The organism is Mesorhizobium sp. C372A (assembly GCF_030323245.1).
GTDB lineage: Bacteria > Pseudomonadota > Alphaproteobacteria > Rhizobiales > Rhizobiaceae > Mesorhizobium.
Genome location: NZ_CP100475.1, coordinates 915,111 through 1,368,350 on the forward strand (window position 1 = coordinate 915,111; position 453,240 = coordinate 1,368,350).

At 63.6% G+C, this 453,240-nt stretch carries 418 protein-coding genes, 2 tRNA genes, 6 pseudogenes and 1 riboswitch (1 of these 427 cut by a window edge); of the genes and pseudogenes, 193 read left to right on the top strand and 233 right to left on the bottom strand.

Annotation, left to right across the window (positions count from 1 at the left end; all coding sequences use genetic code 11):
• On the top strand, nucleotides 1–9 hold the end of the coding sequence (locus tag NLY42_RS04270; protein WP_023755661.1) for a TetR/AcrR family transcriptional regulator. The gene continues 546 nt to the left of window position 1, outside the view; 9 of the gene's 555 nt are visible here — the last part of the coding sequence; the start codon falls outside the window, past its left edge; the stop codon is at nucleotides 7–9.
• Between the two features lie 4 nt (nucleotides 10–13).
• Here the strand turns inward: NLY42_RS04270 and NLY42_RS04275 are convergent, their stop codons facing one another.
• The 4 genes from NLY42_RS04275 to NLY42_RS04290 all read right to left on the bottom strand — a co-directional run bounded on the left by NLY42_RS04275 (nucleotide 14) and on the right by NLY42_RS04290 (nucleotide 4,703).
• Entirely contained in the window at nucleotides 14–736 is a 723-nt protein-coding gene (locus NLY42_RS04275; protein ID WP_023755660.1) for an MBL fold metallo-hydrolase, read from the bottom strand.
• 88 nt (nucleotides 737–824) lie between these two features.
• Entirely contained in the window at nucleotides 825–1,670 is an 846-nt protein-coding gene (locus NLY42_RS04280) for an aldo/keto reductase (protein ID WP_023685133.1), read from the bottom strand.
• Between the two features lie 92 nt (nucleotides 1,671–1,762).
• Nucleotides 1,763–2,146 carry a CopM family metallochaperone gene (gene copM / locus NLY42_RS04285; RefSeq protein WP_023685134.1) on the bottom strand — a complete coding sequence of 128 codons (384 nt, stop codon included), beginning with the start codon at nucleotides 2,144–2,146 and terminating at the stop codon, nucleotides 1,763–1,765.
• Nucleotides 2,147–2,189: 43 nt separating this feature from the next.
• The gene (locus NLY42_RS04290; protein ID WP_023755659.1) at nucleotides 2,190–4,703 is read right to left on the bottom strand and encodes a heavy metal translocating P-type ATPase; all 2,514 of its coding nucleotides are present in this window, start codon (nucleotides 4,701–4,703) and stop codon (nucleotides 2,190–2,192) included.
• Nucleotides 4,704–4,879: 176 nt separating this feature from the next.
• Between NLY42_RS04290 and NLY42_RS04295 the strand changes: the two genes are divergently transcribed.
• From NLY42_RS04295 to NLY42_RS04320, 6 genes are all read left to right on the top strand, one after another.
• The gene (locus NLY42_RS04295) at nucleotides 4,880–5,722 is read left to right on the top strand and encodes a glycosyltransferase family 25 protein (RefSeq protein ID WP_023690024.1); all 843 of its coding nucleotides are present in this window, start codon (nucleotides 4,880–4,882) and stop codon (nucleotides 5,720–5,722) included.
• A 33-nt stretch (nucleotides 5,723–5,755) separates the two neighbouring features.
• Complete coding sequence (locus tag NLY42_RS04300; RefSeq protein WP_023715570.1) at nucleotides 5,756–8,551, top strand: [protein-PII] uridylyltransferase; 2,796 nt, start codon at nucleotides 5,756–5,758, stop codon at nucleotides 8,549–8,551.
• Nucleotides 8,552–8,627: 76 nt separating this feature from the next.
• Entirely contained in the window at nucleotides 8,628–10,235 is a 1,608-nt protein-coding gene (murJ, locus tag NLY42_RS04305; protein WP_023712866.1) for a murein biosynthesis integral membrane protein MurJ, read from the top strand.
• Nucleotides 10,236–10,407: 172 nt separating this feature from the next.
• Nucleotides 10,408–11,475, top strand: coding sequence for a tryptophan--tRNA ligase (trpS, locus tag NLY42_RS04310; protein ID WP_023755658.1), 1,068 nt, complete (start codon nucleotides 10,408–10,410; stop codon nucleotides 11,473–11,475).
• 100 nt (nucleotides 11,476–11,575) lie between these two features.
• Nucleotides 11,576–12,067, top strand: a complete 492-nt coding sequence (locus tag NLY42_RS04315) for a universal stress protein (RefSeq protein ID WP_023755657.1) — start codon at nucleotides 11,576–11,578, stop codon at nucleotides 12,065–12,067.
• Between the two features lie 201 nt (nucleotides 12,068–12,268).
• A complete protein-coding gene (locus NLY42_RS04320; RefSeq protein ID WP_023685140.1) occupies nucleotides 12,269–12,838 on the top strand; it encodes a NifU family protein in 570 nt (189 codons plus the stop codon).
• A 182-nt stretch (nucleotides 12,839–13,020) separates the two neighbouring features.
• Here the strand turns inward: NLY42_RS04320 and NLY42_RS04325 are convergent, their stop codons facing one another.
• Nucleotides 13,021–13,638: a L,D-transpeptidase gene (locus NLY42_RS04325; protein WP_023692663.1), complete on the bottom strand. Its 618-nt coding sequence runs from the start codon at nucleotides 13,636–13,638 to the stop codon at nucleotides 13,021–13,023.
• Nucleotides 13,639–13,876: 238 nt separating this feature from the next.
• On the opposite strand from NLY42_RS04325, the gene cueR reads away from it, so the two are divergent.
• On the top strand, nucleotides 13,877–14,293 hold the full coding sequence (gene cueR / locus NLY42_RS04330) for a Cu(I)-responsive transcriptional regulator (RefSeq protein ID WP_023672853.1): 417 nt from the start codon (nucleotides 13,877–13,879) through the stop codon (nucleotides 14,291–14,293).
• A gap of 381 nt (nucleotides 14,294–14,674) precedes the next feature.
• Here cueR and NLY42_RS04335 read toward each other — a convergent pair whose 3' ends face one another.
• Nucleotides 14,675–14,995, bottom strand: a complete 321-nt coding sequence (locus tag NLY42_RS04335) for a hypothetical protein (protein WP_023807719.1) — start codon at nucleotides 14,993–14,995, stop codon at nucleotides 14,675–14,677.
• A gap of 163 nt (nucleotides 14,996–15,158) precedes the next feature.
• Between NLY42_RS04335 and NLY42_RS04340 the strand changes: the two genes are divergently transcribed.
• Complete coding sequence (locus NLY42_RS04340) at nucleotides 15,159–15,329, top strand: hypothetical protein (RefSeq protein WP_023685143.1); 171 nt, start codon at nucleotides 15,159–15,161, stop codon at nucleotides 15,327–15,329.
• 563 nt (nucleotides 15,330–15,892) lie between these two features.
• Nucleotides 15,893–16,393 (top strand): MmcB family DNA repair protein, encoded by a 501-nt coding sequence (locus NLY42_RS04345; RefSeq protein WP_023692665.1) that lies wholly within the window; start codon nucleotides 15,893–15,895, stop codon nucleotides 16,391–16,393.
• A gap of 53 nt (nucleotides 16,394–16,446) precedes the next feature.
• On the opposite strand, the gene nhaA is transcribed toward NLY42_RS04345, so the two are convergent.
• The 6 genes from nhaA to NLY42_RS04375 all read right to left on the bottom strand — a co-directional run bounded on the left by nhaA (nucleotide 16,447) and on the right by NLY42_RS04375 (nucleotide 24,768).
• Complete coding sequence (gene nhaA, locus NLY42_RS04350; RefSeq protein WP_031244911.1) at nucleotides 16,447–17,634, bottom strand: Na+/H+ antiporter NhaA; 1,188 nt, start codon at nucleotides 17,632–17,634, stop codon at nucleotides 16,447–16,449.
• Between the two features lie 328 nt (nucleotides 17,635–17,962).
• Nucleotides 17,963–19,153 carry an integrase core domain-containing protein gene (locus NLY42_RS04355; RefSeq protein ID WP_023826017.1) on the bottom strand — a complete coding sequence of 397 codons (1,191 nt, stop codon included), beginning with the start codon at nucleotides 19,151–19,153 and terminating at the stop codon, nucleotides 17,963–17,965.
• A 175-nt stretch (nucleotides 19,154–19,328) separates the two neighbouring features.
• Nucleotides 19,329–19,892 carry an ActR/PrrA/RegA family redox response regulator transcription factor gene (locus tag NLY42_RS04360; protein ID WP_023672848.1) on the bottom strand — a complete coding sequence of 188 codons (564 nt, stop codon included), beginning with the start codon at nucleotides 19,890–19,892 and terminating at the stop codon, nucleotides 19,329–19,331.
• Nucleotides 19,893–19,979: 87 nt separating this feature from the next.
• Nucleotides 19,980–21,305, bottom strand: coding sequence for an ActS/PrrB/RegB family redox-sensitive histidine kinase (locus NLY42_RS04365; RefSeq protein WP_023738116.1), 1,326 nt, complete (start codon nucleotides 21,303–21,305; stop codon nucleotides 19,980–19,982).
• Between the two features lie 32 nt (nucleotides 21,306–21,337).
• Nucleotides 21,338–23,800, bottom strand: a complete 2,463-nt coding sequence (gene hrpB / locus NLY42_RS04370; RefSeq protein ID WP_286487869.1) for an ATP-dependent helicase HrpB — start codon at nucleotides 23,798–23,800, stop codon at nucleotides 21,338–21,340.
• A 77-nt stretch (nucleotides 23,801–23,877) separates the two neighbouring features.
• Entirely contained in the window at nucleotides 23,878–24,768 is an 891-nt protein-coding gene (locus NLY42_RS04375; RefSeq protein ID WP_023694178.1) for a DMT family transporter, read from the bottom strand.
• 26 nt (nucleotides 24,769–24,794) lie between these two features.
• Between NLY42_RS04375 and NLY42_RS04380 the strand changes: the two genes are divergently transcribed.
• The 15 genes from NLY42_RS04380 to NLY42_RS04450 all read left to right on the top strand — a co-directional run bounded on the left by NLY42_RS04380 (nucleotide 24,795) and on the right by NLY42_RS04450 (nucleotide 39,320).
• Nucleotides 24,795–25,493: a PIG-L deacetylase family protein gene (locus NLY42_RS04380; protein WP_023715560.1), complete on the top strand. Its 699-nt coding sequence runs from the start codon at nucleotides 24,795–24,797 to the stop codon at nucleotides 25,491–25,493.
• A gap of 255 nt (nucleotides 25,494–25,748) precedes the next feature.
• Nucleotides 25,749–27,080, top strand: coding sequence for an ABC transporter substrate-binding protein (locus NLY42_RS04385; protein ID WP_023755609.1), 1,332 nt, complete (start codon nucleotides 25,749–25,751; stop codon nucleotides 27,078–27,080).
• A 229-nt stretch (nucleotides 27,081–27,309) separates the two neighbouring features.
• Complete coding sequence (locus NLY42_RS04390) at nucleotides 27,310–28,257, top strand: carbohydrate ABC transporter permease (RefSeq protein WP_032896276.1); 948 nt, start codon at nucleotides 27,310–27,312, stop codon at nucleotides 28,255–28,257.
• Nucleotides 28,254–29,204, top strand: coding sequence for a carbohydrate ABC transporter permease (locus NLY42_RS04395; RefSeq protein WP_023755607.1), 951 nt, complete (start codon nucleotides 28,254–28,256; stop codon nucleotides 29,202–29,204). The genes NLY42_RS04390 and NLY42_RS04395 overlap by 4 nt, the downstream gene beginning before the upstream one ends.
• A gap of 214 nt (nucleotides 29,205–29,418) precedes the next feature.
• Nucleotides 29,419–29,622: a hypothetical protein gene (locus NLY42_RS04400; RefSeq protein WP_023668776.1), complete on the top strand. Its 204-nt coding sequence runs from the start codon at nucleotides 29,419–29,421 to the stop codon at nucleotides 29,620–29,622.
• 2 nt (nucleotides 29,623–29,624) lie between these two features.
• Nucleotides 29,625–30,737 carry an ABC transporter ATP-binding protein gene (locus NLY42_RS04405; protein ID WP_023668777.1) on the top strand — a complete coding sequence of 371 codons (1,113 nt, stop codon included), beginning with the start codon at nucleotides 29,625–29,627 and terminating at the stop codon, nucleotides 30,735–30,737.
• Complete coding sequence (locus tag NLY42_RS04410) at nucleotides 30,730–31,743, top strand: ABC transporter ATP-binding protein (protein ID WP_023668778.1); 1,014 nt, start codon at nucleotides 30,730–30,732, stop codon at nucleotides 31,741–31,743. Before NLY42_RS04405 ends, NLY42_RS04410 begins: the two co-directional genes overlap by 8 nt.
• Before the next feature lie 64 nt (nucleotides 31,744–31,807).
• Nucleotides 31,808–33,448 carry a dihydroxyacetone kinase subunit DhaK gene (locus NLY42_RS04415; RefSeq protein WP_023668779.1) on the top strand — a complete coding sequence of 547 codons (1,641 nt, stop codon included), beginning with the start codon at nucleotides 31,808–31,810 and terminating at the stop codon, nucleotides 33,446–33,448.
• Nucleotides 33,449–33,518: 70 nt separating this feature from the next.
• Complete coding sequence (dhaL, locus tag NLY42_RS04420) at nucleotides 33,519–34,121, top strand: dihydroxyacetone kinase subunit DhaL (RefSeq protein WP_023755606.1); 603 nt, start codon at nucleotides 33,519–33,521, stop codon at nucleotides 34,119–34,121.
• Nucleotides 34,118–34,507, top strand: a complete 390-nt coding sequence (gene dhaM, locus NLY42_RS04425; protein ID WP_023668781.1) for a dihydroxyacetone kinase phosphoryl donor subunit DhaM — start codon at nucleotides 34,118–34,120, stop codon at nucleotides 34,505–34,507. Before dhaL ends, dhaM begins: the two co-directional genes overlap by 4 nt.
• Before the next feature lie 21 nt (nucleotides 34,508–34,528).
• Complete coding sequence (locus NLY42_RS04430) at nucleotides 34,529–34,831, top strand: HPr family phosphocarrier protein (RefSeq protein WP_023729629.1); 303 nt, start codon at nucleotides 34,529–34,531, stop codon at nucleotides 34,829–34,831.
• The gene (gene ptsP / locus NLY42_RS04435; RefSeq protein ID WP_023702322.1) at nucleotides 34,815–36,401 is read left to right on the top strand and encodes a phosphoenolpyruvate--protein phosphotransferase; all 1,587 of its coding nucleotides are present in this window, start codon (nucleotides 34,815–34,817) and stop codon (nucleotides 36,399–36,401) included. Before NLY42_RS04430 ends, ptsP begins: the two co-directional genes overlap by 17 nt.
• A 10-nt stretch (nucleotides 36,402–36,411) precedes the next feature.
• Complete coding sequence (locus tag NLY42_RS04440) at nucleotides 36,412–36,837, top strand: hypothetical protein (protein WP_023668784.1); 426 nt, start codon at nucleotides 36,412–36,414, stop codon at nucleotides 36,835–36,837.
• 22 nt (nucleotides 36,838–36,859) lie between these two features.
• Nucleotides 36,860–37,846 carry a dihydroxyacetone kinase subunit DhaK gene (gene dhaK, locus NLY42_RS04445; RefSeq protein ID WP_023694188.1) on the top strand — a complete coding sequence of 329 codons (987 nt, stop codon included), beginning with the start codon at nucleotides 36,860–36,862 and terminating at the stop codon, nucleotides 37,844–37,846.
• A 448-nt stretch (nucleotides 37,847–38,294) separates the two neighbouring features.
• Nucleotides 38,295–39,320, top strand: a complete 1,026-nt coding sequence (locus tag NLY42_RS04450) for a nucleotidyltransferase family protein (RefSeq protein WP_023755605.1) — start codon at nucleotides 38,295–38,297, stop codon at nucleotides 39,318–39,320.
• An 8-nt stretch (nucleotides 39,321–39,328) separates the two neighbouring features.
• Here NLY42_RS04450 and NLY42_RS04455 read toward each other — a convergent pair whose 3' ends face one another.
• The 4 genes from NLY42_RS04455 to NLY42_RS04470 form a co-directional block, all read right to left on the bottom strand.
• Nucleotides 39,329–40,324, bottom strand: a complete 996-nt coding sequence (locus NLY42_RS04455; protein WP_023694189.1) for a phosphoenolpyruvate carboxykinase (ATP) — start codon at nucleotides 40,322–40,324, stop codon at nucleotides 39,329–39,331.
• Nucleotides 40,321–40,755 (bottom strand): lasso peptide biosynthesis B2 protein, encoded by a 435-nt coding sequence (locus NLY42_RS04460; protein ID WP_023755604.1) that lies wholly within the window; start codon nucleotides 40,753–40,755, stop codon nucleotides 40,321–40,323. The genes NLY42_RS04455 and NLY42_RS04460 overlap by 4 nt, the downstream gene beginning before the upstream one ends.
• The gene (locus tag NLY42_RS04465) at nucleotides 40,755–41,042 is read right to left on the bottom strand and encodes a PqqD family protein (protein WP_023684213.1); all 288 of its coding nucleotides are present in this window, start codon (nucleotides 41,040–41,042) and stop codon (nucleotides 40,755–40,757) included. Before NLY42_RS04465 ends, NLY42_RS04460 begins: the two co-directional genes overlap by 1 nt.
• A gap of 545 nt (nucleotides 41,043–41,587) precedes the next feature.
• Nucleotides 41,588–42,385 carry a DUF2259 domain-containing protein gene (locus NLY42_RS04470; RefSeq protein ID WP_023689998.1) on the bottom strand — a complete coding sequence of 266 codons (798 nt, stop codon included), beginning with the start codon at nucleotides 42,383–42,385 and terminating at the stop codon, nucleotides 41,588–41,590.
• Between the two features lie 218 nt (nucleotides 42,386–42,603).
• Between NLY42_RS04470 and NLY42_RS04475 the strand changes: the two genes are divergently transcribed.
• On the top strand, nucleotides 42,604–44,511 hold the full coding sequence (locus NLY42_RS04475) for a propionyl-CoA synthetase (protein ID WP_023755603.1): 1,908 nt from the start codon (nucleotides 42,604–42,606) through the stop codon (nucleotides 44,509–44,511).
• Between the two features lie 71 nt (nucleotides 44,512–44,582).
• Nucleotides 44,583–45,284 carry a metallophosphoesterase family protein gene (locus tag NLY42_RS04480; RefSeq protein WP_245260639.1) on the top strand — a complete coding sequence of 234 codons (702 nt, stop codon included), beginning with the start codon at nucleotides 44,583–44,585 and terminating at the stop codon, nucleotides 45,282–45,284.
• Between the two features lie 89 nt (nucleotides 45,285–45,373).
• Here the strand turns inward: NLY42_RS04480 and NLY42_RS04485 are convergent, their stop codons facing one another.
• The 6 genes from NLY42_RS04485 to NLY42_RS04510 all read right to left on the bottom strand — a co-directional run bounded on the left by NLY42_RS04485 (nucleotide 45,374) and on the right by NLY42_RS04510 (nucleotide 53,002).
• A complete protein-coding gene (locus NLY42_RS04485; RefSeq protein WP_023668794.1) occupies nucleotides 45,374–47,752 on the bottom strand; it encodes a polysaccharide biosynthesis tyrosine autokinase in 2,379 nt (792 codons plus the stop codon).
• A gap of 183 nt (nucleotides 47,753–47,935) precedes the next feature.
• Nucleotides 47,936–48,832, bottom strand: a complete 897-nt coding sequence (gene galU, locus NLY42_RS04490) for a UTP--glucose-1-phosphate uridylyltransferase GalU (RefSeq protein ID WP_023668795.1) — start codon at nucleotides 48,830–48,832, stop codon at nucleotides 47,936–47,938.
• Nucleotides 48,833–48,907: 75 nt separating this feature from the next.
• Nucleotides 48,908–49,858 carry a glycosyltransferase family 2 protein gene (locus NLY42_RS04495; protein ID WP_023755602.1) on the bottom strand — a complete coding sequence of 317 codons (951 nt, stop codon included), beginning with the start codon at nucleotides 49,856–49,858 and terminating at the stop codon, nucleotides 48,908–48,910.
• Nucleotides 49,848–50,792 (bottom strand): glycosyltransferase family 2 protein, encoded by a 945-nt coding sequence (locus NLY42_RS04500; protein ID WP_196814109.1) that lies wholly within the window; start codon nucleotides 50,790–50,792, stop codon nucleotides 49,848–49,850. Before NLY42_RS04500 ends, NLY42_RS04495 begins: the two co-directional genes overlap by 11 nt.
• On the bottom strand, nucleotides 50,792–51,787 hold the full coding sequence (locus NLY42_RS04505; protein WP_023694195.1) for a glycosyltransferase family 2 protein: 996 nt from the start codon (nucleotides 51,785–51,787) through the stop codon (nucleotides 50,792–50,794). Before NLY42_RS04505 ends, NLY42_RS04500 begins: the two co-directional genes overlap by 1 nt.
• Nucleotides 51,788–51,829: 42 nt before the next feature.
• Nucleotides 51,830–53,002: a glycosyltransferase gene (locus NLY42_RS04510; protein ID WP_023694196.1), complete on the bottom strand. Its 1,173-nt coding sequence runs from the start codon at nucleotides 53,000–53,002 to the stop codon at nucleotides 51,830–51,832.
• Nucleotides 53,003–53,296: 294 nt separating this feature from the next.
• Here NLY42_RS04510 and NLY42_RS04515 point away from each other — a divergent pair.
• Nucleotides 53,297–54,298: pseudogene (locus tag NLY42_RS04515) on the top strand (polysaccharide pyruvyl transferase family protein); the annotation flags it as partial.
• Between the two features lie 273 nt (nucleotides 54,299–54,571).
• Here the strand turns inward: NLY42_RS04515 and NLY42_RS04520 are convergent.
• The 9 genes from NLY42_RS04520 to NLY42_RS04560 all read right to left on the bottom strand — a co-directional run bounded on the left by NLY42_RS04520 (nucleotide 54,572) and on the right by NLY42_RS04560 (nucleotide 65,219).
• Entirely contained in the window at nucleotides 54,572–56,035 is a 1,464-nt protein-coding gene (locus NLY42_RS04520; protein WP_023684224.1) for a lipopolysaccharide biosynthesis protein, read from the bottom strand.
• The gene (locus NLY42_RS04525) at nucleotides 56,032–57,114 is read right to left on the bottom strand and encodes a glycosyltransferase (RefSeq protein WP_245263586.1); all 1,083 of its coding nucleotides are present in this window, start codon (nucleotides 57,112–57,114) and stop codon (nucleotides 56,032–56,034) included. The genes NLY42_RS04520 and NLY42_RS04525 overlap by 4 nt, the downstream gene beginning before the upstream one ends.
• Nucleotides 57,115–57,422: 308 nt before the next feature.
• Nucleotides 57,423–58,664 carry a glycosyltransferase gene (locus tag NLY42_RS04530; RefSeq protein ID WP_023755601.1) on the bottom strand — a complete coding sequence of 414 codons (1,242 nt, stop codon included), beginning with the start codon at nucleotides 58,662–58,664 and terminating at the stop codon, nucleotides 57,423–57,425.
• Between the two features lie 223 nt (nucleotides 58,665–58,887).
• The gene (locus NLY42_RS04535) at nucleotides 58,888–59,967 is read right to left on the bottom strand and encodes a glycosyltransferase (RefSeq protein WP_023696968.1); all 1,080 of its coding nucleotides are present in this window, start codon (nucleotides 59,965–59,967) and stop codon (nucleotides 58,888–58,890) included.
• Between the two features lie 31 nt (nucleotides 59,968–59,998).
• On the bottom strand, nucleotides 59,999–61,330 hold the full coding sequence (locus tag NLY42_RS04540; protein WP_023755600.1) for a UDP-glucose dehydrogenase family protein: 1,332 nt from the start codon (nucleotides 61,328–61,330) through the stop codon (nucleotides 59,999–60,001).
• A gap of 54 nt (nucleotides 61,331–61,384) precedes the next feature.
• On the bottom strand, nucleotides 61,385–62,284 hold the full coding sequence (gene exoK, locus NLY42_RS04545; protein ID WP_023668806.1) for an endo-1,3-1,4-beta-glycanase ExoK: 900 nt from the start codon (nucleotides 62,282–62,284) through the stop codon (nucleotides 61,385–61,387).
• Between the two features lie 121 nt (nucleotides 62,285–62,405).
• Nucleotides 62,406–62,714, bottom strand: a complete 309-nt coding sequence (locus NLY42_RS04550; RefSeq protein ID WP_488494595.1) for a hypothetical protein — start codon at nucleotides 62,712–62,714, stop codon at nucleotides 62,406–62,408.
• Between the two features lie 214 nt (nucleotides 62,715–62,928).
• Complete coding sequence (locus NLY42_RS04555; protein WP_023742531.1) at nucleotides 62,929–63,951, bottom strand: glycosyltransferase family 2 protein; 1,023 nt, start codon at nucleotides 63,949–63,951, stop codon at nucleotides 62,929–62,931.
• Between the two features lie 143 nt (nucleotides 63,952–64,094).
• A complete protein-coding gene (locus NLY42_RS04560) occupies nucleotides 64,095–65,219 on the bottom strand; it encodes a nucleotidyltransferase family protein (RefSeq protein WP_023711260.1) in 1,125 nt (374 codons plus the stop codon).
• 485 nt (nucleotides 65,220–65,704) lie between these two features.
• On the opposite strand from NLY42_RS04560, the gene NLY42_RS04565 reads away from it, so the two are divergent.
• The 6 genes from NLY42_RS04565 (at nucleotide 65,705) to NLY42_RS04590 (ending at nucleotide 71,417) form a co-directional block, all read left to right on the top strand.
• Nucleotides 65,705–65,857: a lasso RiPP family leader peptide-containing protein gene (locus NLY42_RS04565; protein WP_023684233.1), complete on the top strand. Its 153-nt coding sequence runs from the start codon at nucleotides 65,705–65,707 to the stop codon at nucleotides 65,855–65,857.
• A gap of 161 nt (nucleotides 65,858–66,018) precedes the next feature.
• Nucleotides 66,019–66,288 (top strand): PqqD family protein, encoded by a 270-nt coding sequence (locus NLY42_RS04570; protein WP_245261370.1) that lies wholly within the window; start codon nucleotides 66,019–66,021, stop codon nucleotides 66,286–66,288.
• A 25-nt stretch (nucleotides 66,289–66,313) separates the two neighbouring features.
• Nucleotides 66,314–66,688, top strand: a complete 375-nt coding sequence (locus tag NLY42_RS04575) for a lasso peptide biosynthesis B2 protein (protein WP_245263585.1) — start codon at nucleotides 66,314–66,316, stop codon at nucleotides 66,686–66,688.
• A 3-nt stretch (nucleotides 66,689–66,691) separates the two neighbouring features.
• Nucleotides 66,692–68,608 carry a lasso peptide isopeptide bond-forming cyclase gene (locus tag NLY42_RS04580; protein ID WP_023711263.1) on the top strand — a complete coding sequence of 639 codons (1,917 nt, stop codon included), beginning with the start codon at nucleotides 66,692–66,694 and terminating at the stop codon, nucleotides 68,606–68,608.
• Complete coding sequence (locus NLY42_RS04585) at nucleotides 68,608–69,576, top strand: phosphoenolpyruvate carboxykinase (ATP) (RefSeq protein ID WP_023715553.1); 969 nt, start codon at nucleotides 68,608–68,610, stop codon at nucleotides 69,574–69,576. Before NLY42_RS04580 ends, NLY42_RS04585 begins: the two co-directional genes overlap by 1 nt.
• A gap of 5 nt (nucleotides 69,577–69,581) precedes the next feature.
• Nucleotides 69,582–71,417: an ABC transporter ATP-binding protein gene (locus NLY42_RS04590; protein WP_023755599.1), complete on the top strand. Its 1,836-nt coding sequence runs from the start codon at nucleotides 69,582–69,584 to the stop codon at nucleotides 71,415–71,417.
• Between the two features lie 47 nt (nucleotides 71,418–71,464).
• Here NLY42_RS04590 and NLY42_RS04595 read toward each other — a convergent pair whose 3' ends face one another.
• Nucleotides 71,465–71,737, bottom strand: coding sequence for an exopolysaccharide production repressor protein (locus tag NLY42_RS04595; RefSeq protein WP_023711266.1), 273 nt, complete (start codon nucleotides 71,735–71,737; stop codon nucleotides 71,465–71,467).
• A 607-nt stretch (nucleotides 71,738–72,344) separates the two neighbouring features.
• On the opposite strand from NLY42_RS04595, the gene NLY42_RS04600 reads away from it, so the two are divergent.
• The 3 genes from NLY42_RS04600 to NLY42_RS04610 all read left to right on the top strand — a co-directional run bounded on the left by NLY42_RS04600 (nucleotide 72,345) and on the right by NLY42_RS04610 (nucleotide 75,730).
• Entirely contained in the window at nucleotides 72,345–73,022 is a 678-nt protein-coding gene (locus NLY42_RS04600) for a sugar transferase (RefSeq protein ID WP_023668816.1), read from the top strand.
• A 216-nt stretch (nucleotides 73,023–73,238) separates the two neighbouring features.
• Nucleotides 73,239–74,462 carry a polysaccharide biosynthesis/export family protein gene (locus NLY42_RS04605; RefSeq protein ID WP_032896262.1) on the top strand — a complete coding sequence of 408 codons (1,224 nt, stop codon included), beginning with the start codon at nucleotides 73,239–73,241 and terminating at the stop codon, nucleotides 74,460–74,462.
• Nucleotides 74,463–74,638: 176 nt separating this feature from the next.
• A complete protein-coding gene (locus NLY42_RS04610; protein WP_023755598.1) occupies nucleotides 74,639–75,730 on the top strand; it encodes an acyltransferase family protein in 1,092 nt (363 codons plus the stop codon).
• 10 nt (nucleotides 75,731–75,740) lie between these two features.
• Here NLY42_RS04610 and NLY42_RS04615 read toward each other — a convergent pair whose 3' ends face one another.
• The 5 genes from NLY42_RS04615 to NLY42_RS04635 form a co-directional block, all read right to left on the bottom strand.
• A complete protein-coding gene (locus NLY42_RS04615; RefSeq protein WP_023689977.1) occupies nucleotides 75,741–77,024 on the bottom strand; it encodes an O-antigen ligase family protein in 1,284 nt (427 codons plus the stop codon).
• Nucleotides 77,025–77,299: 275 nt separating this feature from the next.
• Nucleotides 77,300–78,127: an SDR family NAD(P)-dependent oxidoreductase gene (locus NLY42_RS04620; RefSeq protein WP_023684241.1), complete on the bottom strand. Its 828-nt coding sequence runs from the start codon at nucleotides 78,125–78,127 to the stop codon at nucleotides 77,300–77,302.
• Nucleotides 78,128–78,228: 101 nt separating this feature from the next.
• Nucleotides 78,229–78,714, bottom strand: coding sequence for an acetone carboxylase subunit gamma (locus NLY42_RS04625; RefSeq protein ID WP_023668821.1), 486 nt, complete (start codon nucleotides 78,712–78,714; stop codon nucleotides 78,229–78,231).
• Nucleotides 78,711–80,915 carry a hydantoinase B/oxoprolinase family protein gene (locus NLY42_RS04630; protein ID WP_023755597.1) on the bottom strand — a complete coding sequence of 735 codons (2,205 nt, stop codon included), beginning with the start codon at nucleotides 80,913–80,915 and terminating at the stop codon, nucleotides 78,711–78,713. Before NLY42_RS04630 ends, NLY42_RS04625 begins: the two co-directional genes overlap by 4 nt.
• 12 nt (nucleotides 80,916–80,927) lie before the next feature.
• A complete protein-coding gene (locus NLY42_RS04635) occupies nucleotides 80,928–83,015 on the bottom strand; it encodes a hydantoinase/oxoprolinase family protein (RefSeq protein WP_050591147.1) in 2,088 nt (695 codons plus the stop codon).
• Nucleotides 83,016–83,197: 182 nt separating this feature from the next.
• On the opposite strand from NLY42_RS04635, the gene NLY42_RS04640 reads away from it, so the two are divergent.
• Nucleotides 83,198–83,977, top strand: a complete 780-nt coding sequence (locus tag NLY42_RS04640; protein ID WP_023755595.1) for a helix-turn-helix transcriptional regulator — start codon at nucleotides 83,198–83,200, stop codon at nucleotides 83,975–83,977.
• A gap of 9 nt (nucleotides 83,978–83,986) precedes the next feature.
• Here the strand turns inward: NLY42_RS04640 and NLY42_RS04645 are convergent, their stop codons facing one another.
• The 8 genes from NLY42_RS04645 to NLY42_RS04680 form a co-directional block, all read right to left on the bottom strand.
• Nucleotides 83,987–84,568 (bottom strand): DUF1349 domain-containing protein, encoded by a 582-nt coding sequence (locus NLY42_RS04645; protein ID WP_023755594.1) that lies wholly within the window; start codon nucleotides 84,566–84,568, stop codon nucleotides 83,987–83,989.
• 14 nt (nucleotides 84,569–84,582) lie between these two features.
• Nucleotides 84,583–86,022 (bottom strand): aldehyde dehydrogenase family protein, encoded by a 1,440-nt coding sequence (locus NLY42_RS04650; RefSeq protein ID WP_023684246.1) that lies wholly within the window; start codon nucleotides 86,020–86,022, stop codon nucleotides 84,583–84,585.
• 165 nt (nucleotides 86,023–86,187) lie between these two features.
• Nucleotides 86,188–86,673 (bottom strand): hypothetical protein, encoded by a 486-nt coding sequence (locus NLY42_RS04655; protein ID WP_023694218.1) that lies wholly within the window; start codon nucleotides 86,671–86,673, stop codon nucleotides 86,188–86,190.
• A gap of 100 nt (nucleotides 86,674–86,773) precedes the next feature.
• Nucleotides 86,774–87,655, bottom strand: coding sequence for an ABC transporter permease (locus NLY42_RS04660; protein ID WP_023707792.1), 882 nt, complete (start codon nucleotides 87,653–87,655; stop codon nucleotides 86,774–86,776).
• Nucleotides 87,652–88,611, bottom strand: coding sequence for an ABC transporter permease (locus tag NLY42_RS04665; RefSeq protein ID WP_031196280.1), 960 nt, complete (start codon nucleotides 88,609–88,611; stop codon nucleotides 87,652–87,654). Before NLY42_RS04665 ends, NLY42_RS04660 begins: the two co-directional genes overlap by 4 nt.
• A 37-nt stretch (nucleotides 88,612–88,648) precedes the next feature.
• Nucleotides 88,649–90,292: an ABC transporter substrate-binding protein gene (locus NLY42_RS04670; RefSeq protein WP_023738076.1), complete on the bottom strand. Its 1,644-nt coding sequence runs from the start codon at nucleotides 90,290–90,292 to the stop codon at nucleotides 88,649–88,651.
• A 35-nt stretch (nucleotides 90,293–90,327) separates the two neighbouring features.
• Nucleotides 90,328–91,104 (bottom strand): DUF427 domain-containing protein, encoded by a 777-nt coding sequence (locus tag NLY42_RS04675; protein ID WP_023738075.1) that lies wholly within the window; start codon nucleotides 91,102–91,104, stop codon nucleotides 90,328–90,330.
• A 15-nt stretch (nucleotides 91,105–91,119) separates the two neighbouring features.
• Complete coding sequence (locus tag NLY42_RS04680; RefSeq protein ID WP_023738074.1) at nucleotides 91,120–92,478, bottom strand: LLM class flavin-dependent oxidoreductase; 1,359 nt, start codon at nucleotides 92,476–92,478, stop codon at nucleotides 91,120–91,122.
• Nucleotides 92,479–92,669: 191 nt separating this feature from the next.
• On the opposite strand from NLY42_RS04680, the gene NLY42_RS04685 reads away from it, so the two are divergent.
• From NLY42_RS04685 to NLY42_RS04710, 6 genes are all read left to right on the top strand, one after another.
• Entirely contained in the window at nucleotides 92,670–94,472 is a 1,803-nt protein-coding gene (locus NLY42_RS04685) for a dipeptide ABC transporter ATP-binding protein (RefSeq protein WP_023755593.1), read from the top strand.
• 298 nt (nucleotides 94,473–94,770) lie between these two features.
• The gene (locus NLY42_RS04690; RefSeq protein WP_023755592.1) at nucleotides 94,771–96,006 is read left to right on the top strand and encodes an ROK family transcriptional regulator; all 1,236 of its coding nucleotides are present in this window, start codon (nucleotides 94,771–94,773) and stop codon (nucleotides 96,004–96,006) included.
• A gap of 14 nt (nucleotides 96,007–96,020) precedes the next feature.
• Nucleotides 96,021–97,100 carry a Gfo/Idh/MocA family protein gene (locus tag NLY42_RS04695; protein WP_023755591.1) on the top strand — a complete coding sequence of 360 codons (1,080 nt, stop codon included), beginning with the start codon at nucleotides 96,021–96,023 and terminating at the stop codon, nucleotides 97,098–97,100.
• Complete coding sequence (locus NLY42_RS04700) at nucleotides 97,100–97,936, top strand: sugar phosphate isomerase/epimerase family protein (protein ID WP_023755590.1); 837 nt, start codon at nucleotides 97,100–97,102, stop codon at nucleotides 97,934–97,936. Before NLY42_RS04695 ends, NLY42_RS04700 begins: the two co-directional genes overlap by 1 nt.
• Nucleotides 97,933–98,736 carry an alpha/beta fold hydrolase gene (locus NLY42_RS04705; RefSeq protein ID WP_023755589.1) on the top strand — a complete coding sequence of 268 codons (804 nt, stop codon included), beginning with the start codon at nucleotides 97,933–97,935 and terminating at the stop codon, nucleotides 98,734–98,736. Before NLY42_RS04700 ends, NLY42_RS04705 begins: the two co-directional genes overlap by 4 nt.
• On the top strand, nucleotides 98,733–99,626 hold the full coding sequence (locus tag NLY42_RS04710) for an ROK family protein (protein WP_023755588.1): 894 nt from the start codon (nucleotides 98,733–98,735) through the stop codon (nucleotides 99,624–99,626). The genes NLY42_RS04705 and NLY42_RS04710 overlap by 4 nt, the downstream gene beginning before the upstream one ends.
• A 26-nt stretch (nucleotides 99,627–99,652) precedes the next feature.
• On the opposite strand, the gene NLY42_RS04715 is transcribed toward NLY42_RS04710, so the two are convergent.
• The 6 genes from NLY42_RS04715 to NLY42_RS04740 all read right to left on the bottom strand — a co-directional run bounded on the left by NLY42_RS04715 (nucleotide 99,653) and on the right by NLY42_RS04740 (nucleotide 106,452).
• Nucleotides 99,653–100,651: an ABC transporter ATP-binding protein gene (locus NLY42_RS04715; RefSeq protein ID WP_023755587.1), complete on the bottom strand. Its 999-nt coding sequence runs from the start codon at nucleotides 100,649–100,651 to the stop codon at nucleotides 99,653–99,655.
• Between the two features lie 30 nt (nucleotides 100,652–100,681).
• Nucleotides 100,682–101,743, bottom strand: coding sequence for a Gfo/Idh/MocA family protein (locus NLY42_RS04720; RefSeq protein WP_023755586.1), 1,062 nt, complete (start codon nucleotides 101,741–101,743; stop codon nucleotides 100,682–100,684).
• Nucleotides 101,744–101,993: 250 nt separating this feature from the next.
• Nucleotides 101,994–102,833, bottom strand: a complete 840-nt coding sequence (locus NLY42_RS04725) for a carbohydrate ABC transporter permease (protein WP_023755585.1) — start codon at nucleotides 102,831–102,833, stop codon at nucleotides 101,994–101,996.
• 226 nt (nucleotides 102,834–103,059) lie between these two features.
• On the bottom strand, nucleotides 103,060–103,989 hold the full coding sequence (locus NLY42_RS04730) for a carbohydrate ABC transporter permease (protein WP_023696936.1): 930 nt from the start codon (nucleotides 103,987–103,989) through the stop codon (nucleotides 103,060–103,062).
• A 245-nt stretch (nucleotides 103,990–104,234) separates the two neighbouring features.
• Nucleotides 104,235–105,494, bottom strand: a complete 1,260-nt coding sequence (locus tag NLY42_RS04735) for an ABC transporter substrate-binding protein (protein WP_023668844.1) — start codon at nucleotides 105,492–105,494, stop codon at nucleotides 104,235–104,237.
• Between the two features lies 1 nt (nucleotide 105,495).
• Nucleotides 105,496–106,452 (bottom strand): N-acetylmuramic acid 6-phosphate etherase, encoded by a 957-nt coding sequence (locus NLY42_RS04740; protein WP_023696935.1) that lies wholly within the window; start codon nucleotides 106,450–106,452, stop codon nucleotides 105,496–105,498.
• 199 nt (nucleotides 106,453–106,651) lie between these two features.
• On the opposite strand from NLY42_RS04740, the gene NLY42_RS04745 reads away from it, so the two are divergent.
• The 6 genes and pseudogenes from NLY42_RS04745 to NLY42_RS04770 all read left to right on the top strand — a co-directional run bounded on the left by NLY42_RS04745 (nucleotide 106,652) and on the right by NLY42_RS04770 (nucleotide 113,755).
• Nucleotides 106,652–107,530 carry a glucosamine kinase nucleotide-binding domain-containing protein gene (locus NLY42_RS04745; RefSeq protein WP_023668846.1) on the top strand — a complete coding sequence of 293 codons (879 nt, stop codon included), beginning with the start codon at nucleotides 106,652–106,654 and terminating at the stop codon, nucleotides 107,528–107,530.
• Complete coding sequence (locus tag NLY42_RS04750) at nucleotides 107,527–108,309, top strand: GntR family transcriptional regulator (protein ID WP_023732576.1); 783 nt, start codon at nucleotides 107,527–107,529, stop codon at nucleotides 108,307–108,309. The genes NLY42_RS04745 and NLY42_RS04750 overlap by 4 nt, the downstream gene beginning before the upstream one ends.
• Complete coding sequence (locus tag NLY42_RS04755; RefSeq protein WP_023694234.1) at nucleotides 108,306–109,337, top strand: SIS domain-containing protein; 1,032 nt, start codon at nucleotides 108,306–108,308, stop codon at nucleotides 109,335–109,337. The genes NLY42_RS04750 and NLY42_RS04755 overlap by 4 nt, the downstream gene beginning before the upstream one ends.
• Nucleotides 109,334–110,509: an N-acetylglucosamine-6-phosphate deacetylase gene (gene nagA / locus NLY42_RS04760; RefSeq protein WP_023732577.1), complete on the top strand. Its 1,176-nt coding sequence runs from the start codon at nucleotides 109,334–109,336 to the stop codon at nucleotides 110,507–110,509. Before NLY42_RS04755 ends, nagA begins: the two co-directional genes overlap by 4 nt.
• A 9-nt stretch (nucleotides 110,510–110,518) precedes the next feature.
• Nucleotides 110,519–111,642 (top strand): annotated as a pseudogene (locus NLY42_RS04765) (NAD(P)/FAD-dependent oxidoreductase).
• A gap of 58 nt (nucleotides 111,643–111,700) precedes the next feature.
• Entirely contained in the window at nucleotides 111,701–113,755 is a 2,055-nt protein-coding gene (locus NLY42_RS04770) for an ABC transporter ATP-binding protein/permease (RefSeq protein WP_023707789.1), read from the top strand.
• Between the two features lie 72 nt (nucleotides 113,756–113,827).
• Here NLY42_RS04770 and NLY42_RS04775 read toward each other — a convergent pair whose 3' ends face one another.
• The 5 genes from NLY42_RS04775 to NLY42_RS04795 form a co-directional block, all read right to left on the bottom strand.
• Nucleotides 113,828–115,339, bottom strand: coding sequence for a malonate--CoA ligase (locus tag NLY42_RS04775; protein ID WP_031244859.1), 1,512 nt, complete (start codon nucleotides 115,337–115,339; stop codon nucleotides 113,828–113,830).
• Between the two features lie 230 nt (nucleotides 115,340–115,569).
• The gene (locus tag NLY42_RS04780; RefSeq protein WP_023694237.1) at nucleotides 115,570–116,307 is read right to left on the bottom strand and encodes a GntR family transcriptional regulator; all 738 of its coding nucleotides are present in this window, start codon (nucleotides 116,305–116,307) and stop codon (nucleotides 115,570–115,572) included.
• Nucleotides 116,308–116,801: 494 nt separating this feature from the next.
• The gene (rpe, locus tag NLY42_RS04785; protein ID WP_023689949.1) at nucleotides 116,802–117,479 is read right to left on the bottom strand and encodes a ribulose-phosphate 3-epimerase; all 678 of its coding nucleotides are present in this window, start codon (nucleotides 117,477–117,479) and stop codon (nucleotides 116,802–116,804) included.
• A gap of 303 nt (nucleotides 117,480–117,782) precedes the next feature.
• Nucleotides 117,783–121,640, bottom strand: a complete 3,858-nt coding sequence (locus tag NLY42_RS04790; protein ID WP_023755584.1) for a DUF7929 domain-containing protein — start codon at nucleotides 121,638–121,640, stop codon at nucleotides 117,783–117,785.
• A 10-nt stretch (nucleotides 121,641–121,650) separates the two neighbouring features.
• Nucleotides 121,651–123,924: a hypothetical protein gene (locus NLY42_RS04795; protein WP_031244856.1), complete on the bottom strand. Its 2,274-nt coding sequence runs from the start codon at nucleotides 123,922–123,924 to the stop codon at nucleotides 121,651–121,653.
• Between the two features lie 202 nt (nucleotides 123,925–124,126).
• On the opposite strand from NLY42_RS04795, the gene NLY42_RS04800 reads away from it, so the two are divergent.
• Nucleotides 124,127–125,719 carry an ABC transporter substrate-binding protein gene (locus NLY42_RS04800; RefSeq protein ID WP_023755582.1) on the top strand — a complete coding sequence of 531 codons (1,593 nt, stop codon included), beginning with the start codon at nucleotides 124,127–124,129 and terminating at the stop codon, nucleotides 125,717–125,719.
• 6 nt (nucleotides 125,720–125,725) lie between these two features.
• Nucleotides 125,726–126,589, top strand: a complete 864-nt coding sequence (locus NLY42_RS04805; protein WP_023689945.1) for a hypothetical protein — start codon at nucleotides 125,726–125,728, stop codon at nucleotides 126,587–126,589.
• Nucleotides 126,590–126,595: 6 nt separating this feature from the next.
• On the opposite strand, the gene NLY42_RS04810 is transcribed toward NLY42_RS04805, so the two are convergent.
• The 7 genes from NLY42_RS04810 to bcoG form a co-directional block, all read right to left on the bottom strand.
• Entirely contained in the window at nucleotides 126,596–127,537 is a 942-nt protein-coding gene (locus NLY42_RS04810; protein ID WP_023755581.1) for an alpha/beta hydrolase, read from the bottom strand.
• A 123-nt stretch (nucleotides 127,538–127,660) separates the two neighbouring features.
• Complete coding sequence (locus tag NLY42_RS04815) at nucleotides 127,661–128,443, bottom strand: carnitinyl-CoA dehydratase (RefSeq protein WP_023668858.1); 783 nt, start codon at nucleotides 128,441–128,443, stop codon at nucleotides 127,661–127,663.
• Nucleotides 128,436–130,514: an acetate--CoA ligase family protein gene (locus NLY42_RS04820; protein WP_023689943.1), complete on the bottom strand. Its 2,079-nt coding sequence runs from the start codon at nucleotides 130,512–130,514 to the stop codon at nucleotides 128,436–128,438. Before NLY42_RS04820 ends, NLY42_RS04815 begins: the two co-directional genes overlap by 8 nt.
• Before the next feature lie 18 nt (nucleotides 130,515–130,532).
• Nucleotides 130,533–131,696, bottom strand: coding sequence for an acyl-CoA dehydrogenase family protein (locus tag NLY42_RS04825; RefSeq protein ID WP_023689942.1), 1,164 nt, complete (start codon nucleotides 131,694–131,696; stop codon nucleotides 130,533–130,535).
• Nucleotides 131,697–131,700: 4 nt separating this feature from the next.
• Nucleotides 131,701–132,795 (bottom strand): 3-hydroxyacyl-CoA dehydrogenase NAD-binding domain-containing protein, encoded by a 1,095-nt coding sequence (locus NLY42_RS04830; protein ID WP_023755580.1) that lies wholly within the window; start codon nucleotides 132,793–132,795, stop codon nucleotides 131,701–131,703.
• Nucleotides 132,796–132,797: 2 nt separating this feature from the next.
• The gene (locus tag NLY42_RS04835; RefSeq protein WP_023702512.1) at nucleotides 132,798–133,421 is read right to left on the bottom strand and encodes an HD domain-containing protein; all 624 of its coding nucleotides are present in this window, start codon (nucleotides 133,419–133,421) and stop codon (nucleotides 132,798–132,800) included.
• A gap of 14 nt (nucleotides 133,422–133,435) precedes the next feature.
• On the bottom strand, nucleotides 133,436–134,359 hold the full coding sequence (bcoG, locus tag NLY42_RS04840; protein ID WP_023668863.1) for a 3-dehydrocarnitine:acetyl-CoA trimethylamine transferase BcoG: 924 nt from the start codon (nucleotides 134,357–134,359) through the stop codon (nucleotides 133,436–133,438).
• 78 nt (nucleotides 134,360–134,437) lie between these two features.
• Here bcoG and NLY42_RS04845 point away from each other — a divergent pair, with 78 nt between their 5' ends.
• Nucleotides 134,438–135,418 (top strand): GlxA family transcriptional regulator, encoded by a 981-nt coding sequence (locus tag NLY42_RS04845; protein ID WP_023755579.1) that lies wholly within the window; start codon nucleotides 134,438–134,440, stop codon nucleotides 135,416–135,418.
• Between the two features lie 61 nt (nucleotides 135,419–135,479).
• Here NLY42_RS04845 and NLY42_RS04850 read toward each other — a convergent pair whose 3' ends face one another.
• Together NLY42_RS04850 and xylA are read right to left on the bottom strand one after the other, a co-directional pair.
• Complete coding sequence (locus NLY42_RS04850; RefSeq protein ID WP_023684278.1) at nucleotides 135,480–135,683, bottom strand: hypothetical protein; 204 nt, start codon at nucleotides 135,681–135,683, stop codon at nucleotides 135,480–135,482.
• Between the two features lie 205 nt (nucleotides 135,684–135,888).
• Complete coding sequence (gene xylA / locus NLY42_RS04855; protein ID WP_023684279.1) at nucleotides 135,889–137,214, bottom strand: xylose isomerase; 1,326 nt, start codon at nucleotides 137,212–137,214, stop codon at nucleotides 135,889–135,891.
• Between the two features lie 113 nt (nucleotides 137,215–137,327).
• Here xylA and NLY42_RS04860 point away from each other — a divergent pair, with 113 nt between their 5' ends.
• Nucleotides 137,328–137,690 carry a nuclear transport factor 2 family protein gene (locus NLY42_RS04860; RefSeq protein ID WP_023745168.1) on the top strand — a complete coding sequence of 121 codons (363 nt, stop codon included), beginning with the start codon at nucleotides 137,328–137,330 and terminating at the stop codon, nucleotides 137,688–137,690.
• A gap of 191 nt (nucleotides 137,691–137,881) precedes the next feature.
• Here NLY42_RS04860 and xylB read toward each other — a convergent pair whose 3' ends face one another.
• The 3 genes from xylB to NLY42_RS04875 all read right to left on the bottom strand — a co-directional run bounded on the left by xylB (nucleotide 137,882) and on the right by NLY42_RS04875 (nucleotide 141,391).
• Nucleotides 137,882–139,336 (bottom strand): xylulokinase, encoded by a 1,455-nt coding sequence (xylB, locus tag NLY42_RS04865; RefSeq protein ID WP_023745167.1) that lies wholly within the window; start codon nucleotides 139,334–139,336, stop codon nucleotides 137,882–137,884.
• A gap of 81 nt (nucleotides 139,337–139,417) precedes the next feature.
• Nucleotides 139,418–140,743, bottom strand: coding sequence for a tetratricopeptide repeat protein (locus NLY42_RS04870; protein ID WP_023755578.1), 1,326 nt, complete (start codon nucleotides 140,741–140,743; stop codon nucleotides 139,418–139,420).
• Nucleotides 140,744–140,767: 24 nt separating this feature from the next.
• Nucleotides 140,768–141,391: a LysE family translocator gene (locus NLY42_RS04875; protein WP_023745165.1), complete on the bottom strand. Its 624-nt coding sequence runs from the start codon at nucleotides 141,389–141,391 to the stop codon at nucleotides 140,768–140,770.
• Nucleotides 141,392–141,618: 227 nt separating this feature from the next.
• Between NLY42_RS04875 and NLY42_RS04880 the strand changes: the two genes are divergently transcribed.
• The 6 genes and pseudogenes from NLY42_RS04880 to NLY42_RS04905 all read left to right on the top strand — a co-directional run bounded on the left by NLY42_RS04880 (nucleotide 141,619) and on the right by NLY42_RS04905 (nucleotide 146,141).
• On the top strand, nucleotides 141,619–142,386 hold the full coding sequence (locus NLY42_RS04880) for a L,D-transpeptidase (protein WP_023668871.1): 768 nt from the start codon (nucleotides 141,619–141,621) through the stop codon (nucleotides 142,384–142,386).
• A gap of 99 nt (nucleotides 142,387–142,485) precedes the next feature.
• The gene (locus NLY42_RS04885) at nucleotides 142,486–143,652 is read left to right on the top strand and encodes a diphosphate--fructose-6-phosphate 1-phosphotransferase (protein WP_023756519.1); all 1,167 of its coding nucleotides are present in this window, start codon (nucleotides 142,486–142,488) and stop codon (nucleotides 143,650–143,652) included.
• Nucleotides 143,652–144,416 (top strand): MBL fold metallo-hydrolase, encoded by a 765-nt coding sequence (locus NLY42_RS04890; protein WP_050588119.1) that lies wholly within the window; start codon nucleotides 143,652–143,654, stop codon nucleotides 144,414–144,416. Before NLY42_RS04885 ends, NLY42_RS04890 begins: the two co-directional genes overlap by 1 nt.
• A 15-nt stretch (nucleotides 144,417–144,431) precedes the next feature.
• A pseudogene (locus NLY42_RS04895) lies at nucleotides 144,432–144,662 on the top strand (PDZ domain-containing protein); the annotation flags it as partial.
• A gap of 130 nt (nucleotides 144,663–144,792) precedes the next feature.
• Nucleotides 144,793–145,404: a sulfite oxidase-like oxidoreductase gene (locus tag NLY42_RS04900; RefSeq protein ID WP_023684287.1), complete on the top strand. Its 612-nt coding sequence runs from the start codon at nucleotides 144,793–144,795 to the stop codon at nucleotides 145,402–145,404.
• Nucleotides 145,401–146,141 carry an FAD-binding oxidoreductase gene (locus NLY42_RS04905; protein WP_023755576.1) on the top strand — a complete coding sequence of 247 codons (741 nt, stop codon included), beginning with the start codon at nucleotides 145,401–145,403 and terminating at the stop codon, nucleotides 146,139–146,141. Before NLY42_RS04900 ends, NLY42_RS04905 begins: the two co-directional genes overlap by 4 nt.
• 45 nt (nucleotides 146,142–146,186) lie before the next feature.
• Here NLY42_RS04905 and NLY42_RS04910 read toward each other — a convergent pair whose 3' ends face one another.
• From NLY42_RS04910 to NLY42_RS04945, 8 genes are all read right to left on the bottom strand, one after another.
• Nucleotides 146,187–147,653, bottom strand: coding sequence for a nucleotidyltransferase family protein (locus tag NLY42_RS04910; RefSeq protein ID WP_023755575.1), 1,467 nt, complete (start codon nucleotides 147,651–147,653; stop codon nucleotides 146,187–146,189).
• Entirely contained in the window at nucleotides 147,653–148,345 is a 693-nt protein-coding gene (locus tag NLY42_RS04915; protein ID WP_245260725.1) for a glycosyltransferase family 2 protein, read from the bottom strand. Before NLY42_RS04915 ends, NLY42_RS04910 begins: the two co-directional genes overlap by 1 nt.
• Nucleotides 148,330–149,082: a glycosyltransferase family 2 protein gene (locus tag NLY42_RS04920; RefSeq protein WP_023755574.1), complete on the bottom strand. Its 753-nt coding sequence runs from the start codon at nucleotides 149,080–149,082 to the stop codon at nucleotides 148,330–148,332. The genes NLY42_RS04915 and NLY42_RS04920 overlap by 16 nt, the downstream gene beginning before the upstream one ends.
• A 33-nt stretch (nucleotides 149,083–149,115) precedes the next feature.
• Complete coding sequence (locus tag NLY42_RS04925) at nucleotides 149,116–149,859, bottom strand: glycosyltransferase family 2 protein (RefSeq protein ID WP_023755573.1); 744 nt, start codon at nucleotides 149,857–149,859, stop codon at nucleotides 149,116–149,118.
• The gene (locus NLY42_RS04930) at nucleotides 149,856–150,905 is read right to left on the bottom strand and encodes a hypothetical protein (protein WP_023755572.1); all 1,050 of its coding nucleotides are present in this window, start codon (nucleotides 150,903–150,905) and stop codon (nucleotides 149,856–149,858) included. The genes NLY42_RS04925 and NLY42_RS04930 overlap by 4 nt, the downstream gene beginning before the upstream one ends.
• A 152-nt stretch (nucleotides 150,906–151,057) precedes the next feature.
• A complete protein-coding gene (locus tag NLY42_RS04935; RefSeq protein WP_023696905.1) occupies nucleotides 151,058–151,480 on the bottom strand; it encodes a PqqD family protein in 423 nt (140 codons plus the stop codon).
• Nucleotides 151,481–151,641: 161 nt separating this feature from the next.
• Nucleotides 151,642–152,742: an FAD-binding oxidoreductase gene (locus NLY42_RS04940; RefSeq protein WP_023755571.1), complete on the bottom strand. Its 1,101-nt coding sequence runs from the start codon at nucleotides 152,740–152,742 to the stop codon at nucleotides 151,642–151,644.
• Nucleotides 152,743–152,779: 37 nt separating this feature from the next.
• Nucleotides 152,780–154,027 carry an aromatic ring-hydroxylating oxygenase subunit alpha gene (locus NLY42_RS04945; protein WP_023755570.1) on the bottom strand — a complete coding sequence of 416 codons (1,248 nt, stop codon included), beginning with the start codon at nucleotides 154,025–154,027 and terminating at the stop codon, nucleotides 152,780–152,782.
• Nucleotides 154,028–154,144: 117 nt separating this feature from the next.
• Nucleotides 154,145–154,346, bottom strand: a riboswitch (cobalamin riboswitch).
• A 499-nt stretch (nucleotides 154,347–154,845) separates the two neighbouring features.
• Here NLY42_RS04945 and NLY42_RS04950 point away from each other — a divergent pair.
• The 3 genes from NLY42_RS04950 to NLY42_RS04960 all read left to right on the top strand — a co-directional run bounded on the left by NLY42_RS04950 (nucleotide 154,846) and on the right by NLY42_RS04960 (nucleotide 155,626).
• Nucleotides 154,846–155,052, top strand: a complete 207-nt coding sequence (locus tag NLY42_RS04950) for a DUF680 domain-containing protein (RefSeq protein ID WP_023755569.1) — start codon at nucleotides 154,846–154,848, stop codon at nucleotides 155,050–155,052.
• Nucleotides 155,053–155,117: 65 nt separating this feature from the next.
• Complete coding sequence (locus tag NLY42_RS04955; RefSeq protein ID WP_023668886.1) at nucleotides 155,118–155,321, top strand: DUF680 domain-containing protein; 204 nt, start codon at nucleotides 155,118–155,120, stop codon at nucleotides 155,319–155,321.
• Nucleotides 155,322–155,392: 71 nt separating this feature from the next.
• Complete coding sequence (locus tag NLY42_RS04960) at nucleotides 155,393–155,626, top strand: DUF680 domain-containing protein (RefSeq protein ID WP_023715518.1); 234 nt, start codon at nucleotides 155,393–155,395, stop codon at nucleotides 155,624–155,626.
• A 73-nt stretch (nucleotides 155,627–155,699) separates the two neighbouring features.
• On the opposite strand, the gene NLY42_RS04965 is transcribed toward NLY42_RS04960, so the two are convergent.
• The 5 genes from NLY42_RS04965 to NLY42_RS04985 all read right to left on the bottom strand — a co-directional run bounded on the left by NLY42_RS04965 (nucleotide 155,700) and on the right by NLY42_RS04985 (nucleotide 162,308).
• Nucleotides 155,700–156,812 (bottom strand): ABC transporter ATP-binding protein, encoded by a 1,113-nt coding sequence (locus NLY42_RS04965; RefSeq protein ID WP_023668888.1) that lies wholly within the window; start codon nucleotides 156,810–156,812, stop codon nucleotides 155,700–155,702.
• A 66-nt stretch (nucleotides 156,813–156,878) separates the two neighbouring features.
• Nucleotides 156,879–158,543: a beta-galactosidase BglA gene (gene bglA / locus NLY42_RS04970; RefSeq protein WP_031244853.1), complete on the bottom strand. Its 1,665-nt coding sequence runs from the start codon at nucleotides 158,541–158,543 to the stop codon at nucleotides 156,879–156,881.
• A gap of 5 nt (nucleotides 158,544–158,548) precedes the next feature.
• Nucleotides 158,549–159,703 carry a carbohydrate ABC transporter permease gene (locus NLY42_RS04975; protein ID WP_023668890.1) on the bottom strand — a complete coding sequence of 385 codons (1,155 nt, stop codon included), beginning with the start codon at nucleotides 159,701–159,703 and terminating at the stop codon, nucleotides 158,549–158,551.
• Between the two features lies 1 nt (nucleotide 159,704).
• Nucleotides 159,705–160,718, bottom strand: coding sequence for a carbohydrate ABC transporter permease (locus NLY42_RS04980; RefSeq protein ID WP_023668891.1), 1,014 nt, complete (start codon nucleotides 160,716–160,718; stop codon nucleotides 159,705–159,707).
• A 234-nt stretch (nucleotides 160,719–160,952) separates the two neighbouring features.
• Nucleotides 160,953–162,308: an ABC transporter substrate-binding protein gene (locus tag NLY42_RS04985; protein ID WP_023755567.1), complete on the bottom strand. Its 1,356-nt coding sequence runs from the start codon at nucleotides 162,306–162,308 to the stop codon at nucleotides 160,953–160,955.
• A gap of 364 nt (nucleotides 162,309–162,672) precedes the next feature.
• Here NLY42_RS04985 and NLY42_RS04990 point away from each other — a divergent pair, with 364 nt between their 5' ends.
• Nucleotides 162,673–163,695, top strand: coding sequence for a substrate-binding domain-containing protein (locus NLY42_RS04990; RefSeq protein WP_023755566.1), 1,023 nt, complete (start codon nucleotides 162,673–162,675; stop codon nucleotides 163,693–163,695).
• Between the two features lie 166 nt (nucleotides 163,696–163,861).
• Nucleotides 163,862–165,208 carry an NAD(P)/FAD-dependent oxidoreductase gene (locus NLY42_RS04995; protein ID WP_023755565.1) on the top strand — a complete coding sequence of 449 codons (1,347 nt, stop codon included), beginning with the start codon at nucleotides 163,862–163,864 and terminating at the stop codon, nucleotides 165,206–165,208.
• Nucleotides 165,209–165,233: 25 nt separating this feature from the next.
• Here the strand turns inward: NLY42_RS04995 and NLY42_RS05000 are convergent, their stop codons facing one another.
• Genes NLY42_RS05000 through NLY42_RS05010 form a run of 3 tightly spaced genes read right to left on the bottom strand, consistent with a single transcriptional unit; the run spans nucleotide 165,234 to nucleotide 167,885 of the window.
• Entirely contained in the window at nucleotides 165,234–166,646 is a 1,413-nt protein-coding gene (locus NLY42_RS05000) for a S8 family serine peptidase (protein WP_023711314.1), read from the bottom strand.
• Nucleotides 166,636–167,304: a hypothetical protein gene (locus tag NLY42_RS05005; RefSeq protein WP_023755564.1), complete on the bottom strand. Its 669-nt coding sequence runs from the start codon at nucleotides 167,302–167,304 to the stop codon at nucleotides 166,636–166,638. The genes NLY42_RS05000 and NLY42_RS05005 overlap by 11 nt, the downstream gene beginning before the upstream one ends.
• Nucleotides 167,305–167,318: 14 nt before the next feature.
• Nucleotides 167,319–167,885, bottom strand: coding sequence for a sigma-70 family RNA polymerase sigma factor (locus NLY42_RS05010; RefSeq protein ID WP_023683483.1), 567 nt, complete (start codon nucleotides 167,883–167,885; stop codon nucleotides 167,319–167,321).
• A 235-nt stretch (nucleotides 167,886–168,120) separates the two neighbouring features.
• On the opposite strand from NLY42_RS05010, the gene NLY42_RS05015 reads away from it, so the two are divergent.
• The gene (locus NLY42_RS05015) at nucleotides 168,121–169,311 is read left to right on the top strand and encodes an integrase core domain-containing protein (protein WP_286489087.1); all 1,191 of its coding nucleotides are present in this window, start codon (nucleotides 168,121–168,123) and stop codon (nucleotides 169,309–169,311) included.
• A gap of 194 nt (nucleotides 169,312–169,505) precedes the next feature.
• On the opposite strand, the gene NLY42_RS05020 is transcribed toward NLY42_RS05015, so the two are convergent.
• The 6 genes from NLY42_RS05020 to NLY42_RS05045 all read right to left on the bottom strand — a co-directional run bounded on the left by NLY42_RS05020 (nucleotide 169,506) and on the right by NLY42_RS05045 (nucleotide 177,601).
• The gene (locus NLY42_RS05020; protein WP_023755806.1) at nucleotides 169,506–170,345 is read right to left on the bottom strand and encodes an alkaline phosphatase family protein; all 840 of its coding nucleotides are present in this window, start codon (nucleotides 170,343–170,345) and stop codon (nucleotides 169,506–169,508) included.
• A gap of 64 nt (nucleotides 170,346–170,409) precedes the next feature.
• Entirely contained in the window at nucleotides 170,410–172,065 is a 1,656-nt protein-coding gene (locus NLY42_RS05025; protein WP_023694741.1) for an ABC transporter ATP-binding protein, read from the bottom strand.
• The gene (locus NLY42_RS05030; protein ID WP_023671389.1) at nucleotides 172,065–172,889 is read right to left on the bottom strand and encodes an ABC transporter permease; all 825 of its coding nucleotides are present in this window, start codon (nucleotides 172,887–172,889) and stop codon (nucleotides 172,065–172,067) included. The genes NLY42_RS05025 and NLY42_RS05030 overlap by 1 nt, the downstream gene beginning before the upstream one ends.
• Nucleotides 172,890–172,898: 9 nt before the next feature.
• Nucleotides 172,899–173,858, bottom strand: coding sequence for an ABC transporter permease (locus tag NLY42_RS05035; protein WP_023671388.1), 960 nt, complete (start codon nucleotides 173,856–173,858; stop codon nucleotides 172,899–172,901).
• 16 nt (nucleotides 173,859–173,874) lie between these two features.
• Entirely contained in the window at nucleotides 173,875–175,461 is a 1,587-nt protein-coding gene (locus tag NLY42_RS05040; protein WP_023755805.1) for an ABC transporter substrate-binding protein, read from the bottom strand.
• Nucleotides 175,462–175,615: 154 nt separating this feature from the next.
• Nucleotides 175,616–177,601: a CocE/NonD family hydrolase gene (locus NLY42_RS05045; RefSeq protein ID WP_023755804.1), complete on the bottom strand. Its 1,986-nt coding sequence runs from the start codon at nucleotides 177,599–177,601 to the stop codon at nucleotides 175,616–175,618.
• 182 nt (nucleotides 177,602–177,783) lie between these two features.
• Between NLY42_RS05045 and NLY42_RS05050 the strand changes: the two genes are divergently transcribed.
• Together NLY42_RS05050 and NLY42_RS05055 are read left to right on the top strand one after the other, a co-directional pair.
• Nucleotides 177,784–178,038, top strand: coding sequence for a BrnT family toxin (locus NLY42_RS05050; RefSeq protein WP_023755803.1), 255 nt, complete (start codon nucleotides 177,784–177,786; stop codon nucleotides 178,036–178,038).
• Nucleotides 178,025–178,336 carry a BrnA antitoxin family protein gene (locus tag NLY42_RS05055; protein ID WP_023755802.1) on the top strand — a complete coding sequence of 104 codons (312 nt, stop codon included), beginning with the start codon at nucleotides 178,025–178,027 and terminating at the stop codon, nucleotides 178,334–178,336. The genes NLY42_RS05050 and NLY42_RS05055 overlap by 14 nt, the downstream gene beginning before the upstream one ends.
• Before the next feature lie 10 nt (nucleotides 178,337–178,346).
• Here NLY42_RS05055 and NLY42_RS05060 read toward each other — a convergent pair whose 3' ends face one another.
• From NLY42_RS05060 to puuE, 4 genes are read right to left on the bottom strand one after another with little or no spacing between them, the layout of a single operon-like run.
• Nucleotides 178,347–178,940, bottom strand: a complete 594-nt coding sequence (locus NLY42_RS05060; protein WP_023671383.1) for a nucleoside deaminase — start codon at nucleotides 178,938–178,940, stop codon at nucleotides 178,347–178,349.
• 3 nt (nucleotides 178,941–178,943) lie between these two features.
• Nucleotides 178,944–179,444: an ureidoglycolate lyase gene (locus NLY42_RS05065; protein WP_023755801.1), complete on the bottom strand. Its 501-nt coding sequence runs from the start codon at nucleotides 179,442–179,444 to the stop codon at nucleotides 178,944–178,946.
• Nucleotides 179,441–180,298 (bottom strand): bifunctional allantoicase/(S)-ureidoglycine aminohydrolase, encoded by an 858-nt coding sequence (locus NLY42_RS05070; protein ID WP_460221660.1) that lies wholly within the window; start codon nucleotides 180,296–180,298, stop codon nucleotides 179,441–179,443. The genes NLY42_RS05065 and NLY42_RS05070 overlap by 4 nt, the downstream gene beginning before the upstream one ends.
• Nucleotides 180,299–180,330: 32 nt before the next feature.
• The gene (gene puuE / locus NLY42_RS05075) at nucleotides 180,331–181,749 is read right to left on the bottom strand and encodes an allantoinase PuuE (protein ID WP_023755799.1); all 1,419 of its coding nucleotides are present in this window, start codon (nucleotides 181,747–181,749) and stop codon (nucleotides 180,331–180,333) included.
• A gap of 184 nt (nucleotides 181,750–181,933) precedes the next feature.
• Here puuE and uraH point away from each other — a divergent pair, with 184 nt between their 5' ends.
• From uraH to xdhC, 4 genes are all read left to right on the top strand, one after another.
• Nucleotides 181,934–182,308, top strand: a complete 375-nt coding sequence (gene uraH / locus NLY42_RS05080; protein ID WP_023694734.1) for a hydroxyisourate hydrolase — start codon at nucleotides 181,934–181,936, stop codon at nucleotides 182,306–182,308.
• Nucleotides 182,309–182,311: 3 nt separating this feature from the next.
• Nucleotides 182,312–183,793 (top strand): xanthine dehydrogenase small subunit, encoded by a 1,482-nt coding sequence (gene xdhA, locus NLY42_RS05085; RefSeq protein WP_023755798.1) that lies wholly within the window; start codon nucleotides 182,312–182,314, stop codon nucleotides 183,791–183,793.
• Nucleotides 183,793–186,159: a xanthine dehydrogenase molybdopterin binding subunit gene (gene xdhB / locus NLY42_RS05090; RefSeq protein ID WP_023755797.1), complete on the top strand. Its 2,367-nt coding sequence runs from the start codon at nucleotides 183,793–183,795 to the stop codon at nucleotides 186,157–186,159. Before xdhA ends, xdhB begins: the two co-directional genes overlap by 1 nt.
• A 74-nt stretch (nucleotides 186,160–186,233) precedes the next feature.
• Complete coding sequence (gene xdhC, locus NLY42_RS05095; protein WP_286489088.1) at nucleotides 186,234–187,259, top strand: xanthine dehydrogenase accessory protein XdhC; 1,026 nt, start codon at nucleotides 186,234–186,236, stop codon at nucleotides 187,257–187,259.
• 12 nt (nucleotides 187,260–187,271) lie between these two features.
• Here the strand turns inward: xdhC and NLY42_RS05100 are convergent, their stop codons facing one another.
• From NLY42_RS05100 to NLY42_RS05110, 3 genes are all read right to left on the bottom strand, one after another.
• A complete protein-coding gene (locus NLY42_RS05100) occupies nucleotides 187,272–188,522 on the bottom strand; it encodes an LLM class flavin-dependent oxidoreductase (protein WP_023742582.1) in 1,251 nt (416 codons plus the stop codon).
• Complete coding sequence (locus NLY42_RS05105) at nucleotides 188,519–189,460, bottom strand: LLM class flavin-dependent oxidoreductase (protein WP_023755795.1); 942 nt, start codon at nucleotides 189,458–189,460, stop codon at nucleotides 188,519–188,521. The genes NLY42_RS05100 and NLY42_RS05105 overlap by 4 nt, the downstream gene beginning before the upstream one ends.
• Before the next feature lie 107 nt (nucleotides 189,461–189,567).
• A complete protein-coding gene (locus NLY42_RS05110) occupies nucleotides 189,568–190,488 on the bottom strand; it encodes a LysR family transcriptional regulator (RefSeq protein WP_023671373.1) in 921 nt (306 codons plus the stop codon).
• A 137-nt stretch (nucleotides 190,489–190,625) separates the two neighbouring features.
• Here NLY42_RS05110 and NLY42_RS05115 point away from each other — a divergent pair, with 137 nt between their 5' ends.
• The 4 genes from NLY42_RS05115 (at nucleotide 190,626) to NLY42_RS05130 (ending at nucleotide 195,436) form a co-directional block, all read left to right on the top strand.
• A complete protein-coding gene (locus tag NLY42_RS05115; protein ID WP_023755794.1) occupies nucleotides 190,626–191,843 on the top strand; it encodes a urate hydroxylase PuuD in 1,218 nt (405 codons plus the stop codon).
• 2 nt (nucleotides 191,844–191,845) lie between these two features.
• Nucleotides 191,846–193,162, top strand: coding sequence for a guanine deaminase (guaD, locus tag NLY42_RS05120; RefSeq protein WP_023755793.1), 1,317 nt, complete (start codon nucleotides 191,846–191,848; stop codon nucleotides 193,160–193,162).
• Nucleotides 193,163–193,473: 311 nt separating this feature from the next.
• Complete coding sequence (locus NLY42_RS05125; RefSeq protein WP_023683501.1) at nucleotides 193,474–193,980, top strand: heme-degrading domain-containing protein; 507 nt, start codon at nucleotides 193,474–193,476, stop codon at nucleotides 193,978–193,980.
• Nucleotides 193,981–194,155: 175 nt separating this feature from the next.
• Nucleotides 194,156–195,436: a glycerate kinase type-2 family protein gene (locus NLY42_RS05130; protein ID WP_023714575.1), complete on the top strand. Its 1,281-nt coding sequence runs from the start codon at nucleotides 194,156–194,158 to the stop codon at nucleotides 195,434–195,436.
• Between the two features lie 74 nt (nucleotides 195,437–195,510).
• Here the strand turns inward: NLY42_RS05130 and NLY42_RS05135 are convergent, their stop codons facing one another.
• The 4 genes from NLY42_RS05135 to NLY42_RS05150 form a co-directional block, all read right to left on the bottom strand.
• On the bottom strand, nucleotides 195,511–197,181 hold the full coding sequence (locus NLY42_RS05135) for a UdgX family uracil-DNA binding protein (RefSeq protein ID WP_286497560.1): 1,671 nt from the start codon (nucleotides 197,179–197,181) through the stop codon (nucleotides 195,511–195,513).
• Between the two features lie 2 nt (nucleotides 197,182–197,183).
• Nucleotides 197,184–198,419 (bottom strand): putative DNA modification/repair radical SAM protein, encoded by a 1,236-nt coding sequence (locus NLY42_RS05140; protein ID WP_023694722.1) that lies wholly within the window; start codon nucleotides 198,417–198,419, stop codon nucleotides 197,184–197,186.
• A gap of 119 nt (nucleotides 198,420–198,538) precedes the next feature.
• Entirely contained in the window at nucleotides 198,539–199,924 is a 1,386-nt protein-coding gene (locus NLY42_RS05145) for a glutamine synthetase family protein (RefSeq protein WP_023695949.1), read from the bottom strand.
• 35 nt (nucleotides 199,925–199,959) lie between these two features.
• Nucleotides 199,960–201,342 (bottom strand): aspartate aminotransferase family protein, encoded by a 1,383-nt coding sequence (locus NLY42_RS05150; protein WP_023755791.1) that lies wholly within the window; start codon nucleotides 201,340–201,342, stop codon nucleotides 199,960–199,962.
• Nucleotides 201,343–201,497: 155 nt separating this feature from the next.
• Here NLY42_RS05150 and NLY42_RS05155 point away from each other — a divergent pair, with 155 nt between their 5' ends.
• Complete coding sequence (locus NLY42_RS05155; RefSeq protein ID WP_023714569.1) at nucleotides 201,498–201,950, top strand: hypothetical protein; 453 nt, start codon at nucleotides 201,498–201,500, stop codon at nucleotides 201,948–201,950.
• A 1-nt stretch (nucleotide 201,951) separates the two neighbouring features.
• Here NLY42_RS05155 and NLY42_RS05160 read toward each other — a convergent pair whose 3' ends face one another.
• Nucleotides 201,952–202,926: a WD40 repeat domain-containing protein gene (locus tag NLY42_RS05160; RefSeq protein WP_023755790.1), complete on the bottom strand. Its 975-nt coding sequence runs from the start codon at nucleotides 202,924–202,926 to the stop codon at nucleotides 201,952–201,954.
• A gap of 249 nt (nucleotides 202,927–203,175) precedes the next feature.
• Nucleotides 203,176–204,231 (bottom strand): CobW family GTP-binding protein, encoded by a 1,056-nt coding sequence (locus tag NLY42_RS05165; protein WP_023755789.1) that lies wholly within the window; start codon nucleotides 204,229–204,231, stop codon nucleotides 203,176–203,178.
• 416 nt (nucleotides 204,232–204,647) lie between these two features.
• On the opposite strand from NLY42_RS05165, the gene NLY42_RS05170 reads away from it, so the two are divergent.
• A complete protein-coding gene (locus tag NLY42_RS05170; protein WP_023694717.1) occupies nucleotides 204,648–205,118 on the top strand; it encodes a MarR family winged helix-turn-helix transcriptional regulator in 471 nt (156 codons plus the stop codon).
• 26 nt (nucleotides 205,119–205,144) lie between these two features.
• Here NLY42_RS05170 and NLY42_RS05175 read toward each other — a convergent pair whose 3' ends face one another.
• Entirely contained in the window at nucleotides 205,145–206,008 is an 864-nt protein-coding gene (locus NLY42_RS05175) for an AraC family transcriptional regulator (protein ID WP_023755788.1), read from the bottom strand.
• Between the two features lie 46 nt (nucleotides 206,009–206,054).
• Between NLY42_RS05175 and NLY42_RS05180 the strand changes: the two genes are divergently transcribed.
• Entirely contained in the window at nucleotides 206,055–206,462 is a 408-nt protein-coding gene (locus tag NLY42_RS05180; protein WP_023683511.1) for a DUF2000 family protein, read from the top strand.
• Here NLY42_RS05180 and NLY42_RS05185 read toward each other — a convergent pair.
• Nucleotides 206,459–207,247 carry an alpha/beta fold hydrolase gene (locus NLY42_RS05185; protein ID WP_023755787.1) on the bottom strand — a complete coding sequence of 263 codons (789 nt, stop codon included), beginning with the start codon at nucleotides 207,245–207,247 and terminating at the stop codon, nucleotides 206,459–206,461. The two genes, NLY42_RS05180 and NLY42_RS05185, sit on opposite strands and share 4 nt — an antisense overlap.
• Nucleotides 207,248–207,375: 128 nt before the next feature.
• Here NLY42_RS05185 and NLY42_RS05190 point away from each other — a divergent pair, with 128 nt between their 5' ends.
• The 5 genes from NLY42_RS05190 (at nucleotide 207,376) to NLY42_RS05210 (ending at nucleotide 211,947) form a co-directional block, all read left to right on the top strand.
• Complete coding sequence (locus NLY42_RS05190) at nucleotides 207,376–208,317, top strand: LysR family transcriptional regulator (RefSeq protein WP_023755786.1); 942 nt, start codon at nucleotides 207,376–207,378, stop codon at nucleotides 208,315–208,317.
• 182 nt (nucleotides 208,318–208,499) lie between these two features.
• A complete protein-coding gene (locus NLY42_RS05195) occupies nucleotides 208,500–209,384 on the top strand; it encodes a DMT family transporter (RefSeq protein ID WP_032896357.1) in 885 nt (294 codons plus the stop codon).
• 67 nt (nucleotides 209,385–209,451) lie between these two features.
• Nucleotides 209,452–210,474, top strand: coding sequence for a LacI family DNA-binding transcriptional regulator (locus NLY42_RS05200; RefSeq protein ID WP_023671355.1), 1,023 nt, complete (start codon nucleotides 209,452–209,454; stop codon nucleotides 210,472–210,474).
• Nucleotides 210,471–211,454, top strand: a complete 984-nt coding sequence (locus NLY42_RS05205) for a 2-hydroxyacid dehydrogenase (protein WP_023755784.1) — start codon at nucleotides 210,471–210,473, stop codon at nucleotides 211,452–211,454. Before NLY42_RS05200 ends, NLY42_RS05205 begins: the two co-directional genes overlap by 4 nt.
• An 82-nt stretch (nucleotides 211,455–211,536) precedes the next feature.
• Nucleotides 211,537–211,947: a hypothetical protein gene (locus NLY42_RS05210; RefSeq protein WP_023671353.1), complete on the top strand. Its 411-nt coding sequence runs from the start codon at nucleotides 211,537–211,539 to the stop codon at nucleotides 211,945–211,947.
• Between the two features lie 10 nt (nucleotides 211,948–211,957).
• Here NLY42_RS05210 and NLY42_RS05215 read toward each other — a convergent pair whose 3' ends face one another.
• The gene (locus tag NLY42_RS05215) at nucleotides 211,958–212,731 is read right to left on the bottom strand and encodes a gamma-glutamyl-gamma-aminobutyrate hydrolase family protein (protein ID WP_023671352.1); all 774 of its coding nucleotides are present in this window, start codon (nucleotides 212,729–212,731) and stop codon (nucleotides 211,958–211,960) included.
• Nucleotides 212,732–213,023: 292 nt separating this feature from the next.
• Here NLY42_RS05215 and NLY42_RS05220 point away from each other — a divergent pair, with 292 nt between their 5' ends.
• Entirely contained in the window at nucleotides 213,024–214,133 is a 1,110-nt protein-coding gene (locus NLY42_RS05220) for a TRAP transporter substrate-binding protein (RefSeq protein WP_023689237.1), read from the top strand.
• Between the two features lie 251 nt (nucleotides 214,134–214,384).
• Here NLY42_RS05220 and NLY42_RS05225 read toward each other — a convergent pair whose 3' ends face one another.
• The 4 genes from NLY42_RS05225 to NLY42_RS05240 all read right to left on the bottom strand — a co-directional run bounded on the left by NLY42_RS05225 (nucleotide 214,385) and on the right by NLY42_RS05240 (nucleotide 218,930).
• On the bottom strand, nucleotides 214,385–215,413 hold the full coding sequence (locus NLY42_RS05225) for a zinc-dependent alcohol dehydrogenase family protein (RefSeq protein ID WP_023689236.1): 1,029 nt from the start codon (nucleotides 215,411–215,413) through the stop codon (nucleotides 214,385–214,387).
• Nucleotides 215,414–215,446: 33 nt separating this feature from the next.
• Nucleotides 215,447–217,225 carry a TRAP transporter large permease gene (locus NLY42_RS05230; protein ID WP_023750422.1) on the bottom strand — a complete coding sequence of 593 codons (1,779 nt, stop codon included), beginning with the start codon at nucleotides 217,223–217,225 and terminating at the stop codon, nucleotides 215,447–215,449.
• Nucleotides 217,222–217,827, bottom strand: coding sequence for a TRAP transporter small permease subunit (locus NLY42_RS05235; protein ID WP_023683517.1), 606 nt, complete (start codon nucleotides 217,825–217,827; stop codon nucleotides 217,222–217,224). Before NLY42_RS05235 ends, NLY42_RS05230 begins: the two co-directional genes overlap by 4 nt.
• A gap of 197 nt (nucleotides 217,828–218,024) precedes the next feature.
• Nucleotides 218,025–218,930 (bottom strand): branched-chain amino acid ABC transporter permease, encoded by a 906-nt coding sequence (locus NLY42_RS05240; protein ID WP_023746552.1) that lies wholly within the window; start codon nucleotides 218,928–218,930, stop codon nucleotides 218,025–218,027.
• 148 nt (nucleotides 218,931–219,078) lie between these two features.
• On the opposite strand from NLY42_RS05240, the gene NLY42_RS05245 reads away from it, so the two are divergent.
• From NLY42_RS05245 to NLY42_RS05290, 10 genes are all read left to right on the top strand, one after another.
• Nucleotides 219,079–219,687 (top strand): CGNR zinc finger domain-containing protein, encoded by a 609-nt coding sequence (locus NLY42_RS05245; RefSeq protein WP_023755783.1) that lies wholly within the window; start codon nucleotides 219,079–219,081, stop codon nucleotides 219,685–219,687.
• Nucleotides 219,680–220,210 carry a hypothetical protein gene (locus NLY42_RS05250; RefSeq protein ID WP_023694704.1) on the top strand — a complete coding sequence of 177 codons (531 nt, stop codon included), beginning with the start codon at nucleotides 219,680–219,682 and terminating at the stop codon, nucleotides 220,208–220,210. The genes NLY42_RS05245 and NLY42_RS05250 overlap by 8 nt, the downstream gene beginning before the upstream one ends.
• A 222-nt stretch (nucleotides 220,211–220,432) precedes the next feature.
• On the top strand, nucleotides 220,433–223,903 hold the full coding sequence (locus tag NLY42_RS05255; RefSeq protein ID WP_023755782.1) for an indolepyruvate ferredoxin oxidoreductase family protein: 3,471 nt from the start codon (nucleotides 220,433–220,435) through the stop codon (nucleotides 223,901–223,903).
• A 91-nt stretch (nucleotides 223,904–223,994) separates the two neighbouring features.
• Nucleotides 223,995–226,310: a putative bifunctional diguanylate cyclase/phosphodiesterase gene (locus tag NLY42_RS05260; RefSeq protein ID WP_023739659.1), complete on the top strand. Its 2,316-nt coding sequence runs from the start codon at nucleotides 223,995–223,997 to the stop codon at nucleotides 226,308–226,310.
• 167 nt (nucleotides 226,311–226,477) lie between these two features.
• Nucleotides 226,478–227,248, top strand: a complete 771-nt coding sequence (locus tag NLY42_RS05265) for an N-acyl amino acid synthase FeeM domain-containing protein (protein ID WP_023683521.1) — start codon at nucleotides 226,478–226,480, stop codon at nucleotides 227,246–227,248.
• 99 nt (nucleotides 227,249–227,347) lie between these two features.
• Entirely contained in the window at nucleotides 227,348–227,497 is a 150-nt protein-coding gene (locus tag NLY42_RS05270) for a DUF3096 domain-containing protein (protein ID WP_023671341.1), read from the top strand.
• 165 nt (nucleotides 227,498–227,662) lie between these two features.
• Complete coding sequence (locus NLY42_RS05275; protein WP_023671340.1) at nucleotides 227,663–227,887, top strand: aa3-type cytochrome c oxidase subunit IV; 225 nt, start codon at nucleotides 227,663–227,665, stop codon at nucleotides 227,885–227,887.
• Between the two features lie 101 nt (nucleotides 227,888–227,988).
• On the top strand, nucleotides 227,989–229,266 hold the full coding sequence (locus NLY42_RS05280) for a Re/Si-specific NAD(P)(+) transhydrogenase subunit alpha (protein ID WP_023739660.1): 1,278 nt from the start codon (nucleotides 227,989–227,991) through the stop codon (nucleotides 229,264–229,266).
• A complete protein-coding gene (locus NLY42_RS05285) occupies nucleotides 229,266–229,691 on the top strand; it encodes a proton-translocating transhydrogenase family protein (RefSeq protein ID WP_032885960.1) in 426 nt (141 codons plus the stop codon). Before NLY42_RS05280 ends, NLY42_RS05285 begins: the two co-directional genes overlap by 1 nt.
• A 6-nt stretch (nucleotides 229,692–229,697) precedes the next feature.
• A complete protein-coding gene (locus tag NLY42_RS05290) occupies nucleotides 229,698–231,095 on the top strand; it encodes an NAD(P)(+) transhydrogenase (Re/Si-specific) subunit beta (RefSeq protein WP_023671337.1) in 1,398 nt (465 codons plus the stop codon).
• 93 nt (nucleotides 231,096–231,188) lie between these two features.
• On the opposite strand, the gene NLY42_RS05295 is transcribed toward NLY42_RS05290, so the two are convergent.
• Complete coding sequence (locus tag NLY42_RS05295) at nucleotides 231,189–232,106, bottom strand: membrane protein (RefSeq protein WP_023689227.1); 918 nt, start codon at nucleotides 232,104–232,106, stop codon at nucleotides 231,189–231,191.
• A 331-nt stretch (nucleotides 232,107–232,437) separates the two neighbouring features.
• On the opposite strand from NLY42_RS05295, the gene NLY42_RS05300 reads away from it, so the two are divergent.
• Nucleotides 232,438–233,883, top strand: coding sequence for a hypothetical protein (locus NLY42_RS05300; protein WP_031244820.1), 1,446 nt, complete (start codon nucleotides 232,438–232,440; stop codon nucleotides 233,881–233,883).
• 37 nt (nucleotides 233,884–233,920) lie between these two features.
• Here the strand turns inward: NLY42_RS05300 and gyrB are convergent, their stop codons facing one another.
• The 3 genes from gyrB to NLY42_RS05315 all read right to left on the bottom strand — a co-directional run bounded on the left by gyrB (nucleotide 233,921) and on the right by NLY42_RS05315 (nucleotide 239,814).
• Nucleotides 233,921–236,392, bottom strand: coding sequence for a DNA topoisomerase (ATP-hydrolyzing) subunit B (gene gyrB, locus NLY42_RS05305; RefSeq protein ID WP_023732636.1), 2,472 nt, complete (start codon nucleotides 236,390–236,392; stop codon nucleotides 233,921–233,923).
• A gap of 145 nt (nucleotides 236,393–236,537) precedes the next feature.
• Nucleotides 236,538–239,168 carry a caspase family protein gene (locus NLY42_RS05310; protein WP_023683525.1) on the bottom strand — a complete coding sequence of 877 codons (2,631 nt, stop codon included), beginning with the start codon at nucleotides 239,166–239,168 and terminating at the stop codon, nucleotides 236,538–236,540.
• Between the two features lie 76 nt (nucleotides 239,169–239,244).
• Nucleotides 239,245–239,814: an NADPH-dependent FMN reductase gene (locus NLY42_RS05315; protein ID WP_023683526.1), complete on the bottom strand. Its 570-nt coding sequence runs from the start codon at nucleotides 239,812–239,814 to the stop codon at nucleotides 239,245–239,247.
• A 216-nt stretch (nucleotides 239,815–240,030) separates the two neighbouring features.
• Here NLY42_RS05315 and NLY42_RS05320 point away from each other — a divergent pair, with 216 nt between their 5' ends.
• Complete coding sequence (locus NLY42_RS05320; RefSeq protein ID WP_023729734.1) at nucleotides 240,031–241,401, top strand: cytochrome P450; 1,371 nt, start codon at nucleotides 240,031–240,033, stop codon at nucleotides 241,399–241,401.
• A 15-nt stretch (nucleotides 241,402–241,416) separates the two neighbouring features.
• Here NLY42_RS05320 and NLY42_RS05325 read toward each other — a convergent pair whose 3' ends face one another.
• The 8 genes from NLY42_RS05325 to NLY42_RS05360 form a co-directional block, all read right to left on the bottom strand.
• Nucleotides 241,417–242,397, bottom strand: a complete 981-nt coding sequence (locus NLY42_RS05325; protein WP_023693143.1) for a complex I NDUFA9 subunit family protein — start codon at nucleotides 242,395–242,397, stop codon at nucleotides 241,417–241,419.
• Between the two features lie 103 nt (nucleotides 242,398–242,500).
• Nucleotides 242,501–242,953 carry a DoxX family protein gene (locus tag NLY42_RS05330; RefSeq protein ID WP_023755780.1) on the bottom strand — a complete coding sequence of 151 codons (453 nt, stop codon included), beginning with the start codon at nucleotides 242,951–242,953 and terminating at the stop codon, nucleotides 242,501–242,503.
• 326 nt (nucleotides 242,954–243,279) lie between these two features.
• The gene (locus NLY42_RS05335) at nucleotides 243,280–244,281 is read right to left on the bottom strand and encodes an Ldh family oxidoreductase (protein WP_023745829.1); all 1,002 of its coding nucleotides are present in this window, start codon (nucleotides 244,279–244,281) and stop codon (nucleotides 243,280–243,282) included.
• A gap of 112 nt (nucleotides 244,282–244,393) precedes the next feature.
• Nucleotides 244,394–245,203 carry an ABC transporter permease gene (locus NLY42_RS05340; protein WP_023729737.1) on the bottom strand — a complete coding sequence of 270 codons (810 nt, stop codon included), beginning with the start codon at nucleotides 245,201–245,203 and terminating at the stop codon, nucleotides 244,394–244,396.
• Nucleotides 245,203–245,916 carry an ABC transporter permease gene (locus tag NLY42_RS05345; RefSeq protein WP_196813869.1) on the bottom strand — a complete coding sequence of 238 codons (714 nt, stop codon included), beginning with the start codon at nucleotides 245,914–245,916 and terminating at the stop codon, nucleotides 245,203–245,205. The genes NLY42_RS05340 and NLY42_RS05345 overlap by 1 nt, the downstream gene beginning before the upstream one ends.
• A gap of 139 nt (nucleotides 245,917–246,055) precedes the next feature.
• Nucleotides 246,056–246,856 (bottom strand): transporter substrate-binding domain-containing protein, encoded by an 801-nt coding sequence (locus NLY42_RS05350; RefSeq protein ID WP_023671323.1) that lies wholly within the window; start codon nucleotides 246,854–246,856, stop codon nucleotides 246,056–246,058.
• A 54-nt stretch (nucleotides 246,857–246,910) separates the two neighbouring features.
• Nucleotides 246,911–247,726, bottom strand: coding sequence for an ABC transporter ATP-binding protein (locus NLY42_RS05355; protein ID WP_023671322.1), 816 nt, complete (start codon nucleotides 247,724–247,726; stop codon nucleotides 246,911–246,913).
• A 144-nt stretch (nucleotides 247,727–247,870) separates the two neighbouring features.
• On the bottom strand, nucleotides 247,871–248,026 hold the full coding sequence (locus NLY42_RS05360) for a hypothetical protein (RefSeq protein ID WP_196813600.1): 156 nt from the start codon (nucleotides 248,024–248,026) through the stop codon (nucleotides 247,871–247,873).
• Here NLY42_RS05360 and NLY42_RS05365 point away from each other — a divergent pair.
• The 4 genes from NLY42_RS05365 (at nucleotide 247,953) to NLY42_RS05380 (ending at nucleotide 251,935) form a co-directional block, all read left to right on the top strand.
• Nucleotides 247,953–248,825, top strand: coding sequence for a dimethylarginine dimethylaminohydrolase family protein (locus NLY42_RS05365; RefSeq protein WP_023755779.1), 873 nt, complete (start codon nucleotides 247,953–247,955; stop codon nucleotides 248,823–248,825). The genes NLY42_RS05360 and NLY42_RS05365 overlap by 74 nt on opposite strands.
• Nucleotides 248,795–249,463, top strand: coding sequence for a TetR family transcriptional regulator C-terminal domain-containing protein (locus tag NLY42_RS05370; protein ID WP_023755778.1), 669 nt, complete (start codon nucleotides 248,795–248,797; stop codon nucleotides 249,461–249,463). Before NLY42_RS05365 ends, NLY42_RS05370 begins: the two co-directional genes overlap by 31 nt.
• Nucleotides 249,460–251,040: a 5-guanidino-2-oxopentanoate decarboxylase gene (locus NLY42_RS05375; RefSeq protein WP_023756499.1), complete on the top strand. Its 1,581-nt coding sequence runs from the start codon at nucleotides 249,460–249,462 to the stop codon at nucleotides 251,038–251,040. The genes NLY42_RS05370 and NLY42_RS05375 overlap by 4 nt, the downstream gene beginning before the upstream one ends.
• Before the next feature lie 187 nt (nucleotides 251,041–251,227).
• Nucleotides 251,228–251,935 (top strand): SDR family NAD(P)-dependent oxidoreductase, encoded by a 708-nt coding sequence (locus NLY42_RS05380; RefSeq protein WP_023755777.1) that lies wholly within the window; start codon nucleotides 251,228–251,230, stop codon nucleotides 251,933–251,935.
• A gap of 137 nt (nucleotides 251,936–252,072) precedes the next feature.
• On the opposite strand, the gene NLY42_RS05385 is transcribed toward NLY42_RS05380, so the two are convergent.
• The 4 genes from NLY42_RS05385 to aroA all read right to left on the bottom strand — a co-directional run bounded on the left by NLY42_RS05385 (nucleotide 252,073) and on the right by aroA (nucleotide 257,288).
• A complete protein-coding gene (locus NLY42_RS05385) occupies nucleotides 252,073–252,894 on the bottom strand; it encodes an MOSC domain-containing protein (RefSeq protein ID WP_023755776.1) in 822 nt (273 codons plus the stop codon).
• 248 nt (nucleotides 252,895–253,142) lie between these two features.
• Nucleotides 253,143–254,840 (bottom strand): 30S ribosomal protein S1, encoded by a 1,698-nt coding sequence (rpsA, locus tag NLY42_RS05390; RefSeq protein WP_023671316.1) that lies wholly within the window; start codon nucleotides 254,838–254,840, stop codon nucleotides 253,143–253,145.
• 204 nt (nucleotides 254,841–255,044) lie between these two features.
• Nucleotides 255,045–255,689, bottom strand: coding sequence for a (d)CMP kinase (gene cmk, locus NLY42_RS05395; protein WP_023755775.1), 645 nt, complete (start codon nucleotides 255,687–255,689; stop codon nucleotides 255,045–255,047).
• A 240-nt stretch (nucleotides 255,690–255,929) separates the two neighbouring features.
• Nucleotides 255,930–257,288: a 3-phosphoshikimate 1-carboxyvinyltransferase gene (aroA, locus tag NLY42_RS05400; protein WP_023671314.1), complete on the bottom strand. Its 1,359-nt coding sequence runs from the start codon at nucleotides 257,286–257,288 to the stop codon at nucleotides 255,930–255,932.
• 206 nt (nucleotides 257,289–257,494) lie between these two features.
• Between aroA and NLY42_RS05405 the strand changes: the two genes are divergently transcribed.
• The 3 genes from NLY42_RS05405 (at nucleotide 257,495) to NLY42_RS05415 (ending at nucleotide 258,619) form a co-directional block, all read left to right on the top strand.
• Nucleotides 257,495–257,887 (top strand): TIGR02300 family protein, encoded by a 393-nt coding sequence (locus tag NLY42_RS05405; protein WP_023671313.1) that lies wholly within the window; start codon nucleotides 257,495–257,497, stop codon nucleotides 257,885–257,887.
• A 173-nt stretch (nucleotides 257,888–258,060) separates the two neighbouring features.
• Nucleotides 258,061–258,136 (top strand) — tRNA-Ala (locus tag NLY42_RS05410).
• Between the two features lie 147 nt (nucleotides 258,137–258,283).
• On the top strand, nucleotides 258,284–258,619 hold the full coding sequence (locus NLY42_RS05415; RefSeq protein WP_245259937.1) for a hypothetical protein: 336 nt from the start codon (nucleotides 258,284–258,286) through the stop codon (nucleotides 258,617–258,619).
• Between the two features lie 49 nt (nucleotides 258,620–258,668).
• Here NLY42_RS05415 and NLY42_RS05420 read toward each other — a convergent pair whose 3' ends face one another.
• Genes NLY42_RS05420 through msuE form a run of 5 tightly spaced genes read right to left on the bottom strand, consistent with a single transcriptional unit; the run spans nucleotide 258,669 to nucleotide 263,359 of the window.
• Entirely contained in the window at nucleotides 258,669–259,433 is a 765-nt protein-coding gene (locus NLY42_RS05420) for an ABC transporter ATP-binding protein (protein ID WP_023671311.1), read from the bottom strand.
• 24 nt (nucleotides 259,434–259,457) lie between these two features.
• Entirely contained in the window at nucleotides 259,458–260,456 is a 999-nt protein-coding gene (locus NLY42_RS05425) for an ABC transporter substrate-binding protein (protein ID WP_023671310.1), read from the bottom strand.
• A gap of 40 nt (nucleotides 260,457–260,496) precedes the next feature.
• Nucleotides 260,497–261,345, bottom strand: coding sequence for an ABC transporter permease (locus NLY42_RS05430; protein WP_023683543.1), 849 nt, complete (start codon nucleotides 261,343–261,345; stop codon nucleotides 260,497–260,499).
• Between the two features lie 24 nt (nucleotides 261,346–261,369).
• Nucleotides 261,370–262,746 carry an LLM class flavin-dependent oxidoreductase gene (locus tag NLY42_RS05435; RefSeq protein ID WP_023689214.1) on the bottom strand — a complete coding sequence of 459 codons (1,377 nt, stop codon included), beginning with the start codon at nucleotides 262,744–262,746 and terminating at the stop codon, nucleotides 261,370–261,372.
• Between the two features lie 55 nt (nucleotides 262,747–262,801).
• Entirely contained in the window at nucleotides 262,802–263,359 is a 558-nt protein-coding gene (gene msuE, locus NLY42_RS05440) for an FMN reductase (RefSeq protein ID WP_023689213.1), read from the bottom strand.
• A 60-nt stretch (nucleotides 263,360–263,419) separates the two neighbouring features.
• On the opposite strand from msuE, the gene NLY42_RS05445 reads away from it, so the two are divergent.
• Both NLY42_RS05445 and NLY42_RS05450 read left to right on the top strand, forming a co-directional pair.
• Nucleotides 263,420–263,617, top strand: a complete 198-nt coding sequence (locus tag NLY42_RS05445) for a hypothetical protein (RefSeq protein WP_155921640.1) — start codon at nucleotides 263,420–263,422, stop codon at nucleotides 263,615–263,617.
• An 82-nt stretch (nucleotides 263,618–263,699) separates the two neighbouring features.
• Nucleotides 263,700–264,719 carry an LLM class flavin-dependent oxidoreductase gene (locus NLY42_RS05450; protein WP_023689211.1) on the top strand — a complete coding sequence of 340 codons (1,020 nt, stop codon included), beginning with the start codon at nucleotides 263,700–263,702 and terminating at the stop codon, nucleotides 264,717–264,719.
• A gap of 81 nt (nucleotides 264,720–264,800) precedes the next feature.
• Here NLY42_RS05450 and NLY42_RS05455 read toward each other — a convergent pair whose 3' ends face one another.
• The 5 genes from NLY42_RS05455 to NLY42_RS05475 form a co-directional block, all read right to left on the bottom strand.
• Nucleotides 264,801–265,646, bottom strand: a complete 846-nt coding sequence (locus NLY42_RS05455; RefSeq protein WP_023742297.1) for a fumarylacetoacetate hydrolase family protein — start codon at nucleotides 265,644–265,646, stop codon at nucleotides 264,801–264,803.
• 146 nt (nucleotides 265,647–265,792) lie between these two features.
• Nucleotides 265,793–266,524, bottom strand: a complete 732-nt coding sequence (locus NLY42_RS05460; RefSeq protein ID WP_023755439.1) for an SDR family oxidoreductase — start codon at nucleotides 266,522–266,524, stop codon at nucleotides 265,793–265,795.
• A gap of 292 nt (nucleotides 266,525–266,816) precedes the next feature.
• On the bottom strand, nucleotides 266,817–269,189 hold the full coding sequence (locus tag NLY42_RS05465; protein ID WP_023755440.1) for an aldehyde dehydrogenase family protein: 2,373 nt from the start codon (nucleotides 269,187–269,189) through the stop codon (nucleotides 266,817–266,819).
• Between the two features lie 224 nt (nucleotides 269,190–269,413).
• Nucleotides 269,414–270,463, bottom strand: coding sequence for a deoxyribose-phosphate aldolase (gene deoC / locus NLY42_RS05470; protein WP_023703681.1), 1,050 nt, complete (start codon nucleotides 270,461–270,463; stop codon nucleotides 269,414–269,416).
• A gap of 206 nt (nucleotides 270,464–270,669) precedes the next feature.
• Nucleotides 270,670–271,497 carry a ferredoxin--NADP reductase gene (locus NLY42_RS05475; RefSeq protein WP_023671300.1) on the bottom strand — a complete coding sequence of 276 codons (828 nt, stop codon included), beginning with the start codon at nucleotides 271,495–271,497 and terminating at the stop codon, nucleotides 270,670–270,672.
• A 219-nt stretch (nucleotides 271,498–271,716) separates the two neighbouring features.
• Here NLY42_RS05475 and NLY42_RS05480 point away from each other — a divergent pair, with 219 nt between their 5' ends.
• Together NLY42_RS05480 and NLY42_RS05485 are read left to right on the top strand one after the other, a co-directional pair.
• Nucleotides 271,717–273,801, top strand: a complete 2,085-nt coding sequence (locus NLY42_RS05480; protein WP_023755441.1) for a hydantoinase/oxoprolinase family protein — start codon at nucleotides 271,717–271,719, stop codon at nucleotides 273,799–273,801.
• A 1-nt stretch (nucleotide 273,802) separates the two neighbouring features.
• On the top strand, nucleotides 273,803–275,485 hold the full coding sequence (locus tag NLY42_RS05485) for a hydantoinase B/oxoprolinase family protein (RefSeq protein WP_023755442.1): 1,683 nt from the start codon (nucleotides 273,803–273,805) through the stop codon (nucleotides 275,483–275,485).
• A 22-nt stretch (nucleotides 275,486–275,507) separates the two neighbouring features.
• Here the strand turns inward: NLY42_RS05485 and NLY42_RS05490 are convergent, their stop codons facing one another.
• Entirely contained in the window at nucleotides 275,508–276,398 is an 891-nt protein-coding gene (locus NLY42_RS05490; protein ID WP_023755443.1) for an SGNH/GDSL hydrolase family protein, read from the bottom strand.
• A gap of 255 nt (nucleotides 276,399–276,653) precedes the next feature.
• Between NLY42_RS05490 and NLY42_RS05495 the strand changes: the two genes are divergently transcribed.
• Both NLY42_RS05495 and NLY42_RS05500 read left to right on the top strand, forming a co-directional pair.
• Nucleotides 276,654–277,424 carry an ABC transporter substrate-binding protein gene (locus NLY42_RS05495; protein ID WP_023755444.1) on the top strand — a complete coding sequence of 257 codons (771 nt, stop codon included), beginning with the start codon at nucleotides 276,654–276,656 and terminating at the stop codon, nucleotides 277,422–277,424.
• 70 nt (nucleotides 277,425–277,494) lie between these two features.
• On the top strand, nucleotides 277,495–278,610 hold the full coding sequence (locus tag NLY42_RS05500) for an aminomethyl transferase family protein (RefSeq protein ID WP_023755445.1): 1,116 nt from the start codon (nucleotides 277,495–277,497) through the stop codon (nucleotides 278,608–278,610).
• Here the strand turns inward: NLY42_RS05500 and NLY42_RS05505 are convergent.
• Genes NLY42_RS05505 through NLY42_RS05530 form a run of 6 tightly spaced genes read right to left on the bottom strand, consistent with a single transcriptional unit; the run spans nucleotide 278,607 to nucleotide 285,902 of the window.
• Nucleotides 278,607–279,068 carry a MarR family winged helix-turn-helix transcriptional regulator gene (locus NLY42_RS05505; protein WP_023755446.1) on the bottom strand — a complete coding sequence of 154 codons (462 nt, stop codon included), beginning with the start codon at nucleotides 279,066–279,068 and terminating at the stop codon, nucleotides 278,607–278,609. The two genes, NLY42_RS05500 and NLY42_RS05505, sit on opposite strands and share 4 nt — an antisense overlap.
• Nucleotides 279,065–279,649 (bottom strand): amino acid synthesis family protein, encoded by a 585-nt coding sequence (locus NLY42_RS05510; RefSeq protein ID WP_023755447.1) that lies wholly within the window; start codon nucleotides 279,647–279,649, stop codon nucleotides 279,065–279,067. Before NLY42_RS05510 ends, NLY42_RS05505 begins: the two co-directional genes overlap by 4 nt.
• Nucleotides 279,642–280,526, bottom strand: coding sequence for a UPF0280 family protein (locus NLY42_RS05515; protein WP_023693117.1), 885 nt, complete (start codon nucleotides 280,524–280,526; stop codon nucleotides 279,642–279,644). Before NLY42_RS05515 ends, NLY42_RS05510 begins: the two co-directional genes overlap by 8 nt.
• The gene (locus NLY42_RS05520; protein ID WP_023693116.1) at nucleotides 280,526–282,067 is read right to left on the bottom strand and encodes a hypothetical protein; all 1,542 of its coding nucleotides are present in this window, start codon (nucleotides 282,065–282,067) and stop codon (nucleotides 280,526–280,528) included. Before NLY42_RS05520 ends, NLY42_RS05515 begins: the two co-directional genes overlap by 1 nt.
• The gene (locus tag NLY42_RS05525; RefSeq protein ID WP_031244818.1) at nucleotides 282,064–285,027 is read right to left on the bottom strand and encodes a molybdopterin-dependent oxidoreductase; all 2,964 of its coding nucleotides are present in this window, start codon (nucleotides 285,025–285,027) and stop codon (nucleotides 282,064–282,066) included. Before NLY42_RS05525 ends, NLY42_RS05520 begins: the two co-directional genes overlap by 4 nt.
• 11 nt (nucleotides 285,028–285,038) lie before the next feature.
• A complete protein-coding gene (locus tag NLY42_RS05530; protein ID WP_023732660.1) occupies nucleotides 285,039–285,902 on the bottom strand; it encodes an FAD binding domain-containing protein in 864 nt (287 codons plus the stop codon).
• A gap of 385 nt (nucleotides 285,903–286,287) precedes the next feature.
• Here NLY42_RS05530 and pncA point away from each other — a divergent pair, with 385 nt between their 5' ends.
• Together pncA and NLY42_RS05540 are read left to right on the top strand one after the other, a co-directional pair.
• Complete coding sequence (pncA, locus tag NLY42_RS05535; protein ID WP_023732661.1) at nucleotides 286,288–286,902, top strand: bifunctional nicotinamidase/pyrazinamidase; 615 nt, start codon at nucleotides 286,288–286,290, stop codon at nucleotides 286,900–286,902.
• Nucleotides 286,903–286,987: 85 nt separating this feature from the next.
• Nucleotides 286,988–288,355, top strand: a complete 1,368-nt coding sequence (locus NLY42_RS05540; protein WP_023732662.1) for a sodium:proton antiporter — start codon at nucleotides 286,988–286,990, stop codon at nucleotides 288,353–288,355.
• Here NLY42_RS05540 and NLY42_RS05545 read toward each other — a convergent pair whose 3' ends face one another.
• The 8 genes from NLY42_RS05545 to gcvA all read right to left on the bottom strand — a co-directional run bounded on the left by NLY42_RS05545 (nucleotide 288,356) and on the right by gcvA (nucleotide 297,375).
• A complete protein-coding gene (locus NLY42_RS05545; protein WP_023755449.1) occupies nucleotides 288,356–289,123 on the bottom strand; it encodes an ABC transporter ATP-binding protein in 768 nt (255 codons plus the stop codon).
• Nucleotides 289,120–289,845 (bottom strand): ABC transporter ATP-binding protein, encoded by a 726-nt coding sequence (locus NLY42_RS05550; RefSeq protein WP_023732664.1) that lies wholly within the window; start codon nucleotides 289,843–289,845, stop codon nucleotides 289,120–289,122. The genes NLY42_RS05545 and NLY42_RS05550 overlap by 4 nt, the downstream gene beginning before the upstream one ends.
• Entirely contained in the window at nucleotides 289,842–290,804 is a 963-nt protein-coding gene (locus tag NLY42_RS05555) for a branched-chain amino acid ABC transporter permease (protein ID WP_023689192.1), read from the bottom strand. The genes NLY42_RS05550 and NLY42_RS05555 overlap by 4 nt, the downstream gene beginning before the upstream one ends.
• Entirely contained in the window at nucleotides 290,801–291,682 is an 882-nt protein-coding gene (locus NLY42_RS05560; protein ID WP_023671284.1) for a branched-chain amino acid ABC transporter permease, read from the bottom strand. Before NLY42_RS05560 ends, NLY42_RS05555 begins: the two co-directional genes overlap by 4 nt.
• Before the next feature lie 159 nt (nucleotides 291,683–291,841).
• Nucleotides 291,842–293,146 (bottom strand): ABC transporter substrate-binding protein, encoded by a 1,305-nt coding sequence (locus NLY42_RS05565; protein ID WP_023689191.1) that lies wholly within the window; start codon nucleotides 293,144–293,146, stop codon nucleotides 291,842–291,844.
• A gap of 152 nt (nucleotides 293,147–293,298) precedes the next feature.
• Nucleotides 293,299–294,741: a hypothetical protein gene (locus NLY42_RS05570; RefSeq protein WP_023755450.1), complete on the bottom strand. Its 1,443-nt coding sequence runs from the start codon at nucleotides 294,739–294,741 to the stop codon at nucleotides 293,299–293,301.
• 191 nt (nucleotides 294,742–294,932) lie between these two features.
• Nucleotides 294,933–296,237, bottom strand: coding sequence for a nicotinate phosphoribosyltransferase (pncB, locus tag NLY42_RS05575; protein ID WP_023755451.1), 1,305 nt, complete (start codon nucleotides 296,235–296,237; stop codon nucleotides 294,933–294,935).
• A gap of 169 nt (nucleotides 296,238–296,406) precedes the next feature.
• Nucleotides 296,407–297,375 carry a transcriptional regulator GcvA gene (gene gcvA, locus NLY42_RS05580; RefSeq protein ID WP_023755452.1) on the bottom strand — a complete coding sequence of 323 codons (969 nt, stop codon included), beginning with the start codon at nucleotides 297,373–297,375 and terminating at the stop codon, nucleotides 296,407–296,409.
• A gap of 207 nt (nucleotides 297,376–297,582) precedes the next feature.
• On the opposite strand from gcvA, the gene speB reads away from it, so the two are divergent.
• The 8 genes from speB to NLY42_RS05620 all read left to right on the top strand — a co-directional run bounded on the left by speB (nucleotide 297,583) and on the right by NLY42_RS05620 (nucleotide 304,752).
• Nucleotides 297,583–298,644 carry an agmatinase gene (gene speB / locus NLY42_RS05585; protein ID WP_023755453.1) on the top strand — a complete coding sequence of 354 codons (1,062 nt, stop codon included), beginning with the start codon at nucleotides 297,583–297,585 and terminating at the stop codon, nucleotides 298,642–298,644.
• Between the two features lie 83 nt (nucleotides 298,645–298,727).
• Nucleotides 298,728–299,522 (top strand): transporter substrate-binding domain-containing protein, encoded by a 795-nt coding sequence (locus tag NLY42_RS05590; protein WP_023745851.1) that lies wholly within the window; start codon nucleotides 298,728–298,730, stop codon nucleotides 299,520–299,522.
• Nucleotides 299,523–299,528: 6 nt separating this feature from the next.
• On the top strand, nucleotides 299,529–300,185 hold the full coding sequence (locus NLY42_RS05595) for an amino acid ABC transporter permease (protein ID WP_023671277.1): 657 nt from the start codon (nucleotides 299,529–299,531) through the stop codon (nucleotides 300,183–300,185).
• Complete coding sequence (locus NLY42_RS05600; RefSeq protein WP_023671276.1) at nucleotides 300,182–300,829, top strand: amino acid ABC transporter permease; 648 nt, start codon at nucleotides 300,182–300,184, stop codon at nucleotides 300,827–300,829. Before NLY42_RS05595 ends, NLY42_RS05600 begins: the two co-directional genes overlap by 4 nt.
• A gap of 68 nt (nucleotides 300,830–300,897) precedes the next feature.
• Entirely contained in the window at nucleotides 300,898–301,986 is a 1,089-nt protein-coding gene (locus tag NLY42_RS05605; RefSeq protein ID WP_023671275.1) for an ABC transporter substrate-binding protein, read from the top strand.
• 77 nt (nucleotides 301,987–302,063) lie between these two features.
• Nucleotides 302,064–303,101, top strand: a complete 1,038-nt coding sequence (locus NLY42_RS05610; protein ID WP_023671274.1) for an ABC transporter ATP-binding protein — start codon at nucleotides 302,064–302,066, stop codon at nucleotides 303,099–303,101.
• Nucleotides 303,098–303,952 carry an ABC transporter permease gene (locus NLY42_RS05615; protein WP_023671273.1) on the top strand — a complete coding sequence of 285 codons (855 nt, stop codon included), beginning with the start codon at nucleotides 303,098–303,100 and terminating at the stop codon, nucleotides 303,950–303,952. Before NLY42_RS05610 ends, NLY42_RS05615 begins: the two co-directional genes overlap by 4 nt.
• A complete protein-coding gene (locus tag NLY42_RS05620; protein WP_023671272.1) occupies nucleotides 303,949–304,752 on the top strand; it encodes an ABC transporter permease in 804 nt (267 codons plus the stop codon). Before NLY42_RS05615 ends, NLY42_RS05620 begins: the two co-directional genes overlap by 4 nt.
• Before the next feature lie 52 nt (nucleotides 304,753–304,804).
• On the opposite strand, the gene NLY42_RS05625 is transcribed toward NLY42_RS05620, so the two are convergent.
• The 6 genes from NLY42_RS05625 to NLY42_RS05650 all read right to left on the bottom strand — a co-directional run bounded on the left by NLY42_RS05625 (nucleotide 304,805) and on the right by NLY42_RS05650 (nucleotide 311,261).
• Nucleotides 304,805–306,208, bottom strand: coding sequence for an MATE family efflux transporter (locus tag NLY42_RS05625; protein ID WP_023683574.1), 1,404 nt, complete (start codon nucleotides 306,206–306,208; stop codon nucleotides 304,805–304,807).
• 245 nt (nucleotides 306,209–306,453) lie between these two features.
• Complete coding sequence (locus NLY42_RS05630; RefSeq protein ID WP_023736909.1) at nucleotides 306,454–307,215, bottom strand: SDR family NAD(P)-dependent oxidoreductase; 762 nt, start codon at nucleotides 307,213–307,215, stop codon at nucleotides 306,454–306,456.
• Between the two features lie 28 nt (nucleotides 307,216–307,243).
• Nucleotides 307,244–308,056, bottom strand: coding sequence for an ABC transporter permease (locus tag NLY42_RS05635; protein ID WP_023755454.1), 813 nt, complete (start codon nucleotides 308,054–308,056; stop codon nucleotides 307,244–307,246).
• On the bottom strand, nucleotides 308,056–308,919 hold the full coding sequence (locus NLY42_RS05640; RefSeq protein WP_023689180.1) for an ABC transporter permease: 864 nt from the start codon (nucleotides 308,917–308,919) through the stop codon (nucleotides 308,056–308,058). The genes NLY42_RS05635 and NLY42_RS05640 overlap by 1 nt, the downstream gene beginning before the upstream one ends.
• Nucleotides 308,920–308,980: 61 nt before the next feature.
• Complete coding sequence (locus NLY42_RS05645; RefSeq protein WP_023755455.1) at nucleotides 308,981–310,144, bottom strand: ABC transporter substrate-binding protein; 1,164 nt, start codon at nucleotides 310,142–310,144, stop codon at nucleotides 308,981–308,983.
• Nucleotides 310,125–311,261 carry an ABC transporter ATP-binding protein gene (locus tag NLY42_RS05650; RefSeq protein WP_023755456.1) on the bottom strand — a complete coding sequence of 379 codons (1,137 nt, stop codon included), beginning with the start codon at nucleotides 311,259–311,261 and terminating at the stop codon, nucleotides 310,125–310,127. The genes NLY42_RS05645 and NLY42_RS05650 overlap by 20 nt, the downstream gene beginning before the upstream one ends.
• A 113-nt stretch (nucleotides 311,262–311,374) precedes the next feature.
• Between NLY42_RS05650 and NLY42_RS05655 the strand changes: the two genes are divergently transcribed.
• From NLY42_RS05655 to NLY42_RS05685, 7 genes are all read left to right on the top strand, one after another.
• Nucleotides 311,375–312,184: a helix-turn-helix transcriptional regulator gene (locus tag NLY42_RS05655; protein WP_023755457.1), complete on the top strand. Its 810-nt coding sequence runs from the start codon at nucleotides 311,375–311,377 to the stop codon at nucleotides 312,182–312,184.
• 94 nt (nucleotides 312,185–312,278) lie between these two features.
• Complete coding sequence (locus NLY42_RS05660; protein ID WP_023671262.1) at nucleotides 312,279–313,196, top strand: AraC family transcriptional regulator; 918 nt, start codon at nucleotides 312,279–312,281, stop codon at nucleotides 313,194–313,196.
• Nucleotides 313,197–313,425: 229 nt separating this feature from the next.
• Nucleotides 313,426–314,697, top strand: coding sequence for an ABC transporter substrate-binding protein (locus NLY42_RS05665; RefSeq protein ID WP_023693095.1), 1,272 nt, complete (start codon nucleotides 313,426–313,428; stop codon nucleotides 314,695–314,697).
• Between the two features lie 97 nt (nucleotides 314,698–314,794).
• Nucleotides 314,795–315,661, top strand: coding sequence for a carbohydrate ABC transporter permease (locus NLY42_RS05670; protein WP_023683583.1), 867 nt, complete (start codon nucleotides 314,795–314,797; stop codon nucleotides 315,659–315,661).
• 11 nt (nucleotides 315,662–315,672) lie between these two features.
• Nucleotides 315,673–316,485 (top strand): carbohydrate ABC transporter permease, encoded by an 813-nt coding sequence (locus NLY42_RS05675; RefSeq protein ID WP_023755458.1) that lies wholly within the window; start codon nucleotides 315,673–315,675, stop codon nucleotides 316,483–316,485.
• Nucleotides 316,486–316,500: 15 nt separating this feature from the next.
• On the top strand, nucleotides 316,501–317,547 hold the full coding sequence (locus tag NLY42_RS05680) for an NAD(P)-dependent alcohol dehydrogenase (RefSeq protein ID WP_023736916.1): 1,047 nt from the start codon (nucleotides 316,501–316,503) through the stop codon (nucleotides 317,545–317,547).
• A 2-nt stretch (nucleotides 317,548–317,549) separates the two neighbouring features.
• Complete coding sequence (locus NLY42_RS05685) at nucleotides 317,550–318,644, top strand: ABC transporter ATP-binding protein (RefSeq protein WP_023755459.1); 1,095 nt, start codon at nucleotides 317,550–317,552, stop codon at nucleotides 318,642–318,644.
• 53 nt (nucleotides 318,645–318,697) lie between these two features.
• On the opposite strand, the gene NLY42_RS05690 is transcribed toward NLY42_RS05685, so the two are convergent.
• From NLY42_RS05690 to NLY42_RS05735, 10 genes are all read right to left on the bottom strand, one after another.
• Nucleotides 318,698–320,284 (bottom strand): FGGY-family carbohydrate kinase, encoded by a 1,587-nt coding sequence (locus NLY42_RS05690; RefSeq protein ID WP_023755460.1) that lies wholly within the window; start codon nucleotides 320,282–320,284, stop codon nucleotides 318,698–318,700.
• A 134-nt stretch (nucleotides 320,285–320,418) separates the two neighbouring features.
• Entirely contained in the window at nucleotides 320,419–321,078 is a 660-nt protein-coding gene (locus tag NLY42_RS05695; RefSeq protein ID WP_023729776.1) for an HAD family hydrolase, read from the bottom strand.
• Between the two features lie 11 nt (nucleotides 321,079–321,089).
• Nucleotides 321,090–322,568 (bottom strand): mannitol dehydrogenase family protein, encoded by a 1,479-nt coding sequence (locus NLY42_RS05700; RefSeq protein WP_023755461.1) that lies wholly within the window; start codon nucleotides 322,566–322,568, stop codon nucleotides 321,090–321,092.
• 46 nt (nucleotides 322,569–322,614) lie between these two features.
• On the bottom strand, nucleotides 322,615–323,385 hold the full coding sequence (locus NLY42_RS05705; RefSeq protein WP_023755462.1) for an L-iditol 2-dehydrogenase: 771 nt from the start codon (nucleotides 323,383–323,385) through the stop codon (nucleotides 322,615–322,617).
• On the bottom strand, nucleotides 323,382–324,386 hold the full coding sequence (locus NLY42_RS05710; protein WP_023689168.1) for an ABC transporter ATP-binding protein: 1,005 nt from the start codon (nucleotides 324,384–324,386) through the stop codon (nucleotides 323,382–323,384). Before NLY42_RS05710 ends, NLY42_RS05705 begins: the two co-directional genes overlap by 4 nt.
• 50 nt (nucleotides 324,387–324,436) lie before the next feature.
• The gene (locus NLY42_RS05715) at nucleotides 324,437–325,261 is read right to left on the bottom strand and encodes a carbohydrate ABC transporter permease (RefSeq protein WP_023671250.1); all 825 of its coding nucleotides are present in this window, start codon (nucleotides 325,259–325,261) and stop codon (nucleotides 324,437–324,439) included.
• A gap of 11 nt (nucleotides 325,262–325,272) precedes the next feature.
• Nucleotides 325,273–326,145 carry a carbohydrate ABC transporter permease gene (locus tag NLY42_RS05720; protein WP_023671249.1) on the bottom strand — a complete coding sequence of 291 codons (873 nt, stop codon included), beginning with the start codon at nucleotides 326,143–326,145 and terminating at the stop codon, nucleotides 325,273–325,275.
• A 119-nt stretch (nucleotides 326,146–326,264) separates the two neighbouring features.
• Entirely contained in the window at nucleotides 326,265–327,575 is a 1,311-nt protein-coding gene (locus tag NLY42_RS05725) for an ABC transporter substrate-binding protein (RefSeq protein ID WP_023755463.1), read from the bottom strand.
• 244 nt (nucleotides 327,576–327,819) lie between these two features.
• Nucleotides 327,820–328,101 (bottom strand): hypothetical protein, encoded by a 282-nt coding sequence (locus NLY42_RS05730; protein ID WP_023683593.1) that lies wholly within the window; start codon nucleotides 328,099–328,101, stop codon nucleotides 327,820–327,822.
• 172 nt (nucleotides 328,102–328,273) lie between these two features.
• Complete coding sequence (locus NLY42_RS05735) at nucleotides 328,274–329,182, bottom strand: LysR substrate-binding domain-containing protein (protein ID WP_023671245.1); 909 nt, start codon at nucleotides 329,180–329,182, stop codon at nucleotides 328,274–328,276.
• A gap of 110 nt (nucleotides 329,183–329,292) precedes the next feature.
• Between NLY42_RS05735 and NLY42_RS05740 the strand changes: the two genes are divergently transcribed.
• On the top strand, nucleotides 329,293–329,478 hold the full coding sequence (locus NLY42_RS05740; RefSeq protein WP_023671244.1) for a hypothetical protein: 186 nt from the start codon (nucleotides 329,293–329,295) through the stop codon (nucleotides 329,476–329,478).
• A 35-nt stretch (nucleotides 329,479–329,513) separates the two neighbouring features.
• Here NLY42_RS05740 and NLY42_RS05745 read toward each other — a convergent pair whose 3' ends face one another.
• Nucleotides 329,514–330,473: a sugar-binding transcriptional regulator gene (locus NLY42_RS05745; RefSeq protein ID WP_023671243.1), complete on the bottom strand. Its 960-nt coding sequence runs from the start codon at nucleotides 330,471–330,473 to the stop codon at nucleotides 329,514–329,516.
• Between the two features lie 219 nt (nucleotides 330,474–330,692).
• Between NLY42_RS05745 and NLY42_RS05750 the strand changes: the two genes are divergently transcribed.
• The gene (locus NLY42_RS05750; protein WP_023671242.1) at nucleotides 330,693–331,325 is read left to right on the top strand and encodes an HAD family hydrolase; all 633 of its coding nucleotides are present in this window, start codon (nucleotides 330,693–330,695) and stop codon (nucleotides 331,323–331,325) included.
• A gap of 81 nt (nucleotides 331,326–331,406) precedes the next feature.
• Here NLY42_RS05750 and NLY42_RS05755 read toward each other — a convergent pair whose 3' ends face one another.
• From NLY42_RS05755 to ureC, 8 genes are all read right to left on the bottom strand, one after another.
• On the bottom strand, nucleotides 331,407–332,174 hold the full coding sequence (locus tag NLY42_RS05755) for a class II aldolase and adducin N-terminal domain-containing protein (RefSeq protein WP_023671241.1): 768 nt from the start codon (nucleotides 332,172–332,174) through the stop codon (nucleotides 331,407–331,409).
• 109 nt (nucleotides 332,175–332,283) lie between these two features.
• On the bottom strand, nucleotides 332,284–332,916 hold the full coding sequence (gene ureG, locus NLY42_RS05760; protein WP_023671240.1) for an urease accessory protein UreG: 633 nt from the start codon (nucleotides 332,914–332,916) through the stop codon (nucleotides 332,284–332,286).
• Nucleotides 332,917–332,929: 13 nt separating this feature from the next.
• The gene (locus tag NLY42_RS05765) at nucleotides 332,930–333,370 is read right to left on the bottom strand and encodes a DUF3995 domain-containing protein (RefSeq protein WP_023671239.1); all 441 of its coding nucleotides are present in this window, start codon (nucleotides 333,368–333,370) and stop codon (nucleotides 332,930–332,932) included.
• Entirely contained in the window at nucleotides 333,367–334,038 is a 672-nt protein-coding gene (locus NLY42_RS05770; protein ID WP_023695871.1) for an urease accessory protein UreF, read from the bottom strand. The genes NLY42_RS05765 and NLY42_RS05770 overlap by 4 nt, the downstream gene beginning before the upstream one ends.
• The gene (locus NLY42_RS05775; protein ID WP_023755464.1) at nucleotides 334,031–334,633 is read right to left on the bottom strand and encodes an urease accessory protein UreE; all 603 of its coding nucleotides are present in this window, start codon (nucleotides 334,631–334,633) and stop codon (nucleotides 334,031–334,033) included. Before NLY42_RS05775 ends, NLY42_RS05770 begins: the two co-directional genes overlap by 8 nt.
• Complete coding sequence (locus NLY42_RS05780) at nucleotides 334,630–335,235, bottom strand: glutathione S-transferase family protein (RefSeq protein ID WP_023755465.1); 606 nt, start codon at nucleotides 335,233–335,235, stop codon at nucleotides 334,630–334,632. The genes NLY42_RS05775 and NLY42_RS05780 overlap by 4 nt, the downstream gene beginning before the upstream one ends.
• 43 nt (nucleotides 335,236–335,278) lie before the next feature.
• On the bottom strand, nucleotides 335,279–335,872 hold the full coding sequence (locus NLY42_RS05785; protein WP_023695869.1) for a hypothetical protein: 594 nt from the start codon (nucleotides 335,870–335,872) through the stop codon (nucleotides 335,279–335,281).
• A gap of 92 nt (nucleotides 335,873–335,964) precedes the next feature.
• Nucleotides 335,965–337,677: an urease subunit alpha gene (gene ureC / locus NLY42_RS05790; RefSeq protein WP_031244814.1), complete on the bottom strand. Its 1,713-nt coding sequence runs from the start codon at nucleotides 337,675–337,677 to the stop codon at nucleotides 335,965–335,967.
• Between the two features lie 179 nt (nucleotides 337,678–337,856).
• Between ureC and NLY42_RS05795 the strand changes: the two genes are divergently transcribed.
• Together NLY42_RS05795 and NLY42_RS05800 are read left to right on the top strand one after the other, a co-directional pair.
• Nucleotides 337,857–338,219 (top strand): hypothetical protein, encoded by a 363-nt coding sequence (locus NLY42_RS05795; RefSeq protein WP_023700466.1) that lies wholly within the window; start codon nucleotides 337,857–337,859, stop codon nucleotides 338,217–338,219.
• A 129-nt stretch (nucleotides 338,220–338,348) separates the two neighbouring features.
• On the top strand, nucleotides 338,349–338,852 hold the full coding sequence (locus tag NLY42_RS05800; protein ID WP_023700467.1) for a hypothetical protein: 504 nt from the start codon (nucleotides 338,349–338,351) through the stop codon (nucleotides 338,850–338,852).
• 26 nt (nucleotides 338,853–338,878) lie between these two features.
• On the opposite strand, the gene NLY42_RS05805 is transcribed toward NLY42_RS05800, so the two are convergent.
• Genes NLY42_RS05805 through NLY42_RS05825 form a run of 5 tightly spaced genes read right to left on the bottom strand, consistent with a single transcriptional unit; the run spans nucleotide 338,879 to nucleotide 341,236 of the window.
• Complete coding sequence (locus tag NLY42_RS05805) at nucleotides 338,879–339,184, bottom strand: urease subunit beta (protein WP_023700468.1); 306 nt, start codon at nucleotides 339,182–339,184, stop codon at nucleotides 338,879–338,881.
• An 8-nt stretch (nucleotides 339,185–339,192) separates the two neighbouring features.
• Entirely contained in the window at nucleotides 339,193–339,786 is a 594-nt protein-coding gene (locus NLY42_RS05810; protein ID WP_023671230.1) for a HupE/UreJ family protein, read from the bottom strand.
• 29 nt (nucleotides 339,787–339,815) lie between these two features.
• Nucleotides 339,816–340,070: a DUF1272 domain-containing protein gene (locus NLY42_RS05815; protein ID WP_023671229.1), complete on the bottom strand. Its 255-nt coding sequence runs from the start codon at nucleotides 340,068–340,070 to the stop codon at nucleotides 339,816–339,818.
• An 11-nt stretch (nucleotides 340,071–340,081) separates the two neighbouring features.
• Nucleotides 340,082–340,384 carry an urease subunit gamma gene (locus NLY42_RS05820; RefSeq protein WP_023671228.1) on the bottom strand — a complete coding sequence of 101 codons (303 nt, stop codon included), beginning with the start codon at nucleotides 340,382–340,384 and terminating at the stop codon, nucleotides 340,082–340,084.
• 30 nt (nucleotides 340,385–340,414) lie between these two features.
• Entirely contained in the window at nucleotides 340,415–341,236 is an 822-nt protein-coding gene (locus NLY42_RS05825; RefSeq protein ID WP_084568503.1) for an urease accessory protein UreD, read from the bottom strand.
• Nucleotides 341,237–341,471: 235 nt separating this feature from the next.
• Here NLY42_RS05825 and NLY42_RS05830 point away from each other — a divergent pair, with 235 nt between their 5' ends.
• The 3 genes from NLY42_RS05830 (at nucleotide 341,472) to NLY42_RS05840 (ending at nucleotide 343,797) form a co-directional block, all read left to right on the top strand.
• Complete coding sequence (locus NLY42_RS05830) at nucleotides 341,472–341,726, top strand: acyl carrier protein (protein WP_023671226.1); 255 nt, start codon at nucleotides 341,472–341,474, stop codon at nucleotides 341,724–341,726.
• Nucleotides 341,727–341,731: 5 nt separating this feature from the next.
• Nucleotides 341,732–342,940 (top strand): beta-ketoacyl-[acyl-carrier-protein] synthase family protein, encoded by a 1,209-nt coding sequence (locus NLY42_RS05835; RefSeq protein WP_023683604.1) that lies wholly within the window; start codon nucleotides 341,732–341,734, stop codon nucleotides 342,938–342,940.
• 152 nt (nucleotides 342,941–343,092) lie between these two features.
• Nucleotides 343,093–343,797, top strand: a complete 705-nt coding sequence (locus tag NLY42_RS05840) for a glutathione S-transferase family protein (protein ID WP_023671224.1) — start codon at nucleotides 343,093–343,095, stop codon at nucleotides 343,795–343,797.
• A gap of 25 nt (nucleotides 343,798–343,822) precedes the next feature.
• Here the strand turns inward: NLY42_RS05840 and NLY42_RS05845 are convergent, their stop codons facing one another.
• From NLY42_RS05845 to NLY42_RS05860, 4 genes and pseudogenes are all read right to left on the bottom strand, one after another.
• Complete coding sequence (locus tag NLY42_RS05845) at nucleotides 343,823–344,194, bottom strand: hypothetical protein (RefSeq protein WP_023683605.1); 372 nt, start codon at nucleotides 344,192–344,194, stop codon at nucleotides 343,823–343,825.
• A gap of 85 nt (nucleotides 344,195–344,279) precedes the next feature.
• Nucleotides 344,280–344,900 (bottom strand): nucleoside triphosphate hydrolase, encoded by a 621-nt coding sequence (locus tag NLY42_RS05850; protein ID WP_023671222.1) that lies wholly within the window; start codon nucleotides 344,898–344,900, stop codon nucleotides 344,280–344,282.
• A 269-nt stretch (nucleotides 344,901–345,169) separates the two neighbouring features.
• Nucleotides 345,170–346,261 carry a hypothetical protein gene (locus NLY42_RS05855; RefSeq protein ID WP_023755467.1) on the bottom strand — a complete coding sequence of 364 codons (1,092 nt, stop codon included), beginning with the start codon at nucleotides 346,259–346,261 and terminating at the stop codon, nucleotides 345,170–345,172.
• Nucleotides 346,262–346,497: 236 nt separating this feature from the next.
• Nucleotides 346,498–348,308 (bottom strand): annotated as a pseudogene (locus NLY42_RS05860) (methyl-accepting chemotaxis protein).
• Nucleotides 348,309–348,557: 249 nt separating this feature from the next.
• Here NLY42_RS05860 and NLY42_RS05865 point away from each other — a divergent pair.
• The 13 genes from NLY42_RS05865 to NLY42_RS05925 all read left to right on the top strand — a co-directional run bounded on the left by NLY42_RS05865 (nucleotide 348,558) and on the right by NLY42_RS05925 (nucleotide 361,109).
• The gene (locus tag NLY42_RS05865; RefSeq protein WP_023689149.1) at nucleotides 348,558–349,526 is read left to right on the top strand and encodes a D-alanyl-D-alanine carboxypeptidase family protein; all 969 of its coding nucleotides are present in this window, start codon (nucleotides 348,558–348,560) and stop codon (nucleotides 349,524–349,526) included.
• A gap of 429 nt (nucleotides 349,527–349,955) precedes the next feature.
• A complete protein-coding gene (locus NLY42_RS05870; protein WP_023703727.1) occupies nucleotides 349,956–350,858 on the top strand; it encodes a DUF1003 domain-containing protein in 903 nt (300 codons plus the stop codon).
• Nucleotides 350,859–351,020: 162 nt separating this feature from the next.
• Nucleotides 351,021–351,097: transfer RNA gene (locus NLY42_RS05875), tRNA-Arg, on the top strand.
• A gap of 297 nt (nucleotides 351,098–351,394) precedes the next feature.
• Nucleotides 351,395–351,628, top strand: coding sequence for an acylphosphatase (locus tag NLY42_RS05880; RefSeq protein ID WP_023822906.1), 234 nt, complete (start codon nucleotides 351,395–351,397; stop codon nucleotides 351,626–351,628).
• Nucleotides 351,629–351,785: 157 nt separating this feature from the next.
• On the top strand, nucleotides 351,786–352,439 hold the full coding sequence (locus NLY42_RS05885; protein ID WP_023714514.1) for a Rieske 2Fe-2S domain-containing protein: 654 nt from the start codon (nucleotides 351,786–351,788) through the stop codon (nucleotides 352,437–352,439).
• Complete coding sequence (locus NLY42_RS05890) at nucleotides 352,436–353,281, top strand: aromatic ring-hydroxylating oxygenase subunit alpha (RefSeq protein WP_023755468.1); 846 nt, start codon at nucleotides 352,436–352,438, stop codon at nucleotides 353,279–353,281. The genes NLY42_RS05885 and NLY42_RS05890 overlap by 4 nt, the downstream gene beginning before the upstream one ends.
• Nucleotides 353,278–353,937, top strand: a complete 660-nt coding sequence (locus NLY42_RS05895) for a glutathione S-transferase family protein (RefSeq protein WP_023699368.1) — start codon at nucleotides 353,278–353,280, stop codon at nucleotides 353,935–353,937. Before NLY42_RS05890 ends, NLY42_RS05895 begins: the two co-directional genes overlap by 4 nt.
• Before the next feature lies 1 nt (nucleotide 353,938).
• Entirely contained in the window at nucleotides 353,939–355,318 is a 1,380-nt protein-coding gene (locus NLY42_RS05900; protein ID WP_023689144.1) for an amidohydrolase, read from the top strand.
• Between the two features lie 26 nt (nucleotides 355,319–355,344).
• On the top strand, nucleotides 355,345–356,442 hold the full coding sequence (locus NLY42_RS05905) for a BMP family ABC transporter substrate-binding protein (protein WP_196813867.1): 1,098 nt from the start codon (nucleotides 355,345–355,347) through the stop codon (nucleotides 356,440–356,442).
• Nucleotides 356,443–356,445: 3 nt separating this feature from the next.
• The gene (locus tag NLY42_RS05910; RefSeq protein ID WP_023699370.1) at nucleotides 356,446–357,969 is read left to right on the top strand and encodes an ABC transporter ATP-binding protein; all 1,524 of its coding nucleotides are present in this window, start codon (nucleotides 356,446–356,448) and stop codon (nucleotides 357,967–357,969) included.
• Nucleotides 357,966–359,066 carry an ABC transporter permease gene (locus tag NLY42_RS05915; protein ID WP_023734808.1) on the top strand — a complete coding sequence of 367 codons (1,101 nt, stop codon included), beginning with the start codon at nucleotides 357,966–357,968 and terminating at the stop codon, nucleotides 359,064–359,066. The genes NLY42_RS05910 and NLY42_RS05915 overlap by 4 nt, the downstream gene beginning before the upstream one ends.
• Complete coding sequence (locus NLY42_RS05920; protein ID WP_023700481.1) at nucleotides 359,063–359,974, top strand: ABC transporter permease; 912 nt, start codon at nucleotides 359,063–359,065, stop codon at nucleotides 359,972–359,974. The genes NLY42_RS05915 and NLY42_RS05920 overlap by 4 nt, the downstream gene beginning before the upstream one ends.
• A 547-nt stretch (nucleotides 359,975–360,521) precedes the next feature.
• The gene (locus tag NLY42_RS05925) at nucleotides 360,522–361,109 is read left to right on the top strand and encodes a hypothetical protein (RefSeq protein WP_023748289.1); all 588 of its coding nucleotides are present in this window, start codon (nucleotides 360,522–360,524) and stop codon (nucleotides 361,107–361,109) included.
• A gap of 355 nt (nucleotides 361,110–361,464) precedes the next feature.
• Here the strand turns inward: NLY42_RS05925 and NLY42_RS05930 are convergent, their stop codons facing one another.
• Complete coding sequence (locus tag NLY42_RS05930) at nucleotides 361,465–361,647, bottom strand: hypothetical protein (RefSeq protein ID WP_198022217.1); 183 nt, start codon at nucleotides 361,645–361,647, stop codon at nucleotides 361,465–361,467.
• Nucleotides 361,648–361,865: 218 nt separating this feature from the next.
• Nucleotides 361,866–362,969: a LacI family DNA-binding transcriptional regulator gene (locus NLY42_RS05935; RefSeq protein ID WP_023832680.1), complete on the bottom strand. Its 1,104-nt coding sequence runs from the start codon at nucleotides 362,967–362,969 to the stop codon at nucleotides 361,866–361,868.
• 580 nt (nucleotides 362,970–363,549) lie between these two features.
• Between NLY42_RS05935 and NLY42_RS05940 the strand changes: the two genes are divergently transcribed.
• The 3 genes from NLY42_RS05940 (at nucleotide 363,550) to NLY42_RS05950 (ending at nucleotide 367,204) form a co-directional block, all read left to right on the top strand.
• On the top strand, nucleotides 363,550–364,512 hold the full coding sequence (locus tag NLY42_RS05940; protein WP_023672352.1) for a sugar-binding protein: 963 nt from the start codon (nucleotides 363,550–363,552) through the stop codon (nucleotides 364,510–364,512).
• 122 nt (nucleotides 364,513–364,634) lie between these two features.
• Nucleotides 364,635–366,173: a sugar ABC transporter ATP-binding protein gene (locus NLY42_RS05945; RefSeq protein ID WP_023672351.1), complete on the top strand. Its 1,539-nt coding sequence runs from the start codon at nucleotides 364,635–364,637 to the stop codon at nucleotides 366,171–366,173.
• 44 nt (nucleotides 366,174–366,217) lie between these two features.
• On the top strand, nucleotides 366,218–367,204 hold the full coding sequence (locus NLY42_RS05950; RefSeq protein ID WP_023672350.1) for an ABC transporter permease: 987 nt from the start codon (nucleotides 366,218–366,220) through the stop codon (nucleotides 367,202–367,204).
• A gap of 2 nt (nucleotides 367,205–367,206) precedes the next feature.
• Here NLY42_RS05950 and phnN read toward each other — a convergent pair whose 3' ends face one another.
• The 9 genes from phnN to NLY42_RS05995 all read right to left on the bottom strand — a co-directional run bounded on the left by phnN (nucleotide 367,207) and on the right by NLY42_RS05995 (nucleotide 377,026).
• A complete protein-coding gene (phnN, locus tag NLY42_RS05955; RefSeq protein ID WP_023744939.1) occupies nucleotides 367,207–367,836 on the bottom strand; it encodes a phosphonate metabolism protein/1,5-bisphosphokinase (PRPP-forming) PhnN in 630 nt (209 codons plus the stop codon).
• Nucleotides 367,833–368,987, bottom strand: a complete 1,155-nt coding sequence (locus NLY42_RS05960) for an alpha-D-ribose 1-methylphosphonate 5-triphosphate diphosphatase (RefSeq protein ID WP_023694645.1) — start codon at nucleotides 368,985–368,987, stop codon at nucleotides 367,833–367,835. The genes phnN and NLY42_RS05960 overlap by 4 nt, the downstream gene beginning before the upstream one ends.
• A gap of 34 nt (nucleotides 368,988–369,021) precedes the next feature.
• Nucleotides 369,022–369,729, bottom strand: a complete 708-nt coding sequence (locus NLY42_RS05965; RefSeq protein ID WP_023703742.1) for a DUF1045 domain-containing protein — start codon at nucleotides 369,727–369,729, stop codon at nucleotides 369,022–369,024.
• 154 nt (nucleotides 369,730–369,883) lie between these two features.
• Nucleotides 369,884–370,696 (bottom strand): 5-deoxy-glucuronate isomerase, encoded by an 813-nt coding sequence (gene iolB / locus NLY42_RS05970; protein WP_023672346.1) that lies wholly within the window; start codon nucleotides 370,694–370,696, stop codon nucleotides 369,884–369,886.
• 192 nt (nucleotides 370,697–370,888) lie between these two features.
• The gene (locus NLY42_RS05975) at nucleotides 370,889–371,137 is read right to left on the bottom strand and encodes a hypothetical protein (protein WP_023672345.1); all 249 of its coding nucleotides are present in this window, start codon (nucleotides 371,135–371,137) and stop codon (nucleotides 370,889–370,891) included.
• 9 nt (nucleotides 371,138–371,146) lie between these two features.
• On the bottom strand, nucleotides 371,147–372,064 hold the full coding sequence (iolE, locus tag NLY42_RS05980) for a myo-inosose-2 dehydratase (RefSeq protein WP_023695973.1): 918 nt from the start codon (nucleotides 372,062–372,064) through the stop codon (nucleotides 371,147–371,149).
• Between the two features lie 145 nt (nucleotides 372,065–372,209).
• Nucleotides 372,210–374,060 (bottom strand): 3D-(3,5/4)-trihydroxycyclohexane-1,2-dione acylhydrolase (decyclizing), encoded by a 1,851-nt coding sequence (gene iolD, locus NLY42_RS05985; protein ID WP_286455401.1) that lies wholly within the window; start codon nucleotides 374,058–374,060, stop codon nucleotides 372,210–372,212.
• A 33-nt stretch (nucleotides 374,061–374,093) separates the two neighbouring features.
• Nucleotides 374,094–376,028: a bifunctional 5-dehydro-2-deoxygluconokinase/5-dehydro-2-deoxyphosphogluconate aldolase gene (locus NLY42_RS05990; protein ID WP_023755470.1), complete on the bottom strand. Its 1,935-nt coding sequence runs from the start codon at nucleotides 376,026–376,028 to the stop codon at nucleotides 374,094–374,096.
• A gap of 152 nt (nucleotides 376,029–376,180) precedes the next feature.
• Entirely contained in the window at nucleotides 376,181–377,026 is an 846-nt protein-coding gene (locus NLY42_RS05995) for a MurR/RpiR family transcriptional regulator (protein WP_023672343.1), read from the bottom strand.
• A 213-nt stretch (nucleotides 377,027–377,239) separates the two neighbouring features.
• Between NLY42_RS05995 and NLY42_RS06000 the strand changes: the two genes are divergently transcribed.
• Entirely contained in the window at nucleotides 377,240–378,349 is a 1,110-nt protein-coding gene (locus NLY42_RS06000) for a Gfo/Idh/MocA family protein (RefSeq protein ID WP_023687403.1), read from the top strand.
• A gap of 11 nt (nucleotides 378,350–378,360) precedes the next feature.
• Here the strand turns inward: NLY42_RS06000 and NLY42_RS06005 are convergent, their stop codons facing one another.
• Nucleotides 378,361–379,059 (bottom strand): helix-turn-helix transcriptional regulator, encoded by a 699-nt coding sequence (locus tag NLY42_RS06005; RefSeq protein WP_023687404.1) that lies wholly within the window; start codon nucleotides 379,057–379,059, stop codon nucleotides 378,361–378,363.
• Between the two features lie 126 nt (nucleotides 379,060–379,185).
• On the opposite strand from NLY42_RS06005, the gene NLY42_RS06010 reads away from it, so the two are divergent.
• The gene (locus NLY42_RS06010; protein ID WP_023672340.1) at nucleotides 379,186–379,821 is read left to right on the top strand and encodes a LysE family translocator; all 636 of its coding nucleotides are present in this window, start codon (nucleotides 379,186–379,188) and stop codon (nucleotides 379,819–379,821) included.
• Between the two features lie 115 nt (nucleotides 379,822–379,936).
• Here NLY42_RS06010 and NLY42_RS06015 read toward each other — a convergent pair whose 3' ends face one another.
• The 11 genes and pseudogenes from NLY42_RS06015 to NLY42_RS06065 all read right to left on the bottom strand — a co-directional run bounded on the left by NLY42_RS06015 (nucleotide 379,937) and on the right by NLY42_RS06065 (nucleotide 389,476).
• Complete coding sequence (locus tag NLY42_RS06015) at nucleotides 379,937–380,452, bottom strand: SRPBCC domain-containing protein (protein ID WP_023755471.1); 516 nt, start codon at nucleotides 380,450–380,452, stop codon at nucleotides 379,937–379,939.
• Nucleotides 380,430–380,789, bottom strand: coding sequence for an ArsR/SmtB family transcription factor (locus NLY42_RS06020; RefSeq protein ID WP_023687408.1), 360 nt, complete (start codon nucleotides 380,787–380,789; stop codon nucleotides 380,430–380,432). Before NLY42_RS06020 ends, NLY42_RS06015 begins: the two co-directional genes overlap by 23 nt.
• A 75-nt stretch (nucleotides 380,790–380,864) precedes the next feature.
• Entirely contained in the window at nucleotides 380,865–381,956 is a 1,092-nt protein-coding gene (locus NLY42_RS06025; protein WP_023687409.1) for a 3-deoxy-7-phosphoheptulonate synthase, read from the bottom strand.
• Nucleotides 381,957–382,429: 473 nt separating this feature from the next.
• Nucleotides 382,430–382,850, bottom strand: a pseudogene (locus NLY42_RS06030) (type II toxin-antitoxin system VapC family toxin).
• Nucleotides 382,847–383,110: a type II toxin-antitoxin system Phd/YefM family antitoxin gene (locus NLY42_RS06035; protein ID WP_023755472.1), complete on the bottom strand. Its 264-nt coding sequence runs from the start codon at nucleotides 383,108–383,110 to the stop codon at nucleotides 382,847–382,849. The pseudogene NLY42_RS06030 and the gene NLY42_RS06035 overlap by 4 nt, the downstream one beginning before the upstream one ends.
• A 63-nt stretch (nucleotides 383,111–383,173) precedes the next feature.
• Nucleotides 383,174–383,968 (bottom strand): SDR family oxidoreductase, encoded by a 795-nt coding sequence (locus tag NLY42_RS06040; RefSeq protein WP_023755473.1) that lies wholly within the window; start codon nucleotides 383,966–383,968, stop codon nucleotides 383,174–383,176.
• A gap of 30 nt (nucleotides 383,969–383,998) precedes the next feature.
• Nucleotides 383,999–384,994, bottom strand: coding sequence for an inositol 2-dehydrogenase (gene iolG / locus NLY42_RS06045; protein ID WP_023727844.1), 996 nt, complete (start codon nucleotides 384,992–384,994; stop codon nucleotides 383,999–384,001).
• A gap of 113 nt (nucleotides 384,995–385,107) precedes the next feature.
• Nucleotides 385,108–385,890: an ATP-binding cassette domain-containing protein gene (locus NLY42_RS06050; protein ID WP_027049093.1), complete on the bottom strand. Its 783-nt coding sequence runs from the start codon at nucleotides 385,888–385,890 to the stop codon at nucleotides 385,108–385,110.
• A gap of 2 nt (nucleotides 385,891–385,892) precedes the next feature.
• Nucleotides 385,893–386,969, bottom strand: coding sequence for an ABC transporter permease (locus NLY42_RS06055; protein ID WP_023755474.1), 1,077 nt, complete (start codon nucleotides 386,967–386,969; stop codon nucleotides 385,893–385,895).
• A 161-nt stretch (nucleotides 386,970–387,130) separates the two neighbouring features.
• The gene (locus NLY42_RS06060; RefSeq protein WP_023755475.1) at nucleotides 387,131–388,072 is read right to left on the bottom strand and encodes a sugar ABC transporter substrate-binding protein; all 942 of its coding nucleotides are present in this window, start codon (nucleotides 388,070–388,072) and stop codon (nucleotides 387,131–387,133) included.
• Between the two features lie 372 nt (nucleotides 388,073–388,444).
• Entirely contained in the window at nucleotides 388,445–389,476 is a 1,032-nt protein-coding gene (locus tag NLY42_RS06065; protein ID WP_023755476.1) for a LacI family DNA-binding transcriptional regulator, read from the bottom strand.
• 174 nt (nucleotides 389,477–389,650) lie between these two features.
• On the opposite strand from NLY42_RS06065, the gene NLY42_RS06070 reads away from it, so the two are divergent.
• From NLY42_RS06070 to NLY42_RS06080, 3 genes are all read left to right on the top strand, one after another.
• Complete coding sequence (locus NLY42_RS06070) at nucleotides 389,651–390,754, top strand: fatty acid desaturase family protein (RefSeq protein WP_031209636.1); 1,104 nt, start codon at nucleotides 389,651–389,653, stop codon at nucleotides 390,752–390,754.
• An 85-nt stretch (nucleotides 390,755–390,839) separates the two neighbouring features.
• Nucleotides 390,840–391,154 carry a MocE family 2Fe-2S type ferredoxin gene (locus tag NLY42_RS06075; RefSeq protein ID WP_023672328.1) on the top strand — a complete coding sequence of 105 codons (315 nt, stop codon included), beginning with the start codon at nucleotides 390,840–390,842 and terminating at the stop codon, nucleotides 391,152–391,154.
• A 4-nt stretch (nucleotides 391,155–391,158) separates the two neighbouring features.
• On the top strand, nucleotides 391,159–392,388 hold the full coding sequence (locus NLY42_RS06080) for an NAD(P)/FAD-dependent oxidoreductase (RefSeq protein WP_031244812.1): 1,230 nt from the start codon (nucleotides 391,159–391,161) through the stop codon (nucleotides 392,386–392,388).
• 121 nt (nucleotides 392,389–392,509) lie between these two features.
• On the opposite strand, the gene NLY42_RS06085 is transcribed toward NLY42_RS06080, so the two are convergent.
• From NLY42_RS06085 to hslV, 5 genes are all read right to left on the bottom strand, one after another.
• The gene (locus tag NLY42_RS06085; RefSeq protein ID WP_023755479.1) at nucleotides 392,510–393,466 is read right to left on the bottom strand and encodes a DUF1402 family protein; all 957 of its coding nucleotides are present in this window, start codon (nucleotides 393,464–393,466) and stop codon (nucleotides 392,510–392,512) included.
• A 274-nt stretch (nucleotides 393,467–393,740) separates the two neighbouring features.
• Nucleotides 393,741–395,054 (bottom strand): ATP-dependent protease ATPase subunit HslU, encoded by a 1,314-nt coding sequence (gene hslU / locus NLY42_RS06090; protein WP_023672325.1) that lies wholly within the window; start codon nucleotides 395,052–395,054, stop codon nucleotides 393,741–393,743.
• A 1-nt stretch (nucleotide 395,055) separates the two neighbouring features.
• A complete protein-coding gene (locus tag NLY42_RS06095; RefSeq protein WP_023728854.1) occupies nucleotides 395,056–395,658 on the bottom strand; it encodes a DUF2585 domain-containing protein in 603 nt (200 codons plus the stop codon).
• 4 nt (nucleotides 395,659–395,662) lie between these two features.
• Nucleotides 395,663–396,190 (bottom strand): GNAT family N-acetyltransferase, encoded by a 528-nt coding sequence (locus NLY42_RS06100; protein ID WP_023755480.1) that lies wholly within the window; start codon nucleotides 396,188–396,190, stop codon nucleotides 395,663–395,665.
• Complete coding sequence (hslV, locus tag NLY42_RS06105; protein WP_023672322.1) at nucleotides 396,180–396,731, bottom strand: ATP-dependent protease subunit HslV; 552 nt, start codon at nucleotides 396,729–396,731, stop codon at nucleotides 396,180–396,182. The genes NLY42_RS06100 and hslV overlap by 11 nt, the downstream gene beginning before the upstream one ends.
• 236 nt (nucleotides 396,732–396,967) lie before the next feature.
• Here hslV and hisB point away from each other — a divergent pair, with 236 nt between their 5' ends.
• From hisB to coaA, 9 genes are all read left to right on the top strand, one after another.
• Complete coding sequence (gene hisB, locus NLY42_RS06110; protein ID WP_023672321.1) at nucleotides 396,968–397,567, top strand: imidazoleglycerol-phosphate dehydratase HisB; 600 nt, start codon at nucleotides 396,968–396,970, stop codon at nucleotides 397,565–397,567.
• A 4-nt stretch (nucleotides 397,568–397,571) separates the two neighbouring features.
• The gene (locus NLY42_RS06115; RefSeq protein ID WP_023695989.1) at nucleotides 397,572–398,048 is read left to right on the top strand and encodes a DUF2628 domain-containing protein; all 477 of its coding nucleotides are present in this window, start codon (nucleotides 397,572–397,574) and stop codon (nucleotides 398,046–398,048) included.
• A gap of 1 nt (nucleotide 398,049) precedes the next feature.
• Entirely contained in the window at nucleotides 398,050–398,700 is a 651-nt protein-coding gene (gene hisH, locus NLY42_RS06120) for an imidazole glycerol phosphate synthase subunit HisH (RefSeq protein ID WP_023695990.1), read from the top strand.
• Between the two features lies 1 nt (nucleotide 398,701).
• Nucleotides 398,702–398,992 carry a DUF1330 domain-containing protein gene (locus NLY42_RS06125; RefSeq protein WP_023672318.1) on the top strand — a complete coding sequence of 97 codons (291 nt, stop codon included), beginning with the start codon at nucleotides 398,702–398,704 and terminating at the stop codon, nucleotides 398,990–398,992.
• A gap of 3 nt (nucleotides 398,993–398,995) precedes the next feature.
• Nucleotides 398,996–399,742, top strand: coding sequence for a 1-(5-phosphoribosyl)-5-[(5-phosphoribosylamino)methylideneamino]imidazole-4-carboxamide isomerase (hisA, locus tag NLY42_RS06130; RefSeq protein ID WP_023672317.1), 747 nt, complete (start codon nucleotides 398,996–398,998; stop codon nucleotides 399,740–399,742).
• Nucleotides 399,739–400,575 (top strand): arginase family protein, encoded by an 837-nt coding sequence (locus tag NLY42_RS06135; RefSeq protein ID WP_023755481.1) that lies wholly within the window; start codon nucleotides 399,739–399,741, stop codon nucleotides 400,573–400,575. Before hisA ends, NLY42_RS06135 begins: the two co-directional genes overlap by 4 nt.
• On the top strand, nucleotides 400,572–401,378 hold the full coding sequence (gene hisF, locus NLY42_RS06140; protein WP_023687423.1) for an imidazole glycerol phosphate synthase subunit HisF: 807 nt from the start codon (nucleotides 400,572–400,574) through the stop codon (nucleotides 401,376–401,378). The genes NLY42_RS06135 and hisF overlap by 4 nt, the downstream gene beginning before the upstream one ends.
• 8 nt (nucleotides 401,379–401,386) lie before the next feature.
• Complete coding sequence (locus NLY42_RS06145) at nucleotides 401,387–401,710, top strand: phosphoribosyl-ATP diphosphatase (protein ID WP_023681408.1); 324 nt, start codon at nucleotides 401,387–401,389, stop codon at nucleotides 401,708–401,710.
• Between the two features lie 132 nt (nucleotides 401,711–401,842).
• Nucleotides 401,843–402,802, top strand: a complete 960-nt coding sequence (coaA, locus tag NLY42_RS06150; protein WP_023755482.1) for a type I pantothenate kinase — start codon at nucleotides 401,843–401,845, stop codon at nucleotides 402,800–402,802.
• Here the strand turns inward: coaA and NLY42_RS06155 are convergent.
• The 5 genes from NLY42_RS06155 to NLY42_RS06175 form a co-directional block, all read right to left on the bottom strand.
• Entirely contained in the window at nucleotides 402,789–403,928 is a 1,140-nt protein-coding gene (locus NLY42_RS06155) for a phosphatase PAP2 family protein (RefSeq protein ID WP_023756496.1), read from the bottom strand. The two genes, coaA and NLY42_RS06155, sit on opposite strands and share 14 nt — an antisense overlap.
• Nucleotides 403,929–403,986: 58 nt before the next feature.
• Complete coding sequence (locus NLY42_RS06160) at nucleotides 403,987–405,075, bottom strand: phosphatase PAP2 family protein (protein ID WP_081730953.1); 1,089 nt, start codon at nucleotides 405,073–405,075, stop codon at nucleotides 403,987–403,989.
• Between the two features lie 79 nt (nucleotides 405,076–405,154).
• Complete coding sequence (locus NLY42_RS06165; protein ID WP_023755485.1) at nucleotides 405,155–405,793, bottom strand: alpha-ketoglutarate-dependent dioxygenase AlkB; 639 nt, start codon at nucleotides 405,791–405,793, stop codon at nucleotides 405,155–405,157.
• A gap of 153 nt (nucleotides 405,794–405,946) precedes the next feature.
• On the bottom strand, nucleotides 405,947–406,381 hold the full coding sequence (gene arfB, locus NLY42_RS06170) for an alternative ribosome rescue aminoacyl-tRNA hydrolase ArfB (protein ID WP_023672309.1): 435 nt from the start codon (nucleotides 406,379–406,381) through the stop codon (nucleotides 405,947–405,949).
• Between the two features lie 86 nt (nucleotides 406,382–406,467).
• A complete protein-coding gene (locus tag NLY42_RS06175; protein ID WP_023672308.1) occupies nucleotides 406,468–408,078 on the bottom strand; it encodes a phosphoenolpyruvate carboxykinase in 1,611 nt (536 codons plus the stop codon).
• Nucleotides 408,079–408,424: 346 nt separating this feature from the next.
• Here NLY42_RS06175 and NLY42_RS06180 point away from each other — a divergent pair, with 346 nt between their 5' ends.
• The 13 genes from NLY42_RS06180 to NLY42_RS06240 all read left to right on the top strand — a co-directional run bounded on the left by NLY42_RS06180 (nucleotide 408,425) and on the right by NLY42_RS06240 (nucleotide 426,557).
• A complete protein-coding gene (locus NLY42_RS06180; protein WP_010912942.1) occupies nucleotides 408,425–409,126 on the top strand; it encodes a response regulator transcription factor in 702 nt (233 codons plus the stop codon).
• An 84-nt stretch (nucleotides 409,127–409,210) separates the two neighbouring features.
• Complete coding sequence (locus tag NLY42_RS06185) at nucleotides 409,211–410,992, top strand: sensor histidine kinase (RefSeq protein ID WP_023672307.1); 1,782 nt, start codon at nucleotides 409,211–409,213, stop codon at nucleotides 410,990–410,992.
• A gap of 12 nt (nucleotides 410,993–411,004) precedes the next feature.
• A complete protein-coding gene (locus NLY42_RS06190; protein WP_023672306.1) occupies nucleotides 411,005–411,466 on the top strand; it encodes an HPr kinase/phosphorylase in 462 nt (153 codons plus the stop codon).
• A 164-nt stretch (nucleotides 411,467–411,630) separates the two neighbouring features.
• Entirely contained in the window at nucleotides 411,631–412,032 is a 402-nt protein-coding gene (locus tag NLY42_RS06195) for a PTS sugar transporter subunit IIA (RefSeq protein WP_023672304.1), read from the top strand.
• Nucleotides 412,029–412,319: an HPr family phosphocarrier protein gene (locus NLY42_RS06200; protein ID WP_023672303.1), complete on the top strand. Its 291-nt coding sequence runs from the start codon at nucleotides 412,029–412,031 to the stop codon at nucleotides 412,317–412,319. The genes NLY42_RS06195 and NLY42_RS06200 overlap by 4 nt, the downstream gene beginning before the upstream one ends.
• Nucleotides 412,320–412,526: 207 nt before the next feature.
• Nucleotides 412,527–413,927 (top strand): adenosylhomocysteinase, encoded by a 1,401-nt coding sequence (gene ahcY, locus NLY42_RS06205; protein WP_023681401.1) that lies wholly within the window; start codon nucleotides 412,527–412,529, stop codon nucleotides 413,925–413,927.
• A gap of 308 nt (nucleotides 413,928–414,235) precedes the next feature.
• A complete protein-coding gene (locus NLY42_RS06210; RefSeq protein ID WP_023672300.1) occupies nucleotides 414,236–416,800 on the top strand; it encodes a sensor histidine kinase in 2,565 nt (854 codons plus the stop codon).
• An 8-nt stretch (nucleotides 416,801–416,808) separates the two neighbouring features.
• Nucleotides 416,809–418,320, top strand: coding sequence for a tRNA (adenosine(37)-N6)-threonylcarbamoyltransferase complex ATPase subunit type 1 TsaE (tsaE, locus tag NLY42_RS06215; protein WP_023672299.1), 1,512 nt, complete (start codon nucleotides 416,809–416,811; stop codon nucleotides 418,318–418,320).
• Nucleotides 418,321–418,334: 14 nt separating this feature from the next.
• On the top strand, nucleotides 418,335–419,039 hold the full coding sequence (locus NLY42_RS06220; protein ID WP_031197320.1) for a nucleotidyltransferase family protein: 705 nt from the start codon (nucleotides 418,335–418,337) through the stop codon (nucleotides 419,037–419,039).
• On the top strand, nucleotides 419,036–422,173 hold the full coding sequence (gene addB / locus NLY42_RS06225; RefSeq protein ID WP_286489094.1) for a double-strand break repair protein AddB: 3,138 nt from the start codon (nucleotides 419,036–419,038) through the stop codon (nucleotides 422,171–422,173). Before NLY42_RS06220 ends, addB begins: the two co-directional genes overlap by 4 nt.
• Nucleotides 422,170–425,688, top strand: coding sequence for a double-strand break repair helicase AddA (gene addA / locus NLY42_RS06230; RefSeq protein ID WP_023744913.1), 3,519 nt, complete (start codon nucleotides 422,170–422,172; stop codon nucleotides 425,686–425,688). The genes addB and addA overlap by 4 nt, the downstream gene beginning before the upstream one ends.
• A 73-nt stretch (nucleotides 425,689–425,761) precedes the next feature.
• The gene (gene trxA / locus NLY42_RS06235) at nucleotides 425,762–426,085 is read left to right on the top strand and encodes a thioredoxin (protein ID WP_023672297.1); all 324 of its coding nucleotides are present in this window, start codon (nucleotides 425,762–425,764) and stop codon (nucleotides 426,083–426,085) included.
• A 190-nt stretch (nucleotides 426,086–426,275) separates the two neighbouring features.
• Nucleotides 426,276–426,557: a cupin domain-containing protein gene (locus tag NLY42_RS06240; protein ID WP_023672296.1), complete on the top strand. Its 282-nt coding sequence runs from the start codon at nucleotides 426,276–426,278 to the stop codon at nucleotides 426,555–426,557.
• Between the two features lie 438 nt (nucleotides 426,558–426,995).
• Here NLY42_RS06240 and NLY42_RS06245 read toward each other — a convergent pair whose 3' ends face one another.
• The 6 genes from NLY42_RS06245 to NLY42_RS06270 form a co-directional block, all read right to left on the bottom strand.
• A complete protein-coding gene (locus NLY42_RS06245; protein WP_023755488.1) occupies nucleotides 426,996–427,415 on the bottom strand; it encodes a VOC family protein in 420 nt (139 codons plus the stop codon).
• 27 nt (nucleotides 427,416–427,442) lie between these two features.
• Nucleotides 427,443–428,768 carry a bifunctional folylpolyglutamate synthase/dihydrofolate synthase gene (locus NLY42_RS06250; RefSeq protein ID WP_023755489.1) on the bottom strand — a complete coding sequence of 442 codons (1,326 nt, stop codon included), beginning with the start codon at nucleotides 428,766–428,768 and terminating at the stop codon, nucleotides 427,443–427,445.
• Between the two features lie 62 nt (nucleotides 428,769–428,830).
• Complete coding sequence (gene accD, locus NLY42_RS06255) at nucleotides 428,831–429,757, bottom strand: acetyl-CoA carboxylase, carboxyltransferase subunit beta (protein WP_023672292.1); 927 nt, start codon at nucleotides 429,755–429,757, stop codon at nucleotides 428,831–428,833.
• Nucleotides 429,758–429,858: 101 nt separating this feature from the next.
• Nucleotides 429,859–430,698, bottom strand: coding sequence for a tryptophan synthase subunit alpha (gene trpA / locus NLY42_RS06260; protein WP_023755490.1), 840 nt, complete (start codon nucleotides 430,696–430,698; stop codon nucleotides 429,859–429,861).
• A 2-nt stretch (nucleotides 430,699–430,700) separates the two neighbouring features.
• The gene (gene trpB, locus NLY42_RS06265) at nucleotides 430,701–431,951 is read right to left on the bottom strand and encodes a tryptophan synthase subunit beta (RefSeq protein ID WP_023687439.1); all 1,251 of its coding nucleotides are present in this window, start codon (nucleotides 431,949–431,951) and stop codon (nucleotides 430,701–430,703) included.
• A gap of 90 nt (nucleotides 431,952–432,041) precedes the next feature.
• A complete protein-coding gene (locus NLY42_RS06270; RefSeq protein WP_286461238.1) occupies nucleotides 432,042–432,701 on the bottom strand; it encodes a phosphoribosylanthranilate isomerase in 660 nt (219 codons plus the stop codon).
• A 109-nt stretch (nucleotides 432,702–432,810) separates the two neighbouring features.
• Here NLY42_RS06270 and NLY42_RS06275 point away from each other — a divergent pair, with 109 nt between their 5' ends.
• The gene (locus NLY42_RS06275; protein ID WP_023672288.1) at nucleotides 432,811–433,029 is read left to right on the top strand and encodes a hypothetical protein; all 219 of its coding nucleotides are present in this window, start codon (nucleotides 432,811–432,813) and stop codon (nucleotides 433,027–433,029) included.
• A gap of 18 nt (nucleotides 433,030–433,047) precedes the next feature.
• Here the strand turns inward: NLY42_RS06275 and NLY42_RS06280 are convergent, their stop codons facing one another.
• From NLY42_RS06280 to NLY42_RS06295, 4 genes are all read right to left on the bottom strand, one after another.
• On the bottom strand, nucleotides 433,048–433,806 hold the full coding sequence (locus NLY42_RS06280) for a M48 family metallopeptidase (protein ID WP_023681391.1): 759 nt from the start codon (nucleotides 433,804–433,806) through the stop codon (nucleotides 433,048–433,050).
• Nucleotides 433,807–434,004: 198 nt separating this feature from the next.
• The gene (locus tag NLY42_RS06285; RefSeq protein WP_023672286.1) at nucleotides 434,005–434,490 is read right to left on the bottom strand and encodes a DUF2852 domain-containing protein; all 486 of its coding nucleotides are present in this window, start codon (nucleotides 434,488–434,490) and stop codon (nucleotides 434,005–434,007) included.
• A gap of 117 nt (nucleotides 434,491–434,607) precedes the next feature.
• The gene (locus tag NLY42_RS06290) at nucleotides 434,608–435,750 is read right to left on the bottom strand and encodes a benzoate/H(+) symporter BenE family transporter (protein WP_023672285.1); all 1,143 of its coding nucleotides are present in this window, start codon (nucleotides 435,748–435,750) and stop codon (nucleotides 434,608–434,610) included.
• A gap of 6 nt (nucleotides 435,751–435,756) precedes the next feature.
• Nucleotides 435,757–436,527 (bottom strand): alpha/beta hydrolase, encoded by a 771-nt coding sequence (locus NLY42_RS06295; protein WP_023744912.1) that lies wholly within the window; start codon nucleotides 436,525–436,527, stop codon nucleotides 435,757–435,759.
• Between the two features lie 247 nt (nucleotides 436,528–436,774).
• Here NLY42_RS06295 and infC point away from each other — a divergent pair, with 247 nt between their 5' ends.
• The 8 genes from infC (at nucleotide 436,775) to NLY42_RS06335 (ending at nucleotide 443,930) form a co-directional block, all read left to right on the top strand.
• Nucleotides 436,775–437,311 carry a translation initiation factor IF-3 gene (gene infC / locus NLY42_RS06300; protein ID WP_023744911.1) on the top strand — a complete coding sequence of 179 codons (537 nt, stop codon included), beginning with the start codon at nucleotides 436,775–436,777 and terminating at the stop codon, nucleotides 437,309–437,311.
• 132 nt (nucleotides 437,312–437,443) lie between these two features.
• Entirely contained in the window at nucleotides 437,444–438,082 is a 639-nt protein-coding gene (locus NLY42_RS06305; RefSeq protein ID WP_023755491.1) for a methyltransferase family protein, read from the top strand.
• Nucleotides 438,083–438,430: 348 nt separating this feature from the next.
• Nucleotides 438,431–438,634 (top strand): 50S ribosomal protein L35, encoded by a 204-nt coding sequence (rpmI, locus tag NLY42_RS06310; protein WP_006201248.1) that lies wholly within the window; start codon nucleotides 438,431–438,433, stop codon nucleotides 438,632–438,634.
• A 39-nt stretch (nucleotides 438,635–438,673) separates the two neighbouring features.
• Nucleotides 438,674–439,075 carry a 50S ribosomal protein L20 gene (gene rplT, locus NLY42_RS06315; protein WP_023672281.1) on the top strand — a complete coding sequence of 134 codons (402 nt, stop codon included), beginning with the start codon at nucleotides 438,674–438,676 and terminating at the stop codon, nucleotides 439,073–439,075.
• Nucleotides 439,076–439,260: 185 nt separating this feature from the next.
• Nucleotides 439,261–440,313 (top strand): phenylalanine--tRNA ligase subunit alpha, encoded by a 1,053-nt coding sequence (gene pheS / locus NLY42_RS06320; RefSeq protein WP_032891898.1) that lies wholly within the window; start codon nucleotides 439,261–439,263, stop codon nucleotides 440,311–440,313.
• The gene (locus NLY42_RS06325) at nucleotides 440,310–440,756 is read left to right on the top strand and encodes a GFA family protein (RefSeq protein WP_023696009.1); all 447 of its coding nucleotides are present in this window, start codon (nucleotides 440,310–440,312) and stop codon (nucleotides 440,754–440,756) included. The genes pheS and NLY42_RS06325 overlap by 4 nt, the downstream gene beginning before the upstream one ends.
• A gap of 2 nt (nucleotides 440,757–440,758) precedes the next feature.
• Nucleotides 440,759–443,167 (top strand): phenylalanine--tRNA ligase subunit beta, encoded by a 2,409-nt coding sequence (gene pheT, locus NLY42_RS06330; protein ID WP_023756494.1) that lies wholly within the window; start codon nucleotides 440,759–440,761, stop codon nucleotides 443,165–443,167.
• 160 nt (nucleotides 443,168–443,327) lie between these two features.
• Nucleotides 443,328–443,930, top strand: a complete 603-nt coding sequence (locus NLY42_RS06335; protein WP_023744908.1) for a nucleotidyltransferase family protein — start codon at nucleotides 443,328–443,330, stop codon at nucleotides 443,928–443,930.
• Nucleotides 443,931–444,078: 148 nt separating this feature from the next.
• Here NLY42_RS06335 and NLY42_RS06340 read toward each other — a convergent pair whose 3' ends face one another.
• Nucleotides 444,079–445,074 carry an aldo/keto reductase gene (locus tag NLY42_RS06340; RefSeq protein WP_023755493.1) on the bottom strand — a complete coding sequence of 332 codons (996 nt, stop codon included), beginning with the start codon at nucleotides 445,072–445,074 and terminating at the stop codon, nucleotides 444,079–444,081.
• Nucleotides 445,075–445,170: 96 nt separating this feature from the next.
• Here NLY42_RS06340 and NLY42_RS06345 point away from each other — a divergent pair, with 96 nt between their 5' ends.
• The 4 genes from NLY42_RS06345 (at nucleotide 445,171) to NLY42_RS06360 (ending at nucleotide 448,500) form a co-directional block, all read left to right on the top strand.
• The gene (locus tag NLY42_RS06345; RefSeq protein WP_023681383.1) at nucleotides 445,171–446,061 is read left to right on the top strand and encodes a LysR family transcriptional regulator; all 891 of its coding nucleotides are present in this window, start codon (nucleotides 445,171–445,173) and stop codon (nucleotides 446,059–446,061) included.
• 150 nt (nucleotides 446,062–446,211) lie between these two features.
• Nucleotides 446,212–446,790 (top strand): cytochrome b, encoded by a 579-nt coding sequence (locus NLY42_RS06350; protein ID WP_023681382.1) that lies wholly within the window; start codon nucleotides 446,212–446,214, stop codon nucleotides 446,788–446,790.
• A 69-nt stretch (nucleotides 446,791–446,859) separates the two neighbouring features.
• Nucleotides 446,860–447,435: a YceI family protein gene (locus tag NLY42_RS06355; RefSeq protein ID WP_023681381.1), complete on the top strand. Its 576-nt coding sequence runs from the start codon at nucleotides 446,860–446,862 to the stop codon at nucleotides 447,433–447,435.
• A 78-nt stretch (nucleotides 447,436–447,513) separates the two neighbouring features.
• Complete coding sequence (locus tag NLY42_RS06360; RefSeq protein WP_023755494.1) at nucleotides 447,514–448,500, top strand: Gfo/Idh/MocA family protein; 987 nt, start codon at nucleotides 447,514–447,516, stop codon at nucleotides 448,498–448,500.
• Between the two features lie 85 nt (nucleotides 448,501–448,585).
• Here NLY42_RS06360 and NLY42_RS06365 read toward each other — a convergent pair whose 3' ends face one another.
• Entirely contained in the window at nucleotides 448,586–449,434 is an 849-nt protein-coding gene (locus NLY42_RS06365) for an alpha/beta hydrolase (protein ID WP_245261692.1), read from the bottom strand.
• Nucleotides 449,435–449,487: 53 nt separating this feature from the next.
• Nucleotides 449,488–449,853 carry a VOC family protein gene (locus tag NLY42_RS06370; RefSeq protein WP_023672270.1) on the bottom strand — a complete coding sequence of 122 codons (366 nt, stop codon included), beginning with the start codon at nucleotides 449,851–449,853 and terminating at the stop codon, nucleotides 449,488–449,490.
• A gap of 147 nt (nucleotides 449,854–450,000) precedes the next feature.
• Here NLY42_RS06370 and NLY42_RS06375 point away from each other — a divergent pair, with 147 nt between their 5' ends.
• Together NLY42_RS06375 and NLY42_RS06380 are read left to right on the top strand one after the other, a co-directional pair.
• Complete coding sequence (locus NLY42_RS06375) at nucleotides 450,001–450,309, top strand: hypothetical protein (RefSeq protein ID WP_023681378.1); 309 nt, start codon at nucleotides 450,001–450,003, stop codon at nucleotides 450,307–450,309.
• 32 nt (nucleotides 450,310–450,341) lie between these two features.
• The gene (locus tag NLY42_RS06380; protein ID WP_023755495.1) at nucleotides 450,342–451,232 is read left to right on the top strand and encodes a sigma-70 family RNA polymerase sigma factor; all 891 of its coding nucleotides are present in this window, start codon (nucleotides 450,342–450,344) and stop codon (nucleotides 451,230–451,232) included.
• Between the two features lie 30 nt (nucleotides 451,233–451,262).
• Here the strand turns inward: NLY42_RS06380 and NLY42_RS06385 are convergent, their stop codons facing one another.
• Nucleotides 451,263–451,991, bottom strand: coding sequence for a GntR family transcriptional regulator (locus tag NLY42_RS06385; protein WP_023714481.1), 729 nt, complete (start codon nucleotides 451,989–451,991; stop codon nucleotides 451,263–451,265).
• A gap of 173 nt (nucleotides 451,992–452,164) precedes the next feature.
• On the opposite strand from NLY42_RS06385, the gene NLY42_RS06390 reads away from it, so the two are divergent.
• On the top strand, nucleotides 452,165–452,707 hold the full coding sequence (locus NLY42_RS06390; protein WP_023755496.1) for an autotransporter: 543 nt from the start codon (nucleotides 452,165–452,167) through the stop codon (nucleotides 452,705–452,707).
• Nucleotides 452,708–452,807: 100 nt separating this feature from the next.
• Here NLY42_RS06390 and NLY42_RS06395 read toward each other — a convergent pair.
• Nucleotides 452,808–452,951 (bottom strand): annotated as a pseudogene (locus NLY42_RS06395) (LysR family transcriptional regulator); the annotation flags it as partial.
• Nucleotides 452,952–453,240: the final 289 nt, after the last annotated feature.

Below are 453,240 nucleotides of genomic sequence, written 5' to 3' on the forward strand. Positions count from 1 at the left end.
CTCGGCTAGAGTGCTACAAGGGCTCGAAGCGGAAAGCCGTCTCGGTTCGAAAAACCCGGCCGACGCCGGGCGAATCAAGATGCGCGCCGGCGACGTAGCAGTCGTTGTTGGCCGCAAGCGCCAGCATTTGCAACCGGCTTGCCCTCGCCTGCTGCTGGTCTGCGTCGAATTCCCACGTGATCTCGGGTCGAGCGAATTGAAGCGACGGCACATGTACGATGTCGCCCCAGATCAACAGTGTTTCGCCTGCGCTCACAACGCGAAAGCAAGTGTGGCCGGCTTCATGGCCAGCGGAGCCGATCGTATCGATGTCAGCGCTGACGCGCTGTCCAGCATCGAGAGGCTGGGCGCGATCGTGGAAGCATTCCAGCCTCGCCACGTCGCGAAACATGCCGAGCTCAGCGCGCGGGACAAGCAGGCGAGAGAGCTGCGGGAAGCCGTCGCCACCATCGGCAAGGATGAGCCCGTGTATATGGTCGAGATGGGTGTGGGTGAAAGCAACAGTCCGAATCCGGTCGGTGGCGATCTTCGCCTCGCGCAGCGCCTCGGGCAGGTGCCCCATTGTCGGGTGCCAGGCGTTCGAAGCCCCTGTGTCGATCAGCGTGATGTCGTCGCCGTCATCGATGGCGAAGGCGTTGACCGACAGCCTGAGCGCACCGTCGACGAGCGGTACATGCGAGGGCAGGTTGTCACCGAATGTCCGGTCTCCGGGCTGGCGCAGCCGCCTGATTGGCATGTCGACGTAACCGTCGCGCAGCGACGTGACCGTTATGGCTCCGACTCTATACGCCGTATGATGATACCCGGTCGAAACCCGTTCCAATCTAGATCATCTCCAGCCCGCGCTTGCGCGTCGGCGGTGGAAAGGCGCGGTCGAGTTCGGCGAGGTCTTCGGCCGTCAGCTCGATGTCGAGCGCGGCAACATTCTGGCGGACATGCTCCTGGCTGCTCGCCTTCGGGATGGCGATGACACCGGGCTGCGCCATCACCCAGGCAAGCGCGATCTGTGCTGCCGTGGCGTTGTGGCGGGCGGCGATGGTTTCCAGCCTGGAATTGCGCGCCAGCGCGCCCTGCTCGACCGGCGAATAGGCCATCAGCGGGATGCCGCGCTGCCGGCTCCACGGTGCGAGATCGAATTCGGGGCCGCGCCGCGACAGATTGTAGAGCACCTGGTTGGTCTGGACATGATTGCCAGACGACAGGCCGGTCAGCTCCTCCATTTCGTCGGTGTCGAAATTGCTGACACCCCAGTGGCGTATCTTGCCGGCCTCCTTCAGCGCCTCGAAAGCCTCGACGGTTTCAGATAGAGGCACACTGCCCGGCCAGTGCAGGAGATAGAGATCGATGCGGTCGGTGCGCAGGCGCTTCAAGCTGTTTTCGCAGGCCCGCGCCACGCCGGCGCGCGAGGCATTGGACGGCAATACCTTGGAGACAAGAAAGAGTTCGTCGCGGCGCCCGGCAATGGCTTCCGCTACCACCTCCTCGGCGCCGCCGCTGGCATACATTTCAGCGGTGTCGATCAACGTGATGCCGAGGTCCAGCCCGAGCTTCAGGGCATTGACCTCGCCGGCGCGGCGGCGGGAATCCTCGCCCATCTTCCATGTGCCCTGTCCCAGCACCTGGACGGCCTCGCCCGAAGGCAGTGTGGTGGCTCTTATCGTCGATGGCATGTGGGCTCCTGGCGCCGTGTAATCGATGCGAATGGCATCACAAGCACGGAGAGAAATCCAGAATGAATCTCTCCGGCATGGCCGTTGCTGCCTTACTTCGCCGGATGGGCGGCGAGCCAGGCCTGCATCTTGGCGATCTCGGCTTCCTGCGCGGCGATGACATCTTCGGCCAGCTTGCGGATTTCGGGATCCTTGCCATTGGCGAGTTCCACCTTGGCCATGTCGATCGCGCCCCGATGATGCGGGATCATGCCGCGCACGAAATCGACATCGGCATTGCCGGAATATTCGATCATCATGTCGGTGTGCATCTTGTCCATCGCCGCCTTGTAGCCGTCGGTCGAAGGACCTTGCGCGCCCATCGCGCCCATGTCGTGTTTCATCTCTTCGGATTGCGCCGGGACGCTTTCGAGGAAAACGGCAAGCAGCATTCCCGCCGCCATCATCAAAAGCACGATCTTCTTAGCCAAGGTCATCCATGATCTCCTGTTGATTGATATTCGTATCTGGGGGCTTTGCTCAGAGTTTCAACGTCCGCAGCCGCAATGCGTTGGCGATGACCGAAACCGAAGACAGGCTCATGGCCGCCGCCGCCAGCATCGGCGACAAAAGCGTGCCGGTGAGCGGATAGAGCACGCCGGCGGCAACCGGCACGCCAAGCACATTGTAGAGGAAGGCGAAAAACAGATTCTGGCGGATGTTGCGGATCGTCCCCTGGGCGAGCGTTCGGGCCCTGACGATGCCGTTGAGATCGCCCTTGACCAGCGTAATGCCGGCGCTCTCGACAGCGACATCGGCGCCGGTGCCCATGGCGATGCCGACATCGGCGCTGGCCAGGGCCGGCGCATCGTTGACGCCGTCGCCGGCCATGGCTACGCCGGCACCTTTCGCACGCAACTCCTCGACAAGGGCTGCCTTTTGTTCCGGCAGCAGGCCGGCGCGCACCTCGTCAATGCCAAGGCTTTTGGCGATGGCGCGCGCCGTGCATTCATTGTCGCCGGTCGCTATGATGATCCGCAAGCCTCTGTCGTGCAGCGCCCTGATCGCCTCGGCTGTCGTTGCCTTGACCGGATCGGCGACCGCGACAATGCCGGCCAGTTTTTTGTCCACCGCAACGAACATCGCCGTCTTGCCTTCTGCCTGCAGCGCCTCGGCCCTGGCCGACAGGGAAGCGGTGTCGATGCCGACATCGGCCATCATGGCGGCGTTGCCGAGCGAAACCTTCCTGCCAGACACCGTGCCGGATACGCCCTTGCCGGTGACGGCGTCGAAGCCGCCGGCCTCAACGAGCGTCAGGCCGCGTTCGCCGGCGCCGCCGACAATGGCCTCGGCCAGCGGATGCTCCGAGCCTTTTTCCAGGCCGGCGGCGAGCGCCAGCAATACATTCTCAGACAGGCCTTCGGCAGCGACGACATCGGTCAAGCGAGGCTTGCCTTCGGTCAAGGTGCCGGTCTTGTCGACGATCAACGTGTCGACCGAAGCGAAGCGCTCAAGCGCGGCCGCGTCCTTGATCAGCACGCCCGCGTGCGCCCCGCGCCCGGTGGCGGTCATGATCGACATCGGCGTCGCCAGGCCGAGCGCGCAGGGGCAGGCGATGATCAGCACCGAGACCGCCGAGACGATGGCAAAGATCAAGCTGGGTTCGGGACCGAGGATCGCCCAGGCGGCAAAGGCCGCGAGCGCGACCAGCACGACGGCCGGCACGAAGTAGAAGGAGACGCGATCGGCCAGACCTTGAATCGGCGCGCGCGAACGCTGCGCCTTTGCGACCAGCTCGACGATGCGCGAAAGCGTCGTTTCGGAGCCGACCTTTTCGGCGCGCATGATCAGCGAACCGTTCTTGTTGAGCGTGCCGCCGGTCAAGGCATCGCCTTTCGTTTTTTCGACCGGCAGCGGCTCGCCCGAGATCATCGATTCGTCGATGGAGGAACGGCCTTCCGTTACGATGCCGTCGACCGGCACGGCGTCGCCTGGACGGAGGCGCAGGTGGTCGCCGGTCTTGACCGCATCGAGCGGCACGTCGGTGTCGGAGCCGTCCTCCCCGATCAGCCGTGCCGTCTTCGGCGCCAGGTCGAGCAGCGCACGGATGGCCGAGCCGGTCTTTTCGCGCGCCCGCAATTCGAGCACCTGACCGAGGAATACCAGCGCGACGATGACGGAAGCTGCCTCGAAATAGACCGGGACGGTGCCGCCATGGCCACGGAACTGATGCGGAAAGATGTTGGGAAACAGCGTGGCGACGACACTGTAGAGGTAGGCCGCACCCACACCGAGCGAGATCAGCGTCCACATGTTGGGGCTGCGGTTGACCAGCGACTCCCAGCCGCGGTGGAAGAAGGGGAAGGCCGCCCACAGCACCACTGGGCTCGCCAGCGCCAGTTCCAGCCACACCATCGTCCGCCCGTCGACAAACGCCTGGAACGTCAGGCCGAGCATCGGCGCCATGGCAACGATCAGCAGCGGCACGGACAGCACCGCGCTGACCCAGAACCGTCTGGTGAAGTCTACCAGTTCGGGGTTCGGGCCCTCATCGCCAGTGGGAACGCCCATCGGCTCAAGCGCCATGCCGCAGATCGGGCAGGAGCCGGGCTTGTCTCTTATCACTTCGGGGTGCATCGGGCAGGTGTATTGCGTGCCTTTCGGCACCGGCGACGCCGCCGGCCTGTCGCCGAGATATTTTTGTGGCTCGGCCTCGAACTTCGCCTGGCAGCCGGCCGAGCAGAAATAGAAACCCTGGCCTTCGTGGCGGAAAAAATGCCTGGCGGTAGCGCGGTCGACACTCATGCCACAGACGGGGTCGGTGGCGGTCAGGTATTTTTCGGGCCCGGCGACGAATTTCGTACGGCAACCCTCGCTGCAGAAGTGAAAGAGACGGCCGCCATGCTCGGCCGTCGGCTTGCCCGCGGCCGGATCGACGCTCATGCCGCAGACCGGATCGCGCACCACTGCTTCGGCGGCCGGCTCAGCAGCCTTTGCCGTACAGCAGTTGCCATCGGCCGCGTGCGCGTGGTGGTGATGCTCGGAATGCGCCATCGAAAAGTGCCTTATATCTGTCTGGGTGAGGAGGTAGTGCTTCCAGTAACTGGAAGGTCAAGGGGCGATTTCCACTTTTCGATCGTGGCCGTCATCGCGCACATCGAGGGAAAATCGCTTACGCAACTTTGTTCCCATGCTATGGACGCGCGTCCCACTGCATCGATCCCACCCAAATGAAATGCCTGATTATCAATCTCGATCGGTCCCGCGATCGCCTCGCCCATGTAACGGCGGAGTTCGCGCGCATCGGCATCGCCTTCGAGCGGGTCGCCGCCATCGATGCGCGAGATCGGCCGGATCTGGCCGAAATGCCGCAGGGCAAGAAGCATTTGCGCCTGGCCGACGCCGAGATTGCCTGCCTGCTCAGCCACCAACAGTGTTGGTCGACGATCGCTGCAGGTGAGGATGCTTACGCGGCGATTTTCGAGGACGATGTCGTTTTCCCGGACAAAGCCGGCGCTTTGCTTGCCGATGCGGGCTGGATTCCCGCCGATGCGGACATCGTCAAGTTGGAAACGTTCTTCAACCGGACCGTAATTTCACGCAAGCAAGTTGCCTGCGGCCACGGTTTTTCTGCGAGCAGACTGCACGGGCTCCATATCGGTACGGCGGGATACATCCTGTCCAGACAGGCCGCGCGGGACCTTCTTGCGGCAACGAATGAGATCAGCATTCCCGTCGATCACCTCATCTTCAATCCGCGTTTTGCTACCTCGTCCGACAAGGTCATTTACCAACTCGTCCCAGCATTGTGCCTGCAGGCACAATTCCTCGGCGACAGTCCGGTGAGATTGCCAAGCCTGCTCAAGCAGGAGCGAACAGAGGAATGGGTGGCAAGCGGGATAGGTAAACGGCGCCCCAGGCCAATCACCGCCAAGGTAAGGATCGAGACCAGGCGGTTGACGCGGCAGATCGCCGATCTCTTCCGGCTCCGGCGCGAGATGATCATCCCTTTCTGGTATCGCGGCCGACGCGTCCGTCCGCCCCATACACAGCGCCGTGAAAACGCGCTATAGACGCCGCGCAAAGGCGAGGCCCACCGGCAATCCATGGCAAAAATCTCCCTCAAGCTCGACGCGCTGATCGACAGCGAGGCTTTGCGCCGCGACATGACGGCGCTGATCTCGGCGGCCAGCGGCATCGAGCCCGGCGCGCGCGTCGGTGCGCTCCGGCTGCTGAAGGATCGGCTGACCGAGGGCCGCAAGGTTGCCGAGCGCATGCTGATGGACGATGGCAGCGGCACGGCCTGCGCCGCCCGGCTGTCGCATCTGATGGACGAGATCATCCGCGCCCTCTACGAGTTCGCCGCGACCCACGTCTACCGGGTGAAAAGCCCCTCGACCGCAGAGCGCATGGCGGTCGTCGCCGTCGGCGGCTATGGCCGCGGCACGCTGGCGCCGGGCTCCGACATCGACCTGTTGTTCCTGCTGCCCTACAAGCAGACGCCGTGGGGCGAACAGATCGTCGAATATATGCTCTATATGCTGTGGGACCTCGGGTTGAAGGTTGGCCACGCCACCCGCAACATCGACGAGTGTCTCAGGCTGTCGCGCAGCGATATCACCATCCGCACCACGATCCTGGAAGCGCGGTTCCTGTGGGGCGAACAGAAGCTCTTCGACGAATTGCTCGCTCGCTTCGACCATGAAGTGGTGCGCACCACCGGACCGGAATATGTGCAGGCCAAGCTCGCCGAACGCGACGATCGCCATGCCAAGGCCGGCGAAAGCCGCTATCTGGTCGAGCCCAACGTCAAGGACGGCAAGGGCGGCCTGCGCGATTTGCAGACGCTGTTCTGGATCGCCAAATACTTCTATCGCGTGCGCACCGGCGAGGAATTGGTCGAGAAAGGTGTCTTCACCGAGGCCGAGTACCGCGAATTCCAGAAGGCCGAAGACTTCCTGTGGGCGGTGCGCTGCCACATGCATTTCCTCACCGGCAAGCCAGAGGAACGGCTGCATTTCGATATCCAGCGCGAGATCGCCGAACGGCTGGGCTACACCACCCATCCCGGTCTGTCGGCGGTCGAGCGCTTCATGAAGCATTACTTCCTCGTCGCCAAGGATGTCGGCGACCTCACCCGCATCTTCTGCGCCGCGCTCGAGGAAGAGCAGGCCAAGCATGTGCCCGGCTTCAACCGCATCTTCCTCACCTTCCAGCGCCGCAAGCGCAAGCTGGCAGGCACGTCGGACTTCATTGTCGACAATCACCGCATCAACGTCGCCGACGACAGCGTGTTCGAGCGCGACCCGGTCAATCTGCTCAGGCTGTTCTGGTTCGCCGACAAGCACGGGCTGGAGTTCCATCCCGATGCGCTGAAGCTGCTCACCCGCTCGCTCGGTCTGGTCAACAAGTCGCTGCGGCGCGACGAGGAGGCCAACCGGCTGTTCCTCGACATCCTGACCTCGGACCGCAATGCCGAGCTTAATTTGCGGCGCATGAACGAGGCCGGCCTGCTCGGCAGGCTGATCCCCGATTTCGGCAGAATAGTCGCCATGATGCAGTTCTCGATGTACCACCACTATACGGTGGACGAGCACCTGATCCGCTGCATCGGCGTCTTGGCCGAGATCGAGCGCGGCGACGGCGAAAAGGTGCATCCGCTCTCGCACACGCTGATGCCGGGGCTAGAGAAGAGCCGCGAGGCGCTCTATGTCGCGGTGCTGCTGCACGACATCGCCAAGGGCCGGCCGGAGGATCACTCAGAGGCCGGCGCCCGGATCGCGCGCCGCATCTGCCCGCATATGGGGCTGTCGGCGGCCGACACCGAGACAGTCGCCTGGCTGGTCGAGAACCATCTGGTGATGTCGATGACGGCGCAGACGCGCGACCTCAACGACCGCAAGACGATCGAGGATTTCGCCTCGATCGTGCAATCGGTTGAGCGGCTAAAAATGCTGTTGATCCTGACCGTCTGCGACATCAGGGGTGTCGGGCCGGGCGTGTGGAACGGCTGGAAGGGCCAGCTCCTGCGCACGCTCTACTACGAGACCGAACTGCTTTTGACCGGCGGCTTCTCGGAAGTGTCGCGCGCCAAGCGGACGGCGGCGGCGCGCGAGCGGCTGGCCGAGGCGCTGGCCGATTGGCCGGACAAGGCCCGCAAGCGCTATGTCGGCCTGCATTACGAGAACTATCTGCTGACGGTCGACCTCCCCGATCAGCTGCGCCATGCCGAATTCATTCGCGAAGCCGACGCGGCAGGCAAGAAGCTCGCCACCGTGGTCAGGACCCACCAATTCGAGGCGGTGACCGAGATCACCGTGTTGGCGCAGGATCATCCGCGCCTGCTTTCGGTCATTGCCGGCGCCTGCGCGGGAGCCGGCGGCAACATCGTCGACGCGCAGATCTTCACCACGTCCGACGGCCGCGCGCTGGACATCATCCTGATCTCACGGGAATTCGACCGCGATGAGGATGAGCGCCGTCGCGCCGAGCGCGTCGGCCGGCTGATCGAGGACGTGCTGTCGGGCAAGAGCTGGCTGCCGGAGATGATCGAGAAGCGCACCCGGCCGCGGCGCGGCGCCAAGGTGTTCAAGATTCCGCCGCGCGCCGAAATCCGCAACACGCTGTCGAACCGGTTTTCGGTGATCGAGGTCGAGGGACTGGACCGGCCTGGGCTGTTGTCGGAAATCACCAGTGCGTTGTCCGATCTCTCGCTCGACATCGCCTCGGCTCACATCACCACCTTCGGCGAGAAGGTGATCGACACTTTCTATGTCACCGACCTTACGGGGCAGAAGATCGACAACCCGGCACGCACCGCCACCATCCACGCCAGGCTGATCGCGGCGCTTGAAGGCGTTGTCCCAGAGCGCGGCGGCAAGGCCAAGGCGGCGGCCGAGTGACCATCACTTTGTCCCAATCACCCCCTTTGTCCCAATCATCCCCTTTGTCCCAACCATCCAGGCAATCTCCCCGCGCATGAGCCTCGTCAAGAAATTCGCCACGGTTGCGTCCGGCACGCTGATGAGCCGCGCCCTTGGCTTTGGCCGCGAGATGCTGATGGCTGCCGCACTCGGCACCGGGCCGGTGGCGGACGCCTTCAACGCCGCCTTCCAGTTTCCAAACACGTTTCGCCGGCTGTTTGCCGAAGGCGCTTTCAACGCCGCCTTCGTGCCGCTGTTTGCCAAGGAGATCGAGACCCACGGCACCGACGGCGCCAAGCGCTTTTCGGAGGAAGTGTTCGGCGTCCTGTTCACCGCACTTCTGGCGCTGACCATCGTCATGGAATTGGCGATGCCGCTGATCGTGCGCTATCTCGTGGCGCCGGGCTTTGCCGACACGCCGGGCAAATTCGAGACGACCGTCCTGCTGGCGACGATCATGTTCCCGTATCTCATCTGCATGTCGCTCGCAGCGATGATGGCCGGCATGCTAAATTCGCTGCGCCGCTATTTCGCGGCTGCCGTGGCGCCGGCTTTCCTCAACATCATCCTGATCAGCGTGCTCGGCTACGCCTGGTACCACGGCATGGATGCCCGTGAGGTCGGTTTCAGCCTGTCCTGGGGCGTGCTGGCGGCGGGGCTGGTGCAGCTTGCCATCGTCTGGGTGGCGGTGCGCAATGCCGGCATCGCCATCGGCTTTCGCCGGCCGAAGATGACGCCCAACGTCAAGCGCCTGCTGATCCTGGCGCTGCCGGCGGCGATCACCGGCGGCATCACCCAGATCAACCAGCTGATCGGCACGGCGATCGCGTCGGCGCAGGACAGCGCCGTGTCCTCGCTTGCTTACGCCGACCGCATCTACCAGCTGCCGCTCGGCGTCGTCGGCGTTGCCGTCGCCATCGTGCTGTTGCCGGAGCTGTCGCGGGCGCTGAAATCGGGCAATCTGGTCGAGGCGGCCAATCTGCAGAACCGCTCGGTCGAGTTCACGCTGTTCATGACCTTGCCGGCGGCGGCGGCCCTTTGGGTAATGGCGGAGCCGATCGTGCGGCTGGTCTATGAGCGCGGCGCCTTCGCCGCCAACGGCTCGACGCCGACCGTGGCCGCGATCCTGGCGATTTTCGGCCTCGGCCTGCCGGCCTTCGTGCTGATCAAGGCCTTCACTCCCGGCTATTTCGCCCGCGAGGATACGCGCACGCCGATGATGTTCGCCGCCATTTCGGTCGGCGTGAACGTGATCACGGCACTGACGCTGTTCCCGAGCATGGGCGCGCCCGGCATTGCGGTGGCCTCGGCCGTGGCCGGCTGGGTCAACGCTGTGATGCTGCTCGCCGTGCTGATCCGACGCGGCCATTGGGGCCGCGACGTGCCATTGCTGAAGCGCATTCCGCGCCTGGTGCTGTCGGCTGCGGTGATGGCGGTGGCGCTCTATTTCGCCGAGCACTGGCTGGCCGTCAGGCTCGGCCCCGGCTCGCCACTGGTGATCAAGGCCGTGACGCTTCTCTCATTGGTAGCCGGCGGGGCGCTGCTCTACTTCGTCACGGCTTTCGCCACCGGCGGCGCCGATTTCGGAATGATCCGGCGCAATGTGAAACGCGGCTCGGGCAAGGCAGCGGCGCCAGCGCCAAAGGCCGATCTGGACGAATAGTCCGGGCGAGCTAACAGCAACATCGGTCTTGATCCTCTCCGCCCCTTCGTCCATAAGCGCGCCGTCGCCAGACTTTCGCCGCGCGTGGTTTCCAGCCGCGTGATTGGCTCCGAAAAGTCTGCAACTTTTCGGAATCACGCTTATACGGCCCTCCACAAGCCATGAGGAACCCATGACCGCCTTCAAACAGCTCGTCTTTTCCGGGGTACAGCCGACCGGCAATCTGCATCTCGGCAACTATCTCGGCGCCATCAAGAAATTCGTCGCCCTGCAGGACACGTCAGACTGCATCTATTGCGTCGTCGACCTGCATTCGCTGACGGCACAACTCGTCCATGACGACCTCGCCGACCAGACCCGCTCGATTACCGCGGCCTTCCTTGCCTCCGGCATCGACCCGAAGAAGCACATCGTCTTCAACCAGTCGCGGGTGATGCAGCATGCCGAGCTTGCCTGGATCTTCAATTGCGTGGCGCGCATCGGCTGGATGAACAAGATGACGCAGTTCAAGGACAAGGCCGGCAAGGACCGCGAGAACGCCTCGCTGGGCCTGCTTGCCTATCCCTCGCTGATGGCGGCCGACATCCTGCTCTACCGCGCCACCCATGTGCCGGTGGGCGAGGACCAAAAGCAGCATCTGGAGCTGACCCGCGACATCGCGCAAAAGTTCAATAATGATTTTTCGAGCCGCATCGCCAGTCTTGGCGTCGGCGTCGAGATGCAGGTCGGCGAAGAGACGGTAAACGGGTTCTTCCCGATAACCGAACCGGTGATCGGCGGGCCGGCGGCGCGCATCATGAGCCTGCGCGACGGTTCGAAGAAAATGTCGAAGTCGGACCCGTCCGACCTGTCGCGCATCAATTTGACCGACGATGCCGACACCATCTCGAAGAAGATCCGCAAGGCCAAGACCGACCCGGAAGCGTTGCCAAGCGAAGTCGACGGACTGGAAAGCCGCCCGGAAGCGGAAAACCTGGTCGGCATCTATGCCGGGCTGGCCGAGATGTCGAAGGCGGACGTGCTGAAGGAATTCGGCGGCCAGCAGTTTTCCGTGTTCAAGCCGGCGCTCGCCGACCTTGCCGTGGAAAAACTGGCGCCGATCGCCGGCGAGATGCGCCGTATCGAGGGAGACCGCGCCTATGTCGACGCGGTGCTGAGAGACGGCGGCGAACGCGCCGGCGCGCTGGCTGGGACCACCATGAAGACGGTACGCGACATTATCGGCCTGTTGCAGGGCTGATCCTACCGTCAGTGCACCGCACCATTCTGGCCCAAGGCCGGCGGCTTGCCGCCGGTCTGTCGCGGTGGCAGATTGCGGCCGAAACACCGAGTAGATAGACATGGTCTCCAAACGCCTCAGTCGCGAAGCCGGCCATCGCAGGAAATTCCTGACGATCATCGACGACACGCCCGAGTGCGAGCGCGCCGTCGCCTACGCCTCCAAGCGGGCGCAGAGCACCAACGGCACGCTGGTGCTGCTCTACATCATCACACCGGACGACTTTCAGCACTGGCTGGGCGTCGAGAAGATCATGCGCGAGGAAGCCAACGCCACGGCGCGCGCGGCACTCGACGGCTACGCCAACAAGGTGCGCCAGAAGCTCGGCATCGAGCCCGAGATGGTGGTGCGCGAAGGCAAGCCGACCGAAGAGATCCACAAGCTGATCGAGGAAGACCAGGACATCGCCATCCTGGTGCTGGCGGCAGGTGCCGGCAAGGAAGGACCCGGGCCGCTGGTCGGGGCTGTTGCCGGCAAGGGCGCCGCCTTCCCTATTCCCGTCACAGTGGTGCCGCAGAACCTTTCCGACGAGGAGATTGACAGCCTCGCGTAGAGAGTGATGCGGGAAAGTGTGAAGCGGTTCGGATAACATCACGATCCTGGATTTATAGCCCGCGCGGGATTCCTTCCCAGCCAGCAAAAACATTCCGCCAGCCAGCCATTTTGAGCGATGCGTTTCGCTTGAATGTACAGCCGATTGAGCCTATTTAGAACTATTCCAAACTAGCTGCCCGACTGGGGCACGGAGACGGCCATGTTCATCCAGACCGAATCGACGCCGAACCCGGCAACGCTGAAGTTCCTGCCCGGCAAGGAAGTGCTTGTCGAAGGCACCGCCGATTTCCGCGACGCCGACAGTGCAGCCAGCGCCTCGCCGCTGGCCGGCCGCCTGTTCGAGATCCCCGGCGTGACCGGCGTCTTCTTCGGCTATGACTTCATCACCGTGACCAAGGACGGCCCGGACTGGCAGCACCTGAAGCCGGCCATCCTCGGCGCCATCATGGAGCATTTCATGTCGGGCGCGCCCGTCATGGTCAACGCCGGCCCCGCCGCCGAGACCAGCCAGACCGGCGAATTCTACGACAAGGCCGATGAGCAACTGGTCATCACCATCAAGGAATTGCTCGACACCAGGGTGCGCCCGGCGGTTGCCCAGGATGGCGGCGACATCACCTTCCGCGGCTTCGAGAACGGCACCGTGTTCCTGCACATGAAGGGCGCCTGCGCCGGCTGCCCGTCCTCGACGGCGACGCTGAAGCACGGCATCCAGAACCTGCTCCGCCACTTCGTGCCGGAAGTACAGCAGGTCGAGCAGGTCTCCTAAGACCCCTTCACGCATTCGAGCGAGCAACAAAAAACCGGGCCAGATTGCCCGGTTTTCTGTTTTGGACGTCCGTTGTTGCCTAGACGGTCCGCGTACGAAGGGTAACGCCTATCTTGACCATGATCTTCCCGAAAACCGGTTCCACTTTTCGCTTTCGTGGACCTCGGTTCCGGATCAAGGTCCTACATCACGATGACCTTGGCGCCGACCGACGTGCGGTCGTAGAGGTCGATGATGTCCTGGTTCATCAGCCGGATGCAGCCTGACGACATCGCCTTGCCGATCGAATTCCATTCCGGACTGCCGTGCAGGCGGTAGCCCATGTCGCCGCCCTTGTTGAACAGATACATGGCGCGCGCGCCGAGCGGGTTCTTCAAGCCCGGCTCCATGCCGCTCGCGAACTTCGCGAGCTCCGGCTGGCGCTGGATCATCTGCCGCGGCGGCGTCCAGGTCGGCCATTCGCGCTTCAGCGCGATATGGGCGGTGCCGTGCCATTCAAAGCCTTCGCGGCCGACGCCGATGCCGTAGCGGATCGCCCGGCCGTCGCCTTCGACGAAGTAGAGAAACTTGTTCTGGGTATCGACGACGATGGTGCCCGGCTTTTCCGAGGTGTCGTAGTTCACCTCTTGCCGGTGGTACTTCAGCGGCACCCTCTCGATCGGGATGCGCGGCAGTTGGTAGCCTGCATCGTTCACCGAACCGTAGTTGTTGGTGAACAGTTGCGAGCCGATCGTGCTGCAACCCGAGATCGCGGCCGACAACGCAAGTGCGGCGACGATTGCAAATGACTTCATGCGCATGAAATGGTCCGATGCCCCGCCAAGATGTCGCGACACGTTACGGCCGCTTTTCCTGAAATCATTCATGCTGGCATTTGCTTTGCTTGCCAAGCGCGCGATGCCTATATGCAGGAGCTTACGTGCCGGTAAGCCGGCAACTATGGCATTTCGGCAACAGGACTCACGGGATTGTGAAGGAAAAACAATGGTCGGTCCTGTCGGATAGCCTAGAATCAGGGAACCACATCCAGGAATCACAATGAATGTAGGCGATGCCGCGGCGCGGTCCGGCCTGCCGGCCAAGACCATCCGCTACTATGAAGAGATCGGCCTGATCGCCCCGGCGCGCGCCGGCAATGGCTATCGCGATTATTCCAGCGACGACATCCATCGGCTGGCCTTCCTGCGCCGCGCTCGCAACCTCGGCTTTTCAATCGACGATTGCCGGCAGCTGATGGCGCTCTACCGGGACCGCAGCCGCGCCAGCCACGATGTGCGCGAGATTGCCGCCGCCCATGTGAGCGCCATCGAGGAAAAGGTGCGCGAGCTGCAGTCGATGCGCACGACCTTGCAGACGCTGATCCAGGCCTGCCATGGTGACGACCGGCCGGATTGCCCGATTTTGGATGACATTGCGGGGGCTGCGCAGGCCGCAGACAGGCGGGCCACGGTTTGAAGCACGGGCGCCGGGATAGACTGGGCGCCGGACGCGCAAGAAAAACCTCCAAAGGTCTATATCTCATTTGGCTAAAATTACGGAACGTCCAATGGACAAGAACGGAACCAAAGCGGTTACATCAGACCTTTGCGCTCACGACGTAAGACTTTAGTCCGGCCGATTTATAGCTAAGAACGGAAGTCGATCGGCACGACATAGGGCCGCTGCGGATCAATACCAGACTGCACCCAGACTAATATGGTGCGATCGCGGAAGACGCTCGGACCAAGCCGTCACCCAGGTTTGTCAACCGAATAATCGTCTGATGAGGCGCGCGGATGCTGGGGTCAAAATCCGAAAGCGACCGCCACCTTCAGACCGAACGAGTAAGAAGCAGACCTAGCTTGAGGTAGGTTCAAACTCTTCTCTGACTTCCTTCCAGAGCAAAAACTTGAATGGCCACGCTCTGAGATAGGGGATCAGCTTCTCTCGCGGCAGAGCCGCAAAAAGAAGGGTGGTCAGAACTGAAAACATACAGGACAGAAACGCCACAAAAGCTATCGGCATCATCAATACCGCAGTGAAGCCACCGACAATATGCGGCCAAGTACCCTTCTCAGCTACGATTCCCGCGCTAGCAAGAAGGCCAATCCCCAGCAAGATTAGGCCTATCGTGCCCAACGATACGAGCAGCGCGGTGAGTGCGGTTCTACGCTTCATATGCTTTGCCTCCCGGTAGCTTATCTCAAGCATAGCGGGGATCAATCCGCAGGGCGCGTTGTAAAGTATATAGTCGCCCTGCGAAAGGCGATTGTATGGTTGACAAACCCTTGCTCACGACCTTGGCCCTGCTAGTCTCGCGCTTGGGTTTGGGGGTCAAGACATGAATGCCGTTGAGTTTATCGACAAGGTTCTAACGCCGCTCGGTGGCGGGCTTGGGGTCCTGCTGGCATGCCGGTTTTCACCGCAACTTCGTGCGCAGGTCAGGCCTGGTCTGGAATTAGTGATGGCAGTTATTGTCGTGCTGATCCTGGGAGCCATCAAATGGCTCTAGGAGCTACCCAGCCGTAGGGAAGTTACCAATTTCGGAACCAAATTCCGCCTAACGCTTACGAGTCGTCGTTTCGTATACGGCTTGGTCATTTACAAGGTTTCGTATGCATCCGCCCTGATAGCCGCCAGTCGGAACGCGCTATACTGGTGCGGCGTGGCGTGCAACGGCTGTTGCGGGACATGGGCCCTCTGCATAACTGGCCCACGCTTGCCGCGGCGATAACAGGCCCTGACTGCCTCGATTTTTGATGATATGGCGGGCTTAGGCCGGGCGAAGACAAGGCCGCTTCGGGCAGTGACATAAGCGGCCGGACCTCGCTCATCCGAGACTTCAGGACCTTTTCGGCCATCCCGCTTCTCACAAACGCGGAGATGACACCGATCAGAGATTCGATCCAACGCAGTATTGTCCGCAGTACTTCCCATAGCGCCTGGCCCATGACGTGACATGCCTCTCGGATCATCAACCGTAGCAGGATTATATTCCTATCTGGCCGAATTTGTCAATCGGAGTTTGCCCAACATGGGTTCAAACCGTGAACAAAATCTGGCATGGTGGGTGCCATGCCGATCATTTCGCCGATTCCCCTCAATCCCCTCATCGACGGCCGCCAGTCGGAACGCGCCATGCTGGTGCGGCGCGGCGTGCAGAGGCTGTTGATGCAAATGGGCATGCATGTGCTGCCCGAACTGTCGCTGGCCACCGGGCGGCGCGCCGACCTTGTGGCGCTGACCCGGCAGGGCGATATCTGGATCATCGAGGTCAAATCCTCGATCGAGGATTTCCGCGTCGACCGCAAATGGCCTGACTACCGGCTGCACTCCGACCGCTTCTTCTTCGCCACCCATCCGGGCGTGCCATCGGAGATCTTCCCCGAGGAATGCGGCTTCATCCTCTCCGACGGCTACGGCGCCGAGATTCTGCGCGATGCGCCCGAGCACCGGATGGCGGCGGCAACGCGCAAGGCGCTGATGCTGCGCATCGCACGGGCGGGTGCGGCGCGGCTGCTGGCGGCGGAACTGGCGGGTGTGGCGGTGCCGGCGCTGGCGGGGGAGAGCGAGTAGACGAAGCTCAAGTTCCTCGCCCCGCTTTGCGGGGGCGAGGAACCCAAGAACACCTACTCCACCACCTCCTCCACCCCTGCCGCCGGCGCCATCAGGAGCACGGCGGCACCCAGCAGCGCTGCAACGAAGGACCCCGCCAGGATGCCGACCTTGACGGCGTCCTGCAGCCACATGTCGTTGGCGAAGGCGAGCAGGCCGATGAACAGGCTCATGGTGAAGCCGATGCCGCAGAGCAGCGAAATGCCGATCATGTGCAGCCAGCCGGCATTGACCGGCAGGTCGGCGAAGCCGAGCCGGATCGCCAGCGCCGAGGAGCCGAAGACGCCGGCCAGCTTGCCCAGCACCAGGCCGGCGGCAACGCCGAGCGTCAGCGGCTCGACCAGGGCAGAGGCGCTGAGGCCGGCCAGCGACACGCCGGCATTGGCAAAGCCGAAAATCGGGATGACGAAGAACGGCACGATCTTGTGCAGGCCGTGCTCCAACCGGTGCAGCGGCGAATGGTCGAGATCGTGCCCGCTGCCGGGAGAAGTTTTCAGCGGAATGGTGAGCGCCACCGCCACGCCGGCCAGCGTCGCATGCACACCCGATTTCAGCACGAGCACCCACAGCACGGCGCCGAGCACGAGGTAGGGCGTCAGCCTCGTCACCCGCATGCGGTTGAGCACGATGAGCACCGCGATGACGGCGAAGGCCGCACCGAGATAGGCCAGCGACAGGCCGCTTGTGTAGAAGATGGCGATGATGATGACGGCGCCGAGATCGTCGATGATGGCGAGCGCGGTGAGAAAGATCTTGAGCGACGCCGGCACGCGGTTGCCGAGCAGCGACAGTACGCCGAGCGCAAAGGCGATGTCGGTGGCGGTCGGGATCGCCCAGCCGGAGAGCGCGGCGGCGTTGTTGCGGTTGATGGCGACATAGACGAGTGCGGGAACCAGCATGCCGCCGGCGGCAGCGACGCCCGGCAGCACGCGGCGCGGCCAGGTCGAGAGCTGACCGTCGAGCATCTCGCGCTTGATCTCGAGGCCGACCAGCAGGAAGAACACCGCCATCAGCCCATCATTGATCCAGTGCGACACGCTGAGCGGGCCGAGATAGGCGTGGAGAGCGGCGAAATAGGTTTCGGCCAATGGTGAATTGGCGACGATCAGCGCAAGGGCTGCCGCAACCATCAGGATGATGCCGCCCGCCGCCTCGCCGTCGAGGAATTCGCGAAGGATGGATTTCGGCTGCTTGTCGCGCATGTGTGCTCCGTTGCCGGGTTTTCCGGCGGCGTTATTGCCGATGATGGGCAAAGGTCGATGGCACGGCAAGCGCAACTGTTTCCAGCGTTGGCGCCGCCCCTCATTGTCCTGCCGGACGCTCGTCATTCGAAAAGCCAAGCAGTTGGCTTTTCGTCCGCTTCGCGGACCATTCCTCAACTCCCCACATAGCGACGGGGAGAAAGAGGCAGCTTCAGCCTCGCCGTCGTCTCCTGCAACGCCGGCGATTGGCGAAACCGGCGATGAGAGCTGTCCAGCCGATAGATGGGTAACACTTTGAACCGGATACATAGGTGACACTTCTCTCCCCCTATGCGTCCGCCGCAGCGCCAAGCGGATTGGTTGGCGCGGCGCTGCGGCGGACAAGCTTCATGTGCCGTGTGTCGATGATGCCGAGCGGGTGGGCATGGAATGAGAGTGTCCATTGTCCGTCTTCGGTCTCCAACGCAGCGACCGGTTCGCCCGCCAGCGCTTGCGAGACATATATGAAGCCGCCATTCCATCGGATCTCGCCATTGTGGCGCACGCGGCGGACCGAGGCCTCGGCCGGATAGACGGGCTCGGGTGGTGTCCTGGGCATGGCGCGCTGTGAGGACCGGTAGTGCTGGGCGGGCGTATCCATGCCCAGCGCCTCATGGGGACGTTCCTCATTGTAGCTGTGGCGGAAGGTCTCGAAGGCCTGGCCCTGTGCCGTTCGGTCGGCTTCCGGTGCCTCGGCCATCGGCAGCATGGTCAGGTGAAAGCGCTCGTGACGTCCGTTCTGCTGTGGCCTGCCGGGTGCGATCCGCTCCAGGGTGATGCCGAGCTTGATGAAGCGCACGACAAGCGGCGTCAGCCCGGTGACGCCGGCCGATGCGAAGGGCGGGCCATTGTCGCTTCTGAAGCGATCCGGCAGGCCATGCTCTTCAAACAGCCGTTCGAACACCGGCCAGGCTTCGCTATCGGCCGTCGACCCCGTCGCTTCGAGCGCCAGAAGATAGCGGCTCGACGCATCCATCACCGTCAAGGGTTCGCAACGCCAGCCGTCGCGGGTCCGGAACCAGCCCTTGTGATCGCCAGTCCACACCGCGTTCGGTTCTTGCGGCTGTGGCCAGGGTCCATTGCCGCAGGCCCGCAGGCGGGGTCGCTTGCGGGCGCGGACAAGCCCATGCCGCGCAAGGATCGCGCCGACCGTCGAGGCTGAAGGCCACATGAACTCGGGAGCCGTGCGCCTGAGCCGTGCCACGATCTTCTTTGGACCCCAGAGCGGATGCAGCTCCTTGGCCGCCACAATCCGCTCAACCAGATCCTGAGCTGTCGCACGGCCATGATTGAGCGGGGCTCGCGGCAGGTCGTGCAAACCCTCAGGCCCAAACGTCCGATAGCGTCCTAGCCATTTGTAGCCGTTCTTGCGTGAGATCCCGTAGGCCGCACAAAGCGCAACCATCGTCTCATCCCCAGAAAGACACTCCACAACAAACCGTAGCCGCTCGTCCATGATGCCAGTCTCTCGCCAAACCATCGCCGGTCCTCCGGCGGACAAGAAAACTGTCACCCATGCTATCGGTCCATTCTGTTACCTATCTATCCGGTTCGGACAGAGCGCCCCTCTCCCCGTCTCTATACGGGGAGAGGATGCCGGCAGGCAGGTGAGGGGCAGCGCTGAGGTTCGGCAATTGGCGGCCGGCGCCGGAACCTCAGCGTGGTGCGCGCTTGGCGAGTATGCGCTGCAGCGTGCGGCGATGCATGTTGAGCCGGCGCGCGGTTTCCGACACGTTGCGGTCGCACATTTCGTAGACGCGCTGGATGTGTTCCCAGCGCACGCGGTCGGCCGACATCGGATTTTCCGGGGGGGCGGCGCGCTCGCCGGCGGTGCGGGTGAGCGCTGCAAACACGTCGTCGGCGTCAGCCGGCTTCGACAGATAGTCGATGGCGCCGAGCTTCACCGCGGTCACCGCGGTGGCGATGTTGCCGTAGCCGGTGAGGATGACGGTGCGGGCATCGTCGCGCTTCTCGCGGATGGCGGCGACGACGTCGAGGCCGTTGCCGTCGCCAAGCCGCATGTCGACCACCGCATAGGCCGGCGGGTGGGCGCGCGCCTTGGCCACCGCCTCCTCGACGCTCTCGGCCGTCTCGACCACGAAACCCCTGGTTTCCATGGCGCGGGCCAGCCGCGTCAGGAACGGCTTGTCGTCGTCAACGATGAGCAGCGAGGTGTCCTCGCCTTCAACCATTGCGCCAATTGCTTCTTCGCCAGTCATTATCTTAAAAAATCCTGCTGCCTTTAATTTTACGCAGATATAGTTCCTGAACGCCATTGTCCAATTTTGCCGCCTCCGCCAAGGCTTTTACGCGGTGTCGAACATCGAGATCCCCACCGATTCCGGGTTGAGGAAGACGGTGCGGGGCCACGATATCTGCACGATGGCGCCTTCGCCCAGTCCGCTCGAATTGCGGAAATCGAGCGTGGCGCCGGAGCGTTCGAGCAAGGTCTTGGCTATGAACAGCCCGAGACCCAGGCCACCGCCGGCCTCGTTGCCCTGGCGCGTCGACATATAGGGCTCGCCGATGCGGTCGATGATTTCGGGCGGAAAGCCCGGCCCGTCATCGATGATCGAGAAGGTGACGTCGAGTTCGTCCCAGCTCCATCGCACCGTCACACTGTTGCGGGCGAAGTCGACGGCGTTCTCGACCAGATTGCCGAGGCCGTAGATGACGCCGGGGTTGCGTCGTCCCACCGGTTCGGGGCCGACGCGCTCGCCCGGCCGAAGCTTGATCGAGATGCCGAAATCGCGGTGCGGCGCCGTCACCTCCTCGACCAGCGAGGTCAGCGGCAGACGCGACAGATGCGCCTCACCCTCGGAGGACAGGCTGGTCAGCCGCTTAAGGATCTCGCGGCAGCGCTCGCTCTGCGACCGCAACAGCTTCACATCCTCACCATATTTCGGATCGTTACCCAGCGCCTTCTCCATTTCCTTGGAGACAAGGGCGATGGTGGCGAGCGGCGTGCCGAGTTCGTGCGCGGCGGCGGCGGCGAGGCCATCGAGCGCCGACAGATGCTGCTCGCGCTGCAACACCAGTTCGGTGGCGGCAAGCGCATTGGCGAGCAGGCGGGCTTCCTCGGCGACGCGGAAGGCATAGATGGCGGTGAAGGCGATCGAGGAAAACACCGCCATCCATATGCCGGCGACATAGATGAACGGCATGGGCAGCGGCGCGCCCTCATACCATGGCAGCGGCTGGTGGAAGAAGACCAGCAACGTGGCCGCCGCCATGACCAGCGCGCCGAGCACCGCAGTCAGCCGCAGCGGCAGCGACGCCGCCGAGATGACGACGGGCACGGTCATCAGCACCGAGAACGGGTTGGTGAGGCCGCCAGTCAAATAGAGCAGGCCGGCAAGCTGCAGGCTGTCGAAGGTCAGGATGAAAAAGGCTGAGAACGGGGTCAGCCGGTGCGCTGCCGGATAGCGGAAGGTCAGCACCAGGTTGAGCCAGGCCGAGCAGGCGACCAGCGCGAAGCAGAGGCTGACCGGCAGCGGGAATTTGAGCCCATAGGCGACGACCAGCACCGCCAGGCTCTGGCCCACGATGGCCAGCCAGCGCAGCCGGATCAGCGTGTTGAGGCGCAGCCGCTGGCTTTGCTGGAAGTCTGGCGCGTGCACGATGTTGATCATGGCCAAGGATTATAGCCGGGAAAGGACGAGCGCTAGGTCCCTCGCGGTTTGGCGCGGGCGGTGGCTGCAGCGAGCAGCGGATTTTCGGGCCAGACATGGCGGGGATAGCGGCCGCGCATGTCGGTGCGCACATCGGCCCAGGAGCCGCGCCAGAAGCCGGGCAGGTCGCGCGTCGTCTGGATCAGCCGGTGCGCCGGCGACAACAGCTCGAGCGTCAGCGGCACGGTGCCGTTGGCGATTGCCGGATGGCGGTCAAGGCCGAACAGTTCCTGCACGCGGATCGCCAGCACCGGCCATTCGCCGTCATAGCGGATCGGCACATGGCTGCCGGACGGCGCGTCGAAATGGGTCGGCGCCAGTGTGCCGATCTTGCGCTGCAAATCATGCGGCACCAGCGCCATCAGGCCCGACGACAGCGTGCCGGGGTCGATGGCGGCGAAGGACGCCTTGCCCGACAGGAACGGCAGCAGCCAGTCGTCGAGGCGTTCGAGCAGGGCGGCTTCCGAAACATCGGGCCAGGGCGCGCCGAGGCCGCGATGCAGCCAGCCTAGGCGCTGGCGCAGCGTCTCGCCGTCCTTGCCCCATTCCAGCAGCGACAGGCCGTGCTCGCGCAAGGCATCCAGGATGGCGCGGTCGGCGTCTGTTCCAGTTGGTGCGGGCAGCATGCGCTCCGACAAAGTGATGGCGCCGAGCCTGGCGGTCTCGCGCACGCGCACCGCGCGCCGCTCGCGGTCGAAGCTTGTCTCGCGGCGCGTCTCGATCCTGTCGGAGAGTGCGGCGCGGATGTCGGCCTCGTCAACGGCTGCCGCCGCCGTGATGCGGGCATTTTGCGCCTTACCATGCAGATCGGCGACGACCAGCCAGGTCTCACCGGCCAGCGGATCGGCGGCGTCGAGCATGGCGCCGGAGCCGTTGGCGAGCACGAAACGCCCGCGCTCGCCCCGCGCTCTGGCGACACGGTCCGGCCAGGCGTGGATGAGGAGAAGACCGGCAGAAGCGGCTTCGCTGCTCTTGGAGCCGCCCGCCTGCTTCCCCAATCGCCCGGCAAGCTGCCTTGCCGCAACGGCGCGCGGCGACTTTTCGGTGCGGAAGCGCATCAGGCGCCATTCGAGGTCGGCGCCGTCGCCGCCGAGACCACGCTCGGTGAGCAGGACGGCTAGCATCGCAGCTTCGAGCGCGTGGCCGCCGCCAGCGGCTTCAGCGACCATGTGTGCGAGGCGCACGGGCAGCGCCAGCTTGCGCATCGCGCCGCCCGCCTCCGTCAGCCGGCCGGCCGCGTCGATGGCGTGCAGCGCCAGGAGCAGGGCCTGCGCCTCGTTGAGCGCGGGAATGGGCGGCGGATCGAGGAAGGACAGGCTTGCGGGATCGGCGACGCCGAAGGCGGCGCAATCGAGCAGCAGGGCGGACAGGTCGGCTTCGAGAATCTCGGGTGGGGTGAAGGCGGGAAGGGCCGCCGTCTGCTCGGCCCGCCAGAGGCGGATGGCGACGCCTGGCTGTGTACGCCCGGCGCGGCCGGCGCGCTGATCGGCGGACGCCCTGGAAACGCGCACCGTCTCCAGCCGGGTCAGACCGCTTGCCGGCTCGTAGCGCGGCAGCCTCGACAGGCCGGAATCGATGACGACGCGCACGCCGTCGATGGTGATCGAGGTCTCGGCGATCGACGTCGCCAGCACCACCTTGCGGCGGCCCGGCAGCGCCGGTTTGATGGCGGCATCCTGCGCCCTGTTGTCGAGCTGGCCGTAGAGCGGCACGATGTCGGTGTCGGCGCCGAGCCGGCCCTGCAGCCGCTCGGCGGTGCGCTCGATCTCGCGCTGTCCCGGCAGGAAGGCGAGCACGCTGCCGCTCTCGCCGGCAAGAGCGGAGCGGATCGCCTTGGCCATGGCGTCTTCGATGGGAACGCCGGCTGGCCGCTCGTCGTATCTGACATCTACTGGGAACGCACGGCCTTGGCTTTCGATCACCGGGGCGCCGGACAGGAGTTTCGCGACGCGCGCGCCATCGAGCGTTGCCGACATCACCAGCAGCCGCAAATCCGGCCGCAGCGCGCCCTGCACGTCGAGCGCCAGCGCCAGGCCGAAATCGCCGTCGAGCGAGCGCTCGTGGAATTCGTCGAAAATCACCGCCGAGACGCCGGGCAGCTCGGGATCGTCTAGGATCATGCGCGCCAGGACGCCTTCGGTGACGACCAGGATTTTTGTCCGGGCCGATGTGCGGTTTTCCATGCGCATGGCATAGCCGACAGTGGCGCCGGGCTCTTCATCAAGCAATTGGGCCATGCGGCGGGCGGCGGCGCGGGCGGCGAGCCGGCGCGGTTCGAGCAGGACGATCTTGCCGGCGACCAGCCAGGGCGCATCGAGCAGCGCCAGCGGCACCAGCGTCGTCTTGCCGGCGCCGGGCGGCGCCACCAGGACGGCGCTGTTCTGCCTAGTCAGCGCTTCGCCAAGCGCCGGCAGCACGGCGGTAACAGGAAGCTCCGGCAGGGTTCTTTTGCTCATCGTCTCAACGGTATGCAGCCAGGTGACCGCATATCAGCCGCGGATGCCGCCGCGCAACCTCGCGCGTTGCGGCCAGTTCAAAGCCTCGTGCGCGCAAACGGGTTCCAGCGCACCGTGCCCAGCCGCACCTCCTCGCGCACCATGGTGAGCAGGCCGGACGCGCCAACGACGGCCAAGCCGACCAGCGATATCCAGTCCGGATACTCCTGGAAGAACAACGCACCGAGGATCACCGCCCAGACGATCTGCGAATAATGCGTCGGCGCGATGCGGTTGGCCGGTGCGTATTTGGCGGCCAGCAACTGCAGCAATTGGCCGCCGGCGGTAAAGGCGCCGCCCAGCACCAGCCACAGCAGCTGCATGGCGTTGGGGAGGGTGAACGATGTGGCGATGGTGCCGGCCCCGTTGAACAGCAGCCCGTAACCGATGAGCACGCCGAGCATGGTGGTGCGCTTTTCCTGCTGGGCGAGCGACCGCATCAGGATGACGCTGGCCGCGGCAAGGAAGGCCACCGTGAAGGCGGCAAGGTGTCCGAGATGCAACTCGCGAAAACCTGGCCGCACCACCAGCATGACACCTGCAAAGCCGGCAACCACCGCCAGCCAGCGCCATGGACCGACCTTTTCTTTCAGGATGACGGTCGAGAGAATGGTAACGCAAAGCGGCGCCAGGAAGATCAGTGCATAGGTCTCGGCCAGCGGAATGGTGGTGAAGGCGTAGACGCTGAGCACGCCCGAGGCGATGCCGGCCCAGGCGCGGGCCTGCACCGCCCATGGCCGCCCGGTGCGCCAGAAGTCGCGCCAGCGCTCATCGACTGGGCGGCTGAAAAACAGGAAGCAGCCGGCAAACAGCGTGATGAAGAAGCCGATCTCGAAGACGGTGAACTGTCCGCCAAGGCTCTTGATAACGGCATCGCTGCACGAATAGCTTGCATAGGCGATGAGGGCGAGCAGGATTCCGTTCGTCACGTTTTTCCATTTCCGGGGAGAGTGCAGTGAAGGTATTGGCGCTCGGCGCGCATCCCGACGACATCGAGATATTCATGTTCGGTACGCTGGCTGCCTATGCCACGCAAGGCGCAGAACTGACTTTTGCCGTGGCCACGGATGGCGCCAGGGGCGGCATGGGCGACCCGAGCGTTTTGGCTCGTGTCCGCCGCGACGAGGCGGCGGCCGCTGCGGCGCTGCTCGGCGCAACCCTTCGCTTTCTCGACTTTCCCGACGGCGAACTGGTGGCTGATGCGGCACTGATCGCTTCGCTGAAAGCGCTGATACGCGAGACCGCGGCGGATCTGGTTATCACGCATGCCCCCAACGACTATCACGCCGACCATCGTGCTTTGTCGGACGGCGTGCGCATCGCGGCCTCGTTCGGCGTCCCCGTGCTGCATGCCGACACGATGGGCGGCACCGGCTTTGCGCCGACGCATTACGTCGACATTTCCGCCTACGGCGATATCAAGACGCAGGCGATCCGAGCGCACCAATCGCAGTGGCCGGAGCAATATGTCGACAGAGCGCGCGTTCAGAATGAGTTTCGCGCCGGGCAATGCAACAGCGTTCCCGGCTCCCTGGCCGAGGCCTTCCGATTCGAGCCGACATTTCCCTTCGCCGACATCCGCGCGCTGCTGCCGCCCGCGCCCCCTGTCCGGCCGGTGACGCCGCAGACGAAAATTATAGGCGACCCCGGCTAAGCAACTTCCGGGCGAGCCGTCCGGCAAATCATTTCCCAACGATTTCAATCGCCGTTTGGCCATGTTGCGGCGCAGCGACGAATTCGCTTGCCTTGTTTAGTAAAAATTGCATTATTAAACAAATTACTAAACATCTGCGGCGCACCGCGCCGCCCTGGCGACGCATAGCGCGCCGTGTTTAGCCCCTCGGAGGAGCGAGGGTTGAGGGGTTCTTGAAACGGCCATCCGGGCGCGTTTCGCAAATGGGAGGAAGGCATGAAATCGAGCTTGAAACTGGCGTTGGGGCTGGCTTCGGCGATTACCGCGTCGACAGCCGTCTCGAACGCCGCGCACGCTGAAGACCTGACGCTTTGCTGGGCCGCCTGGGATCCGGCAAACGCGCTGGTCGAACTGTCCAAGGATTTTACCAAGGAAACCGGCATCGGCATGAAATTCGAATTCGTGCCGTGGACCAACTATGCCGACCGCTTCCTCAACGAGCTCAACTCGCACGGCAAACTGTGCGACCTGATCATCGGCGACAGCCAGTGGATCGGCGGCTCGGCCGAGAACGGCCACTACGTCAAGCTGAACGACTTCTTCGACAAGGAGAAGATCAGCATGGACGACTTCGTGCCGGCAACAGTCGTCGGCTATTCCGAATGGCCGAAGAACACGCCGAACTACTGGGCGCTGCCGGCCATGGGCGACGTCGTCGGCTGGACCTACCGTAAGGATTGGTTCTCCAAGCCGGAGCTGCAGAAGGAATTCAAGGAAAAATATGGCTGGGATCTCGGCCCGCCGACCACCTTCGACCAACTGAAGCAGGTCGCCGAGTTCTTCCAGAAGCGCGAGATCGACGGCAAGACCGTCTATGGCGCTTCGATCTACACCGAGCGTGGCTCGGAAGGCATCACCATGGGCGCCATGGACGTGCTCTACAGCTACGGCTTCCAGTATGAAAACCCCAAGAAGCCCTACGAGATGGAAGGCTTCGTCAATTCGCCAGACGCGGTCAAAGGCCTGGAGTTCTACAAGTCGCTCTACGATTGCTGCACGCCTCCGGGTGCCTCGAACAGCTATATGGGCGAAGGCGTCGACGCCTTCAAATCCGGTCAGGTGGCCATGCACATGAACTTCGCCTTCACCTGGCCCGGCCTGCAGAAGGACGAGAATGTCGGCGGTGACAAGATCGGCTACTTCGTCAATCCGAAGGGTCCCGGCAGCGCCCAGTTTGCGCAGCTTGGCGGCCAGGGCATTTCGGTCGTGTCCTATTCAGACAAGCAGGAATCGGCGCTGAAATACATCAAGTGGTTCGCCAACAAGGATGTGCAGGCCAAATGGTGGTCGCTCGGCGGCTATTCCTGCCTGAACGCGGTGGTCAAGGACCCGGCCTTCCCGTCCAGCCAGCCCTATGCACAGACCTTCCTCGACTCGATGGCGATCGTGAAGGACTTCTGGGCCGAGCCGAGCTACGCACCGCTGCTGCAGGCGTCGCAGAAGCGCTTCCACGACTATGTCGTTGCCGGCCAGGGTTCGGCCAAGGACGCGCTTGACGGCCTGGTCAAGGACTGGACGCAAGTGTTCCAGGACGACGGCAAGATGTAACCGGACCAACGGCTCCTCCCGAGCCTGACCCCAGAGGCGGATGATTTTCAGGCCGAATCGATCAGAAATCATCCGCCTCAGGGCTAAAAAGAGAGAGAGCATGATGTCGTCCGAAAACCGCTTCACACTTTTCGGCATCATGCTCTTGGTCCCGTGCTGCCCTTGGCACGGGACGCAGTTCAGATAAATTCCAGTGTCGAGACTTGACGTGACCGAAGCAGGACTCACCATGCTCAATCGGACTGCGGACAACGTTGCCCGGGCGACCCCGGAGCCGTTGGCCCGCAAGGTCCGGGGCATCAGCGACAAGGACCTCGCCTGGCTGTTCATCTCGCCGACGATCCTGTTGCTCTTGGCCATCAACATCTTCCCGCTGTTCTGGGCGATCTACCTGTCCTTCACCAACTTCCGGGCGAACCGCCCGAACGAGGTGGTGAAGAACCTCGGCTTCGCCAACTACCAGCGCATCCTCGGCGACCAGGACATCTGGATCGCCATGCAGACGACGGCGCATTTCGTGTTCTGGACGATCCTGCTGCAGACGCTGATCGGTTTCACGCTGGCATGGCTGATCGACAGGAAGTTTCGCGGCCACGCCTTCTGGACGACCATCATCCTGGTGCCGATGATGCTGTCGCCGGCGGTGGTCGGCAATTTCTGGCGTTTCCTCTACGAGCCGCAGATCGGCCTGTTCGCCTACGCCATCTCGTTCGTCACCCGGATACCACCGACCGACATCCAGATGCTGTCCAACGTGTCGCTGGCGCCGTGGTCGATCATCATCGTCGACACCTGGATGTGGACGCCCTATGTCATGCTGATCTGTCTCGCCGGCCTGCGCTCCATCCCCGAATACATCTATGAAGCCGCCGAGGTCGACCGCGCGTCCAACTGGCGGCAGTTCTGGTCGATCACGCTGCCCATGGCGCTGCCCTTCATCATGCTGGCGGTGCTGTTTCGCGGCATCGAGAACTTCAAGATGTTCGACATGGTCAACCTGCTGACCGGTGGCGGGCCGGGCTCGACCACCGAGGTCGCCTCGATCACGCTGAAGCGGCAGGCCTTCGAGAGCTGGCGCACCGGATATTCCTCGGCCTTCGCCATCATCCTGTTCGTCGCGGTGTTTGGGCTGGCCAACATCTACGTCAAGGCGCTGAACAAGGTGAAGCAGAGATGAGCCTGACCACCGCCCACTCCGTCGTCGCCCCCTCGGCCAATTCGAAGCGGATCGCCGGCACGATCATCGTGCTCTACGCGCTGATCTCGATCGTGCCGTTGCTGTGGATCTTCGCCACCAGCTTCAAGACGCCGCCGGATTCGATCGCCTATCCGCCCAAGATTCTGTTCCAGCCGAGCATCGAGGGCTATTGCAACCTGTTCACGACGCGCACCAGGCAAACGCCCGACTACATCAACTCGCTCGGACCCGCGACCGGTTTCTGCGACGAGACCTCGCGCAAGCGCAACATGGTGATTGCCGGCCCGTCCAACTTCCTGCCGCGCTTCGTCAACTCACTGATCATCGCCTTCGGTTCCACCTTCTGCGCCGTATTCCTCGGCACGCTCTCGGCCTACGGTTTCTCGCGCTTCAAGGTGCCGCTGGCCGATGACCTTCTGTTCTTCGTCCTGTCGACGCGCTTCATGCCACCGATCGCGGTCGCCATTCCCATCTACCTGATGTACCGCGAGCTCGGCCTGTCCGACACCGCGCTCGGCATGATCCTGCTCTACACCGCGGTCAACGTGTCGCTCGCGGTGTGGCTGCTGAAAGGCTTCATCGACGAGATCCCGCGCGAGTATGAAGAAGCGGCGATGATCGACGGCTATACCAGGCTGCAGGCCTTCTGGCGCACCGTGCTGCCGCAAGCGACCACCGGCATCGCCGCGACCGCCATCTTCTGCCTGATCTTTGCCTGGAACGAATATGCATTCGCGGCCCTGCTGACCTCCGGCACGGCGCAGACCGCACCGCCCTTCATCCCGACCATTATCGGTGAAGGCGGCCAGGACTGGCCGGCGGTGGCGGCGGGCACGACGATCTTCCTGGTGCCGATCCTGGTCTTCACCATCCTGCTACGCAAGCAGTTGCTGCGCGGCATCACTTTCGGCGCGGTTCGCAAATGAGTGGTGTGCCAGGTCGACCCCCACTCCGTCGAGCTTCGCTCGACACCTCCCCCCCGATCGACGGGGGAGAGGAAGGGCGCGAACTTCATTCAACCAGACTCCCTTCCTCTCCCTCCGGAGGGGGGAGAGGTGGCGCTGCGAAGCAGCGACGGAGTGGGGGAACCACCTGGCAACCGTCTCGCCCCGTTGCCGGGCAGAAGGAAGGAAGCTGCGCATGACGCGCCCAGCCATCTCCAAAAAGTCATCCTGGCCTCGCTGGGCCCGGCGCGGCCTGATGGAAAACATCGCCACGACGCTGATCGCCATTGGATTCCTGATGCTGTTCCAGCCCTTCGCGCTGGCGCTCTACACCTACTCCTTCATCACCATGCTCGCCGGCACGGTGATGTTCATCATCGTCTCGAAGTTCCCGGAATAATCATGGCCGAAATCCGCGTCCAACATTTGAGAAAGGCCTTCGGCGATTTCGTCGCGGTGCAGGATTCCAGCTTCGTCGTCGAAGATGGTGAGTTCTTCGTCATGCTTGGTCCCTCGGGCTGCGGCAAGACGACGACGCTGCGCATGGTCGCCGGCCTCGAATTGCCGACCGGCGGCCAGATCCTGCTCGGCGGCGAGGACGTCACCATGCGCCGGGCGCGCGAACGCGACATCGCCTTCGTCTTCCAGCTGTTCGCGCTCTATCCGCATATGAACGTGCGCAAGAACATCGGCTTCCCGCTTCTCGCGCAAGGCATGCCCTCGGCCGAGATTCGAAGCCGTGTCGAGGAAACGGCGAAGCTGCTGCGCATCGACCATCTGCTCAACAAATCGGTCTCGGGCCTTGCCGGCGGTGACCGCCAGCGCGTGGCGCTCGGTCGCGCCATCGTGCGACGGCCAAAATGCTTCCTGATGGACGAGCCGCTCGGCACGCTCGACACCGAATTCCGCGATCTGATGGTGCATGAGCTGCGCGAGCTGCACAACCGCATCCACGCCACCACCGTCTATGTCACGCACGACCAGATGGAAGCGATGTCGATGGCCGACAAGATCGCCGTGATGAACCATGGCGTTATCGAACAGTTCGGCAGCCCGCGCGAAATCTACGACCGCCCGGCAACCATGTTCGTCGCCGACTTCATCGGCTCGCCGCCGATGAATTTCCTGGGCTTCGGTGGCGGGCTGGCGAAGGGGGCGAAGGAAATCGTCGTCCAGGGCGCCAAGGTGGCGGTGCCGGAAGTGCGCGAGGAAATTGCGCCCGCCGACATGGCGCTCGGCATCCGTCCCGAGCACATCCGTTTCGACGATGCGTCGAAACTGCGCGGCACCATCTACGGCACCGAATATCTCGGCACGACGCAGATCGTGGCGGTGGAGACGGCGGACGGCATCATCAAGGCGCGGGTGCCGGCCGAAATCCGGCTCGCTGGCGGCGATCATGTCGGGCTGACGTTGAACAGCGCGCGGCTGTCGCTGTTCGACAAGGGCTCGGGTCGGGCGGTGCGCACCGCGATCCACGATACCGCCTCTCAAGGGAGAGCGCAGCATGGCTGACGTGCACATCAAGGGCGTGACCAAAAGCTTCGGCGACCATGTCGCCGTCGATGGCCTCGACCTTAACATCGCCGATGGCGAATTCGTCGTGCTGCTCGGCCCGACCGGCGCCGGCAAGACGACGACGCTGAGATTGATCGCCGGACTGGAGCGGCCGGATGGCGGCACGATCCATATTGGCGGCCACGATGCGACGACGCTGTCGCCGGCCGAGCGCGACACCGCTTTCGTCTTCCAGCAATATTCGCTCTACCCGCATCTGTCAGTCTACGACAACCTCGCCTTCCCGCTGCGCTCGCCGGCGCGGAAAGTACCGGAGGACCAGATTCGCCGCCGCGTCGAAGAGGTGGCAAAGATGGTGCGCATCCACCACAAGCTCGCCAACCGCTCGACCAAGCTGTCGGGCGGCGAGATGCAGCGCGTCGCCATCGGCCGAGCGTTGGTGCGCAAACCGTCGATCTATCTGATGGACGAACCGCTGTCGTCGCTGGATGCCAAATTGCGCGCCGATCTCAGGCTCGAACTCAAGCGCATCCAAGCCGAGCTCGGCGCCACCATGCTCTATGTCACGCACGACCAGATCGAGGCGATGACCATGGCGGACCGCATCGGCATCCTCAACAATGGCGTGCTGGTGCAGATCGGCACGCCGCGCACCATCTATTCCGAGCCGGCAAACCTTCATGTCGCCGCACGGCTCGGCCAGCCGGCGATCAATCTGCTGCCAGCGGGACTGCTGCCTGATGGTGGGGCGCCGACCGGAACCAAGACCATCGGCGCGCGCACCGAGCATCTGTCGATCGAGAAGACCGCAAACGGCCATGCCGACGGCGTCGTCGACTGGGTCGAACATCTCGGGGACCAGAACCATCTGCATGTTACGGTCGGCCCGAAGAAACTGGTGACGCTCACCGACCCCGATACGGATCTGGCCGAGGGCGACAAAGTGGTGATCCGCTACCGCTCGCCACTTTATTTCGGCGCCGACGGACAAAGACTGATGTGAGGTTTTCGGTGTCTCGCCAAGGGCACGGCACCGGCTTCTGATTGACGAATACAGGACGAATTCGATGAAGCACTTTTTCAACCGCAGGGAAACGATCGTCACCGAGGCGCTGGACGGGCTGTTGCGGACTATCGGTTCCGGCGATCTCGCGCGCCTCGACGGTTACCCCGAGATCAAGGTCGTGCTGCGCGCCGACTGGGACAAGGCGAAAGTTGCCGTCGTCTCCGGTGGCGGCGCCGGACACGAACCGTCTCATGCCGGCTTTGTCGGCAAGGGCATGCTGACGGCGGCGGTTTCGGGCGAGATCTTTGCCTCGCCCAGCGTCGAGGCGGTGCTGGCGGCCATCCGCGCGGTGACCGGCCCCGCCGGCTGCCTGCTGATCGTCAAGAACTACACCGGCGACCGGCTCAATTTCGGCCTGGCGGCCGAGAAGGCGCGCGCCGAGGGGTTTCGCGTCGAGATGGCGATCGTTGCCGACGACATCGCCCTGCCGGGTATCAACCAGCCGCGCGGCGTCGCCGGCACCTTGTTCGTGCACAAGATCGCCGGCCATTTGGCGGAGACCGGTCAGGACTTGGCAGCCGTTGCTACAGCCGCTCGCGCGGCGGCGAAGGACATCGTCTCGCTCGGCATGTCGCTGTCGTCCTGCTCGATCCCCGGCCAGCCACATGAAGAGCGGTTCGGCGAAAATGACGGCGAACTCGGCCTCGGCATCCATGGCGAGCCGGGCGTCGAGCGCATCGCGGTGCAAAGCGCCGACAAGCTGGTGGCGATCATGGCGGAGCGGCTGGCCGCGCGGCTCGACCCGAACGCCAGCCACGCGTTGCTCATCAACAATCTCGGCTCGGTGCCGCCGCTTGAGATGTCGCTGGTCGCCAATGCCGTGCTGGCCTCGCCGCTGGCCAAGACCGTGAAGCTTGCGATCGGCCCCGGACCGCTGATGACGGCGCTCAACATGAACGGTTTTTCGCTGTCGCTGATCAAGCTCGATGCGGCGCGCGAGGCAGCCTTGCTGGCGCCTGTCGGCCCACATGCCTGGATGCCGGCCAAAACCGTCGTCGCGCCGGCTATCGTGCCTATGGCGAAAGCGGCTGGAAACAGCGCAGCCCAAAGGGCCAGCCAGGATTCCGGCACCAGGCGTTTGATCATCACGGTCTGCGAACGGCTGATCGCGCTCGAAGAGACACTGAACGGGCTCGACGCCAAGGCGGGCGATGGCGATACCGGTTCGACGGTTGCGACCGGCGCGCGCAGCGTGCTGGAACGGCTCGATGCGCTGCCGCTGGCCGACCCTGCCGCCACGCTTGCGGCTATAGGCGATAGTCTGGGCGTCGCAATGGGCGGCTCCTCAGGCGTCTTGCTGTCGATCTTCTTCACGGCGGCGGCTCAGGCTTCGAACGGCGGAGCAACCCTGTCCAAGGCGCTGCTTGCCGGGCTTGACCGGATGACCTTCTATGGCGGCGCCAGGGTCGGCGACCGCACCATGGTCGATGCCTTGGAGCCGGGGCTGAAGGCGCTCGATGCCAAGGGGCTGGATGCCGCGGCTACAGCGGCACGGCACGGCGCCGAGGCGACCGCGGCCATGGAGAAGGCGAAGGCCGGGCGCTCCGCCTATGTCGGCACCAAATTGCAGGGCGTAGTCGACCCTGGCGCCCATGCCGTGGCCGAAGTGTTCGCGGCCGCCGCGCTGCATGCAACGGCCTGACGGCATGCTTAGATTGTCGAATGAAAACTCTTGCGATACTGCCGGCAGGATCGAAACCGGGAATCTGGACATGGCAGCGTTCGACCTTGCCAGGCTGATCACCGCCGCCGCGGACACGATCGCCGCTCACTCGGAAGAGTTGACCGCGCTCGACCAGGCGATCGGCGACGGTGACCATGGGCTGAACATGAAGCGCGGGTTTGAGGCCTTGCGTGCCGATGCCGAGGCGTTTTCGGCCAAGCCGCTGCCCGAGGCGCTGAAGGCGATCGGCACCAAGCTGGTGATGACGGTTGGCGGTGCATCCGGGCCGCTCTTCGGTACATTGTTCCTGGCGCTGGGCAAGGAGATTTCGGGAGAGCCGGATCGTGCCAATCTGGCGGCTGCTTTCGGCAAGGCAATCGAAGCTGTGGCCGCCAGAGGCAAATCCCAGGTCGGTCAAAAGACCATGCTCGATGTGCTGCAACCTGTGCAGGACGCGTTGGTCGAAGGAAAGACGGCCATGGAAATTGCAGATATCGCCGACATGGCTGCCGAGGCGACCGTGCCGATGAAGGCAACACGCGGTCGCGCCTCATTCCTCGGCGACCGCTCAATCGGTCATATGGATGCCGGCGGACGCTCTGTGGCGCTGCTGGTGCGGACCGTCGCCGAAACCGTCGAGGGCGAAGCATGAGCAATGTCGGCATCGTCATCGTCTCGCATTCCCCGCTGGTTGCCGAAGGCACGGCCGACATGGTGCGGCAGATGGTGGGCGACGAAGTGCCGCTTGCATGGTGCGGCGGAAACGGCCATGGCGGGCTCGGCACCAGCGTCGAAGCGATCATAGGCGCCATCGACAAGGCGTGGTCGGAGGCGGGCGTCGCCATACTGGTCGATCTCGGCGGCGCCGAGACCAATTCGGAAATGGCGGTGGAAATGATCGGCGAGCCGCGGGCGCAGAAGATCATCGTCTGCAACGCGCCGATCGTCGAAGGCGCGGTGATGGCGGCGACCGAGTCCTCCGGCGGCGCCTCGCTGAAGGAAGTGGTGGCGACGGCGCATGAATTGTCGCCGTCGTGAGTGAACGGGAATTTTGACCTGATGTCCGCCTTTGCCGAAGCGACCGTCCTGATCACCCACGAGGTGGGTCTGCATGCGCGCCCTTCGGTGAAGTTCACCAAGCTTGCCAAGAGCTTTGCGGCCGAGGTGGAGATTGCGCTTTCTGCCAACGGCCCATGGTTCGACGCCAAGAGCATCGTCAAGGTGATGGCGGCCAGGGCGCCGAAAGGCACCATGCTGCACATCCGGGCCACAGGCGACGGCGCCGATGATGCCGTGAGAGCGCTGGTCGAGCTGGTGCGGCGCGATTTCGACGAAGGCGCGGGCCATGCCCGAACCGCTTAGGCTGCAAGGCATTTCGGCCTCCGCCGGCTACGCCGAGGGGCCGCTGTTCAATCTCGACAACGGCACCGCGCACTACTCACGGAAGGCGACAGCCGGCGAGGAAAAGGCTGCATTGGAAGCAGCTATCGCCAGTTCGGCTGACCGGCTCGCGACCCTGATTGAAACCGCCGATGAGGAGGCCGCCGGCATTCTCGAATTCCAGCTCGCCATGCTTGAGGACGATGCCCTGACCGGCCCGGCTTTTGCCGCGATCGCGTCCGGCATGCCGGCTGACATGGCCTGGCGACAGGCGCTGGACGCCGAGATCTCCGGCTACGAAACGTCAGACCAGGACTATTTCCGGGCTCGCGCCGCCGATATCAGCGATATCCGCGACCGCGTGCTGCGCGCCCTTACCGAGGAGCAGGAGAGCGCTCCACCAGCGGGCGCCATTCTCTATGGCGAGGACATCGCGCCGACGCGCTTTCTCGAGACCGACTGGAGCACCGGCGGCGGCATCGCGCTGAGGGCCGGCAGCGCCGCCAGCCACGTCGCCATGCTGGCGCGCTCGCGCGGCGTGCCGATGGTGGTGGGGCTTGGCGCTTCGCCGGCTAATCCCGTCGGTCTGGCTCTGCTCGATGCGGAGCATGGCGGTATCGTGCTTTCGCCGACCACGACCGAGATCGAAGCGTTCCACCGGTCCTCGTCCTCGTTTGTGGCACATCGAGACAAGGCCGGAGTCTATCTCGCGAAACCGGCGGTAACCCGGGCCGGGACGACAGTGCGCGTGCAGGTCAACATCGCCGATCCGTCCGAGGTCGACGGCATCGACATTTCGACCTGCGACGGGGTCGGGCTGATGCGCACCGAATTCCTGTTCGGCAAGGCGCCGCCGGACGAGGAGACGCAATACCAGGCCTATCGCAAGGTGCTGGAATGGGCAGGCGACAAGCCGGTGACCATCCGTACCGTCGACGCCGGCGGCGACAAGCCGGTGCCGGGCTTCACCGTCGAGGAGAGCAACCCGTTCCTCGGGCTGCGTGGCATCAGGCTGTCGCTGGCAAGGCCGGAGGTGTTTCGCGTACAGATCCGGGCGCTGCTGCGCGCGGCGGTGCACGGCAATCTGAAGGTGATGTTTCCGATGATCGCCGTCGCGGAGGAATACCAACGCGCCGCCGCTCTGTTCGTGGAGGAGCAGGCCGGGCTTGCCGCGCGCGGCATCGCGCAAAAAATGCCGCCGCTCGGCATCATGGTCGAGGTGCCTTCGGTGGCGATCGCGCCGGAGGCGTTCGCCGATGTCGCCTTCTTCTCGATCGGTTCGAACGATCTGACCCAATATGTAATGGCGGCTGCCCGCGATAACGCAGCCGTGGCGCATCTTAATTCTGTCCGCCATCCCGCCGTGTTGCGGCTGATCGGCTCGGTTGCCGCTTTTGGCCTGCGCGCGAAAATCCCAGTCAGCCTGTGCGGCGATGCCGGCGGCGATCCGGCATCGATCCCGGCACTGCTCGAGGCCGGCCTGCGGGATCTCTCGGTGGCTCCCGCCCAACTCGCCATGGCCAAGGCGGCCATCTCGGATGCATCGGTCTAGGATGACTGAGATGGCCGACAAGACACCAGAAGCCGGCTCCGAAGAGGCGATCCGCGCCTACAAGACGATCCTGTCGCAGGTCATCGACCAGCGACCGTCGGGTATGCGACAACGCCTTGCCGACGCGCTTGGCAAGCACCGCAGCTTCGTCACCCAGATTTCCAGCGCGGCCTATTCGACCCCGATCCCGTCAAAACATCTGCCGGCTATTTTTTCGGTCTGCCATTTCAGTCCGGCCGAGCGCGATCAGTTTCTGGCTGCCTATCATCTGGCGCATCCCGGCAAGATGTCGGTTGCGGCAGGCATGCGCAAGACCCGGCATGTCTCGCTGATCGTGCCCGATTTCGGCGACGACAAGCAGAATGCAGCGCTCGACAAGGCGATCAACGAATTCATCCAGAAGATCACCAGCATCACCGGCAGGAGTGGTGGCTGATCGTGTTGTGTCGGGAGGACACATGAAGAAGTTTATGAATTCCGTCGACACGGTGCTGACCGAAAGCCTCAACGGCTTCGTTGCAGCTCATGCCGACATCCTGGTGCTGGGCGAGGAGCACAAATTCATTCGCCGCAAGGTGATGAAGCCGGGGAAGGTGGCGCTGATCTCGGGCGGCGGTTCCGGCCACGAGCCGTTGCATGCCGGCTTTGTCGGTCACGGCATGCTGGACGCCGCCTGCCCCGGCCAGGTCTTCACCTCGCCAACGCCGGACCAGATACTGGCGGCGGCCGCCGCCGTCGATACCGGCGCCGGCTGCCTGTTCATCGTCAAGAACTATGAAGGCGACGTGATGAATTTCGACATGGCCGGCGAAATGGCCGACGGCGTCCTGCAGGTGGTGATCAATGATGACGTCGCCGTCGAGAATTCGTCCTTTACGACCGGCCGGCGCGGCGTCGCCGGCACGCTGGTGGTGGAGAAGATCGTCGGCGCCGCCGCCGAGCAAGGCATGGCGCTGGCGGATCTCAAGGCGCTCGGCGGTCGCATCAACAGCGCGACGCGTTCGATGGGCGTGGCGCTGACCAGTTGCACGGTGCCGGCGGCCGGCAGGCCGACCTTCGAGATTGGTGATGGCGAGATGGAATTCGGCGTCGGCATTCATGGCGAGCCCGGCCGGCGTCGCGACACGTTGAAAAGCGCCGATGCGATCGCCGAAGAGATTTGCGCCGCGATCCTGGGCGATCTCGGCGACAGGGCGAAAGGCCCGGCACTGTTGTTCATCAACGGCTTTGGCGGCACGCCGCTGATGGAGCTCTATCTGATGTACAACAGCGCCCGAAACATCTTCGAAAAACAGGGCGTGACGGTGACCCGCTCGCTGGTCGGGTCCTACGTGACATCGCTCGACATGGCCGGCTGCTCGATCACGCTGACCATGCTGGATGACGAGGTAACGTCAATGTGGGACGCGCCGGTGCACACAGCCGCGCTGCGCTGGGGACTGTAACGGAGGGGCCTTGCCCATATCCCGAACAGGCGGCTTATGAACTTGCCTTAGCCTGCGGGACCGGACGGACCGTTACCCGCAGTCACGCCGACAGATTGCCCGCCTGCAGCGCGGCTTGCCTTGCGGCCGACCGCTCCGGCTTCATCCAAACCGAAGCCGTAGAAGTCTTATCGCGGTATCGGCAGCGACGGCCCGGCCACCACGCTGGACAACTTTCCTGCCTTGCGCAGCACGGGCGCTTCATACTTTTTCTTGGCCATTCCAAACACCCTTTTCAGTCAAGTGCAAAAGAATGGACCGAAACCGTGGAAAGTCAATTCATGAGCTGGTTCTGCCACCACACGCTGGCTTCATGCATGCTTTTCTGCAACATACGCTCCTCTGAGTTGGTTGTTTGACGCAATTCCGGACGGGAATTGCTGATGTGGGCGAACGCAATCCGGGTTTGATGCTGCCATCTCTTGCGCCTGCCGATGAAAAACTGCTGCTGACCTTCGCCGACCCGGAGGCGACGGTTGCCATTGGCCGTGACGTTGCTGCCGAAAGCTTGCTGGCACTGCTCGCCAATGCCGAGTTCCACGGCGTGCTGCCGATCATGCTGCGCAAGCTCAGCGAGATCGGCGACGCCCAACTGCCTGCGGACGCAGCCTTGCGGCAAAAGCTGTCGGAACTGCGTGATCGCTCGACGCTGGCGACCGGCCAATCGATGCTGCTGCAATATCATGGCGACCGCATCATGAAGGCATTGGCGGCGAAAAATCTTCCGGCCCGCATCGTCAAGGGTCCGGTCTTCGCACGCAAACTTTACCGCCACGCCGCTGACCGGCCGTTCACCGACATCGACATTCTGGTCGAGCCGGCCAGCATCATTGAAGCCAACACGGTGATTGCCGGATGCGGCTTCGAGCTCTGGAGCGGCGAGGCGCAGTCGCAGGATCTGCAGGAGTTCAAGTGGCTGGAGAAGGAGAATACCAGCCTGCTGATCGAACTGCACGGCAACCTGGTGCATGATTCCGGCATGCGGCGGCGGCTGTCGCTGGGCTTTCGCGAATTGCAGATCATCGACGGCAGCGAGGCCGACACGCCGGCCGCGCTGCTGACCATCGCCATTGTCCACGCCGCCGGCGGGCACAAGTTCCACCGGCTGCAGCTTTGCGTCGATGTGCTGCAGGGCGTGCGCGCGCTGCGGTCGCCCGCGGATGAAGACCGGCTTTTCGAGGCGGCGCGCATCAGCGGCATCGAGCTCGAACTGGCGACGGTTCTCAATGTGACGGGGCGGCTGTTTGATGCACCGCGCGCGATCGAACTGGCCGACCGCATCAAGCCCGACCTCTCGATAGTTTTGGCCAAATGGCTGATCACCGGCGATACGCTGCTCGGCGTCAATTCCAGGGACAAGATGCATTCGCGCCTGCGCCGCGACGCCTTCCGCTGGATCCAGCGCCTCGCCAGGCCAAAGCCGCATTCTGCCTGAAGTGTGCTTTAGTCCCGCGCCGCCAGCGCCGAGCGGATCAGCGGGGCCGCCTCGGCCGGGTTCGCGCCGACTTCCAGGGTAAATGTCGGGACGGCTTTGACCAGCGTTGCGATGGTTGCCATGCGGCGCTTCTGCGCCGGCAAAAGGCCGGTCATGCCGGTCCTGACATTGTCGGTGGCAAGCGCCACCATGGCGTCTGTCCTGGTCATGGGCACGAGCCGGGTTTGCGCGTCCGCCGAGCGGGCGAGATGAAACAGTGCCGCAACCGGTCTGCCGACAGTTTCCTCGATGCGGATGATCTCGGCGAGACGTTCCAGCGAGACGGCCTGCTCGCCATTGGCGTCCCATTTGTCGCCAAGGCAAGGCGCCACGAAGGGCAGCATTGCCGCGGTGTGGCGGTGGACCTTCACCTTGCGCGGCAAGCCCCAGGCCGTGATGCCGCCACCGGCCAAAACCTTGAGGATCATGGCGTCATCCGAGCACAGGCCGAAACCTTGCGACGCCAGCGCCAGCGACGTCGTTGACTTGCCGGTGCCGCTCGGCGCATGGATCAGCACGAGCGCCTCGCGGCCGGGCAATGTCAGGCCGGCGGTGTGCAGCATGTGCTGGTCGCCGGCATCAAGTGCTGCATCCAGCACCATCATCAGCACCGTCCATTTGACCTTGGCATCGGGATGGACTCGTATCTCGGCCCAGCCTCCATCGGCATTGATCGAGACGGTCTGCAGGCCGGGAAAGACCAGATGAACGGTGCCGCCACCGTCGATCAGCCGGCAATGGCCGTCCTCCGGCACCTCGCCGTCGAAAGCGAGTTTTCCGGCAGGCGATTCCGGTAACTCCCGCGTCTCGACGATGTCGACGCGGAAATCGGGCTCGACCGGCCCGCTCACGCGCAACGTGCCGAGCAAGAGGTCGAAGCTCGGCCAGAGATCGGCCCGCGAGGCCGATATGCTGATGACCTGGCCCTGGAGATCATAGCAGAAGGTGGTCGCCGGACCGGTCAAGCAGCGTGCGCCTTTCCGGCATCGGCGTGATGGCGATAGATCTGCACCATGCCGGGGAGGCTGTCCGAGACCACCGGGCGGCCATCGAGACAGACCCAGCAATGGGCAGACATACGCGGCGCCTGCATCGACTTCGGATCGACGCCGAAGCGCAGATCCGGATCGAAGCCGGCAAAGCGCAGGAAGCGGTGGGCGAGCAGGCCCTCGCGCAGGCATCTGCGGTCGCGCATCAGCCAGGGGTGCCGGACGGTCCGGTTGACGGCAGCGACGATGTAGGCTGACGACAGGCCGCGATAAGGGGTGGGTGCGCTGAGCGGCGCCCATTTCAGCACCGATTCGAAGCTGCGGGGGCCGATCAGGGTCGGCATCAGCCGCGCGCTTGCCCATAAATGGACACGAAACAAAGCGCGCAGGAGAACGCCGTCCACCATCAGGGAGCCGGGTCGGCGAGAATGCCTTCGCTCACCAGTTCGGCGGCCAGCGCCGCCATGTCCTGGTCGAGCGTGCCCTTGTCGACCTCGAACTCGTCAGACAACAGGACGACGATCTGGTCAAGGCTGCGGGCGCCGTCCACCTTGTCGAGAAAGGCTTCGGTGGTGCCGTTGCAGGTGTAAAGCTGGCCGCTGCGCGCCAAGAGCACGACGGCGCCATCGCCGACATGCTGGACCGAGGCGTCGTCCGCCAGCCGCAGAACCATTTCAGAACCGATTTGGGCCATGGAGCCCCTCCACCATTTTCCTGGAGAGCAGATAGCGCGGCGATGCGGGTCTGTCCATTGCGCGGACGAGAGGGAGAACAAGCCGGCCTGACCGTTCTGTGGCAATCCGGCAACGCCACCATCCTCACGACACAGGCAACCGAAGCCTAATGGAGACATCCAATTTCAGATTGTGGTAACTTCCACATCATTCAGAGCCTGAGAACGGGGAAGCACCCCAGAAATAGTCGGTGATTGCGGCTGGGAATCACCGCCGCAAACGGTCAAGCCAGCTATCTCGCAGGGTCAAGGTCTTGCTTTTCTTACCTAAAGTAAGCTATGGAGTCGCGGGGTTTTGGGAGAGCATTGGGTATGCGTTACAACTGGGAGCGGGCGCCGACCGCGTTCGAACGTCATCGAAAAGCGTTGGCAGCCGCCATATTGATTGCGGGTGGCGTCGGGCTGATGCTGGCGGCCTTGCCGCTTTAAGACTGATATCCGACACGAACGCCCTGCTTTCTCCGGGCGCATGAGCTTTTTCTGCCTGCCACAAGACGGGCCGCGGCTTAGCGTGCATGGCCGGTTACGGCGATGAAGCGGCGGTCGCGTCCTTCGAAGCCCTGGCTGAAGCGCTGCACCAGCACCGCCACTACCGCCGGCCTGCCGGGCGGGGTGTATTCGTAGGATTCCGACAGGCTGTAGGAAGTCGGGCAGTTGCGCGAGCCCGGCACGGCCTTGTCCTCGTGCAGCACCTTGAACGGCTTGCCGTCCTGCCCCTGCAGCGACAGGCGGAAGCCGCGCGCCTTGCCCGTCTTGGCGCCTTGAAGTTTCTTTTCGCCCTGAAGTGTCTTGTCGCTCGGAAGAGCCTGGTCGCTTGGCTTGGCGTCATCGAAGCTTGCCGAGCAGTCCGTCTTGCTGTCGGCCAAAATCTCATCGAGCTGGATGGTCGAAATCTGTGTTTCGCCATAGAACGGCGACAGCCATTTCTGCGCGGCTTGCTCGAGGCGGGAAATGTCGTTGTACTCGACCGTGTCGTCCGGGAAGGTGAACCTGTCGGAGGCCGTGCGCGTGCCGCGCTCGGCGATGCCGTATTTGGCCAGGATTGGCGCGGCCTGCTTTGCGGCCTGCGCCCGTGCCTGCTCCACCGTCGTGGTCGCCTCTTCCGATTCATCGAGGACAAGGATCGGCTTGCCGCCGACGAACTCGTCTGTGCTTGTGTCGATGATGTCGATCTGCGACCAGCCGGAAACGGCAGCGTCGAGCTCGCCATATTGCTCGAAGGCGAAATATTTGCCGTCGGGGGAAAAGCCGATGATGCGCCGCGCGGCGGCATCGCCAGCCTGGGCGGCGGAAACGATCGTCAACAGCAGCGCTGCTCCAACGGCAGATCCAACCCCGTATCGTACCGTCATTGCGCGCCCTGCCCCGATTTCAAACCCGGCCATGGTGCCTGCAATTTATGGCCAAGGCGAGATCGGCCAAGCCCCAAATTTCGGGAAAGACATGGCATTTGGGGAAAGACGTGGCCGGGAAAACCCGCATAGGCTATTGCAAGATAGAGAGTTTTCCCGAGGAGGGATGAATGGCGTCACGCTACCACGAGGTCTATGACGGCTGGAAACGCGACCCGGAACAATTCTGGGCCGCTGCCGCCGAGGCGATCGACTGGTATTCGCCGTGGACCAGCGTCTTCGATGCCAAGGCGGGCGTTTACGGGCGCTGGTTCAACGGCGCCAGCTGCAACACCTGCTTCAACGCTCTCGATCGCCATGTCGCAAGCGGCCGCGCCGACCAGATCGCACTTATCTACGACAGCGCGATCACCGGCACGGTCAAGAAATTCACCTATGCCGAATTGAAGCGCGAAGTGGTAGCGCTGACTTCGGTGCTCAAGAACCGCGGCATTCACAAAGGCGACCGCGTCATCATCTACATGCCGATGGTGGCCGAAGCGGCGGTCGCGATGCTTGCCTGTGCCCGCATCGGCGCGGTGCATTCGGTGGTGTTCGGCGGCTTTGCCTCGCACGAGCTCGCCACCCGCATCGACGACGCCAAGCCGAAGCTGGTCATCTCCGCGTCCTGCGGCCTGGAGCCTGGACGTGTCGTGGCCTACAAGCCGCTGCTCGACAAGGCGATCGAAATGTCCCGCCACAAGCCGGACGCCTGCCTGATCCTGCAGCGCGACCAGCTGCGCTGCGATCTGAGGGAGCATTACGATATCGATTTTGCCGACGCCGTTGCCCGCGAGCGCGCCGCGGGCGCCAACGTCGATTGCGTTCCGGTGCTCGCCACCGACCCGCTCTACATCATCTACACCTCCGGCACGACCGGCCAGCCTAAGGGCATCGTGCGCGACAATGGCGGCCACATGGTCGCGCTCAAATGGACGATGGAAAACGAGTTCGGCGTCAGACCGGGCGAAGTATTCTGGGCGGCCTCCGATGTCGGCTGGGTGGTCGGCCATTCCTACATCGTTTACGGACCGCTGCTGCATGGTGCGACAAGCGTGCTGTTCGAGGGCAAGCCGATCGGCACACCCGACGCCGGCACCTATTGGCGGGTGATCGCAGAACACGGCGTGGTCGCGCTGTTCACCGCGCCGACGGCCTTCCGCGCCATCAAGGGGCAGGACCCCAAGGGCGAATTCGTGCCGAAATACGATCTGTCGAAATTCCGCACTCTGTTCCTGGCCGGCGAACGCGCAGACCCGGAAACCATCAAATGGGCGGAGCAGAAACTCAACGTGCCGGTGGTCGATCATTGGTGGCAGACCGAGACCGGCTCGCCGATGACCATCAACCCGGCGGGCCTCGGCCTGCTGCCGGTGAAATACGGCTCGCCCGGCGTGCCGATGCCGGGCTACGACATTCGCGTGCTCGACGATGCCGGCCATGAAGTGCCGCGCGGCACGCTTGGCAATGTGGTGGTGAAACTGCCGCTGCCGGCCGGCTGCCTGCCGACGCTGTGGAATGCCGACGAGCGTTTCCGGCGAGCCTATCTCGAGGAATTTCCCGGCTTCTACAAGACGGCCGATGCCGGCATGATCGACGAGGACGGCTACCTCTATGTCATGGCGCGCACAGACGACATCATCAATGTCGCCGGACACCGGCTGTCGACCGGGGCCATGGAGGAGGTGCTTTCAGCGCATCCCGATGTCGCCGAATGCGCCGTCATCGGCATCGCCGATCAGATGAAGGGCCAGATACCGCTCGGCTTCGTCGTGCTTAACGCCGGCGTCGCCCGCGATATCGATGCCATTGAAGCCGAGGTCGTGGGGCTGGTGCGCGAACGGATCGGCCCGGTCGCCGCCTTCAAGACCGTGGTGACGATCAAGCGCCTGCCCAAGACGCGCTCCGGCAAGATCCTGCGCGGCACCATCCAGAAGATCGCCGACAAGGAAGAATGGACGATGCCGGCGACCATCGACGATCCCGCCATTCTTGACGAGATCACCGCGGCGCTCAAAGGCCGCGGCATCGGGGTCTGACGGCCCCAGTGGCGTTGTTTCAGCGGTCCAGACCTCCCCGGCCGGCGCCGCGCGAGCGCCTGGAAATGGATATGGACGACACCGTCGTCTACGCGATCGGCGACGTGCATGGCTGCTACAAGGAATTGCTGTCGCTGGAGCAGAAGATCCAGCTCGACGCGCTGCAATTTCGCGGCCGCAAGATTATCGTCATGCTCGGCGACTATATCGATCGCGGGCCGCAATCGGCGCGCGTGCTCGACCATGTCTTGGCGCTACCGCCAACAGGGTTCCTGCGCGTCTGCCTGGCGGGAAACCACGAAGTGGCGATGCTGAACTATCTCGACGGATATCTGTCGCGGGACCGCTGGCTGGCGGTCGGCGGCCGCGAGACGCTGTTTTCCTATGGGGTCGATCCGGCGCGGCTTGCCAGCCTCTATGCCTCGAGCGACGAGGTCGACCGGCGCGTGAAGGAAGTCATTCCGGCCAGCCATATCGACTTTCTGCGCAGCCTGCCGGTGCTGCTCTGTTCGGATAAATTCGTTTTCGTCCATGCCGGCATCAGGCCGGGTATCGACCTGGTCGCACAGGATGAGCAGGACCTGCTCAACATCCGCGACGAGTTCTTCAACGCCGCCCATCTGCTCGACCGCTTTGTGGTGCATGGGCACACGCCGGTCGATATCCCCAAGCTTGACGGGCGAAGGCTCGGCATCGACACCGGCGCCTTTCAAAGCGGCCGGCTGACAGCGCTCAGGATCGCGGGTAAATTCGGCAAGCTGATCTTTTCCTGACCTGCCGTGCTTCTTCGTTTGAGCGTGATCCTTTCCGAAAACCGGATCCGCTTTTCCGGATCACGCTCCTTTTCAGGATCGCGCTCCGTTCAGGCGGCGGTCTTGGCCCGCACGTCCGATTTCTCCAGATAGTAGGTCGAATAGCGGTCGAAGAACTTTTCCGAGCCGCCGAGCGAGCCGTATTTCGGCAGCTTCTTCAGATCGACCTTGTTGAGCACGGCGCCGACGACCTTGCTTGCGACGTAGGGTTCCTGCTCCAGCAGCGAGCGCACCATGGCGCGCGGCGTGCGGCCCCATTCGGCAACCAGCACGAAGCCGTCGACCAGCGGCGCAAACGCCTTGGCGTCGACCACGGGGCCGAGCGGCGGCAGGTCGACGATGATGTACTCGAACGTCTCCTTGGCGTTGTCGATGAAGCGCCGCATGCCGGCCGATGACAGCAGCTCGCTCGTATGCGAGAACTGGCCACGCAGCACGGCCGGGATGATCGCCAGCTTGGTCTGGCGGTCGACCTTGCCGACCGACTGCCAGGTCTGGCCGTTGACCACGGCTTCCATCAATCCCTGCTCGGCCTCCATGCCGAGGTTGCGGCTGAGGCCAGGATTGCGCAGATCTGCATCGATCAAAAGCGTCTTCGAGCCGTTGGCGGCCAGCAATCCGGCGAGATTGGCGGCGACCGTAGACTTGCCCTCGCCGGGCAGGACCGAGACCACGCCTATGACCCGGCTGCCTTGCCCTTCCATGACGACGTCGAAGGCGATCTTGGCGTTGCGCAGCGTTTCGGAGAACATCGATGCCGGCGCATCGACGCTGACCCGCATGCGCGCCCGTTTCTCGGCCGCCGACAATGTGTTGGCGCCTTTGGCATCCGCCGCACCGCCGTCGGCGTCCTTGCCGAGCCTGCCGCCGATCATCGGCAAATAGCCGAGGAATTTGAGGCCGACGCGATCGCGAATGTCCTCGCCGGTCCTGAAGAAGCGCTCGTTGAACTCATTCAGGCCACCGAAGCCGGCGCCAAGCAGCACGCCAAGCACCAGCGACAGCGCCAGCACCCTGGAGGTGCGCGGGCTTGAGGCGGAAAGCGGCGTTGAGGCATCCGAGATGATGCGGACCTTGCCGACCGGGAAGGATTGCTGCTGCGAGGCCTCCTCGTAGCGGCTAAGGAAGGTCTGGTAGAGCGTGGTCAGCGCCTGCGCCTGCTGGTCGAGTTCGCGCAGTTTGACCTGGCTCTGGTTGTCGATGGAGCTCTTGCCGGCCGCGTCGGCGATCTTCTGCCTCAGTGAGGTCTCGCGTGAAAGCGCGACTTCATATTCATTGCGATAGCTTTCGGTCAGTTGCTTCAACTCGCCGAAAATCTGGGTCGACAGATCGGCCTTTTCCTTGGCCAGCGCCACCGCCTGCGGATGGTCGGCGCCGAAATTGGCCGTCACATCCTGCAGCCGCTTGGCCACTGTGAGATAGCGGGTCTTGAGCGTTGCAATGACCGAGCTTGCCGGCTGATCGCTTGAGATGGCGGAATCGTTGAAGGCATTGTCCGAGCCGCTTTCGACGATGGTCTTGTATTGCTGGTAGCGGGCGCTGGCGCGCGCCGTATCGGCCTGCGCGACGATCAGTTGCGCGGTGAGATCGGCAATCTGTTTGTCGCTGATCAGCTGGCCGTCGCTGTTGGCGGCCAGACCATGCTCGGCCCTGAATTTCTCGACCGCCATAGCGGCCGCCTGTGAGTTCTGACGAAGCTCGGTCAGCCGGCCCTGCAGCCAGACCGCAGCGCGTTCGGTGGCGTCGAAACTGGCGTTGAGCTGGTCGGCGAGATAGGCGTCGGCATAGGCCTTGGTGATGGCGGTGGCGAGCGCCGGATTGGTCGACTGGTAACCGATGGCGAGCACATAGGAGCGGCCGTTGCGCTGCGCCAGCACCTCGCTCTGCAGCTTCAGCACGGCATAGTCGTGGCGCGCCGTCTGCATCATGGCCTGGCGTGTCGCCTCATCGACGTTTTCCATGCCGGGAATCTGCTCGGCGGAACTTGAGCGGAAATAGCCGATCACGCCGCGCACGAAGCCGATGCCCTTGACCAGCGCCGATTGCGGCGGGTTCATGAACTCTGCGTTCTGGTCGAGTTTCAGCTTGTCGACCACCACCGAGGCCAGCCGCGCCGAGGTGATGATTTCGATCTGGCTGAGCAGGGCGGCGTCGGTCTGCATGGTGACGGATGCAGCCGAGATGTCGTCGATGACCTTGTTCAGGCCTTCGTCGATCAGCACGCTGGCGACCGACATGTATTGCTTGGGCGTGGTCTGCAGATAGAGCAACCCCAGGAACAGGCCAATGATGGCGCAGACTGCCACCACCTTGACCTGACGCGCCGCCATGCCAAGCAGGCGCTCGACGTCGATGAAGTCTTCACCCTTTTCCTGATCGGGGTTGGGCAACGGCATCCTCTTGTCGAGAGGAAAGCTGGCATAATTCATCTTCGATCCAATTCTAGGTTACAGGCGCCGGAGCGAGACGGGGCACCTCGCCCGGAGCTGCGGAGATCGGGGGCAAGATATGCAACGCAAGCTTCATGCCATCTGGCGCCGGGCCTGAGCGGCCTGGCGTGCAGGCACGAGCCGCGCCATCGTCCAAACGCATATGCCCTCGAAAGATGGGCATTATGCGGCCACTTCCTGACGCTCATGCGACCGCACGAACGCCTGCAGCATTTCCAGCACAGGTCCCTTCATGTCGTCGCGCGCCAGCGCGAAGGCGATGGTCGCCTCTATGAAGCCTTCCTTGGAGCCGCAGTCGAACATGCGGCCATTGAAAGGCTGGGCAAAGAAAGACTGGCTTTTCGCCAGCCGCACCATGGCATCGGTAAGCTGGATTTCGTTGCCGGCGCCGCGCTGCTGGTTGCCCAGCAGCGAGAAGATCTCGGGCTGCAGGATGTAGCGGCCGTTGATGTAATAGTTCGACGGCGCATTGGCCGGCGCCGGCTTTTCGACCATGGCCGTGACCTCGAAGCCGCTGCCTGTCTCGGCGCCGCGCCCGACGATGCCGTATTTGCTGGTCTCGCTGGGATCACAGCGCTCGACGGCGATCACATTGCCGCCGGTCTGCTGATAGAGATCGACTGTTTCAGCCAGGCAACCTCGGCGACCGAACGACACCATATCGGGGAGCAGCAGGGCGAAGGGCTCGTCGCCGATGACTTCGCGTGCGCACCACACCGCATGGCCGAGACCATGTGGCGACTGCTGGCGGATGAAGCTGGTGGCGCCGGCCACGGGCAGCATGCTTTCGAGCGCCTCCAGCTGGGTCTTCTTGCCGGTTTGTTCGAGCGTTCCAATCAGTTCGGGGTGCAGGTCGAAGTAGTCCTCGATGACAGCCTTGTTGCGGCCGGTGACGAACACGATGTGCTCGATGCCGGCTTCGAAGGCCTCGTCCACCGCATATTGGACGACCGGCCGGTCGACCACGGGCAGCATCTCCTTCGGAATCGACTTGGTTGCCGGCAGGAACCGTGTTCCAAGCCCCGCCACAGGGATGACTGCCTTCCTGATTTTCTTCATCGCAAATTCCTTCTGAGCAGATCGATTTCAGCCTGTTGCAGGCCACGAACAAACGTCTTCATGTACTCGCCCTCCTTACCTCTCCGCGCCGACGGCAAACTGCGCCGCCACCCTTTTGAGGCGGACGGCGATCGGCATCGACATGTGCCTGACAGCCGCCGGATCACTTAGCGCGGTGCGTATCGCTTTCAACGGCGAACGCGCCTTGATGTGCTGGACCAGCGACAGGAACGATGCCGCCTTGCGCAGGCTGCGGGCGCGTTTGGCGAAGGCGGCCGCAGCAGCAGCGTCCATGGAATTGGTCTCGGCGAAGACCGCGTCGGCCTTGCGCATCGCCTCGATATGGTGAAGCTCGAGCACGCGCGAGATCGAGCCCGTGCGGATGTGGTAGATATAGCCGGTCGTCGGCTCGACGACGCATTTTCCGCTCTTGGCCAGCGCGTTGGCGAGCAGGATGTAATCCTCGCCTATGCTCAGACTTTCATCATAGCGAAGCCCGTTTTCGATCAGGAAACGGCGCTGGAAGATCGGCTTGAGATAGCCAAGGTTGAACGTGGATTCGAAAACGATGTTGCCAGCGATGTAGTCGGCGAGCGTGATTTCACGCAGGCCCTCCAGATATTTGGCGGGAAACATCGTCGCTTCGGCAATGCCGTCCTCGCGCACCACCTGGAGGTTGTCGACGGCGATTACAGCGCCCGCACTTTCGGCTCGCGCGATCATGGCGGCGAGCCGCCCGGGCAGGACGGCATCGTCGGAATCGAGCACCGCGACCCAGCGGCCTGTGGCGAGGTCGAGGCCGGCATTCCTGGCGCCGCCAGGGCCACGATTTGCCGGCAGCGCAACCACTTTGACGACATCTTTTGGATAGGCTCTTGCGACGTCGAGCGTGTTGTCGCGCGACTGGTCATCGGCGACGATGATTTCGACGCTGACATCGCGCTGGGCCATGGCGCTTGCGATCGCCCGGTCGAGCGTGGCCGCGGCATTGTAGGCTGCGATGACAAAGGAGACGTCAGGCTGCACGCTTGCCTCCTTGCTGCGGGGAAGACAGTCCGTATTGGCGAATTTCGCTGATACCGACGAGGCCGCTGACGACGCCGACATGCATGATGCCGCGCAGCACGCTGCGGTTGCGGCGGACCGGGCTAATCGCGGTCAACGCCGCCATGCCGAAGCAATAGACGGCCTTGGCCGAGGCAAGGCCGACAGCCTTCGCACGCTCTATCACGCCTGCGTCATGGCCGATGAGGTGGCCGTGCGTCTGGCCGAAGCGGAAGCGGCGGCGGCGCAGCCAGTCGAAAGCGGCTCGCGAACGCGGCACGACTTCCTCGACCCACGCCTCCGGCGCAAAGGCGATGCGACCGCCTGCCTTGACCATGCGGTCGAAGAATTCGGTGTCCTCGCCGCCGCTCTGGCCGCGCGCCAGGCTGAAACGACGGTCGCGCAAGCTGTCGGCGCTCATCCTCAAAAGGACGTTGCAGGTGTAGCCGGTGCGGATTTCGCCCTGCACCCAGACCGGCAAGGTCGAATGGAAATCGCCCTTGCGCATCCAGTCCGGCGCATCCGAGCGGTAGAGCGCCCGCACCGGACCGAGCACGGCCTCGGCGCCGCTTGTCTCCGCGATAGCAATCAGTTCGGCCAGCCATTGCCGGGAAGCGGTTTCATCGTCGTCGATGAAGGCGACAAAATCGGCCGTGCTGGCATCAAGACAGGCGTTGCGGGCAACCGAGATGTTGCGCGCCGGGGCGTGCCGGTAGCGGGCCACGAGCTTCAATTCGCTCGCCAGCGCGGTCACCAGCGGCTCGGCGGTCGGCTCGTCGTCATTGTCGGCGACGATGACGCCGATGCCGAAACCGGCAGGCATATCCATGGCAGCGAGCGACCGCAGCGTGTCGGCCAGTTCCGGCCGCCGGAACGTGCAGACGCAGATGTCGATTCGGCGGCTGTCGGCGACCATCATGCCACCCCGCGCTGCGATCGCGAGCCGAGCAGTTGCAGCCAAAACCCGAGCGACCAGCCGAAATGCATGACCATCGCCGAAATGCCCGCCAGCACATTGTTGGGATTGCGCTGGCTGATGGCGGTCACAGCGCCGTAGCCCAGACAGACCGAAGCCCAGACCAGCAGCGGCACCGCCGCCAGCCAGTGGATAAAGGAAAATACCGCGAGAAGGACGACCGGCGCCACCAGCAGCGGGATCATCTGCCGAACTTTCGGGATCATGCGGTGCTTGAGCACATTCTTGGCGCGGCCGCGGCCATAGCCGAGATATTGGAAATACAGGCCCTTCAGCGACGAACGCGGATAGTAGACCATCTGCGTCTTGCCGCTCATCCAGATGCGGTAGCCTGCCCGGCGCAGGCGGTAGTCGAGTTCGGCATCCTCATTGTGGCTGAAGGTCTCGTCATAGCCGCCGACCGCGGTGAAGGCCGAGATCCGGATCAGCGCGTGATGGCCATGGTCCACCCATTCGCCGGCGGAAAGGTGCCGGTGCTTGGAGCCGCCGGTGCCGAGCTTGGAATTCTGCGCCGCCGCGACCGCTTTCTGCACCGCGCCGCTGCCGCTGGTCAGCATCGAGACGACGACCGAATCGGCTGAAGTGGCGAGCGCCTCCTCGACCAGCCGGTCGCAATAATCGGCGGGATAGCCGCCATGGGCATCGATGCGGATCAGGTATTCGGCGCCGTCACCGAGGCTGGCGACGGCGAGATTGATCGCCGCGCTCTGGATACGTTTTGGGTTGTTCAGGAGGACGACCTGAGGGTCCTTGGCCGCAACCGCTTCGGCAATGGCCAAAGTACCATCGGTGCTGCCGCCATCGGCAACGACGATGCGGGCGCCGAGCCTTAGCGCTGCCGGCCTGAGCTGCTCGAGCAACGCGCCGATATGGGCTGCCTCATTCAGGCACGGAATGACGATCAGGCTTGGCGGCAGCGCTTCGGTTTGCGTCATCGGCGCCTTTCCATGAACTGCACTTTTGTCATTGGTCATCCTTCAGGCCAGTGCCTCGGTGGCGAACGAACCAGGGGCAACCGCAAGGCCGCGCAGCCTGTCGACAAAGGCGCGGCAGTCGCTGCGGTCGTAACTCCAGGTTCGTGGGTTGCGGGCCAGCACACGCGCCTTGGCCTTGCCGAAGTGCTCCTGGTCCATGCGGCCGAGCGCGGTTTCCAGGATTTCGGGCGTGGCATCGGAAAGCAGGACGCCAACGTCCTGCTGGTTGAGAAAGCGCCCGGTCTCGGTATTGCCCATCGAGATCGGTACGGCGCCGAAGCGGCAGCCCTCATAGAGGCGGTTGGGCAGCAGCCATTCCGAATTCTGCCCTTCCTCGAAGAAATCGATCGCCCAGGAAAAATGCACTTCGCCGTAGATCGCGGCCATGTCTTCCGGGTTGCGGTAGGGGCCACGAAAGGAGAGATAGGGTTCGGCCTCGACAAAAGCGTGGAAATCCGGGAATTCCGAGAGTGCCGGACGGCCCCGGAGGACGACCTCGAAGCGCCCGCCCTGACGGCGCGTGAAGTCGGCCAGCAGCTCCAGCGAGCGGCGGCAGCGCAGCGCGCCGAACCAGCCGATGCGCCACGGGGGTGCTGCAGGGTTTTCGGCCGTTGACCTGTCATCCAAGGCGATCGGCGCGGTTTCGAAGTATTTGTTTTCGACCAGTTCCACCGGTGCGGCGACCTGCCCGAACGGCTTGAAATAATTGGCGATGAAGGCCGGTGAGCTCGTCACCAGAAGCTTCACGTCGCGGGCGAGATAACGCTCCGCTGTGCGCAGCGCTTTGCCCAGCATGTCATTGCGCAGCACCAGGCGATGAATGTCGAGGCATTCGTAGACGATCGGCACGCCGCCGCGAAAGGCGGCCTTGGCGCGCCTGGCCAGCGCCAGCATTTCCAGATTGCGCGCGATGATGAGGTCGGGCTTCGGCATCGCCGCAAGCTTCGAGCCTATCGACAGCGCCGCCTTGGCGACCGCCGCCAGACGCTGGCCGAATCGGCCGTCACGCGTCGCGCCGAGGTCGACCGGCTGCAGCCCCTCGACGTCGGGAACAGCATTTGTGGTCCGACGGAAGCCGGCCAACGTGACCCGCGCGCCGCCTGCCTTGAGCATTATGATCCGCCGGCGCACCGCCGGGTCGGAAACATCGTGCACAAGGTACAAGACATGCAGCATGAAAACTCGACCGCTGTTGGCCCACCCACGGGAATGCTAACCCAGCTTTTGCTGCATCGCAACATTTTTGGTGCGCCGTAGCATAAGTGCACGTTTTTTGTTGCACTGCAAAATTGATGCGTTACCCTCCGTCGGGCTTGAGCGCCGCTCTGACTGGTCACCCAGCCCGATGCAGCGATGAATTGTGACGCGAGCCGCATCGGGATCGTCCTGGCGTGGGTATTTTCGGTCACCATGCCCGTCCTAGGCACCGCAGGCCCCGCCGCGGAATCTGCTGACGAAATGAGGTATCCCATGAAGATCGTCGTTGAAAACACAGTCTGCCTGAATACCGGGGATGCGGCGATTCTGCTGGCGATCCGCCACATTCTCAGGACGATCGTGCAAGGCGACGTGCGGTTTGCCGTCTTCGACAGCCAGCCCGAGGTTGCGGAACGACTCTATCCGAAGACGGATTATCCCGACCTCGAATTTCATAAGCTGCTGTCGGAATCCCTGTTCCGATACAAGAATGGCAGCGGGCTGAGGGACCGGTTCAAGCCGATCTACAATCGGCTCGTTCTCCAGGCCCTGCGCTGGTTTGGCAGCAGCGCGCTAGGCAATTTTTTCAGCCATCGCGACCGGCGCGGTCTCGATATCTACGCCGACGCGGACATGGTGGTCACCACAGGGGGAACCTATCTCGTCGAGAACTACAATCTCGAACGACGCCTCAATCAGTTCAGGCTCGATGCCGTATTTGGCAAAGATCCGGTCTTCTTCACGCAATCCCTCGGTCCGTTCGACAAAAGTTACAACCGCCAGGAGCTCGGCCCGATCTTTGACCGCAGTCCGCTCATCCTGTTGCGCGACGAACGGTCGCGGACCCATATCCGGGACTTGGTGAAGGATCTCGGAAAGTGCCACGTGGTGGCCGATGCCGTATTCGCCTTGGCCGATACCGACAGGATCGGCAAGCGTCTCGCTTCCAGCCAGCCGCCGGCGTCGACGGGCCGCGTCGCTATTTCGGTCCGCCACTGGAACTACGTCAGCGACGGTGAGGGCGGCATGCGCCGCTATCTGGATTCGATCCGCGAGATCGCCACAATTCTTGTCAGGGACCTTGGCAAGGAGGTGACCTTCGTCTCCACGTGTCAGGGCGTGCCGGAATATGCCCATGACGATTCCAAGACCGCACAGGCCATCGTTGCCGAGCTCGATCCTGAGATCGCCAGCCACGTGACAGTGGACGCTTCGTTCCACACGCCGGACCAGTTGATGGGGCTGGTGAAGGGCTTCGACTTCGTCGTCGCGACGCGCATGCATATGATGATCATGTCGCTTTGCGTCGGCACGCCGGTGCTGCCGATCGCCTACGAGTTCAAAACCAAGGAAGTGGCCAAGCGAATCGGTGTCGACGATGTGCTGCTCGACATCGACACCGTGACGCCCGAAGAGGCGCGCGAAAAGCTCGGCCGGTTTGCGGGAAATCTCGACCGATATCGCAAGACAAGCCTTCAGGCCGTGCTCGAAGAACATGCTTCGGCAATGTCGGCCACAAACCTGCTGGCGCCGCTGATCGCCGGCCGCTCAGCGGATATTGCGCGCGGCGTTGGACAGGGTGGTGAACAAGGCGCGTCGCGACTGCGGGACGGCAAGCATGAAAACGAGACCGATGCCGTAGTTGAGGGCAAGCGCCAAAAAGACCGCGAGCAGGTCTGACTGGCCCGTTAGAGACGCCGGCAACCACAGGTACAGGAACCAGGCAAGCAGGGACGAGGCGATGAAAAGCCCCTGCATGAGCAGGAAGTCGGCGGCGGTCACCGGACCGACGCGATGGACCAGTAGCGCCAGCACGGGAACGCGCAGCACGTAACCGCTGATGGCATAGGCCGCGGCAACGCCGACGGCGCCCCAGTGCAGGCCGACGACGAAGGCAGCGACGGTCGTCAGCGACGAATAGATGCCCCAATGGAACATGGTCTTCGTCTTGCCCTGACAGATGAATATCCATCCCGTCGTGCTTGAAACGGACTGGACCAGGCTGGCGATGCCCAGCCAGGCAAAGATCGGTGCGACCGGTGCCCAGCCCGCGCCGAAGAGAAGTCCGACGATCTGATTAGAGGTCAGCGTCAGCGCCGCGATGCCCGGCATGGTAACGGCCGCCAGCATCCAGTTGGTGCGCACATAGATATCGCGAAAGCGGGCCTTGTCATCGTGAATGCGGCTGAGCAGCGGCACCATGACCCGTGTCAGCGGCTGGTTGATGTTCTGCAGCGGGAACAACAGGAGCTTGTAGGCGCGGTCGTAATAGCCGAGTTCGATCGCACCGGAATATTTTCCGATGAGAATGTTGTCGAGATTGCGCGAGAAGAAGTTGGCGAGGTTGAAGCCGGTCAGGTTGGCGCCGAACGACAATATATCGGCATCGACCTTCAGGTCCGGCCGCAAAGGCGTCCAACGCGCCACCAGCCAGGCGGCAGCCAGGGCGATAGCTGCCGAAACCGCCGGGCCGATGACCAGCGACCAGTAGCCCAACCCCGCATAGGCCGCGATCGCGGCGGCCAGCAGTCCGGCGGCGGCGCTTATCACATCGTTCAGTGCGAGCTGGCCGAACTGCAGGTGCCGGTTCATCAACGCCAGCGGCACTGCGGCGAGACTGCCGAGAAGCAGCGGCAGGGCAGAGCCAAGGGTGATGCCGGACATACGTTGATCGCCATAGAACGCGGCGATGGCAGGCGCCAGGCCGGCCACTACCACGGCACTACCCAGCCCGACGAGCGCGCTGATCCAGAACACCTGGTTGAGCTGCTGGTTGCTGATGTCCTTGCGCTGAACCACAGCCTGCTGCAGGCCCAGATTCTGAAGCAGCCCGACGAAGGCGACGATCGGCCCGACGGAAGCCACCAGACCGAAATCCTCGGGGACGAGCAGACGGGCCAGCACGATGACGGAGAGAAACTGGATCGCCATCTTGAAGCCCTGGGCGCCGATGGTTACCAGCCCGCCGCGCAGGGCGACACGACCGAACTGGGGGGGCGGATTGGCGTTCATGCAAGCGACCTCGTTTCGCCAAGCCGCATGGCGATTTCCACGAAATGTTGGTTCAGCAGATCGGAGTTGAACTCGGCCTCGATCTTCTTGCGCGCCGCGAGAGCGATCTCTTCACACGGCTTCGGATTCTCGGCGATCCAGGCAAGCTTTCCGGTCAGCGCCGCAACGTCCCGCTCAGCCACGAGAAAACCCGTCTTGTGATCGTCGATCAGTTCAGGGATCCCGGAATGATATGTGCTGACCACCGTCAGGCCGGCGGCCATCGCTTCCATCAGCGAAACCGGAATGCCTTCCAGATCGCCATCGCGGGCGCCGACGCTGGGCAGCAGGAATACATGCGCATCGCGCAGACGCTGTTTGACTTCGCTGTGCGGCCGGGGCCCAAGAAAATTCACCCTGTCGGCAATGCCGAGCTCTGCGGCGATCCCCTTCAGCTGCTCGAGAAGTTCTCCGCCGCCGATCACCGAGTAGATCCAGTCTCGCCGCGGCAGGCCAGCAAGCGCGCGAAGCGCATATTCGATGCCCTTCTTTTCAGTCAGGCGGCAGACCGAGATGAAAGAGAGCGTAGCCTGCTCCCATGAACGCCACCGATAGTCGATGTCACTCGGCCGCACCCCCATATGGTGAACCACAACCTGCTCCGGCGATGCACCGACCTCAATCAAGGCATCGCGGAAAAACGCATTCACCGGCAGTTGAAGAACGCCCTTTTCGAACACAATCTTGTAGCGCGCGAGCGTATTGTCATGCAGCGGTTCGCCGACATCACGGCCGTGAAATATCGTCACCAGGGGAGCGGAAATCCTCCCGCGCTTGATGGCGCGGGCCACGCGCATGCCGTTGTTGCCGAAATGGGCAACGATGACGTCGGCGCCCTGCAGTTTTCGGGCATGAGCAATGTCGATGGCGGTCGAGAGCTTGTCCCAGAACCTGCCGGACCACTTCCTGAGCAGCGGGCGATAGCGACCCAGGCCACCCCACCAGCATATGACCTTTCCTGGCAGCGCCTGCCAGCGCGGATCATCGATGTTGCTGTCCCTGCCGAAGGACGTCTCGTTGCAGACGACGCCGACTTCCATGCCGCGCTCAAGGCATCCGGCTATCTGGTCGAGAACAAAGGTTTCGGACAATGAGGGGAACTTGTCGACTACGAAGCAAATCTTCATCGGCAGGATGCGCTCGTGCGGAGAGCCGGTGTGCCCTTGACAAAAGCCGGGCCGAAAACAGGGTGCCGGAGGCACAAGACATGCAGCATGGAACTCTACCGCTGTTGGCCCACCCGCAGGGACGTTAGTATAGGTCTTGCTGCACTGCAACATTTTTGGTGCACTGTAGCAAGATTTCCCTCGGCTTGGCGTGTCTGCCGATCAAACGCAGAGCAGCAGTGTCAGCCGGCAGATGAAGGATCCGCCAGGCCCTCGGAAACCCCGACATGACCGGCAGGTTCATGCGCAGGGCTCGATGTGGCCAGTTGGGTAACGATCTGCGCAAAACGTTCATTCAGAACATCTGCGTTGAAGTCGTCCTCGACTTTGCGGCGTGCGGCAAGCGCGATACGCTCGCATTCGGTCGGGTGCTCCCCGGCCCAGGCAAGCTTGCCGGCAAGCGCTGAAATATCTCGCTCGGGCGTAAGCAACCCCGTCTTCCCATCCTTGATGAGCTCCGGGATTCCCGAATGATACGTGCTGACCGCAATCAATCCGGCGGCCATGGCCTCCATGAGCGCGACCGGAATGCCTTCCATATCCCCGTCGCTGGCAGTGATACTTGGCAGCAAAAAGAGATGCGCCATGCGAAGCCGTCTTTTCACCTCTGCGTGAGGGAGGCTGCCGAGGAATGTTACGCGACCAGCCAAGCCCAGCTCTACGGCCAGCCTCTCCAGATTCATCCGCAGAGGACCGTCGCCAACAATGTCGTAACGCCAGTCTAGCTGCGGCTGGGAGGCCTTGAGGGAGGCCAGGGCTCGCAAGGCGAACTCGACGCCTTTCTTTTCGACCAGGCGGCAAACCGTCGTCACGACCAGTTGGGTGCCTTCCCACGATTCCCAGCGATAGCCGATTTCGCGGGTGTCAATTCCCATATGGTGGACCGTCGTGCTCGCCTGGGACAGGCCGGCTTCCAGCAGCATCGTGCGGAAGTAATCGTTGACGGGCAGGTTCAGGGTCCCATGCTTGGTCAGCCCGGCATATTGTGTCGCGAGCACTGCCTGCCGCGCCGGGATCGCCACGTCCGCGCCGTGAAAGATGGTTATGATCGGTGGTTTGAGCACCTTCCATTTCTTCAGTGCGGCTGCTCTCTCGCCGTTCTGTCCGAAGTGGGCGACAATCACGTCGCAGCGGTTCAGGCGGCGTGCAAAGGCGATGTCGAGAACGGTCGAGGCCTTGTATCGCAGACGCGGCGGCAGACGCTGTACAAATTTGCTGATTACAGCGGCCCATCGCCACCAATGTCGGGTTCTGGCGAGCAGCGTCGCCATCGGCTCGCTTTGCCGGTCAATTCGGTGGTCACCTTGCATCTTTTCGCAGACCACTTCGACCTGAAAGCCCCGCGCCAGCAGCCCAGCCATCTGGTCCACGACGAAGGTTTCCGAAAGCAGAGGGAATTCGCCGACGACAAAGCCCACGCGCATGACCCGCCCATAAGGTTGGGGCTTGCTCGGACCAAGCGGTCCATATCGCACAAGCCCTAATGTAGACAGGCAGAATACACGTTGATTGCTGCAGTGCCACAAGATATTGCACTGCAGCAATTAAAAGTGATCCGGACGGGCGCACGACGCCTGGACCTGGCTAACGGGAACTTTGCGCGACCACGGTCGTGCAGCGTCTCAGCTGAACTGCAACACGACGCGTTTAGGCTGCGCGCTCCAAACCGACACGTCTTGCGCGGTCGAGAACGCCCATGAACGTTGCGAACTGGCTGTCGGGGTTCATTTGCCGCCGCTCCGAAAACTGACGTGCTGTCGCTGACAGCCGCTTGTACTCGGCCTCGTCGCTCCACAGCCGCCTGACCGTTGCGACCCAGTCGGCGAGCGGGGCGTCGTAGTCCAGTACCACGCCGCCGGCGCCGATCGCTTCCGGCAGACCGCCGCGCCGCGAGCCGACCACGGGAATGCCACTACAATGCGCTTCCGAGGCCACCCGGCCCCAGGCTTCTTCCCATTTGCTGGGCGCAAGCAGGATTTTCGTGCGGCCGTAGACCGTCTTCATGTCGCTGGTGCGGCTTTCCAGCTTGACGTTCTGGAGGGGAGAGATTGTTGCTTCGATCCGGGCTCGATGATCGTCGTCGAGCTTCCAGCTTTCGACGAACAGGAACGGGATCTCGGGACAGGCGGCGGCAATGCGCACCGCAAGATCGAAGCCTTTTTCCTCATATGGATTGATGAGCGTGACAAATTCACCGGTCGTCGGTGTGCAGTAGAACGCGGGATTGATGGTCGGCGGAATAACCGTCGAATCGATATCGAATTTTGCCTTATAGGCGCGCGCGGTGAACTCGGAGTTGGCGATATAGACCGCCGAATGGAGCTCACGCAGATCGCCGGCCAATTCGTCGAATTCGACATTCCTCAGATAGACGGTCAGCGGCACGCCAAGCCTCTGCAACTCTCTGCCGATCGGCACCGAATTGTGGCACTGCACGACCGCGACATCCGGCCTCAACTTTTTGACGGCGAAGTCGGCCGCTTCCCAGGGGAACCACGCCCGTACAACCGGATAGCCCGGGAAATTGTCGATGACCGCGCGCTGACGAAGGAGCTTCATCTTGGCGCGCGCCCTGAAGCCGAACATGCCGTCGCCGAACAGGGCTGCCAGAACGGATGCCTCGTGACCGTTTTCGCGCAATTGCTCGACCAGGTGGTGGGTGCTCGACTGGACGCCCCCGCTGAATTGCGGCGTGTAGCCGGTGCCGCCTGCAAACAGAACTTTCATGAACCTGGCTCCGCGTTGTGCCGCCCTGCCTTCACGCCGCCATCCTGCCGATCGAGAAATACTCGATGCCGTGACGGGCGATGACCTTGGGATCATAGAGGTTGCGGCCATCGAAGATGACCGGCGTGGTCAGGGCATCCTTCACCGCGTCGAAGGACGGGGCGCGGAAACTCTTCCACTCGGTGGCGATCAGCAACGCGTCGGCGCCGCGCAACGCCGCCTCCTTGGTGCCGCACAACAAAAGGTCGTCGCGCAGGCCGTAGATGGCCTGGCATTCCTGCATCGCCTCGGGGTCGTAGGCCTGCACATTGGCGCCGGCCTGCCACAGCGCCTCCATCAGGACGCGCGCCGGCGCCTCGCGCATGTCGTCGGTGTTGGGCTTGAAGGCGAGGCCCCAGAGCGCGAAGGTCTTGCCCTTGAGACTGCCCTTGAAATAACGGTGCACCTTGTCGAACAGCACCGACTTCTGGGCATTGTTGCGCTCCTCCACGGCGCGCAGCAGCTTGGCGTCGAACTTGACGCCTTCGGCTGTCTTGATCAGCGCGCGGACATCCTTGGGAAAGCACGAACCGCCATAGCCGAGGCCGGGATAGATGAAGTGATAGCCGATGCGCGGATCCGAGCCGATGCCCTTGCGCACCTCCTCGATGTCGGCGCCGAGTTGCTCGGCCAGATTGGCCATCTCGTTCATGAAGGAGATCTTGGTCGCCAGCATGCAGTTGGCGGCGTATTTCGTGAATTCGGCGCTGCGCACGTCCATCACGATCATCTTCTCGTGGTTGCGGTTGAACGGCGCGTAGAGCTCGCGCATCACCGCCTCGGTGTCCTCGCTGTTGGTGCCGACGATAATGCGGTCGGGCTTCATGCAGTCGGCGACGGCGGAACCTTCCTTGAGGAACTCAGGATTGGAAGCGACGTCGAAAGCCAGGTCCTGGCGCCCGCGCGCCTTCAGCGTCTCGGCGATTTTGGCCTTCACCTTTTCGCAGGTGCCGACCGGCACGGTCGACTTGCCGACGACGATCTTGGGACTGTCCATCTCGCGGCCGATGGTCTCGGCCACCGCCAGCACATATTTGAGGTCGGCCGAACCGTCCTCGCCGGGTGGCGTGCCGACCGCAATCATCTGGATCTCGCCATGCTTGACGCCGGCGGCGGCATCGGTGGTGAACTTGATCCGGCCGGCTGCGTGGTTCTCCTTGACCAGGGCCTCCAGTCCCGGTTCGAAAATCGGCACCAGGCCCTGGTTGAGCCGCTCGACCTTCTTTTCATCGACATCGACGCACACCACCTGGTGCCCGACCTCAGCCAGCACCGCAGCCTGCACGAGACCGACATAGCCAATTCCAAAGACCGTCAAATTCATTCGGGTTAATTCCTGTTCACGCCCTTTGGCCTTATATGGCCGGGCCGGTTCAGATTACTTTATGCTGCTTACACTGCATGCCAGCGATTCCGGAAACTGGCACGGCTGGCCGAGCGCGGTGAAGGCCACGCGCTGCACCTGCATCGTCACCTGGCGGCCGGGGTCCGAAAAGGCGCCCATCCAGTTTTTCAGCGTGTCGCTGCCCCAGAGGCTGAAGAATATCTTCTGCGAGTGGGTCGGCAATTGCTCGGGATTGGTCACTTCCTGGACCAGCTTGCCGTTGACGTACCAGCGCAGCCGGTCCTTTTCCCAGATAAAGGCATAGTCGTTGAAGCCCTTGTCGGCGCCGCCTTCGACCTCGGCCAGCTTCTCGTTCTTGGGCTTGCCGGCGATGTAGCTGTTGACCTGCACCTTGGATGTATCCTTGGTCAGCACCTCGAAGTCGATCTCATACCAGGGCTGTTTGTCGGCAGGGCCGATATAGGTGAAGAAAGCGGCGTTGAGACCGGATCCGGTGTCGGTCTTCATCCGTGCTTCATAGGTCCCATATCCGAAGCGCTGCTTGGTCTGGATCTCGGCGCAGGCGAACTCGCGGTCCTTCAGTTTGCGCTTTTCGAAGCCGAGCGTCAGCATGTTGTCGGAAAATTTTACCAGGCTTTTCGACCAGGTGCAGTTCTGGTGATTGCCGTTCGACCAACCGTCGGAGACATACCAGCGCGAACGATCGAAACTCTTGAAATCGTCGACGAAGGACGGTGCGCTTTGCATCTCCGGGGAGGCGTCCTGGGCGCGGGAGGGGTGGGCGGCGCCGAGCAGAGCTGCGGCTGCCGCCAACAGAAGCGCACCAACGGATAGAAGACGCGTTGGGTTTACAAGACGCATTGGCCGATTTGGCCGCGTTGAAATCATGGCATCGATTGCCGCCATGGGCGTCGTCTTCGGATCTGCGTTCATATCAATTCACCTTTGTGCTGTTCCGCCCCAACCCAAAGTCACCGATTGGCCCACATTGCTAACGGGCCGATCCCGATCCTCCGTCCCCGAACTTTCTCTTCTGTGTCTCGTGTGACCGTGTTCAGCCGAAGCGACCTGCGGGTTTGACATATTCCCCGTGCGAATCAGAACTCTGGCCATCCTCGCCGACGATCGCGTCGAGTGAATGACGCAGTTCCTTCATCCGGCTCGTCTGGCGCACCAGCTCGGCGATGCGCTGTTCGCAGTTCAGGATGGACTTCGTCAGCTCGCCGACTTCCGACAGCTTGCTTGCCGACGCCGAGCCGTTCTCCATCGACTCGACCAGGAAGGCCGCGTTGGTGGACTTCGACCGGTAGCGGGCCTCCAACCCGGTCTTCTCGGCCGCAATCTCGGCCGTGATCTGATCCAACAGCTTTGCCAGACGGTCGAAACGCGCCAGATCGGTCTGCTTGTCGCGCGCTGGGTCCCTGGACCTGAAGCCGAAAATTGAAGCCATCCGGTTGGCCTTCCAAAATTGCTGCACCGCAACATACAGTGCCATCGTCGGGGCGTGTAGGCAACCTCCGAGTTTCAGAAAGGCAATTTTTTCAGCCTTGCGGCCGCCGTCCCGGACTTGGCGGAGCCTACTTTTGCGCCGCCGTGCTGGTAGCGGCCATGAGGAAGCGCAAGGGCGGCACCGGCTGCTGCCGCGGGGGCAGACCGGCGTGGCGAAACAACGCATCGAGCTTGTCGGCGGCCACGCCGACAACGATGGGAATGAAGTTCGACTGGCTGGCCAGCGCGTAGGCGGCGGCAGACGCCATGCCGCGCTCGGCCTTCACATCGAGAAAATTGCGCAGCCGGTATTTGTCACGCACATGCCGCTCGTGCTTGCGCAGCAGGGCCTTGGAGCCTTCCGGCAGGCTGTCGATCTTGAGCAGTGCCAGATCCGCATCGGCGAGGCGCTTCAGATCCTGTGTCTTGTGGCGCCCGCTCAGCGAATCGGCGCGCACGATCGCGCCATAGCCGCAGGAACGGATGACCTTGAAGCGTGCGCCAAGGGCAAAGGCGCGGGCGTACAGTTCATAATCTTCGCCGAGACGCAGGTTCTCGTCGTAACGCAGCCCATGCCTGTCGAGGAAAGCTCTTGATATCACCGGCTTGAGAAAGCCGAGTTCGCCGCGCTGGACACGCCGTCTGGAGATGTTGCCCTCGATGAACCGCTCGAAGTCGAGGAATTCCGGGTCCGCCGAAAAGGACGGGGCGACGATCTTAGAGACGTCGGTCGCCGTATCGTCACGGATCAGCATGATGTTGTCGGCGGCGAAATCCCAGTCGGTGCTGGCAAACAGCTGGCGAAACCGTCCCTGAAGGAAGAAATCGTCGGCGTCGAGAATGCTGATGAAAGGCGATTTCGACCCGGCAATGGCGGCATTGCGAGCGAAGGACGGGCCGCGATTGACGTCGAGCCGGATGACCGAAAGCCGACCGCTGCCATCGTCGGCAGCGCTGGCCACTTTTGCGGTGTCGTCGGTGGAGGCGTCGTCGACGACAACGACTTCCGCCACCTCCGGCTCGCGCAGCGCCGAGGCGATGGCTGCGGGAATGGTCCGGGCCGCGTTGCGCGCCGCGATGATCACGCAGACCCGGGATTCTGTCATGGACATAGGGTGGCCTTTCGATTGCATAAAGTGTCGCATTGGTCCCTCGCCCTCCCGGCGCGCGGCGCCGGACCCAGATCCATCCCCCGATCCATCCCCAGCGGATCGGGACGGAACGTTATCTGCCTGCTGCATGACGACCCTCATCGTCACCGGCTTTCCCGCTCGAAAATCCGCCGGCTGAGGTCGGCTGACGCGGCCCAGCCGGCCTCGGTCAGGTAGCGGACAGGTTCGCGGCCGCACAATTCCCACAAAACGGTGCGCCGTTGCGGCCATCTGAGCGACGACAGCCACGGCGCGATGACCATGTGGAACAGGTCTTCATTGCCGATGCGTGACAGGATCCTGGTGGCCCGATCCGACAGCAGCGTGCCGGCGCCACCAAGCAGCACATCGGCGGCGCGCAGGCCCAGCAGCAGGGTGTCAGCCAGCCCCTGCTCGGCCGCGTAGTCGAGCACAGTCTGCTGCTCGGCCTCGCTCAGCCGACCGGCAGCGGCCCGGATATCGCAGACATAGCCCGCGCATGGCTCGCGGTTGAACAGCGCCTTTGCGACACTGATGCAGGACAGAAGCAAAGTGTCGGAGGCCGAGATGAACGGCACGCTGGAGCCGGCGATCGCAAGCGCGCGCTTGCGGCGCAGGAACCCTTCCGTATCGCGCGGGCTGGGCGATCCCGGCTGCTGGAGCCGGTAATGGAGATCGACGGTGGACAATTTCCGACCTTGGCTGCGAACCATGTGCTGCTCGCCCAGAAAGCGCACCCACCAGACGGAGCGGGACTTGCCGGCGACCTCGTAGCCGATCGAGCGCAGCGCATCGCGAGCTCTAAAGAAGCCGGCCGGCGACACCAATATGTCGACATCTCCGGACGGCTTCATGAAATGGTCGCCATAGAGCAGTTGCTGCTGGAGGGGGCCCTTCAGGAAGACGAAATCGATGCCGCTGCCGCGCAGCGCCTTGTCGATGGCCATCGAATCCATGATGCCGGACGAGTTCATCGCAATCGTGCGCCGGCGATAAGTGTCGAGCCACTCGAGCAATCCCGGCGGCGTCTCGCCCGCCGGTGGGCGCGACAGCGCCTTCAGCATGAAGGTGGCGACCTTGTTCAGCCTGGCGATATCGCAAACATCGGCAACGGAGATGGCCGGTGCAGGCGCGGCGCTGGGGCTCGCCCTGGAGGCGAAGAACAGCCGCAGGCAAGCCTGCACATAGGCCACTTCGTCGGCGCAGCCAGCGGCGCGCAACCTTTCGAAGGTCCCTTCCTGCAATGCCATATGCTGCAGCATCTCCGCAAAAAATTCGCCAGGCGCGTTATATTGCAACTGCGAAGCAAAGCATCGCCAAATTCATGCGCCGCGTCCAGTTTTTCCTTTGGCGCCAATTTTCCTGCAACCTGAACGTTTCGCAACACAGTCCTACAACGAGATGCAAGGCGCCGCCTGATCGGGGCTTGTGGCGGGTACGTCAGCAACAATTTTGTGGGAATGCGCCAGCGCCCAAGTGAGGAGCATTCGAAGGAAAATTTAACGTAATTAAATCAGATACTTAGTTGATGGCCTCGGACACTCTGCTGAATTCTCCTGGGATGTGAAAATGCAAAGCGCTTTGATCACCATTGAAGGGAGTCGCAACCGAGAATTGATTAACGGCTGGTAAATCAGGCTTGACTCATAAATGCTGCCATGCAGCTATTGCGGTGCAGCAATAGCTCGCTGCCGGCAATCGACAGGCCGCTTCCAGTCCACAAGTGGAGAGTAAATTGGAACAGAATGTTGAAAAGCATGAGTACGAAACCCCTAGCCTGACGGTCCACGGCTCGATCGAGACCATCACGCAAGGCGGTAGCGGTACTACGGCACTCGACGCCTCGTTTCCGGCACATACGCCGGTCGGCGAACTCACCTTCTCCTGAGTATTCTCTCGTTGGGGTGACAAAGTCCGGACTCTGCAAACAGAGCGCACTAAGGAGAGTCGGGGGTCAAACCCCGGCTCTCGCGTCTTTGTCCGGAATTGCCGAAGCGTTGGTTGTGAGCGAGGTTTAGGATGGACTGGAACCCCACGGACCATGATCGGATGAGCGCGAGCAAGGATGCCGTGGCCTGCGAATTCGGCAACGGCCTAGCGCTGCTCGATATGAGGTCCAACATCTATTACAGCCTGAACGGCGTCGGCGCCTATATCTGGGAGCTGATCCAGGAGCCGCGGCCGATTTCCGAAATCCGCAGCGCCGTGCTGGATCGCTACAATGTCGATCCGGAACGCTGCAAGGCCGATGTCGATGGATTGTTGAAGGGCTTGGCGGACGCCGGGCTTGCGAGGCTCCATGATGAGGAACTTGTCTAGAGCTTTCTCACTGAGCGGGCCGGAGATGCTCTTTCTCGCCCACTGCCTTGCGGTGGTCGTGTCGGTGCGGCTGGGGCTGACGCTGCTTTCCTACAACAAAGTGCGCCGCATGGTGACCCGGCTCGACGCGCGCGAACCAGCCGACATCGGCGATCTCAGGCGTGTCGCCTGGGGCGTGGCTGCGGCTGCCCGCCTGGTGCCTGGCGCAAGCTGTCTGACCCAAGCGCTTTCCGGCCAATATTTGCTTGCCCGCCAGGGCAACGCCTCAAAAATCCGCATCGGCATCGAGCGCGATACCGGCACCGAGTTGAAGGCGCATGCCTGGCTGGTCAGCGGCGACCATATCGTGCTCGGCGGCTCGCTTGGCAGGTTTAACCATCTCGTCGACCACGGCCAGTGAGCGATGAGCGGCGTCGCCGGAATTCTGCTGAGGCAGGAAGGCAGGCAGGCCGCCGCGGCCGACATCCAGCGCATGCTTGCCCGCATGCAGCATCGCGCGCCTGACGGCAGTTCGTGGTGGATCGACGAGGGCGTCGTTCTTGGCCACGCCTGGCTCAACACCACCGATGAAGCCGGCCCCGGCCCGCTGACCATGGCCGGCGGCAAGCTCGCAATCACCGCGGATTGCCGGCTGGACAACCGCGACGAACTCTTGGCCAGGCTCGGCATCCGGGACAATTCGGTTGCCGACGCCGTGCTTGTGATGAGCGCCTATCTGCGCTGGGGCGAAGCCTGCCCCGAGCATCTGCAAGGCGACTTCGCCTTTGCCATCTGGGATGGCGAGCGCCGGCAGCTGTTTTGCGTGCGCGACCATTTCGGCGTCAAACCGTTCTACTATCATTCGAGCGACCGGCGCTTCGTCTTTGCCTCGGAGATCGGGCCGATCCTCGATGCCGGCGGCGTCGACATGCGCATCAGCGAACACCAGATTTCGGGATTCCTGGCCGGGCTGCCCGACGATCCGCAGTCGACAGCCTATGCCGATATCTTCCGCCTGCCGGCGCGCCACAGTCTGACAGTGACCGGCAACCAGGTGGTGCTGCGCCGCTACTGGCAGATCGAACCCTCGCCAAGGCCGATGCGATCGGACACGGCCGAGGAATTCCGGCATCTGTTCTCGCAATCGGTCCGCAACCGCATGCGCGGCACGCCTGCGGTCGGTGCTATGCTGAGCGGAGGCCTCGATTCCTCCTCGATCGCCTGCGTGGCGGGCCTGCAGAATGCCGCCCAGCAAAGATCGAGGCTGCCGACCTTCTCGCTGGTGTTCGAAAAGGGCTCGCCGATGGATGAGCGTCCGTTCATCGAGGCGGTGCTGGGCCAGCAGAAGGTCGACGGCACTTTGATTTCGGTCGGCAATTATGCCCCCTTCGCCGAATTCGACCGCATCCTGGAGGAGCAGGAAGAAACGTTTCTTGCGCCCGGCCTGTCGCTGACCCGCGACATCTACAGGACCGCCGGCGGCAAGGGCATGAAGGTGCTGCTGGACGGCCATGGCGGCGACGAGGTGGTTTCGCAGGGCCACGGCCATCTGCACGAACTCGCCTATGCCGGCAAATGGATGGAGCTGTGGCGCGAGCTGCGCAGCGCCTCCAACACCTATGGCGATGGCATGCTCGGCCTCTACTACCAGTTCCTTACCCTTTACGGGCCGGCCTGGCGCATCGCGAGAATCAAGCGGTTCGCGAACCGCGTGCTTGGCAAATTGCGGCGCCATCCCACTGGGCGGCCGGCGACGAGCTGGCGCGCCCTGATCAATCCGGACCTGGCGATGCGTACCGACCTCGTCGAACGGTTCCGCAGGGCCGGCTATATGCCGCCCGCGGTCAGCGCCAGCGAGACCTTGACCCATCGCTGGCTGCTGTCGAACGGCATGGTGCCGCACGCCTTCGAGGTTCTCGACAAGGCCGCCGCCAATTTCGGCGTCGAGCCGCGCTACCCCTTCTGGGACAAGCCGCTGGTCGAGTTCTGCCTGGCACTGCCCGGCGCGGAAAAGCTGAACCAGGGCTTTGGCCGCTCGGTGTTGCGCCGTGCCATGGAAGGAATTTTGCCCCCGGCGGTGCAGTGGCGGCGCGACAAGATCGATTTCACCTCCAATTTGGTCAAAGGCATGCTGGGCAATCACCGCGATCTCCTGGACAAGGTGCTGGTGAAAGATGCGGCGCGGATTGCCCCTTACGTCAACCTGCCTGAGGTGACCGCCGCCTATGGCCGTATTTCCAGCCAACCCGAGGCCGCGACCTTGCCCGATGTCCAGTATGTATGGCGTTCGATTTCGCTATCGTTGTGGCTGCGGCAGGTGCAACAGCGCGGGAGCCACTGATGATGCCGGCCAACATGCCTCTTGCCGCTGATGACCGCCATGCAATTGCTGCTCGCGCACAGCACTTCTACAAAGCCTATGGGCTGACGATCGCTTCGCAGGTCGAACTGCCTGAGCTAGAGCCGAGCGAACCAGCTTGCGTCGATGTGCTGATCACGGTCGGCCCGATCGACCTGCCAAAACCCTCGCCCGAGACCGGAACTGCTTTCCGTTTCGAGCCGCGGCAGCAATATTTGGCATGGCAGACGGTCGGCGCCTTCCTGATCACCGATGCCTGCCGCATCGAGGTGGAGCCGGCGCCCGATGTCGACGATGCGCTGCTGGCGTTTCCGCTGCTCGGTCCGGTCATGGCACTGCTCCTGCACCAGCGCGGCCTGCTCATCCTGCACGCCAGCGCCATTGCGGTCGGCGGCAAGAGCGCTGTCTTCATGGGCGACAAGGGCGCCGGCAAATCGACGACGGCGAGCGCGATGATCCGTGCCGGGCATCGATTGCTGACCGACGATGTCGTGGCGCTCGATCTCACGGACCGGCCGATGATCGTTCCGGGTTTTCCGCAGTTGAAGCTCGCCGCCGATGCCGCCGCCGCGTTTCCCATCCGCCAGGCAGAGATACGCCCGCAGGTGCATGCGGCGATCGACAAGATGCAGCACCGCCTGCACGCCGGATTTGCGGCAGACGCGGTGCCGGCGACCCGGATCTATATCCTCGAGCGCAGCGACAAGGCAGCGATCACGCCGCTGCCAGGCATCGGCGCCCTGCCGGCAATCATCAAATTTTCCTATGTGACGCGTTTCGGCCGTCCAGCCCTGGTCGGCGATTTTGCCACGACACATCTTCGCCAATGCGCCGCCCTGGCCAGCCAGATCGGCGTCTGCCGCCTCGAAGTGCCCACCGGGCTCGACCGTATCGGCGAAGCCGTCGCCCTGATCGAAAACGATCTGGCGGCCGACAAAGGGCCGCGGTGACTGACATGTCCGCATCGCAGATCCTGCGCTTTTCGTTTTACCGCGATGTCGCCGGCTTCGGCGCCGCCATGGCCCGGATCGGCGGGCGCAGGACCTTCACGGCATTGCTGTTCCTGATCCTGGGAAGCCTGACCGAAGGCATCTCGATCCTGCTTCTGGTGCCGCTGCTGCATCTGGTCGGGCGACCCGAGCAGAATTTCGCGGTCAGGTTGCCTGACCGCGACTGGGTGCGCTGGCTGGCTCCGGACGGAACGCTGCAATTGACCACGGTGCTTTGCCTGCTGGTCGGGCTTGTCGCGCTGCAGGCAGCGTTCAACCGCTATAAATCCGTCTACATGGCGCGGCTGCTGCTCGACTTCATCAATCGCCTGCGCATGAACCTGTTCGAGAGCATCGGCAAGGCGCGGTGGGGGATATTCGCGCGCATGCGCAGCTCCGATCTCGACCATGCGCTGACCGGCGATATCGACCGCGTGCAGTCGGCGGCGTTCTCGCTGCTGATGCTGGTGCAGATCGCCGTGCTTCTGGCGGGTTATCTCGTTGTCTCGCTGTTCATTTCGACAGTAATGACGGCGTTTGCCATTGTCGTCGGCATCGTCACCTTCCTGGCACTGCAGCCGTTTCGGGCACGAGCCAGCGCCTTCGGCCGGGTTTTGACCAGCAATCGCCAGGAGCAGTACCGAACGGTCTCGGAGTTCCTCGGCGGCATCAAGGTCGCCAAGAGCCTGAATGTCGAGGCGACCTATTACGCGCAGCTTCGCGCGACGCTGGAGAAGATGAAGGCCGACAACATCAACTATGTGCGCAACAGCACCATCGGCACCGCTCTGTTCCAGGTCGCCAGCGTCATTGGTCTGAGCCTGTTCATCTATGTCGCTTTGGTCCGCTTCAACCTCTCGCTGGCCGAGATCGTTGTCCTGCTTCTGGTGTTCATGCGCATCGCGCCGCGTTTCATGGACATGCAGATGCAGGCGCAGCAGGTGCTGATCAACCTGCCGGCCTATGCCTCGATGCGCGACATGCAGGCGCGTTTCGATGCCGAACGCGAGCCGGCAAACCTCGAATCGGATGCCAAGCTGTCGCTCGATGTCGGGCTCAACATCCACAACGTCTCCTTTGCCTATGAGGCCGGCGGCAAGCCGGTGGTGAGCGATGTGACGTTTGGCCTTCCCGCCGGCAAGGTAACGGCGCTGATCGGTCCGTCAGGCTCGGGCAAGAGCACGCTTGCCGACATGCTGCTTGGCCTGCTCGAACCGAGCGAGGGCAAAATCCTGGCCGATGGCGTCGAGATCGGCGCGGCCAACCGCCGGCGCTGGCGCGACCAGGTGGCGTATGTGCCGCAAGACGTGTTCCTGCTGCACGATACGATCGCCGCCAATCTGCGCCTTGCCGCGCCGCAAGCCAGTGACGCGGAGCTGTGGACTGCACTGCGCGCTGCGCATGGCGCCGACTTCGTCGAGCGGCTGGAGTTGCGGCTCGACACGGTGGTCGGCGACCGCGGCGTCCGGCTCTCGGGCGGCGAACGCCAGCGCATCGCGCTGGCGCGCGCGCTGCTGCGCAAACCTTCGCTGCTCATTCTCGACGAGGCGACCAGCGCGCTCGACTGGCAGAACCAATCCCTGATCGCCAAGTCGATCGACGGCTTGCGCGGATCGATGACGATCCTGACCATTGCGCACAGGCCATCGATGATCGCCTTCGCCGACTGGGTGGTTGCAGTCGAAAACGGACGAATCGTCGAAGTCGGGCAATATCAGAGGTTGAAAGCGAAGGCCGGCAGCCGCCTGTCGAAAATGCTTTCAGGCGAGCAATCGGAACCCGAGCCGGCCGAAGCAGGCTGAGTCCGGCAGCAAGATGATCCGAGGCCGACCTTGCGGCTTCAGACTGCTCAATGCACGCTGCGCCTCGCCGAGAGCTTCTCGCCTTCAACCGCCTTGTCGGCGCCGAGGCTTCTTTCGGCGTCGCGAGCCCTGTCGGCCGATGTCGGCGCGCTCCTGGCGATCATAACATACACCAACAGGAAATAACCGACTTGGATGAGGACAGCGCAGCCGATGACGCGAAGCACCGTTGTGGTGACCGTCGCGCCGTCGACATAGGACCACGCGACCACGATCGCGAGGGCGAAAACCATTCCAATGACGAATTTTGGTAATGACATGTTCGGCGGCCCGTCAACCGGCCCGAGCATGCAAAAGCGATGACTTACCCACCCGAGTATCTCCCCATTCGCCATGCGAGCTTATTTAGCTGCTCTTTTTCGGCCGGTTGCTTCCGGCCTTCCCAACCCATCCAGACTCTATCAGGAATAATTTGCGACTCTATTAAGGCGCGAAACTGACGGCAAGGGCAACCTGCAATAATTTTCGGCTTGGCGGCGGCTTGGACTCCGCCATGCTGCGATGCACACGCAGGGGTGGTGACCTAACTCGTCATGCGCTTTATACTACAGTAGAATCTACAATGTTGATTAGTATTTTACTTGATTAATTTAGCAAAGCCAGTGATTCGAAAATCAGTTAGAGCCGTTCCCTCTGCGGCAAAGGACGATTTGCCCAAAACCCGCCGAAAAAAGGCATTACATTTCCTAGGGTTGCTAATTATTCGTCACAAACCCGCCATAAAGGGCAAAATTTGGGCAAGGAGCGTTTATTATTTAGTCAATTCCTGACGTGACTATTTCAGCCATATGGGAAATTGTGTGTTGCGCTGCAGCATTTTTTTGGTATCGTGGCATAAACCATCCGTTCAACGTATGGAGCTTTTGCATGAGGGACGTTGCCAAGTCGGCCAATGCGGCATTTTCGCATGTCGGCGTAGATTTTCCGCCACCCATCGGCGGGCTGCTGAAGCGCAGTTTCGATATTTTCGGTTCACTTGTCGGCCTGGTGGCGCTTAGCCCGCTGTTCCTGATGGTGGCCCTTCTGGTCAAGCTTTCCGACGGCGGCTCGATCTTCTACGGCCACAAGCGCATCGGACGCGGTGGGCGGATTTTCCCCTGCCTCAAGTTCCGCACCATGGTCGAAGACGGCGAACGTGTGCTGGCCGCCTATCTCGCGGCCAATCCGGAAGCCAACGCCGAATGGATCGCGACCCGCAAGCTGAAGAACGATCCGCGCGTCACCCGCGTCGGCGCCGTTCTGCGCAAGCTCAGCCTCGACGAGCTGCCGCAGATCATCAACATCCTGCAGGGCGATATGAGCCTTGTCGGGCCTCGCCCGGTGGTGCGTGACGAGCTTGAGATCTACGGCAGCGCCGCGGTCTATTATTTGAAGTCGCGGCCGGGCCTGACCGGGCTCTGGCAGGTCAGCGGACGCAACGATGTCTCCTATGACAGCCGCGTCGCGTTCGACCGTCACTATGTCGAGAACTGGTCGCTGTTCGAAGACGTTCGCATCATCCTCAAGACCGTGCCTGCGGTGTGGATGTCGCGCGGTTCCTACTGACCGACCGCAACTGGTCAGCAATCGGGCCGGTACGGCCCGAAGCCAATCCGGTCCAAAGCTATTCGGCGATGGGCCGGTCTCGCATTGCAGCCATAATTCTGCCAGGTTCCGAAGGAGGCACTCGGCAGCAGGTCTATCGGGCGGATGGGGCCAAAACGGATCGGAAACGTTCAGTTGAAAACAGACATATCAGCGTATTTTCGCCTTGCCGGCCCGATGCGGCCGGCACGGCTCGTCGCCACGTGCCTCGCTCTGTCGCTCGCGGTTCCGGCCATGGCCGACGAGTACCGGCTCGGCTCGCAAGACAAGCTCAACATCCGCGTCGCCGAGTGGCAGACGGTGGAAGGCACGTTCCGTGACTGGTCGGCGGTAAACGGCGAATATTCGGTCGGTCCAGCCGGCAATTTGTCGGTGCCGTTCGTCGGCGAACTGCCGGCCGCCGGCAAGACCACGTCGGAGGTTGCGGCCGCGATCAGCGTCGCCCTGCAGCGCAAGCTTGCCTTGTCGGACAAGCCGGAAGCCTCGGTGGAAATGGTGCAGTTCCGGCCGTTCTACATCTCGGGCGAGATCCAGACGCCTGGCCAGTTTCCCTATGTGCCGGAGCTGACCGTGCTCAAGGCGATCAGCATCGCCGGCGGCATCCGGCGCAACGCCGATTTCGGCACCCAGCTCGGCAAGGACCTGATCACCGCCAAGGGCAATTTCGACATTTATGACGACCAGCGCGTGCGGTTGATCGTCAAGCGTGCCCGCATCGATGCCGATCTCGCCGGCAAGGAGAGTTTCGAGGCGCCTAAGGAAGTCGAGGGCGACCCGCGCCTGGCGACAATCGTCTCCGACGAAATGCAGATCCTGATCTCCGACCAGAAAGCGTTGAAGCTGAAGCTGCAGGCGCTTGACGATCTGAAAGGGGTCCTGCAGTCCGAAATCGAGGCGCTGCAGAAAAAGATCGTCAACCAGCAAAAACAGGTCGACCTGGCGCAGCAGCAGGCGGACAGTATCGGTCCGCTGGCGCAAAAGGGCCTGGTCGCCAACGCACGCCTGCTTTCCTCGCAACAGTCGGTCACCGATCTGCAGGGCAAGATCCTGGACTATGAGACGGCGATCCTCACCGCCAAGCAGTCGGTCAGCAAGGCGACGCAGGATGCCATCGATGCCCAGAACACGTTGAACTCGAGACTTGCCGCCGACCGGCAGCAGGTCGAAGCAGACCTCAACGAAGCCGCACTCAGGGTCAACATGCAACAGGGCTTGATGGCCCAGGCATCGGACCCGGCCACGACCGCCGCCATCACAAACAACAATGAAGAGCCGGCGCTCATCTATTCGCTGGTGCGCGTGACCGACGGCAAGACCAGCGAGATCGACGCCAAGGAAGATACGCCGGTGCTGCCGGGCGACGTTATCAAGGTGAAGCTGGCGCCGACGGCCAGCCAGTAACCTGTTTGTTTGGAGCAATTCCGGACGGAAACCGTTTCCCACTTTTCCCGGAATTGCTCTAGCGCTCGGGCTCGCTCGGCGAGGCCCGCGCGATGGAGGCGGGAGGAACAAGTTCGGCTCGTTCGCGCCAGGGTGCGGGCGGGAACTTCCGTTTTCCGACCGCTTGAAGGCATTCCATGCAGCCCGCCGCACCGCGCCACGTCTACCTCAATCTCGATGCCATCCGCGGCGTCGCGGCGATCAGCGTCATGCTCTACCACTTCTCGCCGTTCCTGGCCGCCGGCAAGGTGCTGCCGTCGAGCTATCTGGCGGTCGACCTGTTCTTCCTGCTCAGCGGCTTCGTCATCGCGCATGCCTATGACCGCAAGATCGAAAACGGCATGGGCTTCGGCACGTTCCTGGCGATCCGCCTGATACGCCTCTACCCGCTCTACCTCGCCGGCACGCTGCTCGGTTTCTTCTATCTCGTCGTCAAGAACCGGCTGATTCCGGCGGAATACATGCCGATCTCCGAGATCGGCACCATGCTGACGACCGGCATGTTCTTCATCCCGCTGGTCAGCGATGCCTATCACACGATCTTTCCGCTCAACCCCGCGTCGTGGTCGCTGTTCTTCGAGCTGATCGTCAACATAGCCTATGTCGCCGTCTTCTTCCTGCTGACGAAACGCGTGCTGAGCACGCTCATCGCCGTCAGCCTGGTGTTGCTGGTGGTCGTCTCTATCATTGCCGGCACGCTCGACTTCGGCATGACCGGCTCGACCATCATCAGCGGCCTGCCGCGCGTCTGTTTCTCGTTCTTCCTGGGCGTGCTGCTTTGCCGGTCCATGACACGCTATCAAAGCGGGCTCGGCTTCCTGCGGCGCGGCTGGTGGGTCGAGGGTGCGATCGCGCTGACGCTCATCGTCTTTGCCATCGCGCCGGCCGGCGGCGCGCGCGTCGCCTACGATCTCGCCTGCGTCGTCTTTGTTTTCCCGGCGCTGGTGGTGGTCGGCACTATTGCGCCGACGGCGCCGCGCCTGTCAGGCCTCTATGGCTGGCTGGGGCGGATTTCCTACCCGATCTACATCATCCACACGCCGCTGCTGATGATCATCGCCGGGGCGGGCAAGGCCGCAGCGATCGACCCGTTCGCGCATCATCCCTGGTTCGGCATCGTCATGGCGGTTTCGGTCATCGTCATCGCCGACATCGCCACGCGCGTCTATGACGAGCCATTGCGCCGCTTCCTGCAGCGGCTGATGCTGCGCAAGCGCGCCGTCGCGTGAGATAAGCAAGTCAGACGCGCGCCGGCATGCGGCCGTTGGCGGTGTTCTCGTCCGGCACCGGAACATAGGCCCGCCTTGCCCTGGCGAGCGGCACCGGGCGCAGCTTGAACAGGCCGTAATAGACGATGAACGAGGCCATGAAATAGGGGCCGAGGATCTCGACCTCGAAGAAGGAGCGGATCAGCATCATGCCGACCGCGCCGGCGAGCACCACTGAATCGGCGCTCCAGTCACCGAACACCACCTTCGAAACATGGCCCCAGAAGGAGCGCAGGATGATCAGCGCCAGCATCGTCACGCCGATGAAGCCGAGCTCGACCAGCGTCTCGATATAGGTGTTGTGGAAATGGAAGCCGGTGCGGGTGGAGATGTAGAACTCGGCCCAGAGCCGTTCCGGATCGGCAAAACCCTGGATCCAGTAGGCGGCATAGCCATAACCGAGCACCGGACGCTGCTGCGCGGCGGCCCAGCCCTGTTCCCAGAGATAGGTGCGGCCGGTCAGCGTCGAATCCTTGCCGAAGATGCCGAGCACGACATCGAGCAGGCCAAGGTTCAGCGCAGCCATCACACCGCCGACCAGCGCGGTAGCGCCGACGACGAACAGCACGCGGCGGTAGCGGCGTGACAGAACCTTGCTCATCGCAAGCAAGGCAACGACACCGATCACCGCCGGAAGCGAAGCGACCGACGTCGCCGAGTGGGCGATCGCCAGCATATAGACCGACAGCAGGATGATCGGCGCGGTCCAGACGAAGCTCATCCAGTTGCGCCGGTAGAAGGCCAGAAAAGCGAAGCAGAAGAAGATGCCGAGCGAGGCGAAGAAGCCGATCTGGTTCTTGGAGCCGAAGGCGCCGACGAAATTGGTGGTGCCGTCGATAGTGTCGAGCGCATAGGCGCCAACCTTCAGCGAATACAGCAGCACGATGAAGATGCCGATCAGCGAGCCCAGCACCAGCGTGCGCGTGCTGATGGTGCGCGCCGCGATGTAGGCGCACAGCATGTGGGAGAAATATTGCAGCCCCGCCCGCGCGCTGGTGCCGGCCGCTTGCGACCAGAACAGCGACAGGCAGACATAGGCCGCAAACAGCAGCGGCAGCCAGGCGCTGGAGAGATCGCGGGCGAAACGCCGGTAATCGACGAACAGCAGCGGCAGCCATACCAGATAGTAGGCGAGGATCAGGATCTGGCCGAAATTGGTGGAGTAGGCGAAGGCAAAGACCGACACCGCAACGGCGAAGGCGGCATAGGCCTTGTTGTTGTCCGGATCGATCAGAATGGATTTCGGGATCTTCATATCCGTACCGGATTTCTCATGCTGCCGCCTTTCGGCTGGGCTGAAGCGCCCATGGTCGGCTTTTCTGCGTCATGCGCGATCGCCGGAACCTGCCCTTGCCGGACCCCGATCAGCGGGCATCCATTGTGCAGTGCACAATATAACCTCTATCGCCTGTCACTCAATGGTAAATTTGCCGCGAGGGGTAAAGTTGCCGCAGGCAGGGCCAAAACGACCATGCAACCGACAAATGGCGTTAATGCGGCTCGCTCGTTCGAAAATTCAAACTGTGGCCGCTACCACAGCGCTCCGCCGGTGATCTGGATGTTTTCCATGGTGATGCCCTTGGCCAGATCCGAGCACAGGAACACGGCTAGAGCCGCGATTTCCTGCGGCTGCAGCATGCGCTGCTGGGGATTGCCCTTGGCGATCTCGGCCATCGCTTCCTCGGCGGTTCTGCCCTTGCCCTCACGCTCGACGACCTGCGCCACGTTGCGGCGCATCAGTTCGGTCTCGACCCAGGTCGGGCTGATCATGACGCAAGTGACACCGTGCGCGGCGCCTTCCAGCGCTACACAGCGGGTAAGGCCGAGCAGCCCGGCCTTCGAGGCGCAGTAGGCCGGGTTGTCCTTCCAGCCGACGGAAGCCGCCGTCGAGCCGATGTTGACGATACGGCCCCAGCCGCGCTCGATCATGCCGGGCAGCACAGCTCGGGTGACGCGGAACGCTCCGCTGAGATTGGTGTCGACGATCTTGTCCCACAGCGCGTCGGAATGGCCGCAGACCGGCTGTTCGGCGGTGGTGCCCGCGGCATTGACCAGTATGTCGGCCGGGCCGATGGCGGCCTGCGCGTCGGCTGCAAACCGGTTGGTCACCTCGCTGTCGCGGACATCGAGATGGGCGGCACAAACCCTGGTGCCGTGTGCCGACAGGGCCAACCGCACGCGCTCGAGTTCATCGGCGCCGGGATAGTAGGCGGCGTCGGATCTGTCGGCGCCGGCGGGCGCGATGTAGGAGCCGACGGCGACATTGGCGCCGGCTTGCGCCAGGGCCGTAGCAATGGCGAAACCCATGCCGGAAAACCCGCCGGTGACGATGGCGCTGCGGCCGGAAAGGTCTGTCATGGTGGGCAGTCTCCGATGCGACGTACGATGCGTTTATTCATAGTCCGTCGCCGGCTAGGAGCGCTACCTTGCCGGCAACGCGGCCGTAACATCGAGTTTCGCTAAAGCGGTTTGCCCAGCCACTCGCGGTAGAAGCCTTCGAGATCTGGCTCGAAATCATGGACGATCGGGTAGCCCGGCGCCGCCGCTTCCACCTCGTGCATGGTGCCGCATTGTGGACAGATGAATTCGCGAATTTCCATCCATTGCGGATCGGGGATATCGCTGTTGGGATAGATCTCGCGCAGCGCTTCCTCGGTGTTTCGCACGTTGATCGCAGCCTTGAGCTTCCAGTTCTTGCGGTAGTCGCCGAAGGAGTGGCCGCATTCGCAGCGGGTGATCCGTTCATCGCCGCTTTGGCAGATGAAGAGGTGATCCGAGACCGGCAGCAGGATCGGGTCCTTCCATGCGACACGGTCCTGATAGACGGCGAGCATCTTGAAGAAGCGGTCGTCGTCCTTGTAGGCGCTCATGATGCGCTTTGTCTGCGGCCAGGGCAGCTTGCCGGCTGAGAGATCGCCGAGGACTTCCTTGCTGTATGAGGTCATGCCTTTGCTCCCGGCATGAAGATCGATCTGGCGTCGACGGTCCAGAAATCACTGAAATCCCTGGTGAAGCGCGACGATAGCTTGATCGCGCTGGCATACATTTTCTTCACCTCGGGCGCGAAGTCGGCCTTCTCGACACGGCCGCGTTCGGCAGCGATCCAGTCCGAAACCGGGATCGCCTTGGCCAGACGCTCTCTGCGCATGGCGGCACGACGTTCGACGGTGGCGTCGATATCGGCAACCGGATAACCCTCGGCGTCGTCCTTCAGCACGATGCCGAAAATCTGGATCGCCGCCTGGCGGGTGAGAAAACCGTTCTCGACATCCCAGGCGGTCTTGACCGGATCGCGCTCCAGCACGTCGCCGTAGCCGCCGCCACCATTGTAGGAATGGCTGAAGATGTCCCCCGACTTGTGCGGCGAGGTGATGTAGGGGCCTTCGACCACGGCATGGTCGCCGCCGATGTTCTTCTCGTAGTCGGAGACATGCGGATCGATACCTGGGGCATGCGCGAGCGGTTCGCCTTTTGCCGCCAGCTCGTGGATGTTGGAGTTGCGCACCGCGCGATGCTTCTGGCAGGTCGGCGCGGGATAACCGCCGCACATGCCGCCATTGTCGAATACCCGCGAGGAGTGTTCCGAAGTGTGCAGTCGCAGGTGCGAGGTCTTGTTGATCAGCCAGGTCGAGACGAAGGAACAGCCGCCGCGATATTTGCCGGCGCCGCCCGAATTGGGCATGATCGAGCGGCCGATATATACCATCGGCATCGACTGTTCCCAGACCTCGATGTTGCCCATGTCGGATTCCGGATTCCAGCCGACATAGGCGGTGTCGAGGCCATCGGCGATGGCGAGCGCGCCGGAGCCGGCGGCGGCGCATTCGAAATGCGCCATGCCGAACGGCGTGCCGTACTGGCTTTCGCCGCCCATCTCGATCATCGGGCTGTTGACCTGGCCGACGAAGGCTTCCTCGACGAAGCCGCGCGCGACGAAGCCGCGCGACAAAAGGCGCTGGAACACGCCATAGGCCGGCAGCAGCAGCGCCCAGGATGTGGCGGTCGCCACCATCTCATTGTCGGGGTTGGTCCAGGTGCCGTGCGGCAGCTTCAGCTCGGTCGCCATCCAGGCGCCGTCATTGACCAGGCCCTCGAAATTCATGTGCTGGGTCAAGGTGACGAACATGCCGCCATCCATGCCGGCCGGCGTGCAGTTCATCGAATGGTAGCCCCAGGGCTGCGTGCCCTCGAAGTCCATGGTGATCTTGCCGTCGGTGGTGATCTCCATCTCGATCGGGATGTTGTAGAGCCAGTCGGGATCGCCAAGCAGCTGGAAGCCGGGCTTGCCCGCCGTGACATGGCCATAGAAGGTGTGGCCACGATAAATGCCGGGCACGGTGAGCTGGCGGGTGCGGGCGAGCTGGGCGCGACGGCCCTCCTCGATGAACTCCTTCGACACCTTCATCCAGTAGTCGAGGCCGATCTCGGAGATCAGCTGCTTGACGCTTTCGCGCATGTCGATGCAGGAGGCGACTTTGGCCTTCTCGTCGAGCACCCAGTAGATCGGCATGCGTAGATTGCGCTCGCAGCGGATGACGTAGTCGCGGCGGATCTCGTCATTCTCGCCGATCTTCTCGGCGCAGACGAACAGGCCTTCGGTGAAGCGCTCCTGCGCCAGGCAGACGTCGCCGCCGGGCGTGATGCCGCCGGCTTCGAGCTCGTGGCAGACCGCACCGGCCCAGCCGACCAGCGTGCCTTCATGGAAGATCGGCACCACGTCCATGACGTCGGGCACCTGCACGGTGCCGATGAAGGCATCGTTGTTGGCAAAGATGTCGCCTTCGCGGATCTTCGGGTTTTCCTCGTAATTGTTCTTGATCATCCATTTGATGAAGCGGCTCATCGTGTGGACGTGAACCATGATGCCGTTGGACAGCGCGATCGCATCGCCCTCGGGCGTATAGATCGCCACCACCATTTCGCCGACTTCGCGCACGCCGGGCGAGGCCGAGATGCGGCGGGCCATTTCGCGGGCCGAGACGCAATAGGCGCGCAGCTTGGTGTGCAGCGTCTCGAATTTCAGCGGGTCCTGGTTGCGTAGCGTGAGCTCGGTGATGCCGTCATAGCAGCCGGTCTCTTCCATCAGCCGTTCTGAATCGAGCAGCCGTTCGCGAAGGCGCAGGGCCGAGGCAGGTCTGTCCAACATGGCGGTGCCCTTTCAAGAATGGGTGTAATGCAGCAGCGTCCACTCATCGACGTGGACACGGTCCTGCGGATGAACAACGAGCGTGGTGGCGGGATGTTCGATGATGGCCGGACCGATCACCTCATGGCCGGGCTGCAGTAGGTCCATCTCGTAGAGATTGGCCTTGTGCCAGCGTCCCCCGATATAGGCCTCGCGCACGCCCTTGTGCGCTGCTGCCGGGGCCGACTTGCCGAGCGGGCGCTTCAAGAGCACCGGCTTGACCTTGTCGGCAGTGGCGATCAATCCGAGCTCGGTGATGGTGAAGCCGGCTTCGCCATAGCGCGAAACGCGATGGTTGACCTTGGCGTAGACCGCCTCGAACTCGTCGATGACCCTACGCATGTCGTCAGCCGAATTGACCTCGGCAAGCGGTGCCATGACCTCGACATCCTCGAGCTGGCCGGTGTAGCGCATCATCAGGAACGGCACGGTCTTGATCTTGTCTCTGATATGGCCGTCGCTGATCATCTCGTCGACCGCCGCCTTGGTGAGATCATTCCAGACGTCGGTGACCTTCTTGCCGAAAGCGAGCAGCTCGTCATCGCTTGCGCGGGCGCCGATGTCGTGCTGCGTCGAGACCGAATGCCGACGCATGAAATCGGCGGTGGTGCAGCCGAAGGCCGAGAAGGCGGCGGCAAACTGGAAGGTGATGATGTCCTTGAAGCCGATGCCCCTGGAGCAGCCGGCCAGATGCAGCGGACCCGAGCCGCCATAGGACAGCAGCGTGAATTCCGAGGGATGGATGCCCTGGCCGGAGATGACCCGGCGCAGCGCGTTGTTGGCATCGGCTTCCAGCATGTCGATCACGCCTTCGGCAGCCTCCTCGACACCGACGCCAAGGATGCTGGAGCATTTTTCCTCAAACGCTTTGCGCGCCTTCTCGACCTGCAAGACGACCTTGCCGCCGAGGAAATAATACGGGTTGAGGCGGCCTAGTATGGCGTCGCAATCGGCGATGGTGGGTTCAGTGCCGCCCTTGGCGAAGCAGATGGGGCCGGGGTCGGAACCGGCGCTTTCCGGCCCGAGCGAGACTTTCTTGGTCAGCGGGTCGACCTTGAGGATCATGCCGGCGCCGGCGCCGATCGTGTCGAGATGCAGGGTCGGCACGTTGAGCTTGAAACGGTCCATCAGCGGCTCGTTCTCGATCCGCGTCTGGCCGCGCGAGATGACGCCCATGTCGAAGGAGGTGCCGCCCATGTCCGAGCAGATCAGGGAGTCGTTGCCGATGAGCTTGCCGACATAGGCCGCGCCGAGAATACCGCCGATCGGGCCGGAAATCATGGTTTCGTGCAGGCGCGGATGGTTGATTGAGGTCAGGCCGCCAAAGGACAGCAGCGTCTGCACGCCGTATTTGAAGCCGTATTTTTTCGAAACGTCCTCGATACCCCTAAGCTGCTTGCGGCCGCGCGACGTCGCGTAGGCTTCGATCAGCACCGAGTTCAGCCGCGACTGTTCGCGGATGACCGGGCGGACCTCGTGGCTGGTGTAGATGAGGATGTCGGCGCCGGCTTTCAGCACCTCCTCGCGGCATATCTCGGCGATGCGCTTTTCGTGCACCGGATTGACGTGCGAGAAGATGGTCATGATGCAGATCGCCTCGACCTTGTCGGCAATCAGCTTCCTGGCCGCAATCGCGACTTCATGCTCGTAGAGCGGCAGCACGATGTCGCCGAACTGGTCGATGCGCTCGGTGACGCCATGGGTGCGACGGCGCGGCACCAGCGGATCGGGATGATGGTGGGTCACCGCATGCAGCCGGTCGGCATAGGAATAGTCGGCCCAGGCCTGCAGGCCGCGACCCATCAGGATCATGTCTTCCAGACCCTTGGTGGTGATCAGGCCAAGCCGGCGCCCGGTGCGCGACAACAGTGTGTTGAGCATGCCGGTGCCGGAATAGAGCACGACGTTGACGCCGGAGAACAGCTGCTCCAGCGAGATGCCCCAGGCGTCGGCCGCGTCTTCGGCCGATGCGAGGAAGCCTTCGGCCTCGTTCTTCGGCGTGGTTGCCGACTTGCCGATCTTGAAGTGGCCGTCCTGGTCGACAAGGATCGTGTCGGTCATGGTGCCGCCGGCGTCGATGCCGATGACGATTGGATTGCCGACGATGGGGCTGGTGAGGTTGGGTTGGGTCACGGTCGCCTCAGGATTGCTGTAGGATGGCTCAAGCTAGATTCCTTGGGCGGCCTTGCGCCATATGCCAAAAGACACAATGTCCGCCGGACCGGGATCGCCGAGAAAAGGGCATGCGCATGGGCAATATCTGGGGGCCGCTCGCCAGGGCGATTGCCGCCACCGGTACGGACAGGCATGTCGACTGCCTGATTGACCTGATCGGCGCCGACATCGAGCACGATCTCGTCACCGTGACCCGATATTCGGCGACGCAGACGCCGGAATTCATCAAGCACCGGCGCTTCTCCGACGAGATGGTCCGGCGCTATCTCGACAATTACTACGTCTTCGACCCGTTCTATGCCTCGTGGCGGCGTGAACGCCGGCTGGGCATCCTGCCGCTGAAGCGGCTTGCCGACGACGAGGCCAAGCGCGGCCAGTACATAGCGGGCTTCCTGGCGCAGTCGGAAATCTGCGACGAGGTCGGCATCATGCTGGCCGATGGCGGCGACTGGTGCCTCGGCATCTTCCTCGACCGCTCGACCTCCACCTTCAAGGAGAGCGAGATTGCCCTGCTGGACGAGCGGCTGCCGGTGTTCGAGGCGCTGCATGCACTCGACATTGAGGCGCGGGGGACGGAATTCTCCCGCACATCGGCGCCGACCGGCCCCGGCGCCTCGCCCCGGCAGGAGCCGACCATCCCGGCGAGCCTGTGGCCGGAGCTGTCGCTGCGCGAGCGGGAATTGGTGCAGTTGATCCTGGCGGGACATCCGACCGCCAACATCGCGGAACGGCTCGGCATCGCCGTCGGCACGGTGAAGAACCACCGCCGCCGCATCTACGAGAAGCTCGACATAACCACCGAACGGGAGCTGTTTTTGCAGTTCTTCCAGCAGCGCGCGGACGGCTAGGTATCGCCCTCAGTCGTGCAACTGCCTGGAAATCGGCGGGCCGACCGTAAAGCCCGAAAAGGTGACTTCGAAACCCTCGCGCTGCGGCGAGCAGCACATCATGCCGACATCGACGGATTTCGAGACCGGGAAATAGGCCAGCCGCACCGGCTTCCAGTGACTATCGGTGGAGTCCAGATACTGGACGCGGATCGCCTCGGCGTGGCGGGTCAGGCGGATGCGGACGCCGTCGGGGCCGGCCGCGATGGCTACAAGGGACCAATCGGAGGTGTCGTTGGTGACGACGACAGAGAAATACGCCAGCCCGTCGGTGTATTCGATGCCGGCCTTGATCCAGTGCGTTTCGCTCAGCCGCAGCATCAGCCCGGCCTGGTCGTAGAGCACCTTGTAGTCGCCCTTGACGGTGACTTCGGCGCTGAAGTCACCCTCGACCGGCCGATACAGGAAATGGCCATTGTCACGCCAGAAACCGTAAAAGGTTTCGCGCCAGAAGTCGGTTTCCTTGCCGGTGCGCACATGCACCGTGTCGTCGCCGACAACATGATGCGGCGGCGGGTTGAGCCAGGTCAGGTCCTCTTTCGCCGCCGTCATCGGTTCCCCCGCGATCAGCCGGCAAATGTATAGGCCGTCTTTACCGTGGTGTAGAACTCCGCGGCATAGCGGCCCTGCTCGCGCGGGCCGTAGCTCGAGCCCTTGCGACCACCGAACGGGACGTGGAAATCGACGCCCGCCGTCGGCAGATTGACCATCACCATGCCGGCTTCGGAGTTGCGCCGGAAATGCGTGGCATGCTTGAGGCTCGAGGTGCAGATGCCGGACGTCAGGCCGAAGGGGGTGTCATTGGCAACCGCCAGCGCCTCGTCATAATCCTTGACACGGATGACATTGGCGACCGGCCCGAAGATTTCTTCGCGCGAAATGCGCATGGCGTTGGTGCTCTCGGTGAACAGTGCCGGCCTGAGGTAGAAGCCGGGCGTTTCGCGATCGAGCCGCTCGCCGCCGAAAGCGAGGTTGGCGCCTTCCTTGCTGCCGATGGCGATGTAATCCTCGTCCTGCTTGAGCTGGCTCGCATCGACGACCGGTCCTATCTGGGTCTTGGTGTCGAGCGCATCGCCGATGACGAGCTTTTCCAGGCGCTCCTTGAGCGCGGCGACGAAGCGGTCGTGAATGCCCTCGGTCACCACCAGGCGAGAAGAGGCCGTGCAACGCTGGCCGGTCGAGAAATAGGCGCCGTTGATGGCGCATTCGACCGCCGTGGCGAGGTCGGCGTCATCAAGCACGACCATCGGGTTCTTGCCGCCCATTTCGAGCTGGAACTTGCGCATATGCTCGACGCTTGCGGCGGCGACGCGTTTGCCGGTGCCGACCGAGCCGGTGAAGGTGATGGCGTTGAGGTCGGGGCTGTCAAGCATGGCCTGGCCGACCACCGAGCCCTTGCCCATGACCAAATTGAGCACGCCTTTCGGCAGGCCGGCGCGGTGCAGGATGTCGACGATGGTCCAGGCGCTCTCCGGCACCAATTCGGCCGGCTTGAAGACGATGGTGTTGCCGTGGGCCAACGCCGGCGCGATCTTCCAGGTGGGGATGGCGATCGGGAAATTCCACGGGGTGATGATGCCTACCACGCCGACGGCTTCGCGGGTGATCTCGACGCCGACGCCCGGGCGCACGCTGGGCACCAATTCACCCGACAGGCGCAGCGTCTCGCCGGCGAAGAAGTCGAAGATCTGGGCGGCGCGGATGGTCTCGCCAATGCCCTCGGCCAGCGTCTTGCCCTCTTCGCGCGACAGCGCGCGGCCGATCTCGTCCTTGCGCGCCATGATCTCGTCCGACGCCTTTTTCAGCACGGCGTGGCGCACCAGCGGCGCCGAACGCGACCAGGCCGGGAAGGCGGCTTTGGCCGCCGCGATGGCCTGCTTTGCCTGCTCGGCGCCGGCCGAGGCATATTCGCCAACGACATCGCCCGTGTTCGAGGGATTGATGTTGCGCGAGCCGGCCTCGCCCACCCACTCGCCATCGATCAGATTTTTACGAAACAGGCTCATGTCGCGGTTTCCTTGTATTGGTTCGCTAGGGGTGCCGTATGCCTGAATCATTTATCAGACAAATGACGACACTGTGAGGGCTGAAATCTAGCTGCGGACTGGATAGCCGATGGCGCGCGGCTATGAAAGCCGCGACCTCAAGATGGACAATATGAAGCGGCCCTGTCAGGTCGGAAAAGTCCAGAACAGGCAAGCCAGCGTCGCCGCGGCGAAGATGACGAAGAACAAGCTCCTGAGCAGGATGTTGCGGCGCAGCTCGTTCATGGTGAAATGGCTGCCAACGATGGCCGCGGCGAACAGGAAACGCCAGTTCAGGAGCGCCCACAGTACGCTGCTCTGGCCGAAAGCCCAGCGGGCGACGAGACAGCCGACAATTGTGGCGAACAGGGCAATCACCGCCCAGAACAGCGCATCCGCAGCATGGGTCAAGACGATGCCGGCGGCGCGGATCGGCAGGATCATCATCAGCATGGCGCCGAAAAAATAGACGGCGGCGAGTGGCAGGAACGACCCGGCATCGGCGATGCCGTCCAGCCGCCTCACCCCGATCGCGCCATAGGGATAGCCGTGCCTGGCGACCGCCAGGCTGAGCGCCATGAGCAATGCGGTGAGCACCGCGACCAATGCGAATGTAATGAGGGCCTTGCTCATGCCGTTCCTTGCTTTGAGGCCCTGTCAGAGCCGAATCACGAGGAACGATTTTAGCGCACGGTCCGCGATTGCGCGTCAGCTTTGCTGAGCGTTCCGCTCTTCACCGGTCGCTGTTTTCGAAGGCCCCCATGCCTTGCGCGATCAGATTGGTTGCCATGACAAGCGAAACGATGGCTGCGGAGTTGAAGATCACCACCCACCATTTGCCGCCGGTCAGGAAGCCGTAGCCGTCGGCGACCGCCAGTCCCCAATCGGCTGAGGGAGGCTGGATGCCGAGGCCGAGGAAGCTCAGCGTGGCGATCGAAAAGAAGGCGTAGCCAAGCCTTGTGACCAGCTCGATGAGGATGGTTTCCCTGACATTAGGCAGGATCTCGAGGAACATGATGGAAAGAGCGCTCTCGCCGCCGAGACGAGCGGCGCTGACATAGTCGCGTTCGCGCTGCTCGCGCACGGCGGCACGCACCGTCCGTGCCACCAGCGGGGCATAGGCGATGCCGATCACAAGGATGACGGTGAGGTTCGATGGCCCAAGCGCGACCAGCGCCATGGTGACGAGGACGATGAAGGGAAAGGCCATCAGCGTGTCGAGCAGCCTGGCGCCGATGGCGTCGATCAGCCCGTCGAAATAGCCGAGCACGAGGCCAAGCACGCTGCCGGCGGCAACGCCGAGCAGTGTTGCTGCCGGCGCGACCAGCAGGATGTCACGCGAGCCGACGACGATGCGCGACAGCACGTCGCGGCCAAGTTGGTCGGTGCCGAACCAGTGCGCGGCATCAGGCGGCGCCAGCATGACGAGGAAATCCTCGGCATAGGGATCGTAGGGCACAAACAGGCTGCCTAACACGGCGCAGCCGACCCAGAACAGCAGGATCAGCGATCCAACGATCACCGAGGGCGGCAGCTGCGAAACAGTCTCGCGGATGCGACTTGCTGCCCGCCAGCCCAGCGTACGGCGCTCCGGCAATTCCATCAGTTCCATCATGGCGAAACACGGCGGCGCTGCCGCGGATCGAGCAAGGCATTCACGAGATCGCCTGCCGCGGCCGACAGCACGAAGATGGTCGCCATGACCAGCACGCCGGCTTCGAGCATCGGGAAGTCACGCGACTTGGCGGCGTTGAGCACCAGATTGCCGAGACCCTGTATGCCGAACAGCGCTTCGATCACCACCAGCCCGCCAAGCATGTAACCGGTCTGCGTCGCCAGCACGGCGATGGTCGGCGTCAGCGCATTACGCAGCACGTGCCGGATGAGGATTTCGCGACGCTCAAGGCCTTTCAGGACGGCGGTGCGCGTATAGTCGGCGGCCAGCGCCTCGATCACACCGGCCCGCGTCATGCGGGCGATGTAGCCGGCAAGGTTCAGCACCAGCGGCAGCGCCGGCAGGATCAGATAATAGCCACTGACCCACAGCCCGGCGCCATCGGGAGCAGCGCCGGTGATCGGGAACCAGTTCAGCCACAGGCCGAAGACGATGAGCAACAGCAGGCCGGAGACGAAGTCCGGGACGATGCCGAAGGACACGCCGGCGAGTACGATCAGGCGGTCGACAAAGCGGCCCTGGTTGAGACCGGCGACGATGCCGGCGCCGATGCCCAGCGGCAACAGAAAGACGAGGATAATTCCGGCAAGGGCCGCCGAGCGCTTGAGGCTTTCCAGAACGAAGGGCGCCACCGGCAAACGCAACGACAGGGAGGTGCCGAAGTCGCCTGACAGCACGCTGCTGAACCAGTGCCAGTATTGAACGAGCACCGGCTGGTCGGCGCCGAGCTGCCTGTTCAGCGCCGCGACGGCCTCGGCATCGGCGAACGGCCCGAGCATGAGGCGGGCGACATCGCCGGGCAGAACCTGCCCGGCGAAGAACACCAGCATGCTGACCAGCCACAGCGTGAGCAGAAGCGAGGCTGCCCGCACCGACACAGTGCGGCCGGTCAGCATCGGATTCCGGTGCCCGGAGTGGCTGGACGTCTCGCAATCATGCCTGGGCGAACGTCACGCGATCGAGCAGCAGATGCGAGATTGCCGTGAAGCGGACGCCCTCGACCTTCGACGAGACGATGCGGCTGTATTGCGAGAAGTAGCTGATGATCAGCGGCGTCTCGTCCAGCAGCAAGGTCTGGATCTTGCCCGCGGCAAGGCGTTGCGCCTGAAGGTCGCGGGCCTTGCCGTATTCGAGCAGCAGCCCGTCATAGGCCGGGTTGTTGAAATGCGCGGCGTTCCAGGCGCCCGAACTCTTCAGCGTCGCGTTGAGGAAGATGTCGGGCGTGCCGCGATGGCCAAAATCGGTAATGCCGAGATTGGAATCGAGCCATGGCGACGAGCCGAACTTCGCCGAGCCATAATAGGCGTCCTGCGGCAGCACGTTGAGCTTGATGTCGATGCCGGCCTTCTTGGCAAAATTCTGGATCAGCACGGCATAATCGGGAATGTCATAGGCGCGCTCGGTGGTCAGCGTCACCGGGAAGCCGTTCGGCACGCCGGCCTCGCCAAGCAGGCGCTTGGCCTCGGCGATGTCCTGCTTGCGCTGCGGTACCGACGGATCGGCCGAGGGGAAGATCGGCGCGAACGGGGTGTCGTTGCCGACGATGGCGCGGCCCTTGAGCAAGCCCTTGACCACCGCCTCGCGGTCGATGGTGAGCGCCAAGGCGCGGCGGATGCGCTTGTCGGTGAACGGCGCCTGGTCGGTCCGCAGATGCACCTCGTCATGCGAACTTGCCTGCACGCTGAGCAGCTTGAAGTTGGGATTGCCCTCGATCGCCAGTTCGAGCCGGGTCGTGCTCGGGATGACGTCGAGCTGGCCGGCCTGCAGCGCCAGCACCTGCGCCTGCTCGTCGTCGAAGAACTTGATCTCGACGCGGTCGGGCAGCGCCTTGTCGCCCCAATAGTCTGGGTTGCGCACGAAGCTGGCGCCCTGCTTGGGGCGGAAGGATTCGAGCTTGAACGGGCCGGTGCCGTTGAAATTCTTCTCGAAATCGCCGGCATAGTCGGCCGGCAGGATGACGGCATTGTAGACGTCGGACGAGACATAGAAGGGGAAGTTGCTGTTGGGCCCGTCGAGATCAAAGGCGACTGTCTGGTCGTCGACGACCTTGGCGCCGCCCTTGGACAGGATGCCCTTATAGGCAGACAAAGCGGACGAACCGCTGGCCGGATCGACCAGCCGCTCGAAGCTCGCCACCACATCCTTGGCGGTGACGGTGCGGCCGTCGTGGAATTTCACGCCCGGCCGCAATTTGAAGGTCCAGCGGCTGGCGGTCTCGTCGGCCTCCCACGACAGAGCGAGCTTGGGCTGCAGACCGTCCTTGGGATCGTCGAGGATGAGATATTCGCCGACCTGGCTGATGACGCCGATGCTGGCCGGATCGGTGATGGAGACGGGATCGATCGCCTTGGTCGGCTGTCCGAGCCCAACGCGGACCGTGCCGCCGGCGCCGGCAGCGCGCGCAGTGCCGAAACCAGCAAGTCCCTGCGAGGCGGCAAAGCCGGTGAGGCCGATCAAGGCTGCGTATTTCAGCAGATCGCGGCGCTTGAGGAAGCCGGCCTGGTGCTCATCGACGGCGACGTTCCAGATGTCGCCGGACAGATTGCGAAGCGTATCGATGTCGTTGCGTTTGGTCATTTTGAAACCCCTGTCTGAAATGACTGTTGAATGGCTTAAGCGACTGGTTCGCCGTCGAGATGGATGCGGTCGACGGCTTGCGGGTAAAAGGCGATGAGGCCCCTGATCTTGGGCATTTCGGCAATGGGATCGCGGTAGCTCCAGGCGACATCGGGGCTTACCGAGCCGTCGGCGCGCCGGCCCGACCAGTAGGAGGCGATGCCCTTGTAGGGACAGCGCGTCGTGCTGTCCGAGGCGACCAGCCGGTCGAGCCTGACATCGTCCGGGTGCAGGTAGAAACGCGTCGGTAGATGCGTTTCGAACAGCAGCACCGGGCGATGGCTGTCGGCGATCAGTTCGCCGTCGAACCAGATTTGGACGTGACTTGAACTCTGCAGCACATCGATGCGTGCGTATGGATCGCGGGCGTGGACGAAGACCTCTTCTTCCTCCTCGAACCATTGGTCGACCGCCTTCCAGGTGAAGGCGATACGCCCGGCCAGCGGCGACAGATTTTCATCCGGCGGCGCGACAAGCGACCAGGCCGCGTTGGGCGAAGCTTTTTCTCCCGTCTCCAGGTTCCAATAGGTGGTTTCGCCACCGACGGGATGGCGCTGGCTATGCTCGGACGGCTTTAAGAGCGAGCGGTCCACCGAGGAGGCCGGGAAGAAATAGATCGGCAGAAAATGGTTGGAGCGCAGCACCAGGACGTTGCGGCTGTCGGCGATGGTGCGGCCGGCGAATTTGACCCGAATGCGCTTGGGGCTGTGCAGAACATTGATGAGCTGCGGAGCCGTGGCTTCGCGGGGCTGAAGTTTTGGCGCTGCGGTCATATCAATTGCCCCAAGTCAGGATACGGCGCGCACATTGTCGCGCTGTTCGGCGAAGCGGTTGGCCGGCCGAGCCAGGCCGAAACGGTCCCGCAGCGTCCCCGGCGCATATTCGGTGGGGAATACGCCGCGGCGCTGCAGTTCCGGCACGACCTGCTCGGCAAAATTCACCCAATCCTCCGGGAGCAGCGGGAACATCAGGTTGAAGCCGTCGGCGGCACCTGCCTCGAACCAGTCCTGCAGCTGATCGGCGATCTGGTTCGGTGTGCCGACGACGGTCGGCACCGAACCGCTGTTGGCGAGCTTGCGAGCGATCTCGCGCAGAGTGAGGTTCTGCTTCGACCATTCCTTGACGCGATTGAGCGAGGTGCGGCCGCCATTGAAGGTGCTCTCGTCCGGCAGCGGCGGCAGCGGGCCGTCCGGCGGATATACGGAGAGATCGACGCCGCTCCAGCTCGAGAGAAGGTCGATGCCGACCCTATCGGGAAGCAAGCTCTGCAGATACTCCTGCCGCTCGCGTCCCTCCGCTTCGGAAGCTGCGACGATCGGCAGGATGCCCGGCAGGATCTTGAAGCTCTCGGGCTTGCGACCGTAACGGGCGAGGCGCTCGTTGATGTCCTGCCTATAGTTGATGCCGTCTTCCTTGGTGCTGTAGATGGCAAAGTGCGCATCGGCATGCGCGGTAGCGAAATTCTTGCCGTCTTCGGACGAGCCGGCCTGGACGATCAGCGGATGGCCCTGCGGCGGGCGCGAGACATTGAGCGGTCCGCGCACCTTGAAGTGCGGGCCCTTGTGGTTGATCGCATGGACCTTGTCGGGATCGGCGAAATAGCCCGATGCCTTGTCGATAAGCAGGGCTTCGTCTTCCCAGCTGTCCCACAGTGCCTTGACGATATCGAGGAATTCGGTGGCGCGCTCATAGCGAAAGGCGTGCTCGATATTGCCGTCGCGGCCGAAATTGCGGGCCTCCTCGTCCATGGCCGACGTCACCACATTCCAAGACGCCCTGCCCTTGCTGATATGGTCGAGCGTGGCAAACATGCGGGCGACATTGTAGGGCTCGCTGTAGGAGCTCGAGGCGGTGGTGATGAGGCCGATATGCCTGGTCACGCCGGCAAGCGCCGACAACAGCGTCAGCGGTTCCAGGCGGGCATTGGCGTAATGGGCTACGCCGCTCTGTACGGAATCCCAGATCGCGACATGGTCGGCGACGAAGATCGTATCGATCCTGGCGCGCTCGGCAGACTGGACGAGATCGCGGTAGAAGTCGAAGTCGAGCACTTCGCGGCCCGGCGCGCGCGGATGGCGCCACGACATGCGATGATCGCCCTGCGGATTGAAGAAAAACGCGCTGAGGATCATGTGGTCGCGTGCCATGCCGGTCTCCTTGCAGAACTGCTTCAGGCGACCGTCGCGATGCCTCGACCGGCTGCGACAATCTCTCCTGAGCGGTGAAAGGTAGATTGCGCTCCAGCTTAATTCGAGTAATTTTATCGAGATTGTGCATTGTGAAAGCGGAAGCGATTGCCCTCGATGGCGGCGCTGGGAGAAAGTGGTTTCAAGGCCCCATGTCGTCATCGGTTCTGAAGGTCGAACAGCTCACCGTCGCCTATGATGGGCGCCGGACATCGCATCCGGCCGTCAACGGTGTGTCGCTCACTATCGGCGAAGGCGAAGCACTCGGCCTTGTCGGCGAGTCCGGATCGGGGAAGAGTTCGGTGGCGCTCGCAATATTGCGCTATCTGCCGCGCAACGCCCGGGTCGCTGCGTCGACGCTTGAGTTCCAGGGCCACGAGATCCGTGATCTCTCGCCCGAGCAGCTTCGCCGGCTGAGGGGAGACCGCATCGCAGCCGTCTACCAGCATCCGGGCGCGGCACTCAATCCGGCGATGACGATTGGCCGGCAGATCACCGAGACGATCATGCGGCATCGCCCGGTTCGCTCGGACGAGGCCCGCGGTCGCGCCGCCGAACTGCTCGGTCGCGTCAGGGTGAGCAATCCGGAGCGGGTGCTCGATCTTTACCCGCATGAACTATCCGGCGGCATGCAGCAGCGCGCCAACATCGCCATCGCAATCGCGCTCGACCCGTCGCTGCTGGTGCTGGACGAGCCGACGACGGCGCTCGACGCCAGCGTCCAGTCCGAGATCATCGCCATCCTGCAGGATTTGCGGCGCGACCACAAAACCAGCGTCTTGCTGATCAGCCACGACATCAACATGGTCCGCCGCGCCTGCGACCGGGTGGCCGTTATGCAGTCGGGAACGGTGGTCGAGAGCGGCGTCGCGAACGATGTCTTCGAGAACCCTGTTCACGCCTACACAAAGGCGCTGATCGCCTCGATCCCGGCGCTCAACTTCACCAAGCGCGACGGCAGGCTTGCGGAGACGCACGCGGCCGAACCGTCGATGCCTGTCCACAGTGATCAGCCGGAAGCCCCGCGCCCGATTGCCGTCGCCTGCAAAGGCATCAGCCATGCCTTCGGCGCACAGCCTGTGTTGCACGACATCGATTTGCAGATAGGCCAGGGCGAGACATTCGGGCTGATCGGCGAATCCGGGTCCGGCAAGTCGACACTGGCAAGGATCGTCACCGGCCTTCAGGTGCCGAACGCCGGATCGGTCGAACTGTTCGGCCGCCCGGTCGCGGCGCGCGTCGAGAAGAGAAGTGCAGGCGAACGGCGCGACGTGCAGATGGTTTTCCAGTCACCCGATCGCACGCTCAATCCGCGCCAGCGGATAGGCAGGATTCTCGGCCGTCCGCTGCGGCGGCTGGCTGGCCTGCGCCGCAGCGAGGTGAAGCAGCGCGTCGGCGATCTGCTGGCCTCGGTCCGTCTAGCCGCCGCGACCGTCGACCAGAAGCCGCGCTCGCTGTCCGGCGGCCAACGCCAACGGGCGGCCATTGCGCGCGCCTTCGCCGGCGTGCCGAAGCTCGTGGTGCTGGACGAGCCGACCTCGGCGCTCGACGTTTCCGTGCAGGCGACGGTACTCAATTTGCTCAACGATCTGCAGCGCGACAAGGACACGACCTATCTGTTCATCAGCCACGACCTCAGGGTGGTGCGCTACATGGCCGACAGGATTGGCGTGCTCTATCGCGGCCGGCTGGTCGAGACCGGTTCGTCAGAGCAGATTTTTCGCGGGCCCAACCACCCCTATACGAAGCTGCTTCTGGCCGCAGCCTCGGATGAGACGGCGCCGAAGGTTCCGGCTCAGCTCGACCTCGCCGCGCAGGATGCCGAGACCTCCGGATGCGCCTTCGCCAGCCGCTGTCCCGTGGCCCTGCCCGACTGCCGAAAGGCGCAACCGCCCATCAGGCAGGCCGGCGACGGTCATCTGATCGCCTGCTGGAGAGACGGCGACGATCTCTGATCGCAAAGCGGGCCAGGCTGACCGACAAGCCTGCATTCGAAGAGATGTCCCCATATTGTGAAGGATTTCGGTGCCGTCCGCGCGCTGGACAATGTCTCGCTCGACATCATGAGAGCGAGGCTTTTGGCCTGGTGGGTGACAATGGCGCTAGAACCGGCATCGCATCCTCCCATGTCAATTTGTAAGTTTTTGATACAAATTATCGTTTGAAACTTGGGTCAACAGATTCAGAACGCCGAACATTTTGTTACAGTGCGCCCCGTTTGATCCTTTCAAATCGCATAAAAAATCTATTAGTATGGCAATCAAACAAATCGCGGAGAACGACGTGCTGGTGTCGACCGATCTTCGGCCGAACGAAACGCGGGCACTTGCGGCGCTGTTTCGTGCCGGCGCGTTGAGCCGAGCGGCGCTCGCACGCGATCTCGGCCTGACCCGGTCGACCACCGGCGCCCTGGTGCTGGGGCTGACGGAAGCCGGTCTGGCGCGCGAGCGGTCGGATGGAGCGGATGACGAGCAGGATAGCGAGGGTCGGGTCGGCCGTCCCGGTATCCTGGTCGAGATCGACGGCAATGGCGGCTTCTTCCTTGGCGCTTATATCGGCGTCAACTGGATCGCAGCCGTGGCTGTCGACCTTGCCGTCGCGCGGCGTGCGAGCGCCTCTAGGGCATTTGCCGGCCCGGGCAGCACGCCTGAAGCCGCGGTCGACATCATCGGGGAACTCGTCGCCGAGATCCGCTCACAATTGCCTGCGGGCACGCGCCCCTACGGGCTCAATGTCGCCGTGCCCGGCTTCCCCGCCGCCGACGGGATTTCATACCATGCCACCATCCTTGGCTGGCACGGGGTCAATCTGGCGGAACTTTTGCGCACTGCCTTTGGCGCGGACTTTCCAATCCTCTTGGAAAACGATGCCAATGCCGTGGCGGTGGCCGAGACATACCGGTCGCGGCCAGGAAAGGACGACGAGGATGCTCTGGTCATCCTGATCGAGAACGGCGTTGGCGGCGGCATCATCAATGCCGGCAGGCTGCATCGCGGCCGGCTCGGCGGCGCCGGCGAAATCGGTCATCTTCGCATTGGCGACGAAGGTTTTGTCTTCGACGCGAAGCGCCCGGGGCGGCTGGAATCCTATGTCGGCAAGGATGCGTTGCTGGCTCGCTATTTGCACATAAGCGGACTGCGCGCCGGCCTGCATGAGTTTGTGGCGGCATTGGCCGACGGCGATCCGCCAGCCGTTGCCACGGCGCGCGACTGGGCGCTCTGGTTCGGTCGCGCGCTGGCGACACTTGCCTGCACCCTGCAGCCGGAGCGCATCATCCTCTCCGGCTCGGTCAATGCGGTCTATCCCTTTGTCGCCAAACAGGTGGAAGCTTTCCTCTCGGACTTCCTGGCTGAAGGTTATCCGGTTCCCACAGTCGAACTGTCGCGCGTCGGCGCCGACGGTCCGGCATTGGGCGCTGCCTGTCTGCTGCATCAGGCAGCTTTGTCGGGCGATCCGCAATTTCAACTTCGCGGCCTCGCCGCGCGCTAATCAGGAGAGCTTCCATGCCTCGCAAAGACGAAAAGCGGCTGCGTGTCGGCGTGCTCGGCTGCGGTCCGATTGCCCAGGCGGCGCATTTCGAATCCTGCACCAAGGCACGCAATGCCGATCTCTATGCTATCTGCGATGTCGCCGACGATCTGCGCAACAGGATGGCCGCGACCTACGCGCCTGAAAAATCCTATGCCGACTACGGCCTGATGCTGGCCGATCCCGATCTCGATGCCGTCATCATCGCGACATCGGACATTTTTCACGTCAAGGCCGCGGAACTGGCGCTCGATGCGGGCAAGCATGTGCTTTGCGAAAAGCCGCTGGGCGTTTCGGTCGAGGAGGTCGAAGGCTTGCGGGCCACGCTCGACAAGAGCGGCAAGGTGCTTCAGGTCGGCCATATGAAGCGCTTCGATCCCGGCATCCAGGCGGCCAAGGCTTTCGTCGACGACGAAATGGGCGAGCGGCTGGCGTTCAAGGGCTGGTACTGCGACAGCACCCACCGCTACCCGATGACCGATGCGGTGCAACCGCTGATCATCACCAGCGCCAAGGCGCGCAAGCCTGCCGTCAATCCCAAGGCGGATCTGCGCCAATACTACATGCTGGCGCATGGCAGCCATCTCCTCGATACGGCGCGCCATCTGCACAGGCCGATCGAGGCGGTCGAGGCCCGGCTGACCGAGCGCTATGGCGCCTATTGCTGGTTCATCACCACCATCTTCGCCGACGGCACGATCGGCCATCTCGACCTGACGGTCGCCGTGCGCATGGACTGGCACGAAGGGTTCCAGATCTATGGCCAGAACGGCAGCGTTCTCGCGAAGACGTATAACCCCTGGTACTACAAGAGCAGCGAGGTCGACCTTTTCCGCGAGGCCGATGGCAGTTGGCACCGGACGCTTGGCGCGGATGGCCACTTCTATCGCCGGCAGCTCGAAGGCTTTGCCGATGTCGTACTGAATGGCGCGCCGATGATCGGCGCCGGCATCGAGGACGGCATCGCCTCGGTCAGGGGCATGGCGGCCATCGCCCGCTCGGCCGCTGCCGGCGGCCGCGCCGTCCGTCTGGCCGATGTCGACGGGGTGGTGTGATGCAGCTTGGGATTTTCGCCAAGACCTTCGCCACCACCGGCGCCTTGCCGGTGCTGCGCGCGGTCGCGGACGGCGGCTACACGGCGGCGCAGTTCAACATGGCGTGCCTTGGACTGCCTTCGATGCCGGACAGCATTGAGCTCGGCGCGGCCCGGTCCGTCGCTGAGGCGAGCGGCGAGGCCGGCGTTTCGATCGCGGCGGTTTCGGGAACCTACAACATGATCCACCCGGATCGCACGGTTCGCATCCAGGGACTCGCCCGGCTTGAGGTACTGGCCGCGTCATGCGCCGATATGGGCACCCGTCTGATTACGCTGTGCACCGGCACAAGGTATGCGCAGGATCCGTGGCGCTGGCATCCCGACAATGCAAGCGAGGCGGCATGGAGCGATCTGCGGACGGAGATGGAAGCGGCGATCGCGATTGCCGAGCGCTTCGACATCGAGCTTGGCATCGAACCGGAACTGGCCAATGTCGTCTCCAACGCCCGGGCCGCACGCCGCCTGCTGGACGAAATGAACAGCACGCGGCTGCGCATCGTGCTCGACCCGGCCAATCTGTTCGAAGTGGCCGACAGCGCGGAGCGTCATCGCCTCATCGACGAAGCCATCGATCTGCTGGCCGCCGAGATCGGCATGGCCCATGCCAAGGACCGCCATGCCGATGGCAGTTTTGCCGCAGCCGGAAAGGGCGTGGTCGACTTCCCGCATTTCATCGGCCGCCTGAAGGCTGCCGGGTTCGACGGCCCCTTGATCACACATGGCCTGACAGAGGCCGAGGCGCCAGGTGTCGGCGCCTTTCTGCGCACCGTACTGGAAGAGAGCGAGCGCGCGTGAAAGAGACCTTCAGCCGCGATGGCGTCGATCTTGCCTACCGGGACGTCGGCGCCGGGCTTCCCGTCATCTTTCAGCATGGGCTGGGCGGCGATGAGGCGCAGGTCGCCGACGTGTTTCCCGATCTGCCGGTGACGCGGCGCGTGACGCTAGAATGCCGGGGCCAGGGCGGATCCTGCTACGGGCCGGTCGAGCGGCTTTCGGTTGCGACGTTTGCCGAAGACGTCGAAGCGCTGGCCGACGCTCTCAGCATCGGCTCGGCCGTCGTCGGCGGCATCTCGATGGGGGCCGCACTGGCACTGCGCCTGGCGGTGCATAAGCCGGCCCGCGTGCGCGCGCTGGTGCTCGCGCGGCCCGCCTGGGTAGCCCAGGCGGCTCCGGAAAATATGAAGCCCTATGCCGTCGTCGGCGATCTCTTGATGCGGCATTCGCCCCAAGACGCCAGGCGTCTGTTCGATGACAGCGCTGTTGCCGGCGAACTGGCCAGGCTGGCGCCGGACAATCTCGCCAGCCTGCAAGGCTTCTTCAATCGCCCGGATTCGGTTCGCTTCGGCAGGCTGCTTGTGGCGATCGCGGGCGATGGCCCTGGCGTGAGCGATGCCGACATCCGCGCCATTGCAGTTCCGACCCTGGTCATCGGCCATGACCATGACCTCGTCCATCGACTGGACGACGCACAGACGCTGGCCGGGCTCATCCCGTCGGCCCGGCTTTGCACCATCGCAGCCAAATCGCAGGATCGCGCCGCCTACCGGCGGGAATTCCGCGCCTGTCTTTCGGAATTCCTGGAAGCGCTGGCATGACGCATCAAACGATGGACGACACGATCGCCGTGGTCGAGATCGGCGGCACGTCGGTCAAGGTTGGCTTTGCCGACCACGGCATCCCGGTGGATTTTGCCCGCACCTACCCGACCGCGCAACTGCGCAAGGGCGCGCCGGTGGCGGGGTTGGCCGATGCGGTCACCGCAGCCTGCCGCGATGCCGGGCTCAAACCTGCACGGGTCGTTGCGACGGTGCCTGGGTTCATCGACCGCGACTTCGACACGGTGCTGCACACGGCCAACATTCCCGAGCTGAACGGCATCCGGCTGGGTACGGAACTGGCATCGCGGCTCCGCGTTCCCGTGCGGCTCGAACGCGACGTCGTGCTGCAATTGCTGGGCGAAAGCGTTGCCGGCGCGGTGAAGCGGCAAAAGGAGGTGCTGGCGGTCTATCTCGGCACCGGCATTGGTGCAGCCTATCTCGGCAAGGACGGCATTTTCAGGGGCGGCGGCTGGGCGCTCGAGATCGGCCACATGCCGATCTACCGACCCGACGAAAGCGGGCCGCCAAACCGGGTCGAGACCTATGCCTCGGGAGCAACGCTCGTCGAACTCGCGACGGACTACGATATCCCGGTGGCCGATCTGTTTTCGGCGACCGGGCAGCCGCCATCGCTGCGCGAATGGCTCGACGAAATCGTCTGGCAGCAGGCGGTGGCCGTCGCAACGGCAGCCGCCCTGTTTTCCCCGCAGAAGATCCTGATCGGCGGCGGTATCGTCGACATGAAATCCTATCCCCGCCAGACGCTCAAGCAGCGCATCGCGGAGAGCCTGCCGCATTCGCTTGTTGTAGAGCCTCTGGACATACGCTGGGCGGCCCTGGGCTGGCAGGCGGCGATCCATGGCGCGGTGCTGCTCGGCGCGGTGTGATCGCCGTGGTTGCTGTCGGCGGAGGATTACTTGATCGTCTTCCCGTCCGCCCCAAACCGGTATGTCTTGCCCGGCTCCGGCGTCGCATAAAGCGTCGTGCCCGGCTCGGCGTCGTAGACACCGAAAATGCGCACGGTGATCAGTCCGGCCTTCTCGCAGTCGAGATAGAGGTTGGTGTCGGCGCCGAGATGCTCGGCGTGCACCACCGTTCCCTTCCAGGCGCCGGACTTTGGGTCGACGGTCAGATGCTCCGGCCGCACGCCGATCGTCTTGGCCGTCTCGCCCAATCTGGCGCCGTCGATGAAATTCATCTTCGGCGAACCGATGAAGCCGGCGACAAACTCGTTTGCCGGCGAATTGTAAAGCTCCATCGGGCCGCCGATCTGCTCGATCTTTCCCGCATTGAGCACAACGATCTTGTCGGCCAGCGTCATCGCCTCGACCTGGTCGTGGGTGACGTAGATCATCGTCGCCTTCAGCCGCCGGTGCAGCTGCGCGATCTCGAGCCGCGTGTTGACGCGAAGCGCTGCATCGAGGTTCGACAAGGGCTCGTCGAAGAGAAACAGTTTTGGCTCACGCACCACGGCGCGGCCGATGGCGACGCGCTGGCGCTGGCCGCCCGACAGTTCCGCCGGCCGCCGCTCGAGATATGCTTCCAGCGACAGCATCGACGAGGCGACGCCGATGCGGCGTTCGATCTCCGGGGCGGGCGTGCCGGCCTGCTTGAGGCCGAGGCCCATATTGTTCTTCACCGTCAGATGCGGGTAGAGCGCGTACGTCTGGAACACCATGGCGATGCCGCGTTTTGCCGGGGGCGTGGCCGAGACATCGGCGCCGTCGATCACCACCCTGCCGGAGGTCGAATCCTCCAGCCCGGCGATGACCCTAAGCAAGGTTGACTTGCCGCAGCCAGATGGGCCGACGAAGACGACGAATTCGCCGTCGGTCACTTCGAGGTTGATGCCTTTCAGCACCTCGACCGGCCCGAAGGCCTTCTTCACATTCTCGATTACCAGCGAGCCCACGGCTTCGTCCTTGTTCTAGAGTTTGCCCTACTAGAGCTTAACTGGGGCGCCGCTGCGCACGCTCTCATCGGCGGCAAGGCAGACGGCGAGCGATTTCACCGCGTCGTCCATGTGGCGGGTCAGGTCAATGTCTTCCCGAATCGCCTTCAGCACGAAGGCCTGTTCGAGATCGCAGAGGTCCTGGTGGCCGGGTTCGCCGTCCATCGACAGCATCTCGTCCGGCCTGGCGAACTTGCCGTCCGCGCCGGTCGCCGCACTGTGCAGGCGGATGGTCGAGGTCTTGGTGTGGGTGTCGATGTCGTCCGACTTCACACCTTCCTTCATGACGATCGACACGCAGCCATTGGGCGAAATCACGTCCTTCACGAAGAACGCTGTCTCCGAGATCATCGGGCCCCAAGCCGCCTCGTACCAGCCGACCGAGCCGTCGTCGAACAGCACCTGGAGATGGCCGTAATTGTACATTGTCGGCGCGATTTCCTCGGTCAGCCGCAGCCCCATGCCGCGCACCTCGACCGGCCTGGCGTCGGTGATCTGCAGCATCACGTCGAGATAGTGCACGCCGCAATCGACGATCGGCGACGTCGTCTGCATCAACTGCTTGTGCGTCTGCCAGGTCGGGCCTGACGATTGCTGGTTGAGGTTCATGCGAAACACGTAAGGGCCGCCGAGCTTGCGCGCCTCGGCGATCAGCCTGACCCAGGACGGGTGGTGGCGCAGGATGTAGCCGATCACCAATTTTCGGCCGTTGGCCTTGGCCGCGGCGACGACGCGCTTGGCGTCCGCCACCGTCGTTGCGAGCGGCTTCTCGACGAAGACGTGGCAGCCGGCCTCGAATGCCTTCACCGCATAGTCGGCATGGCTGTCGGAATAGGTGGCGATGCAGGCGACATCCGGCTTTTCATCGCGCAAAGCGTCGTCGAAGGAGCGCCTGATGCCATAGCCCGACAGCCCGTCCGGTAACGGCACGTCGGAGCGGTTGATCAGGGCCGCGATCTCGAAGCCCGGATTAGTGTGGTAGGCCAGCGCATGGCTACGCCCCATATTACCGAGGCCTGCGACGACGACGCGAAGGGGCGATTTAGAGGTCACCTAACTACTCCAGATGTTCCAGTTGTTCCTTCTGAGAGGGTGTCACCCCACCCGGCGCTTCGCGCCGACCTCCCCATCGAGGGGAGGTAGGACGTTGGCGCGAACACCCTCACTGCCAAAGAAGCTTCTCCGAAAGTCGCTCTTTGGCGGTCGTGAATGAAGCCACGACCTTTTACCTCCCCTTGATGGGGAGGTCGGCGCGCAGCGCCGGGTGGGGTGAAGGCTCCAGCAGAGATTTGTAGGGCTCCGCTCACTTGACGGCTCCGGATGTGATGCCGCGGATCAGCTGCCGCGAGAAGATGACGTAGAGGGTCAGCACAGGCATGATCGCCAGCGAGAGTGCCGCCAGGATGGCGTTCCAGTTGGTGACGAACTGGCCGAGGAAAAGCTGCGCGCCGAGCGTCACCGTCTTGGTCTCTTCCGACGGCGCCAGGATCAGTGGGAACCACAGATCGTTCCAGATCGGGATCATGGTGAAGACGGCGACCGTCGCCATCGAGGGCCGCACCAGCGGCAGCACCAGCCGGAAGAAGATGGTGTATTCCGACAGGCCGTCGATCCGGCCGGCATTCTTCAGATCGACTGACACCTGCTTCATGAATTCCGACAGGATGAAGACGGCCAGCGGCAGCCCCTGCGCGGTGTAGACCAGGATCAGCGCCGTCAGCGTGTTGACCAGACCGCTCGCCACCATCAATTGCAGGATGGCGACGGTGCCCAACCGGATCGGGATCATGATGCCGAGCGCGAGGTAAAGCCCCATCAGCGTGTTGCCGCGAAAGCGGTATTCCGACAGCGCGAACGCCGCCATCGCGCCGAACAGAAGCACGAAGAACAGCGAGGCGACGGTGACGACGAGGCTGTTCTGAAAATAGTGGATGAAGTCGCCCTGCCCGATCAAGGTGGTATAGCCGATCAGGTCGAAGGTTTTTGGCGTCGGCGGCGTCAGCGGCTCGCTGAAGATGCCGGCGCGTGACTTGAACGAATTCATGATGACCAGGATCACCGGAAACAGCGCGATCGCCGTATAGGTCAGAAGGATCGCGTGGGCGCCGATGGTGCGGGGCAGCGAACGGGTGGCGGTGCTCATTGGAAGGTCTCCTGACGAGCGATGACTGTTGAGGTCGGCACCAAGGCACCCCCCTCTGTCCTGCCGGACATCTCCCCCGCAAGGGGGGAGATCAGATGCCGCGACTGCTTTCGCCAATCGCCAACGTTGCAAGACGAGCGGCAAGGCCAGAGCTGCCAATCTCCCCCCTTGCGGGGGAGATGGCCGGCAGGCCAGAGGGGGGTGTTCAAGCTCGACATCTCGCCCCTCAGAACTGGTAGCGACGCAGGCGCGTCTGGACGAGGAAGAGGTAGACGCAGACGCCGCCGAGGATGATCAGGAACATCATCGTGGCGATCGCCGCGCCCATATTGGGATCGCCGGTCTGCAGCTGAAAGCCGAAGAAGGCGCGGTAGAGGAAAGTGCCCAGAATATCGGTCGAATAGTTCGGGCCGGCGAGCGCCCCTTGCGCGGTGTAGATCAGGTCGAAGGCGTTGAAATTGCCGACGAAGGTCAGGATCGAGATGATGCCGATCGAGGGCAGGATCAGCGGCAGCTTGATCTTCCAGAACTGCGACATGCCGGTGATGCCGTCACATTCGGCCGCCTCGATCACCTCTTCGGGGATCGACAAAAGGGCTGCATAGATCAGCATCATCGGGATGCCGACGAACTGCCACACCGAGATCAGGCTGAGCGCGGTCAGGGCATATTGTTCTTTGCCGAGCCACGGCGTGAACAGGCTTTTCAGGCCGACCAGATCCATCAGATGCGGCGCCACGCCCCACAACGGCGACAGGATCAGTTTCCAGGCGAAACCGACGATGACGAAGGAGAGGATGGTCGGCACGAAGATCGCGGTGCGGTAGAAGGCGGCGAATCTCAGCCTCGGGCTGGACAGCAATGCCGCCAGCATGACACCGATCGGGTTCTGCACCACCATGTGGATGATGAAGAACCATGTGTTGTTCCTCAGCGCGTTCCAGAAGCCGACCGACCAGTTGGGGTCGCCGAACAACGTACGGAAATTAGTGAAACCGACGAACACCTGATGCTGATCGACATTGCGGAACAGCGACAGCTGCAGCGTGCCGGCCAGCGGCAGGATCATGATCGCCGTATAGACCAGCAGCGCCGGCGCCAGGAAGACGCCGATATGCCAGCGGAACGGTCGTTTCGGTCGTGTTTGTGCGGCCATGAGTGCGGTCCCCGCCGATCAGGTTTAGCAATGCCTTCGACGGCAGCGCTGCCCCTCACCCTTACCCTCTCCCCGTGAAGGACGGGGAGAGGGGGCGCCTGCGTTTCGGCTGATCCTTCTCCCCGTCACTATACGGGGAGAAGGTGCCGGCAGGCGGATGAGGGGCGGCGCCGTCGTTCGCAGTCGATGATGCTGTCGAAAAACGCAGGGCCGTCCACTTGGGGCCCTGTCTGTTGTCTGAGCTCTTATTTGCCCGGCTTGTACCAGCTGTCGAGGCCGTCCTGCAGCTTCTTGGCGGCAGCTTCCGGCGTGTCGGTGCCATTGATCACGTTGGCCGATTCAACCCAGGTTTCGTTCTCGAGGTTCGGCGTGCCGCGCGACAGGATCTGGTAGGTCGAGCGGATCGTCGACTTGCACTTGTCGCGCCAGGAGACGAATTCCTGCGCCAGCGGGTCTTCCATCTTCACCGGGGTGGAATTTAGGCTGAAGAAGCCCGGCAGTGCGTTGGCGTAGATGGTGGCGAAGTCCGGCGAGGCGACCCAGGACAGGAAGGTCTTGGCCGCGTCGGCATTCTTCGACGCCGCATTCAGGCCCATGCCGATATCGGTATGGTCGGAGATGTAGCAGGTGTCGCCGGCCTTCTCGACCGGCGGCGGGAAGGCGCCCATCTTGAACTGCGCCTGGGTGTTGAACAGGCCGATCTCCCACGATCCCGCCGGGTAGATGGCGGCGCGGCCAAGCGTGAACAGGTTCTGGCTGTCCGGATAGGTCTGGGCCTCGAAGCCGTCGCCGAGATAAGGCTTCCACTTGGCCAGTTCCTCATAGGGAGCGACCCAGTCCTTGTCGGTCAGCTTCTGGTCGCCCTTGATCAGCGCTGCGCGGCCCTCTTCGCCCTTCCAGTAGTTCGGACCGATGTTCTGATAGCCCATGGTCGCGGCTTCCCAGAGATCCTTGGTGCCCATGGCCATCGGGATGTAGGTGCCGTCGGCCTTGATCTTGTCGAGCGCGGCGAAGAACTCGTCACGCGTCGTCGGCACCTTGAGGCCGAGCTTGTCGAAGGCGTCCTTGTTGTAGATGAAGCCGTGAATGACCGAGGCCATCGGCACGCAGAAGCTCGCCTTGCCGTCGTCGGTCTGCCAGGCGGCCTTGGCAACGGGCGAAAAGTTTTCCATGCCGGGCAGCGCCGACAGGTCGGCAAGGTTGCCCTTCTTGAACAGTTCGAGCGACTTGTCGAACGGGCGGCAGGTGATCAGGTCGCCAGCCGAGCCGGCGGCGAGCTTGGCGCCGAGTGCGGCGTCATACTCGGTCGGCGCCGACGGTGCGAACACCACTTTGATGCCCGGGTTCTTGGCCTCAAAAGCCGGGATCAGCTTGTCCTTCCAGATGGCAAGGTCGTCGCCGCGCCAGCTTTCGATATTGAGCGTTACGTCATCGGCGTGAGCCAACCCGGCGGTGCCGAGAATGCTGGTGCCGAGAAGCAGTGCCGTCAGTAATTTCGTTGTCATGCTAGTCTCCCTGTTGACCTTTTTCAGGTTCGGTTTTGAGAACAGGGGCCTTCGCGCCCTTGTTCCCCTCGATCGCGGAAAGGGCTGGCCGCAGCTTCTGGCCGGTCCCTTCCAGTATCTTCTCGGCCGCAACGGCGTTGGCAGCGCCGGCGGCGAGCAGAATGGCTGTTTTGACGACGCCGCCGCTCGCTTCGAGCAGCCGCACGGCGTCTTGCCGGTCGCGGCCGCTGATAGCGGCGACGATGCGAGCCGCGCGGTCGCGCAGCTTGATGTTGTCGGCGGTGAGATTGACCATGTAGCCGTCATGGACATGGCCGAGATGAATGGCGGTAAGCGTCGACAGCATGTTGAGCGCGATCTTCTGGGCAGTGCCGGCGCCCATGCGCGTCGAGCCGGCAATCACCTCCGGTGGCGTCTCGAGCAGGATGGCGACGTCGGCCAGCCTGAGCAGGGGCGTGTCCTTGTTGTTGGCAATGGCGATGGTTGCCGCGCCCCGGCTGCGCGCATCCTTCAGCGCCTGCACCGCATAGGGCGTCGAGCCGCTGGCCGAAATCGCGATCAGGCAGTCGCCCTTGCCGATGCCGGCGCCGGCAATTGCCGTCGAGGCTTCGTCGGTGTCGTCTTCCGGTCCGCCGGCCAGGGTCTTGAAAGCGTCGTCGCCACCGGCGATGAGGATGGCGATGCGTTCGCGCTTGATGCCGAAGGTGCCGGGCAACTCCAGCGCGTCGGCCAGCGCCATCAGGCCGGAGCTGCCGGCCGCAGCATAGGCGAGCTTGCCGCCGCCGTTCAGCCGCCCGGCGATGATTTCGGCTGCGGCGGCGATGGCGGGAATGGCGTCGCGCACAGCCTTGGCGGCCTCGATCTGCGCATTGACCAAAGAAGAAAGGATGGCGTCCGGGGCCTGGATGTCCAGTCCCTCGGCATTGCTGTGAAGCGCTTCGGTGCGCGGTTCGGCCATCCCTGTCCCTCCGATGGAAGAACAATACCAAAAAAATACCACTTGTCCACACGCATTAACGAAATTGCGAACTGGAAAGCGTTGAGCCAGCAAAATTCCCGGGTTTTTCAACCTGATACGCCTTAATCTTTTTGAAACGGAAATTAATCCCTTGGCTATTGGTATTTTATTGGTATTATCCGCCCGGAGGAGACATCGCGTGAAATTCGTGCTCGGTATCGACGGCGGCGGCACCAGCTGCAGGGCAGCCCTTGCGACAGGCGATGGCGTTGTCATTGGCCGTGCCAAAAGCGGCGCCGCCAACATCCGCACCGATCTCACCGGCGCTCGCACCCACATCGTCGAGGCTGCTCGTCAGGCCTTCATCGCCGCCGGGCAAGATCCGGACCTGATCCCGCAGACACCAGCCATTCTCGGCCTTGCCGGCGCCAATGTCGGCACCTACCGCCAGCAGCTTGAAGCAATCCTGCCGTTCAGCATCAGCCGCGTCGAGACGGACGCCGAGATCGCGCTCGAAGGGGCAGTCGGCTCTGGTGACGGCGCCATGGCCATCCTCGGCACCGGCACCGCCTATATGGCGCGCAAGGGCGGCACGTCGCGCGCCATCGGCGGCTGGGGCTTTCAGGTCGGTGATCAAGGCAGCGGCGCCCGGATCGGCCGCGACCTGCTGGAGCAGACGCTGCTCGCCCATGACGGCGTCCGGCCGCGCTCAGCCCTGACCGACAGCATGATGGCCATTTTCCGCAACAATCCCGAAGACGTGGTCGAGTTCACCACCAATGCCAAGCCCGGCGATTTCGGCGGCTTCGCGCCCAAGGTTTTCGAGCATGCCGAGAAGGGCGACAGCGTCGCCAACTGGATCGTGGACAAGTCGGTTGCCGATGTCGAGGCGTCGCTCCACGCGCTCGACCTCTCTGATGACGCCCCGCTCTGCCTGCTCGGCGGGCTGGCGCCGCTCTATGGGCCGCGCCTTTCCCAGCGCTACCAGGCGCTGCTGAAAGCGCCGCTCGACGATGCCCTGGGCGGCGCCGTGCAGATGGCGGCCCGCATCTTCGTCAAAGCGGAGGCGACGCGATGAGCGATGCCGCCGACCAGATCTTCGCCACGCTGAGGCAGTCGTCGCAGAGCGGCGCCCCGCTCTACCTGCAGCTCAGGAAAAGCATCGAGGACGCCGTCAATCGCGGCCTGATCGGGCCGGGCGATGCGCTGCCTTCCGAGCGCGACATCGCCACCAAGGCCGACATTTCGCGCGTCACCGTCCGCAAGGCGGTGCAGGACCTAGTCAAGGGCGGCATCCTCGTGCAGCGCCACGGCTCCGGCACCTTCGTCGCGCCGCGCATGGAGCGCGTCGAGCAGTCGCTGTCCAGGCTCACTTCATTCACCGAAGACATGGCAAGGCGCGGCATGGCGGTGCGTTCAGCCTGGCTCGATCGCGGCCTCTACGCGCCCTCGCCCGACGAGATGATGGTGCTCGGCCTGTCGTCGAACGAGCTGGTGGCGCGCGTGGCGCGCCTGCGCATCGCAAACGACACGCCGCTGGCCATCGAGCGCGCCTCGTTGTCGGCCAGCGTGCTGCCGGATCCGGCCGGGATAGGCTCGTCACTCTATGCGGCGCTGCAACTGACCGGCAACCGGCCGGTGCGGGCGGTGCAGCGCATTTCCGCCGCCAATCTCGGCGACGCCGATGCGCGTCTGCTCGAAGTGCCATCCGGCATTGCCGGCCTGCACATCGAACGCATTTCCTATCTCGCGAGCGGCAAGGTGATCGAGTTCACCCGCTCCATCTACCGCGGCGACGCCTATGATTTCGTCGCCGAACTGCGCCTGACAGGGCCGAGCGAAGAGGGCCGACCATGATCCCCAAGACCACCCATATGCGGCGCGAGATCGACGAAATTCCGCAAGCCGTCGCGCGTCTGCTCGATGGCTCGGCGGCGGTGCTGACCGAGGCCGGACGCGGCATTCGCGAGCGCGATCCGAGCTTCGTCGTTACCGTCGCGCGCGGTTCGTCCGACCATGCCGCCACCTTCATGAAATATGCCGTCGAACTGACCGCCGGCCTGGCCGTGGCATCGGTCGGTCCGTCGATCGCCTCGATCTACGGCGCCAAGCTCAAGCTCGCCGGTTCCGCTTGCCTCGCCATCTCGCAATCCGGCAAGAGCCCTGACATCGTCACCATGGCCGAGACGGCACGGGCCGGCGGTGCGCTCACCGTCGCCATCACCAACACCGCCGATTCGCCGCTGGCGCGGGCTTCGGATTTTGCCATCGACATTCTGGCCGGCCCCGAGCGCAGCGTCGCGGCGACCAAGACATTCGTCAATTCGGCGGTCGCCGGCCTGGCGCTGATGGCGCATTGCACCGGCGACGACAGACTGCTGGCCGCCCTTGCCCGCCTGCCCGAGCATTTCAGCAAGGCGATCGCCTGCGACTGGATGGCGCTGGCCGGCGCATTGGAGACGCCGCAATCGCTGTTCATCCTCGGCCGTGGCCCGTCGGCAGCGATGGCCGACGAGGCGGCGCTGAAATTCAAGGAGACCTGCGGCATGCATGCCGAGGCCTACAGTGCAGCCGAAGTCATGCACGGCCCGCTGGCGCTGGTCGGGCCAGGCTTCCCGGTGCTGGCGCTCGCCGCCCGCGATGCCTCCGAGCCGTCCGTGGCAGAGGCTGCCGACAACCTTGCCGGCAAGGGTGCAGCAGTTTTTGTAACCTCGGACAAAGCCAAGAGCGCGGCGCGGCTGCCGCATGTCGCCACCGGTCATCCCTTGACCGACCCGCTGACCCTGATCGTCTCCTTCTACGGCTTCGTCGAAGCCTTCGCCCGCCATCGCGGCCTCGATCCGGACGTACCGCGCAATCTGCGCAAGGTGACGGAAACCGTATGAGCGACCGTTTTGCCCTGACTGGCGCCCGAATTTTCGATGGCGACGACTGGCATGATAACGCCGCCCTTGTCGTGCACGGCGATGTGGTCGAAGGCATTCATCCCGTCGGCGCCATTCCGTCGGGCGTTGCCCGCATCGACGCCGGGGGCGGCATGCTGGTGCCGGGTTTTGTCGACCTGCAGGTCAATGGCGGCGGCGGCGTCATGCTCAACGACCATCCCGATGTCGCCTCGCTGGCAACAATCTGCCGGGCGCATGCGCCGTTCGGCACGACCGCACTGCTGCCGACGCTAATCACAGATACGCCTGACATCACCGGCGCGGCCATTGCCGCCGGCACCGAGGCGGCACGGCAAAAACTGCCGGGGTTTCTCGGCCTGCATCTCGAGGGACCGCATCTCTCGGTCGCCCGCAAGGGGGCGCATGACCCGGCTCTGATCCGGCCGATGACGGATGCGGATGAAGCGGCGCTGGTCGCGGCACGCAAAAACCTGCCGGTGCTGCTGACGACGATCGCGCCCGAATCCGTCGAGCCCGCCCGTGTTGCGGCTTTGGCCAAGGCCGGCATCGTCGTCAGCCTCGGCCATTCCGATACCGGCTATGCCACGGCCAGAGCCTTTGCCGACGCGGGCGCCAGCGTGGTCACACATCTGTTCAACGCCATGAGCCAGATCGGCAACCGTGAGCCGGGGCTGGCGGGTGCGGCCATCGACATAGGCAGTCTGTCGGCCGGGATCATTGCCGACGGCATCCATGTCGATCCCGCCACCATGGCAATCGCGCTGCGCGCCAAGCAGGGGCCGGGCAGGATCGTGCTGGTCACCGACGCCATGGCGACGATCGGCACCGACATGACGTCGTTCACCCTTAACGGCCGCATCATCTATCGCAAGGATGGCAGTCTGCGGCTGGCCGACGGCACGCTGGCCGGCGCCGATCTCGATATGATCTCGGCCGTCCGCTACATGCACAGGATCGTCGGGCTGGACCTGTCGGAAGCGTTGCGCATGGCCTCGCTCTATCCGGCGCAGGCGGTCGGCCAGGCCCACCGGCTCGGCCGCTTCGCCAATGGCACGGCTGCCGATATCGTCGCTCTGTCGGACGCCCTCGACGTCAACGGCGTCTGGATCGGCGGCGACAAGGTTTTTGCAGGCGCGGACAGTCCGCGCTAAAGTCCACCCATGCATGATGTCGACTGCGTTGTCGCCGGAGCCGGTGTTGTCGGCCTCGCCATTGCCCGCGCGCTGGCGCTGTCGGGCCGCGAGGTGCTGGTGGTCGAGAAGGCCGCAGCCATCGGCACGGGCACCAGTTCGCGCAATTCGGAAGTCATCCATGCCGGGCTTCATTATACGCCGGGCAGCCTCAAGGCCCGTCTCTGCGTCAACGGCCGCGAGCGTCTCTATGCCTATTGCCGCGAGCACGACGTCGCCCATCATCGCACCGGCAAACTGATCGTTGCCGTCGAACCCGACCAGTTGGACAAACTGCAGGCGATCCAGATCAACGCGGCGCAATGCGGAGTCGGTGACCTCAAGCTTTTGACGCGCGCAGAGGCCGAAAGCCTGGAACCGGCGCTGAGCTGCGCCGGCGCGCTGCTGTCGCCGTCGACCGGCATCGTCGACAACCAGGCGCTGATGCTGTCATTGCGTGGTGACGCGGAAGCGGCCGGCGCATCTTTCGCCTTGCTCACCGGTGTCTCAGGCGCGAGCATCGAAGCCGATGGCATCCGGATTAATACACGCGACGCCGATGGCGAGGGTTTCACCTTGAAGACCGGCGCCTTCATCAACGCCGCCGGCCTCGACGCGCAGGCGCTCGCCGGCCGCATCGAAGGCCTCCCGCAAGACCGTGTTCCGCCGCTGTGGCTGGCGCGCGGCAATTATTTCGCGCTTTCCGGCCGCTCGCCCTTTTCGCGGCTGATCTATCCGGTGCCGGTCCATGGCGGCCTCGGCGTGCACCTGACCTCGACATGTCGGGGAGCGCGCGCTTTGGCCCGGATGTCGAATGGATCGATCGCGTCGACGATACCGTCGATCCCGCACGAGGCGCTGCCTTCTACGACGAAATCAGGCGCTACTGGTCCGGCCTGGCGGACGGCGCCCTGCAACCGGCCTATGCCGGCGTCAGGCCGAAACTGTCCGGTCCGGGCCAGCCGGCCGCCGACTTCGTCATCCAGGGACCGGCTGACCACGGGGGCGGTCAGATCGTCAATCTGTTCGGCATCGAGAGCCCTGGCCTTACCGCCAGCCTCGCCATCGCAGAACATGTCGTTGGGCTTTTATATCCCAATGACGGGCGTTCCTGAAACGTCGGGCAGGCGCATACCATGAAACCTTTTGATATGGAGGTCGTTGTCGGGGCATATGTCCGAGGCGAAACCCAAATCGAAACCGGCCGACGGTGTCGGAGCGCGCGATGCCGCGAAGTCGCGTCGGGAAAAGCCGTCACGGCAAACGCGCGGAGATGGACCGCGCGAGGACACGCCGCGCGAGAAAAAAGCATCGGCCGCCGAAGCCACGTCCGAGCCCGTTGGCGAGGCTGCGCCGCCGCCGGATGCCGTCGAACCCGATCCCAAGCTGACGCCTGAGCAGGCCGAGCAGGCGCGCAAGAAATATCTGCTGCGGCGTTTCTGGATCAGCGGGCGCGGCTATTGGGGGAGGCATGGCGACAAGCTCGCCTGGCCTTTGACGATCGGAGTGCTGCTGCTGATCTGCATCAACATCGGTTTCCAGTATGGCATCAATGTCTGGAACCGCTCGATGTTCGATGCCCTCGAGCAGCGCAACGCCCGCACAGTCTATCTCCTCAGCGCCGTATTCGTGCCGCTGGTGATCTGCAGCGGCAGCCTTGTCGTCGCGCAGGTCTACCTGCGCATGACGATCCAGCGCCGCTGGCGTTCCTGGCTGACCACCGGGGTCGTCGCGCGCTGGCTGGCAAACGGCCGCTACTACCAGCTGAACCTCGTGGGCGGCGACCACCAGAACCCCGAGGCCCGCATGACCGAGGATCTGCGCATCGCCACCGAGTCGCCGGTCGATTTCACCGCCGGCGTCCTCAACGCGTTCCTGTCGGCCTCGACCTTTATCGTCGTGCTGTGGACCATCGGCGGCGCGCTCACCCTGCCGATCGGCGGCGAGAGCATCACCATTCCCGGCTTTCTGGTCATCACCGCGATCATCTATGCCGCCATCACCTCGACCTCGATGGTGGTCATCGGCCGCGATTTCGTCCAGCTCTCCGAGCGGAAGAACCAGGCGGAGGCCGAACTGCGTTACACGCTGACGCGCGTGCGCGAAAACGGCGAGAGCATCGCCTTGCTGGGAGGCGAGGACGAGGAGCGCAGCGGCATCGACAGAAATTTCGGCCACGTGCTGAGGCAATGGGCTCTGCTGACCGGACAGCACATGCGCACGGCGGCGGTGTCGCAGGGATCGAGCCTGTTTGCGCCGGTCGTGCCGATCCTTTTGTGCGCGCCAAAATTCCTCGAAGGCTCGATGACGCTTGGCGAGGTGATGCAGGCGGCGTCTGCCTTTGGCATCGTGCAAGGCGCGTTCGGCTGGCTGGTCGACAACTATCCGCGCCTTGCCGACTGGAACGCCTCCGCGCGGCGCATTGCCTCGCTGATGATGTCGCTAGACGGGCTCGAGCGCGCCGAGCAGAGCGATGCGCTCGGACGCATCAACCGAGGCGAAGCCGAAGACGGCGCCATCCTCAGCCTCGACAATCTTTCCGTGACACTCGACGACGGCACCTCCGTGGTCAAGGAAACCGAGGTCGTGATCGAGCCGGGCGAGCGGGTGCTGGTTTCAGGCGAATCCGGTTCAGGCAAGTCGACGCTGGTGCGGGCCGTCGCGGGCCTGTGGCCATGGGGCGGCGGCAGCGTCAATTTCCACACCGACAGGCGCCTGTTCATGCTGCCGCAACGCCCCTACATCCCTTCCGGAACGCTTCGCCGCGCGGTCGCCTATCCCGCGGCGGCGGACAAGTGGACCATCAAGCAAATCAAGGCTGCCCTCGACAAGGTGGGGCTTGGCTATCTCACCGGCAGGATCAAGGAAGAGGCGCCATGGGACCAGACGCTGTCGGGCGGCGAAAAGCAACGCCTCGCCTTCGCGCGCCTGCTGCTGCATCGCCCCGATATCGTGGTGCTGGATGAAGCGACTTCGGCGCTCGACGAGAAGAGCCAGGACACGATGATGTTGACGGTGATCCGCGAACTGCCTGACGTCACCATCATCAGCGTGGCGCATCGTGCGGAGCTCGAAGCCTTCCACAGCCGCAAGATCACCCTGGAGCGGCGCGAGGGCGGCGCCAAGCTCGTCAGCGACGTCGACCTCATCCCGCGCAAGCGCAAACGCAGCCTGCTGAACCGCGCTTTGTGGGGTTCCAGCACTCGGGTGAAAAAGCCGCGCAGGTAAAAGGCGCCACTGCCGAACCGCGAACAGATGTCCAGGCGAAGCGCTTGGGCAAAGACATTAGCTGGCTATGGATTAGCCGTAGAGACCCTTGTAGGTCTCGCGCAGCAGGTTCTTCTGCACCTTGCCCATCGTGTTGCGCGGCAGCTCATCGACGAAGATCACCTGCTTCGGGTGCTTGTATTTGGCCAGCTGGCCGGCAATGGCGCCAACGATCTCGGCCCCGGTGATCTGCGATGCCGGCGCCCGCACCACGACAGCGGTGACGCCTTCGCCGAAATCGGGATGGGCAATTCCGATGACGGCACTTTCCAAGACGCCGGCAACGGCGTCGATCTCGCTCTCGATCTCCTTGGGATAGATGTTGTAGCCGCCGGAGATAATGAGATCCTTGCCGCGGCCGACGATGTGGACGTAGCCGTCCGCGTCGATGATGCCGAGGTCGCCGGTGATGAAGAAGCCGTCCTTGCGAAACTCCGCCTTGGTTTTTTCCGGCGTGCGCCAATAGCCGGAAAAGACATTCGGACCTTTGACCTCGATCATGCCGACTTCACCCTGGCCAAGCGCATCGCCGCTGTCAGGGTCGGCGATGCGCAGCGAAACGCCGGGCAGCGGGAAGCCGACCGTGCCGGCCCGACGCTCGCCCTCATAGGGGTTCGACGTGTTCATGTTGGTCTCGGTCATGCCGTAGCGCTCGAGAATGGCGTGGCCGGTGCGCTCGCGCCAGGCGTTGTGCGTTTCGGCGAGCAGCGGCGCCGAGCCGGAAACGAACAGGCGGATGTTCTTCGCCGCCTGGGCATCCAGCCCGTCCTGCTGCAGGAGCCTGGTATAGAAGGTCGGCACCCCCATCAGCACTGTCGCGCGGGGCAAGAGCGAGACGATGCGGCCGGCGTCGAATTTCTGCTCGAACAGCATCGAGGCGCCGGCCATCAGGGTGACGTTGGTGGCGACGAACAGGCCGTGCGTGTGGAAGATCGGCAGGGCATGGATCAGCACGTCATCCCCGGTGAAACGCCATTGCTCGACCAGCACGCGCGCATTGGAGGCCAGGTTTTCGTGGCTGAGCATGGCGCCCTTGGAGCGTCCGGTGGTGCCCGATGTGTAAAGGATTGCGGCCAGATCGTTCGGCCCGCGCGCCACGGCGTCGAAATCCGTGGGCTGTTGTGCCGCCAGTTCGGTCAGCGAGCCCTCACCATTGCTGCCAAGCGTGAAGGTGGCAGCACCCGACGCGTGCGCCAACGGCGCGATAGCGCCGGCGCGGGCCGGGTCGCAGACGACCAGCCGCGGCTCGGCATCACCGAAGAAATAGCCGAGTTCGGCCAGCGTGTAGGCGGTGTTGAGCGGCAGGAAGACCGCGCCGGCGCGCAGGCAGGCGAGGTAAAGGAAAATGCATTCAGGGCTTTTTTCGACCTGCACGGCAACGCGGTCGCCCGGCTCGACGCCGAAATGCCTCAGCGCATGTGCCAGCTGTGCCGATTGCGCCAGCATGTCGCCATAGGCGATCGCGCGTCCGTCATCGGTCGCCATCAGGATGCGCTCGGAGGCTGAAATCCGGCTGCGGAACGCGTCGAACAGGTGATTGGTCATGCGCATTCCCTAGAGATGATGCCGAAAAGTGTGAAGCGGTTTTCGGAGGACATCATGCTCTATCCCTTTGATTTAGAGCCGGATGGCCTTGGAACAAAGGAAACGATTTCGCCTCCGTCCGGCAAAAACGTGAAATCGGGTTTGCCGCCGATCAGATGAAGGCAAGCGGACTTGGATAACGGGCGATTTTGGATAGCGGGCGGATTTTGGATAGCGGACCGGAAGCGCTTCTATCTGCGGCTGCGCAGCGCCTTGGTGGCGCTCACGCGTGGATCGCCGCTGTCGTTGAAGCGCTCCATGCACATGGCTGCCGTCAGACGGTAGTGGTTGAGGAGGGCTTCAACGGCGCCGTCGGCATCGCCATCCACCGTGCGCTCCGCAATCAGCCGATGTTCACTGATTTCGTCGCGCTCGCTGCCGTCCTGGGAGATCAGCCGGTAACGGGAGGCCTGATCCGAAAGCTGGTCGCAAAAGCCGGTCAGCCAATGCGAGCGGCAGCCTGCGATCAGTGCCCGATGGAAGGCGCGGTGCAGCTTTTCCCATTCCGGATTGTTCGAGGACGGATCCTCCGGCAAGCGGCGCGGGGCACGCGCCAGGCGATGCAAGGCCAGCACGAGCTGCTCTTCCCATTCGCCGGTGCGGTTGGCAATGGATTCACGCAGCGCCCGCTCTTCCAGCCAGCAGCGGGTGCGCGTCAATTCCTCGAGTTCCGGGGCACTGACCGGCATGATGAAGAAACCGCGCTGGTCGTGGCGGCCGAGCAGGCCTTCCGAAGCAAGTCGGTTGAGGGCCTCGCGAACCGGTGAGGCGCCGGCGCCGTAACGGGAAACCACCCATTCGACACGAAGCTTGCTTTCACTTTCAAACACGCCGCGCAGGAGATCGTCGCGAAGCTGTTGATAGACCGTACTAGCGAGTGTGCTCTTGGGTCCCGCGCCTTCGCTCACATCGGCAGATCCGTAGGTCAATATGACTCCTGTAGCTCTCCCATGCTCCGCTAGCCCGTTCGCGAAGCAAACGATTTCCCCTGTAAATTTACTGTAACTCCTAAGGCATCCGCCCCTCAAGCGAAAGATCACGATATTCGACTTAAAGAGGAAGGTTGACCGCATCTTATCCGCCGGAAGTAACTAAAATCGTGAAAAACTTGTTCTTCTGAAGAAAGTTTGTCTGCCAGCATGGCAGGTGCCCTCGAGAAACAGCTTCGAGATCCCGAATACGGATAATTTTTTCTTAACGCGCGTCATGCCGCCGGATTGACCTCTCCCCGCATGCAGATCCCTTCGGCAGTTATCCACTAGATTTATGGGCCAAAACTAGTGCCGGATGCCGCGATCCTGTCGCTTGCCGCGATGCCCTTGCGGCTGCCACCCGTTGACGGCTTTTTGGGAGATCGAAGGATCAGGCAGGGAGATCAGGCCGAGGAGAACCGACCAGCCGGGAACTTGCCCTGGAACTGATGTCAGCCGGCAGCCCGGTCGGCCGCGGTTCGGATGGCTTCTATATTGGCCCGGTAGGCTTCGACGCTGCCGCCCTTGAAGATGGCGGCGCCCGCCACCAGCACATCGGCACCGGCTGATGTGACCAGGTGGGCGGTTTCCGGCGACACGCCGCCGTCGATCTCGATGCGAATCGGCCGGTTGCCGATCAGCGCTTTCACCCGCTTGACCTTGTCGACCATGGCCGGGATGAAGGCCTGGCCGCCAAAGCCCGGATTGACGGTCATGATCAGGATCAGGTCAAGCCGGTCGAGCACATATTCGATCGCACTTTCCGGCGTCGCCGGATTGAGCGATACGCCAGCCTTCTTGCCGAGATCCTTGATGGTCTGAAGCGAGCGGTCGAGATGCGGTCCGGCCTCGGCATGCACGGTCATGCCGTCGCAGCCGGCATCGGCAAAGGCGGCCAGATAAGGATCGGCCGGCGCAATCATCAAATGGCAGTCGAAAAAGGCCTTGGTGCGGTTGCGGATGGCCTTGATCACCGGCGGGCCGAAGGTGATGTTGGGCACGAAATGCCCGTCCATCACGTCGAGATGAATCCAGTCGGCGCCGGCCGCCGCCACCGCCTCGACCTCGTCGCCGAGCTTCGAGAAATCCGACGCCAGCACCGATGGCGCGATCAGGGTCTTCCTGCTCATGATGCGGCCCCTTTGGGCGCCCTGTTTGCGGGCGCGGCCTTGACGACTGCTAGAGCAATTCCAGGAAAAGTGGGAACGGCTTTCCGTCCGGAATTGCGTGAAAACAAAGAGATAGAGCGGTTCGGCGTTTCCACGAAACGATGAACTGCTCTAGACCATGATCCCGAAAAGGGAAAGTCGGTATTTGCTGCGCCCGGCAGCGGGTTCGGCGAATACCTGGCCGCCCGATCGCCGCAGCGCGCCCAAGGAAAACCCCGCCGGATCGCTCCGACGGGGCTCTGAATTTTGACTCGTATCCAGATCCTATGGCTTGAAGTTGGCCGCCGGATCCCTTTGCGGCTGTACCTGCGTCTGCGGCGTGCGCTTCGGTATGAACTGCTGAAGGACACCTGGATTGAGCAACAGGGTCGGATCGAGCGACGGCTGCTGCCGGATGGCTCTGCAGTTCGGGAACCGACCAACGGTGCCTTCGGGGCAGCGCCGCCTGATGATCGGCACGCACTGGCCGCCGACCATCTGCGAGCCCGGGGCGCAGTCTCCCACCTGCGGCCTCGGCTTGCGGCATGCGCCGTCGATCACCTGGGTGCCGCGCGGGCAAACACACTCGCCGCGCTTGTTGTGCACCTGGCCGCGTATGTCGCACTGTTCCAGCACAGGCTTCTTCTGCCGGCAGGCATTGCCTTGCACCTCGGTACCCCGCGGGCAGACACAATTGCCGTTGGCGTCGTGGACCTGGCCGCGGATCGAGCACTGCTCGGGCTTCGGCCGGATCGGCCGGCAGACCTTGCCCCTGACTTCTGTGCCGTCCGGGCAGACGCAATCGCCATTGGCGTTTTGGATCTGACCACGGATCGAGCATTGTTCAGGCTTTGGCCGGATCGGCCGGCAGGCTCCATTGCGCACCTCTGTCCCACGCGGGCAGACACAATCGCCATCGGCGTCATGAACCTGGCCGCGTATGCCGCACTGCTCGGGCTTCTGCTTGTCGCGCACGCAGGCATTTGCCTGTCGGTCGAGATGCGTACCTTCCGGGCAGTAGCAGCCATTGCCGTCCGACGTCGGGACCGAACCGGGGATGGTGCAGCCAGGCTTGTCGGTCTTGACGCAAGCGCCGTTCTCAAGCTCGGTTCCGCGCGGGCAGACACAGCGTCCATCCTCGGTGCGGATCTGGCCCTTGAGCAGCACGCAGGGCCTCGGATCCTTCGGCTGGATGATGACGCCGCCGTCGGGCGAGCACTGGCCGTTGCGGAACGTCGTGCCTTCCGGACACACGCACCGGCCGGCATCGTTCATGACGAAGCCTGGCGAGCATTCCTTCTTCACCTCGCGCTTGATGGTGAACGGATGGCAGGCATAGGCCTTGCCGCGATCGCCCTGGACGTTGGTCAGGTCGCCGGGCAGTACGTCGCCGCCGCCTTGCACCCTGGTGTCGGGAGACAAGACGCCGACGCAGTTCTGGCCGCTGACGTTGCCCCGCAGATTGACCAAGGGAGCGTCGGGAAGGACCACGGTGACCTTGTGCACATGGCTTTCCCCGGCGCCGAGCGTCAGGTTGGCAATGCAGGTCAACGGCAAGGTCGTCGGTTCGGGCGAGCAGCCAAAGGGCGGTTCGATCGAGGTGATCGCGACGCCTTGCAGCCGCCCCAGGCCGTCCACCCCGATCGCATCGCCGATGCGGACCGGACCGGAGAAGGCGGTCTGGCCATCATTGGTGATGGTGATCTCGAACGAGCAGGGTTGCCCCGGCTGGCACTCGGCATCGCCGGTCTTCTTGACGCTAATGGTGGACGTGCCGCCGCCCTTGGCGCAGGCCTGGCCGATCGGGTAGACGACGTCGTCTCCAGGGGCCGGGCCGTATGAGCCGCGTGCGCAGTTCTCGAACGCGCCATTGGCCAAGACCGTCACGTCGAAGTGCCTGGAGGTTCCGGGCGTCATCGCGGCGCCGGGTATCTGGCATGACAGCGCATTGGCCGGAACCGCTCCGCAGGCCCATTCCGCACCGTCGGGTGTGACGGTCTGGATCTGGACCGGCGCGCCACCCGATATCAGCGTGGCAGCATCGTTGACCCGCACCGGACCGGTGGGGGCAGAGGTGCCAAGGCTGATGACGGTGATGCGGCAGGAAACCACCGCCGCACCGGCGAGCGAGCCATTGCAGACCTTGGTGATGCGTAGGGTCGGCTTGCCGCCATTGGGATGACGGAAGCGTTCCTTGGCGCAGGCCTTGTTGTTGGTGAGGTCGACCTCACCGGGGACGGGCTTCAGCGCCGCGCAGTTCTCGACCGAATCCGACTGGTAGCCGGCCGGCATGACCGCCTTGACGACGATCGGCGTCGAGGCGCCCGGCATCAGCACGATGCCTGCATTGTCGCAGCGGAACTGGCCGGGACCGTTCGGTCCGCATGTCCAGGGCGGAGACGGGCCGAAGGTCGAAGAGGCCGGCGCGCCGCCCGGGTAATTGTCGATAACCGTCAGCGGCCCATTATAGGGGACGCTGCCATTGTTGATGATGTCGATCACGAAGTAGCAGATGCCGTCGGGCGTGCAGACCGGGATGCGGGCACGCTTCTTCAGGATCAGGTCGACCTTCTTGTCGACCGGGGGCCGGCAATCGCGGTCGCGGTCGCCACGCCGGCAGATCGGGATCGAGGCACAGCCGCGATCGTTCTGCTGGCTGCCGAACAGCGGCTTGCCGCTGGCACCGTAGTTATAGGTGGCGCAGTTGCGCAGCGCGCTGCCTTGCCAACCACCCGCCGGCTTGAAGCCGAGCTTGAGGTTGATGGAGGCCCCCGGATTGAGCGTGGTCACCGGATAGGTGCACGTCATCGGGGTCACGCCGGGCATGCATACCCAGGGCGGATTGGGCCCTGAATCCAGAGTCGAGCCGGCCGGCAGCGTCACCTCGTCGAGCACGATCTTGCCGTGATACGGCCCGTCGCCGACATTGGTGACCTTGATGGTGAAGTCGCAGCCGCCGCCCATCGTGCAACGCGTCACGTCGGCGCGTTTCTCGACCTTGAGGTCCGGTTCCTTGTCCTTGGGCGGACATCTCAAGTCACGCGGGATGACGATGTCGATGGTCTGCGTGCAGCATAGTCCCCAGCCCTCCTTCGGGCCGGCATAGGTCTCGATGCCGGTGACGATGAGGTGGATGACGTCGCCGGGCGACGCACCGACGATCTTCCAGTTCAGCACACCGCCGCCCGCCGGCACCAATTGCGTGTCGGGGATGATGGTGATGCCTGGGGTCGTCGTCGACACCTGCACCCACTTGCCGCCCATCTCCGGGCCGACAGGCATGTGGTAGATGAAGGCGCCGCCGCCTTGCACGCAATCGACCGTGCCGCGCTCCACCTTGAAGCATTCCCGGTCGGGAGGCGGAGGCCGCTTGTCACAGTTGGTGAGGTCGATCTTGATCGAGGTCTTCACCCCGGTCTTGAAGTCGCCATCGTCGGGCTTGCCCGGATCCTGCGACGGGATGATGACCCCCGCGCCGACGCCCGGCGTCACCTTGATCACACCCTGATTGTCGACGATGGTCGGCGAAGGAAACGCCGCATGGTCGATCTTGGCGGTGATCTTGAAATTGATGACGCGTTGATTGCCAGCCCCAGCGCCGTCGAGATCGGTGGCGGAAATCCGGAAATCGGAAACCGTCGCCGTATCGTTCGGATTAGCCGAGGTGCTGATTGTCGCACCCGGCAGCGGTCCGCCGGACGCACCCGTGCCGTCGCCGGACACGTTGACGTTGACGATCGCAAGACCGTGCGGAAGCTGATCCTTGAAGTCGAGTTGGAGTTTCTTCAGCCTGGCCGAAAAGCTTGGGTCGGCAAAGCCTTGCGGGTCGCCGCGCAGGCCAAAGCTCAGAGAGTAGACGACGTAGTCGCAGCTCCTCTGTGTGCCTGTTTTGGTGAAGAACGGCACGATCCGTTCCGGCCTCGGATTGACGATTTTTGAATTGTCGAGGTCGAGCCGCAGTTCCGGAGTGATCGGGACTGCATCTTCGGCGTGGCTTGCCACAGGGGTGAACATGGCGACCGCGATACCGGCCGCCATCAGCCAGCGCGCGCCGCGCCTGGCATATGACAGGGGTTTCATGATGGTCTCCATGACGTTGGATTGACTGCTCTTCGCGGTCGGGGAAAGTGCGAGATTTTTCATCTTCCCCTCCTCAACGTTCGCAGCTGACGGCTGGGGTTCTGAGCGGCAAAGTCATCTTGCAGCAAGGGTAGTAGCCACCCTTGTCCTTGTCGGACTGCCTGTAGAAGCAAAGTCCAACATCGACTCTGTCGCCCGGAGAATGGCCGGTGATGTCGACCGTGTAAGGCTTGCCGGGAGCATGCGACTGGGGTGATGTCACCCCGACGCCTGGTGTCCTGGACTTTGTCTCACTGGAAGGCTGGACCTTGATCGAATCGCCGCCAAAGCCGGCATGGTCATGGAGATAGAGGTCGGCCTGGAGGCCGCGAGGCGTGCAGTAGAACTGAACATCCTCGACATCGATGCACGGAGGCAGATCGCCGGGCGGTGGGAAGTCCGGCGGATAAAACGGCGGCAGATAACCGCCGGGGATCTCTTCATAATAGCCGGCACGGCCTTCGCAGGGGTGCCAGACCTCGACGTCGCCGACATGGCCTTCCACTTCTGGGTCTTCGAAATAGCCGTCGAAGTCGACGAACCACGAGCCGAAAGGCGGCACGTTGGCCGGCTTGACCAACGGCGTCGGCGTGATCTGCACGCCGTGTACGGCAAGCGGCCCGCCGGCGGCGAGCTGGTCGGCAAGTGTCGGGTTGTCGCGCAGCTTGTCGCCGGTGTTGACCAGCGTGTCGGTGCACACGCCGGTGTCGAGATTGCCGTCGGCGTCATAGCCATATTGCAGGTCGAGCCCACCGGCCGACTGCCGGTTGCCTTGCGGGAAGCCGACCGCATATTCCTGCGGCTCTTCCACCCAGACCGATTCCGTTGCCGGATCGTCCGGGTTTTCGCGCCAGTAGCGGATGACCTCGCCCTTGCCGGAATCGGCGAACTGGCTATAATCGTAGCGATTCTCGACCGGGCCGCGCTGCGCCAGATACATGAAACCCTGGTTGTCGAAGGCGATGTCGGTGACGGCGTAGTCCTTGTCGGCCTTGACCGTCAGCTCCCAGCGCGGATCACCGGCAAAGCTGCCATCGCGGGCAATGCCAACCGACCAGATCTCGGCCTTTTCGCCGACCGAATAATAGAGCCGGCCGCCATGATAGGCGACGGACCAGACGCGGCGTTCGTCCTGCGTGTAGCCCCATGTGTCGGGGTCTTCCGAGTCGAAGGCAGCACCCTGTATGTCCATCACCGCACCGTCATCGGCGACGGGAGCCAGCCCATGCGCCGGCCGCCCGGCAACGCCGTGATCGAATGTGTCGATCAGCGTGCCGTTGGCATCGAGGCGGTGGATGAGGCCGGTGTCGAGATCGCTGGCGAAGAACTCGCGGTGATTGCTGTCGAAGCTGATGTCGCCGATGCCGGAACCGCTGTTGGTGTCAATGTCGGCGAATTTGGAGACCGCGCCGGTGATGCCGTCGATCTTCCAGATCGTGCCCGGACCGCCACCGCTTTCGGTGCCGAACTGGCCGTCCATGAAGACGGCGCCTGCGGTTCCGCGGCGCTGTCGCTCGGGCCGACCGTCGGCATCTTCGTCCGGGGTGACGATACGGATGCCGTGCAGGGAGGTAGCGCCGGCATAGAGGTTGGGGACGCCCGAGGGAACGCCGTCGCGCACACCGTCATCATAGGTGATGGCGAACACCTGGCCGATCTGTTCGGCCGTCACCTCGAAGGGCGGCGGTGTGTAGACGAGCTGGCCGGAAGCCGGTCCGCCGAGCGCCGAAACGTCGAAGACGCGCAAGGTGGCGCGCGTCGTGTCGATGAAGGTTTCGTCGACCGGGTCGACGCCGGGCGGCAGCCCCCCCCTTTCGGAATCGGCAGAGTCGAAATTGGGAATGACGGTGCCGGAAAATCCGGTGACCGCCATCGAGCCGGGATAGATGATCTGGGTTTCCTGCGCTTGGGCGGCTGTGTCCAACCAGAGCGTGGCGCTCAGCGCCAGGGCAAGCAAACCGCCGGCCAGATGGAGCGAACGGCGCAAACCGCCGCTTGGAGACGACATGGACGCGCCGCGATCGCAGGACATAAAACTCCCCCCGAAGTTTTCGGGAGGAACATCCGGTCCGGCCGCGCGAAACAGGGCAAGGCGCGGCGTTCCGGCACGTTCGTCCCTGATCGAATTGTCTGCTTTCCTCATCTTCACGATACGCCTGCTCCTGCGCAGGGTCAACGGAATCAGCCGAAAGCCCAGCGCATCGACTCCATCCCGAAGGCGGTGGTCGCGCTGAGCTTGCGTTGGTCCCGGAGACCGTGGAGCCTCTGGGGTCCTGGTCATGGGGGCATCCTTTCCGGCCCGCACCATGCGGCGCCTGGTCGTCAGTCGCAGGCTGAAGAGGAAAGGTTCATGCAAAACGGCGGCCGGGTCTGTCCGCCATTTCACAGAGGCGCGGCCAATTCCTTGTGTCAACTCAAGGTGGAAAACAGTCTTGGCGCGCGAAAGACCGGCCGGCTTACTTACCGTCAGTGCCGGCTTCTGCTAGCGTCTTCCCAACCCTGGGGGGATCATGACACGCAGGCACTTCGTTCTCTTGCTGGCGGCGCTTTTTCCATGTGCGTTGCCGGTCCATCAATCCGTAGCCAAGACCTTGGTCTACTGCACCGAGGTTAGCCCCGATACGTTCGATCCCGCACTCGCCTCCGGATCCCGCGACGCCTCGGCCACCGCTCTCTACAACCGCATGGTCGAGTTCGAGCCCGGCACCACCAAGGTGCGCCCCGGCCTTGCCGAAAGCTGGGAGATTTCCGACGATGGCCTCACCTACACATTCCACCTGCGGCAGGGCGTGAAATTCCACATCGTCGAGGGCTTTACGCCTAGTCGCGACTTCAATGCCGATGACGTGCTGTTCACCTTCGACCGGCAGGCCAACGCGCAGAACCCGTTCAACAATTACGCCAAACGCCAGTACATTTACTTCGACGGCATCGGCATGCCGGATCTTGTCGCCGGTTGGCGCAAGCTTGACGACCATACTGTGGTGATGACGCTGAAGGCGCCGCATTCGCCGATGCTTGCCGACCTGGCGATGGATTTCGCTTCGGTCGTTTCCAAGGAATATGCCGACAAGCTCGTCGCAGAGAAGCGGCTTCTCGACTTGGCGCTGAAGCCGGTCGGGACGGGTCCGTTCCAGCTTGTCGACTACCAGCAGGATGCAGTCATCCGCTACAAGGCCAATCCGGACTACTGGCGCGGCAAGCCGAAGATCGACGATCTCGTCTTCGCCATTGCCACCGATGCCAGCATTCGCATGGAAAAGCTGCGCGCCGGCGAATGCGATCTCATGCCCTATCCAAATCCGGCCGACCTGGAGGCGATCAAGGCGACGCCCGGAATCAAGGTCATGCGGCAGGAGGGCCTCAATACGGGATACCTCGCCTTCAACACCTTGCAGAAGCCCTTCGACGATCCAAGGGTGAGGAAGGCGATCGCCATTGCCATCGACACGCAGGCGCTGGTCGACGTCGTGTTCCGCGGCACCGGTGAAGTCGCACGCAATCCGCTGCCGCCGACCTCCTGGGCCTATGACAAGACGAGCCCCAATCATGTCTTCGACCCCGCTGCCGCCAGGCAGGGGCTCGCCGATGCCGGCGTAAAAGACCTGCACATGAAGATCTGGGCGATGCCGGTGCAGCGTCCCTACAACCCGAATGCGCAGCGTATGGCCGAAATGATCCAGTCCGACCTGGCAAAGATTGGTGTCAACGTGGAAGTCGTGACGTATGAGTGGACAGAATACCTTGCGCGCTCGAAGTCACGCGACCGCGACGGCGCCATGCTGTTCGGCTTCACCGGCGACAATGGCGACCCCGACAACTTCCTGTCGGTGCCGCTTGGCTGTGCCGGCGTCGGCACCACCAATCGTGCCAACTGGTGTTTTCCGGCCTTCGACGATCTGCTCAAGCAGGCAGCCGGGATCGTCGATCCCGCTGCCCGCGCAAAACTCTATTCGCAGGCGCAAACGATCTTCAGGGAGCAGATGCCGTGGGTCGCTATCGCCCACTCCGTGGTCTCGATGCCGATGCGCGAACAGGTGACGGGCTATGTTATGGACCCCTTTGATCACCATGATTTCTCGGGCGTCGATATCAAGGAATAGCGTTCGGTGTCTGCCGCCGATCTCGATGTCTATGTAGAGAGCCTGCGCAATTTCCGACTGGTGCGGAGCTATAGCATCGCGCAGTTGCTGCCTTACCTGGAACAGGCTGGATTGAAAGTGCGCCTGCTCGACCGGCCAGCCGGCCGAGATCGGGCGCCGGTGGCCTTTCTGCATGTCGACCTGACAGTCGTGCCGCCAACGTACCGCGGGCTCGGCCACCTCTACGACCGCACCATCAATGGCCGCGCGCTGTCCATCCACCGGCACCTTTATTCGACACTGAAGCTGGAGGCAGGCGACAGCCACGAGGGGCCGGTTGTCGTCAAGACGGTCCTCAACTCCAGGGGCCGACCAGAGCAGCGCTGGTGGCAGCATCGCAACGGCCTGACCAGGAGCGCGCATGCCATCCGCAAGCTCTTCGAACCCGGCTACAAGGACCGCCTGTGCCCGCCCTATAAGGTCTACCAGACGATCGGCGAGGTTCCGCGGGATGTATGGCGCAACAATCGCCTGATGGTGGAAAAGTTCGCTTTCGATACGCTCGACCTGCCCATCGTCAAGCACCGCTACATGTTCCTGCTCGGTGCCGAGGTCAACATGCGGCAGGTCTACGACGATGTGTTGTGCGCCGGCTCAAAAATCCTGAGCAATGAGGTGGGCGGCGCCGTCCCGCCGGAGGTGCTGGCGGTGCGGCAAAGGCTCAATCTGGATTTCGGCGCCATCGACTATTTCATCGTCGACGGCAAAGGTATTGTCGTCGATGCCAACAAGACCGTCGGCTCAAATCCGGAATGGCTGAAGAAAAACCGCTTTCGCCGGGAGTTCAACGATCGCATGGCCGAGGCGCTGATCGCCTTTGTCCGCGGTTGAGCCGGATCACCAGATCCAGTCGCCCTTGCCCAGCACGGAAACCGCCTCGACAATGCGGCTGAAGGAGGCGCGGGCCCGGCCGACCGTGTGCCTGGCCCGGAGATAGCCATGCACCAGCCCCGGCTCCTCGGACCAGCTGGCGTGTCCGCCTGCGGTAAGGATGCGGTCGCGGTAGGCCTCGCCGTCGGACGACAGCGGGTCGCATTGCGCGGTGATCAGCACGGTTGGCGGCAGTTTGGTGAAATCGGTGTCGGCGAGCGGCGACAAGGTGATGTCACCAGTACCGTCAGCGCCGCCGGTGCGGATGTGCTTGTAGAATTCGAGATCGCGCATGGTCAACATCGGTGCTTCGGCGTGCGTGACATACGAGCCCTTCGAACGGTCGCCGCCGAGGCCCGGATAGATCAGCACCTGGCCGATCGGCTTTTTGGCATGGCCACGCCTTGCGTGAGCAACAGCCGCGCAGAGATTGCCGCCGGCGCTGTCGCCGCACAGCAGAATAGGGCGGTCGTAGGTTTTGGCTGCCCATTCGAAGGCACGTAAAGCATCGTCGAAAGCGGCCGGGTGCAAATGCTCCGGCGCCAGCCGGTAATCGATGGAACCCACCTCGTAACCGGTGCGGGCGCAGAGCTCGGCGCAGACATCGTCATGGCTGTCTAGGCCGCCGAGGATGAAACCCCCGCCATGGATGTAGAGCACCATCGCCGCCGTGTTCGGGGTAGCGCTGCGATAGATGCGGATCGGGATGTCGTGTGATCGGTTGGCAATGAAAGTCGTTTCCGCCGTCACACCATTGGAATAGCCGGCAAAGAACTCGCGGCACATCCGGTCATAAATCGCACGCTGCTGGGCGATGGTGTAGTCGATCGTATCGGGCGGGTAATAGGAATTGGTCCGCTCGATGAAGGCCCAGGTCTCGGCATCGATGAGGGTTTTGTAGTCGGTCATGCAGCTCCTTTACCTCCCCCTTGATGGGGGAGGTCGCCGCGAAGCGGCGGGTGGGGGTGGTGGCGCATCACCCCACCCCGGACCTTCGGTCCGACCCTCCCCATCGAGGGGAGGGTAAAGAGGCTACTTCCCCTTCCACACCGGGTCGCGCTTTTCTGCGAACGCACGAAACCCTTCCATATTGTCCTCCGAGCCATACAGCGCATCGACCGTCGCCAATTGCCGGCGCGTCACGCGGTTCATCGCGTCCTGGAAGGTCAGCGCCTCCGCCACCCGCGCCGTCTCCTTGATCGCGGCGAACACCAGCGGCGGGCCGCTGGCGAGCAGCCTTGCGATCTCCCAGACGCGCTCCTCGAGCTTGTCCTTGGGCAGCACTTCGTTGACCAGCCCCCAGCGATGCGCTTCCGCCACATCCATCCAGCGGCCGGTGAGCAGAAGGTCCATGGCGACATGATAGGGAATGCGCTTGGGCAGCTTGATCGTCGCGGCATCAGCCAGCGTGCCGGCGCGGATTTCGGGCAGGGCGAAGGAGGAATGGTCGGAGGCGAAAATGAGGTCGCAGGACAGCGCTAGCTCGAAGCCGCCGCCCACCGCCATGCCGTTGACGCAGGCAATGATCGGCTTGTTCATGTCGCGCAGCTCCTGCAGGCCGGCAAAACCGCCGACGCCATAGTCGCCGTCGACCGCGTCGCCACCGGCGGCTGCCTTCAAATCCCAGCCGGCGCAGAAGAACTTGTCGCCGGCGGTCTTGACGATGGCGACGCGCAATCCGGGATCGTCGCGGAACGCCTTGAAGGTCTCGCCCATCAGCCGCGAGGTCTTGAGGTCGATGGCGTTGGCCTTGGGCCGGTCGAGCGTGACCTCGATGATGGTGCCCTCGCGGCGGGTGGAAATGACGTCAGACATTCTTCTTCTCTCCCAGCACCAGCAGCGCGTCGGCGATCCAGGCGCCCTTGCCCTCGGCGCAGACGATCAGCGGGTTGATGTCGAGTTCCTCGATCTCTCCGGCATTCGTCTGCACGAAGCCGGCAATGCCCGCGATGGCGTCGATGGCAGCCCCGACATCGGCCTTGGGCCGGCCACGATAGCCGTCCAGCAGCGGAAACAGTTTAAGGCCACGCAGGGCCGCCTCGATGTCGTCGCGCGTCGCCGGCAGCATCAGCGTGACGCTGTCGCGCAACAGCTCGACCAGCACGCCTCCGGTGCCCAGCGTCATGACGGCGCCGAACATCGGGTCGCGGGTGAAGCCGACGATCAACTCGGCAACGCCGTCGCGCACCATGCGCTCGACATAGAGGCCGGTGCCGAGCGGCAGCAGATCATGCGCCGCCGTGCTCACGGATTCGGCGTCCTTGAGGTTCAGCCTGACCGCGCCGACTTCCGATTTGTGGGTAACTCCGAGCGCCTTCAGCGCCACCGGGAAGCCGAGCGCCATGGATGAGATGACGGCCTCGACAGCGTTAGCGGCACGTTCTGCCTTCGGCACCGGCAAGCCGGCCTTGATCAGCCGCGCCTTGGCTTCGGCCTCGTCAGGGGTGACATGGTCACCGCCGGCAGCACCTGCAGCCGACGTGTCGATCGGCTGCGCCTGCGGCTCGGCCCAGGCCCAGCCGATGAAGGCCGCCGCACCTGCGGCATCCATGGCCTCGGAAATACCGAACAACGGCACCATGCCGCGCGCCATCAGCTCGGCGGTGTATTCCTCCGGCAGGTTCTCCGGCAGCGACGATACGATCGCGCCATGCGCCTTGTTGGTCTTCAGCGCCGATTCGAAGGCGCGCAGCGTCGCCCACCAGTCGGTGACCGAGCAGCGGTCGGGGCGTGGAAAGTCGAGCACCAGCATGTTGAGGTCGAAACCGCCCGACACCATGGCGGTGAAGGTGGCGGTCATCGCCGGTTCGTTGTTCCAGATGAAGGTGTGATAGTCCAACGGGTTGGCGACCGCGACCAGCGGCCCGAGCGTCGATTTGACATGGGCGCGGTGCTTCCTGGTGAGCTCCGGGAAATTGACCCAGCGGCCTTCGGCGCTGTCGGCCATGACAGAGGCTTCGCCGCCCGAGCAACTCATCGATGACAGTCTATAGCCGGGCAGTGGTCCTGTGACGTGCAGAAGCTTCAGCGCCTCGATAAAGGCGGGGATGGAATCGACGCGCGCAATGCCGAGCCGCCGCAGGAAAGCGCCCGAAGCGGCATCCGAACCGGCGAGCGAAGCTGTGTGCGAGACGGTCGCCTGCCTGGCCTGTTCGGACCGGCCGACCTTCATGGCGATGATCGGCTTCTTCAGTTCGCGCGCCCGCGCCGCCAGCTTCTCGAAGCCGGCTACGGAATCGAAGGCTTCGATGTGCAGGCCGAGCGAGGTGACGCGCTCATCCTCGATCAGGCCGAGCGCCATTTCGGAGAGGCCGGTCTGCGCCTGGTTGCCGGCGGTCATCAGGAAGGCGATCGGCAGGCCGCGCTTCTGCATCGTCATGTTGATGGCGATGTTGGAGGACTGGGTGATGATGGCGACGCCCTTGGCGCCTTCGGGCAGCCTGATGCCGCCATGCTGGTCGGGCCATAGCAGCGCGCCATCGGCATAGTTGATCAGGCCGTAGCAGTTCGGCCCGATGATCGGCATCTGGCCGGCCGCGGCCACCAGTTCGGCCTGCAGCCGCTCGCCGTCATCGTCATAGGCCTCGGTCTCAAGAAAGCCCGCGGCAAAACAGACGGCGCCGCCGGCGCCGCGCTCAGCCAGCGCCTTGATTACCTCGATGGTGAGATGCCGGTTGACGCCGACAAAGGCAGCGTCCGGCGCGTCGGGAAGGTCGGCGACCGAGCGATAGGCCTTGCGGCCGGCGACCTCGTCCTTGTTCGGATGCACCGGCCAGATTTCGCCGGCAAAGCCCATCTTGATCGATTGGGCGACGACGGCAGCGGCCTGGGCCCCGCCGAACACCGCGATGGATTTTGGGCGCAAGAGGCGTTCAAGCTTATGCATATTCCCCGTCTCTTCTTTTTAAGCCCCGAACGGGCGCAGCAGCGCCCGCGAAATGATGTGGCGCTGGATTTCCGACGTCCCTTCCCAGATGCGCTCGACACGGGCGTCGCGCCAGATGCGCTCCAGCGGCAGGTCGTCCATCAGCCCCATGCCGCCATGGATCTGGATTGCTTCGTCGGCAACGAAGGCGAGCATTTCGGTAGCCTTCAGCTTCGCCATGGCCATGTCCTGATCGGTGACGGTGCCCTGATCGTACTTCCAGCCGGCTTCGAACACCATCAGGTCCGCCGCCTTCAATTCCGTCGCCATGTCGGCGAGCTTGAACGACACGCCCTGGAACTTGCCGATCTGCTGGCCGAACTGCTGGCGTTGCGCCGAGTATTCGATGGCGTGGCCGAGTGCCCGCTCGGCGCGGCCGAGACAGGTGGCGCCGACCTGCAGGCGCGTGGCGCCGAGCCAGGAATTGGCGACGTCGAAGCCCTTGTGGACCTCACCCAGCACCTGGCTTGCCGGCAGGCGGCAATCGTCGAATTCGAGGATGGCGTTGGTGTAGCCGCGATGCGAGACGTTGCGGTAGCCGTCGCGCACGGTGAACCCCCTGGTGCCCTTGTCGACGAAGAAGGCGGTGATCTTCTTGCGCTTGCCGCGCGGCGTTTCTTCCTCGCCCGAAGCCATGAAACTAATTGCGAAATCGGCCAGATCGGCGTGGGAGATGAAATGCTTGGTGCCGTTGAGCACCCAGTCGTCGCCGTCCTGCACGGCTGACGCCTTCATGCCGCGCAAATCGGAGCCGGCGCCGGGCTCGGTCATCGCCAGGCAGTCCCACTTCTCGCCACGAATACACGGGAACAGGTATTTTTCGCGCTGCTCCGGCGTGCCGGCGAGCAGGATGTTGGAGGGGCGCGCGACGCAGGTCCAGTGCAGCGCATAGTTGGCGCGGCCGAGTTCCTTCTCGTAGAGCAGCCAGGTCACCGTATCGAGGCCGGCGCCACCGACATCGGCCGGCATGTTGGCGGCATAGAGCCCGGCTTCGATCGCCTTGACCTTGATCTCTTCGATCAACTCGCGGCGCAGCACGCCGGTGCGCTCGACCTCACGTTCATGCGGGTAAAGCTCGTTCTCGACGAAAGCGCGCGTGGTCTCGACGATGAGCTTCTGTTCCTCCGAAAGACCGAAATCCATGGCCTCAGCCTTTCTTCTTTTTCTTCGGCTTTTCCGCCTTCTTCACCGGCTTGGATGCCTTGGACTTCTCGGCGGCCCTGGATGCGGCCGGCTTCTTCGCCGCCAGCTTGGCCAACTGCCTGGTATAGTCCTTTTGCAAGGCGCCGGCGCCCCAGCCCTTGCCTTTGTTCTGTTTAGACAGAGCATCCATGATCGCGACCAGATTGTCGTCGCGGATCCTTTCCAGCTCACGGATCGACAGGCCATGCGCCTGGTCGTCCGACTGGGTGGCGATCAGATCGACCAGCTCGTCGTTGAACTCCGGCACGTCCATCAGCTTGGTCCACGGCCATTTCAGGCACGGCCCGAACTGCGCCATAAAGTGGCGCATGCCGGCCTCGCCGCCGGCGACGCGGTAGACCTGGAACATGCCCATCTGCGCCCAGCGCAGGCCGAAGCCATAGCGCATGATGTCGTCGAGTTCCTCGACCGTGCAGATACCGTCCTTGATCAGCCACAGCGCCTCGCGCCAGGCCGCTTCGAGCAGGCGGTCGCCGACAAAGGCCTCTATCTCCTTGCGGATCACCACCGGCTTCATGCCGATCGAGGCATAGATTTCCTTGGCAACCTCGATCGCTTCGGGGAACGTCTGCTCGCCGCCGACGATCTCGACCAGCGGCAGCAGGTAGACCGGGTTGAAGGGATGTCCGACAACCAGACGCTCCGGATGCTTCTTCATCGCCACCTGCATGTCGGTCGGCTTGATGCCCGAGGTGGACGAGCCGACAATGGCGTTGGCCGGCGCGTAGAGATCGATCTCGGCCAGTACGCGGTGTTTGAGGTCGAGCCGCTCCGGCACGCTCTCCTGGATGAAATCGGCATCGGCCACCGCCTCGGCGATGGTCTTGGCAAAGGTCAGTCTGCCTTCCTTGGGCAGGCCGCCGGGAACCATCTGCCTGTAGGCGCGGCGCGCGCCCTTCATCACTTCCGAGACCTTGCGCGACGCTTCCAGGTCCGGATCGAAGATCGACACATCGATGCCGTTGAGCAGCAACCGCGCCACCCAACCGGCGCCGATGACACCGCCGCCAATGGCGGCTGCCTTGTTGATGATGCTCATGGTCAGGCTCCGGTTTTTGTCTTGGCGGTTTGAGGGTCGATGAGAGGCACGCGCTCGCCAACGCGGATCACGGAGGGGTCGTAGGCCTTGCGGGCGAAGACTTCGAGCACGAAGGGCCGGAAGAATTCGATCGGCAGCGTGTCGTAGTCCGGGTCGAAGCTCGACTGGTCCCAGCGTTCGCAAAACTGGTCGCAATCGTCGAAATAGGCATGGCCGGCGAAGCGGTCGCGAGCATGGCGGTTGCCGCCGAGATGATGCGCGTAATAGAGCCGCTGGAAGTCGCCATGCTTTTCCACCACCCAGGTGCATTGCTCGCGCACGAAAGGTTTCAGGATCGAGGCGGCGTATTCGTCGTGATTGTACGGTGCGTAGATGTCGCCGATGTCGTGCAGCAGCGCGCAGGCGATCCAGTCGGTGTCGGCGCCGTCGCGCCAGGCCCGCGTCGCCGCTTGCAGCGAATGGCCGAGCCTGGTGATCTTGTAGCCCGACAGGCCTTCGTCGAGTTGCACCAGTGCGTCGAGCAGCCGCTCGCCGGTCCTGGCGGCATAGTCGATCTCATGGGCGGTCAGGAACTCATAGTCTTGCCTGTCGCCATCCTTCATCGCAGTGAATTTGACGGTAGCCATGATCCGCTCCCGTCTTAAGCAGCCGCTGCGATCGGCGCCCGCTTGGTGAGGTTGAGCTTCCTGCGCACTTCCTCCGGCCCCAAAATCCTGGCGCCGAGATTGGTAACGATGCTGGCCGCGCGCTCGACGAGCTGCGCATTGGTGGCCAGCACGCCCTTGTCGAGCCAGAGATTGTCTTCGAGACCGACGCGGACATTGCCGCCGGCGAGCACTGCAGCGGCTGCATAGGCCATCTGGTTGCGGCCGATGGCGAAGGCCGACCAGTTCCAGGTCGACGGCACGTTGTTAACCATGGCCATGAAGGTGTTGAGGTCGTCCGGCGCCCCCCACGGCACACCCATGCAGAGCTGCACCAGCGCGTCGGGATTCAAGACCTTTTCTTCGACCAGCTGCTTGGCGAACCAGAGGTGGCCGGTATCGAAGGCTTCGATCTCCGGCTTGACGCCGAGCGCCGTCATCATGCCGCCCATTGCGCGCAGCATGCCGGGCGTGTTGGTCATGACATAATCGGCCTCGGCGAAGTTCATGGTGCCGCAATCCAGCGTGCAGATTTCCGGCAGGCACTGGCGCACATGTTCCATGCGGTTGGTGGCGCCGCCCATGTCGGTGCCTTTTTCATTGAGCGGCAGCGGCGCTTCCGGTGAGCCGAACACCATGTCGCCGCCCATCCCGGCGGTCAGGTTCAGGATCACATCGACTTCTGCCGCGCGGATGCGGTCCGTCACTTCGCGGTAGAGATGGACATCGCGGCGCGGCTTGCCGGTCTCGGGGTCGCGGACATGGCAGTGGACGATGGCGGCACCGGCCTTGGCCGCATCGATCGCCGAATCGGCGATCTGCTTGGGCGAGCGTGGCACATGCGGGGAGCGGTCCTGCGAGCCGCCGGACCCGGTCACGGCACAGGTAATGAAAACCTCACGGTTCATCGCGAGCGGCATGGACATCTCCTCCCCATAGAAACAGACCCTAACAATGACCGACTTGCCGGAAACTGTTTTGCAATTTACGAAGCTCTCGTGATCAAAAGCGAAAAACCGACCATCTTTCGCGCTGAGCGATCGCCGCTCAAGGTGACGCTGCTGGTGTTTTCAGGCTCGTCCATCATGTGCGTGGCGTCGACCGTCGACCCGCTGCGCGCCGCCAACCGCATCTCAGGCGAGACGCTGTTCGATTTCAAACTGGTCTCGGTCACCGGCGAGGCGCCGGTCACCACATGCGGCCTGCCGGTGGCGGTCAGGGGCCGCTTCGATGCGGCCGAGCCGACCGACGTGCTTGTCGTCGTCGCCGGCTTCGGCACCCAGAATTACGCGACATCGGCTCTGCTTTCCGGATTACGGCGAGCGGCCCGCGCGGCTCGCGCCTGCGGCGGCGTCGAGGCCGGCACATGGCTGGTGGCGCGCGCCGGCCTCCTCGAAGGCCGCAGCGCCACCACCCATTGGGAAGACATGGAGGATTTTTCCTCCGCCTTTCCCGGCGTCGACGTGCGTCCGGACCGCTACGTCATCGACGGACCGGTGTTCACCTCGGGCGGGGCGTCGCCGACCTTCGACCTGATGCTGCATCTGATCCGCACCCGGCTCGGCATGGCCGTCGCGCTCGATGTCGCCAGCGTCTTCATCTACGACCAGGCGCGCGCCGCGACCGACGCGCAGCCGCTGGTCTCGCTCGGCCGGCTCGACGGCTACGACCCGCGTCTGGCGCAGGCTATCCGGCTGATGGAATCGCATGTCGACCAGCCGCTGACCATCGACGCGGTGGCAAAACGCGCCGGGGTGACGGCGCGGACATTGGAGAGCATTTTTCGCAAGTCGATCGGCGAGACGCCGGGCGCATATTATCTCAGGCTTCGGCTGGGCGCGGCGCGGCGGCTGGTGGTCGACACGCGGATCGCCATGGCGGATATTGCCGGGCGGACGGGGTTCTCGTCCGCCGCGGCATTTTCCAGAGCGTTTTCAAGAGCGTTCGGCCAAGCCCCGGTCAGGCTGCGCCGAGGTTGATGCATGTCGCCCAAAAGTGTGTCGCGGTTTTGGGATTACGACATGCACAGACAAAGGGAGATCAGGCTGCGTTCTGTCGATCGCTGCCGGCGTCCATCTGCGAGCGCATCTGCCTCGCCAGACGGACTTCAAATCGGCTGCTGACAGCACGATCCCATTCGTTTTTCACGCTGTCGGTCGGCCGCGGCAGCGCCATCAGCCGGTCGATGATCGATCCGGTCTCGCCGGATGAGAGCAGGGCGTTGATTTCGCGTTCATGCTGCATATCGGTTCGCCTCCTTCCTTTTCACCCGCCACAACCGCATCCTTATACGAGATACGTGACGGCAGTTTGAAGGCAAGAGCGAGGTCATTGAGGGGCGCCAAAGGGCAAACCCTTGTCGTCGGATAGGGTCTTGCGCAAACCCCATTCCGGGGCGGCCGGAATGTTATCCAGCCACCCTTGAGCACAACGAATCGGCTTTCCGCCCTCAGACGTAGCGGTTGACGATGTTTTCCAGCAACTCCTGGCGGCCGGAGCGTGGCTGCGGCTCGATCTTCTTCTTCACCACGCGCTCGGCGATGTCTTCCAGCGAGCGCTTGCCCGACAGCATCGCCTTGCCCTCGGCCGTGTTCCAACCGGCATAGCGCTCGGCCAGCGGACCCGACAGCGCCTTGTCCTCGACCATCTTGGCGGCTGCCTTGAGACCTCGTGCGCAGGAATCCATGCCGCCGATATGGCCGATCAGCAGGTCCTGCGGGTCGAGCGACTGGCGGCGCAGCTTGGCGTCGAAATTGGTGCCGCCGGTCTTGAAGCCGCCGGCCTGCAACACCTGGTAATAGGCCAGCGCCATCTCCGGCACATTGTTGGGGAACTGGTCGGTGTCCCAGCCCGACTGGTAGTCGTTGCGGTTCATGTCGATCGAGCCGAAGACGCCGAGCGCATTGGCCAGCGCCAGCTCGTGCTCGAAGGAATGGCCGGCAAGAATCGCGTGGCCCTGCTCGATGTTCAGCTTCACTTCCTTCTCCAGCCCGAAGCGCTTGAGGAAACCGTAGACCGTGGCAACGTCGTAGTCGTACTGATGCTTGGTCGGCTCCTGCGGCTTCGGCTCGATCAGGATCGTGCCTTTGAAGCCGATCTTGTGCTTGTAGTCGACGACGAGACTGAGGAAGCGCCCGGCCTGCTCCTGCTCGCGAGCAAGATCAGTGTTGAGCAGCGTTTCATAGCCCTCGCGCCCGCCCCACAGTACATAATTCTCGCCCTTCAGCCGCTTCGTGACGTCGATGCAGCTTTTCACCGTCGCCGCCGCATAGGCGAAGACATCCGGATCGGGATTGGTGGCGGCGCCCGACATGAAGCGGCGGTTGGAGAACAGGTTGGCCGTGCCCCAGAGCAGTTTGACGCCGGTCTTCTTCATCTTGGCGGCAAAATAGTCGGCGATCTCGTCGAGCCGCGCGGCACTTTCGGAGAAATCCTTGCCTTCCGGCCGCACGTCGGCGTCGTGGAAGCAGAAATAGGGCGCGCCGAGCAGCGAGAACATCTCGAAGGCGACGTCGGCTTTCAGCTTGGCCAGTTCCATCGTGTCGACGCCGCCAGCCTTGGGAAACCAGGGCCGGTCGAAGGTCTGGCCGCCAAAGGGATCGCCGCCCGGCCAGGCGAAAGAATGCCAGTAGGCGACGGCGAAGCGCAGATGGTCTTCCAGCCGTTTGCCGGCCACCACCTCGTCGGGATTGTAGAAGCGGTAGGCCAGCGGATTGGTGGAATCCGGCCCCTCATACTTGATCGCTTTGATGTCGCCGAAAAATCCGCTGCTCATGATTTCTGTCCTCTCTCGAATAGTTCACCCTGATTACCTCAGGCGTAATTGGTTTCGCTCTCGCTTGGGGTGAAAAGCCTCGTGTCAAAGCCACTCAACGAAGGAGACAGACCATGACCGACCTCAATACGATCGCCCAGAACTACATCACCGCCTGGAACGAGGCCGATGCGGATCGCCGTGCCGAACTGCTCAAGGCCACCTTCACCGAAGACGTCAGCTACCGCGATCCGCTCATGCAGGGCGACGGCCACGCCGGCGTTGCTGGGCTGATCGACGGCGTACAGCAGCGCTTCGCCGGCTTCCGGTTCTCGCTGAAGGGTACGCCGGACGGGTTTGGCGACCGCATCCGCTTCTCGTGGAATCTTGGGCCGGAAGGCGTGCCGTCGGTTATCGAAGGCACCGATATCGGTGTTGTCGAAAATGGGCGCCTGAAGAGCGTCACCGGGTTTCTGGACAAGGTGCCGGCGCAGTGATCGATTAAGGGTGGCGCGAGACACCCCCCTCTGCCCTGCCGGGCATCTCCCCCGCAAGGGGGGAGATTGGCTGGCATCCACGCCTTCGCTAATCACCCACCTTACAAGACTGGCATACCCGCCGACGCTGCCGATCTCCCCCCTTGCGGGGGAGATGCCCGGCAGGGCAGAGGGGGGTGCCTCGCGCCGACTCACGCGGTCATGCCTTTGATCGCCGGGTATAGCGCCCGGTAGCGCTGGTACGCATCGGCATACGCCCCGCCAAGCGCAGCATCCGGCTCGATCGTCGCATCCGTCCTCGGCGCCGTGCACACCGCCAGCGGATCAGCCCCTGTCGCCGCGATCAGACCAAGCCTCGCCGCGCCAAAGGCAGCACCGAAATCGCCGTCGGCCGGAATGTCCACGGGCACCTGCAGCGCCGTAGCGATCGCCTTCAGCCAGTAGCGCGAGCGCGAGCCGCCGCCGATTGCCGTCACCCGCGTCAAATCCGTGCCGGCGGTCTTCAAGGCTTCGAGACTGTCGCGGAATGCGAAGGCGACGCCTTCAAGCACGGCCTGCGTCAGCACCGCGCGGCTCGACTCATGCGCCAGTCCGGTGAAGGACCCACGAATGGCGGAATCATTGTGCGGCGTGCGCTCGCCCGAGAGATAGGGCAGGAACGACACCCCGCTCGGCGCTTTCAGCACATCGCCAAGTTCGGCGGTCAATTCACCGGCCTTCTTGCCTGAAATCTCCGACAGCCAGTTCAGCGAATCGGTCGCAGACAGGATGACCCCCATCTGGTGCCAGGTGTTGGGCAGGGCATGGCAGAAGGTGTGCACCGCGCTTGCCGGATTGGGCAGGTAGGAAGCGTTGGCAGCAAACAGCACGCCAGATGTGCCCAGCGACACAAAAGCGTGGCCGGCGCCGACCGTGCCCATGCCGCAGGCCGAAGCAGCATTGTCGCCGGCGCCGCCGGCAACCGGGGTGCCCGATGCTATGCCCCAGCTGGCGGCCAGTTCGGCGCGCAAGGCTCCGGCCTTCTCCGTGCCTTCGACCAGCGACGGCATCTGCCTTTCGTCGAGCGATGTCGCCGCAAGCAACTCGGGGGACCAGCGCCGTTTGCCGACATCGAGCCAGGAGGTGCCGGCCGAGTCGGACATTTCTGAGATATGCTCGCCGGTCAGCCACAGCCGCAGGAAATCCTTCGGCAAAAGCACCTTCGCCACTTTGGCGAAGACGGAGGGCTCATTGTTCTTCACCCAGGCGAGTTTCGGCGCCGTGAAGCCGGGGAAGACGATATTCCCGGTGAGTTGGCGAAAGCGCGGGTCGGCATCCAGCGCGGCGGCCTCAGCGTGGCTGCGCGTATCGTTCCACAGGATGCAGGGGCGCAGCACCTGGTCGCCGGCATCGAGCAAGGTGGCGCCATGCATATGGCCGGAAAGGCCGATGCCCTTGACCGCGGCAAGCTCTTTCGGGTGCGACGTTTTCAGCTCGGCGATGGCCGTCTCGCAGGCGCGGATCCAGTCGGCGGGGTTTTGTTCGGACCAGCCGGGATGCGGCCGCGATACGTCAAGCGAAGCATGGCCGGAGCCGATGATCTTCTGCCCGGCATCGATCAACAGCGCCTTGACGCCCGACGTGCCGAGATCGAGGCCGAGATACATGCATTCCTCCCATTGCCATTAATTTTTTCGGGTCTCGAAAAAATCTGGCTTGCCAGTTTTTAAAACAAGATCCGCCGCGGGTCAATTCTCTGACAAATTGGCGGCGCGTTGCGAAAACAGCGCCGACAGCGGACTGTCCGGCCGGACCAGTGCGCGCTCGGCCGTCAACGCCCAGGCAAGCGCCGTGTCGCCGGCGCGCAACGCCGCCTCGATCAGCGTGAGATCAATCACATCGCGCTGGGCGTGGCTGCCGCCAAAGCGATGGGCAATGGCGCGGACCGGTCGGATCAGGCGCACCGCTTCGCTGTAATTGCCCTCGCCGAATGCCTTGATGCCTTCCGTCAGTGGCTGGCCGACATCCCGGGTAAAGGCGGCGTTGTCGTCGCTGCCGCGCATCGCCTCGTGCTGGGCTTCGAGCAAGATCTTGACCGGCGCTTCGAGACCGGCGCCGACGAATGCCATCATCGCATGCGCATCGTTGAAGGCGTAGTTGCCGGCTCCAGCCTTCGGCGCCCAGTTGGCAGCGAGCGCTGCCCAGCGGTCGCCGACATCGACACCGCCGAGATAAAGCCGCCACAGGATCGCAGAGGCGTCGACCATGTTCAGCGCCAGCGTCGAACGCTCGCCATAGATCGGCCCGTCATAGAGCTTGAGCACCTCGTCGGTCTCGCCGAGATCGTAGTGGAACAGCGCCAGATGCCACCAATTATGCACCTGCAGGAAGCTTTCCTTCGTCCACGCCCCGGGGTTGGCGCGCATCCAGGCGATGCCGTCCCGTTGCCGGCTCTGCATCTCCATGACATGGGCGACCGCATGCTGCGCCCAGCCGTCTCGCGGCTCGATCTCGATCGCCTGTCGGCCGAAACTTTCGGCTCTGATATAGTCGCCCATCTCCTCGAGACCGAAGGCCTGCATACCGAGAATGGCGTGGTAACCTGGCATGCCGCTCTGCCAGGACGGCAGCGCGCGGCTGATACGGTCGCGCAGCATGCGGGCATTGCCGGTGAAGAAGTCGATCTGGTGGCCGACCTGCAACGCCACCGCGTCGAGCGGGTTGTCGATGGCGATATCTTCGAGCAGGCGCGCGGCGTCATGCCAGCGTCCCTCGGCAAGGTGGCCAAGGGCCGCCACATGCGCCTGTTCGCGCGGCGTCGCGGCAAGCGGCAGTGCCGCAGCATGGCATGCCTGGGTGACCGCCATTGCCTCGCGTTCGGTGGCGAGGCCGAACAGATACCCCTTGAAGACATGCGCCATGACGAAACCGGGATCCGCCGATATGGCGCGGTCAACGGAGCCGACCGGGTCGCCGACGAAGCATTGCAATTCATGAACGGCCTGGCTGTAGGGTGAAAACCCGGCCTCGGTCGCGCCCGAAAACATTAGGCCGAATGGATCTCTTACTGCCATATCGGCCCTGATGCTCCGCAGTTCCTAATTGCCCGAGCGCATCGCCACCGTGGCGATCCCGGCGCCGACCAGCAGCGTGCCGCCGGTGCGGTTGAAGATGCGGATCGCCTTGGGGTTGCGTACGACGTTGCGGGCGCGCGCCGCAACCAGCGCGTAGCCGAAGGCATTGGCGAAGGCGAGCGCCAGGAAGGTCGCTTCGAAGATCAGCATCTGTGTCCAGAAATCGGCTTCCCGGTTGAGGAACTGCGGCAGGAAGGCGACGAAGAAGGTGATGCTCTTCGGGTTGAGTGCGGTGACCAGCCAGGCGTGCGCCATCATCTTGGCGGCCGAGACGGCATCTGTGCGTGGTTCGGCTTTGAGCGCGCCGCCGGCGCGAAACAGTTTTACCCCGAGATAGATCAGATAGCAGGCGCCGATCAGCTTCAGAATGGTGAACACGGTCGCCGACGCGGCCAGCAGCGCGCCGATGCCCAGCATCGACAGGGTCATGGCGGTGAAGTCGCCCAGCGCCACGCCGACGGCCATCGGCAAGGCGGTGCGCCAGCCCTGGCCCAGCGCATAGGACACGACCAGAAGAATGGTCGGGCCGGGAATGATGAGCAGAACGGTGGAGGCGGCGGCGAAGGCGGCCCAGTTTTCGAACGACATCTTTGTCTCCTTGAGCGCAAAGAAAAGGATAAATCCTCGTGTGCGGAGGAATGTAAAGAGCCCTCTCCCAAAAATGCACGGCGGACCATTTCGCCAGATCGCTGCGGCTATTGGCGGCAGGCTTAAGACCGGTCGTTGGGCCTTCACCCTTTTTCAACCATGTTTGGCGAAACTGCCTGCCATCCGGCCGGACCGTGTTTCCCGCCGACAGCGTAGGGTTTGGGTGCATGCGTGAGTTGCCGCAGAATGTGACGCCGCCAGCAAATGGCGACGCAAACGAGACCGAACATCTCTATTCCCGCCGCTTCGTCCTGTCAGGGGCCGGCGCCATGACGCTGCTCGGCATGGCCGGCTGCAGCACTTCGACGCTCGAGCTGCCGCAATTCCAGCTGGATGACACGGTCACCGGCTCGGTGCGGCCGATCCGTCCGGCGATCAGCGTCGACAAGAACGTCACCGGCCCTGATGTCATGTACGCCTCGCTCAACGATGGCGGCTTCGAAGTGCCGGCGGTGCCCTATCAGAAGGTCAAGCCGGAGTTCCGCCGCCAGATCGTCGTCAACGAGACCGGCGAGGCGCCCGGCACCATTGTCGTGCATCTGCAGGAGCGAAAGCTCTATCTGGTGCAGGAGGGCGGCGACGCCATCCGCTACGGCGTCGGCATCGGCAAGGACGGCTTCCGCTGGTCCGGCCGCGCCAACATCCAGTACGGCAAGGAATGGCCGACCTGGACGCCGCCGCCGGAGATGATCCAGCGCAAGCCGGAACTGGTGAAATGGCAAAACGGCCAGCCCGGTGGCCTCACCAACCCGCTCGGCGCACGCGCCCTCTACATCTACCAGGACGGCAAGGACACCGGCTACCGCATACACGGTTCGCCGGAATGGGCGAGCATTGGCCAGGCGATGTCGTCGGGCTGCGTGCGCCTGATCAACCAGGATATCATCGACCTCTACAGCCGCGTTTCCAAGAAGAACCCGGTCGTGGTCGTCTGATCCTGTGCGGCGGTTTGGCGCCGCTGGAAACTCCCGTTGCGCGATGCGGCAAGCTAGGCCAAGGTGCCTTGAAAACCACAGCGCCGGGAGAGATCGAGCATGGCTGGAACGTTTGTCATCGCACAGGGCGGCGGCCCGACCGCCGTCATCAACCAGACGGTTGTCGGGGCCACGCTGGAAGTCCGCAAGCGCCATCCCGGCGCCAAGGTGCTGGGCTCGCTCCACGGCGTGCGCGGCATTCGTGACGGCAACTATGTCGACCTCTCCGCCATCCCAGAGGACCGGCTGCGGCTGATCGCCGGCACGCCGAGTGCCGCGCTCGGCTCGACACGCGACAAGCCCGACGCTGCCTATTGCGAAGTCATCCTCAACGGGTTGAAGAAGGCCGGCGCCGACGCTTTCATCTACATCGGTGGCAACGACACGTCGGGCACGCAGCAGATTCTGACCGACGCCGCCGGCGGCAGCATTGCTTTCGTCCATGCGCCAAAAACCATCGACAACGACCTCGAGGAAAACGACCACACGCCGGGCTTCATCTCGGCGGCCGAATTCGTCGCCGGCGCCTTCCTGTCCGTCGATCTCGATTTCCGCGCATTGCCCGGCATCTATGTCGGCATCGTAATGGGTCGGCATGCCGGCTTCCTCACCGCGGCGGCTGCAGCCTGGCAGCTCGATCCCGACAGCGGCCCGCATCTGGTCTACGTGCCGGAACGGCCGTTCTCCGCCGCCGGTTTCATCGACGACGTGCGCGCCACGCTCGACCGCCACAAGCGTTGCATCGTCGCCGTCTCCGAAGGAGTCAGCACCGCCGACGGCAAGGCGCTGGTCGAAAGCCTGGTGCCGCCGGACAAGCTCGAGCGCGACGCGCATGGCAACGTCAAACTGTCGGGCAGCGACCTGCCGTCAGCTCTGGAACGTGCGCTCGCCGAAGGCCTGCCGGGCAAGCGCGCCCGCGTCGATGCGCTTGGCTACATGCCGCGCGGCTATGTCGGCGCGATCAGCGCCGTCGACGCGCGGGAGGCTTTCGACGCCGGCGCCTTCGCGGTTGCCGTTGCCGGCGAAGGCGGTGGCTCGGTGGCGCTGCAATATGACGGCACGAAAACCGTGCTGAAGAAGGTGCCGCTGAAGAACGTCGCCGGCAAGACGCGCCATATGCCCGACGATTTCATGAAGCCCGATGTCAACCAGCTGTCGGAAGCGGGCATGGCTTACCTGAAGCGGCTGGTGCCGGAAAAATACAAGGTGGGAAAGCCCTTCGTCTGATGGGCGGCCGTTTTGGCGGCACCCGTTTTGGTGGCGAGCGCGTTGTCGGCGACTGGTTCGGCAAGACGATCATCGACGACCGCACGACGATGCTGACCGAGCCGTTCGTGCATGATTTCGTGCGCGCCAACATCTGGCATTTCAGGGGACGCGACGCCGACCTGCTGGTCGACACCGGCATGGGCATCTGCCCGCTGGCGCCTGAAATCGACACGCCCGAGGGCAAGCCGCTCATCGTTGTCGCCACCCACATCCATCTCGACCATGTCGGCTCGCTGCACGAGTTTCCGCTGCGCGCCGGGCCGCGGCACAGTGCCGAGCATTTCGAGACCATGAACGATCAGGTGACCTACGCCTACATGTTCAACAATCTCGACGGCGCCGTTTCGAAATTGCCGGCGCCGGGCTGGACGGCGGCCGACTACAAGATCCCGCCGGCGCCGCTGACGCGCACGCTGGACGAGGGCGACATCGTCGACCTCGGCGACCGGCAGTTCCGCGTCCTGCATCTGCCCGGACATTCGCCGGATTCGATCGCTTTGTTCGAAGAGACGGACGGGTTGTTCTTTGCCGGCGACGCCATCTACGATTCCATGCTGATCGACGACTTGCCGGATTCCTGCCGGCCTGATTATCGCCGTACCATGCAGCGGCTCCTCGATCTGCCTGTCCGTCTCGGCCATGGCGGCCATGGGCCGAGCTTCGACGGCAACCGGATGCGCGAGATCGCCACAACCTATCTCAGGCGCACCGAAGGCCGCTGACGACATTGTGATCGGAACCAGCGTGGCGCCGTGGTCGAGCGCGTCAATCCGGACAAGGCAGCCGCCAATGCGGGCCTGCAGCCGGGCGACGTCATCGTCGCCGTCGACCAGTCGCCGGTGCGGAATGCGCGGCAAGCCAACCAGGCGATCGCCGAGGCCGGCAGATCGGGCCGGAAGTCGGTGCTGCTTTTGATCGATCGCGGCGACGCGCAAATCTTCGTCGCCGTATCCTTCGCCGCCGGTTGAGACATCATGGCAGGCTCGCCGGACCACCGACAGGCCTGCCGCACGGCCGCCGAAATTCCTGTTGCCCGCCGCGACATCTTCGAGAACATTACGGCAGGCCGGCAATGGCCTGCTAAAAACGGACAGTCAAATGGTCACTCGCGGTTTTTCCTCCGGTCGAAAGCCTCCGACGGAGACCGATGCGCGCATTCCGCCCGGTCAGTATCTCGAACAGGGCTTTCCGGTGCTGTCGGCGGGGCCGACGCCGCGCGTGCGCACCGAGGACTGGTCGTTCACGCTCAAGCACGGGCCACGCCCGATCAAGAAGTGGAACTGGGCCGAGTTCAACGCGCTGCCCTTGACCAAGATGACGCGCGACATCCATTGCGTTACCGCCTGGACCAAGTTCGATACCGCCTGGCAAGGCGTGCTGGTCGACGACATCCTTGCCGATGCCGGTATCGAAGCGCCGACCGGCTTCCTGCTGGCGCATGGCTATGACGGCTACACCACCAACGTGCCGGCCAAGGATCTCACCGCGGGGAAGGCGATGGTGGCGCTCCTTTATGAAGGCAAGCCGATCACTGCCGACCATGGCGGCCCGGCGCGGCTCCTGGTGCCGCATCTCTATTTCTGGAAATCGGCCAAATGGCTGAACGGGCTGCAGTTCACCGAGCGCGACGAGCCGGGCTTCTGGGAATTGCGCGGCTATCACATCTATGGCGACCCGTGGCGCGAGCAGCGCTATAGCGGCGATCCATGAGCGAAGCGCCGCAATCTCCCTGGCAGACGGCGAAAATCACCCGGATCGAAAAGCGGACGCCACGCGTCACCAGTTTCTTCTTCGCGCTATCACGGCCATTCGCCTATCGCGCCGGACAGCATGTCGATGTCAGGCTGACTGCGCCTGACGGCTACCAAGCGCGCCGCTCCTATTCCATCGCCTCGGCGCCGGAGAGCGGCGCCACGATCGAGCTGGCGATCGAGAAGCTCGACGACGGTGAAGTCTCGCCCTTCTTCCACGACATCGCCGCGGTCGGTGACGAGATCGAACTGCGCGGGCCGCTCGGCGGCCATTTCGTCTGGTCCGATGGGGATGGCGGGCCGCTGCTTCTGGTCGGCGGCGGCTCCGGCGTCGTGCCGCTGATGGCGATGGTGCGTCACCGGACCTTGCGCAAATCGGCGGTGCCGGTGGCGCTGATGTTTTCGGTGCGGGTCTGGGACGAGGTGATCTTCCGCGACGAGCTGATCGGTCTCGGTGACCGCCGCGACGGGTTCGAGCTGGTGCTTACGCTGACGCGCGAGGCGGCACGGCGCCCGTCCGACTATTCGAGGCGCATCGACACGGCAATGGTCATGCAGGCGCTCACGCGGCTGCCGCGGCCGCCGGCGCTCGCCTTCGTCTGCGGGTCGAACGCCTTCGTCTCGGCGGCTGCCCAGGCGCTGATCGACGCCGGCATATCAGCGGAAATCATCCGCACCGAGCGCTATGGCGTCTGAGAGGGCCACAGTGGTTCACCGTTTCATGGAAACAGCCACCCGCTCTCAGGCGGGTGAAAACCTTGCCGACAGCAATTGGAACGGCAGCGCGCCATAGGCGGCGACTTCGGCCTCATTGTCCCAGTTGCGGAACTGGCGCGATGGCCGTGCCTCGATCACCAGAGGCCGGCCGGTGTCGTCCACCGTTACCTTGCCGCGAAAGCGCAGCACACGTCCGCCGCCGGCGCGGCTGATCACCATGGAACGCAGGCGGGCGACATGGCCGCCGCCGGCATTGATTTCCATCTCGATGCGGCGCCGGATTGGTGGAACGACGATCCTGACGGTGACGTCCAGCACCATCGCTCCAGTCCTGTCCGGACGCGGCAGGGGCTGGGAAAGTGCAAACGGCGCCGACGTCGCTCTTGCCTTGCGCAATGTCGGCCTGCCGCGCCAGACGGCGGGCGTCGGCTGCTGCAGGCGGCCCTTTTTGCGTTTGAGGCGCAACTGCTTGGCAAAGCCGCGCGACAGCCAAACGAGGCCGCCGAAATCGGTGCGCGGCTTTGCCTGCAGCACCGAGGACCAGCGCGACAGGCCGGCGCGGTCGGCCAACTCAATCGTCTTTGCAAGTTCGGCCTCCGGCACCGCAATGCCGATCTCCAGGCAGAGATAGGAGAGCGCCACCGCCGCGGCGACGGCGAGGCCCCGCTTGGCGATGATGTCGGCGAACACGCCCCAGTTGACTGCGCCACTCTCGATGGTGACCGCACAGTCGACCAGCCAGTCGCTGTGGGTGTGGGCATCGAGGCCGCCATGTGCGATGGCAAGCGCCATGCGGTCGGCCGGAGAGGGCACAAGCACGCGGACGCCATTGAAGTCGGCTGACAGCGCCCGCCGCCAGACCGCCAGATCGTCTTCGGTGCTCTGCTGCGACCCGTCATAAGCGAGCTGGTGCAGGTCGATGTCGCCGAAACTGCCCTTGAAGAAATTCATCGAACGCAAGGACGCCAGCCTGGTGCGCAGATATTGCGGACTGACGCCGGTGGCGATCTGCCAGTCGCGTTCGCTAAGCACATCGAAGGCGGCAATCATGGCCTGCGAGCGCACCAGTATGTCGATGTCATGCGCCACCCGGCCGCGCTGCGCCGACGCTTTGACGGCGATGCGGCTGGCGCCTTTGATAAGCATCACCGCGCAGCCGGCGTCGATCATGGCCTGTAGCGCCGGCTCGGCCTCGCGCGCAGCCAGTCGCGATTTGGTCCACAGCATCTTTTGCAGGCCGACAAGACGTGGATAGGCCGGATGCCCAGCGAGCTTGCGGCCGAACCTGTCGGAGATCGCGGCCAGCAGCCGATGCTCGCGGAAAGCAGCATGGTCGATATCGTTCTCGTCGAGCCAGCGCGCCGCATAGGCCCCGGCCGCCTCTTCATCGGGGAGCAATGCGGCCTTCAGCAACTGGTCGAGGCCGCCAGTGGGCCATGACCAACCATAGTCCGGAAACCGACGGCCGATACGGCGCATGGCATTGGCCATCAGTCGGCGCTCGCCTTTTTCGCTGCTCGCCTTTGCATGGCCAGCCTTACGACTTCGACATAACCGCGGTCGCGCACGGGGTCGCGTCCATAGGACATGCTGTCGGGCCGGATGCGGCGCAAGGTCAGGACATCGTCGAGCATGGCAAGCGCAAAGCCCGCCTCGCGGGCACGGGCGATCCAGTCGACCATGTCGCCGCGACCGCCTTGCGGGTCGATGATCGGACCGACGGCCTCGGCTACCTCCCGGCGGATCATCATCGTCGTGCGCGACCAGCCCGCCACCGCCACGTCCTGTTGCACATCGGGCTTGTCATCGCGAAACGTCCGCCAGTGGGCAAAGACTCCTGCCGTCGCGGGAAACCGCTCGAAATGCTCCAGCTGCCTTTCGATCTTGGTCGGCAGCCACAGATCGTCCGCATCGAGCGTGGCGACGAAGGGCGTCGCCAGCGCGGCGATGCCCCTGGTGGTGGCGCTGCCTGGTCCGGCATTGTCCTGGCGCAACACCTGCACCGGCATGCCCAGCGCATTGACCACCGCGACCGTATCGTCGGTCGAGCCGTCATCGACGACGATTATGGCGTCGGGCTGGACCGTCTGGGCCGCGACCGATCGCAGCGTCTCGGCGATGGTGGCGGTCGCGTTGAAGGCCGGAATGACGACGCCGTAGCTGGCCATCACAGGAAACGCCAATTCGCAAGTTCCTTGAAATCGAAGATGCCGTCGACAGGGTGCAAGGAGCGGTCGGCCTCGCGCCGTTTCATCGACTTGTAGACGGCGCGCATGAATTCGCGAAAAGGAACATCGGCCTGCCTGGTCATGTTGCCGGGATGGCGCCGGTAATAGAGCGCAACAGTGTCGGGCATCGTGAATTTCGGCCCGCTTTCGAAAGTGCGCAGCAGATAGTCGGTGTCCTCGGCCTGGTGGAAATCCTCGTCGAAGCTGCCGATGCGTTCGACCAACCGCCGGACGAAGATAGCGGGCGACAGGTGAATGCCGCGAACCGTCACCGAGTGGCTGTCGGCTGTCGGCTCCAGCGTATCGTCATCTATGTCGTCGACCAGCGTCATGCGCGAATAGGTGAGCTCGAGGGTGGGGTCTGCGTCGAAACAGGTCAGATCGGCCTTGAAGCGGCCCGGCGGGGAAATGTCGTCGGAATCGAGAAACGATACCAGCCCGGTCTGCGGCAGCAATTGCCGCAAGCCCGCGTTGCGTGCCCGCGTCACCCCGGCATTCTGCTGCTGGAAAAGGCGAATGCACGGCGCCTCCGCGATCAGCGAGCGCACGACCGCCACCGAACTGTCGGTCGAACCGTCATCGATAACGATGATGTCGAGATCGGCGGCATCGCGCTGCCTCAGCAGCGAGCGCAGCGCCGAGCCGACATGGCGTTCGCGGTTGTAGACCGGCATGATCACGCTCAGCTTCACGCACGCATTCCAGACTGTGATCTATTCATTCTTTCACCACTCTGCCGGGCGCTTGATCTCGAAAAGCCCCTCGACCGGGCGCCGCGACGGATCGGCCTTGCGCCGCCGCAAGGATTTCTGAATTACACGTAGGTATTCGCGCACCGCCACATCCCTTTGCTTGGTCAAATTGCCGGGGTGGCGCCGGTAGTATACCGCGACGGTGTCGGGAAAAATGTGCTTTGGGCTGGTTTCGAAAATGCGCAGCAGATAGTCGGCGTCTTCGCCCTGCCGGAACTCCTCGTCGAAAGCACCTGTACGGTCGATGAGTGCCCTGCGGAATATCCCGGCGCTAAGGCTGACGCCGCGCACGGTGGGACCTGCGCCGCCCGGTGCCGGCTGAAGGGCTTCGTCGTCCATGAGATCGACGCGCGTCATCAGCGAGTAGGTCAGCTCGAGCGCAGGGTCGGCCGCGAACAGGGGTAGGCCAGCCTTGAATCGTCCAGCCGGCGAGACGTCGTCCGAATCCAGGAACGACACCAGTTCGGTTTGCGGCAGCAACTGCCTCAGCCCTGTGTTGCGCGCGTTGGCCACGCCCTGGTTTGCCTGCTGGAACAGGCGGATGCACGACGCTTCCCGCATGATGGCGCGGACTGCTTCAACGGAGCTGTCCGTCGAGCCATCGTCGACAACGATGATATCGAGATCGGCATCGTCGCGTTGCCTGAGCAGGGACCGCAACGTCGAAACGACATAGATCTCCCGATTGCAGACCGGCACGATGACGCTCAACTTCATGCGGAGCCCCGAAGGACGAAATCCGCAATCGTGCCGGCGATCTCGCGCGGCTCGGTCCCCAGCGACAGCCGGTAGCATGGCAGATCGCGGGTAAGCTCGCTGAAAAAGCGAAAGCCCGCTTCCCGCTCGCCCGGCATCTGCACGATTCCTGACGGCGCCAGGGCGATCATGGCATCCTTGCGCGATATGGGCATGACCGAGCTTCTCGCACCTCCCCTGATATGGGGCACTATCAAAGCAATAATGTCCAGACTTGGAGGAGTTGGTCGAGGCGCGATCTCGTTGATGTGAAAGGCATGCTTGCCTTGCCAGTTCAGCGGTTGGTACGACTTTAGCCGCTCCTCCAGCTTCAGCCGCTTGAAGCCCTCCGGATCCTGCTTGAGCGTGGCAAACAGCGGATAGGCCGTCACCCCCCCGGTCCGGTCGATCAGCACATAGTCGTCGCCGACGCTATCGAGCCCATTGAGCAGGCCGGCGACGACTGTTCCCGATTTTCCGGCTCCCCCGGAGCCCGCCAGCAACACGCCCTTGCCATCGATGCCCAGCGTGCCGGCATGGGTAAGCCGCATGCCGCGCGCCGCATATTCCCAATGCAGGAAGGCGCGCAGCGGCGCCGCCTGTTCCCATGGCGGAAAGGCCTCGGCCGCCATCATCAGCTGCGCCCCGACATGGCGTTGCGGATCATGGAACTGCCAGAAATCGAGGTCATGATAGTAGCTGCCGCGCAATCCGGCCTCTTCCAGCCGGTTGGCAAAGGCATGATGGTTGTAATCGCCTCGGCCCCAGGTGGCCGGGGCGAGGACGCCATCGATGCCCGGGTGGGCGACGAAAATGCGGCAGCCGTCAGATGCAGACGGATTTTCCGGGGCCGGTATGAAGGCATGGCTCATGGCTTCCGCCAGCGTGCCATGGTCGAGGTGGACACTCAGGTCCAGTCCCAGCAACCGCACGCTGGCGGCAACGGGATAGAAGGCGGCGGCGCTTTCCGCGGCCGCCAGCACATGGCGGGCATAATCCGGCAGGGTTTGCAGCGTGATCAAAGGCATGTGTTGGTTGTTCAGCGTCCAGAATTGCGCCGGGTCGCCTGATGCATGTCGCTCGGGGTGGCCCCGGTTTTGAGACGACGACATGCATAAAATCAAAGATCTAAACCGCGTCGCCTGAGTCCGTTCAAACGCGACGCGCTTTAGGGAAACAATTATGCCTGTTTCACCGCCGGCCAGCCGAGAGGTTCCTCGACCTCATGGATCGGGTCGACAATGATGAGATCGGCAAGGTCGTCATGGACATCGACCTTGAGCGGCTCATTGCTGGCAGCAAGCGCAGACGACAGCTCGCCCGAAAGCGGTTGTGCCGGTGTTTCGGCTGGCGCAAGCAACCCGAAATCGAGCAGTCGGGCAACGAAGCTTTCGAGGTCGGCCAGGCTTATTTTTGCGGCGCCCGCGGCAGCTCCGACCAGCGCTTCAGTGGCGACGCCGGACGACAAAGCCTGCCAGACCCGGCTGCCGGAATCGGAAAAGCCGAAATACTTGCCGTTCGAAAGATCGAGAACGACGGCTTCGCCATCGAATGATTCGAAAACGATGTCCTTGCTTGCGACCGCGTAGACCCGCTGTTGCATCGCTCTGTCCCCCGTCCCATGCGCCCTGAAGGGATGCGCCGGCTTCACGGTCTGCCCAGCCCTTCCTAAGTGCGTCTAAATCACTCGGCCTATGCTTGGCAAGACAAAGACCCGCGAACACAACGCCTGCGTCGGCGACCGTTGCGGCGAAGTCGACCGGCTCAAGCCTCGATTTCGAGCGCCGACAACGGTTTCGAGCAGCAGGCAAGGATGAAACCGTCATCGATCTCGTGGTCGAGGATGCCGCCATTGTGGCTCATCTCGACTTCGCCGGAGACCTTCTTCACCTTGCAGGTGCCGCACAGGCCGAACTCGCAGGCGGCGGGAATCCGCACGCCCGAGCTGCGCGCGGTCTGCAGCACGGTCTGGCCGGCGACGCAGCCGGCATCGACCTCCGAAAGCGAGAAGCGGATCGGCGTCACGGCTTCGACAGGTGCAGCGATGCCGTCCTCGACCGGGGAGGCAAACGGCGCCGGAATTTCCTCCATCACAGGCGCGGCAAAGCTCTCCTGATGGTATTTCGTCATGTCGAAGCCGGCGGCATCCAGCATGCCGCGCACGGCGCGCATGAACGGATCGGGGCCGCAGCAGAAGATTTCGCGCTCGCGGAAATCCGGAGCCAGCAAGGGCAGCCGGATCGCGTCGATGCGCCCCATATGACCGTACCAGCCCTCGCGGCTGGAACGTTCCTCGATCATGAAGCCGAGCGACAGGCCGGGCATATGGCCGCCGAGCAGTTCGAGTTCCTTGCGGAAGATGATCTCTTCGGCACGCCGCGCGCAGTTGACGAAACCGACATCGGTCCATGGCGCGCAGTCGTTCAGCCAGCGCAGCATCGACATCATCGGCGTCACGCCGGAGCCGGCGGAAATGAACAGGTATTTGGCCGCCGGGTGGCTGTGCAACGAGAAGTCGCCGGCCGGTCCGTAGGCCTTGACATGCGAACCGGGCACCAGATGGTCGAACATCCAGCGCGTGCCGATGCTGCCGGCCTGCGCCTTGACCGTCACCGCGATCGAAAACGGCCGCGATGGCGACGACGACAGCGTATAGGTGCGCATCAGCGGCCCGTCCGGTGTCGGCAGTTCCAGCGTCAGGAACTGGCCCGGCTTGTAGCGGAACCAGGTCTGGTTGTCGGAGCGGAAGGTGAAGGTCTTGACGTCAGGCGCCTCGTCGCTGACGCCGATCACTTCCAGCACCTGCAGCCTATCGTTCCAGGGCGCCATCTGGTCGAGATGGCGATAGAGCCCAAGATCCGTCATCGCATTCATCCTCCGGTCCTTCTTCGCCTGCTCCAGCTCACGCGACGCTGCGCAGCGCCGGCCTGCCACCTTCGGCAAGGCGCGGGCCGATGAAGGCCGCGTACCATTCGACGAACTGGATCACGCCGCCCTCGTGCAGCTCCGAATAGGGGCCGGGCTCATAGGCCGGAGACAGGATGCCGAAGGCGTTTTCCTCGACGATGCGGCGGTCCTGGTCGTTGGTCTCGGTCCAGACATGGGTGAGCTCCTCAAGGTTGTAGTCGACCCCCTCGACCGCATCCTTGTGCACCAGCCACTTGGTCGTCACCGCGGTTTCGGTGGCGCTGATCGGCAGCACCCGGAAGGTGACCGCATGGTCGATCAGTATGTGGTTCCAAGTCGTCGGATAGTGGTAGTGCATCAAGGTGCCGATGCGGTCGGCAGCAACAGTGTCGGACAGGTTCTTCGTCACCGCGCGCTTTCCCGACATCGTGTAGCTGACGGCATCGCGCAGCAGCGGCGCGCGGGTGGCGCGGTATTGCCCGGCCGGATCGATGCGGAACTTGCTCGGCAGGCCCGCCGCCTCGCATTTCGCCCAGTGCGCCAGCATCTCCGGATCGCTGTCGGCGCCCTGCACGCCGGTCACCGTCGGCGCTTCGGGGAATGTCTTGCACAGCTCTGGATGATTGCCGGCGCAGTGATAGCATTCGCGGTTGTTTTCCCAGACCAGCTTCCAGTTGCCCTTCTCGATGATGGTGCTCTCGAAGGCGACCTTGGCTTCATTCAGCCGGTGCGGCTTGAGGTAGGGCTCTATCATGGCGCGCATCGGCGCAAAGTCGGCAGGTTCTTTCGCCAGGCAGATGAAGATGTAGCCGCCGACGGTCTCGCAGGCGACGGGCTTCAGGCCGAACTGGCTCTTGTCGAAACCGTCGGCCATCTGGCGGGCAAACAGCAGCCGGCCGTCAAGCTCGTAGGTCCACTGGTGATAGGGGCAGACAAGCTTTGCCGCCATGCCCTTCTCAGTGTTGCAGACACGGCTGCCGCGATGGCGGCAGGAATTGTGAAAGGCGTTGATGTTGCCCTTCTGGTCGCGGACCAGCACCACCGGATAATCGCCGATCTGCACGGTGATATAGCTGCCGGGCTTCGGCAGTTCGCAATCATGGCCGATGAACAGCCAGTCGCGATACCAGATAAGCTCCATGTCGAGCTTGAAATAGTCCGGGTCGGTGTAGAAGGGCTGTTCCAGCGAAAAGCCTTGCTTGCGGCCGTTCAGGAGCCTCAGCATGTCGTTGCGCGTATCCATAGTTCTGTCCTCGTGGTTTAAGGACTGAACTTGGTGGTGATGGAGGAAGGATCGGACGCAGGCCGGCGCGGCGCCGGACATGCACTATCCACCTCTTGACCGCCCACCGCGATCAGTCGAGTCTATGCATCTCGGGCTGGTTTCCGGGCTCTGGAGTTGTCCTTGCGGACCATCGCGACACCTTCCCAGGCTCTTGCCCAGTGGTCTCCCGTTGCGACTTCAACTCCACCACCGTTGCGGGGGCAGCGCCGGATTCTGACCGGCTTCCCAATTCTCCGCTGCGTCGTCACGAAGCGGCACCTGAGATGCGATCATCTAATCACGGCAGCGATCGCGACGTCGGCATGAAAGCGACATCATATCCATGCGGCGCGACACGCGCGGCATACGCCCCGCCGACCACCGAAGGGCTGAGATCCTGTCTTGCGGCGCTATCATCGCCGTTTCGAATCGCTGCGGATCCAGTTCCGATCTGGGGCAAAAAGGGCTCAACGGTATCGAAAAGTTACTATTAGCAATCTCTAATCGAACCGAACGGTTCGTTTCTGTTGACAATGCGTGCAGGACGGTGTGAACGACGGCCCGGAAACCCACACCGGAGCGAACCACTCGGTTCGACATAAGCAACTGAAAACAATGCGATAAATGACCATAGAGGAACTTCCTGGCACAATTTCAAGGTGCAGGACCGTGGTCCACACGGAACAACTTCGTGATTGGAAACCAGCCTATGGCTTTCCCACATCGGGGCTGTCCGAACGACGCGAATTCCTCCCAAGACACGCCGCTAGACGGACAGACAAACTGGAGTACTAAAAATGAAAAAGATCATCCTCACTGCCGCAGCCGTTTTGGCGATCACCAGCAGCGCCTTCGCCGGTAGCGACAATTACGGTTCCAATGGTGCGAACCAGCCAGCCGTCTCGGTCGACAGCTCGTATACGGCTTCCATTCAGAAGCCGGCGCACGCTGACAAGCAGCCTGTCGTTCAGGGCGCCGACCGCGACCTCTACGGCAATCGCTGATCCCGACCAAAGAAGGGCGGCTAACCCGTCGCTCTCGGGATCCCAAAAAATTCAGGAGTATTGAAATGAAAAAGATCATCCTTGCTGCCGCCGCCGTTTTGGCCATCTCCGGCAGCGCTTTCGCCGGCAGCGACAACTACGGTTCGAACGGCGCCAACCAGCCTGCGATTACGTCGACCGATAGTGGCCATACGGCTTCGGTTGAGAAGTCGGCTCCAGCCGAGCAGGCGCCTGCCCACGGTGCCGACCGTAACCTTTTCGGCCGCTAAAAGCCGGTTTCCAGCACGTGGCGGGCTTATCCGCTGCAGCTGGCGGCATCAGAAAAATTCAGGAGACTAAAATGAAGAAGATCGTTCTTGCCACCGCAGCCGTTCTGGCTGTTTCGAGCGCTGCCTTTGCCGGCAGCGACAATTATGGCTCCAATGGCGCCAACCAGCCGGCCGCTGCCGTCGACACCACCCGCACTTCGTCGACCGGCACCAACTCGGCGGTCTACAAGCTGCTGAACTCGTCGAACGACCAACAGAAGTTCGTTCCTCAGAGCAGCGACAGGGATCGGTTCGGCAACAACTAACAGCCGAAGCTTAAAAAAAGAGCGGCGGGCCTGGCCCGCCGCTCTTTTTTCATGCCTGTACGACGCAGCTATCTCAAGCCGCCTTCACTTCCACCGGCTTGAGCGAGAAGGAGTGCCCATCGGCGTCGAAGATGTGCAGGTCCCCGGCATCCGCGGTCAGTCGCAGCTTTGCCCCGCGCTTGACCTCGACATTGCCGGGCAGCTTGGTCACCAACGGCAGGTCAGCGCGGCCGATATCGACATAGACAAGCTGCACCTCGCCGAGTTGCTCGACATAGTCTACCACGCCCTCGAAAAGATATTCCGCGCCGGTGGCGGCCGACAGATCCTCCGGCCGCACGCCGAAGCTGACTGCCGCACCCTTGGCTGACGCCGGCGTTGCGATCGGCACCGTTGCCTTGCGGCCGCCGACATGGCTGACGATTGTCGGGTTGCCCGTCCTGTCGATCGTCGCCGGCAGGATGTTCATGGCCGGCGAGCCGATGAACTGGGCAACGAACAGATTGCCGGGCTTCTTGTAGAGGTCCATCGGCGTGCCGACCTGCTCGATATGGCCATCCTTCAGCACGACGATGCGGTCGGCGAGCGTCATCGCTTCGACCTGATCGTGGGTGACGTAGATCATGGTCGTGGCAGGCATCGATTCCTTGAGCTTGGCGATCTCGATGCGGGTCGCGACGCGTAGCGCCGCGTCGAGATTCGACAGCGGCTCGTCGAACAGGAACACTTTCGGATTGCGCACGATGGCGCGACCGATGGCGACACGCTGGCGCTGGCCGCCCGACATCGCCTTGGGCAGGCGGTCGAGATATTTGGTCAGCTGCAGGATTTCGGCGGCCTGCCGCACCCGCTTGTCGATCTCGGCCTTGCTTTCCTTGCCGATCTTCATCGAGAAGGCCATGTTGTCGTAGACGGTCATGTGCGGATAGAGCGCATAGGACTGGAACACCATGGCAATGCCGCGCTTGGAAGGCGGCACGTCGTTCACCACCTCGCCGGCGATCTTCAGCTCGCCGGAGGTGATCTCCTCAAGCCCGGCGATGGACCGCAGCAAGGTCGACTTGCCGCAACCCGACGGGCCGACGAAGACGATGAACTCGCCCGACTTTATGTCGAGGTCGATGCCGTGGAGAATGTGCAGATTGCCGTATGATTTCTTCACCTGTCTCAGCGTGACATCGGCCATAATTTCCTCCCAGTGATTTCCCTAGAGAACCTGGATTTCCTCAAAAAATCCAGTTTCGTCAAAAACTCAGTCGATGCGCCCGAACCAGGCGCCGTAGCCGCCGAGGCGGATGGAACCTGTGCCGGATTGTCCCGAAAAACCGTGCCCGGCCAATGGCAGCAGCGCCTGACCACCGAGATCGACCTCGGCCGGCTTGCTGGCCAGATTGAAGACGCAGACGATCTGCTCATTGCCCTCACGGCGGGTGAAGGCGACGGTGTCGCCCTCGCTTTCGATGAACTCGATGTCGCCTTTGGCCAGGGCCGGATGCTGGCGGCGGAAACCGAGAAAGCGCCGGTAGTGCTCGAGCAGCGAGGCCGCGTCGCCCTGCTGAACATTGACCGCTTGCGACAAGTGCTTGCCCGGCACCGGCAGCCAGGGCTTGGCCGTCGAAAAGCCGCCATTGCTGGCGGTTGCATCCCACACCATCGGCGTGCGGCAGCCGTCGCGGCCCTTGAATTCGGGCCAGAACCGAATGCCGTAGGGGTCCTGCAGATCCTCGAACTGCAACTCGGCTTCGCCCAGCCCAAGCTCCTCTCCCTGATAGAGGCAGACCGAACCGCGCAGCGACATCAGCAGCGCCGAGATAACCTTCAGATAGGCGGCCGGGTCGGCCTCGTCGGCGGCCCAGCGCGAGGCCGGACGCATCACGTCGTGGTTGGAAAAGGCCCAGCACGACCAGCCGTCGCTGGCGACCTTGCCGAAGGCTTCCAGCACCTGGCGCACCTTGGCGGCGCTGATCTTTTCCGGCGCCAGGAAATCGAAGGAATAGCACATGTGGACGCGTTTGCCGCCGGCGGTGTAGGCGGCGACCACTTCCAGCCCACGCTGCGAATCGCCGACTTCGCCGACCGCGGCGGCCGCCGGATATTCGTCGAGCAGCGCCCGGAACCGTTCGAGGAAGGCAAGGTTTTCCGGCCGGCTCTTGTCGTAGATATGGTCCTGGTAGTTGTAGGGATTGACCGCAGGTGCTGTTTGGTCGTTGCGCTCTTCGGGCGGCAGCGGCGGATTGTTCTCCAGCCCCTGGCTGTGGAAGTAGAAATTGATGGTGTCGAGGCGGAAGCCGTCGACGCCGCGCTCCAGCCAGAAGCGGGTGACGTCGAGCAGCGCGTCCTGGACTTCCAGATTGTGGAAGTTGAGGTCCGGCTGCTCGGACAGGAAATTATGCAGATAATATTGCTGGCGGCTGGTGTCCCACTGCCAGGCCGAGCCGCCGAAGATCGACAGCCAGTTGTTGGGCGGCGTGCCGTCCGGCCTGGCGTCGGCCCAGACATACCAGTTGGCCTTGGGATTGCTACGGCTGGCGCGGCTCTCCTTGAACCATGGATGGTTGTCGGCGGTGTGCGACAGCACCTCGTCGATCATCACCTTGAGGCCGAGGTGATGGGCTTCCGCAACCAGCGCGTCGAAATCGGCGAGCGTCCCGAACATCGGGTCGACGTCGCAATAGTCCGAGACGTCGTAGCCGAAATCCTTCATCGGCGACTTGAAGAAGGGCGAAATCCAGATGGCGTCGACGCCGAGCGAGGCGATGTAGGGCAGCCTGCGGATGATGCCCTTGAGGTCGCCGATGCCGTCGCCATTGGAGTCCTGATAGGAGCGCGGATAGATCTGGTAGATCACCGCGCCCCGCCACCAGTCGCGATCGACGGCGAGATCGGGCTTCGAGGTCGCCTTCAAAGCGGCTTGCATAAGTCTCAACCTCCTTTGACCGAGCCGGCCAGCAGCCCGCGGACGAAATAGCGCTGCAGCGAGAAGAACACGATCAGCGGCACGATAATGGTGACGAAGGCCGATGTCGTCAGGATTTCCCAGTCGCCGCCGCGCGAGCCGAGCAGCGCGTTGAGCTTCGCGGTCAGCACGATCTGGTCCCCTTCGGTACCGAGGAAAACCATTGCCACCAACAAATCGTTCCACACCCACAGGAACTGGAAGATTGCAAAGGACGCCAGCACCGGGAAGGACAGCGGCAGCACGATCTTGACGAAGATTTCGAAATCGCTGGCGCCGTCTATGCGCGCCGATTCCATGATCTCGCGCGGCAGGCCGGCAATATAGCTGCGCAGGAGATAGATGGCGAAGGGCAGGCCGAAGCCGGTATGCGCCAGCCAGATGCCAAGATAGGTTTTCGACGGCACACCGAAGAATATGCCGACGCCGTTGTAGATTTTCAAAAGCGGGATCAAGGACATCTGCAACGGCACCACCAGCAGGCCGATGATGGTGGCGATCAGCAAGGCGCGGCCGGGAAAACGCATCCACGCCAATGCATAGGCGGCGAAGGCGGCGATCAGGATCGGGATGACCGTCGCCGGGATGGTAACGGTCAGCGAGTTTATGAACGAGCGGCCGATGCCCTCCGAAAACAGCACGGTCTTGTAATTGTCGGTGGTGAATTTCGGTGGCGCCGACGAGGCGTAATAGACGCGCTGGCCACGGTCGCCTTCGAAAGCCTTGGGCGAACTCATGACGAACGTGCCGTCGGCATTGAGCTGCAAGGTCACGCCGTCGCCGAGATCGGCAGTGGTGCCGGCCGGATATTGCGTCGGTGCCGCCGACTTGACGCCGAAGGCGCTGATGTTGCGCGCAGCACCGTCGCCGAAGATATTGCCGGCAAGCACGAACTTGCCGTCCTTCTCGACCTGCGCCGAGGCCGGCGGCAGGCGGCCGGCTTCAGTCTGGCTGGAGCTGGAGAACGAGTTCCACCAGCCCGAGGCGATGATCTGGTCCTTGTCGCGCAGCGACGAGACCAGGATGCCGAGCGTCGGCACGGTCCAGACGGCGACGAAGACAAGCACGGCGATGTGGACGCCGAAGCGGCTGGCAAAGGACTTTCCGGTCGCGACGGCCATCTCAATGTCCTCCCGTCTCTTTGTTCGCCTGGCGGATGTTCCAGACCATGATCGGGATGACCGCGATCATGATGATGATGGCGATGGTGGCGCCGCGGCCGAAATCGCCGCCGCCGCGGAACATCCAGTCGAACATCAGATTGGCCAGCACCTGGCTGTTCCATTGGCCGTTGGTCATGGTCAGCACGATGTCGAACACTTTCAGCACCAGGATGGTGATCGTCGTCCAGACCACGGCGATGGTGCCCCAGATCTGCGGCACCATGATCTTCCAGAAGATCTGGAACGGATTGGCGCCGTCGATGACCGCGGCTTCAAGCGTCTCTTCGGGGATGCCGCGCAACGCCGAAGACAGGATGACCATGGCAAAGCCGGTCTGGATCCAGATCAGGATGATCATCAGGAAGAAATTGTTCCAGAACGGCAGCGATATCCAGACCTGCGGCTGGCCGCCGAAATACTGGATGATGGCGTTGAGCAGGCCGATCTGCGTCTGGCCCTCGCCGCGATATTCGTAGATGAATTTCCAGATCACGCTGGCGCCGACGAAGGAGATCGCCAGCGGCAGGAAGATCAGGCTCTTGGCGATTGTGCCCCACCAGATCTTGTCCGTGAGCACGGCGATTATCAGCCCTAGAAAGGTGCAGGCGGCGGGCACCACCGCCAGCCAGATGATGTTATTCAGGATCGAGTTGCGGAACTCGCGGTCGCCGAACGCCCATTCATAGTTGGCGAAGCCGACAAAATGCTGGCCGCCGCGGTCGAGGAAGGACAGCCAGAGCGTCGCCACCACCGGATAGATCAGGTAGACGGTGAGGATGATCATCGCCGGGCCGACGAACAGCCACGGACGGACCAGTCCTTGCCGGCGCAGATTGTCGATGGCCGCAGCCCCGGCCACGCCGCGCGACGGGAATATCAGGTCGACCAGCTTGTTGGCGCCCCAGAAATAGGCGACGCAGCCGCCGACGCCGATGATGATGACAAAAATGGCCGATAAGATCTGAGCAGCCATGGGTCCCTCTTCCCTGCGCATGATCGGCCGGGCCTTGAACAGCCCTGGCGATGTGGCTCTGCGCCGATTTAAGTTATTCTGAAACGAACGAACGCAAATCGGTCCGGCGTAAGGCGCCGGTCGGATCCGGGCCATAGCGGCCCGGACCCAGTCTGTGGAGGAAGTCCTGATTTGCCGCCAAAGCGGCTGATTACTTGGCAGTGGTTACTTGCCAGCTGACTGCTTGCCAGCTGACTACTTGATAGCGTCCCAGCTCTTCTGGATGTCGGTGGCGACATCCTGCGCCGACTTGCCGCCGACCAGATCGATCATGCCGGTCCAGAAGGCGCCGGCGCCGATCTTGCCCGGCATCAGGTCCGAACCGTCGAAGCGGAAGGTCGAGGCATTGGCGAGGATATCGCCCTGCTTCTTCAGCGCGTCGCTGGCATAGGCATCCTTGTTGACCGACTTGAGCGGCGTGACGAAGCCGCCCTGGGCCATCCAGATTTCATGTGCCAGCGGCATTTTCAGGAATTCGATGAACGCGCGTGCACCCTTCGAATCCTTGGTGATCATGGCCAGCGTGCCGGCGCCGAGCACAGGCGTGCCCAGCTGGGGCTTGGATGCATAGGGCGGGAAGTAGAAGAAGTCGGCGTCCTGTCCAACCTTTGTGCCTTCCGGGAAGAAGGTCGGGATGAACGATGCCTGATGGTGCAGGTAGCATTTCGGCGGCACCGAGAAGAGGCCCTTCGGGCTGTCGCGGAAGTCGGTCGCGGCAACCGCCTTGGCCCCACCGTCGACCATCTTGTCGTCGGTCGCGATCTTGCCGAAAATGTCGATGGCGTTGACCACCGCCGGATCGTTGAACGGGATCTCGTTCTTTACCCACTTGTCATACACGTCGGGCGCCTGGGTGCGCAGCATGATGTCTTCGACCCAGTCGGTCGCCGGCCAGCCGGTAGCGCCGCCTGAGCCGAGGCCGATGCACCACGGCGTGCCGCCGTCGGCGATGATCTTCTTCTCGAGGTCGGCGAGCTCTTCCTGGGTCTTGGGAACCTTGTAGCCGGCTTCCTCGAAATTGTCGGGCGAATACCAGACCAGCGATTTCACGTCGGCCTTGTAAGGGAAGGCGAAGAAGCCCGGCTTGCCGTCCTTGTCCTTGAAGGTGCCGAGATCGACCCATGACTGGCCGGCGCCGTAATTGTCCTTGATCCATTTGGCGGTGTCGTCGCCCAGCGGCGTCAAAAGGCCCTTGGACGCCAGATCCTGGATCAGGCCCGGCTGCGGCAGTACGGCGATATTGGGCGGGCTGCCGGCCTGGGTATCGATGACGATCTGCTGTTCGTAATTTTCCGACGAGGAGTATTTGATCTCGGCGCCGGTGGCTTCCTGAAAATATTCGAGAACAGTGCGGATGAGGCCTTCGTCCTCGCCGCGCCAGGGCCCGAAGATGGTCAGCGTCTCGCCCTTGAGATCGACCTTCTTCAGCTCTTCGTAATTGGCCCAGTTGAAGCGCTTGTCTTCCCCGGGCTTGAACTTCAGTTCGGCTTGCGCCGGCAGGGACAAGGCGAGCGTGGCAAACGCTGCGCCAAGCAGAAGCATCTTCTTCATCGGTATTCCTCCCAGTGTGGACACATACACCCGGACGGAACCTCCATTCCGCCCGCCGACGCTGCAGGACTGTGACTCGTTCAGAAAGGAACCGCAACCTTTCGAAGAGTCTTCCAAAGCGCTTTGGCCGTTTTGATCTCGCCATTGAATCGGCTGGAAGTCAAGAGGGCGGTGGGCTAATCGATTTAATTTCGGGCCGCAAGACTTGGTGAAGTGCACTGCAGCACAGTTTTACGGCGGTGCAGCAGCGTATTAAGCTTCAAACTGGCCGGACCAGTGCGTATGGTCGACCAGCTCGGCCGCGCCCATTGTGGCGCCGCGTGGCTTAAAAATTAAAAGCGCTTTGAGGCTTGGAGGCCTCCCAGTGAACCTGAAGCAGCTCTCTCATATGCTGGCCCTGTCGCAGACAACGGTAAGCCGTGCGCTCAACGGCTATCCGGAGGTCAACGAGGAAACCCGCCGGCGCGTGGTGGATGCCGCCAAGCGCCACGGCTACCGGCCCAACCCGAGCGCGCGCCGGCTGGCGACCGGCAAGACCGGCATGATCGGCTATGTCCTGCCGACGGGCGCCTCCGTCGACATCGACCCGCATTTCGTCGAATTCCTCTCCGGCCTCGGCGACTATGCCCGCTCGCACGAGCTCGACCTGGTGCTGTCGCCGGCCGATGCCGACGACCAGGAAACCACCTATCGCCGCATCGTCGCCAACCGCCAGGTCGACGCCGTCTACATCTCCTCGCCGCGCCCGGCCGACCGGCGGGTGGCGCTGGTCAACACGCTCGGCATTCCCTTCATCGTCCATGGCCGCAGCGAAGGCTTCGATTTCGACTACCCCTTCACCGACATCGACAATGAGGGCGGCTTCCACGACGCCGCCCGGCTGCTGGTTCAGCTCGGCCACCGCCGGCTGGCGCTGATCAATGGCGACGACCGCGAGACCTTCGCCATCCACCGCGAGCGCGGCATGCGCAGGGCGCTGGCCGCGAGCGGCCTGACGCTCGGCGAGCGCCATGTCTGTTCACTCAACATGACCGAGGAGAACGGCTACCGCGCCGCCAGGCGCCTGCTCGAACAGAGCGAGCGGCCGACGGCGATCGCCTGCTCCAGCCTGATCATGTCGCTCGGCGTCGTGCGCGCGGTGCGCGACCTTGGCCTGACCATTCCCGGCGACCTGTCGTTGATTGCCCATGACGACGTCTTTCCATGGCTGAAGCCGGAGAATTTTTCCGTGCCGCTGTCGACGACGCGCTCGTCGATCCGCCTCGCCGGCGCCCGCATCGCCGAACGCCTGGCAGCGCGCATTTCCGGCTTGGAAGAAGGGGCGCGGGGCGAGGTCTGGCCTGTCGACCTGGTGGTGAGAGGCTCGGTCGCCGGCGCGCCGGTTTAGGGATTAATCCAATTGCTCCGCTGGGCAAGTTCACCCATGTGGATGTTGCCCGCAGATAGATTGACTTCGTTGGGACAACGGTCTGCCTGGACCTGTCCTTGATTTGGCTTCGAGTGGGTGGCAACCAGTAAGCCAGAGCCATCAACCAGTCCTCAGGGTGCGCCACTTGCCCATATTCCCGTTCTCCGAAACGGATCCAATCCGGCATCCTGGCCCACCGCCGAAAACGTCGGAGGTGGTCATTGTCGGTGGCGGCATCATCGGTGTGACGACGGCGCTTTTCCTGGCACAGCGGAACATCCCGGTGACGCTGCTGGAAAAAGGACGCATTGCGGCCGAACAGTCGTCCCGAAACTGGGGCTGGATTCGAAAGCAGGGACGCGACGCCGACGAGCTGCCCATCGTCATCGAGGCTATTCGCCTGTGGCGGCAACTGGCTGAGGAATGCGGCGAGGACATCGGCCTGACCCAGACAGGTGTGACCTACCTCGCGAACACCGACAAGGACATGGCCGGCTTCGAAGCGTTCATGAAGATCGCTGCGACGCATGCGCTCGACACCCGTCTCCTGGATGCAGACGAAACCGCGGCACTCATCAAAGGCATGTCGCGCAAATTCAAGGGCGCGATGACGACGCCCTCCGACATGCGCGCGGAGCCTTGGCTGGCAGTGCCGGCACTTGCCCGGCTCGCCGCGCGAAAAGGCGTCAAAATCGTCGAGAATTGTGCCGCGCGAACCCTCGAAATCTCAGGCGGCAAGATCAAGGGCGTGTGGACCGAGGCGGGGTATGTCGAGGCCTCCAGCGTGCTGGTCGCGGGCGGCGCCTGGTCATCTCTGTTCTTGCGCAGACACGGCATCTCCATCCCCCAGCTCAGCGTCAGGGTAACCGCAGCCGCAACGGACCCCTTGGCTGAGATCTATGCCGGTGCGGCGGCCGACGAACACATCGCGTTCCGGCGCCGGCAGGATGGCGGCTACACGCTCGCCGCGGGCGGCAGCCATTTGCTTTATTTGGGGCCCGACGCATTCCGGCACGCCACCAAATACCTTCCCGCCCTCAGGGACAATCCGTTCGGGACGCGCTACTTTCCGTTCGCGCCGTCAGGCTACCCTGATGCGTGGTCGACGCCGCGCGATTGGGCACCGGATTCCGTCAGTCCTTTCGAAAAAATGCGGGTGCTGAACCCGCCCCCTGAACGAGCCGGTCTACGTTCGATAGAACGCAATTTCGGACGTCTTTTTCCACAGCTCGAGACGGTTCGCCTGAAGGCAGGCTGGGGCGGCATGATCGACGCCATGCCCGACGTCGTCCCCATCGTGGATCATGTGGCGGCCGTCGGTGGTCTTTTCGTCGCGACGGGAATGAGCGGTCACGGCTTCGGCATCGGGCCTGGGATAGGCCGCGTCGTTTCCGACATGATCCAGGGAAACCAGACCGGGCACGACCTCAGCCGCTTCCGGCTGTCGCGCTTCTATGATGGCAGCCCTGTCCGGCTGGGTCCGGCGCTCTGAATTGGTGGCGCGAAATTCGCCCGGTTTACTTGTTCGCCGCCGCCTTCGTATCCAGCAGCCCATAACCGAAATCATTGTCCCGTCCCTTCGGACCGAGATCCCTGGCGGTGGCGGCCAGCGCCTTTTCGATATCGTCGGCCGAGCGCTCGGGTGAGGCGTGGATCAGGTTGGCGATTGCGCCGGACACGATCGCGGCGGCAAATGAGGTGCCGGTGACGACGTCAGAGCCGGCGCCGCTCGGCGCCACCATCTCGACGCCGGGCGCCGAGATGAAGACATAAGCGCCGCGATTGGCCTGCTGCATCAGCCCGTCCTTGGCGTCGGTGGCGGTGACCGCGATCACGCCGTCATAGGCGGCGGGGTAGCCATAGGGCGCTTTCGGCCCGTTGTTGCCGGCAGCAGCGACCAGGATGATGCCGAGCCCGCGCGCATTGCGGCAGGCGGTGGCGAGCAGATCGTTCTTGGGGCCGACGAAACTCATATTGATGATGCTGACATTCTGGTCCGCCGCCCAGTCGAGCGCCGACAAGATGACATCCATGGTCGACCTGCCGTCCTCGAAGGCGCGGGCGTGATAGATCCTGGCGCCGGGCGCCATGCCTTCGAGCGCGCCGACGCCGGCGATCAGCCCGTCGACCGAGGTACCGTGGTCACGCTTTTCGACCGGCACGTTGGGCATGGCGTCGAACTGATCAGCAATGACGCCGGAAAGCGCCGGATTGGTGTCGTCTATGCCGGTGTCGATGACGGCGATGCGCACGTTTTCGCCACTGGCTTGCTTGTTGTCGAGCTGAATGCGCTCGAAGGCATAGTTGACGATGCCGGCCGCCTGCTGCAGCGAATAGATATGGTTTGGCTCGCGCCGCAGGGTGCGGCCATCGGCGGCCAGCTGCGCCAGCACGGCGCCGACCGGGCGGCCGTCGGGAATGCCGAAGCGCACCAGCGTGGTGCCGAGCAGCCGCGACTGGCGCTGCGAGCGCACTTCAAGGCCGAAGGAGGCGGCGATCTGCTGGACGGCGCCGGCATCGCCGTCGACGGTCACCAGCACCTCGTCGGGCACGAACTCGCCGGCGATGGCACGGCGCGGCGCGGTCGCGACAAGATCGGTCGGCGAAACGATCGCCCCGCCGGCGGGTGGCCCGGCCTGCGTGTCGGCAGGCGGCGCTGACGGCCGCGGCGTCGGCACGGGCGCTACGGGAGCCGGTGGGTTGGGAAACAGGTCGACGATCAGGGCCGGAAGGGTAACTGCGCCTGGTTCGCCGCCGACGTTGGCCTCATTGCCGTCTTTCGGGCAGTCGGCAGCCGCCGCTCCGGCCGCGTCGGTGCAGTCGGCCCGGCCGGCATTGGGATCATTGGTCTGCGCCGACGCCGGCACGGCGACGATTGTCGTCGCCGCCACCAGGATCGCCGCAAATCGAATGACCGCCCTAGCTGCCATCAACCGGTTTCCTTCCCTCGATCACAGTCTCCGCGAACGGCTGGGCGGCAATAAGGCCGACGAGCCTGGTGTAGTCTGCTCCGGTCTTGACCGGGATGGCAATGCGGAAGACGCCCGAGGCGGCCGGCCCGCCGGCGATCTTCAGCGCGTTCTGGTCGAGGAAGACAGCGATGTCGGACATCTTCGCATCCGGCTTGAACTTGACCAGCGCGAACGGCAGTTTCGCCAGATCATCCTCGGCGCCGGCAACCTCGAAATCATGGCTCTTGCCGCCGGTCTGCACGTAGGACTGCACCACGACCAACGCCAGCAGCACCGCCGCTGCCGCCCAGGCGACACCGACCGGCACCGCCATGAAACGGCCGAGTGCCTGCGCCAGCCAGGAACGGCCCGCGGGAGCGCGGACCGGTCCGGCTTCGGCGTCGAGCGCCCTGGCAAAGCGGCTGAGCGCATCGGCCGGTGGCCGGATCGCCTCGTTGGCGGCGGTGGCGCCGGAGAATTCCGCCTCAGCCTCGCCAAGCGCCGCCGTCGCCGCCGGATCGGACGCCAGCCATTCCTCGACGGCTTCGAGGTCCGAGCCTTCCAGCGAGCCGTTCAGGTAGAACGGCAGCAGCGTTTCCATTTCGTCACGGCGCGACATTTTTTCAGCGGCGCTCATGTCTTCAGGATTGCTCATGGCCACCCCCTGTCGTAACCGGCGGCCTTGAGGGCTTCGCCGAGTTTCTTGCGGGCGTAGAACATTCGGGTCTTGACGGTGGCGACCGGGATGCCGAGCACCTCGCCAATCTCCGTCACCGACTGTCCATGGTAATAGGCAAGGTCGATCACCGAGCGGTGTTCCTCCGGCAAGGCATCGACGAAGCGCCGCAAAGCGGCGCCCTTGTCTTCCTTCATGGTGGCGACTTCCGGCGTGTCGGCGCCGTCGGGAACCTGCGCCGCATCGTCGTCATCGATCCAGTCTTCTTTTTTCTTGCGAAGCATCGACAGCGCCTTGAACCGGGCGATGCCGAGCAGCCATGTCGAGACTTCCGAGCGCCCTTCGAAACCGGGCGCCTGGCGCCACAGCTCGAGAAAGACCTCGTTTGCGATATCGTCGGCCATCATTTCCGATCCCGTCTGGCGCACCACGAAGCGGTAGACCCGCGCGTGGTGACGCATGAACAGCAGCCGAACAGCGGCACGGTCGCCCTTCGCGACCCGGTCGACAAGCGCGCGATCAGTCTCGGTCGCTGCCGTCATGGCCGGTCGAGCCGCCTGGCTCCTGTCTGCTCTGTCGCCGATAGGTTCAAAAAGGTTCATCCTTCCGCCAAGGAATTTTGGCGAAGCTAACCGAAGAAGGTGAGTGTTGCCAGAGTGTCTCCCTTCTCCCCGTCACTATACGGGGAGAAGGTGGCGGTGTCCGAACCGGATAGATAGGTAACAGAATGGACCGATAGCATGGGTGACAGTTTTCTTGTCCGCCGGAGGACCGGCGATGGTTTGGCGAGAGACTGGCATCATGGACGAGCGGCTACGGTTTGTTGTGGAGTGTCTTTCTGGGGATGAGACGATGGTTGCGCTTTGTGCGGCCTACGGGATCTCACGCAAGAACGGCTACAAATGGCTAGGACGCTATCGGACGTTTGGGCCTGAGGGTTTGCACGACCTGCCGCGAGCCCCGCTCAATCATGGCCGTGCGACAGCTCAGGATCTGGTTGAGCGGATTGTGGCGGCCAAGGAGCTGCATCCGCTCTGGGGTCCAAAGAAGATCGTGGCACGGCTCAGGCGCACGGCTCCCGAGTTCATGTGGCCTTCAGCCTCGACGGTCGGCGCGATCCTTGCGCGGCATGGGCTTGTCCGCGCCCGCAAGCGACCCCGCCTGCGGGCCTGCGGCAATGGACCCTGGCCACAGCCGCAAGAACCGAACGCGGTGTGGACTGGCGATCACAAGGGCTGGTTCCGGACCCGCGACGGCTGGCGTTGCGAACCCTTGACGGTGATGGATGCGTCGAGCCGCTATCTTCTGGCGCTCGAAGCGACGGGGTCGACGGCCGATAGCGAAGCCTGGCCGGTGTTCGAACGGCTGTTTGAAGAGCATGGCCTGCCGGATCGCTTCAGAAGCGACAATGGCCCGCCCTTCGCATCGGCCGGCGTCACCGGGCTGACGCCGCTTGTCGTGCGCTTCATCAAGCTCGGCATCACCCTGGAGCGGATCGCACCCGGCAGGCCACAGCAGAACGGACGTCACGAGCGCTTTCACCTGACCATGCTGCCGATGGCCGAGGCACCGGAAGCCGACCGAACGGCACAGGGCCAGGCCTTCGAGACCTTCCGCCACAGCTACAATGAGGAACGTCCCCATGAGGCGCTGGGCATGGATACGCCCGCCCAGCACTACCGGTCCTCACAGCGCGCCATGCCCAGGACACCACCCGAGCCCGTCTATCCGGCCGAGGCCTCGGTCCGCCGCGTGCGCCACAATGGCGAGATCCGATGGAATGGCGGCTTCATATATGTCTCGCAAGCGCTGGCGGGCGAACCGGTCGCTGCGTTGGAGACCGAAGACAGACAATGGACACTCTCATTCCATGCCCACCCGCTCGGCATCATCGACACACGGCACATGAAGCTTGTCCGCCGCAGCGCCGCGCCAACCAATCCGCTTGGCGCTGCGGCGGACGCATAGGGGGAGAGAAGTGTCACCTATGTATCCGGTTCAAAGTGTTACCCATCTATCGGCTGGACAGCGGCAGCCGGATGAGGGGCGGCACCGGCGTTGGGGTATTTATGTTTGATGTTGCGCTGCCCCTCACCCTTACCCTCTCCCCGTATAGTGACGGGGAGAGGGGGTAGCGAACGGCGGCTCAGCGACGACCTCCGTCACCCCAAAAACGGCTTAGCCTTCATGGTCTCCGGCACCGGCACACCCAGCCGCTTCAGCACCGTCGGCGCCAGTTGCAGCTGATCAAGCAGCGTGTCCGGATCCGGCCCTTTGCCGGCTCCGAAATAATACAGCGCGAAATCCTGCATTTCATCGTCGCGGCCGCCATGATGGCCGCGGTCTGTCTGGCCGTGGTCGGCGGTTACGATCACCTCGTAACCGGCTTGCCGCCAGCCCGGCAGGAAGGCTGCCAGCATGCCGTCCATCGCATAGCAGGCATGGTCCATTTCGTGGCAGTCATGGCCGAAGCGATGGCCCATCGAATCGAGCGTGCAGGTGTGCAGGATCCCGTAGTCGATATCATGGCGCCGGGTCAGCATGGTCAGCGTCGCAAACAAATCGACATCGCTCGGCGTCATCTGGTTGCGGGCATTATAGCCGGTCATGGTGTGGAAGCGGCCATGCGCGATCGGTCCGTTGGGCTCGTCATACTCCATGTCCTCGACCAGATCGAACGGATAGGAACGAAAGAATTCCGACCAGTAGGAATGCGTCACCGCGCCGGTCTTGCCGCCGGCCTTGCTGACCTCGGAGAAAATATCCGGCTTGTTGACGAGAAAACGGTTCTCGTTGGATAGGATGCCGTGCTCCTGCGGCGAAACGCCGGTGTGGATCGAGGCATAGCAGCAGGCCGAGGTCGACGGCAGCACCGAGCGCATCTTCCACACCTGCGCCTCGCCCGATTGCACCCAGCCTTCGAGATTGCCCATCAGCCGGCGCCAGTTCCGGTAGGGCACGCCATCGAAAATGATGAGCAGCAGTTTGGTCTTGAGCGCCATGGGCGGCTCCGGAAAGCTTTTGCCGTTGAAGGAAGTTTTCGCGACAAAGGCCGCGAATTCCCTACTAATTCCCCGCGCTCGCCATGCGCCGTCCCTTGATCGCCTTTTCCAGCCAGCCGATCTCCATCTCGGGAACGGACGACAGCAGCAGGTCGGTATAGGCGTCGAAGGGCGGCGTCAGCACCTTGCTCTTGGCGCCGTAGCGCACCACCTCGCCGCGGTACATCACCGCGATCGAATCGGCGATCGACTTCACCGTCGCCAGATCGTGGGTGATGAAGAGGTAGGCGACCTTCTCGTGCTGCTGCAGGTTGAGCAGCAGCTTGAGAATGCCGTTGGCCACCAGCGGGTCGAGCGCCGATGTCACCTCGTCGCAGATGATCAGCTTGGGCTTGGCAGCGAGCGAGCGGGCGATACAGACGCGCTGTTTCTGGCCGCCGGAGAGTTCGGCCGGATAACGATCGAGAAAGCCCTTGCCCATCTCGATCTCGTCGAGCAGTTCGGCGACGCGCTTGTCGCGCTCGCGACCGCGTATGCCGAAGTAGAATTCCAGCGGCCGGCCGATGATGGTGCCGACGGTCTGGCGCGGGTTCATCGCCACGTCGGCCATCTGGTAGATCATCTGCAATTGCCGCAGATCCTCCTTCGGCCGGTCGGCAAGCCTGTTGGCGAGCGGCCTGCCGTCGAAGGTGACGGTGCCTTCTTCCGGCGGCAACAGCCCGGTGATGGCGCGCGCCAGCGTCGACTTGCCGGAGCCGGATTCACCGACGACAGCCAGCGTCTGTCCCGGAAAGATGTCGACCGAGACGTTCTTCAGCACCTTGACGTGGCTGCCGCCGTAAGCGGCGGTGACGTTCTTGACCGACAGGAACGGCGCGGCGCCGGGCTTCTGCTCGGCATGCTCGATCTCATGCACCGAGACCAGCGCATTGGTGTATTCCTGGCGCGGCTCCTTGATGATCTGGCGAGTGCCGCCCCATTCGACCAGCCTGCCATGGCGCAGCACCATGATCTCGTCCGAGACCTGGGCGACGACGGCAAGATCGTGGGTAATGTAGAGCGCCGCGACATGGGTGTCGCGGATGGCGTCCTTGATCGCCGCCAGCACGTCGATCTGCGTCGTCACGTCGAGCGCCGTGGTCGGCTCGTCGAAGACGATCAGGTCGGGTTCCGAACACAGCGCCATAGCCGTCATCACCCGCTGCAACTGACCGCCGGAGACCTGGTGCGGGAACCGTTCGCCGATGATTTCGGGGTTTGGCAGGCTGAGCTTCTTGAACAACGCCACGGCACGTTTCTCGGCCTCGGCGCGTGTCGCCGTGCCGTGCAGCAGCGTTGCTTCCACCACCTGGTCCATCAGCTTGTGCGCCGGATTGAAGGCCGCGGCCGCCGACTGCGCGACATAGCAGACCTCGCGGCCGCGCAATTTGCGGAAACCTTCCTTGCCGCCCTTGAGGATATCGCGGCCGTTGAGCAGCACCTCTCCGCCGGTGATGCGCACGCCGCCACGGCCATAGCCCATCGACGACAGGCCGATGGTCGACTTGCCGGCGCCGGACTCGCCGATCAGGCCGAGCACCTTGCCCTTTTCCAGCGTCAGCGAGACATCGTGGACCAAAACGATGTTCTTCGGCGCCTCGCCGGGCGGAAACACTGTCGCTTCGATGCGCAGATTGCGGATATCGAGCAGCAGGCCGGGCTTTGCTTTTGTGTCAGCCATCACCCGCGTCCTCCCTTCAGGCTTGTCGTGCGGTTGAGCACCCAGTCGGCGACCAGATTGACCGAAATCGCCAGTGCTGCGATCGCCGCGGCGGGAATGAGTGCCGCCCCGATACCGAAGACGATGCCGTCCTTGTTCTCCTTGACCATGCCGCCCCAGTCGGCATCCGGCGGTTGCACGCCAAGCCCGAGAAAGGAGAGCGTCGACAAGAACAGCACCGCGTAGATGAAGCGCAGGCCAAGTTCCGAGACCAGCGGCGAAAGCGCGTTGGGCAGGATCTCGCGGAAGATGATCCAGCCGCTGCCTTCGCCCCGCAGCTTGGCGGCCTCGACATAGTCCATGACGTTGATGTCGACGGCCACCGCGCGCGACAGCCGGTAGACGCGGGTCGAGTCGAGGACGCCCATCACCAGGATCAGCGTCACCAGATTGGTCGGCAGCACCGAAAGCACGACGAGCGCCATGATCAGGGTCGGGATCGACATCAGCAGATCGACAAGGCGCGACAGAAGCGTGTCGAACCAGCCGCCGAACACCGCCGCCGAAAAGCCGAGGATGGCGCCGAGCGAGAATGACAGCGCGGTGGCCAGCACCGCGATGAACAGCGTGATGCGAGCGCCGTAGATCATGCGCGACAGAAGATCGCGACCGAGATTGTCGGTGCCCAGCAAATGTGCCGCCGTCATCGGTTCCCAGACATCGCCGACGATTTCGGCATTGCCGTACGGTGCGATCAACGGTGCGAAAACTGCCGCCAACACGAACATAGCCGTCAGCACGATGCCGATCAGCGCGGGGATGGGGATGCGTTTGATGTCGAGCATGCCCGCCGCCTATTTCGGATGTCTGAGGCGCGGATTGGCGACGATCGCCCCGATGTCCGCAATGATGTTCAGGCTGATATAAACGGCGGCGAAGACCAGGCCGACCGCCTGCACCACCGGCACGTCGCGCTTGGTGACGTGGTCGACCAGATATTGTCCCATGCCGGGATAGACGAAGATCACCTCGACCACGACGACGCCGACGATGAGGTAGGCGAGGTTGAGCATGACGACGTTGATGATCGGCGCTATGGCATTGGGGAAAGCATGCTTGCGGATGACGTTGAAGGCCGACAGGCCTTTCAGTTCTGCCGTCTCGACATAGGCCGACTGCATGACGTTGAGGATGGCCGCGCGGGTCATACGCATCATATGCGCTAGCACAACCAGCGTCAGCGCGGTGGCTGGCAACGCGATCGCCTGCATGCGCTCACCGAACGGCATGCCGTCATAGACCGTGGAAATGGCCGGGAACCATTGATACTTCACGGCAAAGAAATAGACGAGCACATAGCCGATGAAGAATTCCGGGAAAGATGTCGAGGCGAGCGCCAGGCCGGAGATCAGCTTGTCGACCCAGCCATTGCGGTAACGCACGGCGATCAGGCCGAGGATGATGGCCAGCGGCACGGCCACGATCGCAGCCCAGAAGGCGAGGAACAGCGTGTTCCACAGCCGCCCCTTGATCGACGTGGCAATATCCTGGCCGCTCGACATCGCCGTGCCAAGATCGCCGGTGAGCACACCGCCTAGCCAATGGAAATACCTGATGTAAGCCGGCTGATTCAGGCCGAGCTGCTCGCGCAGATTGGCGAGCGATTCCGGCGTCGCCGACTGTCCGAGAATGGCTTGCGCGACGTCGCCGGGCAGGATCTGGGTGCCGGCGAAGATCAGGACCGAAACGGCCAGCAAGAGGACGATGCCCAGCGCAACGCGCTGGGCCACAAGTTTCACGACGGGTGAGGACATATCCGCAAAGCCGGGCTCAGGCTTCGAGCCAGCACTTCGCCAGCGCGTAGCCGTTCATCAGCTCCTGATGCGGATCGTCTACCCAGCCGCCGACCTTGGCGCCTGTCGCATCGATGAACTGATTGAACATCGGCAGGATCAGGCCGCCCTCGTCGCGCACCAGCACGGCCATGTCGTGGTACATCTGCTTGCGCTTGGTCTCGTCGAGTTCGGCGCGTGCGGCCAGCACCAGCTTGTCGAAGTCCGGACGCTTGAAACGGGTGTCGTTCCAGTCGGCGGTCGACAGATAGGCGGTCGAGTACATCTGGTCCTGGGTCGAGCGGCCGCCCCAATAGGAGGCGCAGAAGGGCTGCTTGTTCCAGACCTCGTTCCAGTAGCCGTCGCCGGGCTCGCGCTTGAGCTCGATCTTGATGCCGGCCTTGGCCGCGCTCTGCTGGAAGAGCTGCGAGGCGTCGACCGCGCCCGGGAAGGCGACGTCGGAGGTGCGCAGCAGCACGGTGCCGTCATGGCCCGACTTCTTGTAGTGGAACTTGGCCTTGTCGGGATCATATTTGCGCTGCTCGATCTCGGAAAACAGCGGATAGGACGAATTGATCGGGAAGTCGTTGCCGAGCGAGCCGTAGCCGCGCAGCACCTTGTTCAGCATCTCTTCGCGGTCGATCGCGAGCTTCAGCGCCATGCGCAGGTCGCTGTTGTCGAAGGGCGCGGTGTTGCAATGCATGATGAAGACGTAGTGGCCGGGGCCGGCATGGTTGCGGATGGTGACGCCCGGTACGCGCTTGATGAGGTCGACGATCTTCGGCTCGACGCGGTTGATCATGTTAACCTGGCCGCCCTGCAGGGCCGCCGTGCGCGCGGTCGCGTCGTTGATGACGATGATCTCGATCTGGTCGGCATGGCCCATCTTGTCGGCCTGCCAGTAATTGGCGAAGCGCTCGCCGCCATGGCGCACGCCGGGCTCGTTGGTAGTGACCTTGTAGGGTCCTGCCGAGATGCCGGCATCCGCCTTGTCCTTGCCGCCGTTGGGCTGGACGATGAGGTGGTAGTCGCTGAGGAGATAGGGAAGGTCGGCGTTGGCCTCCTTCAGCGTCAGGACGACTTCCTTGCCACTGGCTTTGATGCTGTCGATGCCCTTCATGTAGCCCAGCGCGCCGGACTTCGACTTTTCATCAGAATGGCGCTCGAGCGTTGCCGCCACATCCTCAGCGGTCACCGTCTTGCCGTTGTGGAATTCGACGCCGTCGCGGATTTTCAGCGTCCACACCTTGGCGTCGTCCGACGAGCCGATCTCTTCGGCGATGCGGTTCTCGAGCTTGCCTTCCGGAGACAGCTCGACGATCAGTTCGCCCCACATCTTGCCAAAAGCGAACGGCACTTGCGTCATGAACAAAGCCGGGTCCAGGCTGTTCGTGGATTCGCCGCCGACGAGGCCGGCCTTCAGCGTGCCGCCCTTGACCGGGCCTTCCGCGCGAGCCGCACTGGAAAGCAGCATATTGGCGAAGGGCGCTGTGGCGCCGAGTGCTGCGGCGCGGCCGAGGAAATCACGACGGCTCAGCTTGCCGGACGCAACGCGCCGGCTCAGATATTCGAGTTCGTTGGACATTTGAGTTCCTCACTCTGTTGGTTCGACCTTATGGTCGTTTTTTGCTTGTTGTTACCAAAGGGATATTGACCGGAAGGCAAAGCGGTAAGCAAGACGGAATGCGACATGCCGTGGCGTAAATCGTGCGTCGCAACTGGACCAGTCGCGTGGACGCTCAGAGCAGGTCGCGCGGGATCGTCTCTTCGAAATCGCGTTCGAAAACCAGCGTTTCGCCCTCATAGGCTTCGATTCTGGCGCTGACGATGAAGTTTTGCGCATCGCAGCGCATTTCAGCCGACGTCTCGGTGCGCACCGACCATCCGTTTCGCGACAAGGTCTGCGTCCAGTGCGTGCGGCCCGAGGCAGACAGCGGCTCGTCGGGGTGGATCGTCCAGCTCTCGCGGGCAATGCTGCCATTGGCCAGTCCATGCGCGAGATCGCGCACTTCTCCGAAATCATCCGTGATCGACAGCGTGACGATGCCGGTCTTCTCATCCCGATCGACGTGACGCTCGGAATTCGCTGCACGAACTGTCGCGGTTGCCCAGGGTGTTGCGCCTTCGGGAGACTGGAACGAGGTCTCGTCGGCTTTTGCGAGCGGGCGCAGCGGCAGCCTCAGCGTCGCCGCTGAAAGGTCTAGCCGCACCGGCTCCGGCGACGGCCAGATCATCGGCCAGTAAGCGTTGGAAACAGCGATGCGCAGGCGGTGTCCGGCCGGCACGCGGTAGGCGCACTGGTCGAGAATAACGCGCGCCGAAACCGTTTCGCCCGGCACCAGCGCTTGCGGCTGTTCGTGCGAAGCACGATGCGTCAGGTTGAGCACGCCGTAGGAGATAAGTTCCGAGGCGCCGTCGGGGTGCACGTCGCACAGCCGCACCGCGATGTTCGCCTGCGGGCGATCGGACGACACCCGGATGAGAAGCTCCGGCGCGCCGACGATGTCGAGTGCCTCGGCAAGCACAGGCTGATCGAAGCAGACGGACAGCGCATCGTCCGGGCGCTGGTCGCCGGGCAGTTCCGGGCCAAAGGTGAAGGGAAAATATTCGCCGCCGGCGAGCCCGCAGCTTTGCGGGGTCGCCACGATCGCCGGCCTGACTCCGTCAGCAATGAGTTCGATCGCCCCGACCTTGATGTTGGGAGACGGCCATTCCTGTTCGGCCACCCAACGGCCCGGCCGCTCCGGGTGCCAGCGCGCCGGCCGCACACTGTCCATGACATAGGCGCGGTAGTCCGGGTCGGCCTCGACGCCGGTGTCGACGCCCTTCAACCAGTTGTCCCACCAGCGCAACGCCTCCTGCAGGAAGCCGATGGCGGGTTTGGGTTCGGCATAATGCGGGTATTTGTGGATCCATGGCCCGACAATGCCCTTCACCGGCGCCTGGATGTTGGTGACCAGATGCGAGATCGTGTTGCGATAACCGTCATGCCAGCCGCCGATCGACAGCACGGCGGCTTTGACGGCGGAGAAATCCTCGCAGATCGAACCGCGTTTCCAGTAGGCGTCACGATGCTGGTGGCTGAGCCAGAGCGGCAGCAGAAAAGACTGGTTCTCCAGCCGCGTCAGCCAGAGGTCGCGCCATCTGTTGTCGCCGGCGATCAGCGGATCCGGCGGACGCGATGAGTAGGAGAGCATGGTCGAGGCCCAGCCGAAATTCTCGGTCAAAAGGCAGCCGCCCTTGTAGTGGATGTCGTCGGCGTAGCGGTCGACGGTCGAGCACAGGCTGATCACCGCTTTCAGCGCCGGCGGCTGCTTGGCCGCCACCTGCAGGCAGTTGAAGCCGCCCCAGGAAATGCCCATCATGCCGACGCTGCCATTGCACCAGGGCTGGCTGGCCGCCCAGGCGATCACATCACAGGCGTCCTGCAATTCCTGTTCGGAATATTCGTCGTCCATCAGCCCTTCGGAATCGCCATTGCCGCGCATGTCGACGCGGATCGAGGCGTAGCCGTGGCCGGCGAAATAGGGATGCGTCAGCTGATCGCGAAAGATGGTGCCGTCGCGCTTGCGGTAGGGCAGGTGCTCGAGGATCGCCGGCACCGGATCGCTGCTGGCGTCCTCCGGCATCCAAACCCGCGCCGACAGCCGGCAACCATCCGGCATGACGATGCCCATATCGGGGAATTCGACGACCTTGCGGGGAAATTCGGTGATGGTTTTCATGCGATGCTCCAGGATGTCAGTGACGCATGAAGCGGGCATGTCATGAAGTCAAACGGGCGACGGCCGGTGTCGCCGCGACGACGCCACGATATGTAGCCCGATTGTTTTGCCCTGATGTTGCAGGATTATAATTAATGTATTACATTTATTAACTGAACCCAACGTGATGAGGATGGTTTCGCCTGAAAATCGTTTGGGACGAGCCAAAGCGCGTGACGAACCTGGACAGCCGGGGTCTCGATTTTGCCGAACTCGATATTGAGTTTTTTGCGACTTCAACCGTCTTTCCAGCCAAGGCCGACCGGTTCAAGGCGATTGGCGAATTCGGAGAGATCATCCTGGCCGTGATTTTCAAGCCGCTTGGTTCGGAGGCGATTTCGGTGATCTCGATGCGCCGTGCCAGCCGAAAGGAAAGGTCAGTATATGAACAATCATAAATCGCGTGTTCGACCGCTTACCGATGCGGAGGAAGTGGAAATTCAAAGACAAATTGTTGATGATCCCGACGATGCGGAGACGACAGACGAACAGTTGGCGCAAGCCAGGCCTTTCGCGGAAGTGTTTCCAGAACTTTTCGAGAGCATAAGGCGTGCTCGTGGCCGGCCAGCCGTGGAGAAGCCTAAGCAAGTCGTGTCCATCCGTCTGGATCAGGATGTCATCAGTAAATTCAAGGCGACCGGCAAGGGCTGGCAGGCCAGGATCAACGAGGTGCTGAAAAACGCGAAGGTAGGCTAGGCAATCCGCGTCAGTTCAGCGGAATGTCGTTTTCGGACTTGCGCGCCTGATAAGCGCCGGACAGTTCGTCGTAGCGGGTGGAAATATTGCCGATCCTTGCCTCAAGCCGGCCGCGCTCGGCCTCGGGCAGCGCCCGCACCAGCCTGCGAATGGAAAAACTCTTCCAATAAGCGTTCTCGGCATTGTAGCCGCCGGGATCAAGAGTGAAGACCTCTTTCAGGATTTTCAGATCGTGCGGGATCGCAAAGCTGTCGCGTGAATCCTCGTGGCTGAAGAGGTAGTAGAAATTGTCGAAGCCGGTCCAGGTGATCGCCGACAGGCAGAGCGAGCAGGGCTCATGCGTGGCGATGAAGATGGCGTCCTTGGTGTCGACGCGCTCGGCTTTCGGCATTTCATAGAAACGCTTCAGGCAGTGCACCTCGCCATGCCAGAGCGGATTTTCCATCTCGTTGTTGGTTTCGGCCAGCACCAGCGAGCGGTCGCCCTTCCGCAGGATGGCGGCGCCGAACAGCTTGTTCCCATGGGCCACGCCCTCTGCCGTTTTCGGCACGATGTCGTGCTCGATGACATCGAGCAGGCGGTCGATCAGCGATATGTCGGTCATTTCTCAGGTCTCGTTGGGGAGATGGATTTCGTAGGGGTGCGAGAAATGGAACTCTTGGAGGTTGGAGCCGTCACCGCCGCGGTCGACGATGACGAAATCCTGCGCTTCACCGAGTGGTGTCAGCACGCCGTGCCAGAGATTGCGCGGATAGTTGACGCCTTGCCCCGGTGCGGTGATGAAGGCATGCGGCTCGCGCGGACCGTCCTTGCCGTCATGGCAGACGACGACCAGGAAAGGCCGCGGTGACAGCGGGATGAACGCCTGGCTGCCTAAGGGATGGCGCTCGACCATGGTCAGCTTCAGCGGCAGGTCGTAAGGCGTGCCGCGCGCCATCGAGATCAGCACGCGGGCATTCGGTCCCGCGGCTTCAGCGGTGGCGAGATTGTGGTAGCGCTCGGTCTTGCCGCCATTGATCGGGTAGTGATTGCCGCCGCCCATGTCGATGACATCGCCGAAGCCGGCAAAGCTTTCGCGGGTCAGCGGCCGCGCTGTGATGCGGGTCACCGCGCGCGACCGCCAATGCCCGCCCCGCCGAGCTTGGCGTGCCGGTTGACGTCCTTGTAAAGGAGATAGCGGAATTTGCCTGGGCCGCCCGCGTAGCAGGCCTGCGGGCAGAAGGCGCGCAGCCACATGAAGTCGCCGGCCTCGACCTCGACCCAGTCCTGGTTGAGGCGGTAGACCGCCTTGCCTTCCAAGACATAGAGCCCGTGCTCCATGACATGCGTCTCGGCAAACGGGATGACGGCGCCAGGCTCGAGCGTAACGATGGTGACATGCATGTCGTGGCGCATGTCGGCTGGATCGACGAAACGGGTCGTCGCCCAGCGACCCTCGGTGCCGGGCATCGGCGTCGGCGCCATTTGCTGGTCACTGCTGAACAGGACTTCCGGCGCGTCGATGCCGTCGACGGCCTCATAGGCCTTCCTGATCCAGTGGAAGCGTACGGCGTCGCGACCTTCGTTGCGCACCGTCCAGCCGCTGTCCGGCGGCAGGAAGGCAAAACCGCCGGCTTGCAGCACGTGCTTCTTGCCGGCCAGCGAAACGGTCAACTCGCCCTCAACCACGAACAGCACGCCCTCGGCGCCGGCGTCCGGCTCGGGCCGGTCGCTGCCGCCGCCGGGCAGGACCTCGATGATGTACTGCGAAAATGTCTCGGCGAAACCCGACAGCGGCCTGGCGATGATCCAGGCCCTGGTCTCGTCCCAGAACGGCAGGGGGCTGGTGACGATGTCCTGCATCACTCCCTTCGGTATGACGGCATAGGCCTCGGTGAAGACGGCGCGGCCGGTCAAAAGCTCATTTTGGCCGGGATGGCCCCCATGCGGTGCATAATAGGTTTTCTGGTCAGTCTTGATCATATCCATTGGGTCCTGACCCCTCAGTCATTTCATTAGAGCGGGAGCATGTCTTTCAGGCGGAGCAGCGCGATGCGCTCGACCTGTTTGCAGGCGGTATCGAGTTCTACGCCACGGCTGTTGCCGATGCGCGCCTCGAACTCGGCGAGGATCTCCTCCTTGGTCTTGCCCCGCACCGCGATGATGAAGGGAAAGCCGAAGGTGGTGACGTAGGCGGCGTTGAGCTTGGAAAACAGCTCGCGCTCCTTGTCGGTCAGCGCGTCGAGGCCGGCGGAGGCCTGCTCGCGTGTGGATTCCGCAGTGAGGCGTCTCGCTTCGGCCAGTTTGCCAGCGAGATCGGGATGGGCGTTGAGGACGCCGATCCGCTCGGTTTCGCTGGCGGCGCGGAAGACGCGGCAGAGCGCATTGTGCAGGCCGCCGGCGCTGTCATGCGCCGGCCCAAGCTCCAGCTCATAGGCACGTTCGGCGATCCAGGGCGAATGTTCGAACACGCCGCCGAAAGTGTCGACGAAGGTCTCGAACGCCATCTTCGACGGCTTGAGCGCCGCCGGCTGGTAAGGGTGGTTCTCCTGCCAGTGCCTGGCGATATCGATGCGCCGTGCCAGCCAGACCTTGTCGTGCGATCTGACATAGTCGACGAAGCGCTTCAGCGCCGCCACCCGCCCGGGACGTCCGACGAGGCGGCAATGCAGGCCGATATTCATCATCCGCGGCCGGCCCGCTTTGCCCTCGGCATAGAGCGTGTCGAAACTGTCCTTCAAATAGGCGAAGAACTGGTCGCCGGAATTGAATCCCTGCGGCGTGGCGAAACGCATGTCGTTGGCATCGAGCGTGTAGGGGATGACGAGTTGCGCGCCGCCGCTGTGCTCGAACCAGTAGGGCAGTTCGTCGTCATAAGTGTCCGACACATAGTCGAAGCCGCCCTCTTCGGCCACCAACCGCACCGTATTGACCGAGGTGCGGCCGGTGTACCAGCCGGTCGGCCGTTGGCCCGTCACCTCGTAGTGCAGCTTGATCGCCGCTTCGAGGTCGCGGCGCTCGTCCTCGGCGCTGTGGTCGCGGTAGTCGATCCATTTCAGCCCGTGCGAGGCCATTTCCCAGCCGGCCTCCTGCATCGCCGCAACCTGGTCGGGCGACCGGGCTAATGCTGAGGCGACCCCGTAGCAGGTCACCGGCACTTGCGCCTCGCTGAACAGGCGCAGCAGCCGCCAGAAGCCTGCCCGCGCGCCATATTCGTAGATCGATTCCATGTTCCAGTGGCGCTGGCCGACCCAGGGCGCGGCGCCGACGATTTCCGACAGGAAGGCTTCCGAGGCCTTGTCGCCGTGCAGCACGCAGTTCTCGCCGCCTTCCTCGTAGTTGACGACGAATTGGACGGCCACATGCGCACCGCCCGGCCATTTCGGATCCGGCGGATTGGCTCCGTAGCCGCGCATGTCTCTAGAGTAACGCATTGCCCCTCCCCGCCGGACGCTGCCGGAAGTTGTGATCAGGATAGTCGAAAGGGTTGCTCGCGCATTCCCCCGAAATTTTTGAAAGTGTTTTTGTGCCACTCCGCTCGACCGGGCCTTATGCATCGCCTTTAATTGGCGCACAATTCACTGCTTTGTTCGGCTGTATCGGAAATGGGAGGCGCCAGTGGCAGAAACGTCGAAAGCCGATGGCGGACGTCTGACGACGCATGTGCTCGACACTGCGACCGGCAAGCCGGCGGCGGGCCTGTCGATCGCGCTTTATCATCTTGAGAGCGACGCGCGGATACATTTGAAGACCGTCGTCACAAATGCCGACGGCCGCTGCGATGCGCCGCTGCTGGCAGGAGCGGAATTCCGCCTTGGCGAATACGAACTGGTGTTCGCCGCCGGTGACTATCTACGCGGCCAGGGCACCAAACTGCCGGAACCGGCCTTCCTCGACAGTGTGCCGATCCGCTTCGGCATGGCGGAATCCGTCCATTATCACGTGCCGTTGCTTATCTCTCCTTATGGCTACTCGACCTACAGGGGGAGCTGACGCATGGCCAAGATCACCATACGCAACGAGATCCGCTTCATCCTCAATGGCAGGGATGTCGCGCTGTCGTCGGTGGCGCCCGACGCGACCTTGCTCGACTGGTTGCGGCTCGACCGCTCGCTGCGCGGCACCAAGGAAGGCTGCGCCGAGGGCGATTGCGGCGCCTGCACGGTGCTGGTCGGAAAATTGTCCGCCGGCAAGCTGGTTTATGAAAGCGTCAATGCCTGCATCCGCTTCCTGGGATCGCTCGACGGCACCCATGTCGTCACCGTCGAGCATCTGCGCGGCGCGCCTGGCCAATTGCATCCGGTGCAGCAGGCGATGGTCGATTTCCACGGTTCGCAATGCGGCTTCTGCACGCCGGGCTTCGTCATGTCGCTCTACGGCCTGTGGATGAAGTCGCCGGACCCGTCGAATGCCGCGATCGAAAAGGCCTTGCAAGGCAATCTTTGCCGCTGCACCGGCTACGAGGCAATCATGCGCGCCGCGCGTGCCATCTCCAGCTACGGCAAGGCGGCGAAGGATCCGCTGGCGGCCGAGCGCAAGGCGATCACCGCCAGGCTCGAGGCTATGCATGACGGTGCCCGCGTCGAAATCGGCGCCGGCAAGCAGCGGCTGGTTGTGCCGGCTGACGTCGACGATTTCGCCGCTGTACTGGACAAGGAACCCGGCGCCACTGTTGTCGCCGGCTCGACCGACGTCGGCCTGTGGGTCACCAAGCACATGCGCGACATCTCACCGGTAGTCTTCATCGGCAATCTCGAGGGGCTGTGCGCGATCTCCGAAGAAAATGATGTCATCACCATCGGCGCCGGCGTCACCTACACCGACGCCTTCGCGACACTGGCCAAGCGCATCCCCGCGCTCGGGCCATTGTTCGACCGCATCGGCGGCGAACAGGTACGAAACATGGGCACCATCGGCGGCAACATCGCCAATGGCTCGCCGATCGGCGACACGCCGCCGCCCCTGATCGCGCTGGGTGCGCAACTGACGCTGCGCCGCGGCAAGAAGCGGCGCACCATCGCGCTCGAGGATTTCTTCATCGCCTATGGCAAGCAGGACCGGCAGCCAGGCGAATTCGTCGAGGCCGTGCACGTTCCCGTGCCGGCCAAGGGCACGAAGTTTGCCGTCTACAAGATCACCAAGCGCCGCGACGAGGACATCACCGCAGCCCTTGGCGCCTTTTTCCTCGACTTGGCCAAGGACGGAACCGTGGCCGATATATGCATCGCCTATGGCGGCATGGCGGCCACCCCGAAGCGGGCTTTCGGTGTCGAAAAAGCGCTGCTCGGCAAGCCGTGGACGGAGACAACGGTGGAAGCGGCCATGGCTGAATATGCCGGCGATTTCACCCCGCTGACCGATATGCGGGCATCGGCCGAATACCGGGCGCTGGCGGCCAGGAACCTGCTGCTGCGCTTTTTTGCCGAAACCAGCGGCAGCAAGGCGCCGTTCCAGGTGTCACGCAACGAGGCGGCCTGATGAACAAGCACGCCTCTCCAGATCTCAAGGCGCAGAAGATTTCCGGTGGCGTCGCCGCCGACCAGCGCCACGATTCCGCGCACAAGCATGTCAGCGGCAGCGCGGTCTATATCGACGATATGCCGGAACCGGCGGGCATGCTGCATGGCTGCCTCGGCCTGTCCACGGCGACGCATGCGACGATCAGCAAAATGGATCTGTCGGCGGTGCGCGCGGCGCCGGGCGTCGTCGATGTGCTGACGGCCAAGGACGTTCCGGGCGAAAATGACATTTCGCCGACCGGTCGACACGACGAGCCGGTGCTGGCCGACGACAAGGTGCAGTTTTATGGTCAGCCGATCTTCTGCGTTATTGCCAAGACGCGCGAACAGGCGCGCCGCGCCACCCGGCTGGCCAAGGTCGAATACAGTCCATTGCCTTTCGTCACCGACATTGGCGATCTCGACCCCCGCAAGGACAAGCTGGTCACGCCGCCGCTCACGCTGAAGCGTGGCGATGCCGCTGCCGCGATCAAGGCGGCGCCGCGCCGGCTGAAGGGCAAGATGCGCATCGGCGGCCAAGAGCATTTCTATCTCGAAGGCCATATCGCAGTGGCCATTCCTGGCGAGGACCAGGACGTCACCATCTATTCCTCGACCCAGCATCCGAGCGAAGTCCAGCATATGGTCAGCCATGCGCTGGGCGTGCCGAGCAACGCCATCACAGTGGAAATCCGCCGCATGGGTGGCGGCTTCGGCGGGAAGGAGACGCAAGGCAACCAGTTTGCGGCATTGGCTGCGATCGCCGCCAAGAAACAACATCGCGCGGTCAAGATCCGGCCCGACCGTGACGACGACATGATTGCCACCGGCAAGCGCCATGACTTCCTCGTCGACTACGAAGTAGGTTTCGACGACGCCGGCAACATTCTTGGCGTCGACTTCATGTTCGCGGCGCGTTGCGGCTTTTCATCGGACCTGTCCGGCCCGGTCACCGACCGCGCGCTGTTCCATTGCGACAACACCTATTTCTGGCCGGCGGTGCATGCGCAATCGGCGCCGCTTTACACCAACACCGTGTCGAACACGGCGTTTCGCGGCTTCGGCGGCCCGCAGGGCATGGTCGGCGCCGAACGGGTCATCGACGAGGTTGCCTTTGCCGTCGGCAAGGACCCGCTCGAAATCCGCAAGCAGAATTTTTATGGCACCAGTGGTGATAAAGACGGGGGCCGCAACGTCACCCCTTATCACCAGACGGTCGAGGACAACATCATCCACCGCATCGTCGCCGAGCTGGAGGCGAGCGCCGACTATGCGGGGCGCCGCCGCATCATCCAGGCCTTCAACGCCAACAGCCGCTTCATCAAGCGCGGCCTGGCGCTGACGCCGGTCAAATTCGGCATCTCTTTCACGGCCACCCACTACAACCAGGCCGGCGCGCTGGTGCATGTCTACACCGATGGTTCGGTGCATCTGAATCACGGCGGCACCGAGATGGGGCAAGGCCTCTACGTCAAGGTGGCGCAGGTGGTGGCAGAAGAGTTCCAGATCGACCTCGACCAGGTCAAGATCACCGCGACGACCACCGGCAAGGTGCCCAACACTTCGGCCACCGCGGCGTCGTCCGGCACCGACCTCAACGGCATGGCGGCGCAGAACGGCGCCCGCCAGATCAAGGAACGGCTGACCGACTTCGCCGCCGAAAAATACCAGGTGCCGCGCGAGCAGGTGCTTTTCCTGCCCAACCGGGTGCGCATCGGCAACCAGGAGATCGCCTTCACCGACCTCGTCAAGCAGGCCTATATGGCCCGCATCCAACTGTCGGCGGCGGGTTTTTACAAGACGCCGAAAATCCACTGGAACCGTGACAAGGGCGAGGGCCGTCCGTTCTATTATTTCGCCTATGGCGCCTCGTGCTCGGAAGTCTCGGTCGACACGCTGACCGGCGAATATGTCGTCGAGCGCACCGACATATTGCATGAAACCGGCCGCTCGCTGAACCGCGCCATCGATCTCGGCCAGATCGAGGGCGGCTTCATCCAGGGCATGGGCTGGCTGACGACGGAGGAGCTGTGGTGGGACGACAAGGGCCGGCTGCGCACGCATGCGCCGTCGACCTATAAGATCCCGCTCGCGTCCGACCGGCCGAAGATATTCAACGTCACGCTGGCCGACTGGCCGGAGGCCAACGAGCCGACGGTGCACCGTTCCAAGGCGGTCGGCGAACCGCCCTTCCCGCTCGGCATGTCTGTGCTGCATGCGCTGTCGGACGCGGTGGCAAGTGTGGCCGATCATAAGGTCTGTCCGCGTCTCGACGCTCCTGCAACACCAGAACGGGTGCTGATGGCGATCGAACGGCTGAAGGGTGAAGCCAAGAATAGCGCCTGACTCTGACCTGGATTCTGGCAAAACGTGCAATTCAGACTGAAAAACCCTATATTTCCCGTACGGGAATGCGAAATATGAAGTCGAAAGTGCAAAGCCTCAGAGCTTTTCTCGCCAGCGCCGGCCGGCTTGCTCTGGTCGAAGTGGCCGACACCAAAGGCTCGACCCCGCGCGAGAAGGGCGCCTTCATGCTCGTCTCGCAGGCGGCGACTTTTGGCACGATCGGCGGCGGTCAGCTCGAGTACATCGCGATCGACAAGGCGAGGCAGATGGTGGGGTCTTCACCCTCCCCCTTGGGGGGAGGGTCGGCCGGCGAAGCCGGCCGGGGTGGGGGTGCGGACGATCGTGCCAAGCCACCCCCACCCCGTTTCGCTGACGCCGCCACACGGCGTCCGCTCACCGACCCTCCCCACAAGGGGGAGGGTAAAGAAGCCCGCATTGGCTTCGACGAAGTCTGCGCCACGCTGGACGTGCCGCTAGGCCCCGAGATCGGCCAGTGCTGCGGCGGGCGCGTCGAAGTCTTGATCCGTATCGTCGATGCCGCGCTTACAGCCGAGCTGATCGCGGCCGCAGAAGCCGAGGAAGCCCACCTGCCGCATGTCTATATCTTCGGCGGCGGCCATGTCGGCCAGGCGCTGGCCGCGACGGTTGCACTTCTTCCCGTGCATGGCGTCGTCATTGAGACGCGGGTCGAAGCGCTGGAAGGTATGCCGGAGACGGTCGAGAGGCGGCTGACGCCGATGCCCGAGGCCGAGGTTCGAAACGCTCCCGCCGGCACCGCCTTCGCCGTCCTCACCCACGACCATGCGCTGGATTTCCTCATCGTCGCCGAGGCGCTGAAGCGCGACGACGCGGCCTATGTCGGCATGATCGGCTCGAAAACCAAGAGAGCGACGTTCACGAACTGGTTCCTGAAATCGGCGGATGGCACGGAGGCTGAGTTGGCCCGCCTCGTCTCCCCGATCGGCGGCGACGCCGTCAGGGACAAGCGCCCGCCGGTGATCGCGGCGCTCGCTGCAGCCGAGATCGTGACGGCACTGGTCGTTCACAACACCGCGCCGAATGCCGACCATGAAGTCCAGCACAAGATGATGGCCGGCTAAGCTTCGGCGCGGCTAAGCAGGCCGCTTCAGGCCAAGATGATCTCGCAAGGTGCTGCCTTCGTATTCCCGACGGATCAGTCCGCGCCGCTGCAGTTCCGGCACCACCAGCGTGGCAAAGGCATCGAGCTCGCCGGGGAAGTATGACGGCATGACGTTGAAGCCGTCCGCGCCGCCGCCCTCGAACCGCGCCTGCAATTCGTCAGCGATCTGCGCCGGCGTGCCGACGATACGCCAATGGCCACGTGCGCCGGCGAAATGGCGCGCAAGCTGGCGGATCGACAGGCCGTCGCGGCGCGATTGTTCGATGACCAGCGCCTGGCGGCTTTTCATGCCCTCGGTCTCCGGCAGCTCGGGCATCGGTCCGTCGATCGGATAGCTCCCGAGATCGGAGATGCTGAGATAGCTGGACAGCAGCGCCACGCCGACATCGTCAGGGATCAGCGCCTGCAATTCCTCCTGTTTCTCCCGCGCTTCGGCCTCGGTTTCCGCCACCACCGGGGAGACGCCGGGCATGATCTTGATGTCGTCGGGTTCCCGCCCATAGGCTGCCATACGGCCCTTGAGGTCGTCGTAAAAGGCCTTGGCTTCCTCGAGGGTCTGCGCCGCCGTGAACACCACGTCGGCCGTGCGTGCGGCAAGGTCGCGGCCGACATCCGAGGCGCCGGCCTGCACCATCACCGGCGCGCCCTGCGGCGAGCGCGGCAGGTCGAGCGGGTCGCGCACCGAAAAGCTCTGGCCGTTGTGACAGTGAAAGCCACTGCCTTGCCAAAGTCCCGATACCACCTCGGCGAATTCGCGCGCCCGCTCGTAGCGGTCGGCATGGGGTTTCAGGCCCGTCGCGCCGAAATTGGCGGCTTCGATGGGGCTGGCCGACGTCACCAGGTTCCAGCCAGCCCGGCCACCACTCAGATGATCGAGCGACAGAAAGGTGCGCGCCAGCCCATAGGGCTCGTTGTAGCTGGTCGAGGCCGTCGAAACGAGGCCGATGCGGCTGGTCTGGACGGCGAGCGCGGACAGCAGGCTGATCGGCTCGAAGCCGATCGAGCGTGAGGTCTGGCTGGCGATGCCGACATTGGCTTCGCGCAGGCCGGCGGCGTCCTCGCAGAACACCATGTCGAACTTCGCCGCTTCCGCCGTGCGCGCCAGCCGGATGTAATGATCGATGTCGATGCCTGCCGTGACATGCGCCTTGGGGTGACGCCAGGCGGCGATGTGGTGGCCCGTCGCCCACAGGAAGGCGCCAAGCTTCATCTGGCGGGTCATTGCGCTCCTCCGGCAAGTCTGAGATGCGAGCGCAAGGTGGTGCCGGGATAATCCGGGCGGACGAGGCTGCGGCGCTGCAATTCCGGCAGCACGCGGCCGATGAAACCGTCAATCGCGGCAGGCGGTATTGCGATGTTGAACCCGTCGCAGCTTTGCGAGCTGAACAATGTTTCGAGCGCGTTAGCAGCGACATCTGCGCCAACGTTCAGCAGCAGCTTGACCGCACCCGGATCGCGTCCGCAGGCCACAACGCGGCGCTTGAGATCGTCATGGCGCGCCTTGGCGTCCTCTGTGGGTCTGTCCAGCAGGACGACATCGGCGGTGCGGGCGGCGATATCCAGGTCGGCCTCGGACAGGCCGGACAGCACCAGCACCGGCGTATCCTGCGGCGAGCGCGCGACGTTCAGCGGCCCGCGCACGGAGAAAAATTCGCCTTTGTGGTCGAGCAGGTGCATTTTTTCGGGATCGTGGAAGCGGCCGCCGGCCTTGTCGAACAGCAGCGCGCCGGCATCCCAGCCCTGCCACAGGCGCTGAACGATGCCGATGTATTCCTGCGTGCGGCGGCGGAACACATCGTCGGAAAATCCATCCGGCCGGCTGAAATTGGCGGCTTCCCGTGGCGCCTGCGCCATGGTCGCGTGCCAGCCGGCGCGGCCATGGCTGATGATGTCGAGCGAAGCAAAACGGCGCGCCAGATTGTACGGCTGGTGAGCCACCGTCGAGGCTGCAGCGACAAGGCCGATCCGACTTGTCACCGTCGCCAGCGCCGCCAGCAAGGTCGTCGCTTCGAAAGAACTCGACCCGGCGCTGTTCGGCGCGGAATCATCGAGGACAATCATGTCCAGCCCCGCCGCTTCCGCTTGCTTGGCAAAGCCGGCCAGGTCGCTGAACCCGAGCGGCTGCCCGGAAGTAATGTTGAGCGAAACGGCAAGATGCATTGTGGCTTGCTGGTCAGTCGGCATGGGACCATCGATCATAGGGCGGCGTATGCGAACCTAAGGTCACCTGCTTGTAAGACAACCCTGGCGACTGGGCCAACAGCCCCTCACTTGCCGGCCAGCAAATCCTTGATCAGCCGCTGGCAACGCTCGGCCATGAAGTCGAGCAACAGCCGCACCTTCGGGTCCTGCAGCTTCTTGTGCGGATAGACGGCGGCGAACTGCACCGGCGTTGGCGGCGTGCTGGCCAGGATGACCTGCAGCCGCCGGTCGCGGATGAAGGGTTCGACCTCGAAGCGCGGCTTGTTGATGATGCCGCGGCCCGACAGCGCCCAGCCGGTCAGCACATCGCCATCGTCGGTGTCGTAGGGGCCGTGCACCTCGAATTTCTGCGGGCCGGACGGCGTCTGCAGCGTCCAGACATATTCGCGCGCCCCGGAATAGCGCAGCATCAGGCAGTCGTGCTTCTTGCCGATCAGCTCCTGTGGCTCCACCGGCTCGCCGCGCGCTTCGAGATATTTCGGTGCCGCCACCAGCACGCGTTCACATTCCATGATGCCGCGCATCCGCAGGCTGGAATCCTCAATGATGCCGAGCTTGAAGGCGACGTCGATGCCTTCCTTCATGATGTCGATATTGTGGTCGGAGAGCCTCAGCCGCACCTCGATATCGGGGTATTTGTCGTGGAAATCCGGAATGCCCGACGCAACCAGCCGCCGTCCAAGGCCGAGCGGGGCGGTCACCTTGATGGTGCCGCGCGGCTGGCCGGAAAGAGCCGAGACCGCGGCTTCCGCCTCGGTGATCGCCTCCAGCACCTGCTTGGCGCCGGAGTAGAACACCGTGCCATGCTCCGTCGGCATCAATTGCCGTGTGGTGCGGTTGAACAGCCGCACGCCGAGGTGTTTTTCCAGCTCCTTGATGCGGTTGGAGGCGACCGCCGGCGAAATGCGCATGTCGCGGCCCGCCGCCGACAGATTGCCAAGCTCGACGACGCGGACGAAGACGGCGATGTTGTCGAGATAGGCCATGCGGGTCGTGGCTTTCATGCAGTTGCGTGGGATCAGCTTAGTATTTTCCATTTTTTTTTGAAAGTCATCGTACACCTCGCCTCTTTTCGTTTGCGCCCGACACCGTAAAGTCAGCCGATCGGCAGGGACGGTTTCACATGATGGATTTCGCAATTTTCTGGGACTGGCTGAGTTTCGCCGTGCGCTGGCTGCACGTCGTCACCGGCATCGCCTGGATCGGCTCGTCCTTCTACTTCGTCGCGCTCGATCTTGGGCTGCGCCAACGCCCCGGCATGCCCGTCGGCGCCTTCGGCGAGGAGTGGCAGGTGCATGGCGGCGGCTTCTATCACATCCAGAAATATCTGGTGGCGCCGGCCGAAATGCCCGAACATCTGACCTGGTTCAAATGGGAATCCTACGCCACCTGGCTGTCCGGCTTCGCCATGCTGTGCGTGGTTTATTATGCCGGCGCCGACCTGTTCCTGATCGATCCCAACGTGCTGCCGATGTCGGTGCCGGTCGGCATCCTGCTGTCTATGGCCACGATCGGCGTTGGCTGGGTGGTCTACGATCTGCTCTGCCGCTCGCCGCTCGGCAAAAGCGATACCGGCCTGATGCTGGTGCTCTATGGCGTGCTGGTGTTCATCGCCTGGGGGCTGACGCATCTGTTTACCGGCCGCGCCGCCTTCCTGCATCTCGGCGCCATCACCGCCACGATCATGTCGGCCAATGTCTTCATGGTGATCATTCCAAACCAGAAGATCGTCGTCGCCGACCTCATCGCCGGCCGCAAGCCCGACCCGAAATACGGCAAGATCGCCAAGCAGCGCTCGTTGCACAACAACTACCTGACCCTGCCCGTGCTGTTCCTGATGCTGTCGAACCACTATCCGCTGGCGTTCGCAACGGAGTTCAACTGGGTCATCGCCTCGCTGGTGTTCATCATCGGCGTCTTGATCCGGCACTATTTCAACACCGTGCACAAGCGCGCCGGAAACCCGCACTGGACCTGGATGGCGGCCGCCGTGCTGTTCATGATCATCATCTGGCTGTCGACAGCGCCGAAAGTGCTGACCGGCGAACCGAAGGCTTCCGCCGCGGCCGAGGTCTACATTGCGTCTTCGCATTTCCCGGCGGTGCGCGACACCGTGCTTGGCCGCTGCTCGATGTGCCATACGGCCGAGCCGGTCTATGAGGGCATCTACCACGCGCCGAAGGGCGTGATGCTCGACACGGACGCCGGCATTGCCGAGCATGCGCGCGAAATTTACCTGCAGGCCGGGCGCAGCCACGCCATGCCGCCAGCCAACGTCACCCAGATCAGCGACAAGGAGCGGGCGCTGCTGGTCGCCTGGTTCGAAGGCGCAGGGAAATAAGCATGACCTCCACACTTCTGCGCGGCCGCACGCTGAGCTTCTTGCGCTGGCCCGAAGCAATCGACGACCATGCCGCCTGGCGCTACAAGGAGGATGGCGGCCTGCTGATCCGCGACGGCAAGATCGTCGCCGTCGGCAGCTACACAGAGGTCGAAAAGCAGGCCGGCGAGGGTGCGAAAAAGATCGACCATCGGCCGCATCTGCTGCTGCCGGGCTTCATCGACGCGCATGTGCATTTCCCGCAGATGCAGGTCATCGCCTCCTATGGCGCCGAACTGCTGGATTGGCTGAACACCTACACCTTTCCGGAAGAGACCAAGTTCGCCAATGCCCAGCACGGCCGCCGCATCGCACGGCTGTTCCTGGACGAAATGGTACGCCATGGCACCACGACGGTCGCCGCCTATTGTTCGGTGCACAAGGCCTCCGCCGAAGCGTTCTTTGCCGAGTCGCACGATCGCAACATGCTCAACATTGCCGGCAAGGTGATGATGGACCGCAATGCGCCGGCTGGCGTGCTCGACACGCCGCAATCCGGCTATGACGACACCAAGGCGCTGATTGCGGAATGGCACGGCAAGGGGCGCCAGCTTTATGCGATCACGCCGCGCTTCGCCATCACTTCGTCGCCCGAACAGCTGGAGATGTCCGGCGCGCTCTGCCGCGAACACCCCGATCTGCACATGCAGACGCATCTGTCGGAAAACCACGCCGAGATCGCCTTCACGCAACAGCTCTATCCGCAGGCGCGCGACTATACGGATGTCTATGAGCAGTACGGGTTGCTGGGCAAAAAGGGCCTGTTCGGTCACTGCATCCATCTCAGCGAACGCGAGGCGGATGCGCTGTCGGATAGCGGTTCGGTGGCTGTGTTCTGTCCGACCTCGAACCTGTTCCTCGGCTCCGGCCTGTTCGACTACCAGCGCTTCCGCCGTCGCGAGAAGCCGCTCAGGATCGCCGCCGCCACCGACGTCGGCGGCGGCACCAACTACTCCATGCTGCGCACCATGGACGAAGGCTACAAGGTGATCGCGCTGAATGGCGAGAAGCTGAACCCGTTCCAGTCCTTCTGGCAATTAACGCGCGGCAATGCCGAAGCGCTGTCGGTGGTGGAGAAGGTCGGCACGCTGGATCAAGGCACCGACGCCGACATCACCGTGCTCGACGCCCGCGCCACGCCGGCGATGCGGCTGAGGATGGAGACTGTGGAGACGCTGGCGGAGGAGCTGTTCCTGCTGCAGACATTGGGCGACGACCGCGCGGTGCGCGAGGTCTATGTTGCGGGGCGGCCGGCCAAGATCGATATGATCGTGGGGTAGGACCCATCATCCGCGCGGGACAAGATGATGATTCCGCCTGGTTGCCAAGTGGTTCCCCCACTCCGTCGCCGCTTCGCGGCGCCAACTCTCCCCCTCCGGAGGGAGAGGAAGGGAGCCTTTGCTTCGGAGGACGGGCGCCGGTTCGGACAGCTTGGCGCCCTTCCTCTACCCCGTCGATCGGGGGAGAGGTGTCGAGAGAAGCTCGACGGAGTGGGGGGCGACCCTGGCGGGGCAAGACCACCACCGCGACGAGACCTTGACCGGGCGGAGCTTGTCGTACACACGATTTGTGACTGACTTCGGAGAACAAAATGGCCGCTGCCGACGACATCGCTCTGATCCAGAAACAGGAAGAGACACTGGTCTTCCCGGCCTTCGACGAGGCCGTCGCGTTCAAGATCGGCGCGGCGATCCGAGAGCGGGCGCTGGCCGAAAAGCTGCCCATCATTGTCGATATCAGGCTGTGGGATCGGCCGCTGTTCTATGCCGCGCTGCCGGGTTCGAACGCCTCCAACCCCGATTGGGCTCGACGCAAGATCAATGTGGTCAAGCGCTACCTCAGGAGCACCTATCGCCTGGTGCTGGAACAGCAGCGACCGGACCGCACCTTCAAGGTCGGCGAGGGGCTGGATATTGCTGATTACGTACTGGCCGGCGGCGGGTTTCCGGTGACTGTAAAGGGGGCTGGCGTGATCGGCGTCATCGCCGTCTCCGGCCTGCCGGAACGCCAGGACCACGGCGTCGTCGTCGATGCACTGTGCGATCATCTCGGCGTTGATCGGACACAATTGGCGCTGCCGCCGGAAGATAAATCGTGACGCTAGCGCTGCCCCTCATCCGCCTGCCGGCACCTTCTCCCCGTATAGTGACGGGGAGAAGAGAAGCACCCCAACGCCGGCGAACCCCTCTCCCCGTCTCTATACGGGGAGAGGGTAAGGGTGAGGGGCGGCGCCGGCTTTTCGGAAGCTCGCAAACCGCGGATGGCGGCCAATTATGACCGTGCTCGACCCAAAATCCTTTCTCATCTCGATCTTCAATGCCGCTGTTGCCGCTGCCGATCCGGAACGAACGATCAGGGATCACCTTCCGGCCAAGCCGAAGGGCCGCACCATCGTCATCGGCGCCGGCAAGGGCTCGGCGCAGATGGCGGCCGCGTTCGAGAAGGTGTGGGATGGCCCAATCGAAGGGCTGGTCGTCACCCGCTACGGCTATGGCGCCAGATGCGAGCGCATCGAAATCATCGAGGCGGCACATCCGGTACCGGACGCTGCCGGTCTTGAGGCGTCGCGGCGCCTGCTCGAAAAGGTGCAAGGGCTGACTGCGGACGACCTGGTAGTAGCGCTGATATCGGGCGGAGGATCGGCGCTGCTGCCGTCGCCTGCCGCCGGCCTGACGCTCGCCGACGAAATCGCCGTCAACGAGGCGCTGCTCGCCTCCGGCGCGCCGATCGCGGCCATGAACACCATCCGCAAGCATGTCTCAACCATCAAGGGCGGCCGGCTGGCAGCTGCCGCCTGGCCGGCCAAACTGGTATCACTGGTTGTCTCTGACATTCCCGGCGACAACCCGGCCCTGGTGGCCTCCGGCCCGACCGTGCCCGACTCCGGCAACCGCGCCGATGCGCTGGCCTCGATAGCGGCCTATGGCATGAAGCTGCCCGACGCCGTCATGGCGCACATCAACTCGCCAGAGGCCGATGCGTCAGATCCGGATGACCAGCGCTTTTCACGCAATGAAGTGCACCTGATCGCCTCGGCTGGCGTATCGCTGGAAGCGGCAGCCGCTGAGGCAAAACGGCAAAGCATCGAAGCCGTCATCCTCTCCGATTCCATCGAGGGCGAGGCGCGCGAGGTCGGTGGCGTGCATGCAGCCATTGCGCGCGAAGTGGCGAGGCGCAACCGGCCGTTCCAAAAGCCGGTGCTGATCCTGTCCGGCGGCGAGACGACCGTGACTTTGCGGGCCCCTGTTGACGGAAAAAGGGGCAAGGGCGGCCGCAACTCCGAATTCCTGCTCGCCTTTGCCATCGGCATCAGCGGCGCGGAAGGTATTCATGCACTGGCCGCCGATACCGACGGCATCGATGGCTCGGAAGACAATGCCGGCGCCTTTGCCGATGGCTCAACTGTCTCGCGCATGCGTGCCGCCGGCATCGACACCAAGGCGATGCTGGCCGGCAACAATGCCTGGACGGCGTTCAACGCGATCGGCGATCTGTTCGTGCCGGGGCCGACGGGTACGAATGTGAATGATCTGAGGGCAATCCTAATCAGTTAATTCGGCCGTGGCGGCCGAAGTTTCCAACGTTGGATTCACGACCGTAGGTGATTGGCTGAAGCCACTCAGCTTCGTCATCCGTGGGCGAAGCAGGAGCGAAGCTCCGTCGCGAAGCCCCGGGTCCATTCCGTGATGTTAGCCGTCGAGCGCAGCGGAGCAGAATTCTGCACCGTAGCAGCGTCCAAACGTCGCGGCATGAATCCTCGGGTCTGCGCTGCGTCGCTTCCCTCCTTGCTCCGCCCGTGGATGACGATGTCGCTGAGGCTTTCGCTCATCTCACGACCCATAAGCCGCTTCACCTCTCTCATATCGCTGAGAAACCGCTCGCGCTCTGCCTCCTTGTCCGCCGGCTCATGAATACGCAGGATGAAGGAAGGATGGATGGTGATGAACACGCGCAAACCGTCCTCGCGCTCGATCACCTGGCCGCGCATTTTCGTCACAGCAATGGCCTTGCCCAGCAGCGACAACGCCGCCGTTGCCCCAAGCGCCACGGCGAGGTCCGGCTTGAGCAGCTCAAGCTCCCGGCCGATCCACCAGCGGCAGGCCTGGACTTCGCCGGTATTTGGCTTCGAGTGGATGCGGCGCTTGCCGCGCGGCTCGAACTTGAAGTGCTTGACGGCGTTGGTGACGTAGACTTTTTGCCGGTCGACGCCTGCGTCATCGAGAATTGCATCGAACACTTTGCCCGCTGGCCCGATAAAAGGTTTGCCGGCGAGATCTTCCTGATCGCCAGGTTGTTCGCCGGCGAAGACCACTTTGGCGTCATCCGGCCCCTCGCCGAACACGGTCTGTGTCGCGTCGCGCCAGAGCGGGCAGCGACGACAACCCTTTGCAGCCTCGCGCAAATCGGAAATCGTCTTGGCATCGTCTTCATCCGGCGCCTCGGCCGGCTCGGGCTTCGGCCAATGTCTTGCCTGCAGCTTGGCGTGGTGCGGCGCCGGCGTTGTCGGCAGTCTGGCAATCATATCCCTGGCGGCCTCGTCCGCTCCTGCGATCAGATCTGGAATGAGCGAGGCCTCGGGAAGGTTCCGCCAATATTTCTTCGGCATCTCCTTCTGCATCGCCTTCACCTTGAGCCGCGCCGGGTTGAAGATGTTTTCGAAATAGGTCAGCCACAACGCCTCGGTGTCGTCCTGATCGGGTGCATCGCCCTTGGCCGCACCCGGCCCGATCGCCAGCCTTTCGCCGTTCCAGTCGGCGGAGGCATAGGGCGTCAGGATGGTCCAGCGCATGCCGGTGAACCGCCGGACGAAGAAATCCGCGTTGCGCTCGACAATGAAATGCTCCGGCTCGAACCAGGCGACGTAGCGCTCGTTCTCGCCGTCGCCGATCTTCCGGAAGCGTACGAAGGCATGCATCTTATGGCTGTCGCGCCGCACCGCCTTTTCCATGGCTTCGAGCCGCCTGGTGTCGGGATCGGATGCGATCGCCAGCAGTTTCGGCTCGGTGCGCAGGCGCCAAAGCATCCAGTAGAGAAAGGCAAACCGGCCGGGGTCGGAGTGGCAGAAGGCGGTTTCGGCATGGGCGATGAACTCGCGCGGGACGGTAAGCTGCGCGCCCTCTGGCACCGCCGGCAAGGCATCTTGAGGATCATTGGCGTCGGACCCGACACCCCAACTAATATCCTCAGGCCGGACCTCATTCAGCGCCAGACGCCGTGCCGCATCGCGCCAACCGGCGAAATCGGTCTGGCTCGCTAGCCGGACAGTGTATCGGGCAAGGTCGAGCTGAGCCGGCTGCATGGTCAAAACAGCGACAGTTGTTCGCAGGACTTTACGATCGTGTCGCGCAGGCCTGTCTTGTCGGTGAGTCCGCCCGGCGACCAGCCTTCGGCGATGATGAAGGGCCTCAGCTTGGCGATCGAATGGCAGATCCGTCCGACATCTTCCAGCCGCATGCGTCGGTGGCGGCGGGTTTCAAGGATCTTCGCCACCACCTTGGTGCCCAGACCCGGAACCCGCAGCAGCGCTTCGCGGTCGGCGCGGTTGATGTCGACGGGAAACCTCGCCCGATTGCGCAAAGCCCAGGCGAGCTTGGGGTCAATGGCGAGATCGAGCATGCCGTCGCTGCTGCCGGCGAGGATTTCCGGCTGCGAAAAGCCGTAGAAACGCATCAGCCAGTCGGCCTGATAGAGCCGGTGCTCGCGCATCAGCGGCGGTTTTTGCAGCGGCAGCGACGATGACGAATCCGGGATCGGGCTGAAGGCGGAATAATAGACGCGCCGCAGGTGATAGCTGCCATAGAGCCGCGCGCTGGTGTGCAAAATGCCGTCGTCGGATGTTTTGTCGGCGCCGACAATCATCTGCGTCGACTGACCTCCGGGCGCAAAGCGTTCGCGCTTCTTGGTCCTCAGCGTCGGCTCGGCTTTTTCCTCCATCTTCCGGCGCAGGTTCGCCATGGAAAGCCGGATCGTTTCCGGCTTCTTCTCCGGCGCCAGTTTCTTGACGCCCTCATCGGTCGGCAGTTCGACGTTGATAGACAGCCGATCGGCGTAGAGCCCGGCCTGCTCGACCAGTTCGGCCGAGCTTTCCGGAATGGTCTTCAGATGAATATAGCCGGAGAATTTTTCGTCCAGCCGCAGCCGCCGCGCCACTTCCACCATTTCGGCCATGGTCTCGTCCGGGGAGCGGATGACTCCTGAGGACAGGAAGAGGCCCTCGATGTAGTTGCGCCGGTAGAAATCCATGGTCAGCTTCACCACCTCGTCGATGCTAAAGCGGGCGCGGCGCACATTCGATGACGAGCGGTTGATGCAGTAGCTGCAATCGTAAATGCAGAAATTGGTGAGCAGGATTTTCAGGAGCGAAATGCAGCGGCCATCCGGCGCATAGGAATGGCAGATGCCCATGCCTTCTGTGGAGCCGATACCGCCGGATTGGAGCGAATCCTTCTTCGCCGAGCCGGACGAGGCGCAGGAAGCATCGTATTTGGCGGCGTCAGACAGGATTGCCAGCTTTTCACGGACGGTGGGTGCGCTCATCCGTTCATGATATGTTCTTGAAGGCTGCAGCGCCACGTCATTTGATGCAGGCGGCGAAAAAGTAATCGCCGCCTGATCGTCGGGCTAGCAGGACGACTGCCCGAGTTCCAGGCGGTCTCTCAGACCTCGTGGAGGTAGAGGTGGTAATCCAGCTCGCTGACGGTGCGGGCGACGCGCAGATACTCCGACTGCTTGATCGCCACGAAGGTGCGATGCAGATCCTCGCCAAGCGCCTCTTTCAGGAAGCTCGATGCCCGCGCCGCCTCGATCGCAGCGCGCCAGTCGACCGGCATGGTCGTGCGCGTGATGGCGGCTTCATAGCCATTCCCAGTGGTTTCGGGGCCGGGGTCGAGGCCTTCATCCAGACCCTTGATGATGCCGGCCAGCACCGTTGCCGCGATCAGGTAGGGATTGGCGTCGACACCCGACGGCCGGTGCTCGATGCGCCGGTTCTTGGCGTCGCCCGCCGGGATGCGCAGCGCCACCGAACGGTTGTTGACGCCCCAGGTCGGCGCCACCGGCGCATAGGATTGCGAGACGAAGCGCCGCCAGGAATTGGCGTGCGGCGCAAACACCAGCATCGATTCGGCCATGGTCTGGATCAGCCCGCCGAGCCCCTGCAGCAGCGGCAGCGACCAGCTTTCGCCGCCAGCCTCGGCAAAAACGTTGCGGCCGTTCTTGTCCTGCAACGAAACATGGAAATGCATGCCGGAGCCGGCGTATTTTTCGATCGGCTTGGCCATGAAGCAGGCGGTGACACCATGGCGGCGCGCCTGCGCCCGCACCAGCCGCTTCAACATGACGAGGTCGTCGGCCGCCCGCATGACATCCTTGCGATAGTTCAGCGTCAGCTCGTACTGGCCGGGCGCGTATTCGGAAATCACCGTTTCGGCCGGAATGCCTTGCGCCTTAGCCGCGGCATAGATGTCGGAAAACAGCGGCTCCATGCCGTGCAGATGGTCGACGGAATAGACTTCCGTCTTGGCCGAGCGGCGGCCGTCGAGCACGGCGTCCGCCGGCTTTACCTTGCCGTCGGCGTCACGCTCATTGGCAAGCAGGAAAAATTCGAGTTCGAAGGCGCCGGCGGGATAGAGGCCCTTGGCCGCCAAGATGTCGACCTGCCTGGCCAGCGCCAGCCGTGGGTCCGACGACATAGGCTGTCCCTCGAGATGGTACATCGCCATCAGCAACTGGCCGCGCGGCGGGTTCGTGCCGTAAAGCGGCACCAGCGTGCCGGGGATCGGCCATGCCCTGAGATCGCCGTCTCCAGTCGTCCAGATCAGCCCGGTTTCGTGCACATCCTCGCCGGTGATGTCGAGGCCGAGGATCGAGATCGGCATGTGGCGGCCGCCCTCGAAGATGCTTTTCAGCTCATGCCGGCGCACGATCTTGCCGCGGCCGACCCCGTTGGCGTCGGTCAAGACGATATCGAAGGCTTCGATTTCGGGATGGGCGTCGAGAAAGGCTTGCGCCTCGGCGGGCGTCGAGCCCGAAGGTGAAGTCATGATTAGTGTACTCGAGTTTGGCTTGGCAGCTTGTCTCATGCCGTCAGCCTTGCCGCAACCGTGGCGAAGGCGGTGATCAGCCGGTTGACCTGGGCGCCGGTGGTGGCCGGTGAGATCAGCATCATGTTGTGAAAGGGCGCGATCAGCACGCCCTGGTTGACCAGCGCGACATGGATAGCCGCCTCAAGCTCCGGCGCATGGGCAGTCTCGGCTTCGGCGCCGTTCCTGAGCGGGCCAGGGGCGCAGATGAACTCGACGCGGGCGCCGACGCGGGCGACATGCCAGGGCAGATTGTAGCGATCGATGACGCCGGTCAGCCCGGCATCGAGCCGCAGGGCGAGGCGATCCATCCGGGCATAATTCTCCTGCGTCATCACCTCTTCGAGCGTTGCGCGCATGGCTGCGAACTGCAGCGGGTTCGCCGACAGCGTCGTGCCCATGCCGGAATAGCCCGGCTCCTTGGTTCGATTGTAGTCGGCATAGCGCGAGGCGACCTCGTCGCTCATGCCCCACACGCTTGCCGGCACGCCGCCGGCGATCGGCTTGCCCAGCACGAACAGGTCGGGCTGTAGTCCGAATTTCCTGGTGTAGCCGCCGGGTCCAGTCGAAATCGTGTGCGTCTCGTCTATCAGAAGCAGCGTTCCGGCCGCGCGCGTCAGTTTGCGCAAGGCGTCGTGAAAACCCGGATCGGGCAGCACCATGCAGGAATTGGTCAGCACCGGCTCAGCAATGACGCAGGCGACATCCTTGTCCTTGAGCGCTGCTTGCAGCGCGGCGACATCGTTGAATTCAATGACCTTCGCCGTCTTGGTCAGGTCGCGAAACTCACCCGCCAGCCCCGGCCGATTCACGGGCTTGCCGTCGACCATCCGGACCATCGTCTCGTCGACCGAGCCGTGATAGCAGCCGTTGAAGACCAGTATCTTTTCGCGGCCGGTGACGGCGCGGGCGACGCGCAGCGCGAAGCGGTTGGCGTCGGTGGCGGTGGTGGCGATCTGCCAGAACGGCAGACCGAAGCGCTGTGTGAGCAGCGGCCCGATGGCCAGCGCATCTTCCGAAGGCAGCATATAGGTCAGGCCGCGCCCGGCCTGGCGGCGGATGGCGCGCGCCACCGGCGGCGGCGAATGGCCGAACATCGAGCCGGTGTCACCGAGGCAGAAATCGTCCAGCCTGTTGCCGTCGATATCCGTGATGGCGGCGCCCTTGGCGCTGTCGACCAGGATCGGGAATGGCGTCGGCCAGTCGTTCATCCAGTGTATCGGCACGCCGCCGAAGAAGCCTGGCAGGCCGTTCCCGACCTTGGCCTGCGATTTCGGCCGCGCCTTGCGGAAGGTGTTCGCCTCGCTTGTCCGCAATGCAGCGATGCGGTCACGGCTGATACCGCCGATGGACGCCTTTGAACTGTTCGTGCTGTGCATGAAATCCCTCTCGGCCGGCACACTACCCAATTGGCGACGGCAACCGCAATTGGCCGTGTTGGTGCGCTGCATTGGGTCAGCAGCAAGTTCGGCAGACTTGACCTACCGGCGCAGTCGGGCGCCAATGCGATCGGGTTTGTGGTTTGGGGAGAAAAATGCGGACGATCATCTGCGCTATTGCGCTACTCTTGTCGGCCGCTGCGGCTTCCGCATCGGGCGGCGTCTGGTGTTCCGTCGATGACAAAGCGGTGCAATTCGAGGTCGGCGCCGGGGTCACCAGAGGTATGGGCGGCCCGACCTTCAATTTTCGCGGCGATCTCGAGATACTTGGCCGGCCGGAAGGCGACAGTCTGCGCAAGACCGTCTTCGAGGATTCCGACCTCACCCAGTACTGGCTGGACGACAAGGAGTTGCGGCTGAACATCTACCACGAGCATCAGCTCGGAGATAAATTCAACTCTGTCGAACTGACGATCCTGACCAAGACCAGTGACGAGGGCGTCTATGGCGGCCGGTACACGCTTGCCGTCTACGACAACGCCGCCGACACGGAACAGGACGGCAAGCCGAAAGAATTGACCGGCAAGGTGTCGTGCGGAGCCGAATAGGTCACGCCGAGATATCGATGACGCCGCAGTCGCCGGCGGCACTGCCGAAGGCGACCCGGCGCTCTTCCTTGTCCCACATCATCGCGGTGATGGCGCCCATGCCTGGGCGGCGCAACAGCACCTCTTTGGCATCGGTAAAGCGCACCGCCATGACCATGCCGTCATCATAGCCGACGGCGACGACATCCTGGCTCGGATGGCAGGCAACCGATGTCACCATGGCGTTGCCGCGCGTGCCGAGCTCCAGCGGCGCCTTGCCCATCGGGCCGTCCTTGCCCGAAAACGGCCAGACGATCGCCGCCGGCGCGCCGGAACTCGCCAGCCACTTGCCCTTCACGCTCCACGACAGGCTTTTGACCTTGCCGGGATAGCCGGTCATGCGCATGTGCTTGCCGTCGGCGAGCTTCCAGCCATGCAGCGCGTTTTCCTGCATGGTGGTGACGAGGAAGGCGCCATCCGGCGAGAAGGTCACGCCGGTATGGGCGCCGGCCCATTCCAGCTCCACCGGTCTGCCCTCGGCGGCCGGGAAATGCAGCGTCGCGCCATTGTAGCGGGCGACGCCGAAGCGCATGCCCTTGGGGGAGAAGGCCAGCCCCTCGACCGAACGTGGATGGGCAAACTCTTTGGTCTTGCCGTCGGCAAAGCGCACGAACGCAGTCTTGCCCGTGGCATAGGCGATAGCGCCTTGCGGCCCGGCGGCAACGCTGGTGATCCACTTCTTGCCGACGCTGGCGAGTTCGCTGACATTGCCGCCGGCGGCAACGGCAAAAATCTTGCCGTCCTCGCCGCCGGTGATCAGGCGGTCGTTGGCGGCGTCATGGAACGTGGAGAGCAGGCCGTCATTGGCCTGAATTGTCTTGTGGCCGTTGTCGAGCCTATGAACTTTCCCATCGGCGAGCGCAAAATGCGGCACGTTGTCGAGGAAGACGGCGGCAAGGCAGTGAACTTCCAGGTCGAGGGGAGCAACTGTGGGCATCAGGACCATTCCAATGAAGCTGTCACCACTCCCGGGAAGCCACTGAGGCGGCCAGGCCTGGCGCCGACCTTCTCCCCTTGTGGGAGAAGGTGGATCGGCGCGCAGCGCCGAGACGGATGAGGGGTGTTGAACGGATCGCCGTCGGTGCCGAGCTGGAGCACCCCTCATCCGACCTCGCTTCGCGAGGCCACCTTCTCCCACAAGGGGAGAAGGAAGAGCGGGCAGCGCTAGCGCCATAGAGTCCGGAAATCAAGCCGCCTGGCAGGCGTCAAAGCTCTTCTTCAGCCGTTCGGCGTCAAGCTCGCGGCCGATGAACACCAGCCGGCTCTCATGCTTTTCGCCGTCTTTCCAGGCGCGCTGGTGGTCGCCTTCGATGATCATGTGCACGCCCTGGATGACATAGCGCTCGTCGTCGCCCTTGAGCGCGATGATGCCTTTCAGCCGCAGGATGTTGGGACCTTCCATCTGAGTGATCTTCTCGATCCACGGGAAGAATTTCTTCGGGTCCATCTCGCCGCCGCGCAGCGACACCGACTGCACGGTCACGTCATGGATGTCGGAGGGATGCGCGTGATCGTGATGATGATGGTCGTGATCATGGTCGTGGTGATCGTGCCTGTCATGGTCATGATGGTCGTGATCATGATCGTGCGCCTCGAGGAAATGCGGGTCGTTTTCCAATGCGCGCGACAGGTCGAAGGCGCCGCGGTCGAGCACTTCGGACAGCGCCACGCCGGCGCGCGTGGTGCGGTGGATCCTGGCCGCCGGGTTGATGGCGCGGATGGTGGCCTCGACCTTGGCCAGTTCTTCGGGCGTCACCAGGTCGGTCTTGTTGAGCACGACGACATCGGCGAAGGCGATCTGGTCCTCGGCTTCCTTGGAATCCTTCAACCTGAGCGGCAGGTGCTTGGCGTCGACCAGGGCCACGACAGCGTCGAGCTTGGTCTTGGAGCGCACGTCGTCGTCCATGAAGAAGGTCTGCGCCACCGGCACAGGATCGGCGAGGCCGGTGGTCTCGACGACGATGGCGTCGAAACGGCCGGGACGGCGCATCAGGCCTTCGACGACGCGGATCAGGTCGCCGCGCACCGTGCAGCAGACGCAGCCATTGTTCATTTCGTAGATCTCCTCATCGGATTCCACGATCAAATCGTTATCGATGCCGATCTCGCCGAATTCATTGACGATGACGGCGTAACGCTTGCCATGGTTTTCCGACAGGATGCGGTTGAGCAGCGTCGTCTTGCCGGCGCCGAGATAGCCGGTGAGAACGGTCACGGGGATTTGCGTCTGTGCTTCGCTCATATCTTGCCTCGAAATGGCTGGGCCACGGAATTGCGGGCCGCAAGAAGGGATTGTTGGCATATAGGATGTGTGCCGGCCTTTTGCACGAGGCAAACCGCTTGGGTGTTTGACCCAGGTTGACGAAGCGGGTGGGTAGACCGAGAGGCCGAGTGCGAGGGATGCCGACCATCAACGTGTCGCCGGGAACGCCTCTTCGTTGACCTGTGCTGAGCCGCGCCGCGTCAAACCGTTGCAATCGCCTTGGCGGAAACTCGTTTGTCATCTAACTGAAATAAACATCTGGCATCACCATTTCGAGCACCACAAATGCTTGCCGGCAAAGCTGTTTCGAAAGCCGGAATCTTTTTGATCGTCGATTGCCAACCGGCCGGCTGCGTCTATGCTGCACGCACCGGTACGGCCGAAGAGGGATCACCATGGCCAAGGCGGACAAGACTGCAACGATGAGCCGGCTGCATTCGGCGGCAAGGCTGGCAAGGACCGCGCTGGCGGCGCGGCTTCTGGCGCACGGCTTCTATGCCGGCCAGGACCAGATCATGCTGACGCTCGACCGCGAGGACGGCCAGACGCCCGGCAATCTCGCCGGCCGCCTGGGCGTGCGCCCGCCGACCATCACCAAGACCATAAACCGGCTGCAGGCCCAGGGCTTTTTGGAAAAGCGCGCCTCTTCCGCAGATGCACGCCAGGCGCATATCTTTCTCACCGACACCGGCCGCGAGATCATCCACGCCATCGAGAAGTCGGTGAAGAAGACCGAAAAGCAGGCCTTGAAGGGCCTCGACAAGAAAGAACAGAAGACGCTGTTCAAGCTGCTCGCCCGCATCGAGGCCAATTTGTCGAACGAGGAGCTGGTGCTCGTCGACGACGACGCCGACATCGACGACTGACCGGCACGGCGGCCGCGTGTCTTGAGCTAGGCCGTCACCGAAGGGCCGCGCACCAGGGTCGACCAGCGGCCGGGCGTCAGGCCGAATGCTTTCTTGAAATGCCTGTTGAAATGGCTCTGGTCGCTGAAGCCGGCGCCAACGGCAATCTCGGCCAGCGGCTCGCCCACCTCGATCATCCGTCTTGCCTTTTGCAGCCGGCGCATCAGCAGGAACCGATGCGGGCTGGTGGAATAGGTCGCGCGAAAATGGCGTGACAGCGCATAGCGGTCGAGCCCGGTGACGGCTTCCAGCTCATCGGAACGAACGGACCGCTCCGCATTCTCCTCGAGATAGCCGCGCGCCAGCGCTGCCGCACGTGAGGCCGACCTCCCCATCGGCTTTGCTTTCTGTCCCGCATGACGCCCCAGATGCTGCGCCAGCTCCGCAACGAAATCGGCGACGAACAGCTCGTCCAGTTCCTCATCGAGCGGCGACAGGGCCGAAAGCAGCGTGCCACGCAAGGCAGGATCGCTGACCACAGCATCCCTGACGAAAGGCAGCGGCGCGCCGTCGAGGCAGTCGAGCAGCAGTGACGGCTCCAGATAGAGGATCCGGTAGCGCAGACCATCCTCGGTCCCGGCGCCGCCATCGTGCACTTCGTCGGGATGCAGCACGATAACCTGGCCGGGCAGGCTGTGGTTGACAGTGCCCCTGTAGTGGAAGCGCTGCACACCGGAAAGCGTCACGCCGACGGCAAGCGTATCATGACGGTGCAGGTCGAAGGCGTTGCCATGGAAATGCGCCTCGATGCGCTCGATGCCAGCGGTAACAGGCGCCGAGACGATCCGGTCTTCATCCGCGCACGAACGTTCAAGACCCTGCGTCGCCTCACCGTCTAGATCGTGCGTCATCACCTATCCCTGCCCTTCATGGGCGTGCTCCGGAGTCCTCATTTTGGTGTTCGATACGAAATTTGCAATCGTGCTGCGGGACGATCTCGCCGTCTGGCAAAAGCTCAACGTCGCCGCCTTCCTGACCAGCGGCATCGTCGCGCAATTCCCCGCCATTATCGGCGAACCCTACCGCGACCGCGCCGGCAACCTTTACAATCCTCTGTCGATCCAGCCGGTCATCGTGCTTTCGGCCGATGGGCCGACGCTCAACTCCATCCACCGGAAGGCGCTGGAGCGGGGCGTGACGGGGTCAGCCTATGTCGAGGAGATGTTTGCCACCGGCTTCGATGCGGCCAACCGCGCGGTCTTCGCCGAGTTCGGGCCTGAGGACGCCAAGATCGTCGGCATCGCGCTGCGTGCCGACAAGAAACTCGTCGACAAGATCACCAAGGGCGCCCGCATGCACGCCTAATTCAGCAGGAAGCGTGTAACGGCGCTCATGAATTCAGTCGGCCGCTCGACGTTCAGCATATGGACGCCCGGAAGCAGTGTAAGCGTGGCGCCGGGGATGCTGGCTGCGATCGCCTCGCTGTGGCTTGCCAGCGTTACCTTGTCGTCTTCTCCACCGATCACCAGGGTGGGGGCGGTAATGAGGGAGACAGTCCGGCGCAGATCGCAATCGCGTACGGCGGCGAAGCATCCCGCGAGACCTTGGGGCGGCGTCGCCAGGACCATCGCGCGGAACGCGTCGACGGTTTCGTTTGGGCCGGCAAGCATCGAGGCGGGAAACCAGTTGTGCATGAACATGTCCGCGGCGGCCGACATGTTGCTCGCAGCAAGGACAGTCCTGATCTGCTCATCAAAGTAAGAAGCCGGCCCGAGATGTGGCGAGGTGTTGGAAAGGCTGAGACGCTCGATGCGGTCCGGGGCATGGATACCCAGCCACTGCCCTACGAAGCCGCCCAGCGACAGCCCGCAGAAATGCACGCGGGCGATCTGAAGCGCATCCAGCAGCTCAAGGACGTCGCGGCCCAGCCGATCGAGCGAATAGGCTCCGGCCGGAGCATCGGAACTGCCGTGGCCGCGCAGATCATAGCGCAGCACCCGGAAAGATCCGGCAAGTTCCGCTAGCTGCCGGTCCCACATATGCAGGTTCGTCGCAATGGAATTCGAGAGCACAAGCACAGGGCCGGCCCCCGCCAGCTGATAGGCGATCCGGCAGCCGTCGCCCGTCGTAAAATAAAGCGTGTCAGTCATCTGGTCCTCATCTCACCCTGGCGAAAGGAGTTCGATGCTCCCGCCGCCCTCTGAATGAGCCACCCTAGGCCTCGTAATTATCCAGGAAAATTACTATGATTGGACGATCTCAGTAGGTTTTTACGATAATGAATGGTCTGAAACTCCACGACTTACGGTGCTTTGACGCCGTGGCAAGCGAGGGCAGCTTCCAGGCGGCCGCCCTTGCCTTGAACCGATCGCATCCATCCGTCTTCGCCGCTGTCGCACGCCTCGAGCAGTTGCTCGGGCTCACACTTCTCGACCGCAGCGGATATCGGGTGGGGCTGACGGAGGCGGGCCGCGAGTTTCACGCGCGAGCGCAGCTGACATTGCGCGAGCTCGACCATCTGCGAACCTATGCGGGCCAGTTGGCGAGCGGCGAGGAGACGGTCCTGCGTGTCGTCATGGGTGATCTCTGCCCGCGACCGCAAATCCTGCGTATGCTCAGCGGCTTCTTTGCCGAACGCACCGGGACACGCCTGCACCTGGAGTACGAGGCGGTCGGCGGTCCGCTCGAACGGTTGATGGAAGGCTCGGCTGACCTCATCTTCCATCGCGCGGATCCTTCCGATCCGCATCTCGAGCGGATCGATCTCTGCGCGGTGCCCCTCGTGCCGGTGGTGGCGCCTGGGTTCCTTCCGTTCGCGCCTGGCCGCGAGATTGCGCCGGAGCAGATGCGGCCCTTCACCCAGTGCGTGATCCGCGACACGGCGCGGCGGCCATCGCCGGAGAGCTATTTCCTCATCGACGGTGCGCATCAGTGCTCGGCGCCGGATCATCTGATGAAGAAGGAACTGATCCTTCACGGACTGGCCTGGGGCCATCTGCCGGCATGGCTGATCGAGGACGAACTGCGGGATAGGAGGCTGATCTCGATCGCTGGTGCACATCTGCCCGGCCGGACGGAGATCTTGGCGGCGGTGCGCCGGCGCGACCGACCGCATGGACCCGTCGCCGAGGCGTTGTGGCTTCATCTCCAGGCGCAAGTGGCATCCGACGGCAAAGCACCGGGATGTCAGAACGTCGCAGCGGAACGCAAAGCGCCTTAGCTGGCATCGGATCGGCCTGCGCTGAACCTGTCTCAGACGCCTGTTGTGCCAGTCGCTTTTGGCTTGCCGGGCGCTGGAGATTGCCGCAAAGGTTAAGCGTTGATCCTCCCTGCCCGGCCTGACATTTGAACGTTCCCGCAAAAGCAGACGAAAGCGCAACGCCGCCCGCGGCGATGCTGTTCATGCTTTCCACCTATGTCTTTTTCACCTTTCTCGACACATCGAGCAAATATCTGGTCCTGGCCGGCGTCTCGGCGCTGATCGTCGCCTGGGCCCGCTTCACCGTCCATGTCCTGCTTGTCGGCGTCTTCCTGCGCGGCTGGCGCGAGCCGTCGCGCTTCCGCGCCAACAATTTGCCGGCCCACATCCTGCGCGGCGGTCTGCTGTTCGGCTCGACGATGTGCAACGTCATGGCGCTCAAAACGCTTCAACTGGCCGAGACCACCTCGATCTACTTCTTCGGGCCGATGGTGATCACCGCCCTTGCCGGGCCGCTGCTTGGTGAATGGGCCGGCTGGCGGCGCTGGCTGGCAATCCTGTCGGGCTTTGTCGGCGTGCTCGTCATTACAAGGCCGGGCATCGGCGTGTTCGGCATCGGCCATCTTTTCGCGCTCGGCTCGATGCTGTCGAACAGTTTTTACGTCATCATGACGCGGCGGATGTCAGCCAGCGAAACCTCGGAAAGCCTGATCCTGTTTTCGGCGCTGGCGCCGGCCGTGCTGCTTCTGCCGATGCTGCCGTTCTCGCATGGGCTGCCGCAGGATAGCTGGCACTGGTTCATCCTGGTGATGCTGGGCGTGTTCGGCGCCGGCGGCCACTGGCTGCTGGTGCAGGCCTACCGCCTGGCGACCACCACGGCGCTGGCGCCGTACCCCTATTCGCAGATGGTCTGGATGATCCTGTCCGGCTGGATCATCTTCCACCAGTTCCCCGACCGCTGGACGCTGGTGGGTGCTGCCATCATCGTCACCAGCGGCCTTTACATCATCCATCGCGAGCACCGTTTGCGGCTGCGCAATCGCACGACCGTCGATGCCGAGGCGGAGGCGCTGGCGAAAAAACTTTGATTTGCTCCGAATCCGATGGCATAACGCCGCATTTAAAAAATTTTAAAAAAACTCGGGGAGCGAAGGGCTGGCACAAAAGATCAAGCTTTCGACGATCGCGGATGCGCTTGGCGTGTCCACGGCCACGGTCTCCCTCGCCTTGCGCGACAGCCCGCTGGTCGCCGGCGCCACGCGTGACCGCATCAAGGAACATGCGCGGGCCATCGGGTATATCTACAACCGCCGCGCCGCCTCACTGCGCACCTCGCGCTCGGGCATTGTCGGTGTCGTCGTGCACGACATCATGAACCCGTTCTTCGCCGAGATCCTGCGCTCGATCGAAAGCGAACTCGATCGCAGCCGGCAGACCTTCATCCTGTCCAACCATTATGACCAGTTGGAAAAGCAACGCACCTTCATCGATACGCTGCTGCAGCTTGGCGCCGACGGCGTCATCATGTCGCCGGCCATCGGCACGCCGGCTTCCGACATCGTCATGGCCGAGGAAAACGGCCTGCCGGCGGTGCTGATCGCACGCAGCGTGGAAGGCGCCGACGTGCCGGTGTTTCGTGGTGACGATGCCTATGGCACGGCACTTGCCACCAATCATCTGATCTCGCTCGGGCACAAGCGCATCGCCATGATCGGCGGCACCGACCAGACCTCGACAGGGCGCGACCGCTACCAGGGCTATCTCAACGCCATGGAGGCCGCCGGGCTTGAGGTCAGGCCGTCCTGGCGCATCGCCGGGCCGCGCACCAAGCAGGGCGGATTCGAGGCGGCTGGACAGTTTTTGGCGCTTAAAGACAAGCCAACCGCCGCTTGCTGCTGGAATGATCTGGTCGCCATCGGCCTGATGAACGGCATTGCCCGCGCCGGCCTGGTGCCGGGCGCCGACATCTCGGTGACCGGCTATGACGATCTCGAGGAGGCGGCAATCGCGACACCGGCGCTCACCACAGTCTGGAATGGCCAGCGAGAGGTCGGCCGCCGTGCCGCCAGCGCGCTGCTCGACAAGCTGAACGGACAGGCGGTACGGCCGTCACAGGAACTGATCAAGCCGGAACTGCATGTGCGCCAGTCGACCGGCAAGCCGGTGGAGCGTGCATGACCAAGACTGATGCGTTGCAGACCGTCGCCGTTCTGGTGCCAGGACATTTCAACGACCATGCGGTCGAGCGCATCGACCGCACCTTCAAGCGGGTCAAGATAGAGCGCGCCGATCCCGCCCTGGTCACCGACGAGATGCGCCATGACGTGCGCGCCATTGCGTCCTTCGCCGGCGTCAATGCGGCATTGATGGATGCATTGCCCAACCTCGAACTCATCGCCTCCTTCGGCGTCGGCTATGATTCGGTCGATGCCGGCCATGCGGCCAAGAAAAACATCATGGTCACCAACACCCCTGATGTTTTGACCGAGGAGGTCGCCGACACCACGATCGGCCTTTTGCTCAACACCGTGCGTGAACTTTACAACGCCGAGAAATGGCTGCGCGACGGCAGTTGGGTGAAGAAGGGCAACTATCCCCTGAGCCGGCTGACCTTGCGCGGTCGGCATGTCGGCATTTTCGGCATGGGCCGCATCGGCCTTGCCATTGCGCGCCGGCTGGAAGCGTTCGGGCTGCCGGTGGCCTACCACAACAGGCGCAAGGTGGAAGGTCTGGCTTATGAATACCACCCGACGCTGAAGGCCCTTGCCGAAGCGGTCGATACGCTGATTTCCGTAGTGCCGGGCGGCGCTTCCACGGAGAAGGCGGTCAATGCCGAAATCCTGGCGGCGCTTGGCGCCAACGGCGTTTTCGTCAACATCGGCCGTGGCAGCACGGTCGACGAGGCAGACCTCGCCGCAGCGCTTGCCAACGGCACCATCGCCGCGGCCGGGCTCGATGTTTTCGCCGATGAACCGAATGTGCCCAAGGCTTTGCTGGAGGCGCCAAACACCTCGCTTTTGCCCCATGTCGGCTCGGCCTCGCACCATACGCGCCGCGCCATGGCGGATCTGTGCGTCGACAATCTGGTATCCTGGTTCAGCGAGCGCCGGCCACTGACCCCGGTGCCTGAGACGGCGCAAGTCAAGCCACGAAGCTGAGCGGCTCTCTGCCACACTCGTTAACGTCGGCTTAACGCTTTGGAATCATTCTGCATCTGCGCCGGGGGGCGCGGAGTGCAAGATGACGAAACTTCCGGCATCGATTGCGGCAGCGGCACTTTTCGCCGGCTTTCAGCTGTTTCACGGCGGCAGCAGTGAAAGTTCGGCCAATGAAGCAAGGCCGGCAACCACCTTCAGGCTGGTCGCCAATGGCGACGAAGGCGACTGCGCGGTTAGCCGCGGCGCCGCGATTGACGATGGCCTGTCGCTGTTGACCGTGGCGCCGAATTGCCGCGGGCTGCTGCCCGGCATCGAGCGGGCAAAATTCTGGCGAGAGGGCGAGGACGGCACGATCGCGTTCAGCGCCGACGGCACCGACCCGATCGTCACCTTCTCGGTTGCGGATGGCGACGGCTACGAATCCTACGCTCCGGCCACGCCGCTGCTGTCGCTGGCGACAACCGGCGAACGGGATCAATCCGCCGGCAATTGATCGCCGGGATTTATTCCGCCGCCGCCCGTGCACCGGCCTTCGCCGCCGCATGCAGCCGCACCGCATCGCCGAAGGCGCGGAAGATCTTGGCCGAGTTGTTGTCCGACTTGACCCAGTATTCGGGGTGCCATTGCACGCCGACGGCGAAGGCGCGGGCGTCCTTCACCGAAACTGCCTCCACCGTGCCGTCGCCGGCAACCGCCTCGACCTGCAGCTTCGAGCCGAGCCGGTCGATGCCTTGGCGGTGCAGCGAGTTGACCTTGATGTCGCCGGCGCCAAACACGCCGGCCAGGCAGCTGCCCGGCTTGATCGAAATGGTCTGGTGAATGGCGAAGCGTTCGTCCTGGTTGTCGCTCACCGGCGCGCGATGGTCGAGCGAGCCTTCGCGCTCCTGGATCTCGGTGCCAAGCGTGCCGCCCAGCGCAACGTTCAACTCCTGGATGCCGCGGCAGATGGCAAGCAGCGGCACGCCGCGCTCGATCGCCTTGCGGATTAGCGGCAGCGTGGTGGAATCGCGCGCCGGGTCGTAGGGGCCGTTGGCTTCGCTGGCGTCGCCGCCATAGAGCGATGGATGCACGTTGGACTTCGAGCCAGTGACCATGACACCGTCGACCGAAGACAACAGCTCGTCGAAGTCGAGCCGGTCACCGAATGACGGCACCAAAAGCGGGAACACGCCGGCGCCGGAAAGTGCTGCCTCGATATATTGCTGCGGGACGGCATGCCAGGTGTAGTTGTCGAACTGACGGACGTCGGTTGATATGGCGACGAGCGGCTGGTGCATTTTGGGTCCGGATTCCATTTGGCGCGAAGCGAATAGCTATTTGCCTGCAAAATAGGCGATCCGAAGGCGCTTTTCCATGGCAAGTTTCGCCATCTCGCATGGCCACGCGGCGAACGTTAGACTATAGTTGCAGGCTGGCCGGCCGGCCCGCGAATTTGTCGCCAGCGCCGCCGTCAAATCCCGCCACCATGCTGGACTCGACCTTTTGCCCGTGTATTGTTTCGGGCAAATCGATACCGGACGTGAGGAGATGTCCCTGATATCGGTTGTTGGTCCAATAGGGAGGAACTGCATGGATCGTCGTTCATTCATCCGCAAGGCCGGGGTCACCGGCGTGGGCGCAGTGGCGGCTGCCGCTACGCTAGCCGCACCGGCAATCGCCCAGTCCAATCCGAAAGTGACGTGGCGGTTGGCGTCATCCTTTCCCAAGTCACTCGATACGATCTATGGCGGCGCCGAAGTCTTCTCCAAGATGCTGTCTGAGGCGACGGACGGCAATTTCCAGGTCCAGGTCTTCGCCTCCGGCGAACTCGTGCCCGGCCTGCAGGCCGCCGACGCCACCACTGCCGGCACTGTCGAGGCCTGCCACACGGTGTCATACTATTATTGGGGCAAGGACCCGACATGGGCACTCGGTGCGGCGGTGCCGTTCTCGCTCAACGCGCGCGGCATGAACGCCTGGCACTATCATGGCGGCGGCATCGACCTGTTCAACGAGTTTCTTGCCACGCAGGGTCTTTTCGGCCTGCCCGGCGGCAACACCGGCGTGCAGATGGGCGGCTGGTTCCGCAAGGAGATCAACACCGTCGCCGACCTGTCCGGCCTCAAGATGCGCATCGGCGGCTTTGCCGGCAAAGTGGTGCAGAAGCTCGGCGTCGTGCCGCAGCAGATCGCCGGTGGCGACATCTATCCGGCGCTGGAAAAAGGCACGATCGACGCCGCCGAATGGGTCGGCCCCTATGACGACGAGAAGCTCGGCTTCTACAAGGTCGCGCCCTACTACTATTATCCCGGCTGGTGGGAAGGCGGCCCGACCGTCCATCTCTTGTTCAACAAGGCCAAGTACGAGGAGCTGTCGCCCGCCTACAAGTCGCTTGTGCACACCGCCGCGCAGGCTGCGGACGCCAACATGCTGCAGAAATACGATTTTCTCAATCCTGCGGCGGTGAAGCGGCTGGTGGCCGGCGGCGCGAAATTGCGCCCGTTCAGCCAGGACATCATGGCCGCCTGTTTCGAGAAGGCCAATGAGGTCTACACCGAAATGGAAGCCACCAACGCACCGTTCAAGAAGATCTGGGACTCGATCAAGGGCTTCCGCAAGGAGCACTATCTGTGGGCGCAGGTGGCCGAGTACAATTACGACACCTTCATGATGGTCCAGCAGCGCAACGGCAAACTGTAGGCTGGGATCTGTCCCTTCTCCCCGTCACTATACTGGGAGAAGGTCCCGGCAGGTGGATGAGGGGCGGCGCAAACTTCGGCGATTGATCGCCTTGGGCTTGGTAGCCGCCCCGAAATTATAGCTTATCTTTCCAAGCGTTGACGCTGCACCTCACCTGCCTGCCGGCATCCTCTCCCCGTATAGTGACGGGGAGAGGGGCGCGGTCATCGCCGTTTCGCCAATCGCCAACACCGCAGGATTGAGGCTGCCCTTCATTCCCTGCCCGGCACCACCAACACCTTGACCTCGCCCGGCGCTGCCGGATTGGCGATCACCGAGGCGGCTTCCTCCAGGCCGACCTGCCTTGAGATGAGCTTGTCGATCTCGATTGCGCCGGACGCGACAAGGTCCGCCGCCCGCCTGTGGGTGAAGGGATTGATGAACGAGCCGAGAACCTTCAGCTCGCGAAACAGGATGTCGAACGGTTCGAAGGGCACTTTCACGCCTTGCGGCATCACGCCGACGATCACCACCGAGCCGCCGGACTTCGCCAGCCGCATCGATTGTTCGACGGTATCGGGGACACCGGCGCATTCGAGCACCACGTCGGCCCCGCCGGGCACAAGGCCGGCTGGGCCGGCGATCGCCTCGATCGGGTCGACCGCGCTTGGGTCGACCGTCGTCGTTGCACCGAGCTCTTCGGCGAGCGCACGGCGGGAGGCCTGCCGCGTCGACAGGATGATGGTCGCCGCTCCTGCGAGCCTCGCCAATTGCACGGTAAGCAGGCCGATGACGCCGCCACCAAGCACCACCACGGCAGCGCCGGGTCTGATTCCGGCGAGGTCGACAGCGTGCAGGCAGCAGGCCAGCGGCTCGCAGAAGGCGCCATGCGTTGGCTTGAGGTTCGCAGGCAGAAGAAAGGCCTGGCTCTGCGGCATCACGACGTAGTCGGCGAAGCCGCCGTCGCGATGGATGCCGATGGCCCTGAGATTGCTGCACAAATTGACCCGGCCAGCCCGACAATGACTGCAGCGTCCGCAGAAGATGTTGGGATCGCCGGTAACACGGTCACCGATGGCGATGCCGGAAACCGCATCACCGACAGCCTCGACGATGCCGCAGAATTCGTGACCAAGCGTCACCGGTGGGCTCGAAGGGAATTCGCCGTGGAGGAGGTGACGGTCGGTGCCGCAAACGCCGCAGGCTTCGACGCGCACCAGAACGTCCTGCGGTCCCGCAACAGGCTTGTCGACCTCCCGTAGCGCAATGCTGCCCACGGCTTCCAGGCGCACGGCTCTCATAACATCCTCACTCAGGTTCTCAGTGTTCACACATCAGTTGAAGTTCGGCGGCTGCGACAGGTCGGTCGCCGGCGCCGCCGGCTTGGCGGGCGGCGTCTCGCCGAAATTCGGCGGCTGCGAGAGATCGTTCAACGGTGGCGCCGCGGGTGATGGGCCACCGTTGGCTGGTGGTGGTGTGCCGAGAGGCGCAAGGCCTGGCATATCAGGCAAGTTGATCTCGATCGTTCCCGGATCGACGGCCGCACCCTTGTAGCGCATGACCATTTGCGGGAAGGCGATGGTCAGCCCGATCATGATCACCTGGATGCAGACGAAGGGCACGGCGCCCCAATAGATCTGGCCGGTGGTCACCGGCGCGATCTGCTTGCCGGTGAGGCGATCGAGATAGGGCACGCGCGCGGCGACAGAGCGCAGGTAGAACAGCGCAAAGCCGAAAGGCGGGTGCATGAAGGAGGTCTGCATGTTGACGCCGAGCAGCACGCCGAACCAGATCAGGTCGATGCCGAGCTTATCGGCTGCCGGCGCCAAAAGCGGCACGATGATGAAGGCGAGCTCGAAGAAATCGAGGAAGAAGGCGAGCACGAAGACCAGGATGTTGACGCCGATCAGGAACCCGACTTCGCCGCCCGGCAGCGACGTCAACAAATGCTCGACCCAGACGTGGCCGTTGACGCCGTAGAAGGTCAGCGAGAACACCCGCGCGCCGATCAGGATGAACAGCACGAAGGAGGAAAGCCTGGTGGTCGACGCGAGCGCCTGTTTGATGACATCCAGCGACAACCGCCCCTTCATTGCCGCCATCGCCAGGGCGCCAACCGCGCCCATGGCGCCGCCCTCCGTCGGGGTGGCGATGCCGAGGAAGATGGTGCCCAGCACCAGGAAGATCAGCGCCAGAGGCGGGATCAAAACGATGATCACCTGCTGCGCCAACCTGGACATCATGTTGATGTTCAGGCCCTTGTCGGCGATCGCCACGATATAGATCAGGATCACCCCGATGCTGGCGCCAAGGATATCGGCATTGTCGCCATGCGCCGGCGCAAGGTAGCGATAGGCCGCATATGAAGCCGCGACTGCCACCAGCAGTGCCGCGAGCAGCGACAGCACGCCGTGGCCAAGCGTGCGGGCCGCCAGCGGCAACGCCGGCATCGAGTTCGGCCGGACGATCGACATGGTCAGGATGTAGAGCGTGTAAAGGCCGGTCAGCACCAGGCCGGGGATCAGCGCGCCGGCATACATGTCGCCGACCGAACGGCCGAGCTGGTCGGCCAGAACGATCAGCACCAGCGACGGCGGGATGATCTGGGCGAGTGTGCCGGATGCCGCGATGACGCCCGACGCCAGTCGTCGGTCATAGCCGTAGCGCAGCATGATCGGCAGCGAGATCAGGCCCATGGCGATGACCGAAGCCGCGACCACGCCCGTGGTAGCGGCAAGCAGCGCGCCGACGAAAATCACCGCATAGGCAAGGCCGCCGCGAACCGGGCCGAACAGCTGGCCGATCGTGTCGAGCAGGTCCTCGGCCATGCCCGATCGTTCCAGCACGATGCCCATGAAGGTGAAGAACGGGATTGCCAAGAGCGTGTCGTTCGACATCACCCGGCTGCCGTAGAAATTGTCGGGCAGCGCATGCAGCAGCGGCCACGCCAGGTTGATCGAGCCGCCCGAATAGGGCGACAGCACGACACCGATGAAGAAGAACATCAGGCCGTTTGCGGCGAGTGAAAAAGCGACGGGATAGCCGATCAGCAGGAAGATGATCAGCGAAGCGAACATGATCGGCGCCATGTTCTGGGCGATGAACTCGATCATGGGCGCGCCTCCTGGGCGAGCGCCTTGGCCTCTTCAGCAAGGGCTTTAGCCTCGAGCTCGGCCTGTTCGTGCACCGAGATGAACGGATTGGGATCGTCCATGTCGCCGCGCATGATGGCTATCTTCTTGATGATCTCGGAGATGCCTTGCAGCGCCAGCAGGAAGAAGCCGACGAGCAGGATCGCCTTGGCCGGCCAGATGATCAGGCCGCCGGAATTGTTCGACATTTCGCCGCTGCGGAACGACAGCGACACGTAGGGGACAAAATAGATCACCATCAGCGTCACGAACGGCATCAGGAAGAAGACATGGCCGAGCAGGTCGATCCAGTGCTGCACGCGGCGCGACCACATGCCGTAGACGATGTCGATGCGGATATGGTCATTCTGCTTCAGCGTATAGGCGGCGGCCAGCATGAAGGCGGCGCCGAACAGGTACCACTGCAGTTCCAGCCAGGCATTCGACGAGACGTCGAAGACCTTGCGGATGATGGCATTGGCGGCGCTGACCAGGATTGCCAGCAGGATCAGCCACGATATCCACCTGCCGATGAACTCGTTCATACGGTCAATCGTTCTCGATAGAGCGAGCAGCCCTGCCATGCATTTCCTCCCTCAGGTCGAAGGCGCGCCGGCTCCCCTATTTTCCGTCGCGCCGCTGTGGCCCAACGGTATGCCGTGCGTGGTTCGGCGGGTCAACATGGCATGGCGCGATCAACGCCGTCGTGACGGGAGGCAGGGGATAAAGTGCCGACCGGCTGCTGCGTCATGCAACCAAAGTCTGACAGCGGATGCGGCGATCAGGCGATCTTCTGCTGGTCGCGGCCAGGACCGATCAGCACAAGTGCCGCGACCAGGAACAGATACATCCAGCCATCGCGCCATTCGACCGGGAAATAGCCGGCCCATAGCGACTCCGCCATGCCGAAGGCGGCCGCACCGAGCGCGGCCCGAGGCGGAGAGAGATAGCCGCCCACCGCCGTCACGAACAGGATTTTCAGCCCGTAGACAAGGCCGGAGCCGAAGCTGACATTGCCGTAGTAAAGGGCGGCCATGATTCCGGCCAGCGCGGCGCAGAAACCGCCGAACAGCACCGCATGCCGGAACACTGCACGCACGTCCACGCCGCACATGGCAGCCGCTTTGGGATCGTCGGAGACGGCGCGCCAGCGGCGGCCGAAGCCCGAGCGGGCAAACGCCCATGCAGCGAGCATGATTGCCGCCAGAACCACCGCGCAATCGATGAGCTGGATCAGCGTCAGCGTCGCCTGGAAGCCGGCATCCTGAGCAAAAACGATGGGCTGCGCCAGCATCGGCGGCAGCCACCAATCATGCGTGTCGGCGGCGATACGGCTTGCTTCCGACAGCACCAGCAGGATGCCGAGCGTCGTCACCACAATGGCATTGGGCGTGCGGTCGGCCAGCGGTTCGAAGACGCTGCGCGACAGCACGTGGCCGATCAGCGCGGCATAAAAGAAAGCCGTGACGACGCCGAGCACCACTGCCGCCAGCAAGGTCAGCCACAATACCTGATAGCCGAAGGCCACGGTCAGGATCATCGTCTGGCCGCAAAAGGCGAACAGCGCGCCATAGGCGAGATTGGTCCGGTGCAGGATGCCGTTGGTCAGCACGTAGCCGAAGGCAAGCAGCGCATAGAGCGCGCCGGAATGCAGCCCGTTCAGCACCTGCTGGAAGAAATAGAGCATGGACAGCTTTCAGGGCATGTCGCCCAAAAGTGCAAAGCGGTTTTGGGGCAACGACTTGCCTCAACAAAATCCTGCGCCGGAGCCCGCGCCAAGGTTTGCATCGTAAAATCTAACTTGTCAAACGCGATTTATCGGTTAGATTTCTGATATGACAGTATCTTGGACCCCACATCGCTTCACCGGCGGCATTCTTGCGCTCGATACGGCCAACACCGTGGTGTTGCGCAACGATCCGGAAAAGACTTTCGACCGTTTTGCCGATCCGGCCGAGATCGCGCGCTTCGCCAACGCCGCAACCGGCTTTCGCGGTGCCGAGCTTGGCGGCAGACCGCTGGAGGCGACCTCGCCGGACAGCATCGCGCCGGTGGTGCTGGCGATCCGCGAGACGACCGACCGCCTGTTTCGCGGCGCGGTGTCGAAAGGTGCGCTTGCCGCCGGCGACCTCGCCGCTTTTCTCAAGGCCTGCGCCAACGGCCTCGATCGGAGCCCTGCCGAAATCGGCGCACCGGGTAGACCGTTCGGCGATCCATCGACGCCGATCGCGTTCGAGGCGGCGCTGGCGGTTTCGGCCTTGTCGCTGCTGCGCGACGACACGGTCGCCAGGCTCAGGATCTGTCCCAATTGCAGCTGGCTGTTTCTCGACAGGAGCCGCAATTCCAGCCGCCTTTGGTGCGATATGGCTGTGTGCGGCAACCGCCAGAAAGCAAGCCGTCACTATCGCCGCCGCACGGCGGCACATGAGGTCAACAATGCTTAGGGTTGTTTTTCGTTCAATCCTTGTCGGTGCTGCGCTCATTGCAGCCGTTGCGCTTGGCGCCTGCCGCGACACCGGCGGCGACGGCAAGCTGTTCGAGGTTTCCGGCAAGGTCGTCGTCTTCAACTACCGTCTCGCCCGGGCGACCTATGTCGTGACGCTGCGGCCCCTGCAGCCGATGGGCGAAGGCCAGGTGGCGGTCGCCAGTTTCCAGAATCCGGCCGGCGGCCCTCCCCTGGTAGTCGAGCAGAAGGTCTGGCCGAAGCTCGACAAGGTCAGCCTGGAGAGCCCGGCGCTCACCTGCATCGTCAAGGACAAACCCTATGCGATCTCCATCAGCATCAGGGGTCCTGACGGCACGTTCCTGCAGAAGATCGACACGACGCTGATGTCGAGCGAGGACCAGTCGATCCTTCCCGACCGGCCGCTGGTGGTCGACCAGCTCTATACGGCCAATCCCGATCTTGCCGGCCATCCCGACGGCAAGCTGCCGGGTGAGCCGAAGCCGGATTGCTCGAAAGGCTGACGCGTCTTTGCCGGGCGCGACTGCGTGGAAATTTTCGGTCGCCGGACAACCGCCGCGGACCGATTTCGTGCCGGATACGCGACGGCAGCGGATCGTTCGTTGCGCTTTGCCTGGCACTTTCGATTTCGTTTGACCTGCCTTGCAAGCGGAGAAAGACTGCGCCATCTCACTCCTACGTTGGCTGCGCGCCCCCCGGTGCTGCCTCCGCCGAGGAAATGCCTGATGACGCTGCACGACGTCGCGCTCGACGACAAGTTCGATCTCGGTAAGGAGCGCATCTTCCTGTCCGGCGCACAGGCGGTCATCCGCATGCTTTTGATGCAGCGCGAGCGCGACCGCCGGGCCGGCCTCAACACGGCCGGCTTCGTGTCCGGTTATCGCGGCTCGCCGCTCGGCGGCCTCGATATGCAGCTGTGGCGGGCGAAAAAGCAGCTGGCGCAGGCCGACATCGTTTTCCAGCCCGGCCTCAACGAGGAGCTTGCCGCCACCGCCTGCTGGGGCTCTCAGCAGACGGAATTGCTGGGCGAAGGCAAGCATGACGGGGTATTTTCGGTCTGGTACGGCAAGGGTCCGGGCGTCGACCGCTCCGGCGACGTTTTCCGCCACGCCAACCTCGCGGGATCGTCGAAGTATGGCGGCGTGCTTGCGCTGATGGGCGACGACCATATGGCCGAATCATCGACCAATGCGCACGCCACCGAATTCCTGTTCGTCGACACCATGGTGCCGATCCTCAACCCGGCCGGCGTTCAGGAGATCATCGACTACGGCCTCTACGGCTTTGCCATGTCGCGCTTCGCCGGCACCTGGGCGGCTATCAAATGCGTCAAGGACAACATCGAATCCACGGCCTCCGTCGATGCCGCGCTCGAGCGCCTGAACATCGTCGTGCCGGAGTTCGATATGCCGCCCGGCGGCCTCAACATCCGCGATGAGATCGACATGCTCGGCCAGGAGGAGCGGCTGCATGAATACAAGCGCGCCGCTGCATCCGCCTTCATCCATGCCAACGGCCTGAACCGCATCGTCTATTCGGGCGGCCGCGCGCCGAAGCTCGGTATCATCACGCTCGGCAAGAGCTATCTCGATGTCCGCCAGGCGCTGGAAGACATCGGCATCGAGGAGGCCGCCGCCGGCCGCATCGGCATCCGCCTGTTCAAGGTCGGTTGCCCATGGCCGCTCGACCTGCAGCATATCGCCGAATTCGCCCGCGGCCTCGACACCATCGTCGTCGTCGAGGAGAAGCGCTCGCTGATCGAGGTGCAGCTGCGCGAAAACCTCTACGGCACCGCCACCCAGCCGATGATCGTCGGCAAGAAGGACGAGCGCGGCGACTGGCTGTTCCCGGCCAAGGGCGCGCTCGACCCCAACGAGATCGCCATTGCGCTGGGCGAGCGCATCCTGCGCACAATCGGCCCTTCGGAAGAGATCACTGCCAAGGTGGCAAAGCTGCGCCAGTTCCAGGCGATGCTTGCCGACACCAGCGATATCGGTTCGCGCACGCCGTTCTTCTGCTCCGGCTGCCCGCACAATTCCTCGACCAAGGTGCCGGACGGCTCGATCGCCGCCGCCGGTATCGGCTGCCATTTCATGGCGCTGTGGATGGACCGCAACACGGTCGGCTTCACCGCCATGGGCGGCGAGGGCGCACAATGGGTCGGCCAGGCGCCATTCTCCAAGCGCGGCCACATTTTCCAGAATCTCGGCGACGGGACCTACAATCACTCCGGCACGCTGGCGATCCGCTTCGCGCTGTCGACCGATGCCAACATCACCTACAAGATCCTCTACAACGACGCCGTCGCCATGACCGGCGGCCAGCCGCATGAGGGCGGCCTGACTGTCGACATGATCGCCAGGCAGGTGCGCGCCGAAGGCGTCGAGCGCATCGCCATCGTCACCGACGAGCCGGACAAATATGCAGGAAAGGCCGAATTCCCCTTCGGCGCCACCATCCACCACCGCGACGACCTCGACCTCGTTCAGCGCGAGCTGCGCGACGTCAAGGGCGTCTCGGTGCTGCTCTACGACCAGACCTGCGCCGCCGAAAAGCGCCGCCGCCGCAAGCGTGGCACCTTCCCGGATCCCGACAAGCGGGTCTTCATCAACGAACTGGTCTGCGAGGGCTGCGGCGATTGCGGCGTGCAATCGAACTGCGTCTCGATCCAGCCGGTCGAGACCGAGTTCGGCCGCAAGCGCAGAATAGACCAGTCGAGCTGCAACAAGGATTTCTCCTGCGTCAACGGCTTCTGCCCGTCCTTCGTCACCGTGCACGGCGCCAAGATCAGGAAGGCCGAAGGCATTGCCGGCCGCTCCGACCCGCTTGACGGCGTGCCGGTGCCAGCCGAATTCCCGCTCGGTAGCGAGGGTTGGGCGGCGATCATCGACGGCGTCGGCGGCACCGGCGTCGTCACCATAGGTGCTGTGCTCGGTATGGCCGCCCATCTCGAGGACAAGGGCTGCGGCATGATCGACATGGCCGGCCTCGCCCAGAAGGGCGGTTCGGTGTTCACCCATGTCCGCATCGCCCGCACGCCGGACGACATCCACGCGATCCGCGTTTCGGCCGGCAAGGCCGACCTGGTACTCGGCTGCGACCTTGTCGTGTCCGGCGCCAAGAAGGTGCTTGGCGCGGTGCGCGAAGGCCATACCATTTTCCTTGCCAACACTGCCGAGATCATGCCTGGCGAATTCGCCCGCTCGGCCGATTTCTCGCTGCCCATCGAGCGCCTGAAGAAGGCGATCCGCGCTGCCGCTGGCGACGACAAGACGCATTTCTTCGACGCCACGCGCACCGCCACCCAATTGTTCGGCAATTCGCTCGGCGCCAACATGTTCATGCTCGGCTTCGCTTTCCAGCATGGCGGGCTGCCGCTGTCCGCGCAAGCCGTTGAAAGAGCAATCGAATTGAATGGCGAGGCGGTGGCGATGAACATCGCCGCCTTCCGCTGGGGCCGGCGCGCCGCGCATCAGCCGGAGTTTGTGCGCGGCCTCATCGCGCAACCGAGCAAGGCCACTGAGATCGCCGAGACGCTGGACGATATCATCGCCCGCCGCGTCGCTTTCCTCTCTGCCTATCAGAATGCCGCCTATTGCAGGCGCTATGTCGAGCGGCTGGCGGTCCTGCGTGCCGCCGAGGCAAAGGCCGTGCCCGGCTCGACCGCGGTGACCGAGGCAGCCGCCAAAAATCTGTTCAAGCTGATGGCGATCAAGGACGAATATGAGGTGGCGCGGCTCTACACCGACGGCTCCTTCGCTATGGAGCTGTCAAAACAGTTCCATAGCTACGAAAAGCTCGAATTTCATCTGGCGCCGCCGATCATGGGCAGGCGCGGCAATGACGGCAAGCCGAGGAAATCGAGCTTCGGCCCGTGGATGATGAAGGGTTTTCGCCTGCTGGCGGCGCTGAAAGGCCTGCGCGGCACGGCCTTCGACGTGTTCGGCTACAGCGCTGAGCGGCGCATCGAGCGGCAGCTTCTGGCCCGCTATGAGGCCGATCTGGAGCTTGTCGCCAAGGCACTTGCGCCAGGCAGGATCGAGGCCGCCATCGCCCTTGCCTCGGTGCCGGCGCTCATTCGCGGCTACGGCCATGTGAGGCAGGCCAGCGCCGAAAAGGCGGCGGATGAACGAAATCGCCTTCTTGAACGATTCAAGTTGCCGGTGCAGCCAAGCGCATTACAAGCCGCTGAGTAGCCAAAAGGGCCGGAAAAACAGGCCCTTCAGCGCGAGCTAAAGGTTTTTTAATGGGACTATGCCAAGGCTGTGGTTCAGTTGGGCGCCAGTAATGGGCAGAACAAAGACCGATAACATCCCTGTGGATGTTTATATCCAGTTTGTGCGCTCGTTGTTCGACAACGCGCATATGCTGGTCATTGGCGCGCTTTGCCACGCAACCGCCAGCCTTATGGTCTATTGGCGCAACGGCCAGCCTGTCTTCCTGGTTCTTGCCGGAGCACTGCTTGGCATCGGCGTTTGGCGGTATTTCAGCTTGCGGCGGTTCCATCGCCTGGGTGGTTCCATCCACGATGCCTTGGATGCGACACGATGGGAGCGCGAATATATCCTGAACGGCAGCATCCAGGGGCTGATGCTGGGCCTGTTCTGCTTCATTTCGATCTATGTCTACTCGGATGCATATGCCGAGATCGCAGCGCTCGCCATAACGCTTGGCTCTCTGGTCACGGTCGTAGGCCGAAACTACGGCTCGCCCCGCATGGTCACGATCTTCGCGGTAACCTTCGTCGGGCCGATCGCAGCAGCCCTTATCCTCAGGTTTGACATCCCCAGTGTCGTGCTTGGGCTGCTCATCATCCCGTTCATGTTCATCATCAAGGGCAGTGCCGACCATGTGCGCAACGTGCTGTTCTCGGCCGTGGTCGGGCATAAGCAGGCGAGGCAAATCGCGCAGCGCTTCAACCGCGCACTCAACACCATGTCGCATGGCCTGGTCATGCTCGGACCCGACGGCAAGGTCGTGGTCGGCAATGCCGAAGCAGCGCATCTGATGTCGCTGCGCTCGCCCGACCAGCTGCTCGGGCGGTCGATCCATTCGCTGCTCCTGCGCGGCGTTGCGGGCGGCATGCTGGCGCCGAAAGACTGCCGCTATGTCGAAGCGCAGCTGACGCGCGCGTTGCGCGAAGGCCGTGACCGCAAGGTGCTGGTCTCCTTCTCCAATGGCCAGCACTACGAGTTCTCGGCCCGCGAGGGCAATCAGGACCTCGGCGTCATCACCTTCGAGGACGTCACCGCCCGCGTCGAGTCCGAAGAAAAGATCCGCTTCATGGCGCGCTATGACAGCCTCACCGGCCTGCCGAACCGCGCCTATTTCCATGAGCTCGTCGGCGAGGCCATGGCGTCGGGCAGCCGCGACCGGCTGTGCGCCCTGGCGGTGCTCGATCTCGACGATTTCAAGAGCGTCAACGACACACTTGGCCATCCGGTCGGCGATGGGCTGATCTATGCCGTTGCCGAGCGACTGGCGGCCGTCGCCGGGCAAGGCGTCAATGTCAGCCGCTTCGGCGGCGACGAGTTCATGATCTTCTTCGACCGCGTCGAGGATGAAAGCCATCTGACCGGCCTGCTCGACCAGATCTTTGCCGATCTGCAGGGCGAAGTCGATGTCGCTGGTCACAGCCTGCGCATCCAGGCAAGCGCGGGCACCGTGCTGTCCAGGGTCGAGGACACCGATGTCGACGCCATGATCGTCAAGGCGGATCTGGCGCTCTACAAGGCCAAGGAACTCGGCAAGAACAACTGGCGACTGTTCGAGGCGGCGATGGATGCGGCGTTCCGCAACCGCCAGATGATGAAGGCCGACCTGCGCACGGCGGTCGAAGGCAAGGCGCTGCGGGTGGTCTATCAGCCTATCGTGGCGATGAACACCATGCGCATCGCCAGCTGCGAGGCGCTGTGCCGCTGGGATCATCCCGACCTCGGGCCGGTTTCGCCCAGCGTCTTCATTCCGCTGGCCGAAGAAATGGGCATCATTTCCGAGATCAGCACCTTCGTGCTCGCGGCTGCCTGCGCCGAATGCGCCAAATGGCCCGCACAGACCAGCGTCTCGGTCAACCTTTCGGCCAAGGATTTCCGCAGCCGCGACGTCGTCCAGAAGGTTCGCGACGCGCTTGCCACTTCGGGGCTCGCCGCCGGCCGCCTCGAGATCGAAGTCACCGAAACCGCGCTGCTCGACGACAAATCGCTGACGCGCCAGTATATCGAGGAACTGAAGCAGCTTGGCGTGCGCATCGCGCTCGACGATTTCGGCACCGGCTATTCAAGCCTGAGCTACCTCCACAAGCTGCCGCTCGACAAGATCAAGATCGACCGTTCGTTCCTGATGGACGTGACCCAGAACAAGCGTTCGCTCGACTTGTTGAAGGGCATCGTGGACCTGACCCGCGTGCTCGGGCTGACCGTCACCATCGAAGGTGTGGAAACGTTCGAACAGCTGAAGATCCTGGTGCATTCGGTGAAACCCGACCTCGTCCAGGGCTTCCTCTTCGGCGCAGCTCTCAGCGCGTCCGGCATCGAAACGATGTCCAGTGTGACCTGGCCCTTCGCCGCGGAATTGCGGCCCGTCGCCAAACTCGCGACCACATGAAGCCCAACCTTTAAATCGCGCTTGGAAGCCGTCAAAAAAGCTGTGAATTGCCAAAACGTTAACCTATTGTTAACGTTAATATTCGGTAAACACAGACGATTAGAGTTTCATCTTCTTGTTCATTCGGTCGTCCGGTATGGTTTAGTTGCGACGGCACGAGGGTAACAATGGAAACTCAGCTAGCAGGTATGCCTCTGGTGGCTTCTAGGGCCACCGCTCAGTCTCCTTCGGTGTTTTCTCGTCATATCATGGACGTCCTGGAGCACGTCGAGTATCGCCTTTGCGACGGTGCCGAGGATTTGGAAGCCATCTATCGACTTCGCTACAAATCCTACCTTCATGCTGGCATGGTGAAGCCCGATGCCTCGCGTATGGTAAAGGACGACTTCGACGATCTGCGCAATTCCTACCGATTTGGCGTGTTCTTCGATGGTGTTCTGGTCAGCACCATCAGAATCCACTACGCCTGCGCGAAATACCCTGTTTCCCCCAGCACGGCCGTGTTCGGCGACACGCTGGCGCGGCGGCTGGCAGTTGGCGAGACGTTCGTCGATCCAAGCCGTTTCGCTGCCGATATCGAGTGGTCGACCAGCCTGCGCGTGCTGCCCTACGTGACGCTCAGGCTTGCGGTCGTAGCTTGCAGCCACTTCAAACCGACATATTGCCTGACGGCGGTCAAGGAAGAGCATGCCGGCTTCTATCATCGCATCTTCCGTTCCGAGCAGGCGGTGCCCCCCCGCATCTATCCCGGTCTCACCGTTCCCGTGCATCTGTTCCAGTCGAAGTGCTCCGAAAACATGCAGGCGACGCTGGATCGCTTCCCGTTCTTCAACTCCACGGCGTTCGAGCAGCGCATGCTCTTCCAACGCCCCAAGAGCGGCGAACTCGCACCGCTAACCATCCTGCCCACCGCCAAGTTTTTCCGCGAAGCCGCCTGACACCACTGAAGCCTGCGCAATTTGGCACGCGAGCTCTGGAGCTTTCCCGCCGCTTCCGCGTTCTGGATGACGCCGACGCGGCCATAGAAAGGAACCGACATGCATATTCCCGAGCTCGCGCTTACCCCGCTGATCTCGCTGATTGCCGGCGTGCTGATCCTGGTGATGCCGCGGCTGCTCAACTACATCGTCGCGCTCTATCTGATCGTCATTGGGCTGCTCGGGCTGTTTCCGCATCTGGCCGGTTGAAGCGCAAACCCTTAACGTTCGACGCCAGGCCGGCGACAAGAGCCCATACCGCCGGCTTTCAACATTCTTTGAGGCTGTTGTCGCTGGTCGTGCGGCAATAGCGCCATTGCTCTTGGCCTGGCTTTTCGCTATGTGCCTCAAAGATGTCTTCGAAGGGGTATTCCTATGGCTGATCACACGCCGACCGGTCCTGTCGAACTGGGCGCGAAGATGGACTATGCCGAACATGACCGCACCTATCATGGCTTTCTGGCGCTGGCCAAATACGGCTCGCTGTTCTGCGGCGCCCTGCTCCTGGCCATGGCTTTCGGCTTCTTCGCAGGCGGCTTCTTCTCCGCGACCATCCTGTTCGTGCTGATCCTCGCCCTCGGCGCCTTCATTCTCCGATAGTCTCTTCAGACCCTTGCCAAGGGCGTAGCCGGACATCCGGCCGCACTCTTTCGCAAAGCCGCACTCTTGCGCAAACAGGTTCCAGCCGAAAGGATCATGCGGTGGGACAGACGGTTTTCATCCCTCGCGAGCTCGATGCCAGCGAGCCTCGTGTCGCGGCCTCGCCCGATACCGTGAAGCGGCTGGCGGCGCTGGGCTTCGACGTCACCGTCGAGACGGGCGCCGGCACCAGGTCGCGCATTCCCGATGAGGAGTTCGCCAAGGCGGGCGCCGCGATCGGCAAGGCTTCGGATGCGAGCCGGGCGGATGTGGTGCTGAAGGTGCGCCGGCCGACCAACGCCGAGCTGAAGGGCTACAAATCGGGTGCGGCGGTCATCGCCATCATGGATCCCTACGGCAATGATGCCGCGGTCGCGGCGCTTGCCGAGGCTGGGGTCACCGCCTTCTCGATGGAATTCATGCCGCGCATCACCCGCGCCCAGTCGATGGACGTGCTGTCGTCGCAGGCCAATCTCGCCGGCTACCAGGCCGTGATCGACGGCGCATCGGAGTATGACCGCGCGTTGCCGATGATGATGACGGCGGCCGGCACCGTGCCGGCAGCGAAGATCTTCATTATGGGCGTCGGCGTTGCCGGCCTGCAGGCGATCGCCACGGCGCGCCGTCTCGGCGCCGTCGTCACCGCCACCGACGTTCGTCCCGCCGCCAAGGAACAGGTGGCGTCGCTCGGCGCAAAGTTCCTCGCCGTCGAGGACGAGGAGTTCAAGGCGGCCGAGACCGCCGGCGGCTACGCCAAGGAAATGTCGAAGGAGTACCAGGCCAAGCAGGCAGCGCTCACCGCTGAGCACATCGCCAAGCAGGACATCGTCATCACCACGGCGCTGATCCCCGGCCGTCCGGCGCCGAAGCTGGTGTCGGCGGCGATGGTCGCCTCGATGAAGCCGGGCTCGGTGATCGTCGACCTCGCCGTCGAGCGCGGCGGCAATGTCGAAGGCGCAGTTGCAGGCCAGGTGGTGACCACGGCCAATGGCGTGAAAATCGTCGGCCACCTCAACGTGCCCGGCCGCGTCGCCGCATCGGCCTCGCTGCTCTACGCCAGGAACCTGTTCGCCTTCCTCGAGACGCTGGTCGACAAGACCAGCAAGACGCTCGCCATCAACCGCGAAGACGATCTGGTCAAGGCGACGATGCTGACCGACGCTGGCCGCGTGGTGCATCCGGCCTTCGCCAAGGCGGCGGAACAGCCCCATGTCGAACCGGCGGCCATTCCGGCGGAGACCATGGTGGCTGATGCCACGCCGAAGAAGGCTGCACCGAAAAAGGCGTCCGACAAAGCCACTGCCGGCAAGTCCGCCGCCAAGCCGAAGGGGATCGCGTGATGGATCAGACCTTGCAGAAAGCCCTCGATCAGCTCGACCAGGCAAGTGCCGCCGTCCGGCTGGCTGTGCAGAACCTGGCCAACGCGCCCGGTGGCGCCGATGCGGCGGGCGATGCCGCGCACGCACTGTCCGGCGGCGCCATCGATCCCTTCGTCTTCCGCTTCGCCATCTTCGTACTTGCGATATTCGTCGGATACTACGTCGTCTGGTCGGTGACGCCGGCGCTGCACACGCCGCTGATGGCGGTCACCAACGCCATCTCCTCGGTCATCGTCGTCGGCGCGCTGCTGGCCGTCGGCATCTCGGCCTCCGGCATTGCCACCGGCTTCGGCTTCGTCGCGCTGATGCTGGTCTCGGTCAACATCTTTGGCGGCTTCCTGGTCACCCAGCGCATGCTGGCCATGTACAAGAAGAAGGACCGGTAGAGCGCCATGAACGCCAACTTCGCGTCCTTCCTCTACCTGGTCTCTGGCGTCCTGTTCATCATGGCGCTTCGCGGCCTATCTCATCCGACCACCAGCCGCCAAGGCAATCTCTACGGCATGATCGGCATGGGCATTGCCATCGCCACCACGCTGGCGCTGGCGACTCCGTCCGCCGGGCGCTTCGGCCTGATCGTGCTTGGTCTAGCCATCGGCGGCGGCGTCGGCGCCGTTACAGCGCGCCGCATCGCCATGACGTCGATGCCGCAGCTGGTCGCCGCCTTCCACTCGCTGGTCGGCCTTGCCGCCGTCATGGTCGCGGCAGCCGCCATCTACGCGCCGGAAAGTTTCGGCATCGGCACGAATGGCGACATCCACGCCCAGGCGCTGATCGAGATGAGCCTTGGCGTTGCCATCGGCGCCATCACTTTCACCGGCTCCGTCATCGCCTTCCTCAAGCTCGATGGCCGCATGTCGGGCAAGCCGATCATGATCGGCGGCCGTCACATCATCAACGCGGTCCTCGGCATCGCGCTGATCGTGCTGATCGTGCTTCTGGTCACCACCGAGGCCAAGCTGGTGTTCTGGCTGATCGTCGCGGCGTCGCTGGCGCTCGGCGTCCTCTTGATCATCCCGATCGGCGGCGCCGACATGCCGGTCGTCGTCTCGATGCTGAATTCCTATTCCGGCTGGGCGGCGGCCGCACTCGGCTTCACGCTTGGCAATCTGGCGCTGATCATCACCGGCGCTCTGGTCGGCTCGTCCGGCGCCATCCTGTCCTACATCATGTGCAAGGGCATGAACCGGTCGTTCATCTCGGTCATCCTCGGCGGCTTCGGCGGCGAGACCGCGGCGGTTGCCGATGACGGCATCGAACGCACGGTCAAGCAGGGCTCGGCCGACGACGCTGCCTATCTGATGATGAACGCACAGAAGGTCATCATCGTGCCGGGCTACGGCATGGCGGTCGCCCAGGCCCAGCACGCGCTGCGCGAAATGGCCGACAAGCTCAAGGCCAATGGCGTGGATGTCAAATACGCCATCCACCCCGTGGCCGGCCGCATGCCCGGCCACATGAACGTGCTGCTCGCCGAAGCCAATGTTCCCTATGACGAAGTGTTCGAACTGGAAGACATCAACTCCGAGTTCGCGCAGGCCGATGTCGCCTATGTCATCGGCGCCAATGACGTCACCAATCCGTCCGCGCGCGACGACAAGTCGTCGCCGATCTACGGTATGCCGATCCTCGACGTCGACAAGGCCCGCACCTGCCTGTTCGTCAAGCGCTCGCTCGGCTCGGGCTATGCCGGCATCGACAACACGCTGTTCTACAAGGACGGCACCATGATGCTGCTCGGCGACGCCAAGAAGATGACCGAGGAAATCGTCAAGGCCATGGATCACTGATCCCGCCGCAACTTTCCACTGGAAGGTTGTCGGTCCATCATCGGAAACAAAAAAAGCCCGGTTCGGACCGGGCTTTTTATGTTGAAGACCGGTTCAGCGGCTGGTCAGGAAAACCGCTTCCTCGTCGTCGCGCTGCCTGCCGCCCAGTGCTGCCGCAGCGCTGGCGATGAAGGCGCCGATAACCAGCGACAGGGCGCCAAGCAGGGCGAAAGTGGCGCTGCCTTTCCGGGCGGCGTCGGCGGCCTGCTTGGCCTTGACCTTGGCGTCCTCGACCCTGGCCACCAGGGCGTCGACACGCGCCTTGGCGTCAGCCTCGGAAAGCCCGGTGCGGGCGGCGACCAGCTGCGACAGATAGGTCTTGTCGTCAGCCGAAATTTCGCCTGCCGCCGCACTGGCGATGAGGATGCGCGAAGCCTGCCCGGCCGCAGCCGCATCGCTGTCCGGATTGGCCGCCGCGAGCCTGGCGGCATCAGCCGGACGGAACAGCGTATCCACAAGATAGGACGTTGCATTGTCGGCCGGTGCGCTGCCGGCATTGGCGGACGCGCCGGCCGAAGCACCCATGGCGGCGCCTGAGGCAACGGTAGAAGCCGCCTGCACGCCTGAACCAAGCACTGCCGACAGCGCCGACCCGAGAATGCCGACGACCAGCAATGTCGCCAGCGCCCAGGCGAGGAGGCCGTGCGCGGTGTCACGGAAATAGACCTCGTCGGTGTGGATGCCGACCCATTTGGTGCGCAGGCGTCCGGCAAGATAGCCACCGACCCCGGAGGACAGCCATTGCACGATGATGAGCCAGATCGCGCCGGACACCGCGAAGGTGGTCAGCGAGGCACTGGCGCCGGACCATGGCGAGACCATGGTCAGCCCCAGTCCTGAGCCGAGCAGCATGAGGATGAAGGTCAGCGTCGAGGCCGCGAAGGCGCCGGCGATGATCGGCCCCCAGCTGACGGCCGTGGCGGAGGATTCTGTTGAAGCAGATACGTCGACAGCCGATACGGTGGACTGCATCGACGCCTCCTACCGTACGAACAGCATGATGAGAATGATGATCGGGATCGGAATACCGAGCAACCAGAGCAAAATACCGCGTCCCATAAAGAGCCTCCCTGCGAGAAATTGATCGATGTCGTCACAATGTTCCTGAGCGATTTCCGTTCCGAGGAGCAATGAAATGATTTGCTTAGCGGGAACGGAACTATTTTCCGCGCGGCCCGAGGCACGACTGCGAAACTGTGGATTGGTTCACGGAGGTCCACATGGGCTGCCGTGTATTGTTGGCTCGGTGAGCCGGGGGTAGCATGAGCGATCCCGCCGTCGGATGTCGTCAACGGAGACGCTGATGCCCAAGACTGTCGCATCGCTGGCTTACAAAAAGGCGCAGCCCAGCCAGGCGGTGGTGATCGTGCATGGCATGGGCGAGCAGCGGCCGATGGGTACGCTGAGGGGATTCGTCCAGGCGGTCTGGAGCAGCGATCCCACCCGTGCTCCACCCTACGCCCAGATTCCCGATCCGGCCGTTTCCGGCGCCACGATCAACCAGAGCTGGATCACGCCCGACAGCCGGACCAAGTCACACGAGCTGCGCCGCATCACCACGCCCTACGACGTCGATGGCCGCCGTACCGATTTCTACGAGCTTTATTGGGCCGACATCACGCAAGGCACGACGCGCGGCCGGCTGGCCGCCTGGGTGACGAACCTGTTGTGGCGCAAGCCCGCCGACATTCCGCTCGACGCCCGCAAGCTTTACGTCGCCACACTTCTGATCGTTATCGTCATTCTGGGCGCAGCACTCGTGCTGGCAACATCGGTCTGGCAACAGGCCGTTACCTTGACGACCGGCCTGATGATCACCACCCTCGCTTCTTTTGTCATCTGGGCGGTGGATCAGTTCGCCCTGCCCTATTTCGGTGACGTCGCCGCTTATGTGCGCGCCGAGGCGGCGACGATCGAGAAGCGTGCGCTGATCCGCGACAGAGGCCTGACGTTGCTCAAGACGCTGATGAAGGACGATGCTTACGACCGCATCGTGCTAGTCTCGCACAGCCTTGGGTCGATCATCGCCTATGATTTGCTGCAGATCCTGTGGGCCGAGTTCCGGCCGCGAAGGCTGGAAGCGGTCCGCGACAAGGCCAAACTGGCGGCGGTCGAGGCCGTCGACAAGGCAACGCTCGGCTCTGATGGGTCAGCGTGGCCAAAGAACCTTGAAGACCTCGCCGGATTCCGGCGCGGTCAATGGGCGCTCTACCAGCAGCTTCGGACCAAGGACGCCGACCACCCGCTGCCCTGGAAGATCAGCGATTTCGTCACGCTTGGCAGTCCGCTCTCCCACAGCGAATTCCTGGTGACCTACAATCTCGCCGAATTCAGGCGTGGCCTTGCCGAGCGCCTGTTCTCGGCTTGCCCGCCGATTGCCGATGACGGGCGCCCCGGCGGCACCGTGCTTTACCGGGAAGGACACAGCCAAGGCAAGGCGCAGCGCGCGGTGCATCATGGCGCGGTGTTTGCGGCAACGCGCTGGACGAACGTCTACGACCGCGGCAATGGCTGGGCGACAGGCGATCCGATTTCCGGTCCGATGACGGAAAACTTCGGCCCCGGTGTGGAGAACATCCAGGTCGAGCTTCGCAGCTCACTTGGCCGTATCTTCACCCACACGCTTTATTGGTCATCGACGGCAAACGGCGTCGAAATCGCCCTGCCGTCGGGCTCCGCGCCACGCTCGCATCTGCAAGTGCTGCGCGACGCGGTGGACCTCGGGCGGAAGCTGGAGCCAAAGGCCTGACCCCGGAGTGAGGCTCCGGCGGCAAGGCCCCCAGCCATCAAATGTCCAGATTGGCCACCGACAGCGCGTTGTCCTGGATGAATTCGCGCCGCGGCTCGACCTCGTCGCCCATCAGCCGCGAGAACAAGCTGTCAGCATCGGTGGCGTCATTCACCTTGACCTGCAGCAGCGAGCGCACATTCGGGTCGAGCGTGGTTTCCCAGAGCTGTTCGGCATTCATCTCGCCGAGGCCCTTGTAGCGCTGCATGGTCAGGCCCTTGCGACCGGTCGCAAACACCGCGTTGAGCAGCGCCAGCGGCCCCGAAATGACTTCGGAGACATCCTTGCGGCGCAGCACCGGCGGCTCGCCATAGACTTCCATGAGGCGCGGGGCATAGCGGTCGAGCTGGCGTGCGTCGGCCGAATTTATCAGCCCGGCATCGAGCTGCGCGAATTCCTTGACGCTGCGCACCGTGCGTTCGAACACGTAGCCGCCGACGCCCTCATTGGAGGTCGACAGCCGGCCGGTCCAGCCGCGCTCGGTGTCTTCGGCAATGATGTCGAGGCGCTGGGCGACGCGCTCGGCCATGGCGTTGGCGCGGCCGAGATCGTTCAACACGTCGGCATTGAGCGCGCCGGCGATCGCCGCCTGTTCGACCACACCCCTGTTGTAGCGCGTATGCAGCCCGTTGATGAGCTGGCGTACTGCCAGTGCATCATCGATCGAGCCGCGCAGATCCTGTCCGGCCCGCGCCTCGCCGGAGGCAAGCGTCAGCGAAGCCTCTTCCAGCCCCGAGCCGATCAGGAATTCCTCGAAGGCGCTCTCGTCCTTGATGTATTGCGAGCTCTTGCCGCGCGTCACTTTGTAGAGCGGCGGCTGGGCGATGTAGAGATGGCCACGCTCGATCAGCTCCGGCATCTGGCGGAAGAAGAAGGTGAGCAGCAAGGTCCTGATATGGGCGCCGTCGACGTCGGCGTCGGTCATCAGGATGATCTTGTGGTAGCGCAATTTGTCGGCGTTGAACTCGTCCTTGCCGATCGAGGTGCCGAGCGCGGTGATCAGCGTGCCGATCATCTCGGAGCCGAGCATGCGGTCGAAGCGGGCGCGCTCGACATTGAGGATCTTGCCGCGCAACGGCAGGATTGCCTGGTTCTGGCGCGAACGGCCGCCCTTGGCAGAGCCGCCGGCCGAGTCACCCTCGACGATGAAGATTTCGGATTTCGCCGGGTCGCGTTCCTGGCAGTCGGCAAGCTTGCCAGGCAAAGAGGTGACGCCGAGCGAGCTTTTGCGGGTGATGTCTCGGGCCTTGCGCGCGGCTTCGCGCGCCGCGGCCGCCTGGATCACCTTGTCGATGACCACCTTGCCCTCGGTCGGGTGTTCTTCCAGCCAGGTGCCAAGCGCCTCGTTGACCAGGCCTTCGACCACCGGGCGGACTTCCGACGAGACCAGCTTGTCCTTGGTCTGGGAGGAGAATTTCGGGTCGGGAACCTTGACCGACAGCACCGCCGTCAGGCCTTCGCGGCAGTCGTCGCCGATCAGCGCCACCTTTTCCTTCTTGGTCAGGCCCGACGATTCGCCATAGCCGGTGATCTGGCGCGTCAGCGCGCCACGGAAGCCGGCCAGATGGGTGCCGCCATCGCGCTGCGGGATGTTGTTGGTGAAGGCCAGCACGTTCTCGTGGTAGCTGTCGTTCCACCACATCGCCACTTCGACGGTGATGCCGTCGCGCTCGGCCTTGATGGCGATCGGCTTGTCGATCAGCGGTTTCTTGACCCGGTCGAGATATTTGACGAACTCTTCCAGGCCGCCATCATAGTGCAACTCGTGGCGCACGAGATCGGCATGGCGGGCATCGGTCAAAATGATGCGCACGCCGGAATTCAGGAAGGCGAGCTCGCGCAGCCGGTGCTCCAGCGTGCCGAAGTCGAACTCGACCATGGTGAAGGTTTCGGACGACGGAAAGAAGGTGATCTCGGAACCGCTGCGGCCCTCATAGGTGCCGGGCTGCTTGTTCTGCTCATAGCTGCCGGTCGCCTTGAGCGGCGCATCGGCATTGCCATGCGTGAAGCTCATCTCGAAAATCTGGCCGTTGCGGCGGATTTTCAGCTTCAGCCAGGCCGACAACGCGTTGACCACCGAGACGCCGACGCCGTGCAGGCCGCCAGACACCTTGTAGGAATTCTGGTCGAATTTGCCGCCGGCATGCAGCTGCGTCATGATCACTTCGGCCGCCGAAATGCCTTCGCCAGTGTGAATATCGGTCGGAATCCCGCGGCCATTGTCGATAACGGTGACCGAACCGTCGGGATTGAGCGTCACCGTGACCAGATCGGCATGGCCGGCCAGCGCCTCGTCGATGGCGTTGTCGACCACCTCATAGACCATGTGATGCAGGCCCGAGCCGTCGTCGGTGTCGCCGATATACATGCCCGGCCGCTTGCGGACAGCGTCCAACCCCTTCAAAACCTTGATGGAATCGGCGCCGTATTCGGCCTCAGCGCCGTTGGCGTTGTCGCTTTGATCGCTCATGAAAACCTGTCTGATTGATGCCGCATGCTCAGCGCGAAAAAATGGCTTCGAATCACGCCGCTTTGATGTCCTAGATATAGGCGCAAAAGGCGGTTTTTCCAAGGTTTGCGGGCATTTCAGGGCTGAATCCCGAGCTGGCAGCCGGCTATTTTTTCGCGGCTTTCAATTTGGCCAGAAGACGGCGCAGATATTTGATCGTGGGTTTGTCCCTCGGCGCCAGTTTGCCTGTGCGGTCAAGCTCCAGCGTCAGGTCTAGCGCCTGCGACAACACAGCCTTCGGATTCTTCGCCACATAGGCATAGTTGATATAGGCCTGTACCAGATCGAATTGCCAGATCGCATTGTCCGGATCGGACAGGGCCAACCGCTGGCGGATGGCCAGGCTGGCTTCGAAGGCCTTCTTCGAGCCCTCATAGTGGCGCTGCTTGGTCTCCAGCAGGCCTATTTCCTCGAACGTGATCGACAGGTCGCGCTGCCAGTCGGAATTGCCCGGGTCGAGATTTGCCAACCGGTCGGCAATGACGAGACTGTCCTGGTAGTTCTGCAAAGCACCGGCGATATCGCCCTGGGCATCAAACACGCCGGCAATTTTTTCCAGACAGACCGACAGGTCGCGCTGCCAATCGGTGTTGCCTGGGTCGCTGGCGGCAAGGTCTCGCGCCGTGGCCAGCGCCTGCTGGTAGGCCTCCAACGCGAATGGCCAGTCCTTCTGGTCGCCGTAAGCATTGCCGATCTTGGCGTAACCGACCGACAGGTCGCGCTTCAAATCGGTGTCGTTTGAGTCGCGGCGCACCAGCGCTTCGGCGATTATTTGGCTCTTGTTGTAGGCGTCGAGCGCGCCCGCAGCGTCGCCACGCTCGCGCAGGACGTCGCCGATCCTGGTGTAGCTGACGGAGACGGCGCGCTGATGCCTGGGGTCGTCGGGGTTGTTCTGCGCCAGCGCCAGCCGAATTCTCAGGCTCTCTTCGAATGCAGTCTGGGCGCCATCCAGCTGGCCGGCGGTACGGGCAAGACCGCCGATTTCGTCGTAGGTAATGGTCAGGTCGCGCAGCAGATAGACGCTGTTCGGCTCGGCATCGGCCAATTGCTGCTTGATAGACAGGCTTTGCTGGTAGGCCTGGGCTGCCGCACCCAGGTCGCCTTGCGTGGCCAGCACATTGCCGATCTTGTCATTGGCCATGGCGAGATCGCCGAGCCAGTCCTTCTTGTCCGGCACGTCTGTGGTCAGGCCCTGCAACATGTCCCTGGCCGCCTCATAGTTTTGCAGGGAGGCCGGCAGATCGCCTTGCGCCATCTTGATGTTGGCGAACTTGATATGGCCGATGGCGAGGTCGCGCTTGACGCTCGGATCGGTTTCCTGGCGCGCTCGCTGCTCAAGATTGGCGACCAGCGCCGCAAAGGCGCGGCCGGCGGCGTCGGTGTTGCCGACCGTTGTGTAGAGGATGCCGAGCTCTTCCAGCGTGCGGCTTTGGCGGTCGGCCTGTTCCAGGCTGAGCGAGGTCTGCCCGGCTTCGCCATAGAGCGCCAGCACCGTTTCATAGTCCTTGATGGCGGTTGCATAGTCCAGGGTGGCACGCGCCGCGCCGCCCGAGAGAAATCGCGTCGCGGCTTCGGACAGGGTGCGGCTGACGAAATTGGCCTTCAACGCCTGGCGCGAGACATTGTCGACGTCGGCGGCCTTGGCGAGGATCACGCGTGCACCATCGAAAGCGCCGAGCGCCAACTGTTCCTCGGCCTGGCGGCGCAGTTCGGTCACCTGCGGGTCGTCGGCGGCCAGCGTCTTCATCTCGCCGCGCACCTTGACGAAGGCGTCGGCCGCCTCGCGCAGCTTGGCGTCCAGGCTTTCGCCGGAGAGATGGCTGGTGTCGGAACTGATCAGCGCGCCATAGAGCGGCGCCAGCGGCATGTCGGCATCGCTGGCGACCCGTTCGACCGCGCCGCGCATTTCCGGCGTCACATCGGCCATGGCAAGCAACAGCCGCTCGCGCTCCGGCAGTTGTTCCTTGGCCGCCGAGGCGAAGAACAGCTTCGGCAGCCCGCTCTCGACGTAGGGCAGCTGTTTTCCGCGCGAAAGGTCGTAGACCTCCTGCTGCACCAGCGTCAGCACCGAGCGGATTTCGAGCCCGTCGGTGCCGAGGTATTTGATCAGCGCCGCTGTAAAGGGCGAATTCGCACCGGTACCGTCGGCAGCCGTCTCGCCGGGCGCCGCCGAAAAGGCGAACAGGATGTTTTCCGCCTTGCCGACGCGTCCGAGGCCCGGCTTGATCTTGTCCACCAGGTCCTTGATCAGCGATGTGGCGCCACGCCCGTCGCCGTTGCCGCCTGTGAACGGATCGCTGCGGCAGGCGTCGAGCACGATCAGCCCGACCTTCGCCGTGGCGGCAACCGCATCGCGCACTTCCTCCAACGGCAGGCTGGTCTTCTCCAGCTGGTCGAGCGAGGAGGCATCGGCATCGACCGGCAGAAGACGGTTGTCGCCGGAGATTTCGACGCCATGGCCGGAGAAATACACCAGCGCCACGTCGGCGCCCATGGCGTCCTCGCGAAAATCGTCGAGAGCCCGGCGCATGCGCCTGAGATCACGATTGGTCTCGACCACGACCTCGAAGCCGAGCTTCTTCAGCGCCACTTCCATCACCTCGCCGTCATTGACAGGATTGGCCAGCGGCCGCACCAGCCGGTAGTCGTCCTCGGCAATGACCAACGCCACGCGCCGCTCCGCCACCGCTGTGGCGGTGGTCGCAAGCATCAACAGCAAGGCAAACAACAGGCGCAAATCGAACCGCCCCCGGCTCAGTCACCTGCCGACCATTCCACCTCTTTATGGCATGAGCAAGCCGGGGCCGGCTGCGTTACGTAGCCCGCATCGGCTTCAGCGCCCCGCTCCAGCGCGAGAGCTCGTCCAGCATGGTCTTGGTCCCACCCTCTACCTGCTCACTAGCCTGGAAGGAGCCGTCGCTCTCCAGCAGTTTCTGATACATCGGCAGCGCGACGCCTTCCGAGATGGGCATGACGCCCACCGCGGTCAGCAGCGGCTTCAGCGCCTGCGCGGCGCGCAGGCCTCCGGAAATGCCGCCATAGCTGAAGATGGCGGCTGGCTTGTATTTCCATTCGCGCGCAAGGTAGTCGATGGCGTTGACGATCGCAGGCGCCACGAAATAATTGTACTCCGGCGCCACGAACACGAAGGCGTCGGCGGCATCAATGACCTTCGACCAGGCTTTGGTGTGGTCGTTCTGGTAATTGCCGAGCCTGGGGTGATGCGGCTCGTCCAGAACCGGCAGATGGAACGTGGCAATGTCGGTCAGCACCGGTTCGAATTTGCCGTGCTCGCGGGCAAAATCCTCCAGCCAGTGGGCGAAGACCGGCCCGGCGCGGCCCGGCCGCGTGCTGCCGATTATGATGTTCAGCTTGTGCTTCAAGCGGACTCTCCTGGGCGATTGGCAGTAGCTGTTGGTAACTGTCACCTATGGCAGAGTGTCCAACCGGACAAGCCGCAACCGTTCACCGGCGGTCACGATCCGATGAACACACCGTCTGTCGGGCACACCGGGCGCTGCAGCGTTTCAGTTTGCCGTTCGGTCACATGGACGCCCGGATTGCCAGCCACTACATCTGAGCTATCAGCGGAGCACCTCATGGACACGCAGCCCGTCCCCTTCGTGCCGCCGGCGCCCAGGCCGCGCACGACGCCGCCTTCGACGCTGGAGATGATGCGGATCGTCTACCGCAATCCGCTCGAACTGTGGGGCGAGCACACCTACAACGAGCCCTGGATTTCGGCGAATGGCGTCGGCGGGCATCTGATCGTCGCCAACGATCCCGGCCTTATCCGCCACGTGCTGATCGACAACGCCAAGAACTACAAGATGGCGACGGTGCGCCAGATGATCCTGCGACCGATCTTGCGCGACGGGCTGTTGACCGCCGAAGGCGAGGTGTGGAAGCGCTCGCGCAAGGCGATGGCGCCGGTGTTCACGCCGCGGCATATCTTCGGCTTCGCCGAGCCGATGCTGCGCCGCACTATGCAGTTCGTCGCCCGCTACGAGGAGGGCGGCATGACCGATGTCGCCCACGACATGACGCTGCTCACCTACGATATCCTGGCCGAAACGCTGTTTTCGGGCGAGATTGCGGGCGAGCCCGGCAGTTTCGCGCAGGAAATCGACCGCCTGTTCGAAACCATGGGCCGTGTCGATCCGCTCGACCTGTTGCGCGCGCCCGAATGGCTGCCGCGGCTGACCCGCATCCGCGGCCGCAAGACCATGGCGTATTTCCGCAAGATCGTCACCGATACAGTCAAGATGCGCGAGGAGCGGCTGAAGCGCGACCCCGACACCGCGCCGCAGGATTTCCTGACGCTTCTGCTGCGCGCCGAAGGCCCCGACGGGCTGACGCGGGCGGAAGTCGAGGACAACATCATCACCTTCATCGGCGCCGGCCACGAGACCACCGCGCGGGCGCTGGGCTGGACGATCTACTGCCTCGCCGAAGCGCCGTGGGAGCGCGAAAAGGTCGAGCGCGAGATCGATGCCGTGCTGGCGCGCGAACCCGACCCGACGAAATGGCTCGACGCAATGCCGTTCACCCGCGCCGCCTTCGAGGAGGCGCTGCGGCTTTATCCGCCGGCGCCGTCGATCAACCGCGAGCCGATCGAGACGGAGACCTGGAACGATCTGGTGCTCCCCAAGCGCGCGGCCGTACTGGTGATGCCTTGGGTCGTCCACCGCCACAGAAAACTGTGGGACATGCCCGACGCCTTCATGCCCGAACGCTTCCATCCGGGAAACCGCGAGAAGATCGACCGCTTCCAGTATCTGCCGTTCGGCGCCGGTCCGCGCATCTGCATCGGCGCCAGCTTCGCCATGCAAGAGGCGATCATTGCGCTGGCCATCATGCTGTCGCGCTTCCGCTTCGATGTGACCGCCGAGACCAAGCCGTGGCCGGTGCAGAAACTGACGACACAGCCGCAAGGCGGCCTGCCGATGCAGGTGACGCGGCGCGTTTAACGGCGCAACGCCTTGTTACGCGATGCCGGCGGGCTTGCGCTGGAACTGGCCTGCGGCGCGGAAGCGCCAGAGATAGCTGGGCAGGATTGTGCCGATAGACTGCGGCTGGATGTCGAGGCCGGCAAGGTTCCGGTTGGCCTTGTTGGCCTCCTCCGACACGATGTTGGGCTGGCGCAGCAGTAGCACCTGGTCCTTGGTCAGCAACGGGTTGGGCAGCAGGCCGAGGATCGAGGCCTGCAGATTGGCCATCCACCACGGCACCGGGACCAGGAGCCGCTTGCGCTCGATGACGGTGAGCAGCTCTTCCATGCACTGCTTGAAGGTGAGCACTTGCGGCCCGCCGAGTTCATAGATCTGGCCGCCCTTGATCTTGCCCTCGACCGAACGCGCCACCGCTTCGGCGACATCGCCGACATAGACCGGCTGGAACTTGGTCTGGCCGCCGCCGATCAGCGGCAGCACCGGCGAATAGCGCGCCATGTCGGCGAAGCGGTTGAAGAAACTGTCCTCGGGTCCGAAATTGATCGACGGACGGAAGATGACGGCGTCCGGGATCGTCTCCAGGACGGCCTTTTCGCCGAGCGCCTTGGTGCGGGCATAGTCGGATTCGGCGTTGAGGTCGGCGCCCAGCGCCGAGATGTGGGTGAGCCCTGCGCCGACCGAGCGTGCGGCTTCGGCGACGGCGCGGGCGCCGAATTCGTGCACGGTGTTGAATTTCTGCCGGCCGCTTTCATGCGGGATGGCGACCAGATTGATGACATGGTCGGCGCCCTGCACGGCGCGGTCGACAGACCAGCGCACGCGCACATTGGCCTGCACCGGCTGGATCTGGCCGACATTGCCGAGCGGCTGCAAATGTCCCGCCAGATCGGGCCGGCGCACCGCCACCCTGATGCGGTAGCCGCGCTTGGCCAGCGCCCGCACGATGTGGCGGCCGACGAAGCCGGAGCCGCCGAAGACGACCACGAGCTTGGGGATCTGCAGGATTTCGGTCATGGCTGGCTCCGGCGCTCGAAAGCTTGGCTGAAGCCGTTTCATAGTCCGTTTTGGGCCAAAGGCAAAGGGTGACGCGTCGTCGCTGCCACCCTCTTATGGACCTTCAGAACGCCTTGCCGAGGCGCGCGTCGACCGACTGGCGGTTGCCGCCGCGGATAACGAAGAACAGCAGGATGGCCGCCCATAGAAGCGACTTTTCAGCGCCGGAAAAGCCCTGGCCGACAGTGATCCAGTGGAACCAGACGGTGACCAGCAGCACGATCATACCGGCAAAGGCGGCGGGCCGAGTCAACAGGCCGATGGCGATCAGAATGCCGCCGAAGAATTCGGTGCAGGACAAAAGCAGCGACCAGAACGCGCCGGGATAGAAGCCGAGGCCTTCGACCATCTCGGCGGTGCCGAAAGGGTTGGTGATCTTCTGCGAGCCGTGAATGGTGAGAAACCCGCCGGCGACGACGCGCAGAAGGGTTTCGGCGCCATCATACAGGGACGAATACAGGCGGCCAAACACCGGAACGATAAGTTTGCCCCGGGAAGCGTCGGTGGTTGCGGACATCGTAGCTCCTGTTGTTGTGACGATCCCTTGCAAACGCCCGATGGTTCCGGCAAGTCAAGTTAACAAAAGTTAACTTCCGCCATCATGTTTTAGCACACAGAGCACGAACGCAGAAAACCCCGCCGAAGCGGGGTTTTCCGGGTGACGCAACTGTCGGGACAGAGCGCAACGCGGCGGATAACCTGAGACGGCATACGCCCGCCCGGGCCCTAAACGCATCCACAGAAGACACCGACCGGGCAAACCCGACCCGGCAGCTATTGGTCGTTGCGATCGGTAGAAAGGTTCAGCCAGGTCGCGTAAAAATTCGTTGTCGCAGGACTGCTTCAGCCCGAATAGCGCTCGGCGAATTCGGAAATGCGCTGCACTACGGCTTTGGAGGCATTGATGCCGCGCGCCTGCGCCTTCTCGGCCGCTTCGGCCCGCGCCCGGCCCGGCACGTGCACGCCAAAGCGCCGGCGCAGCCGGTCGAGCTGGTCCTTCATGCGCTGCTCGAAATCCGGGTCGAGCAGCTTGGGCTCGACAGCGAGCACGAACAGGCCGGTTCCGGGGCTGTCCGGTCCGCCGGAGAACCACGGCGCGTCGAGCGACCAGTTGGCGCCCGACAGGCCGGCAGCCAGGACTTCGACCATCAGCGCGATGTTGGCGCCACGCTGGCCGCCGAAGGCCAGCATGGCGCCCTTCATGGCCGCGGCCGGATCGGTGGTCGGATTGCCGCTGGCGTCCAGCGCCCAGCCTTCGGGGATCTTCTTGCCGTCCTCGGCCGCCTTGCGGATGTTGACGAAGGCGGTGGCGCTCGACGACTGGTCGATGACCAGCGGCGCGCCATCGGCGGCGGGTGCCGCAAACGACATCGGGTTGGTGCAATAGACCGGCTTGACCGAGCCCGAGCCTGCCAGCACCGCCGGCCCGTTGGTGGCGGCGAAGGAGACCAATCCCAGCTGCGCCAGACGCCCAGTGAAATAGCCTAGTGCGCCGCAGGTATAAGCGTTCTTCTGCGAGAAGATGGCGACGCCGAACAGCTTTGCCGCCTTGGCGAGGTCGTCGATGGTGCGGTCGAAGCCGGTATGGGCGAGGCCGCCACGCGCATCGGATTGATAGACGGCGAGCGCCGGCCTGGTGATCACGGGATCGGCATTGCCGTCGATGCGGCCGGCTTCCAGCGCTTCGAGGTAATCGATGAAATGGGTCAGCCCGACGGTCGAAAGCCCTTCCGCCTCGGCGGCAATGATCGAGGCGGTGAGCGACTTCGCCGCCTCCTCATTGGCGCCGGCGCCGAGCGCCGCCATCCGGCACAGCCCTGTTGCCTGGTCGAGAGAGAGTTGCATGGTGCGGACCCGATTGGTGGTGAGTGATTAGGGAGTAGTCAGTAGGGAGTAGCGAAAGCAAGCGGTTTCCCGGTCATATGCTGACTACTCACTACTGCCTACTCACTATTCCCTAGCCCACCTTGTTCGGTATGCGCGCCTCGATCTTGCTGAATGCAAACACCAGTATGCCGGTGATGATCATGTAGATCAGCGCCAAAAGCAGCAAGGGTTCGTAGGTGAGGTAGGTGTCCTGCCGGACCTTGGACGAGACTGCGAAGATGTCGATGACGCTGATCGTCGCCACCAGCGGCGTCGACTTCAGCTGCAGCACGGTTTCGCCGGTCAGCGTCGGCAGCGCCCGGTAGATGGCCTGCGGCAGCCAGATGCGGCGGAAAATCTTCCAGCGGCTCATGCCGAAAGCGCGGGCCGCCTCTAACTGCCCCTTCGGCACGCCGGCAAAGGCGCCGCGCATCACTTCGCCCTCATAGCCGGCGAAGGACAAGGTCAGCGCCAGCACTCCATAAGGCCAGGCTTGCCTCAGATACGGCCACATCCAGGATTCGCGGATCCAGGGAAATTGCGGAAACAGCGAGCCCAGCCCGTAATAGAGCAGCCATAGCTGGATCAGCAGCGGCGTGCCCCTGATGACGGTGCAGAATGTCCTGGCGGGCGCGGAAAACCAGAAAGAGCCGGCGGCCTGCGCGAGCCCGAGCGGCACGGCGAGCAGGAAGCCGAGAAAGCAGGTGACGGCCAGGATCCACAGCGACCGCCAGATGCCGAGAAGCCCCATTTCATAATATTGCGGCAGCCAGTCCCAGCGCATGAAGAAGGCGGCGCTCAGCACCAGCCCGATCGCGATCAGGATCAGCACGATGCGATGCGGCTGCAGCCACAGCGACGTCCGCGCGGCAACATTGATGATGATCGCTTCTCCGGCCATCAGCGCGCATCCTTGAGCGACGGCATACCGCGCCGCGACCAGGCCTCGAGACGGCCGATGAGGAGGTTGGAGACCAGCGACAAGATGAGATAGAGCACGCCCGCGGCGAAAAAGAAGGTGAAATAGGCTTTGGTGACGCCCGCCGCCTGCCGCGTCGCCAGCGCCAGCTCGTAAAAGCCGACGACCGCCAGAAGGGCCGTATCCTTGGTGGCGATCAGCCACAGATTGGCGAGCCCGGGTATGGCGAAGGGCAGCATCGCCGGCAAGGTGATGCGCCGCAGCATGAGCCCGGGTGACATGCCATAGGCGCGGGCGGCTTCGATCTGGCCCTGCGGTATGGCCAGGATGGCGCCACGAATCACTTCGGTCGAATAGGCGCCCTGGACAAAGCCGAGCACGGCGATGCCTGCCGCAAGGCCGCTGATGTCGACGCGCTGGTAGCCCATTGCCGTCAGCGCCTGGTTGATCAGGTCTGTTCCGGCATAATAGAGCAGCAGGATCAGCACCAGTTCGGGCACGGCGCGCACGATGGTGGTGTAAACCGCCAGCAAGTCGCGTACGACCGGCCCGCCGTAAAGCTTGCCAAAGGCGCCCCCGGTGCCGATCAGGAGACCAAGGACCGTGGCGCCGAGCGCGATCTCGATCGAATGGAGCAGCCCAAGCAAGAGCGTGCCGCCCCAGCCCGGCGGATTGGGCGAAAGAAGCTCGATTATGCCGGCCGCCGAGGCCGAAAGAAGTGCGTCGATCAGCGTCGCCCCCGGATTGCTGGCTTCAACCACCGCCGACGGCAGCGCCGGCGGGGGCAGGGAGGCATGGCGCTAACGCCGTGCCCCCTAGCTCATGCGAGGATCGTCAGTTCGACTGCGCGCCGCCACCACCGTAAATGTCGAAATCGAAGTATTTCTTCGATATCTCGTCATATTTGCCGTTCGAGCGGATCGCCTTGATGCCGGCGTTGATCTTGGCCTTAAGGTCGGTGTCTTCCTTGCGCACGCCGGCGCCCACGCCCGGTCCGAGCACTTCATCGTCCGGAGCCACCATGCCCTTCAGATCGCAGCAGGCCTTGCCCTGGTCCGACTTCAGGAATGCGTCGAGCGCGATCGAATCCGCCTGGACGGCGTCGAGGCGGCCTGCGGCCAGATCGTTGTTGGCTTCGTCCTGGGTCTGGTATTCCTTGATCTCGGCGGCCGTGGGGCCGAAATGCTTCTTGGCATAGGCCGAATGGGTGGTCGACACCTGCACGCCGAGCACTTTGCCCTTGAGATCGTCCGGCGTGGCGCCGAATTTCTGGTCCTTCGGGCCGATGATGGCGGTCGGCGTGTTGTAGTACTTATCCGAGAAGTCGATGGTCTTCTCGCGTTCGGCGGTGATCGACATCGAACTGGCGATGACGTCAATCTTCTTGGTCGTCAGCGCCGGGATGATGCCGTCCCAGGCGACAGGCGTGATGACGCAGTCGAGCTTCTCCTCGGCGCAGACGGCGTCGATGAACTCGATTTCCCAGCCAACCCATTTGCCGGAAGCGTCCGGCGAGGTGAAGGGCGGATAGGGCTCGGCGGCGACGCCGATCTTGACCGGATCGGCCTTGGCCACGCCCATGGCGGCGACGCCGAGCAGCAGCGCTGCGGCGAATGTTTTCAGAACAGTCTTCATGTCACGACTCCCAGTTTGTTGTTGGTTCCCGGTTTTCTTCCGTCCCGGCTTGTCCTAGCCGATGTTGCGGATGAACTGCTTCAGCCTTTCGGATTTCGGTGCGCCGAATATCTGCTCCGGCGGCCCCTCTTCCTCGACCAGCCCGTTGCAGAGGTAGACGACATGGGTCGCGACCTCGCGGGCGAATTTCATTTCATGCGTGACCAGCACCATGGTGCGGCCCTCGCGCGCCAGGTCGCCGATCACCTTCAGCACCTCGCCGACCAGCTCCGGGTCCAGCGCCGAGGTCGGCTCGTCGAACAGCATGACGCGCGGGTTGATGGCCAGGGCGCGGGCGATCGCCGCGCGCTGCTGCTGGCCGCCCGAGAGATAGGCCGGATAGACGTCGCGCTTTTCGGCGAGGCCGACGCGCGCCAAAAGCTTTTCGGCTTCCCTGATCGCCACGTCGCGCCTGACGCCCAGAACATGCACCGGAACCTCGATGACGTTCTCGATCAGCGTCATGTGGCTCCACAGGTTGAAGTTCTGGAACACCATGCCGAGCTTGGCGCGGATGCGTTCGATCTGCCGGCGGTCGGCAGGCACGGTGTGGCCGTGGCTGTCTGCCTTGAGTTTGATCTCCTCGCCATTGACGCGGATGATGCCGCTGGTCGGATTTTCCAGGCAGTTGATGCAGCGCAGCAGCGTCGACTTGCCGGAACCCGAGCCGCCGATAATGGCGATCACCTCGCCGTCGCGCGCCGACAGCGATACGCCTTTCAGCACATGCAGATGGCCGAATTTCTTGTGCAGGTTCTCGACATGGATGGCTTCGGCGGCGCCGTCCTGCGCCTTGCCGGATTGGACTGCGGCGGTTCCCGCCGCGCTCACCGGGGAACCTCTGCCACAGGGTCCACGGCAGATCGTCGAACGTCTATCCGGCTAATCAACATACGCTGTAATGCCCACTCCAGACTTCAGCATGGACCCAACAGCGCGAGCCCGTCAATCCCGCTCATTACGGCACTTGCGGCCTTATTGTGCAAGTGTATAAATAGCCTCCGATGAAATTTTTTCCATTTTTTTCACCTTGAACACGGCATTGAAAAGGGCACTGATGAGCGCTTTCGGATCACAATCCATGGCGGCGCCGTTGCGGCGCGTGCTGATGCGGTCGGCGGCCAATGCCATGCGCGGTGCCGACCGGGCTACCTGGCACTATGGCCCGGGTTTCGACCCGGCGAAAGCGGCGGCGCAGCACGCGGCTCTCGCTGAGCTGGTGACGGCGTCCGGCGCCGAAATCGAATGGATCGATGACAAGGCCGACGGGCTGTCGGATTCCGTATTCACCCACGACCCGTCGCTGATGACCGACCGCGGCGCGCTGATCCTGTCCATGGGCAAGCCATTGCGCGCCCGGGAGCCATCGCTGCATGAGGAAACCTACACACGCCTGGGTATTCCTATCCTCGGCCGCGTCGAGGCTCCCGGCCAGGTCGAAGGCGGCGATTGCGTATGGCTGGATGCCAGCACGCTGGTGATCGGGCGCGGGGTGCGCTCCAACCAGGAAGGCATACAGCAGGTTTCCAACCTGCTGACGCCGCTCGGCATTTCCGTCTACGGCTTCGATCTGCCGCTGTGGCAGGGCGAGGAGGCGTGCCTGCATCTGATGTCGGTGATCAGCCCGCTGGCCGACGACCTGGCCCTGGTCTATTCACCGCTTTTGCCGGCGCCGTTCTATCAGTTGCTGAAGGCGCGCGGCATCCGGCTGGTGGAAGGCGACGCCGAAGAGTTTGCCGCGTCCAACGGCCTCAGCCTGAACGTGCTGCCGACGAGCCCGCATAAAGTCATTGCCGTCGCCGGCTTTCCCAAGACCAAGGCCGCGATGGAAGCCGCCGGCTGCACGGTTCAAATCTTCGAGGCGGATGCCCTCTGCATCGCCTGCGAAGGTGGGCCGACATGCCTGACGCGGCCCATCCTGCGGCAATGAATGAGCGCCGCAAGTTCCGCCGCGAGGGCGAGGAGCGGCGGCGGCAGGATTTGATCGACGCGACCCTGGACAGCGTGGCCGAACATGGGCTGGAGGGCGCCAGCCTGCGCACCATCGCACTGCGCGCCGGCGTCACCGCCGGGCTGATCCGGCACTATTTCCCCGGCAAGGAAGACTTGCTGCAGGAAGCGTACGCGGCGCTGATGGGCCGCATGATCGAGCAGGCGAAGGCGGCATTGCTCATGGAAAACGCCTCGCCGCGCCAGCGCCTTGCGGCCTTCGTTACTGCCAACCTCAACGCGCCGATCATCGATGCACGCGTGTTTTCGCTGTGGGCAACCTTCATCGGCCGCGCCGGCGCGGATCCGAGCCTGGCTCGCGCCCACCGCGAAGGCTATCTTGGCTTTCGCAACGAGGTGGAAGCAGTCGTTGCCGAAGTGCTCGGCGCCGAGCAGCGCAGGCCAAACGCAAATGAGCTGCGCCGCCATGCCATTGCCATCAACGCTATCATCGACGGGCTCTGGATCGAAGGCTGTCTGGCCGCAGAGATGTTTTCGCCTGGAGAATTGGCGGCGATCGGCGTCAAAGCCATAGAGGCCGAACTCGGCCTCGCGCCGCAAAAGGGAGAGAAGCCATGACCACCACCGGCGAAGCGCTGATCACGCTGCTCGAAGCGCATGGCGTCGACACCGTTTTCGGCATTCCTGGCGTCCACACTGTCGAGCTTTACCGGGGGCTGGCGCGTTCAAAGATACGCCATGTCACGCCGCGTCACGAACAGGGCGCCGGCTTCATGGCCGACGGCTATGCCCGCGCCAGCGGCCGGCCGGGCGTCGCTTTTGTCATCACCGGACCGGGGCTGACCAACACCATCACCGCAATGGGCCAGGCGCGCGCCGATTCGGTGCCGGTGCTGGTGATTTCGGGCGTCAACGCGATGCCGACGCTGGGCAAGGGGCTGGGCTTCCTGCACGAACTGCCGGACCAGCGCGGCATGATGGAGAAGGTGGCGCTGTTTTCGCAGCGTGTCACCGAGGCCAGCGAATTGCCGGGCGCTCTGGCGCGGGCCTTTGAGCTGTTTTCGTCGTCGCGGCCGGGCCCCGTCCATATCGAGATCCCGACCGACGTCATGGTCAAACCGGCCGATGGCATCGCTGCTTCGCTCACCAATGCGGCGGCGCCGGCGCCGGACGGCTCGGCCGTTGCCGAGGCCGCCAGACTGATCGCAGCCGCGCGCCGGCCGCTGATCCTTGCCGGTGGCGGTGCCAAGCGCGCCGAACAGCCACTGCAGCGCCTGGCCGAGCGGCTCGGCGCGCCTGTCGTCCAGACCGCCAATGCGCGCGGTCTGCTGCACGCGCATCCGCTTTGCGTGCCGGCCAGCCCCAGCCTGAAGGCGGTGCGTGCGCTGATGGCAGACGCCGATCTGGTCATCGCCGCCGGCACCGAATTCGGCCCGACCGACTATGACGGTTACAGCGACGGCGGCTTCGTGCTGCCCGCCAATTTGATCCGCATCGATATCGGCGCCGACCAGCTCGCCCGCCGCCCGGTGAGCGTCGGCATCCAGGCCGATTGCGCGGAGGCGCTTGGTGCACTGCTAGGCGCGCTCCACCCTGATCATGCCGCAGCGAAGGACGGCGAGAGCCGCGCAGCCGCGTCGAGAAAGGCGGCCTTTGCCGAGCTCAGCCCGGCCTATGCCGCGCAGGTGCGTGCGGTGGAAACCATCCGCGACGCACTGCCGGGCGCCATCATCGTCGGCGATTCCACGCAGCCGATCTACGCCGCCAACCTTTACTACGACCATGACCGGCCAGGCGGCTGGTTCAACGCCGCCACCGGTTTCGGCGCGCTCGGCTACGGGCCGCCGGCGGCGATCGGCGCAGCGCTCGCCATGCCCGGCGTGCCGGTGGTTTGCCTCACCGGCGACGGCGGCTTTCAGTTCACCTTGCCGGAGCTGGGCGCGGCGCTCGATGCACCCGCACCGGTCATCTTCGTCGTCTGGAACAACAGAGGCTATCGCGAGATCGAAACGTCGATGCTCGATGTCGGCGTCGAGCCGGTCGGCGTGTCCCCGGCGCCGCCGGATTTCTGCAAGCTGGCCGAGGCCTATGGTATATCAGCCGAGCGGCTTGCCGGTACTGCCGGTCTCGCCGATGCGCTCAAGCGCACACGCGCAACGGGCATGCCTCACGTCGTCGAAATCACCATCGACTGACGCTTGACCGCGCGCTTTGCGTCAATGCGCGGGTCAGAAGGGGGCGGTCGGCGACTTCGAGCGATGCAAAGACGCAACAACTGCCATGTCGAGATGTCGGTTGAGTGATCGTGCAAAAGGCGCGACGCTCTGCGTCGGCGCGGCACGACAAGCGACATAATCATAAGAAACGACAGGAGCGTCCAGGATGACGGAAACAGTTCAGGGCAAGCATATCGTGGTGACCGGTGGCACCGGGGCGCTGGGTGCCGCGGTCGTCGGCAAATTGCTGGGGGACGGCGCGATCTGCCATGTGCCGAATGCCCACGCGTCGGCCCCCTCGCATTTCCCCTTCGCGGCCCATGATCGCGTCCGGCTGGCGCACAATGTCGATCTCGCCGATCCTGCCAAGGTCGATGCCTTCTATGACAGCGTCCCCGAATTGTGGGCCTCCATCCATCTGGCCGGCGGCTTTGCCGCAGCCCCGGTCGAGAAGATCGAATCCGCATCCTTTGCCGAAATGATGGACACCAACGCCCGCACCGCCTTTCTGTGCTGCCGCGCTGCGGTGCGCTCCATGCTGGGCTCGAACACAGCGGGCCGCATCGTCAATGTCACGGCACGCGCCGGGCTCGACCCGCGCCGGGGTGCCGGCATGGTCGCCTATACCGCGAGCAAAGCGGCAGTGGCGGCGATGACCGTGGCGATGGCGGAAGAGCTGAAGCACAAAGGCATACTGGTCAACGCGGTGGCGCCCTCGACGCTCGATACGCCGGCCAACCGCGCCGACATGCCGGATGCCGATTTCGGCAAATGGGTCAGCCTCGAAGCCGCCGCCGAGGCAATCGCCTATCTGGCATCACCGGCCAATCTGGCGATGAACGGCACGCTGGCGCCACTTTACGGCCGCGCCTGAAGTTCCGCCGCCCAGAGCGGCTCATTTGGTTTGGCTTCCGATGGCGGCCTTTGCCGACCTCGCCTGATCTACAGCGGAGGTTGGCCATTCAATCATGGCGACCCGCCGACGCCTCCACGGCATTAGAAGGGCTGCGACTACGTCAGGTTCGAGACCCCCGCTTCCACGACCTCGACTGCGTCGCCGATGGCGATCGTGCCGGCGTTGTTGGGAATGGCATTCTGGCCGAAAATGATGCCGCCCTTGGCGGAGCGGTGGAGTTTGCCAAGCGTCTGCAACGGCTCGCGCGGGTCCGGCTGCTCGCCGCTCAACGGATCTCGGGTGGTGATGACGCAGCGCGAGCAGGGCTTTGCGATCCGCAACTCCACCGTGCCGATGCGGATCGTCTTCCAGCTGTCTTCAGGCCATGCGCCTTCTGCGTCGAGGACGATGTTTGGCCGGAACCGCGCCATTTCGATGGGCCTGGCAAGATGACTGTTCAGATGGTTCAGCGAGCCCGTCGTGGCGATCAGCAGCGGAAAACCATCGGCAAAGCCGACGAAATCGCCGGGCTGGCCGAATTCCGCATCGACCGGCCGGTTTTGCGGATCGTCGAAATAAACGAGGCCGACGGGCCGGCCAAGAATAGCCGAGAGATATGCACCGGCGGCCGGATCGCCCGGCCGCGCGGCAACCATATCCTTCCAGATCTTGACTTGCCGGAGCGCGGTGCCGGGAGCCGGTGCCTCGACGAAGTGCGAGCCATGCTTGTCATGTTTCAACAGGATGCCCGTTCCGCGATGCTCGACGTCGATCGTCGTCATATCAGGTATCTGGCGAATGGTGAGGAACTGCCCATCCTTGTCGACGACCATCCAGCGGCGGTCGCCTTCCATGCCCATTGTCTCGATGTCGGCGCTCGGCACGGCAAGGCCGCGCAGGCTCTTGACCGGATAGCGATAGAGTTCGACGACCTTCATCGCGCATGCTTCTCCGTTGCCCGAAGGGCCGGACTTCCGTGTTTACGTCTGCAACGACAGCCGAGCCTACAGCCGCGCATGCGGAATTGAAGGGGTTCCGCCGTCTTTGTCTTGTGCCAACCGCGTCGCCGAGCATGAAAAAACCCGCGAGCCTTGCGGCCCGCGGGTCTTCTTGTTCAAGCCGCGCTTGAGGCGCAGCCGAGGTTTACGCTTGCGCGAAGCGGCTTACGCGCTGCGCGCGAAGCGGCTTAGCTGCCCTGCTTCTTCAGCGCGGCGCCAAGGATGTCGCCCAGCGAAGCGCCGGAGTCGGTAGAGCCGTACTGTGCGACGGCTTCCTTCTCTTCGGCGATTTCCAGCGCCTTGATCGAGACCTGCAGCTTGCGGGTCTTCTTGTCGAAGGCGATGACGCGGGCGTCCAGCTTCTGGCCGACCGAGAAGCGCTCGGGGCGCTGCTCGTCACGGTCACGGCTGAGGTCGTTGCGCTTGATGAAGGTCTCGATGCCGCTGTCGACCAGCCGCACTTCCAGGCCGCCATCCTTGATGCCGGTGACTTCGCAGGTGACGACCGCGTTCTTGCGCAGTTCGCCTGAAGTCGCCGCTTCGCCGACCGTATCCTTGGCCAGCTGCTTGATGCCGAGCGAGATGCGCTCCTTGTCGATGTCGACGTCGAGCACCTGCGCCTTGACCATGTCGCCGCGATTGTACTCTTCGATGACCTGCTCGCCCGGACGGGTCCAGTCGAGGTCCGAGAGGTGCACCATGCCGTCCACGTCGCCTTCAAGGCCGATGAACAGGCCGAACTCGGTCTTGTTCTTGACCTCGCCCTCGACCTGGCTGCCGACCGGATGGCTCGCGGCAAAAGCCTGCCACGGATTCTCGAGCGTCTGCTTGAGGCCGAGCGAGATGCGGCGCTTGGCCGGATCGACCTCGAGCACCACAACGTCGACTTCCTGCGTCGTCGACAGGATCTTGCCGGGGTGCACGTTCTTCTTGGTCCACGACATTTCCGAAACGTGGATGAGGCCTTCGATGCCCGGCTCCAGCTCGACGAACGCGCCGTAGTCGGTGATGTTGGTGACGGTACCCTTGATCTTCTTGCCGATCGGGAACTTGGTGCCGATCTCGGACCACGGATCGCTCTCGAGCTGCTTCATGCCGAGCGAGATGCGGTGGGTTTCCTGGTTGATGCGGATGATCTGCACCTTGACCGTCTGACCGATGTTGAGGATTTCGGTCGGATGGTTGACGCGGCGCCACGCCATGTCGGTGACATGCAGCAGGCCATCGATGCCGCCGAGGTCGACGAACGCACCGTAGTCGGTGATGTTCTTGACAACGCCTTCGACAACCTGGCCCTCTTCGAGGTTCTGCACGATTTCCGAACGCTGTTCGGCGCGGCTTTCCTCGAGCACGGTGCGGCGCGACACAACGATGTTGCCGCGGCGGCGATCCATCTTCAGGATCTCGAAGGGCTGCGGGTTGTGCATCAGCGGGGAGACATCGCGGATCGGGCGGATATCGACCTGGCTGCGCGGCAGAAAGGCCACGGCGCCGTCGAGGTCGACAGTGAAGCCGCCCTTGACCTGGTTGAAGATGACGCCTTCGACGCGCTCACCCTTGGTGAACTTCTCTTCGAGCTTGACCCAGCTCTCTTCGCGGCGGGCTTTGTCGCGCGACAGGACGGCTTCGCCCAGCGCGTTTTCGATGCGCTCGACCATGACCTCGACCGTGTCGCCGACCTTGAGCGTCGAGTCTTTGCCCTTGACGCCGAATTCCTTCAGCGGCACGCGGCCTTCGACCTTGAGGCCGACATCGATGATGGCCATGTCTTTTTCGATCGCCAGGATCGTGCCCTTGACGACCTGACCTTCGCCGGAGTGACCGGTGGTAAATGATTCTTCGAGCAGGCTCGCGAAATCGTCGCGAGTGGGATTTGCAGCTGACATATTTTCTCCTGGAGTGCCCCGCATCTGAAGCGGGACGGGCGCCGTGGGTTAGCGTTGCGTTGGCCTGCCGGCGTTCCGGGCTACAAAAGCCCTGGGCCGCCTAAGCGGCAATTCCGGCGCATGAAGAATGCTGGCAGGCTGGTTCGTGCCCGATATGGGTATTTTCTTCGCTTCCGGCAATCGGTGGAGCGGGAAAACCCTGGATCAGGCTTTGTCTCTCTTGGCCAGGGCGTCGTCGATGATCGCTTTGGCCGCTAGAAACGCGGCCTCTATAGCCATTTCGGAGGTATCAAGCAAGTGCGCGTCCGCCGCCGGCTTCAGCGGCGAGTCGGCGCGGCCCATGTCGCGCTCGTCGCGGCGCACGATATCGGCGAAAATCTCGGTGAAATCGGCGGTGCCGCCGATGCTTTCGATTTCGGCCAGCCGGCGCTGCGCGCGCACCTGCGCGCTCGCCGTCACATAGAGCTTTATGTCGGCGTCAGGGCACACAACCGTGCCGATGTCGCGCCCGTCGAGCACCGCGCCTGGCGGTGTCCTGGCGAAATCGCGCTGCTTTTCGACCAGGATGCGCCGGACGGTAGGGTAAATCGCGACCTTCGAGGCCGCCTCGCCAACCGCATGCGCCGACAGCACCGCACGGTCGAGCTTTGCCAGATCGACCTGGCGTGCGGCGGTTTCGGCTGCTGAGACATTGTCGAGTGGCAGCGCGTGCCGGATCAACGCATAGGCGACGGCGCGGTAGGTGAGGCCGGTGTCGAGCAGGTTGAGGCGGTAGTGGTCGGCCAGCCGTCGGGCCAGCGTGCCTTTGCCGGCGCCGGCGGGACCGTCGATGGCGATGGTGAAGGTCATTGGCGGGCCAACACGAAAGACAGACGCCGCGATCCTTCGCGCCCCCCTCTGTCCTGCCGGACATCTCCCCCTCCAGAGGGGAGATCAGAAGCTTCTGCGCCCCACTCTTTCCTGCAATTTCGAAAACTGGCGAAAGCCGCTGTGACGGCCGATCTCCCCCCTTGAGGGGGAGATGTCCGGCAGGACAGAGGGGGGCGCTGTCCCGCCGACATCTCTGCTTGCTTTGCGCTTGGCATCAACCTACCCGATCTCCGCACCGAGCCCCGTCATCAGACCCATGAACTCCGGGAAACTCGTCGCGATCATGGCGGCGTCGTCGATGGTCACCGGCTTTTCCGTTGCCAGCCCCATTACCAGGAAGCTCATGGCGATACGATGGTCGAGATGCGTCTGCACCGTCGTGTCCTGGCCATTGGGATGGCCGCCCAGCCCCTTGCCGCCGGGCTTTCCGCGCACCGCGAGCGAAGCTTCGCCTTCGGCGCAGTCGACGCCGTTGAGCTTCAGCCCATTGGCAACCGCTGCCAGTCGGTCGGATTCCTTCACCCGCAGCTCTTCCAGCCCCTGCATCAACGTCTCGCCCTCGGCGAAGCTCGCGGCAACCGCCAGCACCGGATATTCGTCGATCATAGACGGCGCCCGCTCGGGCGGCACGGTGACGCCCTTGAGCTCGGAGTAGCGCACGCGCAGATCGGCAACATCCTCGCCGCCGGCATTGCGCGGGTTCAAGATGTCGATCTGGCCGCCCATTTCCTGCAACGTTAGAAGCAGGCCGGTGCGGGTGGGGTTCATCAGCACGTTCTCGATGACGATGTCCGAACCCGGCACGATCAGTGCCGCGACCAGCGGGAAGCCGGCCGAGGAGGGGTCGCCGGGCACGGCGATGGTCTGCCCCGTCAATTTGCCCTGGCCCTCGATGAAGATGTGGCGCACGCCGCGCTCGTCGGTCTCGACCGAGAGATTGGCGCCAAATCCCCTAAGCATCTTTTCGGTATGATCGCGCGTCATCACCGGTTCGATCACGGTGGTGATGCCGGGCGTGTTGAGGCCTGCCAGCAGCACGGCCGACTTCACCTGCGCCGAGGCCATCGGCACGCGGTAGGTAATGGGTGCGGCGTGTTTCGGCCCATGCAGCGTGATCGGCATGCGGTCGCCCGGCGTCGCCTTCAGCACCTGCACGCCCATCTGGCGCAAGGGTTCGAGCACGCGGCCCATCGGCCGTCCCGACAGCGATGCGTCGCCGATGAAGGTCGTTTCCATGTCGTAAGTGCCGACGAGGCCCATTGTGAGGCGGGAGCCGGTACCGGCATTGCCGAAATCGAGCGGGCCTTCCGGCTGCAGCAGCGCGCCATTGCCGGTGCCGCGGATCACCCACTCGGCGCCGCGCTTCTCGATATGCGCGCCCATCGCCTTCATGGCGGCCGCCGTGCGCATCACATCCTCGCCTTCGAGCAGGCCGGTGACGCGGGTTTCGCCGGAGGCAAGGCCGCCGAACATCATGGAACGGTGCGAAATCGACTTGTCGCCCGGCACGCGAGCGGTGCCGGAAAGGGCGGATGATTTGCGGGCGGTGGCCGGCTTGGCAGCGGCGGCGTGAGACATGGAATTTCCCTGGACGGAATGCCGGCGCACCGGCGCTTTTCATTTGTTGCGGCGGTCTCGTATCACGGCGGGCACGAATGGTCATCCCCATGGTCGTCGCTTGGCGCGAGGCCTTTCAGTGCTTGGTTTTGTGACGCCGGCTTTTCGCTTTGACAGCGCGGTAAACTGTGGTTAAGGGGACCACTCTTTTACTGACGAGGCTTGACGTGGCAAAAAACGAACTTGGCACAAAGCGTGTCGACCCTGAAACGGGCCGAAAATTCTACGACCTGAACAAGGACCCTGTCGTCTCGCCCTATACGGGCAAGACGTATCCGCGTTCCTATTTCGAGGACGGCAAGATCGCCGCCCTCGAAGAGGAAGAGGAAGTGGCCGAGAAGGAAGTGGACGCCGAGGAAGAAGAAGGCGTTGAAGTCGTCTCGCTTGAAGAGGCCGACGAAGACGTCAAGGCCGGCGACGAGCTTCCCGACCTGGGCGACGACGAGGACGATGTCGATCTAGGCGACGATGAGGACGATACTTTCCTTGCCGACGAAGAGGAAGAAGACGACGATGTCGCCGACATGATCGGCGTCGGCGACGACGACGACGAAGTCTAAGAACGCTTCGAACGCATGCATTTAGCGGCGTTCACGGGCTATGACGAAAAAGCGGCCCTCGAAGGCTTGATCTTCAGGGAAGGCGGGGTTAGAAGCCGCCTGCACTAAACGGCGCGGTCCTGAAACCCGCGCCGGACCTCTCGCCGGCAACGGCGACGGCTGACTGCCGGAGTGGGGCCATAGCTCAGTTGGGAGAGCGCTTGAATGGCATTCAAGAGGTCGTCGGTTCGATCCCGATTGGCTCCACCAAACAGTCTCTTTCCGACGCTCGGTTTCGCGGCATTCATGCTTGTCGCCTGCCAGTCGGCGCCTGAACCATCATCGCCGCCCGCACCTCAGCCCATGGAGCCTGCCGCGATCTCTGCTCCTGATGGTGCGGCGGTCCTCGATCCATCCGTGCGGGTTATGCCGCCCGGCGAAGGCGTCCCGGCCAAATATGTCGCGTTTTCCGGCATATGGGGCGGACAGCTGGACGGGATGTATGACGGCAAGCTCGCCGTGCTGACGATTACGCGCGGCGGCAATGTCACCGCCACCTATGCCTGGGGCGATGTCGCCGACAACAAACCGGGCGTGGCCGATGGCGAAGGCAAGATTTTCGGCAACACGTTGAAACTGCGGCGCCTTCCCAATGGCGCGGACGTCAGCGCGGTCATTCAGGCGGACGGAACGCTGGCCGTCACCTATGGGCTTGCCGACCGAACCTATACGGGCACGTTCACCAAGCAATAATCGCGAGAGCTAATCTTCCGGGGGAGCCACGGCTGGCCCCTTCCCTTGATCAGTGCAATCCGAATTCGCGCAGCAATTCTTCACGGTAGCGCACGAAGCGGCTCTCGCTGCGCTCGCGCGGGCGTGGCAGGTCGATGTCGATCAACCGCGCCGCGCCGCCTTTCTCCTTGGGCAGGATCAGCACCCGGTCAGCCAGATAGATCGCCTCCTCCAGATCGTGGGTGACCATCACCATGGTGACGTTCTCCTCGCTCCAGATGCGCGCCAGTTCCTCCTGCATGCCGATCTTGGTCATGGCGTCCAGGGCCCCCAGCGGCTCGTCGAGCAGGAGGATCTCGGGCTGCACGGTGAGCGCCCGGGCGATGCCGACGCGCTGCGCCATGCCGCCGGAAAGCTGGCTCGGAAAAGCATCGGCGAATTCGGCAAGGCCGACCAGGGCGACGTAGAAGCGGGCGCGTTCCTCGGCCTGCCTCTTGGGAACACCGCGCACTTCGAGGCCGAACGCGACATTGCCGAGCACGCTCAGCCACGGCAGCAGCCGCGGTTCCTGGAAGATCACGGCACGCTCGGCGCCGACGCCATGCACCGGCTGGCCGTCGATCGCGACACCGCCGCTGTCGGCCGCCTCCAGCCCGGCCAGAATACGCAGCAGCGTGGTCTTGCCGGAGCCGCTGGCGCCGACGATGACCAGGCATTCCCCCGAACGAATGTCGAGGTTGAGCGTCCGCAGCACGGCAAGCTGGCGCCCGCCGAGGCTGAAGGATTTGGACAGGTCGCGGATCGAGACCTCTCCGCCACGGTTGGAACCGGCCATCTTGTCTCTCAGCTATTTCAAAGCTCAGTTGATCTTGGTTTCGCCGGGCCGGTACAGGATGTCGGCGGCTTTCAGCTTGCCCTTGGCCAGACGGCCGTCTCGCTCCAGCACGGCGACCCAGAAGTCGATGTCGCGATCGGTCGCCTGCGCACCTTCGCGCAGACCAAAGCCGGTCCAGTAGCGGGCGAGATCGCCGTTTTCGCCGCGCTTGTCGAGGATAGTGGCCAGCACCTTGCGGGCTTCGTCCGGGTTCTGGCGCGACCAGTCCGAGGCGCGCGCCGACTGTTCGACGAAGTTGCGCGCCGCATCCGGGTTGGCGGCAATGAAGTCGCGCCTGAGTACGACGAAGCCGCCGGCGAGTTCGCCGAGCACCTGGGTGTCGTCGAACACGCCGCGCACGCCGCCGTTGGCGACCAGCGCGCCGGCAAAGGTCGCCTGCCAGTAGCCGAGGCCGGCAATGTCGACCTGGCGCGAGCGCAGCGTCTGCTCAAGCTGCGGGCCGGGCACGACAATGAGGTTGGCGGCGGTCGGCGGCAGGCCGACGCTGTGCAGGGCCTCACGCACCGTATAGTCGAGATGAGCGCCGAGCGTGTTGACCGAGATGGTCTTGCCGGCAATGTCGGCGATCGATTTGATCGGGCTGTCTTCCAGCACGTAGAAGACGCTCTTCACATCCTTGTTGATGCCGTTGCTCGGATACGCCGCGACGAAGTCGTTGCCGCCGGAGATCGAGTTGATCACCGCTGCGGTGGCGGCCGAGCCGATGTCGACGCTGCCGGAAGACAGCGCAAACAGCGATTCCGGTCCACCCGAGGAATAGCCGACATTCTCCAGCTCGACGCCGAGCCCTTTGAAGTAGCCGAGCTCGTCGGCCAGCTCGTGCGGGGAGATGCTGCCACGGCTGGCGAGGTAGCGGAACTTGACGGCTGCGGCTTGCGCAAAGGCCAGGCGCGGCAGGCCGGCGGCGATGAGGCCGGCGGCAAGCGGCGCGCCGGCAAGCAGCGAACGGCGGGTGATTTTCATGATCGGGTCCTTGTGAGGTAAACGGTGAGGGGCGGACTGCTCAGTTGACAGGATTGCTCCAGCGACAGAGCCGCCGCTGCAGGGTGACCAACGCCTGGTTGGCGATCAGGCCAAGCCCGGCGAGGATGACGATTGCCGCAAACATCAGCGGGATCTGGAAATTGTACTGCGCGTTCATCACCTGGAAGCCGATGCCCTTGTTGGCACCGATCATCTCGGACGCGATCAGCAGCAGCAGCGCCGTGGTGGCGCTCAGCCGCAAGCCGACGAAGATCGACGGCACGGCGCCCGGCAGTACGACGCGGCGAAACACGGTGAGCCGGCTCGCACCATAGACGCGCGCCATTTCAAGCAGCTTGGGATCGACTTCCTTGACGCCGCTGGTGGTATTGAGCAGCAGCGGAAACAGCGTCGCCCAGAAGATGACGAAGATCTTCGAGGTCTCGCCAAGTCCCAAGAGCAGGATGAACACCGGGTAGAGCGCCAGTGCAGAGGTCTGCCGGAACACCTGCAGGATCGGATCGAGCGCGGTTTCGACCGGGCGCACCTGGCCCATGAACAGGCCGAGCGGAATGGCGACGGCCACGGCTGCGGCAAAGGCGATGCCGGCGCGCTGCAGGCTGATGGCGATGTCGCCGAGCAGGCTGCCGCCGGCAAGCCCCTTCCAGAGCGCTTCGACGATCATGTCGATCGGCGGCAGCACCGCCGCGTTGACCCATCCGACGCTGCTCGCCACCTGCCAGAGCGCCAGGAAGCCGGCAAGCACGCCGTAGCGCTTCAGGAAGCGAACAGCAGCCCGGCCGCCGAGGCGCAGAAAGTCGGTGCCGAGCCCGGTTTCGCCACCACTGCGGCGAACCGTGATTTGCCGATCGATGTGCTGCAACGTCATTGCTTCACCCCTTCGATGCCAAGGTCATTCGGCGGCAAGGACGGTCGAGCGGGCGACGGTCCATGGATTTTCCGGGCGCCTGAGACCGAGATTCTCGCGCAGCGTGCGGCCTTCGTAAGCCGTGCGGAACAGGCCGCGCCGCTGCAGCTCGGGAATGACCAGGTCGACGAAATCGTCGAGCGCGCCGGGCAGCCAGGGCGGCAGGATGTTGAAGCCGTCGGCCGCCTCGCTGGTGAACCATTCCTCCAGCTGATCGGCGACCTGCGTGACGCTGCCGACGATGGTGTAGTGGCCGCGCGCCGTCGCTACCCATTGGTAAAGCTGGCGGATGCTGAAATTGTGCTCGTCGGCAATCTGCCGGATCAGCGCCTGGCGGCTTTTCATGCCTTCGGTTTCCTTGCTCGGCGGCAACGGGCCGTCGAGCGGATAGCCCCTGATGTCGAGCGTCTGGCCGGCCAGCCCGTTGAGCAGGGCGACACCGTCCTCGGGCAGGATAAGGTCGTTAAGCTGTTGGTATTTGGCACGGGCCTCGTCCTCGGTGCGGCCGACGAAGGGCGCGACGCCCGGCATGATCAGCACCTGGTCGGGATCGCGGCCGACTTCAGCCACGCGCGCCTTGATGTCGCGGTAGAATTCCTGCGCCGTCTCGAGCTTCTGATGGGCCGTGAAGATGACCTCGGCCGAGTGCGCGGCAAGCCCACGGCCGTCTTCCGACTGCCCCGCTTGTACGACAACCGGATGTCCTTGCACCGGGCGCGGCACGTTGAGCGGACCCTTGACGCTGAAATGCTCGCCCTTGTGGTCGATGTCGTGCAATCTGTCCTTGTCGTAGAAACGGCCCGACTGCTTGTCGCGGATGAAGGCGTCATCCTCCCAGCTGTCCCACAGCGCCTTGACCGTCTCGACATGCTCATGCGCCCTGGCATAGCGCTCGGCATGGCTGGGCTGGACGTCGCGGTTGAAATTGCGTGCCGTTTCGTCGCCGGCCGAGGTCACCACGTTCCAGCCGGCGCGGCCGTTCGACAACAGGTCGAGCGAAGCGAATTTGCGCGCCAGCGTGTAAGGCTCCTCATAAGTGGTGGACGCCGTTGCGATGAAGCCGAGATGCGTCGTCAGCGGCGCCAGCGCCGCAAACAGCGTCACCGGCTCGAAGCCGGCGATCTTGGCGTTGCCGCCCTCGCGGGCGCCGTGGCCGACGGTCAGGTTGTCGGCCAGGAAATAGGCGTCGAACAGGCCGCGCTCGGCGGTCAGCGCCAGCTTCTTGTGGAACTCGAAATTGGTGGCGCCGTCGGCCGGCGCATCGGGATGACGCCAGGCGGCGATATGCTGCCCGCCGCCGGGCAGGAAAGCGCCGAGCTTGATCTGCCGCGGCCTGCTATCGGACTTGCTGGCTCGAGTCATTGCAGGCGTCCTTCTGGTCTATGCGGGATGGAATATTGCGTCGCGGATCGTGGTTTCAGGCGGCAAGGACGACGCTGTAGGGCACGCCCGCCACCCGGCATGCCTCGGCGACCGCCTGCCGGGCTCGCGCCTTGACTGTCTCGGACACCAGCACGCCATCGGCAAAGTCCTTGTCCGAGGCGTAGATCGCGGTCGGCAGGGTCTGCGCCTCGAAGAAGCCGAACAACGGCCGCAACTGATGTTCGACGACAAGCGAATGACGCTCGCCGCCGCCTGTTGCCGCCAGGATGATCGGCTTGCCGCGCAGCGACGACGGGTCGAGCAGGTCGAAGAAGTGCTTGAACAGCCCGGTGTAGCTGCCCTTGAAGGTCGGGGAGCCGACCACCAGCACGTCGGCGCCGAGCAGCTGCTCGATAATACCGCGCGCCGCCGGATCGAGATCGCCAAGCTGTCTTGCAGGCGCAAAGGACGGGCCGAGATCCTCGATGTCGAAAACGCTCAAAGCCGAGCCGGCCCGGCTCGCCACCTCACCGGCGATGTGGCTGACGAATGCCTTCGTCTTGGACGGACGGGTCAGGTTGCCGGACAACCCCACCACCAGCTTTTTTGACATCCGAGGCTCCTTCTCGCAAACGCACTATCCGGATTAAGCCTACCGATTTTGTAGAATTAAATGAGCGAGAAGATTTCAAAACCGGGCTCTGAAGCGAATGGAGTTTGCGGTACATCGCCTTTGGTTGGTTCATTTGGCCCCAAAAGCGCCGCGGCAGATGCTGACGCGGTCGCGCAAGGCATCGCCGGGGACCATGGCCTTGGTCCTTTGCGCACCGATGGGTATCGTCGCGATACCGTCAAGGGCCGGCGGCATTGACACTGCGTTGTGTGAGTGTCGATTGAACCCAATCGCGTGGGCGACGAAGTAGGCAACTGCAATCAAAGAACAGGATACGCGCATGAAGAAGATCGGCTTTCTTTCCTTCGGCCATTGGTCGCCCTCGTTGCAATCGCAGACGCGCTCGGCGTCCGACGCGCTGCTGCAGTCGATCGACCTGGCCGTCGCCGCCGAGGAGCTGGGCGCGGACGGCGCCTATTTCCGCGTCCATCATTTTGCCCGCCAGCTCGCTTCGCCGTTTCCGCTTCTGGCCGCGGTCGGCGCCCGCACCAGCCGCATCGAGATCGGCACCGCCGTCATCGACATGCGCTATGAGAATCCGCTGTATATGGCCGAGGATGCGGGTGCTGCCGACCTGATCGCCGGTGGCCGGCTGCAGCTTGGCATCAGCCGCGGTTCGCCGGAGCAGGTGATCGACGGCTGGCGCTACTTCGGCTATGTGCCGCAGGACGGCAAAAGCGATGCCGACATGGCGCGCAATCATGCCGAGGTTTTCCTGAATGTGCTGCGCGGCGAAGGTTTCGCGCAACCTAATCCGCGGCCGATGTTCCCCAATCCTCCGGGAATGCTGCGGCTCGAGCCGTTCTCGGCCGGCCTGCGCGACCGGATCTGGTGGGGTGCCGCTACCAACGCGACCGCCGAATGGGCGGGCAAGCTCGGCATGAACCTGCAAAGTTCGACGCTGAAGTTCGATGAGGGCGGCCAGCCGCTCCACATCCAGCAGGCCGAACAGATCCGCGCTTATCGCGCGGCGTGGAAGGCGGCCGGCCACACACGCGAGCCGCGCGTGTCGGTCAGCCGCAGCATCTTTGCGCTGGTGAACGACCGCGACCGCGCCTATTTCGGCGGCGGCAGCAGCGAAGATCATTTCGGCTATATCGAGCCTGAGAAGCTTGCCGTCTTCGGCCGCTCCTATGCCGCGGAGCCCGATGTGCTGATCGATCAGCTGAAAGAGGACGAAGCGATCGCCGAGGCCGACACGCTGCTTCTGACCGTCCCCAACCAGCTTGGCGTCGAGTACAACGCCCACGTCATCGAGGCGATCCTGAAGCACGTCGCGCCGGCTCTGGGCTGGCGCTGACAAGAGGCGCCAGCCGCCCGGCAAACAAAGAGATAGACCGTTTCGCCGGCAAACGGTGAAACGCTCTAAGGGAAGAGGCGGCTAGGCATCCGCCTTGAAGGTCTGCTTCTGCTGGCCTAGCCCCTCGATGCCCAGTTCCACCACATCGCCGGGCTTCAGGAACACGGGCGGCTTCATGCCCAGCCCAACGCCGGGCGGGGTGCCGGTGGAGATGATGTCGCCAGGATGCAGCGACATGAACTGGCTGAGATAGGAAACGAGATAGGCGACGCCGTAGACCATGGTCCTGGTCGAGCCGTTCTGCATCGTCTTGCCGTTGACCGTCAGCCACATTTTGAGGTTCTGCGGATCGGCAACCTCGTCCTTGGTGACAAGCCACGGCCCGGTCGGACCGAACGTGTCGCAGCTCTTGCCCTTGGTCCACTGGCCCTGGCGCTCGGCCTGGAAGGCGCGCTCGGACACGTCATGGGCAACGGCATAGCCGGCGACATAATCCAGCGCCTCGGCTTCGGTGACGTATTTGGCTTTTCTGCCGATGACCACGGCGAGTTCAACCTCCCAGTCGGTCTTTTCCGAGCCGCGCGGGATCAGCACATCATCGTCGGGACCGACGATGGCCGAGCTCGCCTTCATGAAGATGATCGGCTCCGGCGGCACGGCGGCGCCGGTTTCGGCGGCGTGGTCGGAATAATTCAGGCCGATGCAGATGAACTTGCCCGTGCCGGCGACGCAGGCGCCGAGGCGCGGCTTGCCGGAAACCGCCGGCAGCGAGTTCGGATCGAGCTTCGACAATGTCTCGAGCGACGCCGGATCGAGCGCCTTGCCGGCAATGTCGGCGACATGACCCGAAAGATCGCGGATCGTTCCATCCGCATCGAGCAGGCCGGGGCGTTCGCTCCCTATCTCGCCATAGCGCAGCAGTTTCATCTTGCTCTCCAAATTGCGGCCCAAGGCCGTTTTCAAAACTCGCTCCGCCAAGCGATGACTGGGCGGACTCTGGCTATCGGACCCGACCTGGGGCAAGCCGGACTTTAGAACTGTTCGAGCCTGGACCTGCGGATCGAGGCTATTGCTCAGATCGACCAGCCGCCGTCGATATTATAGGCCTGGCCCGAGGTGTACGTGGCGCCGGCGAGGTAGACGGCAAGGTCGGCGATTTCCTCGGGCGTGCCGAGACGGCCCATCGGCTGGCGGGCAATGAAGGCCGCGCGGGCCGCCTCGTAATCGCCCTGCGCATGCATGCGGTCCTGCAGCGACGGGCTCTCGACGGTGCCGGGGCAGATGGCGTTGCAGCGAATGCCCTTGGCGACATAGTCCGCGGCAATCGCCTTGGTGAGACCGATCACGGCCGCCTTGGAGACGCCATAGGCGAAGCGGTTGGGCACGCCCTTGCCGGCGCCGGCGACGGACGACATGTTGATGATCGAGCCATCGCCGCGCTCCAGCATGCCGGGCAGTACGGCCCGAATGGTGCGGATCATGGCGCGGACATTGAGGTTGAAGGCGAAATCGAGATCGGCGTCCTTCATCTCGAGGATGGACCCCGAATGGACGAAGCCGGCGCAGTTGAACAGCACGTCGACGCGGCCGATTTCGGCGAAGCCGGATGCCACCGCATCGTCGTTGAGAACGTCGAGCTTGCGGGTCTTGATGCCGGAGGTCTTGGCGAGTTCGGCCAGCAGCGCCTCGTTGATGTCGGTGGCGTGCACGACGGCACCTTCCTTGGCGAAGGCCAGAGCGCTCGCTCTGCCGATGCCTTGCGCCGCCGCCGTGACGACAACGACCTTGCCTGCCAGATCCGCCATGCGTTTCTCCTCGCCCTCTTTGGCCACTTCTCGGCCCGATTTACTGCCGGCTAACCGGGGCGTCCTGTGCCAGACAGGCGCGACTATGCGGCCTGCACAATCCATCAGTCCAAAATAACAAATGTTTTTTCTGGTTAAAGAACACACGTCCGGGCGTCAAGCCCGAACGCGATCACCTTCGCGACGGCCGATGTAATGCACATCGCTTGCTCTGATGCAACAACATGTATGACAACCGGGCAACGAGTGACGCTGCCATGGTTCGCTCAAGCACAGCGCGTTTCAGGCGGCATTAGTCGCCGTATGGCACCCAGACGTTCTTCACTTCGACGGCGCGGCGCAGCAGGGCATCGCCGGCGGCCTCGTCGGACGCCCAGTCGAGGCTGCGGCCGTTGCCGGTCCAGACGCGCTTGAGATTGCCGACGGAATCGGCCTCCGCCTTGGCGCAAGTGTCGGCATCGGCAAACAGCCAGAGCCCGTCGACATCGTCATGCTTGGCCAGCACGCCGGAAAGTTCGGCGCTGCGGCCGGTGACGATGTTGATGGCGCCTGCTGGAACGTCGGAATATTCGATCACCTGGTAGAGATCGGTGGCGAGCAGCGGGTATTTTTCCGACGGCACGGCGACCACGGTGTTGCCCGTGGCAAGCGCAGGGGCGATCAGGGAGATGAAGCCAAGCAGCGGCGCGCTGTCCGGCGCGACGATGCCGACGACGCCGACCGGCTCGTGCAGCGCCAACGTGACGGCGCGGGCCGGCGGCTGATGCACCCTGCCCTCGAACTTGTCGGCGAGGCCGGCATAGAGGAAGAGCCGCTCGATGGACTGTTCTATTTCCTCCCGCGCGGCCTTGGCGTTGGCGCCGGTCAGTTCGGTGAGACGGGCGGCGAACTCGCCGGCACGGCCGGACAGATTTTCGGCGAGGTAATAGAGCACTTGGGAGCGATTGTAGGCGGTCGCCTCCGGCCACGCCTTGCAGGCGCGGGCGGCGGCAACGGCGTCGCGGATGTCCTTGCGGCTGCCGAGACCGACTTCGCCGGCCAGCTTGCCCCTGGCGGTGGCGACAGAAAGCGAATAATTACCATCGGGCCGCACCTGCTTACCGCCGATGAACAGTTTGGCCGTACGATCGATGGCGCCGCCATCCGATTGCTCGACGGGCTGCGCCGAAGAGGTCGCCGGCTTGATCACGGGACCAAGCGGCAGTTTCACCGACAGATATTCGAACATGCCCTCGCGGCCGCCTTCACGGCCAAAACCGCTTTCGCGGTAGCCGCCGAAGCCGCAGGCTGCGTCGAACATGTTGGTACCGTTGACCCAGACGACGCCGGCCTTCAGCTGCGGCGCGACATGCAGCGCGAGATTGATGTTTTCGCTCCACACCGAGGCGGCCAGCCCATAGCGCGTGTTGTTGGCAAGCTCGATCGCTTCCTCGGTGTTGCGGAAGGTCATGGTGGCCAGAACCGGACCGAACACCTCTTCCTGCGCCAATATATTTGCCGGCGAAACACCGGTGGCGAGCGTCGGCAGGTGGTAGTAGCCGGAAGACGGCAGCACCGCGTCGGGCTGCCAGCAGACGGCGCCCTGTCTGGCGCCTTCGGCGACCAGACCCTTGACGCGGTCGAGCTGTGTGGCGTCGACCAGCGGTCCGATATCGGTGTTCTTGTCGAGCGGGCTGCCGACGCGAAGCCGGCTCATCCTGACCTTGACCTTGGCGATCAAGGCATCGGCAATGCCTTCCTGCACCAGAAGCCGTGACCCGGCGCAGCAGACCTGGCCCTGGTTGAACCAGATGCCGTCGACCAGTCCTTCGACGGCGCTGTCGAGATCGGCGTCCTCGAAGACGATGAAGGCCGATTTGCCGCCAAGCTCCAATGACAGCTTCTTGCCCGATCCAGCCGTGGCTTTCCTGATGATCTTGCCGACCTCCGAAGAGCCGGTGAAGGCGATCTTCTGGATGCCGGGATGGTTGACGATGGCGACGCCCGCTTCCGGCCCGCCCTGGACGATGTTGACGACGCCCTTGGGCACGCCGGCACGCTCGCAGACCTCGGCAAACAGGATGGCGGTGAGCGGCGTGAACTCGGCCGGCTTCAGCACCACCGTGCAGCCGGCGGCGAGCGCCGGCGCAATCTTCCAGGCCAGCATCAGCAGCGGGAAATTCCATGGGATGATCTGGCCGACGACGCCGACACCCTTGTGGCCTGGGAAATCCTTGTCCAGCGCCTGTGCCCAGCCGGCATGATGGATGAAATGGCGGATGGCCAGCGGCACGTCGATGTCGCGGCTTTCGCGGATCGGCTTGCCGTTGTCGATTGACTCAAGCACTGCGAACAGGCGCTGATGACGCTGCATCGCGCGGCCAATGGCGTAAAGCACTTTTGCGCGCTGGTAGCCCGAGGATGCCGACCATTTCGGTAAGGCCTTGGTGGCTGCGGCGACGGCTGCGTCGATATCGGCGGCGCCGGCATCGGAGATCTTGGCCAGCAGCTTGCCGGATGAGGGTTCGCTGGTCTCGAAGGTCTTGCCGCCGCCTGCTGCCTTCCAGCCGCCGTCGATGAACAGCGCCTTGCCGAAATCGCGTCCGGCAAGCCAGGCATCGGCCTCGGTGCGGGCTTCCGGCGCCGGGCCGTATTCCATGGCGTGATAGCGTTCGAGAATGTTCATGACGCGCTCCAGATAATCGTCTTGGCAGGCGTTCTGTGGCGCCCCCCTCTGTCCTGCCGGACATCTCCCCCACAAGGAGGGAGATTAGCCTTCGCGCCTGTCGGCTCTGAAACGTCGACAATTGGCGAAATCGCCGACGTTAGCCAAACTCCCCCAAGTGGGGGAGATGTCCGGCAGGACAGAGGGAGGCGCGAAGGAACTCGACGTTCAAGGCCTTCTCCGCCTCACGCCATCGCATGGCGGTGGTTGGCCGAATAATGCCCGGTCAGATGATGCTCGAGCTGGCGCTCGATATCGGTCAGCAGGCTCGAGGCGCCGAAGCGGAACAGGTCTGGCTCCAGCCATGGCCGGCCGAGCTCCTCCTTCATCAGCACCAGCCAGTCGAGCGAAGCCTTGGCTGTAGAGATGCCGCCGGCCGGCTTGAAGCCGATGAGAAAGCCGGTCTCCTCGAAATAGGCTCGGATGGCGCGCACCATGGCGAGGCCGACGGGCAGCGTGGCGTTGACGCTTTCCTTGCCGGTCGAGGTCTTGATGAAATCGGCGCCCGCCATCATCGCCACCATCGAGGCCAGCATGACATTGCGCAGCGTCGCGAGGTCGCCGGTGCCGAGGATAACCTTGAGATGCGCATCGCCGCAGGCTTCGCGCATCGAGACGATCTCGTTGTAGAGCTCCTGCCACTTGGCGCCGAAGACCAGGCCGCGCGGGATGACGACGTCGATCTCGTCGGCGCCGTCGCGCACCGATGCCTCGATCTCCTGCAGGCGGGTCGACAGCGGCGCAAGGCCGTGCGGGAAAGCGGTGGAGACGGCGGCGACATGGATGCCGGTGCCGCGCACGGCATCAACAGCCGTCGCGACGAATGGATGATAGACGCAGACCGCCGCCGGGCGGATTTTTTCGCCCTCGATGCCAAGCCCCTCGACGATGTCGCGGCGGAACGGGTTGATCGCCTTGGCGCACAGGCGGCGGACGCGCTCTTCGGTGTCGTTGGAATTCAGCGTCGTCAAATCCATGCAGGAGACCGCGCGCAGCAGCCATGCCGCCTGGTTGTCAGCCTTGATCGAGCGCCGCTTTGTGAGGCTGGCGACCCTGCGTTCCAGCGCCGAGCGGTTGACCGAGCGAACCGATTCCATGAAGCCGAGATCGAGCCGCATGCCGGTGTTGCGGGCAATACCGTGGCTTTGCGGCACGGGCGTGTTGGCGGCCGCACGTGCCGGCAGCGGCGTGACCTTGGACGCGCCGAGATCGGCTTCGCGGATTGTGCTGCTCATCTCCTGCCCTTTCGCTCGACGATTTTACGTCGTGGTGCGTGTCGTTGCTCCCGGACTTGGGCGACACACACCGAAGATAGCCCGTGAATCGATGCTTCACGAGTCCTTCAAGGGCTCATAACGGAAAAAGGCGGCAAAAGCAGCTGAATTTTGACCACATGGTCAAAACGTCAATTCAAGACGTGGCGCCGAGGCGCCGGCTGATGTCAGCCGACGAAAGCGCGCTCGACGACGAAGGTCGAGGGATGGCTGAGCGAGCCCTCATGGAAGCCGAGGCTTTCGGCCATTTCCTTGACGTCCTTCAGCATATGCATCGAGCCGCAGATCATGATGCGATCCGTCTCCGGATTGAGCTTCTCGATGCCGAGGTCGTCGTAGAATTTGCCGGAGCCGATCAGCGCGGTGATGCGGCCCATGCGCGCCGACTCTTCGCGGGTCGTCGAATTGTAGAGGGTGACGCGGCCGCCGGTCAGTTCGCCGATCAGGGGATCGTTCTCGAGCGCGGCCACCAGTTCCTGGCCATAGGTCAGTTCGGCATTGTCGCGGCAGGTGTGGGTCAGGATGACCTGATCGAATTTTTCGTAGGTATCGGGGTCGCGCAGAAGGCTGGCGAAGGGCGCAATGCCGGTGCCGGTCGAGATCATGAACAGGCGCTTTGCCGGGGTCAGCGCGTCGACAACCAGCGTGCCGGTCGACTTCTGGCGCATGATGACGGTGTCGCCGACCTGGATCTTCTGCAGCTCGGAAGTCAGCGGACCATCCGGCACCTTGATCGAGAAGAACTCCAGCTCTTCGTCCCAGGCCGGGCTGGCGACCGAATAGGCGCGGTACACCGGCTTTTCGGCATTGGGCAGCCCGATCATGACGAACTCGCCGGAGCGGAAGCGCAGCGACTGCGGACGGGTGATGCGGAACGAGAACAGGCGGTCGGTGTAATGCTTCACCGAGACGACGGTTTCGGCATAGACATTGGCCGGAATCGGAAACTGCAGCGGACGGGCGCCGGCTGTGTTGAGTGCGGATGTGGTGTTCATCAATCCAACTCTGTCTTGCCCACGCCTGTGCGGGCGCCAAACCGTTTCCTGCGCGCCCAGACCATTCAGGTCCCGGCGAGCCGTTCACACACTCCAAAGCAGTGAGCTCTTGTGTCCCAAATTTATTAGTATACAAACGATATTTGTGTCAAGATACCACGCTAAAACAGCTTTCCAAACTGCGGCATATTCGTAGTTCCGCCATTTCGGATTTCGACAATGAAAGAGAAATTTTCGGTGAAGCAGCCGGATTCCGCGGGCGACGTCGTTGCCGGCATCGATGTCGGCGGAACCTTCACCGACCTCATTTTGATCGACGGCAAAGATGGCGGAAAGGTGCATATCGCCAAGACGCCGACGACGGTCGACAATCAGGCGTTCGGCGTGGTTTCAGCGCTGGGCGCCACAGGCTTTGCCATAGACGGCATCGACCTCATCGTGCATGGCACGACCACCACGACCAATGCGGTTCTGGAACGCAGGCTGGCGAAAACCGGCATGATCACCACGCGCGGTTTTCGCGACGTGATCGAGCTTGGCCGCCGCACACGGCCGCAGCCCTATGGCATGACCGGAAGCTTCGTTCCGATCATCCCGCGTGATCTCAGGCTGGAAGTTTCGGAGCGCGTCGAGGCGTCGGGCGCGGTGCGCACGCCGCTCGACGAGGCCGAGATGCGCGACGCCGTGAAGACGCTGATCGCGGCCGGCTGCGAGTCCCTCGTCATCCATTTCCTGCATTCCTACGCCAACCCTGGACATGAGCGGCGCGCGGCCGAAATCGCCGCCGAGCTTTGGCCGAACGGCTACATCACGACTGGCCATGCGCTGCTGTCGGAAGCCCGCGAATTCGAGCGCGGCGTTACCGCCGCGGTCAACGCCTCGGTGCAGCCGATCCTCGAGCGTTATGTCGAGCGGCTGCGCAAGGAATTGGCCGCCAAGGGCTATGCCCGCGACTTCCTGATCATGAACGGCAATGGCGGCATGATCTCGGCCCGTTTCGTCACGCGCGAGTCGGCCAAGACCGTGATGTCCGGCCCGGCCTCCGGCGTCATCGCCGCCGCCTATACGGGCAAGCGCGCCGGCTTTGAAAACCTCGTCACCTACGACATGGGCGGCACCTCGACCGACGTGGCGCTGATCCGGAATGCGGAGCCCGCCGTCTCGAACGAGATCGAGATCGAATATGCGATGCCGATCCATGTGCCGATGGTGGCGGTGCATACGGTCGGTGCCGGCGGCGGCTCCATCGCCCGGGTCGATGCCGCCGGGCTGATCCAGATCGGCCCGGAAAGTGCCGGCGCCAATCCCGGCCCGATCTGCTACGGCCGCGGCGGCCTGGAGCCGACCATCACCGACGCCAATCTGGTGCTCGGGCGGCTGGCGCCGAAGAAGCTGCTGGCGGTCGAAAATCCGGTCACCGTCGAGCGCGTCACCGGCATCTTCGAAGACAGAATAGGCAAGGCCGCCGGCCTCTCCGGCGTCGAGGCGGCGGGCGCGGTGCTGCGCCTCGGCAACATGAAGATGGCCGGCGCCATCCGCATGGTCTCGGTGTCGCGCGGCCATGATCCGCGCGATTTCGCGCTGTTCGCCTTCGGTGGCGCCGGACCGTTGCATGCCTCCGCGCTGGCGCGCGAACTCGGCCTGCCCCGCGTGCTGGTGCCGGCCCGTCCGGGCATCACCAATGCGCTCGGCTGCGTCGTGGCCGATCTGCGTCACGACTTCGTCAACACCATCAACCAGCCGGTCGCCGTGCTCGATGAAGCCCGGCTTCGCGAGGTGCTGGAACGTCACCGCGGGGAAGGCGAGGAACTGATCGGCAAGGAAGCGGTGAAGCCGGAAACGATCCGCGTTACGCACTCTGCCGACATGCAGTTTGTCGGCCAGACCCACATCATCAACGTGCCGTTGCCGTCTTCATCGGTGACAAGGCAGGAGTTGCAGGCGCTGTTCGAAAAAGCCTATTTCGCCCGCTTCAAGGTCGAGCTGCCGGAGATCCGCGCCAATCTGGTCAACCTCAACACGTCGGTGACGGGCGTGCGGCCGGCGATCGACCTGTCACGGCTGATCGACCCGGCCGGACGTACAGAGACGCTAGACGAGGCGCTGCGCGAAACAAGGCCTGTCTGGTACGCAGGACGCTGGCACGATACGCCGATATACGCACGCGAAAAGCTGCCGTCCGATGCCGTCATCGAAGGGCCGGCGATCCTCGAACAGATGGACGCCACCACCGTGCTCGAACCCGGCGACCGCGCAAGATCGGACGCCGACGGCAACATCATCATCGATATCGGCGAGGCCTGAGATGCAAAAGCTCGACGCCATCACGCTTTCGGTCCTGCAGGCTGCCCTCCAGCAGGTCTGCGACGAGATGGATCTCACTTTCTCCCGCGCGGCCTTCTCGCCTGTCATCGCCGAAGCCAATGACCGCTCCGACGGCATCTACTCGGCCGTCGACGGCTCGCTGATCGCACAAGGCAGCCAGGGCCTGCCGGTGTTCGTCGGCGTCATGCAGTATTCGACCAGGACGGTGATCGAGATGATCGCCGACGGCCGCTGCCTGCCACCTGAGCCGGGCGACATCTACATCGTCAACGATCCCTATCTCGGCGGCACGCATCTGATGGACGTGCGCTTCGCCATGCCGGTCTACCGCGACGGCAAGATATTTTGCTGGCTATCGAATACCGGCCACTGGCCCGATATCGGTGGCTCGGTGCCGGGCGGCTTCTCCGCTTCCGCCACAGCCGTCGAGCAGGAAGGCCTGCGGCTGCCGCCGGTCAAGCTGTTCAAGAAGGGCGTGCTGGACACGGAAATCTACGCCATCATCTGCTCCAACATCCGCGTCGCCGACCAGCGCATCGGCGATATAAGAGCGCAGGCCGCAGCACTGCTGATCGGTCAGGACCGACTCAATGGAATCCTCGATCGTTACGGCGACGAAACTGTCGTCGGGGCCATCGCCGAACTGCGTCGCCGCGCCGCCGAGCAGATGCGCGCCAACATCTCCGCCATTCCCGACGGCACATACAGTTCGAAGGCCTTTGTCGACTCGGACGGCGTGGTCAACGAACCGCTGACCATCGCGCTCGCCGTCGAGAAGCAGGGCGACACGCTGACCTTCGATTTTACCGGCTCGTCAAAACCATGCGCGGGGCCGATGAACAGCGTGCTGGCGACGACATTGTCGTCGGTCTATCTCGCCATGCGCCATATTTTTCCTGATGTGCCGATCAGCGCCGGCGCCTTCGAGCCCCTGATCGTCAAGCGGCCGGAAGGCACCTTCCTCGACGCCAAATACCCGCGGCCGGTCTCGGGCTGCGCGGCTGAAGTCTCGCAGCGCATCGCCGAGGCGGTGTTCGCCGCGATGGTACAGGCGCTGCCGGACAAGGTGACGGCCGCGCCCGCCGGCTCCAGCGGCAATTTCGCGCTGGGCGGCAACGATCCGGCGCGCGGCCGCGACTATGTGATGTATCAGATCTCCGGCGGCGGCTATGGCGGCAATTCAGGCCATGACGGGCTGACCAATGGCTGCTCGACCATCGGCATTTCCAAATCACCGCCGGTCGAGATCATGGAGCAGGCGTTTCCTGTGCTCTACCGCCACTATGCCTTGCGCGAAGGCTCGGGCGGCGCCGGCAAGCAGCGCGGCGGCTTCGGCCTCGCCTATGAGGTCGAGATCTTGCGAGGCGAAGCGCGCGCGTCCTTCGTCATGGACCATGGCCGTTTCGGCCCGCAAGGCGCGCTCGGCGGCAAGGACGGCGCGGTGAACACGGTGACCGTGTTCCGCGACGGCGAGGCACATGTGCCGCCGCATCTATCCAAGGAGCAGGACATCGCGCTCAAGGCCGGCGACCGCGTGCGCGTCGGCACACCGGGGGGTGGCGGCTATGGCGATCCGCGTGAGCGCGACCCGAAACTGGTCGCCGAAGACATCAGGCTTGGTTACTACACCGATGAGCAAGCCAAAGAGCTGTTCGGAACCTGACAGCTGACAGGCCCGAGCCGCGTCAGGTCTGCAGCTTGGCCTTCAGCGCATCGGCGAATTTCTGCGCGATCTTCTTGAAGCCGGCGGGATCGGGATGCAGTTCGTTGGCCCAGTCGGCCACCTTCAACGTTCCCTGCGTGTCGACCAGATGGAAATTGTTGTTGGGATCGTTGGCCAGGCGCTTCACCACATCGCGGAACGCCGCCAGCGCGTCGTGAACGATGACCGTGCCCTTGGCGACCGTCCAGTTGCAGAAATCGAGCGACGGTTTCAGCCACGGGCCGACACAGGACGGATGCGCTCCGTTCGGGATCGGAAAATCATAGCAATGTCCAAAGATCGGCACGCCTGGCGCGACGCGGTCGCGCAGCGCGAACAAATCGAGATAGCAGGCCTCGACCATGCCGAGCGCCTTGGTGAAGCGGTTCTTGTTCAGCCCGGGGGCGTGGCCGTCATTGAAGTCGAGGAAGATGCAGAACTGGTCGCCGGCAATGTCGTTGCCACCGGCAGAGAACAGGATGGCATCGGGCTTGCCGTCCAGCCAGTTGGCCTTGTTGCGCAGGGCGGCGATCATGCGCTGCTGCTTGGGCAGCGACATCTCGTCGGTCGCCGCATCGCCATGATGGGCAAGGTTGAGGATGGTCGGCGGCATCGAGCCGATGCGGCGCAGCTGCGCGATCACGTCGGTGTCGACGAACGGAAAGCCGTTGCCGGTGAGCGGATAGTCGAACCAGGAATCGCCCTGCGCTAGCATCACCAGCGGCCGGTTGGCGACGGCCGCCTCGAGATTGCCGGCGCTTTCCCTTGCGGTTTCGAGCCGCTCGATGTTGGCCTGGTGAACCCTGATGCGCTTGGCGATGTCGTCGTCGATGCGCCGTTGCGCGGCTTCCTGCACGAATTCCTGCTGGTCCATCCCCAGGTCCCTCCCACGACCGTCTACTTCCAGCTGAGCATGCGCCCATGTCCATGATCGGTCTGTAATTTAGATCACAGTAAGATTTCCTGGGGAAGGACCGCTTGCCGCGCCGTGATCGCCGCAGAGCATGTCGTTTCCGTCTCCGTGGAGTCTGCAAAAGACCATAGACTTCTATCCTTGTTTTCGCGCAATTCCGGACGGGAAACCGCCAACACCTTCCCTGGAATTGCTTAGTCAACGGAGATCAGGAACATGCGTCTTTTCGGTCGTTTCGTGCTTGCCGCTTCCGCCGCCCTGCTGCTTGGGACCGGTGCGGCCTCTGCCGAGAAACTCAGGATCGGCACCGAGGGCGCCTATCCGCCCTTCAACTACGCCAATTCGGACGGCACGCTGGGCGGCTTCGACATCGACCTCGGCAAGGCGCTGTGCGCCGAGATGAAGGCCGAGTGCGAATTCTCCGTGCAGGATTTCGATGGCTCGATCCCGGCGCTGCAGGCCGGCAAGTTCGACGCCATCATCAACATCACCATCACGCCGGAACGGGCCGAGAAGGTCGAGTTCACCCACAAATATTACCAGACGCCGCCGGCCATCGCCGTGCCGAAGGATTCGACCATCGCCGGCACATCGCCGGACGATCTGAAGGGCAAGGTGCTGGGCGTGCAGAGCGCAACCATCCACCAGAATTTCGCCGAGCAGAAATACTCCGGCTCGACCGTGAAAGCGTATCCGACCGGCGACGACGCCCGCACCGACATGGCCAATGGCCGGCTCGACGCGATGATGGATGGCTCGATCATCCTGACCGAATGGCTGAAGAAGCCCGATGGCGCCTGCTGCAAATTGCTCGGCACGCTGACCGCCGATCCGGCCATTCATGGACCCGGCGTCGGCATCGCCCTGCAAAAGGGCAACAAGGAACTGGCCGACAAGTTCAATGCCGCCATCGACGCCCTGCGTGCCAACGGCAAGTACAAGGAAATCAACGACAAATACTTCTCGTTCGACGTCTACGGAAGTTAACCCCTTCACCGCTCCTACCTCGGCAGCGCCATCAGGCGCTGCCGTTTTCATGAGATGACGGAGAAGTTTCTTGGTTGAGCGGCGCTCCCCTTTCTACACCAGCATCGTTGGCCTCGGCGCCACGATGGGCCGGGTCGGCGGCGACTTCGTCTCGGCCAAAACTTATTCCGGCATCGCCGACGAGCATCTGAACACGCGCAAGAATGTCGGCGTGCAGGATCTCAGCACCATGGGCAAGATGGACATCAAGGGGGCGGAAGCCGAGGCGCTGGTCAACCACATCATCGTCAACGATGCGGCCGCGATGAGCCCCGGCCAGGTGCGCTATTCCACCGTCTGCCGCGACGATGGCGGCATCATGGACGACCTCACCGTGTTCCGGCTGGCGCCTGAGCATTTCATGCTGGTGACCGGCTCGGTCAACCGGCTGAAGATGCTGCCCTGGCTGCAACATCATGCTGAAGCGCGAAAGGCCTATGTCACCGACATCACGGCGGCCGTCGCCTTTCCGACGATACAGGGGCCGCGTTCACGCGAGCTGCTGAAAGCACTGGTTTCGGATGCCGATCTCGATGAGTTGAAACGCGGGGCGTTCACTTCAGGGCGCGTCGGCGAGACCAAAGTCCTGATCTCACGCACCGGGGTGACCGGCGAGCTCGGCTTCGAACTGTTCGTGCCGGCGGACGAGGCCACTTCCGTCTGGGACGCGCTGATGCGGACCGGTAGCGATTTCGACCTGAAGCCATACGGCGTGCTGGCCATGTTCACGCTCGGGCTGGAAAAGGCCTATCCGGCGCATGGCATCGACATGGACGAGAGCCGTACGCCCTTCCATGTCGGGCTCGATCGCTGGATCAAGTTCGACAAGGGCGAGTTCATCGGCCGCGAGGCATTGCTCACAATTCGCGACAAGGGGCTCGACGAACGCTGGACCGGGCTGATTCTCGACGGTGACAAGCCGGCCGCGACGGATGCCAGGGTTTTCGCCGACGGCGAGGATGCCGGCGTCGTCACCTACAGCGATCACGGCTATTCCTTAGGCAAAGTTCTGGCGACGGCGCATTTGCGGCTGCCGTTCACCGCCATCGGGACCGAACTCAGCATCGACATTGACGGCAAGCCGACCCGCGCGGTGGTGGCGCCGATGCCGTTCTTCGATCCAGAAGGCACGAGACTGCGCGCCTAGGCGAGTTTCGCCAGCAGCCGCATAAACGTAGCGGCCTCCTTGGCGGTCAGCGGCGCCAGCGTTTCCTGGGTGATGGCGCGGGCCAGCGGGATCAGCCGCTCGATCGCCTCGCGTCCCCGGGGCGTGAGACTGACCAGCAGGCGCCTTTTGTCGACCTCATGCTTGGTCAGGTCGACCAGGCCGCGCGCTTTCAGTCGGTCGATGACGCCCTTGACCGTCGCCGCGTCCATGGCAATCAGCGTGCCGAGCTGGTTCTGCGAGGTCTCGCCGACATCGTGCAGTTTGGCGAGTGCTGCAAATTGCGGCGGCGTCAGGTCGCTGATCTGGGCGGCAAAGATCGAGACATGGCGCTGATGCGCCTTGCGCAGGATGAAGCCGACCTGCTCCTGCAGGCGGTAGTCATGATCGTCAGGCTCTTCGGCCTCGACGAGCTTGAGAAGATTGTCCCCGCCGCTCATCGCAAGCCGTCCCAGGCCTTGATATCGCCAACCGCGAGGCCGCCCATGCGGTCATGCACGCGCGGGCCGCAGCTCATGGCGAGGCAAAACAGGATTTCGTCGGGGCGAGGCCCGTCGCTGAGGCCTACCTCCATGGCGTCGAAATGGCTGCGGACATAGGCGGCGTTGGTGTGGCCGAGCGGTACGTCGAGCCGCGAGCCGAACGCCCCGACCTTGGTTGCCGACGGCACGATCGCCTTGGCGTCGCCCAGCCGCTCGCGCATGGCATAACCGCCCGGCACATGCCAGAGCGCGCCGTGCTCCAGCTCCCCTGACGAACCGACGATGGTGCCCTTGCCGTAGGCGTCGATCTGCTTGATGTCGCCGCCCAATGCGGCAATGAGCTTGTCGGTGAGCAGCAGGCCGAGCGGCTTCAGATCGTCCATGGCGCTCTGCAGTTCTTCGACGTAGCGGCCGGCGAACGGGTTCTTCACCAGGGCCACGGCTGCAGCGCGGCGGCGCGGCAGAGCAGCGACCGGCCCGCCATCGTGAAAGATCTCTTCGGTAAGAACCGCGATCTTGCGGATCGGAAACTCAGGCATGGGCAACTTCCTTCCCTGGACTTTTGTTGGGCGCGGCAAGCGCCATGGAACCACTGATGCGGGCTTCCCCGCCTAGAAACAGCGCCGATGCGGCAATCAGGCCGCGCCGGCGAAAATCTTCGGCGACGGCAAGGCCATTGTCCAGCGCCCGCTCCACATCGCCACGCGCGAGCATGCCGACGGCTTGTGTCACCAGCCGTGCACCGAGATCGCTGTCGGGCACCAAGTCCTGCGCGGGAATGCGCTTGATGGCGGGATTGCCGGGCAGGTCGACGGCGTTGGCAATGAGTGTCGCGGCCGCATCGGCCTCGGCGCCGGTGCGCGCGAGCACGGTGACGGCGTCGGCAATGCCAAGCGAGAACGAACGGCCGCGCCAGCCGCTCGTGGCGACGCCGCGCACGCCGTCCGCCGAGCGAATGGTGAGACGGTCGGCCAAGCCGTTGCCGGTGCCGGCGATCGCCAGGTTCATCGACTGGCCCTTGCCGATGTGGAGTGCGCTGTCGCCGCCATTGTTGACATAGGCGCGGTCGAGTCTGCGGCCTGCAAGCAATGCCGAGAGCATTTCGTCGGCTACCGATCCGGCGACGGCGGCCATCGGCGTGATGAAGCTTTCCGCCAAGGGCATGACGGCTGCTTCCATGCGCCGCGCGGTCGGGCCGGCGAAGGTGCGCGGCGCCAGGAAAAATGCCGGCAGCCGCAATTCGGGAAGCTCCTCGACCAACTCGATCAGGATCGTCTGGAAGCGCTCGATCGCCTGATCGTAGGCGGCACGACACTCAGCCGCCTCACCAAAGGCCTCGACGATCAGGTCGATCGGCCCGTGGTTGAGGTGCAGCCGCTTGCCGTCCTGCAGCCAGTGGACTTGCGGGCCTTGCATCACGCGGCCCCGTTCGAGCCGGCGCGGCGCAACTGCGCCAGCGGCGGCCATGGATTTTGACAGGCAGCCCCGGAGCCGCGACGCGGATTGAGGTATTCGCCGCCCTTGGCAACAATATCCTCGACGCTGCGTATCTCGGCCTCGTAGCCGCCCAGCCTGACATAGTCGTCGCGGCGCAGCGTGAACTCGATCGGCGCCACCAGGGCCGGGGTCGGCACATAGCCGAACGCGCCTTCCGGCACGCGCGTGACGTCGACCATCAGCGTGATGCCGCCGCCCGGCCAGACATAGACCGGCGCGCCGCCGACGGTGACATAGGTCTTCAAGCCCTGCACCGAGCGGGTGAGATTGACCGGGTTTTCGGTGACCCCGGCGCGCAGCGACCCGCCGGCGCCGCCGATGAACAGCACGGTGCAGAGCGCCGGTTCGCAATTGTCCTCGATCAGGCCGACCGATTTTTGCAACCGGTCCGGGAACGGTTTTTCCACAGGCTTCAACTCGTCGTCGAGCTCGTAATAGGCGAACTGCTCGCCAGTGGTCGACACCATCAACAGCGACAGGCCAGGACGCGCGCCCTTCTTGGAATTCCATTCGCCGAGGATCGACAGCGGGTCGGAAATGCTTGTGCCGCCCCAGCCGAGGCCGGGCTCGGAGACCTTGAAGTAGCGGCCCGGCGTCGAACGGCGGCCGATGATTTTTATCCCCGTATCCTGCCAGCCCAGCACCTTGCCGGCTTGATGCTCCGACACGACGCCGGTGATGTGGTCGTCGACCACCACCACTTCGTCGACCAGGCCGCGCCATTGCGTGGCGAACATGCCGATGGTGGCCGAGCCGCAACCGACGCGCATGCGATGTTCCTGCTTGCCGTCGATGACAGGTGGTTTGCCGGCTTCGACGATGATGGTGGCGCCACCGTCGATGGTCAGTTCGACAGGCTTGCGGTTGCACAGATTGAGCATCGCGTCGCAGGTTGCCCGGCCTTCGGCCTTGGAGCCGCCGGTCAGATGATGCACGCCGCCCAGCGACAGCATCTGCGAGCCATATTCGCCTGTCGTGACGTGGCCGATCGGCTCGCCTTGCGCGCGCACGATTGCCGTTTCGGGGCCGAGATGACGGTCCGTGTCGATCTTCACCTTGACGCCGCAGTACGAAAAAATGCCTTCGGTGACCACGGTCACCAGATCGACCCCCTCGACCTCCTGGCTGACGATGAAGGGAGCCGGCTTGTAGTCGGGATAGGTGGTGCCGGCGCCGATTGCAGTGACGAAGCGGCGGCCGGTGTTGACCAGTTCGCCGTCCCATTGCTCGCCCTCGGCAGTGAAAGGCACGACCGCGGCGCCGCTCTCTGCCGCATGGTCGAGGATGGTCAGCGGGTCCATACGCACGATGCGGCCACCGACATTGCCGTAGCGGTCGCAGGCGCCGGTGCGGCCATCGGCGATGTAGCACATGACCGGACAGGCATCGCAGCGGATCTTTTCCGCCACCAGCTTTTCGCCGGGATCGTGGGTTTCGAAGCGTTCGGCAAGCTCGCTCATCGGCGTGCCTCCTTGTCGTCGATGCCATCTTTTTCGCGGATCGCGGCGCGGATGCGCGTCGGCGTCGCCGGAACCTTGGTGATGAGAAGGCCGGTTGCGTGGCGGATGGCGTTGAGGATGGCGGGTGCGGTCGGGATCAGCACATGCTCGCCCAGGCCCTTGGCGCCGAACGGCCCCTCGGGATCGGGAACCTCGATCAATATGTGCTCGATCTCAGGCACGTCGCCGATGGTCGGAATGAGATAGTCGTGCAGATTCTCGGTGCGGCCGGGGATGTATTCCTCCATCAGCGCCATGCCGATGCCTTGCGCGATGCCGCCCTCGATCTGGCCTTCGACCAGAAGCGGGTTGATCGCCTTGCCTACATCGTGCGCGGCGGTGATTTTCAAGAGCTTCACCGTGCCGAGCTTGAGGTCGACCTCCAGTTCGGCGATCTGCGCGCCATAGCCATAGACGGCGTAAGGCTTGCCCTGGCCCTTGGCGTCGAGCGGCAGCGTCGGCGGGTCGTAGGTTTCCTCGGCGCGGAAGACGTAGCCGTCCGCATCGACATCGAGGGCGGGGAGATCGATGCGCCGAGTGGCTTCGCCCTCGCGAATGACGATCGCCGGGCCGTCCAATTGCAGGCTCGCGTTCTCCGAGACATTGGCAAAACGCAGGATCTTTTCGCGCAAGGCGCGGCCGGCCTTCTCGGCCGCCTTGCCGGTGACAAAAGTCTGGCGCGAGGCCGATGTTTTGCCGGCGTCGGGGCTGATCGCGGTGTCGGCGCTCTTCAGCTTGAATTTTTCCAGCGGCAGGCCGAGTGCGTCGGCGCAGATCTGGGCGATGACGGTGTTGGAGCCCTGGCCGATATCGACGGCGCCCTGGTGCAGGATGACCTCGCCCTCCGGCGAGATACCGACCCTTATGGTCGACGGATTGGGCAGCGAGGTGTTGCCGCAGCCATACCAGCAGGACGCGATGCCGACGCCGCGCCTTTTGCTCGTATTGGCATTGTTGAATGTATCTGCGTCGACCTTCGCGCGAGCCCAATGCGGCCGCAAGGAGTCGAGGCACTCGAAGATACCGACTCCCGACTCCAGTCGCTGTCCGGTAACCGTTTCGGATCCGTTCCGAAGGCAGTTTCTCAGGCGAAAATCGAGCCGGTCCATGCCGAGCTTGCCGGCAAGCTCATCATAGAGCGTCTCCTGCATGATCGTCGCCTGCGGCACGCCGAAGCCACGGAAGGCGCCGGAAATCGGCCCGTGGGTGTGGATGGCGCGGCCTTCGGCGCGGTAATTCGGCGTCGCATAGGGACCGGAGGCATGCACCGGCACGCGGTTGGCGACAGTCGGCCCCCAACTGGCATAGGCGCCGGTGTTGAAATCGCCGGAAAAGATCATGCCGGTGACATGGCCTTCGGCGTCAGTGCCGATGGTCGCCTTCATCTCGGCGGGGTGGCGCTTGGTGGTCGACATCATCGATTCGGTGCGGGTGTAGGCAAGCGCCGCCGGCCGGCCGGTTTTCAGTGCCACAAGGCCGATGAGCGGCTGCAGCGACACGTCCAGTTTCGAGCCGAAGCCGCCGCCGGTCGCGGTCGGCACGATGCGCACCTTGTCGACGGCAAGACCGAGCACCTTTGCCGTTTCGTCACGGTCCATATAGGGGGCCTGGGTGCAGGCGACGACGACCAGCGTGTCGCCGTCCATGTAGGCATGGCCGGCTTCCGGCTCGATATAGGCGTGCTCGACATAGGAGGTGTCGATGGCACCGGACACCGTGTAAGCAGCCTCGCCAAGCGCCGTCTCGGGGTCGCCGCGCTCGACAAAGCCCTTGGTCAACAAATTGGCCGGGCGGTTCGCGTGGATGAGCGCAGCCCCTTCTGCCTGCGCGTCGCCGGGCTGCAGAAAATGCGGCAGCTCGGTCCAGCGGACCGGGAAATCCTGGAGGTCGAGATCGAGCATGGCCTCGCGCTCGCCGGCGACCAGCGCCACTGCCTCGCCGCGCAGCCGCGCAAAGCCTTCGGCCAGCGCCGGCTGGTCGGCAAACGGACCGATGACGCCGAAACAGTTTTTTCCCGGGATGTCGGCGGCGGTGAAGACGCCGGCGATGCCGGGATGCGACTTCACCCAGCCCTCCAGGTCGCCGAAGGCGAAGCCGGCATGATAATGCGGCGAGCGGACCACCAGCACAGCCAGCGCATCGGCGGGAAAGGCATCGCCGCCGAATTTTTCAGCGCCGGTGATTTTTGGCACGCCGTCGAGCCGGACCGGGGAGGCGCCTACAGCATTCCCTGTGGTTGGCATTCTACGTTCAAAGTTGAATTCCAACGAATGACGTTGGCGCTGCCCCTCACCCTTACCCTCTCCCCGTGAAGAACGGGGAGCGGGGAGCGTCGGCGCTGGAGCACTTCCCTTCTCCCCGTCACTATACGGGGTGAGGGTGCCGGCAGGCGGATGAGGGGCAGCGCCGTCGGTCGACGTCTCGAACCGTCCCGCATCCATCACTGCCGCGATGATCTTTCTGTAGCCGGTGCAACGGCAGAGGATGCCGCCCAGCGCATCCTGCACCTCGGTCTCGGTCGGATTCGGCGTGCCATCCAGCAGCGCCGTTGCCGCGACCAGCAGCGCCGGCGTGCAGATGCCGCATTGCGCGGCGCCATGCGCCAGGAAGGACGCCTGCAGAGCCGAGAGCCGGCCATCGGCGAGGCCTTCGACGGTCGTTACGGACGTCCCGGCTGCGGAGGCCGCCGGCATCAGGCAGGCGCAGACGGCGTCGCCGTCGACCAGCACCGTGCAGGCGCCGCAATCGCCGGCATCGCAGCCAACCTTGGTGCCCGTCAGCTGCAATTCGTCGCGCAAAACCTGCGACAGCCGGCGCAGCGGCGGCACATTGACCGAGACGGCGGCGCCATTGACGGCGAAGGCGATCTCGGCGCGCTCGATGCCGAGGCCCGGCACGAGGTCGGGCAGGGCTTCAATCATCTCGGAGTGGCTCATGCCGCCACCATGCTGTTGTCGTTCGTCAGCCCGCAGGCTCCCAGCACGGCGCGAGCGACAAGCTCGCGCGCTGCGTCGAGCCGGTATTCGGCGCTGCCGCGCACGTCGGCAATCGGCGAGAGCTCGGCCATCGGCGCGGACAGGAGAGCATCGGCGAGTGCCGGGCCGACAGGCTTGCCCACCAGCACGGCTTCGACAGCGGCGAGCCGCCTGGCGACGGCCGAGCAGGACCCGACCGCGACAGCGGCTTCCATGACTATGCCACTCTCGGCAACGAGGCGCGCCGCCACCATGGCGATGGAGATGACGAGGTAACGCCGCGCACCGAGCTTGACGAAGGCCGACGTGCCGGCAGAGGCCCGCTTCGTGATGCGGATGGCGGTGACCAGTTCGCCCGGCAGCAAAGCGGTGCGGCGGTTGCCGAGAATGAACTGCTGCAGCGGCAGATGACGCGTCGCGGCTGCAGAGCGCAGCTCGACCTCGGCGTCCAGCACCAGCAGTCCCGGAACGCCATCGGCGGCAGGCGAAGCATTGCAGAGATTGCCGGCGATCGAGGCGACATTCTGGATCTGCAGGGAGCCCACTTCGCGCGCGGCCTGCTTCAGCGCATCGAAAGCCGCCGGCAATGGATGGCGGACAAGGTCGGTCCAGGTGGTGCGGGCGCCCAAAACCCAATGGGTTTCGGTCTCGGCAATGCCGCGCAGCGAGACCAGGCCGTTAATATCGAGAACATTGTCGCGGAACGGTTTGGCGCCCTGCGCCGGATAGAAATCGGTGCCGCCGGCAAGCACGCGCCAGGCGCCCTCGCCCAGCAGAGCGAGCGCCTCGTCGAGCGTGGCGGGTTTCGCGTAACGGATCACGCTTTGCCTTCCAAAAAAATAGGCCTTCCCATTGGGACCTTCAAAAGGTGGGGTCTTCCCGAACCCCGCCAATGTCTGATCAGGCCAAATTCATTCGTATGCAAATGATATCAAGCTGGCGGAAATTGTCAAAGCCGGAGTTTAAGGGAACCCGGCCGCCATGCATTTGTTACGTCCGCGCATGATCCCCAAAAATCGGAATCGATTTTCGGAAAGGATCCTGCGCAAAGTAAAGTGCTACAGCGTCCTTTGCGCGTCCGAAGGGGACGCGCGGCGCTGTAGGAGGTTGACGCAGGCGGCCATCCGGTCGAGTTTCTGCATCCGGTCGCATCAGCGGCGTATTTCACTCGATCCCCCGTTCGAGACGTAGAAGAGGAGAGGCGCCATGGCCGACGAAGCGCTTGTTGTCATCGACCTGCAAAACGACTTCTGCCCCGGCGGCGCACTGGCGGTTGCCGGCGGCGACGAAATCGTGCCGCTGGTCAACGATCTGATCCGGCATGCCGAGCATGTCGTGCTGACGCAGGACTGGCACCCGGCCGGACATTCGAGCTTTGCCTCCAGCCATCCGGGGGCGCAGCCCTTCAGCGCAATCGAGATGCCCTATGGGCCGCAGACTCTGTGGCCCGACCATTGCATCCAGGGCAGCCTCGGTTCGGATTTTCACTCGGGGCTCGCCTGGACCAAGGCCGAGCTGGTGATCCGCAAGGGGTTCCGCCCCGATATCGACAGCTACTCCGCCTTCTTCGAGAACGACCACAAGACGCCGACCGGGCTCGCCGGCTACCTCAAGGAGCGCGGCATCGGCACCGTGACCGTGGTTGGCCTGGCGACCGACTTCTGCGTCGCCTTCTCGGCCCTCGACGCGGTCAAGCAAGGCTTCAAGACGACGGTGCGGCTCGACGCGTGCCGCGGCATCGATCTCAACGGTTCGGTCGAGGCGATGCTGAAGAGGATGCGCGATGCCGGGGTGAGGCTCGAAGACCCGATCTCGGAGTGACTGGATCGTGACGCATCGAGGGGGCTGCACACAGTTGGGGAAGGCTTTCGCGGCAGGTGTACTCGCTTCCGCTGTGTCTCCGCAAATGGCCTTCGCGGCCGAGGCCCGCGGTCTGCCCGATGCTGCCATGTCGCTGTGGTGGGCGCTGCCTTTCGCTGGCCTGCTGCTCTCGATCGCCACCGGACCGCTGCTGTTCCACCATGTCTGGGAGCATCATTACGGCAAGATCGCCGCCGGCTGGGCAGCGCTGGCGGTCATCCCGCTGATGGTTGCATTCGGCGTTCCGGTAGCCGGTGAAGCCGTGCTGCACACGCTGCTCACCGAATACATGTCGTTCATTATCCTGCTGTTCGCGCTCTACACCATTTCGGGCGGCATCCTTGTGGCCGGCAACATCCATGGCACGCCGCTGGTCAATGCCGGGCTGCTGCTCGTCGGGGCAATGCTGGCCTCGGTGATCGGCACCACCGGCGCCTCGATGATCCTGATCCGGCCGATGCTGCGCGCCAACGACAACCGGCAGTTCAACGCCCATGTCGTCATCTTCTTCATCTTCCTGGTGTCCAACATCGGCGGCTCGCTGACGCCCTTGGGCGACCCGCCATTGTTCGTCGGCTTCCTGCGCGGCGTCGACTTCTTCTGGACGACGGCGAACCTCTGGCGCGAGACGCTGTTCACCGGCGGCTTGGTGCTGCTTGTCTTCCTGGCCATCGACATCATGCTGCATCGCCGTGAAGGCGGCGCGCCGAAGATCAAGGATCCGACGCCGGATACAAAGGTGCGCCTTCGCGGCCTGGCCAATCTGCCGCTGCTGGCCGGCGTCATTGCCGCGATCCTGCTGTCGGCAGCATGGAAGCCAGGCGTGAGCTTTTCAGTGCTGGGCGTGAGCCTCGAACTGCAGAACCTGGCGCGCGACGCCATTATCCTGGGGCTCGCCGGACTGTCGCTTGTCGTTTCCCTCAAGAGCCATCGCGAGGCCAACGGCTTCACCTGGGGCCCGATCGCGGAGGTGGCGAAACTGTTTGCCGGCATCTTCATCTGCATCGTGCCGGTCATTGCCATCCTTCGCGCCGGCCATGACGGCGCGCTGGCGCCGCTGGTGGCGCTGGTGACGTCACCCACCGGCCAGCCCAATGATCTCGCCTATTTCTGGCTGACCGGCGGGCTGTCGTCCTTCCTCGACAATGCGCCGACCTATCTGGTGTTTTTCGAACTCGCAGGCGGCGACGCGCGGCACCTGATGACGGAGGCGGCCTCGACGCTGGCTGCGATCTCGGCCGGCGCGGTGTTCATGGGCGCCAACACCTATATCGGCAATGCACCCAACTTCATGGTCTACGCCATTGCCCGACACCGCGGTGTGAAGATGCCGGGCTTCTTCGGCTACATGGCATGGTCAGGGCTGGTGCTGATCCCGATCTTTTTGATCGCCGGGTTCCTGTTTTTCGGCTGATCAGCCGATGCCGACATAGCGCCTGACTGCCGATGGGTCGGCGCGCAATTGCTCGACATCGACGGTCTCGCGGTTGCGGCCGTTCTCGATGAAGCAGACGCGGTCGGCGACGGACAGCACGGCGTCGACGCGCTGTTCGACCAGAATGGTGGAGACACCTAGCTCACGCAGCTTCACCACCGTCTCGCGGATCTTGGCGATCATCGACGGCATCAGCCCCTCCGTCGGCTCGTCTAGCAACAGCACCTGCGGCTCAAGGCCAAGCGCACGGGCCATGGCCAGCATCTGCTGCTCGCCGCCGGACAAAGTGCCGGAGCGCTGGCGCAGCCGCTGGCGCAGCAGCGGGAAGAGATCGAGCACGCTCTCGCGCGTCGCTCTGCCCTTGCCGCGCGCCATCAGACCGATCTCGATGTTTTCCGCCACCGTCATCTCGGCGAACAGCCGCCTGCCTTGCGGTACATAGGCGACGCCGGCCTTGGGCACCTCATGCGCCGGCAGGCCGGTCAACTCCTTGCCGGCGAGCCGGATCGAGCCGGCGCTCGACGGAACCAGCCCCATGATTGCTTTCAGCGCCGTCGTCTTGCCGGCGCCGTTGCGACCGAACAGGCACAGCACCTCGCCCTTGTTGAGCACGAGATCAAGCTCGTAGAGCACCTGAACCTCGCCATAGAAGCATTCGAGCCTGGAGATGGTCAGCGCTTCAGTCTTGTGGGCTTCAGTCTTGTGGGCTTCAGTCTTGGGGGCCTCAGTCTTGGGGGCTTCGCTCATGGCGCCGTCCCCAGATAGGCTTCCTGCACCTGTGTGTTGGCGCGAACCTGTTCGGGGGTGCCTTCGGCCAGGATCCTGCCGGCGTTGAAGACGGTGATGCGGTCGGCCAGCTGCATGACGACCGGCATGTTGTGCTCGATCAGGAGCACGGTGGCGCTCTTGGCGATCTCGCGCACCAGTTCGATGAAATTGTCGATCTCGCTGTCGGCCAGCCCCTGCGTCGGCTCGTCGAGGATCAAAAGCCGCGGCTTCAGCGCCAGGCCCATTGCCACTTCCAGCAGGCGCTGATGGCCGTAGGAAAGCTGGCCGGCCGGCATATGGGCGCGGCCCGCAAGTCCGGTGCGTTCCAGCGCGGCCATGACGCCGGTGCGCACCGCACCTTTCGAGCGGCCGTCGGTCAGCGTGCGCTGCACCGGCAGCGCGACATTATCGTAGGCAGAGAGGTTGGCGAAGACGCTGGTGATCTGAAAGGTGTAGGCGATGCCCCGGCGCACCCTGAGATAGGCCGGCTGGCTGGTGATGTCGGCGCCGTCGAAGACGATCATGCCGGACGATGGCTGAATGCGGCCGCTGACCAGGCTGACGAAGGTGGTTTTGCCGGCGCCATTGGGCCCGATGACGGCGCGGATCTCGCCCGGCATCAGCTGGAAGTCGACACCGTCGACGGCGCGCAGGCCGCCGAAATTGCGCGCCAGGCCTTTGGTGGTCAGCAACGGCATCATGGCAGCCACCCGAGCCAGCGCTGGCGGATGGTGCCCAGAATGCCTTTGGGGAAAAACAGCACCAGCAGGATGAGCGCAATACCGACGATCAGGAGATAGGCGGAGGTGTAGCCGCTGGCGGTGTCGATGACATAGTACATGAACACCGTGCCGAGCAGCGCGCCCAGCGTCGTGGCGGCGCCGCCGAGCAGCACCCAGAGCAGCGGCAGGATGGAATACTGCACCGAGGCAAAGCTCGAGCCGACATAGCCGAACAGCAGCGCATAGGCCGCACCCGAGGCGGCGCAGATGGTGCCGGAGACGACGACGGCGATCAGCTTGTTGGAGAAGGTGTCGTAGCCCAGCATTTTCGTGCGCTCCTCGTTCTCGCGCACCGCGACCAGCACGCGGCCATAGCGGGAGCGGACGATGGCGAGGGTGATCAGCAGCACGACCGAGAACAGCGCCAGCGCGCTCATGTAGCGCACGGTCGGGTTGGTTAGGTCGAGCGATGTCGCGCCGAAGGCCAGAACCCGCGCCGGCTGCGGCACGACCAGACCCTGGTCGCCGCCGGTCCAAGCGGCGAAATAGAGGATGACGAGGTAAAACACCTGCGCGAACATCATGGTGACGATCATGAAGGCGACGCCGGTGGTGCGCAGCGCCAGCAGGCCGATCACCAGTGCCAGCAGCGCGCCGCAGGCGATGCCGGCGAGGAAAGCCAAAGGCACGCTCCAGCCGAGATGGATGACGGCGAGACCAGCGCCATAGAGCCCGGCGGCGAAGAACATGGCGTGGCCGAGGCTGAGCAGGCCGACATAGCCGAACAGCATGTTGTAGCCCATGGCGAACACCGCCAGCACCATGATTCGGGCCAGCAGGCCATGATGGTAGTCGGGCAGGACGAAGCTCAGCGCAAACAGTAGCGCGATGACGCCGAGATGCAATGCATAGGCTTTTGCCGGCGAAGCTTCGCTCATCGCGACGCCTGCCCGAACAGGCCCTGCGGCCGGAATACCAGCACCATGGCCACCAGCAGCGTGGCGATGATCTTGGCCAAAGTCGGCGAAAAGAACACCGAGATGATGCCGTCGGACAGGCCGATCAGCACGGCGGCGACGACGGTGCCGCGCAGCGAGCCGAGGCCGCCGATGATGACGACGATGAAGGACAACAGCAGCGGGTCCTGTCCCATCAGATAATGCGCCTGACTGATCGGCACGATCAGCACGGCGGCGATGGCCGCCAGCATGGCGCCGAGCCCGAAGACGCCGGCATAGACGCGGTCGACCGGAATGCCGAAGGCCTGCGCCGTCTCGCTGTCATATTGGGTGGCGCGCATGATGAGGCCGATCTTGGTGCGCGTCAGCACCAGCCAGGTGGCGATGAGCAGAAGGGCCGAAGCGGCAATGATCGACAGCTTGTAGCCGGAATAGCCGAACCAGGGCAAAAGGATGCGGTAGCTGAAGGGCGGCTCCACCGGGCGGGCTTCCGGGCCATAGAAGCTCAACGCCAGCTGCTGGATGATGTAGAGCATGCCGATCGTGGCGACGATGGTGGCTTCCGGATTGTAATTGAGCCGGCGCAGCACAAGCCGCTCGGCGACCAGCGCAATGGCGCCGACAATCAGCGGCGCAATCACCAGCGCCGCCAGGAAGCCGAGCGTGGGATGGCCGGGTATCGCCGTCGAGATCGCCCAGGCCAGCACCGCGCCCAGCATGAAGAACTCGCCATGGGCGACGTTGACGACGCGCATGACGCCGAACACCAGCGACAGCCCAAGCGCCGTCAGCGCCAACACGGCGGAGGTGACAAGGCCTTCGAGGGCGGCGAGGAGGAGATGGGGTCCGAAATGCATTCAGGGCGCCCTTACCCTCCCCTTGTGGGGAGGGTGACCGCGCAGCGGTCGGGTGGGGGTTGGGCACGGGCCGTCGCGACCCCCACCCCGTCTCGCAAGCTTCGCAAAAGTGCGAAGCTTGCGTGCCGACCCTCCCCACAAGGGGGAGGGTAAGGCGCCTCACAGCGCCTGCGTCGTATAATCCCCTTCGGCCTCGTAAAGCCCGTCCTCGATCTTGGTCTTGTGGACGACATTCAGCTTGCCACCTTCGACCTTGGAGATGTTCTGGATGCCAAAACACTGGTGGATCTTGCCGTTGAAGGTCTTCGGCCCCTGCGGATGCTCCGGCCCTTCGGCGAATTCGGTCAGCGCCTCGGTCGCCTCGACCAGCTTGGCGCGGTCTTCCGGGCCCTTGTAGCCGGCGTCTTCCATCGCCTTCTTGACGACATAGAGCGTCTCCCAGCAGCCGAACATGTGGGCGGCGGTGGAGACGTCCTTGGGGTCGCCAACGGCAGCGCCATTTTCGTCGATGCCAACGGCGGCGCGGTAGGCTTTCTGCGCGGCCGAGTCATTGGCCTGGGCATAGCGCGGCGAGCCTTCCCAGAAATGGCTGCCGTCCAGGAATTCGAGGCCGGGGCTGTTGATGTCGGTGGCTTCGAGCGAATCGATGAAGCCGAACAGCTGCGGCCGGTTGGAGCCGTAGAACTCGCCGAGTTCCTTGACGAAGGTGAGCACGGCCGGGCCGACCATCACGTGGTAGATGACTTCGGTCTCGGCGGGTATCTGCGGGAAGTATTTCGTGAAAGACGACTCTGTCGGCGGGATGGCGATCTGGGCGATGACCTCGGCGCCTTGCGCCTTCAGCGCCGGCGGCAGGTAGTCGCGATGGTCGTAGCCGAAGGCGAAATCCGGGAAGATCTGCGTCACCTTCTTGCCGGCATTGGCCGCGATCCACGGCGCCATCGACTGGATCTGGCTCTTCACATCGGTGATGCCAGGCTGGAAGACGTAGCGGTTGAGCTTGGTCGAAGCGACGTGGTGGCCTTCGCTGACGACGAAATACGGGATCTTGTTTTCGCCGGCGGCCGGCGCCGAGCCGATCACCACATGCGAGAACAGCGTGCCGAAGACGATGTCGGTCTTGTGCTGGGTGGCGAACTTGCCGACCACCTCGGCGCCACGGCCGGGATCGGTGCCGTCATCCTCGATCACCAGTTCGACAGGTCGGCCATTGATGCCGCCGGCGTCGTTGATCGCCTTGACCGCGGCGGCACTGGTCTTTTCATACCAGCGGCCATAGGCGGCGCCGATGCCGGTGCGGTGCGACTGGAAGCCGATCTTGATTGGCGCCGAACTCTGCGCCTGGCTGTAGCGGACGAAGCCGGGCGCGAGCGTCAGCCCGGCGCCGGCGGCGAGACCTTTCAGCGCGGTGCGGCGGCTAAGGGTGGATTTGGAGAGATCGAAAAACCCATTCTTGTCAGTCACGGCAGTTCCCCTGTTTTTGAGTTTTGACTGTCTGTAACGAGGCAAGGCCACTCCCTTGCAGGAGGGGCAGAAATTGCATGTGTACAAACTAAATCACCAAAGCACAGAGCTTGCAAGCGGGCTTTCCGCAAAGGCATGTGGATCAGCTTGTCTCATCCGGCCGTCGGCGTGGCAAGCAACCACAGGCCGAAGATCGTGTAGGCAATCATCAGCATGGTGAGCGGCAACTGGCTGAGGGCGGCGCGCGATGGCGCCTGGTGCAGTCGCCAGGCCAGTCCATGGGCAACGAGCACCGCCAGCATGTGCCCGGCGATGATGATGCCGGCCTGCAGGTTCCACAGCCACCAGGCGGAGTGGGCCCCGGCGACGAGGCCGGCCTCGATCTGCATGTCGGCGGCGCCGAACAGGTTCCATCCCAGCGCGAACGGGTCGGACAAAGCGGCAATCGCATACTGGCCGTCGACCAGCAGCGCCGTCAGATAGTGCGCGACATGATAGGCGAGCGCGATCGGTACGATCGACCAGACCAGCAGCCCGGCGGCCTCGCCGTGGGAATGTCGGCTGCCGGCAAGGCGCTGGCCGAGTATGACGGCCAGCAGGAATGCCGCCGCGAGCAGGACGAAGGTCAGCACGAGGCCAAAGCTGCTTATGCCGATGAGCGCGGTGCGGCCGGGATATTCCAGCGGGTTGATGCCGAACAGGCCGAGCCAGAAGAAGGTTTTCGACAGGCCGTCGAAGGACACCGATGACAGGCTGAGCAGCAGGAAAGCGATACCGCTTGCCGGCAGGGGCGCTGCGCCGAGCAGTTTTGAGCCCGGCCAGCAGAGAGCGAGGCGACCGTGTTCATCGCGCTCGACGACGGCGAAACGAGCCACCATGGCGAAAAAGATCGTCAGGAATTCGCCGCGCCGGCTCCAATCGCGGTAGCCAAAGGCGAGCATGGCGATGAAGGTAAGCAACCAGTAGAGGCCGGCGGCATAGGCCAGCCGCGCCGGGTCGTCGGGCGCCGGATAGATCAGTTCGAACCAGGCGAAGGCGAAGAACAGGATAACGGCCGGCCAGCGGCCGAGCCATGAAGGCAAACGCGATTTCTGTCCCTCACCGCCACGAAGCTTGAACAGGCGGCTTTCGATCCGCCGCGGGCCATACCATGGATTCAGCCACGACCAGAGATCGCCGAACAGGCCTTGCGCGATGGCAAGGCCGACCCAGAGCAGCGTCCAGATGGTTAGCGGCAGCGGATTGGAGAGCGGATCGCGGCTGCCGAACAGGCCGGCGGCGTTGAGCGTTGCGAAGCCGGCAAAGGAGATGACGCTGATGATTGTGCGAGGGGTGTCGGCGAATGGGAAGAGCGGCAGGCGGCGGCGCCAGAAGCGGTGGAGGGTTGCGGGTGGCAGCAGGGCGAGAACGAGGAAGCTTACCGCGACGGCAAGCGCGCCGCCGGCGATGTAGTAGCCGGTCGGCAGGAGGAGGACGTGACCGCGGTCGGAGGCGTGCGCGAGGGCGGGGGTGGGGAGGAGTGTGAGGGTGGTGGTGATAAGGGTTGGCCGGTGACAGCCGCGCTCTACGACGCCCCCCTCTGTCCTGCCGGACATCTCCCCCTCAAGGGGGGAGATTGGCAGTTGCCCTGCCGGCGCTTCCTTTGCAACGTCGGAGATTAGCGAAGGCGGAGATGACGGGGTAATCTCCCCCCTTGCGGGGGAGATGTCCGGCAGGACAGAAGGGGGTGGGCGGGAACTCACGCTATCGCGATTTCCATTTCGTCCAGCAAGGCACCCGCCGACCCTCAAACCTTGACCAGCTGCTCCACGCGATCCTTCGCCCCAAAAATCCGGAGATAGCGCTCGATCTCCTTCTTGTCGCCCGTCGCTTTCGCCGGATTGTCCGACAGCTTCACCGCCGGCCGGCCATTGGCCTCCGTCACCTTGCAGACCAGCGATATCGCATCGAGGCTGTTGGTTTCGGTCGGCGCGCAGCCTTCGAAATCGTTGGTGAGGTTGGTGCCCCAGCCGAAGGACATGCGCACCTTGCCCTTGAAGTGCTTGTAGGTCTCCTCGATGGTCTCGACCTCGAGCCCGTCGGAGAAGATCAGCAGCTTCTGCCTGGGGTCCTTGCCCTTCTCGCGCCACCAGTCGATGATTTTTTCACCGCCTTCGATCGGCGGCGCACTGTCGGGGCGGAAGCCGGTCCAGTCGGCGACCCAGTCCGGCGCGTCGCGCAGGAAGGATGCGGTGCCGAAAGCGTCGGGCAGCACGATCAGCAGGTTGCCGCCATAATAGCGCTGCCAGTCCTGCAGCACCTTGTAGGGCGATTCCTTCAATTCCTTTTCCGACTTGGCAAGGGCGGCAAAAACCATCGGCAATTCATGCGCGTTGGTGCCGAGCGCTTCGAGGTCGTTGTCCATCGCCAGCAGCACGTTGGAGGTGCCGGTGAAGGCTTCGCCAATGCCTTCCTTGAGCGCCTCGACGCACCAGCGCTGCCACAGGAACGAATGGCGGCGGCGGGTGCCGAAATCAGAGATGCGGATGCCGGGCAGCGCCTTCAAGCGTTCGGTCTTGGCCCACATCTTCCCCTTGGCGCGTGCATACAGCACGTCAAGCGCGAAGGGACCGAAGGCGCGCATGGCGGCGCGGGAACGAAGCTCATTGATGATCGCCAGCGCCGGGATTTCCCACAGGGTGGTGTACATCCAGGGACCGCTGAAGGAGAGCTCGTACTGACCGTCGCGCTTGGACAGCTCGTAGTCGGGCAGCCGAAAACCTTCCAGCCAGCCGAGGAATTCCGGCTCGAAGATCTGCTTGCGGCCATAGAAATTGTTACCGCCAAGCCAGATCATCTCCTTCTTGGAGAAGCGCAGCGTGCGAGCATGGTCGAGCTGGTCGCGCAATTCGCCTTCGTCGATGTCGTCGGCAAGCCGCACCGAGGTAGTGCGGTTGATCAGCGAAAAGGTGGCGTCGACCTTGGGGTACATGCCCCAGATCATCTGCAGCATCAGAAGCTTGTAGAAATCGGTGTCGAGCAGGCTGCGGACGATCGGGTCCAGCTTCCAGGTGTGGTTGTAAACGCGCCGCGCTATATCGGTTCTTGCCATGTCCTGCCGTCGCCTTCGCTGCTCACGTCTGTCTTACGCAATTCCGGACGGAAAACCGCCGCACTCGTTTCCTGGAATTGCCTGGCAAGAGCTTAGTAGCATTGAATTTTTGAAAGCGCTTCCCGCTTTCCGGGCTGGCCCGACAAAAAGCAGTCGCTCCGGTCCAGCCTCAACTCTTGGCGCCCACCACCCGCAGCGCCGGACGCTTCCGGCGGCTGCCGATGCGGCCGGCCACCGGCGCGTCGGCCCGGCTGTCGGCCTGTTCCTTTTCGGCAAACAGCCAGTCGACGAACAATTGCACGATCGGCGCCGAACGCATCTCGTTGCGGCAGACGACGTAGAAATCGTCGACTGCCGGCACCGACAGGCTGAACGGCGCCACCAGCAGGCCCCTGGCGAGCAGCATGCTGGCGGTGACGGAATCACCGAGCGCCACGCCATGTCCGTGCACCGCGGCTTCGATCGCCGTACGGGCGTCGCCGAGATGGTGGCGGCGGCCACGTTCGAGGTCGAGCCCATCGGCGGCGGCCAGCCAGGTGTGCCATTCGCGGCCATCATCGCCATGCAGGATGACATGGCCAGCAAGATCCCGGCAGATGCGGAGCGGCCGGTTGTTGATCAGCGTCGGACTGACCACCGGGAACAGTTCGAGGCCCGACCATTTGCGCATCCAGCAATCGGTCCAGCTGCCGTCGCCATAGAGCACGCAGACATCGACCTGCGGGGCGCGGATGTCCTTGGGGTCGTTGGACGGGATCAGCGTCAGCCTGATGTCAGGGTATTGCGCCATGAAACTGCCGAGCCGCGGCGTCATCCATAGAAGCAGCAGCGCCGGCACGCAGGAGACCGACAGCGTACCGGCGCTGGCCGGCCTGGTCATGCGCTGGGTGGCGGCGGCGATGCCGTCGAAGGCGCTCGACACCGCCGGCAGAAGTTCGGCGCCGTGCGGGGTGAGCTTGACCCGCTGTCCGGTGCGCTCGAACAGTTTTACGCCGAGCGATTGCTCGAGCGCCTTGATCTGGTGGCTGATGGCGCCATGGGTGACATTGAGCTCACTCGCCGCCTTGGTCAGGGAGGCGTGACGCGCCGTCGCCTCGAAGGCGCGCAGGGGGTTCAAGGGGGGCAGACGCTTGGCCATGAGCAACCGGATACTCTGTGAGATTTTCTCACAATCAGCACCGTAACAATATCAATTGATTTTTCAATGCGGCTGCCGGACACTTTGGCAGGTCAACAGCATCAATGACGTGAAATCTACAGGCAGCCAGCGGGACAGCGACCCGGCCGGATAATGGTCAGTTTGCAGACGCTGCCGCATGCACCAGCCCGGCAGGAGGAGACCGACATGGGTTATGACAGAGGCAAGCTCGACGCGCTGCGCCGCAAATATGGCGAGAGCCATGGCGGCGAGATGTTCGACCCGGAGTTCCGCAAGGTCGCCGACAAGATCTTCTCCAAGAGCGGCACCCGACTCGCGCCCTATGCCGGCATCCCGACCTTCCTTGCCGCGCCCTATCGCGAAATCGCAGCCGACAATCCCGATTTCGGCGATTTGCAGGTGGCGATCATCGGCGTGCCGATGGATCTCGGCGTCACCAACCGGCCCGGCTCGCGCTTCGGGCCCAGGGCACTGCGCGCCATCGAGCGCATAGGCCCCTACAATCATGTGCTGGAATGCGCGCCGACGCATGAGCTGCGCGTCGCCGACATCGGCGATACGCCGTTCCGCAGCCGCTACCGGCTGGAGGTCAGCCACGAAGACATCGAGCGCCGCACCAACCAGATCGTCGATGCCGGCGTGCTGCCGCTATCGGTCGGCGGCGACCACTCGATCAGCCATCCGATCCTGAAGGCGGTCGGCAAGAAGGCGCCGGTCGGCATGATCCATATCGACGCCCATTGCGACACAAGCGGGCTGTTCGACATGACCAAGTTCCACCATGGCGGCCCGTTCCGCAACGCAGTGCTGGACGGCGTGCTCGACCCGACCCGCACCATCCAGATCGGCATCCGCGGCTCGGCGGAGTATCTGTGGGAGTTCACCTACGAATCCGGCATGACGGTCGTGCATGCCGAAGAGGTGACGGGTCTCGGCATCCCCGCCATCATCGAGAAGGCGCGCAAAATCGTCGGCGACGGCCCGACCTACATTTCCTTCGACGTCGACAGTGTCGATCCGGCCTTCGCGCCAGGCACCGGCACGCCGGAGATCGGCGGCCTGACGACGCGCGAGGTGCTCGAACTGCTGCGCGGCTTGAAAGGCCTCAACATTGTCGGCGGCGACGTCGTCGAGGTGGCGCCGCAATATGACGCGACCACCAACACCGCCCATGTCGGCGCCCAGGTCCTGTTCGAGATCCTGAGCCTGATGGTGTTCAGCCCGGCGATCACCGGCAAGGGGGCCTGACGGATTTCACATGCAAAGGCGGCCGCCGCGCTGGAGCCGGCGGCCGTTTCCAAAACAAACAAGCTTCCAGAAGGGGAATACCAATGACAATCCAAATGAAATCAACCATCGCCGCCGCGCTGATGCTCGCCGGCCTCGGCTTCGCCTCCCCGGCCAATGCCGACGCCGTCGACGACATCACCAAGGCCGGCGCCATCAATGTCGGCATCTTCTCCGACTTTCCGCCCTTCTCCTCGGCCAGCGCCGATATGAGCATCAAGGGTTACGACGTCGACGTCGCGCAGGCGATCGCCGATTCACTTAAGGTGAAGCTCAATCTGGTCAGCGTCACCGGCCAGAACCGCATCCCGTATCTCACCGACAAGCGCGTCGATATCCTGATGAGCGTCGGCTATTCCAAGGAGCGCGAGGAGGTCATCGATTTCGCCGCCGCCTATGCGCCCTATTACATCGCCGTCATCGGTCCGGCAGCGCTTTCGATCAAAGGCAAGGAAGATCTCGCCGACAAGTCGATCGCCGTCAATCGCGGCACGCTGGAGGATACGTCGCTGACCGAAGCGGCGCCGGCATCGGCCGACATCAAGCGCTTCGACAACTACAATTCCGTCATCCAGGCCTTCATCTCGGGCCAGACCCAGCTGATGGTGGTCGGCAATGATGTCGGCGCCCAGGTGCTGGCCAAGCAGGACGCGCTGAAGCCGGAGCAGAAGTTCCAGCTTCTGACCTCGCCTTCGCATATCGGCCTCAACAAGAAAGAGGACCGGCTGAAGACGGCGGTCAATGATGCGGTTGCCAAGATGCTGGCCGACGGCAAGCTCGATGAGAGCTCGAAGGCCTGGCTGAAGACGCCGCTCAATCCCGACAACCTCAAGGATTGAGTTCTCGTGGCCTTTGCCTGGCTCCCAGGCGCTGTGGGCGACATCGCGCGCGGCGCGGCCACGACGATCCTGTTGATCGTCGTGACCACGCTCGTGGGCACGCTGCTCAGCATCCTGGGCGCTGCCGGCCGGCGCAACGGCCCGGTATTCGTGAAGCGCGCCATCGCGGTCTATGTCGAGGTGATGCGCAACACGCCGTTCCTGGTGCAGCTGTTCTTCATCTTCTTCGGCCTGCCCAGCCTCGGCATAAGGCTCGATCCGATCCTGGCCGCCATGCTGGCAATGACGCTCAACATGGCAGCCTACACCATTGAAATCGTCGGCGCCGGTCTCGATGCCGTGCCCGGCGGACAAACGGAAGCAGCGCTTGCACTGGGCTTGAGACCGCGCCAGGTGTTCATCAAGATCGTGCTGCCGCAGGCGCTCAAGGTGATCTACCCGGCGCTGACCAGCCAGATCGTCATCATGATGCTGGAATCGGCCGTGGTGTCGCAGATCGCCGTGCGTGAGCTGACCTATGAGGCCGACATGCTGCAAGCCCGCACCTTCCGCTCCTTCGAAACCTATTTCGTCGTGACCCTGGTCTACCTCGTCCTGTCCATGGCCTTGCGCCGGCTGCTGGTCACAGGCGGGCGCCGCGTATTGGGGGCAGGTGTCACATGATCGAATTCACCTTCTGGGACATCGTTCGCAATCTGCTGCTCGCCGCCCGCTGGACGGTGCTGTTGTCGCTGGCGGCCTTTGTCGGCGGGGCGGTGGTAGGGCTGATCGTGCTGTTCTTCCGCATCGCCGAAAATAAATGGAGCCGGCGCATCGCTTCCGGCTACATCGCCCTGTTCCAGGGAACGCCGCTGTTGATGCAGCTGTTCCTGATGTTCTTCGGCCTGCCGATGCTCGGCCTGCGCATCGAGCCATGGACGGCAGCGGTGCTCGGCCTGACCTTCTTCGCCAGCGCCTATCTGGCCGAGATCTGGCGCAGCGGCGTCGATGCGCTGCCGCGCGGGCAGTGGGACGCTGGCGCCAGCCTTGGGCTGCACCGTCTGCAGGAGCTCAGGCTGATCATCCTGCCGCAGGCGTTCTCGATCACAAGGGCGCCGATCGTCGGCTTCCTGGTGCAGTTGATCAAATCGACGGCGCTGACCTCGATCATCGGCTTCGAGGAGCTGGTCAGAACCTCCAACGCCATCAACAACGCCACCTTCGAACCGTTCAAGGTCTACGGGCTGGTGGCGCTGATCTTCTTCGTCATGTGCTTTCCACTGACGCAATACGCCCGTACGCTCGAACAACGAGCGGCGGCCCACTGACGCCAGGCGGCGACAGTGCGTGAAGGGAACCTGCCGGAATAGAACGGCATCAACTGAGGAGAAACCAGATGAACAGACTGATTGGAAAATCCCTGACACGGCGCGGCGTGCTTGGTGCGGGCCTCGCTACAGCCGGCGTGCTCGCCATGCCGTCGATCCTGCGCGCGCAGGACAAGTCGCTGAAGGTCGGCGTCTATGGCGGCTATTTCAAGAAATCCTTCGACGAGCACGTCTTCCCCGACTTTACCAAGGCGACCGGCATTGCGGTCGAGTCGGTCGCCGAGCCGACCGGCGAAGCCTGGCTGGTGCAGCTCGAACAGGCGTCCAAGGCCGGCCAAGCCCCGGCCGACCTTTCGATGATGTCGCAGACCTCGACGCTGAAGGGCCAGTCGACCGAATTGTGGACGCCGCTCGATACGTCGAAGTTCAAGCACTACAACGACCTCTTGCCGCGCTTCGTCAACAAATATCCGGATGGCCGGGTCGCCGGCATCGGCGCCGTCGCCTGGTGGATCACGCTGGTCTCCAACACCGACGTCTACAAGGATGCGCCGACCTCATGGGAGACTCTGTGGGACAAGGCCAATGAGGACAAGCTTGGCCTTCTGGCACTTGCCTCGAACTCGTTCCTGCTCGAAGTGACAGCCAAGACCTTCATGGGCGGCACCAATGCGCTCGACACCGAGGACGGACTGAACAAGGCGTTCGAAAAGCTCGCCGAGCTCAAGCCGAATGTCCGGCTGTGGTATCGCGACGAGGCGCAGTTCGAGCAGGCGCTGAAGTCGGGCGAGATCCCGATGGGCCAGTATTATCACGACGTCACCGGCCTCGCGGTCGCCGACGGCTTCCATGTCCGCTCGACCTTCCCGAAGGAAGGCGGCATCCAGGATTCCGGCAATTGGGTGCTGTCGCGCGCCTCGACCAAGGTCGACGAGGCGCATGCCTTCATCGACTATATGAGCCAGCCGTCGATGCAGGGCCTGATGTCGCGCAAGGTCGGAACCACGCCGACGCTGAAGAAAGAGGTGCTCGACCTCAAGCCGGAAGAGTTCGCAGCCGTGTCGTCGGATATCGATCCGATCATCCCGCGCTACGACCTCTATACGTCGAAGGCCGACTGGATCAACCAGAAGTGGACCGAGCTGATCGTCGGCTGAGCCGTTCGATCCGTCTGAACCACAGCGGCCGCCGGCATAGTCCGGCGGCCCCTTAGCAAACCCTCCAAGGGATGAGCATGTCCGGACTAGACATCAACGCCGTCACCAAAAAATTCGGCAACTTCGCCGCCGTCGACAATGTCCAGCTCAACGTGCCGCATGGCACGTTCGTGTGTCTGCTCGGCCCGTCGGGCTGCGGCAAGACCACGCTGCTGCGCATGATTGCCGGACTGGAGGAGCCGACCAGCGGCGCCATCGTGCTCGACGGCGAGGACATCACGCCTTTGCCGACGCACAAGCGCAATCTCGGCATGGTGTTCCAGTCGCTGGCGCTGTTTCCGCATCTCTCCGTCGGCGACAACATCGCCTATGCGCTGCGCATTCGCGGCGCCTCGAAGGAGGAGCAGAAGAAACGCGTCGACGAGTTGCTGGGCCTCATCCATCTGACCGGCTTTGCCGACCGTCCGGTGGCCAAACTATCGGGCGGTCAGCGCCAGCGCGTGGCAATTGCGCGGGCCTTGGCGCTGTCGCCGAAACTGTTCCTGCTCGACGAGCCGCTGTCGGCGCTCGACGCCAAACTGCGCGAGGCCATGCAGGTGGAACTGCGCCAGTTGCAGCAGCGGTTGGGCATCACCACCATCGTCGTCACCCACGACCAGCGCGAAGCCATGACCATGGCCGACCTGGTCGTCGTCATGGGCCACGGCAGGATCCTGCAGGCGGCGCCGCCAATCGAGATCTACCGCAAGCCGGCCGACGCCTTCGTCGCGGACTTCATCGGCATCACCAATCTGCTGCCGGCCGAGATCGACAGCACCGGGCGCACCACCATTCTGGGCACAGCCATTCCAGGTCTTGCCATGCCGGCGGGTCAGACCAAAGCTTCTGTATCGGTCCGCCCCGAGGATGTGCATCTCGGCAGCCCCGGCGGCTCGGCCATCACCGGCGAGGTGAGTTTCGTGCGCGATCTCGGCGGCACCATCGAGACCTTCGTCGACGTCGGCGGCACCAGCATCATTGCGGTGACGACGCCGCGCGAGCGGCATGACGTGCCGGTCGGCGCCAAGGTCGGCGTAACATTGCCGCCGGCAAGCTGCGTGGTGCTCGGCGCATGAGACGCGAAGCCCCGAAGTCGATAGCCGACTACACGCCGCTGTTCTTTCCGGCGCTGATGCTGGTCGTCTTCTTCGTCGTGCCGTTCTCGACGATGATCGCGGTCAGCTTCTTCAAGCGCAACCCGTCTGGTTTTTACACGCCGGATTTCGTGTTCGACAATTACGCCCGCTTCCTGTCGGTGTTCTTCGGCGGCGTGCTCGGCTTTTCGCTGCTGCTGGCGGTGCTGGTCGCCGTCTGCTGCGTCGCCATCGCCTTTCCCTTCACCTACCTTTTGACCCGTCGGCCGCGCCGCGTGCAGACGCTGTGGCTGGTCGGTCTGTTATCGGTGCTATCGCTGTCGGAGGTCATCATCGGCTTTGCCTGGTCGACGCTGTTTTCGCGCACCGCCGGCATCACCAATCTGTTCGTGGCGATCGGGCTGATGGACAAGCCGGTGGCGCTGCTGCCGACCTTTGGCGCGGTGCTGACCGGCATGGTTTACCAGGCGCTGCCCTATACGATCCTGGTGCTTTACCCCGCTTTGGTCCGCCTCGACCCGACATTGCTCGAAGCGGCACGCACGCTCGGCGCCTCGCCTATCCGGGCCTTCTTCAACGTCGTCGCGCCGGCGCTGCGCAACACCATCGTGGCGACGCTGATCATGGTCTTCGTCTTTGCGCTCGGCTCCTATCTGCTACCGCAGATTCTGGGACGCCCGCAACACTGGACGCTGTCGGTGCTGATCACCGACCAGGCGATCTACCAGTCCAACATGCCGTTCGCAGCCGCGATGGCGGTGTTCCTGGTGCTGATCTCGCTGGCGCTGGTCGGACTGACGCTGCTCGTCGGACGAAGGGAGAACGCCCTATGACCGCGACCTTGCTGCGCCGTGTCTATTTCACCATCGTCGCTTTGTTTCTGGCGGCGCCGCTGATCGTCGTCGCCGGCGTGTCGGTGAATTCGCGGCAGGAGCTCAGCTTCCCCCCGGTCGGCTTCTCGCTCGCCTGGTACGCCCAGATCTTCACCGATCCGGAATGGCGGCTGGCGCTGATCCATTCGGTGACGCTGGCCGTCTGCTCGGCAGCCATTGCCGTGGCGGTCGCGCTGCCCCTGGCTTGGTTCCTGTGGCGGCGCATCGCGCCATGGGCGAACATCTTCCAGGTGCTGGGGCTTGCCCCCTTCATCCTGCCGCCGGTCATCACCGCGCTCGGCTTCCTCTCCTTCTGGGCGACGGTCGGGCTGTTCGGCCAGTTCTTCACCGCCATAATCAGCCACGCCATCTTCTTCGTGACGCTGCCGCTGGTGACGCTGTCGCTCGGCTTTGCCTCGATCGACCGCTCGCTGGTCGAGGCCGCGGCGACCATGGGCGCCGATGACCGCACAGTGCTGAAGACCGTGGTGCTGCCGTTGATCCTGCCCTACCTCGTCTCGGGCTACGCCTTCGCCTTCGTCTTGTCGCTCAACGAATACATCGTCGCCTACATGACGATCGGCTTCACCACCGAGACGCTGCCCATCAAGATCTTCAACGCGCTGCGCTACGGCTACACACCGACCATGGCTTCGGTGTCGGTGTTCTTCGTCGCGGTGGCGGCACTGGTGTTCGGCTCGATCGCCAGGTTCGGCGATATACGCAGACTGCTCGGCGCGATGTCGTCGGACGGGAGCTGAGCGCAGCCACGCCAAACGAGAACGGCCGCCGAACCCGGCGGCCGTTTTGCTTTTAATGGCTGAAGACGAGCGGCGGCGCGATCCGATCCCGCCGCAGCCAGCGCGCGAGCAGCAGCACCGCCACCACGGCCAGACCTGACGCCAGGCCGATCCAAATGCCGACGCCGTGCAGGCCGAAATGGAAGGCGAGCAGCACGCCGAGCGGCAGGCCGATGCCCCAATAGCCGATCGCGGCATAGATCATCGGCACCTTGGTGTCGTGCAGGCCGCGCAGCATGCCGGCGGCAACGGCCTGCGCGCCGTCGAAGATCTGGAACAGCGCCGCAAAGGCAAGGAACGACACGGCCAGCGCGATCACCCTGGCATTGGCCGGATCGGTCATGTCGATGAAGGCGCCGATCAACAGATGCGGCCACAGCACCATCACCAGCGCCATCAGCGCCATGGACGAGACGCCGATGACGAAGGCGGTCCAGCCAGCGCGCGAAACGCCTGCCGGATTGCCGGCGCCATGCGCCAGCCCGACACGCACGGTGACCGCCTGGTTGAGGCCGAGCGGCACCATGAAGGAGATCGAGGCGATCTGGATGGCGATGGCGTGCGCGGCGAGCGAATCCGCATCGATCAGGCCCATCAGCAGGGCTGCGGCGTTGAAGATCGTCACCTCGAAGGCGAGGATGCCGGCGATCGGCATGCCGAGCCGCACCAGACCCTTGAAGCGCGGCCAGTCGGAGCGCCAGAAGCGGCCGAACAGGCGGTAGCGGCGGAACTTCTTCTCCAGCATCACCACGGCTGCCAGGCCGCAGAACATCAGCGTGCTCGACAGCGTGGTCGCCAGCCCCGAACCGGCAATGCCCATCGAGGTGACGCCGAGATTGCCGAACATGAACACCCAGTTGAAAAAGGCGTTGCAGGCGACGGCGACGAAAACGATGACCAACGCCCAGCCTGGCCGCTCCAGCGCCGAGATGAACGAGCGCAGCACGATATAGCCGTAGAACGGCAGCACCGCCCATTCCAGCCAGCGCAGATAGATGCCGGCCTGGTGGGCGAGCGCCGGCTCCTGGCCCATGGCCAGCAGAATGGCCTCGCCATGCCACAGCACGATCCAGATCGGGATCGAGATCAGGATCGCCAGCCACAGCCCTTGCCGCACGGTACGGCGCAAATCGCGCACCGAATAGCGCCGGCGGCCAAGCTCGGTGGCGATCATCGGCGAGGTCGCCAGCATCAGGCCGAGGCCGAAGATCAGCGGCATGAAATAGAGATTGGCGCCAAGCGCGCCGCTGGCCAGCGTGTCCGCGCCCAGACGCCCCATCATCATGACGTCGGTGGCGGTCATCGCGGTCTGGCCGAGATTGGTCAGCACCATCGGCCAGGCCAGCGCCAGCGTCGCCCTGATTTCCTGACGCCAAAGATTTTCCGGCGCACGAGCGCCGGCTTCGATCGCAGACATTGTCCTGCTCTTTCCGATTGCGGCGCGTCGGCAACGAGGCCGGAAGCCGCACTTCCAAACGGCAAAACCTTCGGTTTCGCAGCGTTTGCGTCGATCTATTGGACGAAATGCGGCATGAAGGCAAGGGAGGACGGGCAGCCGGCGATTGAGCCAGAAGCGGGAACCCTCCTATCCGGCTGCCCTTATTTGTTTTACGCAATTCCGGACGGAAAACCGTTACACACTTTTCCTGGAATTGCTCTAGATCAGCCGATGCTTTCGCCGCCGTCGATCACCAGTGCCTGGCCGGTCATGAAGGATGAGCGGTCGGAGACGAGGAACAGGATCGCTTCTGCGATCTCTTCGGCGCTCGCCCAGCGGCCCATCGGAATCCTGGTGCGGACATAGGTTTCGATCGCCTCGCGTCCGCCCATCTGGGCGATGAACGGTTCGTTGAAGGGGGTGTCGACCCAGCCGGGGCAGAGCGCGTTGACGCGCACATTGTGCCGGGCATAGTCGAGCGACATCTGCCTGGTCATCGCCACCACGGCATGTTTGGACGTGGCATAGGCGATCATCTCGCGGTCGTAGAAGACGCCCGAATTCGAAGCCGTGTTGAGGATGACGCCGCCGCCTTGCGCGACCATTGCCGGCATGACCAGCCGCGCGGCCAGAAACTGCGCCCGTACATTGATGCGCCAGGACGCATCCATACCATCGACCTCGACCTCGGTCAGCGTGCCGCCGACCTGGATGCCGGCGTGATTGTGCAGAATGTCGATGCGGCCATACTTGCCGAGAGTGCCTGTGATGAGCTGCCCTACCGCCGCGTCGTCAGAGACGTCGGTGACAATGGCCTCGGCCTGCCCGCCAGCCGCGCGGATACTCGCCGCTGTCGCCTCGCCGCTGGTCTTATCCCGGTCGGCGATGACCACCAGCGCGCCTTCCCTGGCCATGATCATGGCGCCGGCGCGGCCGATGCCGGAACCGGCGCCCGTCACCACGGCGATGCGGTCTTTGAGGAGCATGAATTTGTCTTTCAGCTGGATGGCTTGTTCAGTTTGACGGCTGGCGCTGGCGCAGCTGCCATTGGGCAAGCACCACCAGAAGAACCGAGGCGACGAGCACGATGGTGGCGATGGCGTTGATTTCCGGCGTCACGCCGCGCCGGATCGAGGCGAAGACATAGATCGGCAGCGTCGTCTGCGCGCCGGCGACGAAGAAGGCGACGATGAAATCGTCGAAGGAGAAGGTGAAGGCGAGCAGGAAGCCGGCGATCACCGCCGGCATGATCTGCGGCAGCACGATCGAGCGAAACGTCGTCAGCGGCGTGGCGTAGAGATCGCTCGAGGCCTCGACCAGGTTGCGGTCGAGGCTGGCGAGACGCGTGCCGACGATTATCGTCACCAACGCCATCGAAAACAGGCCGTGGGCGGCGATGATCGATCCATAGCCGAGCGACAGGCGCGGCGGCTGGTCGTTTGGCCAGATCGAGGCGAGGAACGGGTTGAGCACGCCAAACAACTGGACCAGCGCGACGAGCGTCGAGATGCCGATGACGACGCCGGGAACGACGATCGCGGCACCCATCAGCGCGTCGAAGACGGCGCGGGTTCTGAGCCCGACCCGCGCCAGGCCGAGTGCGGCTGCCGTGCCGCACACCGCCGCCAGAATGGCGCTGGTGGTGGCGATGAACAGGCTGTTCTTCAATGCCTCGACCAGGAACGGGTTCGACAGCGCCGTGCCGTACCACTGCACCGAAAAGCCGGTGAACTCGCTGGCATGGCGGCCGGCGTTGAAGGAAAACAGCACGACCAACGCAATCGGCAGATAGAGGAAGGCGAAGACGGCTGTGACGAAGGCGCGCATCAGATCAGATCCACCCTGCGGGCGCCCGACACCCGCGTCGAGATGCGGTTGGCGGCAATCAGCACCACCACCGAAACCGCCACCAAGGTGATGGCGATGGCCGATCCGAACGGCCAGTTGCGCGACTGCAGGAACAGGTCGACCAGCGCGTTGCCGATGAAGAACACCTTGCCACCGCCAAGCAGCGTCGGGATCAGGTATTCGCCAAGCAGCAGGATCATGACCAGCGAGAAGCCGGTCATGACGCCCGGCAGCGACAGCTTCAGCGTCACGCCTAGGAAGGTCGAGAGCGGCGTCGCGCCGAGATCGGCAGAGGCTTCCAGCAGCCTTCGGTCGAGCCGCTCAAGACTGACATAGATCGGCAGGATCATGAGCGGCAAATAGCCATAGACGATGCCGAGCAGCACGGCGCCCGGCGTGTTGATCAGCCTGACATCCTCGGTGCCGACAAAGGCCAGCAGTGCGGGAATGCCGCGTCCGCCCAGAATGTACATCCAGGCATAGGTGCGCATCAAAAGGCTGGTCCAAAAGGGAATGACGACGAGCGCAAGCAGGATCAGTCGCCAGCGTTGCGGCGCCTTCAGGGCGAGGTAGTAGGCAACCGGGTAGGCGACGAGCAGGCAGGCAAGCGCGCCCACCGGCGCCAGCATCATCGTGTTCCAGAAAGCAGTCGCCCGCGCCGGAAGATTGGCATACTGCGCCAGCGTGAAGGCGGCCTGATAGCCGCCCTCCGGCGCCCGCTCGCCGACGCTAAACACGGCAATGGCGATGAACGGCAACACCAGGAACACCACCAGCCACGCCGTGGCCGGTGCGAGCAGCAGCGCTGTCAGAAAATTGTGCCGAAATCTGTTGCCGTGCATTAAACCGCCCCGATGCCGGCGGACCTAGGCCCGCCGGTTTTCCGTTTGCGTCAGGCCAGCCTCAAGCCGACTTGAAGCGCGCCATCAGTTCGGCGCGGCCGGGGTCGGTCAGCGTCGCCGCCGCACCAAACTCCAGCGGCGTCAACAGGTCGGCCGCAGGATAGAGGATAGGATTGTCGAGCACTTCCTTGGGCAGCAGTTTGTTGACCCGCGCGTCGGTCGAGGGCGCGCCATTGGCGAGATGCTCCTTCACAGCAACCTCCGGGGTCATCAGATAATTGAGCAAGGCATAGCCGGCCGGCTTGTTCGGCGCGTCCTTCGGGATGGCGTAGAAATCGGTCCAGATTTCGCCGCCCTCCTTGCCCAGCACGTAGGCGATCTCCGGGATATCGCGATGCAACTGCGCGCCGTCATTCGTCCAGCACATGGTCATCCAGGCGTCGCCCGCCCGCATTCCCGGCTGGTAGTCCGAAGAGACCGCGAACAGATGCGGCTTGACCTTGAGCAGCAGTTCCTCGGCCTTGGCAAGTTCATCCTGCTTCAGCGAGTTGAAGGAATAGCCGTAATATTTCAGCGCGTTGCCGATGGTGGTCAGCTGGTAGTCATGCACCATGGTGCGGCCATCACCCTCAGCCATGGCAACGTCCCAGAATTCCTTCCAGCTCGTCATCGGCTTGGCCAGCTTCTTGGTGTTGACGGCAAAGCCCGTGGTGCCCCAGTTCTTCGGCACCGCGTAGGTCGTGCCGTCGATCGTGCCTTCCCCAGTGAAGCGCGGGTCTTCCTGCGTGCCGTCGAAATTCGGCAGCTTGGCCATATCGAGCGGATCGATGATGCCGAGCTTCTTGTAGGTCGAGATCGTGTAGTTGGTCGGCACGAACAGGCTCCAGCCCGAGGCGCCGGCCTGCAGCTTGGCCAGCATCTCCTCATTGGAGCCGAACACGTTGACCTCGACGGCGACGCCGGTGTCCTTCTTGAAATTCTCGAAGGTCTGCGGGTCGTGATAGTTCGGCCAGGTGGCGATCGACATGCGGTCGCCGAGGTTTTCGGCGGCGAAGGCCGGCGTCGGCATGATGCCGAGCTCGCGCGCCATCACCGCGGTTGCGATGCCAAGGCCGGTGAGGCCGAGGAAGTCGCGGCGGCCGATCGAGCCGCGCTTCAAACGCATCAGTTGGTCGACGAAGTTCTCAGGGCTTATCGGCAGTCCGTCACGATATGATTTCGACATTTTTTGCTACCCTCTGGTTGGTCCCGTTGTTCTTGGTCTCCGGAAACGCCAGCGGCGTCCCGGAGGCAAAGCCGATGGCGACGGGTTCACCCGGCTTGAAGAGATTGCCGTGGCCGATCACATGGTCGGCCTTGGCCAGCAGCGTTCCGATGCCCTGGACCTCGATGGCGTATTCCGCGGTCGAGCCCAGAAATATCCGGTTGCGGACGATGCCCTTGAACAGGCTGCCTTCCGTGGCGCCGAGGCTTAGCGATTCAGGGCGCAGGCTGACGGAAACGGCCTCGCCCTGCTGCAAGGCAGTTCGTTTGCGCGCCGCAATGACGGTGCCGTCGGCGAGCGCCACATTCACCAGATCGCCGGTATGCCCGGCGACCTTGCCGCTCAACAGATTGGTCTTGCCGACGAAATCGGCGACGAACAGGTCGGCCGGCTCGTCATAGATTTCACTTGGCTGGCCGAGCTGGACGATGCGGCCGCCGTTCATGACGCAGACGAAGTCGCTCATCGACAGCGCTTCCTCCTGGTCGTGGGTGACCAGCACGAAGGTGATGCCGATTTCACGCTGCAGGTTCTGCAACTCGATCTGCATGTCGGTGCGCAGCTTCTTGTCGAGCGCCGCCAACGGCTCATCGAGCAAAAGCACCGCCGGCTTGTTCACCAGCGCGCGCGCCAGTGCGACGCGCTGCTGCTGGCCGCCGGAGAGTTCGTGGATCTTGCGGCTGCCATAGCCGGCAAGCCGCACCATTTCGAGCGCCTCGCCAGCGCGTCGGCCGATTTCCTGCGACGACAGGCGCGGCCTCGCCTGGCGTAGCCCGTAGGACACATTGGCTTCCACATCGAGATGCGGAAACAGCGCGTATTGCTGGAACACCATGTTGACCGGGCGGCGATAGGGCGGCGTGCCGGCCATGTCCTGGCCGCGGATGAACACCTGGCCTTCGCTCGGCTGTTCGAAGCCGCCGATCATGCGCAGGCATGTCGTCTTGCCGCAGCCGGACGGTCCGAGAAGGGCGACAAAGGCGGAGGGCGGCACAGCCAGATCGATGCCGCTGACAGCGGTCACGGCGCCATAGCGCTTGGTGACGCCGCGAAACTCGATGTCGGGCACTGCGGTCAAAGTGCTGGCTCCAGCAACAGGGCTATTTCAGGACGCTACCAGAGCCAATGGCGGCTAGTATATACCTCGCAGGTGGTATATCTGATCTATTTTCTCGTTTGAGGGGGTATAGGTTGAGTGCGTCCCGCAGCGACGAATACAGCCGGCTCGCAGCCCTTGTCGCGGCAACGCGAGAGACCAGCGGCGAAATGTTCGGCCAGGCAATGGTCGATTGGCTGAGCCAGCATGTCAGCTTCGACCACTGCGTTATCTTCGGCTATCGCGGCGCATCGCGACCGCCGCTGCTGTTCGAAACCTTCTCGCCGGCCGAGAGCCATGTCTTCGTCACGCTCTATCAGGAAGGACCTTATCTGCTCGACCCATTTCATCACGCGGCGGTGGAGCGCAAGGAGGGGTTCTGGCGCATGCGCGAGCTGGCGCCCGACCGCTTCTATGCCAGCGAGTATTTTCGCACCTACTATAGCCAGACAAGGCTGGCCGAGGAGGTCGGCTTCTTCGTGCCGCTGCCCGGCAAGGATGCGCTGGTGCTGTCGCTGATGCGATTGCACGCCTCGGGTCCCTTCGGCACCGCCGATGCCAGGCTGCTGCGCGACATGGCGCCGGCGGTCATCAACTTCGCCCGGTTGCGCTGGCCCGCACTTGCGGCCGAGGAGCAGGACGAAGCGGAGCAGGGCGAGACGATCGCCGCCGTCAACGAGTTCGACCGCGCCCACATTTGGGAAAGCCTGTCGCTGACCCCGCGCGAAAAGCATGTCGTCGATCTGGTGCTGCAGGGGCATTCCACCGAGTCGATCGCGAGAGCCATGCGCATCGTGCCGGGAACGGTGAAGGTTCATCGCCGCAACATCCATCGCAAACTCGGCATCAAATCCCAGGCCGGGCTGTTCGCCCGCTTCATCGAGATCATCGAGAGCCGGCGTTGAAATCGCTGAGGCAGACATCGTTCACTTGCGGGCGACAGACTGCTACGGATTACCCGAAACCAGTCGCTTCCTCATACGCCCCGGAGAGCAGACGATGGCATTCAGGCGCAGAAAGAACACGGCCGCGATCCCTCGCACGGTGCCGGCTTTCGAGCACATCGTCACCGAGGCGAGCGACAGTTTCCTGTGGCGGCTCGACGACTATCCCTGGGAGCGCAATGTCTGGAATTTTCATCCGGAATACGAGATCCATCTCCTGAGGAAGTCTTCCGGGGTCGCGCTGGTCGGCGATCACATCGGCGAATTCGGGCCGGGCTACCTGAGCATCGTCGGCGGCGGGCTGCCGCATGACTGGGTGACATCGGTGCAACCCGGCGAGCTGATCGAAGGACGCGACATCGTGCTGCAATTCGATCCGCAGCGGCTGCGCGGCTCGGCGGGACTGCTGCCGGAGCTGCGCGAACTGGAACCGTTCCTGGAGCGATCGCTGCGCGGCATCGTCTTCCATGGCCGCGCCGCGCTCGACGGCGCTGCGCTGATGGAAAGGATGGGCACCGTGCACGGGCTCGCCCGGTTTTGCCTCTTCCTCGAACTGGTCGATCTGCTGGCCAGGACAGACGAATACGAGCTTTTGTCCTCGCCGGATTTCTCACCCGCGCTCGACGCAACCTCGCTGGACATCATCCAGCGCACGCTGACCTATCTCTTCCAGCACTTCGCCGAGGACCTGAAGCTGCCGGAGGCGGCGGAGCTGGCGGGGATGAGCGAAAGCACGTTTTCGCGCTTCTTCCAGAAAAACACCGGCAACAGTTTCAGCGACCACATCGCCAAGCTCCGGCTCTGGCAAGCCTGCAAGCTGCTGGCGGACACCGATATTCCGATCACCGACATCTGCTTCCAGGTCGGCTACATGAACATCTCCAACTTCAACCGCGCCTTCCTGCGCAAGCACCGGATGACGCCGTCATCCTACCGCAAGCTGTCGAAGCAGCGGATGACGATGCGCGCCTGAAAACCGGCCTTCCTCACTCCATCGGTACTCATGTGACAGAGGCCGTGCAGGCGAGCCGGATTTTGCAGCGCACAATGCATAAAAGTACAGGTCTGCTGCAACGGGGCTTCTAGCGCGGCCTTTAGCAACTCCTCATTTTGGCGATGGGTGGCTTGTCGCTCGGGCGATGGCGAGGATCGCGCAACCGAAGACTTCCGCTTCCTGCGACTGTTCCTGGAGGAGAAAATCAATGAAACCAATTCGGCTCGCTGCGAGCATAAGCGCAGCTTTCATGCTTACCACGACCCTCTCGACCATGGCGCTGGCGGCGCCGGTCTGCTCGGCGCCGGTCAAGGTGCTGGCGCAACCGCGTGACGGGCTGACGCTGCTGGAGGCGTCCAAGGACGAGTTCCAGAAACTGGCCGGCGCCAGCTTCCAGATCGACTATCTCAACGAGAACGACCGCCGGGCAAAGTCGCGCGCCGATGCGTCCACGGTCGGCAACTACAACGTCTACTATGTCGACGAAGCCAATGTCGCGCTGTTCGCCTCGTCGAAATGGATCGTGCCGCTCACCGACTATTACCCGGCTGACTACGACTACGCCGATTTCGACCCGGGCCGGCAGAAGGTCGCCACCTATGACGGCAAGGTGTGGTTCGCGCCGCTGACCGGCGGCGGCGACCTGATGGTCTACCGCAAGGACATTCTGGAAGCCGCCGGCATCCAGCCGCCGAAGACGCTGGACGAGTTGATCGCCGACGTGCCGAAGCTGACCGATCCCGACAAGGGCATGTACGGCATCGCGCTGCGCGGCGCGCGTGGCTCGGGCGCCAATGTCTGGCGCTGGATGCCGTTCTTCAAGGCCTATGGCGGAAAATGGTTCGACGGTGATAAGCCGGCTTTCAACTCCGAGGCCGCGGTCAAAGCGACCGAGACCTATCTTAAACTGTTCAAGGATTCAGCGCCCGGCACGCAGACCGGCAGCTGGGATGAATCGACCGGCGCCTTCCTGTCGGGCCAGGTTGCCATCTTGGTCGAATCGACGCCGCTGTCGGGCATGGCGGTCGACCCGAAGACCTCGCAAGTGGTCGGCAAGATCGGCTTCCTGCCGCCGCCCTCGCCACTGACCGGCGGCGGCTACGGCCACGGCCTCGCCATCGCCGCCAAGGCCAATGCCGATGACGCCGCGAAGCAATGCGCCGGCCTGTTCATCGCCTGGGCGACGTCGAAGGAGAACGAGAAGCGCCGGCTCGACGCGCACCAATTCGGCGAGCTCAACCGCACCAGCGTGCTGTCCAGCAAGGAGTTCGCCGACATCTATGGCGCCGATCTCGGCCAGGCGCTTGCCGATACCGGCAAGGTGACGGCGGTGAACTTCTGGCAGGATCCGCGCTGGCCGGATCTCGGCGACCGCTGGGGCATCATCCTGGAAGAGCTGGTCACCGGCACGCGCACCGACGTCAAGGGCGGCCTCGACGAACTCGAGGCCTACGCCAACGAACTGGTGAAGAAGAAGTAATCCTCCCGCCCGCGGCGCGCGGTCCACGGCATTCGACCGGATGCCGGGACCTGTGCGCCGCGGGTCTCTCCAAAAAGGCACAGCCCGAGGATAGGCCATGCGCCGACGCTCTTCCCTGCCCGTGACGTTTCTGGTTCCGACGCTCGCCATTCTTCTGGTGCTGTCGATGGTGCCGACGCTGTACGCCATCGTCATTGCGCTGCAGAACCGCGAGCTGAGCTCGTCGGACTATTCCTGGGTCTGGCTGTCGAACTTCATCGACCTGTTCGCCGACCGGCGTTTCCTCAACGCGGTCTGGGTTTCGGTGAAGTGGGAAATCGTCACCGTGGTGGCGACGATGATGGTGGCGATCGGGCTCGGCGTGCTGATGTTCGAAGTAGCGTCGCCGCGGCTGCGCAACATCTACTGCCTGCTGTTCATCATCCCGGTGCTGTTGCCGCGTGTCTCGGCGGCCTTCGTGTGGAAGTTTGCCTATCATCCGCTCTACGGCATCGCCACCTATCCCTACCGGCTGATCACCGGCGGGCTGATCTTCGACCCGCTGTCGAAGCCGTCGACGGCCCTGTTTGCCGTCGCCTCGGTCGATGTCTGGCAGTGGGGACTGTTCTTCGCGGTCATCGTGCTGAAGCTTCTGGAGACCTTGCCGCCGCAGCCGATCGAAGCGGCGCGGCTCGACCACGCCAAACGCTGGCAGATCCATGCCTATGTGACCTTGCCTATGCTGAAGGCGCCGCTGATCAGCCTGATGTTCGTCAAGATGATCGAATCGCTGCGCTCCTTCGACCTGATTTATGTGATGACGCGCGGCGGGCCGGGCGTGGCGACCGAGACGCTCGACATGTACGCCTTCTCGCAAGGCTTCATCGAATCCGGCAAGGTGTCCTATGCCTCGGCCATGGCGGTGCTGATGATGATCGCGACTGTCATCACCTTCACCATGCTGTGGAAGCGGGTGCAGGCATGAGGCCGTATCGCATGAGACCGGGCCGCCTCATCGGCAAGATCATCCTGGCCTTCGCCGGCTTCATGGCGGTGTTTCCGCTCGCCTGGACGGCGGTCAATTCGCTGAAGAACAATGTCGACATCATCACCCGCGTGCCGCGCCTGGTGTTTACCCCGACCTTCGACAATATCAGCTACATCATCGGCCGCGACAGCGTAATGACCGGTCTCTTTAACTCGGTCATTTCCTGCGGCGTCGCCGTGCTGATCGGCGTCATGCTCGGCCTTCCGGCAGCCTATGCGGTGGCGCGCTATCCCAATCGCTTCGCTGGCGACATCCAGTTCTTCGTGTTGTCGCTGCGCTTCCTGCCCCCGGTGGCAGTCGCCATTCCGCTGATGGTCATCTGGCTGCAGATCGGGCTCTACGACACCTTGCCGGCGCTGATCGTCACCTATTCGCTGCTCACCATCTCGGTGATCATGTGGCTCGCCATTCCCGCCTTCCAGGCGGTGCCGAAGGAAATCGAGGAAGCCGCTTTCGTCGACGGCTACGGCGCTTACTCGGTGTTCTGGCGCATTGCGCTGCCGGTAGCGGCGCGCTCGCTGATCGGCGCCGTCGCCTTCAGCTTCGTGCTGGTGTGGAACGAATTCCTGATCGCGCTGATGCTGTCCAGTTCCAACGCCAAGACATTGCCGATCGTCGCTTCCGAACTTTCACAGCAAGGCATGAACGTGCCGTGGGGAATCCTCAACGCCTCGGTCGTGCTGTTGTCGCTACCGCCGCTGCTGTTCCTCGGCGTGCTCAGCGGCTTCCTGAATTCCGTTTTCCGGCAAAAAAAGACTTGATGCGAGGACTTACCGATGCGGGCACTGGTGCTTGAGAAAAAAGGCGAACTGTCGTTGCGCGAGATCGCGCTGCCGCTCGACGTCGGACCGGGCGATGTCAAGATAGCCATCCACACGGTCGGCGTCTGCGGCAGCGACGTGCACTATTACACGCATGGCGCGATCGGCAGCTATGTGGTGCGGGCTCCGATGGTGCTTGGCCACGAAGCCGCGGGAACGATCGTCGAGGTCGGCGCCAATGTCGGCACGCTGAAGGTCGGCGACCGCGTCTGCATGGAGCCGGGCGTGCCGAACCTGTCGTCGCGCGCGACGAGGCTCGGCATCTATAATGTCGATCCCGATGTCAGCTTCTGGGCGACACCGCCGGTGCATGGCGTGCTGGCGCCCTATGCGGTGCACCCGGCCGCCTTCACCTACAGACTGCCGGACAATGTCACCTTCGCCGAAGGCGCGATGGTCGAACCCTTTGCCATCGGCATGCAGGCGGCGAGCCGCGCCCGCATCGTGCCTGGCGACGTCGCCGTCGTCGTCGGCTGCGGCCCGATCGGCATCATGATCGCGCTGGCGGCGCTGGCCGGCGGCTGCTCGAAGGTGCTGATCTCCGATTTTTCCGCACCCAAGCTCGAGATTGCCGCACAATATCCCGGCATCGTGCCGGTCAATATCAGCGAGCAATCGCTGGTCGACGCAGTCTCCGCCGCGACCGACAATTGGGGCGCGGATATCGTGTTCGAGGCGAGCGGCAGCCCGAAGGCATTCGCCGACCTGTTCGATGTCGTGCGGCCGGGCGGCGCGGTGGTGCTGGTCGGACTGCCGGTCGAACCGGTCAGCCTCAACGTTCCGGCGGCGATCTCCAAGGAAGTGCGCATCGAGACGGTGTTCCGTTACGCCAACATCTTCGACCGGGCGCTGCAGCTGATCGCCTCGGGGAAGGTCGACCTCAAGCCGCTGATCACCGGCACTTATGATTTCTCCGACAGCATCAAGGCCTTCGAGCGGGCGGCGCAAGGCAAGCCGCAAGACGTCAAGCTGCAAATCCTGCTTACCGGCGAGAAGGGCTGACCATGTCCGCGATCGTTTGCTCCCATGTCGACAAGGCGTATGGGGCTACCACCGTCATCCGCGATCTCAATCTCTCGATCGAGGAGCATGAGTTCGTCGTGTTCCTAGGCCCATCCGGCTGCGGCAAGTCGACCTTGCTCAGGATGCTGGCCGGGCTGGAGGATATCAGCGGCGGCGAAGTGTCGATCGGCGGCAGAGTGGTCAACGATCTCGAGCCCGGCGAGCGCGGCATCGCCATGGTGTTCCAGAACTATGCGCTCTACCCGCATATGACGATCTTCGACAACATCGCCTTCGGACTCAAGCGGCAGAAGGTTTCGGCGGCCGAGATAAAGAAGCGGGTCCAAGCGGTGGCAGAGACGCTGGGCCTCGAGCCTTATCTCGCCCGCAAACCGACCGAGCTTTCCGGCGGACAGCAGCAGCGCGTGGCGATTGCGCGCGCCATGATCAAGACGCCGAAAGTGTTCCTGTTCGACGAGCCGCTGTCGAATCTCGACGCCAAACTTCGCAACCATATGCGGGTCGAAATCGCCCGCCTGCACCAGTCGCTGAAGACCACTACCGTCTATGTCACCCACGACCAGCTCGAAGCGATGACGCTGGCCGACCGGATAGTGCTGCTCAGGGATGGCGTCATCGAACATATCGGCTCGCCGGCCGAGATCTATCGCCAGCCGGGCAATCTGTTCGTCGCCGGCTTCATCGGTACGCCGAACATGAATTTCATCGACGTGGCCGTCGGGCGGAAGGACGAACGCTGGACGCTGACAGCCGGCGGCTCGAGCTTCTCCATAGAAGGCTCGGGCTTCGATCTACGCGGCGTCCAGCGCGCCGTGCTTGGAATCCGACCGCCGGACCTGAAGACCGCCGGCGCTCAGAGCATCAATCTTCTGCAAGGCACCGCCGACCTCATCGAGTTCCATGGCAATGACGCGCTGGTGACGTTCGCCTGCGGCGGCAAGGAGGTCGGCGCATTGGTATCGGCCCGTGAATGCCCGGCGTTGCGCGCGCCTGTGCGCTACACATTCGAGGAGGAGAGCGTGCATCTGTTCGACGCGGCGACCGGCGCATCCTTGCGCCGGCGAGAGGAGGCCTAGATTTGGTACGCAATTCCGGACGGAAAACCGTTTCACACTTTTCCTGGAATGCTCTAGCTGATGGCGTCGAGCTCCTGCCGCTGGCGGTGCATTTCGAGGAAAATCTTGTAGTCGCGGTCGAAGCGGCCTGACGCGGCCGGGTTCGAGGTGCGCGCCCTGCCGCCTTGCTGCATGGCGACGCAAGCGGCATTCAGGTCCGGGAACAGACCGGCCGCGGTGGCGGCGACCATGCCGGTGCCGAGCAGAACGGCTTCGTCGGCCAGCGGCTCGATCACCGCGCAGCCGGTCGCGTCGGCATAAAGCTCCATCAGCAACGGGTTCTTGGTGTGGCCGCCGGTGACATGCAGCGTGTCGATGAGATAGCCGTTCTCGTTCAGCGCCTCCAGCACATGGCGCACGCCGAGTGCGATGCCGACGGCGGTGCGCCAATACAGCTTGCACAGACTGTCGAAGGAGGAATCCAGCGTCAGCCCGCTGACCACGCCGACGGCATGCGGGTCGGCAAGCGGCGAGCGGTTGCCGTGGAAATCCGGCAGTACATGCAACCTCGCCGCCAGCTTGTCGCCTTCGGTGCTGCGCAGTTCAGCGACGCGCCTGGCGATCTTGGCATGCATGGCCGCATCCGGCTCGCCGCCGGCGCCATGCCAGCGAATGATGTGGTCGAGCAAGGCACCAGTGGCCGACTGTCCGCCTTCCGACAGCCAGAGCTTTGGCAGTGCGGCGCCATAGTATGGACCCCAGACGCCGGCGAAAGGCTGCGGGTCGGGCGACATCGCCATGACGCAGGACGAGGTGCCGGCGATCAATGCCAGATGGCGGCCGATATTCTGCTCGTCGCCAGCAAAGCCGCCGAGCACGCCAAGCGCGCCGGCATAGGCATCGATGACGCCGGCGCCGACCCGACAGTTTTCGCTCAAGCCCAACTCCGCCGCCGCTTCAGGGGTGAGCGTGCCGATGTCTGCGCCGACAGCACTTGCCTTCTCCGGCAGGCTGCCGTGTTCGAACAGATCGCCAAGCCCGACCCTGTCGAAGAAGTCACGGCGCCAGCCGGTTTCCTCATGCGCCAGATAGGTCCATTTGGCGGTCAGCGTGCATTGCGAGCGCGCCAGCGACCCGGTCGCCTTCCAGGTCAGGAAATCGGTGAGGTCGAATAGGTAGCCGGCTTCATGCCAAGTTCCCGGCAGATTGCGCTTTAGCCACATCAGCTTCGGCGTCGCCATTTCCGGCGACATGACGCCACCGATATAGTCGAGTACGGCGTGGCCGCTATCGGTGCATTCATCTGCCTCGGCGATGGCGCGATGGTCGAGCCAGACGATGGTGTCCCAGCGCCGTTCGCCCGTCACCGAGACGCTGAGCTGGCCGGCATTCCTGTCCAGCACCACCAGCGAGCAGGTGGCGTCGAACGACATGCCGACAATATCGTCGGCTGACACACCGGCCTTTTCGCGCGCGGCACGCACCGCGATGCAGACCGCCGACCAGATATCCTGCGAATTGTGCTCGGCGTGATCGGCCTTCGGCTGGTTCATGACGATCGGATGCTCGGCGCGGCCGAGCAAGGTGCCTGACGTATCGAGAATGCCCGCGCGGGCGCTCCCGGTGCCGACATCGACCGCGCAAACGAAGCTCTTCGTCAAGATGCTTTTACTCTCGCTCCCTAGAGCCGTATGATTTCAGGTCTGTTCGACCTGAAATCTGAATCCGTCTCTAAATCAAAGAAGTAGAGCATGATGTCGTCCGAAAACCGCTTCACACTTTTCGGCATCATGCTCTAGCCTGCAATCAGATCGGGCAATTGCAGCATGTCCGCGAATATAAAGTCCGGTTCACTCGACGCAAGCCGCGCTTTCAAGGCCGGGTTGCCGGCGTGCGAACCGCCGGTGAAAGCAAAGACGCGCATACCGGCCGCACGCGCCGCCGCGATGCCGGCAGGGCTGTCCTCGATTACGATGCAATTACCGGGATGCGCGCCCATGGCGGCGGCGGCATGGAGAAAAAGATCCGGCGCCGGCTTGCCGCGCGCGACCATGGCGGCACTGAACAGATGCGGCTCGAGCAGGCCGAGCAGACCGGTGACGTCGAGCGCGTAGCGTATCCGGTCGAGCGTGCCGGAGGAAGCGACGCAGCAGGGTACGCCCAGCCTCGGCAGGATGTCGCTGATGCCGGGAATCGGCTTCAACTCCTCGCGGAATTTGCGCATCAGTTCGACGCGCATGTCGGTCAGATGCACGTCGGTGATGTCGATGGTGAAATCGCGAAGAAGTATCTCGCGCACGCTCTTCATGCTCTTGCCTAGGAAATGCTCGTAGGCGGTATCTTCGCTGACCGAGCCCCCGGCGGCAGAGATCATGCCGAGCAGAGCCGAAACCGACAGCGCCTCGCTGTCGACCAGCACGCCGTCACAGTCGAAGATGACCAGTTCGGGCGTCATTGCGGCTGGCGTCAGAGCTTGCCGGAGATGTAGCGCGTCAGCGTCGCGCGCGTGCCATTCGCCCACAAGACGTTGAGCGCATGGGCAAAGGCCTCGGCGAACGGCGCCGAGCGGCCGACGTGGCCATATATATCTTCCATCGCAAGCCAGGCACCGGGCTTGTCCTTCGCCGCCTTCGCGCTTGCCTGCAGCCGGTCCCAGCTCGGGTCGTTGGCCTCGATGACCGCGCCACTGTCTGTGGTGCCGAAACAGTAGCGGCACCACAGCGCGGACTCGAGCGCCAGACCCGCGACGCCTTTGCCGGCCTTCAGCCGGTCGGCAATGGTCGGGATGATGAATTTCGGCTGCCGGTTGGAACCGTCGAGGCAAAGCCGGCGGATGGTGTCGCCGATCTTGGGGTTGGAAAAGCGCTGCTCGATGAGCTGATAATAATCCTCCAGCACGGTGTCCGGCACCGGCGGCACGGTCGGGATGATCTCGTCATGCTCGAGCTTGGCGAGGAAGCCGCGCACCAGCGGTTCCTGCATCGCCTCATGGACGAAATGGATGTCCATCAACCCTGCGGGATAAGCGATCGTGGCATGACCGCCATTGAGGATGCGGATCTTCATCAGCTCATAGGGCGCGACATCCCTCACGAATTGCACACCGACCTTTTCCAGCGGCGGGCGGCCGTCGGTGAAACGGTCTTCCAGCACCCATTGCTTGAACGGCTCGCAGAACACCGGCCAGTTGTCCTCGAGGCCGAACTCCGAGGCGAGAATACCGCGCTCGCGGTCGGAGGTGGCGGGCGTGATGCGGTCGACCATGCCGTTGGGAAAGGCGACATTGTCGCTGACCCAGTTCGCCAGATCCTCGTCGATCAGCCGGGCCAGCCCAATGACGCCATCCGAGGTGACATGGCCATTATGAGGGATGTTGTCGCAGGACATGACGGTGAACGGCACGATGCCGTCGGCCCGGCGGCGCATCAGGCCCGCAAGGATGAGGCCGAACACCGTCTTCGGCGTCGTGCCTGCCTGTGCGTCGGCGACGATGTCGGGGTGGGTCGGGTTGAACTTGCCGGAGGCCGGATCGATGAAATAACCGCCTTCCGTGATGGTCAGCGAGACGATCTTGATCGCCGGATCGGCGAGCTGGTCGATGATGGCATCCGCATCGCCGGGGGTCAGGAAGTCGATCATGACGCCGGTGACGCGGGCGCTCATATGGTCGGAATCCTGCTCGACCACTGTCGTCAGCCAGTCCTGCTCCTGCAGCTTGGAACGGCCGAGCTTTTCGCCCTCGAAGACCCCCGCGCCGACCAGAGCCCAGTCATGGCCGATCCCTGCATTGAAGAGATCGTCGAGATAGACCGCCTGATGCGAGCGATGGAAATTGCCGACGCCGAAATGCACGATACCGGGTTTGAGCGCAGCGCGGTCGTATTTCGGACCGGCGACCTTGGCGGGGAGTTCCGAGAGGATCGAGGAGGAGAGTTTCACGGTCATTTTTCTACCCTTTTGGCCGGGCTGCGGCCTTCGTGATCCCGGCCCATCAACTCATCCATTGGCCGCCATCGACATTGTAGGTCTGGGCGACGATGTATTCGGCGTCGTCGCTGGCCAGGAACACCGCCATGCCGGTCAGGTCCTCCGGCTTGCCCATGCGGCCATAGGGCACGCCCTCGCCGACCAGCCGCTTCTTCTCGCCCTTCGCCCGGTTCTCATATTTGGCGAACAGCGCATCGACCCCATCCCACATGTCGCTGTCGACGACGCCGGGCGCGATGCCATTGACGTTGATGCGGTGCTTGATCAGGTCGAGCCCGGCGGACTGGGTCAGCGAAATCACCGCAGCCTTGGTGGCGCAATAGACGGCGACCAGCGGCTCGCCGCGCCGTCCTGCCTGGCTGGCGATGTTGATGATCTTGCCGCCCTTGCCCCTTGCGATCATCAAACGCGCCGCTGCCTGCAGCATGAACAAAGTGCCGGCGACGTTGACGGAGAACAATTTGTCGTAGCTCGCTTTGGTGATCTCGACGATCGGCGCCAGGTCGAACAAGGCAGCATTGTTGATCAGTATGTCGAGGCCGCCGGTCTTTGTTTCGACCGCCTTGACCGCCGCCTGGATCGAAGCAAGGTCGCTGACGTCGAGCCTGACCGGATAGGCGTCGGCGCCAATCTCGGCGGCCGTCTTTTCGGCAGCCGCCAGATTGATATCGGCAATGGCCACCGTGGCGCCCTCGCGCGTGTAGGCTTCGGCAAAAGCCCTGCCGATGCCGCGCGCCGAGCCGGTGATCAGCGCCGATTTGCCTTTCAGTCTCACTGCGTCAGTGCCTTTCCGTCCGGGCCGAAGCGATGCATGCGGACCTTGTCGGGCGTCAAATAGATGGTGTCGCCGTGGCGTACTGCCAGTTCGCCATCGGCGCGTACCGTCAGCGGACCGACGCCGTCGGCCTGGACATGCAGGAAGGTGTCGGAGCCCAGATGCTCGGCGACGCCGACAAGGGCTTTCCAGTCACCCGCGGTGGTCGATATCCCCATATGCTCAGGACGAATGCCGATGGTCTTGGCGTTGTATTTGGCCGCCGGCGCACCTTCGATCAGGTTCATTTTCGGCGAACCGATGAAGCCCGCCACGAACAGGTTCTTCGGCGACTTGTAGAGTTCCATCGGCGAGCCGACCTGTTCGATGTTGCCGGCGTTGAGCACGACGATCTTGTCGGCCATGGTCATGGCTTCGATCTGGTCGTGGGTGACGTAGACCATCGTCGTCTTGAGCTGATGGTGCAGCTCGCTGATTTCGAGCCGCATGGTGCCGCGCAGTGCGGCATCGAGGTTGGACAGCGGCTCGTCGAACAGGAAGGCCGAGGGCTGGCGCACGATGGCGCGGCCGATGGCGACGCGTTGCCGCTGGCCGCCGGAGAGCTGGCCAGGCCGGCGTTCGAGATAGTTGGTGAGGTTGAGGACCCGGGCTGCGTCCTTCACCTTCTTGTCGATCGTCGCCACATCCTCGCCCGCCATCTTCAGCGGGAAGCCGATGTTCTTGGCCACCGTCATATGCGGATAGAGCGCATAGGACTGGAATACCATGGCCAGCTTGCGCTTGGCCGGCGCCTCGCCGGTGACGTCACGGCCATCGATGTTGATGGTGCCCCCGCTGGTGTCCTCGAGCCCGGCGATGAGGCGCAGCAACGTGGACTTGCCGCAACCCGACGGCCCGACGAAGACGACGAACTCGCCATTCTCGATGACCAGGTCGAGGCCTGGAATGATGACCGTCGATCCGAAATGCTTGGAGACGTTCTTGAGCGTGATGTTTCCCATGGTTTCCTCCCCGAGGGGTTATTTGGCCGGATTGCTTCAGGCAACGTCCGTTATTTTACCGCACCGAAGGTCAGCCCGCGCACCAGCTGCTTCTGGCTGAACCAGCCCATGATCAGGATGGGCGCGATGGCCAGCGTCGATGCCGCCGAAAGCTTGGCCCAGAACAGGCCTTGCGGGCTTGAGAACGAACTGATGAAGGCCGTCAGCGGCGCCGCCTCGGTGGTGGTCAGGCGGATGGTCCAGAACGCTTCGTTCCACGCCAGGATGATGTTGAGCAGCATGGTCGAGGCGATGCCCGGCACGGCCATGGGGGTCAGCACATAGACGATCTCGCCCCACAGGGTGGCGCCGTCCATGCGTGCCGCCTCCAGAATTTCGCCGGGGATTTCGCGGAAGTAGGTGTAGAGCATCCAGATCACGATCGGCAGGTTGATCAGCATCAGCATGATCATCAGACCGATGCGGCTGTCGAGCAGTCCGGCATCGCGGAAGATGAGGTAGATCGGGAATAGCACGGCAACCGCCGGCATCATCTTGGTCGAGAGCATCCACATCAGGATGTCCTTGGTCCACTTGCCCGGCGAGAAGGCCATCGACCAGGCGGCCGGAACCGCGACTATCAGGGCCAGGATGGTCGAGCCGACCGAGAGCAGCACCGAGTTGAAGAAGAACTTGAAGTAGCCGCTCTGCGCCTGGACCTCGGTATAGCTCTCGAACGTCCCCGACGGGATCAGCGCGAAGCCCTGGATGGCCTCCTGCTCCGACTTGAACGAGGTGATGATCGTGTAGAGGATCGGGAAGAAGATCAGCAGCGCAACGATCCAGGCGGCGCCTGTCGCAATGACCTTGTGTTGGGTGGTGACTGCACGTGCCATCGTATCCTCCCTTACTTGTCCAGGTTCTTGCCCACCGCGCGCATGGCGAAGAAGGCGACGATGTTGGCGAGGATGACGGCGATGACACCGCCGGCCGATGCCTGGCCGATTTTGAACTCCAGCAATGCCTTCTGGTAGACGAGGAAGGGCAGGTTGGTGGAGGCATAGCCGGGTCCGCCATTGGTGGTGACCAGGATTTCGGCATAGACCGACAGCAGGAAGATGGTCTGGATCAGGATGACGACGGTGATGGCGCGCGACATGTGCGGCAGCGTCAGATAGATGAAGCGGCTGACGAAGCCGGCGCCGTCCATCTCGGCGGCTTCCTTCTGCTCGCCGTCGAGCGACTGCAATGCGGTCAGCAGGATCAGCGTTGCGAAGGGCAGCCATTGCCAGGCGACGATGATGATGATGGCAAGCATCGGATGCTGCCCGAACCAGTCGATCGGTTGAGCCCCGAAGAAGCGCGCAATGTCGGCAAAGACGCCGTATTGCGGGTGCATGATCATGTTCTTCCAGACAAGTGCAGCCACCGGCGGCATGACGAAGAACGGAGAGATGACGAGGATGCGGACGATCCCCTGTCCCCACATCGGCTGATCGATCAACAGCGCCAGCATGATGCCGCCGATGACGGTGATCAGCAGCACGCTGCCCACCAGGACCAGCGTGTTGAGGATCGACTGCAGGAATGCCGGGTTGGAATAGAACAGCGAGTAATTCGAGAACCAGACAAACCCGTCGCGGATCGGATTGAGCGGATTGTACTGCTGGAAGGAGAACCAGATCGTGAGTGCCAGCGGCACGATCATCCAGACGAACAGCAGCACCACGGATGGCGCCAACATAAAGCGGGCAAGCGAACGGGTCTGCTGAGTAGCCATGACGGTCACCCTTCAAGGTCAGCCAAATTTTCAGGTGTGTGAAAGGGGCCGCCCGAACTGGGATTCGGGCGGCCGTTGCCGGCCAAGGAGGCGGCCGGCATTCGGCACCGGGAGGAGCCTTACTTGATATAACCGCCTTCGGTCATGGTCGCGGTGGCGGCGTCCTGCGCCTGCTTGAGCGCGTCGTCTACGCTGGTCTGGCCGGCGAGCGCCGCCGAGAACAGCTGGCCAACGGTTGTGCCGAGGCCCTGGAACTCAGGAATGGCGACGAACTGCACACCGACATAGGGCACCGGCTTGACGGTCGGATGCGTCGGGTCGGCGGCATTGATCGAGTCCAGCGTCATCTTGGCGAACGGAGCCGCCTTCTGATACTCGGCATTGGCGTAGAGCGAGGAGCGCGTGCCCGGAGGAACGTTGGCCCAGCCTTCCTTCGAAGCAACCAGTTCTGCGTAGTGCTTGCTGGTCGCCCAGGAGACGAACTTCTGTGCGGCGTCTCCCTTCTGCGTGCCGGCCGGGATGGCCAGCGACCAGGCCCACAGCCAGTTGCCGCGCTTGCCCAGACCATTGTCGGGGGCCAGTGCGTAGCCGACCTTGTCCGCGACGGTCGAGTTCTTCGGGTCGGAGACGAAGGAGGCGGCGACGGTGGCGTCGATCCACATGCCGCACTTGCCCTGCTGGAACAGCGCCAGGTTTTCGTTGAAGCCGTTGGACGAGGCGCCCTCGGGACCGTCGGCCTTCATCAGGTCGACATAGAACTGCAGCGTGTTCTTCCATTCCGGCTGGTCGAATTGCGGCTTCCAGTTCTCGTCGAACCAGCGGGCGCCGAAGGAGTTCGACATGGCGGTGAGGAAGGCCATGTTCTCGCCCCAGCCGGCCTTGCCGCGCAGGCAAACGCCGTTCACGCCATTGGCGCGGTCGGTCATCTTGTCGGCGGCCTGCTTGATGAAGTCCCAGGTCGGGGCGTCGGGCATCTCCAGCCCGGCCTTCTCGATCAAGTCCTTGCGGTACATGACGAAGGAGCTTTCGCCGTAGAAGGGCGCGGCATAGAGCTTGCCGTCGACCGACAGGCCGCCGGCGATGGCCGGGATGATGTCCTTGGCGTCATAGTCGTCGCCGAGCTTGTCGAGCGGCAACAGCCAGTTCTGCTTGGCCCAGATCGGAACCTCGTAGGTGCCGATGGTCATAACGTCATACTGGCCGCCCTTGGTGGCAATGTCGGTGGTGACGCGCTCGCGCAGCACGTTCTCTTCGAGCGTGACCCAGTTGAGCGTGACGTCGGGGTTAGCCTTGGTGAAGTCGTCGGTCAGCTTCTGCATGCGGACCATGTCGCCATTGTTGACGGTGGCGATGGTGATGGATTCGGCATGCGCGGCGAAAGCGAAGGCGCTGGCCGACAACAGGCCCAAAGTGAGCGTGCGCAGTTTCATCAAATTCCTCCCATGAACCAAGATGAGCATTTGCCTTGGTAATGGGCAATTACTCACTTGGCGTTAATTATGTCAAGCCGGATTCGATGCTGCAGCGCAGCACACGGGGCAGGTGCGCCACGTTGCGCGCGTAGAGGATATTGAATGGATTTGGGAAGCTGTTTGCACGGGGATGTGAGAGCGGGTTGATGCCGACCCATCGCAACCCAATCATGGCGCCAAGGGAGCGATAGGGCCCAGCCCGTCAGCCGTGGGACGGGTAGCTTCCGACGGAATATTCGAAAACCCTGCCGTCGCGTGTTTGCTTGGCTCTGGTCAGCACTTCCGTCACCTGGATCCAGCTGGGCTCGTCCTTGCGCAGCCTAACTTCCCGGCCGATTGCCTTCACGGCAGCTTGAAACGGCGTAAATGCTTCGATCACCTGCGTCGTGCGCACGGTGTTGTTTTCGATTTCTTCGACGCGATAGACTTTCATCAGCCGGCTGATCGACCCTGTTTCAATCTGCAGACGATTGATCCTGCTCAATTGGGTCGTCACAAGCACAAGCCTATGCCGGGCGAGTGATATCGACAGCGTTTTTGTCAAGCTTGGTTAACCGGGTGGCCCGATCGCAGCTGTTTGTCCGCGAAAGCGAGCATTCGTCGCGGATCCATGGCTCGCTTTGCATCTCGGAAATCAATCCGCGAATCGCTCGCCCTCAGGCGCAGGCGATCTCGGCCAGGATCCAGTCCCGGAAGGCTTTTATCTTCGGCACGTTGCGACGCGCCGTCGGGTAGACCAGCCAATAGGCGTGGCCGTCGTCGCCGACCAGGTCGAAGGGCTGGATCAGGCGGCCGGCGGCGAGCTCGGTCTTGAACAATGCGGTGGTCAGGATTGCCACACCATGGCCGGCGATGGCCGCGTTCGCCTCATAGGCCTGCGCGCCCATGCTGGTGCCGGTGCGCCTGGCAAGTTCGTCCGCCGGGACGCCGGCAAGGGCGAACCATTCCCGCCACCAGATGTCGCCGGGATCGAGAATGGGCAGCTTGAACAGGTCGGCGGGTTCGTGGACGCCACCTATGGTGGCAGCGAGTGCCGGGCTCAGCACCGGGGTGAAATCGGCCTTGAACAAAAGATGGGTCTCCACTCCAGGCCACTTGCCGCTGCCGGAGCGGATAGCGATGTCCATGTCCTCGCGGGCAAAATCGATCACCCTGTTCGAGGTATCGACGCGCACCGCCAGCGACGGATGCGCGACCTGGAAGGAGCCGAGGTGCTGCGCCAGCCAGTTCGAGGCAAAGGTCAGCAGCGTCGAGACGCACAGCACACCATCGGCGCCCCCACGCGCGGCGGAATAGGCGCTTGAGAGCAGGCTGAACGCCTCGCTGACGGCGGGCGCCAGGCGCTGGCCGGGTTCCGTCAGCACAATCTGGCGCGGCTGGCGCAGGAACAGCGGCGAACCGATGCGCTCTTCCAGAAGCTTGATCTGGTAGCTGGCGGCGGCCTGCGTCATGCCGAGTTCCTGCGCGGCCTTGGTGAAGGAGAGATGCCGCGCGACGGCTTCGAACACCCTGATGGCCTGCAGCGGCGGCAACTGGGCGAGCTGTGGTGCCTTGAGATCGGGCATAAGCCCTCCTTATGGGTCGTGATCGACGTTTGATTGGCGGCAAGAGGCAATCAGGCCGATATCTGGTGTCAACGATCAATCAAGTTCAAGCATAGCGGAGGCTGAAGATCATGACCACGGTACAGCAAAAGCTCCATTCGACCCCGGCGCAGAGCTGGTTTTCCCTGCTGGTGCATGAATTTTCCCTGCTTGTGCACCGCCGGCGCGGCTACGTCGACGTCCGGGAGCTGTCGCCGCATCTGCAGCGCGACATGGGTTTTCTCGACGGCAACGACCCGTCCGGGCGCTGCAAATAAACGTGTTGGATTTTATCGATGGGCCGCTTAATCTATCAGGAACCGTCGAGCAAAGCCGTGGCGGTCCGCTCGTCGGTGATGAGGCCATTGACCAGCCGGCGGTTCACAGCGGCCAGGATGCCCGGCAACTTACGCTCGCCCATGGCGAGCGCAATGACCAGCGACTTTTCGCGTGACGGCAAGGCTGCCGACGATACCCGGTCGTTGGTGATGCCCTCGATCATGCGGCCTTCCCGATCGAACACCCAGCCGACGATCTCGGCGACGCCGCCAGCCTTTTGCAACGCCTTCAACTCGCTTTCCGAGATAAAACCGTCCTCGTAGAGCGGCGCCTTCGGGCCGAGATCGCCGATGCCGACAAAGGTCACGTCGGCTTCCGCGGCCAGCGCCAGCGTCGGTTGGATCATCGGCTGGGCAAGCAGCATCTCGCGCTCTTCCGGCGACGAGGCGATGACCGGCAGCGGCATCGGGAACGAGCGCGCCTTGACCCGGTCGGCCATGGTGAAGATGACGTTGTAGAAGGCGGCCGAACCGTCGGGCGAGATGTTGCCGGTCAAGGACACAACCTTGTGCTGCGAGCATTCCATCGGCGGCAATTGCTCGATCGCCGCCTTCAGCGTGCGGCCGGTGCCGATGGCCAAGACGATGGGCGTCGGTGACCGCAGCCGCCGCTCGATCTCGGCCGCAGCCGCCTCGGCAATGCCGATCGTGGTCGAGGATGAGGTTGGATCGCTCGGCACCACTTCGACGAGGTCGAGCGCGAAGCGTGACTTCAGTCTAGCTGCGAGATCAAGGCAATTGGCGATCGGGTGATCGACGCGAACCTTGATCAGCCCCTCCGACACCGCCAGCGACACCAGCCGCTGCGCCGTCTGCCGGGAAATGCCGAGCGTGGCGGCGATCTGGTCCTGGGTGTTGCCGGCAACATAATAAAGCCAGCCGGCGCGCGCTGCCTCGTCCAGCCTGCTGCTGCCGCCGTCTTGCCGCGAATTCAAAATGTGCCTCCAGCCCTGCCCCTTTGCCCGCCCTTGGGCGAAGCGTCATAGTCTTGCAGGGAATGTGTCGGCGCGCAATTGTCTATCGGCAGGGCAATTGCTTGCTGCTTCGATCCGGCCGCCGCGCGGCAACCAACCCAGCGAAAATCGCCAGCGGACGGGCTCGGCGGTTTATCTCCTGATACAAACGCTTTAAGGGGATCGGCAAAGGAGCCTCGCATGACGCCGAAAGCGGTTTTCTGGGATATGGACGGCACGCTGGTCGACAGCGAGCCGCTGCATGAGGCGGCCTTGGTGGCGGCGCTGCGCAGCGTCGGTATCACGCCGCCGGCCGACCTGCATGAGCGGGTGCTGGGCGTCGCCGCCGCACCGGTCTACGAGATGCTGCGCAGCGAGTTCGGCCTCGACCTGCCCTTCGACGACTGGATCGTGCGCAAATACGATCACTACATGCCGATGGCCGAGACGCTGAAGCCGCGCCCCGGCGCGATCGAAGTGTTCAACGAATTGCGCGCGCTCGGCGTGCAGCAGGCGGTGGTGTCCAATTCCGACCGGGTGATCGTCGATGCAAATCTGAGCGCCGTCGGCCTGATCTATCCCGGCATGCGCACGATCAGCCGAAACGACGTGCGCGAAGGCAAGCCGCATCCCGAACCGTTCCTGCGCGCCGCATGGCTGGCCGGCGTCGATCCTTCAGACGCGGTGGCCGTCGACGACAGCGTTACCGGCGCCACATCAGGCCTGGCCGCGGGGATGCGGACGATCTTCTGGCCGGAAGCGCCGATGGCAGGACCGAAGGGCGCTGTCGTGATCAACAGTGCGGAAGAGTTGCGGGCTCAGTTGGGACTCTGAGTGAGCCTATGAACGTCGGCGCTGCCCCTCATCCCCCTGCCGGGACCTTCTCCCCGTGAACGGGGAGAAGGGTGAACTCATTCAGCTCCGGTACACCGGCTCTTCCTCGTCGAGGATCGCCTTCAGCTCGGCAAGGTGACGCTCTGCCTGGCCGGGATAGTCGTCCATCTCGCTGGCGGCCTTTTCGGCAATGGCATCGGACAGCGTGCGCAGCGGACGGCCGGTCCACAGAGCCTTGATGTAGGTTTCGGCGGCGCGCTCGAAATAGAACATGCGGTTGAAGGCGTCGGCGACGGTGTCGCCGATGACCATGACGCCGTGATTGCCCATCACCATCACTTTGACCTTCGGGTCGGTGAGCAGTTGCGAGCAGCGCTCGCCTTCTTCCTCGAAGGCCAGCCCGCCATAATGGGCATCGACGACGTGGCGGTTGAAGAACATGGCCGAGTTCTGATCGATCGGCGGCAGGGTCGAGTCGGCCAGCGATGCCAGCACGGTGGCGTGGATGGAATGCACATGCATGGCGCAGCGCGCATGCGGCACGTTGCGGTGAATGGCGCCGTGCAGACCCCAGGCGGTCGGGTCGGGCGCATTCGGGCCGGACAATGTCTCGGGATCATTGGCGTCGATCAGCAAAAGGTCGCTCGCCTTGATGCGCGAGAAATGCACCTGGTTGGGGTTCATCAGGAATTTGCTGCCGTCCTCGTTGACCGACAGCGAAAAGTGATTGGCCACGGCTTCATGCATGTTGAGCCGCGCCGTCCAGCGGAAGGCGGCGGCCAGATCGACGCGCTCCTCATAGTAGGGCAGGTTGGTCAGCGTTTCCTTTTGCAGGCGGGCGATGCTCATCCGAAAAACCTCCGTTTTTAAGAGAATGCCGCGCTCAGCCGTGGCCAGCAACCGCAAACTGGTGGGTCAGGTTGTCCCAAAACCGCTACGCACTTTTGGGCGACATGCATTACGCCGCCGAGCGAGCCGACTGCAGCCCGCCATGTTCGACGATGAAGTCGATGACTTCCTGCAGTCCCTTGCCGCGCGACAGGTCGGTGAAGCCGAACGGGCGCTTGCCCCGCATTCGGGCGGCGTCGCTCTCCATGACATCGAGGTTGACGTTCACATAGGGCGCCAGATCGCTCTTGTTGATGACCAGGAAATCGGAACGGGTGATCGCCGGCCCGCCCTTCCTGGGGATTTCCTCGCCCTGGCAAACCGAGATGACATAGAGGGTCAGGTCGGCAAGGTCCGGCGAGAAGGTGGCGGCAAGATTGTCGCCGCCGGATTCGATGAAGACGATGTCGAGATCGGGGAATTTCCTGTTCAGTCCGGCGATCGCCTGCAAATTGATCGAGGCGTCCTCACGGATGGCGGTGTGCGGGCAGCCGCCGGTCTCCACGCCGACGATGCGGTCCTCAGGCAGCGCCTGCAGGCGGGCCAGCATCATGGCGTCTTCCTTGGTGTAGATGTCGTTGGTGACGACGGCGATGGAGAAATCGTCGCGCAGCGCCTTGCAGAGCTTTTCGGTGAGCGTCGTCTTGCCGGAGCCGACGGGACCGCCGATGCCGATACGCAGGGGACCGTTTGCCTGAGTCATACCGAAAACTCCGTCATGCCGAAAACTCCGTGATGGCGAGGATGGCGAAGCTGAGCCCGATCAACAGGCAGAGCGGCGAATAGAAGCTGATATCGAGCCGCGCAAAAGGCTGTTCCGGCGCCAGACGGCGCCACCACGGCGTGAAGCCGGCAATGCCGCGGCCGAGGAAGACGAGCCCGATGAGCAGCGCTGTGGCGGCAAGGCCCTCCCTTGGAAAGGGGGAGGCGAAGACCCCGGTCAGCGCCAGCGGCCACAGGGTTGCGAGGCACAGGCACGCGGCAACGGCGAAACAGGGAAACGGCGTCGGCATCTCGTCGACGCCGCGAAAGCCGACGACGGCGTGGGCGCAGGAGACGCCGTCCCTGCCCGGCCAGATGCCGCCAAGGCCCCAATAGACATGCAGCGCGGTGATCAGCAGCAGGACGGCCGAGAGGGCGAAGGCGAGGACGATCATGAGCGGAACAGCCTGGAATACTGCGTCTCGTGCTTCATCGCCATGACGTCGGAGATGAAGGCGCAGCCGCCGAGATCATCGGGTGTCGATCTGGCGGCACGCGCGGCCGTCGCCAGCGCCAGCGGCTCGAAGCCGGCTAGCAGGACAGTCGCTCCGCTTTGGCCGACGATTCCGAGCCGGATCGCCGCCTGGACGAGGTTGGAGAAGAAGGCTTGCAGGAAGGCGGACAGGGCGTCCTGAAGCGCGATGCCGTTGCCGCCGGCAAATGCGCCTACCGCGACGCAATAGGCGCATTCGGCCGGCAAGCGGCCCAGCACGGGATTGGGCCAGGCCGACGCTGCCTTGAGGAAGGCGGCGCCTTGCAGCATCGTCTCAGCGTGGCGCTCCTGCGAGCCGGCCAGCGCTTCGGCGAGACCGGCAATCTCGGCGAGATCACCGCCCTCGCGGGCGCGGCGCCAGGCCTCGGTGAAGAGCACGGCGTCGTTCCAGCCCGAGCCCATCTCGACCAACGTTTCGAGCCAGAAGGCGAGGCTGTCGCTGTCGGGCACAAACCCGTCATGCACGGCACGCTCGAGACCGTGGCTGTAGGCAAAGCCGCCAACCGGGAAGACCGGCGACAGCCATGCCATCAGCCGCAGCAAAGCGATGCCGGAAGGCTGGTCAGTCATGATCGTGATGATGTCCGTCATGGGAATGGCTGTGCGAATGCGATTCGCTGTGTGCGTGGGAATGCCCATCATGGGAATGCGCTTCGGCATGAGCACGGGCATGACCGTGATCGTGGCCATGCGCACCTTGCGCGGAATAGGCGCCGCGCACCGGCTTGAACGGCTCGGAAACGTCGCGCACCGTGGCGCCGAGACCTTCCAGCATCGCCTTGATGACGTGGTCGCGCAAAATCAGGATGCGGCCGGCCTCGATCGCTGCCGCCAGATGCCGGTTGCCGATATGCCAGGCAAGTTCGGTCAGATGCACGGCGTCGCGGGCGCGGATGTCGTAGACCTCTTCGGGCGCTGCGATGATTTCGATATAGCCACCGTCCTCCAGCACCAGCCGGTCGCCATGGTTCAGGGTGACAGGCTCCGGCAGGTCGACCAGCACCTTGCTGCCGTCGGCAAGTTCGATGGCGCGGCGGCGCAGATGGCGCTCGTCATGGGGCAGCACGGCACGGCCGGATGGCGGCACGCTACCGGCAGTGCCGGCCGTCAGCACCGAGACGGCGCGCGGGAATTTGGTGAAGTCGGTGTTGAGGTTGAGTTTCATCGCATGGCTCCGCCATTGGCTTGCGCCCGTGCCCGGGCAGGCCGCGCCAAGACGCGGTCGAAATACGCGTTGACGCGCTCGGACTCGATCGGGAATTTTCCGGCTCGGGCCCAGCCGCCCATGTCGCCCAACAGCACGTCGACGGCGGAAAATCGGTCGCCCAGCGCAAAACGCCTGTTGCCCAGCCGGCCGTCCAGCGCCTTGGTCTCGGAGGCGAAATCGTAGGCGGCGGCAGGACCGACATCGACCCGCACTTCCTTGGGCAGCAGGAAGCGGTGGCGCAGCTTGTTCCACAGCGGCGCCTCGAACTCCGACTGGGCGAAATGCATCCAGGAATCCATCTCGGCGCGGCCGGCGACACCGGGACCGGCGCCCATGCCTTTGTCGGCGTGCTTGTCGGCGAGATAGACGCAGATTGCCGCCGAATCCGTCACCGTCAGCTCGCCGTCGATCAGGATCGGCACCTTGCCCGACGGGTTGAGCGCATAGGCTTCCGGCGAGCGCAATTTGACTTCGACGAATTCATAGGGCTGCCCGAGTTCCTCAAGCATCCACAGAACGCGGCTGACGCGGGATCCACGCGATCCGATGGCCTTGTACATGGTTGAACCTTCTTTCCCCGCGACCCTAAACCATAGCCCCTGCTCAGACGATGGTGTCGAAGAGCCGCAGGATGAACGAAATTTGGTAGATCAGCGTGCCGACGACGAAGGCGATGTGGAAGCGGCGGTCGCGCACCAGTATGGCGGCGATGCACAGCGCCACGAAAACCGGCGTTCGGAACAAATATTCATTGCCGTAGCGGGCGAAATGCTCCGGCCCTTTCAGCAGCGTGTCGACGACATCGAGCAGATAGGTCGTCGCCAGCAGGCCGAAGAACCAGCCGCGGCGCGAATAGAAGAAATCCTCATAGCTGGTGTAGTCGAGCATCGAATCCGGAAACAGCAGCGCACACAGCAGGAACAGCGTGATGGCATAGAAGATCAGGAACAAATATTTGCCGAAGGTCCAGACCTCTATGGTGTAGAGGCCGAACTCCCACCACCAGAAATGCACCAGAAGCAACAGCATGGACGCGACCCAGCCGAGGTGCACGGGATAGAGCTTGTACTGGCCGGGATGCTGGACGATGCGCGCCACCCCCGACAGCAGGCGGGCGACGCCAAGCCCGATCACCATGCCCATGACGATGCGGATATGCGGGAAGATGTCGTGGGCGGAGGCTATTTCGGTGGCCATGACCTGCTACGCGGTTTCTTTGAGCCGCATATTGCGGCGGCACCGACCGGCTCGCAATGGAATTTGCCGGGTCGATCAAATCGCCCCTCGCCTCAAAACAGGAAATACCGCTGCGCCATCGGCAGCACGGTTGCCGGCTCGCAAGTCAAGAGTTCGCCATCGGCGCGAACCTCATAGGTTTCGGGATCGACCTCGATATGCGGCGTGGCGTCGTTGAGGATCATCGAGTGCTTGCCGATGCCGCCGCGGGTATTTTCGACCGCGACGAACTGCTTGTCGACGCCGAGCCTGCCATGCAGGCCGGACTCCAGCGCCGCCTTCGAAACGAAGGTCACCGACGAGTTGGTCCTGGCCTTGCCATAGGCGCCGAACATCGGGCGGTAGTGCATGGGCTGGGGGGTCGGGATAGAGGCGTTGGGGTCGCCCATCGGGGCTGCGGCTATCATGCCGCCGATCAGCACCATGTCCGGTTTGACGCCGAAGAAGGCTGGGTTCCACAGCACCAGATCGGCGCGCTTGCCGACCGCGATCGACCCGATGTCCCTGGACAGCCCATGCGCGATGGCCGGGTTGATGGTGTATTTGGCGATGTAGCGGCGGACGCGGAAATTGTCGTTGTTGCCGGTCTCCTGCGGCAATGACCCGCGCTGGCGCTTCATCTTGTCGGCGGTCTGCCAGGTGCGGATCGCCACCTCGCCGACACGGCCCATGGCCTGCGAGTCCGACGAGATGATCGAGAAGGCGCCGATATCGTGCAAAATGTCTTCCGCCGCGATGGTCTCCTTGCGGATGCGGCCTTCGGCAAAGGCGATGTCTTCAGGGATCGACGGCGACAGATGATGGCACACCATCAGCATGTCGAGATGCTCGGCAAGCGTGTTGACGGTGTAGGGCCGGGTCGGGTTGGTCGAAGACGGAATGACGTTGGGCAGGCCGCAGACCTTGATGATATCGGGCGCATGGCCGCCGCCGGCGCCTTCGGTGTGGAAGGCGTGGATGGTGCGGCCCTTGATGGCGGCGACGGTGTTCTCCACAAAGCCGGATTCGTTCAGCGTGTCGGTGTGGATCATCACCTGCACGTCGTAATCGTCGGCAACCGACAGGCAGCAGTCGATGGCCGCCGGCGTCGTGCCCCAGTCCTCGTGCAGCTTCAGCGAGCAGGCCCCGCCCAGCACCATTTCCTCGAGCGCTGCCGGCAGCGAGGCGTTGCCCTTTCCGGACAGGCCGATGTTCATCGGGAAAGCGTCGAAGGACTGGATCATGCGCGCCATGTGCCAGGGTCCGGGCGTGCAGGTGGTGGCCAGCGTGCCATGCGCCGGGCCGGTGCCGCCGCCGAGCATGGTGGTGATGCCCGACATCAGCGCTTCGTCGATCTGCTGCGGGCAGATGAAGTGGATGTGCGCGTCGAAGCCGCCGGCGGTCAGGATCTTGCCCTCGCCGGCGATGATCTCGGTACCGGGGCCGATGATGATGGTGACACCGTCCTGCGTGTCGGGATTGCCGGCCTTGCCGATCGCCGCGATGCGGCCGTCCCTGAGACCTATATCGGCCTTGAAGATGCCGGCCGTGGCATCGACCACCAGCGCGTTGGTGATGACCGTGTCGACCGCGCCGCCGGCGCGCGACACCTGGCTCTGGCCCATGCCGTCGCGGATGACCTTGCCGCCGCCGAATTTCACCTCCTCGCCATGGACGGTGAGGTCCTTTTCGACCTCGATAAACAGCTCGGTGTCGGCCAGGCGCACTCTGTCGCCGACTGTCGGGCCATACATCTGCGCGTAGGCGGCGCGGGTAATTCTAGCCATCAGTCAATGCTCCCCAAACGAGAGCCCGGCCGCAGCCGAACTCCACATCGTCGCCATCCAATGGTCATGCAATGACCCGCTCGGCGACACCTTCTGATCCCATTTGGCCGTTGAGGTGGCCCTGCCACCCAAACCGCCTGTTTGCCAAACCCTTGGCCAAATCGATGAAAGGAAAATACATGCGCAAGATCATCGTTCTTGCAGCCGCCGCCACGCTGGCCTCCGCAACCGTAGCCGGCGCCCAGCAGCAGCCCACGCCGCAACCGAAGCCGGCGGCGCCCAGCGCTCAGCCGGCGGCGCCGGCAATCCAGAAGGTCAACATCGTCGATATCAGCGAATTGCCCAAGGCCACCCAGACGCAGGTCAATCAGGTGATCGCCCAGCGTGGCGATGCCGGGCTGCAGAAACTGCGCTCTTCGATCGACGCGACGCCGCAGATCAAGTCGGCGCTCGAAGCCAAGGGACTCACCTCGGCACAGGTGGTCGCCGCCAGCATGACCACCGATGGCGCGCTGACCATCGTCACCAAGAAGGCAAGCTGACGACAGGGCATGGCGGGCCGGCATCGGGCCCGCTGGCCCTATCCCGGAGGGAACCTTCGCCGGACGGGAGCCGTTTCGTCCCTTTGGCGCCGAACGGCGTTGCGCAGAAAAGTCTGCCAGGAGCGAGCGATGCCTACCATTCCCCTTGCCGACGCCAGATGGCTCCACGCCATTGCCGCTTGCGCGTTTCTCGCGGCTTTCGGCCCGCAAGCCGCGCAAGGTCTTGAAAGCGCTGACACAGTCAACCGGGCTGACACTGTCAACCGGATTGTGGGCTCCGATGTCCGGCAGGAAGAGGCGCGGACGGAGACGCAGACCAAAAAGATCATCACCGCGATCGAGCGGACGCGTGACAACATCGGTGCCGTGCGCAAGACATCCAAGCTCGATACCGTCGATATCGTCTTCCTCACCGACGCGGCACGCAGCGAAGGCGGCCCGCCGCCGGCCGTCGAGAGCAAGGTCGAACAGCATCAGGACGACATTGCGGAACTGCGGAAGGAGATCGACGCCAACGCCTTGCTGTTCAACGCCATCGATTCGCGGCGCGTGCTTGCGGAAGACGTCCTTGCCGTGGAATTCGACGGCTCGGCAAGAATCGTCATCTACGCGGCGGCCAGGCCGTCGAACTGACGTCCGGGCGCTCGACCCCGTCGATCTCACAGCCTGCCCATGATTTTCTGCTGAAAGCCGTAGACCTCGCGTTTTCCGCCGAGCGGCACCAGCGTGACGTCGCGCTGCTGTCCCGGTTCGAAGCGCATCGCGGTGCCGGCGGCAATGTCGAGGCGCATGCCGCGCGCCTTGTCGCGATCGAATTTCAGACCCTCATTGGTTTCGAAGAAGTGGTAGTGGCTGCCGACCTGGATCGGCCGGTCGCCGCTGTTGGCGACCTTCAGCGTCACCGTCGGCAGCCCCTTGTTGAGCTCGATGTCGCCGCTTGCGGTGATGATTTCGCCGGGAATCATCGTTAGCCTCACAAAACGCCGAAGACCAGGCCGCCGCCGACTGCAGCACAAGCGGCGCCAGCGGCGCGGGCAAGCCCGCGAAAGCGCATGCCGAGGCCAAGGCCGGCAGCGATGCCCATGGCATGGAGAAGTGCGGTGGCAACGGCAAAGCCGGCCATATAGTCAAGCCCACCTGCATTTTCCGGCACTTCGGTGCCGTGGGCATGGCCATGGAACAGCGCGAACAGGCCGATGATGGCGACTCCGGCCGAGACCGGCAGATCGACCGCCAACGCCACTAGCAAGCCAAGCGCGACGACGGAGGCAAGGATGCCCGGTTCGACGAAAGGCACCGGCACGTGGAGCATGCCGAGCGCGCCGCCGACCAGCATGACGCCGACAAAGGCCAGCGGCCAGGCCCAGATCGCCTTGCCGCCCTTGAGCGCCGCCCACAGGCCGACGGCGACCATGACGGTCATATGGTCGAGGCCGGACAGCGGATGCGCGAAGCCCGCCGCGAAGGACGAGGTGGTGCCGATGCCGACATGGGCATAGGCGGGCATCGCCGCCGCCAGCAGCAGGATCGCTGCAAGCGTGGTGCGTTTGGTTGAAGCAGAGATCATCGGTCTTCCCTTCGAAGTCACGAAAACAATCACGCAGCCTTGCGCGGGCCGCAGCCCTCGGCCTTGAGCACGCGTTGGGTCGAGGCCGGATATTTCACCAGTTTCTCCACTGGGCGGATCGGGCGTGCGGAAAAATTGCCGCCGCAGTTCGGGCAGACGCCGCCCAGCACATGTTCAGCGCAGTCAGCGCAGAAGGTGCATTCAAAGGTGCAGATCAGCGCGTCCGCCGCTTCCGGCGGCAGGTCCTTGTCGCAGCATTCGCAATTCGGTCGCAGCTCCAGCATCGTTTTTCTCCTCACCTGATCGGTTCGTGAACGGTCACCAACTTGGTGCCGTCGGGAAAGGTCGCCTCGACCTGCACGTCGTGGATCATCTCGGCGATGCCTTCCATCACCTGCGCGCGGGTGATGACATGGGCGCCGGCCTCCATCAGTTCGGCGACCGGGCGGCCGTCGCGGGCGCCCTCGACGACGAAATCGGTGATCAGCGCGATCGCTTCGGGGTGATTGAGCTTGACGCCGCGTTCCAGCCGCTTGCGCGCCACGATCGCCGCCATGGCGATGAGCAGCTTGTCCTTTTCACGCGGCGTCAGGTTCATGCGCTTTCCTGGATTTGGCCTGGATTTGGCTCAGAGTGACCATAATTTGGGCAGACCCGCCCGCCCGTTGAGCAGTTCGACGAGCGGAACCAGCCGCTTGCGCAGCTGGTAGCCGTCCTCGGCAAACAGCCTCGCAAGAAGCTTGCCAGATTTTTTGACGCTCCAGGCGCTGGCATCGCCGTCGGCGCCGATGATGTCGCGGGCCGCATCGAGCAAGCCTTCGGCCTGCGGCGAAACCATCAGCAGCGTCGCAGCGGCAATGGCGCCGCCGGCGACCGCCGGGCGGCCAAGTGCCGCCGCGATAGCCGGCCCGATGCGGGAATCCTCGGCATGAACGAGCGCACCATCCTGGCGGACACGCCAACGGTCGTGGAAATGGCCGTGCGCGGCCTCTTCGCCCATGGCGAGGCGGCCGAATATGGTGGCTTCAAGCAGCAATGCCTCGGCGCCTGCGGCAAGCTCGACCTCGAGCGTGCGGGCAAAGGCCGAGCGGTCGAAGACGATGGTTTCCTGGGGCAGCCAGGCGATACGCCCGCCCGCGCCGACGCTGAGCTTCACCCGAACTTCGGCGCGGTCGCTAGCGGCACGATAGATCTTTTCGCAGGCCTGGGTGGTTATCGAGGCGGAGGCACCTGGCCCGACATCGATTTCCCAGCCGAGCCGATCGCCGCCGGTCAGACCGCCGGCGGTGTTGATGAGCACGGCTTCGAGCGGATCGGCCGCAACGGCCGGCATGCGGATTTTGGCCGAGCCGTCCTGATAGAGGCGCAAAAGCCGGGTGCGTCCATCCCTGACGCCGCACGCAAGCCGGGCCGCCCCGGCCGCGCGCTGGGCCGGAAGAGCTGAGATCAAGACATGCTGCAACGTATCCACGGCGCTAACGTTAAGCACTCCCGGCGCTTTGTCGATATGGTGCTTGTTAATATAGCTTGTTGCTTGACAGCGTTTCCGTTTCTATAGAGGGAGCCTCTTTGGAACGGTCATGCTGCGCCTGGCGGGTTTTTGAAGGCGACGGCGATTTCAGTCCAGGCAACAGGGGCGCCAACCAATCGGCACCGCGACGTTATAAAATTGGGGAAGGAATCGAATGGCTGACGAGCTGGCAACGGAAATCATCGCCAAGATCAGGGCACATGCGGAGCCCGGTGGCGAAGAGATCACCACCAATACGGAATTGACCGCGCTTGGCATCCATTCCCTGGAACTGACCGAGATCATCTTCGATCTCGAGGAGCAGTACGGCATCGAGATCGAGATGAACACGGTCGATGCCTGGAGCAATCTCAAGAATGTCGGCGATATGGTTGAGGCTGTTCGCGCGCTGATTGCGAAAAAAGCCTGAGCTGAATGCAAAAGCGCGTCGTCATTACCGGCATCGGCGGCATATGCGGGCTCGGCGCCAATGCGCCTGCAATCTGGAACGAAATGCGGGCCGGCCGATCGGCCATCGGTCAAATCAGCAATCCCGGTTTGCATGATTTGAAGGTCAAGGTCGGCTGCGAAATCAAGACGCTGCCCGACCATGGCATCAGCCACAAGCAGACCGTGTCGATGGACCGCTTCAGCCTTTTGGCGACGATTGCCGCGCGCGAAGCCATGCAGCATGCCGGCCTGACATCGAATGAAGCAACCACCTACCGGATGGGCGCGGTTGTCGGCGTCGGCGTCTGCGGCTGGGAGGCGATCGAGGAGAACTATCGCGCCATCCTGGTCGACGGCAAGAACCGGGCCGGCATCTTCACCGTGCCGAAAGTGATGCCGAGTGCGGCATCCGGCCATGTCAGCATGAATCTCGGCCTGCGCGGGCCGGTGTTCGGCGTCACTTCGGCCTGCTCCTCGTCCAATCACGCCTTTGCCTCGGCGGTCGACCAGATCCGGCTCGGCCGCGCCGATGTCATGGTCGCCGGCGGCACCGACGCGCCGCTGCTTTGGGGCATCCTGAAGGGCTGGGAGGCCCTGCGGGTGCTGGCGCCCGATACCTGCCGGCCGTTCTCGGCCGATCGCCAAGGCCTGTCGCTCGGCGAAGGTGCTGGAATGGCGGTGCTGGAAACGTATGAACACGCCATGGCGCGCGGCGCGACCATTCTGGCCGAATTTGCCGGAGCCGGCCTTTCCGCCGACGCTTCCGATATCGTCGCGCCGACTGTCGAGGGACCGACGGCGGCGATGCGCGCCTGCCTGGCGGACGCCGGGCTCAATCCCGAGGACGTCGACTATCTCAACGCCCACGGCACCGGCACCAAGGCCAACGACCAGATCGAGACGGCGGCAATCAAGCGCGTCTTCGGCGACCATGCCTATAAGCTGTCGGTGTCGTCGACCAAGTCGATGCATGCCCATTGCCTCGGCGCCTCGGGCGGCCTGGAAATGATCGCCTGCGTGATGGCGATCCGCGAAGGCATCGTGCCGCCGACGGCCAATTTCCGGCAGGCCGACCCCGACTGCGATCTCGACATCACGCCGAATGTGGCGCGCGAGCGCAAGGTGCGCGCGGCGATCAGCAACGGTTTTGCCTTCGGCGGCACCAATGCCGTGGTGGCGTTCAAGGCGGTCTGACGGCAAGCGACTGGCCTGAGCGACTGGCCCTGAATGACTGCGAAGACGGTGTGTGCACCTTCGACCGGTTGATCGGCAAAGAAGCCGAGGATAATCCTTCGCAACTCGCCAGACGGCGCGATACCGCGCCAAATTCCCGACCGGAGCTTTCGATGACCGACCTGTCCGCCTTTCCGATCACCAAGCGCTGGCCGGCCAGCCACCCCGACCGCCTGCAGCTCTATTCCGCGACGACGCCGAATGGGGTGAAAGTCTCGATCGCGCTGGAAGAACTCGGCCTCCCCTACGAGGCGCATCTGGTGGATATCGGCAAGGACCAGAGCTGGACGCCGGAATTCCTGTCGCTGAACCCGAACGGCAAGATACCTGCGATCATCGACCCCGACGGGCCGGGCGGCAGGCCATTCGGCCTGTTCGAATCCGGCGCCATCCTGCTCTACCTCACCGACAAGACCGGCAAGCTGATCCCTGCCGATCCGGCGCGGCGCTACGAGACCATCCAATGGGTGTTCTTCCAGATGGCGGCGATCGGGCCGATTTTCGGACAGGTCGGGTTTTTCAACAAATTCGCCGGACGCGAGATCGCCGACAAGCGGCCGCTGGATCGCTACCGCAATGAATCGCGGCGGCTGATCGGGGTGCTGGAGACGCGGCTGAAGGGTCGAACCTGGATCATGGACGACGACTATACCATCGCCGACATTTCGATGCTGGGCTGGGTGCGCAATCTGATCGGCTTCTACGAGGCGCGCGAACTCGTCGGCTTCGACGACTTCCCCACCGTCGCGGCATGGCTGGAGCGCGGGCTGGCGCGGCCCGCGGTGCAGCGCGGCCTGACCATTCCCGCCAGGAATTGACCTCGGCCAGCCGAAGCAGCCGGGTCTATTTCGCCTTGGCCTTGCTTTTCGAGCCGCCCTTGCCGATGACGGACGCAGCGAGCGACGCAGCGCCCCTGGCTGTCGCCGCCACCGCACCAGCGGCGACATTGGCGGTCGCCTTGACGGTGCGCATCGCGCCGCCGGCCACCGAGCCGCTGCTTGCCGGCTTCTTGGGTTTGGCGGTTTTCGCCGTCACCTTTGCCGTCGCCACCGGTTCTACCTTCTTTGGCGCCGCTTTGCCGAAAGCCGGCTTTGCGTCCTTGGACCGCTCGGCGATCGCCGGGCCGGCGCCTGCCTTCGCCTGCGTGGCCTTTGCCTGCCTGGCTTTGGGTTGAGCGGTCTTGCTCTTGGCGGGTGTTTTTGCCTTGGTTGCCATCTGACGGTTCCCTCACGGCGGCACGATTGCCGATGAGAGATAACGACCTGAAAGTCTTAAGGTTCCCGTTCCGAAGTCCAGCGAACTATGCGGGATCGCCAACAACCAGGTCGGCGGACCTGCGACGGCCGAGCACGCGATCGATGTTGGGCATGTCGTTGGAAGCGATCCAAGCGCGGGCGTCTTCGTCGGAGCGGCCATGCTCGTGCCAGCGCACCAGAAGGCGGCGCTCGAGTTCGGCACGCGGCACATCGACAAAGATGGTGAAGTCGAACAGCGGCGCCAGCCGCGACCACGGCTCCTCGTCCAGCAGGAGGTAATTGCCTTCGACCAGGATGAACTTGGTCTCGGCGGCAACGATGGAGGCGGCGGCGCGCGACAATTCCATGCTGCGGTCGAACACCGGAATGGCGATGTCTGGCTCGCCCGAACGGATGCGCTTCAACAGCGTCTCGAAGCCGGCGAAGTCGAAAGTCTCCGGCGCGCCCTTTCTTGACCGCAGGCCGCGCTGGTCGAGCACGATGTCATCATAGTGGAAGCCGTCCATCGGCACGACTTCAGCCGCGCCCTCCGGCAACAGATCATGCAGGCCGGCCGAGAGCGTCGACTTGCCGGCGCCGGGCGGGCCGGCAATGGCGACGATGAAGCGTTTCGCCTTGCCGGCGCGCTTGAAGATGGTGGCGGCGAGATGGGCGATTTCGGACATTGGGCGCTTCCAGTTATGCTTTGCATCTTGTCGGCAGTTTGAGGAAATTTCAAACCGCGATTTGGGCAATCTCACGACATCCGCCACGTCAGCGCTGCCCCTCGTCGCCCTGCCGGTGTGCAGCCGATAGATGGGTAACACTTCTCCCCCTATGCGTCCGCCGCAGCGCCAAGCAGATTGGTTGGCGCGGCGGTGCGGCGGACAAGCTCCATGTGCCGTGTGTCGAGGATGCCGGCAGGCAGGTGAGGGGCAGGGCCAGCGTTCGAAAATCAGCCGGGCTGGCCGATCCGCAGGAAATCGCTGTCGAATGCGACATCGCGGGTCGAACCATCGGCTCCGGTGAGATGCATGTGACCTGAGGCTGTCCCGATAGCGCGCGGCGGCTCGCCGCTCGCCAGCGGCAGCGTGCCGATGACATGGCGGAAGGAGACTTCGCCGCCGAGGGTAAAAGCGGTCGCGACCCCTTCGCGCTTCAGCCAATTGTCGTCGATCGATGCGGCATGGCCGATGGCGGCGCGGCCGTCCTCGATGCCGAGCACGCCGCGATGGCGGCTGCTCCACGGCGCGTAGTCGCGGCCGCCATTGCTGAACCACAGCATGGTGACCGGAAGCTCCGCCGGGTTCTTCAGCACCAGCACCAGATCCTGTTCGGCCCGGCGCGCCAGCGCCGTCCAGCCCGGACCGTCATGATCGGCTTCGACCAGGGTGATGAAATCCTCGCGCTCATCCTCCATGCGGTAGTCGGTGAGATCGAGCGTGCCGCCGCCAGTGGCTGGAAAGCGCGTCAGATCGGTCGAGCGGGCGGGATAGGAAAGCTTGAAGCGGCCGCGGGCCGGATCGGGCTCCAGCGGTGCGTCCAGTGTCCCGGCAAAGCGCTTCGGCGAAAAGGCCAGCCGGCCGCCATCGCGCATCGCCGCCATCGGATGGTGGGCGGCGGAGACCGCTCCGGAACCGCCGGAAAAGACATGCTCCTGATAGAGAAAGGGATGACTGTTGCGGAGCGTGAAGATCTTGTCGACCGTCGCGCCCATCACCGTGCGGCGCAACCGGAAGACGGCCCGCCAGCCGTCGGATGTCGCTTCGCTGACGGTGACATCCCAGGGGCTGTTGGCCGGCCAGCCATGCAGCGGTGCGGCCTCGATGTCGCTGGCCGAAAACGGTGCGCATAGGAAATCGCCCGACAGCCGCACCGTGCCTTCAGGCAGGTCCGGCGGCAGCGTCTCGCCGGCATCGATCCAGGGCGCGCGGTGCAGCGGCTTCAGCTGGCGGCCATCGCTGTCGACCGTTATGTCGGCGATATGGCCGACAGTGAGATCGAGCGTGACCGAAATGCCCTTTGCCTTGATCGTGACCGTATCCATCCGCGCACCTGCTGATTCTGATGGCAGCGAACAAACCCGCTCCGCGAGGGATGCGCAAGCACAGCGACCGGCATTTTGCATCAGGGCGATTTTTACCCTCCCCCTTGTGGGGAGGGTCGGCGAGCGATCGGAGCGAAGCGGAGATCGATCGACGGGGTGGGGGTAGCGCCCTACGAGGACCCCCACCCCGATCCGCTACGCGGATCGACCCTCCCCACATGGGGGAGGGTGGGCGCCTACTGCCGCTTATACTCGCGCACCGGCGACTTGGTGCCGTCGGTGTAGGTGACCTGCACCGCCATCGACGTCACGTTGTCGGCGACCTTGAAGTAAGGCTGGTAGTCATAAGGAATGGCGTACGGGTCCTTCTTGTCGCAAGGCGGCAGCTTGATCTCCCTGTCGAGCGCCGTGCCGTTCAGGCTGTAGCGCACCTCCTTGATGCCGCAGCGGAACGACAGCATCTGGGAGAAATAGACCAGGCCATGATTGCCGCTGGCGTCGAAGGCGATCCACGACGTCCAGAACTGGTCGAGGATCTGTTTGTTGCCCTGTTGCAGCGCTGCGTCCGGATCGAAACTTATGTTGAACGGCCCGGTCTCGCGGCCCCTGAGATCGAGATACTTGACCCCGATGGTGGTGGCCGTGGTGCTGTCGGGCAATTCGAAGCTCGGATTGGGCATCGGCTTGCCGGTGCGCTGGTCGTTCATCGCCATCAGCCCGGTGTCGGTGAACGGACCTGACACACCCATGCGCCAGGAAATGCCGGTCGCGGCCTCGGGCAGCGAGATGGAGATCGTCCAGCCGGCATTGGAGCGCATCGGCGTCAGCGTCGGGGCCAAGCGTGCTGGGTCGAGCACGTCGCCAAGCGCCATCAGGCGGGTACGGCTGCGGTCGAGCCAGTCGGCGAGCTGCGTCTGGTCGACGAAATATTTGAGCAGCCCGCCTTCCTTTTCATAGGAGACGAACCTGGTCAGCGCCTCGGCCTCGCTGCGCTTGTCGGACAGCGACTGGACGCCGAGGCGATCCTCGGAAAACTCCTGCGCGAGCAGGTAATAGGCCGGTGCGAAATCCGGATTGGCGGCGATGAAGGCGTTGAGCTTGTCGAGACGCTGGGCATCGTCGAACTGCAGGATATGGACCAGCTTGATCGACAGCGCCTTGGCCTTGTCGGCCAGGGCGCCGAACACTTCGCGGGCGCCGGCCTTGCCGTCCTGCACGCGCAGCAGGGTGGCGAGCGTGTGTAGGGATCGACGGCGTCGACGTCGAAACCGGCGAAAGCGAGATAGGAGCGCCGCGCATTCAGCATGTCGCCGGAAAGCTCGTAGACGCGGGCATTGTGATAGAATTCGTCCGGCCGCTTCGGCTCGGCGATCGTCCCGCCCTGCGCGGCCAATGCGGCAAAGCCCTTGGCGATGGTGTCGATCGAGGCGGCGATCTGCTCGGTGGTCGCCTGAAGCTTATCCGCCTGCTCGGCCTGTTTCTGCTGGCCGGCAGCGAGCGTTTCGGTCGTCTGCTTGACCGCCTCTACCGACTTTTGCGTCTGCGCGCCCTGCTCAGCCTGCTGCTGCTGGGTCGACGCAATTTCCTCGGTCTTCTTCGCCACCGCGTCGGTCGATTGCTTGACCTGGTCGACCGCCAGCTTCGTCTCGGTTACCGTTTGCTCGATCCTGGCCACCCTGGCCGAGACGATGCCCATCTGCTGCTGCAACTGGGCGATGGCCGGCACCAGGCCGGCGATCACACCGTTCTGCGAATTGGACTGCTGCTGCAGGCCATAGACGCCGCCGGCGACGGCGGCAGCGCTGGTGGCAAAGATCAGCGCCGGCAGCGCCTTGGCGGCCAGCACCAGCCGCAGAACGATGGCAATGGCGATGACGGCGGCGGCAACCGAAGCGACCAGCGCGATATAGGCGGCGAACGGCGCCAGCGGATTGAGGATGTCGGATGCGGCGCCGCCGATGAAAGCGACGCTGCCGGCCCATTTGCCGGTGCGGCTGAGCGAAGCCCTGATAAGAGATGGCGCAGCCGCGCCGATGTCACCGGTCATTGTCAAATCCCCCAAGCAATTGCCGCCTCTATAGCAGCACCGCGACCCCGCAGGCAAAACAGGACAGGAAGCAGGCGATTTCGGGAGGTTGCCGTTTCAGCGCCGATGGTTGGCGAAGCCGAAGCGACATCTGATCTCCCCCCTTGCGGGGGAGATTGGCAGCGTCATCGGCAGCTCCGCCGTTAACCAAATGGACGAACAAAATGGGTTAGGCTAGGTTCCGGCCCTCTCAGCAACGCCGGACTTGACTTGCCAAATTTCCATTTCCCCTCCCCCGCCCAGAAATTTCTCGCAGCCCTCCTGCTGCTTGTCTTCGTGGCCGGCTGCAGCACCACCGCACCGCCCGACAGCGTGCTGGCGGTGCCGGCGCCGCAGGAGAAATATGCGGCCATCGTCGTCGATGCCGGCAGTGGCAAGACGCTGTTCGAAGTCAGTTCGAGGGCGCAACGCTATCCGGCGTCGCTGACCAAGATGATGACGCTGTACCTGCTGTTCGAGGCGCTGGAGTCCGGCCGCGTCTCGAAGGAAACGCAGATTCCGGTCTCCGACAATGCCGCCCGGCAGCCGCCGACCAAATTGCGCTTCAAGCGCGGCGAGAGCATCGATGTCGATTCGGCGATCCGGGCGATCGTGGTCAAGTCGGCCAATGACGTGGCGGTGGCGGTGGGCGAATATCTCGGCGGCTCGGAGGACCAGTTCGCCGCCATGATGACGTCCAAGGCGCGCCAGATCGGCATGAGCAGCACCGTCTTCCGCAATGCCTCCGGCCTGCCCGACGATGGCCAGCACACATCGGCGCGCGACATGGCGACGCTGGGGATGGCGCTGCGCGCCCGCTTCCCGCAGCAGTTCCACTATTTCTCCGAAAGCGACTTCATGTTCCGCGGCCGGCTGGTGCGCGGCCACAACGACATGCTCGGCCGGGTGCGCGGCGTCGACGGCATCAAGACCGGCTATATCAGGGCATCCGGTTACAATATCGTCACGTCCTACAATGCCGACGGCCGGCATCTGATCGTGGTGGTGATGGGCGCCGACAGCGCTAGGCAGCGCAACGACCATGTCGAAGCGCTGATCCAGCGCAGTCTGTCGCCCGCCATGGCCGATACGAAGACGCGGCTGATGTTTGCGGGAGATCAGCCGGCCGCGTCGCCCGGCCTGCCGCCGCCTGGTTTGCCGGCGCAGGGGTCGCAGTTGCCTGGTTTACCGCCGCAATAGAACCCGTCGTTGGGTGGAGGAACTCTGAAACGCCGGCGGGACAGCACCCCCCTCTGGCCTGCCGGCCATCTCCCCCTCAAGTGGGGAGATTAGCAGCTTCGGCGTCTCGCCTCTTTTTCGTGTTTGGCGAAGCCATGGCGACATCTGATCTCCCCCCTTGAGGGGGAGATGTCCGGCAGGACAGAGGGGGGTCGTGAAGGATCGCTGCCTCATCTTAACTCTGCAGCAGGCGCGACCTCCGTCGGCAACAGCACTTCGGCGGTCTGGTTGCCGAGCAGCAGGCGAGCGAGGCCCCGGGGGGCTGCGCTGCCACAGGCAATTGCAGCAGGCATTCATCACAAGCATGCACAAGCCCCCAATCTTCACCGCCACAGTGGCTATGCCGCCTCGCCTTGGCGTATCGTGGGCGCGACAGCAGGAGCCGGCATCATGAGCCCAAAACCATCCGAACAGGCCGACAATGAAAACGACAGCGGCGGCGAGTATTTCGAGGCGCCGCCCGCCCACGACGCCGAACTGGTTGCCGACGAGGCGCTGGAAGCGCCCGATGTGCCGGACTCCGAACCCCATGGCCGCCTGAAGCCGAAGCGAAAACCGTCGGCGATATCAGGTAGAAAGTTTCGCAAGCGTGACCTGGTGCGCATCGACGACCTCAGGCCGAGCCTGGCCGACCGCATCCGCTCCGATCATCCCGACCTGCCGCGCGGCGCCCGCATCAGCCGGGAGGAGCTCGGCCGTTACCGCATGCGCTACATGGAGGAGCTGCTGCAGCAGGAGCATGGCGAATTCTCCGAGCTCGACCGCCAGGTGGTCGAATCGATCGCCAGGCAGGACACGATTTCGGAAAACTCGGAAGAGGAGTTCGAGGAGCACCGCTCGTTCGCCGACCGCGTCTCCGACAACATGGCGGCTTTCGGCGGCAGCTGGTGGTTCCTGATCTCGTTCGGCAGCGTGCTTGCGGTGTGGATCGGCATCAATTTGATCGCGGGCGTGAGCAGCGCCTTCGACCCCTACCCCTTCATCCTGCTCAACCTGCTGCTCTCCTGTATCGCCGCCATCCAGGCGCCGATCATCATGATGAGCCAGAGACGGACGGAGGCCAAGGACCGCCTGCGCTCGTTCAACGACTACCGGGTGAACCTGAAAGCCGAGCTGGAAGTGCGCCATTTGCACGAAAAGCTCGACTATCTGATCTCGCGCCAATGGACGCGGCTGGCCGAAATGCAGCAGATGCAGCTGGATGCGATGCACGAACTGACCGGCGCGAAGAAGGCGAAGCGGGCGCCGCGCAGGGTGCGCAGGCGGGTGGCGAAGGTGGAGGTGGCGGGGTGAGTCCCGGGCTGAGGCTGCAGGGCGGACGCGAAGTTGCCAAGCCGCGCGACGTGGCTTCGAAAATATCGCCACGCCAATTGCCCGTTGAAGCCCGGCGCGGCTTCCGCTAAGAAGCCGTGGCTGGCCGGCCTATCGGCTGGTTCGTTTTCAGGTTCCTTGAAGGCACCCGTAGCTCAGCTGGATAGAGCGCTGCCCTCCGAAGGCAGAGGTCACAGGTTCGAATCCTGTCGGGTGCGCCAATCTACCCATGTATTACAATAGCTCAGATAACCCTAAAGCGCGTCACGCTGAACGGATCCATGCGACCCGCTTGAAGTCTTTGTTTTAATGCATGTCGTTGTCCCAGAACCGCGGCTCACTTCTGGGCGACATGCATGAGTGCCCGGTGTAGGCATGGGCGATCAGTCCATATTCGGCGTCATGGCGCGTCGATTACCACTTCCGCCCGTTCAGTCAGACGCTATGCTGCCGACCATGACACCAAGGCGCGCGTTCCGTTCGTGATGAAGCAAAGTCAACACCGCTTGCATGAGCGGATGACCATTCGCGGCCACCTCGAACCCGCGTCCTTCCTGCCCTGGATCATGCGCCATGCGGCCAAGCTCGGTCTCGCGCACCACATCGCTCATGCAAGCACCGATCGCATCGAACTCGATATTGCCGGTGCGGCGGAACTGATCGACATGATGGAGATGGGATGTTCGCTTGGGCCCATTGAAGTCTGGGTCGAGACGGTCGACCGCGCGCCTGTCGAGCAAAAAAACATATAGCTTTGCGTGTGGTTACCCTCCGTTTGCACTTAATTTAATCAATATTGCAATTGCGAAATAATTATGCATACGTCAGCCGCATCGAGCGGTTCGCCAACTCCTTGCGCCGGCATCTCTCTGGTCGGGAAACAGTAGTATCAGTACGGAAAGTAAGGTCATGCTGTCCGACAAGACGGACACCTGGGTGCCGGTCGCCCTTACCCAGGATCTGCCAACAGGACAGGTAATGCCGGCGCGGACGCCCGCCGGTCCCATTGCCCTCTGGCGAAGCCAATCGGGGCGCTTGGCGGCATCGGCGGATCGCTGTCCGCATCGCGGCATGCGCCTCTCCCATGGCTTCGTGCGCGGCGAGGCGCTCTCCTGCATCTATCACGGCTGGACCTATTCGCAGGCCGGTCAGTGCCTGCGCATTCCTGCCCATCCCAGCCTCACGCCGCCGGAGACGATTCGCGTTGCGACCCGGTTGGTCGAAGAGGCCGGCGGGATCATCTGGGTCGCTGATGGAGAGCCTGATGGCAACCCACCCCTTTTTGAGGGTTACGTGCCGCTCCGTTCATTGACGGCCCGTGCCGGACATTCGGCGCTCTCGGTCGCTGCCGGTACGAAGGCCACCGTTGAAGGATACGTCTGGCAGGCACCCGGCGCGCCGGCAATTCGCCTGCTGCCTATCCCGCGGGAAGCCGGCGAGACGCTGATCCACGTCCTTGTTCCAGCCGATTGCGATGCGTCCGAGCGCATCGCCGCCTCGCGAGCCGCCGAGAGCCTTCGGCGCATGGCCGAAGGGATCGAGGCGAAAGGGGCTGTGCCATGATCGACGATGCGATGCGCGACGAATGGTATCCGGTCGGGCTTTTCAGCCGGCTCGACCGCTATGGGCGCGAGACCACCCTGATGGACGAGCGGATCAAGGTTGCGCTCGACGCCAATGGCGCGGCGAAAGTGACAGGCGAAAACGGGCGCGTGCTGCCGGTTTCGGTGCGCTATGGCCATATCTGGTCGTCGCTCGGCGAACCGAAGAAACCGGTCTTTCCGATTCCCGAGGCAGACCAGCCCGGGCGCCGCTTCGTCGATGTCGGCGTGGTGCGGGTGCGCTGCTCGCCGCTCCGCGCCGTCGAGAACTTCCTCGACATCGCACACTTCCCCTTCGTCCATACCGACATCCTCGGCTCGGAGCCGCATACCGAGGTCGAAAACTACAAGGTCGAGATCCGCGAGGAAGAGGACGAGGTCTGGGCGACCCAGGTGAAGTTCTACCAGCCGCAGGCGGCGAAATCCGCGAGCGGAGGTATCACGACGGAATACATGTACCGCGTGCCGGCTCCGACCTGCTCAGTCCTCTACAAGACCTGCCCGCCGCGCCCGGGCGAATGGGATGTCATTACGCTATTCGTCCAGCCGCTTGCCGAGGATCTCTGCGACGTCTGGCCATGGATGGCGCTTTTCGATGACGAGACGCCACTGACCGATCTCATCCATTTCCAGCAGACGATTTTCCTGCAGGACCGCTCGATCCTCGAAAACCAGATCCCGCGTCTTCTGCCGCTCGATCCCGGCATGGAAATCCCCACGCGCGCCGACCTGACCTCGGTCGCCTATCGCCGCTGGCTGAAGCGCCACAATTATACCTACGGCGCGCAATTGGTGGCACAATGAAGCTTTACGACTACATCCTCTCCCCAAGTTGCTACAAGGTGCGCCTGATGGCCACGCTGTCAGGTGTGAAGCTCGAAATCCGCCCGGTCGACTTCCATCCCGGCGCCGAGCATCGTGGCCCCGAGCTTATGGCGCTTAATCCGGGAGGCTCCATCCCGATCCTTGAAGACGGCGACCTGATCCTGACCGAGTCTTCCGCCATGCTTGGCTATCTCGCCGCGAAGGCAGCACCGGCCTGGCTCGGCAGCGGCGCCCCCGAGGAGACGGCGCGCATCCAGCAATGGCTTTCCTTCTCGCACAGGCTGACCGCCAACCTCGGCGGCGCGCGCCTGCATGAGATGCTGCTGCGTCCCGGTGACATCGGTGCGCTTCAGGCCAATGGCATAGCGGCACTACGTGAGCTGGAAGCCGGCCTCTTCGAACAAAAAATGCGTGGCGATCGGTTTCTCGCATCCGACCGGCCGACGATTGCCGACATTGCTTGCTTTCCCTACGTCGCGCTCGCGCCCGACGGCGGCGTTTCCCTCGATCCGTATCCCACGATCCGGCTCTGGTCGCGAGCGCTCCGCAGCCTCGACAATTTCATCGAAATGCCCGGTATCCACCGGCTGCACGAGTTGAAGCCCGAACCGCGACCCATGCTGGACGAGGCGTGAGGTGACCGGCTATCTCCTGAAGAATTGCGCAGCGGTCATCACCGACGAGGGCAGGGGTCCGAGCGTCCGGCGCAATGTCGATGTGCTGACGAATGGCCCGCAGATCGAGGCAATCGGGCAAGGCCTGCACAGAAGCGAGTTGCCGGCCGGTACTATCGTGCAGGACGCCGACGGCTGGTTCGTCTATCCCGGCCTCGTCAACACGCACCATCACTTCTTTCAGTGCTTTGTGCGCAACCGTGCCGAACTCGACTGGACGAAGCTGTCGGTCATCGAATGGCTCGACCGGATCTATCCGATCTTCTCCCGGCTCAACGAGGATTGTTTCTACCACGCCTCGATCACGGCGATGGCAGAGATGATAAAGCACGGTTGCACGACGGCCTTCGACCACCAGTACAATTTTCCGCGCCATGCCGGAAAACGGCTCATCGACCGGCAGTTCGAAGCGGCCGATCTTCTCGGCATGCGTTTCCATGCCGGCCGCGGCGGCAACACGCTGCCAAAATCGGAAGGCTCGACCATTCCAGACGAGATGCTGGAGACCACGGACGAATTCATTGCCGACTGCGCACGCCTCATCGACACTTATCACGACACCAGTCCCTTCAGCATGCGTCAGGTCGTGGTCGCTCCCTGCCAGCCGGTCAACTGCTACCGCGAGACCTTCGTGGAATCGGTTTCGCTGGCGCGTGATCGCGGGGTGCGGATGCACACCCATGTCGGCGAGGGCGAAAGCCCGATCATCGAGGCCCGCCATGGCATGCGTACGGTGGACTATCTCGAGGACCTCGGATTTGCCGGCCGAGACACTTTCTATGCCCATTGCTGGGAGCTGACGCATGACGAACTGCGGCTGATGGCGGCGAGCGGCACCGGTGTCTCGCATTGCCCTGAGCCGGTCTATCTGGTGGGCGCGGAGGTGACTGATATTCCCGCCATGTCCGCCTTTGGCCTGCGCGTCGGTCTCGGCTGCGACGGTGCTGCCTCGAACGACAATTCCAACCTCATGCACTGCATCCATTCCGCCTACATGCTGCAATGCCTGGCGGCCTCGACGCGCGCTCATCCCGTGCCTGCGCCGGTCGATTTCCTCGGCTATGCGACAACGGGCGGGGCCGCGCTTCTGGGCCGCAATGACATCGGCCGACTGTCGCCCGGCATGGCCGCCGACCTCTTCGCGATCGACACGCGCCGCATGGATTATGTCGGCACGCGCCACGATCCATTGAGCCTGATCGCCAAGGTCGGTATCGGCATGCCCACCGACATGACCATGATCAACGGCCGCATCGTCTGGGAGAAGGGTGCGTTTACCGGGCTGAACGAGGCCCGGCTTGCTGCGGACGCGGAAGCCGCCTTTGCCGCGGTGGAATTCTAACAACTTAAGACAGGGGAACTGACATGCTGAACTATCTGACCCGCAGAACTCTGATGAAGGGCCTTGCCGCGACAGGGCTTGCCGGCGCGCTTGGCAGCCGTCCCGCCTTTGCGGCCGACGAGCCGCTCGGTATCACGCTCGTGCTCCCGTCGCCGGTCGGCGATGTCGGCTGGGGCCATGCGCTCGCCGCCGGCCTCGAGCCGGTCAAGGCCGCCTACGGCGACAAGGTGAAGATCACCGTCATCGAGAACATCGCCGAAGGGCCGGACGCCGACCGGATCATGAACAAGACCGTCGCCGACGGTAACAAGTTCCTGATCGCCGGCTCATTCGGCTACCAGAATGGTGCACTACAGATCGCCCGCCGCGATCCTGGGGTCACCGTGCTGCATGCCTCCGGCTTCCAGACCGCGCCGAATTTCTCGCCCTTCGCGGCGAAGTATTTCCAGGGCACTTACCTGCTCGGCATAGCCGCCGCAGCTCTTTCCAAGACCGGCAAGCTCGGCTCCGTCTCGGCCTTCGCCATTCCGGAGCTGATCACCTCGATCAACGCATTCACGCTCGGCGCACAGACTGTAAATCCCGATGTCGAGGTATCGGTCGTCTGGGTGAACTCCTGGTTCGACCCGGCCAAGGAACAGGAAGCCGCCAAGGCGCTGATGGCACAGAACTGCGACGTGATCTTCTCGAACGCGCAGGACACACCCTCCGTGATCTCGGCCTGCGAGGAGGCTGGCGTCTATGCGTTCAACCTCAATTCGTCGATGAAGAAATATGCACCGAAGAAATATCTCGGCTGCATCGCGACGGACTGGTCGCCCTTCTTCAAGGCTTCCGTGGATGCCCATCTCGCCGGAACTTTCAAGGGCGCCAACACCTTCCTCGGCGTCGCGGAAAAGGTGGTGGAGGTCGTGGACTGGAACTCAGATATCCCAGCCGACACGATGACGAAGATCAAGGAAGTGGCGGCGAGGATCGCCGACGGCAGCTTCTCGCCCTTCACAGGTCCAATCACCAAGGCCGACGGCAGCGAAGCCGCCGCCGCCGGTGCGACGATAGCGGATCCCGAGATCGTCGCGATGGACTGGCACGTCAAGGGTGTCACCACACCACTGCCGAAGTAAGTCATGACCCCGCCCCTTCTGTCGCTCCGCGGCATCTCGAAGAGCTACGGCCAGATCCGGGCTAACGAAGCCATCGATCTGGACGTGGCGCCCCAATCGATCCATGCGATCCTCGGGGAGAATGGGGCGGGCAAATCGACGCTGATGAAGCTCATCTATGGCGTTGAACAGCCGGACGAAGGCACCGTCGTCTGGAACGGAGAGCCTCTGCGCCTTGCCTCGCCGGCTGAGGCACGGCGCAGGGGCATCGGCATGGTCTTTCAGCATTTCTCGCTGTTCGAGACGCTGACTGTCGTCGAGAACATCCAGCTCGTCGTCCCCGGCGGCAAGGCGGAGCTGGCCGGGCGCATCCGCAGCCTCGGCCAGGATTTTGGCCTTGAAGTAGATCCTCTCGCCGATGTGCACGCGCTCTCGGTCGGCGAACGGCAGCGGGTGGAGATCATCCGCTGCCTGATGACGGACCCGAAGCTGCTCATTCTCGACGAGCCGACCTCGGTCTTGCCGCCGCAGGCGGTGAAGAAGCTGTTCGACACGCTCAGGCGCCTTCGCGACCGCGGCGTGTCCATCCTGTTCATCTCCCACAAACTGGAGGAAATTCGCACGATCTGTGACCAGGCGACGGTCTTGCGTGGAGGGCGCGTTATCGGCACCGTCGACCCGCGCGACTATGATGCGCACGACCTCGCCCGGATGATGATCGGCCGCGACATGCCCGAGGTGATGCCCGCGTTGGCCATGCCCGAGGGGGAGAAGCGGCTGGAAATAATCGACATGGACTACACGCCGGACGACCCCTTTGCCACGCCGCTCTCCGGCATCAGCCTCACGGTACGATCAGGCGAGATCCTTGGCATAGCCGGAATATCGGGCAATGGCCAAGGCGAGCTTGCCGCGCTCATCTCGGGCGAAGCGATGCTGCTGAAGGAACAACGCGACCGGATCTACATGATGGGCCGCGACGTAGGCACACTCGATGCGGCCGCGCGCAGGAGATTTGGCTTCGCCTTCGTGCCCGAAGACCGGCTGGGACGCGGCGCGGTCCCTGAAATGTCGCTCGTGCTCAACACCGTTCTTACCGCCCATCCTTTCGATCTCGTGAGGCGCGGCCTCATCAACAGCGCCGGAGCGACGGCTTTCACCAGCGAATGCATCCGTCGGTACGACGTCCGCGCCTCCGGCCCGGATGCCGAAGCGGGCTCGCTGTCCGGCGGCAACTTGCAGAAATTCATCGTCGGTCGCGAGATGATGCTGTCGCCAAAACTGCTTTTCGTGGCGCAGCCAACCTGGGGTGTAGACATTGGCGCTGCATCCGCCATCAGAAGGCGGCTCATCGCGTTGCGCAACCTGGGCGTGGCGATCCTCGTAATTTCCGAGGAACTCGAGGAACTTTTCGAACTCTGCGATTTCATCCAGGTGCTCCATCATGGAATGCTGAGTCCGCCTCTGGTCACGCGGGACACGCGCCCCGAAGACATCGGCAGATACATGATCGGAGCACATGCCTCGCCAGAGAAGGTTCCTGCATGAGCGTTTGGGCCGCGCCGTTCCTCCCCGCGCTCGTCCGCCGGGAGCATGCCTCGCTCGTCGCGGCCATGCTGGCCCCGGCTGTCGCGCTTGGCATGGCGATCATCCTCAATCTGGGCCTTTATGTGCTGATAGGCCGAGATCCGGCGGCCGTCCTGTACGCGATGCTTCTCGAGCCGTTCCTCTCCTGGGCATCGTTTGCGGAGGTGCTGCTGAAGGCGGGGCCCCTTCTCCTCATTGCTCAGGGGCTGGCGATCGGTTTCCGCGCAAAAGTGTTCAACATCGGCGCGGAGGGCCAGTTTATCCTGGGCGCTATTTTCGCCTCGGCGATCCCCGTCTGGTTTCCGCAGGCGACCGGGCAGTGGATCTGGCCGCTGATGCTGCTTCTCGGTGCCCTCGGCGGTGCACTTTGGGCATCTATCACCGCCTTCTGGCGCGTCAGGCTCAATGCGAACGAGATCCTGGTCTCCCTGATGCTGAGCCTCGTTGCGGCGCAAGTCCTCAACTACCTGCTGCTCGGCCCATGGAAGGACCCGGCCGGCTTCAATTTCCCACAATCCGTCATGTTTCAGAACGACGCGATGGTGCCGACCCTGATCACCGGTACCCGCGTCAACGTCTCGCTGCTCATCACACTTGCGCTCTCGCTGGTGGCCTGGGTTTTCATGCAGCGAAGCTTCATGGGGTATAAGCTCAAGGTCGGCGGCCTTGCCCCGCGCGCGGCCGGTTACGCCGGCTTCAGCGAAGGGCGTGCGATTTGGCTGTCGCTTCTGATCGGTGGCATGGCGGCGGGACTGGCAGGCGCGGCGGAAGTCGCGGGTCCGCTCGGCCAGCTGCAGCGCTCGATCTCGACCGGCTACGGTTATGCGGCCATCATTGTCGCCTATCTCGGCGGCTTGCATCCAGTCGGCATCATCTTTTCCGCGCTCTTCATGGCTGTCCTCTATATCGGCGGCGACAATGCGATGGTGTCGGCAAACCTGCCGATCGCCGCCGTCCGCGTCTTCCAAGGCAGCTTGCTGCTCGCCTATCTCGGCGCTGTGGCCTTCGTGCGCTACCGCATCGAGTGGCGCCGCCCCCATCACCTGAGCCAGCCATGAACGCCGTCGAGTTCATTATTTCGGGCATGCTCGCAGCGGCAACCCCCTTTCTCCTTGCCGCACTCGGCGAGTTGGTGGTCGAGCGCGCCGGTGTTCTTAACCTCGGCGTAGAGGGCCTGATGGCCCTCGGCGCGGTGCTCGCGTTCATCGTCGTCTACCACGGCGGTGGACACCTGCTGGGGTTCGTTGCCGCCGGCCTCGGTAGCGCCGTACTGTCCCTCGTCTTTGCAGTGCTGGCACTCGGATTCCGGGCAAACCAGGTCGCGACAGGCCTTGCGATCGGCATTCTCGGCCAAGGCCTTTCGGCGCTGTTCGGCAAAAGCTACGAGAGCTTGACGGTGAAGGGGCTCCCGAAACTTGCCTTTCCCGGCCTCTCGGAAATCCCGGTAGTCGGCAGGCTGTTTGTCCAGGACATCGTCGTATGGCTTTCCCTTGCCGTGACGTTTGCGATCTGGGCGATGTTTGCCTATACGAGAGTCGGCCTTGTCGTGAGGGCAATCGGCGAGAATCCCAAGGCAGCCCATGCCATCGGCTATCCGGTCATCGCTATCCGTATCGCGGCCATAGCTTTTGGTGGCATGATGGCGGGTTTTGCCGGCGCCTATGCGGCGGCGGTGTACACGCCCCTTTGGGCGGACGGTATGATTGCCGGACGTGGCTGGATCGCGATCGCACTCGTTGTCTTTGGTACGTGGCTCGCTGGCCGCATCTTCCTGGGTGCCTGCCTCTTCGGTGCGGTTTCGCTGATGAGCCTCGCCGCCCAGGCGACCGGTCTGGACTTGCCATCGCAACTGCTTTCCAGCCTTCCCTATCTCGTTACGATCGTCGTGCTCGGTGTCATCTCGGCGGACCGCCGCTTGCTCAGGCTGAACGGTGTCGCCTCGCTTGGCGAACCCTTCGAACGTTAGCCGGGATTAAAGTGGATTTGCGAAACTCGGCGTAAGTTGAAGAGATTCGAAACGCCAGCGGACGATCGGCATCCGATCCAAAGGGCAGAAACGCCAAACGGGGCGAAGGTATGCCCGCAAGGGTAGCGCTGACGCCGTCGACTGCGAGCAGCGGAACGATGTGGCGCACAACGCGCCCGACATCGGTGGAGATCGTCGCGGGTTTCTTGGATCGTCCCCTTTTCTGCAGTACGAGCCCCATTCTCGAGGGTCCATTCTCCACCGCAGCCTAGGGAAGCGGCGTCGCAAGATGGCCTGAGGCATGCGCCCGGTAAATTCCCGCATGCGAGCACTCGTCCTGCCTGTCTAAGGTTCCGAGTCTAACCGCAAATCCTCGATTTTTTCCGCCAATTCCAACATATATATTCCGGTCGCCGCAAGAAGCCATAACAACGATTTCCAATACTACCTATTCTTGCAGAAACTAAAAACGCTACACTCGCGTAATCATATTGGTAACGGATGCTGTTCAACCTGCGTCCAGGCAACCAGCACGGGGAGCGGCGTTATGGATTTCTTTAAAAGTTTAACAAAGGTCTTGGCCGGCGGCGCGGTTTCCGTAGCTTTGTGCTTTCCGGCTGGCGCGGGCGGGCTCAGTGTGGGCATCGGCGGCAGCGGTGGGGTGGGTGTTTCGGTCGGCGGCAGTGGCGGCGGGCTTGGCGTCGGTGTCTCGGTCGGCGGGAGCAAGGGCGTCAATGCCGGAGCGACGGTCGGAGGCACCAGCGGCACCACCGCCAGTGTCGGCGCCTCGGTTGGCAGCGGCGTTACCGCCGGCGCCGGCGTATCGGTCGGCACGGGCGTCGGGGTCGGGGTCGGCGCAACCGTCGGCAGCGGTGTCGGGGTCGGCGCCGGGGTCGGGGTGGGCAGTGGAGTGACGGCCGGGGTCGGCGTCGGCATTGGCACACAGACAACGACCACCAGCCCTAGGGATCCCAACACGCCGGCGGTGCCGGCGCGACCGGCGGTGGTTGCCATCAGCGCCATGTCGGCCGGCCAGATCGCCAAGATGAAAAAACGCTGCGCCAGCGTGCTCAGCGGCAAGGGCACCTACGACCGGGACCTGAAGGAGCTCTGCCGGATATTGGCGCGGCGCTGAGTACCGCAACATCGCATCTGCCGTGGGGCGTCAGTCTCTCAGCCAGCCACTGCCGCAAGGTGGCGGGCATTCTTAGGGGGTAGCTTTGCCAAGCGGTTCAGAGTTTCGCGGAAAGGCGGAACCGCTCAGGCTGTGCGCTTTCATCGGCGGCATTCCGCATGGCTTGGTCGCCGAGCCGAAGGAAGCGCGCCGCCCGGTAGCGGCCTTGCTCCGACCTCTGCCGTCCGTCCGGTCACCCGTTTGGGCCGGCTCGAAGATTCGCCTCTGGCCTTTTGTATCACCCGCTCTAGCTGCTTTGTGTTAGGCTCGTCATGTTAGCCTTGTCTTGCTGATGGAGGTTTTGATGGATCGGCGATCATTCTTGACAGCATTGTTCGGCGTTGCAGGGGCCGCGGCGCTTGCTACCGCGGTTCGGCCTCTCGAGGCCGTGGCCGGGGTTCCCAATATCGGTAACGGCATTCTCGATGAACTCGACAAGCAGGATGCCAATTCGTTTGATGACGACGAAGGCCCGGGCGATGTCGAGCAGATATCGCATCGGCGATGGCACCATCGTCGCCACCACAGGCGGCATGTCTGGAGACGGCACTGCCGCACGTTCTGGCGGCATGGCCGGTTGCGCCGGCGCTGCTATCGCAGGCGCTCCTTCGTCGTCTTGCGGTTCTAACCGCGGCACGTTCCCGGATTGACCCTGCCCTGAGGCGCAAACACCAAACAGACCCATCCCGATTTGCATCGGGATGGGCTGGTTCAGCTTTATCCAGCCACAGCTGCCACCGAATCCCGCTGCACCAGCGGGCATTCCAGCTTGGTGATTGGATAGCGGCCGCGGCCGGGAGGCGGCGGCACTTCGAGCTGTTCGATCGCCCATTGGCCCATCGCCATGTGCGGCAGGATCGATGTTGTCAGCGGCGGGAACAGGTGGCGGGCGATCTCCTCGTCGTCATAGCCGACGACGGAGATGTCCTGCGGGATGTGCAGGCCCGCCTCCTTCAGCGCTTCGTAGCAGCCGATGGCTGTGCGGTCGTTCTGGCAGAAGATGGCGGTCGGGCGCTCCTTGAGCGCCAAAAGCTTAACGGTCGCGGCATAGCCGGCGCTCGCCGACCAGTCGCCCTCGACCACCAGTTCGGGATCGAACGGGATGTCGGCGGTGGCGAGCGCTCTGCGGTAGCCTTTCAGCCGGTCCTGCGCGGCCTGCATCCACGGCTCGCCGGTGATGGTGGCGATGCGGCGGTGGCCGTGGCCGATCAGATGCCGGGTCGAGTTCTGGCCGCCGGCGATCTCGGACGGCACCACGGCCGGGAAGGCATAATCGGCCGTGTAGCAGTTGAGCAGGATGACCGGGATGTCGAGGCCGTAGAGGAAGTCCGGTGCCGTGATCTCGCGGGTGAAGATGGTCATGTAGACCAGCGCCGAGATGCCGCGCCTGGTGAGCGCCGCAATGGCGCGCGGCTCCATGACGGAGTCGCCCATGGTCTGCGCCACGAGCAACACATTGCCGGCGTTCCACGACGCCTGGCGCGCGCCCTCGATGGCGACAACGGCTTCCGGGCTTGTCGCCAGCTGGTCGACGGCGAAACCGATGACACTGTCAAGTCCATCGAAGGCGGGAACAGGTTTGCGCAGCGCCGAGAAGGCGGGTGCTGCGTAGCCGAGCGCACGCGCGGCGTCGATCACCCGCTCGCGCGTCTGCTGCGACAGCCGGATGCCGGGCGAATCGTTGAGCACGAAAGAGACGGTCGCCTGCGAGCACCCGGCTGCCCTGGCGATGTCGGTCATGGTGACGCGGCCGCCCTTGGCGGCTCTCGCCGGCGCCTTGCGCCGCTTCGCCGTGTCGTCCGGATCCCTCGTCTCGCTCATGGCATTGCGTCCCAATCCCCAGCCTGTCTAGTCGCAAGCCTGCCACACCGACAAGATGGTGTCGCGCCGTCGACCGATGGAAATAGTCGAAGGCGTTTATCTTTATTAGCAGCTTTGAAGTTCCCCGCCATGCCGCTGCGGGCCGCGTGAAATTCGAGGACTGCAAGGCATCTGCTTGCGCGAAGCGGTGCTGCACCTGTTCGGGAAAACTAGACCTAGGGCCACCGCCGAGTGTCCGCGCGGGACCTCTGCTAATAGTGTTTACTAATACAAAACGACGCTGTAACGTCAATCCGCCGTGTCCGGTCAGGTGGGACCCGTGCGGCGAGAAGTGCACGTGAATGGCCCGATGGCGAGCGGGGTTTGCCTCCGCAAGCGTGGTCTCGGACATGTGATATGTCAGACAAATCAGACTATTTACGAGCACGGGATGAGTCTCTAATGTCCGTGATCGCGACCGACGACGCCATTCTTCAGCGCCGGGAACCCCTGAGGAGGAGGGCGTCCAAATCGCGAGCGGCAAGTCAGTGAATGCAAGATCGGTTCAGTCCGACGACTGAGCCAAAACGGGAGGTTGAACATGAAATCCTTGATACGACATGCATCCGTGGCCACCGCAGCCCTGCTGCTTGGCCTGACCGCGACAGCCATTGCGCGCGCCGACGACAAGCCGACGCTGGCCTTCGTCGTCAACGGCGCTTCCGATTTCTGGAAGGCCGCCGAAGCCGGCGTCAAGAAGGCGCAGGCCGAATTGCCCGACTACAATCTCGAACTCAAATATCCCGAGCAGTCCTCGGTCGCCATCCAGCAGCGGCTGATGGATGATCTGGTGACCGCCGGCGTCAAGGGCATCATGGTCTCGGCCGTCGATCCCAAGACCTCGACCGACGGTCTGAACAAGATAGCGTCGGAAACGGCGCTGTTCACCACCGACTCCGATGCCCCGCAGACCAAGCGTGTTGCCTATATCGGCTCGTCCAATGTCGACGCCGGCAAGCAGGCGGCCGAGATCGCCAAGAAAGCGATGCCGGACGGCGGCAAGTGCCTCGGCTTCGTCGGCCTGCTCGGCGCCGACAATGCCAAGGAACGCATCCAGGGCATGAAGGACGGCCTCGCCGGCAGCAAGATCGAACTGGTGGACGTGCGCGGCGACGACATCGACCAGGCGCGCGCCAAGAAGAATGTCGAGGACGCGCTGGTCGCCAGCCCCGACATCACCTGCATGGTCGGCTTCTATTCCTACAACACGCCGCGCATCTATGAAGCGCTGCGCGACGCCGGCAAGCTCGGCTCGATCACCGTCGTCGGCTTCGATGACGATCCGATCACGTTGGGCGGCGTCAAGGAAGGCACCGTGGCGGCCACCGTCGTGCAGCAGCCCTTCGAATGGGCCTATCAGGGCATGAAGCTGATGGCCGCCTATCTCAAGGGCGACAAATCAGGCATTCCGGAAGGCGGCCTGATCATCATCCCGACCAAGATCATCGGTAAGGACGATGTCGACACCTATGCCGCCAATCTGAAGGCGATGTCCGGAAACTGAGACCACGAGCAGTTGCGCCGGCTCAGGGTTCGCCTTGAGCCGGCGATCGTGTTGACGGGTCGGCCAAGGCCCGTCAGTCTGTAGCCCACCGGCTGCTGGCAAGCCTGATCAAATATGGCGTGATGAATTATTCCGACCCATCTATCGTCGCAACCACCCCGTTCCTCGGCCTCGAGAACGTGCGCAAGACCTATCCGGGCGTGGTGGCGCTGGACGGCTTTTCCATGGAGGTCAGGCCGGGCGAGGTGATCGGCCTGGTCGGCGAAAACGGCGCCGGCAAATCGACCTTGATGAAGATCCTCGGCGGCGTCACCAGGCCGGACAGCGGCGCCATCACCGTCGACGGCGTTGCGCATGACGGGCTCACCGTCGAAGGCAGCCTGGGGTCGGGCATCGCCTTCGTCCACCAGGAACTCAATCTCTTCGAAAACCTCGATGTTGCCGCCAATATCTTCTTCGGCCGCGAGCCGTTGCGCGGCGGGCCGCTGAGATTGGTCGACCGCGCCAAGCTGCGCGAAATGGTGGCGCCACTGCTGAAGCGCGTCGGCGCCAATTTCTCCGCCGATACGCCGGTTGCCTCGCTGTCGCTGGCGCAGCAGCAGATGGTCGAGATCGCCAAGGCACTGTCGATCAAGGCGCGGCTGGTGATCCTCGACGAGCCGACGTCGAGCCTGCCGCTCGCCGAAACCGACAAGCTGCTCGACGTCATCAAGGCGCTGAAGGCCGATGGCATCAGCGTCATCTTCATTTCGCACCGGCTGCATGAGGTCGAGCGCGTCGCCGACCGCGTCGTGGTGCTGCGCGACGGCATGCTGGCTGGCACCTTGCCGAAGAGCGCCATCAACCACGACCAGATGGTCAAGCTGATGATCGGCCGCATGCTGAAGGAGCGCGAGAAGGCCTCCGAGGCGGCTCGGGCGCCGGGCGCCACTGCGCTCTCGGCCAAAGCCATCCGCACCCCCGCCTACCCTGCCCGGCCGGTCGACCTCGACATCAGGCGCGGTGAAATCCTCGGCCTCGCCGGCCTTGTCGGCTCCGGCCGCACCGAACTGGCGCGGGTGTTCTTCGGCATAGACAGCACGCTTGGCGGTGGGCTCGAACTCGACGGCAAGCCGCTTGTGCTGGGTTCGGCGGCCGATGCGGTCGCGCATGGCATTTTTCTGGTTCCGGAAGACCGCAAGCTGACCGGCATTTTGCTTGACCTGTCGATCGCGCAGAACATCTCGCTGCCCAACCTGCCGGCGCATGCGAAGCGTCGACTGGTGTCGGCAAGCGCCGAGACCGCCACCGCCGAGAAGCAGAAGAGCAATCTCGGCATCAAGGCGCCGTCGGTGCAGACGCGAACCGGCACGCTGTCGGGCGGCAACCAGCAGAAGGTGGTGCTGGGCAAATGGCTGGCGATGAACCCGAAGGTGATGATCCTCGATGAGCCTACGCGCGGCATCGATATCGGCGCCAAGGCCGAGATTTACGGGCTGATGCGAGCCTTGGCCGATGCCGGCGTGGCCGTGCTGATGATCTCCAGCGACATGGAAGAGGTGATCGGCGTGTCCGACCGCATCGCCGTCATGCATGAGGGCCAGATCTCGGGCATTCTCGACAAAGAACAATTCAGCCAGGAAAACGTGCTGTTGCTGGCGGTCGGCAAGCCGGCAAACTAGCGGGCTTCAGGCGATTGCCGGTCCGGCGCATTGGGGAGAAGACGATGAGCAAAAAAGATCTCGGCCTGCTGATCCTGATCCTGGTGGTCGGCGCCGTGGTGACCGCCATCAACCCGCGCTTTCTTTTGCCGATCAACCTCGCCAACACCTCGAACCTGATCGGCCTGTTCGGGATCCTCGCCATCGGCCAGGCCTTCGTCATCATTACCGGCGGCATCGAATTGTCGGTGGGATCGCTGGTGGCGCTGCTCGGCACGCTATTCATCGATTTCATCGCCGTGCGCGACATGCCATGGCCGCTGGCGCTGCCGCTGATCCTGGTGCTGGGCGGCATCATCGGACTGGCGCATGGCTGGCTGATCACAAGGCTGAAATTGCAGCCCTTCGTGGTCACGCTGTGCGGCCTTTTGATCTATCGCGGGGTCGCCCGTTTCTATACCGCCGACGGCACCGCCGGCTTCGCCTTCGGCCAGAATTTTCCCGAGCTCGAATTCCTCACCGCGGGCCGCAGCTATGGCGTGCCCAACAGCTTCATCGCACTGATCGTCATTTCGATCGTCATGTGGGTGGTGCTGCACCGCTCGGTGTTCGGACGCTACCTCTATGCCATCGGCAAGAACGAAGAGGCGGCGAAATATTCGGGAATTCGCACCGGCCGTGTCGTCATGGCCGCCTATGTCATCTGCGGCGTGCTGACGGCGCTGTCGGCGATCTATTTCGCCATGTACACGCGCTCGATCTCGCCGGCCAGCCACGGCCAGTTCTACGAGCTCTACGCCATTGCCGCCGCCGTTCTCGGCGGCTTCTCGCTGCGCGGCGGCGAAGGCTCGCTGGTCGGCGTCATCCTGGGCACCGTGCTGCTGCAGGAGTTGCAGAACCTGGTCAATCTGCTCGGCATCCCGTCCTCGCTCAACTTCGCGGTGATGGGCGGCGTGATCCTGATCGGCGTGCTGGTCGACCAGCAATGGGGCGTGTTCCGCGCAAGGCGGCTGATGCTCGATGCCAGCCGCAAGACTGTCGCGGCCGAGTAGCGCTACATCACGCCGGAGATATCCGAGAAGGCCATCGCCTTGCGCAGTACCTCGGCGAAGCGTTCTCCGGCGGCTTCGCGCTGGCCGCCGTTGTCGATGGAGGTGACACCGGGTCCGGACAAAGCGACATTGGCGCTGCGGGCGAGCCGAGCCAGCACTTCGCCGCGCGATTCGCGGCCGCGCTGGGCGAGACGCTCGGCGAGGATTTCCGGCGAAGCGGTGATCTCGACGACAGCCAGATTGGCATAGCGCTCCCGCAGCACCGGGATGACTGCGCGCGAGACATTGGCCACGGCGACATGGCCATTGGCTATCGACCAGTCGACATCGGCCGGGATGCCATAGCGCAGGCCGTGCGCCTCCCAGGAAATGGCGAAAGCGCCGTCGGCCTGGGCCTCGGCAAAGGCGGCGTCGGCCAGCGTGTCGTGATCCTCGCTTGCGGCGTCGCTCGGCCTGGTGATGACCCGGCGGACGAACTCCAGCCTCGTCTCGTCGGCAAACAAGGTGCGGGCATAGCCGATTACCGTATCCTTGCCGGCGCCGCTCGGGCCGACGACGGCGACAAACACGCCGTTGCGGAGCGGAAAGGCCTCGCTGCTGAGTTCGCGCTCGATCGACGCCGAGACCATCAGGCGACCCGGCGCCCTTGGCGCCAGACAGTGCGCACGACCGGCACATGGTCGTCGACGCGCACACGCACCAGATCGGCGCGGCGGCCCTGTTCGATGACGCCGCGGTCGTTGAGGCCGATCGCCTCGGCCGGATTCTTCGACACCATCGCAACCGCCTGCGGCAGGGAAATGCCCTCGACGACGTCGCCGAGGAAGAAGGCCGACTGGATCAGGCTGAAGGGAATGTAGTCGGACGACAATATGTCGAGCAGGCCGTCGCCGGCCAGCGTGCGGGCCGAGACATTGCCCGAATGCGAGGAGCCGCGCATGACGTTGGGCGCGCCCATCAGTACGCCGAGCCCGGCATCCTTCGAGGCCTTGGCGGCTTCCAGCGTGGTCGGGAATTCCGCGACGCGCACGCCCTGCTCGATCGCCTCGTCGACATGGCCTGATGTGGCGTCGTCATGGCTCGCCAGCACAATGCCCCGCTCGTTGCAGGCGGCTGATATCGCCACCCGGTTCGGTCCCGAATTCTTCGCCGATTCCGACATCCGCTTTTCGCAGAACAATTGGAAGTCGCGATCGGTCAATTTCAGCTTGCGCTGATAGTAATGGGCGTAGGTCTCGAGATTGACGAACTGACGCTGTCCCGGCGCATGGTCCATCAGCGAGGCCAGCTTGACCCGCTCGTCGCCATCGAAATTGGCGAAAGCCCGCAAGCAATCCGGCGCCGAGACCTCGCAGCGCAGGTGCAGGAAATGGTCGGCCCGCAACCGGTCTTTCGCGACGCTGTCCTCGATCGCGCCGGCGAGCTTGCGGATGTCGTCGGAGGTAATATCCGCGTCCTCGTCCATGCCGACACGCAAAGCGTCGAGCACGGTGGTGATGCCGGCGGTGGCCACCTGCGCGTCATGGGCAAGGACGGCGGCGATCGGGTTCCAGCGCACTTTCGGGCGCGGCGCATAGTGGCCTTCGAGATGGTCAGTGTGCAGCTCGACCAGGCCGGGAATGATGTAGTCGCCGCCCATGTCCTCGCCGCCCATGCTCCCGCCGGTGTGGCCGGTGCCGGCGTCGACGCCGGAGATAAAACCGTCGCGCAGCACGAGCGACCCTTCGACGATCTCGTCGGCAAGCACGATGCGGGCGTTGTGGAGAACAGTTTCGGCGGTCATTCAGGCAGTCCTTGCTTACTCGGACGAATTGCGGTCAGGCGGTTTTTCGGGCAGCGCGGCGGCCGAGCGCATGATGCGAAAGCACCATGAACGGAGCGCCCGGTTCGGTTTCGACGAACAGCGTCAGCGCATCCACCAGCACCGGCTGCTGCAGCACATCGGCGAACAGGCTGTCAATTGCCGCGCGCAGACGTTGGCTTTCCTGCGGCCCGGCCCGGCCGGACAGTGTCATGTGGAAGCGAAAGGTCTCAAACACATAGGGATAGCCCCACTGGCAGAGATTGCGGAACTCGGCCGGCTTCAGCGAATCCGGGCTGCGCCGCTCGATCTCGGCCTCGGTGAGCGGCGCGCGAAAACGGTCGAAGCTAAGCACGACATCATCGGCGAAACGGTTGAGCGGCGGCAGCGGGCCTTCCGGCAGCAAAGCGAAGAAACCATCGATCTGGCTGACGACCAGGCGCGGGATGGTGACCGTCGGCGTTGCTTCGGCAAAGGCGTCCAGCGCCGCGCGCAACGAGCTTTCGGTTTCGTTGGCGGCCAACCGGAAGGGCGCTTTCAGCGTCGCATGAAAACCGTAGCGCCGCGCCGATGCGGTGTGAAAGGCGACTTCGGCCGCCGACAGCTCGCCCACCGCCTCGACCGGCCTGGTGGCGGCGCCAAAGGGGTCGCGGCCCAGCCAATTGGCGGCGATCCGCGCCAGCGGTTCGTCCTGCCTCGGGGTGAAATAAATGGCGTAGCGCATCGAAAAAAATCCTCGTCAGCCCGCTGCCATAGGTGATTTCCATGACGGATTGACGAAGCTTATGCGAGTTTTCGAAGGCAAATCGACCCCATGGATCGTTAGCCGACGATTTTTCGCTGCTAGACCAACAGCTTCCGGCGCAAGCGAAGGCCGATCAGGCCTTCATGAGCCATTCGTGCTCGGGCGCGTTGTGGAACTTCCACGTCCGCTTCGGCCCGGCCATGACGTTAAGGTAATAGAGGTCGTAGCCGTGACAGGCCGCGCACGGATGATAGCCCTTGGGCACCAGCACGACATCGCCGTCCTCGATCGCCATCGCCTCGTCCAGTTCGCGGGCGCCCGACTTGTCGGCGTCGGTGTAGACCCGCTGGAAGGCAAAGCCCTGCGGCGGGTTGAGGCGGTGGTAATAGGTTTCCTCAAGATAGGATTCGGCCGGCAGATTGTCCTGATCGTGCTTGTGCGGCGGGTAGCTCGATGTGTGGCCACCGGGCGTGATGACCTCGACCACCAGCAGCGAGTCGGCGGGCTTGCCCTCGGGCAATATGTTGGTGACGTAGCGCGTGTTGGTGCCTTTGCCCCGAGTCTCCTGGCCGAGGTCGTCGGGTGCGATGACGCGAACGGGCAAGCCGCCGCCCAAGCCCGGCGCCGAGCAGACCGCGAGTTCGAGATCGGTGTCGGCGGTGACCGACCAGTCCGAACCCTCCGGAATATAGACCGACCACGGCTTGCCCTCGAAGGGCGACATGCGCTCGCCGAGCAGGCCGAGTTCCTGGCCGCCGGCCCTTGCCGTGCCCTTGCCGGTGACGAACACCAGGCAGACTTCGCGATCCTGCGTCTTGCCGGATGCGGTCTCGCCCGGCTTCAGGCGGTGCAGGTCGAAGCCGACATAGGTCCATCCGGCGCTTTTGGGCGTGACATGGGCGACGCGGCCATGGCCCTTGTCGGCTTTGACGAGCAGTTTCGACATGTTTTGTCTCTCCTATCGCAAGTCTTCGAGGTCGGCCTCTCAACTTCGTCATCCTAGGGCGAAGCAGGAGCGAAGCTCCGTCGCGAAGACCCTAGGATGACGAAGCGAGGGACGTTCCGGCCAATCACCGACGTAGGCGATACGCCAGGTGTCCAGTGTCCGACCCGCAAGCCCTTCCGAGCCACGGCCGCTTCATTCCTTCGGTTCGGCGTCCGCCTTCGCTTCGCCGGTCTTCGGTCGATCAGGCGCAGCCTTGCTCTCCTCCACCGGCTTGTAAAGGTAGAAGAACTGCCAGACGGCGTAGGCGGCAAAGCCGAGCGCAATGATGCCCCAGAATGGGGTGCCGGAGGCGAATTCTATTCCGGCCCAGATCACGCAGACGGCGACGACGGCAACGCGCCGCCACAGCGGCCGGAAGAACGGGTGCTCGTAATCCTTCATCGGACCGGCTTACGCATTGGGAAAGCCTTGCGTCTCGACCGTGTAGCCGGCCGCCGTCATCACCCGCATCAGCTCCTTATAACCCACTTGGGCCATCTTCAGCGGCGGGTTCTTTTTCGGGTCCTGCTCGGCCTCGACGACGAACCAGCCTTCATAGCCATGGTCGGCGAAGCGCTGCACGATGGCGCCGAAATCGAGCGAACCGTCGCCAGGCACCGTGAAGGCACCGAGCGCCACGGCGTCGAGAAAGGACTGCTTTGTGCGGTCGAGCCCGTCGATCACGCCCATGCGCACATCCTTCACATGGACATGGCTGATCCGCTTGTGGTGGTTGTCGATGGCGCGCAGCACGTCGCCGCCGGCAAAGGCGAGATGCCCTGCATCGAGCAGCAACGGAATGCCTTCGCCGGAATGGCGCATGAAGGCATCGAGCTCCGGCTCGGTCTCGACCACTGCCGCCATGTGATGGTGATAGGACAGCGGCATGCCTTGCTCGGCGCACCATTCGCCGAATTCGGTGAGGCGCCTGGCATAGGCCCTCATCTCGTCGTTCGACAATTTCGGCTTGGTGGCGAGAGGCCTGGAGCGATCGCCCTGGATCGAGCGGCCGACCTCGCCATAGACGATGCAAGGCGCATTCACCGCCTTGAACAGGTCGATCATCGGCTGGATGCGATCCTTGTTCCTGCCCATGTCCTCATCGACCAGGGTGCCGGAGAACCAGCCGCCGCACAGCGTCACGTCGGCCTGCTTCAGGATCGGCAGCATGATTTCGGGGTCGTTTGGAAAACGCCGGCCCATTTCCATGCCGGTGAAACCTGCCGAGCGCGACTGGCGCAGGCACTCTTCCAGCGAGACGTCGTCGCTGAGTTCGGCAAGATCGTCGTTCCACCACGCAATGGGGGACATGCCCAGTTTGGCTTTCAAGTTTTAGCTCCGGTTTCTTGTTCACCCTCCCCCTTGTGGGGAGGGTCGCTGCGAAGCAGCGGGGTGGGGTGCGGCGCGAGCCCCCCACCCGGACCTTCGGTCCGACCTCGCCACAAGGGGGAGGTAGGGGGCGGGTGCATGTACATCAATCGCCGATTGTCTGCATCTGCCGCTTTTCGTCATAGGCCTTGCGGGCTGCGTTGACCTGCGGCCGTGCGGAGACTTCCGGCACCGCGACATCCCACCAATGGCCGCCGGCATCGGTGGAAATCAGCGGGTCGGTGTCGATGACCAGCACGGTGGTGCGGTCGTTGGTTTTCGACTTTTGCAGCGCAGTCTCCAGGCCGGTGATCGACGGCACTTTCTCGGCAATAGCGCCCATGCTGGCCGCATGCGCGGCGAAGTCGATGTCGGGCAGGATCTCGTGGCGCGCGTCCTTCAGGAGGTTGTTGAAGTTGGCGCCGCCGGTGGCCATCTGCAGCCGGTTGATGCAGCCATAACCCCTGTTGTCGAGCACCACGATGGTCAGCTTCAGGCCAAGCATCACCGACGTGGCGATTTCGGAATTCATCATGAGGTAGGAGCCGTCCCCGACCATGACGACGACCTCCTGGTCGGGCTTGGCCATCTTGGCGCCGAGCCCGCCGGCAATCTCGTAGCCCATGGTCGAGAAGCCATATTCGCCATGGTACGAGCCGGGCGCGCCTGCCTGCCAGAGCTTGTGCAACTCGCCCGGCAGGCCGCCCGACGCGTTCAGCAAGGTCACGCCGGACCCCAGCGCGCGCTGCACGGCGCCGATCACCTGCGCGTCCGACGGGAAGGCGGCGTTGGTCGACGCCGTCACCTTGGAGGCTTCGGCCTGCCAAGCCTTCTTGCCTTGGGTCGCATTGTCGGTCCATGTCGCCGGTGCTTTCCAGTTCCCCAGCGCAGCACCGAGTTCGGCGAGCCCTTCGGCCGCATCGGCGACCAGCGGCAGCGCGCGGTGCTTGCCGGCGTCGAAAGGCTGCACGTTGAGCCCGATGATGGTCTTGCCGGAGTTCTTGAACAGCGCCCACGAGCCGGTGGTGAAATCCTGCAGGCGGGTGCCGATGGCGAGCACGACATCGGCTTCTTCCGCCAGCCGGTTGGCCGCGGACGTGCCGGTGACGCCGACCGCCGCCATGTTGAGCGGATGTGTGTCGGGCAGCGAGGACTTGCCGCCTTGCGTCTCGCAGACCGGAATGCCGGCGCTCTCGGCGAATTTCGCCAGTTCGTCCGAAGCCTGCGCATACAGCACGCCGCCGCCGGCGATGATCAGCGGTTTTTTCGCACCCTTCAGCGCGGTGACCGCCGCCGCCAATTCATGCCGGTCCGGACGCGGCCGGCGCTGGTGCCAGACGCGCTCGGCGAAAAAGCTCTCGGGATAGTCATAGGCCTCGGCCTGCACGTCCTGGCAGAGCGACAGCGTCACCGGGCCGCATTCCGCCGGATCGGTCAGCACCTGCATGGTCCGCGCCAATGCCGGGATGATCTGCTCGGGACGGGTGATGCGGTCGAAATAGCGCGACACCGGACGGAAGCAGTCATTGACCGTCGCGGTGCCGTCGGAAAAGTCCTCGGCCTGCTGCAGCACCGGGTCGGGAATGCGGTTGGCGAAGACATCGCCCGGCAAAAACAGGACGGGCAACCTGTTTACATGGGCGAGCGCCGCCGCCGTCACCATGTTGAGCGCACCGGGGCCGATCGAAGAGGTCGCGGCCATGAAGCGGCGGCGGAAATTGGCCTTGCCATAGGCGATCGCCGCATGCGCCATCGCCTGCTCATTGTGGGCGCGGAAGGTCGGCAATTCGTCGCGCAGCTGGTACAGCGCCTCGCCGATGCCGGCGACATTGCCGTGACCGAAGATCGCCCACACACCGCCGAAGATGGGCACTCGTCTGCCGTCGATCTCGGTCATCTGCTTGCTCAGAAAGCGGGTCAGCGCCTGCGCCATCGTCAGGCGGATTGTCTTGCTCATGGTGTTTTCCTCCGCAGTCCTCTTGCCGCGCCTTTATGCTGCTTTACGGCCACGCGCGGCAAGCCACGCTTCGGTCAACTGTTCGAAGCGCGCGGCCATGTCGGCGATAGCCTCGTCATCCGTCATCTTGCCCGCCAGCCATTGTTCGGCGGCGTGGACGAAGATGGTGCGGCCGACGGCAAAGCCCTTGACGATCGGTGCCTTGGCGGTGGCGGCAAAGGCCGCTTCCAGTTCGTCCTGCGGCGCTTCGAGACCCAGCAGCACGACGCCACGACACCAGGGATCGTGCTTCAGGATCACCGCTTCGATCTTGGCCCAGGCGCCGGCCGACGCCTGCGGTTCGAGCTTCCACCAGTCCGGCTTGATGCCAAGCGCATAGAGTTCTTCCAGGGCGCGCGGGATGGTCGTTTCGTCGAGCTTGCCGTGCTTGCCGGCGATGATCTCGACCAGAAGCTCCCGGCCGACCTTCCGCGCGGCTTCGAACAGCGAGCGCAGCTTCTGCTGCTGCTCTTCCTTGAGCGCTGCCGGATCGTCGGGGTGATAGAAGCACAGGCATTTGATGCAGTGGTCGACCGGCCATTCCACCAGTTGCGAGCCGATGTCCTGCGAGAACTCGAAGCGTAGCGGCCGCGAGCCCGGCAGTTCGACGGGACGGCCGAGCCAGGCAAAGGGGTGGCGGGCGAATTCGAACATCGCTTCGCGGCCATGCTTCTCGTCGATCAGCATGCCATAGCCGTCGCGGCCGGCGGCGACTTTCGCCGCAGCCTTGACCGCCAGCACCTTGAAATCGCGGATGCGCGCCGGATCGGCGCCGGTCTTTGCCGCGACGTCCTCAAGCTGCACACGGTGGTCGCAGGCGAGCGCCATCATCGAGGGGATATCGCGGCGGCGGGTCGTCGCCCAATGGATGTGGTTGATCGCCTCGTCCTTGCGCAACGCTAAGTGCTTGCTGCCGTTCTTGAGGAAGAACTGCAATTCCTCGAAGGTCGGATATTCCGGCGCGCAGAGCAGCCGCGACACGGCGAAGGCGCCGCAGGCATTGGCCCAGGTCGCCGCCGTTGCCAGGTTTTCGCCACCGAGCCAGCCGCGCAGAAAACCGGACATGAAGGCATCACCCGCGCCGAGCACATTGTAGATCTCGATCGGAAAGCCCTTGCCGACGATACCGTCTTCCAGATCGTCGCTGACCGGCCCGTCATAGACGATGCAGCCCATGGCGCCGCGCTTCAGTACGATGGTTGCCTTGGACAGCGCGCGGATCGTCTTCAGCGCGCTCAGGCAATCGTCGGCGCCCGAGGCGATCATGATCTCTTCCTCGGTGCCGACGATGAGGTCGCAATCGGGCAGCACCGTCTTCAGCTGGGCTGAGACGCGGTCGGATTTGACATAGCGCTCAAAACCTTCGGCATGGCCGGCGAGGCCCCAGAGGTTGGGGCGGTAGTCGATGTCGAACACCACCTTGCCGCCCCTGGCCTTGATGATGCGGATCGCCTTGCGCTGGGCGGCGTCGCTGTTGGGCCGGGAAAAATGCGTGCCGGTGACGACGATGGAACGGGCCGAGGCGATGAAGGCTTCATCGATGTCTTCTTCGGCGAGCGCCATGTCGGCGCAGTCGCTGCGATAAAAGATCATTGGCGAGACGCCTTCGCTCTCGACCGAAAGCAGCACCAGGGCCGTCAGCCGTTCCTGGTCGGTCTTGAGCCCATCGACATTGACGCCTTCGCGCCTGAGCTGCTCGCGGATGAAGCGGCCCATCTGCTCGTCGCCGACGCGGGTGAGCAGCGCCGAGCGCAGGCCTAGTCTCGCCGTGCCAACCGAGATGTTGGCCGGGCAGCCGCCGACCGATTTGGCGAAGGAGGTGATGTCCTCCAGCCGCGAGCCGATCTGCTGGCCGTAAAGGTCGACGGAAGCGCGACCGATGGTGATGACATCGAGCGTCGCCTGTTTGGCGTCCATGGCTTCGCTCATTGGAACCTCCCGTCGGTCTTGTTGTCTTGAGCAACGTAGTTGGGGGACACGCGCGAGCGGCAGCGTGGCGCCGGGAATATGAAATAATAATTCCAATCCATAGTCAATATGGAATGAGCATTCCTCCGCGAATTCGAGCGCCGGGCGCCGGCCTAGGCCTTACGCTTCTTTCCGGTGCTGCGCCGCTTCTCGCCGACGCCGACGGTGAGCGCCATGGCCAGCGCCATGGTGGCCGACAGCGAGCGGAAGCCGGCGAAATCGGCCTCGGCGACCTCGAACCAGACCTTGGCGAACTGGGCGAGTGGCGAAAACGAACTGTCGGTGATGGCGACGATCGGCACGCCCTGTTCGGAAATGGTGCGGGCCTCCTCGATGGTGGCCGGTGCGTAGGGCGAGAAGCTGATGGCGATGACGGCGTCCGCCGGGGTGGCGAAGGCGACCATTTCGGCATTGAGGCCGGCGGCGGATTCGATCAGCTGGTTGCGGATCTTCAGTTTGCCCAGCGCATAGGCGATGTAGCTCGCCACCGGATAGGAGCGGCGCTTGGCCAGGACATAGATGGTCTCGGCCTTGGCCAGCAGCGCAATTGCGTCTTCCAGATGGGCCTCGTCCAGCGAGCGTGAGATGTCGTTGAGCGAAGTGCTGGCGGCGGCGACGAAGCCGTCGAAGATGGCGCGGTGTCCAGCACCCGCATCGGCCTTGGCGCGCAGCGCCTGCAGGCGTTCGTCATAAGAGGAATTGCGCTCGCGCAGCCGCTCGCGAAACACCTGCTGCAGGCTGGTGAAGCCGTCGAAGCCTAGTTGCTGGGCAAAGCGGATCAAGGTGGACGGCTGCACGCCCGCCGAAGCGGCGATGCTGGCGGCGGTGCCGAAGGCGATGTCGTCGGGATTGTCGAGCGCATAGGCGGCGATCTGGGCGATGCGCTTGGGCAAGGTTTCACGGCGATCGAGGATCGTGGCGCGCAGCGTCTCGAAGTCGCGAGGTACCCGTTCGTCCATCGTCGCCCCGTCCAAGCTCATCTAGAGCATGATGCCGAAAAGTGTGCAGCGGTTTTCGGACGACATCATGCTCTCTTTAACTCAAGTGACGTCCTCTCTGCCCCATCATAGCGAGCCTGCGCAAGAAGGCCATAAAAAATGAGGCAGACATTCCATTCGGAGAAGAAATGGACTAATTCATCCATCGATCGCTTCAGGTATTGGGAGAAAGAAATGGTCGGCGTTGGTCTTATCGGCACGGGTTTCATGGGCAAATGCCACGCCATTGCGTGGAGCGCCGTCGGCGCCGTCTTTCCCGATGTCGCCAAGCCGAAGCTGGTCCATCTCGGCGAGGTCAACGAGGAGCTGGCCAAGCGCAAGGCCGGTGAGTTCGGCTTCGCCAAGGCGTCGGGCGACTGGCGTGCCGTCGTCAACGACCCCGAGGTCGATATCGTCTCGCTGACCACGCCCAATCAGTTCCATCCGGAGATGGCCATCGCTATTCTCGAAGCCGGCAAACATCTGTGGTGCGAGAAGCCGATGGCGCCGAGCTTTGCCGAAGCAGCGGCGATGGCGGCCGCGGCGAAGAAGTCCGGCAAGGTCGCAGCGCTTGGTTACAACTACATACAGAGCCCGGCCATCCGCCACATCGGCGCGCTGCTCGAGGAAAAGATCATCGGCGAGGTCAACCATCTGCGCATCGAGATGGACGAGGACTTCATGGCCGACCCCGAAGCGCTGTTCTTCTGGAAGCATGAGGCCGCATCCGGCTATGGCGCGCTCGACGATTTCGCCGTGCATCCGCTGTCGCTGGTCTCGACGCTGTTCGGCCGCGTCGCAAAAGTCATCTGCGACATGGCCAAACCCTATGTCGACCGCAAGCTGGCCAGCGGCGGCCGCCGTGCGGTGGAGACCTACGACATCGCCAGCGTTTTGATGCATCTGGAAAACGGCATTGCCGGCACGCTGCTGGTCAACCGCTCGGCCTGGGGCCGCAAGGGCCGCATCGCCATACAGATTTTCGGCTCCAAGGGATCGATCCTGTTCGACCAGGAGCGGATGAACGAAATCCAGCTCTACGTCACCGCCGATCGCCCGACCGAACAGGGCTACCGCACCATATTGGTGGCGCCGCACCACAAGCCTTACGACGCCTTCCTCCCGGCGCCGGGCCATGGGCTCGGTTTCAACGACCTCAAGATCATCGAGTGCCACGAATTGCTGACGCGGCTTGCCGGCAAGCCGGCACGGGTCATCGAATTTGCCGAAGGGCTGGAGATCGAGCGCACCGTGCACGCGATGGCGAGGTCGTTCGAGGAAGAGCGCTGGGTGGATGTGCGGTAAACCCGCTCGCTTCAGCCGCCAGCGACAGCGTTCGCCTCCCAGCCACTGACCCAGACCTGGCGCAGGCGATCGCCTTCGCCCTTGAAGCGCAGGCCGGTCGCCCGGCAATCCGCGATGCGGTCGCTGCGGAAATTGCGGATGGCCTGGCGCAATTCGCACCAGGCCACGATGTTGGCGGTTTCTGAATAGTAGATCAGCGCGATCGGACGGATCAGCCGCTCGGAGGCGCGGCCGATTTCGTCGCGATAGGACAGGTCGAGCTTTTCCTCGTCGCGGATGGCGCGGCGCACAAGCGCCAGATCGATGGTGCCGATTGCCGGTGCTGCGAACCCCCAGACATGCAGTGCGTTGGCGTCGAACGCCTGGCGCAACGGCGGCGGCACGGCGCCGGCGATCTTGGCGCTGACGCGCTTGGCCGCCTGCTTGAGTTCGCTGTCTCCCGTGCGCTCCAGCAGGGCGAGCGACAGGACGATCGCTTCCATCTCCTCGATCGAAAACATCAGCGGCGGCAGGTCGAAGCCGGGACGCAATATGTAGCCGATACCGCGCCCGCCTTCGATCGGCACGCGCATTGCCTGCAGTGCGGCGATGTCGCGATAGATCGAACGCATCGTGACTTCCAGCTGCCCGGCGATCATGGCTGCCGTCACCGGCTGCCGCGCCAGCCGCAGGATCTGGATGATCTCGAACAGCCGCGACGCCTTGCGCATTTCCTCTCCCTGATGAACGCTACTGACACATCCCCGTCAGTTGGGATGATTTATTGGACTGCCTATCGGGTTGAAAATCAACAAATTCCTCCACGGCACCCCAGCAGGAAGCGACAAGCAACTGACATGAGCTACGCGGAAAATCTCTGGCTGTTCTTTATCCTGCTGTCCGGCATCATCATCGTGCCCGGCATGGACATGCTGTTCGTGCTGGCCAATGCGCTCACCGGCGGCCGCGACCGGGGCCTCGCCGCCACGGGCGGCATCATGGTCGGCGGCATCGTGCACACGCTGAACGGCGCCATCGGCGTCGGCCTGCTGATGCATTTCGTACCGATCCTGTACAAGCCGCTGCTGATAGCCGGCGCCGCCTACATGGCCTTCATCGGCATCTCGCTGATGCGCAGTTCCATCACCGTCGGCCACGACGGGCCCGCCGGCAGCCGTACGGCCTGGAAGGCCTTTCGCCAGGGACTGGTGACCTGCCTGATCAACCCGAAGGCCTATCTCTTCATATTTGCCGTCTATCCGCAGTTCCTGAAGCCGGATTACGGCCCGATCTGGATGCAGGCGACGGTCATGGGCTTGCTGACGATGCTGACGCAGGCCGCCATCTATGGCGGGCTCGCCATCACCGCCGGCCGCAGCCGCAATCTGCTGGTGGCCAATCCGCGGGCGACCGCTTTTGCGGGCCGGGCGGCCGGACTGCTGCTGTTTGCGGTCTCGGTGTTTACGGCATGGGAAGGGTTGAGGGCAGCGTGATCCCGATCAAGCGATGACGCCGCGTTTCTTCGCCTCGGCGCGGCGCTTGCGGATCACTGTCCCGGTCTTTTCGTCGTCGAGGGCGGCAGCTACCCCGTCCGCGAGACCGATGACGTCATGACCGCCTCACGCCCTCGCCCAAGACGACGAGAAGCTCGTCCAATTGCTCGAACGTCTCGCCCATCGCATCCGCCGCCCCGGTACCGGCCGCGTCGAGAGCCTCCTTCGAGGGATAGAGTTCGTGCATGACCAGCAGCGTCTTGCCACCCTTTTCCTCGAAGGTCAGCGTGGTGACGGGTCCACCGTCACCACCTTCCTCATTGGTCCAGACGAGGCGTGAGTGCGGTGTCACTTCGATATACCTGCCGAAGAATTCGTGAAGGTCCGAGGCGTCGTGGCCGAACACTAGGCGGTACGTGCCTCCTGTACGAGCATCCATCTCGCAGGAACGCAGGAACATGCCCATCGACTTCGGCACCCACCACTGCTTGAACAGCTCGGGCTTGGTCCACGCCTCGAACACGATGCGCGCCGGACCGTTGACTGTTCGCGTGACGACCAGCTCGCGCTCGGACGTCCGTTCGACCGTCGTGCGGTTGTTCGTGGGCTCACTCTCGGTTCTTTGGCGCATCGGCTTTCTCCTTCCGTTTCAATTCCTCGACAACCTTGTCCAACTCGTTGAAGCGTGCGTCCCAGAGCAGGCGGTGCCGCTCGATCCAGGCCGCCTCTTCCTCCAGTCCGCGCAGGCCGAGCTTGCAGGTCCGCACGCGGCCAACCTTCTGCGTGGTGACGAGCCCCGCCTGCTCCAGGACGCCGACGTGCTTCTTCATGCCCGTGAGGGTCATGTGGAACTTTCCGGCAAGCTCGGTGATCGAAGCATCTGCGCGTCCGAGCTGCTCCAGAACGCCACGCCGGGTGGCGTCCGAGAGCGCGGCGAACGAGGAGTCCAAGTCGGCATACTGAACCATATGGTTCAGTATCTAGCAGACCGGTGGCCGGGGTGCAAGGGGAGCCGCAGCGTCCTTCCCGCGCATCGCCTCGTATCAGGCGGCGCCCGGCCGGTTCTCCATCATGGCGCGGCGGGCTGAGCGGCGCCATTCTACGGCGCCGGCGAGGCCGTGCAGCACCGTCTCTGTGGTCGCCCAATCGATGCAGCCATCCGTGATGCTCTGGCCATAGACGAGCGGCTTGCCGGGCACGACATCCTGACGGCCGGCAACGAGATTGCTCTCGATCATGAGGCCGATGATGCGTTCGTCGCCCGCCGCGACCTGACCGGCGACATCGGCCGCCACCTTCGGCTGGTTCTCCGGCTTCTTGCTCGAGTTGGCGTGGCTGACGTCGATCATCAGACGGGGGGCGACGCCGATGCGGGCAAGTTCGACCGAGGCCGCCTCGACGCTCGCCGCATCGTAATTCGGCTGAACGCCGCCGCGCAGGATGACGTGGCAGTCCTCATTGCCGGTAGTAGTCGCAATGCCGCTGCGTCCGCCCTTGGTCACCGCCATGAAATGATGCGGCTGGGCGGCGGATTTCACCGCCTCGGCGGCGATCCTGAGATTGCCGTCGGTGCCGTTCTTGAAGCCGACCGGGCAGGACAGGCCGGAAGCCAGTTCGCGGTGGATCTGGCTCTCGGTGGTGCGCGCGCCGATGGCGCCCCAGGCGACGAGGTCGGCAATGTATTGCGGCGTCGTCATGTCGAGAAATTCGGTGGCCGAGGGCAGGCCGAGATTGTTGACCGCCGACAGCACGTTGCGCGCCATCCGCAGCCCCTTGTCGATGTTGAAGCTGCCGTCGAGATCGGGGTCGTTGATAAGGCCCTTCCAGCCGACAGTCGTGCGCGGCTTTTCGAAATAGACCCGCATGACGATCTCCAACCGGTCGGACAGGGTCTCGCGCAGCGCCACTAGCCGGCTGGCATAGTCAACGGCCGCGACCGGGTCGTGGATCGAACACGGGCCGACGATGACAAGCAGCCGGTCGTCGGTGCCGTTCAAGATGGCATGGGTGGCGTTGCGTGATGCGCTCACGGTGCGCGTTGCCGTCAGCGTGCGCGGGATCTCCCGCATCACCTCGTCCGGCGTACTCAATTCTCGGATTTCCTTGACCCGAAGATCGTCTGTGGTGGTCAACACGGCTTTCTGCTCCTGTTTTTAGGAGACCTGCCGGCTGATACAAAAAAGCCGCCAGGTCTGGCGGCTGTTCGGACTTGTTGCTGCAATCTTCAGATCGAGCGCAATCCTCCCGCCGCCAGCGAGCTGCTAAAGTACCAATACGAGGCGGTCAGGTTGATCATGAGGCTCATATAGTCGATGCGGAGGCGCTTGTCACGTGGGGTATGCGGAGACAATTCGGGATGGGCCGAATCCTCGCGATTTCGTCATCCCTGGGCGGAGCAGGAGCGAAGCTCCGTCGCGGAGACCCTGGGATCCATACCGTGACCTGGGCCGTGGAGTGCGGCGGAGCAGAATTCTGGACCGTAGCAGCGCTCTGAAGTCGCGGCATGGATCCTCGGGTCTGCGCTGCGTCGCTACGCTCCTTGCTCCGCCCGTGGATGACGAAGTGCCGGCGGTTTCGCCAATCGCCAACACGTATAACGCGGAGCGGCTCATGCCGTCCATGGATCGAAGAGTTCAATTCCCAAGCCTTCGAAATGTTTCGTATTGCGCGTTGCCAAGGTGAGCTCGTGCGCAATCGCAGTGGCTGCGATCAGGCCGTCCATCGACGATAGACCACGACCGGCGCTTGCCAAAACCCATCAGGTCGCCCCAGGCCAAGGCAACCGCATCGTCCACCGGCAAAACCCGCTGTTCGAAGCGCTGGGGCCGGTCCCGGGCGAGCCATTCGGCCAGCGCCTCGCGTTTGCGGCCCTCATCCATCAGAGAGACGCCGCGCCGGATCTCGGCGATCGACACTACGCTGATGAAGGAGCGGTCCTCATCAAGCTCGTCCAGCCAGCCCAGGACACGTGCGACAGGCGCTGGCCTCGTCACCTCGGACAGGACATTCGTGTCGAGCAGCAGTCTCACCGCGGCAGGTCACGCGGTTCGTCGCGCTGACGTTCAAGGTCGAGATCGGCGCCGCGCAGCGGCGAGTCCAGCAGGAACTCGGCAAGCGTACCCTTGCGTGCGATCTTGCGCTGCCATTCCTCGGCCGAGACGACAACCACGCTTGGTTTGCCGTTCTTGGTGATCGTCTGCGGCGAGGACTGCGCGCGCTCGATGACCTCGGAGAGCCGGGCTTTTGCCCCGGAAACCGTCCAGTTGGTGCCTTTGGATGACGTTAGCATCGCATCCCTAGTGACTATCATGACTATCTGGGAATGGCGATGTTGCTGCAACAGGGTTTGAAGCTACTCCGGCGAGGTCCCCGCGACGTTCTGGTCATAGTCGACCAGCGAGCCGGTCATGACGCCGGATTGCGGGCTGGCCATGTAGCTGATCAGCCGCGCCAACTGATCCGGCTTCACCAGTTGGCCCATGGGCTGGCCGGCCTCTGCCTTTGCCAGCCAGTCGTCGGAGGCACCGTGCCATTTCTTCTGCACGATGTCCTCGCCTTCGGTGTCCATCCAGCCCGGCAGCACGGCGTTGCAGCGGATGCGGTTGAAACGATAGGCGTTGGCGACGTTCTTGGTCAGCGTCGCCAGCGCGCCCTTGCTGGAGGAATAGGGCGCAAGGAACGACTGGCCGCAATGTGCCGACATCGACAGCACGTTGACGATCGAGCCCGGCGCCTTCTTGTCCAGGAGATGGGCCACCACGCCCTGCATCAGGAAGAACGGGCCGCGCACGTTGGTCTGGAAAATCTGGTCGAAGGTCTCCTCGGAGGTTTCGACCAGCGAACCGCGCGCGGACGTGGCGGCGGCGTTGACCAGCGCGTTGATGCTGCCGAAATGCGAGATCGCGGTTGCCACCGCGCGCTTGCAGTCCGCCACTTTCGAGACGTCGGCGCTGATGTAGATCGCATCGACGCCTGCCTTCTTGAAGTGGGCGACAGCCTTGTCGCCCTTCTCCTGCGAACGGCCGATGAGCGCCAGCGCCTTGCAGCCCTCGTCGGCCAGCGCTTCGGCGACCGCAAAGCCGATGCCTTGCGCGCCGCCGGTGACGATAGCGCGCGTGTTCGAATTGCGATCGGCGGATGTGCTCATCGCTCTGCTCCTGTGCCCTGGTTCCGGTTCTTACTTGTCGAGGCGGACGGTCTTGCCCGATGTCGCCGACTTCAGCGCGGCATCGGCCAGTTTTAGCGCAACGAGGCCGTCGGCGCCGCTCGGCGATGCCTTTTTGCCCGACGTCGCGGCGGCGATGAAGGCGGCGATCTCGATGGCGTAGGCGTCGAGATAGCGGGTCATGAAGAAATCGTGCAGCGGCGGGCGGGTATAGCCCTTCTCGTTGGCGACCTCTATCGACACCGGCCGCTGGTTTTCGGCGGCGACCATGCCCTTGGAACCATGCACCTCTATGCGTTGGTCGTAGCCATAGGTGGCGCGGCGCGAATTGGAGATGACGGCCTGCTTGCCGGACGCGGTTTCGAGGATGACGCTGACAGAGTCGAAATCGCCCGCTTCGCCGATCTTCTCGTCGACCAGAACCGAGGCATGGGCGCTGACCGCGACCACCTCTTCGCCGAGCAGGAAGCGCGCCATGTCGAAATCGTGGATTGTCATGTCGCGAAAGATGCCGCCCGAGCGCTTGATGTAGTCGACGGGCGGCGCACCTGGATCGCGCGAGGTGATGGTGACCATCTCGACCTTGCCGATGGCGCCGTCGTCGATCGCCTTGCGCACGGCGGCGAAATGCGGATCGAAGCGGCGGTTGAAACCGACCATCAGCGTCGCCTTGGCCTTGTCGACCACGGCCAGGCATTTCTCGACACGCTTGACGTCGAGGTCGATCGGCTTCTCGCAGAAGATCGCCTTGCCGGCCTTGGCGAAACGCTCGATCAGATCGGCATGGGTGTCGGTCGGCGTGCAGATGACCACGGCGTCGATGTCCTTGGCCTTCTCGATCGCGTCGATGGTGCGCACTTCGGCGCCATAGGCGGTTGCCAACTCGGTCGCCGCCTTTTCAAAAGCGTCGGCAACGGCCACCAGTCTGGCCTGCGGGTTGGAGCCGACGGCGCGGGCATGGACCTTGCCGATGCGGCCGGCACCGAGGAGGGCGAAACGAACAGTCATGGGGTATTTCCTCTAGGGGGATGGGTTCGAGAGAGTTGTGTCTCCACCTTCCTTTTGAGAAAGGTGGCAAGATAATTTTTCGAGCACGCCAGAAAACAGGATGACCATCCTGTTCAGGCCGCGAGTTCCGCCTCCCCGGTCTTGGCGCCGGTGATGTAGGAGACGATGTCGTTGCCGTCGGTGTTTTCCTTGCGCAGGTTGGCGACGATGCGGCCGCGCCGGAAGACGACGATGCGGTCGCACAGGTCGAACACCTGGCGCATGTTGTGGCTGATCAGGATCAGCGGCTCGCCATTGTCCTTCAGCGTGCGGATGATGTTCTCGACCTGCGCCGTCTCCTGCACGCCAAGGGCTGCCGTCGGCTCGTCCATGATGATCAGCTTGGAGGCGAAGGTCGCGGTCCGGGCGATCGCAACGCACTGGCGCTGGCCGCCCGACATGTGACGGATGGTGTTGGACAAATTGGGGATTTTCACTGCCGTGCGGATCAGCGCCGCCTCGGTCGCCTTGCGCATGTATTTGCGGTCGAGGATCGAGAACGGCCCGAGATTGAAAAGCACCTTTTCGCGGCCGAGGAACAGGTTCGACGGCACGTCGAGATCATCGGCCAGCGCCAGATTCTGGAACACGGTCTCGATGCCCGCCGTTCGCGCTTCGATCGGCCCGGCAAAATTCACTTCCCTGCCGTCGAACCAGATCTGGCCGCTGGTGCGTTGCTCGACGGCGGTGATCTGGCGCACGAAGGTGGATTTGCCGGCGCCATTGTCGCCCATGATGGCGACATGCTCGCCCTTGCGCAGCTCGAAATTCGCGCCTTCCAGCGCATGGACGCCGCCATAGCGTTTGGTCAGGTTTTCGGTCTTCAGGACGATGTCTGTCGTGGAGATATCTGGCATGGTCAAGCCCTCAATGCCCGCATGCGCTGGCGCCATTGGTCGAGAACGACCGCGCCGACGATGATCACGCCCTTGACCATCTCCTGATAGTAGGCGTCGAGGCGCAGGAAGGTGAAGCCGGAAATGATGACGCCGAAGATCAGCGAGCCGATCACGGTGCCGACGATCGAGCCGCGGCCGCCCGACAAAGAGACGCCGCCGATGACCGCCATGGCGATGGCGTCGAGCTCGTACATGACGCCCATGCCGGACTGTGCCGTCAGGTTCTTGGAGGATAGCACGACGGCGGCCAGCGCGGCGAGGATGCCGGCAATGACATAGACGAGGATCTTGTGGTTGGCGAGCTTGATGCCCGACATGCGCGCGGCATCCTCGTTGGAGCCGATGGCGTAGCAGTGCTTGCCGTAGCGTGTGTAGGTCATGATCAGCTGGAACAACACCGCCAGCGACAGGAAGATGATGACCGGCATCAGGCCCTTGCCGATACCAGCGAAACTTTCGGTCGGAAACGAGATCGGCTGACCCTTGGACCACCATTTGGCAATGCCGCGCGCGGTCACCATCATGCCGAGCGTGGCGATGAACGGCGGAATGCGCGTGTATGCAATCAAGGAGCCGTTGACGAGACCGGCGAGCAGACCGCAGCCGATGGCGACCAGCACCGGCACGATGACCGGCAGGTCGGTCCAGCCTTGCGCCAGGAACATCGCCTTGGGGTTGGGGTTACCGTTGACCGTCGCCACCTGGGCAAAACTCATGGCGATCATGGCGGTGGCGCCGACGATCGAGCCCGAGGACAAGTCGATGCCACCGCAAATGATCACCTGCGTGACGCCGATGGCGATGATGCCGACGATCGACACCTGCAGGATGATGATCTGCAGGCGGGCCTCATTGAAGATCCCGGCGACGTTGTCGCGCGTGTTGAACAGGAAGCTGTCGCCAAGAAAGATGCGGCCGATCATTTCGAAGATGACGACCAGAATGACCAGCGCCAGGAAGACGTTGAATTCGGCCGGCCATGTCCGCCTCTTCGCGTCATAGCTGACCCCGCCGACGCCATGAGATGTCTGTGACATGCCTTGTCCTCCGTGAGGCCGCATTTGCCCTTCCGCCCCTCAGGGCGGTGGGGGAAGCGGGAGCGGCGCGGTTGCGCCGCTCTCTTGTTTGTTTGTCGCAATTCCGGACGGAAAACCGCTTCACACTTTTTCCTGGAATTGCTTACGCGTGGGTTGCCGGCTCAGTTCTTCTTCAGGAACTTGTCGATGTTGGCCGGCGTAACCAGCTGGAAGGGCACGTAGACCTTGTGCTCGACCTTCTCGCCCTTGGCGAGCTTCAGTGCCGCGTCGAGCGCGCCGGCGCCCTGGCCGGCCGCATCCTGGAACACGGTGGCATCGAGGTCGCCGGCCTGCATGGCGGCAAGCGCGTCCTGCGTGGCGTCGACACCGCCGACGACGACCGTCTTCATGTCGATGTTGGCGGCCTTCATCGCCTGGATGGCGCCGATGGCGCTTTCGTCATTGTTGGCGATGACGCCGTCGAACGGCTTGCCGGTTGACAGCCAGTTGGTCATCAGGTTCTGCGCTTCGTCGCGGTTCCAGTTCGAAGTCTGCTTATCGATGATCTTGATGAAGCTGCACTCCGGCGTGGCGATCACCTCTTCGATGTCCTTGGTGCGCTGCACGGCGGCCTGGTTGGAAAGCTCGCCCACGATGACATAGACATTGGCTTCCTTCTTGCCGGCCTCGGTGAACAGGCGGCAGACTTCCTTGGTCTCGAGCGTGCCGGAATCGGCCTCGTTCGACGCGACGAAGGCCTGGTTGTCCGGCAGCGTGTCGACATTGACCGGCTGGCGGTTGACATAGACCAACGGGATCTTGGCGGCTGCGGCGGCGTCCGACATCGCCTGCGTGGCCGAGGTATCGACCGGGTTGACGATGATGGCGTCGACGCCCGAGGCGGCGAAGTTCTTGATCTGGTCGAGCTGCTTGGCGACGTCGTTCTGCGCGTCCTCGACCTGCAGTTCCACGCCGCTCATGCCCTTGGCCTGCTCGATCATGCCGTTGCGCAGCACGGTGAGGAAGTTGTCGTCGAACTTGGCCATCGACACGCCGACCTTGGCGGCAAAAGCGGACGAACTCATCAGCGCCGCAAAGGCGACGCCCAAAATCAGTTTCTTCATTGTGTTTCTCCTCCACATTGGTGTCCGGCTGCACCGATCTACCCGGAATCCCCGATAGCCCGAGGAATCTCTCCCTGATGCCTTCCTGTTCCGTATGGCGTTTTGTCCAAGCGATGGAACGCCATGCTCCCAGTTTGAAACAGATGTTCCGGAACGAAAGAACCAAAATACCAATCTGATGAAATATTTATTCCATTTTTTCGCGAGACGTCAAGAGCGATTCCTAAGTCGGAAAGCGGATTTTCGGTCGCCTCGCCGCAATTTCACGTCGAATCAAGGCCGGCAGCGGCACAGGCCGTGTCTGAAGGCAGACTCTGATAGATTCTATCATCGCCGGAGAGCCCGCGCCGAACGGGTCGGCGCGGCAACGCGTTAGATATTTTCCGGCAGATATATGTCGAAGGGCAGAAAGGTCTGGCCCGGCGCGTTGGCGGCGCCGGCCTCGATGGAATGCGCCATCAGGTCGACAAGCTCGCGGCACAAGGCGGCGAGCGGCGTCGAGATCACCATGGTCAGGATGTTGTCGGCGAGTGCCGCGCGCGATTCGGCGTTGATCTCGTTGCAGACGACCACCGGCATGCTTGCGGGCTTCGCAGCCCGCAGCGCCGAGACCGCGCCTTCCATGCCGCCGCCGGCGACATAGCAGCCGGCAAGATCCGGATACCGCACCAGGAGATCGATCATCGCATCGTGGGTGACCTGGTTAGCTTCCAGATTGACCAGCGTTTCCATCACCGTGAAGTCCGGCGCATGTTCGCGGAAGAAGGAGCGAAATCCGATCTCGCGCAGTTCATGGCCGTGGAAGCGATGACTGCCGACGAAAAGGGCGACCTTGCCGGGGTTCTTTGCCGCCCTGGCGATCATCCAGGCCGCGGTGCGACCGACCTTGCGATTGTCGAGGCCGACATATCCCTCACGGATGCCAGCGGCAAAGTCGGACAGCAGCGAGAAGACAGGTTGCCCCCTCGCTTTCAGCGACTCCACGACCGCCGTCAGCGTCGGATGGTCCGGACCGACAACGGCGATTGCTCTGGATTTCGCTGCCAGCTTGCGCATCTGGGCGGCGATCTCGTCGGCGGCAAGCGAGGTGGCGAAATCGATGGTGGCGACGCCGCGGAAGCGCTGCGATTGCGACACCGCCATTTCTAGCTCCCTCGCGAAATCGCCGTAAAAAACATCATTGCCCCGCAGCAGCAGAAAGCCGAGGCGGTATTCCGGCAATTCCTGGCGCATGCGCCGCTTGATCAGCCCGGCGGCGTGGTAGCCGATGCCGGTCGCCGCCTCATAGACGCGGCGCGCGGTTTCCTCGCGCACCGGCAGCCGGTTGTTCAGCACCCTGTCGACAGTGGCGACGCTAACGCCGGAGATGCGCGCCAGATCGGTGATGGTTGGCCGTTTTGCCATGACTGTCCCGCATGAGTGCCTGCAACTGCTTACATCGTTCTGATGGAAAATGATAGAAACTATCTTTGTGATATTGAGACTATCACCGCATGGCGCTATTTTGCGCTCGGACACAAGCGCCTGTAATGGACATATCCGTCCTGACGGATGCTGTGGCCGACGGAGGCAGCCCCTATGGAAGCGACACTATCCACACTACCGTTTCGGCGCGACTACAGCCTGATGGGCCGCGATTCCAAGCTCGCCGTCGAGACCGGGCTGGCGGCGGCCGAGTGGTATCACACCGATATTCCGCGCAAGCAGATGAAGGAGCTGATGCAGCGCTCCGACGGGCCGGCGATCCGCGACACCGCGATCTGGCTGGCCGCGCTGATCCTGAGTGCCGCCGGCGGCGCCTGGTTCTGGGGCAGCTGGTGGTGCGTGCCGTTCTTCTTCGTCTATGGCGTGCTCTACGGCTCCTCCACCGACTCACGCTGGCACGAATGCGGCCACGGCACCGCCTTCCGCACCCAGTGGATGAACGACGCGGTTTACCAGATCGCCTGCTTCATGATCATGCGCAATCCGGTGACCTGGCGCTGGAGCCACACCCGCCACCACACCGACACCATCATCGTCGGCCGCGACCCGGAAATCTCCGTCATGCGGCCGCCGGATCTGTTCCGGGTCGCGCTTGGCTTTATCGGCGTGCTGGATGCCTGGCATGCGATGTCGGACATGCTGCGCAATGCCGCCGGCAATATCAGCGCGGCGGAAAAGACTTTTATCCCCGAACAGGAGCAGCCTAAGGCCATTCGCATCGCCCGCATCTGGACGGCGATCTATGCCGTGACGATCGCGCTGGCGCTTTATTTCGGTTCATGGCTGCCGCTGATGCTGGTCGGGCTGCCCCGGCTCTACGGCGCCTGGCATCATGTCATGGTTGGCCTGCTGCAGCATGGCGGGCTGGCGGAAAATGTCATCGACCACCGGCTGAACAGCCGCACCGTCTACATGAACCCGGTCAGCCGCTTCATCTACTGGAACATGAACTATCACGTCGAACACCACATGTTCCCGATGGTGCCCTATCATGCACTGCCTAAACTGCATGCGCTGATCAAGCACGATCTGCCGGCGCCGACGCCGTCGATCCTGGCCGGCTATCGTGAGATGATCCCGGCCTTTTTGCGCCAGCTGCGCAACGAGGACTATTTCCTCAAGCGCGAACTGCCGCCAACGGCGCGGCCCTATCGCGAGGAACTCCACAACGACGCCGTCGCCGCCGCGGCGGAATGATCGCGCGATTAAGCTTTTGTTTCGACGCAACTCCGAACGGAAAACCGCAACGCACTTTTCCTGGAATTGCTTTTGGGAGGAACACATGAGCGACTGGATCGAAGCCTGTGCTGCCGGCGACATCGACGAAGAAGATGTGATGCGCTTCGACCATGGCGGCCGCACCTTCGCCATCTATCGCAGCCCTGACGACGATTATTTCGCCACGGATGGCCTGTGCACGCACGAAAAGGTGCATCTGGCCGACGGGCTGGTGATGGACGACATCATCGAGTGCCCCAAGCATAATGGCCGCTTCAATTACAAGACGGGGGCGGCACGCGGCGCGCCGGTTTGCGTCAATCTCGCCACCTATCCGGTAAAGGTCGAGGCCGGCAAAGTGCTGATCCAGATCGGATAGGACCATGCAGGCGGGAATGGTCATCATTGGCGCCGGCGAGTGCGGCGGGCGGGCAGCGCTGACACTGCGCGAACTGGGCTATGACGGGCCGGTGACGCTGGTGGGTGACGAACCCCATCTGCCCTATGAGCGGCCGCCCCTGTCCAAGGACGCAATGACGAGCGACGCGGCCGAGATCAAGACGATCGCCAGCGACGAAATTCTGGCCGAGAAATCGATCCGGCATATCCATTCCGTTCAAGCGGTGGCGATCGACCGCCCGGCGCATATGGTGCGGCTGTCGGACGGTTCGGCCCTGCCCTACGACAAGCTGCTGCTGGCGACCGGCTCGACACCGCGCAAGCTGCCGATGCCGGGATTGGGGTCGCGCTGCGTCTACCTCCGCACCTTTGCCGACGCGCTGGCCATTCGCGCCCACCTCAGCCCGGCAAACCGCATCGCCATCATTGGTGGTGGCTTTATCGGCCTGGAGCTCGCCGCTTCGGCGCGCAAGCTCGGGGCCAGCGTCACGGTCATTGAGGCGCAGCCGCGCATCCTCATGCGTGGCGTGCCGGCGGAGATCGCTGAAATCATCCATCAGGCGCATGAGGCCGAAGGCGTCACCGTGCTCACCGGTCAGGGCATCGCTGATATCGCCGACGACGGCGCTGAGGTGCACATCATGCTCGCCGATGGGCAGGACATCGTCGCCGATCTCGCCGTCATCGGCATCGGCGCCGTGCCGGTGACCGGGCTTGCCGCGGAAGCGGGCCTGACCGTCGATAACGGCATCGCCGTCAATGGCGAACTCCAAACAATCGATCCCGACATCTTCGCCGCCGGCGATTGCTGCTCGTTTCCGCTCGCTGTCTATGCTGGCCGGCGGGTGCGGCTGGAAGCTTGGCGCAATGCGCAGGAACAGGGTGCGCTGGCCGCGAAGAACATGTTGGGCGCTCGCGAAGCGCATGCCGCGGTGCCATGGTTCTGGTCGGATCAGTATGGTTTGTCGCTGCAGATCGCCGGCCTTTCGGACGAGGGCAAAAGCACGGTCCGCCGCGATCTCGGCGACGGTGCTTTTATTCTGTTTCATCTGGCCGAGGATGGCAGGCTGGTGGCGGCGAGCGGCCTCGGTACGGGCAATGCCGTGGCGCGCGACATCAGGCTGGCCGAGATGCTGATCGCGAAACGGGCACAGCCGGCGCCGGAGGCGTTGGGGTCGCCGGATGTGAAGCTGAAGTCGTTGCTGGCAGCGTAAGTTTTACCCTTCCCCTTGTGGGGAGGGTCGCTGCGAAGCAGCGGGGCGGGGGTGCGGCACCGACCCCCACCCGGATCTTTGGTCCGACCTCCCCACAAGGGGGAGGTAAAGGGCCCCAGCCCTAAAACAGTGCCTTCAGCTCGTCCAGCTTGTCGTTGACCAGCCAGCCGTAATAATTCTCTTCCGGCAGCTTGACCGTCTCACCCGCGGCGCGGCGCTTGTCGTTCTCAGCCTTCAGCGCATAGGCGCGCTGCTCGGGATTGCCGACATTGTAGAGCGTGGCGGTCAGCCCCGGATTGCCTGAGATGTCGAAGCCGGCAATGTTTTTGTAGGCGTCGACCGATTTTCTGATCGTCGCTGCGACGTAGGGCAATGTCAGATCCGGATCCATGATCGTCTTGTAGACCCCATTGGGGTCGCCGACATCGAGTTCGGGCAGCCCCGAAACCTTATGCACGAGATCGGTCATCTGCAGCGCGGTCAGCGGGTTGAGCTGGCCGAGGCCAAAGGTCTGGCCGGCATAATAGGGCTGGAAGAAGGTGGCGCCGAAGCGGTCGTTGGGAAAGCTGGTGCCGTCGACGGTCTTGCCGCGGAAGGATCGGTTCCACACCTGCTCGCGGCATTCCCACAGGTCGTAGCTGTCCGACATCGTGCATTTCTTGAATTCCGGCCGCTGCACGAAATCGGTGATGTCCTCGCCGTCATAGGCGAAGGACAGCTTGCTGGAGAGGTAGGAGATCGCCTTGACGTAGTAGGTCTGCAGCCGGTCGTAGGCGTCGACATTGTAGGTGTGCTCGCCGACGATGGCGCCGACGATGTGCAAAGGATTGATGCCGTAGGCAGCGGCGGCCTTCCTGATCTTGGCGCGCAGTTCGGCGTCGTTCTGAAGCAAGGCGTAGACCTTGCGGTATTTGGCTTGGAAAGTGGTGTTGGTCGCCTGGGTGCGGCGGCTCGAGGCGCCCGGTATGTCAGGTTGCACGGCATTGCGGTTGCCCGCCGGCACCAATGTCGCCGCGTCAGCCGCGAACAGCGTCGCCGCCAGCGTCAAGCCGAGAATGAGCAGGATCAGTTTTTTCATGCGCCGCCGCCTAGAGAATTGCCGCGCAAACTAGGTAAAGCTCCCGGTCGAGTCGAGAGCGCCCCTGCAGCCGGCAAGACGAAAGGTGGTCCGATGATACCATCCGGCCACACATCAACCTGTTAGCCGGATTGTTGCCTAAGCATCGGCCCAAAGATCGAAACCGATTTTTGGAAAGTCCGATACGTCGATTCAATACTGCTAGAGCGACCTTTGCGCGTCCAAAGGACGCGCGGCGCTCTAATACCGGCGCCGGATGAACCGGCGCCCTCGTTTAAAGGATGAATCGCGACAAATCTGTGTTTCGCGAGAGGTCGCCGACATGCTTTTCCACATAGGCGGCATCGATGGCGACGCTGGTGCCGTTGCGGTCCGGCGCGTCGTAGGAGATCTCGTCCAACACACGCTCCATCACCGTCTGCAGGCGTCTCGCTCCGATGTTTTCGACGCTGGCGTTGAGGTCGACGGCAATGCCGGCCAGCGAATCGATGGCGTCGTCGGTGAAGGTGAGATCGACGCCTTCGGTCTTCATCAGTGCGATATACTGCTTGATCAGGCTTGCCTCGGTCTCGGTGAGGATGCGAATGAAATCGTCCTTCTCCAGCGCCCGCAACTCGACACGGATCGGCAGGCGGCCCTGCAATTCCGGCAACAGGTCGGAGGGCTTGGAGACATGGAATGCGCCCGAGGCGATGAACAGTATGTGGTCGGTCTTCAACGGTCCGTATTTGGTCGCAACCGTCGTGCCTTCGATCAGCGGCAGCAGGTCGCGCTGCACGCCTTCGCGCGAGACGCCGGCGCCCATGCCACCTTCGCGCGAGGCGATCTTGTCGATCTCGTCGAGGAAGACGATGCCGTCATTTTCGGTCGCATCCAGCGCCCGGCGCACGACTTCGTCCTGGTCGAGCAGCTTGTCGGACTCGTCGTTGACCAGCAGCGCGTAGGATTCCTTGACCGTCGTCTTGCGCGCCTTGGTCTTCTTGCCACCCATCGCCTTCGACAGCATGTCGTTGATGTTGAGCACGCCGATATTAGCGCCCGGCATGCCGGGGATCTCGAAGCCGGGCATGCCGCCGGTGCCGGTGTCGGCAACTTCGATCTCGATCTCCTTGTCGTCGAGCTCGCCGTCGCGCAGCTTCTTGCGGAAGGAATCGCGGGTCGCCGGGCTCGCCGTCTTGCCGACCAGGGCTTCCAGCACGCGCTCCTCGGCATTGAGGTGCGCGCGCGCCTTCACGTCCTCGCGCATCTTCTCGCGCACCAAGCCGATGGCGATCTCGACCAGATCGCGGATGATCTGCTCGACATCGCGGCCGACATAGCCGACTTCGGTGAACTTGGTGGCCTCGACCTTGACGAAAGGCGCACCGGCGAGCCGCGCCAGGCGGCGCGAGATCTCGGTCTTGCCGACGCCGGTCGGGCCGATCATCAGGATGTTCTTCGGCATCACTTCTTCGCGCATCTGGCCTTCCAGCTGCTGGCGGCGCCAGCGGTTGCGCAAGGCAATGGCCACGGCGCGCTTGGCGTCCTTCTGGCCGATGATGAAGCGGTCGAGTTCCGAAACGATTTCACGGGGAGAGAAGGTGGTCATATCACTGAATTCCACTTTGCCACTGCTTGATGGACTCGAACGGATGCAGCAGCATGATCACGTTGAGCGTCAGATTGTCCCGGATGAGGTAGCCGACACCCAGTTCGAAGATGAGGGCGAGGCCGACGATGCTCCATATAGGTAGCTTTCTGGCCATCACAAACCCCAGCACCATGGCCAGCGTGTCGGACACCGAATTGATGATCGAGTCCCCATAGTAATCCAGCGAAATGGTGCCGGCGCGGTAGCGCTCGATGATGAACGGGCTGTTTTCCAGGAGTTCCCAGCCGCCCTCGATGACGACGGCGAAAGCCAGGCGCAGACCGATTGGCGAGCGCGGGAAGAGGACCCAGGCCAAGGCGTAGAACAGGAAGCCGTGGATGATGTGCGAGAACGTGTACCAGTCGGAAATATGCTGGGAATTCTCCGAACTGTTCACCACACCGTGCCAGAGTTTGACGTAACCGCAGGTGCAGATCGGCGTGCGGCCCATGCCGTAAAGCGCACCGGCCTGGAAGATGAGCAGAGCGAGCACGAGCAGAAGCCCCATCCGCCAGCTGTCTTCGTAGGCCGAGTAATTTTTGGCAGTGCCCGGTGTCGCCATCAACTCATTCCCCTTCTTCCGCGTCGCTCTCTTTGCCATCGACAGCCATCAGCACGGCGTCGCCATATCTAGAGTGCCTGCGATCAATGACGCGGAATCCGGCCTTTTCATAGGCGCGGATGGCGCGGCCATTGCCGGGATGCGGATCGATTATGACGCGCGGCGCGCCTTCCTCGAACAGTTGCTCGACGAATTGCCTGACGATCGCCGAGCCATGACCTTTGCCAACCAGGTCAGGCACGCCGATCGACAGGTCGATGCCGAGCGTGCCGAACGGCTGGTCGGCATAGGGATGGCCGTCTTCCAGATGCGGATCGTAGCTCTGCAGATAGGCGATCGGCCTGCCGTCGAGCTCGACGATCAGCGGCTCTACAGAAATAGAGTCGATGTGCTCCCCGATTTCGGCGATTTCCGTCTCCGGATCGTCCCACCATTCGGCGACATGCGGCTCGGCCAGCCAGCCGGCGATCATCGGCAGGTCTTTTTCGGTAACCGGTCGAAAATCATAGAGCACCGGCGGGTTAGCCGGCATCGAGCGTTTCGACAACAAAGTTGTTGTTGGTGTAGACGCAAATGTCGGAGGCGATCTGCATCGCCTTGCGGGCGATCTCCTCGGCATCCTTGTCGCTATCCATCAGCGCGCGGGCAGCGGCCAGCGCATAGTTGCCGCCGGAACCGATGGCCATGACGCCGAATTCGGGCTCCAGCACGTCGCCGGTGCCGGTGAGCGCCAGCGAAACCGACTTGTCGGCCACCAGCATCATCGCTTCCAGCCGGCGCAGATAACGGTCGGTGCGCCAGTCCTTGGCGAGCTCGACGCAGGCGCGCGTCAACTGGTCGGGATATTGTTCGAGCTTGGCTTCCAGCCGCTCCAGAAGGGTGAAAGCATCCGCCGTGGCGCCGGCGAAACCCGCAATGACATTGCCGCCTTTGCCGATGCGGCGCACCTTTTTGGCATTGCCTTTCATGATGGTCTGGCCAAGGCTGACCTGGCCGTCGCCGGCGATCACCACCTTGTTGCCCTTGCGCACCGTCACGATGGTCGTGGCGTGCATGCTCAGTTCATTCGACATTTTTAGCTCCGATTCGCGCGATCCCGATAAGGCGATTGGCGCGCGGTAGAGTGATTTCGATCGGCCATATGTATGCATGGGGCGGGTGATTGCAAACGGCGTCCGCCATGGCCGGTGGCTGTCCGCATCGCAACTGGCAATCGCCGGATCATGCTGCTAGAAGGCTTTCGTTTTCAAGCAAATGACAGCTTGGAACCCCGTCTTGAGTTTCGAACCCCTCAGCCAAGGACAAGGTAATGGCGTCCCGTTCCGCCGAAGTCAGCCGCAAGACCAAGGAAACCGAGATCAGCGTCTCGGTCCATGTCGACGGCACCGGAAAATCCGACATGTCGAGCGGCGTCGGCTTCTTCGACCACATGCTGGACCAGCTGTCGCGCCACTCGCTGATCGACATCACGGTGAAGGCCAAGGGCGACCTGCACATTGACGACCACCACACGGTCGAGGACACCGGCATTGCGATCGGCCAGGCGCTGGCCAAGGCGCTGGGCGAGCGGCGCGGCATCATGCGCTACGCCTCTGTCGACCTTGCCATGGACGAGACGCTGACGCGGGCCGCGATCGACGTGTCGGGCCGTCCGTTCCTGGTCTGGAATGTCGCCTTCTCGTCGCCCAAGATCGGCACGTTCGACACCGAACTGGTGCGTGAATTCTTCCAGGCGCTGGCGCAGAATGCCGGTATCACGCTGCATGTCACCAACCATTATGGCGCCAACAATCACCATATTGCCGAAACCTGCTTCAAGGCGGTGGCGCGCGCGCTGCGTTTCGCACTGGAGCGCGACCCGCGCCAGCCGGAAGCGGTTCCCTCCACCAAGGGATCTCTGAAAGGGTAGGCTGATGGCCATCTATGTCGTGATGGAACCGCCAGGCCGCACCGAGGCGGCCGACGCAACCGTTTTGGTCCGCGACGGTTTTTCCTGGCTGGCTTTCCTGGTGGCGCCGCTGTGGCTCGCCTGGCACAGGCTGTGGATCGAGGCCGCGCTCGCCTTCGTCGCCATGGGGCTCATCTCGGTGCTCGGCCAATGGCTGGGACTGGACTGGGCCGGCTCCGCACTGTCTTTACTGGTCTCGCTCTATATCGGGCTGGAAGGCCAAGGGCTGCGGATCGCAGCGCTGCGCTGCCGCGGCTGGCATGAATGGGGCGTCGTCGAAGCCGACAATCCTGACGATGCCGACATCCGCCAGACACTGGACGCCGAGGCGCTTGCCGACGAGCCGGCGCCGCTGCCGCGCATCGTGCCGGACGCCAGCCTGGCCCGGCCGACGCAGACCGGGCTGACGCTGGGCCTGAGCCATACGCCGGGAAAGGCCTGAGATGCGGGTTGCCATCATCGATTACGGGTCGGGCAATCTGCGCTCGGCCACCAAGGCCTTCGAGCGCGCCGCGCATGAAGCCGGCATTGCCGCTGCCATCGAGCTGACCGCCGACGCCGAGCGGGTGCGCAGCGCCGACCGCATCGTTTTGCCCGGCGTCGGCGCCTATGCCGATTGCGCGGCGGGCCTGCGCGGCGTCGCCGGCATGTGGGAAGCGGTGGAAGAGGTAGCGATCGCCAAGGCGCGGCCGTTCCTCGGCATCTGCGTCGGCATGCAGCTGATGTCGGAGCGCGGCCTGGAAAAGACCGTGACCAAGGGCTTCGGCTGGATTGCCGGCGACGTCAAGGAGATCACGCCCGCCGATCCGGCACTGAAGATCCCGCAAATCGGCTGGAACACCATCGATCTGGAGCGCAAGCACCCGCTGTTTTCGGGTATTGCGACCGGGCCCAAGGGTCTGCACGCCTATTTCGTTCATTCCTACCATCTCGACGCGACAAGGCCGGACGAAGTGCTGGCCGTCGCCGATTATGGCGGCCCGGTAACGGCGGCGGTCGCGCGCGGTAACCTTGCCGGCATGCAATTCCATCCGGAAAAGAGCCAGGCGCTCGGCCTGGCACTGATCACCAACTTCCTGCGCTGGAGGCCTTGAGATGAGCAAGAAGGGCTACTGGATGGCGATGGTCGATGTGACCGATCCGGAAAACTATCCGAAATACATCGCCGCCAACAAAGCGGCGTTCGACAAATACGGCGCGAAATTCCTGACGCGAGGCGGTCAGTCGTCAAGCCCGGAAGGGCCATCCGGCAATCGCCATGTGATCGTCGAGTTCGAAAGCTACGAGGTCGCGCTGGCTTGCTTCCATTCCCCCGAATACCAGGCAGCGCTGAAATTCCGGCGCGCTTATTCGACCTCGCATTTCGCCATTGTGGAAGGGGTCTGAACGGTGATCCTGTTTCCGGCCATCGACCTCAAGGACGGCAAGTGCGTGCGGCTGAAGCACGGCGATATGGCGACCGCGACCATCTACAATGACGACCCTGCGGCCCAGGCCAAGGCCTTCGAAGAGCAAGGGTTTGAATGGCTGCATGTCGTCGACCTCAACGGCGCCTTCAAGGGCCAGAGCGTCAACAGCGCGGCGGTCGGCGCCATCCTCAAGGCGACGAAAAACCCGGTGCAGCTCGGCGGCGGCATCCGCACGCTGGCGCAGATCGAGGACTGGCTCGACCGCGGGCTGGCCCGCGTCATCCTCGGCACGGTGGCGGTGCGCGATCCCGACCTGGTCCGGGAAGCCTGCAAGGAATTTCCTGGAAAGATCGCCGTGGGCATCGACGCCAAGGGCGGCAAGGTGGCGGTCGAAGGCTGGGCCGAGGCCTCCAGCCTCGGCGTCATCGAACTGGCGCAGAAATTCGAAGGCGCCGGCGTTGCCGCCATCATCTACACCGACATCGACCGCGACGGCGTTCTGACCGGCATCAACTGGGACGCCACGATCGATCTCGCCGACGCGGTGTCGATCCCGGTCATCGCCTCGGGCGGGCTGGCCTCGATCGCCGACATCGTGCGCATGACCATGCCCGACGCAAAGAAACTCGAAGGCGCCATCTCCGGTCGCGCGCTCTATGACGGGCGCATCGACCCGGCCGAGGCGCTTGCGGTGCTGCAGGGCAAGGCGATGGAGACCCGGCCGTGAAAATCTCCATCATCCTGGCCTCCTATGACAGCGGCCACTATCACGGCGGCATGGGCCGAGGCCCGGATGCACTCATCGCCGGCGGGCTTGTCGACGCGCTGACGCTCTCCGGGCATGACGTCGTCGTCACCGATATCGGCAGGGTTGGCGACGAACAGCAGCGCGAGATCGCCACCGGCTTTGCCGTGTGCGGTGCCCTCTCCGGCGAGGTCCGCATCGCCATAGACCGCGGCCGGTTTCCCATCGTGCTGGCGGGCAATTGCCTGACATCGGCCGGTGCGGTTGCCGGCGAGGATGCCGATGCGATCATCTGGGCCGACCAGCATGGCGATCTCAACACGCCGGAGACGTCCATCTTCGGCTTTCTCGACGGCATGGCGCTGGCCACGGTTCTCGGCCTGTGCTGGAAGCCGATGGCCTCGGCCATCCCCGGCTTCAGGCCGATCGATCCGGCGCGCTGCGTGCTGGTCAACGCGCGCGATCTCGATCCGGCCGAAACGGAGCTGTTGAAGACGTTGCCGGTCATCCGCACCGAATGCCCGGACTGGGCGACGGCGAGCGGCAGGCTGAAGGCGCCGGATGCGAAGCGGGTGCACCTGCATCTCGATCTCGACGTGCACGACCCCGGGGCGCTGCAGGCCAACCGCTACACCACGCCCGGCGGCCCGGAGCCGAAACAGCTGCGCCAGGCTGTCTGCGGCATGGCCGGCCTGCTGCCGATTTCCGGCATCACCATTTCCGCCTACGATCCGGCGTTCGATGCGCAGGCCGAGGTTCCGCCGCTGGTCGGCGAACTGCTCAGCGAGTTGCTGGCGACGATGGAGAAGGGCTGATGCTGAAGGCCCGAGTCATCCCTTGCCTCGACGTCAAGAACGGCCGCGTCGTCAAGGGCGTCAATTTCGTCGACCTCATCGATGCCGGTGATCCGGTCGAGGCGGCCAAAGCCTATGACGCGGCCGGCGCTGACGAGCTTTGCTTTCTCGATATCACCGCGTCGTCCGACAACCGTGAAACCATCTTCGACGTCGTCGCCCGCACCGCCGAACAATGCTTCATGCCGCTGACCGTCGGCGGCGGCGTGCGCCAGGTGGCCGATATTCGCAAACTGTTGCTGGCCGGCGCCGACAAGGTGTCGATCAACACTGCGGCGGTGAAGAACCCCGATTTCGTCGCGGAAGCCGCCGACAAGTTCGGCAACCAGTGCATTGTCGTCGCCATCGACGCCAAGAAGGTGTCGGCACCCAATGAAGCCGACCGCTGGGAGATCTTCACCCATGGCGGCCGTGAAAAGACCGGCATCGATGCGGTCGAGTTTGCGCGAAAAATGGTCGATCGCGGCGCCGGCGAGATTCTTTTGACCTCGATGGACCGTGACGGCACCAAGGCCGGTTACGACATTGCGCTGACCCGCGCGATAGCGGATGCGGTGCGCGCGCCGGTGATCGCGTCGGGCGGCGTCGGCACGCTCGATCATCTGGTCGAGGGCATTCGCGACGGCCATGCCGGCGCCGTGCTCGCCGCCTCGATCTTCCATTTCGGCACTTACACGATTACGGAAGCCAAGGCGCATATGGCCGAGGCCGGGCTGCCGATGCGGCTGGACTATCCGGTTCAATCCACTCCACAAAGGCTGTAGGCTGCGCCATGGCTGAATTTTCGCTGTCCGATCTGGAAACGATCATTGGCGAACGCGCCCGTTCCGGCGACCCGGACTCGTGGACGGCAAAACTGTTCGCCAAAGGCATCGACAAGGCGGCGCAGAAGCTTGGTGAAGAGGCAGTCGAGACCGTCATTGCCGCCGTCAAGGGCGACGAGAAAGCCCTCGTTTCCGAAAGTGCCGATCTCATATATCATTGGCTCGTCGTGCTTGGCATGGCCGGCGTTTCGCTGGGCGAGGTGCTGAAGGAGCTTGAGGGCCGCACCGGCCGTTCGGGCGTCACTGAAAAGGCATCCCGGCCGAAAGGCTGACCGCTAGAGCCGGATGATTTCGGGCCGAGGCCTTAAATCTGAATCCGTCTCTAAATTGATAGAGGGAGCATGATGTCGCCCGAAAACCGCTTCACACTTTTCGGCCTCATGCTCTAGAGGGCAGGAAACTCGATGGACCAGCTCGCTCCGACCGAGAAATATTCCCCCTATCGTTTCTTCTCGGCCGAGCAATGGTCGAACTTCCGCGCCGACACGCCGATGACGCTGGGCGAAGACGAGATCAACCGTCTGCGCTCACTGAACGATCCGGTCGACCTGGAAGAAGTCAAGCGCATCTATCTGTCGCTCTCGCGGCTGCTTTCGGCGCATGTCGAGGCCAGCCAGTTGCTGTTTCGCCAGCGCCAGGCCTTCTTCAACGCGCTGGATGTGGTCAAGACACCGTTCATCATCGGCATTGCCGGTTCGGTTGCGGTCGGCAAATCGACCACGGCGCGCGTGCTGAAGGAGCTTCTGGCGCGCTGGCCGTCGAGCCCCAAGGTCGATCTCATCACCACCGACGGTTTTCTCTTACCCAACAAGGTGTTGCGACGCGACAATCTGATGGAGCGCAAGGGCTTTCCCGACAGCTACGATGTCGGTGCGCTGCTGCGTTTCCTCTCGGGCATCAAGTCGGCGCAGCGCAATGTCCGCGCGCCCGTCTATTCGCATTTGACCTATGACGTCATTCCCGGCGAGTTCGTCACCATCGACCGGCCAGACATTCTGATCTTCGAAGGCATCAACGTTCTGCAACCCGGCAAATTGCCGAAGGACGGCAAGATCGTGCCGTTCCTGTCGGATTTCTTCGATTTCGCCATTTATATAGATGCCGACGAGAAGCTGATCCACCAATGGTACATCGCCCGCTTCATGCGCCTGCGCGAGACGGCCTTCCGCAATCCGGACTCCTTCTTCCACCGCTATTCGCAGCTTTCGGAAGACGCCGCGCGCGCCATTGCGGAAGGCTTGTGGGCCAACATCAACCTGAAAAACCTGCGCGAGAACATCGTGCCGACACGGGCGCGGGCCAACCTCATCCTGCGCAAGGGCGCCAATCATCTGGTCGAGGAAGTGGCGCTCAGGAAACTGTGACCGCCGCCTCCGGGCTGGTCGCGATATCGGCCGATTGCGTATCCTGCGCCGGTCGCCGGACATAGCGCCGGTCGGCCGGGACGAGTTTGCGCGCCGCGACATAGACAATCACCGAGACAGCAGCTGCGGCATAGCCGTCGATTGCATAGTGCCACGCCAGATAAACCGAGCTGACGGCAACAAAGGCCACGTAGACAAACGCTACAGCGCCGAGACGGCGATTGTACTCCCATGCAAAAAGTGCGTTGAGCATCGCCAAGCCGACATGCACGCTGGGAAAGGCCGAAATGCCTGACGCGAAACCGGTCTGCCTGGCCTCATGAAGCCTCCACAAATATTGCTGGTAGGAAACAGCGGAATTGGAGGATTCGGCGCCGCGGGCCAGGAATGCGAGCTGTTCGCCAAACCGCGCCGTGTCGCCCGTGACCATCCCGTAAAACGCCGGACCAGCCGACAGGAACAGTCCAGCCAATATGTTGCCGACGACGATCCAAACCACCATGAAGCAGATGACATAGCGCGTTCGAACCGACGCCGTCCGGGGCGATGTCGCGACGAAGAACAAGGCGCCAAAATTGAGGACAAACCAGAATACGTTGTAATTCCACTCGATGGCAGCCCGCACGAAATCGTTTTTGGCCACCAGATAGAGCCAGCGCCACGGATCGGCGCCGAAATGCAGGAACGCATCGATGTCGGCATGCAGCACGTCAAATGGAAAGCCGTCCTGCCAGACCGGCAGTCCGTTCTTCACCGAGGTGAATGTGCCTTGAAAGATCATGAGCGCCATGAGGAGGCATAGACCCGAGAGCGAATATGCCAGCCGCGATGTCGAGAACACATATTTCGCCGCCAGACGGCGCCTGATGTCGGTGCGATGTATAAGCAGGCTTATGTCAACAATAATGGCGAAGGTCGGCAGCATCAGGCCGTTCAACAATATCCACCGCCCGAAATATATCGAATACGCGCTGCGGTCGGCCGCGCCTATTGCATACAGAAAAACCAGTCCGGCCAATGTGTAGACGACGATGAACAGATAAACGCCTGAATCCCGGCGAATCAGCGGGATCGCTTGTTTGATGACTGCCCACAACTGACGGAAAACCACACTGCTCTTTGTCATTGTCCCGAGCCGACGTTGCAATGCCCGGGCACTTTATAAGGAAAATCTGTAGAATCGGTTAGTGCTGTGCGAGGACGCGCTCGCTCAAGAAAGTGTCGTCATTCGCCAGCCCCAATTTGCCACAGCCCCACCAGATGGCGAGCGCCGCGGCAATGCCGACAATTCCGTCCACGGCATAGTGCCACCCGAGGTGAATCGAGCCGAAGAACAACAAGACGCCAAAGGCCAGCATGGCGTGACCGAACCTGCGATCAATTGAGTACGCGACAGCCACAAACAGCGCCGCCTGCGCGTTGTGCATGCTGGGCATGGCCGAAATGCCACCGGGCAAATCGACACGGCCAGTATAGACCTCCCAAAGAAAATCCTGTGTCAAGGATGACGACAGCGGATAGATCGAGGCAACCTCGTCGAGATAGCGCATCAGATCGGCATATGGCGAGGGTGCGCCCGGCACCATTTCCGCAAAGTAACAAGGTCCTGCCGAGGAGAACAACGTTGCTATGACCAGGCCGATCAGGATCCACGAAATGACCGTCGCCCGCCAGTAGCGAAGGCGGATCCGCTCAGGCACGCGCGGACTGACAAGCAACCCCACCCAGAACAAGAACACCAGCAGCATCCACAGAGTGTACACTATGTCCAACAGGCGAGTTACCCAAGGCATGCCGACGACCGGCTGAATGATTTGCCACGCCTGATTCCCACCCAGGAGATTTGCATCCCAGTGGGAGAAAGTTTCGTCCCACTGGAAGGGGGCGACAATCGGAATCATCATTTTGTTGTAGAGGAATGCCGCCATGAAGAGAGCCAACACGACGCTAGCGCAGAAACCCCGCGCAAGGGTATTCGACATGCCTCCGAGGGAAGCGACCGCGATGCTGACTGGTGACCCATGGCGACCCTGAACGAGCGCGCAGGAACCAACCACGGCAACAAGGATAGAGCCCAGCAAAGGCAAAAAGCGCACAATTCGACCGGTATATTCAACAATATGGGGCAGGATCGAATCGCCCCTGATTGTCGCGATGAGAAAGGTCAACACGACAAATGCGAAGATCATTGCACTGCGGCGGCCCTCACGCGCGAGCCATGCGGGAAACCGGTCCACATGCGAAGGACTTTGCACGATTTCAGAGGAAGCCATAGGAACGGCCCCAATCTTTTTGAGAACATTCCTTTGTGTCGCACCTATACTTTAACAAACAGTAAGTCGAAGAATACCTCTACTGCTCCAGGGTACGGTTGACCCGCCGCAGCGTCAGATTGATCCTGCCGCCATTTTTCAGCAGCGCCGAGGTCGACGGGTAGATGCGGTCGACGCCATGGAAGCAGAGCCGGCCTTCGCCGCCGAGCACGACGACGTCGCCGCTTTTCAGGCGGAACGATTTGGTACCGCCGTCGCGTGTGGCCCCCCTGCCCGTCACTTGGCCGACCCGGAACAGGCAATCGTCGCCAAGTGACACCGAGACCACTGGGGCCGAGAAATCGGCTTCGTCGCGATCCTGGTGCAGACCCATTTTGGCGTCCTGCGTATAGAAATTGACCAGGCAGGCCTCCGGCGGATTCGGATAGGCGGCGACCTCCCGCCACAATTGCAGCAGCGCGTCCGGGATCGGCGGCCATGGCTCTCCGGTGAGTGGGTGCGTTGGCTGGTAGCGATAGCCCAGCTCCTTGTCAGTGACCCAGCCGAGCGTGCCGCAATTGGTCATGCGCACGCTCATCTCCTTGCCGGTCCGCGGCATCGCCGGCACGTACAGCGGCGCCCGCTGTACAATTGTCCTCACCTCTTCGACCAGCGCTTCCTGCGCCGCGCGGGACAGATAACCAGGCATGTGGCGGACGCCTTTGGGCAGAACGAGCATGACTTCGCCTCCGGTTGATACTGAAACCATGCCACCGCCAATCAGAAACGGCGACCCGAAAGCCACCGTTGTCGGCCTCCCTTTCTGTGGCAATGGTGAAACCTTGCGGCTGCGGCAGGGGAGGCCGCTTTATGCACGCAGTCGGCGCGGTCCTTAGTCGTTCTCTACCCGGCCGCGCAGCTTTTTGATCGTGCCGCGCCCTGCCTTGCTTTGCAGCCGCCGCTCCACCGAGCCTTTCGACGGCCTGGTCTTCTTGCGCGGCGGCGGCGGCGGTTCCGCGGCCTTGGCGACCAGCGCCGTCAGCCTTGCCCGGGCATCGGCCCGGTTCTGCTCCTGGGTGCGGAAGCGGCCAGCCTCGATGACGATGACGCCGTCCTTAGTGGCGCGCTGGCCGGCGAGCTTGATCGTGCGCGCGCGCACGCGTTCGGACAGGCCAGCCGCATTGGCGGCGTCGAAGCGCAATTGGACGGCGGTCGCCACCTTGTTGACGTTCTGGCCGCCGGGACCCGACGAGCGGATGAAATCCTCGTGCAGGTCGCCCGGATGGATTACGGCTTCGTCTGATATGATGATGTCGTCGATAGGCATGCCGCAGTCATGGCGCGGCGGACCAAAAAAGAAAAGGCCCGATCGAGATCGCGCCTTTCAAGGATGCTTCGGTGAAGACGCCTCGACTATTCCGCAGCTTCCTGCAGGCGGGGTGCTGCGCCGAGCACGACGGCATCGACATGGCTCTCGAATTTCTCGAAGTTGACGGCGAACATGCCGACCAATCGCGCTGCCTGCCGGTCATAGGCTGCCTTGTCGGCCCAGGTCGAACGCGGGTCGAGAATGGCGCTGTCGACGCCAGGCACAGCAACCGGCACCTCGAAGCCGAAATTGGCGTCGGTGCGGAAACCGGACGCCTTCAGCGAACCGTCAAGCGCTGCGGCCAGCAAGGCGCGCGTCGCCTTGATCGGCATGCGCTTGCCGGTGCCGTAGGCGCCGCCGGTCCAGCCGGTGTTGACCAGCCAGCAATCGGCGCCGTGGCGGGCGATCAGCTCGCGCAGCAGATTGCCGTATTCCTTGGGGTGGCGCGGCATGAACGGGGCGCCGAAGCAGGTCGAGAACGTCGCTTCCGGCTCGGTAACGCCCTTCTCGGTGCCGGCCACCTTGGCGGTGTAGCCGGAGAGGAAGTGGTACATCGCCTGCGCCGGGGTCAGCCGTGCGATCGGCGGCATGATGCCGAAGGCATCGGCGGTCAGCATGATGATGTTTTTCGGGTGGCTGGCCCGTCCGCTCTTCGAGGCATTGGGGATGAAATCCAGCGGATAGGCGCAGCGCGTGTTTTCGGTGAGCCGGCCGTCGTTGAAGTCCGGCACGCGGTCGGCGTCGAGCACGACATTTTCCAGCACCGTGCCGAAACGCTGCGTGGTGGCGAAAATCTCCGGCTCGGCCTCGGCCGACAGCCGGATCGTCTTGGCGTAGCAGCCGCCTTCGAAGTTGAAGATGCCGTGCGGTCCCCAGCCGTGCTCGTCGTCGCCGATGAGCGTACGTGACGGATCGGCCGACAGCGTCGTCTTGCCCGTCCCGGAAAGCCCGAAGAAGATCGCTGCGTCGCCGCCCGGGCCCTCATTGGCCGAGCAGTGCATCGGCATGACGCCCTTTTCCGGCAGCAGATAGTTGAGCATGGTGAACACCGATTTCTTCATCTCGCCGGCATAGGAAGTGCCGCCGATGAGCACGATCTTGCGGGTGAGATCGACCGCAATCACCGTTTCGGTGCGGCTGCCGTGGCGGGCCGGATCGGCGCGGAAGGACGGCAGGTCGATGATCGTCATCTCCGGCACGAAATCCTCGAGCTCGGCGGCCTGCGGGCGGATCAAAAGATTGCGGATGAACAGCGAGTGCCAGGCGAATTCGGTGATGACCCGCGTCGGCAGCTTCAGCTCGGCATCGGCGCCGCCGACGAGGTCCTGCACATAGAGATCGCTATTCGCGGCGTGGACAAGGAAATCGGCGAGCAGCATTTCGAACTGGCCCGCCGAAATCGCCTTGTTGTTGTCCCACCAGACATGGGGCTCGGTGGCGCCATCGCGGACGACAAACTTGTCCTTGGGCGAGCGGCCAGTGTGCTGGCCGGTCTCGGCAAGCAGCGCGCCGCCGGCGGTCAACCGGGCCTCGCCACGACGGATCGCTGCCTCATAAAGGGCGGCCGCACCAAAATTATAATGCACCGTGCCGGTGGTTTTCAGGCCGATACGATCGATCGCGCAAGCAGAATTGCGTTTGCCGACTTCCGACATCAAGGGTCCCTTCTTCTGGATTCGCCGCACTTTGCCGGCGCGTTTCCGGCGAGCCCGCGTTAGGGGCTGAGACGGTGAGAACCAGAAAACTCGAATGATATCAAATCATTAATCGATTTAAAAATTTTGAAAGTTGTTTAAATCGTTTATATGTGCAAAAAATCACGGTGGTTGCCCAAAGGATTGGCACACAGTGTTCGTCCAACCCGTGTAGAGGTTCCGATGGGGCCGCCGGCAAGCCGTCCGCGACAGCGGGTGGAGCCTGTGCCACATTTTGTACCTAATTTGTCCTGCAAAAGCCCCTTCTCTAAGACAGAAGGGACAGCTCATGAGGGAGCCGCTTGAAATGGCAACAATCGCGCTTGTCGATGACGACCGCAACATTCTGACATCGGTGTCGATCGCCCTCGAGTCCGAGGGGTATCGCGTCGAGACCTACACGGATGGTGCGTCGGCGCTGGAAGGCCTGGCGGCGCGGCCGCCGAATCTCGCCATCCTCGACATCAAGATGCCGCGCATGGACGGCATGGAGCTGTTGCGCCGGATGCGGCAGAAGTCCGACCTACCGGTGATCTTCCTGACCTCGAAGGACGATGAGATCGATGAGCTTTTCGGCCTCAAGATGGGCGCCGACGATTTCATCCGCAAACCGTTCTCGCAGCGCCTGCTGGTCGAGCGGGTGCGCGCCGTGCTGCGCCGCGCCAGCGCCCGCGAAGCTGCGGCAAAGGCGCCCAGCCAGCAGGCCCGTTCGCTGGAACGCGGCCAGCTGGTCATGGACCAGGAACGCCATACCTGCACCTGGAAGGGCGAGCCGGTGACGCTGACGGTCACCGAATTTCTCATCCTGCACTCGCTGGCGCAGCGCCCCGGCGTGGTAAAAAGCCGTGATGCGCTGATGGATTCGGCCTATGATGAGCAGGTCTATGTCGACGACCGCACCATCGATAGCCACATCAAGCGGCTGCGCAAGAAGTTCAAGGCCGTCGATGACGACTTCGAAATGATCGAAACCCTTTACGGAGTCGGATACCGGTTCCGCGAAGCTTGAGTTGATGCATGTCGCCCAAAAGTGGTCGCGTTTTTGGGACGACGACATGCATAAAACCAAAGACTAGGCGGGAGCTGCTATTCGATGGCAGTGGATGTACAGCGGAGCAGACGAACGAGCGCTGTCAGGCGGTCGCGGATTCTGCCCGCATTCCTGTCGAGGTTGACGGTGCCGATGCGCCGCTTCCTCGGCCACCACATCTTTTCCAGCCTGACCCGGCGCATCCTGTTCCTCAACCTGGCCGGCCTCGCCGTGCTGGTCACCGGCATCCTCTATCTCAACACCTTCCGCGACGGGCTGATCGACGCCCGCGTCGAAAGCCTGATGACGCAGGGCGAGATCATCGCCGGCGCCATTGCCGCGTCGGCAACGGTCGAGACCGATTCGATCAGCATCGATCCGGAAAAACTGCTCGAACTGCAGGCCGGTGAAAGCCTGGGGCCGGGCTCAGACCAGCTCGACAATCTGGATTTCCCGATCAATCCCGAGCGCGTCGCGCCGGTGCTGCGGCGGCTGATTTCGCCGACGCGCACCCGGGCCCGCATCTATGACCGCGACGCCAATCTGCTGCTCGATTCGCGCCATCTCTATTCGCGCGGCCAGATCCTGCGCTACGACCTGCCGCCGGTCGAGGACGAGCAGCCGGATATGCTGGAGCGCGTGCAGAAATTCGTCTTCGACTTCTTCCGCAACAAGGACCTGCCCGTCTACCATGAGCAGCCCGGCGGCAACGGTGCGGCCTTCCCGGAAGTGGTCAAGGCGCTGACCGGCAGTCCATCGACGATCGTGCGGGTGAGCGAACAAGGCGAGCAGATCGTTTCGGTGGCGGTGCCGATCCAGCGCTTCCGCGCCGTTCTCGGCGTGCTGATGCTGTCGACGGAAGGCGGCGACATCGACAAGATCGTCGCCGCCGAGCGCAAGGCTATTTTGCGCGTGTTCGGCATCGCCGCCCTGGTCACCGCCATCCTGTCGATGCTGCTCGCATCCACCATCGCCAATCCGCTGCGCCGGCTATCGGCGGCGGCAGTGCGGGTGCGGCGCGGCGTCAAGAGCCGCGAGGAGATCCCCGACTTTTCCGACCGCCAGGACGAGATCGGCAATTTGTCGGTCGCGGTGCGCGACATGACCAATGCGCTCTATGCCCGCATCGAGGCGATCGAAAGCTTCGCCGCCGATGTCTCGCACGAGCTGAAGAACCCGCTGACCTCGCTGCGCAGCGCGGTGGAGACCTTGCCGCTGGCCAAGAACGACAATTCACGCGGCAGGCTGATGGAGATCATCCAGCACGATGTCCGGCGTCTCGACCGGCTGATCACCGACATTTCCGATGCCTCGCGCCTCGACGCCGAACTGGCGCGTGAGGATGCCGCCACGGTCGATTTGAAGAAATTCATTACCGATCTCGTCGCCGTGTCGCGCGAAGCGACGCGCAACAAAAAGGCTGTCGAGATCGAATTCAAGGCCGCCAAGCTGCCGCAAGGCGTCAAAGGCTATTTCGTCACCGGCCATGATCTGAGGATCGGCCAGGTCATCACCAATCTGATCGAGAATGCCCGCTCCTTCGTGCCGGAGGACCACGGCCATATCGCCATTTCCCTGGCACGCTCGGGCAAGGTCAACATCGTCACCGTCGACGACAACGGCCCCGGAATCCGCGCCGACGCCATCGACCGCATCTTCGAGCGCTTCTACACCGACCGCCCGGCGGGCGAGGCGTTCGGCCAGAATTCGGGGCTTGGCCTGTCGATATCCAGGCAGATCGTCGAAGCCCATGGCGGCACGCTGACCGCCGAGAACATCCCCGGCACCAAGCCCGGCGACATCAAGGGCGCGCGCTTCGTCGTTACGCTGCCGGCCGAAGGCTGATCGCGGCTGCGCATGCCCGATCCCACCGCGGAACCCGAGAACATCCATGCCACCGCAGTCCTGATTGGCGAGCGGGGCGTCCTGATCACCGGGCCGTCCGGCTCGGGCAAGACAACGCTGGCGCTGGCGCTCATCGACCATTTCAGCCGGCTCGGGCTGTTTGCGCGGCTGATCGGCGACGACCAGCTGTTTGTCGCGGCGCGTTTCGGGCGGCTGGTCTGCCATGCGCCCGCCAGCATTGCCGGCCTCGCAGAGGTGCCCGGACTTGGTCCGAAGCCGCTTTTGTTCCAACCTGTGGGAGTCATCGACCTTACGATCCAGCTGGTTGCCGCTAACGCTGTGGAGCGTTTCCAGGAAGAGTCGAGCGCGACCATTGCCGGCTGTGTGGTGCCGCGCATCGACCTCGTTCAGCGCAACGTCACTGCGGCTTTGCCGGCGGTAATGGCGCGGCTGGCGATTGCGCCTTTCGTATGATCCGCCGCCGGTTTTTTGCTGCAATGCGTCAAATTGGCCATGGCCGACGCAATTTTGGGCTTGTCAACGCGCCGCGCGTCGACAAGATAGCGCTCCCGCCGCCTGGGATGGCCGGCGAGCATAAAAAGCGCCTGTGAAGCGGCGATGACGGGAGCCACCATAGAATGATCGGACTCGTGCTTGTAACGCACGGTCAACTGGCCGCCGAGTTCCGCCATGCCGTGGAACATGTCGTGGGGCCACAAGACAATTTCGAAACCGTGGCAATCGGCGCCGATGACGATATGGAGCAGCGTCGGCGCGATATCGTCGACGCCGTCGGCCGCGTCGACACCGGGACCGGGGTCATCGTTCTGACCGATATGTTCGGCGGCACGCCTTCCAACCTCGCCATTTCGGTGATGGAATCCGGTCGCACCGAGGTCATCGCCGGCATGAACCTGCCGATGCTGATCAAGCTGTCGTCGATCCGCAAGGGCGACAACATGGCGACCGCGCTCGACGAGGCGCAGGCCGCGGGGCGCAAATACATCAATGTCGCAAGTCAGCTGCTGAGCAGCAAATGAACGCGCTGTCGCCCGGTGAGATCGTGCGCGAGTTCCCGATCGTCAACCAGCGCGGCCTGCATGCGCGCGCCTCGGCGAAGTTCGTCCAGGTCGCCAGCGGCTTCGACGCCACCGTCCATGTCGAGAAGGATGGTCTCAAGGTCGGCGGCACCTCGATCATGGGGCTGATGATGCTGGCGGCGAGCCCCGGTTATTCGATCCGCGTCACCGCCAGCGGCGCTGAAGCCGCAGCGGCGATGGACGCGCTGGAGCAGCTGGTCGCCTCGCGCTTCGGCGAAGAGTGCTGAAGTTTTTGCTTTGAACGCCGTTGTCCCAAAACCGCGGGATACTTTTGGGCGGCATGCATCCCCGTAAAACACATACGCGCATAAAGATTTCTTTATATCCCATTGTCGTCTTGGCGGCGATCTGCTAGTCAGGCCGGCATTCCGCGCCCTTCGACGCGCCGTGTGGCGCAGGCGCATTCTGAAGACAAATCACACCGGAGCACTGCCATGACAGGTAGCAAGGACTATGTGGTCGCCGACATCTCGCTTGCCGGCTGGGGCCGCAAGGAACTCGATATCGCCGAAACCGAAATGCCGGGCCTGATGGCCTGCCGCGAGGAATTCGGCGACAAGAAGCCGTTGAAAGGTGCGCGCATCACCGGCTCGCTGCACATGACCATCCAGACTGCGGTGCTGATCGAGACGCTGAAGGCGCTTGGCGCCGATATCCGCTGGGCCTCGTGCAACATCTTCTCGACCCAGGACCATGCGGCCGCAGCCATCGCCGAGGCCGGCATCCCGGTGTTCGCCGTCAAGGGCGAGTCGCTCGAGGAGTATTGGGACTACACCGACAGGATCTTCCAGTGGGCCGATGGCGGCCTCTCCAACATGATCCTCGACGATGGCGGCGACGCCACGATGTACATACTGATCGGCGCCCGCGCCGAGGCCGGCGAGGACGTGCTGTCCAACCCGCAGAGCGAGGAAGAGGAATACTTCTACGCCCAGGTCAAGAAGCGCCTGAAGGCCTCGCCCGGCTTCTTCACCAAGCAGAAGGAAGCCATTCGCGGCGTCACCGAAGAGACGACGACGGGCGTCAACCGGCTCTACCAGCTGCAGAAGAAGGGCCTGCTGCCGTTCCCCGCGATCAACGTCAACGACTCGGTCACCAAGTCGAAGTTCGACAACAAATATGGCTGCAAGGAATCGCTGGTCGACGGCATCCGCCGCGGCACCGACACCATGATGGCCGGCAAGGTTGCGGTCGTCTGCGGCTATGGCGACGTCGGCAAGGGCTCGTCGGCTTCGCTCAAGGGCGCCGGCGCCCGCGTCAAGGTCACCGAAGTCGATCCGATCTGCGCGCTGCAAGCGGCGATGGACGGCTTTGAAGTCGTCACGCTGGAAGATGCCGCACCGACCGCCGACATCGTCATCACCACCACCGGCAACAAGGATGTCGTCACCCTCGACCACATGCGCTCGATGAAGGACATGGTGATCGTCGGCAATATCGGCCACTTTGACAATGAGATCCAGGTCGCGTCGCTGCGCAACCTGCAATGGACCAACGTCAAGCCGCAGGTCGACATGATAACCTTCCCGGACGGCAAGCGGATGATCCTGCTGTCCGAGGGGCGCCTGCTCAACCTCGGCAACGCGACCGGTCATCCGAGCTTCGTGATGTCGGCTTCGTTCACCAATCAGGTGCTGGCGCAGATCGAGCTCTACACCAAGCCCGGCCAGTACCAGAACCAGGTCTATGTGCTGCCCAAGCACCTCGACGAGAAGGTGGCGCGTCTGCATCTCGACAAGCTTGGAGCCCGCTTGACCGAACTTTCCGGCGAACAGGCCGCCTATATCGGCGTGACCCCGCAGGGTCCGTTCAAGCCGGAACACTACCGCTATTAGCCAAAGCGGCGTTTACCACTAGATATTGAAGCCGGGCGATTGACTTTTCGCCCGGCTTCTTTTTTGCGCGGATGATTCTTCACGCCGATTCCAGCACGCGCTATTGTGCTGATTCGTGGGCCGGGGACGAGGCCGGCGTACGCATCGAGAGCATGATTCGAACCGAAGGACCGCGTCAGCGAAAAGTGGGAAGCGGTTTTCGGAAAAGATCATGCCCTTTAGAAAAGAGTTAGGTCAGAAGGGCGTTTCCATCAAACGTGATCCTGATCTAGGCGGTCTTGCATTCAGGCGGCGAAGAGGACCAAGGCATGCCGGGGGAAAACCCGCCTCGCGCGGGATCGGCCGTTTCCGGCGGCCATGACGATTCCGATAGCAATGGCTCCGTCACGACAGGCGGTGGCCTGAAGAGGCGCGTTGGCGCCCGCACCGCCGGCTTTCTTGCCACCTCAGCTCTTGCCGGCCCGCTCACCTCGTTTGCCGCCCATGCCGAGCCGGCCATTGCGCAGAAGGCCGGACTGTCGGTCAGCGCGGTCGAAGTCATCCAGCTCGCCATGTTCGTCGGCGTCATGGGCGCGGCACTGGTCTCGGCCATCTTCCTGATCCGCGAAAGAGCCCGCACCTCGGCGCAGAATGTCGAACTCAGAGCCCGCATTGCCGACATCAATGCGGCGCTGCAGCGCTCCGAGGCGCTGCTCAATCTGCGTGACCAGCGCGTCATCGTCTGGGCGTCGGAGAACAAGAAGCCGGAGCTGATCGGCACGCTGCCGCTGGAAAGCGGTGCGCCGGACGACCGTGCAGCCTTCCTCGCCTTCGGCCGCTGGCTGATGCCGCGCTCGGCGGCGGCGCTCGAAAATGCCGTCGCTGGTCTGCGCGAGAAAGCGAAACCCTTTGATCTCGTGATCGAATCGCAGGCCGGGGCGCCGCTTGAAGTGCATGGCCGCAAGAGCGCCGCGCATGTGCTGGTGCGCTTCGTCTCGCTGTCGGAAACTCAGAGGAGCCAAGCCAGGCTGAAGATCGAGAACCAGCGGCTGGCCGCCGACTACGAGACCATGATCGGCCTGCTCGACGCCTTGCCGATGCCGGCCTGGCTGCGCGCCACCGACGGGCGGCTGAAATGGGTCAACCGTGCCTATGCCGGAGCGGTCGAGGCACCGAACGCCGAGACCGCGGTGCGCGAAGCCAAGGAATTCCTCGGCGCCCAGGCGCGCGAACAGATCGCCGCGCAGCACAAATCGCGCCCGATCTTCGAACAGACGCTGTCGACGGTGATCGAGGGCGACCGCCGGGTGTTCGCCGTCACCGACTTCGCCGGTGCCGACGGCTCGGCCGGTCTTGCCTGCGACACCAGCGCCACCGAAACCATTCGCGGCGAATATGAGCGCACGGTGCGCAGCCATGCCGACACGCTCGACCAGCTCAACACGGCGGTGGCGATCTTCGATGCCAACGAGAAGTTGCGCTTCTTCAACCAGGCGTTCCAGAAACTGTGGGGGCTGGACCCGGGCTTCCTGCACAGCGCGCCCGACAATGCGCTGCTGCTCGACCGGCTGCGCAGCGAAGGCAAGATCGCCGAGCAGCCGGAATGGCGGCGCTGGAAAGAAGGCCTGCTTGGCGCCTACCGCGCGGTGGAATCGCAAGAGCATTGGTGGCATCTGCCCGACGGCAAGACCATCCGCGTGGTGGCCAACCCGCAGCCGAAGGGCGGCGTGACCTGGGTGTTCGAGAACCTGACCGAGAAGATGGACCTCGAAAGCCGCTACCAGACGGCGGTGCGGGTCCAGGGCGAAACGCTCGACAATTTGGCCGAAGGCGTCGCCGTGTTCGGTCCCGATGGGCGGCTGCGCCTGTCGAACCCGGCCTTTGTCGCGCTGTGGGGACTGAGCCAGGATGTGATCAAGCCCAACGTCCATGTCTCGGCGATCCGCGATCTCAGCGACCAGCGCGCCGTCGACAGCCCGTGGGGCGGGTTCGTCGCCGCCATCACCGGTTTCGACGACGAGCGCCGCGACCGCCATGGCCAGACCGAACTGAAGAACGGCACAGTGCTCAGCTACGCCGTCATCCCGCTGCCCAACGGCCAGGTGATGATGACCTTTGTGGACGTCACCGACAGCGTCAATGTCGAGCGCGCGCTGAAGGACAAGAACGAAGCGCTGCAGAAATCCGACCAGCTGAAGAACGAGTTCGTGCAGCATGTCTCCTACGAGCTGCGCTCGCCGCTGACCAACATCATCGGCTTCACCGAGCTTCTGTCGCTGCCGGCGACCGGGCCGCTCAGCCCAAAGCAGCGCGAATATGTCGAGCATGTCGGCTCGTCATCCTCGGTGCTGCTCACCATCGTCAACGACATACTCGACCTCGCCACCGTCGACGCCGGCATCATGCAGCTCGACATTTCGGAAGTAAGCGTCGAGCGCACCATCGAGGCCGCGGCCGAACTGGTCGCCGACCGGCTGCAAGAGCATTCGATCAAGCTCCGGATCGACGCCGCTGCGGCGCCGAAGAGTTTTCACGGCGACGAGACCCGGGTTCGCCAGATCCTCTACAATCTGCTCAGCAACGCCGCCAATTACGCGCCGGAGGCGAGCACTATCACGCTTGCCTGCCGGCATTTGGAGCAAGGTGTGGAATTCTCCGTCCATGACAACGGCCCCGGCATGCCGCCGGACCTGCTCGATTCGGTGTTCCGCCGCTTCGAGCCGCGCACCAATGGCGGGCGCCGGCGCGGTGCGGGCTTAGGCCTGTCGATCGTCAAGAGCTTTGTCGAGCTGCACGGCGGCAGCGTGCGCATCGAGACCGGCAAGGACAAGGGCACCACCGTCATCTGCACCTTCCCCGATGCACCGTCGGGCATCCGCGCCGCGGCCGAGTAGCGCGCTCGATGACCGTTGTTGTGCTGGAGCGTTTTCTCGCCGACGAGGCTGCGACCGCAAGGCTCGGCGAAGACCTGGCCATGGCGCTGCGGCCGGGCGACGTGCTGGCGCTCAAGGGCGATCTCGGCGCCGGCAAGTCGACGCTGGCGCGGGCCCTGATCAGGGCGCTGGCCGATGATGCCGGCCTCGATGTGCCGAGCCCTACCTTCACCTTGGTGCAAAGCTACGACACGCGCATCCCCGTGCACCATTTCGATCTCTATCGCCTGTCCTCGGCCGGCGAGATGGACGAGCTGGGTTTCGACGAGGCGCTGCTGCAGGGCGCTGCCCTTGTCGAGTGGCCGGAACGGGCGGAGGCCGCTCTTCCGAGAACGTCGATCTGGATCGAACTCGTCCATCAGGACGAAGGACGATTGGCGAAACTATCGGGCCAAGGCGTTGCCTTCGAACGCGTGGCCCGATCGCTGGCGATGCGCGATTTCCTCAAAACGGCCGGTTGGGGCGACGCCGCGCGGCGCCATTTCGTCGGCGACGCCTCGGCGCGCTCTTACGAGATTGTTTCGCTCGCCGGCCTTGCGCCGCGCGTGCTGATGAATTCGCCAAGGCTGGTGCTGGGGCCGCCGGTGCGCGACGGCAAGCCCTATGCCGTGATCGCCCACACGGCGCAGTCGGTCACCGCTTTCGTCGCCATCGACAAGGCGCTGCTGGCGCAAGGTGTCAGTGTCCCAAAAATCCATGCCGAGGATCTCGAACGGGGCTTTCTGCTGCTGGAGCATCTGGGCTCGGAAGGTTTTCTCGACGGCAATGATGAGCCGGTGGCCGAGCGCTACGCGGCAGCGGCCGAATTGCTGGCGATGATGCATGGGAAGACCTGGCCGCAGCGCATGGAGGCCGTGCCGGGCGTCTTCCACGAGGTGCCGCCCTTCGATCGCGCCGCCATGCTGATCGAAGCCGATCTCTTGGTCGATTGGTATGTGCCGATGGTGACCGGCAGCCCGGCAAGCGAGGCTTTACGCGCCGGCTATCACAGGGAATGGAACGCGGTTCTCGATCGGCTGGACACACAGGAATACACGCTGATGCTGCGCGACTTCCATTCGCCCAACATCATCTGGCGCGGTGACCGCAAAGGCCACGACCGGCTGGGCATCGTCGATGTCCAGGACGCGCTGATGGGTCCGGCGGCCTATGACGTTGCGTCGCTGGCCATGGATGCCCGCGTCACCGTTTCGCCCGATATCGAGCAGCGGACCGTGGACGCCTATGTCGCTGCGCGCCACGCCGCCGGCGGCTTCGATGAGGACGCCTTCCGCGCGGCCTATGCGATCATGGCGGCGCAGCGCAATTCGAAGATCCTCGGCATTTTCGTGCGGCTCGAAAAGCGCGACGGCAAGCCCTATTATCTCCGACACCTGCCGCGCATCCGCGATTATCTCAGGCGGGCGCTGGCGCACCCGGCGCTGGCTCAGTTGAAGGAGTTTTACATGGCACATGGCCTGCTGGAGGAACGGCTCCCGTGACCTTGACCACAGCGATGGTGCTGGCGGCTGGTCTTGGCAAGCGCATGCGGCCGATCACCGACACCATGCCGAAGCCGCTGGTGCGGATCGCCGGCAGGACCTTGCTCGACTGGGGGCTGGACAGTCTCGAAGCGGCCGGCGTCGAGAAAGCCATCGTCAACGTGCACTATCTGCCGGACCAGATCGTCGCCCATATCGCCCACAGGCGGGCGCCAAAGATCGTCATTTCCGACGAGCGCGACGCACTGCTGAATTCGGCGGGTGGCATCGTCAAGGCATTGCCGCTGCTGGGCAGCGACCCCTTCTACATCATCAACGCCGATACGTTCTGGATCGACAGCGGCCAGCCCAGCCTCGAGCGCCTTGCCCTTGCATGGGACGGCGCGAAAATGGATATTCTGCTGATGCTTACCGATCTCGACTCGGCCACCGGACACGGTGTCGGCACGGATTTCCTGATGGCGCCGGATGGCGGCCTGCGGCGCTCGAAAGGCGATCCGGCCGGGTTGATCTATGCCGGAGCGGCAATCGTCAATCCCGCCATCTTCAGGGATGCGCCCGCCGGGGCGCATTCGCTCAACACCTATTTCGACAAGGCAATCGCCTCTGGCCGTCTGTTCGGCATGCAGATGCGCGGAAGCTGGATCACCGTCGGCACTCCCGACGCCATTCCGCAGGCGGAAGCGGCCGCCGCCGAAGCTCTCGCGAAGGTGGTATGAGCGGCGCGCGCCGCGTTCTTTCGATCCCGCCCGGAGCGCCATTCCTGCCGACTCTGGCCGAGGCCTTGCTGGCCGGACGGCTGGTGCCCGGCTTCCGGTTCGACGGCGATCCGCTGGCGCTGGCTGATGTCACCATCTATGTGCCGACACGGCGCGCGGCCCGGGCGCTGCGCGGCGCCTTTGTCGACGCGCTTTCGGGACCGGGAGGGAGCCGCCGTTCGGCGATCCTGCCGGTCATCCGCCCGCTCGGAGAGTTCGACCAGGACGAAGCCGCCTTCGACGCCGGCACGCCGACCGAGCTTGAAATGGCGCCGCCGATCGCAGCCATCGAACGCCTGCTGCTGCTGGCGCCGCTGGTGCAGGCCTGGAAGCGCACCCTGCCGGCGCATGTCCTTGATATGTTCAACGAAGAGATCGTCGTGCCGGCCTCCGCCGCCGATGCGATCTGGCTGGCGCGCGACCTCGCCCGGCTCATGGACGAAATCGAAACCGAAGGCACGGACTGGACCAGGCTTGCCGATCTGGTCACCGGCAATCTTGCCGGTTGGTGGCTGGTGACGCTCGATTTCCTCCGTATCGTCACCGAGGCCTGGCCGAAATTGCTGGAGGAGCGCGACCGCTCCAACCCGGCCGCGCACCGCAATGCGCTGATCCGGCGCGAGGCGAAGCGGCTGGAACGCAACCCGCCCAAAGGGCCGGTGATCGCCGCCGGCTCGACGGGCTCTATTCCGGCCACGGCCGAACTGCTTGCCACGGTCGCCAGCCTGCCTAATGGCGCCGTGGTGCTGCCCGGGCTCGATGGGATGCTGGACGAACCGTCTTTTGCCGCGATTGCGGCGCCCGGTGCGCGGCCGGCACTGCTCGGCCACCCACAATACGGCATGGCCAAGCTGATCGGCAAGGTTGGCGTGCTGCGTGGCGATGTCGAGGAAGTGGTCGCCGCCGAGCCCGCACTGGTGCTCCGCGCGGCCCTTGTCGGCGAGGCGCTGCGTCCGGCCGAGACCACGGAACTATGGGCCGAGACCCGCATACGCTTCAACGCCCTGGATATCGCCGAGGCCTTCGCCGATGTGACGCTGGTCGAAGCCGCCAGCGAACGCGACGAGGCGGCGGCGATCGCCATCGCGCTGAAAACCGCCGTGGAACAGCCGGGGCACAGGGCAGCGCTCGTTACCGGCGACCGCGGGCTGGCGCGGCGCGTCTCGGCCGAGCTGTTGCGCTTCGGTGTGATCGCTGACGATTCCGGCGGCACGCCGCTCGCCAACACGCCTGCCGCCAGCCTGCTGCGGCTCACACTTCAAGCGGTATTCCGGCCCGGCGATCCCGTCGGCCTTTTGTCGCTGCTCAAGCATCCGCTGCTCGGGCTCGGACTTGAGCGCACCGGCGTGCGCCATGCCGCCGAGCTCATCGAACTCGTGGCGCTGCGCGGCGGCACCGGACGCCCCGACATCGCCGCCTTGCCAGCACTGTTCGAGGAGCGTCTCGCCGGGCTGAGCGGGGACAAGCGCCAGCCCTTCTGGTTTTCGCGCCTGAGCGTGCGCGGCATCGACGATGCCCGCGATATGCTGAGCCGGCTTGTGACGGCACTGGCGCCGCTGACCGCCTTTCGCGGTGAAGAGAATGCCGATCTTGTCGCGTTGACCAGAGCGAGCGTCGCCGCGCTGGAAAATCTCGGCCGCACGGCGGAGCGCAGCCTGGCTGAATTTTATGCCGGCGACGCCGGCGAGAAACTCGCCGAGCTGCTGCGCGGTGTGGTCGCGGCCTCGGCCTCGTTCGACTTCCCGGCCGACGAATGGCCTGATGTGATGGACGCGCTGGTAGCACCGGAAACGGTCAAGCCCGGGCAAGGCACCGACCGCAACATCGCCATTTGGGGGGCGCTGGAAGCGCGGCTGCAGAATGTCGACACGCTGGTCATTGGCGGGCTGAACGAGGGCGTGTGGCCACGCAAGCCGGAAAGCGATCGCTTCATGTCGCGGTTGATGAAGACCGGCATCGATCTCGAGCCGCCGGAGCGCCGTATCGGCCTTGCCGCCCACGACTTCCAGATGGCGATGGGGGCGAAAAAGGTGGTGCTGACGCGCTCCGCCCGAGCCGGCGACGCACCGGCGGTGCCGTCGCGCTGGCTGCAGCGCATCCTCACCTTCATCGGCAAGGATCCGGCGGCCGCATTGCGCGGGCGCGGCGACGAATTGCTTGCCTGGGCGCGCGCGCTCGATGCCGGCGAGCGGCAGCATTTCGCGCCGCGACCGCAGCCGAAACCGCCGCTGAGCATGCGGCCCACCCACTTCTCGGTGACCGAGATCGAGACGCTGCGCCGCGACCCCTATGCGGTCTATGCCAAGCGTATTCTGAGCCTTCTGCCGCTCGAGCCGGTGATCCGCGATCCCGGTGCGGCCGAGCGCGGCACGCTGTTTCATGACATCCTGCATCTGTTCTCGACAGAGGTGGCGGATCCCCGCGCGCCCGAAGCTCTGGAACGCCTCATCGCTGCCGGCCGGACCTGCTTCGCCGACATTGCCCTACCCGCCGATGTCGAGGCGGTGTGGTGGCCGCGCTTCGAAAAGCTCGCCGCCAACATCATCGAATGGGAGCGCGGCCGCGCCCCTGCCGTCGCCCGGCGGCATGCCGAGGAGCGCGCCGAAAAGACGGCTGTCGGCCGTACCGGTGTGACGCTGTCCGGCTATGCCGACCGCGTCGACCTTTTGGCCGGTGGCATGGCCGACATTCTCGACTACAAGACCGGCTCGTCCCCGTCCAAGGCGCAGGCCCACACGCTGCTGGCGCCACAGCTGGCGCTCGAAGGGGCGCTGCTCCGGCGCGGCGCCTTCAAGGGGCTTGGCGCGCGCGAGCCCTCCCAGCTCGCATTCGTGCGGCTGAAGCCGAATGGCGAAGTGTTCGAGGAATCCATCCTCGACTACAACCGCCAGCCTCGGACCGCCGAAGACCTCGCCGAGGAGGCTTGGGCGCGGTTGGAAAAGCTGCTGGTCCACTATGCCGATCCGACGACCGGCTATCTGTCGCGGGCGCTGCCTTTTCGCGAGGGCGAGAGCGATGGCGATTACGACCATCTGGCGCGCGTGCTCGAATGGTCGGCCGGCGGCGACAGCGATGACGAGGCGGGGGAGGCATGAAAAAAGCCTATCCCATCCCCAGCGAAACCGCCGCCAGCCAGGCGCGCGCCTCCGACCCGAAGAACTCGGCCTGGGTGTCCGCCAATGCCGGCTCGGGCAAGACGCATGTGCTGGCCCAGCGCGTCATCCGGCTGCTGCTCAACGGCACCGATCCGTCGAAGATCCTGTGCCTGACCTATACGCGGGCGGCCGCCGCCAACATGTCGAACCGCGTGTTCTCGACCCTGTCGGAATGGACGGCGCTCGGCGATGCCGAGCTTGCCACAAAGATTGAGGCGGTGGACGGCCGCCGACCCGACCGCGACACGATGCGGCGGGCGCGCCGGCTGTTTGCCGAAGCGCTGGAAACGCCGGGCGGGCTGAAGATCCAGACCATCCACGCCTTCTGCGAATCGGTGCTGCACCAGTTTCCGCTGGAGGCCAACATCCCGGCGCATTTCGAAATGCTCGATCCGCAGATGGAGGCCTCGCTGTTTGCTGGCGCCCGCCGGGACATGATTTCGGGCACGTCAGCCGGAGACACCGGACTGGCCGAGGCCTTTGCCACCGTGCTGGAGCGCGGCGGCGAACACGGACTCGATGCGCTGCTCGCCGAAATCGTGCGCAAGCGCGACGGCTTACGCGGCTTCATCGGTGCGGTCCGGCGCGACGGCGGCGGCTTTCAGGCCCTGTTCGACGAATTCCATTTTCGCCCCGGGCGGAGCGCCGAAGACATAGCGGCATCGGTATGGCCGCTGCCGGGTTTCCTGCCGGACTTCTTTGCAGTGTTCGCCAGTGCCGCCGAGGCCGCCGACGCCCGCACCGTGCTCAACAATCTCTTGCCCTATGCCCGGTTGGCCTTTGCCGAGACGGACCCGACCCGCCGGCTGCAGATGCTCGGCAAAGCCTTTCTCAAGGCCGATGGCGACCCCTATGATCCCTCAAAGTTGTTCAAGAAGGCGCTGCTCGGCCGGCTGCCCGACCTTCCCGAGCGCTATCTGGCGGCCGTCAAGTCGATAACAGACGTCTCCGACCGGCTGGCGCTGTTCCGGATGCTGGAAGGCACGGTCGCGGCGTTGACCATAGCCGACTGGCTGATCGTGCGGTACGAGCGCCTGAAGCGCAGCCGCGGCTTTCTCGATTTCAACGACCTCATCACCCGCACCGTCAACCTTCTGGCGCGGCCCGATGCCGGCCCCTGGGTGCAGTACAAGCTCGACCAGGGCATCGACCACATCCTGCTCGACGAGGCGCAGGACACCAGCCCCGACCAATGGGAGGTGGTGAAGCGGCTGGCGGAGGAGTTCTTTGCCGGCCACGGCCAGCGCGGCACGGCCAATCGCACGGTGTTTGCCGTCGGCGACGAAAAGCAGTCGATCTATTCCTTCCAGGGTGCCGCACCGGATTCCTTTGCCGACAGCCGGCTCTTGTTTTCCGGACGCGTGAACGCAGCCAATGCTTCGTTTGCCGACCTGAAACTGACCTGGTCGTTCCGTTCGACCGACGACGTGCTTGCCGCAGTCGACCGCGTCTTTGCCGATCCGGGCGTGCGGCGCGGCATCAGCCACGACCCCGATCCGCTCGACCACAAGGCGATCCGCAACGACGCGCCTGGCTATGTCGAGGTCTGGCCGTCGCTCGGCGCTGACGCCGTCGAGGAGCCCGACGACTGGACGTTGCCGGTCAATCATGCCAGCGCGCCGGCTGTGCGGGTGGCCGAGCACGTGGCTGCGACCATCCAGACCTGGCTCAAGGACCGCGAGATCATCGAGGGCAAGGGACGCAGGCTGAGGGCCGGCGACATTCTTGTGCTGGTGCGCAAGCGCGACCGCTTCGTCCATGCGCTGTCGCGCGCGCTGAAGGACCGCGATATTCCCGTCGCCGGCGCCGACCGGCTGAGCCTGCCCGGCCACATCGCGGTCAAGGACCTGATCGCACTCGGCCATTTCCTCATCCAGCCGCAGGATGACCTGTCGCTCGCCGCCGTGCTGCGCAGCCCGGTTTTCGACGTGTCGGAGGAGACGCTTTTTACGCTTGGCGCCGGACGGCCAGCCGGAACATCGCTGATCGCCTCATTACGCCAGCATGCTGGCGACAATACCGCGCTGACCGATGTCGTTGCCCGGCTCGACGGCTGGGCCAACGAGGCGGCGTTCCGGCCGGTGTTCGAATTCTACGCCGGGGTGCTGGCGCGCGACGGCCTGCGCAAGAAGATGATCGCCCGGCTTGGACCGGAAGCCGGCGATATTCTCGACGAGTTCCTGAGTTTCTGTCTGGCCGAAGAACGCACCGGCTTGCCGGGGCTGGAGGCTTTCCTGGCGACGCTGGAAAACACCGGCCCGGAGATCAAGCGCGAGATGGACCAGACGCGCGACGAGGTCCGCGTCATGACCGTGCATGCCGCCAAGGGCCTGGAAGCGCCTGTTGTCTTCCTGGTCGATGGCGGTTCGGCGCCGTTCAGCGACCAGCATCTGCCGCGGCTCATGCCGTTCGACGCTTCGGGCCGCAATTTCGACGGCAAGGGCTATCTCTGGCGCTCGGCCGCCGATGTCGCCAACGGCTTCTCCAAGGCGGCCTCGGCCAGGGCGCGGGAGCTTGCCGACGACGAATACCGGCGGCTGCTCTATGTCGGCATGACGCGCGCCGAGGACCGGCTGATCGTCTGCGGCTATCACGGCAAGCGTCAGCCCAGCACCGGCACCTGGCATTCGATTGTCAGCCGCGCGCTGCTTGCCGCGCCGGAAAGCACGGAGCGCCGCCACCCCGCCAGCAGCGAGCCGGTGCACCGTTTCGTCATGACCAAGCTTCCGCCGGTGGCGCAAGCGGCAGCCGACGAGTCGCGGCTGCCGCAACAGGTGCCGCCGCTGCCGGTGGGCTTGTTCCGGCCCTTGCCGCCTTATGAGGAGCTGCCGCGCCCGCTGTCGCCTTCCGGCGCGTCGGCGCTGATCGACGAGGCCAAGGAAGCTGTTGTCGATACCCGCTCGCCGGTGCTGGACAGCGAGGCGGAGCCGGGCTTTGCGGTGATGCGCGGGCTGGCGCTGCACAAGCTGCTGCAGATGCTGCCCGGTTTTGCCGAAGACGAACGGCAAGGCGCGGCGGCGCAGTATCTCATTCGAGCCGGCGCCGACTGGCCGGAGGCCGAGCGCAACAAGGCGCTGGCTTCGGTGATGGCGATCCTCAGAGATTCGCGTTTTGCCGGGCTGTTTTCGCCGTCGTCCCGCGCCGAAGTTGCTGTGATGGGCAGCCTTGAGGTCAAGGGCAGGCTGCGCTCGATCTCCGGCAAGATCGACCGGCTGGCGGTGACGCCCGGGCGCGTATCGATCGTCGACTACAAGACCAACCGGCCGGCGCCCGCAGGCCTGGCCCAGGTGCCGCCGGCCTATATCCTGCAGCTGGCGCTCTACCGCGCGCTGCTCCAGCCGCTTTACCCCGGCCGCGCGGTGACGGCAGCACTGCTGTTCACCGAGGCACCGAGGCTTATCGAACTGCCGGTGCAAGCGATGGATGACGCCCTTGCCCGACTCACGGGAGCGTGACACAAGTTCTGCTTGAAGAAGGGCTGCTGAACCACCACATTTGGTGCGAGATAAATTTCGAAAGGATTTTCGTATGGCCACCGTCAAGGTCGACAAGAGCAATTTCCAGGCCGATGTGCTCAACGCCTCGCAGCCCGTCGTCGTGGATTTCTGGGCCGAATGGTGCGGCCCCTGCAAGATGATCGGTCCGTCGCTGGAAGAGATCGCCAACGAACTCGGCGACAAGATCAAGATCGCCAAGCTGAACATCGACGAGAACCCCGAGCTTGCCGCCCAATTCGGCGTGCGCTCGATCCCGACGCTGATGATCTTCAAGGGCGGCGAAGTCGCCGACATGAAGGTCGGCGCCGCGCCGAAGACCGCGCTGTCGCACTGGATCAATGGCAGCCTCGCCTGATCTGGCTTTGTTTTGATGCATGTCGTCCTCCCAAAACCGGGACCACTTTTGGGCGACCTGCATTAGTTCCCGAGATCGAAGCCCGGCCCTCGCGCCGGGCTTTTTCTTTGGCGTCATCGCCCGGCCGCCTCTGGCCCTCGCATCGGCGCACTCCATGTCATCTGCTTGAGGCAGGACAGGGAGAAACAGAATGACCGGATCCGCCAAGGCCACCGTCTTCATCGACAATGAGCGCGTCATCGTCACCGAATACCGCTTCCAGCCCGGCGACAACACCGGCTGGCACCGGCATCGCCATGACTACGTCGTGGTGCCGCTGATGGACGGCAAGGTGAAGCTGGTGACCAAGGACGGCGAGAGTTTTGCTGAAATGAAGAAGGGCGCGCCCTACTTCCGCAAGGAAGGCGTCGAGCACGACGTCATCAGCGCCAATGACGGCGAATACGCCTTCATCGAGATCGAGCTGAAATAGGCCTCAGACTGGTGCCGCGGCCGCCGATGTCTATTTAGTTTGAGCCACGGTTTTTTTGGCCTGCCTAGGCTTGCCGGGCTTCCGTCCGGTCGCGGGCTTCAGGACCTGCCCATATCCCTCTATAGCGCCCGTATACACACGATAGAGAAACGTCTCTCGGCTTACGAAATACGCGACACTGGGCTGGCCGGATGCATCATTGGGGCGCGTCGGTCTGTGGGCCACTCGAACAATTGGGTGCGGTGGCTCGATGGCTCCCGGTAACATCACATGATCGCCGACCCGCGGAGCATATTCAAATATCAGCTCCTCCGGCGGGTCGTTGTCGACGGTAACAAGACACTTCACAACCATTCGAGCTTGCCTCCATGCTTCGCCAAGCATATCGGGGCTTCTGCCCGAGGGGCAACCGCCCGATAGATTCCCCGGGCCAAAATACTACCAGTCGGCGATGCGATCCCCGCCGGTGAATTGCGCGCTTTTTGCGGTGTATTCGAACAGCTCGATCTTCACGCAGTTGGGGTCGCGGATCCAGGCCTGAAACGTGTCGTCGCAGGCATGCTTCTTGGCCGTGATATCAATGCCTTTCGACTTGATGTGGGCGATCGCCGCATCAATGTTTTCCACCTCAAGGCAGAAATGGTTGATCTGGTTGAGCTCGCTATGGCTGGTGCCGTCCTTCTGGAACACCTCGACATGGCTGCGATCGCCGCAATTGAGGTAGAAGCCGAAGATCTTGCCGTCGCGCAGGAAGTTGAACTGCGTGTCGAGGCCGAGCACGTCGCGGTAGAAGGCCCGCGTCGCTTCCAGATCATGCGCGAAGATGCAGACATGGGCGAGTTGCTTCACCTTGATCATCACCGGCTCCCTCGCGAAAGTGTGGATTCAGGTCGGTGGCGTGCCGTTTTCGGCCAGCACCGCACCGGCGAGATACAGCGAACCACCGATCAGGATGCGCGGCGCCGGGCCGTCCCAGGTGTCGCGCAGCAGCATCAGCGCGCTGGCGACGGAGCTGACCGGCTCGGCGGTGAGGCCGGCCTCGGTCGCCCGGATCGCCAGTTCGTCATTCGGCACACCGGCGTCGCTCATGCTCACCGGCACGGTGTAGACATGGCGGACCAGGCCCTTGAAGGCGCGGAAATAGCCGCTCTGGTCCTTGGTGTTGATCATGCCGGCAATCAAAAACAGCGGCCGCGGGTTCTTTTCCTCCTGCTCGGCCAAGGCTTCCGCCACCACCACGCCGGCGCCCGGATTGTGACCGCCATCGAGCCAGATGTCGGCGCCCTTGGGAGCGAGGTCCGCCAGCCGGCCCTGTGCCAATTTCTGCATGCGGCCCGGCCATGCGACGCTCGCCATCGCCTTCTCAGTGGCGCGATGACTGATTTCGAAACCGGCGGCCTTGACGGCGGCAATCGCTGCCGCCGCATTGGCGAACTGGTGGCGCCCGGGCAGGCGCGGTGGCGGCAGGTCCATCAGCCCGTCCTCATCCTGATAGACCATGCGGCCGTTTTCCTCGAAGGCGAGAAAATCCTGGCCGTAGACGAAGGTCGGGCAATCCAGCCGCTCGGCGGTTTCGATCAGCACTTGCAGCGCCGTCTCGCTCTCCTGCGCGCCGATGACCACCGGGCAGCCGCGCTTCATGATGCCGGCCTTTTCGGCGGCGATCAGTTCGACCCGGTCGCCGAGATAGGCTTCGTGATCCATCGACACCGGCATGATCACCGACACCGCCGGCCGGGCAACGACATTGGTGGCGTCGAAGCGGCCGCCAAGGCCGACCTCGATGATGGCGGCGGCAGCCGGATGCTCGGAAAACAGGATGAAGGTGACGGCGGTTAGGATTTCGAAGACGGTGATCTTCTGGCCGGCATTGGCCCGGGCGACGCGGGCGATGGCCTCGGCGAAGGTCTCGTCGTCGACCAGCCGGCCGCCGCCCTCGGCCGCCAGCCGGTAGCGCTCGGCCCAGTTCACCAGATGCGGCGAAGTGTGGACATGGACAAGGTGGCCGCCGGCTTCGAGCAGCGCGCGCGAAAAGGCCGCGCACGAGCCCTTACCGTTGGTGCCGGCGATATGGATGACCGGCGGCAGCCGCTCCTGCGGATTGCCGAGGCGTTCGAGCAGCCTTGTGATGCGGTCGAGCGAAAGGTCGAAGCCTTTCGGATGCAGCGCCATCAGGGCTTCGATTTCACGATCTGCGGCAAGCGTTGTCATGAGCGAATCCTACGCATGCGCGCAGGTGCACGCAATCGCGGTTTGCGGCCAGAAATGTCGCGTCAGGCTTGCGGGCGGGCTTCCGTCGGGATGACCGACGGCGGCAGGATTTCCGGCTCCAGCGGCTTTTGCTCCTGCGGCAGTTTGAGCAGGATTTTCAACAGCCGTGAAATCGTCTCGCGCAGTTCCAGCCGCGACACCACCATATCGACCATGCCGTGCTCCATCAGATATTCGGAGCGCTGGAAACCGTCCGGCAGTTTCTCCCGGATGGTCTGCTCGATGACGCGCGGGCCGGCAAAGCCGATCAGCGCGCCGGGCTCGGCAATGTGGACGTCTCCCAGCATGGCGTAGGAGGCGGTAACGCCGCCGGTGGTCGGGTTGGTCAAGACGACGATGTATGGCAGGCCGGCTTCCTTCAGCCGGTCGACGCCGATCGTGGTGCGCGGTAACTGCATCAGGGACAGAATGCCTTCCTGCATGCGCGCGCCACCGGAGGCGGCAAACAGGATCAGCGGCCGCTTGCGCTGCAAGGCGACCTCGAAACCGTGCACAATGGCGTCACCCGCGGCCATGCCGAGCGAGCCGCCCATGAAGGCGAAATCCTGCACCGTCACCACAACCGGCAGGCCTTTGACCGTGCCCAGCGCGTTGATGATGGCGTCTTCCAGGCCGGTCTTGGCCTTGGCGTCCTTCAGCCGGTCCGTGTAGCGCTTCTCGTCGCGGAACTTGAGCGGGTCCTGCATGACCTTGGGGTTCTCAAGCTGCTCGTATTTGCCGTCGTCGAGGAAGAATTTCAGCCGTTCCTTGGCCGAAATCTTCATGTGATGGCCCGATGACGGGATGACGAACTGGTTGGATTCCAGGTCCTTGTGAAACACCATCTCGCCGGTCTCGGGATCCTTGATCCAGAGATTCTCGGGCATGTCGGTGCGCCGACCGAGCATCGAATTGATCCTCGGGCGAACGTAATTGGTGATCCAGTTCATCGCTTCGGCTCCTGTCCTGACGAAGAGTTGGCTCGTGCATGTCGCCCAAAAGTGGGAACCGGTTTTGGGATAACGACTTGCACAAGGCCTAAGTAGGGAAACTATTCGGCAGCAGCAAGGCGGGCCGAACGCACGCCCTGAGACAGTCCGCTGACCAGGGTGGCGACGGCCTCGGCCGGGTCGGCGGTCTTCTCGCCCTTCGGTCCCAACACATTGGCGACCGCGTTGACGATCGCGGTGCCGACGACGACGCCATCGGCATTGGCGCCGATAATGCGCGCCTGCTCGGCGGTCTTGACGCCGAAGCCGACGCAGACCGGCAGATTGGTGTGGCCCTTGATGCGCTTGACCGCGGCGGCAACCTTGCCGGTGTCGGCCAAAGCCGAGCCGGTGATGCCGGTCATCGACACGTAATAGACGAAGCCCGACGTATTCTGCAGCACCTTGGGCAGGCGCTTGTCGTCGGTGGTCGGCGTTGCCAAGCGGATGAAGTTGATGCCGGCCTTCAGCGCCGGAATGCAGAGTTCTTCGTCCATCTCCGGTGGCAGGTCGACGACGATCAGCCCGTCAATGCCGCTGGCGATGGCGTCCTTGAGGAAGCGATCGACACCGTAGATGTAGATCGGGTTGTAGTAGCCCATCAGCACGATCGGCGTTTCATTGTCGGTGGCGCGGAAATCAGCCGCCGTCTTCAGCGTCTTGACCAGGGTCTGGCCACCTTTCAGCGCCCGCAGGCCAGCGGCCTGGATCGCCGGTCCATCGGCCATCGGATCGGAAAACGGTATGCCCATTTCAATGATGTCGGCGCCGGCCTTGGGCAGCGCCTTCATGATCGACAAAGCGGTGTCATAGTCGGGGTCGCCGCTCATGAAATAGGTGACGAGCGCCGGGCGGCCCTCGGCTTTCAGTTTTGCCATGCGGCGGTCGATGCGGGTCACCATGATCAGATCTCCATGCCCAGCATCGAGGCCACTGTGTGCACATCCTTGTCGCCGCGTCCCGACAGATTGACGATGACGATCTGGTCCTTGTCCATATCAGGCACGATCTTCACCGCATGCGCGATGGCGTGCGCGGATTCCAGCGCCGGGATGATGCCTTCGACGCGCGTCGTCAGCTTGAAGGCTTCCAGCGCCTCGTCGTCGAGGATCGGCACATATTCGACGCGGCCGGAATCGCGCAGCCAGGAATGTTCGGGGCCGACGCCCGGATAGTCGAGGCCGGCCGAGATCGAATGGCCGTCCATGATCTGGCCATCGGCGTTCTGCAGGAGATAGGTGCGGTTGCCGTGCAGGACGCCTGGCGCGCCGGCATTCATCGAGGCGCAATGCTCGATGCCGTCGAGGCCGCGGCCGCCGGCTTCGATGCCGATGATGCGGACTTGCCTGTCGTCGAGGAAAGGATGGAACAGGCCGATGGCGTTGGAGCCGCCGCCGACAGCCGCGATGATGGTGTCGGGCAGCCGGCCTTCCTGTTCGAGGATCTGGGCGCGCGCCTCGATGCCGATCACCGACTGGAAGTCGCGCACCAGCTCCGGATAGGGATGCGGACCTGCGGCGGTGCCGATCAGATAATAAGTGTCCTCGACATTGGTGACCCAGTCGCGCAACGCTTCGTTCATGGCGTCCTTCAGCGTGCCGTGACCGGCGGTCACCGGCCGCACTTCGGCGCCGAGCAGCTTCATGCGGAAGACGTTGGGGCTTTGGCGGGCGACATCGGTGGCGCCCATATAAACGACGCAGGGAAAGCCGAAGCGCGCCGCGACCGTGGCTGCGGCAACGCCGTGCTGGCCGGCGCCCGTCTCGGCGATGATGCGCTTCTTGCCCATGCGCTTGGCGAGCAGAATCTGACCGAGGCAATTGTTGATCTTGTGCGAACCGGTGTGGTTCAGGTCCTCGCGCTTGAAATAGACCTTGGCGCCGCCCCCGAGGCCCTTCGCCGAGGAAACCTCACGAAGATGTTTGGTCAGGCCTTCGGCGAAATACAGCTTTGACGGCCGCCCGGCATAGTGGGTCGAGAGGTTGGTCAACTCAGCCTTGAAGTCCGGATCGTTCTTGACCTCGTTCCAGTGCCGCTCGAGGTCGAGGATCAGCGGCATCAGCGTCTCGGCCACGAAGCGGCCCCCGAAGATGCCGAACATGCCCTGTTCGTCGGGTCCCGTGCGGAAGGAATTGGGTGTCGCCGGCTTGTTCATCGCCGATCTCCTGGTCTTGGTTCTGAGCATGTCTTATCGGAAAACCGGTTCCCACTTCTCCGGAACATGCTCGGGTTCGAAAGAAGTGCCTCAGGCAGCGCGGTCGTCGCGCGCGGCCCTGACGGCCCGGAAGAACTGCTCGATCAGCGCCGGATCCTTGACGCCCGGGCCGCTTTCCACCCCCGACGAAATGTCTATCGCGGGCGGATTGGCTGATATCAGGGCGTCGCCGATATTGGCGGCGTTGAGCCCACCGGAAAGCATGTAATCGAGCCCGGCGTCAAGGCCGGCCAGGATGCGCCAGTCAAAGGCGACGCCATTGCCGCCCGGAAGTTGCGAGCCCTTTGGTGGCTTGGCATCGAACATGAAGCGATCGGCAACGCCGATGAACGGCTTTAGCCGCTCGAGATCGGCTACCTCACTGACGGAGAACACCTTCATGACAGGCAGGCCGTAGCGAGCTTTCACCTCGGCCACCCGCTCGGGCGTCTCCGTGCCGTGCAACTGCAGCATGTCGGGGCGCATCTTTTCGACGATCTCGTCCAGGAACGCGTCATCGGCATCGACCGTCACGGCGACCGCCCTGGCCTTGCCGATTGCCGCCTCGCGCAGGCGGCCGGCTGCCGCAGGCTCGACATAGCGCGGGCTTTTAGCAAAGAAGATGAAGCCGACATGGCTGGCGCCGCCGGCCAGGGCCGCGGCCATTGCCTCATCGGTCTTCAATCCACAGATCTTGATATCGAGCGCCATGGCGCGGGGCTTGGCACGAAACCGGCCAAGAGTCGAGAAAAAGCATGCTGTTTGCCGGCAACGCCAAAGGCGCTACCTATTGATGGGAGAAGCAAGGCGGAGCAGACGAATGGCCGACCAGAGCATAGCCGAACTCAGGCAGAAGATCGCGCAAGCGCGCGACGTCATCGCCCATCTGATGCAAAAGGCCGCCTTCGACGGGGCGGAAGCGCACCGGGTCCTGGATTATTTCGGCAGCGATGCGTTCGAGCAGAATTTCCTGCCATGGCCGCGCCATGGCGACGAAGGGCTGCGGCCTGAAGAGCTTAATGCGGCCAATGATGATTGAGCGCGCCGCCGGCGAAGGCTAATCGAACACAATCGCCTGCAATGCCCCACCATTCCGCTTCAGCCAGTCCTTGCAGCGGTCGGTGTCGGGGCAGAGCTGCTCGCACAGTTTCCAGAATTTCGGGCCGTGGTTCATCTCCTTGAGATGCGCCACCTCATGCGCGACCAAGTAGTTTATCACCGGCGTCGGCGCCATCATGATGCGCCATGAGAAGGACAAATTGCCGTCGGAAGTGCAGGAGCCCCAGCGGCTCGACGTGTCCTTGAAGCGGATAGCCTTGGCGCGCTTGCCGATGGCCTCGGTATGCTTGACCACCAGCTTCTCGATGTCCTTCTTGGCCTCGCGCCTGAGGAAATCGGCGATGCGGCGCGGCAAATGTATGCGCTCGCCATGGACGATCAGCAGCGGACCGCGCTCGTCGCGCGACACGGTGACGGTGCCGCGTTTCGACGGTTCGTGGACGATGCGATGCGCGACGCCGCGTATCGGGATCTTGATGCCGGGGCGCACTTGCGGCCGTGTCGGTACCTTGGCCAGACGCTGCTCCAGCCAGCCCTGATGGCGGTGAAGGAATTTCTCCACCTCGCCGCGGCGCAGGCCCGGCGGCACGGTGATGCGCAGCCCCTGGCCGCCCGAATCGATGCGCAGCGTCAGCCGCCGTGCGCGGGCGCTCTCGACGATCCTGAGCGGCAGTGTGCGGCCGGCAACGACGTGCTCTCGCTCTTCGACAGGCGAGGGTTTTGGTTTGGTCAGGTTGCGGAAAAAGCCGAAGGACATGGCTGAACGATACGCGATTCGAGGAAAACGACCAGAACAAAAAAGAAACGGCGCCGCTCGCGCGACGCCGTCCATCATGCCAAGGCCTGTCTTAGAGCGCCGCGCGTCTCTGACGCGCAAAGGACGCTGTAGCACTCTAATTCGGCGCATGAACCTTTCCGAAAATCGGTTTCGATTTTCGGGGTCATGCGCGCAGCCTCAGTCGTCAAGCAGGTTCGGGCCCTTGCGCTTGGGCGTCGCGGGCTTGGCCGTTTCGGCCGAGCCTGTCTTCGCAGGCGCTGTCGACTTGTTGCGGTTGGCCATGAAGCGGTCGAACTCGTCCTGGTCCTTGGCGCGGCGCAATTCGCGGGCGTACTCGTCGAACTCGCTCAGCATCTCATCGAGCTTGCGACGCTCTTCGGCGAGGCGTTCGAGTTCCTTCTCGCGCCAGTCGTCGAAAGCGACATTGCCGGTGCGGGCCGAACCGTGGCCCCAGCGCGCGGCCTTGTCGGAACCGCGGCGGCAGCCGGCGAAGATGCCGTCGGTGGCCCGGTTGACGTCGCGCTTGAAGCCGTCAAGCCGGTCGCCCCAGATGATGTAGGCGAGCATGGCGAAGCCAAGCGGCCAGAACACCATGAAGCCGATCACCATCAGCGCGATGGTCGCCGGCGTCCAGGCCGGGCGGATCAATGCGGATGTGTTCATTTTCTCCCATTCCTTCGGTTGGAGACAGCCAAGAGCGGCTGCGTGGATTCGAAATGGGATGAGAAAAACGGCGATTCAAGACAACGTCCGCCAAAACCGGACAAGGTCCTGAATTGATTATCGCTTTTTGACCGCTTCGAGGAAAAGCACGACCAGGCCGGCGACCAGACCCCAGAAGGCGGCGCCAACGCCGAACAAAGTCAGCCCCGACGCGGTGACAACGAAGGTGACAGTAGCCGCCATGCGCTGGTCCTCGTCCTTGAGCGCGATCGCCAGCGCGTTGGCCAGCGACCCCATCAACGCCAGGCCGGCCACCAGCACGATCAGGCTTTGCGGCAGCACTGCGAAGATCGCCACCAGCGAGGCGCCGAAAACCGCGAAGATCAGATAGGCAAGTGCATAGAAGGGTCCGGTCTTCCAGCGCTCGGCCGGGTCGGGATGGACGTCCGGCCCGGTGCAGATCGCCGCAGAGATCGCGGCCAGATTGGTGGTCGAGCCGCCAAACGGCGCCGACAGCAGCGAGAACAAGCCGGTGACGCCGATCAGCGGGCCGGGTTCGGGGTGATAGCCGGCGGCGCGCAAGACGGCGAGACCCGACAGGTTCTGCGACGCCATGGTGACGAGGTAGAGCGGCAGCGCCAGGCCGATGACAGCTGCGGCGCTGAAATGCGGAGCAATCAGCGTCAGCGTCGACAGTTCCGGTGCCGGCAGTCCGCCGACGCGGCCTGTCAGGAAGGCGGCGATGCCGCCGCCGATCAGCACCGCCAGCACCGACAGCGCCGGGTTGAACAGGCGAATGACGAAGAAGGCCGCGATCAGCGGCAGGATCAACCAGGGGTCGACCGGAATGGTCTTGACGGCATTGAGCGCGAAGGTGACGACGATGCCGGCCAGCATGCCGGACGCGACCGACGTCGGTATCCTTGATATAAGCTGGGTCAGCGGCTTGAACAGGCCGGTGGCGATCAACATTAGGCCGGTGACGATGAAGGCGCCGACCGCATCGGCCATGGTAAAGCCGCTCGATGCCGCCATCAGCGCCAGGCCTGGTGTCGACCAGGCGGTGATGATGGGCATTTTCGTGCGCCAGGACAGCCACAGGCATTCGATCGCCATCGCCACGCACACTGCTGTCACCCAGCTCGCGGTCTCGGCCTGGGTGGCGCCAACCGCCTTGGCGGCGGCAATGACGACGGCGAGCGTGCCGCCGAAGCCGACGATTGCCGCGACAAAGGCGGATATCGGGATGGAAATGCGCATTCTTGCCTACCCCGCCCGCTGAACCATGTCGCCCACCGCCCTCAGCAGCATGTCGAGATCCTGCGGCCGCGACAGGCGGTGGTCGCCGTCGGGAATGAGCGACAAGGTGACGTCGTCGGCTGGCAGCAGCGAGACCAGCTTCAGCGCATGGCTTGCCGGCACGTCGGCGTCGGCCAGACCCTGCAGGATGTGGACGGGGCAATGGGTATCGATCGGCCCGGTCATCACCCGGTTCGCCCTGCCGTCCTCGATCAGCGCGCTTGTGTAGATGTAAGGCTCGGCGGAATAGTCCGAAGGTTCTTCGAAAAAGCCTTTCTCCCGGAGGTCGCGCCTCTGTTCCTCCGTCAGAGCCGGCTCGACCAGCTCGGCGGTGAAATCCGGCGCCGGCGCGAGCAGCACCAGGCCAACCACATTGCTGTCGCCCGCCTTGCGCATTTCCTGCACCATGCGCAGCGCGATCCAGGCGCCCATCGACGAGCCGACCAGGATTTGCTTGCCCTCGGTGAAACGCCGGAAGGCGGCGAGGCTCTCGCCAAGCCATTTCGAGATGGTGCCGTCGGCAAAGGCGCCGCCGGATTCGCCATGGCCGGAATAGTCGTGGCGCAGATATGCGCGGCCTTCCCTGGCCGCCCAATCCGACAACGTTTGCGCCTTCGTGCCCAGCATGTCGGATTTGTAGCCGCCGAGCCAGACGACGCCGGGCGTTGCGCCCGAGGAATGGCGAACCGCGATATCAATGCCGTCGACATCCAGTAGGGTTGGGGTGGTCGCGGTCATGGCTGTGGATCAATCCTGGTTCTGGGGGCCTGATTGTGGGAGCCTGATTTTACTCGCCGGTCTTTTGACACAGGCACAGGCGAGGCGGAAAGTGCTCGCGACATCCTTTGTTTGGTGCAGGCCTGCGATCAGGGTGATTTTCTGTCAGCGCTGTGCTATTGACTCCGCCCGCGCGCTAACCACATTGGCGCGTCCTGAACATTTCTAGATTGAAACCCTGAACGAAACGGCCAAGGAGACCACGACCATTCGCAGACCTTTCAAAGCAGCGGCGCCTACCAAAGATGGCCCGCGCTCCAACCGTGATATCCGGGTTCCCCGGGTCCAACTGATCGACGCCGATGGCCAGAACCGCGGCGATATTTCCATCAACGACGCATTGCTGCTCGCCGAAGAGGCAGGGCTCGATCTGGTCGAGATCTCGCCCAATGCGGTGCCGCCTGTCGTCAAAATTCTCGATCTCGGCAAATTGAAATACGCCAACCAGAAGAAGGCGGCCGAGGCGCGCAAGAACCAGAAGGTCATCGAGATCAAGGAGATCAAGATGCGCCCGAACATCGACAGCCATGACTACGAAACCAAGATGAAGGCCGTGCGGCGCTTCTTCGAGGAAGGTGACAAGGTCAAGCTGACGCTGCGCTTCCGCGGCCGCGAGATGGCGCATATGGAACTCGGCATGCAGCTCCTGAACAAGGTGCGCGAGGAGACGGCTACCATCGCCAAGGTCGAAGCCGAGCCGAAGCTGGAAGGCCGCCAGATGATGATGGTGCTGGCCCCGCGCTAGATCAGTTCGGGCGTTGCGCTCTAAATCCGCCTGAATCCTGTCTCATGGCGTCCCGGCGATCGGCGGGACGCCGATTCTCCTGTCCAGACGCCGCGATCGCCGGCAAAGCTTCTCGACGATCGGATTCCCGACATGGCCAATGAAATCAACCCTGCGCCCATCAAGGAGCTGGGCGGCTACCAGCACATGCGCCGGATGGTGCTTGCGGTGCTGGTGGTGGTGCTGTTTGCGGCACTGCTGTTCGGCCAGTCGACCTTCCCGCCCGATACCCCGGTGCATGAAACGATCGAGATGGTCGGCGTGCTGCTGATCTTCCTTGGCGTCGTCGGCCGCTTGTGGTCGACACTCTATATCGGGGGGCGCAAATCCTCCGAAGTGGTCACCGGCGGACCCTATTCGATCACCCGCAATCCTCTCTACGTGTTCTCGACCGTTGCCGCCGCCGGCGTCGGGGCGCAGATCGGCTCGTTCTCCGGCATCGTCCTGTTTGCGCTTTTGTGCGCCGGCGCCTTCCACATCGTCATCCTGCGCGAGGAACGGTATCTGAAGGAGGTTCTCGGCGCGCCCTACACAGCCTATCTGGCGCGGGTGCCGCGTTTCTTCCCCAAGCTGTCGCTCTACCAGGAAGGCGACACCGGCAGCTTCAAGCCGCGCCTCTTGCTGACCACCTTGCTCGACGGGCTGGTGTTTCTGGTGGCGTTGCCGGTGTTCGAGACCATCGATGGCGCCCAGCAATCGGGTATACTCCCGGTGCTGTTCAGGCTCCCCTAGGTAGGCTGATATTCAGGTGAGGCCGACCTGCAAACGGCCGATCCCTGCGCTTCCGGTGTTCACGTACTTAAGTACGCTCCGCTCCGGTTCTCGGCATCAGCCGTTTTCGGCTCGGCCTGACCTGAATCTCGACCCACCTATCGGAGCCCAGGCTTGCACCGTGAATTAAGACAGAGCGTCGCAGCCGCTCGGGTGTTGCGCGCCAGCCCGCTTTGAAGTATAGGACCGCCGTTCCAAGAAAACCGCCCGGCAGGGCATGCCGTGGCGGTTTCATTTGCTTTTCGGGCTTTTGGTCCGCCCGAAGCGAACAAGAAGCGCGATTGTGCGCCACCAATACGGAGTAGCAAAATGCCCAAGATGAAGACCAAATCGGCCGCCAAGAAGCGGTTCAAGATCACAGGTACGGGTAAAGTCCTGTCGGCTGCGGCCGGCAAGCGTCACGGCATGATCAAGCGTTCCAACAAGTTCATTCGAAATGCCCGCGGCACGATGGTTCTGGCTGAACCGGATGGCAAGAAGGTCATCAAGAATTTTCTGCCGAACGGCCTCTGAGCATTCGGTTTCAGGAACAGCGTTTAAGGAGATCATGACATGGCACGCGTAAAAAGAGGCGTCACCTCGCACGCCAAGCACAAGAAGGTCCTGAAAGCCGCGAAAGGCTTCTACGGCCGCCGCAAGAACACCATTCGCATCGCCAAGCAGGCGGTCGAAAAGTCGATGCAGTATGCGTATCGCGACCGCAAGAACCGCAAGCGCTCGTTCCGCGCGCTGTGGATCCAGCGCATCAACGCCGCGACGCACGAGCATGGCCTGACCTATGGCCGCTTCATCGACGGCCTCAACAAGTCCGGTATCGAGATCGATCGCAAGATCCTGTCCGACATGGCCATCCATGAACCGCAGGCGTTCGCCGCACTCGTGGCCAAGGCCAAGGTCGCGCTCGAATATCTGAAGAACACCACCCCGAATGCTTTTGAAAGCGCTGTCGCCTAAGACCAGCGCTTCCCAGCATTCGCAATTCTGATTGGGGAACCCGCGCTGGCACGGCTGGCGCGGGTTTTTCTTATGGCTGAACTTTCAACTTGAAAGTGACTTTCACCTCAAAGTTGACTCCCAACACAGCGAGTTTGACCGTGAACGACATAGCTACCGGCTTGGATACTCTCGAAAACTCCCTGATGGCCGACGTCGCGTCGGCCGCCGATGAGGCTGCTATCGAAGCCGTGCGCGTCGCGGCTCTCGGCAAAAAGGGGTCGATCTCGGAATTGCTGAAGACACTGGGCGCGATGAGCGCCGAGGAGCGCCAGGTCAAGGGCCCCGCGATCAACGGCCTGAAGAACCGCGTCACCGAAGCGCTGACGACACGCAAGGCCGAGCTGAAGGATGTTGCTGTCACTGCGCGCCTCGCCGCCGAGACGGTCGACGTGACGCTGCCGGTGCGGCAATCGCCGGCCGAGCGCGGCCGCATCCATCCGATCAGCCAGGTCATCGACGAGATCGCGGCGATCTTCGGCGATCTCGGCTTTGCCATCGCAGAAGGTCCCGATGTCGAGAGCGACTATTACAATTTCACCGCGCTGAATTTCCCCGAAGGGCATCCGGCGCGCGAGATGCACGATACCTTCTTTTTCCAGCCGGACGAAAAGGGCGAGCGCAAGCTGTTGCGCACGCACACCTCGCCGGTACAGATCCGCACCATGGAGAAGCAGAAGCCGCCGATCCGCATCGTCATTCCCGGCAAGACCTACCGGCAGGATTCCGACGCTACCCACTCGCCGATGTTCCATCAGGTCGAGGGGCTGGTGATCGACAAATCGGCCAATGTCGCCAACATGAAGTGGGTGCTGGAAGAATTCTGCAAGGCTTTCTTCGAGGTGCCGCAGGTCAAGATGCGCTTCCGGCCGTCCTTCTTCCCGTTCACCGAGCCCAGCCTCGAGGTCGACATCCAGTGCGACCGCTCGCGGCCCGGCGAAGTGCGATTCGGCGAAGGCTCCGACTGGATGGAGATCCTCGGCTGCGGCATGGTCCACCCCAATGTGCTGCGCGCCGGCGGGCTCGATCCCGACGAATATCAGGGCTTTGCCTGGGGCATGGGCATCGACCGCATCGCCATGCTGAAATACGGCATGCCGGACCTGCGCGCCTTCTTCGACGCCGATGTGCGCTGGCTGTCGCATTACGGTTTCAGGCCGCTCGACATGCCGACGCTGTTCGGAGGTCTTTCCGCATGACGGCGCCGCACACGGGTGGCTGCCGCTGCGGCGCGGTACGGTTCGAGGCATCAGTCGAACCGCACCATATCAGCTATTGCCATTGCGGCGATTGCCGGCGCGCCAGCGGCGCGCCGGTGTCGGCCTTTGTCGGCTTCCTGACCGAGCAGGTGGCTTTCACCGGCAAGGCGCTGAAGATGTACGAGAACGGGCCGGTGACGCGCTCGTTCTGCGGCATTTGCGGCTCGCCTATCGCCTATGTCGACGAGCGGCTGGAAGACCACATCTATTTCATGCTGGGCGCCATGGACATGCCGGCCTATTTCCGGCCGACGCACCATGCCTATGTGCGCGAGCAGCTGCCCTTCGTGCATATGCCCGACGACTTGCCGCGCCATTTGAAGACAAGCGTGCCCAGACCCGATGGACAAGGTCCGGGCGGGTACAGACAAAACGGAACATAGTGATGAAACTCACCCTTTCCTGGCTCAAGGATCATCTCGACACCGACGCCTCGCTCGACGAGATCGTCGAGAGGCTGACCTCGATCGGCCTCGAAGTCGAGCATGTCGACGACAAGGCCGGCCTGAAGCCGTTCGTCATCGCCAAGGTGCTGACGGCGGTGCAGCATCCCGACGCCGACCGGCTGCGGGTGCTGACCGTCGACACCGGCAATGGCGCAGCCCCTGTCCAGGTGGTGTGCGGTGCACCGAATGCCCGCGCCGGCCTGATCGGCGCCTTCGCCGCGCCTGGCACGTATGTGCCCGGCATCGACGTGACGCTGACCGTCGGCAAAATCCGCGGCGTCGAAAGCCATGGCATGATGTGCTCCGAGCGCGAGCTGGAACTGTCGGATGAGCATAGCGGCATTATCGACCTGCCGGCCGACGCGCCTGTCGGCACCAGCTTCGCGGCTTACGCGCATCTCGACGATCCGATGATCGAGATCAATCTGACGCCGAACCGGCCGGATGCGACCAGCATTTACGGCGTCGCCCGAGACCTGGCGGCAAGCGGGCTTGGCCGGCTCAAGACCGCGCCGGTCGAAGCGGTCCTTGGCAAAGGTGAAACGCCGGTCAAGGTGACCATCGAGGCGCCGGAGCTCTGCCCCGGCTTCGCGCTGCGCCTGGTGAAAGGCGTGAAGAACGGGCCGTCGCCGAAATGGCTGCAGCAGCGGCTGATCGCCATCGGCTTGCGCCCGATCAGCGCGCTTGTCGACATCACCAACTACGTCACCTTCGACCGTGGCCGGCCGCTGCATGTGTTCGATGCCAAGAAGGTCGCCGGCAATCTCGTCGTGCGCCGCGCACGCGACGGCGAGAAGGTGCTGGCGCTCGACGGGCGCGAATACACGCTGACGCCGCAGATGTACGTGATCGCCGACGACAATGGCGTCGAATCGATCGCCGGTGTCATGGGCGGCGAGCATTCCGGCTGCGACGAGAACACCACGGACGTGCTGATCGAATCCGCTCTTTGGGATCCGATCACCACGGCCCGCACCGGCCGTACGCTCGGCATCATCACCGATGCCCGTTACCGTTTCGAGCGTGGCGTCGACCCGGAATTCATGGTGCCCGGCGTCGAACTGGCGACAAAGCTGGTGCTGGAGTTCTGCGGCGGAGAGCCGACCGAGACGGAGGTGGTCGGCTATGCCGGCTACAAGCCGAAGATCGTTTCCTTCCCGATCTCGGAAGTGAAGCGGCTGACCGGCATCGAGGTGCCGAAGGCGGAAAGCCTCGACATCCTGACCCGCCTCGGCTTCAAGCCGTCAGGCTCGGGCGACGTCGTCGATGTCGCTGTGCCGTCCTGGCGTCCTGACGTCGACGGCAAGGCCGACCTGGTCGAGGAAGTGATGCGCATCCACGGCGTCGACAACATCGCGCCGCAGCCGCTCGGCGCGCATGACGCGGTCAACTCCAAGATACTGACGACGCTGCAGGTTCGCACCCGCACTGCCAAGCGCTCGCTCGCCGTGCGGGGCATGCTGGAGGTTCTCACCTGGTCGTTCATCCCGGCCAAACACGCCGAACTGTTCGGCGGCGGCCAGACGGCGCTGAAGCTCGCCAATCCGATTGCAGCCGACATGTCCGATATGCGGCCCTCGCTGTTGCCCGGCCTGATCGTCGCCGCGCAGCGCAATGCCGACAAGGGCATCGGCGATGTCGCGCTGTTCGAGGTCTCCGGTACCTATGAGGGCGACGGCCCCGACCAGCAGCGGCGCGTTGCCGCCGGTGTGCGCCGCGGCACCGCCAAGCTCGACGGTTCCGGCCGCAGTTGGGCCGGCAATTCCGGCCCGGTCGGCGTGTTCGACGCGAAAGCCGACGCGATTGCAGCGCTGGAAGCCTGCGGCGCGCCGGTCGACAGGCTGCAGATCGAGCCAGGCGGTCCGGCCTGGTATCATCCCGGCCGCTCCGGCACGATCAAGCTCGGCCCGAAGACAGTGCTCGGCACCTTCGGCGAGTTCCACCCGAAGACGCTGGAGGGGTTGGACGTTTCCGGACCGATCTGCGGCTTCGAGGTCTATATCGACGCCGTGCCGGAGCCGAAGGCCAAGCCGACGAAAACCAAGCCGAAGCTGGAGCTGTCCGCATTCCAGGCAGTGAAGCGTGATTTCGCCTTCGTGGTCGACAAGACGATAGAAGCCGGCACGCTGGTGCGCGCGGCACTCGCCGCCGACAAGAAGCTCATCACCGGCGTTTCGGTGTTCGACGTCTTCGAAGGAGCTTCGCTTGGCGCCGCCAAGAAGTCGATCGCCATCGAAGTATCTATCCAGCCGGTTGAAAAGACGCTCACCGACGAAGATTTCGAGGCGCTGGCCAAGCGCGTCGTCGACAATGTCGGCACGCAAACGGGCGGCGTGTTGAGGACGTAGAGCGGCTAACGCCGCCCTACGTATTTCGAGTTCACGCAATTCTTAGGGAAAGCGCGTCTTAGGGAAAGCGCGGCGCGCTTTCCCGGGAAAACCGCTACACACTTTCCTGGAATTGCTTCTGAGGATTGCCGGCAGGTGGCGAATCGCTCTCCAAAGGGTGATGGACCATCTGCGCTATTCCGGTCTGCCGTTCGAAGCCCAGCGCGAAGCGTTTCTCGCCATCGTGTTGGCGGATGCGCTCGTCAGCGACGCGCTGGAGCGGGCCCGCACGCTGGCGTTGCCGGATTGGCTGGTGGTGTCCGGCGCGCTCTACAACAGCATCTGGAACCATCTGACCGGCAAGGCGCCGGGCTACGGCATCAAGGATGTCGATCTCTTCTACTTCGATGACAGCGACCTGTCCTACGAGGCCGAGGACGCGGTCATCCGTCGAGCCGCGCAGCATTTCGAGGGGCTGGCTCTGCCGGCCGAGGTGCGCAACCAGGCACGGGTGCATCTGTGGTATCCGCAGAAATTCGGCCAGCCCTGCCCGCGCTATACGAGTTCCAGCGAGTCGGTGAGCTATTTTGCTTCGAAGACGCATGCGGTCGGGGTGCGATACGATGCCGATGGGCAGCTTGAGGTCGTGGCGCCGTTCGGGCTGGATGACCTCTTCGCGTTTCGCATCACGCCCAACCGGCTGATGGATAACAGGCGCACGCATGAGGCCAAGGGGGCGAGGGCGAAGGCGTGCTGGCCGGAGATTACGGTGGTGCCGTGGTGAGACTTACCCTCCCCGTTGTGGGGAGGGTCGGCTCGCTGTCGCAGCGAGGCGGAGACAGAGAGACGGGGTGGGGGTGCGCCTCACGAGGACCCCCACCCCGATCCGCTTCGCGGATCGACCCTCCCCACAAGGGGGAGGGTAAAGGCACTCACCCATTCACCAGCGCCAACAGCTCCTCCGTATAGCGCTTGCCAACCACCTTGTCCGGCGACAGCGCATCGCCGATCGCCGCGACCTCAGCCGCGCTCAGCTCGATCCCGACCGCCGCCGTGTTCTGCTCGAGATGGCGTATCTTTCTTGCGCCGGGGATCGGCACGATGAAGTCGCCCTGGTGCAGCACCCAGGCCAGCGCCAGCTGGGCCGAGGTGACGCCTTTTTCCACCGCCAGCTTTTCCAGCGTCGCAATGACCTTGGCGTTTGCCGCCATGGCGTCGGCCTGGAAACGCGGCAAGGTGCGGCGCCAGTCGTCGTCGCTGAGGGCTTCGGGCTTGGCGATGGTGCCGGTGAGCAGGCCGCGACCGAGCGGGCTGTAGGGGACGAAGCCGATGCCGAGTTCGCGGCAGACATCGAACACTTCGTCTTCGGGGTCGCGGCTCCAAAGCGAGTACTCACTCTGCACGGCAGCGATCGGATGCACGGCGTGCGCCCGGCGGATGGTGGCGGCACTGACCTCCGACAGGCCCAGCGCCCGCACCTTGCCATCGCGCACCAGCTCCGCCATGGCACCGACCGTGTCCTCTATCGGCACGTCGGGATCGACGCGGTGCTGGTAGTAGAGGTCGATAACATCGGTATCGAGCCGCTTCAGCGAGGCTTCGGCCACCGCCTTGACGTGCTCCGGGCGGCTATCGACGCCGACCATGCGTTCGAGGCCCGAGCCTTCCTCGGAAATCTTGAAGCCGAATTTGGTCGCGATCGTCACCTTGTCGCGCACCGGCTTCAACGCCTTGCCGAGAAGTATCTCGTTCTCAAAGGGGCCGTAAACTTCGGCCGTGTCGAAAAACGTCACGCCGATCTCGACAGCGCGGCGCAAAGTGGCGATTGCGTCGGCCTCTGCCTGACCGCCATAGGCGAAGCTCATGCCCATGCAGCCGAGGCCGACGGGGAAGACTTCGAGCTCAGTACCAAGTTTGCGGGTTTTCATGGCGCATCTCCTTGTTGCGATGAAACAGAGATAGCGCCTGGCTTTACGTTCGATAATTGGCTGTCATTCGCACGGGCTGTTCTATAAAATAGAGCAATGAACCGAGCGCATCTTTCTCAACTCGCTGTACTGGCAACAGTCGCCCAATGCGGTAGTTTTCGCGGCGCGGCGCGCGAACTGGCCATCGCGCCCTCGGCAGTTAGCCATGCCGTGTCCAGCCTGGAGGCGCGGCTCGGCGTGCGGCTTTTGGCGCGCAGCACCCGCAGCGTGGCACCAACGGAGGAGGGCGCGCAGCTGCTCGAACGGCTGCGGCCGGCGCTGTCCGAGATCGATCTGGCGCTGGAAACGGCGATCGAGGCGCGCGACCGGCCGGCCGGGAACCTGCGGCTGACCGTGCCGCGCACCGCGGCCCACCTGGCATTGACGCCCAGGCTCGGCGGCTTTGCCGCGGCCTATCCCGACATCGTGCTGGAAATCGTCATCGAGGATCGCTTCACCGACGTCGTCGAAGGCGGCTTCGATGCCGGCGTGCGGCTCGGTGAGAGCCTGCAGCGCGACATGATCGCGGTGCGCATCGGACCGGACCTTCGCGGCGCCGCGGTCGGCGCGCCATCCTATTTCGCGACCATGCCAAGACCCCGCCATCCGCGCGATCTTGCCGACCACCGCTGCATCCGCTTCCGTTTTTCCAGCGGCATTCTTTACCGCTGGGAATTCGAGAAGGATGGCGAAGAGATCGAGATCGCGGCGCAAGGGCCGCTGATCCTCGACGAAGACCATCTGATCGCCCAGGCAGCGGTCGACGGCGCAGGGCTCGCCTTCGTCTTCGACGATTATGTGCGCGCGCCGCTCGCCGACGGCCGCTTGATCCGCGTGCTGGAAGACTGGTGTCCGCCCTTCGACGGTTTCTTCGTCTACTACCCCAGCCGCCGCCAGATGCGCCCGGCGCTGCGGGCGTTTGTGGATTTCTTCAAGGTCGGTGCTTAGCCACCTCCCCCTTGTGGGGAGGGTCGATCCGCGTAGCGGATCGGGGTGGGGGTCTTCGTAGGGCGCTACCCCCCACCCCGTCGCTTCGCGCCGACCCTCCCCACAAGGGGGAGGGTGGAAGAAAGCCCAGCTGCCATTCGTTCACCAGCCATGCCGGCATTCATCACCAACAACTCAACCCGCTACGGCTGGGCGGCGATCGTCCTCCACTGGCTGATCGGCATCCTGTTCATCGGCCAGTTCATGCTCGGCTTCATCATGGTGCGGTTGACCAGCCAGCGCACCGCCTTCGAGCTGATCCAGCTGCACAAATCCTTCGGCTTCCTGCTGCTCGGCCTCCTCATCCTGCGCATTGCCTGGCGGCTCGGCAATGCGGCCCCGGCCTTGCCGGCCTCGGTCGGAGGCCTGGAGCGTCGGACGGCGCCGCTGGCGCATCTGGCACTTTATGGCTTCCAGCTCGCGGTGCCGCTGTCCGGCTGGGCACTGGTTTCGGTGTCGATGCTGGAGATCCCCAGCATGCCGTTCAACCTTTTCGTGATGCCGAACCTGCCGCTCGGCGTGTCCGATGCGGCGGAAAACTTCTGGGCGGCAGCACACTGGTATCTCGCCTATGCCGGCATTGCCTTGGTTGCGCTGCATGCGCTGGCGGCGCTGCGGCATCATTTCTGGCTGCGCGACAGCGTGCTCACGCGCATGATCACGCCTTCGTCAGATCAGGACATGGAATAGCGCGCGCCGCGCATTCGTTCATTGGAGTGAGGGCGCAACACTTCGCCTGCCCCAGTAAGGACAAAACCCATGTATGCGCGCATCTTCGGATTGGCGGCTGTTGCCGCTTGCCTTGCCATGCCTGTCTCCGCCGCTGTGGACCTCGGCGACGCCGCCGGCAGCTACACGGTCAACCCGGCCAGCTCCAGCATTCGCTTCTCCATCGGCAAGGTCGGTGGCGGCGGCCTCGACGGCGCCTTTGGCCGCTTCAAGGGCTCCATCCGCATCGACAACAGCGATGTCGGCCGTTCCGCGGTCAACTTCACCATCTATCCCGAAAGCGTCGGCACCGGCCAGGGCCGCATCGACGCCTTCCTGCGCTCCGATGCGGTGTTCGACGTGGCCAACAGCCCCGAAATCCAGTTCCGCTCGACCAGCGTAACCCGAACCAGCGACACCACGGCGCTGGTCAGCGGCCGGCTGACGGCGCGCGGCAAGACGTTTGCGGAAAAGTTCACTGCCGAGCTCGGCGGGCTGAAGGGCGGCGTCATTAAATTCCACGTCACCGGCAAGGTGCTGCGCTCCCGGTACGGCATGGATGTCGGCACGCCGATCTATTCGAATATCGTCAATTTCGACATGACGCTAACGGGCAAGCGAGGCTAGCAGGACCAGCGATCCGCATTGGCTTTTCCTGCAATTTCGGGCAAACCTCCTCGCCTGTAAATCGATAGGAGAAGCCTGATGTTCCGATGGGGTGTTTTGTCGACGGCCAAGATCGGCCGCGAGCAATTGTTGCCGGCAATCGTCGAGGCCGAGAATGGCGTTTTGTCCGCGATCGCCAGCCGCGACCTGTCGAAGGCCGAGGCCCTGGGCGAGCGGTTCGGCGCCAGGCATGCCTTTAGTTCGTATGAGGAGCTGCTGGCTTCGAAAGACGTCGACGGCGTCTACATCCCGCTGCCGACCTCGCAGCATGTCGAGTGGACGGCCAAGGCCATCGAAGCGGGCAAGCATGTGCTGGTGGAAAAGCCGCTGGCGCTCGACGCCAAGAATATCGCACCGCTGATCAAGCTGCGCGACCAGAAGAAGGTGCTGGTCTGCGAGGCCTTCATGGTCATCTACCACCCGCAATGGATCAAGGTGCGCGATCTCATCGCCGATGGCGCCATCGGCCGGCTGCGCCATGTGCAGGGCGCCTTCTCCTATTACAATGTCGATCCCACCAACATGCGCAACCAGCTCGATCTCGGCGGCGGCGCGCTGCCTGATATCGGCGTCTATCCGACGGTGTCGACGCGGTTTTCGAGCGGCAAGGAGCCACTGCGCGTGCAGGCGACGATCGAGCGCGACAAGAAATTCGGCACCGACATCTATTCCTCGATCCGCGCCGATTTCGGCGATTTCGAACTGTCCTTCTATCTGTCGACGCAGATGGCGGCGCGGCAGGTGATGGTGTTCCACGGCGAGAAGGGTTTCATCGAGGTGTTCTCGCCGTTCAATGCCGGGCTCTACGACCATCACCGCATCGAATTGCACAACCAGAACCATACGGAGGCGCAGGTGTTCCGCTTTCCCGGCACGCAGCAATACCGGCGCGAGGTCGAGACGTTTGCCAGGGCGGCACAGGGTGGCAAGGAGCGTGTCTTCACGCTGGAGGAGTCCGTGCTCAACCAGAAGGTCATCGACGCCATCTTCCGCGCCGGCGGCAAGGAAGGCTGGGAGGCCGTCTGATACAGCAATCTTAGCGGGTAATTTCATGGGAGAAGGGCGTCCGCATTGTGCATGCGGACGCTCCTTTCCTGTTGAACTGACGATCTCACGCGCCTCTGAGCGTCAGGTGCAAGGTCTCGGCGAAGCGGTCGGGATAGGGCGCAAAGCCCATGTGGTCGCCGGGGAAGGCGGCGCGCTTGCTGCCGAGCCCGTCGGCCAGCGCCTTGCCCATGCCGTCGATCGGCTGGCCGATGGACTCTTCGCCGATGCCGACCACGACCGGGCGGCCGCGCAGCGCCTCGATATCAGGACGGTAGAGCGACAGCGGCATGACGCCATGCGCCAGCCAGTATTCGAAATTGCCGCTGACCCTGGCAAAGGTCTCGGCCTCCTCGGGCGACGGTTCGAACGAAGGCGGTCCGTCCTGCGGCCCGGCTTCATCCTGACCCGGCCCTTCCGACAGGCTGTTCTCGCTGAAGAATTTCTGCATCGCCGCCTCGACACCCTGGCTGCGATAGGTGTCGTGCAGGTCGCGCATGCCGGCCAGTGACGGCGACGGGTCGTCGAGCAGCATCATGCTGGGCGGCTCATGCGCCACCAGTGCACGAACCCGGCCGGGATGGCGGGCGGCGAGGTTGAGCCCGATCTGGGCGCCGCCGCTGGTGCCGAACACATAGGCCGGTCCGGCGCCAAGCGCCTCGATCAATCGCGCGGCATCGTCGCCATGGACATCGAGGTCCTGCTCTTGCGGCTCTCCGTCGAAGGTGCTGCGCGAATTGCCGCGCGGATCATAGGCGACCACCGTGTAGCGGTCGGCGAGGTGGCCCGCGACATCGGCGAAGACGCCGGCGTCCTGCGGTCCGCCGGGGATTATCAACAGTACGGGGCCGGAACCGCGCATCTCATAATAGAGGCTGGCGCCCGGTACTTTCAGCGTCGACGTTTGGGGGGTCATGTCCATCTCTCCTGTTGTTCTCATGTCAAAGTTCGGCTTTGCGCCGGGTCCGATCATTTGCTGGCGACAACCATGCGGTTGCCCTCGCTGTCGCGGAATTCGGCGACTGTGCGGCCCGGCTGCCAAGGCGCTTCCTGCGGCTCGGTGATGATTTCGACGCCGCGCGCCTTCAGGCCCGCGACCGTTGCCTCGACATCGCCATCAACGAGCACCAGCACGGGCTCAGTGCCCGGCGTGTCATCGGGGCGTTTGACGAAATGCAAATTGGTGACGGCGCCGGGAAATGTCAGCTCGATCCAGCGCCAGCCGCTGTCGCCCATCAGCTGGTCCTCCGCCACTTGGCAAGCAAGATGTCCGGTGTAGAAGGCCTTGGCGCGGTCCTGGTCGAACACCGGCAATTCGGCAAACTGGATGTGCATGATGGGTCTCTCCTGCTCCTGGACGGCTGCCGCGCAGCCGTCGACGGGAAAGACGATCCGGACGATCGAAAAGATTCGCCGGGCGACGAATCTTTTCGAGGCCGCGAAACGTCTTCTCTGTGCAGAGTTGAAAAACAGGAGACGACAATGGGCTACAATCTCATCCGCTACGGCGTGAAGGACGAAAGCATCGCCGAGAACCGTATGCTGGTTGCACAGGTGTTCGAGGCACTCGACGACACGAAGCCGCAATCCGTGCGCTACCTCGTCCTGGAACTGGAGAATGGCGAGTTCATCCATCTTGTCAGCCAGGATGGCGACGGCCTGACGGGGCTCGCAGCCTTCAAGGCCTTCAGCGCCGATCATGCCGGGCGCCGCTCGACGCCGCTTGCCAGATCGCCGGCAAAGATCGTCGGCAATTATCGTATGCTGGCCGGCGAGGTCGTGCCGGCTTGAATGCAAAGACCGGCATTTTGGGAACGGACAGGATGAACACAGCAAAACTCGACCGCGTTGCCCTGGAGGCGATGCTCGGCGCCTTGCGACCGAAGCTGCACCGCTACTGCGCCCGCATGGCCGGCTCGGTGATCGATGGCGAGGACATCGTCCAGGAGACACTGATCAAGGCACTGCAGGCCATCGACGGCGACGCCACCGTTGGGCGTCCGGAGCAATGGCTGTTCCGCATAGCCCACAATGCCGCGCAGGATCATCTGCGCCGGCGCCAGCGGGAGCAGGCGCGCATGAGCGAGACCGACATGACGACGATCGAAGACCCCTCAGCAAGCGCCGATGCGAGGCTCGCCACCGCCGCCAGCCTGCGAAGCTTCATGCAGCTGGCAACAGTGCAGCGCAGCGCCGTGATCCTTGTCGACGTGCTTGGCCTCAGCCTGCACGAAACCTGCGAAGTGTCCGGCGCGACCCTGGCTGCGACCAAGGCAGCGCTCCATCGCGGGCGGTCGCAGCTGCGCCTGCTGGCGTCACAGGACGAGCAGGCGCCTGCCCCAAAGCTCGACGCCGGTGACGAGCGGCGCCTGCGCCGCTATGTCGACCTGTTCAACGCGCGCGACTTCGACGCCGTGCGCGCGTTGATCGCCGAGGATATCCAGCTTGAAATCGTCAACCGCACCCGCATGCGCGGTAAGGCGCAGGTTTCCAACTATTTCGGCAATTACGACCGTGTCCAGGACTGGGCGCTGTCGCTCGGCTTCGTCGACGGCAGGCCGGCCATCCTGATCCGCAACCCGCAAGCGGGAGATGACGCCGTGCGCGGCTTCATGCTGGTCGACTGGCAGGATGGAAAGGTCAGCCATATCCGCGATTTCCGCTACGCGCCCTATTGCCTTGCCGATGCGGACATCCGCTTCATCGACGCGTAAGCATCGGCCAGAGAGCGCAGGCTTCGCGCCTCAGGCGAAGCTTTGCAAATTGGCGTCCTGCAGCTTGGAGCCGGCGAGCAAGGCCTCGAGCACCTGCTTCTTGAGCGACAGGCACTGCGAGCGGGCAAGCTTTGCGATGGCCGAGACTTCGGCCAGCTCGCAGGCAAGCACCAACTCCTTCTGCTGGCCGATGATCGCTTGCGTGAAGTCGCGCGATTTGAAGCCGAGATGGAGGACACGCTCCGACTGGTCGAGCGTTTGGTCGAGCAGGCGAACTAGGCGCAGATTGCCAGAGAGTTCAGCCAGGGCCAGGCGAAAGGCGCGGTCGGCCGCTAGAAAGGCGACATGGCTGCGCAGCGTCTCCGGCTTCAGCACCTTCTGCGCCGCCAGCCTGATGTCGTCGAGCCCGCGTTCGGTGAGGTTTGCCGCGGCCACCCGGAACACTTCCGGTTCGATCAGGCTGCGGACGTCGAAGATCTCGTTGACGTCGCGCAGGCTAAGCGGTGCGATGACATAACCGCGGCGCGGCTCGCTCTTGATCAGCCCTTCCTGCGTCAGGCGGGCCAAAGCCGAGCGGATCGTCGCCTTCCTGATCTGGTAGCGGTCGCCGATCTGCTTTTCGGTCAGGCTTTCGCCGGGTTGCAGGACGCAGGCGACGATGTCGCTCTTCAGCTGCTCATAAGCTTCCTCGCTGCGCAATATGTCGGCGGTCGACGGCGCCTTGACGGCGGACGGTGACACTGATTTCGGAAGAGCCATATCTGCCTGCCCGTTTGGTCTGCCCGCGTGGTCTGCCCGCGTGGTCTGCCCGCGTAGTCTGCCCGCGTAGTCTGCTTGCCGGTTTCGACCATCCGGTTGACGGGTCTGTCGGCATTCGCTAGCCTGAGCATCTCAGCTGTATTGGTTGAGCTTCCCAATGGAGATGACGACAAATGTCTCTTGCCGCCAACTCGCCTCTCTACGCCGTAACCGCCGATATCGTCAACGCAGCCAAAGGTGCTCATGCCATCGAACGGGTCAAGGCGGTGCTGCGCGAACACACCGATCGCTTCCATGCATCAGGCGTGCTCGCGCATGAGGAAGACGACGATGAGGTGCTGCTGCATGCCAGCCCTGACTTGACCATCTACCACATCACGCTTTCGCCCGGCCTGCAGTACCCGCCGCACAACCATCTGATGGATGCGCTGATCGGCATCTACAAGGGCAGCGAGACCAACTTCATCTATCCCGTCGACGGCAGCGAGATCGATGCGCCGGAACGCCACGACGTCGCGGCGCCCGCGGTGGTGCATATGAACCCGGATACGGTGCATGCGGTCGCCAACACCGGCAGCGCCCGCTCGGGCGCACTGCATGTCTATCTCGGCAATCTGACGGAGACCCACCGCCACATGTGGAGCCCGGACAGCACCCACGCCGAGCCGTTTGACAATGAGCGGTATCTGGCTGGAGCGAGGCCTATTGGGCCCTGATCCGGGAAAGGCGGAAGAAAAGTGAGCGTGCTGCGCGGCGGCGTGAATGAGCATTCAGCGTCGCTGCGCCCAGATAACGGTCGCCGCGTACTCTCCCGTTTCAAGAACATCGCAGCGCGTTTATAGCGCAGTCAGGCTGACGACTGGGGTAATAAATGAAGAAGCCCGGAATAGGCGGCGTCCAGTTCTCCAGCACTCGAATGAGGCGGTGCTCGGCAACGTGTTCCGCGACCTGCTCTTCATATGTGAGCTCAAAGACCGGCTAGCGGATCGCAGGAAATCACAGTTTCGGCGGAAATGGCGCGCCCGAAGAGACGCAGCGCGCCTTCGCCTAAGCGCTGATTTTATTGGTCTATTTCTTTAAAAAAAGTAGCACGCCTGTAGCATAAATCAGTGACAAAAGCCCGTACTAGGCACGCTTGGATAATTAGTCCGCGGCGAGCGCGATGGAATGCTCGCCACGTTGCGCACCGAAGGACAGCGGTTCTGCTCTTTTCCGGACGAGCCATTCATCCGGGATACGTCGGTTTTGT

Bases quoted from the DNA above. Each gene is read 5' to 3' on its own strand.
- NLY42_RS04275 (WP_023755660.1), bottom strand. From the start codon at position 736: ATGCCAATCAGGCGGCTGCGCCAGCCCGGAGACCGGACATTCGGTGAC.
- NLY42_RS04280 (WP_023685133.1), bottom strand. From the start codon at position 1,670: ATGCCATCGACGATAAGAGCCACCACACTGCCTTCGGGCGAGGCCGTC.
- copM (WP_023685134.1), bottom strand. From the start codon at position 2,146: ATGACCTTGGCTAAGAAGATCGTGCTTTTGATGATGGCGGCGGGAATG.
- NLY42_RS04290 (WP_023755659.1), bottom strand. From the start codon at position 4,703: ATGGCGCATTCCGAGCATCACCACCACGCGCACGCGGCCGATGGCAAC.
- NLY42_RS04295 (WP_023690024.1), top strand. From the start codon at position 4,880: ATGAAATGCCTGATTATCAATCTCGATCGGTCCCGCGATCGCCTCGCC.
- NLY42_RS04300 (WP_023715570.1), top strand. From the start codon at position 5,756: ATGGCAAAAATCTCCCTCAAGCTCGACGCGCTGATCGACAGCGAGGCT.
- murJ (WP_023712866.1), top strand. From the start codon at position 8,628: ATGAGCCTCGTCAAGAAATTCGCCACGGTTGCGTCCGGCACGCTGATG.
- trpS (WP_023755658.1), top strand. From the start codon at position 10,408: ATGACCGCCTTCAAACAGCTCGTCTTTTCCGGGGTACAGCCGACCGGC.
- NLY42_RS04315 (WP_023755657.1), top strand. From the start codon at position 11,576: ATGGTCTCCAAACGCCTCAGTCGCGAAGCCGGCCATCGCAGGAAATTC.
- NLY42_RS04320 (WP_023685140.1), top strand. From the start codon at position 12,269: ATGTTCATCCAGACCGAATCGACGCCGAACCCGGCAACGCTGAAGTTC.
- NLY42_RS04325 (WP_023692663.1), bottom strand. From the start codon at position 13,638: ATGCGCATGAAGTCATTTGCAATCGTCGCCGCACTTGCGTTGTCGGCC.
- cueR (WP_023672853.1), top strand. From the start codon at position 13,877: ATGAATGTAGGCGATGCCGCGGCGCGGTCCGGCCTGCCGGCCAAGACC.
- NLY42_RS04335 (WP_023807719.1), bottom strand. From the start codon at position 14,995: ATGAAGCGTAGAACCGCACTCACCGCGCTGCTCGTATCGTTGGGCACG.
- NLY42_RS04340 (WP_023685143.1), top strand. From the start codon at position 15,159: ATGAATGCCGTTGAGTTTATCGACAAGGTTCTAACGCCGCTCGGTGGC.
- NLY42_RS04345 (WP_023692665.1), top strand. From the start codon at position 15,893: ATGCCGATCATTTCGCCGATTCCCCTCAATCCCCTCATCGACGGCCGC.
- nhaA (WP_031244911.1), bottom strand. From the start codon at position 17,634: ATGCGCGACAAGCAGCCGAAATCCATCCTTCGCGAATTCCTCGACGGC.
- NLY42_RS04355 (WP_023826017.1), bottom strand. From the start codon at position 19,153: ATGGTTTGGCGAGAGACTGGCATCATGGACGAGCGGCTACGGTTTGTT.
- NLY42_RS04360 (WP_023672848.1), bottom strand. From the start codon at position 19,892: ATGACTGGCGAAGAAGCAATTGGCGCAATGGTTGAAGGCGAGGACACC.
- NLY42_RS04365 (WP_023738116.1), bottom strand. From the start codon at position 21,305: ATGATCAACATCGTGCACGCGCCAGACTTCCAGCAAAGCCAGCGGCTG.
- hrpB (WP_286487869.1), bottom strand. From the start codon at position 23,800: ATGAGCAAAAGAACCCTGCCGGAGCTTCCTGTTACCGCCGTGCTGCCG.
- NLY42_RS04385 (WP_023755609.1), top strand. From the start codon at position 25,749: ATGAAATCGAGCTTGAAACTGGCGTTGGGGCTGGCTTCGGCGATTACC.
- NLY42_RS04390 (WP_032896276.1), top strand. From the start codon at position 27,310: ATGCTCAATCGGACTGCGGACAACGTTGCCCGGGCGACCCCGGAGCCG.
- NLY42_RS04395 (WP_023755607.1), top strand. From the start codon at position 28,254: ATGAGCCTGACCACCGCCCACTCCGTCGTCGCCCCCTCGGCCAATTCG.
- NLY42_RS04400 (WP_023668776.1), top strand. From the start codon at position 29,419: ATGACGCGCCCAGCCATCTCCAAAAAGTCATCCTGGCCTCGCTGGGCC.
- NLY42_RS04405 (WP_023668777.1), top strand. From the start codon at position 29,625: ATGGCCGAAATCCGCGTCCAACATTTGAGAAAGGCCTTCGGCGATTTC.
- NLY42_RS04410 (WP_023668778.1), top strand. From the start codon at position 30,730: ATGGCTGACGTGCACATCAAGGGCGTGACCAAAAGCTTCGGCGACCAT.
- NLY42_RS04415 (WP_023668779.1), top strand. From the start codon at position 31,808: ATGAAGCACTTTTTCAACCGCAGGGAAACGATCGTCACCGAGGCGCTG.
- dhaL (WP_023755606.1), top strand. From the start codon at position 33,519: ATGGCAGCGTTCGACCTTGCCAGGCTGATCACCGCCGCCGCGGACACG.
- dhaM (WP_023668781.1), top strand. From the start codon at position 34,118: ATGAGCAATGTCGGCATCGTCATCGTCTCGCATTCCCCGCTGGTTGCC.
- NLY42_RS04430 (WP_023729629.1), top strand. From the start codon at position 34,529: ATGTCCGCCTTTGCCGAAGCGACCGTCCTGATCACCCACGAGGTGGGT.
- ptsP (WP_023702322.1), top strand. From the start codon at position 34,815: ATGCCCGAACCGCTTAGGCTGCAAGGCATTTCGGCCTCCGCCGGCTAC.
- NLY42_RS04440 (WP_023668784.1), top strand. From the start codon at position 36,412: ATGGCCGACAAGACACCAGAAGCCGGCTCCGAAGAGGCGATCCGCGCC.
- dhaK (WP_023694188.1), top strand. From the start codon at position 36,860: ATGAAGAAGTTTATGAATTCCGTCGACACGGTGCTGACCGAAAGCCTC.
- NLY42_RS04450 (WP_023755605.1), top strand. From the start codon at position 38,295: ATGCTGCCATCTCTTGCGCCTGCCGATGAAAAACTGCTGCTGACCTTC.
- NLY42_RS04460 (WP_023755604.1), bottom strand. From the start codon at position 40,755: ATGGTGGACGGCGTTCTCCTGCGCGCTTTGTTTCGTGTCCATTTATGG.
- NLY42_RS04465 (WP_023684213.1), bottom strand. From the start codon at position 41,042: ATGGCCCAAATCGGTTCTGAAATGGTTCTGCGGCTGGCGGACGACGCC.
- NLY42_RS04475 (WP_023755603.1), top strand. From the start codon at position 42,604: ATGGCGTCACGCTACCACGAGGTCTATGACGGCTGGAAACGCGACCCG.
- NLY42_RS04480 (WP_245260639.1), top strand. From the start codon at position 44,583: ATGGACGACACCGTCGTCTACGCGATCGGCGACGTGCATGGCTGCTAC.
- NLY42_RS04485 (WP_023668794.1), bottom strand. From the start codon at position 47,752: ATGAATTATGCCAGCTTTCCTCTCGACAAGAGGATGCCGTTGCCCAAC.
- galU (WP_023668795.1), bottom strand. From the start codon at position 48,832: ATGAAGAAAATCAGGAAGGCAGTCATCCCTGTGGCGGGGCTTGGAACA.
- NLY42_RS04500 (WP_196814109.1), bottom strand. From the start codon at position 50,792: ATGGTCGCCGACAGCCGCCGAATCGACATCTGCGTCTGCACGTTCCGG.
- NLY42_RS04505 (WP_023694195.1), bottom strand. From the start codon at position 51,787: ATGACGCAAACCGAAGCGCTGCCGCCAAGCCTGATCGTCATTCCGTGC.
- NLY42_RS04510 (WP_023694196.1), bottom strand. From the start codon at position 53,002: ATGCTGCATGTCTTGTACCTTGTGCACGATGTTTCCGACCCGGCGGTG.
- NLY42_RS04520 (WP_023684224.1), bottom strand. From the start codon at position 56,035: ATGAACGCCAATCCGCCCCCCCAGTTCGGTCGTGTCGCCCTGCGCGGC.
- NLY42_RS04525 (WP_245263586.1), bottom strand. From the start codon at position 57,114: ATGGAAGTCGGCGTCGTCTGCAACGAGACGTCCTTCGGCAGGGACAGC.
- NLY42_RS04530 (WP_023755601.1), bottom strand. From the start codon at position 58,664: ATGCGCGTGGGCTTTGTCGTCGGCGAATTCCCTCTGCTTTCGGAAACC.
- NLY42_RS04535 (WP_023696968.1), bottom strand. From the start codon at position 59,967: ATGAAAGTTCTGTTTGCAGGCGGCACCGGCTACACGCCGCAATTCAGC.
- NLY42_RS04540 (WP_023755600.1), bottom strand. From the start codon at position 61,330: ATGAATTTGACGGTCTTTGGAATTGGCTATGTCGGTCTCGTGCAGGCT.
- exoK (WP_023668806.1), bottom strand. From the start codon at position 62,284: ATGAACGCAGATCCGAAGACGACGCCCATGGCGGCAATCGATGCCATG.
- NLY42_RS04555 (WP_023742531.1), bottom strand. From the start codon at position 63,951: ATGTCCATGACAGAATCCCGGGTCTGCGTGATCATCGCGGCGCGCAAC.
- NLY42_RS04560 (WP_023711260.1), bottom strand. From the start codon at position 65,219: ATGGCATTGCAGGAAGGGACCTTCGAAAGGTTGCGCGCCGCTGGCTGC.
- NLY42_RS04570 (WP_245261370.1), top strand. From the start codon at position 66,019: ATGAGCGCGAGCAAGGATGCCGTGGCCTGCGAATTCGGCAACGGCCTA.
- NLY42_RS04575 (WP_245263585.1), top strand. From the start codon at position 66,314: ATGCTCTTTCTCGCCCACTGCCTTGCGGTGGTCGTGTCGGTGCGGCTG.
- NLY42_RS04580 (WP_023711263.1), top strand. From the start codon at position 66,692: ATGAGCGGCGTCGCCGGAATTCTGCTGAGGCAGGAAGGCAGGCAGGCC.
- NLY42_RS04585 (WP_023715553.1), top strand. From the start codon at position 68,608: ATGATGCCGGCCAACATGCCTCTTGCCGCTGATGACCGCCATGCAATT.
- NLY42_RS04590 (WP_023755599.1), top strand. From the start codon at position 69,582: ATGTCCGCATCGCAGATCCTGCGCTTTTCGTTTTACCGCGATGTCGCC.
- NLY42_RS04595 (WP_023711266.1), bottom strand. From the start codon at position 71,737: ATGTCATTACCAAAATTCGTCATTGGAATGGTTTTCGCCCTCGCGATC.
- NLY42_RS04600 (WP_023668816.1), top strand. From the start codon at position 72,345: ATGAGGGACGTTGCCAAGTCGGCCAATGCGGCATTTTCGCATGTCGGC.
- NLY42_RS04605 (WP_032896262.1), top strand. From the start codon at position 73,239: ATGCGGCCGGCACGGCTCGTCGCCACGTGCCTCGCTCTGTCGCTCGCG.
- NLY42_RS04610 (WP_023755598.1), top strand. From the start codon at position 74,639: ATGCAGCCCGCCGCACCGCGCCACGTCTACCTCAATCTCGATGCCATC.
- NLY42_RS04615 (WP_023689977.1), bottom strand. From the start codon at position 77,024: ATGAAGATCCCGAAATCCATTCTGATCGATCCGGACAACAACAAGGCC.
- NLY42_RS04620 (WP_023684241.1), bottom strand. From the start codon at position 78,127: ATGACAGACCTTTCCGGCCGCAGCGCCATCGTCACCGGCGGGTTTTCC.
- NLY42_RS04625 (WP_023668821.1), bottom strand. From the start codon at position 78,714: ATGACCTCATACAGCAAGGAAGTCCTCGGCGATCTCTCAGCCGGCAAG.
- NLY42_RS04630 (WP_023755597.1), bottom strand. From the start codon at position 80,915: ATGTTGGACAGACCTGCCTCGGCCCTGCGCCTTCGCGAACGGCTGCTC.
- NLY42_RS04635 (WP_050591147.1), bottom strand. From the start codon at position 83,015: ATGACCGACACGATCCTTGTCGACCAGGACGGCCACTTCAAGATCGGC.
- NLY42_RS04640 (WP_023755595.1), top strand. From the start codon at position 83,198: ATGCGCATGGGCAATATCTGGGGGCCGCTCGCCAGGGCGATTGCCGCC.
- NLY42_RS04645 (WP_023755594.1), bottom strand. From the start codon at position 84,568: ATGACGGCGGCGAAAGAGGACCTGACCTGGCTCAACCCGCCGCCGCAT.
- NLY42_RS04650 (WP_023684246.1), bottom strand. From the start codon at position 86,022: ATGAGCCTGTTTCGTAAAAATCTGATCGATGGCGAGTGGGTGGGCGAG.
- NLY42_RS04655 (WP_023694218.1), bottom strand. From the start codon at position 86,673: ATGAGCAAGGCCCTCATTACATTCGCATTGGTCGCGGTGCTCACCGCA.
- NLY42_RS04660 (WP_023707792.1), bottom strand. From the start codon at position 87,655: ATGATGGAACTGATGGAATTGCCGGAGCGCCGTACGCTGGGCTGGCGG.
- NLY42_RS04665 (WP_031196280.1), bottom strand. From the start codon at position 88,611: ATGCTGACCGGCCGCACTGTGTCGGTGCGGGCAGCCTCGCTTCTGCTC.
- NLY42_RS04670 (WP_023738076.1), bottom strand. From the start codon at position 90,292: ATGACCAAACGCAACGACATCGATACGCTTCGCAATCTGTCCGGCGAC.
- NLY42_RS04675 (WP_023738075.1), bottom strand. From the start codon at position 91,104: ATGACCGCAGCGCCAAAACTTCAGCCCCGCGAAGCCACGGCTCCGCAG.
- NLY42_RS04680 (WP_023738074.1), bottom strand. From the start codon at position 92,478: ATGGCACGCGACCACATGATCCTCAGCGCGTTTTTCTTCAATCCGCAG.
- NLY42_RS04685 (WP_023755593.1), top strand. From the start codon at position 92,670: ATGTCGTCATCGGTTCTGAAGGTCGAACAGCTCACCGTCGCCTATGAT.
- NLY42_RS04690 (WP_023755592.1), top strand. From the start codon at position 94,771: ATGGCAATCAAACAAATCGCGGAGAACGACGTGCTGGTGTCGACCGAT.
- NLY42_RS04695 (WP_023755591.1), top strand. From the start codon at position 96,021: ATGCCTCGCAAAGACGAAAAGCGGCTGCGTGTCGGCGTGCTCGGCTGC.
- NLY42_RS04700 (WP_023755590.1), top strand. From the start codon at position 97,100: ATGCAGCTTGGGATTTTCGCCAAGACCTTCGCCACCACCGGCGCCTTG.
- NLY42_RS04710 (WP_023755588.1), top strand. From the start codon at position 98,733: ATGACGCATCAAACGATGGACGACACGATCGCCGTGGTCGAGATCGGC.
- NLY42_RS04725 (WP_023755585.1), bottom strand. From the start codon at position 102,833: ATGAGCACCGCCACCCGTTCGCTGCCCCGCACCATCGGCGCCCACGCG.
- NLY42_RS04730 (WP_023696936.1), bottom strand. From the start codon at position 103,989: ATGGCCGCACAAACACGACCGAAACGACCGTTCCGCTGGCATATCGGC.
- NLY42_RS04735 (WP_023668844.1), bottom strand. From the start codon at position 105,494: ATGACAACGAAATTACTGACGGCACTGCTTCTCGGCACCAGCATTCTC.
- NLY42_RS04740 (WP_023696935.1), bottom strand. From the start codon at position 106,452: ATGGCCGAACCGCGCACCGAAGCGCTTCACAGCAATGCCGAGGGACTG.
- NLY42_RS04750 (WP_023732576.1), top strand. From the start codon at position 107,527: ATGAGCGATGCCGCCGACCAGATCTTCGCCACGCTGAGGCAGTCGTCG.
- NLY42_RS04755 (WP_023694234.1), top strand. From the start codon at position 108,306: ATGATCCCCAAGACCACCCATATGCGGCGCGAGATCGACGAAATTCCG.
- nagA (WP_023732577.1), top strand. From the start codon at position 109,334: ATGAGCGACCGTTTTGCCCTGACTGGCGCCCGAATTTTCGATGGCGAC.
- NLY42_RS04770 (WP_023707789.1), top strand. From the start codon at position 111,701: ATGTCCGAGGCGAAACCCAAATCGAAACCGGCCGACGGTGTCGGAGCG.
- NLY42_RS04775 (WP_031244859.1), bottom strand. From the start codon at position 115,339: ATGACCAATCACCTGTTCGACGCGTTCCGCAGCCGGATTTCAGCCTCC.
- rpe (WP_023689949.1), bottom strand. From the start codon at position 117,479: ATGAGCAGGAAGACCCTGATCGCGCCATCGGTGCTGGCGTCGGATTTC.
- NLY42_RS04790 (WP_023755584.1), bottom strand. From the start codon at position 121,640: ATGAAAAATCTCGCACTTTCCCCGACCGCGAAGAGCAGTCAATCCAAC.
- NLY42_RS04795 (WP_031244856.1), bottom strand. From the start codon at position 123,924: ATGGTGCGGGCCGGAAAGGATGCCCCCATGACCAGGACCCCAGAGGCT.
- NLY42_RS04800 (WP_023755582.1), top strand. From the start codon at position 124,127: ATGACACGCAGGCACTTCGTTCTCTTGCTGGCGGCGCTTTTTCCATGT.
- NLY42_RS04810 (WP_023755581.1), bottom strand. From the start codon at position 127,537: ATGACCGACTACAAAACCCTCATCGATGCCGAGACCTGGGCCTTCATC.
- NLY42_RS04815 (WP_023668858.1), bottom strand. From the start codon at position 128,443: ATGTCTGACGTCATTTCCACCCGCCGCGAGGGCACCATCATCGAGGTC.
- NLY42_RS04820 (WP_023689943.1), bottom strand. From the start codon at position 130,514: ATGCATAAGCTTGAACGCCTCTTGCGCCCAAAATCCATCGCGGTGTTC.
- NLY42_RS04825 (WP_023689942.1), bottom strand. From the start codon at position 131,696: ATGGATTTCGGTCTTTCGGAGGAACAGAAGCTCATCGTCGAGACCACG.
- NLY42_RS04830 (WP_023755580.1), bottom strand. From the start codon at position 132,795: ATGAGCATCATCAACAAGGCAGCCGCCATTGGCGGCGGTGTCATCGGC.
- NLY42_RS04835 (WP_023702512.1), bottom strand. From the start codon at position 133,421: ATGGCTACCGTCAAATTCACTGCGATGAAGGATGGCGACAGGCAAGAC.
- bcoG (WP_023668863.1), bottom strand. From the start codon at position 134,359: ATGCCGCTCGCGATGAACCGTGAGGTTTTCATTACCTGTGCCGTGACC.
- NLY42_RS04850 (WP_023684278.1), bottom strand. From the start codon at position 135,683: ATGCAGCATGAACGCGAAATCAACGCCCTGCTCTCATCCGGCGAGACC.
- xylA (WP_023684279.1), bottom strand. From the start codon at position 137,214: ATGAGCAGCGGATTTTTCGGCGACATCAAAGCGATCAAGTATGAGGGG.
- NLY42_RS04860 (WP_023745168.1), top strand. From the start codon at position 137,328: ATGACCGACCTCAATACGATCGCCCAGAACTACATCACCGCCTGGAAC.
- xylB (WP_023745167.1), bottom strand. From the start codon at position 139,336: ATGTATCTCGGCCTCGATCTCGGCACGTCGGGCGTCAAGGCGCTGTTG.
- NLY42_RS04870 (WP_023755578.1), bottom strand. From the start codon at position 140,743: ATGGCAGTAAGAGATCCATTCGGCCTAATGTTTTCGGGCGCGACCGAG.
- NLY42_RS04875 (WP_023745165.1), bottom strand. From the start codon at position 141,391: ATGTCGTTCGAAAACTGGGCCGCCTTCGCCGCCGCCTCCACCGTTCTG.
- NLY42_RS04880 (WP_023668871.1), top strand. From the start codon at position 141,619: ATGCGTGAGTTGCCGCAGAATGTGACGCCGCCAGCAAATGGCGACGCA.
- NLY42_RS04885 (WP_023756519.1), top strand. From the start codon at position 142,486: ATGGCTGGAACGTTTGTCATCGCACAGGGCGGCGGCCCGACCGCCGTC.
- NLY42_RS04890 (WP_050588119.1), top strand. From the start codon at position 143,652: ATGGGCGGCCGTTTTGGCGGCACCCGTTTTGGTGGCGAGCGCGTTGTC.
- NLY42_RS04900 (WP_023684287.1), top strand. From the start codon at position 144,793: ATGGTCACTCGCGGTTTTTCCTCCGGTCGAAAGCCTCCGACGGAGACC.
- NLY42_RS04905 (WP_023755576.1), top strand. From the start codon at position 145,401: ATGAGCGAAGCGCCGCAATCTCCCTGGCAGACGGCGAAAATCACCCGG.
- NLY42_RS04910 (WP_023755575.1), bottom strand. From the start codon at position 147,653: ATGGCCAATGCCATGCGCCGTATCGGCCGTCGGTTTCCGGACTATGGT.
- NLY42_RS04925 (WP_023755573.1), bottom strand. From the start codon at position 149,859: ATGAAGTTGAGCGTCATCGTGCCGGTCTGCAATCGGGAGATCTATGTC.
- NLY42_RS04930 (WP_023755572.1), bottom strand. From the start codon at position 150,905: ATGCCTTTGATCACGCTGCAAACCCTGCCGGATTATGCCCGCCATGTG.
- NLY42_RS04935 (WP_023696905.1), bottom strand. From the start codon at position 151,480: ATGCAACAGCGGGTCTACGCGGTCGCAAGCAAGGACATCGTTTTCGAA.
- NLY42_RS04940 (WP_023755571.1), bottom strand. From the start codon at position 152,742: ATGACGGATCTTGGGCTCTATCGCCATCTCGACCAGATGGCGCCCTGG.
- NLY42_RS04945 (WP_023755570.1), bottom strand. From the start codon at position 154,027: ATGGATACGCGCAACGACATGCTGAGGCTCCTGAACGGCCGCAAGCAA.
- NLY42_RS04950 (WP_023755569.1), top strand. From the start codon at position 154,846: ATGAAAAAGATCATCCTCACTGCCGCAGCCGTTTTGGCGATCACCAGC.
- NLY42_RS04955 (WP_023668886.1), top strand. From the start codon at position 155,118: ATGAAAAAGATCATCCTTGCTGCCGCCGCCGTTTTGGCCATCTCCGGC.
- NLY42_RS04960 (WP_023715518.1), top strand. From the start codon at position 155,393: ATGAAGAAGATCGTTCTTGCCACCGCAGCCGTTCTGGCTGTTTCGAGC.
- NLY42_RS04965 (WP_023668888.1), bottom strand. From the start codon at position 156,812: ATGGCCGATGTCACGCTGAGACAGGTGAAGAAATCATACGGCAATCTG.
- bglA (WP_031244853.1), bottom strand. From the start codon at position 158,543: ATGCAAGCCGCTTTGAAGGCGACCTCGAAGCCCGATCTCGCCGTCGAT.
- NLY42_RS04975 (WP_023668890.1), bottom strand. From the start codon at position 159,703: ATGGCCGTCGCGACCGGAAAGTCCTTTGCCAGCCGCTTCGGCGTCCAC.
- NLY42_RS04980 (WP_023668891.1), bottom strand. From the start codon at position 160,718: ATGGCTGCTCAGATCTTATCGGCCATTTTTGTCATCATCATCGGCGTC.
- NLY42_RS04985 (WP_023755567.1), bottom strand. From the start codon at position 162,308: ATGAAGAAGATGCTTCTGCTTGGCGCAGCGTTTGCCACGCTCGCCTTG.
- NLY42_RS05000 (WP_023711314.1), bottom strand. From the start codon at position 166,646: ATGGCAGCTAGGGCGGTCATTCGATTTGCGGCGATCCTGGTGGCGGCG.
- NLY42_RS05005 (WP_023755564.1), bottom strand. From the start codon at position 167,304: ATGAGCGCCGCTGAAAAAATGTCGCGCCGTGACGAAATGGAAACGCTG.
- NLY42_RS05010 (WP_023683483.1), bottom strand. From the start codon at position 167,885: ATGACGGCAGCGACCGAGACTGATCGCGCGCTTGTCGACCGGGTCGCG.
- NLY42_RS05015 (WP_286489087.1), top strand. From the start codon at position 168,121: ATGGTTTGGCGAGAGACTGGCATCATGGACGAGCGGCTACGGTTTGTT.
- NLY42_RS05020 (WP_023755806.1), bottom strand. From the start codon at position 170,345: ATGGCGCTCAAGACCAAACTGCTGCTCATCATTTTCGATGGCGTGCCC.
- NLY42_RS05025 (WP_023694741.1), bottom strand. From the start codon at position 172,065: ATGGCTGACACAAAAGCAAAGCCCGGCCTGCTGCTCGATATCCGCAAT.
- NLY42_RS05030 (WP_023671389.1), bottom strand. From the start codon at position 172,889: ATGCTCGACATCAAACGCATCCCCATCCCCGCGCTGATCGGCATCGTG.
- NLY42_RS05035 (WP_023671388.1), bottom strand. From the start codon at position 173,858: ATGTCCTCACCCGTCGTGAAACTTGTGGCCCAGCGCGTTGCGCTGGGC.
- NLY42_RS05040 (WP_023755805.1), bottom strand. From the start codon at position 175,461: ATGTCCAACGAACTCGAATATCTGAGCCGGCGCGTTGCGTCCGGCAAG.
- NLY42_RS05045 (WP_023755804.1), bottom strand. From the start codon at position 177,601: ATGAAAACCATCACCGAATTTCCCCGCAAGGTCGTCGAATTCCCCGAT.
- NLY42_RS05055 (WP_023755802.1), top strand. From the start codon at position 178,025: ATGAACAATCATAAATCGCGTGTTCGACCGCTTACCGATGCGGAGGAA.
- NLY42_RS05060 (WP_023671383.1), bottom strand. From the start codon at position 178,940: ATGACCGACATATCGCTGATCGACCGCCTGCTCGATGTCATCGAGCAC.
- NLY42_RS05070 (WP_460221660.1), bottom strand. From the start codon at position 180,298: ATGATCAAGACTGACCAGAAAACCTATTATGCACCGCATGGGGGCCAT.
- puuE (WP_023755799.1), bottom strand. From the start codon at position 181,749: ATGCGTTACTCTAGAGACATGCGCGGCTACGGAGCCAATCCGCCGGAT.
- xdhA (WP_023755798.1), top strand. From the start codon at position 182,312: ATGGCCAAGATCACCATACGCAACGAGATCCGCTTCATCCTCAATGGC.
- xdhB (WP_023755797.1), top strand. From the start codon at position 183,793: ATGAACAAGCACGCCTCTCCAGATCTCAAGGCGCAGAAGATTTCCGGT.
- xdhC (WP_286489088.1), top strand. From the start codon at position 186,234: ATGAAGTCGAAAGTGCAAAGCCTCAGAGCTTTTCTCGCCAGCGCCGGC.
- NLY42_RS05100 (WP_023742582.1), bottom strand. From the start codon at position 188,522: ATGACCCGCCAGATGAAGCTTGGCGCCTTCCTGTGGGCGACGGGCCAC.
- NLY42_RS05105 (WP_023755795.1), bottom strand. From the start codon at position 189,460: ATGCATCTTGCCGTTTCGCTCAACATTACTTCCGGGCAGCCGCTCGGG.
- NLY42_RS05110 (WP_023671373.1), bottom strand. From the start codon at position 190,488: ATGGCCTATCTCGACAACATCGCCGTCTTCGTCCGCGTCGTCGAGCTT.
- NLY42_RS05115 (WP_023755794.1), top strand. From the start codon at position 190,626: ATGATGGATTTCGCAATTTTCTGGGACTGGCTGAGTTTCGCCGTGCGC.
- guaD (WP_023755793.1), top strand. From the start codon at position 191,846: ATGACCTCCACACTTCTGCGCGGCCGCACGCTGAGCTTCTTGCGCTGG.
- NLY42_RS05125 (WP_023683501.1), top strand. From the start codon at position 193,474: ATGGCCGCTGCCGACGACATCGCTCTGATCCAGAAACAGGAAGAGACA.
- NLY42_RS05130 (WP_023714575.1), top strand. From the start codon at position 194,156: ATGACCGTGCTCGACCCAAAATCCTTTCTCATCTCGATCTTCAATGCC.
- NLY42_RS05135 (WP_286497560.1), bottom strand. From the start codon at position 197,181: ATGCAGCCGGCTCAGCTCGACCTTGCCCGATACACTGTCCGGCTAGCG.
- NLY42_RS05140 (WP_023694722.1), bottom strand. From the start codon at position 198,419: ATGAGCGCACCCACCGTCCGTGAAAAGCTGGCAATCCTGTCTGACGCC.
- NLY42_RS05145 (WP_023695949.1), bottom strand. From the start codon at position 199,924: ATGACTTCACCTTCGGGCTCGACGCCCGCCGAGGCGCAAGCCTTTCTC.
- NLY42_RS05150 (WP_023755791.1), bottom strand. From the start codon at position 201,342: ATGCACAGCACGAACAGTTCAAAGGCGTCCATCGGCGGTATCAGCCGT.
- NLY42_RS05155 (WP_023714569.1), top strand. From the start codon at position 201,498: ATGCGGACGATCATCTGCGCTATTGCGCTACTCTTGTCGGCCGCTGCG.
- NLY42_RS05160 (WP_023755790.1), bottom strand. From the start codon at position 202,926: ATGCCCACAGTTGCTCCCCTCGACCTGGAAGTTCACTGCCTTGCCGCC.
- NLY42_RS05165 (WP_023755789.1), bottom strand. From the start codon at position 204,231: ATGAGCGAAGCACAGACGCAAATCCCCGTGACCGTTCTCACCGGCTAT.
- NLY42_RS05170 (WP_023694717.1), top strand. From the start codon at position 204,648: ATGGCCAAGGCGGACAAGACTGCAACGATGAGCCGGCTGCATTCGGCG.
- NLY42_RS05175 (WP_023755788.1), bottom strand. From the start codon at position 206,008: ATGACGCACGATCTAGACGGTGAGGCGACGCAGGGTCTTGAACGTTCG.
- NLY42_RS05185 (WP_023755787.1), bottom strand. From the start codon at position 207,247: ATGACTGACACGCTTTATTTTACGACGGGCGACGGCTGCCGGATCGCC.
- NLY42_RS05190 (WP_023755786.1), top strand. From the start codon at position 207,376: ATGAATGGTCTGAAACTCCACGACTTACGGTGCTTTGACGCCGTGGCA.
- NLY42_RS05195 (WP_032896357.1), top strand. From the start codon at position 208,500: ATGCTTTCCACCTATGTCTTTTTCACCTTTCTCGACACATCGAGCAAA.
- NLY42_RS05205 (WP_023755784.1), top strand. From the start codon at position 210,471: ATGACCAAGACTGATGCGTTGCAGACCGTCGCCGTTCTGGTGCCAGGA.
- NLY42_RS05210 (WP_023671353.1), top strand. From the start codon at position 211,537: ATGACGAAACTTCCGGCATCGATTGCGGCAGCGGCACTTTTCGCCGGC.
- NLY42_RS05215 (WP_023671352.1), bottom strand. From the start codon at position 212,731: ATGCACCAGCCGCTCGTCGCCATATCAACCGACGTCCGTCAGTTCGAC.
- NLY42_RS05220 (WP_023689237.1), top strand. From the start codon at position 213,024: ATGGATCGTCGTTCATTCATCCGCAAGGCCGGGGTCACCGGCGTGGGC.
- NLY42_RS05225 (WP_023689236.1), bottom strand. From the start codon at position 215,413: ATGAGAGCCGTGCGCCTGGAAGCCGTGGGCAGCATTGCGCTACGGGAG.
- NLY42_RS05230 (WP_023750422.1), bottom strand. From the start codon at position 217,225: ATGATCGAGTTCATCGCCCAGAACATGGCGCCGATCATGTTCGCTTCG.
- NLY42_RS05235 (WP_023683517.1), bottom strand. From the start codon at position 217,827: ATGGCAGGGCTGCTCGCTCTATCGAGAACGATTGACCGTATGAACGAG.
- NLY42_RS05240 (WP_023746552.1), bottom strand. From the start codon at position 218,930: ATGCTCTATTTCTTCCAGCAGGTGCTGAACGGGCTGCATTCCGGCGCG.
- NLY42_RS05245 (WP_023755783.1), top strand. From the start codon at position 219,079: ATGACAGTATCTTGGACCCCACATCGCTTCACCGGCGGCATTCTTGCG.
- NLY42_RS05250 (WP_023694704.1), top strand. From the start codon at position 219,680: ATGCTTAGGGTTGTTTTTCGTTCAATCCTTGTCGGTGCTGCGCTCATT.
- NLY42_RS05255 (WP_023755782.1), top strand. From the start codon at position 220,433: ATGACGCTGCACGACGTCGCGCTCGACGACAAGTTCGATCTCGGTAAG.
- NLY42_RS05260 (WP_023739659.1), top strand. From the start codon at position 223,995: ATGGGCAGAACAAAGACCGATAACATCCCTGTGGATGTTTATATCCAG.
- NLY42_RS05265 (WP_023683521.1), top strand. From the start codon at position 226,478: ATGGAAACTCAGCTAGCAGGTATGCCTCTGGTGGCTTCTAGGGCCACC.
- NLY42_RS05270 (WP_023671341.1), top strand. From the start codon at position 227,348: ATGCATATTCCCGAGCTCGCGCTTACCCCGCTGATCTCGCTGATTGCC.
- NLY42_RS05275 (WP_023671340.1), top strand. From the start codon at position 227,663: ATGGCTGATCACACGCCGACCGGTCCTGTCGAACTGGGCGCGAAGATG.
- NLY42_RS05285 (WP_032885960.1), top strand. From the start codon at position 229,266: ATGGATCAGACCTTGCAGAAAGCCCTCGATCAGCTCGACCAGGCAAGT.
- NLY42_RS05290 (WP_023671337.1), top strand. From the start codon at position 229,698: ATGAACGCCAACTTCGCGTCCTTCCTCTACCTGGTCTCTGGCGTCCTG.
- NLY42_RS05295 (WP_023689227.1), bottom strand. From the start codon at position 232,106: ATGCAGTCCACCGTATCGGCTGTCGACGTATCTGCTTCAACAGAATCC.
- NLY42_RS05300 (WP_031244820.1), top strand. From the start codon at position 232,438: ATGCCCAAGACTGTCGCATCGCTGGCTTACAAAAAGGCGCAGCCCAGC.
- gyrB (WP_023732636.1), bottom strand. From the start codon at position 236,392: ATGAGCGATCAAAGCGACAACGCCAACGGCGCTGAGGCCGAATACGGC.
- NLY42_RS05320 (WP_023729734.1), top strand. From the start codon at position 240,031: ATGGACACGCAGCCCGTCCCCTTCGTGCCGCCGGCGCCCAGGCCGCGC.
- NLY42_RS05325 (WP_023693143.1), bottom strand. From the start codon at position 242,397: ATGACCGAAATCCTGCAGATCCCCAAGCTCGTGGTCGTCTTCGGCGGC.
- NLY42_RS05330 (WP_023755780.1), bottom strand. From the start codon at position 242,953: ATGTCCGCAACCACCGACGCTTCCCGGGGCAAACTTATCGTTCCGGTG.
- NLY42_RS05335 (WP_023745829.1), bottom strand. From the start codon at position 244,281: ATGCAACTCTCTCTCGACCAGGCAACAGGGCTGTGCCGGATGGCGGCG.
- NLY42_RS05340 (WP_023729737.1), bottom strand. From the start codon at position 245,203: ATGGCCGGAGAAGCGATCATCATCAATGTTGCCGCGCGGACGTCGCTG.
- NLY42_RS05350 (WP_023671323.1), bottom strand. From the start codon at position 246,856: ATGAAGACTGTTCTGAAAACATTCGCCGCAGCGCTGCTGCTCGGCGTC.
- NLY42_RS05365 (WP_023755779.1), top strand. From the start codon at position 247,953: ATGAGCGCTTTCGGATCACAATCCATGGCGGCGCCGTTGCGGCGCGTG.
- NLY42_RS05360 (WP_196813600.1), bottom strand. From the start codon at position 248,026: ATGGCATTGGCCGCCGACCGCATCAGCACGCGCCGCAACGGCGCCGCC.
- NLY42_RS05370 (WP_023755778.1), top strand. From the start codon at position 248,795: ATGCCTGACGCGGCCCATCCTGCGGCAATGAATGAGCGCCGCAAGTTC.
- NLY42_RS05375 (WP_023756499.1), top strand. From the start codon at position 249,460: ATGACCACCACCGGCGAAGCGCTGATCACGCTGCTCGAAGCGCATGGC.
- NLY42_RS05380 (WP_023755777.1), top strand. From the start codon at position 251,228: ATGACGGAAACAGTTCAGGGCAAGCATATCGTGGTGACCGGTGGCACC.
- NLY42_RS05385 (WP_023755776.1), bottom strand. From the start codon at position 252,894: ATGAAGGTCGTCGAACTCTATCGCTATCCGGTCAAGAGCCTGCGCGGC.
- rpsA (WP_023671316.1), bottom strand. From the start codon at position 254,840: ATGTCAGCTGCAAATCCCACTCGCGACGATTTCGCGAGCCTGCTCGAA.
- cmk (WP_023755775.1), bottom strand. From the start codon at position 255,689: ATGACCTTCACCATCGCCATCGACGGTCCCGCCGGCGCCGGCAAAGGC.
- aroA (WP_023671314.1), bottom strand. From the start codon at position 257,288: ATGTCTCACGCCGCCGCTGCCAAGCCGGCCACCGCCCGCAAATCATCC.
- NLY42_RS05420 (WP_023671311.1), bottom strand. From the start codon at position 259,433: ATGGCCGGTTCCAACCGTGGCGGAGAGGTCTCGATCCGCGACCTGTCC.
- NLY42_RS05425 (WP_023671310.1), bottom strand. From the start codon at position 260,456: ATGAAAATCACCCGCCGTTCGCTGCTTGCCGGCGCGCCGCTTGCCGCC.
- NLY42_RS05430 (WP_023683543.1), bottom strand. From the start codon at position 261,345: ATGACGTTGCAGCACATCGATCGGCAAATCACGGTTCGCCGCAGTGGT.
- NLY42_RS05435 (WP_023689214.1), bottom strand. From the start codon at position 262,746: ATGACTCGAGCCAGCAAGTCCGATAGCAGGCCGCGGCAGATCAAGCTC.
- msuE (WP_023689213.1), bottom strand. From the start codon at position 263,359: ATGTCAAAAAAGCTGGTGGTGGGGTTGTCCGGCAACCTGACCCGTCCG.
- NLY42_RS05445 (WP_155921640.1), top strand. From the start codon at position 263,420: ATGAGCGAGAAGATTTCAAAACCGGGCTCTGAAGCGAATGGAGTTTGC.
- NLY42_RS05450 (WP_023689211.1), top strand. From the start codon at position 263,700: ATGAAGAAGATCGGCTTTCTTTCCTTCGGCCATTGGTCGCCCTCGTTG.
- NLY42_RS05455 (WP_023742297.1), bottom strand. From the start codon at position 265,646: ATGAAACTGCTGCGCTATGGCGAGATAGGGAGCGAACGCCCCGGCCTG.
- NLY42_RS05460 (WP_023755439.1), bottom strand. From the start codon at position 266,524: ATGGCGGATCTGGCAGGCAAGGTCGTTGTCGTCACGGCGGCGGCGCAA.
- NLY42_RS05465 (WP_023755440.1), bottom strand. From the start codon at position 269,189: ATGAACATTCTCGAACGCTATCACGCCATGGAATACGGCCCGGCGCCG.
- deoC (WP_023703681.1), bottom strand. From the start codon at position 270,463: ATGAGCAGCACAATCCGCGAAGCCGATCTCGGCGCGTCCAAGGTCACG.
- NLY42_RS05475 (WP_023671300.1), bottom strand. From the start codon at position 271,497: ATGAACACCACATCCGCACTCAACACAGCCGGCGCCCGTCCGCTGCAG.
- NLY42_RS05480 (WP_023755441.1), top strand. From the start codon at position 271,717: ATGAAAGAGAAATTTTCGGTGAAGCAGCCGGATTCCGCGGGCGACGTC.
- NLY42_RS05485 (WP_023755442.1), top strand. From the start codon at position 273,803: ATGCAAAAGCTCGACGCCATCACGCTTTCGGTCCTGCAGGCTGCCCTC.
- NLY42_RS05490 (WP_023755443.1), bottom strand. From the start codon at position 276,398: ATGGACCAGCAGGAATTCGTGCAGGAAGCCGCGCAACGGCGCATCGAC.
- NLY42_RS05495 (WP_023755444.1), top strand. From the start codon at position 276,654: ATGCGTCTTTTCGGTCGTTTCGTGCTTGCCGCTTCCGCCGCCCTGCTG.
- NLY42_RS05505 (WP_023755446.1), bottom strand. From the start codon at position 279,068: ATGAGCGGCGGGGACAATCTTCTCAAGCTCGTCGAGGCCGAAGAGCCT.
- NLY42_RS05510 (WP_023755447.1), bottom strand. From the start codon at position 279,649: ATGCCTGAGTTTCCGATCCGCAAGATCGCGGTTCTTACCGAAGAGATC.
- NLY42_RS05515 (WP_023693117.1), bottom strand. From the start codon at position 280,526: ATGCAAGGCCCGCAAGTCCACTGGCTGCAGGACGGCAAGCGGCTGCAC.
- NLY42_RS05520 (WP_023693116.1), bottom strand. From the start codon at position 282,067: ATGAGCGAGCTTGCCGAACGCTTCGAAACCCACGATCCCGGCGAAAAG.
- NLY42_RS05525 (WP_031244818.1), bottom strand. From the start codon at position 285,027: ATGATTGAAGCCCTGCCCGACCTCGTGCCGGGCCTCGGCATCGAGCGC.
- pncA (WP_023732661.1), top strand. From the start codon at position 286,288: ATGGCCGACGAAGCGCTTGTTGTCATCGACCTGCAAAACGACTTCTGC.
- NLY42_RS05540 (WP_023732662.1), top strand. From the start codon at position 286,988: ATGGCCTTCGCGGCCGAGGCCCGCGGTCTGCCCGATGCTGCCATGTCG.
- NLY42_RS05545 (WP_023755449.1), bottom strand. From the start codon at position 289,123: ATGAGCGAAGCCCCCAAGACTGAGGCCCCCAAGACTGAAGCCCACAAG.
- NLY42_RS05550 (WP_023732664.1), bottom strand. From the start codon at position 289,845: ATGATGCCGTTGCTGACCACCAAAGGCCTGGCGCGCAATTTCGGCGGC.
- NLY42_RS05555 (WP_023689192.1), bottom strand. From the start codon at position 290,804: ATGAGCGAAGCTTCGCCGGCAAAAGCCTATGCATTGCATCTCGGCGTC.
- NLY42_RS05560 (WP_023671284.1), bottom strand. From the start codon at position 291,682: ATGCATTTCGGACCCCATCTCCTCCTCGCCGCCCTCGAAGGCCTTGTC.
- NLY42_RS05570 (WP_023755450.1), bottom strand. From the start codon at position 294,741: ATGTCCGGCAGGACAGAGGGGGGCGTCGTAGAGCGCGGCTGTCACCGG.
- pncB (WP_023755451.1), bottom strand. From the start codon at position 296,237: ATGGCAAGAACCGATATAGCGCGGCGCGTTTACAACCACACCTGGAAG.
- gcvA (WP_023755452.1), bottom strand. From the start codon at position 297,375: ATGGCCAAGCGTCTGCCCCCCTTGAACCCCCTGCGCGCCTTCGAGGCG.
- speB (WP_023755453.1), top strand. From the start codon at position 297,583: ATGGGTTATGACAGAGGCAAGCTCGACGCGCTGCGCCGCAAATATGGC.
- NLY42_RS05590 (WP_023745851.1), top strand. From the start codon at position 298,728: ATGACAATCCAAATGAAATCAACCATCGCCGCCGCGCTGATGCTCGCC.
- NLY42_RS05600 (WP_023671276.1), top strand. From the start codon at position 300,182: ATGATCGAATTCACCTTCTGGGACATCGTTCGCAATCTGCTGCTCGCC.
- NLY42_RS05605 (WP_023671275.1), top strand. From the start codon at position 300,898: ATGAACAGACTGATTGGAAAATCCCTGACACGGCGCGGCGTGCTTGGT.
- NLY42_RS05610 (WP_023671274.1), top strand. From the start codon at position 302,064: ATGTCCGGACTAGACATCAACGCCGTCACCAAAAAATTCGGCAACTTC.
- NLY42_RS05615 (WP_023671273.1), top strand. From the start codon at position 303,098: ATGAGACGCGAAGCCCCGAAGTCGATAGCCGACTACACGCCGCTGTTC.
- NLY42_RS05620 (WP_023671272.1), top strand. From the start codon at position 303,949: ATGACCGCGACCTTGCTGCGCCGTGTCTATTTCACCATCGTCGCTTTG.
- NLY42_RS05625 (WP_023683574.1), bottom strand. From the start codon at position 306,208: ATGTCTGCGATCGAAGCCGGCGCTCGTGCGCCGGAAAATCTTTGGCGT.
- NLY42_RS05630 (WP_023736909.1), bottom strand. From the start codon at position 307,215: ATGCTCCTCAAAGACCGCATCGCCGTGGTGACGGGCGCCGGTTCCGGC.
- NLY42_RS05635 (WP_023755454.1), bottom strand. From the start codon at position 308,056: ATGCGCGCCTTCGTCACAGCCGTCTTCGCCTTCCTCTATCTGCCGATT.
- NLY42_RS05640 (WP_023689180.1), bottom strand. From the start codon at position 308,919: ATGCACGGCAACAGATTTCGGCACAATTTTCTGACAGCGCTGCTGCTC.
- NLY42_RS05645 (WP_023755455.1), bottom strand. From the start codon at position 310,144: ATGTCGAAATCATATCGTGACGGACTGCCGATAAGCCCTGAGAACTTC.
- NLY42_RS05660 (WP_023671262.1), top strand. From the start codon at position 312,279: ATGGCATTCAGGCGCAGAAAGAACACGGCCGCGATCCCTCGCACGGTG.
- NLY42_RS05665 (WP_023693095.1), top strand. From the start codon at position 313,426: ATGAAACCAATTCGGCTCGCTGCGAGCATAAGCGCAGCTTTCATGCTT.
- NLY42_RS05670 (WP_023683583.1), top strand. From the start codon at position 314,795: ATGCGCCGACGCTCTTCCCTGCCCGTGACGTTTCTGGTTCCGACGCTC.
- NLY42_RS05675 (WP_023755458.1), top strand. From the start codon at position 315,673: ATGAGACCGGGCCGCCTCATCGGCAAGATCATCCTGGCCTTCGCCGGC.
- NLY42_RS05680 (WP_023736916.1), top strand. From the start codon at position 316,501: ATGCGGGCACTGGTGCTTGAGAAAAAAGGCGAACTGTCGTTGCGCGAG.
- NLY42_RS05685 (WP_023755459.1), top strand. From the start codon at position 317,550: ATGTCCGCGATCGTTTGCTCCCATGTCGACAAGGCGTATGGGGCTACC.
- NLY42_RS05695 (WP_023729776.1), bottom strand. From the start codon at position 321,078: ATGACGCCCGAACTGGTCATCTTCGACTGTGACGGCGTGCTGGTCGAC.
- NLY42_RS05700 (WP_023755461.1), bottom strand. From the start codon at position 322,568: ATGACCGTGAAACTCTCCTCCTCGATCCTCTCGGAACTCCCCGCCAAG.
- NLY42_RS05710 (WP_023689168.1), bottom strand. From the start codon at position 324,386: ATGGGAAACATCACGCTCAAGAACGTCTCCAAGCATTTCGGATCGACG.
- NLY42_RS05715 (WP_023671250.1), bottom strand. From the start codon at position 325,261: ATGGCACGTGCAGTCACCACCCAACACAAGGTCATTGCGACAGGCGCC.
- NLY42_RS05720 (WP_023671249.1), bottom strand. From the start codon at position 326,145: ATGGCTACTCAGCAGACCCGTTCGCTTGCCCGCTTTATGTTGGCGCCA.
- NLY42_RS05725 (WP_023755463.1), bottom strand. From the start codon at position 327,575: ATGAAACTGCGCACGCTCACTTTGGGCCTGTTGTCGGCCAGCGCCTTC.
- NLY42_RS05735 (WP_023671245.1), bottom strand. From the start codon at position 329,182: ATGCCCGATCTCAAGGCACCACAGCTCGCCCAGTTGCCGCCGCTGCAG.
- NLY42_RS05740 (WP_023671244.1), top strand. From the start codon at position 329,293: ATGACCACGGTACAGCAAAAGCTCCATTCGACCCCGGCGCAGAGCTGG.
- NLY42_RS05750 (WP_023671242.1), top strand. From the start codon at position 330,693: ATGACGCCGAAAGCGGTTTTCTGGGATATGGACGGCACGCTGGTCGAC.
- NLY42_RS05755 (WP_023671241.1), bottom strand. From the start codon at position 332,174: ATGAGCATCGCCCGCCTGCAAAAGGAAACGCTGACCAACCTGCCCTAC.
- ureG (WP_023671240.1), bottom strand. From the start codon at position 332,916: ATGACTCAGGCAAACGGTCCCCTGCGTATCGGCATCGGCGGTCCCGTC.
- NLY42_RS05765 (WP_023671239.1), bottom strand. From the start codon at position 333,370: ATGATCGTCCTCGCCTTCGCCCTCTCGGCCGTCCTGCTGCTGATCACC.
- NLY42_RS05770 (WP_023695871.1), bottom strand. From the start codon at position 334,038: ATGACTGACCAGCCTTCCGGCATCGCTTTGCTGCGGCTGATGGCATGG.
- NLY42_RS05775 (WP_023755464.1), bottom strand. From the start codon at position 334,633: ATGAAACTCAACCTCAACACCGACTTCACCAAATTCCCGCGCGCCGTC.
- NLY42_RS05780 (WP_023755465.1), bottom strand. From the start codon at position 335,235: ATGTACAAGGCCATCGGATCGCGTGGATCCCGCGTCAGCCGCGTTCTG.
- NLY42_RS05785 (WP_023695869.1), bottom strand. From the start codon at position 335,872: ATGGCCACCGAAATAGCCTCCGCCCACGACATCTTCCCGCATATCCGC.
- ureC (WP_031244814.1), bottom strand. From the start codon at position 337,677: ATGGCTAGAATTACCCGCGCCGCCTACGCGCAGATGTATGGCCCGACA.
- NLY42_RS05795 (WP_023700466.1), top strand. From the start codon at position 337,857: ATGCGCAAGATCATCGTTCTTGCAGCCGCCGCCACGCTGGCCTCCGCA.
- NLY42_RS05800 (WP_023700467.1), top strand. From the start codon at position 338,349: ATGCCTACCATTCCCCTTGCCGACGCCAGATGGCTCCACGCCATTGCC.
- NLY42_RS05805 (WP_023700468.1), bottom strand. From the start codon at position 339,184: ATGATTCCCGGCGAAATCATCACCGCAAGCGGCGACATCGAGCTCAAC.
- NLY42_RS05810 (WP_023671230.1), bottom strand. From the start codon at position 339,786: ATGATCTCTGCTTCAACCAAACGCACCACGCTTGCAGCGATCCTGCTG.
- NLY42_RS05815 (WP_023671229.1), bottom strand. From the start codon at position 340,070: ATGCTGGAGCTGCGACCGAATTGCGAATGCTGCGACAAGGACCTGCCG.
- NLY42_RS05820 (WP_023671228.1), bottom strand. From the start codon at position 340,384: ATGAACCTGACGCCGCGTGAAAAGGACAAGCTGCTCATCGCCATGGCG.
- NLY42_RS05830 (WP_023671226.1), top strand. From the start codon at position 341,472: ATGGCTGACGAGCTGGCAACGGAAATCATCGCCAAGATCAGGGCACAT.
- NLY42_RS05835 (WP_023683604.1), top strand. From the start codon at position 341,732: ATGCAAAAGCGCGTCGTCATTACCGGCATCGGCGGCATATGCGGGCTC.
- NLY42_RS05840 (WP_023671224.1), top strand. From the start codon at position 343,093: ATGACCGACCTGTCCGCCTTTCCGATCACCAAGCGCTGGCCGGCCAGC.
- NLY42_RS05845 (WP_023683605.1), bottom strand. From the start codon at position 344,194: ATGGCAACCAAGGCAAAAACACCCGCCAAGAGCAAGACCGCTCAACCC.
- NLY42_RS05850 (WP_023671222.1), bottom strand. From the start codon at position 344,900: ATGTCCGAAATCGCCCATCTCGCCGCCACCATCTTCAAGCGCGCCGGC.
- NLY42_RS05855 (WP_023755467.1), bottom strand. From the start codon at position 346,261: ATGGATACGGTCACGATCAAGGCAAAGGGCATTTCGGTCACGCTCGAT.
- NLY42_RS05870 (WP_023703727.1), top strand. From the start codon at position 349,956: ATGAGCCCAAAACCATCCGAACAGGCCGACAATGAAAACGACAGCGGC.
- NLY42_RS05880 (WP_023822906.1), top strand. From the start codon at position 351,395: ATGACCATTCGCGGCCACCTCGAACCCGCGTCCTTCCTGCCCTGGATC.
- NLY42_RS05885 (WP_023714514.1), top strand. From the start codon at position 351,786: ATGCTGTCCGACAAGACGGACACCTGGGTGCCGGTCGCCCTTACCCAG.
- NLY42_RS05890 (WP_023755468.1), top strand. From the start codon at position 352,436: ATGATCGACGATGCGATGCGCGACGAATGGTATCCGGTCGGGCTTTTC.
- NLY42_RS05895 (WP_023699368.1), top strand. From the start codon at position 353,278: ATGAAGCTTTACGACTACATCCTCTCCCCAAGTTGCTACAAGGTGCGC.
- NLY42_RS05910 (WP_023699370.1), top strand. From the start codon at position 356,446: ATGACCCCGCCCCTTCTGTCGCTCCGCGGCATCTCGAAGAGCTACGGC.
- NLY42_RS05915 (WP_023734808.1), top strand. From the start codon at position 357,966: ATGAGCGTTTGGGCCGCGCCGTTCCTCCCCGCGCTCGTCCGCCGGGAG.
- NLY42_RS05920 (WP_023700481.1), top strand. From the start codon at position 359,063: ATGAACGCCGTCGAGTTCATTATTTCGGGCATGCTCGCAGCGGCAACC.
- NLY42_RS05925 (WP_023748289.1), top strand. From the start codon at position 360,522: ATGGATTTCTTTAAAAGTTTAACAAAGGTCTTGGCCGGCGGCGCGGTT.
- NLY42_RS05930 (WP_198022217.1), bottom strand. From the start codon at position 361,647: ATGCGATATCTGCTCGACATCGCCCGGGCCTTCGTCGTCATCAAACGA.
- NLY42_RS05935 (WP_023832680.1), bottom strand. From the start codon at position 362,969: ATGAGCGAGACGAGGGATCCGGACGACACGGCGAAGCGGCGCAAGGCG.
- NLY42_RS05940 (WP_023672352.1), top strand. From the start codon at position 363,550: ATGAAATCCTTGATACGACATGCATCCGTGGCCACCGCAGCCCTGCTG.
- NLY42_RS05945 (WP_023672351.1), top strand. From the start codon at position 364,635: ATGAATTATTCCGACCCATCTATCGTCGCAACCACCCCGTTCCTCGGC.
- NLY42_RS05950 (WP_023672350.1), top strand. From the start codon at position 366,218: ATGAGCAAAAAAGATCTCGGCCTGCTGATCCTGATCCTGGTGGTCGGC.
- NLY42_RS05960 (WP_023694645.1), bottom strand. From the start codon at position 368,987: ATGACCGCCGAAACTGTTCTCCACAACGCCCGCATCGTGCTTGCCGAC.
- NLY42_RS05965 (WP_023703742.1), bottom strand. From the start codon at position 369,729: ATGCGCTACGCCATTTATTTCACCCCGAGGCAGGACGAACCGCTGGCG.
- iolB (WP_023672346.1), bottom strand. From the start codon at position 370,696: ATGTCGAAACTGCTCGTCAAAGCCGACAAGGGCCATGGCCGCGTCGCC.
- NLY42_RS05975 (WP_023672345.1), bottom strand. From the start codon at position 371,137: ATGAAGGATTACGAGCACCCGTTCTTCCGGCCGCTGTGGCGGCGCGTT.
- iolD (WP_286455401.1), bottom strand. From the start codon at position 374,060: ATGAGCAAGACAATCCGCCTGACGATGGCGCAGGCGCTGACCCGCTTT.
- NLY42_RS05990 (WP_023755470.1), bottom strand. From the start codon at position 376,028: ATGAGCGAAGCCATGGACGCCAAACAGGCGACGCTCGATGTCATCACC.
- NLY42_RS05995 (WP_023672343.1), bottom strand. From the start codon at position 377,026: ATGGACGAACGGGTACCTCGCGACTTCGAGACGCTGCGCGCCACGATC.
- NLY42_RS06000 (WP_023687403.1), top strand. From the start codon at position 377,240: ATGGTCGGCGTTGGTCTTATCGGCACGGGTTTCATGGGCAAATGCCAC.
- NLY42_RS06005 (WP_023687404.1), bottom strand. From the start codon at position 379,059: ATGCGCAAGGCGTCGCGGCTGTTCGAGATCATCCAGATCCTGCGGCTG.
- NLY42_RS06010 (WP_023672340.1), top strand. From the start codon at position 379,186: ATGAGCTACGCGGAAAATCTCTGGCTGTTCTTTATCCTGCTGTCCGGC.
- NLY42_RS06015 (WP_023755471.1), bottom strand. From the start codon at position 380,452: ATGCGCCAAAGAACCGAGAGTGAGCCCACGAACAACCGCACGACGGTC.
- NLY42_RS06020 (WP_023687408.1), bottom strand. From the start codon at position 380,789: ATGGTTCAGTATGCCGACTTGGACTCCTCGTTCGCCGCGCTCTCGGAC.
- NLY42_RS06035 (WP_023755472.1), bottom strand. From the start codon at position 383,110: ATGCTAACGTCATCCAAAGGCACCAACTGGACGGTTTCCGGGGCAAAA.
- NLY42_RS06040 (WP_023755473.1), bottom strand. From the start codon at position 383,968: ATGAGCACATCCGCCGATCGCAATTCGAACACGCGCGCTATCGTCACC.
- iolG (WP_023727844.1), bottom strand. From the start codon at position 384,994: ATGACTGTTCGTTTCGCCCTCCTCGGTGCCGGCCGCATCGGCAAGGTC.
- NLY42_RS06050 (WP_027049093.1), bottom strand. From the start codon at position 385,890: ATGCCAGATATCTCCACGACAGACATCGTCCTGAAGACCGAAAACCTG.
- NLY42_RS06055 (WP_023755474.1), bottom strand. From the start codon at position 386,969: ATGTCACAGACATCTCATGGCGTCGGCGGGGTCAGCTATGACGCGAAG.
- NLY42_RS06060 (WP_023755475.1), bottom strand. From the start codon at position 388,072: ATGAAGAAACTGATTTTGGGCGTCGCCTTTGCGGCGCTGATGAGTTCG.
- NLY42_RS06065 (WP_023755476.1), bottom strand. From the start codon at position 389,476: ATGGCAAAACGGCCAACCATCACCGATCTGGCGCGCATCTCCGGCGTT.
- NLY42_RS06070 (WP_031209636.1), top strand. From the start codon at position 389,651: ATGGAAGCGACACTATCCACACTACCGTTTCGGCGCGACTACAGCCTG.
- NLY42_RS06075 (WP_023672328.1), top strand. From the start codon at position 390,840: ATGAGCGACTGGATCGAAGCCTGTGCTGCCGGCGACATCGACGAAGAA.
- NLY42_RS06080 (WP_031244812.1), top strand. From the start codon at position 391,159: ATGCAGGCGGGAATGGTCATCATTGGCGCCGGCGAGTGCGGCGGGCGG.
- NLY42_RS06085 (WP_023755479.1), bottom strand. From the start codon at position 393,466: ATGAAAAAACTGATCCTGCTCATTCTCGGCTTGACGCTGGCGGCGACG.
- hslU (WP_023672325.1), bottom strand. From the start codon at position 395,054: ATGACCACCTTCTCTCCCCGTGAAATCGTTTCGGAACTCGACCGCTTC.
- NLY42_RS06095 (WP_023728854.1), bottom strand. From the start codon at position 395,658: ATGGCGACACCGGGCACTGCCAAAAATTACTCGGCCTACGAAGACAGC.
- NLY42_RS06100 (WP_023755480.1), bottom strand. From the start codon at position 396,190: ATGCCGGCTAACCCGCCGGTGCTCTATGATTTTCGACCGGTTACCGAA.
- hslV (WP_023672322.1), bottom strand. From the start codon at position 396,731: ATGTCGAATGAACTGAGCATGCACGCCACGACCATCGTGACGGTGCGC.
- hisB (WP_023672321.1), top strand. From the start codon at position 396,968: ATGGCGTCCCGTTCCGCCGAAGTCAGCCGCAAGACCAAGGAAACCGAG.
- NLY42_RS06115 (WP_023695989.1), top strand. From the start codon at position 397,572: ATGGCCATCTATGTCGTGATGGAACCGCCAGGCCGCACCGAGGCGGCC.
- hisH (WP_023695990.1), top strand. From the start codon at position 398,050: ATGCGGGTTGCCATCATCGATTACGGGTCGGGCAATCTGCGCTCGGCC.
- NLY42_RS06125 (WP_023672318.1), top strand. From the start codon at position 398,702: ATGAGCAAGAAGGGCTACTGGATGGCGATGGTCGATGTGACCGATCCG.
- NLY42_RS06145 (WP_023681408.1), top strand. From the start codon at position 401,387: ATGGCTGAATTTTCGCTGTCCGATCTGGAAACGATCATTGGCGAACGC.
- coaA (WP_023755482.1), top strand. From the start codon at position 401,843: ATGGACCAGCTCGCTCCGACCGAGAAATATTCCCCCTATCGTTTCTTC.
- NLY42_RS06155 (WP_023756496.1), bottom strand. From the start codon at position 403,928: ATGACAAAGAGCAGTGTGGTTTTCCGTCAGTTGTGGGCAGTCATCAAA.
- NLY42_RS06160 (WP_081730953.1), bottom strand. From the start codon at position 405,075: ATGGCTTCCTCTGAAATCGTGCAAAGTCCTTCGCATGTGGACCGGTTT.
- NLY42_RS06165 (WP_023755485.1), bottom strand. From the start codon at position 405,793: ATGCTCGTTCTGCCCAAAGGCGTCCGCCACATGCCTGGTTATCTGTCC.
- arfB (WP_023672309.1), bottom strand. From the start codon at position 406,381: ATGCCTATCGACGACATCATCATATCAGACGAAGCCGTAATCCATCCG.
- NLY42_RS06175 (WP_023672308.1), bottom strand. From the start codon at position 408,078: ATGTCGGAAGTCGGCAAACGCAATTCTGCTTGCGCGATCGATCGTATC.
- NLY42_RS06180 (WP_010912942.1), top strand. From the start codon at position 408,425: ATGGCAACAATCGCGCTTGTCGATGACGACCGCAACATTCTGACATCG.
- NLY42_RS06185 (WP_023672307.1), top strand. From the start codon at position 409,211: ATGGCAGTGGATGTACAGCGGAGCAGACGAACGAGCGCTGTCAGGCGG.
- NLY42_RS06190 (WP_023672306.1), top strand. From the start codon at position 411,005: ATGCCCGATCCCACCGCGGAACCCGAGAACATCCATGCCACCGCAGTC.
- NLY42_RS06195 (WP_023672304.1), top strand. From the start codon at position 411,631: ATGATCGGACTCGTGCTTGTAACGCACGGTCAACTGGCCGCCGAGTTC.
- NLY42_RS06200 (WP_023672303.1), top strand. From the start codon at position 412,029: ATGAACGCGCTGTCGCCCGGTGAGATCGTGCGCGAGTTCCCGATCGTC.
- ahcY (WP_023681401.1), top strand. From the start codon at position 412,527: ATGACAGGTAGCAAGGACTATGTGGTCGCCGACATCTCGCTTGCCGGC.
- NLY42_RS06210 (WP_023672300.1), top strand. From the start codon at position 414,236: ATGCCGGGGGAAAACCCGCCTCGCGCGGGATCGGCCGTTTCCGGCGGC.
- tsaE (WP_023672299.1), top strand. From the start codon at position 416,809: ATGACCGTTGTTGTGCTGGAGCGTTTTCTCGCCGACGAGGCTGCGACC.
- NLY42_RS06220 (WP_031197320.1), top strand. From the start codon at position 418,335: ATGGTGCTGGCGGCTGGTCTTGGCAAGCGCATGCGGCCGATCACCGAC.
- addB (WP_286489094.1), top strand. From the start codon at position 419,036: ATGAGCGGCGCGCGCCGCGTTCTTTCGATCCCGCCCGGAGCGCCATTC.
- addA (WP_023744913.1), top strand. From the start codon at position 422,170: ATGAAAAAAGCCTATCCCATCCCCAGCGAAACCGCCGCCAGCCAGGCG.
- trxA (WP_023672297.1), top strand. From the start codon at position 425,762: ATGGCCACCGTCAAGGTCGACAAGAGCAATTTCCAGGCCGATGTGCTC.
- NLY42_RS06240 (WP_023672296.1), top strand. From the start codon at position 426,276: ATGACCGGATCCGCCAAGGCCACCGTCTTCATCGACAATGAGCGCGTC.
- NLY42_RS06245 (WP_023755488.1), bottom strand. From the start codon at position 427,415: ATGATCAAGGTGAAGCAACTCGCCCATGTCTGCATCTTCGCGCATGAT.
- NLY42_RS06250 (WP_023755489.1), bottom strand. From the start codon at position 428,768: ATGACAACGCTTGCCGCAGATCGTGAAATCGAAGCCCTGATGGCGCTG.
- accD (WP_023672292.1), bottom strand. From the start codon at position 429,757: ATGAACTGGATCACCAATTACGTTCGCCCGAGGATCAATTCGATGCTC.
- trpA (WP_023755490.1), bottom strand. From the start codon at position 430,698: ATGGTGACCCGCATCGACCGCCGCATGGCAAAACTGAAAGCCGAGGGC.
- trpB (WP_023687439.1), bottom strand. From the start codon at position 431,951: ATGAACAAGCCGGCGACACCCAATTCCTTCCGCACGGGACCCGACGAA.
- NLY42_RS06270 (WP_286461238.1), bottom strand. From the start codon at position 432,701: ATGGCGCTCGATATCAAGATCTGTGGATTGAAGACCGATGAGGCAATG.
- NLY42_RS06275 (WP_023672288.1), top strand. From the start codon at position 432,811: ATGGCCGACCAGAGCATAGCCGAACTCAGGCAGAAGATCGCGCAAGCG.
- NLY42_RS06280 (WP_023681391.1), bottom strand. From the start codon at position 433,806: ATGTCCTTCGGCTTTTTCCGCAACCTGACCAAACCAAAACCCTCGCCT.
- NLY42_RS06285 (WP_023672286.1), bottom strand. From the start codon at position 434,490: ATGAACACATCCGCATTGATCCGCCCGGCCTGGACGCCGGCGACCATC.
- NLY42_RS06290 (WP_023672285.1), bottom strand. From the start codon at position 435,750: ATGCGCATTTCCATCCCGATATCCGCCTTTGTCGCGGCAATCGTCGGC.
- NLY42_RS06295 (WP_023744912.1), bottom strand. From the start codon at position 436,527: ATGACCGCGACCACCCCAACCCTACTGGATGTCGACGGCATTGATATC.
- NLY42_RS06305 (WP_023755491.1), top strand. From the start codon at position 437,444: ATGGCCAATGAAATCAACCCTGCGCCCATCAAGGAGCTGGGCGGCTAC.
- rpmI (WP_006201248.1), top strand. From the start codon at position 438,431: ATGCCCAAGATGAAGACCAAATCGGCCGCCAAGAAGCGGTTCAAGATC.
- rplT (WP_023672281.1), top strand. From the start codon at position 438,674: ATGGCACGCGTAAAAAGAGGCGTCACCTCGCACGCCAAGCACAAGAAG.
- pheS (WP_032891898.1), top strand. From the start codon at position 439,261: ATGGCCGACGTCGCGTCGGCCGCCGATGAGGCTGCTATCGAAGCCGTG.
- NLY42_RS06325 (WP_023696009.1), top strand. From the start codon at position 440,310: ATGACGGCGCCGCACACGGGTGGCTGCCGCTGCGGCGCGGTACGGTTC.
- pheT (WP_023756494.1), top strand. From the start codon at position 440,759: ATGAAACTCACCCTTTCCTGGCTCAAGGATCATCTCGACACCGACGCC.
- NLY42_RS06335 (WP_023744908.1), top strand. From the start codon at position 443,328: ATGGACCATCTGCGCTATTCCGGTCTGCCGTTCGAAGCCCAGCGCGAA.
- NLY42_RS06340 (WP_023755493.1), bottom strand. From the start codon at position 445,074: ATGAAAACCCGCAAACTTGGTACTGAGCTCGAAGTCTTCCCCGTCGGC.
- NLY42_RS06345 (WP_023681383.1), top strand. From the start codon at position 445,171: ATGAACCGAGCGCATCTTTCTCAACTCGCTGTACTGGCAACAGTCGCC.
- NLY42_RS06350 (WP_023681382.1), top strand. From the start codon at position 446,212: ATGCCGGCATTCATCACCAACAACTCAACCCGCTACGGCTGGGCGGCG.
- NLY42_RS06355 (WP_023681381.1), top strand. From the start codon at position 446,860: ATGTATGCGCGCATCTTCGGATTGGCGGCTGTTGCCGCTTGCCTTGCC.
- NLY42_RS06360 (WP_023755494.1), top strand. From the start codon at position 447,514: ATGTTCCGATGGGGTGTTTTGTCGACGGCCAAGATCGGCCGCGAGCAA.
- NLY42_RS06365 (WP_245261692.1), bottom strand. From the start codon at position 449,434: ATGACCCCCCAAACGTCGACGCTGAAAGTACCGGGCGCCAGCCTCTAT.
- NLY42_RS06370 (WP_023672270.1), bottom strand. From the start codon at position 449,853: ATGCACATCCAGTTTGCCGAATTGCCGGTGTTCGACCAGGACCGCGCC.
- NLY42_RS06375 (WP_023681378.1), top strand. From the start codon at position 450,001: ATGGGCTACAATCTCATCCGCTACGGCGTGAAGGACGAAAGCATCGCC.
- NLY42_RS06380 (WP_023755495.1), top strand. From the start codon at position 450,342: ATGAACACAGCAAAACTCGACCGCGTTGCCCTGGAGGCGATGCTCGGC.
- NLY42_RS06385 (WP_023714481.1), bottom strand. From the start codon at position 451,991: ATGGCTCTTCCGAAATCAGTGTCACCGTCCGCCGTCAAGGCGCCGTCG.
- NLY42_RS06390 (WP_023755496.1), top strand. From the start codon at position 452,165: ATGTCTCTTGCCGCCAACTCGCCTCTCTACGCCGTAACCGCCGATATC.